Origin of the sequence: Hymenobacter canadensis, from assembly GCF_027359925.1 — a bacterium.
Classification (GTDB): Bacteria; Bacteroidota; Bacteroidia; order Cytophagales; family Hymenobacteraceae; genus Hymenobacter; species Hymenobacter canadensis.
In genome coordinates this window covers 286,411-747,783 of record NZ_CP114767.1, presented here as the reverse complement: position 1 = coordinate 747,783, position 461,373 = coordinate 286,411, and the positions used below count along the sequence as shown (strand labels likewise).

The following is a 461,373-nucleotide window of genomic DNA, read 5'->3' as shown; positions in this document are numbered from 1 at the left end:
CGAGGAGAGCAGGCCGGCCCCGTACATACGCGTCTGGCCGTGCTCCTCCACCAGCCCGAACTGCACCGTGAAGCCGTAGAGCCGCTCCAGGCGGGCCAGGGCCACGGCATCATCGAGGTGCTGGGCGGCTACCTGGCCGAGGAAGTGCAGGAAATCAGCAAAGGCCTGGTCCATGAGCAGCGGCACGTGGCCGAACACGCCGTGGAACAGGTCGGGCTCCTCGATGAAGTCGAACTGGGCCATGCTCCGGATCCAGACGGTAGCCGGGAACTTGCGCTGGGCCAGCAACCCAAAGAACTCGGCATCATTGAGCATGCCCTGCACCGGTTCCAGCTGCCAGCCAGTGGCCTTCTGCAGGCGCTGGCTTACTTCCTGGAAGTTGGGAATGGCGTTGCGGTGGAAGCCCACGGCCTCCAGCCCCCGGCCAAACGCCGAGCAGGCGCGCTTGTGCAGCAGGGCCGTCTGGCGGTCAAACAATACCTTCCAAACCAGCTGATCCTGCGTGGTGTACCGGTCGTAGTGTTGCTGTATCATAGCGCGTACAGGACAGAAAAAAAGCCCGGCTCCTGGGGAGGAGTCGGGCTCTTAAGTGGATTTCAGAGAAGGAGAAGCATGCTGTGTTCTACCTTTCATTTCCGCAAAAGCGCCCGACCTCGTCCTGGACAGGACGATTAATGGTCATAAAGCGTTTCGCGTTTAGGTTCAGCATGATGCAAATATAGAAGACTTCTGGAATAAACAAGTTTTCAGCAGCCTCATTATTTACACCCTCTTCCTATGTAATACATTTACTCTACAGCCAAACCACCTATTTTCTTCGGGTCATTTTCAGGATAAGAGTGCCATTCAGCAGCAACGCCCTATCGAATCGAAAGGCATAAGCTACCAAGCAGTGCATTGGCCTACAGCTTGCCGTTGGGCTCGTAGGTCATGCTGAGACGGGTGTCGCCGGTGATTTTGAGGTCTACTTTGGCCTGCTGGGCGGAGGGGTTGAGCAGCACGGCTGTGGAACCGGCCATGAACCGCAACGTACCCCGCTCGCCGGGAGCCAGGGTGGTTTTGCCGCAAATGCCGCCGCCCCGAGGCCGCTCCTTGAACTCGACGGGCACGGTGCCCACGTTGTGGGCCTCTACTTTGAAGCCGCCCAGCTGCCCGCCGCCCAGCACAAACTGCTTGCCCGGCTCAATGAGCAGATTGGAAGTGATGCCCGCCCAGCAGGCCGTAACGAGCAGTAATAGGGCGGCGAAAGTGGCAACGGCGGCCGTACGGGAAGGCAGGAAAGTACGCATGGCAATGGGGGGTTGAAGTGAAACGATGTCCCAAAGGAACTGCCCCCGCCGCCCCCAAACGCCCCAGTTTACAGCCTGGGACGCCCCAATTTATAGTTTGACACTGGGCAGGCGTAGAGACGCGACACTTCGCATCTCGCCGTTGCTGAAGTTGTTTGATTGGCGCGGTTCCGGGTCGTTCAACGCCGAGACGCGAAGTGTCGAGTCTCTACATCGGACTGTTGACGCAGGGCCAGTCGTTCAACGGCGAGACGCAAGAATGCGTCTCTACAGCTGCCGGGCTGCTTCGCTGGGGGTCTGGCCGCGGAGCTTTTTAAAGACGCGGTTGAACGTGGACTTGGAGTTGAAGCCGGCCTCCAGGGCTACGGCCAGCAGGGTATAGTGCCGGAACTGTGGGTCTCGGAGGCGGCGCTCGGCCTCGCGCACCCGGTACTCGTTGATGAAGTCATTGAAGTTCTGGCCGCAGCCGGAGTTGATGACCTTCGAGAGCCAAGACGTGTTGGTGCGCAGCTGGGTGGCCAGCTCGCCCAGCGTCAGCTCGGGCTCCAGGTAGGGCCGGGCCGCCTGCATGTGGGCCAGCAGCCGGGCCGTCCAGCGGGCCAGCTCCACATCGGGCTCGGCAGCCGCTTCGATTGGCGCTTCGACTGCAGCATCGGATGCCAATGGCACACTGGCAGCCGCAGCAGCGGGCGAAACAGTTGTTTCAGGCAGACCGGATACCGCCTCGTAAATGATTGTTGTGTCTGCTGCTGGTGCGGCGGCGGCGGAAACTACGGCGGCGGCTTCCACCATCGGCAGCGTGGCCGCTGATGGAGTGGCTGTATCTGTCGGCAACCGGAAGCGCAGGGCGGCCAGGCGGTAGCCCGTCAGCAGGCCCGAGATACTGAGGTAGTAGATCAACAGGCCGGTGAACAGGTAATCGTACCAGCTCTGCACGTAGTTGAGGGGCGTGATGAAGAGGTTGACCACCCCGAACACCAGCGTGACGCCGGTGCCCACCACCACGGCCACCAGCACGTTGCGCAGCCACCGAAACCGGAGCTGCTCGGTGTCGGAGAAGTTGTCGTTGAGGTAGCGGGCGTATTCGCGGTAAGCCCGCAGGGTGTGCACCGCGTAGGTCAGCACCGAGAGGTAGCCCAGCGTATCGGCCAGCAGCCCGATGGGCTGGTAGTCGGCCCAGCTGGCTAAAGGGCCTTTGGTGCCGAAATGGCCCGGCAGCGGCTGGCCCTGCAGCCCGTGCCACCAGCCAATATCGTAGCCGAATACTACCAGCAGCCACGCCCCAAAGGCCAGCGCGGGCGCGAAGTGCCACCAGTGCCGCCGCTGCAGCCGGAACTCCTGGTTGGTGAGGCTGCGGAAGTAGAAGTACAGCGCGGGCCCCACCGCCAGCCAGTTGCTGAACGGCCAGTAGAACATGAACGTCGTGCGGGCGTCGTGCGAATCGTACCAGCCGGCAAAGCCCAGCATCCACTGGGCCAGCCGCACGGCAAACAGCAGCAGCAGCAGGGCCAGCCAGCCGTCGGCCGCCGTATCCTCGCGCCGCCGTCGCGCCCACAGCACCGCCGCCACGATTACGCCTTGCAGGAAAAACGGCAGCAGCAAGCCGCTGTAGAGGTTGAAGCCGAATAACATACCGGCAAGGTAGCAGTAGATCGGGCTTCCGCTATATAAAAACCGCCCCGCCTTCTATTGAGACGGGGCGGTTTGAACAATGTAGAGACGCAATATTTTGCGTCTCGGCGTTGCTAATGTTGTTTGGCTGAACGACACGACTCCGACTTTTCAACGACGAGACGCAAAATATTGCGTCTCCACATCATGCCGCATCGTATCCGACGCCAATTAAAAAGTCATGCTGAGCTTGCCGAAGCATCTCGCGTGCTGACACCGGATTACTACCCCAACGTCAGCACGCGAGATGCTTCGACAAGCTCAGCATGACGTTCTTTTTTTGCCTGCCTGATGGACTTACTCCAACTCCTGGCGCAGGGCGTACACTTTGCGCAGGTTGCGGATCAGGCGCTCCGACTCCTGGAAATTCAGGGTCTGGGCGCCGTCGGAGGCGGCTTCTTCGGGCTTTTCGTGGGCTTCGTAGATGATGCCGTCGGCACCGGCCATCACGCCGGCCAGGGCCATGGTGGGCACGTACTCGCGGATGCCGATGCCGTGTGAGGGGTCCACGATGACGGGTAGGTGGGTTTTCTCTTTCAGTATGGGCACCGCGTTCAGGTCCAAGGTGTTACGCGAGGCGGTTTCAAAGGTGCGGATGCCCCGCTCGCAGAGAATCAACTTCTCGTTGCCGCCCGAAAACACGTACTCGGCCGACGACAGCAACTCCTCGATGGTGCCGGAAATGCCGCGCTTGATCATCACGGGCTTATCCACGCCACCCAGGGCATCCAGCAGATTGAAGTTCTGGGTGTTGCGCGCGCCCACCTGGAACACGTCCACGTAGTCGTGCATCTCCTCCACCTGCGACACCTGCATGACCTCCGTCACGATCTTTATGCCCCGCTCCCGGGCCATGCGGTGGAAATCCTTCAGGCCTTCCATGCCCAGCCCGCGGAAGGCGTATGGCGACGAGCGGGGCTTGAACACGCCCCCGCGCATGATGCGCACGTCGTTGTCCACCAAGTGCTGCATGATCAGTTCCATCTGCTTTTCGCTCTCGATGCTGCAGGGGCCGGCGGCCAGCGTGAGCGAGCCTTCCCCGATGCGCACTCCGTCGCCGAGGTCGAGCACCGTGGGGCGCACGCGCCACTTGCGGCTTACCAGCTTGTAATCGTCGGAGACGCGGTGGATGTCGAGGATGCCGGGCAGCTGGCCGATGGCGCGCAAATCCACATCGGCCTTACCGATGGCCACCAGGTAGTGGGCGCGCTGGGTTTTCACCTCCGTAGCCTTGTATTTCAGCTCCAGAATCCGGGCTTCAATAGCGACTTTCTGGGCTTCGGTGATGTGGGGGTCGAGTTGGATGATCATGTTCGGGGAGGGAGAAAGAAATCAGCACGTCATGCTGAGCGAAGCGGAGCGTAGTCGAAGCATCTCGCTCGAATCGTTGGGTTACTATTACAACGTCAGCACGCGAGATGCTTCGACTGCGGCTCCGCCACATGCTCAGCATGACGTGCTTTTTGATGATGCTTAAGCCAGCACCGAAGAAACGAACCGCTTAGCAGCGGCCGGGGCGTCGTCGACGCCGTCCAGGGCGCGGATGAAGGCGGAGCCGATGATGGCACCCTCGGCGTACTGGCAGGCGTTTTGGAACGAGGCTTTGTCGCCGATGCCGAAGCCGATGAGGCGCGGGTTTCGCAGGTTCATAGCCTCGATGCGCTGGAAATAGGCTTCCTGCACGCCCTCGGCCTGGGTGTTGGCCCCGCCCGTGGTGCCGGGGCCCGACACGAGGTACAGGAACGAATCCGTCAGCTCATCAATGCGGCGGATACGCTCCGGGGCGGTTTGCGGGGTGATGAGGAACACCGGCCGCAGGTTGTGGCGGCGGAAGATATCCTGGTACTCGGCCACGTAATCGTCGAGGGGCAGATCGGGCAGAATAACGCCATCAGCTCCGGCGGCGGCGGCTTCGCGGCAGAAGTTGTCTACCCCGAACTGCATCACCGGGTTGAGGTAGCCCATCAGCAGAATCGGCGTCTCGGGCACGCTCGCCCGGATATCTTTCAGCTGCTCGAACAGCACCCGCAGGTTCATGCCGTTGGCCAGCGCCACGGTGCTGCTCTGCTGAATCACCGGCCCATCGGCCAGCGGATCCGAAAACGGCATCCCGATTTCGATGAGGTCGGCTCCGGCCTCGCTCAGGGCTTTAAGGATGGGTACCGTGTCGTGCAGGCTCGGGTAGCCGGCCGTGAAGTAAATGTTGAGCAGGTTTTTCTGCTTTTTGGCGAAGGCGTCTTTGATTCGGTTCATATCAGCGGCCCTGTCATCCTGAGCATGTGGCGCATCGAGCCAGCGACGAAAGAACTTATCACGTCTGGATTACTCGTAAACGGCTTGTTCACGCGTGATAAGATCCTTCGCTTCGCTCAGGATGACAGGTGGTTTGGCATTACATGATAGCGTCAGCGTACTTGATGTAGGTTTCCAGGTCCTTGTCGCCGCGGCCGGAGAGGTTGATGACCACCACGTCGTCGGGGCCGGCGCCGAGCTGCCCCAGGGCGGCAATGGCGTGGGCAGTTTCCAGGGCAGGGATGATGCCTTCGAGGCGGCTGCACTCGGCCACGCCTCTCAGGGCGTCTTCATCCTCAATGCTGATGAAGCGGGCTCGCTTGGAATCGGCCAGGAAGGCGTGCAGCGGGCCTATGCCGGGGTAGTCGAGGCCAGCGGAAATGGAGTAGGGCTCGGTAATCTGGCCGTCCTCGTCCTGCATCAGCAGCGTGCGGCTGCCGTGAATCACGCCCGGCGTACCCAGCACCGAGGTGGCGGCCGAGTGGCCCGAGTGCACGCCGTGCCCGGCGGCTTCCACGGCTACCAGCTGCACCGAAGGTTCTTCCAGGAAGTGGTAGAACGCGCCGGCCGCGTTGGAACCACCGCCCACACAAGCTACAACGTAGTTGGGCAGCTCGGAGCCGGTTTTCTCGAGCAGCTGCTTGCGCATTTCTTCGCTGATAACGGCCTGCAGGCGCGCCACCAGATCGGGGTACGGGTGCGGCCCCACCACCGAGCCGATGATGTAGTGCGTATCCACAGGGTTGCTGATCCAGTCGCGGATAGCTTCGTTGGTGGCATCTTTGAGGGTGCGGCTGCCGCTCATAGCCGCCCGCACCTCGGCCCCCAGCAGGCGCATGCGGTACACGTTGGGCTTCTGGCGCTCCATGTCCACTTCGCCCATGTACACGATGCACTCCATGCCCATCAGGGCGCACACCGTGGCCGTGGCCACGCCATGCTGGCCGGCGCCGGTTTCGGCAATGATGCGAGTTTTGCCCAGGCGCTTGGCCAGCAGAATCTGCCCCACGGTGTTGTTCACCTTATGGGCGCCGGTGTGGCAGAGGTCCTCGCGCTTGAGGTAGATGCGGGTGTTGTACTTGGCCGACAGCCGCTTGGCTTCAAACAGGGGCGTGGGCCGGCCGACATAGTCGCGCAACAGCTGCTGGTATTCCTGCTGGAACTCCGGCTCGGCCATGATGCTCAGGTATTGCTGGCGCAGCTCCTCCACGTTGGGGTAGAGCATTTCGGGAATGAACGCGCCCCCGAACTGGCCGTAGTAGCCGCGCTCTGTGGGTTGTTGGTAGGTTGGTTTCATGGTAGTTTCTCGCAGTGTCTCGGGGTGGGTGGCGCAGGGTCTCGCAGTGGATTACCCCGCGAAATCAGACGCAAAAAAGGTTTCTTATAACAGGTCGTTGGTCATGACTTCCGACAGCGGCAGCTTCCGGGTTTCCAAGCCATTCTCGGCCAGCCAGTCCAGGTAGCGCTGCACCCTGGCGGGGCTCATGTGGCCCCAACCGGGGCCGCTGCCGTAGTATTCGGCCGTGTACTGTTGGCTTTCGAGCAGGAAATCGGGGTTGCGGTCGGCGGCCGGCACCAGCTTTCGCAGCAGCGCCACCGCCTCCTCCGGGTGGTCTTTGGCGTGCAGGAAGCCCTGCCCAGACACCCGCAGAAACTTCCGGTAAGCCTCCCCGTTTTCCTGCATCCGCTTTTCCGACGCCATGATTACGGGCGAATAGCCGTACGGAATGCCGTAATCGGCCAAGCGGAAGCTGGTCAGCTCCACGCCCTGCTGCCGGGCCTGCACGCCTTCCCAGTTATCGAAAATCCAGGTGGCATCGGCCTGCTGCTGTAGCAGCGTGTTCCAGATACCCAGCTTCTCGGGGTAGGTGATGATCAGCGGGCCGGTAGCACCGTCTTTTTCCAGCATCTTCGCCACTATCTGGTCCTCGTAGCGAGCCTGGTACGAGGCGTAGATTTTGCCGGCCAAATCCTTGGGCGACTGAATATCCGGGCGCTTGAGCGTTACGATGCTGCTCAGGTCTTCCGTCAGCAGGGCGGCCACGGCTATGGCGTCGAATGGCTGAGCCTTGGTGCGGTAGCTGATAATGCTTTCGAACGGGCAAAGGGCAAAATCGGCTTGTCCCAGCTCTACTTTCTTCGCCGGAGTCAGGGCGTAGTTGTCGGCCTCCGGAGTCAGGAGTTCCACCTCCAGCCCGTGCTGCGCGTACCAGCCCAGATCTTGGGCCACTACAAAGCCCGTGTGGTTGGTGTTCACCGTCCAGTCCAGCGCAATTTTTATTTCGCTCATAGCTTCCGTGTAGCTGCGTTTACCACAGTTTGCCTGTGTATGATGCTGGCTTTTTATGCTTTCAGCGCCTGAAAAAAAGCCTCCAGCCGGCCGGCATCCTTGGTGCCCGGGGCGGTTTCGAAGCGGCTGTTCAGGTCCAGGGCAAACAGGCCGGGCAGCCGAAGGTTGCGCAACGCCGCCACGTGCTCCGGCCCGATGCCGCCGGCCAGAAAGTACGGCACTGTCAGGTTGTAGTCCTGCAACAGCGTCCAGTCGAAGGCGGTGCCGTTGCCGCCGGGCTGGGGGCCAGCCGTGTCGAAGAGGAAGTAATCCACGCAGCCCACGTAAGGTTGGAGCTGGGCGAAGTCGAACCCCTCGCCTACCGCAAAGGCCTTCACCACCGGTACGCCGCCGGCACGCACCGCGGCGCAGGTTTCGGGCGTTTCGTGGCCGTGGAGCTGGGCCAGCTGCAGATCAAACTCCCGCACCCGCGCCAGCACGGTTGCCGCGTCGTCGTCCACGAACACGCCCACCTTGCGGATGGCGGCCGGCAACGCCCGCACCGCCGCCGCCGGCAGCCGCTCCCCCACATACCGCTTCGACGCGGGGTAGAAGATGAACCCCAGAAAATCGGGCTGCAGCGCCGCCACCGCCTGCAGGCTGTCGGCATCAGCCATCCCGCAGACTTTGAGGTGAGGCATGAGGTGGGAGTTGGTGGGCATAGGAGTGTTTTTAATCTGTCATCCTGAGCGGAGCGAAGGACCTTATCACGTCAGAGTTACTATCGAACGAGTCGTTCTAATGTGATAAGGTCCTTCGCTCCGCTCAGGATGACAGCCGAGTGTTTACAACAACGTCACCGCCTCCGTGGCGCGGAGCTGCTGCACCAGGGCGGCGCAGGCTTTTTCGGGGCGGGAGTGGCGCATGAATGTTTCGCCCATCAGGAAGCCGCGGTAGCCCACGGCGCGCAGGGCTTCGATGTCGGCGGCGGTGGTCAGGCCGCTTTCGGTCACCTTCACGTATTCGTCGGGGATGCGCTGGGCCAGCTCGCCGGACGTGTCAAGGCTCACCGAGAAGTCGTGGAGGTTGCGGTTGTTCACGCCCACCAGGGTCACGGCGTCGGGGTGCAGGGTCTTGTCCAGTTCCTCGGCATCGTGGATTTCGAGCAGCACTTCCATTCCCAGGCTCTTGGCCAGCCGGCCCAGGCGCAGCACTTCCTCACCGCTAAGCACGGCCGCAATCAGCAGCACGGCGTCGGCCCCCAGGCTCTTGGCTTCGATGATCTGGTACTCGTCCACCACGAAGTCCTTGCGCAGGATGGGGCAGAAATTAAAGCGCCGGGCCGTAGTCAGGTCCTCGTTCTTGCCGCCAAAAAACTCCGTATCCGTCAGCACCGACAGCGCCGAAGCACCTGCCTGCATGTAGCCCAGCGTAGTGCGCTCCACCGGCGCGTGGGCGTTGATGACGCCCTTGCTGGGCGACTTGCGCTTGAACTCGGCAATGATGCCGCTCAAATCGTCGCGCAGCAGGTAGCGGCGCAAGCTCAGCGGCTGGGCCGGCATGTAGAAGCTTTGCTCCAGCAGCTTCACCGGCACCAGGCTCTGGCGGGTGGCTACTTCCTGGCGCTTGTGGGCAATGATGGTATCGAGAATGGTCATGAGGTTTTGCGTGTAGCGCGAAGCCTTTGCTTCGCGTTTCCTTGAACGAAATCAGTGAGTAACAAATGGGCGCTTGGTGTGGCTGATACGCGAAGCAAAGGCTTCGCGCCCCTACTTTACCAGCTCCCGCAGCGCTTGGCGGGCGCGGCCGGAGTCCAGCGACTCGCGGGCGGCTTCCAGGCTGTCGGCGAAGCTGAAGGTGGGTTCCAGGCAGCCGATGGCCAGGGCCGCGTTGGCCGTTACCACGTCGCGCTGGGCGCGGGTGGCGCGGCCTTCCAGCACATCAACAAAAATGGCGGCCGATTCGGCGGCGGTGCGGCCCCCGGCCAGCTCCTCGGGTTGGTTCAGGGTCAGGCCCAGGTCGGCGGCCGATACCACCCGCTCGCCCTCGGGCGTGGCCAGCTTGGCCGCTGCCGTCAGGGAAAGCTCGTCGTAGCCGTCGAGGGCGTGGACGACGGCGTAGCGAGTGTCGGTTTGCTGGAGCAGGTAGTGGTAGAGGCGCAGCAGCTCCAGGCTGAAGGTACCCGCCACCTGAAACTTCGGCCGTGCGGGGTTCACCAGCGGCCCCAGAATGTTGAAAAACGTGCGCACGCCCAGCTCCCGGCGCACCGGCCCGGCATGGCGCATGGCCGGGTGGAAGGCCGGCGCGTGCAGAAAACAAATACCGGCCCGCTCCAGCTGCCGCCGCAGCACGTCGTTGCCCACCCCAAACTCCACGCCCAGCTGCTGCAACACATCCGACGACCCGCACACCGACGACACGCCGATGTTGCCGTGCTTGGTGACCTTGTAGCCGGCCCCGGCCACCACAAAACAGGCCAGCGTGCTGATGTTGAGCGTGTCCTTGCCGTCGCCGCCGGTGCCCACAATGTCCACCGTGTCGCGGGTGCCCAGCTCCGGGTCGCGGCTCAGGCTCAGCAGCGCGTCGCGGAAGCCGGCCAGTTCTGGCACCGAAATCGGCCGCATCCGGTACACGCTCATGAAGGCCGCCATTTCCGCCGCGTTGGCCTCGCCCTGCCCAATGCGCAGCATAGCTTCCAGCGCCTCGGGGTGGGTCAGCAGTTGCTGGTCGAATAGTTTATTAAGAATCTGTTTCATCAGTAACACCAAGCTCTTGCTTGGTGAATTGTTGGGGTAGTTATTGGGGAATGGACAGGTGGCGCGAACGGCTCACCAAGCGGGAGCTTGGTGTTACTTCAGCCAGTTGCGCAGCATCTGGTGGCCGTGCTCGGTGAGAATGGACTCGGGATGGAACTGCACGCCGCGCACATCGTACTGGCGGTGGCGGAAGGCCAGCACCTGGCCGTCGGCGTCGAGGGCGGTGACTTCCAGCTCGGCGGGCATGCTTTCGGGGCGCACGCTCCAGCTGTGGTAGCGGCCCACCTTGAAGGTATCGGGCAGGCCCTCGAACAGCTTGTCGGCGGCGGTGAGGTGGGCGTCGGTGGCCAGGCCGTGGAGCACTTGGGGCAGGTTGTACAGCTCCCCACCGAAGCTCTCGGCCAGGCCCTGGTGGCCCAGGCACACGCCCAGAATACGCTTGGAACTTGCGTAGCGGCGGATGATTTCGGGCATCAGGCCCGCTTCCGAGGGCACGCCGGGACCGGGAGAGAGCAGCACCGCGTCGTAGGCGGCCACGTCGTCCACGGCCAGCTTGTCGTTGCGAATCACGGTTACGTTGTCGGTATGCCCCAGCTCCCGCAGCACCTGCACGAGGTTGTAGGTAAAGGAATCGTAGTTGTCGAGAACGAGGATGTTCATTGGGTTCGGCCGTTTGGCCTAATGGCCCCAGGGCTAAAGCCCTGGGCTAGTGAGTGACTTCTATAAGGAGTGGCTCCGTAGCCCAGGGCTTCAGCCCTGGGGCTGCTGCCGCCGATGCTACACCCGCTCCGCTTCCTGCAGCGCCTTGCGCAGGGCGGCCAGCTTGTGGTGCACTTCGTTGAGCTCGGAGTTGATGTCGGAGGCGGCTACCACACCGGCGCCGGCCTGGAAGTAGAGCTGGCCGGCGGTGCTCAGGAACGAGCGGATCATGATGGCGTGGTTGAAGTCGCCGTTGAAGCCCAGGTGGCCGATGGCGCCGCCGTAGTAGCCGCGGGCGGTCGGTTCCAGGCCATCAATGAGCTGCATGGCGCGGTGCTTGGGCGCGCCCGAGAGCGTGCCGGCCGGGAAGGTATCGGCCACCACCTGCAGCGAGTTGGTGCCGGTGGTCAGGGTGGCATTCACCTCGCTCACCAGGTGAATGACGTGCGAATAGAACTGGATTTCGCGGAAGGTTTTCACCCGCACGTTGTCGCCGTGGCGGGCCAGGTCGTTGCGGGCCAAGTCCACCAGCATCACGTGCTCGGCATTTTCCTTGGGGTCGTCGGCCAACTGCTGGGCCAGGGCGGCGTCCTCGGTGTCATGGCCGGTGCGGCGGAAGGTGCCCGCAATCGGGAACAAACTGGCCTCGCGGCCCTGAATGCGCACCTGCGCTTCCGGCGACGACCCGAAAATCTTGAAGGAGCCGTAATCGAAGTAGAACAGATACGGCGAAGGATTAATGGAACGTAGCGCCCGGTACACGTTGAACTCGTCGCCCGAAAAACCCTGCTGGAAGCGGCGCGACAGCACAATCTGAAACACGTCGCCCACCCGGCAATGCTGCTGGCCCTGTGCCAGCACCTGCAGGAACTCCTCGTCGGTCTGGTTGGTGCGCTCCTCCCCTTCCGTTTTGAACTTAAAATCGGGCAACGAGGGGTTGCGGATCAGGTTCACCAGCTTGGTCAGCCCGTTCTCGTCCACTTCCTGGCCCTGCAGCGTATGCTCGAACACGTACAGCTCGTTGCGGAAGTGGTTGATGGCAATAACGTATCGGTAGGTGCCGTAGAGAATGTCCGGAATCTGGCCGGCGGGCTGCTTGTCGGGGTTCAGCGTGAGGTCCTCGAAAGCCTGCACCGCCTCGTAGCCCAAGTACCCGAACAGCCCGCCCGTGATGAAGTCGTGGCCGGTATCCTCGGTCTGGAAGCTGGCGGCAAACTCCTGCAGGCGGGCCAGCGCCGTGCGGGGCGAATCCAGCGTCTCGGTTTCGGTGGTGTCGTCGGGCAGCGTGAGGGTCAGCTCTTGGCCGCGCAACTCAAAGCGGGCCAGCGGATCGAAGGCCAGGTAGCTGAACGCGTTCTGCTGGCCGTGGTAGTCGGAGCTTTCCAGCAGCAGGCAGTTGGCGTACCGGTCGCGCAGGCGCAGGTAGAGGCTCACGGGCGTTACGGTGTCGGCCAGAACGCGCAGGTGGCGGGTGGTGAGCTGGTAGGTTTGCATGAGCGGGGCTGGTTGTGGTGGTAGAGATGAGCCAGCACCGGGCACAAAAAAAGCCCGGCGGTCGGCCGGGCTTTCTGTAGAGTCGTTGCGAAGAAAAGGATTCGATTCTAACGCACGCACAGGCTGTCCCGTCCGGAATTTCCGTAGGGCCACCACCAAGCTTGCTGCGTCGTCGAAAAAATCATGGTTCAGAGAGTAATCAGGGGCTTGAACGCCACAAAGGTACTTGAGGTTCGTTAGCGCGCAAGCAAATTCTTCGGCAGGCTATTGAAATCTTTCTGCCAACAGCGGCCAACTGCCCTCAACCTGTTAACCCGCTGCCGGCCGTTTGGGCCGGGTGCCGGGCAAAACCGCACCTACTCCTTCACAAGGGTCTGCGTGCCCAATTTGTGGCCGCCCGACACGCGCAGGAAGTACGTACCGCGGGCCAGGCCGCTCACGTTCACCGAGTCGCCGGAGCGAACTTTGTCTTTCAGTACTACCCGGCCGGTGGCGTCGAGCACCTCCAGCCGCGCTTCCCGCACGCCCGTGGGCAGCTCCACGCGCAGCTGGTTTTTGGCAGGCATCGGGTAGGCACTGAATGCCAGATGCGCTGCGTTGCCTTTCGTGCTCAGCGGCGCTGCCGGCGCGTTCAGCCACTGGTACGCCGCCGAAAACTCGCGTTTCCAGAACCACTCGGCATGCTGCCCGTCGGGGCGGGCGTTGAAGCTCAGGTTGGCAGCCGGCACACCACCACGAGCCAATGAGTCGCGCATGGCCTGCATCAGCGGTACCATCGTCTGGCTTTCCGTGGTGCCACTCACGAAGTAGAACCGCGTGTCGGGGTTGGCCGGGTGCTGGCGCAGGTACTGGAACAAGGGCGCCTGCGCAAACCAAAAGGCCGGCGAAAACACGCCCACCTTGCTGTACACCTGCGGATACTTCAGGGCGGCGTAGGTGGAAATCAGGCCACCCATGCTGCTGCCCGTAATGCCCGTGTACTCGCGGCCCGTGAGGGTGCGGTAGTTCTGGTCGATGTAGGGCTTAAGCGTCTGGGCCATGAAATCCACGTACTGGTCGCCCTGGCCGCCGCCGTACTGCGGGTTATTCCACGGCGACATTTCGTTGAGCCGGTCGGCGCCGCCGTTGTCCACGGCCACCACAATTGAGCCGGTAGCATCCAGGCCTTGCTGCTGCAGTTGGCTCAGGGTTTCATCCACGCCCCACTCGCCCGAAAAGCTGGTGCAGGCGTCAAACACGTTCTGGCCGTCGTGCATATACAGCACCGGGTAGCGCTTATTGGAAGCCGTGGCATAGTCGTTGGGCAGATAGACCCACACGCGGCGCGTGCGGCCCAGCTGCGGCATCTGGAACGCGGTGCTAATAACCCGCACGTTCGGCTGCAGCGCAGTGCTCTGGCAGCTACCGCCGCCACTACCCTGGTCTTTCCAGGCGGCCACCTGCAGGTCCACGGTAGCCGGGCCGCTGCCAATGGTGTAGCGGCGGTTACCGATGTCGTTGAACTGGGCGTCGGCCTCCACCGTGGCCCAGGAGCCGCGCGTAAACTTGAACTCAATGGTACCCGTGACGGTAGCCGGCAGCGTCAGCTGGTAGGTGCCGTCGGGGTTGCGGCTGAAGGTGTGGGCCGCACTGCTTGGGCTCCAGTTATTGACGGTGCCGGCCAGATACAGCGTGGCCCCGGCGGGCGTGGCGGCGGGCACACTGGTCAGGCGCAGGGTGGTCTGGGCTTGCACTGTTCCGCAGGCAAAGAGCAGAGCAGCGAGGAAAGCGTGATTCATGGGGAAATTGGAATGAGTGTTAGCTCACCAGGAGAGAGTAGCACCAAGCAATCGGTTGCGCCCACTTTCTGGCTTCGGGCCGACTTTATGTGTCGTTGGCCGCTACCTAACGTTTTTAATACCTGTATTTTTCCGGGAAAACGGCGGCAAATTTTACTGGCAGAAGTTGTGCCTGTTCGCCTTGCCAAAGCACTGGCCTCCAAGATAAGAATTCACAGTATCATCTGCCCCAGCAGCCAACAACTATCTTGATATCCGCCTAGGATATATACAAAACGCCAAAGCAGTTTGCACAAATTTTACACTATCACCGATGATACTTTATTGACTTTTACAGCTAATAATGTAACGAGCATAAGCCTGGGCCTTTAGCAACATTTTCACTAACCACCCCTTATATGGAGGGAGAAAATGTGGAATAGCCCTTGTTTGTACAACACTTGACCTTGCACCAGAGGGCCGGCTTACTAATACCGCCATTTATGCCATCTGTTAGCGCACCCTCATCCAATAAAACATCAAGTCAACACAGCATCATCAAATAGCAACAAAGCGTCAGCTGTGCCAGCTGGTTTTCATACTGCTGCATAGGTCCCACGCTAACAAATCAGCACTTTAGCGTGTGCTAACTCACCTTGTCATTGGCCCGGATTGGGTTAGCTGAGTAAACAGTCTTTCTGGGCCTTGGTTTACGGCCGGTAATTTTCAATCATAATCCAATTATCATTATACCTGTTTGCTTTGGCTGGCACGTTGTAAATGTGGTTTATCCGCCATTAACTTGCGAAGTTTTTTAACAGTAATGAGGCGGCTAATCCTCTCTGAAACTGTACCGGAAGGCAGCGCTTACTCACTACCAAACCGATACGGCCACCGCGGCAGCAACCTCATCAATTCCCACTCCGGAGCCATCCGGAAAAACCATTTCAACCCCTAATACTTTTCCCATGAAACAACCCTACCTGGCGAAACTCTTGTTTCTGCTACTGTTCGTTTGTGCCGGGTTTACTGGTGCATTCGCGCAGACTGGTTCCGTGAGTGGCCGTGTCGTAGACGAGAAGAACGGTGGCCTGCCCGGCGTAACCGTAATCATCGAAGGCACCACGCTCGGCAACTCCACTAACTCGGACGGTACGTACTCCATTCAGAACGTACCAGCCGGCCCGCGCACGCTGGTTGTCTCGTTTGTAGGCTACACCACCGGCCGCATTCCGGTAACCGTAACGGCCGGCCAGAACACGGCCGTAGCCAGCACGACCCTCAACGAAAATACCACGCTGCTCAACGAAGCAGTAGTAGTAGGCTACGGCACCGTACGCAAGCAGGACGTAACGGGCTCGGTAACGGCCGTTACCTCGCGTGACTTCGTGAAGGGCCAGATCACTACGCCTGAGCAGCTCATCGCCGGCAAAGTGGCGGGTGTGCAGATCACGGGCAGCGGCGGCGCTCCTGGCGCCGGCAGCACCATCCGTATCCGCGGCGGCTCTTCGCTGTCGGCCACCAACGACCCACTCATCGTAATTGATGGGGTACCGGTGAACGGCGGGGAAGTGAGCGGCACGGGCAATGCCCTGAACCTGATCAACCCCAACGACATTGAGACCTTCACGGTGCTCAAGGACGCTTCGGCCACGGCCATCTACGGCTCGCGCGCTTCCAACGGCGTTATCATCATCACCACCAAAAAGGGCATCAGCGGCGAGAAAACCCGCGTAAATGTCAGCTCGCAGTTCTCGTTGGCCTACAACCCCAAGAAGTTCGACGTGCTGTCGGGCGACGAGTTCCGGGCGCTGGTGAACCAGCAGGGCACCGAAGACCAGAAGGCGCTTCTGGGCACTGCCAACACCGACTGGCAGGATGCCATTTTCCGCACCGCCTACACGCAGGATTATAACGCCAGCATCACCGGCAACGCCGGTGCCGTACCGTACCGCGTATCGCTGGGCCACCTCAACCAGGATGGCGTTATCAAGACCAATAACTTCAAGCGTAACAGCGTTTCGGTGGGTATCAACCCTACCCTGTTCGACGGCCACCTGCGCGTTGATGCCAACATCAAAGGCTCCTGGGTGGACAACCGCTTCGTGGAGAACGGCATTGTCGGCAACGCGGTGTTCTTCAACCCCACGCAGCCTATCCTGCAGGCCGGCTCGCCTTTCGACGGCTACTTCGAGTACTACACCACCAGCCCCACCGGCGTTATTGGCCGTGTAGGCCAGTCGACGGCCAACCCCCTGGCCCGCCTGAACCAGCGCCGCGACCGGAGCACCGTGAAGCGGAGCATCGGTAACCTGGCCCTCGATTACAAACTGCACTTCCTGCCCGACCTCCGCGCCAACATCAACGTCGGCTACGACATCACGCGCAGCAACGGCAACACGTTTGTAGCCGGCAACAACGCCATTTCGGAGTTCAACCAGAACGGCCCGGGCGGTATCGACAACAGCTACGCTCAGGACCGCGACAACAAGCTGCTCGAAACCTACCTCAACTACACCAAGGACTTCGGCACGGCCGGCCGTTTGGAACTGTTGGGGGGCTACTCCTACCAGGATTTCCTGCGCAACGCGCCGTTCTTCTTCGGCCGCCGTCCCAACGGCGACCTGATCAACCCAGCCCAGCTGGAAGCCTTCGCCGACAAGTCGCAGTACACGCTCATCTCTTACTACGGCCGTCTGAACTACAATTTCAACGACCGGTACCTGTTCACGGCCACGCTGCGGAACGATATTTCGTCGCGCTTCTCTGAGGAAAACCGCTCGGGTCTATTCCCGGCTGCGGCTCTGGCTTGGCGTATCAAAGGCGAGAATTTCCTGGCCAACTCCACCTTCCTTTCCGATCTGAAACTGCGCGTAGGCTACGGCATCACCGGCCAGCAGGACGTTGGCGGAGTTAATGACTACCCCGCTCTGGCGCGCTACATCAACGGTGAAAGCACAGTTTCATATCCGGTTGGCGGCGTATACACCATTCCGGTACGCCGGGCTCCGAGCGACCCGAACATCAAGTGGGAAGAAACCACCACCTACAACGCTGGTCTGGACTATGGCTTCATTGATGGCCGCCTGACGGGTACCGTGGACGTGTACCTGCGCAAAACCAAAGATCTGATCAACGAGATTGAAGTGCCAGCTGGCTCGAACGCCTCTAACAAACTGTTCACCAACATCGGCTCTTTGGAGAACAAAGGTGTAGAGCTGGGTCTGGTGGGCGTAGTTGCCCAATCTACTGACTTCAACTGGAGCCTGACGGCCAACGCCACCTTCAACCGCAACGAAATCACGAAGCTCACGCTCAACGACAACCCGAACTCTTTGGGTTCGCGCGTTGGTGGCATCGGTGGCGGTACGGGTTCTACCATCCAAACCAACTCTGTGGGCTTCCAGGCCCGCTCGTTCTTCGTGTACAAGCAGAAGTACGACGCCAGCGGCAACCCCATCCAGCCTAACGGCACGACGGTTACGGACCTGCAGGCCTTCGAAGATCTGGACGCCAATGGTGTCATCAACGAGCAGGACCTGTATCGTTATAAGGCACCGGCACCCAGAACCATTCTGGGCCTGGGCTCGAACATGAGCTACCGCAAAGTGAACTTCGCTTTCACGATGCGCGCCAACCTGGGCAACTACGCCTACAACAACATTGCGTCCAGCTCCACCAGCACCAACATCTTCCCTTCCCAGCCTTTCCTGAACAACACCACCCGCTTCTATGAGCAGACGCGGGCCATCGGTTCAGGCACCAACTACCGCCTCTCCGACTACTACGTGCAGGACGCTTCGTTCCTGCGCATGGACAACATCACGCTGGGCTACACCCTGGGTGAAGAGTCGAACATTAATATCTCGCTGGCTGTTCAGAATGCATTCGTAATCACCAAGTATGATGGCATTGACCCCGAGATTTTTGATGGCATCGACAACAATCTGTACCCCCGGGCCCGCACGTATACCATCGGTGTAAACTTTGGCTTCTAATCCCCCCACTGCCATGAAATTCATTTCAACCCGAGGGTTTGCCGCACTGGCACTTTCCTCCTCCCTCGTGCTGGGCACCGCCTCCTGTAACAAGGACCTGGACCGCACGCCATTTTTTGATCTGAACACGGAGTCGGTGTACCAGGATCCGGCCGGGCAGCGCGCTGCTTTGGCGAAGCTCTACGCCGGCCTCATCACCACGGGCCAGAAGACCACCGGTGCCCAGGACATACTCGGTGACGACGAAGGGGCTACTTCCTACACCCGCGTGTTCTGGAAGATGCAGGAGTTGACCACCGACGAGGCGGTAATCGCCTGGGGCGATGGTTCGATCCAGAACCTGAACGACAACACCTGGTCGTCGAACAACAACTTCGTAAGTGCGATGTACAACCGCATTTACTTCCAGGTGGTGCTCTGCAACGACTTCATCCGGGAAATGAGTGATGCCAAGCTCAGCGAGCGGGGCATCAGCGGCGAAAACCTCACCCAGGCGCGCCGGTACCGTGCCGAGGCCCGTTTCCTGCGTGCCCTCAGCTACTACCACGCCCTGGATATGTTCGGCGGCAACGTGCCGTTCGTAACCGAAGCTGACCTGACGGGCAAGTTCTTCCCGCGCCAGACCAACGCGGCCGAGCTGTTCAGCTACATCGAAACCGAGCTGAAGGCCATCGACGGAGAGCTGGTACCAGCCCGCCAGGCTGAGTATGGCCGCGCCGACCAAGCTGCCGCCTGGACGCTGCTGTCCAAGCTGTACCTGAACGCACAGACGTACACCGGCACGGCCCGCAACACCGACGTAATCGACTATACTACCCGTATCATCGGTTCCGGCTTCACCCTGACGCCGCGCTACAGCAACCTGTTCCGCGCCGACAACGACCGGGCAGGGGCGTCAGAAATCATCTTCCCGATTATTGCTGATGGCCTGCGCACCCGCACCTACGGCGGCACCACTTTCCTGGTGCACGCTGCTATCGGCGGCTCGCTGAGCACCGATACGATGGGCGTGAATTCCGGCTGGGCCGGCTTACGCGCCAGAAAAAATCTGCCGCTGGTTTTTGGCCTGACCACAGCCGCCCAGGCTGCCGCACCGGCCGATAAGCGTGCCTTGTTCTTCACGTCGCGCCAAAACCTGGACAACACCAGCCTAACCACGTTCCGGGACGGCTGGCTCGTGACCAAGTGGCGTAACCGCACCTCCACCAACGCCCCCGGCTCCGACCCAACCGGCGAGTTTGTCGATACCGACATCCCGCTGTTCCGTCTCGGCGACGTGTACTTGATGTATGCTGAAGCTCACCTACGTGGTGGCGGCGGCAGCCGGCAAACAGCAATACAGTACGTAAATGCATTGCGCACCCGTGGCTACGGCAACGCGTCCGGCAACGTGACCAGCATCACGCTGGATGGCATCCTCGACGAGCGGATGCGGGAGCTGTACTGGGAAGGGCACCGTCGTACTGACTTGATCCGCTTTGGCAAGTTTGCAGGTTCCAGCTACCTCTGGCCCTTCAAAGGCGGTGTAGCGGGCGGTACTGATGTACCTACCTTCCGCAACATCTTCCCGCTGCCAGTATCCGACCTGACTGCCAACCCAACGCTTCGGCAGAATCCTGGTTACTAGTATATAACTAGCAGCTGCCACAAAAAAGGCTTTCCCGATATCGGGAAAGCCTTTTTTTATAAGCGAATATCGGCTGCAGAGCTACAGAGTAGCAGCAGATCAGTAATAGTTATCGGCAGCAGCTAACCGAAGCATCAGAAAACGCTCAAACCCATGTACTGGCGGCAGAAACGTCCGTATCCTGATTGCCATCATGTAACTCCTACCCTTCGGAACACTGCTGAATAGCGACATATGTGCTGCTTTGTGGCAAGCGCACATTGCGGAGTAGCCGCGTATAGCATCAGAAACGCCAGCAAACCTATCGCGCCGCTACGCAACTACTCCGCAATATGAATTCGCTGCTCTGTTCAGCCACCCTGATTATGCCACCCTTTCCAGCTTGTGCTGCAACCAGAAAGTATCCTTGACGGACCTGCCGTCATCAGGTTACTTGCTGGCATTGCGTGATATCCACAACCGACTGCTCCTCTCTGTTGCCAAGCTTCATAAGCACAAAAAAAAGGGTTGCTACACGTGTAGCAACCCTTTTTCTTATTGGAGCTAAGCTTACAGCAATACCACTTTGCGGGTAGCCAGCATGTCGCCAACCTGCACTTTCACGAGGTAGGTGCCAGCGGCCACATCCTGCGTGCTTACGGTTTCGCGCTGAGCGCCGGCAGCCATGTTGCCGTTGCGGAGCGTGCGAACCGTACGGCCCATCAGGTCGGTCAGAACGATGTTCACGTTCTGCGACTTGTTCAGCACTTGATACGAAACCGTAGCCTCGCCAGCAGCGGGGTTTGGGAATACGCTCATAGCAATCCGCTGGTCATCAGCCTGTTTGAGGCCCAGTACTGACAGCGTGAAGGGAGCAGCCTGCGTACCACCAATCGTGGTGAAATTAGGGTTAGCTGCCGCGTTGCCAGAGTTGGAAGTAATAGCGGGCGTGGCCTGTGGAATGAAGTCCGAAGACACATAGTCACCGCCACCATTGTTCTGTACCGCGAAAACAGTCAGCTGCGGAGTGCCGGTAGTGCCAGCACCCATAGCAGCCCGGTCCAGCTCGAATTCCCAACCAAACGAACCGGCAACACCGCCGGTAGCAGCACCTGGGTTCGTGGTTACTTTACCATCCGACGAGTTACGGTATGCTACCCGGGCTCCGGCGAAACGCGTATAGGGTGCAGCAGTTGCTGCTGCAGGAATGGTTAGCGCGGTTCCGTTTACAGCTAACAAAGGAGCAAGCACTTTATCAGTGCCCCTTACTTCGCCTGCATTTGCAGTTGGTACATATACTACTCCGTCGATGTTGAGGGTTCCAAGACCATCACCCCGGATACCAATAGCCATATCAGGAGCAAAATCCATTAAAGCCGACATCTTCTCAAACGAAGTTCCCGATGCAGCCGTGCCACCTAAAATGTCGGCACCACCAGCTACACCGGGTACGTCGATGTACAACTGGAATGAATTACGGTTAGTGTTAGCACCAGCTAAATCATTCTGAACCGTACCAGCAACGAAGAAATACACCTTGCTGCCCGAGTTAGCGGCGTACAGGCTCAACAGGCCCCAGTCGCCGAAGCCGCGGGGGTTGGTGAACTGACCGATACGTACGTAACGGCCCGAGTTAGCGGCACCAATTTCGGTGGCGTTTAGGGTGCCATCAACCGTGATTTGTGCCTGTGCGGTGAGGGCTGTAGCAGCCATAGCGCCGGCTGCTGCCAGAGTAAAAAGTTTTTTCATGATAGTGAAAAAATGAAGGAAAAAATGTGGGAGAAGTTAGTGGTCACTCGCCTTTTTCGGGCAGTGATTCCTTGTAGTAAAAGTACCACCAGGAGTTGAAAAAAAAAGTTTTAAAAGCGCTTTTCTGAGCTAATAACCCTAAAAACAGGACCTTTTTTGACAAAAAAATCCAACAGTGAGTATCCGCTATTTTCTCAAGCGCCGTGCCCTGTTACGACAACGACAAACAGCAGGTTTGGTTGGGTAGCAGATTTGCGGCTAGGGCCGTACATTCGTACTGGCCAGCTACCGATTCCGGGGCTGTGCTATCCGTTTTTTCCATTCAGTTTCAGCCTATGATTCTCATTGCCGATGGCGGCTCTACCAAGAGCAGCTGGTGCCAGCTCGACGAAGCAGGCAACCGGGTACACTTCAACACCGAAGGATATAACCCCGACTTTATTGACACGGCCGGCGTAATTGCTTCGCTGGATAAAAACCTACCCGAAACCCTTCATCGAGAAGAAGTTACGGAAGTTTTTTATTATGGAGCCGGAGTTTCGTCGGCGAAGAAGGCCGAAGTGCTGGCCCAAGCCATGCGCCAGGTGTTTCCGCAGGCTAAAGTCACCGTCGACCACGACCTGCTGGCCTCGGCACGGGCGCTGCTAGGCCACAAGCCAGGTTTTGCGGCCATCCTGGGCACGGGCACCAACTCCTGCCTCTATGATGGCACGCGCATTACGCACAATGTCGATTCGCTCGGCTACTTTCTGGGTGATGAAGGCTCGGGCTCGTTCATCGGCAAGCGGCTGCTGCGCGACTACCTGCGCGGCCTGCTCCCCGACGGCCTGCAGGATATTTTCCAGGAGGAATTCAAGCTCACCCGCGAAGATATTCTGGACCGCCTCTACAACCAGCCGCTGCCCAACCGTTTCCTGGCCAGCTTTGCTAAGTTCACCTACGACCACAACAACATCAGCTACTGCCGCGAAATTGTGCGGCAGGGTTTCGAAACGTTCTTCGACAACATTGTCCGGCACTATCCCAACTACCAGGACTACTCATTCAACTGTATCGGCTCAGTAGGCTATAACTTCCGCGATGCGCTGGTGCAGGTCGCCAAAACGCACAATATGGAAGTGGGCAAAATCATTCGCTCCCCGATTGACGACCTCGTAAGTTTCCACGAAGGCAAAGCGTAAGCAGACAATCAGTCTGATATTTCAGACACAAAAAATCCCCGCTGGCAACTGCCAGCGGGGATTTTTTGTGTCTGCGTAGCCGCAAAATCGGCGGCTATTTAGTTGCAGTGCTTATTGCTGCACCAGCAATCGAACGGTTTGTTGCTGATCGCCGGCCTGCAGGCGCACCATATACACGCCGTTGGCCAACCCGCTTACGGGCAATTGCAGCTCGTGTGGGCCACTGCTCTGGCGACCGGCCACTACCGGCAACTGCGCTTTGGCACCCAGCACGTTCGTAACCGTAACAGTAACGGGTGCTGCCGCCGTGAGCGTGTAGTACAGCGTGGCGGTGGTGGCCACCGGGTTGGGGGCGGCGCTCAAGCGCAGGTCGGCGGTGGTGGCGCGGCGCGGTTTGTTGCTCAGCACTATGGCAGCCGGCAGTTTCACGCGGCGCGAAGTGTACACAGCGTACTCGCCGGGCTGCACGGCCACACGAGCCGTCACATTGGTAACCTGGATACTGTCGCCGCGCAGGTAGTTGTACCATTTACCGGTACCCTGGAAGCCAGGCTGCACGCTGTCGGGCAGTACGCCAAAGTTGCCGATGACCACCACATTCATGCTCGGGTCAGTGATGCGGATGGATTTGGGGCCGCGAGTGCCCACGATGGCCACATCGCGCGACTCGAAGGCGGGCTCGTTTACTTTCAGAGCATTGAGGGCGGCATATACGTTATAGAGCTGGCGACGGGCCGGCTCAGTCTGATAGTTCCAGCGGATCGGTTTCTGGCCGGTGCGGCCATTCACATTGATGCCGACGTCGTAGCCCAGTTCCCCGAACTGCCAGATCATCTTGGGGCCGGGAATAGTCAGGAAAAACGCCGCCGCCATTTCGGCGCGGGCCAGCGCCACAGGTAGCGTCCGAATATTGTAGGCAGGGTTGAAGATGTTACCCTCGGCCAGGGTGCTTACAATCAGGCGCTCCTCGTCGTGGCTTTCCATGTAGCTCACCAAGTTAGGCTCGTTGAACTGCCGCGACAGGTGCGAAACCCCCGTGAAGTTGGCTGACTCCCCTTTCATGGCAGCTGTGTAGGCGCCGTGGTTGTTACCCCACAACATCATTCCGGCATCAGCCAGCACTTTTTCCTCGCTGTTTTCGGCAAAGTGCTCCAGAATAGGATACAGCGTCGGGCTGATGGCCGTCATGGTGCTGTGGTAATCGAGCAGTGTGTTGATGCGCGACTGGTCATAAAGGCGCATCTGCGAGTCATCGGTCGTGACGCGCTGCGTGAAGCCTTTGCTCAAGTCGAAGCGGTAGCCATCGACGCGGTACTCCTGCAGCCAGTACGCAATGACTTGCTTAGAGAAATACTTGGTGAACGGCGACTCGTGGTTGAAATCGTAGCAAACGTTGAAGGGGTGCGTGGCCGTGCGGTTGAACCAAGGCGAGTCGGTGGATGGATTGCCGCCGTCGAAATACATCTGCACCATGGGGCTCTGGCCACAAGAGTGGTTGAGCACGATGTCGAGCACTACAGCAATACCGCGGCGGTGGGCTTCGTCGATAAAGGTCTTCAGGGCGTCTTTGGTGCCGTAGTATTTATCGGGAGCAAAGTAGAACGAGGGGTTGTAACCCCACGAATCGTTGCCTTCGAACTCGTTCACCGGCATTAGCTCGATGCAGTTGACACCCAGGCGCTTCAGATAAGTCAGCGTATCCTGCAGCGTGGCATAGTCGTGGCGAGCGATAAAGTCACGCAGGTGCAGCTCGTACACCACTAGATCGGTACGCTTGGGGCGCTGGAAGTTATTCACCTGCCACTGGTACGGCGCCTGGTTGCTTTGCAGCACCGACACGATGCCCGTGGTTTGGCCAGTTGGGTAAGGCTTCAGGCTCGGATAGGTCACGGCCGGGATGAACCGGTCGTTGCTGGGGTCCAGCACTTTCTCCGCGTAAGGGTCGGCCACACGCAGGATGCCATTTACTTCGTACTGGTAGGCGTACTCCTGGCCGGGGGTCAGGTTGTCGATCTGCACCCACCAACGGGCGTTTGCGGCGTCGGTTTCGGGCGTCTTCTTCATGAAGCCGACCGTGGTCTGCTGCCAGTTGTTGAACTCGCCGAGCACATACACGAAGCTTTTGCCGGGCGCCGTGAGGCTCAGAATAGCTGACGCACCACCGTTAATGTACGTGATACCATCCTTCTTGGCGCCGGCGGGCAGGGCCGCCACGGTCACCTGTGGGCTCACGACAACCAGCACCGAATCAGAAGCGGTGAGTGTGCCGTTGGTGGCCGTGAAGCGCACTACGTTGCGACCGACCTGGTTTACGGTAACGGTAGTGCTGAGCGAGGTGCCCGTCTGCTGAGCCACCTGCACGCCGTTGAGGCGGAAGGTGAGCTGGGCGCTAGCAGAAGCTAGGCCCGAAACCGGCACCTGCGTGCCCGCCGGCACAAACTGCGCCGTAGTGGGCGAAGTGATGCGCGCATCCAGGGCGCTCTGCGAGACGTTCACGAGAATGTCGCCGCCATCACCGCGGCCCACTACCGAGCCATCGGCATTTTTGAAGATCATGGCCAGCTTCAGCATCCGCTCGGTGGCGGGCACGCCATAGAAAGCGCGCGGCGTGAAGCTGAGAGTGTACAGGTTGGGGTTGGTGGTGCTGCGCGTCAGCTGCGCCGCCGGATCCGCTTGGTTGAACGACGGGCTCTTCACGTACTTCCAGTCGGTATCGTTGGTGCTGCGTTCGGTGATGACACCGGTCCAGATGTAGACCGGGCCCGTAAAACCAGCTAATGCTCCATTGCCTTTGGTCGCATCGAAGGTGAGCGTAATGGGCGTGGTATCCTGGAAGAATACCGGGTCGGTGGTCACCACCTGCGCCTGCAAAACCGGCATTCCGGCCAGCATTGCCACAAGGCTGAGTAACAGTCGAAGTGTTTTCATGAAAAAGAAATTGGGGATTTTTTGGAAGACGCAGTACGGAGCACTAATGCCACATTAACCATATATGTATCTCTATGGCTACTTTTCAGTGCAAGGTGGCATTAAAGATAATACTCAGGTGAGCACTCACACAAACTGTAAACGCCTTTTCTTGTAGCTTTAAGCCCTTTTTAACCTCGCTGCCGTGCCTTTATCTAATCCGTTCTGTTTCTTGCTGCCGGCTAGCGCCTGCCGGCTAGCCGGCAGCTGGATGGCAGCCGCGCTCCTGACCCTGCCGCTTGGCGCCAACGCCCAGGAGCAGCGCCCGCAAACACTGGAGGCAGCTTCTCCCCCACTTGCCACAGAAACCCTGGTGGCGTTGCCAGACAGCAGCCTAATCAGTCGGCGGCTTCCGGTGCTGGCAGGCGGACTGGCCGTTTCTTATACGGGCCTGATGTATGGCTTGAGCAAAGGTTGGTACACCGGCGAGCGGGCGCCACTGCACTGGTTCAACGACCTGCCCGAGTGGAAGCAGATGGACAAGGTGGGCCACTTCTGGGGCGCCTTCCACGAAAGCCGCGGCGCGGTGGATATGCTGCGCTGGGCCGGGGTACCGGAGCGCCGCGCCCTCTGGTACGGCGGCTTCGTTGGGTTTCTGCTGCAAAGCCCCATCGAGCTGCTCGATGGCCGCGACCCGGCATACGGCGCCTCGGCCACCGATCTGGCGGCTAATTTTCTGGGCTCAGCGGGCCTGATTGGACAGCAGCTGGCCTGGGGCGAGGTGCGCCTGATGCCCAAGTACTCGTTTCATACCACGCGCTACGCTGGCCTGCGGCCCAACGTGCTGGGGCGTAGCCTGGCCGAGCAGCACCTGAAAGACTACAACGGCCAGACCTACTGGCTGTGCGCCGACGTGGGCGCTTGGCTGCCGGCTTCCTCGCGCTGGCCCCGCTGGCTGCAGCCGGCCGTGGGCTACGGCGCCCAGCAGATGCTGTTCAACGACCCCGACGCCAACGTCGCCGCGGGCCTGAACGCCTACCGCCAGTACTACCTGTCGTTCGATATCGACCTGCGTCACATCCCGACCCGCAGCAAGCTGCTGCGCCGGGTGTTTTACGTGGCCAGTATCTTCCACCTGCCGGCCCCGGCCCTGGAGTGGAACCCGCGCCGCGGCTTCGTGATGCGCGGCCTGTACTACTAAATCGCTGATTTTCGCTGATTGAGGTGATTCCACTGATTTTTTTGACTTTGGGGCTTGACGGCTGGCTGTAGTTGCGGGCAACGGTGGGCGGCAGCCAGCTGTTGTATTGGAAGCCAGCTGTTGTACTGAGTGTATTGAGGTGCCGCAGGGAGGCATTGCTGGCAGCGGGCAGTAGAAGCCGGCTGGCAAAACCGGGGGCTTGTGCAGTTTCCGTGTCCGATTGGCGACCTTTGTCGTATTCATTGCCAGATGAGGCCGCTGAAAAATCAGCGAAATCACCTCAATCAGCAAAAATCAGCGATTTATGAACATAGGAGATAGAGTGCGCCTGCTAACGGGCCGCGAACAAGGTATCGTCACCCGCATCCTCAGCGACGAGCTGGTGGAAGTAGCCATCGACAACGATTTCACCATCCCGGTACTGCGCCGCGAAGTGGTAGTGGTGGCCGCCGACGAGGACAAGGCCTTCGGGCGCCAGGGCCCGCCCCCCGTGACGCCACACCGGTCTAAAGCGGGCAAGCACAAGCCCGCCAAAACCGCTTCGGCCACCGCCACGCCTGCTGCGGGCAGCCCCGCTCCTGCCGCCGAGCAGCCGACTCCGCCCAAGGCTACCGTGCCCCAGCCGGCCGCCAAAGGCCTGTACTTGGCCCTCAGCCACCAGTCGCCGGAGCTGCTGTCGGTGCACGTCATCAACAACACCGACAAAGAGGTGCTCTACACTTACGGCGAGGAAAACCAGGGCCGCTACCGGGCACTGCGCGCCGATAAGCTGGGCGCCAAAGCTGTGAGCGGGGCGCTGGGCCACCTGCACCTCAAGGACTTCGACCAATGGCCGGCGGCCGTGGTGCAGCTGCTGCCGCACCAGATCAACTCCGATACGGCCTACGAGCTGCTCACCAAGCGCACCCAGTTCAAGGCCACCAGCTTCTACAGCAGCCGCCGCGAAGCCCCGGTGCTCGGCCGGGAAGCCTATCTGTTTCAGCTGGACGAGAAGCCGGCCGCGCCCGTAGCGCCCGAGAAGCTGGCTGAAATCCTGCAGGCCCAGCTCAGCGGCAATGCCCCCGCCAAACCCGCCGCCGTAGCGCCAGCCCCGGAGCCGGCCAAGGCCATCAAGGCCCCGCCGCACGAGGTTGACCTGCACCTAGAAGCCCTGCGCCCCGAGGGCGGCGAGGACCTCAGCAACACCGCCATCCTGAAGCTGCAGCTGGAGGCGTTCGAGGATACGCTGAGCCGGGCGCTGGCCACCAACATGCACGAAATCGTTTTCATCCACGGCTCGGGCAGCGGCACGCTCCGCAAGGAAATTCACAAACTGCTCAGCCGCAACAAGGACATCAAGTTCTTCGAGGATTCGAAAAAGGAAAAGTTCGGCTACGGCGCCACGCTGGTGCGGCTGAAGTAACTCGCTGTCATTGCGAGGACGAAGGACGAAGCAATCCTTCCTCTAAAAGACGTTAGCGTCAATTCATAGATAAGCCCTCCGGCAGTAGATTGTAATCTACCGCCGGAGGGCTTTGTGCTGAGGGTCGTGTCGCGCTTGGCGAAGGAAAGGTTGCTTCGCGCTGCTCGCAATGACAATATCAGGACGGCACAGGCTAAAGCCTATGCTACATTTACCGCATGAAACTCCCGCTTCTCTTAGCTGCCTCCCTCCTGCCACTCACCCTGGCTGCTCAGCAGCTGCCCGTACCCGTCAATCTGCAGGCTACCTACGCCAAGGGCACCCGCTCCGAAACCGGCGCGCCTGGCCCGAAATACTGGCAGAACTCCGCCGAGTACGATATCAACGTCAGCTTCGACCCGGCTACGCGGCGCGTGGCGGGCACCGTGGACATTGCCTACCAGAACGCCAGCCCCGACTCGCTGCGGCAGCTGCTGTTCAAGCTCTACCCCAACCTCTACCAGCAGGGCGCGCCCCGCGCCGGCCGTATTGCGCCCGAGGATGTGAGTGAGGGCGTGAAGATTGAGGCCCTGAGCTTCGACGGACAGGCGCAGGACGTGAGCAAGCTACGCGTGCAGGCCACCAATATGCCGGTGCGGCTGCCGAAGGCGCTGGGACCGGGCCGCGCCGTGAAGGTACGGGTGGCGTACTCGTACGTGCTCAATAAAGGCTCGCACATGCGTACCGGCGAGGTGGAAGCCAATTCCGCTTTCGTGGCCTACTTCTTCCCGCGGGTTGCCGTCTACGACGATATCGACGGCTGGAACCAGTTCGAGTACAACGGCTCGCAGGAGTTCTACAACGACTTCTGCACGTTCCGGGCGGCCATTACGGTGCCGCGCAACTTCGTGGTGTGGGCTACCGGCGACCTGCTCAACCCCGACCAGACGCTCACCAAAAAGTACGCCCAGCGCCTGCGCGACGCCGAGCGCAAAGACGCCCTCACCACCATCATCGGCGAAGCCGACCTCAAACGCCAGGACATCACCCAGCCCAACGCCCAGAACACCTGGCGCTTCGAGGCCAAGGACGTAGTCGACTTCGTGTTTGCCACCACCGACCACTACGTGTGGCAGGCCAGCAGCCTCGTGGTAGACCCGGCCACCCAGCGCCGCACCCGCGTCGATGCCGTGTACAACCCTAAGCACAAGGATTTCGAGGAGGTGGCGCAGTTCAACCGCCGCACGGTGGAAGCCATGAGCTACACCTTCCCGAAGTGGCCCTTCCCCTACGCCCACGAAACCGTGTTCGACGGCCTCGACCAGATGGAGTACCCGATGATGGTGAACGACAACCCCGTGGAAACCCGCGACGACGCCATCACCCTCACCGACCACGAGGTGTTCCACACCATGTTTCCGTTCTACATGGGCACCAACGAAACCAAGTACGGCTGGATGGACGAGGGCTGGGCCACCATCGGCGAGTGGCTGATTTCGCCGCTCATTCAGCCGGGCTTCGTGGATGAGTACGGCATCGAGCCCTACGCCAAGGGCTCGGCGCAGGAGTTCGACGTGCCCATCACCACCCTCAGCACCCAGCAGACCGGCACGGCGTTCTTCCTTAACTCCTACCCCAAGCCTGCGCTGGGCTACCTCTACGTGAAGGATTTGCTCGGCGACGAGCTGTTCACGAAGGCCCTGCACACCTACATCCGCAACTGGCACGGCAAGCACCCCATGCCCTACGACTTCTTCAACTCCATGAACACGGGTGCCGGCCAAAACCTGAACTGGTTCTGGCAGCGCTGGTTTTTCGACGGCGGCTACCCCGACCTGGCCATTGCCAGCGTCACGAAAACCGCCACCGGCCACGACATCGTGGTGCAAGCCAAAGGCACCAAGCCCGTCCCGGTAGACCTGACGGTAACCTACGCCGACGGAAAAACCGAGAAACTGCACCGCACCGTAGCCGTCTGGCAGGCCGGCAACACCAGCGTGACGGTACCCGTGGCGGGTACCAAAGCAGTGAAGCGCGTGGAACTTGGCAGCACCTACGTGCCAGACAAGAACAAAGCGGATAATGTGTGGGAAGGGAAGTAATATGGAATCTGCCAGTGAAGAGCATCTAGGCTAAACAACGCTGGCACTGCTTTACTGGTAAGGCAGTTATATTCGGCAAGCGTTATCACTCATGTATTCCGTAGCTATGGCCAACTTCCGTTTTTCCTGCGCAACGGGCATTGCTTTGCTGTTTGCATCAGCGGCTCACGCGCAAACACAGCAAACGCAGGCCACCCAGCAGGCCGATTGCATTCAGCAGCCACAATCCGGTACGGTTATCAAAATATACTGTGGCCCTAGCCGCCTGTTACCTCACCAGCAGCCTCTTTATGTCATTGATGGCAAACCCTTAAGAGAAGAGTCACTTCAGAGTATCAATCCCAATGACATAGAGAAGATTGACATTCTGAAGGACAAAAAGGCTGTGGAACGCTTCGGACCAGCGGCCATAAACGGCGCCGTACTTATCACTACCAAGCCAAGCAAGCGGTAAACACGCTTCTCACAGATCATGAAACGCTACCTCTCCACTTGCCACGAATTGTAGGTACCAACCTACAATTCAGATGAAACAATCTAAAAAACGCTGGGCCTGGACGGCATGCCAGCGCGGCCGAATCCAGTTCCACAACAAAGAAACCTACTACAGCCTTCGTCCTGGAAAGTGGCTGCTGCGCCATCTATGGAGCCGCCACCGGATGCAGACGTTTGTAGCCTTACACCAGATTCAGCAGGGCCGGGAAGAGGCGGAAGTGCAGCTTCCGTTTCACCACAAGCATTCCGGCAAGTGGCTGTGTAACTAAAAAAGGGCGCCCATTTGGGCGCCCTTTTTTCATTTAATCAACATTACCCCCTACCCTTTCGCCGTGAGCGTGATGTATGGGATGATACATTCCTCCAGCGAGATGCCGCCGTGCTGGAACGTGTCCTTGTAGTAGTTCACGTAGTAGTTGTAGTTGTTGGGGTAGGCGAAGAAGTAGTCGCCGACGGTGAAGACGTAAGCGGTGCTCACGTTTTCGCGGGGCAGGAAGATGCGCTCCGGCTTGCGCACGGTGTACACGTCCTTGGTGTCGTCGAAGCCCAGGTTTTTGCCGTGCTTGTAGCGCAGGTTGGTATTGGTGTTCCGGTCGCCCACAATCTTGTAGGGGCGCTTCACCCGAATGGTACCGTGGTCCGTCGTGATGATGAGCTTGCCCTTCTTCTCGGCAATCACCTGGAGCATCTCATACAGCGGCGAGTGCAGAAACCACGACTTGGTGATGCTACGGTATGCCGACTCGTCGGCGGCCAGCTCCCGGATCATGGCCATGTCGGTGCGGGCGTGCGAGAGCATGTCCACGAAGTTGTAGACGATGGCGTTGAGCTTGTAGTTATTGTGCAGGTTGGCCATTTTGCCCAGCAGGTCCTTGCCGGCCTGCAGGTTGGTCACCTTGTGGTAGCTGAACTTGTGCTTCTGGTTGGCCTTCTGGAACATGATTTCCATGAACTCCGCCTCGTGCATGTTCTTGCCCTCGTCGTCGTCGTCCCATACCCACAGGTTGGGGTACTTTTTCTGGATGTCGCCTGGCATCATGCCCGAGAAGATGGCATTACGCGCATACGCCGTGGTGGTGGGCAGAATGCTGTAGTAAGTCTCCTCCGAATCGACGGTGAACGTCTCGGCAATGATGGGCTCGAGCACCTTCCACTGGTCGTAGCGCAGGTTGTCGATGAGCAGGAAGTACACGGGCGTGTCGCCGGTTTCCTTGAGCAGCGGAAACACGCGCTTCGCAAACAGCTCGTGCGACATGAGCGGGGCGTCCTTGTCGTCGCCGTTCACCCAGTCCTCGTAATTCTCCTGGATGAAGCGGCCGAAGTAGGTGTTAGCCTCGTCCTTCTGCATGTTGAAGACTTCGGCCATGCTCTTGCCTTCGGTCTCGTTGATTTCCAGCTCCCAGTACACCAGCTTCTTATACACATCGGCCCACTCGGCGGGGCTGAGCCGGTCGCCGAGCTGCATGCCCAGCTGGCGGAAGTCGCGCTGGTAGCCGGAGTTGGTTTTCTCGCTCACGAGGCGCTTGTTGTCGAGCACCTTTTTCACGGCCAGCAGAATCTGGCTGGGGTTCACGGGCTTGATCAGGTAGTCGGCAATCTTGGAGCCGATGGCGTCCTCCATGATGTGCTCTTCCTCGCTCTTGGTAATCATGATGACGGGAAGCGTGGGCTTCACGGCCTTGATTTCGGTGAGGGTTTCGAGGCCCGACAGGCCCGGCATGTTCTCGTCGAGAAACACGATGTCGTAGTTCTGCTCCTGCACCTGCTCGATGGCGTCGGCGCCGGAGTTGACGCCGGTTACGTCGTAGCCTTTTTCCTTGAGGAAGAGAATGTGCGGCTTGAGCAGGTCGATTTCGTCGTCGGCCCAGAGAATGGAATATTGTTGCATAGGGGGTCTTGGGGTGTACCGCCCGGCAAGGAGCCGGGCGCGTCGTTACACGAGCTTCTGTGGGGGCTTCCCGCGCTGGTTTTTGCTCCCATAGGAAGCAAAAGGCCCGGCTTAGGTTGCAACTGAAGTTTCGTAAGTAGCTTTACTCCCAATCCCTGCTTTTTGGTTTTAAAAAAATTGCGTCCGGCAGATATTCTGCGGTAATGACGTAGTAAAGAAGCCGAAAATAGTTGAGTTAGGTTCCCGGGTGGCTGGCCGCCAACCCGCCGGCCGGCAGTAGCCCGCAGCCCGGCAAACTGCCGTAGCAACCACCGTTCCACGATTCTCCGGGCTGGCCCGGTGCCTTTGCATGAACAAAAAGAAAATCTTCAACGACCCGGTTTACGGCTTCGTCACCATCCCTACTGAGCTACTTTTCGACCTGATAGAGCACTCCTATTTTCAGCGGCTGCGGCGGATTCAGCAGCTGGGCCTAACCATGTTCGTGTATCCGGGGGCCCTGCACACGCGCTTCCACCACGCGCTGGGCGCCATGCACCTGATGTCGCTGGCGCTGCGCACGCTCAAGGACAAGGGTGTGGCCATCACGGCCCGCGAGGGCGAGGCCGCGCAGGCCGCCATTCTGCTGCACGATATCGGCCACGGCCCGTTGTCGCACGCGTTGGAGCGCAGTATTTTCCACGATGTACACCACGAGGAAATCAGCTTGCACCTGATGCAGAAGCTGAATGCTGAGTTTGGCGGGGCGCTGGATCTGGCCATTGACATCTTCCAGGGCACCTACCACCGGCCGTTTTTCCACCAGCTCGTGAGCAGCCAGCTCGACATGGACCGGCTGGACTACCTCAACCGCGACTCGTTCTATACCGGCGTGCAGGAAGGCCGCCCCGGCGCCGACCGCCTCATTAAGATGCTGACCGTGGTGGACGAAAAGCTGGTGCTGGAGGAAAAGGCGGTGTACAGCATCGAGAACTTTCTGGTGAGCCGGCGGCTGATGTACTGGCAGGTGTACCTGCACAAAACCGTCACGTCGGCCGAGCAGATGGTGATTCGCATCATGCAGCGGGCCCGCGACCTGGTGCGCAGCGGCGTGGAAGTTCCGGCCTCGCCCAACCTGCACTACTTCCTGTCGCGCAACGTCACGCAGGCCGAATTCCAGGCCGACGACCAGATCCTGCGCCGCTTCACCCGCCTCGACGACACCGATGTGTGGAGCGCCGTGAAGCTCTGGGCCGACCACCCCGACAAGGTGCTCAACTTCCTGGCCCAAAGCCTGCTCGACCGGCGGCTGTTCAAAATCACGCTCCAGAGTGAGCCGTTTGAGGCCGAGTTTCAGCTGGGCATCGTGGAGCTGATTGCCGAACGGTTCAACCTCACGCCCGACGAAGCCACCCAGCTGATGATTGCGGGCCGCATCAGCAACAACGCCTACGACGCCGAGGGCCAGGACACCATCGACGTGCTGACCAAACGCGGCCGCGTGGTGAATGTGGCCGAAGCCTCCGACCTGCCCAACATCAAAGCCCTGGGCCAGCGCGTGGAAAAGCACTACATCTGCTACCCGAAGGAGATTCTGTAAGCAGTTGTCAGTTGCTGGTTATCAGTTGTCAGCCGGACTATCTGAGCCCACTAACAACCAGCAACTGACAACTGACAACTGAACTTCACTACTTTTGCCCCCTATGGAATTTACGGTAGGCCAGATAGCAGAAGTGTTGCGCGGCGCGGTAGAGGGCGACGCAAGCCAGCGGATAGACCGCCTGGCTAAGATTGAGGAAGCGCAAGCCGGGTCGCTGGCCTTCCTCTCCAACCTCAAATACGAGCACCACCTCTACACCACGGGCGCCTCGGCCGTGATTGTGAGCCGCACCCTGGAGCTGCGGCACCCCGTTTCCACGGCCCTCATCCGCGTCGACGACCCCTACACCAGCTTTACCACGCTGCTGGAATTCTACCAGCAGGCCACCCGCACCGGCAAGCGCGGCGTGGAGGAGCCCGCCTACATGGCCGCCTCCTCCACCATCGGCGACAACCACTACCGGGCCGCGTTTTCCTACATCGGCGAGAACTGCACCATTGGCAACGACGTGGTGATTTTCCCCCACGTATTCATCGGCGACCGGTGCAAAATCGGGGATGGCACAATTTTGTACGCCGGGGCCAAAATCTACGCTGAAACCGTTATTGGGGCACGCTGCACCATTCATGCCGGGGCCGTGGTGGGCTCCGATGGGTTTGGGTTTGCCCCGCAGCCCGACGGCTCCTACCGCACCATCCCACAGATCGGCAACGTGGTGCTGGAAGACAACGTGAGCATCGGGGCCAACGCCACCATCGACTGCGCTACCATGGGCGCCACCCTTATCCGGGAAGGCGCCAAGATTGATAACCTCGTCCAGATTGCCCACAACGTGGAAATCGGGCGCCACACGGTGGTAGCGGCCCAGACGGGCATTTCGGGCTCCACCAAAATCGGGGATTTCTGCGTGCTGGCTGGCCAGACGGGCCTGGCCGGACACCTCACGCTGGCCAACCGCACCACCGTTACGGCGCAGTCGGGCGTGGGCAAATCCATTAAGGAAGAAGGCGTGCTGCTGCAGGGCTCCCCCGCCTTCGCGCTGCGCGACAGCCTGCGGGCCAACGCCATTTTCCGGCACCTGCCCGACTTGGAACGCCGCATCAGCCAGCTGGAACGCGGCACAAACCCGCCGGAAAAGTCCTAGCTTTGCAGCCCTAATAGTTGTCAGTTCCCAGTTGTCAGTTGTCAGATGGTTGTCTTATCAGCCCGCTCCACTGACAGCCAGCAACTGACAACTGACAACGACCTGATGAACGACAAGCAACATACTATTAAGGCGCCCGTGACGGTGAGCGGCATCGGCCTGCACACCGGCGTACAGGCCACCATGACGTTTTGCCCGGCGCCCGTCGGCCACGGCTACAAGTTTCAGCGGGTGGATTTGCCCGGCCAGCCCGTCGTGGATGCCGACGTGGACAACGTGGTAGACCTCTCGCGCGGCACCACCATCGAGCAGAACGGCGCCCGCGTCAACACTGTGGAGCACACGCTGGCGGCCCTCGTGGGTTTGCAGATCGATAACGTACTCATTCAACTCGACGGCCCCGAGCCGCCCATCATGGATGGCAGCAGCCACGAGTTTATTGTGGCGCTGGAAGAAGCTGGCCTTGAGGAGCAGAACGCGCTGCGCAACTACTTCGAGATTCCCGAGGAAATCCGCTTCCTCGACAACGCCCGCGGCGTGGAAATTGCCGCCCTGCCCCTCAACGACTACCGCCTCACGGTGATGGTCGACTACAACTCGCCAGTGCTGGGCTCGCAGCACGCCTCGCTCACCGATATCAGCCACTTCAAGACCGATATTGCCAGCTCCCGCACCTTTTGCTTCCTGCACGAGCTGGAGGCGCTCTACAAGCAAAACCTAATCCGCGGCGGCGACCTGAGCAACGCCATTGTGGTAGTCGACCGGGTGGTGAGCGAAGACGAGCTCAGCGAGCTGGCCACCATGCTGGGCAAGCCCAAAGTGGCCGTGAAGAAGGAAGGCATCCTCAACAACGTGGACCTGCGCCACAAAAACGAGCCCGCCCGCCACAAGCTCTTGGACATGGTCGGTGACCTGGCGCTGGTAGGGCGGCCGCTTAAAGGCCAGATTCTGGCGGCCCGCCCTGGCCACGCCGCCAATGTGGCCTTCGCCAAAAAGATCAAGAAGAAGATGCTGGAGGCCGATTCGTCGCCGATTCCCAGCTACGACCCCAGCCGGACACCGGTGATGGATAGCAACCAGATAGCCGCCACGCTGCCCCACCGCTACCCGTTCCTGCTCATCGACAAGATCATCCATCTCGACGCCACCACTGTGACGGGCGTGAAGAACGTGACGATCAACGAGCCGTTTTTTCAGGGCCACTTCCCCGGCAACCCGGTGATGCCCGGCGTGCTGCAGATTGAGGCCATGGCCCAAACGGGCGGCATTCTGGTGCTCAATACGGTGCCCGACCCGGAAAACTACTGGACCTACTTCATGGGCATCGAGAACTGCCGTTTCCGCCGCAAGGTGAGTCCCGGCGACACGCTCATTTTCCGCTGCCAGCTGCTGGCCCCTATCAAGCGGGGCATCGCCAAAATGAAGGGCCAGGCCTTCGTGAATGGCAAAGTGGTGATGGAAGCCGAAATGTCGGCCAGCATTGTCCGCAAGGAAGCGTAATCTTGAATTAGTAATTAGTAATTAAGAATGAATAATTCTCATACGACATTCGCATTCTGCAGCGTTGAGGCATTCTTAATTATTAATTCTTAATTACTAATTAACCAACGAATGAACCAGCCGCTCGCCTATATCCACCCGGAGGCCAAAATCGCACAGAATGTGGTAGTGGAACCTTTCACGACCATTGATAAGGACGTGGAAATCGGGGAAGGCACCTGGATTGGGCCCAACGTCACGATTATGGCGGGGGCCCGCATTGGCCGCAACTGCAAGATTTTCCCCGGCGCGGTGATTGCCGCCATGCCCCAGGACCTCAAGTTTGCGGGCGAGAAAACCACGGTCCACATCGGCGACAACACCGTTATCCGGGAGTGCGTGACCGTGAACCGCGGCACCGTAGACCGGCTCCGGACCGTGGTGGGCAGCAACTGCCTGCTGATGGCCTACGTGCACGTGGCCCACGACTGCCTGATTGGCGACAACTGCGTACTGGCCAACGGCGTACAGCTGGCCGGCCACGTGGAAATCGGCGACCACGCCATTGTGGGCGGCACCTCGGCGGTGCATCAGTTCGTGAAAATCGGGCAGCACGCCATGGTGTCGGGTGGCTCACTGGTGCGCAAGGATGTGCCACCGTTCGTGAAGGCCGGCCGCGAGCCGCTGACCTACGCCGGCATCAACAGCATCGGGCTGCGTCGTCGTGGCTACTCCGACCAGAAGATTTCCGAGATTCAGCAGCTCTACCGCCTGCTGTTTCTGGGCGGCATGAACAACAACGACGCCCTCGACAAGATTGAGCTGGAGCTGGCACCCTCACCGGAGCGCGACGAGGTGGTGAACTTCGTGCGCAACTCGGGCCGCGGCATTATCAAGGGCTACTCGCGCGGCGGCAACAGTGCAGATTGAAGCAACCGGGCTCAGCAAGCGCTACGCCCGCGACTGGATTTTCCGGAACCTGACGCACACCTTCCGGCCGGGCACGGCTACGGCGGTGCTGGGTCCCAATGGCGCGGGCAAGAGCACGCTGCTCAACACGCTTTCGGGCCAGCTGCTGCCCACGGCCGGCACGCTTAGCTACAGCCACCAGGGCCGGCCGGTGCCGGTGGAAGAGCTACCGCCGCTGCTGGCCTACGCCGCGCCGTATCTGGAGCTGATTGAGGAGCTGACGCTGCTGGAGCTGCTGCAATTCCATACCCGCTTCAAGCCGCTGCGGCCCGGCCTCACGCCAAAGCAGCTCATCGAGCTGATGTACCTCGAAAAGAGCAGCCACAAGCTGGTGCGCGACTTTTCCTCGGGCATGAAGCAGCGCCTCAAGCTGGCGCTGGCCCTCTACGCTGACACGCCCCTGCTCCTGCTCGACGAGCCCACCACCAACCTCGACCGCGCCGGCGTGGCCTGGTATCTGGAGCACGTGCAGGCCACCCTGGCGGGCCGCACGGTGCTGGTATCGTCCAACGTGCCCGAGGAGTACAATTTCTGCACCGAACAGCTCCTGATTACGGATTTCGGGGCGCAGGCCGCCCGATAGACCGGTTTCACGGCGGGTTCCGTATTTTTTGGCAACCCCCCGTCCTATGGCCGCGCAACCACAAGCATTTCCTTCGCCCAAGCCGTTTGTCACGCCCGAAGAATATCTGGCGGCCGAACGGGAAGCCGAGTTCAAGCACGAGTACTATCAGGGCGAAGTCACCGCCATGTCGGGTGCCAGCAGAGCGCACAATCTGTTGGTTTCTAACCTGATTCGCGGGCTGGGCAACCTACTGGGCGACAGGTGCAACGTGTTTCCCAGCGACATGCGGGTGCACGTGCCGGCCAACGGCCTCTACACCTACCCCAACGTGTCGGTGGTGTGCGGCGAGGAGCAGTACCTCGAAGGCACCCATCTGGATACGCTACTCAACCCGGTGGTACTGCTGGAGGTGCTGTCCGTGTCGACGGCCCGCAACGAACGGGGCAGCAAGTTTCTGCTGTACAAGAGTATCCCCAGTTTGCAGCACTATGTGGTAGTAGACAGCCAGCGCGTGAAGGTGTACGGCCACTCGCGGGGTCCGGGCGAAGACTGGACTATCCGGGAGTACCAGGGGCTGGGGGCGGTGCTGTCGTTGCCGGCGTTGGCGCTGGAGCTGCCGCTGCACACCATATACCGGCAACTTAATCTGCCTGAGTAAGCTCCGTTGGGCTGGGGAAGCTTCACAAAAAGCTGGGGCAACTACTGTCCCAAAACTGCCTGCCTCGTATCTTTGCCACACAAAACAGAGTGTTAGCCTCGCTCACTTTCCATTTTCTTACCGCTCCTGACCAAGGCCATGAGACAACACGACGACTTCGACGATGACGACCTGCTCGGCGACGATGACGAGCTCGATAATTTTGCCAAAACCGGCGGCAGCAAAACCCGCGGCTCGTCGGAAGACCAGCTCTCGGCCAAGTATGCCGACTACCTGATGTGGCGCGACACCGGCTCCTCGCACGATGAGGCGCTGGACCTGGCCAACATGAGCGAAGACGAGTTTGAGCTGGCCGACACCTCCGAGGACTCGGAAGGCGACACCAAATTCACCAGCCTCGACGATATCGACGAGGACGACTACTCCGACGGCGGCGACGAGTACGGCAGTGCCGGCAGCTCCCGCAACAGCGGCCGCAACTCCGACTACGACGACTATTGATGTGCTGATTATGGATGTGTTGATGTGCTGATTTTACGTTGACGCATTCATGCAGAAACAGCATAAAAGCGGCCCGCCTTCCCGTCTGGAAAGCGGGCCGCTTTTGTTGTACAGCACATCAACACATCCATAATCAGCACATAGAAGCATTAGCTCTTCCGGCCGAACACGCGGCGCAGCAAATCGGTGGTACGGGCCACCGGGTTTTCACGGATGTTAGCTTCTTCCTGCGCCACCAGCGTAAACAGGCCGCCGATGGCGCGGTCGGTGGCATACTGGTTGATGTCGGTCTGGACGGGCTTCACCAGCGGAATCTGGTTGTAGCGGGTGGTGAGGTCGGTGTAGTAGCGGGTGGCGCCCACTTTGCTCAGGCTCTGCTGAATGATGGGCTTGAAGGCGTTGCTGAGCTGCGCGCTGGTAGTGCGCTGCAGATACTGTGTGGCCGCGTTTTTTTCGCCCGTCAGGATGTTCCAGACGTCCGAAAACGTGAGGCTTTTGATGGCCGACAGGAAGATGGGCTTGGCGCTTTTGGCCGCATCCTCGGCCCCGCGGTTCAACGACAGCTCAAACTTATCGACCTGGCTACCCAGCCCAATGGTGCGCAACGTGTTGGCCACGCGCTGCGCATCGGGTGGAAACGGAATCCGGATCAGCTTATTAAGGTAGAAGCCGTCGGTCTGGGAGGCCTGATCGGTGCCTTTGCTGATGCCCTGCACCAGCGCTTCCTTCAGGCCGTTGGCGGCTTCGGTGTTGCTGACGCCGCCGGTGCTGCGCGTGGTGGTGGCAGTACCTCTGGTAGGCAGCGGAAGCTTGAGCTGGCCGAGCTTGGGGAGCGTAAATATCTGGGCGGAAGCGCTCAGCTGCAGGCCAGCCAACAGCAACGGCAATACGAGGAAACGGCGGTAGTTCATGGCAAAAAGGCGTAAAACGAATACGTTCTACGCCTTTTACACAAACCGGACCAATATCATGCGGCAAGTATCTTGCCGGAGCGGGCTACTTACCAAACACGCGCTTAAGCAGCGCGCTGCCCTGGGCCGCGGGATTGGCCCGGATGCGGCCTTCCTCGACGGCCATCAGCGCAAATAGGCCGTCCACGGTTTTCTCGGTGGCGTAGGGCACCAGTTGCGGGTTGAGCGGAGTCACGAGCGGAATTTTGTTGTAGCGGCCCACCATTTCGGCGTAGAGCTTGATGGCGCCGGTCTGCTCCAGCGACTGCTGCACCGTAGGCTGGAAGGCCGTGCGCAGATCAGTGGCAGTTTTTTCGTAGAGCAACGTGGTAGCAGCGTCGCTTTCCTTGCTCGTGGCCAGCGTGAGAGCATCCTGCAGACTCAGGTTCTGCACGGCATTCAGGAAAATAGGCTTGGCCTGGGTGGCAGCCGTTTCCGCAGCACGGTTCAGGGCCACTTCGAAGTTATCAACCAGCGCGCCGGCCCGCAGCTTGCGCAGCGTAGCGGCCACCAGCTCAGCTTCGGGCGGAAACGGAATCCGGATATCGGCGTTGGCGTTGAAGCCGTCGGTTTCGCCGGCCTGGGCCACGGCTTTGCCAACGGCCTGCGTCAGGGCTTCGCGGAGGCCACCGGTGGCCTCATCGGCCGTCAGCGGCACCACTACGGGCGCTACCACTTTCGTCACGGCCGCTTTGGCGGTGGTTGTGGTGGTCGTGGTTTTCTTGACGGGGGTCGTTTTCTTGACCGGGGTGGTCTTTTTGGTGGTCGTGGTTTTCTTGGCGGTGGTGGTCTTGGTGGTTTGCGCCTGAGCGGCGGCAGGCGCCAGCAGCGCCAACGTGCAAGCCACGGCGAGCGTACGGAAAACGGTCATATTACCTGAATCGACGAAAACCAGACGGCCGGTGTGGCGGTCTTACGCGTCGGGAACGCCAAATTGCGTGAAATCCCCCGTTCATCCTAACTAAGCCCCCTATGCCCCAGCTTCCAGACGTTGAAATCATGACCATTGGCGACGAACTGCTCTACGGACAGGTCATCGACACCAATTCGGCCTTTATGGGCCAGGAGCTCGCCAAAATCGGGCTGCGGGTGCGGCAGATTTCCAGCGTCTCCGACCGCGCCGACGAAATCGTGGCCGCGCTCGACCAGGCCCGGCAGCGCGCCCAGGTAGTGCTCATCACCGGCGGCCTCGGCCCCACCAAAGACGACCTCACCAAGCACGTGCTGGCCCGCTACTTCGGCAGCGAGCTGGTGCTGCACGAGCCTACCCTGGCCCACGTGGAAGATATTTTCCGGCGCTTCAAGCGGCCGATGCTGGACGTGAACCGCCAGCAGGCGCTAGTGCCGGCCAACTGCGAAGTGGTGTTCAATGCCGTCGGCACCGCGCCCGGCATGTGGTTCGAGGACCAGGGCACCGTGTTCGTGAGCATGCCCGGCGTGCCCCACGAAATGAAGTACCTGATGACCGAAGGCGTGCTGCCGCGCCTGCAACAGCGGTTCCAAGTGAAGCCCATCGAGCATATTGTGGTGCAGACGGTGGGCCTGGGCGAGTCGTTTCTGGCCGAGCAGATTGCCGACTGGGAAGCCGCGCTGCCCGCCAACTTCAAGCTGGCCTACCTGCCCTACCTGGGCGGCGTGCGCCTGCGCCTCACCGGCTCCGACGACGGCCAGCCCCACCTGCGCCAGCGCATGGAAGCCCTGCTGCCCGAACTGCGCACCCGCCTCGGCGAGCATCTGTTTGCCGAAGGCGAAATCAAGCTGGAGGAAGCCGTGGGGCAGCTGCTGCTGGCGCGGGGCCTCACGCTGGGCACCGCCGAAAGCTGCACGGGCGGCCTGCTGGCCCACAAAATCACGAGTATTCCCGGCAGCTCGGCCTACTTCCGGGGCAGCATCGTGGCCTACCACAACGACATCAAAACGCGGGAGCTGGGCGTGCTGCCCGCCACGCTGGCGGCCTTCGGGGCCGTGAGCGAGGAAACCGTGCGCGAAATGGCTGAAGGCGCCCGCATCCGCCTTGGTACCGATGTGGCGCTGGCCACCAGCGGAATTGCCGGCCCCGACGGCGGCACGCCCGACAAGCCGGTGGGCACCATCTGCATTGCGTATGCCGATGCGCGCGGCACGGTCAGCCGCAAGTTCACCTTCAACCGGGGCCGGCAGCTCAATGTGGAGTATACCGTGACCATGGCCCTGAACCTGCTGCGCCAAAACCTGCCCGCCACCGAATAAGTATGCCCGGGCCCGCCCAGCGGCGTATGGGCCTTGCCGGTTTTCGGCTACCTTTGAGGCCTCAACCTCCCCACCCAATACCTCAACCCCTACCCCAAGCGCATGGCACGAGTGGAAATGACGATGCCCAAGATGGGCGAATCCATCATGGAAGGCACCGTCCTGAAGTGGCTCAAACAAGTCGGCGACACCATTGAGCAGGACGAATCGGTGCTCGAAGTGGCCACCGACAAAGTAGATACCGAAGTACCGGCCATCCACGCCGGGGTGCTGCAGGAAATTCTGGTGCAGGAAGGCCAGGTAGTAGCTGTGGGCGCGCCCATTGCTATTGTGGAAACCGACGCCGCCAGCGCCGGCGCTTCCGCTGCCCCCGCCGCCACGCCCGCCGCTGCTCCATCCGACAACGGTGCTGCCGAAAAGCCCGCCGTGCCGTACCTGCCCGAAGCCGGCGACCCGCAGGCCAACCCGGCCCAAGCCGTAACGGCCGCCCAGCCCCAGACCGGCCGCTTCTACTCGCCGCTGGTGCTGAGCATCGCCCGCGAGGAAGGCATTTCGATGGCTGACCTGGAGTACCTGCCCGGCACCGGCAGCGAAGGCCGCGTCACCAAAAAAGACATTCTCGACTACGTAGCCGGCGGTAAGAAGCCGCTGAGTGGCGAAGCTTCAAGCCCCAAGCCCCAAGCCCCAAGCGTGGCTCCGGCCGTCGCAGCTGCACCAGCCCAGGCGGCTGCTCCGGCTGCCGAAGCAAAACCCACCACCCCACCAGCCCAGCAACCCACCGCCAAGGCCGTACCGTCCATCAGCGGTGGGCAGGAGCTGCTGGAAATGGACCGCATGCGCAAGATGATTGCCCAGCGCATGGTGGACAGCAAGCGGATTTCGCCCCACGTTACTTCCTTCGTGGAAGCCGACGTGACGGACATCGTGAACTGGCGCAACAAGAACAAGGACGCTTACAAGAAACGCGAAGGCGAAAACCTTACCTTCACGCCCATCTTCATCCAGGCCATTGCCCGCGCCATCCAGGACTTCCCGATGATCAACGTCTCCATCGACGGCGACTACATCATCAAAAAGCGCGACATCAACATCGGCGTGGCTGTGGCGCTGCCGTCCGGCAACCTCATTGTGCCTGTCATCCACAATGCCGACCAGCTGAACCTGAACGGCCTGAGCAAGAAGCTCAACGACCTGGCCAACCGCGCCCGCACCAACAAGCTCAAGCCCGAGGATCTGGAAGGTGGTACCTACACCGTGTCCAACGTGGGCTCGTTCGGCAACGTGATGGGCACGCCCATCATCATGCAGCCGCAGGTGGCCATCATGGCCGTTGGTGCCATCAAGAAGAAGCCGGCCGTCATCGAAACCCCACAGGGTGATTTGATCGGCGTGCGCCACTTCATGTTCCTGAGCCACAGCTACGACCACCGTGTGGTAGACGGTTCGCTCGGCGGCATGTTCGTGCGCAAAGTGGCCGACTACCTCGAGCAGTTCGACCCGAACACGGCTATTTAATGGCTTAATGGCTGCATTGCTGAATGGCTGGTTGTTCTACCAACGTGGTAGCATAACCAGCCATTTAACAATTACTCAATTCACCCATTCAATCCATGAACAAAGTATTGACCATTGCCGCGCTGGTACTGTCCCTGGCCTTGATTGCCTACCTCTACCAGACCCTCAGCAAGACCGAGGAAGCCCTCAAGCGCGCCGAGCAGCGCTTCACCGACTGCGAGCAGGTGAACTTCCAGCTCCAAAACCAGCTCACGGCCGCCAACCGCGGCGCCACCGTGCCCGACAGCCTGAAAGTGCGCTAAGCGTCCTGGATTCCACTGAAAAGCCCCGCCGTGCAGCTGCACAGCGGGGCTTTTCGGTTGTACCGCGAAATTCCATTTCGCGACGAGCGAAGCGAGTTCCTAGGCGGTAGGGAAACTGGCGCGAGGCCGGATACTTGCTCCGCTCGTCGCGAAATGGAATTTCGCGGTACTTGGGTCTACACCTTCACGCCGAGCAGCAGCAGCATAAAGGCAAACTGCCGGGCCGTGTCGTGGATGGATTTGAAGCGGCCGGAGGCGCCGCCGTGGCCGGCGGACATGTCAGTGTGCAGCAGCAGCAGGTTCTGGTCGGTTTTCACGGTGCGCAGCTTGGCCACCCACTTGGCCGGCTCGAAGTATTGCACCTGCGAGTCGTGCAGGCCGGTGGTCACGAGCATGTTGGGGTAGGCTTGGGCTTTCACCTGGTCGTAGGGCGAGTAGGAGAGCATGTAGTCGTAGAACTCCTTCTGGTTGGGGTTGCCCCACTCGTCGTATTCGCCGGTGGTCAGCGGAATGCTTTCGTCGAGCATGGTGGTCACCACGTCCACGAAAGGCACGGCCGCCACCACGCCCTTGTAGTACTCGGGGTGGTTGTTCACGACGGCGCCCATCAGCAGGCCGCCGGCCGAGCCGCCCATAGCAAACAGCTTATCGGCGGAGGTGAACTTCTGGTCGATGAGGAATTTGGAGCAGTCGGTGAAGTCGGTGAAGGTGTTTTTCTTCCTGAGCTTCTTGCCGTTCTCGTACCACTGCCGGCCCATTTCCTGGCCGCCGCGAATGTGGCAAATCACGTAGGCGAAGCCCCGATCCAGCAAACTCAGGCGGGCAGAGCTGAAGGTGGCGTCCATGGAGTAGCCGTAGGAGCCGTAGGCGTACTGCAGCAGCGGGGCCGAGCCGTCCTTCTTAAAGCCCTTCTTGTAGACGATGGACATCGGAATTTTGGTGCCGTCGGTGGCGGTGGCGTACACCCGCTCGGTCACGTAGTCCTCCTTTTTGAAGCTCCCGAGTACGGTTTGCTCTTTCAGCAGCTTCTTGCTGCGGGCGTTCATGTCGTAGTCGAAGGTGGAGCCGGGCGTGGTGAGCGAGGAGTAGCCGTAGCGCAGCACCGGCGTATCAAACTCAGGGTTGATGCTGATGGCAGCCGTGTAGGTGGGCTCGCCGAAGTTGAGGTAGTGCTCCTGCTTGTCCTTCCACCGAATCACGCGCAGCTGCAGCAGGCCTTCCTTCCGCTCGCCCAGCACCAGATAGTCCTTGAACAGCTCCATGTTTTCCAGGAACACGTCGGGACGGTGGGCAATGACCTCCTGCCAGGCCGTTTTGGCGGTGTTCTTCACCGGCGTTTTCAGCAGGCGGAAGTTGGGCGCGCCGGCGTTGGACAGCACGTAAAAGTCCTGGCCGAAGTGCTCCACCTCGTACAGATGGTCGGCCTCGCGGGGCAGGAATACCTGCAGCGCCGCCGTGGGTTTGCCAGCCTCCAGGTACCGCACCTCCGACGACATGGTGCTGCCGATGGTCAGGAACACGTATTGCCGCGACTTGGAGCGGTGCACCCCGATGTGGAAGGTATTGTCCTTCTCCTCGTACACCAGCTGGTCCTTGGCGGGGTCGGTGCCCAGGGTGTGGCGGTAGAGCTGGTAGTCCAGCAGCGTGGTGGGGTCCTTGCGGGTGTAGAAGACGGTTTTGTTGTCGGTGGCCCACACGGCGTTGCCGCTGGTGTTCGGAATCTGCTCGGGGTAGAGCTGGCCGGTTTGCAGGTTGCGGAAGCGCAGGGTGTAGAGGCGGCGGCTCACCACGTCCTCGGAGTAGGCCAGCACCTGGTTGTCGTCGCTCACCTCGAAGCCGCCGATCTGGTAGTAGTCCTTGCCCTTGCCTAGGTCGTTGGCATTGAGCAGAATTTCCTCCTTTGCGCCCAGGCTGCCCTTTTTGCGGCAGTAAATCGGGTACTCGGCCCCGGCCTCGAAGCGGGTGTAGTAGTAGTACCCGTTGTCACGGTACGGCACCGACTCATCCTGCTCCTTGATGCGGCCCTTGATTTCCTGAAACAGCTTTTCCTCCAGCTCCTTCACCGGGGCCATCTGCTGCTCGGTGTAGGCATTTTCGGCGTTCAGGTAGCTGATAACGGCCGGGTTTTCGCGCTCATTGAGCCAGTAGTAGTTGTCGAGACGGGTGCCGAAGGGCGACTTGAGTTCTTTGGGCTGGAGAGCCGCAACGGGAGGTTTGGGCATGGATGGCGAAGTTTGGGCGTAAGCTGTCGTGGTCAGGGCTAGGGCGCCGGCCACAGCGAGTAGCAGGTATTTCATACGAGAGCAGGCTAAAGTAAGCAGACCAATATACAAAGGCTGGCCGCAGGCGGTAATAACGGTGTGGTCCTACGAATTGCCCGAAGGGCTTCGTAGGACCACTAAACCCATTTAACGACGACGCCTGCAATGGATGGCGCAAAGCAAATAGTGGTCCTACGAATTACCATTCGGGCAATTCGTAGGACCACAAACCCGTTGAACGAAGACGCCTGCAACGGTGATGGAGCAACGGAAGTAGTGGTGCTACGAAGCCCTTCGGACGATTCGTAGCACCACACCGTTCTTAGGGGCGGCCGCCGCTTGCCCCTTGGGCGGGCGTGGCCCCGGCTCCGTTACCACCGTCGCCGCCGTCTTTCAGGTCGTCGTTGTTGATGGAGCGCTTGCGCTTGGGCTGGGCCATGCTCAGCTTACCAATGCGGTAGCTCACGTTCACGCGGAAGCCCGAGCGGCGCAGGATGTTCTCGCTGTTCTGCTCCAGCGTGTAGGAGCTGATTTCGTTGCGGATTTTGATGTTGGACGCGAAGAAGTTGTCGGCCCCGAAGCCGATGCTGCCTTTTTTCTCGGCAAAGTCTTTCTTCACTCCGAGGCTATAGACCCCAAAACCGCCCTGATAGCCCTGCAGCTGCACCTGCCGGCCGCGGTAGAAGCTGAACGCCTGTAGCCCCCACCCTTTCGTGAAGTTGTAGGTGCCGCTTAGGCGGCCGCTGATGACGAAGCCCTCGTTGCTGGCCGCAAAAAACTTGTTGCTCTGGTTGTTGTCGAGCACTGCGTAATAGAAGTCGGTGCCGCCGTTCAGGGTGAGCTTGTTATTGATGTTGACGTTGGCAAAAACGCTGCCACCGTAGGCGTTTTCCTGCCCGATGTTCTGGTAGTTGGTGATGATGGTGTCGCCTTGCACGTCGCGCACCGGCTGGATGGAGCCAGTGGTATTGCGCACGAAAGCCGAGAACGTGAGCGAGGTTTGCTTGATAAACGTGCTGTAGCCCAGCTCGTAGTTGTTGGTTTTCTCCGGCTCCAACAGCGGGTTGCCCTGGCTCACGTTAAGCGGGTTAGCTGCCTGCCGATTGGGGTTGAGGAATTGTAGCGACGGGCGCTGAATCCGGCGGTTGTAGGCGGCCTTGAGCGTGTTGCCGCTGGCCAGCTTCCGCGACAGGTTCACGCTGGGCACCACCACGCTGTACGACGGAATGTTGGGTGCTTCGGCCGTACGGAAGTCGGCGTTGATGGTGGTGTACTCGTAGCGGGCACCGGCCTTCAGCGTGTAGTTCTTCAGGAAGCCGACCGTGTACGAGGTGTAGGCGGCGGCCACGTTCTGGTCGTAGGTAAACTCGTTGGAGTTGCCCACCTGCTCGTCGATCTGGCCGTTGCGCAGCGACTGGTAGTCGCTGTTCACCTTGCGCATGATGTCTTTAGCCCCGAATTCCAGCAGCTGGGTTTTGCTGAGCGGCGTCTGGTAATCGACCTGCAGCGTTACTTCCTGGTTGTAGCTGTCGTTTTCGTTGAGCAGCCGGTCGCCGGCGCTCAGGCCCTCCAGCACGTCGTTGCTGAAGTCGTTCGTGCGGTTGTTGCGGCTGTACTGGCCCAGCACGCTCAGCTCACGCTGCGGCGTCTCGAAGGTGCGGGTGTAGTTGAGGGTGGCATCCAGCGTGTTGGAGCGGTCCAGCACCCGCACGTCGCGGCGGTCGATGATGGGCTGGCTGATATCGGGGCGCACGGTATTGCGCAGCAGGCCGTCCTGGTAGTTGTTGCCGTTGCGCAAACCCAGCTGCACGGAGGCCGAGAGGAAGTTGTACTTGTTGATGTCGTAGTCCCAGCCCAGCGAGTAGCGCCCGAACACGTTCTGCTGGCGTGTATCGGCCTCCTGCGTGGTGGTGCCGGTGAGCGGGCGTGCATCGGTGAGGGCGTAGGTGCGCTGCACGTTGCGGAAGCTGCCAGGGGTGTTGTACTGGCCGCGGCCGCCGCCACCCAGCGAGAAGCCCATCTTACCCACCCGGTACGAGGCGTTCAGACCCAGGTCGGAGCTGCGCAACCCGATGCTGCTGCGCAGATCAAGCGTAAAACCCTGAAGGTTGTTCTGCTTGGTCACGATGTTGATAATGCCGCCCGAGCCTTCGGCGTCGTACTTGGCCGAGGGCGAGGTAATCACCTCCACGGTCTTGATCTGGTCAGCCGGAATCTGCTTCAGCGCGTCGGCAATGCTGTTGGCCGAGATAGTGCTGGGGCGGTTGTTGATGAGCACCCGGATGTTGGAGCTACCGCGCAGACTCACGTTGCCGTCGAGGTCCACGGAGAGCATGGGCACGCGCTTGAGCACGTCGGTGGCGTCGCCCCCACGGGTGGTTTCGTCTTTCTCGGCGTTGTAGACGGTGCGGTCCACCTTTTCCTCAATCAGGCTGCGTTGGCCTTCCACTACCACTTCACCCAGCTTCTGCGCCGCCGATTCCAGCGTGATGGCGCCCAGCGCCACGGTGTTGCCGTCTTCGGTAATCACCACGCCGGGGCGCTCCACGTTCTTGTAGCCGATGAAGCTGATCTGCACGGTGTAGGTGCCCGCCGCCACGCGCGGAATCGAGAACTTACCGTTGTCGTCGGCCGAGGCGCCATCCACAGCCTTACCGGCCGGGTTGAGCAGCACCACCGTGGCGTAAGGCACAGCCTGCTTGGTGGCGGCATCCGTCACGGTACCCGTCACGCGGCCAGTGCCCTGCGCGGCCGGAGCACCGGGCTGGCCCGCTGGCTGGCCGGCTGAGGCCGGACGGCCGGCACCGGCAGGACGGCTACCCGCCGGAGCGCCCTGCGGCATTTGTGCCCACACCAAGTGGCCGGCACTGGTGAGAACCAGGAGGAGGAAAGATTTTTTCATGAATTCGGTCATCGCGCCACACTACCGGCCAGTTGGCTCGGTGCAGGCGCAGGGTATTTACAGATAAAAACAGGCTACCCCTACCGGGCAGCGCCTTCAAAACAAGGATGCAGCCAACTTGGACAGCCCGGGCTCAACAAATTCCCAGCTGTCTCACTGGCACACGCAGCCACTGACGCACTTCCGTAGCCAAGGTTGGTTGGGCGCCGATTTTTTTTTGACAACCGAGGACTGTTTGCGGTCAGCTCAAACAAAAAGGCTCCGGCTAAATAGCCGGAGCCTTTCTGCAAATGGTTGGCGGCATAGGCTGAAGCCTATGCTACAGTGCTGCCAGGCTTTGCTCCAGAGCCGTGATTTTGGCTTCGGTGTCGGCCAGCTTCTGCCGCTCGCGCTCCACCAGGTCGGGCTTGGCGTTGGCCACGAACTTCTCGTTGGCCAGCTTTTTCAGCACCGAGTCTCGGAAGCCCTGAGCATATTCCAGCTCCTTGCCGAGGCGCTCCTTCTCGGCCCCGAGGTCAATCTGACCTTCCAGCGGCACGAAGAACTCACTGCCGCCCGCCACGAAACCTACCGCCGCGGCCGGCGCTTCCGTTACCACCGATACCTCGGTGAGGGCGGCCAGCTTGCGGATGATGGGGTCGTAGTCCTGAAGCAACTGGACGTCGTCGGTTTTGGCGGCCAGGGTCAGGGGCTTGTTGGGGCCCAGGCCCTTCTGGTTGCGGATGGTGCGCACGCCGCCCACAATGGCCAGCGCCTTTTCCATGCGGGCCAGCACCTCGGCGGCACCGGCTACGGGCTGAGCCTTGGGCCAGGCGGCCACGCACACGTACTCCTTGGGGCCGCGCTCTTTCAGCTCATGCCAGATTTCCTCAGTAATGAAGGGCATGAACGGGTGCAGCAGTTTGAGCAGGGTTTCCAGGAAACCGGTGGTCAGGCGCAGCGTTTCGGGGTCGATGGGGGCCTGGTAGGCGGGCTTGATCATCTCCAGGTACTCCGAGCAGAAGTCGTCCCACACCAGCTTGTATACCGTCATCAGCGCGTCCGACATCCGGAACTTCTCGAAGTGCTCGTCCAGCTCGGCAATGGTGGCGTTCAGCTTAGCGCCGAACCACTCCACGGCCTTCTCGTTTGGGAAGGGCAGCGCGGCATCCACCTCCCAGCCCTGGGTGAGGCGGAAGGCATTCCAGAGCTTGTTGCTGAAGTTACGGCCCTGCTCCACCAGCTTTTCGTCGTAGAGCAAATCGTTGCCGGCCGGAGCCGAGAACAGCATCCCGGTCCGCACGCCATCGGCCCCGAACTGCTTGATGAGGTCCAGTGGGTCGGGCGAGTTGCCGAGCTGCTTGCTCATCTTGCGGCCCTGGGCGTCGCGCACGATGCCGGTGAGATACACGTTGCGGAAGGGCACTTCCTTGCGGAATTCCAGCCCGGCCATAATCATGCGGGCCACCCAGAAGAACAGGATGTCCGGCCCCGTCACCAGGTCGTTGGTGGGGTAGAAATAGTTGACGTCGGCGTTGTCGGGGTCCTTGAAGCCGTCGAACACCGAAATCGGCCACAGCCACGACGAAAACCAGGTATCCAGCACGTCCTCGTCCTGGCGCAGGTCGGTGATTTGCAGGTCGGCGTTGCCGCTCTGCTCGCGGGCCTGGATCAGGGCTTCCTCGGCGGTGAGGGCCACCACGTAGGTGCCGTCGGGCAGGTAGTAGGCCGGAATCTGCTGGCCCCACCACAACTGCCGCGAGATGCACCAGTCGCGCACGTTTTCCATCCACACCCGGTAGGTGTTCTTGAACTTGGCCGGGTGCAGCTTCACGGTGTCGTTTTCCACCACCTCCAAAGCCGGCTTGGCCAGGTGCTCCATTTTCAGGAACCACTGCAGGCTCAGGCGGGGCTCAATCACGGCCTTGGTGCGCTCCGAAGTCTGCACGATGCTGGCGTACTCCTCCACCTTCACCAGATGGCCGGCTTCCTCCAGGTCCTTGACGATGTTGCGACGGGCCGCAAACCGGTCCTGGCCCACGTACAGCACCGCTTTTTCGTTGAGCGAGCCGTCGTTGTTGAGGATGTCGATAACGGGCAGGTTATGCTTCACGCCCAGCTCGTAGTCGTTCAAATCGTGAGCCGGCGTCACCTTCAGCGCGCCCGTGCCGAAGTCGATGCTCACGTACTCATCCAGAATCACCGGAATTTCGCGGCCCAGCAGCGGAATCCGCACTTTCGCGCCGTGCAGGTGATTGTAGCGCGGGTCGTTGGGGTTCACTGCCACGGCCACGTCGGCCATGATGGTTTCGGGCCGCGACGTAGCCACGGTCAGGAACTGGCCCTCCTGCCCTACCACTTCGTAGCGCAAATGGTACATCTTGGCCATCACGTCCTTAGGAATCACTTCCTCATCGGAGAGGGCCGTCTGGCCCAGCGGGTCCCAGTTCACCATCCGGATACCGCGGTACACGAGGCCCTTCTGGTGCAGGTCCACGAACACGCGCAGCACGGCCTCGGTCAGCTCCGGCTCCATGGTGAAGCGCGTCCGGTCCCAGTCGCAGGAAGCGCCCAGTTGCTTGAGTTGCTCCAGGATGATGCCGCCGTACTTTTCCTTCCACGCAAAAGCGTGCTCCAGGAACTGTTCCCGGGTCAGGTCCTTCTTCTCGATGCCCTGCTCCTTCAGCAGCGCCACTACCTTGGCCTCGGTGGCAATGGAGGCGTGGTCGGTGCCGGGCACCCAGCAGGCTTCTTTGCCCTGCATGCGGGCCCGGCGCACCAGCACGTCCTGAATGGTATTATTGAGCATGTGGCCCATGTGCAGCACGCCCGTCACGTTGGGCGGCGGAATCACCACGGTATAGGGCTGCTTGCGGGGGTTGGCTTTGGCTTTGAAGAAGCCCTGCTCCTGCCAGCGCTGGTACCACTTGGCTTCAACGTCGGCGGGGGTATAGGTTTTGGCGATGGACATCGTCAAGAGGGAATAATGGCGGTTCGGAATACCCACAAAAGTAGGCATTTCGGGCCGGCCATAGGCGGGCGTGGCGCGGGTTGGGCTTGCGGTGTGCTGTTCCCATTATGAAACTAACTCTCCCTCTACATTCATCAGCCCGCATATTTCGCGTAAATTGCGGCTGACAAATGAAGTATGATAAGGTTTAATTGGGACGGGAATTATATATTAGATTCTGACTTTCACTTTCTAAGCCTCGTGCCTGCATGTCAGCTTTACTTAAGTTTTTCAAAGGAACCGGTTCTGCAAAGGCCACTCCCGCGGCGGCTGTGCTGTCGCCGCCACCGGCCCCCGTTGCCTCAACCGAGACCTTGCGGGTAGGAATGGGACAGTTGCTGGTAGAAGGTGGGGAACCTGACCGCAACCTGGAACGGGCCGCCCAGATGATTGCTGAAGCCGCCCGCCAGAATTGCGACGTAGTGCTGCTGCCCGAAACCCTGGATTTCGCCTGGACGCACCCCAGCGCCCTCACCGAGGCCCAGCCCATTCCCGGCATCTACTCCGACCGGCTCTGCCAGGAGGCTCTGTGCCACCAAGTGTACGTGTGCGCAGGCCTGACGGAGCGCGGCCCCGATGGGCGCATCTACAACGCCGCCATTCTCATCAACCCGCAGGGCGACATCATCAGCAAATACCACAAAATCAACCTGCTCACCGTAGAGATGCCCTACTACGCCGTAGGCCAGACGCTGAATGTGGTGGATACGCCCCTGGGCAAAATCGGCATCAACATCTGCGCCGACAACTTCCTCGACGGCCTGAGCATCGGGCACACCCTGGCCCGCATGGGTGCCGAATTCATCCTCTCCCCTTCGTCCTGGACGGTGGATTATTCCGTTACGGAGGAAGACGACCCCTACCACGAGAAGTGGGTGAAGCCGTATTCCATTCTGGCGCAGCTCTACAACGTGACGGTAGTGGGCACCACATCGGTGGGCTATATCGTGGGCGGGCCGTACGAGGGCAAGAAAAGCGTAGGCTGCTCGCTGGCCGTCGATGCCTCCGGCATTCGGGCGCAGGGCAAGTTCAACGAGTTTGCCGGCGACCTAGTAGTGGCCGACCTGCCCCGCCCGGTGCGCGCCGAAAAAGGCACCCAGATCGGCGAAATGCTGCTGCGCAAGGGCTTCCGGTTCGACACACTGCCCAAATAATCCGCAGTATATCTGCATTTTTTAATACTGGCTTAATTCGGGCATTCGACCTTGTGGCCAAATCCCGCTTCATTACCGCATGACCCAATCTTACCAACAGTGCACTCGCTGCATTATGGATACCACCGTGCCCGGTATCCGGTTCGACAGCCAAGGCTCCTGTAACTTTTGTGCTGTCCATGACCACATGGAGCAGGACTTTCCCTTAGGCGAAGCCGGCCAACTGAAGGTGCAGGAACTCGCCAACGACATCAAGTCGCTGGGCAAAAACAACAAATATGACTGCGTATTAGGCGTGAGCGGCGGCCGCGACTCGTCGTTTACCTTGTGGTATTGCGTCGTAAAGCTGGGGCTGCGGCCGCTGGCGGTGCACTTCAACGACGGCTTCGGCAATCCCGTGGCGGGCGAGAACATGACCAAGGCCTGCCGCAAGCTGGGCGTGGAAATGCGCACCATCACCTCCGACTGGCGCGAATCCAAGGACCTGAAAATCGCCTTCCTGAAAGCCTCCGTGCCCGATATGGAGGAAGGCACCGATGTGGGCATTGCCACGGCCCTCTATGGCGTGGCGGCCAAGGAAGGCATTCAGCGCATCATCATCGGGCAGTCGTTCCGGACGGAGGGCATTGCGCCGCTGAGCTGGAACTACCTCGATGGCAAGTATTTGAAAGCCGTGCACAAGCAGTTCGGCACGGTGCCGCTCCGGCCCTGGAAGGCCGATGACCCGGGCTTCAATCTGGGCATCAAGGAAATGTTCTACTACGCCTTCATCCGGCGCATCAAAACCGTCACGCTGCTTTACCACGTCGATTACGTGCGGGCCGACGTAGACAAGCTGCTGGAGAAAGAGCTGGACTGGGTGAACCCCGGCGCCCACTACTTCGACGACCTCTACCAGAGCGTCATCTACTACCTCAACCGCACCAAGTTCAACATCGACCGGCGCCTGTTCAACTACTCAGCCCTGGTGCGCTCCGGCCAGATGCCCCGCGAAGTGGCGCTGGAACGCGTCAGCCACGTCAACAAGATCGAAGACGAAAAGGTAATTAACCTGTGCATCAAGCGCCTGGGCCTGACCCGCGAGGAGTTTGAGCAGATTGTGGCTGCGCCCCCCAAAACCTTCCGCGACTACCCCAACAACTACGCCCTGATCCGGCAGCTGCGCTGGCCCATCAAGGTGCTCAGCCGCCTGAACCTGATTCCGGAGTCCGCCTACGATAAGTATTTCAACTGCGGCACATAATCACGGATTTTTCGAATTAAACGGATTGGTCGGATTTTGTAGTCGATTTACGTTCAGCTACACAACAAGAAAGGCTTGCCAATTGGCAAGCCTTTCTTGTTGTGTACTAAAGCGGAGTAAAGATTACGGCAGTTTAGCGCCGTCCACAAAATCCGACTAATCCATTTAATCCGGAAAAATCCGTGATTAGCTGTGCAGCCACTCTTTTTTGGCGGTCAGTTTTTCCTGTGACTCGCGGTAATCGGGGTCGTCTACGCAGCAGTCTACGGGACACACGGCCGCGCACTGGGGCTCCTCGTGGAAGCCCACACACTCGGTGCACTTATCGGAAACGATGTAGTAGTACTCGTCGGAAATCGGGGTTTGCGGCGCCACGCCCGATACGGTCTGGCCACCATCAACGGTGACTTCCTTCAGCGTAGTGCCGTCCGACCAGCGCCAGGCGGCACCGCCTTCGTAGATGGCCGTATTGGGGCATTCCGGTTCGCAGGCACCACAATTGATGCACTCGTCGGTTATCATGATGGCCATAGCCTTCGAATCAGTTAAGTGAGCAGTCTGGGGTTGAATACGCAGCAACAGGCCAAACGGCAGTTTCTGCGGCATGCAAAAGTAGAAACTAACTGGAAGCCGTGCGAGTTTTTTGCGGCTGACGGCTGCGAAATACCGAATTTGCAGCCCCAACCGCGAACCGCCGACGGCTTAAGAATGCCGCAGCGCCCTACTTTGTTTCCTCCCGACATGCACCATCCCGACCGTCTTGCTGCTTTTGTGGCCCTGGGCCACTTCCTGCGTACCCTTTCTGCCGATGAGCTGGCCCACCTGGCCTCCCGGGCCCGCAACCAGAATGCCTGGTTTGACGCCCCCAACGTAACGGCGGCCATCCGGGGCATTGCGGCGCTGCTGGAAGAGGAGCCGCTCCGGCACTGGGCCGCCCGCTACCCGGCCGAGCCGGCCACGCCCCGGCAGGTGGGCGTGGTGATGGCCGGCAACATTCCGCTGGTGGGTTTCCACGATGCGCTGTGCGTGCTGCTGAGCGGCCACACGCTGCTGGCCAAGCTCAGCAAAGACGATACGGTGCTCATGAGCTGGATCCTGACGGAGCTGCAACGGTTGGAGCCACGCTTCGCGGAGCAGATTGTGCTGGCCGAGCGCCTCAACGCCGCCGACGCCTACGTTGCCACCGGCTCCGATAACACTGCCCGCTACTTCGACTATTACTTCGGCAAGAAGCCGCACATCATCCGGCGCAACCGCACCAGCCTGGCCGTGCTGACGGGCCGCGAGGAGTCGCACGACCTGGGGTTGTTGGGCGAAGACATCTTCCGGTACTATGGCCTGGGCTGCCGCAACGTGAGCAAGCTCTACGTGCCGCAGGGCTACGATTTCACCCCGCTGCTCGACTCCCTGCAGCCCTGGCACCACATTCCTGACCACCACAAATACCAGAATAATTACGACTACAACAAAAGCATTCTGTTGGTGAATCGGGTGCCGCACCTGGACACCGGCTTCCTGCTGCTCACCGAGAATACGCAGCTGGTTTCGCCTATTTCGGTGCTGCATTATAGCTTCTATACCAACGAAATAGACCTAGTTGACCAGCTCACCGACGTGGCCGCCCAGACCCAGTGCATCGTCTCGGCTGGGGGGCAGTGGGCGGGCAGCTTCCCGTTCGGACGGGCACAGTCGCCAGCCGTTACGGACTATGCCGATGGGGTAGATACGATGGCCTTTTTGGCAGAATTGGCGTAAAATAAGCTAATTGAGCCGGCCAGGATGGCGGCAGCGGCAAGCAGGCCCGGTAAGGCGGGGCCAGTTCATGGTTGCTTCATGCAGCCGCCATCTATTTCGTGTTCTCTTTGGTTTCACTTTGCCTGTTTAGCCCCTACTCCCATGTCGCCCGACCTCCCCGTAGCCACTGCCGAAGTAATCGACAAGGACCTGATTCCCAGCCTGCACTTTGCGGCTGAAGATGTGTTGTCCGATCCGGCAGCCATTAAGCACCGCCGCCACGATGCCGAGCGCGCCACCAGCCTCGGCAACAACTACCAGGGTAAGCTGGATGTCTATTTTCAAACGGCCGATGGCGCTGTAAAACGCGTGTATACCACCATTTGGGCCACCCATCAGGATTACCTGACCCTTAAATCCGGCATCACGCTGCCCATCCGCGCCATAGTGGGCTTCGACTTCTATTAATCACGGATTTAAGCCGATTAGACGGATTGATCGGATTCCGTTGATCACGGATTTAAGCGAATTAGACGGATTAATCGGATTTCGTGGACGGTGCTATATTCAGGCTCTTAGTCCATTAAGCAAAAGAGGCTTGCCAGTTGGCAAGCCTCTTTTGTTTTGAGTGAACTTCAATCGTCCACGAAATCCGATTAATTCGTCTAATTCGCTTAAATCCGTGATCAACGGAATCCGATTAATCCGTCTAATCGGCTTAAATCCGTGATTACAGGCGGTCCAGGGTTTTTTGGATCAGGTCGCCGATGACCTGCTCGGAGTTAGTGGCAAACTCGCCGGTGGCGCGGTTGGCCACAATGGCGTTCAGCGACACCACTTCGTGACCCAGCAGGCGGCCCAGCGCGTAGTAGCCGGCCGTTTCCATCTCGAAGTTGGTTAGGCGGAACTCGCCTTCGGCGCTCTGGTGGCGGAAGTTCTGGAACTGCTCAATCAGGTTGGGAATGCGCAGATCCAGGCGCAGCACGCGGCCTTGCGGGCCATAGAAGCCGGGGCAGGTGAGCGTGTTGCCGACCACCATACCAGCGCCCAGCTGCTCGCGCAACAAATCGTTGCCGCGCACGCAGTACGGGCGGTAGTCGAGGCCCAGGGCTTGCTGCACGCCGGCGCCAACGGCCACTTCCAGCCCGGTTTCCACCAGTGGGTAAAACTGCATCAGCGAGTCGAGGCCCACAGCATGCTCCGAAACCAGGTGCGAGCCAATCGGAATGTCGGCCTGCAACGCGCCGCTGGTGCCCACGCGCACGATGCGCAGCGCAATGCGCTCCTCCAGCGGCCGAGGCTCCCGGGTCACGAAGTCGATGTTGACCAGCGCATCCAGCTCATTGAGCAGAATGTCGATGTTATCGGTGCCCATGCCGGTGCTGATGACGGCCAGCCGCTTGCCCTGGTAGTAGCCCACGTGAGTTACAAACTCGCGCTTGCTAATGATGGTCTCAATCGAGTCAAAGTGCTCACTCACCATCGGCACCCGCTCCGGGTCGCCGACGGTGATGATAGTGTCGGCAATGTGGTCGGGCTGCAGATTGAGGTGGTAGATGCTGCCGTCTTTATTGAAAATCAGCTCGGAATCGGGAATGGGCATGGGTGGGAGAGTTAGGCGGGAGTAATTTGTAAAAATCTGTCATCCTGAGCTTGCGAAGGATCTTGTCACGCTGGAACAAAGCCGTTCGGTAGTCACCCAGACGTGATAAGGTCCTTCGCAAGCTCAGGATGACAGGGCCATTTGCATAACAACCTACTTGGCAGGCGCCCGATACGAAATCAGGCCCTGCTCGGGGCGGTAGTGGTTGCTGATTTTGGGGTAGGTGCCGGTGCCATCGTACGGGCGCTTGGCGGGGTGCTCCTGGCAGGCTGGCGAGCAGGCGCCTTCCAGCTGCTGGCCGCAGGCTTCGCAGAGCGGCACGTGGGCGTTGCAGGTCGGGTTGGCGCAGTTCACCATCCGGTCGGAAGGCGTGTGGCAGTGGTGGCACTGGCTGATGACGGTCGGGTTGACGCTGTTTACGTCTACTGCCACACGGCCATCGAACACGTAGCATTTGCCGTCGAAATCCTCGCCGCCGGCTTCCAGGCCGTACTTGATGATGCCACCATGCAGCTGGTACACATTCTCAAAGCCCTGCTCCAGCAGGAAGGCCGAGGCCTTCTCGCACTTGATGCCGCCGGTGCAGTAGGTCAGCACTTTCTTGCCTTTGTACTGCTCCAGCTCGGCCACCTTGTCCGGGAACTCGCGGAAGTTCTCGATGTCGAGCGTCACGGCATTCCGGAAGCGGCCCAGCTCGTACTCGTAGTCGGAGCGCACATCGAGCACCACCACATCGTCCTGGTCCTTCAGGTCCTTGAACTCCTGGGGCGAAAGGTGGATGCCGGTGCGCTCGTAGGGCTTGATATGGGGCAGCCCCACGTGCACGATTTCCGGCTTCACGCGCACGTGCAGCTTCTGGAACGTGTGCTCCGGCGCGTCTTCGATCTTAAACTCCAGCGCCGCGAAACGCGGGTCGGCCTTCACCTCCCGCCTGTACTCGGCGCAGTCGGCTACGGTGCCCGACACGGTGCCATTGAGGCCCTCGGGCGCCACAATGATGCGGCCCCGCAGGTTCAGCCGCAGACACAGCCGATGGTGCTCCTCACGGAATTGTTCCGGATCAGCAATCGGCGTGTAGCAGTAATAGAGCAGAACGTGGTAGTCCATGTGCAATGAGCAATTATCAATGAGCAATGAACAGATGATAGCTAGCGCACCACCTGTTCATTGCTCATTGTTCCTTGATAATTAAACCTTCTGGGCTGGGTTGCCGAACACGGTCTGGTTGGCGGGCACGTCGGCCACTACCACTGAGCCGGCTCCTACGCGGGCTTTGTTGCCGATTTTGACGCCGGCCACGATGATGGCGCCGGCCCCGATGAAGGCCTGCTCCCCCACCACCACGTCGGCATTGAGGATGGCCCCGGCCCCCATCTGGGCGTAGTCACCCAACTCGGCGCGGGCATCAAGCACCGCATTAGGCCCGATCAGGCAGCCGTTGCCCACTTTGGCGGTACCAGATACCACGGCGTTGGCGCCCACCAGATTGCCGTGCCCCAGCCACGCGTGCGGCGACACGCTGGCGCGCTGGTGAATGGCATTGACGGGTACGGCTTGGTATTCGTCGTGGAGCATGCCGGTGAGGCTGCGGCGGCTGGCGGTGTCTTCGGTGGCCACGAATACCTCGCACTTCTTGCCCAGCAGCTTCAGCAGCTCCTTATCGTCGGTGTTGCCCATCACGGGCACGTCGAGAAACTCGGTGTTCTGCAGCGCCGCGTCGTCGTCGAGGAGGCAGTATACAACTACCTCATTGGAGAGAAAAGCGTCGAGAGCGGTGATGCCCACCGTTTGGGCACCAAGTATGATTACAGGATTTTCCATGCGAAGCGAAGTGCGGCCCAAGTGGGCCGGCGGAGTTGCAAACCGCAAATTTACGGATTCGTTCGCTGCCGCGAAGCAGCCGGCCCCGGCTTTTACGGCCCGGCCGCTACATTCCCAGGCGGCGCAGCCAGCGGGCAGCCCCATCATGCTGCAGCGCCAGCCACAATAGATACGGCAGCAGTGCCACGCGGTAGCGGTTGAGCGTGCCCAGATTGGGGCTGCTCAGACCCAGTAAGGCGGCCAGCAATATGCAGTACAGCAGCAGCACCAGCACCAGCGCAAACGGCAGCCGGCCGGCCCTACCCCGCAGCGTTTGCCCCACCGACCAGAGCAGCACCGCCAGCAGCGCCAGGTTTTCGAGCCCGGCCACGAGGTAAAGCGCGCCGCCGCCTTCCCAGGGCCAGGGCCGCACCAGCGCCGCCCCAATGGCTACGGGAGTATGTGCCAGCAGACTTTCACCGGTAGGCCGCAGCGCCGGGTACTCGATGCGGGGCCGGCCAGCCGACTTGGCATACAGCTCGCGGTAGTTGGTGAGCAGGCGGCTGGTGAAGCGGTTCATGGTGAATACGGGGCTCACCTGCCCCACCACGTACACGCCGCCGGCCAGCAGCAGCGCCAGCAGCAGCACCTGCCCCCAGCGGTGGCGCAACCCGCCCAGCCACTGGCCCGTCCGGATGGCGACCAGCCCGGCCAGCGCCGCCAGCAGCAGCCCCGCAAAAAAGAAGCGCGCCTCAAAGTGCAGCGCCGCCAGCGCCAGCAGGCCCAGCCATTGCCACGGGCGCAGCTTTTCACTGCCGTAGAGCCACTGCAGCACCAGCGCCACCACAGCCGCGCCGCTGCCTACCAGCACGCTTTCCTTGGTGAGGCCCGCCGTCCAGAACAGCACGCTGGGCCACAGCAGAAAGCCCACCAGCACCGCTCCAGTGGGCGTATCCGGGAACAGGCGGCGCACGGTGCGGGCCAGCTCCCAGCTAGCCACAAAGCAAAACAAGCTGGTATACAGCCCCGAAAGCCACAGGCTACCCGCCCCCCCCAAGTTCAGCACCGACACGACCTTGTACATGAAGAAAGTGTTGGAAAAGCCGTGGAACACAACGTGCCAGTCGTGGAAATGAAACTCATTGCCGAGCGCCGTGTGCAGCCAGGCGGCAGGGCTTTCCCAGAGCTGCTGGCTGAGGGCATTGCCAAAAAGCTGCATGTGGCGCGAGTCGCCGCTGGGACGCCAGCTGGCCACCGCCCAGGCCAGCAGCTTCAACCCCAGCAGCGGCAGCAGCCAGCAGCCTATGCCAGCCTCCGTGAGCCGGGGCCGCAGCCAGTGCCACAGCAGCAGCAGCAGGCCCGCATTGAGCACAAGAGCCAGCAGCAGCTTCACGAAACAGCCGGGGTTCGTTGCAAAATCCGGCTGCCGATGGCGCAATGCAGGCAGCGGCGCGGCGTGCAGTAGCCGCGGTGCAGCGCCAGCAGCCCCTGCGAGTCGGCGGCGCTGCGGTGGCCGAAGCCCTGCGCCGCATAGGCATCGGTAATGTGGTTGTGTTCGGCGGGCAGCTCGTTGAGCAGGGCCACTGCGCTTTCCACCAGCTCCGGCTGGCCTACGTGCCGGGCATAGGCCACCCGCAATGGTACCACCACGTTGGTTATCAGCACCTGCACGCTGCTTTTGCCTAGCGCGGGCACCTTGCCGGGCACGCCGGGCCGGAAGTGCTGCCGCCAGTAGTCAGTGGTTGGGGCCTGGAAAAATTGCGTGAGCGTGCGGACATCAGCGGCCGTGAGTAGGGCGTCGAACAGGGCGGGGCGGGCGTGCAGCACGGCGGCCAGCTGCGCCAGCCGCACCGGCGCGAAGTTGGCCGGCCGCAGCCGCAGGAAGTTCCACTCGTGCACTTCCAAAGCTGTGCCGTGCAGGCTGTACTTGTGCTGCAGAAACGCAAACTCCTGCCGCAGCCCGGCCAAGTAGGCATCGTGGCGGGTGGCGTCGGTTTCGGCCAGGAAGCCGGCCTGCCCGAACAGCAGGGCTTCCAACTGGCGCGTATCGTGGCGGTGGCGGCGCACGATACCTAGCGGCAGGGCCTTGGCCAGGCGAGCCAGCGGCTCACTGTTTTTCTGGAAACCGAAAGCCGCCGCCAGCGCGTGGTAGGCGGTAGCCTCCCAGTCCTGCCCCAGCCGCTGGTGCAGCTCTTCCACCACGCTGGCTTTCTGCTCCACCCGCTCCAGCAGCGCCCGTTCCACCATGCTCATGCGTGTAACGGCGGGCACCGTGCTCAGCAGCGCCGCGCACGGCAGCGCGTTGGCGGCTTCCGCATTGACTATCAGCTTCTCATACGTGGCCAGCAGCGTGGGCGCAATGCGCGGGGCCAGCGCCAGCGCGGGCACTTCGCTGCCGTCGAGGCGGTGCACGGGCTGGTCGGCTTCGTGCACTACGTGCAGCACTACCTGATCATATTTGGGGTCGTGCTGGTGCTGGTGGCGGTGCCAATCGGAGGCGCGCAGATGGATTTCCACCGCGCCGTTCCACTCCACTTCGCCCAGTTGCAGGCGCGCGTTCAGGAAGTCGGGGCCGGCGTCGGGGTTGCGCATGCCGGGGCGCAGCACGGTTATCGGCTGCCCATCGGTGGTGCGCAAATCGGTTTTATCGAAATACTGATGCTGCCAGACGTAGTGGAGGAAATCTTCTTGCATAGCGCCACCCATAAAGTACGGACGGGCAAGATAATGGGAAACCGCACGCCTTGGGCAGCCTGCGCTGCACGGCGCTGTATCTCCCCAAACGAAACCGGCCCGCCTCTTGTAAGGAAGCGGGCCGGTTTCGTTTAACAGAAACGATTAGCGCAGGTCGATAACCTTCACGCCTTTGTATTTCGACTTGTCGAAGTTGAACGTGGTGGCATCCACGGGCACGTTCGGCGTGAACTTATTGATCTTGAAGGTGTAGCGGTTGCCGTTCTTCTTGAACATCTGCCAGCTCTTCACCGACTTATCCACCTTACTCACCTTCAGGCGCACCTTGAACACGGGGTTGCTGCGGTCTTCCGGCGACAGCTCGATAACATCGACGGCCTCGCCGTTTTCCTTGGCTTCCTGCACGTAGGAGTACTTGTAGCCCTTCTTGTAGAGCGTATAGATCTGCGAAGGCGAGATTTCCTGCTCGTCGGCCTCAAAGTCGGAGATATTGACTTCGTTTTCCGACTTCATGTAGGTCCAGACCGTCTGGCCGTTGTTGATGACCTCTTGGCCGCTGATTTTCAGCCGGAACTTCTGGCCGCTCACCAGAATGTCACCGCTCAGGTTTTCCTTCACCTTAGTGGCGTCATTTTCCAGCGTCTGGGTGAAGTTGGCCCGGAAAGCTTTCATGGCCTGATACTTGGCACTCATCTGGTCGAGAATCTTGCCGGCTTTGGGGTCCTGCTGCGCCGAAGCGGCCGACACGAGCGACACGGAAAGAGCAAGCAGGGCGAGGTATTTTTTCATTGCAAAAAGGTGGTGATTCGGTAGGTTGAGTACAGAGACGTGTAGCGGGCCAGTTTGTTTACTTCTAAACCAAAAGAAGTGGTAAAACCTCCCTGGCGTGGCTGGAAATAGCCGCTGGCGCTTACTTGGGCAGCGTATTCAACAACTGTTCCAAACTGTACTCGTCCGGAATTAATACTTCGCGGGCCTTGCTGCCCTCAAACGGCCCCACGATGCCGGCGTGCTCCAGCTGGTCGATAAGGCGGCCGGCGCGGTTGTAGCCGAGCTTCAGGCGGCGCTGCAGCAGCGAGGTGCTGCCCTGCTGGTGCGTGACGATAACGCGGGCGGCTTCCTCAAACATCGAGTCGCGCTGCGCGGGATCCATGTCTTCCATGTCGCCGCTGCCGCCACCGCTTTCGCCCACCACTTCGGGCAGCAGGTAGGCGTCGGGGTAGCCCTGCTGCTCGCCGATGTAGTCGCAGAGGCGGTCCACCTCGGGCGTGTCGATGAAGGCGCACTGCACCCGGATAATGTCGGAGCCCTGCGAAATCAGCATGTCACCCTGGCCCACCAACTGGTCGGCGCCACCGGCGTCGAGAATGGTGCGGGAGTCAATCTTGCTGGTCACCTTAAAGGAAATCCGGCAGGGGAAATTGGCCTTGATGATACCCGTAATAACGTTCACGCTGGGGCGCTGGGTGGCCACAATCAGGTGAATGCCGATGGCGCGGGCCAGCTGCGCGAGACGGGCAATCGGAGTTTCCACCTCTTTGCCGGCGGTCATCATCAGGTCGGCCAGCTCGTCAATTACCAGCACGATGAACGGCATGAAGCGGTGGCCCTTCTTGGGGTTCAGGCGGCGCTCAATGAACTTGCGGTTGTACTCCTTCAGGTTGCGGCAGCCGGCATCCTTGAGCAGGTCGTAGCGCTTATCCATCTCCATGCATAAGGAGTTGAGCGTGTTCACCACCTTCTTGGTGTCGGTGATGATGGCCTCCTCGGTGTCGGGCAGCTTGGCCAGGAAGTGGCGCTCAATCTTGTTGAAGATACTCAGTTCCACCTTTTTGGGGTCGACGAGCACGAACTTGAGCGTGGCCGGGTGACGCTTGTAAAGCAGCGAAGCCAGAATCACGTTCAAACCCACCGACTTACCCTGGCCGGTGGCACCCGCCATCAGCAAGTGGGGCATCTTGGCCAGATCGACGACGAACACCTCGTTGGTGATGGTGCGGCCGAAGGCAATCGGCAGGTCCATTTCAGTGTTGGCAAACTTCTCGGTGGCAAAAACCGACCGGATGCTTACCATCTCCTTCTTGGTGTTCGGCACTTCGATACCAATCGTGCCCTTACCCGGAATAGGTGCGATGATACGGATACCTAACGCCGCGAGGCTCAGTGCAATATCGTCTTCCAGGCTCTTGATTTTGGAGATGCGCACCCCGGCGTCGGGCACGATTTCGTAGAGCGTGACCGTGGGGCCGATGGTGGCCTTGATGCTGGCGATGTTGATGCCGTAGTGGCCCAGCGTTTCCACGATGCGGTCCTTGTTGGCTTCCAGCTCCTCCTTGGTTACCTGGGCTTTGGCCACGCCGTAGTCGTTGAGCAGCTCCAGCGTGGGGTAGAGGTAGCGCGACAGGTCCAGCGTAGGGTCGTAGTTGACGGCGGGCATGGTTTCCATGTCCTCGTCATCGTCGGCAATGCGGGCCATGTCGGCGCCGGCGGCCGGGTCCAGCTCACCGGGCTTCACGGCAATCTGCAGGGCAGGCGCTTCGGGGTGAGCAACCGGCTTTTCGCTGCTCGGGGGCGACAGAGGCGTATCATCGTCGGCCAGATCGGAGAGGGAAAGCGGCGTGGGCACCCGCGACGGGGCCACGGCCAGCGGCTCCGGATCGGCAGGCGCTTCGATGGAGAAGCTGGGGCCTTTCGGCGCGGCGGTGGTGCCGCCCGCAGCCATAGAAGCAGCCGCACCGGCCGCGCCAACAACAGCGCCGGCCGCAGCCACGCTCATGGGCACGGCGGTGCCGGCCGCGGTAGTCAGGGCGGCAGCACCAACTCCGACAGCGGCCGCCGCCGGGGCTACGCTCGGAGCCATGTTGAACGCCGAAGAAGCCACCGGACCGCTGGCCACAAATGGCGCGTCGGGCGCGGGCGTAGCATAGGGCTCCTCGTCGTCCAGCTCTTCCTCCTCTATGGCCGCCACAGGTGGGGCCGCCACCGGCCGCGTATCGCGCACCACGAAGCCCATATCAGGCTCGGGCTCGTCGTCGTCGGCGTAAGCCGCGGCGGCCACGGCCGGGCGGCGGTTTGAGTCAGCAGCAGCAGGCTCTGCGTCCGGCTCCTCCCCTTCCGCCCCAAAGCGCGGCAGCGTGACTGACGTGACGTTGAAGAAAAAGACCACGAAGGAAATCAGCAGGAAAGCCAGCAGCAGCACCGTGCCCCAGCCGATGAGACTGTCGAGCCAGACGGCCGCTTCGTAGCCGATACCGCCGCTCAGGAAATCGAGGCGGTAGCCCAGGCTGGGGTCGGCATCGGGGGCCTGCATGGTGAGCACCACGTAGCCCAGCAGCACGCTCAGCCAGCCCATGATAAACAGGCACAGCGCCAGCACGTAGGTCACGGACACGCCGGCCCGCCGGAACACAATCTTGTAGCCCAGGAAGAAGACAATCGGAATCAGGGCGAAAGCCGCCACACCGAAGCCCTTGTAAATCAGCAGCTGCGCCGCGAAAGCCCCCACCAGTCCCAGCCAGTTGCCAGATTGCTGGCCGGCTTCCTTCACCGGCGTATGGTCGAGGCCTTCCACCACGCTCTGGTCGGCGTGGCCGGTGAACAGGAACGAGAAGAAGGCGAACGTCAGGTACAGCGAAGCCAGCAGGAAGAAGAAGCCCAGAAACAGCTGAAACCGCCGGTCGCGCAGGAACCCGAAGATGGCGCCCAGGTTCAGCGACGGCAGCTTCAGGGGTTTGCGTGGCGGCTTGGGCGCGGCCTTGGGTTCGGAGGCCCGCCGGTTTTCGCGGGGTGCGGCCGGCTCGGGCGCGGCCGCTCGGGGCTGCGGGGCACGGGTTGGCCGGGGCTCATTGGCCCGGCTGGGAGGTGTTGCGTCTTGCTTGTAAGTATTTTTTGCCATTCTAACGCGCCAAAGGGCCAAATCTAGGCAATTGTTAGTGGATTCAGCGGATTCGTGGAGTGGTGGGTTGATGGAGTGATGGAGGCGAAAATCCAGAACGTCATTCCAAGCGGAGCGAGGAATCTCGCGAACTGACGTTGTAGTCGTGGTTCAACATCAGCACGCGCAATTCCTCGCTCCGCTCGGAATGACGTACCATTTCAACCACCCCACCAATCCGCCACCCCGCTACTCCACCTCATACAGCCAGATATGCCAGTAGGCGTCGGGCTGACCGAACTCACCGGCCAGCCGCAGCCCACTACGGGCCGGGGTAGCCAGCCGTGCCGCCGATAGCACGTAACGCCCGCCTAGCTGCCGGAAAGCCGCCGCACCAAAGGCGAAATCCTGCACCGTGCGCTGCTGAAACGCGCCCACCCGAAAATCCTTGCCCAGCTCGCTCGAAAACAGGTAGCAGCGGTTGCCCCAGGCGTCGAAGTAGCGGCGCAGGGTATCGTTTTTGGTCAGCTCCCCGGCTATTATCGGGCGGAAGCGGTGCTTGTAGGGCAGCGGGTAGTTGTTCTGATAGGAGTCGAGGGTGTAGAAGTTGTTGAGCTGGGCCACGGCCGGAGGCAGACCCAGGCTGGCCACGCGGTACTGCGCGGGCTCCAGGCCGGTTTGCTGCCGGATGGCCTGCTGCACCTGCCTGAACAGCACCGGCGCCACGTAGGCGGTGTAGTTGGGCTCGTGCGGACTGGGCCGGCCCGCCAACTCGCGCAGGTTGTTGGTCCACTCCGGGTTCATGCCTAACCCAATCAGCAGCTGCAGCCCTACCACGGCTAGCTGCCAGCGGCCGCTGAGGTGGCGCAACGCCAGCGCCAGCAGCCAGAACCACAGCAGCGGCGCCAGAAAATGCAGCCTCCCGAAGTTGAACACGCCCAGAATCGGCAGCCGATGCTGGCCCCAAGCCACCAGCTGCGGATGGAAGCCGCTGAACACGGCCAGCGCCGCCAGTGCCAGCAGCCAGCCGCCCAGCTGCCGCACCCGCGCCGCCCGCTGCCCAGCTGGCGCCAGCCCCATGGCGGCCGCCACGGCCAGCAGCACCGCTACTCGCAGAAACCGGCTGGCGTGGTACTGCCCAAACAGAAAAAACTGGCTGGTGCTGCGCAAACCAGCTTTCAGGCCCAGCGGCGCGAGTTGGGCCAGGTCGAACTCCACGCGGTGCGGCACAAACTGCCGGGCCACCAGCAGCGAGTAGAACAGCGGCCACTCCACCACCAGATACACGGCCAGCAGCAGCACCATTCCGCCCAGGAACAGCCAGTTGAGCTGCCGCCGATGCCACCAATCACGCAGCCAGAGGGCACCCAGCGCCGCCAGCATAAACGGCCCTACAAACACGAACATAGTCCAGAACGGGAAGGCGGCAATCAGCAGCCAGTGCCACCACCGGTCCGCCCCGCGCCGCACGGCCAGAAACGCCAGCAGCAGCGCCGGCTGCCCCAGCACCGACAGCCCATACATAGAATAGAGCGGCAGCAGCGCCCAGGCCAGCGCCACGCCGGCCGCCACCCGCCGCTGCCGCCGCTCGGGCAGCAGTTCCTGCCGCAGCAGCGCATACAGGGCCAGCAGCCCCAGCAGCCGCACCAGTGCCTGCTGCACCAAGTAGGCGGCCCACGGCGGCATCAGGGCAAACAGGCTTACCGTCACGCTCAGACCCGGGCGCAGGGCGTTGCGGGGCAGCCCGTCCATCAGGGGCGCCACCACGACCTGCGGCCGGTAGTCCAGCGCCACGCCTTGCTGCACAAGCAGATACGGAATATTCAGCTCCGCATCCAGATTATCGTCGATGGTAACGTAACTGTGGGCCCGCAGAATGCCGTATGGAAGCAGGAACAACAGCAAGCCCAGCAGTGCCAGTCCCAGCGGTGAAAACCGAAAAGAATCAGGTTGATTTAGGGAAGGCACAGGCAGAAAGTTTGCGACAAAAGTACCCCGCCGCGCCCTAACCTTTCCGACTACACCAATTGCAATGCTCAGCTAGGACCACCCTCACTCCTGCCCCGCATTGTCCCATGACTATCATATCACCATCTGCCTCCGAAAAACAAGCCTTTTGCAAGGTTGAATACGATGCCAGCAACCATTGGCTGCGTGCTACCTGGTACGGTTTCGTAAATCCCCAGCAAGCTCTTCAGAGCATTGTTTCGCATCTGGATCTGCTCAGCACCCCCCTGGTGCCGCTTTTCCTCAACGACAACAGCCGGGTGCTGAATCCCTGGTTCGACTCGCTGACATGGTTGCGCTACGTGTGGGAAAGCACCAATACGTCGCCGCCGCCCTGCATGGCCCACGTCATGCAGCCTGGCGCCAGCGCCAACGTCGGCGACCTAGACACGGGCTGGACCCGCAACGCCGGCACCGATCTGCAGCTGTTCGAGTCGGTGTGCGAGGCCGAAGAATGGCTGCGCTCCTGTTGTTAATACCTACTCTCAGCGGCCGGCTGTCCTTATTACTCTATGGTTGTTTCCGAAGCTACACTGCCTTGTAGTTCATAGCCGACCGGAATGGTGGCGTCCTTGCCTTTTTTTAGCAGAAACAGCGGGCTCACCACCACAGCCAAGCCGATAGCAGCCCCTTTGGTATCGGTGCCGGCACTACTGGTGCCGCTGCTAGTGAGCGGAATCATCTGGCCATCCACGGCCTGTACCACACTGGGCCTGATGCCCAGGCTGCCTTCTTTGCCCATACCCTTTCGCCGCTCGGCGGCCGTTACCTGAGCGCTGCCCGGCGCTCCGGCCTTGATAACAGCCCGGCCGCCAATCATTACATCGTACTTCACGCGCAGCGACACATTCTGGCCCATCTGGGCATCATTGGACGACAGCGGAGTGGTAGTCTCAAGCACCACCAGGGTACCAGCGCGCAGCAGCGTGCCCTTGGATGCCTGAGGCTGAATGGCTGCGCTCAATACAACCAGCAAAGAGAAAAGAAGGAGGAAAAGGAAGCTTTTCATGGCAGGTGTGGACTTAGGTAAAAAAACAGCACATTTCCCGTAAGGGCTTGTACTAAGCTACGTTTTTATTTCCTAATTCCGATCCGCCTTTATCTTGTTTTTGCGATATTAAACTACTAGCTGCGCGGGTGGAAGGCCGTAATCACCTGCCGCAGGTAGTCCCGGTCGAGGTGGGTGTAGATTTCGGTGGTCGTGATGCTTTCGTGGCCCAGCATTTCCTGCACGGCCCGTAGGTCGGCGCCGCCCTCAATGAGGTGCGTGGCAAAGGAGTGCCGGAAAGTGTGCGGGCTGATGCTCTTGCGCACCCCGGCCTTGTCGGCGGCCGCCTTGATGACCGTGAATACAGTGACGCGCGACAGACTGCTGCCGCGCTTATTGAGAAACACAAAGTCCTCGTGGCCCGGCTTGATGTCGAGGTGGCAGCGGATGCCCTGCAGGTAGAGCCCCAGGTGCTTCAGCGCGTCGCGCCCGATGGGCACCAGCCGCTCCTTGTTGCCCTTGCCGGTTACGCGCACGAAGCCCTGGTCGGCGTAGACGTTGGACAGGCGCAAACCAGTCAGCTCGCTCACGCGCAGGCCCGAGGAATACAGCACTTCCAGCATGGCGCGGTTGCGGGTGCCCTCGGGCGTACTCAGGTCGATGCCGTCCAGCAACTGCACGATTTCGTCGTAGCTGAGCGTATCGGGCAGCTTGCGGCCGGTTTTAGGGGCTTCCAGCGTGTCGGTGGGGTCGTGCGTGAGCAGGTCCTCCATGATCATGAAGCTGAAGAAGGCCTTGATGCCGGACAGGATGCGCGCCTGCGAGGTGGCGCTCAGGCCCAGTTCGCCTAGGTACGCCAGAAACTCACGCAGCAGCTCGGCCGTCACTTCCTTGGGCGAGTTGGGCAGGTGCCGGATTTCCAGGAAGTGGCGCAGCTTACTTACGTCGCGCACGTAGGCCTCCACCGAGTTGCCCGACAACGACTTTTCCAGCTGCAGGTAGCCTTCAAACTGCCGAATAGTAATAGACCAGGTAGACATCTGTGTAGGGCTTAGGGAATAGGGCCTGGGGCTCAGGCCACGTACATAGCCGGGCAGTATAGCCGCGAATATTGTTTTGTGGTCGCAAGTTTAACGAAGCGTAATTTGCCGTCACCAATTAATCAGTCAGTGTACCCGCCTCGCTGAGCCTAAGCCCCAGGCCCCATTCCCTAAGCCCCACACATGCAGCTTCTCATTCTCAACGGCCCCAACCTCAACCTGCTCGGCCGCCGCGAGCCGGGCATCTACGGCACCCGCTCCTTCGAAGACTACCTGCCCGAGCTGCGCGCCGCCTTCCCGGAGGTGCAAATTGAATACTTCCAGAGCAACCACGAGGGCGAGCTGCTCGACAAGCTGCACGAAGTAGGCTACACCTACCACGGCATCGTGCTCAATGCCGGCGGCTACACCCACACCAGCGTGGCCCTCGCCGACGCCGTGGCCGCCATCAACACGCCCGTGGTGGAAGTGCACCTGAGCAACCTGCACGCCCGCGAGGAATTCCGGCAGCGCAGCCTACTGGGCAAGCACTGCATCGGCAGCATCAGCGGCTTCAAGCTGGAAAGCTACCGCATGGCCGTGCAGTACTTCGAAAGCCAGCGCCCCAAGCGCATGGGGTTTAAAGTGTGATTTTGGGGTGATCAACAGAACGTCATGCAGAGCGCAGCGAACAATCTCGCCAGTGCACTATTAATTACCACTCGGGCGAGATGCTTCGCTGCGCTCTGCATGCCGTTCTCTTGATCACCTGCCCCCCGACTACCTTTGCACTTCTCCTCTAGCCTCACTACACCTATGTATACATTCAATCCAGGCCCTGCGCAGGTGTACCCGCAGGTGCGCCAGTATCTGCAGGACGCTTTCGACGAGGGCTGGCTCTCGGCCCCGCACCGCGGCGAGCGGTTCACGGGCCTCATGCGCCAGACCGTGCAGGAGCTCAAAAACAAGCTCAACGTGCCCCAGGACTACACCGTGTTCTTCATGGGCTCGGCCACGGAGTGCTGGGAAGTGCTGACGCAGAGCCTCACGCCGCGCAAAAGCTTCCACCTCTACAGCGGCGCTTTCGGCGAGAAATGGTACGAGTACGCCAAGGCTTTGCGCCCAGCCTGCGTCGGCTATCCGTTTGGCATTGATGAGGTGCCCGACGTGGCGGCCCTGCCCCTGCCCGACACCGAAACCGACCTGGTCTGCATCACCCAGAACGAAACCAGCAACGCCACCCAGCTGCGCGACGGCTTCATTCTGAACCTCTACAACCGCCTCGGCCAAGCGCTGCTGGCCGTCGATGCCACCTCGTCGATGGCGGGCGTGCAGCTCAAGTTCATCAAGGCCGACATCTGGTTTGCGTCGGTGCAGAAGTGCTTCGGACTGCCGGCGGGCTTGTCGGTGATGATTCTGTCGCCGCGGGCCGTGGCGCGGCTGCGCGACCAGAACGAGCGGGGCCATTACAACTCGCTGGTGAGCCAGTACGAGAAGATGCTCAACTGGCAGACCACCTACACGCCCAACGTGCTGGGCATCTACCTGCTCAGCCGCGTCCTGCACGACCGGCCGGCGCTGAAGGCCGTGCATCAGCACCTGCAGGAGCGCGCCACCAAACTCTACGACTACTTCGAGCAGGCCACTCAGCTCACACCCCTCGTCACGAACCCCGAAACCCGCTCCACCACCGTCATCGGCCTGCAGGGCCCACCCGCCCTCATCGACGAGGTGAAGCGCCGCGCCCTGGCCCAGGGCCTGCAACTCGGCAACGGCTACGGCTCCTGGAAGGCCGGCAGCCTGCGCATCGCCAACTTCCCGGCCATTCCGGATGAGGCGTTCGAGCAGCTGGTGCAGTTCTTCGCCCGGGAGTTCGCCTGATGTAACACCAAGCTCCTGCTTGGTGAATCGTTGCTGACGGCCGCGTCCAATCAATTTCATCGTTCATCGACTCACCAAGCTGGAGCTTGGTGTTACGGCCTATGTTCAGTCTCAAAGAAATCTTCTCCGTCACGCTCACGCTGTTTGCCGTGATTGATATTCTGGGCTCCATCCCGATTATCATCCAGATCCGGCAGCGCGAAGGCCAGATTCACTCCGAGAAGGCCACGCTGGTGGCAGGCGTGCTGATGGTGGTGTTTCTGTTTCTGGGGCAGAGCATACTGAGTTTGTTCGGGGTTGATTTCCAGAGCTTCGCGCTGGCGGGCGCTGTCATTATCTTCCTCATCGGCATGGAGATGATTCTGGGCATCGAGCTGTTCCGGCACAATCCGCTGGCGGCGTCAGGCTCCATTGTGCCGCTGGCGTTTCCGCTCATTGTAGGCGCCGGCACCATGACCACGCTGCTCTCCTTGCGGGCCGCCTACCAGCTGCCCAACGTGCTGGCCGGCATCGTGCTGAACCTGGTGTTTGTGTACGGCGTGCTGAAAAGCTCCGCCTGGATTGAGCGCAAGCTCGGCAAGGCCGGCGAAGACATCCTGCGCCGTGTGTTCGGCGTGATTCTGCTGGCCATTGCTATCAAGCTGTTTAAATCGAATTTCTGACTGTAGTGCTTAGGGCTCAGGGCTTAGGCTGTTTGAAACACCTATTTTCTAAGCACTAGGCCCTAAGCACCAAGCACTACTTATGATTTACCTGTTTACCGACGGCTCGTCGCGCGGCAACCCGGGGCCGGGCGGCTACGGCGCCATTCTGCGCTTCGGCCAGCACGAGAAAGAGCTGACCCAGGGCTTCCGCCTCACTACCAACAACCGCATGGAGCTGCTGGCCATCATCGTGGGCCTGGAAGCCATCAACCGCCCCGAGCTGCCCATTACCGTCGTCACGGACTCTAAGTACGTGGTGGATTCGGTGGAAAAGAAGTGGGTGTTCGGCTGGCTCAACAAGCCCGATTTTGGCAAAAAGGCTAACGAGGACCTCTGGCGGCGCTTCGTGAAGGTGTACCGCCAGCGGATCGTGCACTTCAAATGGGTGCGCGGCCACAACGGCCACCCCGAAAACGAACGGTGCGACCAGCTCGCCGTGCGCAGCGCCACCGGCGGCGGCCTGCTGATTGATGACGGCTACGAATTAATTGAGGCACGGCGTGCGGGGTAGCCAGGGGCTTGCTACTGCCCTGCCCGTAAGCCTGCTCTGCCCAGACGCATCCTGGACCCGGAATTGAATGTGCGTACGGCTACTCTGCCCGCAAGCCCCGGAGGGGCGGCATATTGGTAGAAATAGTACGTAATTCCGATGCTCAAGCCCCGGAGGGGCGACACCTTAACGGCGCCTCATGGCCAACACGTACACGCAGATTCACCTTCACCTTGTATTTGCCGTGCGGGGCCGGGCCTGCCTGATACCTGCAGACCGGGCTGAAACGCTTTACCGCTATATCACCGGCATCGTAACGAATCAGGGCCAGAAGCTACTCGCCATCAATGGTATGCCCGACCACCTGCACTTGTTGATTGGGTTGCGGCCGGAAAAGGCACTTTCGGACCTGGTTCGTGACACGAAGGCCAACTCCGCCAAGTTCATCAATGAGCAACGCTGGCTGAAAGCAAGATTTGCCTGGCAGGAAGGTTTTGGTGCGTTTTCCTACAGCGCCTCTCAGTTGCCAGATGTAATCCGGTACATTCAGCATCAGCAGGAACACCATGCAAAACGCACATTCGCTGAAGAATACCGGTTGTTGCTCGAACGATTTGGCGTGGAGTACAACGCGAAATATGTATTTGAGTCTGTAATGCCAGACGAGCCGCAAGGTCCTGGTGCCTCCTGAAGATTTCGAAGCTTCCAGCCCCGGAGGGGCGGCATGTAGGTAGCCAATAGACCATACCATAACGCAAGAGCCCCAGCAGGGCGGCACCTTAACGGCACAGATAAGGTGCCGCCCCGCTGGGGCTTTGAGATTATCAGCGAACCTGTTTTCTACCAATATGCCGCCCCTCCGGGGCTGGCTAGTGCTTACTGCATGATATCTGTGCTACCTTTGCCTCAGTGATGAGTCGCTCCACCGCGGCGCCGCAAGGCGACGAGGAAAGTCCGGGCAACACAGAGCACCCTGCTTCCTAACGGGAAGGACCGGGAAGTGTAATGCGACCCGGGACAGCCAGTGCCACAGAAAATACCGCCTACGTTGCCCTCGGGCAGCCGGTAAGGGTGAAAAGGTGCGGTAAGAGCGCACCAGCGGCTGGGTGACCAGTCCGGCTGGGTAAACCTCAGGGGTTGAAAGACCAAATAAGCTGGCACGCGTCCTGCGAGGACGTACCGGGCGGCTCGTCCGGGGCCAGCGGGTAGGTTGATGGAGCCTTTCCGCGAGGACTGGCCTAGATAAATGGTGGAGACGCGGCCTCTCGGGGCAGCGTACAAAACCCGGCTTACAGACTCATCACCACGGCTTTCGGCCGCCGCAGCTTCGGGTGCGGCGGCCGTTTTGGCGTTTTGTCATCCTGAGCCATCCGTCATCCTGAGCTTGCGAAGGACCTTATCACGCCTGAACACCATCGTTCGGTGGTGCCCCAAACGTGACAAGCTCCTTCGCGCTGCTCAGGATGACAGAAAAGGCATCGTTTGCGCCCTTGTTTTCGTTACTTTCGCTGCCCAACTTCCTTTGCTTATGCCCCGCATTCTTATAATCGACGACGAAAAGGCCATCCGCCACACGCTCAAGGAAATTCTGGAGTACGAAAGCTACCAGGTCGACCAGGCCGAGGACGGCCCGACCGGCCTCGACATGCTCATCCGCGACAAATACGACGTGGTGCTCTGCGACATCAAGATGCCCAAAATGGACGGCATCGAGGTACTGGAGCGGGCCCGCATCGTGGCGCCCGACGCGGCCTTTATTATGGTGTCAGCCCACGGCAACGTGGAAATGGCCGTGGATGCCACCAAGAAAGGCGCCTACGATTTCCTGCAGAAGCCACCAGACCTCAACCGCCTGCTCGTGACGGTGCGCAACGCCCTGGACCGCACCAAGCTGGTGGCCGAAACCAAGACGCTCAAAAAGAAAGTCGCCAAAAGCTCGGAGATGATTGGCTCCTCGGCGGAGCTGGGGGCCGTGCGCAAGGCCATCGAAAAGGTAGCCCCTACCGACGCCCGGGTGCTGATTACGGGTCCCAACGGCGCCGGCAAGGAGATGGTAGCGCGCCAGCTGCACGAGCTCAGCAACCGCGCCGGCGGCCCGCTGATTGAGGTGAACTGCGCCGCCATTCCGTCGGAGCTGATTGAATCCGAGCTGTTCGGGCACGAGAAAGGCTCGTTTACGTCGGCCGTAAAGCAGCGCATCGGCAAGTTCGAGCAGGCCGACGGCGGCACGCTTTTCTTGGACGAAATCGGCGACATGAGCCTTTCGGCCCAGGCCAAGGTGCTGCGGGCGCTGCAGGAAAGCAAGATTACGCGGGTGGGCGGCGAAAAGGAAATCAGCGTGAACGTGCGCGTGCTGGCCGCCACCAACAAAAACCTGCTGCAGGAAATTGCTGACCGCAACTTCCGCGAAGACCTCTACCACCGCCTCTCCGTCATCCTGATTCAGGTGCCAGCCCTCAACGACCGCCGCGACGATGTTCCGGAGCTAATTGAGAAGTTTCTCAAGGACATTGCGTCCGATTACGGCAACAAGCCCAAGAAGATTGACGCCGCCGCCCTCGACTACCTCAAGGGCCTCGATTGGCGCGGTAATATCCGGGAGCTGCGCAATGTGGTAGAGCGCCTCGTGATTATGAGCGACGACACCATCTCCGCTGCCGACGCCAAGGCATTTGCCGGGAAATAACTCTCGGCAGCCGACAACCATCAGCCGGCCGCTGCGGTTCTACCACCAATAACATACAGCGCGGGCCAGCCGCCGGGTACGAATCCGGTGACTGGCCCGCGCTGTTGTCTGTTTCACTTTTTGCCCGATCCAGCTGATGCAGGAGTTTTTCAATAACCTACTGGGTATGCAGGCCACGGCCGATACCATCACCATCGGGCAGACCTGTGCGCGGGCGGTGCTGGTGTTTCTGGTGGCGCTGGTGCTGCTGCGGCTGTCGGGGCGGCGCACCTTCGGCGGCAACAGCGCCCTCGACATGGTGGTGAAGTTCATGTTTGGCGCTTTGCTCAGCCGCGTCATCATTGCCGATGCGCCGATGGGCGTCACGTTCACGGCTGCCGCCGCGCTGGTATTTGTACACCGGGCCCTGGCGTATGCCGTCTATTTTTCGCCGCTGCTGCGCAAGCTGGTGAAGGGCTCCGACTCCATCCTGGCGGAAGGCGCCACCATTCACCAGCACGAGCTGGCCCGGGCCAGCGTGAGCGAGCAGGAGCTGCGGGCCGGCGTGCGCGCCACCGCCAACACCGACGACCTATCTACCACCAAAGTAGTCCGCCTGGAGCACGACGGCACGATTACCGTCGTGAAGAAGTAACCAGTCATTCCGAACGGAGTGAGGAATCTTGGGTAAGGTGATTTTGGAGAGGCAGTCCGATGTAGAGACGCAATATTTTGCGTCTCGCCGTTGCTGATATTGTTATAAATGAGCTGTTGCAGGCCGTTCAACGACGAGACGCAAAATATTGCGTCTCTACATGACAGCTTGGCTAGCTACCGGCCATCTGATTGCAGCCGCGCACGTCGGAGTTATCGAGGCGGCCCAGCACTTCAAACGAGCCGTCGGGGTGCATCCTTGCCAAGTCCTTGGTTTCGATGAAGGCGCAGCTGTCGATGTTGGCCAGGTCGATGACGTTGAGGGCGCCGTCGGGGCGGGTTGCGCTGACGGAGAACGGGTCGGCGGGGTCGCGCAGCAGCACGTGCAGCTGGGGCGGGGCGTGGAAGCGGCCGTCGCCGAAGCTGTAGGCCTGGCTGAGCATTTCGGTCATGCCGTACTCAGAGTGGATGCCGGCCGGGCCGAAAGCCTGCTGCAGCTCGGCGTGCAGTTCTTCCCGGATCATCTCGCGGCGGCGGCCCTTCATGCCGCCGGTTTCCAGCACCGTGATATTCTGCAGCTCCGGCGCGGCCCCGTACTCGGCGGCCAGGTCCAGCAGGGCGTAGCTCACCCCGAACAGCAACACCCGGCGGCCGGCCGCTTTGGCCTCGGCCAAAGCCCGCAGCAGCGCGGCGTGGTCGTGCAGGAAAAATGCCTCCTGCTCCTGCCCCGACTCACGGGCGAAATACTCCACCATCGCCACCAACGACGAGTGCCCCTGCTCCAGGTACGAGGGCAGCAAAGCCAGAAACGTCCACTCCGTGAGCGGGCCGTAGAACTGCCGGAAGATGTGCGCGGCGTTGTGGCGGTAGAGCTGCGGGTCGCGGAGGAGGTGGCGGCTGCGCTGCTGCAGGGTGGTGCCGCTGCTCAGAAACGTTTCCTGCGGCTCCCATTCGGCCGGCCCGGTGCGGACTTCCTGGGTTTTAAAAAACTCGATGGGCAGAAACGGAATGTCTTCGAGCCGCGAAACGTGCTGCGGGTCGCGCCCGAGGGCGGCTAGGTAGGCAGCGTAGGGCAGGCAGTGCTCGGCTTGGTGCCGGAACAGACGCAGGGCGGCCGCCGGCGCGGTTTCGGGCGTCAGGTGGGGCAGCTCAGCTAGGTAGTCGGTGCGGAAACTCATTGGGGCTCGGCGGGGTTAGCAGAGAGAATAACAATTGCCGGGCGGCTTCGTTGAGAAATCGTACCTTTTGCCTTCCATAAGGCTATTTTCGCCTTACAGCAGCTATTTACTATGACCATGTTTCGTACGCTTCGTCTGGGTTTGGGGCTGGCAGTGGCCAGCGTGGCCGTAGGTTCGTGCATCAGCCCGCCGGAATTTCCGGATACGCCCAGCATCGAGTTCAAGTCCCTTACTGTAGTACGCCAGCCAGCAAACCCCGGCGACATTCCCGCCGACAGCGTGATTATCACGCTGGGCTTCGAGGACGGCGACGGTGACCTGGGCCTCACTCAGGATGAGTATAACAACCCGCCCTACCAGCGCTTTCTCGACGGCGGCGCGCTCAACCCCGACCACTGGAATTACATCATCAAGCTGTTCGTGAAGAACCCTACGGGACAGTTTGTGCCATACACCCGCACGCCCGACGGCCTGACAATCCAGCCTGAGGCGTACTACGGGCAGTTTCCGCACCTAGAGCCCAATGCCGAGAAGAAAGCACCGCTACAAGGCGACCTGCGTTTCGGCCAGCGCCTATCACTGGGCTCCCCGTTCTTCCCCGGCCAAGAGGTCCGCTACGAAATCACCATCAAGGACCGCGCCCTAAACTCCAGCAACACCGTCACGACCAGCAGTTTTGTGGTGGTAAGATAGAGTAAACAGCCTGTCATCCTGAGCAAAGCGAAGGACCTTATTACGGAAGAACAAGTCGTTGTTGCGACTATCGTTCAGCCGTGATAAGGTCCTTCGCTTTGCTCAGGATGACAGTTAATTCACCTAATAAATGGCCGGAAACTGCTTGGGAGCCGCCTCCTGAAGCAGCTCGTACACGGCGTCGAACACGTCTTCGGCGTTAGGCTTGCTGAAGTAGTCGCCGTCGGAGCCGTAGGGCGGGCGGTGGGGCTGGGCCGCTAGGCAGCGCGGGGCCGCGTCGAGGTGGCGGTAGGCGTCCTGGCCGTCGAGCACCTGCTGGAGCATGTAGGCCGAGGCGCCGCCGGGCACGTCTTCGTCGGCAAACAGCACGCGGTTGGTTTTGCGGATACTGTCGGTGATGACGTGCTCCAGGTCGAAGGGTAGCAGCGTCTGCACGTCCAGCACTTCCACCGAAATCCCGACTTCAGCCAGCTGCTTGGCGGCGTCCAGCACGATGCGGCACATCGAGCCGTAGGTGACCACCGTAATGTCGGTGCCTTCGCGCAGCACTTCGGGCACACCCAGCGGCAGCGTGAACTCGCCCACGTTGCTCGGAATCCGCTCTTTCAGGCGGTAGCCGTTGAGGCATTCAATCACGATGGCCGGCTCGTCGGAGCGCAGCAGCGTGTTGTAGAAGCCGGCCGCCTGGGTCATGTCGCGCGGAACGCACAGGTGCATGCCGCGGATGGCACCCAGAATCATCTGAATCGGGGAGCCGCTGTGCCAGATGCCTTCGAGGCGGTGGCCACGGGTGCGCACGATAAGCGGCGCCTTCTGGCCACCCTTAGTGCGGTACTGCAGGCAGGCCACGTCATCAGAGAGAATCTGGATGGCGTAGAGCAGGTAATCGAGGTACTGAATTTCGGTGATGGGGCGCAGGCCGCGCAGCGCCGCCCCGATGCCCTGCCCCACAATGGTGCACTCCCGGATGCCGGTATCGGTCACGCGCAGCTCGCCGAATTTGTCCTGGAGGCCCGCAAACGCCTGGTTCACGTCGCCGATACGGCCCACGTCCTCGCCGATGGCGAAAATGCGCGGGTCACGCTGGAAGTTGGCGTCGAAGCAGGCCTGCAGAACCTCGCGGCCGTCTACCTGCGGAGCATCTTGGGCAAACTCCGCCTTCACTTCCTCTATGTTGCCAATGGCTTCTTCGCTCTGGCTGAACAGGTAGGAATTGTAGCGGTCGGCGTTTTCGGCCAGGGCCTGGTCGAGCCAGCTGAGCAGGTCGCGGCGGCCGGCGCTGCGAGTGCCGCGCACCTGGCGCAGGGCCCGGCGCACGGTGCGCACCAGGTCGGCCCGGATGGGCGTGGGGTTATGCTCCAGGTGCTCTACCAGCTCGTGCAGGCCGTTTTCGGTGCCGGTGTCGGCCACCAGCTTGTTGAGCAGCACCACTACTTCGTCGCGCTCCTGCTTGATGGGGTTGAAAAACTCGCTCCAGGCAGCCGTGCGGGCTACTTTCACGGTTTCCTTGGCGGCGGCTTCAATCTGGTTGAGCTCGTCTTCGGTGGCGTGACCCTCGGCCAGCAGCCACTCGCGCATTTTGCGCAGGCAGTCGTGCTCTTCTTCCCAGGTCAGGCGGTCTTTGCTCTTGTAGCGCTCATGCGAGCCGCTGGTGCTGTGGCCCTGCGGCTGCGTCACCTCGGTTACGTGGATGAGCACCGGCACGTGCTGGGTGCGGCACACCTCGGCGGCGCGCTGGTAGGTATCGACGAGAGCAGCGTAGTCCCAACCTTTTACCACGAAAATCTCGAAGCCCTGCTCGCCTTCCCCGTCGCGCTGCAGGCCGGCCAGGATGGCGGAAATGCTTTGCTTGGTGGTCTGGTACTCGGCGGGCACCGAAATGCCGTAGTGGTCGTCCCAGACGCTCATCAGCAGCGGAATCTGGAGCACGCCGGCGGCATTCAGGGCCTCGAAGAACATGCCTTCGGAGGTGCTGGCGTTGCCGATGGTGCCAAACGCCACCTCGTTGCCGTTCACCGAAAACTGGTAGTACTGGTGCAGCTCGGGGTTTTGGCGGTAGAGCTTGGAGGCGTAGGCCAGCCCCACGAGGCGCGGCATCTGGCCGGCGGTGGGCGAAATATCAGCCGACGAATTCTTGCTTTGCGCGAGGTTCTTGAAGTTGCCATCCTCGTCGAGGATGCGGGTGGCGAAGTGGCCGTTCATGGCGCGGCCGGCGGTGGCGGGCTCGGCTTCAGCGTCGGGGTGGGCGTAGAGCTGGGCGAAGTACTGCTGCAGAGTCAGCTCGCCAGCGGCCAGCATGAAGGTCTGGTCGCGGTAGTAGCCCGAGCGCCAGTCGCCGGGGCGGAAGGCGCGGGCCATGGCCAGCTGCGGCAGCTCCTTGCCGTCGCCGAAGATGCCAAATTTGGCCTTGCCCATGAACACTTCTTTGCGCCCGGCCAACGAGGCCTGCCGGCTTTCCCAGCCCAGGCGGTAGTCGTGCAGCAGATCGTCTTTACTCAGAGTTGTGGTAGTGGCCATCAGGTCAGCAGATACATCGGTGGGCATAGGGCGGGTGGGGAAGGGTGTTGGGGGCAGGAATTTAGCGGGCGGAAAGAGAGCCTGCGGCAAACAGGCGCCCAAAAGTACGGATTTGACCGGGAGCATTCATGGGGCGGGGTTGATACGCGGCCGGCACGTTTTTGTATATCTTTGAATTGGCTGTGGTGCGCGGCTGCCGCGTTGCGCCTCAGCTATGCTCTTTCGACTCCATTATTCACCGATACGCGAAGCTCCTGCTTCGCGCTACACTCTTATGAAACACATTGCCTCCCTCCTGATTTTCTGTTTGTTGGCCCTGGGTGTCCGGGCGCAGGGCGTCATAACGTTCGAGAAAGACACCCACGACTTCGGCAAAGTGCCCGAAGGCACCATGGCCACCTACGAATTCAAGTTCAAGAACACCGGCAACCAGCCCATTGTCATTGCCAACGTGCAGGCCAGCTGCGGCTGCACCACCCCCGACTGGACCAAGACGCCGGTACTGCCCGGCAAGTCGGGCATCATCAAGGCCATGTACAGCAGCGCCGGCCGCCCCGGCATCTTCAACAAAACCGTGACCGTGACCAGCAACGCCAGCACCCCCAGCGCGGTGCTCACCATCAAGGGCGACGTGGTCAACAAGTCGGAGATGAAGTCGATGATGACACCGGCCCAGATGGCGCAGTCGCCGCGGCTGGTGCTGGACCGCAACGTGCATAATTTCGGCAAAATGGAAAGCGGCCAGCAGGCCGCGGCCAAGTTCACGGTGAAAAACCCCGGCAAGCAGCCGCTGGAGCTGGGCATGATTACGTCGCCGTGCAACTGCATCGGCTATAAGGCGGTGCCGCCCACGATTCAGCCGGGCCAGAGTGCCGTGGTGGAAATCCTGTACGCCCAGCGCCAGACCGGCCAGATGAGCGACGTAGCCACCCTGACCTCCAACGACCTGAACGGCGACGTGAAGCTGACGCTGAAAGCCACCGTAGTGCGCGACCTGAACGCGGGCAGCATGGTGAAAGAAAGCGGCGCCGTCGTACCGTTCAAGTAGGATTCTACGGCAGTATCAGAACGTCATGCAGAGCGGAGCGAAGCATCTCGCCAGTGTAGTGATTCTACCACACTGGCGAGATGCTTCGCTCCGCTCTGCATGACGTTCTTGTTTTGATAGTCCTGCGCGCTTCCTCCTCACAATGCCAGCGGCAGTGCCTATCTTTGTGCCTTCAATTTTCACCCACCCACCTTCACGTTCTGCCATGATCATCGGCGTACCGAAAGAAATCAAGAACAACGAAAACCGCGTAGGCCTGACGCCTGCCGGTGTAGCTGAATTCCGCAAGCACGGCCATGACGTGTACGTGCAGGCCACGGCCGGCAACGGCAGCGGCTTCTCCGACGCCGAATACGAACAGGCAGGCGCTACCGTGCTGCCTACCATCGAGGACGTGTACGCCAAGGCCGAGATGATTGTGAAGGTGAAGGAGCCGATTGCTTCCGAGTACCCGCTCATCAAGGAAAACCAACTGCTGTTCACCTACTTCCACTTTGCCTCGGGCGAGGAGCTGACCCACGCCATGATCGAGCGCAAGGCGGTGTGCCTGGCCTACGAAACTGTAGAACTGCCCTCGCGCGCTCTGCCCCTGCTCATCCCGATGAGCGAAGTAGCCGGCCGCATGGCCCCGCAGGAAGGTGCCAAGTATCTGGAGAAGCCGTTGAAAGGCCGTGGTATTTTGCTGGGCGGTGTGCCCGGCGTGAAGCCCGCCGAAGTGCTGGTGCTGGGTGCCGGCATCGTGGGCACGCAGGCCGCCAAAATTGCCGCCGGTCTGGGCGCCAAGGTAACCGTAATGGACATCAGCCTGAACCGTCTGCGCGAGCTGGACGACTTCATGCCGAAGAACGTGGTAACGCAGTACTCCAACGAGTACAACATCCGCGAAGCCATCAAAACCGCCGACCTCATCATCGGCGCGGTGCTGATTCCGGGTGCCAAGGCCCCGCACCTCATCACCCGCGACATGCTGAAAACCATGCGCGCCGGCACCGTGCTCGTGGACGTGGCCGTGGACCAGGGTGGCTGCATCGAAACCTGCCGCCCCACCACGCACGAAGACCCGACCTTCATCATCGACGACATCGTGCATTACTGCGTGGCCAACATGCCAGGCGCGGTGCCTTATACTTCCACCCTGGCCCTGACCAACGCCACGCTGCCCTACGCCGTGAAGCTGGCCAACCTGGGCTGGCAGGAAGCTTGCCGCCGCGACGAGGCCCTGCGCCTCGGCCTGAACGTGGTGCATGGCAAAGTGGTGTACAAAGGCGTAGCCGATGCTTGGGGCCTGCCCCTGGAGTCGGTGGAGTCGGTAATGGAAGAAGCGACTGTTTAGATAGCAGTTAAGTGTTAGAAATTGAGCGTTCTGGCGGCCTTTGGACGTTGGGACGCTCAATTTTTGATTTTTGAGGCAGCCAGATGTAACGCGAAGTTTCACTTCATGAAGCGTATGCACTGCCAGTATGAGGCCTAGTGGTGTAGGCCGTTCCGGCGTTGCGCGAAGTGAAACTTCGCGTTACCTCTTTCTGGCCGGGTAGCGGCTTACCGCGGTTTGCGCTGTAGCAAGGCCGATTTTTAATTTTCATTACTCCATTGCCATGAAAGGCATTCTGTATACTGGCGGCGAGCTGACCGACTTGGTGAGCTTCGCCCGCCTTCCCTCCTACCTGCAAGCCTTCCTGCGCGAGCAGAACGGCGTGGTGGCCTACTTCGGCGGGCTGCACATCCGGGGGTGCGTGGCCGAGCCCGGCTGGCATTCCCTGGCTGAGGCCTGGCAGGGCCCAATAGCCTTCTGGCGCACCTACGCGCAGGTGCTCGAAACCGACATTCCGTTCGGGCAGGACTGCGCCGGCAACCAGTTTCTGCTGCGCGGCGACGCCGTGCTGTGGCTGGACACAGAAACCGGCGAGCTAGCCGACCTGGAGGTGGATTTTAAGCACTTTCTGTTCGGGGCCGAGAAATTTCCGCTGGATGCTTTGGGCATGGAGCCGCTGCGGGCCTTCCAGCAAAGCGGCGGCGTGCTGCGGCCGGGCCAGCTGCTGAGCATCTACCCGCCCTCCTGCATGGCCACCACCCAGCAAGCACCCAGCCTGAAAGCCATCGGCGCGCCGGAGCGTTTGGCGTGGCTGGCCGACTTCCACCGCCAGATCAAAGACCTGCCCGACGGCCAGTCGATCAGCCTGAAGCCCTTGTAGCATAGGCTTCAGCCTGTGCCGTTTTGCGCATACACGGGGAAGTAGCGCGAAGCCTTTGCTTCGCGTTTTGTTACTGCCTCCGGCTGTTCACCAACAAAATTTTGCGAAACGCGAAGCAAAGGCTTCGCGCTACAGCACCCTTTTGCACTGCTATGCCTGCTGAGTTTCTGCGTTTGTTGGCTCGTCGTTTTCTGCTGCTGCTGGGCGCGTATCTGCTGCTGCGCCTGGGGTTCTATGCGGCCAACCGCACTACGTTTCAGGAGGCTGAAGCCGGGCAGGTTTTGCTGGCGTTCTGGCACGGGTTCCGGTTTGATGTGGCGGGGCTGCTGCTGCTCAACATTCCGTTTCTGCTGCTGTCGTTGGTGCCCAGCCGGGCGCGGGGCTGGCAGCGGCTGGTGCAGGTGGTATGGCTGCTGCTCAACGGCCTGGGCGTGGCGCTGAACCTGATTGACACCGAGTATTTCAAGTTTATCGGGCGGCGCACCAGCAACGAGCTGGCCACCATCGGTGACGACGTGCGGCGGCAGGCGGGCCAACTGGTGCTTTCCTATTGGTACCTGCTGATTCCGTTCGGGCTGCTGCTGGCGGTGCTGTGGCGGCTGTACCCGCTGCCGAAAGCAGCAGTCCGACACCCAAGCCCTGAGCCACCTAGCACGAACAACAAACCCCGAACAACGAAAACCGCTCTGCTCTACGCCGCGCAGGTGCTGATGCTGGCGGGGCTGGTGGTGCTGGGCATCCGAGGCGGGCTGCAGCTCAAGCCTTTGCGCACCGGCCACGCCTTCGGGCAGCAGCCGGCGGTGCTGGGCCACTTGGCTCTCAACAGCACGTTCACGTTCCTGAAAAGCCTCGGCGCCGAAACCATTGAGCGGAAGCAGTATTTCCAGTCGCCGGCCGGGCTGCGGCAGGCGCTGGCGGCCCGCCCGCTGCCGCCCGCCACCACCGCGCCCCGCCCCGACAACGTGGTGGTGGTGCTGCTGGAAAGCTTTGCCTCCGAATATACTGGCGTCGAAAACCCGGGCCGGCGCGGCTACACACCGTTTTTCGATTCGCTGGCCACGCACGGCGGGCTGCTGTTTCGGGAGCATTACGCCAACGGCCGCCGCTCCATTGAGGCGCTGCCGGCCACGCTGGCCGGCCTGCCGGGCCTCATGGACAACTCGTTCATCACCTCCAGCTTCCAGACCAACGAGTTGCACGGGTTGGGTGAGCTGCTGGGCCGGCGCGGCTACCGCACGTCGCTGTTTCATGGCGCCCAGAACGGCACGATGGGCTTCAACACCTTCGCGGGTATTGCGGGCATGCAGCAGTATTTCGGGCTTGATGAGTACCCCGGCGGCGCCGGCAGCCCCGATTTCGACGGGCACTGGGGCATTCCGGACGTACCGTATCTGCAGTATTTTGCCCGGGAGCTGGGCCGACAGCCCGAGCCGTTTTTCAGCACCGTTTTCACGCTGAGCGCCCACGAGCCGTTTCTGGTGCCGCCGCCCTACACCAAGCGGTTTGCGCCGGGCACGCTGCCTATTCACGCCACCGTAGCGTATTCCGACTTCGCGCTGCGGCAGTTCTTCGCGGCGGCGGCCCGGCAGCCGTGGTACCGCCGCACGCTGTTCGTGCTCCTCGCCGACCATACTTCGCAGTCCGACGACCCGGCGTACCAGAACACGCTGGGAGCCTACAAAACGCCGCTGCTGCTGTTCCATCCGGGCCGCGCGCTGCCCGCCGCTAACGTGCACCGCATCACCCAGCAGGCCGACGTGCCCGCTACCGTGCTGGACTTGCTGCAGGTGCCGGTGCCGCCGCGCCAGCTGCTACCCTTCGGCTCGTCGGTGTTTGATAGCACTGCCACGGGCCGCGCCGTGTTTCTGAGCGGCGGCAGCTACTTTCTGGTACACGCCGACTTCGTGACGGAGCTCACGGCCGACAACCAGGTGCGGCTCTACCCCTACCAGACCCATGCGCTGCCCGCCGCGCCCCTCGCCCACCCCAACCCCGAAAAGCTACGCCAGTACGGCAACGAGCTGAAAGCCTGCGTACAGGTGTTCAGCACCGGCCTGCTCGACAATACGCTCTACCACCGGTAGCGGCCCGGCTGCTACTGCAGGTCGGCCGGAGCCATTGCGGCCTGAATAGCGCGGATTTCGCCGCTGTCGATGGGCTTGTGGATCAGGCCGGCCACCAGGTCGTAGTGCCGGGAGCGGTTCAGGTCCGCCAGGGCCAGCGACGAGGTGAGAATGTAGATGCGGCAGTTGCCCTGCAGGCGGCCCTGGTAGGGTGCCAGCGCATCCAGAAACTCCCAGCCGTTCATCAGGGGCATGTTCAGATCCAGGAATACCACGCGGGGTTGCTCGGGCTCTTGGAGCAGCTCGGCCAGGGCCTCGTCGGCGGCCTCAAACGTGCGGATGTCAGAAGAGAAATCCTCCATCTTCAGGAGCGTTTCCGTGAGGTAGTTACTCAGGCTGTCATCGTCGATGAGGAAGGTATTCATGCGGAGGGGGGGCTGAACTGCAGCGTAAAAGTAGTGCCCTGCCGGACGATACTATGCACAAAAATGCTTCCTCCCATCGAATTTACGTGCGCCTTCACCAAAAACAGGCCAATGCCACGGCCGCTGGCGGTGGTGTGGAAGCGTTTATAGAGCTGAAACACGTCCTGGCTGACGGGTGGCATCTCAAAGCCGGAGCCGTTATCGGCGATGGTGATGATGGTGTGGCCCGGTGGGTGCTGGTACGCCTCGATGGTGACGCGCAGCGGCCGGTGTGCCGACCGGTATTTGATGGCATTGCTGAGCAGATTGAGGAATATGCTGTAAAAATAGGCCCGTTTACCCGGCAGTAGCAGCACGTCGGGTATGGCGCAGAACACCTGCCCCTGGCAACGCTCCAGATCGGGGGCCAGGGTCTGCAACACCTGCCGGCACACAATGCCCACCGGCACAGCCTCGGGCTCGGCCACCACCGGCTTGTCGCGGGCCGACAGAATGATGTTGATGTCTTCCAGCACTCCGCCCACCTGCTCCAGGCTGGTAGTCAGGTGAGTCAGCGCCGTATCGAACTCCTCCGACTGGCGCGGCACGCGGGCCAGCAGGCTGGCGAAGCCCTCGGCATTGGCCAGCGGCGCCCGCAGGTTATGCGACAGAATATAGGTAAACTGCTGCAGATCAGCATTCTGTTTGTACACATCCTGAGCCAAACGCTGCTGCTGCTCTTCAGCCTGCTTGCGCTCCGTAATATCCTGCATGGCCCCAATCATGCGCACGGCCTGCCCCTGCGCATCGCGGATGATGTAGCCCCGGTCGAAGACGGTAGCCCACGAGCCGTCGGCGCGCTGAAACCGGTATTCTTGCTGCCAATGGCTGCCTTGCGTGTCGTGGGCGGTGTGGCGCAGGTCGTCTACGGTGTGGGCGGCATCCTCGAGATGCACGTAATCGGCCCACTGGTTGAAGTCGGTGGGGTTGCGGTCCAGCTGGTAGCCGAACAGGTCCTCGAATCCCTCGCCCCAGTACAGCGTATCGGCCCGGATATCCCAGTCGTAGATGGCGTCGGTGGTGGCTTTGAGGGCATAGATGAACCGCTCGTTGCTGGCGCGCAGCCGTTCTTCAATCTGGTGCTGCGCCGTCAGGTCGTGCACGATGCCTACCAGCTGGCAGCAGGCACCGGCCTCGTTGATAACAGGTGTCACGCAGACCTGGGCAATCAGCTGGCCCGTGGGGTAGTCGGTGGTTTCCTGCCACATCACGGCTTGCCGGTTTTCCACCGCCTGCCGGTAGTTGTCCAGCACCAGCGTCAGCGACGGTTCCGGAATCACCTCCTGCACCAGCCGGCCAATTACCGCCTCCCTGGCAATGCCGGTGATGGTTTCGAAGGCCTGATTAACGAACAGGAAACGGTAGTGAAACCCGGGCTGTACGTCCAGCACAAAAATCACATCCGCAATACTGGCAAATATCACCGACAGCTGGTTTTCCTGCTGGCGCAGGGCTTTTTCGATGGGTAGCGTGGGTGGCACGGGGCGCACCACGCAGGCCAGCCCGGCAGCGGGGCCCAGCGGCAAAAGCGTGAGCTGCGCCAGGTGCGTGCTGCCGGCCGGGCTGTGCAGGGTGGCCTCCATGGAAAGCACCCGCGCCGCTGCGGGCGGCTCTTGCAGCAGCTGCAGCACCTGCCGGGCCGCCGCCGCATCAAGCAGCTCGGCTACGGACCGGCCCTCCAGCGCCGCCGCCGGGCAGCCAAGTAGCTGCAGAAAAAGTGGGTTAGCTGACTGGAATACGCCCTGGGCGGCGAAGCTGACACAGGCTTCCTCTACTGCCGCAGGGCTGGCGCCAATGGCCGAAACCGTGTAATTGTCTATCATCGGCCCGAGCAGCAATAGGATACAACACACTCTCAGGCCTTAGCAGCCCGGAAAAGAAGTTATACGGTATTCCGCCCGAAAACAGTTCACTACGCTGCGCCGCTACCTATTCGTAGCGAGGCACTTCCACCAGCCGCTCGTTGGTCCGGGCCAGAAAGTCTACTCGCCAGCAGAAGTGCTGCAGGCCGTTAGTGAGCAGCAGCAGCGGCGCGCCCACCGTCTGGTTGTAGGTGGCCGCCTGTTGGGCCACCGCCGCCGTAATGGGCACCGACGGCGCCTTGCATTCCACCAGCAGCAGGGGCTGCCCGGTGGCATCCAGCGCCACCAGGTCGGTGCGCTTGCGGCGCTGGTTGTAGTGCAGGCCGCGCTCCAGGCTCAGCAACCCTTTCGGGTAGCCCCGGTGGCTGATCAGGTAGTGCACCACATGCTGGCGCACCCATTCCTCGGGCGTGAGCACTACCTGCTTGCGGCGCAGTATATCCCATATCAACAGAGTTGAGCCGGATTGTGTAAGTTTGTGGTCGAAAGGCGGCAGGTCTAGCTCTTGCATCACCTCCAAAGGTACGGCCCTGGACTCCGGTTCCGCTTTCTCGCCTCCGTACCGTCACATCCTCTTGCCAAGGGTCTGACGGTTTTTTCGTAGGGTGGCGGGCCGCGGCGCCTGGCCATAGCGGAGGCGCCGTTCGATCTTCCCAAACGCTTATTTCCCAACCAACCAAGTCCATATGAAAACCAAATCCGACATCGTAGAGAACTGGCTGCCCCGCTACACCGGCGTACCACTCGGCGACTTTGGCCAGTACATCCTGCTGACCAATTTTATCAACTATGTGCACATGTTTGCCGAGCAGTTCGACGTGGAAGTGCGCGGCCTCGACAAGCCGATGCAGACCGCCACGGCCAACGGCATCACCATCATCAACTTCGGCATGGGCTCGCCGATGGCCGCTACCGTCATGGACCTGATTTCGGCCGTGAAGCCGAAGGCAGCGCTATTTCTGGGCAAGTGCGGCGGCCTGAAAAACAAAACCAAGCTCGGCGACCTGATTCTGCCCATCGCCGCCATCCGGGGCGAGGGTACGTCCGACGACTACCTGCCGGCCGAAATTCCGGCCCTGCCTTCGTTCCGCCTGCAGCGGGCCGTGAGCAGCATGATCAAGAAGCACGAGAAGGACTACTGGACAGGCACGGTGTACACCACCAACCGCCGCGTGTGGGAGCACGACGAGAACTTCAAGGAGTATCTGCGCCAGATCCGGGCTATGGCCGTGGATATGGAGACGGCCACCATTTTCACCGTGGGCTTCGTGAACGAAATTCCCCACGGCGCCCTGCTGCTCGTGAGCGACAACCCGATGACGCCGGAGGGCGTGAAAACGTCGGAGAGCGACAAGAAGGTAACGGCTGATTTCGTTACGTCTCACCTGCAGATCGGAATTGATTCGCTGTTGGAGCTGAAAAACTCCGGCGAGTCGGTAAAGCACATGCGCTTCGAATAGCCTCGGCGGCTCTGCTTATTTTCTTTAGCTTGCGACACTGCGTGTAGCAAATAATCCCCGGGGCTGCTGCAGTTCCGGGGATTTTTGTTGCTGCGCCTTCCGCCTCTTCCTCGCTCCTTTCCACCACAACTACTTGTCTATGAAACACTTTTCCTCTCCTTATCTTACCATTGATTACTTGGCGGAACCGCGCGTGCTGGCGGGCCGCTGGTGGCGCGGGGTGATGCCCTTTGAGCTGCACCGCGGCTACGCCGCCCTGCTCGATGCGGCCGTGTCGCGCCGCTGCCGCTTCTGGCTGGTAGACTTAAGCAACCGGGCCGGCGGCGTAGATGCTGCCGACGTGCAGTGGATGCTGAGCGACTTCTTTCCGCAGCTGCCGGTGCGTCTGAAACGCACTACTTACTTGGCTTACCTGATGGCGCCGCACCAGCTGGCGGGCGTGCTCGCCGACCCAAGTATCCCGGCCCTCACGTATTTTGACGGCCGCCCTTACCGCCTGGAGCGGTTCACGACCGAAGTGGCGGCGCTGGAGTGGCTGGAGCATTGCCGGCTGCAGGACGCCCGGGCGCGCCGCCGCAAAACCGCGCCGCAATAGCGCCGCCGGGCTTTTCGCCAAGCCAGCCAATTCCGCGGCGGCACGTACCTTCGCTGCATGACCTCAACCCTACGCTCGTCCTGGCTGCTATTGCCGCTGCTGGGCTTCTTTGGCTGCAACAGCTCCGCCCGCCAGCCCGCCGACCTCATCGTGTACAACGCCACGGTGTATACCGTCGATTCGGCGTTCAGCAAGGCGCAGGCATTTGCCGTGCAGGATGGCAAATTCGTGGGCGTGGGCACAGCCGAGGAAATCCGGGCCAAGTACCAGGGCAAGCAGGAAGTGGACGCCCAGGGCCAGTTCATCTACCCCGGCTTCTACGACGCGCACTGCCACTTCTACCGCTACGCCCTGGGTTTGCGTGATGCCGACCTGGTGGGCACCGGTTCGTGGAAGGAAGTGATACAGAAGCTGCAGCAGCAGCGGCAGCAGTACCCACAGGCCGCCTGGCTCACCGGCCGCGGCTGGGACCAGAACGACTGGGCCAGCAAGCAGTTTCCCACCAAAGACACCCTCGACGCGCTGTTTCCGAACACGCCCGTCTTCATCATACGGGTAGATGGGCACGCAGCCCTCGTAAACCAAAAGGCGCTGGATCTGGCCGGCGTCACGGCCCGCACGCCCATCAGCGGCGGCACCATTACCAAGGATGCCCAGGGCCGGCTGACCGGTTTGCTGGTGGATAACGCCGTGAAGCTGGTGGCCGCCAAAATCCCGGAGCCCACCGCCGCCGAGGCCGAAACGGCGCTGCTGGAAGCGCAAAAACGCTGCGTGGCCGTGGGCCTCACCAGCATGGCCGACGCCGGGCTGGAAAAAGCCAACGTGGACCGGCTCGACGCCTTGCAGCAGCAGGGCAAGCTGAAAGTGCGCCTCTATGCCATGCTGGCCCCCACTAAAGAGAACAAAGAGTTCTACCTCAAAAACGGCCCGGTGTTTAAGGACCGCCTCACGGTGTGCTCGTTCAAGGTGTACGCCGACGGCGCCCTGGGCTCGCGCGGCGCCTGCCTGATCCACCCCTACGCCGACCGACCCCGGGAAACGGGCTTTTTGCTGTCGTCGGTGGCGGACTTCCGCAGCCTGGCCAAGGAACTGGCCGCCAGCAAGTTTCAGATGAACACCCACGCCATTGGCGACTCCTCGAACCGCCTGCTGCTGGATATCTACGGCGAGGCGCTGAAGGGCCAGAAGGACCGGCGCTGGCGCATTGAGCACGCCCAAGTGGTGAGTGGGGCCGACATAGCCAAGTTCGGGCAGTACGGCATCGTGCCCTCGGTGCAACCCACCCACGCCACCTCCGATATGTACTGGGCCGGCGAGCGGCTGGGCGCCGACCGCCTCAAAACCGCCTACGCCTTCAACGACCTGCGCAAGCAATACGGCCAGGTAGCCCTGGGCTCCGACTTCCCAGTGGAGGACATCAACCCGCTCTATGGCTTCCACTCGGCCGTGGCCCGGCAGGATGCCAAGAACTATCCGGCCGGTGGCTTCCAGATGGAAAACGCCCTCAGCCGCCCCGACGCCCTGCGCGGCATGACCACTTGGGCCGCCCACGCCGCCTTCGAGGATAAGCAGAAAGGCAGCATCCGCCCCGGCATGGCCGCCGACTTCGTCATCCTGAAAACCGACCTGCTGGAAGCCCCCAAAGAGCAGCTCCGCACCGCCAAAGTCCAGCAAACCTGGATTGCCGGCGAACGGGTGTTTTCGGTGAAGTAAAAAAGCAGAACGTCATTCAGAGCGAAGCGAAGAATCTCGCGTGCTGATGTTGCAATGGTAATCCTACGACAGGGCTACTATCACAACGTCAGCATGCGAGATCCTTCGCTTCGCTCTGAATGACGTTCTGGTTTCTGATTCCTCTTACTTCCTCTATTACCAGCCCTGCTCGTCGGCGGAGGGACCGTACATGGCGGGCAGCGGGATGTCGAGCAGGCGCAAGTAGACGCTAAGCTGGCCGCGGTGGTGGATGCTGTGGTTGAGGCCCATGATGCGGATGGCCGCGCCTTTGGGGCGCTCCATCAGGGTTTGCTCGCCGTGGTGCAGGCGGAAGCTACCGGTCAGCTGCTCATCGTCGGAGTCCTGGAGGGCCTGGCGCAGGCTGGCGCTGTACTGGTCGAAGCGTTCAAGCAGCTCCTCGGAGCTAGTGGGCGTGGGGCCAGGCTTGGGGCCGTTGGGGTCGAGGAAGTCGCGGGAGGCATGCTGTACGAAGAGCTGGTTGAACGCCAGCAGGTTCACGATGTGGGAGGCCAGCTGCCACAGCTTCATGCTTTTGGGGTGGGGCGTGAAGTCGGCCTTATCGTAGGGCACGCGCTCCAGCAGCTTGCGGGTGGTGGCCAGCTCGTGGTCGAGCTCAGCCAGAATGTTCTGTTGAAGGGAAGAAGTGTGCATAAGGAACTGCGGTTGGGTGGCGTGAAAACAGCAACGAGCACCGGGGCGGCCGGTGCTCGTTGGCAAGTACTGAAATTTGCAGGTATTCGGCGGCAGCCAATGTAGCCCCGGCCGTTAGTTGCCGCTGAGGCCTTCCGCCAACTTCGGATCAGCACCGCTCACGTCGTCGCGCAGCTTCTTCCCGCGCAGGCGGAGCAGGAAAATCAGACCCAGCACGAAGAACACGATGAGCGACAGAATGCTGTTGCGCATGGAGCCAGTGAGCTGGGCAATAACGCCGAAAACGGCCGTACCAATCACAATGCTAAGCTTCTCGGTCACGTCGAAGAAGCTGAAGAAGGCGGCCGTGTTAGGCGTATTCTCAGGAATAATCTTGGAGTAGGTGGAGCGCGACAGGCTTTGCACCGCGCCCATGGTGAGGCCGATAACAGCGGCCAGCGCGTAGAACGACCAGCCCGCCTGCACGAAGTAGCCGCCGATGCAGATCAGCATCCAGATGAACACGGCCCAGCTCAGGGCCCGGGTATTGCCGATGCGCTCCGAGAGTTTCGAGAACAGGTACGCGCCCAGAATACCCACAATCTGGAGCAGCAGAATAGTCAGGATAAGGGCTGTGCTTTCGAGTTTCAGCTCTTCGTCTCCGAAAATGGTGGCCACGTACATCACCGTCTGCACGCCCATATTGTAGGTGAAGTAGGCCAGCAGGAAACGTTTGAGGTTGGGGAGCTTCTGAAGCTGGTCCCACACTTTGCCCAGCTCGCGGAAGCCGTTGAGCAGCCAGCCCGACTCGTCGGCAACGCCGGCGGGGCGGCCAGGGTCAGCAGGCAACGCGAAGAAGGCAATCTGGGCGAAACCGGCCCACCACACGCCAGTGAGCAGGAAGGCCAGCCGGGTGGCAAAGCCTTCTTCCAGCCCAATGGCCTCATGGCCCATGATCAGCCCTAAACAAATCAGCAGCAGCAGCACTGAGCCGATGTAGCCCATCGAAAACCCGCGCGCCGACAACGAATCGTACTTTTCCTCGCTGGAAATCAGGGGCAGGTAGGAGTTGTAGAACACAATGGACCCCGAAAACCCGATGGTAGCCAGCACGAACACAAAGGTGCTGAGCGTAAGCGTGTCGGGCGTGAAGAAGAACAGCGCGGCGCAGGAAAAGGCCCCGAGATAGCAGAAGATCTGCATGAACAGCTTCTTGCGTCCCGAAAAGTCAGCCAGCGACGTGAGAAACGGGCTGATGATGGCAATGAACAGGAAGGCTGCCGAAATGGAGTAGGTCAGCAGCGAAGAACCGGGCACCTGAAAACCGAGGAAATCCACCGGGCTTTTGCCGCTGTCGGTTTTGGTGATTTGCTTCACCATCGCGCCCCAATAGATGGGGAAGATGCTGGAAGTGATAACCAGTGGATACACCGAGTTAGCCCAGTCGTAGAACGTCCAGCCGCGGGTGATGCGCTTGTCGTCCTTGGGAATGTTCTCGAAGCCCACTTCAGGGGCAGTTACGGCGGCGGTAGCGTCGCTCATACAAGGAGGTAGTTGAGGTAGGTTCGGGCAAGATAACGGGAATTCGGCGCGGCCGTTGCCGGGTGGGCCGCTTAGCAGCGCGGCAACTCCGGAAAATCAGCCGATACTCTCCCCCACGCTACTCCCCCGCCAACAGCGCCGCGTACTGCTCGGGCGTATCCACGTCCACGGCTCCCAGTGGAAACGGCACCGTCGCCACCAGCGCCGCATGCTGGCGCAGCAGCTGCCCCGCTCCCGCCCCGGCCGGCAACGCCCGCAACAGCGACAACGCTTCGGTCGCAAAGTACACCGGCACGCCTTGGGTTTCTGCATACGCCGACGCTACGATGGGCCGGCCGGTGCGGACGTACGTGTCACGCAGTTCCGCCAGCAACGCGGGCGTCACGAACGGCTGGTCACATAGCATAACAGTCACAGCCGTTGGCGGCTGAGGCAGCGCATCGAGATACGCCAATCCGGTCAGGATAGAGGCGCCCATGCCGACGGCCCATTCGGGGTTATGCACAACCGTTACCGGCAGGCCCGCCAGCTCCGGCAGCAGCTCCGGGTGCAGGGAGCCGGTGACGACGACCACCGGCGCGCCGGCCGCGGCGGCTACGGCCGTTTCACCGGCGCGGCGCAGCAGCGTCTGGCCCTTGTATAGCAGCAGTTGTTTGGGGCGGCCCAGCCGGGACGAGGAACCAGCGGCAAGCAGGATAATAGCGTTGGGCATTGGGATAAGGGGGCCAGATTACCTCTCACAGGACTATCCAGCAACGAAGTTGCAGGGCTGATAAAGAAGTAGCGCAAACTTTGCAGTTCGCGCCCCTGGGCCGTCGAACGAATCTGTCGGCGCGGGGACGCGAACTACAAAGTTCGCGCTACTGTGTGTTTACTCACCGATGGCGCACACGGCATCTACCCGGCCCTCGGGCACCAGCGGGGCGTTGCTGTGCAGCGACGGGTGGATGGGATGCGGCGAGTCGCGGAGGAAGCCGGCGGGACGGCTGGTAAGCACCGCCTGGATTTCTGCCACGATGGACAGGGCAATTTCCTCGGGCGTTTCGGCGCCCAGGTTCAGGCCGATGGGGCTGTGGATGCGGCCCCGCAGCTGCGAGGCAGCATCGGGCGTGGTTTGGGAGAATTCTTCCAGCAGCCGTTCGTATTTCTTGCGCGGCCCCAGCAGTCCGATATAGCGGGCCGTGGTAGTCGGCAGCAGGTGTTGTAGCACCGCGAGGTCGTAGTAGTAGTTGTGGGTCATGAGCAGGGCGAAGCTGCCGTCGTGGGGCTGCTCACCGACTTGCGCCAGCGGCAGCACGCGCACCTCGTCAGCTTCTGGGAAGCGGGCGGGCTGGGCCTGGGCGGGGCGGCCATCCACCACCAGCACGCGCCAGCCGAGACTGGCAGCCAGCCGAACAAGCGGCTGCACGTCGTTGCCGGCGCCGTACACGGTAAGGCGTACGGGCGGGCGCAGGATTTCCAAGCTCACGCGCACGGCACCGGGGCCAGTTGGGTAGTGCCGAGTGGCTGGCTGACCGGCCGCCAAGGCGGTGCGGGCATCAGTCAGAATAGCGGCGTACAGGCTAGCGGCTTCCGGTAGGGTGCCCTGGGCGGTGTTGTCGGAAGTTAGCAGCAAGCGCTGGCCCACGGCTACCTCAGCCCCCAGGCCGGCGGTGCTGAATACGGTAGCTACCACGGCGTTTGCCTCCACGCCTTCGGCCCAACGGCGCAACAGCTCCACGGGGTTATCGGGGTCCTGGAAGTTGAGCGGTTCGAGCAAAATCTGCACGATTCCCTGGCAACCCAGCGCGGCCCCAAACTGCAGGTCGTCGTCGGGGTCGGTGGAATCGTAGGTGACGACGGTGGGGCGGCCTTGCTGAATCACGCGACGGGCGCGCTGGCGGGCGTCACCCTCTAGGCAGCCGCCGCTGATGGCCCCGGTCAGGCGGCCTTCATCGGTGACCAGCATGCGGGCCCCGGGACGGCGGTAGGCCGAGCCGGCCACATCCACCACGGAAGCCAGCGCACAGGCACGGCCCTCGGCGCGGTGCGCGTCGTAGGCGATAAGCAGGCGTTGAAGTTCGGTCATGATAAACTGCAGTACGGATTCGGAAACGGCGGCGTTGGCCTGAACACAGACAAAAGCACGTCATGCTGAGCTTGTCGAAGCATCTCGCGTGCTGACATTGAGTTACTATTTCAACGTCAGCACGCGAGATGCTTCGACAAGCTCAGCATGACGTGCTTTAGGTCATCAGCTCTACCTACGCCTGCACCGGCTTTGTGGCCAGCACTTTGTCGGGGGTAATGGGCAGGCTGCGGACCCGCTTACCGGTGGCGTGGAAAACGGCGTTGGCTACGGCGGCCGATACGCCCACCATCGAAATTTCGCCGATACCTTTCACGCCCATAGCGTTGATGTATGGGTCTTTTTCGTCGATGAATTCCACCGTCATTTCCGGAATGTCGGCGTTGACGGGAATGTGGTAGTCGGCCAGGGAGGCGTTGGTGTAACGCGAGTAGTTCTGGTCGCGCACGGTGCCTTCCATCAGCGCCGCCCCGATGCCGAAGATGCTGCCCCCGATGATCTGGGAGCGGGCGGTTTTGGCGTTGAGGATGCGGCCGGCCCCGTGTACGCTCACCCAGCGCGTGACGCGCACGGTGCCCAGGTCGGGGTCTACCTTCACCTCGCAGAAGTGCGCCCCGAAGGAGTGCATGGAATGGTCGGCGGCCTGGTCTTTTTTGGCGGGGTCGGCGTTGGCGGCGGCCTGGGCGTCTTCGTAGCCGCTGCCGTAGCGGCCCTGGCCGTTGCCCTCGATGTCGGCCATTTCGGCGCGCTTCATGATGGCAGAGAAGTCCTCTCCTTTCTGCGGGTTGTTCTTGAGCTGCAAGCGGCCCTGCTTCACCTCCACATCGGCCGCTTTGGCCCGGTACAGCGGCGACTTCTTATCCATCACCGCCACCTTAATCAGCTTCTGCCACACGTCCTGCGCGGCCATGTACACCGACGACGACACCGTGCCGGCCGCCACTGAGCCGCCCGAGTTAGGGGCGGTGGGCAACTTGGTGTCGCCCAGTTCGAAACGCACCTTGTCCACGGGTAGGAACAGGGCGTCGGCCGCTACCTGCGTCATGACAGTGTAGGTGCCGGTGCCCAGGTCGGTGGCACCCGACTGCACCACGGCGTGGCCGTCGGCGTAGAGGCGGGCGCGGGCCGTGCCCTGCGAGTTGTGGACGGGGTAGCTGGCCGTGGCCATGCCCCAGCCCACCAGCAGGCGGCCGTCGCGGGTAGCGCCGGCCTTGGGGTTTCGCTTGCTCCAGCCGAACAGCTCGGCCCCGCGGGCGTAGCACTCCTTCAGGCTCTTGCTGCTCCAGGCCTGGCCGGTGCTGGGGTCCTTCTCGGCGTAGTTACGCAGCCGGATTTCCAGCGGATCAATGTTCAGCTGGTAGGCCAGATCATCGAGGGAACTTTCCAAGGCAAACGAACCCGGCGCTTCACCGGGAGCCCGCGTGAAGGTGGAGGTCATCACGTTGGCGCGGGCCAGCTGATAGGAAGACTCGAAATTCTCGCACGCATACAGCATATTGATAATCTTGCTGTTCGACTCGGCGTAGTTGTCCCAGGGCGAGGTAGTCGAGGTCTTCTCGTGGATGAGGGCCGTGAGCTTGCCGTCGCGGGTGGCGCCCATTCTCAGAGTTTGCTCCTGGTCTTCGCGGTGGCCCATGCCCGTAAACATCTGGGGCCGGGTGAGCGAGAGTTTCACGGGCCGGCCCACGGCTTTGGCGGCCTGCACCGTCAGGATGGTGTGGGGCCAACTGGAGCCCTTGCACCCGAATCCGCCACCCAGGTACTTGGTCACGACGCGCACCTGCTCCGCCGAGAGGCCCAGCATGGTGCTGACGGCCTTCTGGGTGCGCGTCACGCCCTGCGTGGAGTCGTAGATGGTGAGGCGGTCGGGGGCTTCCCAGTGGGCCGTGGTGGCGCCGGGCTCCATCGGGTTGTGGTGGTTGATGGCGTGGGTGTACTTGTGGGTAAGCTGCACCGGCGCCGCCGCAAACGCCGCCTGCGCGTTGCCGCGCACGGTGTGGGCCGGCGCTTTGCCATCCTGCACTTTCGTGGGGTCGAACAGTTTGGCCTGCGGATCTTCGTAGGAGGCAATGGGCTTCTCGGCCGCTACCTGCACTTTCAGCAGCGCCGCGGCGTACTGGGCGCGTTCCAGCGTATCGGCTACCACAATGGCTACGGGCTGGCCGGCGTAATGAATCTGGTCGGTGGTCAGCGGCAGAAAGCCCATGGGCGCACCGATGGCCTTTTTGCCCTCCGCATCATTGGGAGTCTTGGCCAGCTTGGGCAGGTTCTGGTGCGTCAGGATGGCCAGTACGCCGGGTTGTTTCATAGCTGCCGAGGTATCGAAGCCAGTGATGCGGCCCTTGGCCACGTCGCTGGTTTTGAGCACGGCGTGCACGAGGCCCGGCAGCTGGTTGAACTCGGCCGAATACTTAGCCTTGCCCGTGACCTTATCCCGGCCGTCTACCCGGTTCAGCGGCTGGCCTACGACGCCGGCCTTCGGGTTAGTATCAAAGAAATTTGGTTCTGCGGTATCCATATTGGTGCTTGGTGCTAGGCGTTACCTAAATAATCGGCTGTCATGCTGAGCATGTGGCGCATCGAGCCAGGGTCCAGAGGCGAAGTCGAAGCATCTCTACCGCTTCGTCGGTTCACTAGCCCAGGGTTTAAACCCTAGGCTATGGAGCGGTTTTACGTTCGCGCCTGATGCAACGAAGCGGTAGAGATGCTTCGCTGCGCTCTGCATGACGTTCCGGCGGTGATTAGCCGGCTACTTTCATCAAAGCCTGCACCAGCGTGTTCTGCGCCAGCTCTACTTTGAAGGCGTTTTCCTTGCGGGGCTGCGCGCCGCGCAACGCAGCAGCAGCGGCGGCCCGGAATGTGGCCTCGGTAGCCGGCTGACCAACGAGGGCTTTTTCGGCTTCGGGGCTACGCCAGGGCTTAGTGCCCACGCCGCCCAGCGCCACGCGGGCCGCCCGGATGGTGCCGCCCTGCACGTCGAGGCCCACGGCGGCCGAGGCCAGCGCGTAGGCATAGCTGCTCCGCTCCCGCACCTTCAGGTAGGTGGAGCGGCGGGCCTGCGCGGTCATCGGGATGGTTACGGATACAATCAGCTCGCCGGGCTCCAGCACGGTTTCCTTTTGGGGCGTTTTGCCGGGCAGCAGGTAAAAGTCCTTCACCGGCACCTGCCGCTGCTTGCCCTTCTGATTTTCCAGCGTCAGCACGGCGTCAAAGGCAGCCAGGGCCACGCTCAGGTCGCCGGGGTAGGCGGTGGCAATGCAGCTCTCCGAGGTACCCAGCACGGCCAAGTTGTGGTTGTCGCCTTCCAAAGCGGGGCAGCCGGAGCCGGGCACGCGCTTGTTGCACGGAAACGCCGCGTCGCGGAAGTAGCCGCAGCGGGTGCGCTGCATAATGTTGCCCCCGATGCTGGCCATGTTGCGCAACTGCGGCGAGGCCGCCAGCAGCAGCGACTCGGAAATGGCCGGAAACTGCTCCAGCACCAGCTTGTTTTCGCCCACGTCGCTCATACGCTCCATGGCCCCGATGCGCAGCCCGTCCTTGGTCTGCTCGATGCCTTTGAAGGGCAGGGTGTTGATGTCGACCAGCTGCGGGTGCTCCTGCAAGTTGGCTTTCATCAGATCCAGCAGCGTGGTGCCACCGGCAATGTAGGCCGCCTGGGGTTTATCTTTCAGCAGGCCGGTGGCCTCCTTGGCCGAACCAGCCTGGGTGTAGCTAAAGTTGTTCATGGAATTAGTGATGAGGTGATGAAGAGATGAGGTGAAAGTGGGTAAGCAAGTGACGAGAATTCCTCATCACTTATTACCTCATCACTTCATCACGCTTTGCCAGCCACTTCGCGCACGGCGGCCAGAATGTTGGGGTAGGCGCCGCAGCGGCAGAGGTTGCCGCTCATCCACTCGCGGGTCTGGTCGTCGGAGCTGGCGTGGCCTTCTTTCACGCACGCCACACCGCTCATGATCTGGCCGGGGGTGCAGTAGCCGCACTGGAACCCATCGTGCTTGATGAACGCCTCCTGCATCGGGTGCAGGTCGTCACCTTTGGCCAAGCCTTCGATGGTGGTGATTTCCTTGCCCTGCTGCATCACGGCCAGCGTGAGGCAGCTATTGATGCGCCGGCCATCTACGTGCACGGTACAGGCGCCGCACTGGCCATGGTCGCAGCCTTTTTTGGTGCCGGTCAGGTCCATGTATTCGCGCAGGGCATCGAGCAACGTCACGCGGGGCTCGGCCTGAATGGTGCGCACGGTACCGTTGATTTTCAACTGGAGCGACGTGACGCCCTCCACCGTTTTGGAGTAGGCCGTCAGGCGCTCGGCCTGCGCCACTAGCGGCGGGGCCAGCGCCAGGCCCAGGATGCCGCCGGCTTGTTTCATAAACGACCGGCGCGAGCCATCGTTGGGCTGCGGCTCGGGTGGCACACCGCCGGCCGGGAAATCGGAAGCAGGAAAATCAGGCATGAGGAAAAGCAAATGTGATAAAAGGGTGGCCGGACGTTTGACGTCAGCAGGAGCGGCGTGGTACAAACCACCGCCCCGCCAACTGGTTCAGATCAACACTATCCTCTGGTCTGCGCGCAACAACGGCTCCGGCTCTGGTCTTGCTCCTCTCTACGCACACCCGAACGGCGGTGTTATGTCGCTACACGAATATTCAGCGCCTTTGCGGTGGGCTTAGGCGCTGTCTGCGGGCAAAGCCAACGGCCGACAGGCTTCAGGCCCGGATACTGCACACAAAAAAACCGCCTCTGCAGTCGCAGAGACGGTTTTTCAACAAATTTTCGGAAAGGCTTACTTCTGCGAAGCAGGAGCCGTAGCCTCCTTTTTTACTTTCACTTTACGGGCCTTTTTATCGGTCTTTACTTTGCCATCCTCGGTTTTCACTTTGGTCTGGTCGTCGGTTACCTTCACTTTGGTGGTGTCGGTGGGCTGGGTGGTGGCAGGCGTGCCCTGCATGGGAGCAGGCGTGGTCTGTACGGTGGCAGGAGTGCCCTGCACGGGAGCGGGCGTACCCTGGGCCATCAGCATACCCGTGCTCAGCATTGAAAGCAAAGCGGCCGAAATCATGCGCTTCATCATAACTTTTGAAGTTTGTTGAGGCGGCAGTTTACGGCATTTGCTTTTACCACCCGGGAGATTTACCTGCATAATGCAATTTACCGCCCGCCTCTTCCAGTAGAATAAGCCGGCAGTTCAACGTAGCTTACAGCTACTTTTGCCTGGATAACGTCCCAACATTAACAAATTGTTAACACAATTTAAAAGACAATCCTGCCCCTCCTTTAAACCCTTATAGTGCGCTTTCATATTAATAAAGTACATATATGCAAAAATGAGTTTATGTATCAATCCGTCAACCAACCACATTGTCTCATTTGAGCTGCTTCAGCCTCTGCGGATGAAGTCCAAGCCGGGCTACATTGGAATAGAAACAGATTGCCACGCGTGGCAGCCACCCGCCTGGACCGCGCGTTTTTGCACTGATGATCAGGCCGCTTCCCGGACGGAACGGGAATGGAGACATCAACAAAAAACCTGCCTGGGCCGTTACTAATGGAAAATTATAGTTCAGAGAGTGATAGTTGCGGCCAGTATGCCGGGTATTGCGCCCTACTCTCTATTTTTGACCTTGCCGGCCAGCATTGGGCCGTTGGCATTCGGCTGGTTTCATCATTAGTCGGCTTCGGCCGCGCCCCTCGCCTACCTCACCTCACTGCACTATGAAAAGCTACCAGCGAATTGAGCAAACTGCCTTGCAGCTGTTTGCCGACCGGGGCTACGACCATACTTCCACTGCCCTCATCGCCAAAGAAGCCGGCGTTTCGGAGCCGTTGATTTTTAAATACTTCCAGAGCAAAGACAAGCTGTTTGAGTCCATCATCAAGGATGGCTACAAGCGCATTGTGGAAGCCAACCGCGGCATGCTCACCGAGGACGACGCCTCGGCCCTGGTGCAGAAGGTCATCGACCTGCCCTATAAGCTGGTGCGGGAAGAACGGGCGTTCTGGACGCTGCAGGACAAGGCCTTCGACAAGGAGGTAGTGCAGAAGCACTTTCAGAAGTTCATGCTGCCGGTATATGCGCTGCTCAACAAGGCCTTCATCGACCTGGGCTACGCGCAGCCGGACCTGGCCACCTACCACCTCACGCTGCTGGTGCAGGCGCTGTGGCGCCAGCTGCTGCACGAGGAAGACGCCGAGATACTGAACCGCCTCAACACCTACATCAAGCGCATCTACACGCACCCCGGCCTGGCCGATCTGCACCAGTAGCCGCTCCCCAGACGCACAAAAACGGCCGCTTCCTGACCTTCAGGAAGCGGCCGTTTTCATGTGGCCTCATAGCTCCTTCCCTACGGCCGAAACCGGGCCAGATAGGGCGCCGTGCGGCTTTTTTTGGATTTGGCTACTTCGGCGGGCGGGCCGGCCACTACCACCTGGCCGCCTTCGTCGCCGGCGCCGGGGCCCATGTCGAGCACCCAGTCGGAGGCGGCTACTACGCGCATGTCGTGCTCCACTACGATGACGGTGTTGCCGGCCTCCACGAGGCGGTTGAGCTGGGTGAGCAGGCGCACCACGTCGGCGGGGTGCAGGCCGGTGGTGGGCTCGTCGAGGACGTAGAGCGACTGGCCGCGCTGGGCCTTCTGCAGCTCGGTGGCCAGCTTGATGCGCTGGGCCTCGCCACCGCTGAGCTCGGTGGCAGGCTGCCCCAGGCGCAGGTAGCCGAGGCCCACTTCGCGCAGCACCGTGAGGGCGCGCTGCACGGTGGGCTCATCCGCAAAGAACTCCCAGGCGGCATCCACGGTCAAACCCAGCACCTCGGCAATGTTCTTGTCGCGGTAGGTGATTTCCAGGGTCTGGGCGTTGTAGCGGGCACCGTGACAAACCGGGCACGGCGCGTACACACTCGGCAAAAACAGCAGCTCTACCATCACAAACCCTTCGCCCTGGCACTTCTCGCAGCGCCCTTTGGCCACGTTGAAGCTGAAGCGGCCGGCGTCGTAGCGGCGCTTGCGGGCGGCGGGCGTGGCGGCAAACAGCTTGCGCACGTGGTCGAACAGGCCGGTGTAGGTGGCCATGTTGGAACGCGGCGTCCGCCCGATGGGTTTCTGATCCACACGCACCAGCCGCTTGATGTTTTCCAGGCCGGCTACGATGCGGCCACCGACTGAAGGAGTGGCGGCGCGTTCCAGCGGGTCGGCCGCTTCGTCTTCTTCCGATACTAGTTCGTGGCCCAGATGCGCGGCCACCAGCTCCACCAGCACCTGGCTCACGAGGCTGGACTTGCCGGAGCCCGACACGCCCGTAACGGTGGTGAGCACGCCCAGCGGAAACTGCACGTCGAGGCCGTCGAGGTTATTGCGCCGGACGCCGGCCAGCTGCAGCCAGCCTTGCGGCTCGCGAGGGGCGGCAGCCGGGGCCGTGGCGGGCGCGGGGTACAGGAAGTGGCGCGTCTGGGAGGCTTCTACGTCTGCCAAGCCTGCTGGCGGGCCGCTGTAGAGGATTTCGCCGCCCAGCTCGCCGGCGGCGGGGCCCACGTCTACCAGCCAGTCGGCCTGGCGCACCACGTCGAGGTTGTGCTCCACCACGAACAGCGAGTTGCCGGCCTGGCGCAGACTGGCCAGCGCCGAAAGCAGGGCTTCGGTGTCGGACGGATGCAGGCCGGCCGAGGGCTCATCGAGCACATACACCACCCCAAACAGGTTGGAGTACAGCTGCGTAGCCAACCGCAGCCGCTGCAGCTCGCCCGGCGACAACGTGGGCGTGCTACGCTCCAGCGACAGGTATCCGAGGCCCAGATCCAGCAACACTTCCAGGCGGGCGCACAAATCCTGCGCGATGCGGTGGGCCACTTCGGCCTGCTCGGGGTGCTCGGCATCGTGGGTTTGGCGGGCGGCGGTGCCACGGGCGTAGGGCTCCAGCAGCGCCGCCACCCGCTTGAGCGGCAGCGCCGAGAAGTCGGTAATATCCAGCCCGGCAAACGTGACGGACAGCGCCTCGCACCGCAGCCGCTTGCCGTGGCAGGTGGGGCACTCCTGGCTGAGCATGTACTGCAAAGCGCGCTTTTTCATGAGCGGGCTCTGGGTGGTGCCGAAGGTATGCAGCACGTGGCGCCGCACGCTGCTAAACGTGCCCATGTAGTTCGGCGACTCCCGGCGCTTCACGGCCCGCTGGGTTTCCTGGGGCGAGTAGCCGGGGTACACGGGCACCACGGGTTGCTCCTCGGTGAACAGAATCCAGTCGCGCTGCTTCTGGGGCAGCTCCTGCCACGGGATGTCCACGTCGTAGCCCAGCGTCACGAGGATGTCGCGCTGGTTCTGGCCGCCCCAGGCCTGGGGCCAGGCCGCAATGGCCCGCTCCCGGATGGTGAGCGTGGGGTCGGGCACCATGCTTTGCTCCGTGACTTCATACACGCGGCCCAGGCCGTGGCAGGTAGGGCAGGCGCCTTCGGGCGTGTTGGCCGAAAAGCCTTCGGCGTACACAATGCCCTGCCCGGCCGGGTAGTCGCCGGCCCGCGAGTAGAGCATGCGCACCAGGTTGGACAGCGTAGTGACCGAGCCCACCGACGAGCGGGTGGTGGGCGTGCCGCGCTGCTGCTGCAAAGCCACGGCCGGCGGCAGGCCCTCAATGGAATCTACCTCGGGCACGGCCATCTGGTGGAACAGCCGCCGCGCATACGGCGACACCGACTCCAGGTAGCGGCGCTGGGCTTCGGCATAGAGCGTACCGAAAGCCAGACTGGATTTGCCGGAGCCCGACACGCCGGTAAATACCACCAGCGCATCGCGCGGAATGTCTACGCTGACGTTTTTGAGGTTGTGCTCCCGGGCGCCGCGCACGCGCACGTAGCCGGCTTTGGGGTCGGGGGAAGAGGATGGAGACGAAGATGGGGTAACTGCCATATATAGAAAAAAGGCGCCGGGAGTAGGCGGCCGCGTCTGCGTATACTTGCTGCGCCGTCGGCAGGTTAGTGGCGGCCCCAAACACCGGGCCCGCCGCGCGCCCAAACATATCCATCCGGCCCGGGTTCACAGGGCTGAAACCACCTTTCCGCCTATGCCTCTCCGCTACTTTCTGACTGTTGCCTTCCTGATTCTGCTGCAGCTGCCGGCCCTGGCCCAAAGCACGGGCGTGCTCAGCGGCACCATCCGCGACCGGGCCACCCAGCAGCTGCTGCCCGGCGTGACGGTGGCCCTGGAAGGCACCAGCCTGGGCACCGCCACCGACGAGCAGGGCCGGTTCCGGCTGGCTGATATTCCGACGGGCAGCTATAATGTGCGGGTGTCGTTTGTGGGCTACGAGCCGCTGCTGCGCGCCAACGTGGTCATCACCAGCGGCAACGCCAACATCGTGAGTTTGCAGCTGGCGCCGGCGGCGCAGGCGCTGGGCGAGGTGCAGGTGACGGCCAGCCGCGCCATCCGGGTGGCTACGGCCGAAACGCCGCTGAGCGTGCAACGCCTCAACGTGGAGGAAATCAAGAGCAACCCCGGCGGCAACTTCGACATTTCGAAGGTGGTGCAGGTGCTGCCCGGTGTGGGCGGCGGCGGCACGGGCGGCACCGCCGGCTTCCGCAACGACATCATCATCCGGGGCGGCGCGCCCAACGAAAACGTGTACTACCTCGACGGCATCGAGGTGCCGGTCATCAACCACTTCCAGACCCAGGGCAGCGCGGGCGGGCCGGCCGGCATGCTCAACGTGAGCTTTATCGAGGACGTGACGCTGAGCACGTCGGCCTTCGAGGCGCGCTACGACAACACGCTTAGCAGCGTGCTGCAGTTCCGGCAGCGCGACGGCAACCCCGACCGAATCCAGGGTAACGTGCGCCTGAGCGGCACCGAGGTGGCTGGCACGCTGGAAGGGCCGCTGGCCAAGAATACCACGTTTCTGGCCTCGGTGCGCCGCTCCTACCTGCAGGTGCTGTTCAAGCTGATTGATTTGCCCATCCGGCCCGACTATTGGGACTCGCAGTTTAAAATCACCACTAAGCTGGGCCCCAAAACCACGCTCACGGCCCTGGGCCTGGGTGCGCTGGACCACTTCGAGGTGGCCGTGCCGCGCAAATCCACGCCCGAAAACACCTACACCATCCGCAACACGCCCACCATCGACCAGTGGAACTACACCGTGGGCGTGAGCTTGCGGCAGCTGCTGGAGCGCGGCTACCTCAACCTGGCCCTCAGCCGCACCCAGCTCAGCAACCAGGCCGACTTCTTTGAGGGTGGTGCCGAATTTGAGGGCGACGAAAGCCGGCGCGTGTTCCAGACCCGCTCCGGTGAGGTGGAAAACAAGCTTCGCCTCGACATCAACCGCAGCCTGGGCAAGTGGCAGTACGCCTACGGAGCCGTGGGCCAGCTTATCAGCTACGACAACCGCTACTTCAACCGCCTGCGCCAGGCCGTGCTCAACCCCGACGGCTCGGTGCAGCAGCCGGCCGTGAACGTGCGGTTTCAGTCAGACCTGCAGTTTGCGCGCTTCGGGGCGTTTGCGCAGGTCACGCGGCCGTTTCTCGCGGATGACCGGCTGACGGTGTCGGCGGGGCTGCGGGCCGATGGCAACTCGTTTACGGAGGGCGGGGCCAACCTGCTGCGCACGGTGTCGCCACGGGTGTCGGCGTCGTATGCGCTGGCCTCGCGCTGGAACCTGAACGCCAGCATCGGGCGCTACTACAAGATTCCACCCTCCACCCTGCTCGGCTTCCGCGACGCGGCCGGCCAGCTCGTGAACAAGTCCAACCGCTACATCGGCAGCATGCACTACGTGGCGGGCCTAGAGTTTCTGCCCTCGGCAAGCCGCCGCTTCACGGTGGAAGCCTTCTGGAAGCAGTATGACCACTACCCTGTCAACACGCGCGACGGTATCAGCCTGGCCAATCTGGGCGGCGACTTCGTGGCCCTCGGCAACGAGGCCGTGACCAGCATTGGCAAGGGCCGGGCCTTTGGGGGCGAGTTTTTCTTTCAGCAGAAGCTGACCCGCAACCTGTTTGCCGTGACGTCCTACACGCTCTTTACCAGCGAGTTTACGGGTCTGGATGGCCGCTACAAGCCTTCGGCCTGGGACACGCGCCATTTGGCCTCGGTGCTGCTGGGGCGCAAGTTCGGGCGGGGCTGGGAGTTGGGCGCCAAGTACCGGCTGGCCGGCGGCGCCCCCTACACGCCCTTCGACGACGACGCTTCGCAGCAGAACTACCTCACTATCGGGCAGGGCGTGCTCGACTACAACCGCCTGAACACGCTGCGCCTGGGCACCTTCCAGCAGCTGGATCTGCGCCTCGACAAGAAAATCAACCTGCGCCGCCTCACGTTTGACCTCTACGTGGACGTGCAGAACGTGCTGGCCCTGAAGTCGCCGGCGGCGCCCAGCTACACCTTCCAGCGCACCCCCGACAACGCCGAGTTCGTGAGCACCGACGGCCAGCCCCTGCGCCCCGACGGCTCCAACGCCATACCGTTCCTGCTCGACAACAACAGCGGCACGGTGCTGCCTACCATCGGCTTTATCGTGGAGTTTTAGCCGGGCCGTTCTGGCAGCCGCCTGACCTCAGCCCATAGAAAAGCCCGCGCCTCCGGTGGAGTCGCGGGCTTGTTTTTTTCGGAGGAAACCGGCTAGCTGGCCGTTTCGCCGACGGTGGTGCGCAGCATGGAGTACAGCAGGTCGTCGGCGCCGCTCAGGCTGCCGGGCAGGGTGCGCAGCAGCTCGTCGGGCGTGGCGTAGCCATCCACGGCTGGCAGCGCGTCGGCCGCCACCGTATCAAAGGCCATCGACCAGCTGCCAAAGCTGCGGTGCGGAATGTCCTTGTCGGCCAGCTTCATCACGCCGGTGTGGCGGGGGTCGTTTTCCACTTTGTCGTAGAGGGCCTGCACGATGGCTTCGTCGCCCTCCATAATCTGCATAAACTGCCCGCCGCCATAAACCAGCGCCCCGGTGATACCCAGCTGCTCGTTGTTTTGGCGGCACTGGCCCAGCAGCTTTGTCAGATCGTCGCCGCTCATGGGCTTTGTTGCGCTGCTCAGGTAAATGATGTGGTGCATGAAGGAAGCTTGTATGAACCGAAGGCCAGCGTTGAGCATAAGCAGAACTTGGCGAAATGGATGTTCATTATACAAATCGTCCAACATTCAGGTTCATTGAGCTTCCACAAATCCCGTTGGCGGCTCTTTATCTGCCAGTTGCACTTGACCTATCAGCGGGGCCGGGCGGGCGCGGACGCGGCTTCGAGGGCCTGGCACACCGCCTCGGTCATGTCGGTGGTGGAATTGCGGCCGCCCAGGTCAGGCGTGCGGACGCGCTGCTCCCGCAACACCGTTTCAATGGCGACCATAAGCTGGGCCGCCAGTTCCGTTTCGCCCAGAAACGCCAGCATCAGCTGCACCGACCAGATGCTGGCAATCGGGTTGGCCACGTTCTTGCCCACCAAACTGAAGGCCGAGCCGTGAATGGCCTGAAACAGGCTGGGGTACTGGCGCTCGGGGTTCAGGTTGGCGCTGGGTGCCAGGCCCATGCTGCCGGTCAGGGCCGCCCCCAGGTCGCTCAGGATGTCGCCAAACAGGTTGGAGGCCACGAACAGCTCCACGGTTTCCGGCTGGCTTACCATCCGGGCCGTCATGGAATCTACCAGCTGCTGGTCGGTGGCCTGGGCGGGATACTGGGCGGCCACTTGCTCAAACACCTCGTCCCAGAACACCATATTGTACTGCATGCTGTTCGACTTGGTGACGTTGGTGACCAGCTGGTGGCCGTGCTGTTGGGCGTAGTCGAAGGCAAAGCGCATCACCCGCTCCGTGATGCTGCGCGTGAACACCGTCGTCTGGAGGGCTACTTCCCGCGCCTTGCCCTGGTGCACCCGGCCGCCCACGCCCGCATACTCGCCTTCGGAGTTTTCGCGGACGCACACCATATTGATCGGGTGCTGCGCCGCGTTGCGCAGGGGGCTGGCCACGCCCGGCAGCAGGCGCATGGGCCGCAGGTTCACGTACTGGTCGAAGCCCTGGCGGATGGCCAGCAGCAGGCCCCACAGCGTGATGTGGTCGGGAATGGTGGGGCTGCCCACTGGGCCCATCAGAATAGCGTCGAAGCCGCCCGCCTCCAGCTGCTGCAGGCCGTCGGGCGGCATCATGGCGCCGGTCTGGTGGTAGTAGGCAGAGCTCCAGTCGAACTCCCGGCACTCGAAGCGCACCCCGGCGTGCAGCTGCTCCAGCTTCCGCAGCACCTGCCGGCTTGCGGCAATCACCTCGGGGCCAATGCCGTCGGCGGGAAAAACGGCGAGATGGATGGTTTTCATAGAAGATGGTAGCCTACCGCTTCGGCACTTCCTCGCGGGGCACTGCCGGCTCCACCGGCAGGTTGGGCAACGACGGATTGTACTGCTCAACGGCTTCCTCAACGGTCGATACCGTTGTTTTTCCGCCCAATACCCGCGCCATCTGGGCGTGGTCGAGGGCACCTTCGTTGTGGGCCAGGAAGATAGTAGCCACGCCGTTGCCGATGAAGTTGGTGATGGAGCGGGCCTCCGACATAAACCGGTCGACGCCCAGCAGCAGCGCCAGCCCTTCTATCGGAATGACCTTGACGGCCGTGAGCGTGCTGGCCAGCACCACAAAGCCGGAGCCCGTTACGCCGGCCGCGCCCTTGCTGGTCACCATCAGAATCCCGATGATGGTCAGCATCTGGGAGCCGGTCAGCTCCACGTTGAACACCTGGGCCAGAAACAGCGTGGCCAGCGACAGGTAGATGGTAGTGCCGTCGAGGTTGAAGGAGTAGCCGGCCGGTACCACCAGCCCCACCACGGGCTTGGCGCAACCCAGGCGCTCCAGCTTTTCCATGAGCCCCGGCAGACCTGCTTCCGAGGAAGAAGTGCCCAGCACAATCAGCAGCTCCTCTTTGATGTAGCCTAAAAACGACAGGATGCTTACGCGGCAATAGCGCAGGATGGAGCCCAGCACCAGAAACACAAACAAGGCGCAGGTGGTGTACACCGTGAACATGAGCTTGATCAGGGGCAGCAGCGTGGCAATACCGTATTTGCCGATGGTGAAGGCCATGCCGCCAAACGCGCCGATGGGCGCAAATATCATCACCAGGTGCAGGCCCTTGAACACGTATTTCGAGGCCCAGTTGAGCCGGTCGATGATGGGCTGGCGGCCGTCGTAGCGGCTCAGGATCATGCCCAGCACAATGGACACCAGCAGCACCTGCAGCGTCAGGTTGTCGGCCAGGAAGTGCAGCCAGGAAAACTCGCCGGCCCGCTGCGTGAATTCACCTATAGCCTGGCCGTTGAGGTTGTCGGTAGCCACGCCGGCGCCCGGCTGCACCACATAGGCCACTCCCATCCCGATCAGCAGCGCCAGCGTCGTCACGACTTCAAAGTAAAGCAGCGCCTTGCCCCCGATCCGGCCCACCTTTTTCAGGTCGCCCATACTGCTGATACCCAGCGTGATGGTGAGGAAGATAATGGGGTTGATGAAGAGCTTAACGACGTTGATAAACGCCTTGCCCAGCACGTCCATCTGCACGGCGGTGGCGGGCGCAAAGTGGCCCAGCAGCGCACCGGCCACAATGGCGGTCAGCACCCAGAACGTCAGATTGGTGAATACTTTTTTCATGGAATCAAGGAAGTTAGCCGGCGTGCAAAGTCAAATGAAAAGCAGGCACAGATAGATAATAGCCGACAAAAACAGCCAAAGCTGCGGGCGTGAGGAAGCCTCTGGCGGCTCCGGCGCTCAGGTGCGGGTAAGCCACCAGCCCAGCAAAGCCAGCAGCGGCAACGACAGCGGAATCCCCAGCCCCACCATCTTTGCGGCCAGAGGCGGATTCAGCCCGTAGCGGTCGGCCACCACGGCGGCGGTGTTCATCGGGCCAATGGCGGCGCCCAGCACGCACAGGTCCACCACGCGCCCGGGCTGCTGCACCAGGGCATGGTAGAGGCCATAGATCAGCAGCGGCGCCAGCACCAGCTTGTAGGCCAGCCCCAGCAGCAGGGCCCGGCTGTGGGCCCGGGGCACCGTCAGATTCATCTGGAGCCCCACCGAAAGCAGGGCCACCACGGCGAAGGGCACGCTAAGCTTTTCTAGCACGCCGCGCACCAGCTCCGGGTGCTGGTAGCCCAGCGCGTTGGCCACCATGGCCAGCACAAAGGCCAGAAACGGCGGAAACCGCAGCACATTGCCCAGCATGGCCCGCCACGAAGGCTCCGCCTCCCCGTACCACGAAGCCACGGCCACCCCCAGCGTCACGCCAATCAGAAACGAGCCCGCCTGGCTCATCATAATGCCCAGCTCCAGCCCTTCGTGGCCGTAGAGCAGCTCAAAGATCGGGAAGCCGACGAAAGAGGTGCTGCTGATGCCGGCCGTCAGGATCAGCGCGCCGGTGGTGCCCCGCGAGAAGCGGAGCCACCGGCCGACGACGCTAAAAAACAGGTAGCTCACCCCAAAGATAAGCCACGGGGCCAGCACCGGCAGCAGAAAATGCCGGTCGAGGTGTGCTACCGACAGGTGCAGAAACGTCAGGGCCGGCATAAATACCAGCACCAGCAGCTGGTTGAGCACGGCCGGCGTACCGGCCGGCACCAGCTGCCAGCGCCGCAGCACCGCCCCCAAACCCAGGCACAAAAGCAGCAGGACCAGGTTTGTCATGGGCGAAGTTTGGGCAACAAACACCCCGTTCCGACGGCGCGGCGAGGCGGCCGCGCGGCCGCTTCGTTGCAGCGAAGCCGGCAGGTGGCGCCGGGCCGCGCGGCAGCCTCGTTGCGCCGTCGGGAAGGGTAAGCAGGGCTACTGCGTTAGAACGTCAGCGTTACGTTGGTGTAGTAGTAGGCCCCGTTGAAGCCGAACTGCGCCACGTTGCGGGAATACGGAATTTCGCCGTTGGAATAGCTGGCGAAGCGGTTGGAGTCCACTTTGTCGGGATACACGTTGGTGAGGTTGTTGGCGCCCAGCGTGATGGACACCACTTTGGCCGGGTTGTACACCAGCGCCAGGTCAAACAGGGTTTTGCCCTTGAACTCCTGGCTGATGTGCCGCGGGTTGGGAATGGCCGTGGTAGCCGTGGGCTTCTCGAAGGCCGTTACGGACCCGAAGTAGGAGGCGCGGGGCGTGATGCTGAACTTGCCCACCTGGTAGGTGGCCGACAGCAGAATCTTCTGCCGCGGCTGGGCCCGCTCAATCAGCCCGATGCTCACGGTATCGATCAGCAGGATGCGGTTGGCGGTGCCGGCCTGCAGGGCCGCGGGCGTGTCGCTCGTGTTTTCGATGTTGGTGGCGTTGAAGGTCAAAGCCAGGCTGGCGGTGAGGCGGCTGGCGTCGGTCAGCTCCGTTTTGTAGGTCGTCACCAGGTCGATGCCGCGGGTGCGGGTGTCAATGGCGTTGGTGAAGAAGCGGATTTCGCTGATGCCGTCGAAAGCCGGCGTCTGCAGCGCTTTGATGCCCGTATTGCCCGAGCCCTTAATCAGCCGCTCACTGTTGATGATCCGGTCACTGATGTCGATCTGGTAGGCATCGAGCGTGAAGAGCAGGTTGTCGCCGAGCTGGGCGGCTACGCCGAGGCTGTAGTTCCAGGAGGTTTCGGCTTTGGGGTCCTGCACGCCCAACGGCACCAGGCGCGGGTCGTTGTTGCGCAGCTGCTTGGTTTGCACGATGGCGCCGCTCTGCACCGTGGAGGTGGTCACGCTGTTGAAGGTCTGCTGCAGCGACGGCGCCCGGAAGCCGCGGTTCACGGAGCCGCGCAGGGAAACGCCTTCGGTCACTTTAAAGCGCGAGGCAAACTTGCCCGACACGTTGCTGCCGAAGTCGGAGTATTTCTCGTAGCGCAGGGCCGTGGTCAGCAGCAGGCGCGCGGTGATGTCGCTTTCCACGTCTACGTACACGCCCACGTTGGAGCGGGTGGTGTTGGTTTCATCCTCGGGGGCAATGCCGGGGCGGCCGCTGGAGCCGGGGGCCTTGGCCGTACGGGCGGGTGAGGTAGGCGTGGCCGGCGCAGCCAGCGCAAACGGCCCCACAAAGTACGACTCCGGGCTGCCGCGCTCCAGCTGGAACCGGTCGACCCGGAACTGGCTGCCCAGGGCCAGGTTGAACGACTTGGTGCCGAACAAGCCCTCGTAGTTGCGCGACACGTTTACCTCGCTCGTGCTCTGCCCGAAGGCGCTACGGCCCACGTAGAAGTCGGTGGGCGAATCAGCCCCCATCGACGGGTTAGAGGTTTTGTTGGCGTTCAGGTCGAGGTAGTTGTAGCCGTAGCCGGTGCTGAAATCGAGGTTCCAGCCGCCGGCCAGCTTGCGGCTCACGCCCACCACGCCGGAGTAGTCGTCGCTGCGGCCGGGCAGCTCGGGCAGGTAGCCGTCGGGGTGGATGGGGCTGAAGTTGACGTTGGCGGGCTGGGCGTTGCGGAAGAAGCCGTAGGCCAGGATGTTCTTGCGCGAAAACCCGCCGAAGCTGTACACCGACCAGCCGCTGCCGCCCACCGGCACGCCCAGGTTGAAAAAGCCCTGGTAGATGTTGGCCTGGTTGCTGCCGTACACGCCCACCTTGAAGGGCTGCCCCACCTGCGGATACACGCCCCGCTCGGCGCGCCGGGCATTTTCGTTGGCAATCTGGGTGGCGCTGGGTTGGGCCGGCAACGCTGGAAACGCCGTGTAGATGCCGCCCACGTAGTTGTCGGAGCGGTTGGTTTGCTCCTGGCGCTGATACTGCAGGGTCATGTTGAGGTAGCCGGGGTTGGTTTTACCCAGCTTCACGCCGTAGTTGGCCCCGGCCAGGTACTGGGCGCCGTCGCCTTCCTGGGTGATGCCAAACTGCGTCTTGACGGTGGCCACGCCGGTGCTCTTGTTCAAACCCAGGTTGATAACCCCGGCAATGGCATCGGAGCCGTACTGGGCGGCGGCCCCGTCGCGCAGCACCTCAATCCGCTCAATGGCCAGCGACGGCACGGCGTTCAAATCGGTTACCACGGTGCCGGCACCCACGGTCACGTTCAGGTTCAGGGCCGAAAACTGGTGGCGGCGCTTGCCATCCACGAGCACCAGCACCTGGTCGGGCGAGAGGCCCCGCAGCGAGGCCGGGTCGGCGTAGTTGGCCACCCCGTTCACGCCGGTTTTGGCCGAGTTGAAGGAGGGCGAGTTGAACTGCACCTGCTGGCCCAGGTCGGTCTGGCCGGTCAGCTGCAGGTCTTTGGCGTTGAGCACGTCTACCGGCGAGGGCCGCTCCACGTCGGTGCGGGGCAGGCCGCGCGAGCCCACCACCATCACCTCACTCAGGTCGGTGGTGCTGGTTTCCAGGCGCACTTCCAACGAGGTACGCTGGCCTACGGCAATCTGCTGGCTTTTAAAGCCGATGGCCGACACTACCAGCGTGGCACCGGGCTTTACCGTGAGTGAGAAGCGCCCGTCGGCGTCGGTGCTGGTGCCGTTGGTGGTGCCCTGCTCCACGATGGTAGCGCCCGGAATGGCCTCGCCGCCCGGTCCGCCCGTGATTCGGCCTTTCACTACGTCGGCTACCCGCGCGGCGCTGCTAGCCACGCGGGGCGCCGTTTCCAGGGAAGCCGTCGGCCGGCTGGCTACGGCCGCGCCGGGCAGGGCCAGCAGCAGCACCAACACCTGTCCGGGCAGCAGCGGCCGGCACCGGGGAATCGAGAGTAGAGGAGTCTTCATGTGGTGGGAATGGGGTTGAACAGGTAGGAGAACGAAGAAAAAACCACGGCCCGGAGCAGGAGCAGCTAATAGGTATGCACAAGCCACGGCCCGGTCAGGCCGCGTCGCTCAGGTCTTGGTCGTGGAAGGAAGTCACGCGGGTTTCGGCCATCAGCAGCGCCACCACCAGGGAAATGGCGATGCAGCCCGAGACGTACCAGTAGAAGTAGGATTCGTGCCCGATGCCCTTGCACCACAGGGCAATGTATTCGGCGGTGCCGCCAAACACGGCTACGGTGAGGGCGTGCGGCAAGCCGATGCCCAGGGCCCGGATTTCCACCGGAAACAGCTCGGCTTTCACCACCGCGCTAATGCTGGTGTAGCCGCTCACCGCCACCGAGGCCAGCAGCAGCAGCCCCAGGGCCTCCCAGGGCGTAGTGGTGTGGCTGAGGGCCGTGAGCAGCGGCACGCTGCCCAGCGCCCCCAGCAGCCCAAACCCGATCAGCAGCGGGCGGCGCCCAATCCGGTCGGAGAGGCTGCCGAATACGGGCTGCATGGCCGCGAAGCCCAGCAGCGCCAGAAAGCAGGTGTTGGTGGCCGCGCCCTTGGTCATGTGGGCGGTGTTCACCAGAAACTTCAGCATGTAGGTGGTGAGGGTGTAAAACGCCAGGGTGCCGCCCAGCGTCAGGCCCACCACCTTGAGCACGGCGCCGGGGTAGCGGCGCAGCACCTTCAGGCTGCCCCGCAGCTCCTCCGATTTCACCGGCTGCTGCTCGAAGGCGGCGGTTTCGTCGAGGTTCTGCCGCAGGTAGAGCGCCACCACCGAGAGCAGGGCCCCAATCACGAAGGGAATGCGCCAGCCCCAGGCCAGCAGCTCGGCCTCGGTGAGCAGCACCTTCAGCAGCACCAGCTGAATGCCCAGCGCCAGCAGCTGGGCCGCAATCAGGGTGAAATACAGGAAGCTGGAGTAGAAGCCGCGGCGGCGGCGGGTGGCCATCTCGCTTAGGTAAGCGGCCGAAACGCCGTACTCGCCGCCCACGCTCAGCCCCTGCAGCAGCCGCGCCGTGAGCAGCAGAATAGGGGCCACAATGCCCACGGTCTGGTAGGTGGGCGTGAGGGCAATCAGCAGCGAGCCCAGCGACATAAGCAGCACCGACAGCGTCATGGACTGCTTGCGGCCCACTTTATCGGCAATGCGGCCGAACATCCAGCCGCCGATGGGGCGCATCAGAAAGCCCAGCGCGAAGATGCCGGCCGTTTGCAGCAGCTGGGCGGTGGTATCGTCGGAAGGGAAAAACGAGGCCGAGAAATACAGCGAAAACGACGAGAAGGCATACCAGTCGTACCACTCCACCAGGTTGCCCACCGAGCCGCTGAAAATGGCCTTCAGGCGGCGGCGCGAAATATGCTCCGGCCCGGCATGAAGCCGGGTGGAGCCTGGGGCGGGGGCAACGGAAACGAGTGTGGCCACAACTCAGCGGAATCAGGTAGAATACTCTTGATGCCAGTGGGTGAGCAGTCACTTACCCATTAGCACAGCCCAAATGAGCAACCTGATTTTGAGGAAATTTCATAGAAATGTTAAGGTGAGCCTGAAATTTGGCTACCTGCACCGTTTTTCCGGCCTCCCTTACTCCCCGGCCGCCGCAAAAACCACCCGGATGCGGTGCCAGCCGTCGGCGTAGGTGTACCCGACGCGGTGACTGTACAGCTCGCTGATGCGCTTGACGATGGCCAAGCCGATGCCGATGGAATCCAGCGCGGCGTTGCCTTTCTTGAAGCGCCCGAACAGCTCCGCCACCGGCACGGAGGGTGCGTGGCCGGTGTTTTCCACCAGCAGCTCGGTGGCGGAGAGCAGCACCCGGATTTCGCCGCCGGGCAGGTTGTGGCGGATGGCGTTGCTGAACAGGTTGTTGAGCAGCAGCTGGGCCAGCGACTCGTCCAGGGGCACGCGCACGCCGGGCGCAATCTGCTGGGTGGTGCGCAGGCCCTTCATTTCGGCCAGGTCGGCGAAGGCGGCTTCGGTGGCGGGCACCAGCCGGCTCAGGTCGGTGAGGGGCGCGGGCTCCCACTCAAAGTGCTCCAGCTTGGCCAGCAGCGTCAGCGACTGATTGATTTTGGCCAGGCGCTCCAGCTCGTCGTGCATGGTGGTGAGCATGAGCAGCTGCTTTTCGCTCAGCTCCGAGTCCATGAGCAGCTCAATCTTGGCCTTCATGCTGGCAATAGGCGTCTGCAGCTCGTGGGAGGCGTTTTCCGAGAATTCCTTGAGGCCCTGGTAGTCGCTCTGGGCCCGGCTGGTCATCTTCATCAGGAAGTCGTTGAGCACGTTGAACTCCTTGGTGCGGCTGGGCTGCAGGCCGATGGTGGTTTTCTGGCTGAGCTGAAACCGCTCGATGCTCAGCAGAATGGCGTTAAAAGGCTTCAGGATGTACCACGAAATCACCTCGCTCAGAATCACCACCAGCGCCAGCAGAAACACGAAGGTCCAGGCAAACACCAGCACGATGCCCGTCAGGTACTCGTCGCTGGGCATCACCACCACGGCCCGGCTGGTGAGGTGGTAGCGCTGCCCGCCGATGCGCGGATACGTGCTCAGCCGCACCACGTTCACGGCCGACTGCAGCTCCGGGTCCCACTCCGGCCGCACCTGCACCAGCTGGGCGTGGGCCACGGTATCGGAGGGCGCCAGCGGGCGGATGCGCACGTTGGCCCGCGCCGGATGGCCCGCATAGTCGCGGCCGCTACGGAGCTGGGCGGCTACTACCTCGTTGAGGTGGCGCAGCTTGCCGATGGTGGTCTGGGTGACGCTGCGCGACATAGCCCCGTACACGATAGCAAACCCCACCGACAGCACGAACAGCGTGATAACCGCGTAGGCCAGGGTGTAGCGGTGGTTGAGCTTCACTAGCCGGCCGCGTTTAGCTTGTAGCCCAGCCCGTACACGGTGCTGATGTAGTCTTTGCCGCCGGCATCCGTGATTTTCTTGCGCAGGTTTTTCACGTGCTGGTACACGAAGTCCACGCTGTCGAGGTTGTCGGTGTAGTCGCCCCAGAGGTGGGCCGCAATGGCCTGCCGGGTCAGCATGCGGCCTTTGTTGTTGATGAAGTAGAGCAGCAGGTTGGTTTCCTTGCGCGTGAGGCTCAGCAGCTTGCCGTTTACGCGGCACTCCATCGACTCCAGGTCGGCCGTCAGGTCGAGGAAGGTCAGCACGTTGCTTTTGTGCGGGCTGCGGCGGCGCATCACGGCCTTGATGCGGGCGTGCAGCTCGGGCAGCGGAAACGGCTTGGTGATGTAGTCGTCGGCGCCTTCGCTGAGGCCGGTGAGCTTGAAATCCAGGGCGTTCTGGGCCGAAATGATAATCACGCTGCTTTCCACGCCGTCTTTGCGCAGCAGCTTAAGCAGGTTGATGCCGTTGCCGTCGGGCAGCATGATGTCGAGCAGCACGCAGTCGTAGGTGAACAGAATCAGCTTTTCGCGGGCCTCGTCGAAGGTGGCGGCCACCTCGCACAGATAATGCTCCTGGGTGAGGTAGGCAACGATGCTCCGAGCCAGCTCCGGATGGTCTTCTATCAGCAGGATTTTCATTAAAGACGATAAGGCAGTAGAGTGCGGGGCTGAGCCACTTCGCGACGAGGCTAAAAGTAATGAAATCAGGTTGCCCGACGCGGCGGGCACCGGCAGTTTTCCCGCCCGCTCCCTATCTTCCCCGCCCGATTTATCCCCTAGCCCCTATCCGCTTTGACTTACCCCGACTTTGAAGCCCGCTGGAAAAACTCCGGCGGCGCGGAGCGCGCCAACTACGGCCTGTTTCTGCAAGACCTCTGCGACCTGCTGGAAGTACCTCGCCCCGACCCCACCACCGACGACCCCACCCAAGACCAGTACGTGCTGGAACGCGCCGTGCAGTTCAACGACGGCCCCAAGAAAAGCACCGGCCGCATCGACCTGTATAAGCGCGGCTGCTTCGTGCTGGAAACCAAGCAGGGCACCGACACCGCCGACCAGCAGAAAAAGCAGGAACGCGCCGAGCTGGGATTAGAGCCCGCCAAGCGCCGCAAGGGCCACGCCGTACGCGGCTCCGCCAAGTGGGCCGAAATGATGCAGGCCGCCCGCCAGCAGGCCCTCGGCTACGTGCGCGCCCTCCCGCCCGAGGAACCCCGCCCGCTGTTTGTGCTGGTGGCCGACGTGGGCTTCTGCCTCGACGTATACAGCAACTTTGCCGGCGTCGGGGATTCGTTTGTGCCGTTTCCCGATCAAACCAAGTTCCGGTTGCCGCTGGCCGCGCTGGCCGATGAGAAAACGCGGGCCATGCTCCGCCAGATTTTCCTCGACCCGAAAGAGCTGGACCTCAGCCGCCGCGCCGCCCGCGTCACGCGGGAACTGGCCGCCCGCCTGGCCAAACTCTCGGAGCAGCTGGAACGCGCCGGCCACGCGCCCGACGTGGTGGCGCAGTTCCTGATGCGCTGCCTGTTTACCATGTTTTCGGAAGATGTGGGCCTGATTCCGAAGCAGAGCTTTACCGGCATGCTGAGCCAGTACGGCACGCCGGAGCTGCTGGAGTTTCTGCCCGACGCCCTCACCAACCTGTGGCGCACCATGGACACCGGCGGCTTCTCGTCGGACCTGAAAGCCCGGCTGCGGCGCTTCAACGGCAAGCTGTTTCACGATGCCACCGCCCTGCCTCTGAACGCCGGCCAGGCGGAGCTGCTGCTGCAGTCGGCGAAGGCGGATTGGACGGAGGTGGAGCCGGCCATTTTCGGCACGCTGCTGGAGCGCGCCCTCGACCCCAAGGAGCGGCACAGCCTGGGCGCCCACTACACCCCGCGCCGCTACGTGGAGCGGCTGGTGCTGCCCACCGTGCTGGAACCTTTGCGCCGGGAGTGGGCCGCCGCCCAGGCCGCCGCCGCCCGCCGCCTCGACGAAGGCCAGCCCAAAGACGCCCGCGCCGAGCTGGTGCGCTTCCTCACCCGCCTCACCAGCCTCAAAATCCTGGACCCCGCCTGCGGCTCCGGCAACTTCCTTTACGTGACGCTGGAACACCTCAAGCGGCTGGAAGGCGAAGTGCTGGCCGCCATCAACAGCTACGGCCAGACGGGCCTGCTGGAATTGGGGGGAGGAACCACCGTAAGCCCGCACCAGCTGCTGGGCCTGGAGCTGAACCCGCGCGCGGCCGCCATTGCCGACGTGGTGCTGCGCATCGGCTACCTGCAGTGGCACCTGCGCACCTACGGCCCCTCCGAGCTGCGCGAGCCGCTGCTGGACGAGTACCAGAACATCCGCCAGCAGGATGCGGCCCTGCAGCACGACCCGCCCACGCCCCGCCTCGATGCCCACGGCCAGCCCGTGACGCGCTGGGACGGCACCACCAAGCTGCACCCCGCCACCGGCCAGCCCGTGCCCGACGAAACCGCCCGCACGCCCGTCCTCGACTACCCCAACCCCCAGCCCGCCGAGTGGCCCCAGGCCGATTTCATCGTGGGCAACCCGCCGTTTTTAGGTGATAAGGCCATGCGTAACTCCCTTGGTGACGGGTACGTAGAGGCGCTTCGCAAAGCTTACAAAGGCACGATTCCGGAATCTGCCGACTTGGTAATGTACTGGTGGTATAATGCGGCCCGCGCCGTTCAGAATAACCACACAGAACGGTTTGGCTTTATTACAACGAACTCCATTACACAGAGCTTTAACCGTCGCATTACGCAGCCTTTTTTAGAAGACGCGACTAAGCCTCTTTCGCTGATTTTCGCTATTCCTGACCATCCTTGGGTAGATGCAGCAAACGGCGCTTCGGTACGAATTGCTATGACAGCTGCTGTAGCAGGTGAAGTGTCCGGGACTCTGTTTAGCGTCGAAGCGGAAAAGCCTGTCGATGATGGTAGCAGTGATGTTGAATTAGCAGTTCAGGAAGGCAAAATCAATGCTGATCTAACTGTCGGCGCAGATTTGAATCAAGCTCAAACGCTGAAGGCAAACACTGGCTTAGCAAACGTAGGCGTAGGGCTTTATGGCGCTGGCTTCATGGTAACTGAAGAGGAAGCTGCAGCTTTGGGTCTGGGCTCCTTGCCCGGCTTAGAAAAGCATATTCGTCCTTATGTCAACGGCCGTGACCTTTCCCAAAAATCAAGAGGTCTTTTAGCCATAGACTTATTTGGTCTAGAAACTGATGCCATTCTTGATAGATACCCTCAGATTTTCCAGCACGTTTATGAGCGTGTAAAACCTGAACGTGATCAGAATAACCGCGAGTCTTATCGTAGGAAGTGGTGGACCTTTGGTGAACCTCGTGCCAGCTTCCGGCCAGCTTTAGAAAATTTACCGCGCTTCATCGTCACTACTCGAACCGCTAGACACCGGATTTTCAGCTTTCTACCTGGAAACACGCTCGCAGATTAGAAGCTTGTTGTATTTGCACTGAATGACGCATTGGCTTTAGGTGTCCTTTCGAGCCGAATCCATACCGTCTGGGCAGCGGCGGCTGGTGGCTGGCTTGGTGTAGGCAATGATGCTACCTACAATCACAGTGACTGTTTCCTAAAATTCCCCTTCCCGGCGGCCACGGCGGAGCAGCAGGCGCGCATCCGGGAGCTGGCCGAACAGCTCGACGCCCACCGCAAGCGCCAGCAAACCCAGCACCCCACCCTCACCCTCACCGACCTCTACAACGTGGTGGAGAAGCTGCGCGCCGGCCAGCCCCTCACCACGGCCAAAGAGCAAACCATCAACCAGCAGGGCCTGGCCTCCGTGGTCCTGAGCCTGCACCAGCAGCTCGATACCGCCGTAGCCGCCGCCTACAACTGGCCCCCCAACCTCCCCGACGCGGAAATACTCACCCGCCTGGTGCGCCTCAACCACGAGCGCGCCCAGGAGGAACTGGCGGGCCACGTGCGCTACCTCCGCCCCGCCTACCAGGCCCCCGAGTTGCAGCAGTCGGCGCTGGCCCTGCCCGCCACCGCCGCCAAGGTGGCCCCGGCCACCGAGGCCACCGGCCCCCAGCCCTGGCCCACGGAGCTGGCCCAGCAGATGCAGGCCGTGCGGGATGCCGTGCAGCAGGCCGGCCAGTCGGTAACGGCCGCCCAGGTAGCCGCCCGCTTCCGCCGCACCCGCCCGGAAAAGGTGCAGCCCCTGCTGGACACGCTCACCGCCCTCAGCCTGCTCCGCCAGACCGAGGAAGGCGCCTACGCGGCGTAGATGGCCCCCGGTCCGGCGGCTCTTTCAGCCGTCGGGCCGGTCGTCGTACGCTGCCGTTGCTCATCTCCAGACGTTTCGCCCCCCCGTTCACGCAACGACCGGCCCGACGGCTGAAAGAGCCGCCGGACCGGAGCCTGCTCCGCAACCTGGGGTAGCTACCAGCTTTTCCAGAGCTAGTTCCCCCTCTCCACGATGTCGCGAATCAAGCGAGTGAAGGAGGCTAGGGGGTGAGGCCCACGGCAGCACCGCTGAAAAAACAAAACCCCGTTTGCGGCTTGCAAACGGGGTTTTGTTGTAAAAATGTAGAGAGGATGGGATTCGAACCCACGATGAGCTTTAGACCCATACACACTTTCCAGGCGTGCTCCTTCAACCACTCGGACACCTCTCTAGGTGCGGTAAGGTGGCGCAAAATAACACCCGTTTTTCCGGATACACAAGCCCCGGCCGCAATTCGGGCGCAGAATCTGCCTCAGGCCAGCGTGATTTCGCCGCGCAGGTCGTGGGTGAGCAGGCGGCGGGTTTCGGCGGCGGACTGCTCCAGGCCCAGCACAAACATGAGCTTGGTGATGGCCGCCTCCAGCGTGATGTCGTCGCCGCCGAGCACGCCCAGGTCGGTGAGGTAGGCGCTGGTTTCGTAGCGGCCCTGCAGCACGCGGCCTTCCTCGCACTGGCTCACGTTGAGCAGGTGCACGCCGTGGTCGGTGGCGTCGCGCAGGCACTTCAGAAACCAGGGCGCGGTGGGCGCGTTGCCGGAGCCGTAGGTTTCGAGGATGGCGCCGCGCAGGCCGTCGGCTTCCAGCTGGGCCCGCACCATGCGCTCGGTAAGGCCCGGAAACAGCGGCAGAATCGTGACGTGGTCGGAGAAACGCTGGTGGGCGCGCAGCGGGGCCGCGGGCAGCGGCCGAATCTGGTTGTCGTAGAAGTCCAGCTCGATGCCGGCGCGGGCCAGTGGCGGGTAGTTTTCGGAGCGGAAGGCGTCGTACTGCTGGCTTTCCACCTTTTTGGCCCGGTTGCCCCGGATCAGCACGTCGTTGAAGAACAGGCAGACTTCGGGCACCCGCACCGTGCCGGTTTCCGGGTGGCGGGCGGCGGCAAATTCCAGGGCTGTTACCAGGTTGCGGCGGGCATCGGTGCGGATGCCGCCCACGGGCACCTGCGCGCCGGTAAACACCACCGTCTTATCCAGGTTTTCCAGCAGAAAGCTCAGCGCCGCCGCCGAGTAGGCCATGGTATCGGTGCCGTGCAGCACCACGAAGCCGTCGTAGAGGGCATAGTTGTCCTCGATAAGGGCCGCAATGCGCAGCCAGTCCTGAATGGTGACGTTGCTGGAATCAATCGGCTCGCCGAGGCTCTGCACCTCCACCCGCATGTTGAGCTGGCGCAGCTCGGGCATCTTCTTGCGGATCTGCTCGAAGTTCATCGGCACCAGCTCGCCGCGCTTGTTGTAGGCCATGCCGGCCGTGCCGCCGGTATAAATAACGAGGACGGCAGTTTCGGGGCGGGAATCGGGAGTGAGCAAGGGCGGGGCGGTTGGGTTGGAGGCGGAAAGGTAGGAAGGGCGGCGTCATTCCAGCAAAGCCAGTCCGTGCTTCCTCACAAGGCAGAAATGGGCTGAATGAACGATGTAGAGACGCAATATTTTGCGTCTCGTCGTTGAACGGTCGGAACCTTGTCGTTCAGTCAAACAGCATCAGCAACGACGAGACGCAAAATATTGCGTCTCTACATCGTTCATTCAGCCTTAGCTTACAGCCGGAACAGTTGCCGGGCGTTGTGGGTGGTGGCTTCCACTACTTCGGCCTCGGTTTTGCCGAGCAGCGTGGCGATGCGCCGGGCAATGAGGGGCAGGTAGGCCGGCTCGTTGCGCTTGCCGCGGTGCGGCATCGGGGCCAGGTAAGGGCAGTCGGTTTCGAGCAGCAGGTGCTCCAGCGCTATGCCGGGCAGCACCTTGTCGAGGCCGCCGTTCTTGAACGTGACCACGCCCCCGATGCCCAGCAAAAAGCCCAGCCGGATGGCCTCCTCGGCCTCGGCCACGGTGCCCGAAAAGCAGTGGTACACGCCGCGCAGCGTGCCGTCCTGCCCGGCCTCGATGAGGTCGGTGGTTTCGCGGAAGGCCTCGCGGGTGTGCAGCACCAGCGGCAGCTGATGCTTTTTGGCCAGCGCAATCTGCACGCGCAGGGCTTCCTGCTGAATGCCGAGGGTGGTTTTGTCCCAGTGCAGGTCGATGCCGCACTCTCCTACCGCGGCAAACGGCCGCTTCCCCAGCCAGTCTTCCACCTCGTACAGCTCCCGCTCGAAGTTTTTGGTGACGTGGCACGGATGCAGACCCATTATGGCGTGGCACTGCTGCGGAAACCGGGCCTCGGTTTCCAGCATGGCGTCGATGCTTTCATGGTCGATGTTGGGCATGACGATGGTCTGCACGCCGGCCTCGAAGGCGCGGTTGAGCATGTCGTCACGGTCGGGCTTGAACTGCTCGGAATAAACGTGCGCGTGGGAATCGGTGAAATGCATGTGTTGGGCTTAGGACCTAGATATTAGGAATTAGGGCTTGGTGGCGGGGTTGAAAACGGCACCAGTTTGGCGGATGCAAGTTACGGCGGGCCAGGCTGGGGGTGGCATCTGGCCAACATGTCAGCGTGCGGAGTTCCGGCCCAGCTCACTACACCCATCCACGCCCAAGGCACTACGCAGTAAGCCTAAGCACTATACCCTATTCTCTAAGCCCTAAAAACTCACCGATACCTTCTCCCTTTCCAGTCGAAGGACAGCGGCAGCAAGCGGAAGACGGCCAGGGCGGCGGTGAGGGCGGGCGTGTAGAGCTCGAAGAGCGGCAGCAGGTGCAGCGGGGCGCGGCGGCCGGCGCGGCGGAAGCAAAGCGCGGCCAGCAGGCCCTGCAGCAGCATTTTGGCCAGCAGCACCAGCCCGGCGGCCAGCGGCCCCGCCAGCCAGCCCAGCGCCAGCAGCGCCGGATAGAAGCCCGCGTAGTACAGCAACCCGCCTTTCAGCCACCACGGCAAACTTTCCACGCCCCGGCTCCAGCGGCGGCGCTGGTGCAGCAACGCGCCAAACGTAGGCATGGGCAAACTCTCGGCCAGCACCTCCGGCCGGAACAGAATCCGGTAGCCGAAGCCGTGGCGCAGCGTGGCGCGGAACAGCTCGAAGTCCTCGGTTACGGAAAACGGCAGCGCCTCGTAGCCGCCGGTGGCTTCGTAGGCGGCGCGCGTCACCAGCATGTTGTTGCCCATGGCCGTCACGGGCCGCCCCAGGTCCGACACCACCTGCACCAGCCCCAGCGAAATCAGCCAGTCGAGGCCCTGCAGCTTATCGAACAGGCGCGGGCCCTGCACCAGCGTGAGGCCCGTCACGGTGCCGATGCCCGGCTGGGCGTGCGCCAGCAACGCCGGAACCCAGGTGCGGGGCACGGCAATATCGGCGTCGGTGATGAGGAAGAAGTCGGTGGTGGCGGCGCGGGTGAGGTGGGCCAGCACGTTGGCCTTGCCGCGGGCCAGGCCCAGCGTCTCCTGGATGGGCACCACCCGAAACGTGCCGCCAAAGCCCTGCATGGCCTGAGTGGCCACGGCGGCGGTGCCGTCGGTGGAGCCGTCGTCGCCGAGCAGCACTTCCAGCAGGTGCGCCGGGTACTCCAGCTGCCGGATGGCCTGCAGGCAGCGCCCAATGGCCGCCGCCTCGTTGCGGGCCGCAATCAGAATACTCACACGCGGCAGCGGCTGCGGCAGCGCCCCCGGCTGACTACCGCGCCGCGTGGCCAGCAGCAGCGTAGACGTGGCCAGAATCAGAAACCAGCCGGCAAGAAAGAGCGTGAGGAAAAGCAAAGCTGGTGTTGAGGTGATGGGGTGATGAGGTGACAAAGGTACTGTCATCCTGAGCTTGCGAAGGATCCTATCACGCTGGAACGACTCCGCAAACCTCCGCGCAAACTTCGTCACCACGACCTGTTCAGACGTGACAAGGTCCTTCGCAAGCTCAGGATGACAGTCTTAATCTACCCTACCTCTTTCCTACAACAACTCAAACGAATACCCTTGTTCAACACAGGCCGCCAGGTAGCGGGGCAGCACGGCGCGCAGGTTCTGGCGGGCCTTGTGGCTGTCGTGAAACACGACGATGGCGCCGGGGCGGGTGTGGGCCAGGGCAGCGCGCAGGCAGGTTTCGGGCGGATAGGTGGCGTCGTAGTCGTAGGTGAGCACATCCCACATGATGAGGCGGTGGCTGGGGTGCAGCGCGGTGGCCTGGGCGCGGGTGAGGCGGCCGTAGGGCGGGCGCAGCAGCGGCCGGGCCTCGGGCTGCGGCAGCAGCGCATCCAGCGCCTGCTGGCAGCGGGCCACTTCCGCCAGATACAGCGGCAAGGGCGTGCGCCAGCCACTCACGTGGTGGAATGTGTGGTTGGCGAGCCGGTGGCCGGCGGCCAGCACCTGCCGGGCAATGTCCGGGTGCTTTTCCAGGTTGTCGCCGACGCAGAAGAACGTGGCGCGGGCGTTGTGCCGGGCCAGCTGCTCCAGCACAAAGGGCGTTTCCTCGGGCACGGGGCCGTCGTCGAAGGTAAGGTAGAGCGGCTTCTCCCCCGCCCGCATCGGCCCGCGCCACTCGGTGTGCGGCAGCCAGCGTTGCATGATTTCGGGGAGGCGGTGGACACGCATGGTTTTCAATTGGAAACGGTGACGTTGTAGGCTTGGGGGCGGTGTAGAGACGCGTATTCGCGTCTCATCGTTGCTGACGTTGTTTGGCCGGCACAGCCCCGACCGGTGCTTACGGTGCTTAGGCGACACAGCCCCCGTCGTTCAACGACGAGACGCGAATACGCGTCTCTACACGGTTCATTCCTCACTTCTTCACGGCCGCCAGCACCGCCTCCCACAGCACTTCAGCGCTGTGCTGCCAGGAATAGCGCTGCACGTTTTGCAGGCCCATTTCTATCAGCGAGGCACGTAGCGCGGGTTCCTGATGCAGGCGTACCAGCGCGTCGGTGATGGCGCCAGCATCCTGCGGATCGGCGAGCAGGGCCGCGCCGCCGGCCACTTCGGGCATGGAGCTGCAGTCGGAGGTCAGGACCGGGGAGGCGCAGGCCTGGGCCTCGATGATGGGAATGCCAAAGCCTTCGAGCAGTGGCACATAGACGGTGGCGTAGGCGGCGGCGTAGAGCTGTACCAGCTCTTCTTCCGTTACGCGGCCGGTCAGGTGCACGTCGTGGCGGAACTGCAGCTGCTGGTACACATCGAACATGGGGCCGGCTTTCCAGGCCGTGCGGCCCACGATGAGCAGCTTGGTGGTGGCGCCGGTGCGCTGCTTGAACGCGTCGAAGGCCCGCAGCAGATTTGTCAGGTTTTTGCGCGGGTGCAGGGCGCCCACAAACAGGAAATACGGTTTGCCGGCCGCGTACCGCTCCCGCGTAGCGGTCTGCACGGCCAGTGGCTGGGGTTGGAAGTGCGCATCGGCCGCGTTGCCAGCCACCCGGATTTTGCCGGGCTCGATGCCATACGTGCGCACCAGGTCCTGCCGCGTCGCCTCCGACACTGCTACCAGCTGCGCCGAAGCCCGGGCAAAGCGCGGCGCGAAAAACTGGTAATACCGGTGCTCCAGCCCGCTCATGTGCTCGGGAAAATGCTCGAAGGCCAGATCGTGAAACACCGTGACGCGGGGCACGCGGGTGGCCAGGGTGGTATAGCCGTCGGGGCTGAGGAATACGGCCGGCCGGTGCCGCCGCAGCCACAGCGCCACGGCCCCCTCAAACCACGCCACCCACAAAAACGGATGCCGCGCCGACGGCAGCAGCACATGCGGCACCACGTTGGGGCCCGTCAGGTAGCGCGCATCAAAAGCGCGGTCGAAGAGCAGGTGAAACGTGTGCTCGGGGTGCGCCGCCACCAGCTGCTTCAGCGTCTCGAACGTGAAGCGCCCAATACCCTCCAGCTGGCCGCCGGGCAACAGAAAGCGGGTGTTTACGGCGATGTGCAAGGTGGTGGGTTGATGATTTAGTGGGTTGGTGGGGTGATGAGGTGACAAAGGTAGCTGTCATCCTGAGCAGAGCGAAGGATCTTGTGGGATAAGAACGAGTCGTTATACCGCTTGCCGTTCAGGCGTGATAAGGTCCTTCTCTCTGCTCAGGATGACAGTACCTCACACATCAGCACATCAACCACTCACCTCATCACCCCATCACTTCCCCAGCAACTGCCGCAGCTCCGCTACGCGCACGATACGGGTCAGGAACAGGATGGCCACGAAGGCTGTGCCGGCCAGCACCGACTCAGGTAGCCAGTGCAGGCCCAGCCCGGCCTGCAGGCCCGCCCACACGGCGCAGAGCAGCCCGAAGGCCAGCGCCAGCCGGGCCAGCCACGCCCACGGCACCGGCACGCCCGTGCGCCGATGCACCAGCCACAAATAGCCCACCGACACAAACACGGCGCACACCAACGTATTGATGGCCCCGGCCACCGCCCCCAGGCGCGGCAGCAGTAGCAGGTTCAGGCCCACGTTCAGGACGATGCTCAAGCCCACCAGCCAGCTCACCGGCCGCTCGTGGTTGGTGCTGGTGAGCAGGGTGCTGTAGATGGCGAAGAAGGCGTGCACCAGCACACTCACGAATAGAATCTTGAGGCAGAGCGCCATACGGGCCACTTCCAGCGGCGTGCTGTGCGTGAATTGCCAGAACAGGATTTCGCCCCGAAATAGCACGAAGCCGCAGATCAGCAGCATGGGCACCGTCACGACGCGCTGCCCAAACCACAGCAGATCCTTCTGCTCCTGGGGCCGGCCGGTGGCGTGGGCGAACTTGACGAAGAACAGCGGCAGCACCGTCCAGAGGTACATCATCATGGTGTCCAGCCAGCGGTAGGAAGCGGCGTAGTAGCTGGCCTCCTGCGCCGACACCAGCCGCTCCAGCATCAGCATGTCAATCCGCTCATTCAGGCCATACACCAGCGTGATGAAGGCCAGCGGCAGGCTGGCCCGCAGCACCGTGCGGGCCTGGCCCACCTGCAGCCGGAACCGCACCCGCCCGTAGAGCCGCGCAATAATGCCGTAGAGCACCACAAACGTGAAGCCCACGGCCAGCGTGCGGGCCCCCACGTAGCGGTCCAGGGAAATACCGATGGGCACCAGCAGCAGCACCAGCCCCAGCAGCAGAAACTTTTCCAGCACCGACAGCAGCGCGTCGGTATTGAAGCGCTGGTGGGCCTGCAGCACGCCCCGCAGGAACATCGTAAACTGGGCCAGCAGCAGCCCGCCCGCCGTGAGGCCCAGCAGCGTGAGCGTGTGGCCGCGGTAGCCCAGCAGCCAGCCGATGCCCAGCGTAACCAGCAAAAACAGCCCCGACAACCAGCCTTTCAGGGGCAGCAGCGTCGGGAAATACTCGGTGAGGAAGTCCGGGTTGGCCGCCACCCGCTTGGTGGTAAGCTGAGTGGTACCCAGGTCGGAAACCTGCGCCGCAATGGTAGCCAGCGTGAACAAAGCCGTGAACGTGCCGAAGGCCGCGTGCCCCAGCCGGTCCTGCACCAGGTTTTCGACCATCACCCAGCCAGGCTTCACCAGCAGGTTGAGCAGCACCACGAAGCTGATATTTCCGAAAAAGCGTTTGATACAGGCCGGGAATAAAGGATGGGCCGCGAAATTACAAGGAATGCACCATAGGCCTCCGCTTGCGCCATCAGTTGTTGTCATTGCGAGCAGCGCGAAGCAATCCTTCCTCTCTCTTGGCAGACACTTCCCTTACAGACCAACCCTCCGGCAGGGAAGCAGTAATCCAACGCCGGCGGGCTTTCGGCTTATTAAAAGCGGTTTGGGGTCAGTATACAGCCCACGGGCGCTGGTAGAGACGCGGAACTTCGCGTTTCGTCGTTGCTGACGTTGTGCAGGCTGCGGGATGCCGGCCGTTCAACGCCAAGACGCCAAGGGTCGCGTCTTTACACGCTGTACACTCAATCCGAAACTGCGCTAAAACCGGTCTGACCGAGAGGACAGATTGCTTCGTGCTGCTCGCAATGCCAGTTATCACCAGCAGATATCTGTTCTTGATTCTTGCCCGATTACACTAGCTTTGCTGCGTTGTGGTGGGGCCGGAAGGCCGGCAATACCACAGTAGCTTGTCTTTTCGTCCCTCTATGTCATCCCGCTCTTATTCGCTGCTGGGCCTGTGGCCGGTTATCAATCGTTGGAAGTATCTGGTGCTCGGCGCCGTGGCGCTGGCATTCGTGGTCAGTGCGGTGGTGGCCCTGCTGCTGCCCAACATATATAAGTCTACCTCGGTCTTCTACCCCACTAACCCCAACACCACTGACCCCGACCGGATTGTGACGGAAGGCGGCAAGCTGGAGCTGGGTGGCCGCAACGAAGACCTGGACCGGGTTATCACCATCGGGCAGTCGCAGCCGGTGGCCGAGGGCATCATCCGCCGCTTCAAGCTGCACGAGCACTACGGCGTGGGCCAGGCCGGCGACGACATTGCCGACAATGCCGCGCTCAACGAATTCAGCAGCAACCTCAACATCGTTCACAACGACCGGGACGCCATCGAGCTGACCTTTCTGGATACGGATAAGGTGCTGGCCGCCCGCATCGTGAATGCCATGGTGCAGAGCATCGACTCCGTCAACCAGCAGTTGACGTTTGCCAACCGCCGCAAGATTCTGGATTTGTATGTTCAGCGCCGCAGCTTCCTGGAGCGCGAATACCGGAGCACCTACGACAGCCTGCTGGCCGGCCGCCGCCGCTACGGCGTGTATGGCCTGACCATGGAGGCGAGGTACCTGGCCAAGGAAATCATCGAAACCGAAAACGCGCTGCGCCGCGCCGAAGGCGAAGGCAACAGCAACAAGGCCGCCGGCCTGCGCCGCGCCCTGCGGGCCCTCACCCGCGCCGACGGCGGCAACATCTTCAACCTGGAAAGCTACACGGCCGGCAACGACCAGATGAATACGCTCTACGCCCGCTTCAACGACATCCAGACCCGCCTCATCAAGGCCCGCGGCGACTACGAATCGGCCAGCGTGAGTATAAGCGGCAAGATTTCCAGCATCTACGTGGTGCAGGAAGCCTACCCCGCCACCCGCAAAGCCGCGCCGGTACGCTGGTTTATCGTGCTGTCGTCGGTGCTCGTGACGTTTGCCTTCTCCGTCATCTTCATCACCCTGCTGGAGCTCTACCGCGGCAACCTGTCGATTAAGAATTAGTTGTTAGGGATTAGGACTTAGGGAATAGGGCCTAGGGCTTAGGTTATTCATCAGCTTAACCTCCAATCACCAAGCCCTATTCCCTATTTCCTAAGCCCCAAGCCCTATTCCCTAAGCCCTAAATGAAATCCCTGTCCTCCCTGCGGCCGCAATTCACCGACCAGCGCCTGTTTATGGCGTTTGTGGGGCTGTTGCTGAGCTGTGGAGCCGCGGCGATGCTGCGCTCGTCGGGATGGCTGGCGCTGCCGGTAGCGGCGCTGGGCGTGGCCGTGCTGCTCGTGGACTGGCGCTGGGTGTACTACATCCTGCTCGCGACGCTGGCCTTTTCGGTGGAGGTGGCGCTGCCCGGTGGCCTGAGCATGGACGTGCCCTCGGAGCCGCTGCTGCTGGTGCTGCTGGTGTGCTTTGTGGTGAGCGTGCTGCTGGGTGGCAGCCAGGTACCGGCCCGCGTCTGGACGCACCCGCTGGTGGTGCTGATGGGGCTGGCGCTGCTGTGGTCGGTGGTGAGCACGGCCTTTTCCGTGAACACGCTCAAGTCGGTGAAGTACCTACTGGCCAAGACGTGGTACATCGTGCCCTTCGTGTTCGTGACGCTGGCCGTGGTGCGCCGCCCCCAGGACATCTGGCGGCTAGTGGCCCTGTTTGCGGCGGGCGTATGCGCCACCGTGGTGTACACCATGCTGCGCCACGCCGCCAAGGGCTTCGGCTTCGACTCCATCAACTGGGCCATTCAGCCCTTCTACCACAACCATGTGCTGTACGCAGCCACGGCGGCGCTGCTGGTGCCGCTGGCCTTCTACGCCGCCCGCGACGCCACTTCCCGCGGCGCGCGCTGGCTCTGGTACGCGGTGGTGCTGGTGGCGGTGGGCGGCGTGCTGCTCTCCTACACCCGCGCCTCCATGCTGTCGTTGGTGGTGGCCGGGCTGTACTACGGCATCATCCGGCTGCGCCTGACGCGGGTGGTACTGATCGTGGCCAGCGTGGGCACGCTGCTCACCACGGCCTACTTCGTGCGCGACAACACCTACATGCTGTACGCGCCGGAGTTCGAGAAAACCATCTTCAACGGCGGTAACTTCGAGAAACACCTGGAGGCCACCTACAAGCTGCAGGACGTGTCGGGCATGGAGCGGGTGTACCGCTGGGTGGCGGCGGCCCACATGATTGCCGAGAAGCCCTTGACCGGCAGCGGCCCGTCCACGTTCTACCCCGAGTACAAGCGCTACACCGTGCGCGGCTTCCGCACCTACGTGAGCGACAACCCGGAAAAGTCGACCACCCACAACTACTTCCTGCTGCAGCTGGCCGAGCAGGGCGTGCCGGGCTTTCTGTTGTTTGTGGCGCTGGTGTTCACGGCGTTGCTGCTCGTGGAGCGCCTCTATCACCGAGCCCGGACCGCCCAGCACCGCCGCCTGATCATGGCCGCCGGCCTGTCGTTGGTCATCACCGTTTTTCACCTGCTGCTCAATGAGCTGGTAGAAGTCGATAAAATCGGCTCCTTCTACTACATCTCCCTAGCCATCCTGATCCGGGTGCAGCTCTGGATGGAAGACGACGAGCAGGCCCAAACGGCACCGGCGCAGCTCTAGCAGCCTGGCCGACTCCTACGCCCTTATTCTGTACATGCCGGGCCTGAGTATAGCGGCAGTTGTCGTTTAGCATGTACCTTCGCCGGGCCGGCAAGGCCTGAAACTATTTCCTTTCTTTTGCGACTGACAATGACGGTTAACGAATTCTTTGAGCTGTTTCTGGACGAACTACGCAGCAATCAGCACCTGACCAGCTACTATAAGTTTCTAGAAAATCCGGCCAGCTTCGAGTTCCGCAAGTCCTACGTCACGCAGCGCCTGCACTACATCCTCGACCACCTGCCCAGCACCGAGGCCGCCATCTGGGACTGTGGCTGCGGCTACGGCACCACCGCTATTTTCCTAGCCCTCAATGGCTACAAAGTGCACGGCACCACCTTGGAGTTCTACTTCAAGCACATTCCGGAGCGCCTGCAGTACTGGTCGCAGTTCGGCGACGTGTCGGGCTTCACCTACAGCTACGAGAACCTGTTCGACTCGCCCCCGGCGCCGGCCTCCTACGACCACGTCATCATCCAGGATACCCTGCACCACCTGGAGCCGTTGCAGGATGCGCTGCGCATCTTCCACTCGGCCCTGAAGCCGGCCGGCAACCTGATTATCGTGGAGGAAAACGGCGGCAACGTGGTGCAGAACCTGAAGCTGTATCTGCGCCGCGGCAACAAGCGCATCATCGAAATCTACGACGAGCAGCTGCAGAAGAACATCCTGCTCGGCAACGAGAACATCCGCGACCTGGCCACCTGGCGCCGCGAGCTGGCCAAGCAGCACCTGCACATCTACCCCGCCGACGTGCAGTACATCCGGCTGTTTCCGCCATTCATGTTCAAAAACGGCAACTCCCAACAGCTCATGGCCCGCGAAGGCCGCCTCTGGCGCAGCAACTCACTGCTCAAGGAAAACCTGTTCTTCGGCCTGAATTTCGTGGCCGGGAAGGCGAAGTAAGGCCCCCTAGGAGTAAGGCCCCACAGGCCGTCATACAGAGCGGAGCGAAGCATCTCGCCAGTGTAGTAATTCTACCACACTGGCGAGATGCTTCGCTCCGCTCTGCATGACGGGCTATTTCTCTACTTAAACCGGCAGCTCAGAATCGTCACGTCGTCGGCGAACTGGCTGCCGTTGACGTTGTAGGCCTTGATAGAGGCCAGCAGCTCTTCGTGCAGGCGCTTGAGGGGCAGGTAGCGGTTCTGGGCCAGCAGAGCCAGAATTCCTTCTTCGCCGAACTCTTCCTGGTTGGCGTCGAACACCTCGGTCAGGCCATCGGTGTAGTTGAGCAGCAGGGCGCGGCCGGGAATGTGCACCTCCCCCACTTTCAGGCCGGGTAGCTCGTCCATCACGCCCAGCATGATGGTGCCTTCGCGCAGGCGCTCCACCTGCCCCGAGTCGGATACCAGCAACGGGTCGTTGTGGCCGGCATTCACGTACTGCAGCACCCGGGTGGTGCGGTCGTAGATGCCGAAGAACACGGTGATGAACTTGTCGCCGCCAGCGTTGCGGAAAATTAGGTTGTTGAGTTCCTGCGCGACGGTAGCCAAGTCTACCTGCTGGCGGAGCAGCGTGCGCAGCCCGGCCTGGAAGTTCGACATCAGCAACGACGCCGCCACGCCCTTGCCCGACACGTCGGCCACGCAGAACAGGAAGCGGTTGGCGTCGATGTCCACCACGTCGTAGTAGTCGCCGCCGACGGCCGTGTGGGGCACGTAGGACGCGGCCACGGCCACGTGGGCGTCGTTGGGTAGCGTGCGCGGAAACAGCATGGTCTGTACTTCCTGCGCAATTTCAATTTCCTTGCGCATGGCTGCCGCCGCAATCCGCTGCCGGCCCAGGCGCCGGTTGTCGATGGCCCCAAGCAGAATGTTGCTGAGTGTTTCCAGGAACTTAGCCGCTTCGCCGCTGGCGTAGTCTTCGTGCACGTTACCGATGAACACGTAGGCCACCACCTCGTCGTTGCGCACCACCGGAATGGCCGTTTCCAGCAGATTCCACTCGGCCCCCAGGCCCAGGCCGGCCACGGCCGCCGGCTGCCCCATGGCGCCACGCAGCACCTCCTCGGGCAACAGAATGCGCCGGAAATCGGGCAGCATGGCCCCAAACGACACCACGCATTGCCACTGGCCTTCTTCCTTCACGTAGAGCACCAGCCGCCGGATATTGAGCTGGCCAAGTAGCGTAAACTGGAATATTTTGTAGAGCGCACCCTCGCTGTGGTCTTGGTTGATGGCCTGCGTGATTTCCAGCAAGGCTCCCAGCTCCCGGTCTTTCAGGAAAAGGCGCTTTTCAGGCGTAAGCGTAGAGTTGGGCATCAGAGTAGCTGAGTAATGGAGTAACTGAGTAGAGAGTAGTTGAGCAGAGTAACTGAGTAGTAGAGTAACTGAATAAAGATTCTCTGGCAGAACGGTTTACTCAGCTACTCCACTACTCAGTTACTCTGCTCAACTACTCCCCAGAGGGGTTTTGGGGTCGTAGGCGTCGCGCAGGCCGTTGCCGAGCAGATTGAAGCTGAGCACCAGCAGGCTGATGGCTAAGCCCGGCAGCAACGTCAGCCAGAGGCCAGCTTCGGTGCCCAAGAGTTGGAAGCCTTCGTTCACCATCAGGCCCCACGACGGGGCCGGCGGCTGCACGCCCAGCCCCAGGAAGCTAAGGCCGGCTTCGAGCAGAATGGCTGCCGCGAAATTACTGGTTGCAATGACAATCAGCGGCCCGGTCATGTTGGGCAGCAGGTGCCGGATGATAAGGCGGCTTTGCGGCAAGCCCAGCACACGGCCGGCTTCTACAAAAGTTTTTTCGCGCAAACTCAGCATCTGGCCGCGTACCACGCGGGCCACGTCCACCCACATAGTCAGGCCCACGGCCACAAACGAGGTCCAGACGCCCTTGCTGTCGAGGGCCAGCGAAATGGCGATGACCAGCATGATGCCCGGAATGCTCCACACCACGGTCATCACGCCCAGCAGCAGCGAGTCCAGCCAGCCGCCCACGTAGCCAGCTACGGCGCCCACGGCCATGCCCAGCACCACCGAAATCAGCACCGCTACCAGCCCAATCCCGAGGCTGACGCGGGTACCCAGCAGCAGCCGGCTCAGCTCGTCACGGCCCGATTTGTCGGTACCCAGCCAGTAGGTGCGCGGCCCGATGCGTTCCTGCGCCACCAGCTGCTGCAGCTCGGCGCGGGTGCCGGGTTGCCCCGCCACTTCGGCCAACGAATAGCGGCGGGCCTTGTCAGCCAGGGCTGAGTGGTTTTGGTAGGGCTCGATGAACATGGAGTCGCCCTGGAAACGGTAGCCGCCGATGGGCACCTCCTGGTAGCGCGGGGCCCGGCCCGAAGCCCAGGTCCGGAAAATGTTGTCGGAAGCCGTGCGGATGGAGTCCCGGATGGGCAGGCGCAGCACCGTGGCCCGGAAGCCGGGCGGTTCTTTCTGCAGTTGCACGAGGCTGTTGTTGGCGTTGGGCGAGTTGTCGGGCAGCACCCAGTAGCCCAGCACCGCAATAAGGGCACAAAGCACGATAAAGCCCAGCCCGGCCATGGCCGGGCGGTTGCCGAGCAGCCGCTGGCGCACGTAGTAGCCCGGCGACCGGGCTGCGGCGGCAGCCGTGGCGGCTTGCGTGAGCGTGGAGCCGGCCACGGCTATCGGGTGTTGTGCTGCAGCAGACCTTCTTTGGAAGCCAGAAACAGGCAATCCTGGCTGAGCGCCCCAAACGAGCTTTCCTCGTAGGCCAGCTCGGTGTCGGGGTCGGGCCAGTAGCTGCGGATAAGGCCCTGTTCCAGCAGCACGCGCAGGTTTTGGGTCAGCTCGGCGGCCGGCAACCCGGTTTTCTGGAGTAGCGTGGCAAAAGGCGTGACGAAATACAGTTCGTCGAGAATATCAAATTCGGGGTCAGTCACGGGGAAGAGCTAGCTGTGGGAAGGGCAAATGTAGCGGAGCGGGGTGGCTTTTCGGCGGTTTTTGTCAGTCGACCACCACCAGACCCGGGCCAGCCGCCGAGGCAGCACCCTCCTGCGAACGAACGTAAAGCAGGATCTGGCGGATTTCGTCGTCGCTGAGCTGGAAGCTGGGCATCTGCTGCTTCTGATATTGGTTGTAGATTTTCACGGCGTACTCGTCGCCGCTGGCCACCACTTTACTGGAGTTTTTGACCCAGGGAATCAGCCAGCTTTCGGAGCGGCGTTTGGCGAGTCCCGCCAGCGCCGGGCCCACTACCACGTCGTTGATGGCGTGGCACTGGGCGCAGTTGCCTTTGAATAGGGCGTCGCCGGCAGCAACGGCGGCCGGGTCGGTGCCGGGTGGCAGCGGTATAGTGGCCGGGCGCGGGGCCGCACGTAAGGAGTCGCCGGCCAGCTCTACTACGTCATTCTCCAGGCTCAGTGGCTCCTCATGCAACAACCCCGTCATGCTCATCAGAAATACCCCAATCGTGACAACGAGCAGCCCCAGGGCCGCTGGGAACACTAGCTCCAACCAGTTTCGGTTCATCGATATAATGAAATAGAACAGGTAACCGCCGCTTTGCCGCCAGAAAACCCGGCACGCGCGACGCAGGCAGCGCACCATCGGCCGCCCTGTTGAAGTACGCTCCCGGCGGCCACAAACCCAACCTAATTCCGGCCTTTATTTCACCGGGCGACCTTTCCAGACGTAGCCGCCGCGTAGGCCGGCCAGCCCCACCAGCAGCGCGTACGGCGCGTAGAGCAGCTGCAGCACCGGCACCCAGCGCAGCCAGCGCCGCTGCCCCAGAAACTGCAGCACCGGCGCCAGAAACCAGAAGTCGGCGCCCAGCTTGAGGGCCCAGGCGGCGACCACCCAGGGCGCCAACGCCGGTTGCCAGCCCAGCGCCAACAGGCCGGCGGCCAGCGCCACATTGGCCAGCAGCACCAGCACCGCCAGCCGCTGCGACGGTGCGTGCCGGTAGTGCCGCCACTTGCTGGCCCAGCGCACCCGCTGCTGCAGCAGCGCCGCCAGCGTGGCCGGCCCGGCGGTGCGCACAATGGCGGCCGGGTGCTTCAGAAACCAGATGCTGCCCGGAAAGGCCGCGTGGAGCTTGTGCAGCAGGAATTCGTCGTCGCCGCTGGGCAGGTGCTCGTTGCCGGCGAAGCCCTGCACGGCCGCAAAGGCATCGGGGCGGTAGGCCAGGTTGGCGCCGTTGCACATGGTGGGCGTGCCGGCCGCAATGCCCGCGGCTCCGGTGCCCACCAGCCCGGCAAACTCCAGCCCCGACAGCTGCTGCAGCCACGTATCAGCGCCCGTCAGCAGCACCGGCCCGCTCACGAAGCGCACCTCGGGGCCGGCCTCTGCCAGCAGGGCGGCGTAGCTACGGAGCCAGTCGTGACCCACGCGGCAGTCGGCATCGGTGCAGACCACCCACGGGGCGCGCGCCTGCGCCAGCGCTACCTGAATGGCGGCTTTCTTCCCCACTCCGGCCCCGGGCACGGCAGCTAGCCGGATAAGGCGCAGCTCGTAGGGCGCGGCAAAATCGGCCACCACTGCCGCCGTGTTGTCGGTGGAATGGTCATCGACAACCAGCACTTCAAAGGTTTCGGCCGGCACCGTTTGCCCAGCCAACTGATGCAGCAGGTGCGGCAGGTTGGCGGCTTCGTTGCGGGCCGCAATCAGCACTGAGAAGCGCAGCGGCGCGGCCTGCCGGCTGTTTTCCGCAGCCGCAGCCTGTTCCGGCAACGGGCCTCCCCTATCCAAGCTCCCAAGCCCCCAAACCCCCAGGTCCCTGACCGGCAGCTGCTGCCAGGCCCGGCGGAAGCCGAGCATCCGCAGCGCGTAGAGCAGCGGCGCGGCTAGCAGCAGAATCCCGGAGAGTGTGCTCATACGGCCGGCGGCGTTGGAACAGAATCGGCTTTGCGGCGCTTGCGCAGCACTTTCAGGCGCAGCACAAACAGCAGTCCGGTGGCGCTGGGCAGGGCAATATTGAGAATCCAGAGGCTGAGGCTGGCGCTGAGCACGGGCAAGGCCGGCTCGCCCAGCAGCCCAAACAGGTGGGTGGCCGACAGCTCGCGCACGCCTACGTCGGCCAGGGCGTTGAGGGAGGGCACCAGCGACTTGAGCAGGAACGTGCCTGCCACCGCCGCCGCGCCCGGCCCCAGCGCCGCCTGGGCTCCGTAGGCCTTCAGCAGCAGCCCAAACTGCGCGCAGAACACCGCGTACCGCAGCCCCGATAACGCCAGCACCGCGTGAATGGCCGGCGCCCTGTAGGTGGGCATCACGGCCAGAAACCGCCGGAACCGCCGCAACGGCCGCACCGCCATCAGCACGGCCAGCAGCAGCCGGGAGCGGTAAAGCGGCAGCAGCACGGCCGCGTTCAGCAGCACAGCCGCCACCACCGCCCCCAGTTCGCTGGCCGGATAATCATGCAGGTAAAACCTCAGCAGAAAGTACAGCAGGCCCACCGAACCGGCCAGCACCGTGACCACCAGCTGGGCATAACGGCCCAGAAACACGGCCCCCAGCGCATCGAGGCGGCGGCTTTTGAGCTCGATGATGCGGCCGGCGTAGTCGCCGACGCGGTTGGGCGTGACGAAGCCCAGCGTGAGACCCACCAGCACGGCCCGGAAGCTGCGACGGAACGATACCGGCTCCAGGTGCCTAGCCAGGCGCCACCATTTCCAGGCCTCCACGCCCCAGTTCACGGGCACCAGCGCCAGCGCCAGCAGCACCGGCCCGCGCCCGGCCCCCGTGAAGGTGGCCGCCAGCAGCGCGCGCCAGGCCGCTGCCGTGGCGCCGTCGGCAAATACGGAGTGGTAGAGCAAACCCAGGGTGAGGGCCGTGATAAGCAGCTTGCCCGCCACCACCAGCCCCTGCCCCCGGCGGGCGGCAGCTACCGGCTTTTTTTCCGGCTTTTGGGCGTAGTTTTGCAGATGCTGGGGCAAGAGGCGGGACGTTTTCGGTTGAGAGCGGCAAGTTACCGACGAAAATCAACGCCAGGCTTTCTACCTCCTGTTTCTGCGCCCCGTTTGCCTCGCCCATGATCCTGCCCCTCGCTCCTACCGACCTCATGCCCAAGATTATCATGGGCGTCGACCCCGGCACCAACCTGATGGGTTACGCCGTGATTGAGGTGCAGGGCCAACGGGTGCGCATGCTGGAGTACGACGTCATTGATATGCGCAAGCTGGGCACCAACCACGCCCTCAAGCTCAAGCGCATCTTTGAGCGCATGACCGAGCTCATCGACGAGCACCTGCCCGACGAGCTGGCCATCGAAGCGCCGTTTTTTGGGGTGAATGTGCAGAGCATGCTCAAGCTGGGCCGGGCGCAGGGCGTGGCTATTGCCGCCTGCCTGGCCCGCCAGATTCCGTACGTGGAATACGCGCCCACCAAGGTCAAGCAGGCCGTAACCGGCTCGGGCAACGCCAGCAAGGAGCAGGTGGCCCACATGCTCCGCCAGACCCTGAAGCTGCCGCCTATCGAGGAAGCCCCCAAGTTCCTGGATGCCACCGACGCGCTGGCCGTGGCCATGTGCCACCACTACCAGAAGGGCAACAACGTGAAGGCCGGCAACAAAAGCTGGGGCAAGTTCCTGGCCGACAACCCCGACAAGATGGCGGCCACCACGACTATTAAAAAGCCGGTTCGCAAGAAGCCCGCGGCTTAAGTTTGGTTGTCAGTAATATGGTATCTGTTGAGTTTTTTGATAATTATAGAGCTGACAACGAACAACCAAACGTCCTTATGCAGCGCCGCCCTGTCCGTTCTACTTCCCTGAAAGCCGTGGGCTACGACGCCGCCACGCAGACGCTGGAAATTGAGTACCGCCACGGCGGGCTGGTGCGCTACACCGGCGTGCCGCCCGCCGTTCACGCGGCGCTGCTGCAGCTACCCAACAAGGCGCTGTTCGTGGAGCAGGTGCTGGACCGCAACGACTACGGGCGCGAGCAGCTGCGCGGGTAGCGGCTACTTTGGCCAGATGTAGGTGCGCGACCATTCCTGCAGCGCCTGCACCTGCGTGGGATGGGCGCTGAGCCAGGCTTTCACGTCCGGCGTAGCCTCGGCGCGCGACGCCTGCACGGTATAGGCTAGTGCCGGCAGATGGCCCTGCTTTTCCATAGCCACGAAATACGGCACGTAGTATTGCCACACGAAGCCTTCCTGCTGCTCGGGCTTGCCCTCTGCTAACCCCTTGCATAGGGAGCTGAGCTTTTCAATAAGCCGTTCGGTTGGCGCCTTGCTCTTGTTTTTCTCGTCGTAGTCCAGCGCCGTAGCCATGGTGAGCAGCATATCGGCCTGGCCGAAGTTGTCGGGCTGGCTTTTCTTGCTGTTCACCTGTTTCAGCACATCCGCCGACATATTGATGCTGATGCTGTTGTCGCCGGTTTGCTTGACGCCTTGCCCTACCAGCCGGTCGAGGCGGGCGAGGCTGGCAACGGCGCGCGGGCCTTCGGGCTCCAGCTGCAACAGCCGCAGAGTTTCCAGCAAAGACGCCACGCGGTTGCCTTGTATGGCCGTCAGCGTCGCCAGAATAGAATGGGAATTGGCGTGCTCCGGCCGGCACCGCACCGACTGCTGCATGCTGGCAATGGCCTCGGCCGGCTGATCTAGCCCCTTGGCCTGCGTGATGCCCAGGTTGAAATAAAGCGGGCCGTCGTTGGGGTATTTCTTAAGGCCTTCCTGGTATACTTTGGCGGCGTCTTTGGGCTTTTTGAGGCCGTCGAGGGCGTTGCCGTAGGTACTGTAGAACGAGGCATCGGGCTTGGGCTCCTGCTTCAGGATTTCCTTGCACAGCGCTACGGCTTCCGCGTTGCGGTCCTGGGTATTGTAGGTCATGGCCAGCTCGTAGCGGGCGGTGGTGTTGGCCGGATCCTGCTTCAGCGCTTCTTTGTAGCGCAACACGGCTTCGTCGTACTTACCTTGGTCGTGGAGCGCCACGCCCTGTTTCACCAGCTCCTGGCTGGCAGGGGTCTGGGCTGATGCAAATTGAACAGACAGGCTGAGCCCCAGGGTCAGCAATGAACGGGCATATCGGTTAGACATACTGCAAAAATGACATGGTGGAAATTATCATCTAAAGGCATACTGCCGGCAGTCGACAGCTCTATTACAGCTCAATCTCGCCCCGCAGATACGTAACGGCGTGGCCGCTCATCAGCACCCGCTCGCCGCGCAGCTCGCACCATAGGTCGCCGCTGCGGGCTGATACCTGGCGGGCGTGCAGGTGCAGCTTACCCAGGCGCTCGGCCCAATAGGGCACCAACGTAGTGTGGGCTGAGCCGGTCACCGGATCTTCGGGCACGCCCACCCGAGGCCCGAAAAAGCGCGACACGAAATCCGCCCCATCGGAGCCGGGGGCGGTGGCAATAACGGCCCGGTACTCCACTTTAATGAGGTGTGCCATGTCAGGCTTCAGGGCCCGCACTTCGGCCTCGGTGGCGAATACGCACACCAGGTCGGGACCGGCCAGCAGCTGCAGCGGCGTGGCGCGCAGGCCATCGAGCAGGCCGTCGGGGTGCTGGCTGATGGGGTGCGGCGGCCGGGCCGGAAAGTCGAGGGTGAGCATGCCGGCTTCGGCCTGACTCACGCGCAGCGGACCGCTTTTCGAGTGAAACACGATTTCCGCGCCTGTAAAGCCCAGGTGCCGGTACAGCACGTGGGCCGAAGCCAGGGTGGCGTGGCCGCACAGCTCTACCTCCACGGCCGGCGTAAACCAGCGGATTTCGAACTCGCCATCGGGTTTCGGCACGAAGAAGGCTGTTTCGGCCAGGTTGTTTTCGGCGGCTATGGCCTGCATGGTTTCGGCGGGCAGCCAGCTTTGCAGCGGGCACACGGCGGCGGGGTTGCCGGCAAAGGGCCGGTCAGAGAAGGCATCAACTTGGTAGATGGGCAGCGTCATGGAGGCGAATGTAGCAGTTTATGCCGCTTTTTTTGGGGCGCACGCAACCCTTGCTAGCGGCAGCCGGTCATGGGGGCAGAAACCGGTTACGCTGATTGTTTATTCGCTATTTCTCCGCCTACCCCGCGCATGCCGCAGCCCCTTACTGATATACTGGCCGACTGCCGGCGCGGGAGCCCCGCGGCTCAGCGGGCGCTCTACGAGCGGCTGGCCTACCAGCTGATGGGGGTGTGTTTGCGCTACTGCCCCAGCCAAGCCGAGGCGGAGGATGCCCTGCAGCTCACGTTCATCAAAATTTTCACCCGCCTCGACCAATACCGGGAGCAAGGGCCTTTTGAGGCCTGGGCACGCCGGATTGCGGTCAATACCTCGCTAAATGCCTACCAGCAGCACCGCCAGCGGGCCCCGCAGGTAGACTACGAGGCCGCCGCCAACATGCCCCACCCCGACGGCACGGCCCTCGACCAGCTTTCCGCCGATGAGGTGGTAGCCCTCATCAACACCCTGCCCTCAGGCTACCGCACGGTGCTCAACCTCTACGCCATCGAAGGCTACTCACACCAGGAAATAGGCGAGCTGCTGGGGATTTCGGAGGGTACTAGCAAGTCGCAATTGTCGCGGGCGCGGCGGCTGCTGGAAGAACGCCTACTGGCCAACAACAACTTCACATTGTCATGACGGAGCGCGAATCAGAAGAGTTGTACGAGGAACTGCGGCGCAAGCTGGAGGGCTACGGCAGCACGCCCCCGCCCGACATGTGGGCGGCCATCCAGCGGCAGCTGCCTCCGGGCGCGCCGAAAGGGCCTGCCCAGCCACTGCCCCGCCCGGCTTTGCGGCGGCGCTGGGCGCTGGCATTGCTGCTGCTTATAGGCGTAGTGGTGGTAGTGGGCGTGCTGGCCATTCGGCCGGCTTCCCGTCCTGAAGTAGCCACTCTTCCAGCTGCTCATAATGAAAAGGATGTGCTTGGCCGCTTGGCAACTGCGGCTGATGCTTCCCAGCCGGCTGCTACTCCGCAACCAGATACACACACCTCCTCAACCAGCCAATTGGCCTCTCCCGCCGATGCTGCTGCCAACGGCCGCTTTGACGCAGCCGAGGCAAAATCCGCTGCTCCCGCAATGCCAGAGGCTTCTTCTGGCTCCGTTGCGGCGGCCTCTGCGGCGACGGCGGCAGCTTCGCAATGGCCGGCTGCGGGCCGCCCGCAGCCCGCGGCCTTGGCCGGCACCGTTACGGCGGCTGCCCCGCGGCGACAGCGCACCGGTAGCCGCTTTGATTCGCAGCTGCTCCGCAATACGCAGCCATTGCAGCCGGCCATCGGCAGCGCCAGCGATGCACCGGGGCAGCAACCCGCCCGCCATGCCGGCCAACCAGCGCCCACCAGCTCCTCCGGGGTTGCTGCTCGCTCACTGGCGGCTGCTCTGCTACCCGACTCCAGTATTTCGTCGGCGGAAGCAGCCCGGTTGCTGACTGCGGCGGCCAATGCGCCGCAACCCGCCACCGCTACGGCCCGGATGCAGCCTGATTCCGCTGAAAACCGCCGCCTACAAACAGATGAAGGGCAGCAAGCCGTTGCCGGCAGTCTTCGCTCCACGATACCCGCATCACAGGGGAGCGCTGGTATTCGGCAGCCAGCCACTGATTTGCATCTGGCGTTGCTGTTTCCCGTTGGCAACCTGCTACCACGGGCGGCGCAGGTGCTGCCATTCGCCGCCGCGTTGCCGGCCGTGCAGCCGGTGGCGGTAGCGCCGCAGGTGCCGCGCCCGGCCAGCCGCTGGGCAGTGGAGCTGCTGGCGGGCCCGGCTATCAGCTACCGGCGCCTGGAAGCCTCGGACTCTGCCAGCCTCAGCACACTGGAGCGGCCGGCCCTCACCTTTGCCGGCCAGATGCAGGTGCGCTACACCCTCACGCCCCGCCTGAGTGTGAGTGCGGGCCTGGGCTATGCCACCTACGGCACCCGCCTGAACCTGCTGCTCCAGCCCCCGCGCGATACAAGCAGTGCCCTCCGGCCCGCGCAACCTCTACAGCAGCGCGACACCTACCGCTACTTCACGCTGCCGCTGCAGGCGCAGTACCGGCTGGGCGGCCAGACGCGGCTCCGCTACGGCCTGACCGCCGGGGCGGCCCTGGAAATGTACGCCGGCGGCCGTACCAGCGGCAGCACCGCCTGCACCTGCAGCCAGCAACAGACCTGGTCGGCCACGAACAGCCCGTACCGGCGACTGGGCGTGAGCCTGACGGCGGGCCTGGATGTGCGCTACGCCCTCACACCCCGCCTGCATCTGCTGCTGCAGCCTACCGGCCGCTACGGGCTAGTTTCTATTGTGGCGCCTGGCACTACCGCGCCTTCGCCGATTCCGCCACCGGGCGGCAATCCTCTTCCTCCTACTACCCTTCCAGCCCGCCACCCGTTTGCGGCCGGCTTGCTCACGGGCTTCTCTTTCGACCTGCGCTAAGGCCACCCGACTGGCCACCGGGCCGGCTGCTGCCAGGTTTTATCTCCCCACTATTTCATTGTTCCTGACCTATGAAAATTCGGTTGATGGGCCTCATGGCCATAATTTTGCTGCTGGGCAGCTGTAAGAAAGATGCCGACCTGGTGCAGGTGCCAGACTGCGACCTACCAGTACCAGTAATTGATGGCCCCATTAAAAGTACGCTGGCCAGATATGCCGTACCTGAGCAGCAGTTTTATGTCCGCCCGGGCCTAGACACCACGCTCCGCACGGCCAACGCTTACCGCATCCGCATACCGGCCGGCCTGCGCCGGATTTATGGGCAGCCCATGTCCGGCAGCTTGGTGCAAGTGCGGGTGCGCGAGATTACCAAACGCAGCGAAATGATCTTCTCGCACGCGCCTACGATTTCGGACGGGAAGCTGCTGGAGTCGGCCGGCATGTTCAGCATCAGACTTTCGCAGGATGGGCAGCAGGTTGTGCTGGCTCCGAATGCCAGCCTTGATGTTACCACCGTGCTGCCGCCTGCCCTGAGCAGCACTTCCGGCATGGGTCTGTTTTCAGCCCTTAGCAGCCCTGCTGACTCTGCACTGATCGGCTCCTGGTTTCCGTTGCAGCCCGGCAGCATCACGCCCTTTCCTGCCTCGGGCACTGCTACCGGGTTTCAGGTATCGTTGAGCGCTGGGCTTTATAACGCCAGTGCCAACCGCCTGAGCTGGATCAACTGCGACCGGTTTGTGACGGCCAATCCGCTTACTACGGTGCAGGTACGCGCCACCCGCCCCGGCGCCACCAGCGCCAATTCCATCGTTTATCTGGTATTCAACAATTTGAACTCCGCGCTCCGGGCCTACTCCAATGCGTCGCCAGCCGATACGTTCCTGGCAGGCCAGGTGCCGCAGGGCTATTCCGTAACGGCGGTGGTGATGCACATGGACGGTACGCAGTTGTACTTCGGCAAACAGACCGCTACAGTAGCGGCCAACCAGGCTTTTGCTCCAACCCTGCGGGCTGTGACGGAAGCCGAAATGGTAGCCGAAATCCGCGCTTTATAGCTTCTACACATCCACTATAGCTACCTATTTCAAAGCATAATACAGCCTCAACTACCTGAATTTCAGAATCTATTCGCTATTTTTTATCATACTCCACGAGAGGCGTCGCCACATAGGCGGCGCCTCTCGCATTTCAAGGCCAGCCCTATTGCAGTTGCCCGCTCAGCACCACGCTGCGCACGGGTTTTTCGCCAAGCCAGTGCGGGATTTCCTCGTAGTTGCGCACGTCCAGCACCAGCAGATCGGCGCGCTTGCCGGGCTCCAGGCTGCCGCAGTGCTGCTGCTGGCCAATGGCCCAGGCCGCGTTGATGGTGACGGCGGCCAGGGCTTCGTGGGGCGTGAGGCCCATTTTCAGGCACGCCATCGAAAGGGCCAGTCACAGGTTTTTGCCGGGCACAAACCGGAGTTGAAGTCGGTGCTGACGGCTACCGGCAGGCCGGCCTCAATGAACGCCCGGCCGGGCGCGTACTGCTCTTGGCGCAAAAACAGCGGCAGCAGCGCCGCCACCGTGCGGCCCTGGCTTTGGGTGGCAATGTGGGCGGCGGCTTCCGGCGCTAGGTAGTCGGCATGGTCGATGCTGACGGCCCCCAGCGCGGCGGCCATTTCGCAGCTGCCCAGGTAGTGCAGCTGCTCGGCATGGATTTTCAGCCCGAATCCCAGCGCCCGGGCCTGCATCAGATACTGCCGGGCCTCGGGCACCGAGAAGGCCCCTTGCTCGCAGAAAACATCCACGAACGGCACGTCGGCGGGGCTTAGCTGCGGTAGCACTTCGCGCACCAGCATCTGCAGGTAGTCGGCGGGGCGGCCGTGGTACTCGGGGCTGGGCATATGGGCGCCCATAAACGTGGGCACCACCCGCACCGGCTAGCTGCGGCCGGCTTCTTGCGCCACCCGAACCAGCCGCAGATATGCACACTTCCCTTCAACCGCCAGCCTGCCGCCACCGGCCTTGACAGTCCCACGAAATCCTCGTAAATTAACTTTTATCTATATAAAATTAGACATATGGCACTACCGCTTGTATCTATTTGGGATAGAGCCATGTTCAGTCAGCACATTCCTAAAAATGCATTTATCTGTACCTTATGCCTCATTAGCATACCCAAGCCGTCACTCAGCTCCTCACTGCTTCCCAATATGAAAAAGAACCTACTCGCTCTTCTACTGCTTGTTGGGAGTCATAATCTACTGGCGCAGCTACCTACCAGCAGCTTCGCCGTGACGTCGGCCTGCCCGGCCAATGCCGGCAACCCGTCGGTGCTGCAGCAGGTGAATACCGATGGCTCGCTTACACCCATCGGCACCGTCAGCAGCAACGGGACACCCCTCATCGTCAATGCCCTGGGCTCCGACGACAATGACCGGACAGTGATTTACGGGATGAATGTGGTGCAGCCCGTCACGGCCATCAACTTCAACACGCCGCCCAACCTCTACCGCATCAGCCTGAGCACGGCTGAGGCCACCAACCTGGGCGCCGTGGCCCCGCCGCCGCGCCCCACCGATGTCAGCACGCAGCCCCAAGCCGGCGAGTCGGGCTTCATCGATACGGAAATCACGCTCAACTTCATTGGTGACGGCGACGCCAGCTCCAACTACTACGTGGCCGGCGCCACGTTCCGGGTGTTCTACGTGTTCGACCTCACCTTCCCCACTATACTGCGGCCGGTGCGCGTGTCGGACCTGCGGCTGCACGTGGGCGTGGTGGCGCTTCCCACCTTCCCGGCCACGCCGCCGGTGTGGCGCCGCCTCGACGCCTCCGACCCAGCCACGGCGGCCGTCATTGCCAGCTACCAGGCTGAGGTGCAGACCTATTTGAACAGCAACGGCACGGCCCCGGTCCCGCAGGGCGGCATCCAGGACTGGGTGTTTGACGTGCGCACCGGCAATCTGGTGAGCTACCTCGGCCAGGATGATAAATTTATCACCATCAGCACGCCAGGGGCCGGGCCGGTGGGCGTCACCACCCAGCCCACCACGCCCATTCCTACCCAGCAGGATATCGGCTCGATGTTTACGGACCGCGACGGCAACATTTACGCGGTAGATGCCGATGGCGGCACTATCTACAAGCTCGACCGGCTGACCGGCAACTACTCGGGCCAGTCGTACGGGGCGGCTTTTGGCTGCTCCCGCGGCGATGCCGTGAGCCTGCCGGGCGCGCTACCGCTGCCCGTTACGCTCACCGAATTCCGGGCCGAAGCCAGCGGCCGGGCCGTGCGCCTGACCTGGGCCACCGCCAGCGAGCAGAACGCCGAGGCGTTTCTGGTGGAGCGCCGCCACGAGGGGTCCGCCTGGCAGACCATCCAGACGGTGCGGGCCGGCAACCAGCCCAAAGGCCAGCGCTACACCACCCTGGACACCGCGCCGCTGAAGGGGCCGCTCTACTACCGCCTGGCCATGCGCGACACGGATGGCACGCTCGCCTACTCGCCGGTACAGGTCGTGAAGATGACCGGCAAGCTTGCCCTGCAAACCTACCCCAACCCCTCTCCCGACGGCCATCTGAACGTGCTGCTAACTGAGCCCAGCACCGCCGAAACCACGCTGGAGTTGCTCAGCGCCACGGGCCAGATGGTACGCCGCCTGCAGCCAGCCGCGGGCCTCACCACCATTCAGCTGGATGCGCACACGTTGCCCGGCGGCCTCTACTACTTGCGCGTGCGGCAGGCCGGTCAGACGAGCACCGTGCCCATAGCCCTGACGCACAAGGGGCTATAACTGGCAGCTTTCGGCTTAAAATCATCAGCCCAAAAGCATCCCATCCAGCACTATTGTTCAGCTTGTTTACCTCCGAAGCCAACCTAATGTGGCTGGCGGAGGTTAGACTATACATGCCTGAACCTATTGCCCCGCTCATCCTTACGCTGGCGCTTGATGCTGACAGCCAACGTTTCTTCGATGCGCTCCGGCAGCAGCACTTCCCACCCGAGCGCAACTTTCTGCAGGCGCACCTGACGCTGTTTCACCACCTGCCCGGCTCCGATTACGCCCCCATCTGCCAGACGCTGACCGAACTGACCTCGGCCGAAGCACCGCTGATGCTCAGCGTTACCGGGGTGCGGTTTCTGGGCCGGGGCGTGGCGTACTCGCTGGAAAACAGCCGGCTGCAGGCGCTGCACCAGCACCTGCAGACCCGCTGGCAGCCCAGCCTCACCCCGCAGGACCAGCAAAAGCTCAAGCCCCACGTGACGGTGCAGAACAAGGTGGACCCGGCGGTGGCGCGCAGCCTGCACCAAGAGCTGGCCGCCGATTTCCAGCCGTTTGAAGCCACCGGCACCGGCTTGCAGCTGTGGGCCTACCGCGGCGGCCCCTGGGAGGCGCTGCAGACGTTTGCCTTCAAAGCCACCGCCTAGAACACAATACCGCTGAATACAGAAAGGGCGCATAGCTTGAAGCTGCGCGCCCTTTCTGCATTTATTGGTTTTATGGCAGCCTAGATTTTCTCTGGCAGCAGCGTGGCCTCCTCGAAGTTGCCCAGAATCGGCTTGTCGCCTTCCGTTACGGCTTCTACCAGCAGCGCGCCGCCCACGAAGGCCCCTTTCCAAGATTCGCCTAGGCCGCCGAATACTTCTTCCCGGTCGCCGCGCGAGCGGAGCTTGTTGATGCCCATTTTGAAGGCGCGGACCTCCTTGGCGGTGCGCTGGGCCCACTTCTCGTCGTCGGAGGCCAGGGCGCCGACTAGGGCGCCGTTGCTGATGTTCATCTCGCCTACCAGCTCTTCTACACGGTCTACCAGCACGATGCTGTCGATGGGGCCGAAGGGCTCCTTGAAATACAGCTCGCTCTGGCGCGGCAGGTTCACCAGGGCGCGAGGGGCGCGGTAGGAGCTCATATCCTGGCCGGGCAGGAACAGGCTTTCATCCAGCTTGCCCTCGTAGATGGGGGTGGCGCCGGTTTTGAGGGCGTCGGCGTAGAGGCGGTCCAGGTCTTCGGCCTGGGCGCGGTTGATAACCGGGCCGAAGGCCAAGTCCGGCAGCTTGTCGTCGGCCGAGTCTACCAGCGTGGGGTTGCCTACTTTCAGGCCCTTGATGGTGTTCCAGTAGGTTTCCACGAACTGCGGAAACAGGCGGCGCTCCACCACGAAGCGCACGTAGGCGGTGCAGCGCTGCTTGCCGTAGTCGTAGCCCTTCTTGAGCTGGTCGGCGAGGCCGTCCCAGTCGGAGAAGTTCCAGATGCCGTAAGTGTTCACGCCTTCCATTTCCAGCATGTAGCGCTTGTGCTCCGAGCTGAGGGCGTCGGCGATGTTGCGGCCGTTGTAGCGCCCACCCACGAAGCTGAGGCAGTCTACGGCGTCGTTTTTCACCAGCACGTCGCTCAGCTCGCCGCCCGAGCCGCTCACCAGCGACACGGGCAGGCCGCAGCGGCGGGCAATGGCGAAGGTCAGGCTCAGCGAAATGAAGCCGCCATCGGTAGGCGTTTTGGCAATGACGGAGTTGCCGCACAGCACCTGCACCAGCACCGCGTGCAGCAGCACCGACATCGGGTAGTTCCAGGAGGCAATGTTGCTGACGAGGCCCAGCGGCTTGCGCGAGCCCAGCATGCCTTCGATGTTATCGACGTACCACTGCACGCCCTCGATGGCGCGGTCAATGTCGGTGAAGCCCAGCTTGTAGGTTTTGCCGATTTCCCACATGATGAGCTTGCCGGTGAGCTCGACGTGCTGGCGCAGCTGGTCGAGGCAGTCCTGCACTTTGCGCTTGCGCTCGTCCAGGTCGACGCGGGCCCAGTCGGCGGCTTCCTTTTTGGCAGCCTGCACGGCGCGCAGGGCCGTATCGTGGCCGAGCATGGGCAGCCAGCCCAGCTGGGTGCCATCCACGGGCGAAATAAACTCGCGGGGTTGGCCCGGCTCCTGCCAGCGGCCTTCCATCAGATTGAGGAATCCGTTGCCGTCGGCCGTGAAAACTTCGGGCGTCACGGCTTTCATCTGGTTCAGCAGGCTGCTGAATTCCACTTGGGGCGAAATGATCTTTGGCATAGGACAGGGAGAGCAGCTAAGTGGTTGTGTGCTGACAGAACGATGCTCTCAGAAGTTGGTTCGGGGTAATTTGTTTTTGAGGCCGGCCAGTCGGGCCTCAGGCTTTCACGGCCACCTGCCGCAACGGCGTAAGGCCAAAGGCCTTGCTATACAGCTGGGGCTTCCAGGGCCGCCAAGCCTGCGAGGCGGTGCACCATGTCGGCGGAGCCTACAAACAGCGGAGCGCGCTGGTGAAACTCAGTGGGCACCACGTCCAGCACCGGGCCGGTGCCGGTTTCTGCCCGGCCGCCAGCCTGCTCAATCACGAAGGCCAGCGGGTAGCCCTCGTAGAGCAGCCGCAGCTTGCCGTGGCGGTTTTTGGTCGTGGGCGGGTAGAGGTAGATGCCGCCCGTGAACAGGTTGCGGTGGTAATCAGCCACCAACGAGCCCACATAGCGGCCGCTCAGGCGCTGCTGCTTGCAGGCCAGCAGGTAGTCGCGCACGTACTGCGGGTAGTCGAACCAGTGGCCTTCATTGCAGGAGAAGGTGGTGCCGCCCGCCGGAATCCGGATGCTGGGGTGCGAGAGGAAGAATTCGCCCAGCGAGTTTTCGTAGGTGAAGCCCACCACGCCGTGCCCGGTGGTGTACACGAGCATGGTGCTGGAGCCATACAGGATGTAGCCGGCCGCCACCTGCCGGCGGCCGCCCTGCAGAAAGTCGTCGGCGGTGGCCTCCTGCCCCACCGGCGTCACGCGCCGGTAGATGCTGAAGATGGTGCCGATGCTGATATTGACGTCGATGTTGCTGGAGCCGTCGAGCGGGTCGATGGCCACCACGTACTTACCCTGGCAGTTGCCGGTATGGATGATGTCGTCTTCTTCCTCGCTGAGCACGGCGCAGGCCTCGCCCCCGTTGGTGAGGGCCCGGATGAAGCGGATGTTGGCTTCCACGTCCAGCTTCTGCTGCGCCTCGCCCTGCACGTTCTGCTGGCCCATGGCCCCGATGATGCTGGTCAGGCCGGCCCGGTTCACTTCGCGGTTTACGATTTTGCCGGCCAGCGCAATGTCGCGCAGCAGCTGGCTCAGCTCGCCGGTGGCAAACGGAAACTCGGCCTGCTTGCGCATGATGTAGCGCTCCAGCGTGGTGCCCACCGGCTGGGCAATAGCGTTTTCAGACGTAATACTCATGACAGAAACTGGATACAAAAAGGACGCAGTAAGGGGGCGGCAGCCTGCCGGATGCATTGCAGCCTCTGGCTGCTTACCCGTTCAGCCGCCGCACTTTCTTTGCTGGTCGGAAAATGTTGTGCGCTATTACTGTGCAGCCGTGGCGCTAGCTCTTGGCGTCGGGCTGCTTCTGGCTTTGCCAGAGCACCACCTGCCAGCCTTTCTTCGGGTCTTTCACCTGCACCACCACGTACTTGAGGTGGGCCAGGTTGGGCGTGCCGTCGGGCTTGTTGGGTAGCGTGATGGTGATAGTACCGTTCACCACGGCGGCTTTGCCGTCGTTGTAGGCGCGCACGTTCAAGGCTTCCACCTCGATTTTATCGTACTGGCTTTTTCCCTCGCGGATGCTCTGGATGTACTCGGTTTTGTTGTTCTGCTTGCCGTTGGAGTGGGTGTACACCAGGTCGTCGGCAAAGACTTTTTCCAGCACGGCGTAGTCCTTTTTCACCTGGGCCTCGAACCGCTGGCGTTCCAGCACTTCCACTTCTTTGGTGGCGGCTTGGTCTTTCTTGCTTTGGGCAAAGGTGAGCACCGGCAGCAGCAGCGCCAGCAGTAACAGGAGCTTTTTCATGAAGAAGAATTAACGGGTGGCGGGTTCGGCGTCGAGGTCGATTTGCTTCATTTTCGGGGCCAGGAAGTGCATCAGCACCCAGGCCAGCAGGTAGGCGCCGCCACAAATCCAGAACATGATGAAATAGGCCGTCTGCAACTCCCCGATGCTTTCGTAGTACACAAACATGCGCTTCTGCACCAGCGCCGACAGCAGGATGCCACCCAGCCCGCCGGCCATGCCGCCGATGCCGGTCACGGAGGCCACGGCCCGCTTCGGGAACATATCCGACACGGTGGTGAAGATGTTGGCGCTCCAAGCCTGGTGGGCCGCCGCCGCAATGCCAATCACGAGTACTGCCAGCCACATATTCAGCTGCCCCAGGTACTGCGCAAACACAATCGGGAACACGCAGCAGGCAATCAGCAGCATGGACAGCTTGCGGGCCCGGAAGGCCGGCATGCCGTTGCGCATGAAGTTGAGCGGCACCCAGCCGCCGCCCACGCTGCCAATGCTCGACAGCACGTACACGGCCGCTACCGGCAGGGCTACCTCGGTGCCCTTGAGGCCGTATTGCTTGTTGAGGAAGTCGGGCAACCAAAACAGGTAGAACCACCAGATCGGGTCCGTCAGGAACTTACCTACCACGAAGGCCCAGGTCTGGCGAAACGTGAGCAGCTTAAACCACGACACCTTGGGCTGGGTGGTGATGGCCACGGCGGCCAGATCGTCCACGTCGCTGTGGATGTAGTCGAACTCGGCTTTGGTGAGCCGGGCGTGGCGGGCCGGCACTTCGTAGTAGACGAACCACAGCAGCAGCCACACAAAGCCCAGCGCGCCGGTAATCACAAAGGCCCATTTCCAACCAATAGATTCGGCAATGAGCGGCACCGTGAGCGGCGCAATAATGGCCCCCACGTTGGAGCCGGAGTTGAAAATACCGGTAGCCAGGGCCCGCTCCTTCTGCGGAAACCACTCGGCAGTGGTTTTGATGGCGGCCGGGAAGTTGCCGGCCTCCGTGACGCCCAGAAACGCCCGCGCCACCGAAAAGCCCAGCGTGCTACTCACAAACGCGTGCCCGATGGCGGCCAAACTCCACAGAAACGTGGACAGCGCGTAGCCCATCTTGGTGCCCAGCTTATCGATGATGCGCCCCACGCCTAGCATCCCCAGCGAATACGCCAGCTTGAAGGCAATTTCGATGTTGGCGTAGTCGCCGGAGTTCCACCGGAACTCGGTTTCCAGGTAGGGCTTGAGCAGGGAAATAACGGCCCGGTCGAGGTAGTTGACGGTGGTGGCAAAGAACACCAGACCACAGATGGTCCAGCGGTATTTGCCAATCACATCGGTGACAGGGGCCGAAGTAGCAGGGGCAGCTTGTATCATCGGAGGCGGGTGGGAAAGGAATGAGCAGATAGCACAAGGGTGGCAAGCAACCATTTATCATCCTAAGCTTGCGAAGGACCTTATCAGGCTTGCAGTTTTTGAGGCGGCTTCCGCAGAGGTTCGCAGAACGGTTCTAGCGTTAGTCGTTTAAGCGTAATAAGATCCTTCGCAAGCTCAGGATGACAAAGAGTCCAGCAGGTCGCGGAGCAGGGTTTTCAGGGCGGCGGGGTCGTCGTTTTTGAACAGCTGGGAGCCCATACCCACCACATTTACGCCGGCCCCAAACCACTCGCGCAGACTCTCGCGGGTGGGCTCCACGCCGCCGGTTACCATCAGCGGCACGCTTGGCATGGGGCCGCGCAAACTCTTGATAAAGCCCGGCCCGACCACGTTGCCGGGGAACACCTTCACAATGGCCGCGCCCAGCTGCGTGGCTTCGTACACCTCGCGCACGGTCATGGTGCCGGGTAGCCAGGGCGTGCCATGCTGGCGGCACACTTCCGCCACCTCCGCCGTAATGCAGGGCTGCACCACGAAGTCGGCACCGGCGGCAATGAATCGATCGGCGTCAGCGGCGGTGTAAATCGTGCCGATGCCGAGCAGCATTTCCGGGCAGTTCTGCTGCACGAAGGCCATCAGCTGCCCGAACACCTCAAACGCCTGCGACCCGCGGTTGGTGAACTCAAACACGCGCAGCCCACCCTCGTAGCAGGCCTGCACGATACGCTGGGCGTACGCTGCATCGGCGTGGTAAAACACCGGCACGATGGGCGTGGCCAGCACAGTTTCGAGGATATGAGCAGCGGAAAAACGGGGCATGTGGAGAGTTGTCAGTTTTTGGTATTTGTCATGCTGAGCTCGTCGAAGCATCTCTACTTCTGACTAATCAATGGCATTGCAACGAAGCGGTAGAGATGCTTCGACTACGCTCCGCTTCGCTCAGCATGACGGTCTTTATGGCCAACCCTACCGTAGCAAACGACCGGTGAGGTTGCCAGCCATGATGTGCTCGACTTCGGCGGCCGTCACGAGGTTGACGTCGCCGTGGATGGTGTGCTTGAGGGCTGAGGCGGCCGTGGCAAACGTCAGGGCCTCGTCGGTGGTGGCGTAGTGCTGCTGGCCGTAGATGTAGCCCGAAATGAACGAGTCGCCGCCGCCGATGCGGTCCACGACGGGGTTGATGTCGAAGTAGCTGGTTTGGTGGTAGGTACCGTCCACGTAAGCCATGCCCCGGATTCGCTCGTGCGAGGCGCTCCGGGTTTTGCGGCGCGTGGCAATCACCTGCTTGATCTGCGGAAACTGCGCTATCAACTGCTCGCTCATCGACACGAAGCTGTTTTCAGCACCGACTTCGGGCTTTATGCCGAACAGGTCGTCGGCGTCGCCTTCGGTGCACACCACCACGTCACAGCCAGCCACTAGTTCCGGCATTACGTCCTGGGCCTGCTGGCCATACTGCCACAGGTTGCGGCGGTAGTTCACGTCGGCCGAAACCGTAATACCCAGCCGGCGGGCCGCCCGGATGGCGTCGCGGGTGGCCTGGGCCGCTGCGGCCGAAATGGCCGGCGTGATGCCGGTCCAGTGCAGCCAGTGCGCGTTTTCAAGAATTTCGTCCCAGTTGAACCACTCCGGCTGCAGGTTGGCGAAGGCCGAGTTGTAGCGGTCGTACACAATGCGGCTGCCGCGCAACGAAGCACCCACTTCCAGGAAATACAGCCCCAACCGCTCGCCTCGGAACACGCAATGCTGCATATCCACGCCATGCGCCCGAAACGCCTGCGCCGCTGCCTGGCCCACGGCGTTGTCGGGGAAGCAGCCGACGTGTGCAGCCGGCATGCCCAGGTGCACCAGCGCAGCGCCCACGTTGGCGTCACCGCCGCCGTAGGTTACTTCCAGGGTGCTGGCCTGGGGCAGCCGGTAGTTGAGCGGCGGCGAAAGCCGCATCATGATTTCACCAAAGGTGACGACTTGCTTCATGTTGGGGACTTGGGAGTTTTAGAACGTCATTCCGAGCTTGCGAGGAATCTCGCGTGCTGACGTAGGATTACCATGGCAACCTCACCACGCGAGATTCCTCGCAAGCTCGGAATGACGTTCAGGCGAGATGTTAGAGATGCTTCGGCTGCGCATCTGCATGACGTTCATTTTCACTTACACCGTGGCAGCTTCAGCGGGGCTGGCCACGGTTTCGAAGCCGAAATACGCCTTGGCGTTGCCGTAGCAGATGTTGCGGATGATACCGCCCAGGCCTTCCAGATCGTCGGGCAGCTCGCCGTTTTCCACGTCCTGGCCAAAGAGGTTGCACAGCACGCGGCGGAAATACTCGTGGCGCGGGTACGAGAGGAAGCTACGAGAATCAGTGAGCATGCCTACGAAGCGGCTCAGCAAGCCCATGTTGCTCAGGGCGTTGATCTGCTTTTCCATGCCGTCCTTCTGATCCAGGAACCACCAGCCCGAGCCGAACTGCACCTTGCCCGCCACCGAGCCGTCGTTGAAGTTGCCGATCATCGTGGCCATCAGCTCGTTGTCGGCGGGATTGAGGTTGTAGAGGATGGTTTTGGTGAGCTTGTCCTGCTCGTCGAGGCGGTTGAGGAACTTCGAGAGGGCACGGCCCTGCGAGAAGTCACCGATGGAGTCCCAGCCGGTGTCGGGCCCAAGCTGGCGCAGCATGCGGGCGTTGTTGTTGCGCAGCGCGCCGAGGTGGAATTGCTGAGTCCAGCCTTTCTCACAGTCCATCTCCGCCAGCAGCACCAGCATCGCCGACTTGAAGCGCAGCACCTCCTCGGCCGCCAACTCTTCGCCACTGCGGATTTTCAGGAAGATTTCGTTGCACTCCGACTCGGTATAGTCGGCGGCGTACATCTGCTCCAGGCCGTGGTCGGAGAGGCGGCAGCCGAGGGCTGCGAAGTAGTCGTGGCGCAGACGCAGGGCGGTTTGCAGGTCGAAGAACGTGCGGATTTCCACGGCGGCGGCTTCGCCCAGCTTGTCGAGGTACTGGTTGTAGCTGGCGGCATCGTCTACGGCCATGGCCTTATCGGGCCGGAAGGTGGGCAGCACGCTTACCTCGAAGCTGCTGCTTTGCAGGGCGCGGTGGTGCTCCAGCGAGTCGGCGGGGTCGTCGGTGGTGCAGAGCGTTTCGACGCCCATTCTGCGCAGCAGATTGCGCACCGAATACTCAGGCGTGCGCAGCTTCTCATTGCACTGGTCGTAGATGCGGCGGGCGCTGGCGGCGTTCAGCAGCTCCGTGATGCCGAAGTAGCGCTGCAGCTCCAGGTGCGTCCAGTGGTAGAGCGGGTTGCGCACGGTCTGAGGCACGGTTTCGGCCCACTTCTCGAACTTCTCCCAGTCGGAGGCGTCGCCGGTGATGTAGCGCTCGGGCACGCCGTTGGTACGCATGGCGCGCCACTTGTAATGGTCGCCGTAGAGCCACACCTGCGTGATGTTGTCGAACTGCCGGTCTTCGGCAATCTGGTCGGGCAGCAGGTGGTTGTGGTAATCGATGATGGGCATGGCCGCGGCATACTCATGGTAGAGCGTGCGGGCGGTGGGCGTTTGCAGCAGAAAGTCGGCGTTGAGGAAGGGCTTCATAATCAAACGGAATTATGATGGGTGGGAGCCGCAGGTGGGCAAGGAGGACGGGCGGATTTAAAGATACCGGGTTCAACGCCCGGTTTTGCCCGTTTTGGGCAGCGAAACGCGTATTTATCTACGCAAACGTTCCCGGAAACTGAGGTTGGCCAGTGAGGTACGACCGTCATGCTGAGCCTGCCGAAGCATCTCTACCGCTTCGTTTGATCAGCATTGAAGCGAAGCGGGAGAGATGCTTCGGCAAGCTCAGCATGACGGTCTTATTTGCATGACATTAGCTTCTGGCGAGATGCTTCGGCTGCGCCTCTGCAAGACGTTCTTGTTACCTCTGCATGACGTTCTTATTCTCTCTCGTTCTGCGCTACAGACTCACGCCGCGTTTCCAAGGAATGAAGTCGGTTTGGCCGTGGCGCACGGCGGCCACTTCCTCCCCGCTGGCCACCCGGATGACGTAATCCAGAATCCGCTCGGCGGCTTGTTCGATGGTTTCTTCGCCGTCGATGACGGTGCCGGTGTTCACGTCGATGATATCGGGCATGCGGCGGGCCAGGGCCGTGTTGGAGCTGATTTTCACGACCGGCGCAATGGGGTTGCCGGTAGGCGTGCCGAGGCCGGTAGTGAACAGCACAATGTTGGCCCCCGACCCTACTTCGGCGGTGGTGCTTTCCACGTCGTTGCCGGGCGTGCAGAGTAGGTTGAGGCCGGGCAGCGTCACGGGCTCAGGGTAGTCGAGCACGGCTACTACCGGCGAAGAACCGCCTTTACGGGCTGCGCCGGCCGATTTCATGGCGTCCGTAATCAGCCCGTCTCGGATATTACCCGGCGAAGGATTCATATCGAAGCCCGAGCCGACGGCAATGGCGGAGTCGCCGTAGGCTTTCATCAGGGAGCTGAACCGCTCGGCCGTGGCGGTGTCCACGCTACGGTCTACGAGCTCCTGCTCGACGCCGCACAGCTCCGGAAACTCGGCCAGAATCACGGAGCCGCCGGCCGCTACCAGCAGGTCGGAAACGTGGCCCACGGCGGGGTTGGCCGAGATGCCGGAGAAGCCGTCGGAGCCGCCGCACTCCAGCCCGATGCACAGCTGGCTGATGGGCGCGGGCTGGCGCGTCTGCTGGTTGGCCACCATCAGGCCGGCAAACGTCTGGCGCAACGCCGCGCTGATGAGCGCCTCTTCGGTCCCGATTTTCTGCTGCTCCAGGATGTAGAGCGGCTTTTGCAGGCCGCCAGGGCTGCGCTTGTCGATTTCGTCCTGCAGCATGCTCACCTGCGCGTTCTGGCAGCCCAGGCTGAGCACGGTGGCGCCCGCCACATTGGGGTGCGTGATATAGCCAGCCAGCAGCCCGCACAGCGTCTGGGCATCCTGCCGGATGCCGCCGCAACCGCCTTCGTGCTGCAAAAACCGGATGCCGTCGACGTTCGGAAACAGCCGCGGCTTCTGGTGGCCGTCTTCGGCGGAATGCAGGTCAGTGGCCAGGATTTCTTCCACGGTTTTGCCGGCTTGCATCAGCGAAATCAACTCCTGGGTCTGGGGCTGGTAGCTTTTGCGGCGGGCGTAGCCGAGGTTGTTCACCAGGGCTTCTTCCAGCACCTGAATGTTGCGGTTTTCGCAGAAGACCAGCGGAATCACCAGCCAATAGTTGGCGGTACCCACGCGGCCATCGGGGCGGTGGAAGCCCTGGAAGGTGCGGCCGGCCCACTCACTCACGTCGGGCGCGGTCCATTCTGGACGGCTTTGCTGGTGCTCGTCGTAGCCGTCGGTGGCGTGGCGCATGTTGGCCGTGGTGAGCAGGCCGCCGACGCCAATGGCCTGGGCGGCTTTGCCTACCAGCACGCCGTACATGTGTACCGGGTCGCCGGGAGCTAGAAACTGCATTGCCAGCTTGTGCTTGGCGGGTATCTTTTCGGTGGTCGTGACGATGGTGCCGTCCCAAGTTACGGGCGTGCCCACGGGCAGGTCCTGGAGGGCAACCAGCACGTTATCAGCAGGGTGGATTTTGGCTACCAGGTGTTTCATTTTTTATCGGAACTATCAGCTCTTGGCTTTGAGGAAAAACCGCGTCATGCTGAGCGAAGCAGAGCGGAGTCGAAGCATCTCTACTTCTGGCTAACGCAGTCGTGCAGACGAAGCGGTAGAGATGCTTCGACTGCGGCTGCGCACCCTGGCTCAATTCGCCACATGCTCAGCATGACGGTCTTTTTGAGCCATCGTCTCTACACGGCCACTGGCTTCCGGTTGAGGGCATGGGCTACGGTGGCGTGGGCGCCCTGCTCCAGCAGCTGGTGCAGGTAGCGGCTCACGCAGTCCGAGAAGCCGGGCAGCGCGGCCAGGTCGTGGCCCCACAGGGTTTGGTTGTGCAGCACGGCGTGGGTGAGTTCGGCGGGCTCCAGACGGCTCCAGAGCTCGGCAAAGTAGCCGGCCTTGTCGTCCTGAATCGGGTATTCCTGGCCGTCCAGCTCGCCGTACCACACCTGGTCTTTCTGGTGGGTGGCGCGCATAAACAGCAGGTAGGCCGCAAAGCCCAGCGCCATGTAGTGCGGCACGGCCTGCAGCTTCTGGTAGTAGTGCAGCAGCGTGGGCACGTTGCGCATCTGCAGCTTGGCCGTGTAGTTCATCGAAATCGACAGCCAGCGGTGCTCGATGGCGGGGTTGCGGAACCGGTCCAGCACCTGCATTCCGAAGCGCTGGCCCACTTTTTCGTCGACGTTGTAGGGAATACCGGGCAGCAGGTCGCCCAGCATCAGGTTGTGGATGAAGCCGGCCACGGCGTCGTCCTGCATGGCGTCGCGCACCGTGGGAAAGCCGGCCAGAAACGCCAGGCCGCAGCTAAGCGTGTGCGTGCCGTTGAGCAGGCGCAGCTTAAGCTCCCGAAACAGGTTAATGTTGGGCTGCACCACCACGCCGGCATCGGCCTGCTCGAAGCTCAGCACCCGCTTCACGTGCTCGTCGCCCTCAATGGCCCAGAGCGTGTACACCTCCGACATGGTCAGCAAATCGTCGTGGTAGCCGAGCTGGGTGGCCAGCGCAGTCTGGGTGGCGGCGTCGGGGCGGCCGGGCACGATACGGTCCACGAGCGAGTTGCAGACCTGATTGGCGGTTTCCAGCCAGTCGATAAACTCCGCATCGAGGTTATTGCGGTGAGCCTGCTCCAGCAGGATGCCTTCCAGCTTGGTGCCGTTGTCCGGAATCAGCTCGGTGGGCACTATCACGAGGCCTTTGTCTTTGGCGCCGCCGAACGCCTGGTAGCGGGCATGCAGAAACGCCAGCAGCTTGCCCGGAAACGACACCGGCGGGCTCTGCCGGATATCATCCGACACCAGCTGAATGCCGACTTCGGTGGTGTTGGACAGCACCACTGTCAGGTCGGGGTTGGCGGCGCAGGCCAGGATGTCGGCCCACTGGCTTTTGGCCAACAGCACCCGGCTGATAGCGGCGCAGACCACGTTTTCCTCGATTTCCTGCCCGTCGTCGATACCGCGGATGCCGAGCGTGTAGAGGCCGTCCTGGCGGCGGAAGGCGTCGATGTCGCCGCCGTCGGTGGACTTCACCACCACAATGCGGCCGTTGAAGATTCCCTGGCGGTTGGCTTTGTCGATGAGGTAGTCGGGCAGGCCGCGCAGCAGCACGCCGGTCCCGAATTGCAGCACCTTTTCAGGCAGGGCCAGCAGGTCGGCGGTGGGCAGGGCTACGGCCGGAGTGGCAGGCAGCTGGGCAAGAAGATTAGCGGATAAGTGCGGCATGATGAAGACCGTTATTTTGTGCTGCCCTGCGGGGCATTAGCATTCCATTTCTGCTGCCAGCGCGGATAGTCGCGGCTGAGCAGCTTTTCGGGCCAGGTGCCGGCGTAGGCATAGCCCGTGCGCCGCTCGTATTCGATTTCGGCCAGCTTGGCGCGCGGCTTGGAGTCGCGCCCTACGTAGATGGGCTGGTTGGTAGTCAGGTCATAGAAGCGGGCCCAGATGACGGCGCCGGCCTGCGGCACCAGCACCCGATCGTAGCCCTTGGGCTGTTTCGGGTCGGGTTGATCCTGCACGGCGTAGCCGGTCAGCTGCACGGCCCGCAGCCACGCCACCGCGGCTTCCACAGCCTGCCGGATGGCGGGCGTGGGGTTGTTGGTGTCCAGCAGAAACTGTACGATGCCCACGGTTTCCATCCCGCTGAGCGAGGCCAGCTCGAAGGCGCGGGCCTTGGCCGGTTGCAGCGTTTTTTCGTCGTGCTGGGCGCACCAGGCCGTAAGCTTGCCGCGCTGCACGTACTGGGTTTTCAGGATGCAGTCGATGCCGCGGGTCACGGCCTGGGTGGCGGGCTCCGCGAGGCTGGCATCCAGCACGTCGAGGCCGTGGGTGCGGCGGCTCACGTCGCGCAGCACCTGCAGCGCCTTCACCATGGCGTTGTCGTTGTAGGTAATCTGGTGGCGGTAGCTGCTCAGGTCGGGGTAGTACTGCGGGAAGCCGCCGTTGGGGTACTGCATCTGCAGCAGGTAGCGCACGCCCCGTTCGGCGGCGGCTTTGTAGGCCGGGTTGCGGGTGGTAGCGTAGGCGCCGGCCAGATAGCGGATTTCGCGGGTGGTGGCATCATTGTCGATGGTAGCATCGGGCCGGGCAGTAGCGGCGCGGGCGGCGGTGCGCTCGGCAGCCGTCAGCGGGTGGTCGTAGTTCACCTTCACCTCCCCTATGGCCTTGGGCCAGCCGCCTTCCGCCCGCTGATACACCAGCATCCGCTCCGCCACCGAATCGACGGCGGGCGCGGTAGCGGCAGGCGCTACGGCCGGCTTCGAAGTGGAAACCGTCGAGTACCGGTCCTTGGCCGTAGGGTCGTAGACGGGCACGGTTACCGTGGCCGCTTTGCCCGAAACCGGATACCAGCGCCCGCCAAAGGTCCAGTCGGCGGTAATCTGCGCGGGTTTGGGGGCGCCGGCGGCCGTGCTCAGGTTGTCTTTGTGCCAGGCGTAGTCGCCGCCATTGCGGTGGCAGTTCTGGTAGTACACGCGCCGCCCCCACTGCTTGGTCCCGGGCCCTGATTGGGCCCAGTAGATGTCGGCATCGGCCATGTTCTTGGGGAACTTGCAGTTGATCAGGTAGAACTGCGCCTCGCGGTGGTAGCGCCCGAGCTTGAAGTTGTCGTCGCCCTCGAACACACAGTTCTTGAGCACCGTTTTCGACTCCTGATTGCCCGAACCGTCGTGCCAGATGGCGGCCGACATATTGTGGCAGATGAAGCGGCAGTTTTCGGCGTAGGCCCAGCCGCGAGGGCAGTAGAAATCCACGCCGCCTTCCATGGTGCAGTCCTTGAAATAGTAGAGGCCGGCGTCCACGTCCCAGGGGCTCACGGTGTCGCCGTTCAGCGAGCGGAACGTGCAGTGCAACACGGTCAGGCGGGTGGTGCCGGGCATGGTGCGAAGTGCCATCTGATGGCCGGTGGCACTGATTTTCTTCTGGCCGCTGGGGTCCGCGGGGCAGGGCAGCACCACGTCGGCCTCCCCACGGTGGTCGAAGCCGTAGGAGTTGATGACGGTCAGGTTCTCGAGCGTGACGTCGGGCGAGTTGCGCATGTTGAGCGTCGCCACGCCCCAGTCGTCAGCACCGCCCACCGGGTCGCAGCGCCACGCATCGCGCGACTGGGCGTAGGTGAGCACCACGCCTTTTTCGCTCTGCCCCTTCAGGATGATGTACTGCTTGTTGTCGAGCCGTACTTTCTCCTTGTAGGTGCCGTTTTTGATGTACACCGTGCGCGGCCGGCTGGCCTGGTCGGGCAGGCTGTTGAGAGCGGCCTGGATGGTCCGGAACTGGCCCGAACCATCCGCCGCCACCGTAATCTGCTGGGCCTGGGAAGTTAAGATCCCCATCCCCCCTATTCCAGTCAGCAGAAGCAGTAGTGTTTTCAGTAGTTTCATAAGTTGGTCTGGCAGCGCCCGCAAGCCTACACAAAGTCCTCGCGCATGGGGCTGAAGGCATCAAGCAGCTCACCGGCTGCCACGCACACCACCCCATGCACCACCTCCGACGGCGCATAAAACGTGTCGCCGGCCCGCAGCACCTGCATCCGGCCGCCCACGGTGGCCTCGAACACGCCACTAACCACGTGAGTCATCTGGGTGTGCACGTGGTGGTGCGGCGCCCCAATGCTTCCCGCCGCAAACTCCACCCGTACCAGCATCAGCTGCGGGTCGTAGGTCAGCACTTTCCGGCGTACCCCCATGCCCACGGTTTCCCAGGGCCGGGCGCTGTCTTCCAGAAAAAAATCGTCGGCGAGAAGCATAGAGGCCGCGCGGTTAGTAGCCGAAATTCTGCTTCACGTTAGGATTGGTGTCGAGCGTGCTCTGCGGAATCGGCATCAGCTCCTTGCCTTTGGCAGGCTCGAAGTCAGCAGCCAAACCGGTGCCGCCGGGGCGGGTGTTGGTGATGTAGGCGGCCGTAATGGCCTGGCGCCAGTCGACGCGGGTGGTGCCCGATGGCGTAGCGGCCGGCGAAGGGCGGTAAAACGAGCGGGCCCACTGCAGCTGGGTGTTCACCACGCGGTAGTACATGTATTGCGGCACCGTGTTGTAAGGCGCCTGGGCCAACTGCATTTTGGCCAGCTCAGCCTTGGTTTCAGCGAGCTGAGAAGCCAGCTGGCCCCAGCGCAACAGGTCGTACTTGCGGATACCTTCGCCGCCAAATTCCAGCAGGCGCTCCTTCTTCAAAACAGTGAAGAAAGCCTCCTTGGAAGTCAGATTGAGGCCGGCGGCGGCGCGGGTGGCGTTGCCGCCGAAGCCCCGGGTGCGCACTTCCAGCAGCGCCGTACGGGCCGCCGAAGTAGGCCCGTTCAGCTCGTTTTCAGCCTCGGCAAACATCAGCAGCACGTCGGCAAAGCGGATGAGGGGCCAGTTGTAGCCGAGGTAGTTGCCGGCGCCCGTGAGGGTTGGCACGCGCCAGTCGCGGCGAAACTTGCCGGTGGTCACGATGGCCAGGGTGGTAGCTACCTGGTTGTTGCTGCTGTTGATCTGGTACGGCGTGAGCGTGATGTCGCGGCGAACGTCCGTCGAGTCGAAGGCGTAGAAGTACGTCGGCACGGCCACGATGGAGCCCTGCGTCGAGCCGAAAACCGGCGACGTATTCAGGCGCGGACCGTCGTAGTAGCCCAGCTTGCTATCGGCGGTGGCGCTGCTGCCGCCCATGGCTACTTCAAAAATCACCTCGTTAGCGCTTTCCTTACGCTGCTCGTTGAAGCTCTTGAACAGGTCGTAGAAGCTGGTATTGAGCGTGTGCTCGCCGCGGTTACGCATCAGCTCGGCGCATTCCACCTGGGCAATGCGGTAGTACGTGAGGTAGTCGGCGGGGCGCGAAATCTGGCCGGTGGTGGCGCTGGTGGAGTAGCCGCCGCGCTGCAGCGCCAGGCGGGCACGCAGGGCTTTCACGGCGCCCTTGGTGATGCGCTCATTCACGGCCCCGGCTTTGGAACGCCACGGCACCAGCTTCTGGGCTTTGCCGAGGTTGGCAATCAGCGTATCCAAGGTCACGTTGCGGTCAACGGAAGGCAGCTGGAAGCTCTGCGACGGATCGGTGGGCGTGAGCGGAGCCGGAACGTCGCCCCAGTTGCGGATCAGCTCATACAGATACTGGGCCCGCAACGTCAGGGCCTCGCCGTGCAGGCGGTGCAGGGCGGCGGTGTCGGCGGCGGTACCGGTGCGGTAGAGCGCCATCTGCGGGATGTTCTTGATGCAGATGTTGGCCTTTTCCACGCCCGAGTACAGGTCACCCCAGGGGTTCACAATCTCGGGGTTGGTGGGCTGGGCCTTGTAGCGCGCGAGGCCGCGGTTGCCGGCGTTGGCGGCGCCGGGCGCGCCAATCAGCTCGTCGGTATCGTAGGGGTAGTACAGGTTGAGGCGGGTGCCGTAGGTCCGGTCGCCGGACAGCAGGTCGTAGGCCGTGATGACGGCCGTAGTGGCGCCGCTCACCGAGCTAAAAATCTGCTCCGTCGTGTAGTACGCGTCCGGATCAGCTTCCAGGTAGTCTTTGCAGCCTCCTATCCCGAGGAGCAGGGTCAGGGCCGCGGCACTGAGGGTAGAACGAAAGAAGGTAGGTTTCATGGGGATTTCAGTAGGTAGGGTTTGGTGATCAGGGCCTGGGGCTTAGGGCTTAGGTTGTTGTTGCTTTGCCGCTGAAACGACCCAAGCCCTAAGCCCCATTTCCTACTCACTAAAATTTACAGGCCCAGGTTCACGCCGAACAGCAGGGCGCGGCTGCGCGGGTAGGCGGCATAATCGACGCCCGGCGTGAGGCCGGTGGCGCGGCGCGTGTTGGCCTCGGGGTCGTAGCCGGTGTATTTCGTGAACGTGTAGAGGTTGTTGCCCGTCACGTAGAAGCGCACCTGCGTGAACTTGGCCCGGCTGATGAGCTCTTTCGGCAGCGAGTAGCCCAGCGTCACGTTGTTGACGCGCAGGAACGAGCCGTCTTCGATGGCCCAGGAGTGCGTGAACAGCTGGCGCGTGGGCTGCCAGAGCTTGGCGTCGGGGTTGGCCTGGCGGAAGCCGTCGAGGGTGGTAATCGGGGCGCCGTTGGCGTCGATGGTGCGGTACCGGTCGGAGGTGATGTCCAGCATGTTGCTGAGCGGATTCACGGCCGAGGTGAACTCAATCTTGTTGGCATTGTAGATATCGTTGCCGTACACGAAGTTGAGGAACACACTGGCATCGAAGCCCTTGTAAGCAAACTGCTGGTTGAAGCCGCCCGTGAGCTTGGGGTTGGCATTGCCGATAACCGTGCGGTCGAGGTCATTCACCACGCCGTCGCCGTTCAGGTCCTTCAGCTTGATGATGCCCGGCATCACCGGCTGGCCCTGCACCCCGGCGTTGGAGGCAATGCCGGCTTTCAGCGTGCCCGTGCGGGTGATGGCATTATAGCTCTCGAAGTCGTCGGGGGTGTAGAAACCGTCCGTCACGTAACCGTACATCAACCCGATAGGGTCGCCGACGCGGGCCACGAAGTCCTGCGAGATGGCCGTGCTGGCCCAGCCCGAGTACACGCCCGGAATGTTGGGCGCGCCGCCCAGGCTCTCAATCCGGCCCCGGTTGAAGGACGTATTCACGTTAGCGGTCCAGGTGAAGTCCGGCGTCTGGAGCACCGTGCCGCTCAACTGCAGCTCCAGGCCGCGGTTGCTGGTCGAGCCGATGTTCTGCAGCTGCGAGCTGTAGCCTACCACCACCGGAATCGGCACGTTCACGAGCAGGTCGCGGGTGGTGTTGTAGTAGGCGTCGGCCGTGAACTGCACCCGGTTGCTGAACAGGGCCAGGTCCATGCCCAGGTTGCGCGACACCGTGGTTTCCCACTTCAGATTTTCGTTGGCCAGGAACGGCACGGCCGCGCCGCCCACCCGGATGTGGTTCAGCCAGTACTCGCCGGCGCCGCCCGAAAACAGCTGCCGGAACGCGAAGTCGTTGATGCGGTTGTTGCCGGCCAGGCCGTAGCTCACGCGCAGCTTCAGATCCGAAATAGACGTAATCGACTTCAGGAAATTCTCCTGCGACACGCGCCAGGCCAACGAGGCGGCCGGGAAGTAGCCCACCCGGTTGCCCGCGGCGTACTTCGATGAGCCGTCGGCGCGGAACGTGGCCGTGAACAGGTACTTGTCGGCGAAGGTGTAGTTGAGGCGGCTGAAGCCCGAGAGCAGGCGCGAGTTGATGGGCACGCTGGTGGTGGGCAGAATCGGCTGGGCCACGGTACCGGCCGGCAGCACGCCCTGGTTGATATTGGCCAGCGCCTGGTTGGAGGTGATATCCAGCGGCAGGAAGTTGGTCTGGATGTACTGGGTGGTGCTGTTCTGCTGGTAGATTTCCTGCCCCACCAGCGCGTCCACGCTGTGCACACCCTTCGAGAAGGAGTAGCTCAGCACGTTGGAGTTGTTGATGGTGGTCAGCACGCCCGAGCTCACCGAGGCAAACGGCAGCGCGGCGTAGTTGCCGGCCTGCTGCCGGATGGTGGGCGAGTAGCGGCCGTTGAAGGTTTCGAGCTTGGAATCGGTGATGTCGAAACCGGCCGTCGACCGGAAAATCAGGTTGGGCAGAATCGTCAGGCCCACGTTGCCGCTGATGTTGGTGGTGCGGCGGCGGTCCAAGCGGTACTCGTTGTCGATGGCAATGATGGGGTTCACCAGGCTCGACTGCTGGAAGAAGTCCTCATCGAACTGGTTAGGATCAATGGCACCCGCCAGCGGCACGGCCAGCGGCTGAAACTGCACCGCGTTGCGCAGCCGCGACGTAACCGTAGACAGCGAGCTGGACGTACCCGAGCCGTTGATTTTCTGGTTGTTGAAGCGCACGTTCAGCCCGATGGTGAGCTTCTCGGTGGCTTTGGTATCGAAGCGGAAATTCACCAGCTTCCGGTCGTAGTCGGAGCCCTTCTGGATGCCTTCTTCCTGGTTGTCGGTGAGGCTCAGCGAGTACGTGGTACCCTTGGCGCCGCCCGCCACCGAAACGTTGTGAGTCTGCTGAAACGCGTCGCGCCCGAACACCTGGTCCTGCCAATCGAGGAACGGCGCACTGCGGCTGGCGTTGAGCGTATCCGACAGGAAGTTCTTGCTGCCGAACGCCGTTTTAAAGGTATTGATGCCGCCAGCGGCCGTGCCGATGGACTGCGCGCGCTCGAACTGGTAGTCCACGTAATCGGCGGGCTTCATCAGGTCGAGCTTGTTGGCCAAACGGCGGAAGCCGGCAAAGCCGTTGTAGGTCACCACCACCTTGCCTTCGCGGCCTTTTTTGGTGGTGATAATCACGACGCCGTTGGCGCCCCGGGCGCCGTAGATGGCCGTGGCCGAAGCATCCTTGAGCACATCGACGGAGGCAATATCCTGGGGCGAAATCACGCTCAGCGCGTTTTCCACCTGAATTCCGTCCACCACGTACAGTGGCGAGTTATCCTGGGTGATGGAGCCGCCACCGCGCACCCGGATCTGCACGTTGGCATTGCCGGGCGTGCCTTCGGCGGAGGTGAGCTGCACGCCGGCCAGGCGGCCCGTCAGGGCCTCGGCGGCGGAGTTCACCGGCACGTCCTTGATCTGCTGCGCGCCCACCGACGACACGGCGCCCGTCACGTCGCGGCGCTGCACTTCCTGGTAGCCAATCACCACCACATCCTCCAGCACCTTGCTGTCTTCGCGCAGCGTGATGTTCACGTCCGTCCGGTCGCCCACCACCACTTCCTGCGCCACGTAACCGATGTAGCTGATGCTGAGGGCAGGGTTGCCGCCGGCCGGCAACGCCAGAGAGAAGCGGCCGTCGCCGTCGGTGGAAGCGCCGTTGGTGGTGCCTTTCACCACTACTGTCACGCCCGGCAGGCCTTCGCCTTTATCGGATTTCACAACCCCCTGCACCCGGCGCTGCTGCGCCCAGGCGGGAGCCGCTGCGCACACCAGCAGCGGTGCGAGCAACAGTAAATTTCTTTTCATGGTGTGGGAATTTGGTGATTGGATGTAAGAGCAAAGCCGGCCGGGAAGGCTAGCGCAAGTCCGGAATGGCCACGGGGTCCATGTCGGTGTATTCCTGGTTTTCGCCGCCCATCCCCCAGATGAAGGTGTAGCCGGCCGTGCCGCAGCCCGAGTGTACCGACCACGGCGGCGAGAGAATGGCCTGCCCCTCTCCCACCCACAGATGGCGGGTTTCCTGGGGCTGGCCCATGAGGTGCAGCACGCGCTGGCCCTCGGCCAAGTCGAAGTAGAGGTAGGCTTCCATGCGCCGGTCGTGGGTGTGGGCGGGCATGGTGTTCCAGACGCTGCCGGCGTGCAGCTGCGTGAGACCCATCACTAGCTGGCAGCTTTGGATGCCGTCGGCGTAGATGTACTTGTAGATGGTGCGCTGATTGGCGGTTTCCAACGCGCCCATGGTCACGGGCGTGGCCTCGGCCTGCGTGAGGCGGGTAGTGGGGTGGCTGGCGTGGGCCGGCGTGGAGAGCAGGTAGAACTTAGCCGGTTCGGCCGCGTCGGCGCTGGCGAAAACCACTTCCCGGGCGTCCTTGCCCACGTAGAGGCAGTCCTGGCGACCCAGCTCATAGGCGGTGCCGTCCACGGTCACGGTGCCGGCGGCGCCGGTGTTAAGGATGCCCAGCTCGCGGCGTTGCAGGAAGAAATCAGCTTTCAGGTTGGCGGGGTTTGGCAGCTCAATCGGCTCTGCCGTAGGCACCACGCCACCCACTAGCATCCGGTCGTAGTGCGTGTATACCAATTGAATATCACCGGCCACAAACAGGTTTTCGAGCAGAAAATTCTCCCGCAGCTCGGCAGTGTTCATTGCCGCTGTTTCGCGCGGGCCGATGGCGTAATACTGACGCATGTTTGGAGTAAATGAGTAAGTGAGCAGCTGAGTAAGGGTGGGCGCTCAGCGGGTGGTATTGGGCGGTGACAAGTATGTCAAAAGCGTGTTGAAAGCAGAGTAGAGCCAGAATAGGCAGCAGAACGATTACTCAGTTACTCAGCCTACTCAGCTACTCTCAACGTCCCATCCAGCCGCCATCCACGGTGAGGATGGTGCCGTGGATGTAGTCGGCGGCGGCTGAGGCGAGGAAAACGGTGGGGCCTTTGAAGTCGGCGGGGGTGCCCCAGCGGCCGGCCGGAATGCGGCCCAGGATGCTGCTGCTGCGCTCGGGGTCCTGGCGCAGGGCCTCGGTGTTGTCGGTGGCAATGTAGCCCGGGGCAATGGCATTCACGTTCACGCCGCGGCCGGCCCACTCGTTGGCCAGCGCCTTCACCAACGAGCCAATGGCGCCCTTGCTGGCCGCGTAGCCCGGCACGTTGATACCGCCCTGAAACGTAAGCAGCGAGGCTGTGAAGATAATTTTGCCGCTGCCCTGCGCCAGCATCCGGCCGCCAATGGCACGCGCCAACCGGAACGGCGCGTCGAGGTTAATGGCCAGCACGTTGTCCCAGTCAGCGTCGGAGTGCTCGGCGGCGGGAGCGCGCCGGATAGTGCCGGCGTTGTTGATCAGAATGTCGATGCGCGGAAAGTCCTGCTGCACCTGCTGCAGGAAGGCGTCTACCTCAGCACGCTGGCTGAAGTCGGCTTGGTAGGCCGTGAACTGCCGGCCCAGGGCCTGCACCTGCCGCGCCGTGTCGGAGCCCTCCAGCGCCAGCGTGGCCGACACCCCGATGATGTCGGCGCCGGCTTCGGCCAGGCCCAGCGCCATACCCTGCCCGATGCCCCGGTTGCAGCCCGTAACCAGAGCCACTTTACCCGTTAAATCGAAGGCGGAAGCAAATGACATGGCGGGAGGCGGGGTTTGTAGACTATTTGAAGAAGAGCGGCCGGCAAATAACTCCCAGAGGGTGTTTGGCCGTCAATAAGGTTAGTGCTTGCTTGCGCCAAACGGAAAAATATGCGGATGTTTATTCGCGCAATCGTTGTCGGGAACGTTGCCACCCTCCGGTTTGGCACCTCTAGCCAGGCTCCGCTGTTGTTAATCAGTGAGGGGTCACTACTTTCAGCCTAGCAAGCGGCCTTGCCTGATTGCGGTGCGGTGTTGTACTTTAGACAGCCGCACCATTTCCACCGCTTCTTTTTCCTTTAATACGTTGGAAACCTACACCATCAAAGACATTGCCCGGGAGCTGGGGCTTTCCACTTCCACAGTGTCGCGGGCCTTGCGGGGCAGCTACGAAATCAACCCCGAAACCAAGCGGCTGGTGATGGAGTGCGCCGAGCGGCTCAACTACCGCCCCAACCCCATTGCACTCAGCCTGAAAGGCAGCGCCAGCCGCGCCATCGGCGTGATTCTGCCCCAGATTGCCAACTACTTTTTCTCGCAGGCCATCAACGGCATCGAGGCCATTGCCTACAACCGGGGCTACCACGTCATCATCTTCCAGAGCCAGGAAAGCTACGAGCGGGAAATGGCCAACGTGCAGCAGGCCATGTCGCGCAAGGTAGACGGTTTGCTGATGTCGCTGTCCAGCGAAACCTCCGACGTGACGCACCTGCAGGACGTGCTCGACAAAAACGTGCCGCTGGTTCTGTTCGACCGGGTTTCAAGCGAGCTGAACGTAACCAAAGTAGTGGCCGACAACTTCGGGGGCGCGTTTGCCGCCACCGAGCACCTGCTGCAAAGCGGGCGGCGGCGCATTGCCCACCTCACCATTCAGCCTTGGCTCAGCATCACGCAGGAGCGGCTGGCCGGCTACCGCGCCGCCCTGGAGCAGTACGGCCTCGAGTACGACGAAAATCTGGTGCGCTACGGCAATTTTGGCGCCGACGAAGTAGGACCCATGATTGATGGCCTGATGCACCTGGACTCGCCACCCGACGCCTTTTTCACGGCCTCCGACCGGCTGGCTGTGGGCTGCCTGCAGGCCCTGCGCCAGCGCAACCTGCACATTCCGGAGGACGTGTCGCTGATCGGCTTCACCAACCTCAACGTAGCCGACCTGCTGGACCCGCCGCTGAGCACGGTGGTGCAGCCCGCCCAGGAAATCGGCCAGATAGCCGCCGAACGCCTCATCGACCAGATTGAGCGCAAACTCCGCGCCCTCCCCATCGAAACCGTCAAAATCCCTACAGAGCTGGTGGTGCGCAGCTCCACCCGGCTGGAGGCCGTGAAGCTGTAGTACCGGCTAAGCACTAAACTGTAATGGCTTTGAACGACTGTAGCGCGAAGCAAAAGCTTCGCGCTACACCGCACTACTTGCGGCCGGACTGTTGCAGCAGCCAGGTTGCCAGGTCGCGGGCGGCGTTGTAGTTCTCGAACGAGGCGGGAATCTTGCGGCCGTCCACGTACTCGTTGTACAGCCACGGGTCACCGACGGCCAGCACGGTGCCTTTGCCAATCTTGGCGGTGGCAATTATGGCGTGCTCGCCCATCTTGACGAGCGGCGTGGCCGGGGCCTGCACTTTCAGCGGAGCCAGCTCCTTGATGTAGGCCGATTTGGCGGTTTTGAAGACGGCGTTACCGGCTGGGATATTCACCCGGCCCTGCTCAAATTCGCTGCCTTTCACCATGTTCAGGTTCAGGGGCAGAAACTCTAGGCCAAAGGCCCGGGCCAGGGTGTTGAAGCGCGGGATTTCGCAGTTGCTGGTGTCGTTGGCCATCAGCACCAGTGTGCCGCCGTCCTTCAACCATTTGGTGAGAGCCTGCACGTCGGCAGGGCGCACGAAGTTGGGCTGCGGGGTTTCCTTTTTGGTATCGGGGTCCACGATGATGAATACGTCCACGCCTTTGAGCGCGGCAGCGGTGGGCGCGGTGCGGATGGTGGCGGTTTGCGCGCCCAGGTCGCGGAATTGCTGGCCCCAGAAGTAGAAGCCGCCGTGCGTGCGGTCGTCCCAGGTGTAGTGCCAGGTTTCCGGCTGGCCGCTCAGCGCGTTTTTGCGCAGCTCGTGGTTGAAGTAATTGTCCACGGCCACGGTTTTGCTAGTTCCCACGGCGCTGGCGGCGGCTTCCATCTCCACGCTGGCCAAGATGAACGGGCCCACACCTTTCAGATCGTTCTTGCGCAGCGGCTCGGTGAGGTAGTACTCGAAGCTGCCGTCGCGGTAGGGCTTGCCGCCGAGGCCGCCCACGCTCACGGTACCGTTGAAGGCCAGCGCGCCGTTTTCCTCGGCCACGAATTGCTTCAGCAGGCCGTCATAGCCGCGGCGGGCGGCGGCGGCATACTTCTTATCGAGGTAGCCCATGCGCACACCCTTCTGCAGGAAATACACGAACATGCTGCTGCCCGAAGCCTCCTGATAGTTGCCCTTGCGGGCCGCCTGGTCCATCACCAGCGCCCAGGTACCGGCGGTGGCATCCTGGTACTTCACCAGCACCGGCGCGAGGCGCTGCACGTTCTGGATGAGCTGCTGACGCTGCGGGTGGTTCTGAGGGAAATAATCGAGCACATCCACCAGCGCCATGGCGTACCAGCCCAGGCCCCGGTCCCAGAAATTGGGCGACTGACCGGTGGTTTTATTGGCCCACTGCTGCTCCCGGCTTTCGTCGTAGCCGTGGTACATCAGGCCGGTTTTGGGGTCCGTGAGGTTCTTTTCAATTAGCGCAAACTGCTTGGCGATGTCGTCGAAACCGGCGGGCTGGTTGAAGGCCTGGCTGTACTCGGCGTAGAACGGCTCGGCCATGTAGAGGCCATCCAGCCACATCTGGTTGGTGTAGATTTTCTTGTGCCAGAAGCCGCCGGCCTTGGTGCGCGGCTGCCCATCCAGCTGCTTACGCAGCTGCTGAGCCGCCAGCCGGTACTTCTCCACCTGGGGCACCGACATCTGCCCCAGCGTGAGCAAAGCGTGGCCGGTGGTCAGGTTGTCGAGGTTATAGTCCTCCAGCTTGTAGGTACGGATGCTGCCGTCGGGGCCCACGAACTGGTCGAGGTCTTTCTGGATGTAGGTGAAGTAGCGGGCGTCGCCGGTGCGCTGCCACACGCGTTCCAGCGCCTTCAGCATCAGGCCCTGCTCGTAGTCCCAGCGGGCGGTTTTGCGGCTGCCGATGAGGATGGAATCGGGGTGCCAGCTGATAAACGCATCAGCCATGCGCTGCGACATGGGCCGCGCCGCGGGCGTGGTCTGGGCCTGGGTGGGTAGGCAGGCCGTGAGTAGGCCGGCCAACAGGAAAGGACGGAAGGACATGGATGGGATTTTATAGTCTCTTGAACGTCATGCTTCATCTGGCGTCCGCTTGCCGAAGCATCTCTACGGCTTCGCCAGAACGTCATTCCGAGCCTGCGAGGAATCTCGCGTGCTGATGTTTGGAATGGCAGCCGCTCCGTAGCCCAGGGTTTAAACCCTGGGCTAGTGAATCGTTAAGGTGGAGCGGTAGAAATGCTTCGGCAAGCGGACGCCAGATGAAGCATGACGATTAGTTTGGCAACGTCAGCACGCGAGATTCCTCGCAGGCTCGGAATGACGTTCTTTTTGTTCGTTACAGCTTGCTCACCGTCACCGTTTTCCTGGCCACCTTCTCCCCCATTTCCACGCCTTTTTTGGCGGGTTTGGTGTCGGTGTTGCGCAGGGTGACGGCTTTGCTGCGGGCGCCCGTCACGCGCAGCAGCAGCTCGGCGCCGGGGGTGTAGCGCAGGTTGTCGAAGCTGACGTTGCGGCTGTTCTGGACTTCCAGCACCGGCTTGGTTTCCTTAGAAAGCAGGGTCACGTTTTTGAGGCGGATGCCGTCGGCTTCCTGGCACACCATTCCTTTGTTGCACTCCAGCACCGTATTTTCGATTTCGATGTTCTGGACCGCCATTTCGGGCAGACCGCGCACCAGAATGCCGGTGTTGGCGCCCTTGCAGGTGACGTTGGTGATGCGGAAGTTGCGGAACTGCGGGGTGCCCTCGTTCAGCGGCTCGGCCTTGATTTCGGGGATGCCGTAGGCCTCGCCGTTCACCTGCACAGGGTCTTTGGCGGCGTAGTACATGTCGAACAGGATGGCCTCGCCGGCAATGTCGGTCATGTCTACGCCGTCTACGAAGATGTTCTCCACCACACCGCCGCGGCCCCGGGCCGTTTTGAAGCGCAAACCCACGTCGGTGCCCATGAAGGTGCAGTTGCTCACGTACAGGTTGCGCGCCCCGCCCGACATCTCCGAGCCAATCACGAAGCCGCCGTGGGCGTGGTATACTTTCGTGTCGCGGATGATAAAGTTCTCGGTAGGAACGCCGCGCCGGCGGCCTTCCGCGTCGCGGCCCGATTTAATGCAGATGCCGTCGTCGCCCACGTCAAACGTGCAGCCTTCCACCACCCCGTTGCGGCAGGATTCCAGGTCGAGAGCGTCGGTGTTCTGGCCGTACCAAGGGTTGCGGGCCGTCACGTTGCGCAGCGTGATATTGTCGCAGAGCAACGGATGAATGGTCCAGGCCGGGGAGTTCTGAATGGTGAAGTCTTCGAGCAGAATCTGCTTGCAGCGCTGCAGACTGAGCATGTTGGGCCGCAGGAAATCCTTGAACTCGGCGAACTTGCTGAAGTCGGGCTCCTGGCCGGCGGTCAGCGTCCAGGGCTTGTTGAGGGTGGAGCCTTGCAGCGAGCCGGCCGAGGGGTACCAGGTCGTGCCCTTCTCATCCACCACCCCGCCCGACTTCACCAGCTTCTGCCACTGGCCGGGGTTGAGCTTTTCCTTCTTCACCATGCGCCAGGCGTCGCCGGCCCCGTCGAAGGTGCCCGGACCGGTAATGGCAATGTTTTCGAGGTCGAAGCCGGAAATGGGTGACTGGTTGCGCACGGCGTCCTCGCCTTCCCAGTTGGTTTTCACCAGCTGAAAATCAGACAGCCGGCTGCTGAACTGCACCAGCGCGCCTTGGGCCACGTGCAGGTTCACGTTGCTTTTCAGTTGAATGGGGCCGGTGAGCCACAAGCCGCGCGGTACCAACACCACCCCGCCCTGCTGGCTGCAGGCGTCAATGGCTTTGCGGAAGGCCTCGGTGTTGAGCGTCTGCCCATCAGCCACCGCGCCGTACTTGGTGATGTTGAAAGTATCCTTGCGGAAAGTGGGCTGCAGCACGATGGGCAGCTCGTAGGCATACTTACCGGCGAAGGCCAGCGGCTTGAGGTGCGCGGCAATGCCGAGATTCTGTTTTTTCACTTCCTGGGCAACTAGCTGGGCTACCCGTTCGGCGCCGTAGGCCGAGAAGTGGGTGTTATCGAGCTTGGGGGCGTTGGCCCCGTTCTGGTAGCTCCAGAACAGCGGCTTGGTGCCGGCGTCGCCGAGCTGGGTGTATAGGGCCCAGGTGGCTTCGTGGGCGTCAATCAGCGGTACTTTCTGGGCTTTGGCTACGGCGCGCACCACGCCGGGGTATTCGCCGTGGTCGTCCTTGCGCTTGCCGGCCTCATCAAAGTAGCGCCGACCTACGGGCGTGAGCAGCACCGGGTTGGCGCCCTTGGCGCGGGCTTCCTGCACGTAGCGGGTCAGGTTCTGGCGGTAGGTGGTCTGGGGGACGGCGTAGCGGGCGGTGTCCTCCTGCTTGCTGTCGTTGTGGCCGAACTGGATGAACACCCAGTCGCCGGGCTTGAGCTGCTCCAGCACCTTGGCCCAGCGGCCCTCGTGCCGGAAGTTGCGGGTGCTGCGCCCGTTCATGGCGTGGTTCTGCACGCGCACGTTACCATCAAAATACTGGCGGAAGTACATGCCCCAGCCCCGCTCGGCCTTGTCCAGCGGCTTGTCCGACATGGTGGAGTCGCCGACGAGGAAAATGGTGGGGTTCCGCTCGTCGGCGGCCGGGCGGAAGGCCAGCAGCAGCACGGCCAGCAAAGCAAGGCACAGGTGTTTCATATCGGGCGGGAATGGAGGCAGGCGAAGCGACGTGGCAACCGGCGGAAAAGCAGTTTCCCGGGATGCCGCCGCCGGTCAGAGCAGTGGACTTGTCAATAAGGTTACTGGAATAGTTGGGCCCGGCAGCACCTACCTCCCCTATTTTTTGCGCAATCGTTATCGGGAACGTTGCCAACGCGCACTGCCATAGTCACCAGCCGGTTGCACAAGCTGCCGCGCGCCTCACTTTGTGCAATTCGCCCTTGCTCACTCCGTTGCCTGGAATTGCATTTTACCTCCTCCAACGTGCTGTACCGGCCGGCTGAGCCCAATACCTTGTTGCGCGACTGTAGCGCGACGCTTTGGCTTCGCGTATCGTTGATAAAGCCGGAAGCACGTAACGCGAAGCTCTACTGCGCGGAGCACCGGAACGTCCGGCGTTCAAGCATTCCCCTGACGCCTTTAGCAGCCACGAAGTGAAACTTCGCGTTACATTTCTGCCGTTTTCTCACCTATCCGCGAAGCCGAAGCGTCGCGCTACTAACCTTCCCGAATGAAAGCTCTCCTGCTGATTGATATTCAAAATGATTTCGTGCCCGGCGGCGCGCTGGCCGTGCCTGGCGGCGACGCCGTAATTCCGCTGGCCAATGCGTTGCAGCCCCGATTCGAGCTGGTGGTAGCCACCCAGGACTGGCACCCGGCCGGCCACGGCAGCTTCGCCAGCAGCCACCCTGGCCGGCAGCCGTTCGAGCAGACCGACCTGCACGGCCTGCCCCAGACGCTCTGGCCCGACCACTGCGTGCAGGGCACGCCCGGCGCCGACTTCCACCCCGCCCTCAACCAGCACCGCATCGAGGCCATCTTCCGCAAAGGCACCAACCCCGACCTCGACTCCTACAGCGGCTTCTTCGACAACGGCCACCGCAAGAGCACCGGCCTAGCCGACTATCTGCGCGGGCGCGGCGTCACGCAAGTTTACCTGGCCGGCCTCGCCGCCGACTATTGCGTGTACTTCTCCGCCAAAGATGCCCTGCAGGAAGGGTTCGAGGTGTTTTTCATTGAAGAAGCCACCCGCGCCATCAGCGTCGAAGGCTACCAGCAGGCCCGCGCCGACCTCGAGCAGCGCGGCGCCCGGTTTGTAGCGGCGAATGAGGTGTTCTAGCGCTTGTAGCGCGAACTTTGTAGTTCGCGCTACAAGCGCCGCTTGCACCTCGTTGCCCGTCATGCTGAGCTTGCCGAAGCATCTCTACCTCTGGCTAATCAATGCCAACACAACAAAGCGGTAGAGATGCTTCGACAAGTTCAGCATGACGGTCTTCCCCAAATACACTGTTAGCCCGGGCTCTCATTCCTACCTACGGTCGGAATGAGAGCCTACTTCTTTTGGGCTACCACCGAGTAGACCATCGGCAGCTTGCCGCGTAGGTGCGGGAACTGGTAGCACCGCTCGCCTGCGTCTTCCAGGCCGGCGAAGCAGTTGTAGGGCGAGTAGTCATACTCGTCGAAGTGGCGGATTTCCAGGCCCTGACCGAGCAGGGCGCCCAGCACCTCGCTCAGGCTGTGGTTCCAGGAAACGGACGTGGTTTCGATGGGCGCGGCGCGGTCGGCGTAGGTGCCAGTTTCCAGCTCCGTGATGGTTTCGCGGTTGAAGTAGGAGTAGTCGAAGCGGGTGAAATTGTTGTCGAACATCCAGACCACCGGGTGAAACTCCACCAGCACCAGGCGGCCGCCGGGCTTCAGGGAGTGCGCCACCACGGCGGCCCAGCGGTCCATGTCGGGCAGCCAGCCCAGCACGCCGTACGTGGTGAACACCATATCAAACTGCTGGTGCAGCTGCTGCGGCAGCGCATACACATCGGCGCAGATGAACTCTGCATTCAGCCCCAACTGGGCGTTCAGCTCGCGAGCTTTGGCAATGGCCTGGTCCGACAGGTCTACGCCCGTAACCTGCGCGCCCAGCCGGCTCAGCGACAACGAGTCCTGCCCGAAATGGCACTGAAGATGCAGCACGCGCTGCCCCACCACTTCTCCCAGCAAACCCAGCTCAATGGCGTTCAGCGACGACTCTCCGGCCAGGAAAGCAGGTACGTTGTAGAAATCCGAGGCCACATGGTGCACGGTTTTCGTGTTCCAGAGCGTGCGGTTTATCTCGGCATAGTTGGCGGGGTAGTCGGGCACGGGCGGTCAGGCGTTGGCGGTATGCACAGCGGCAAACTCGCGCAGTACTTCAAAGAAAGGACGGTCCATGCTCTGCGGGCGGACCGCTAAAAAACCAGTGTTATCGAGGTTGCGGTAGCCGGCCAGCTGCACGAACGTATCAGGCGCGGCCGTGGCAAAGCCCATGGACCAGTCGGGGAAAGCCCGCTCAGGAATGGGGCCGTCGGCCAGCTTGTAGAGGTGGGTGTGGCGAATGTCCTGGGCAATGATGTCGTAGAGCTGCTCCACGGCAGACTGCTCGCCTTCCAGCACCTGCAGAATCTCGCCTTCGCTCACCAGCAGCAGACCGGTGATGGCGCGCGCTTGGTTTTTGCGCCGCGAGTGCAGCAACAGCTCCTTTAGCTGATGCTCGTCCAATTCGCCTGTTGCGGAGCTGAGGTATACAATCCGATGCATATAGTAATAATAGACTAATTTTTTTTGCTCCTGCCGATCGTTTGGTTGAATTACATGCTAATAAGCGAAATTTTCGGGGGCAACTGCTCAGTCTGAGCCGGCTGCTGCCAGCCCCTGAAGCCTGCCCGGACTACAACCTTTGGCTGATGCCGCGGGTACATGGCAGCACTGCCCGTCGGTTTGCGGCGGCTACTTGCCCTCCTTCCCATGCCCTTCCAACTTCCCGACCTGCTGCCCGACCAAGTAGAAACCCTGCTGCGCACGCTGGCCATTGTGGCCGGCAGCGTGCTGGCAGGGTGGCTGCTGAAAGTGGTGGTATTCGGGGCGCTGGCCGCCTACGTCCGGCGCGAGCCGGCTACGCTGCTGGCCAGCTCGGTGCTACGCCACCTGCGCCAGCCCAGCGCGTGGTTTTTCCCGGTGCTGGTGGTCTCGTTTGTGCTGCCGCTTACCTCCCTCCAAGACCGCAGCCTGGAAGTAGCGCGGCGGCTGGTGGAAACGGCGCTGCTCACCACCTTCGCCTGGGGTTTGGTGAAAACCGTGGACGTTATTCAGGACCTGGTGCAGCAGCACTATCGCCTCGCGGATGACGACAACCTGCGGGTGCGCAAGCTGTTCACGCAGCTGCAGTTCGTGAAAAAGCTCACCGTGTCGCTCATCATCTTCGTGGCCGTGGCCCTCATTCTGATGAGCTTCGCCACGGTGCGCAAAATCGGGACGGGCCTGCTCACGTCGGCGGGCATTGCCAGCGTAATTGTGGGATTTGCCGCCCAGCGCTCCATCGGCAACCTGCTGGCCGGCTTCCAGATTGCCTTCACCCAGCCCATCCGCCTCGACGACGTGCTGGTGGTGGAAGGCGAGTGGGGCCGGGTGGAGGAAATTACGTTTACGTACGTGGTACTGCGCATCTGGGACGAGCGGCGGCTGGTGCTGCCGCTCAACTATTTCATCGAGAAGCCCTTCCAGAACTGGACCCGCACTGCCTCGCAGCTGCTGGGCACCGTATTTCTGTACACCGACTACACGATTCCGGTGGAGGCCGTGCGTGCCGAGCTGCAGCGCGTGGTGGCCGCGCATCCGCTCTGGGACCAGCGCGTGTGCGTGCTGCAGGTGACGGATTCCAAGGAGCGTACCATCGAGCTGCGCTGCCTGGTGAGTGCCGCCAATTCCAGCCAGGCGTTTGACCTGCGGTGCGCGGTGCGGGAGCAGATGATTGCCTTCATTCAGCAGCGCTACCCGCAGTGCCTGCCCAAAACCCGCACCCTCACCGAACCCACCGACCAGCCCTTCACGCCCGGCATCGTGGAAGACTAACGGCCGCCTTCAGCCACCAAACACAAACCGCCGCTGCCGCAGCCAGCTTTCCAGCAGGCGCGCATCGGCCGAAATGCGGCCCACTACGCGGTACTTGGAGCGCAGGGCGGCGGAGGTAGCCGCATCCTCGTTCACCACCTGCCCTTCGCCCAGGTACGTGGAATGGATGAAGCGCACCTGCCCCTGCCGCACGCGCAGAAAACCCACGTGAAAGTCCAGCCCCACGATGTAGAGGCCGTCGCCGAGCTGCTGCACCTGCTGCACGAAACGGGCCTGCGGCACGAGACGGTAGCGCCGGATGTGGGCTTCGTCGGTGAGGTTCTGGATCAGCTTTTCCGAAGTGGTTTTAGCCAGCGCCACCCGGTCGAGGCGCAGGCCGGCGTCGCGCAGGGTGGTCGTCACGAAGTAGCCGCAGGCAATGGAATCTTGCCGGGGCTGCTGGGTGGTGCCGTAGAACGCCCAGGGCGTGCCATACCACGCGGGCCAGATAACCGTATCGAGGCTGGCCACGAGCAGTTGCCGGGCCTGTTGCAGCGCGGCCGCTTTCTGCGTGGCTGTGCGGGCCTGCCGGTAGCGCGCCGCCAGGGCCGTGCGCCGGGCCGCCAGCCGGGTCACGCGCGGCTTGTATTCGGCCGCTGCCGCCGGGTCGGGGCGCGTTTCGGTGGGCCCCGACCCGGCCGCCGGCGCCTCAGCATGGCAGGCACCGGTCAGCAGGGCCAGCAGCAACGGCAGGTATTTCGGGAGCATATCGAAAATGAGGGGGAGGAAGATTGGCAAAATAACGTAGCCGCATCATTTTATTGCACTATCATAATATAGCTTTTGACTCAAGGCCGGCTTATGCTGCTGCCTTGCATAATAATCTGTCTGCGGAGGCAGAGGCCGAACAATCCGCCCGCTGGCCGCCTTACCTTCGTAGGGACGGCGTGGCAACTGCCCTGCCGTCCCCGCAAAACGGCCCTTTTTCCCCTGCTTATTTTATGATCCGACTCGAATACTTCACCCCGGCCGACTTTCCGCAGCTCATCGACTGGATAACCGATCCTAAGCTGCTCATGAACTGGTCGGGCTCGTTGTTCAGCTTCCCCCTCACCGAAGACAAGCTGGCCTGGTACCTGGCCGATACCAACGACCCCGCCACCTCCGACGCGCTGGTGTACAAGGCCATCGAAACCAAGACCGGCGAGGTGGTGGGCCATATTTCGCTGGGCGGCATCAGCCGCAAAAACAGCGCCGCCCGCATCAGCCGGGTGCTGGTGGGCAACAGCACGGCGCGGCGGCGCGGCATCTGCCAGGGCATGATGCAGGCCATCCTGCGCATCGGCTTCGAAGACCTGGGCCTGCACCGCATCGACCTGGGCGTGTACGATTTCAACACGGCCGCCATCCGCTGCTACGAGAAGGCCGGCATGCAGCAGGAAGGCCTCTCTCGCGACATTCTGCGCTACGAGGGCGAATATTGGAGCCTGATTGAGATGAGCATGCTCGACCACGAGTGGCGCGCCCTGCACGGCTAACTCCAACCCGGCAGTACCTTTTTCCGGCCTCCTCACGTACCGTATCCGGGCCGTTCGGGCGGCAGCGCACTGTTGCGTCTGCGCCGGGCGGCTGTTTCCGTCTCTCTCCCCATGAGCACACCTGCCTTCGACCCTACCACTACTACTACCACGGATGTCGTCCTGATTGGGGCCGGCATCATGAGCGCCACGCTGGGTTTGATGCTCAAGGAGCTGGACCCCAGCCTGACCATCACCATCCTGGAGCGCCTCGACGTGGCCGCCGCCGAAAGCTCCGACGCCTGGAACAACGCCGGCACCGGCCACTCGGCGTTCTGCGAGCTGAACTACACGCCCGAAAAGCCCGACGGCACCATCGACATCAGCAAGGCCCTCAAGATTGCCGAGCAGTTCGAGGAAAGCAAGCAGTTCTGGGCCTACCTCACGGAGCAGTACAGCGTGAAGGAAATCCAGCGCTTCATCAACCATATTCCGCACATCAGCTTTGTGTGGGATGAGGAAAACGTGGAATATCTGCGCAAGCGCCACGCGGCCCTCACGCAGTCGGCCCTGTTCGAGGGCATGGAATTCAGCACCGACCCCGCCGAGCTGCGCGCCTGGATGCCGCTGGTGATGGATGGCCGCGACCCGCAGCAGCCCATAGCCGCCACCCGCATGGACCTGGGCACTGATGTCAACTTCGGCTCGCTCACGCGTGGCATGTTCTATCTGCTGCAGGAGAAGCCCGGCGTGACCATGCACTTCCACCACGACGTGCAGAAGCTGCGCCGCAAAGACGACGGCACCTGGAGCGTGAAGGCCGAAGACCGCACCACCGGCCAGACGCTGAAAGTGCGGGCCCGGTTCGTATTCATCGGGGCCGGTGGTGGCTCGTTACCGCTGCTCGAAAAGTCGGGCATTCCGGAGGCCGATGGCTTCGGGGGCTTCCCGGTGAGCGGGCAGTGGCTGAAGTGCACCAACCCCGCCGTTATTGCCCGCCACGACGCCAAGGTCTACGGCAAAGCCAGCGTGGGCTCGCCGCCCATGTCGGTGCCCCACCTCGATTCGCGCATGATTGACGGCCGCAAGGAGCTGCTGTTCGGCCCCTACGCCGGCTTCAGCACCAAGTTCCTCAAAACCGGCTCTTACCTCGACCTGCCCGGCTCCATCCAGCTCAGCAACCTGCGCCCGATGATCATGGCGGGCCTGAAAAACCTGCCGCTCACCAAATACCTCATCCAGCAGGTGCGCCAGTCGCCGCAGGACCGGGTGGCGGCTCTGCGCGAGTACCTGCCCGAAGCCCGGCCCGAAGACTGGGAGCTGGCCGTGGCCGGCCAGCGCGTGCAGGTTATCAAGAAAGACGAAAAGCAGGGCGGCGTGCTGGAATTCGGCACCGAGGTAGTCACCAGCGCCGACGGCTCTATTGCGGCACTGCTGGGCGCTTCGCCCGGTGCGTCCACGGCCGTCAGCATCATGGTGCAGCTGGTGCAGAAGTGCTTTCCGCAGCAGGCGGCCTCGCCGGAGTGGCAGCAGAAGTTTCACGACATGCTGCCGTCTTTCGGGCAGTCGTTGGCCACCAAGCCGGAACTGGTAGCCGAAGTGCGGGCCCGTACCAGCAAAGTGCTGGGGTTGGTAGAGCCCGCCTCGCAGCAGGCTGGCAGGTAACTTCAGACCGTCATTCCGAGCAGCGCGAGGAATGACGGTCTGAAGTTAAAGGACGTTCTGCGTGCTGATGTTGTAATAGTAATCCCAATGTCAGCACGCGAGATTCCTCGCTCCGCTCGGAATGACGTTCTGTATTATGACGTTCTGCGTTATGACCTTCGGTTTTGCCTTTCCCAACTCCACCCCATCTACTTACGCCCGCTCTGGCAGAAATACCTCGGCCAGCATGCACCGCACACTCCCGCCGCCTATGGTTTCGATGGTGGGGATGGGCAGCGGCAACAACGTGGCGTAGGCGCTCAGCGTCTGGCGTTGAGCGGGCGTAAGCGCCTCGTGGGCGGTCTGGGAAAGGGCCAGCAGCGCCGGACCGGCGGCGGGCTGCAGGATCAGCATGTTGCCGGCAAAGCACGCCACCTGCGCCAGCGAGATATCCACGATTTCGTGGTCGGTTTCCTGCAACGACACCACCACAGCGGCGCGCTCGGCAGCGTCCCGGATGCTTTCCAGGCATACTACCGCAAACCCCGGCCCGATGCTCAGCAGCACGTTGGTGTGGTAGATTTCCTGCCCCTGCGCGTCCTGCGCCCGAAACGACACCGGCCGGTAGCCCAGCTGCGCGCACACTTCGGCCAGCAGCGCCGCATCCGTGCGGGGCGACAAGCCAGCGTACGCCACCCGGTGCTCGTGGTCGAAGATGAGGCTGCCGGTGCCTTCCAGAAACACCTGCTGCTGCTCCCACGCGGCGAAATCCACTACTTCCGTCACCAGGAAGTCCTGCGCCAGCGCGGCCACGATGTCGGGGCGGCGCTCCAGGCGGCGGTTGGGCGCGCACATAGGGTAGAGCAGCACCCGGCCGTCGGCGTGCAGCGTGAGCCAGTTGTTGGGAAATACGGCGTCGGGCCGAACCGGCTCGGGCGCATCCTCGAACACCAGCACCCGCACACCGTGGGCCCGCAGCTGCGCCACTGCCCCGTCGAATTCGGCCAGGGCCCGTGCTTGCAGCGCCCCCGGCGTTTGCTCCGCTATGGGCTGCTGAAACGAGTTGGAAAAGGCAGTTTCGGCGTTGAAGCCGAACGCGGCCGGGCGAACCATAAAAACTGTGGAAGCAGACTGCATAGCGAAGAAACAGGGCGGGAAGTCCACAAATATGCAGCGCCGGGCCCAGACCGGCTCAACCATGCCCCCCGCCCCGCGTAGAGCTAATTTATTCCACGCCCTTCCTGCATGTACCACGCCCTACCTGCCCGCGACTTCCTCGACCTCACCTATCGGGACGATGTCTGCTTTATCATCAACCGGATTCTGCGCCCGCTGGCCCCCACTGAGGCCCAGGAAGCCTACGCCCTCATGCTGGATGCTGCCAACCAGCACGGCTGCCAGCATTGGCTCATCGACCTGCGCCGCCACACCTCCTACCAGCCCGAGCTGCTCACCACGTTCTTTCCGCAGGCCGGCGACCAGCCCGATAAGGTCACTTACCTGGCCTACCTGGTGACGCCGATGCTGCTGGCCGAAATTGAAGCCCAGGACGACACGCCCCTGCCTGCTCACTACGACAACCTGCCATTTCGTGTGCAGCTTTTCGTGGATGAGCTGGCGGCGCAGGAATGGCTCACCAGCAACCACTAAGCGGCGCTTATCCAGGCCTGAAAAAGACTGGAAAACCAGCCTGATAGAAGACGTTTAGCTCATTTTAAGGAATTGCCGCCGGCCATGAGGCAGGGCGCGGCACGCGGGTGTACCTTCACGATTCGCCTCTGTAAAACTCCCATGAAATACGCGCTACTTCTCTTCTCGCTGCTTTTCGGGTTGGCCGGGGCGCAGGCCGGCCAGCTTACCTTTCGGGTAGATCTGGGGTAAGCTGCCAGTTGCCGGCGTTAGGCATCATGGCAACGCCCGGTGGGGCACCGTCGTGGCTGCGGCCCGACGGTGCCCCACCGGGCGTTATCAATTGCTCAGCTACCAATACCCTGACGAGCCCGGCCGTGTGCTCGCCTGCCTGGAGCGTGCGCCGGCAGATTCCGCAAAACGATTCAGCTCGTCCGTATGCGGTTTGTTCACGCAGCCAGAAGGCACAAAAAAAGGAGCATGCCGGCTGGCATGCTCCTTTTCCTATAGGCGGTGAGGGAAACTACGCGCGGCGTACTTTCACAGCGTTCAGACCTTTACGGCCTTCTTCTACCTCGAACTCAACCTTGTCGTTGTCGCGGATTTCGTCGATCAGACCGGTTACGTGAACGAATACGTCTTGGCCGGTGGCTGCGTCGTTGATGAAACCAAAGCCTTTGGTTTCATTAAAGAATTTTACTGTTCCTGTTGACATGATGCTTAGGAAATTGGAAGGAAATTAAAGCAACTGGCAACGAAACTCTACAATAATTCAGCATAGCGAATCAATGGTAGCGGCACGAGGCTATTTGCCTTTAACACTGTAAATATAGGGCTTATTTTTATTTCGCCGGACGCTGACGACTTCTTAGCGGCAACACCAGCGCTTTGGCGGCACTATGCGGCTTGGTTTTGACTGGTTTTTCAGGTGAAAAAGCTGCTTAAAACGACGATAAACGGCACTTTTAAGATTTTATTCACTTTGGCCGCTATTCGTGGAAATAGTATCCGGCTTCGGCCACGCAGTCTACTGGCGCGGAGCAAATCAACTGGTTTTGTGTGCTGCCCGGCTTTGACGGGCCCGCGTTCAGAAGGCGTCAGAGCTGCCAGCCGTCTTCCACCACAAACGACCGGAGCAGACAAAGCATGCCTTCATCCATTTCGGGTAGGTGCCTGTCGAGGAAGTCGGAGCGGTAAGGGTTTATGTAGCCGGTCAGGCGCCCGAAATCCTCGCCGGAGAGCGACTGAAAGCCCATAGACCAGTCGGGGAAGATACGCTGCGGAATGAAACCGTTGGAAAGCCGGAGGATACAGGTGTGGCGGTAGTCGGCGGTAATGCGGCTGTAAAGGGCTTCCGTGGCGGACTGCTCGCCTTCCAGTACCTGCAGGAAACTATCGTTGCTGAACAGCAGCAAGCCCGTGATTCCCAGTTGCCGGTTGCTGCTGCGCGCCTGCCGGAGCAACTGCCGGAGAGCGGCAGTGGTAGGATGCCCTACGGCGGTGCTTTGATAGACGATATGGTGCATACGCCAAACCTTGCGGCAGCAAAAAGCAACTCCAGACCAGATCTACGGCCTGCCACAATAGATGAAAATACCGATTTTAAGCCGGCAAAGCAAGCTACCGCGGGGTACCTGGGTGGCAATATGTTCAAGCAACGACTGGCAGTTGCTCTGCATAACCTTCGGGGGCACATCTGGGTATTACGCCCTCACGCCGACACTTCCTTTGTATGGATTCTGCTTCCTCAGCCCCGCGCTCCGCTACCGCCTCCTCTGCTATTCCCACCTCGCGCGGCACTGTGGTGCTGGCCGGCGCTACCGGGCAGCTGGGCTTGCTGATTGCTCATTTCCTGCGCCAGCGCGGGGCCACCGTGCGGGCCCTGGTGCGCCCCGGTGCCGTGGCCGGGGCCGAGGCCACTTCGCTGCGGCTGCAGGGCGTGGAAGTAGTAGCTGCCGACTACTCCGACGCGGCGGCGCTGACGGCGGCCTGCGCCGGGGCATCGTGCGTAGTATCGGCGCTTTCGGGGCTGCGGGAGGTGATTGTGGACGCCCAGACGCAGCTGCTCGATGCGGCCGTGGCGGCCAGCGTACAGCGCTTCATCCCCTCCGACTTTTCGGCTGACTTCACGCGGCTGCCCGAGGGTTCGAACCGCAATTTCGACCTGCGCCGCGAGTTTCAGCGGCGGCTGGAGCAGGCGCCCATTCAGGCCACCTCGGTGCTCAACGGCATGTTTATGGACCTGCTGACCGGGCAGGCGCCCGTGGTGCTGCCGGGCCCGAAGCGCGTGGTGTACTGGGGCGACGCCGACCAGCCGCTGGACTTCACGACCATGACCAACACCGCCGAATTCACGGCCGCCGCCGCCCTCGACCCCACTACGCCGCGCTACCTGCGCGTGGCGGGCGAGGTGGCGAGCATCCGGGGGCTGCAGGCAGCGGCCACGCGGGCCACGGGGCAGCCGTACAAGCTGTTTCGGGTAGGCGGGCTGGGCGCTTTCGGCAAGGTGGTACAGGTGACGAAAGCGCTGATGCCGGCCAGCAACGAGGTATTTCCGCCGTGGCAGGGCATGCAGTACCTGCACAATATGTTCAGCGGGCAGGCCAAGCTGGCCGAACCGCTCGACAACGACCGGTACCCCGAAATCCGGTGGACGCAAGTGCACGAAGTGCTGGCCGGGCGCCAGTAGCCGCGCTGGCAATCCGTTCCGCACGTTAGCGCGTCGGCCGGGCTCAGGCATTTTTCGTAAGCCAGGACCTACCCCGGTGGTCGGCAACGAGATTCTTCTCTCCTGCTGCCGCCTTCCTGCCGCCTATGAATATCCGCCCCCGCGAAAACGCGCCTGCCTGGAAGCAAAACGCCTACCGCATCATCTTCGAATCTGATACGCGGGCGGGGCAGCTGTTTGATATTGTGCTGCTGGTGGCCATCGTGCTGAGCGTGCTGGCTGTGATGCTGGAAAGCGTCCGCAGCATTGAGGCGCAGTATGGGCCCGCGCTGCGGGTGGTGGAATGGGTGTTTACGGGCCTGTTTCTGGTGGAATATGTGCTGCGCCTGCTGGTGGTGCGGCGACCGCTGGCCTACGCGCTAAGTCTGCTCGGCATTATCGACTTCCTGTCGATAGTGCCCACGTTGGCGGCGCTGGTGCTGGCCGGCAGCCGCTACCTGCTCGTGATTCGGACGCTGCGGCTGCTGCGGGTGTTCCGCATCTTCAAGCTGGGGCAGTTTGTGGGCGAAGGCGAGTTTATCGTGCAGGCGCTGCGGGCCAGCCGCTTCAAGATTCTGGTGTTCCTGACGGCCGTTTTCACCCTGACCATTGTGGTGGGCACGCTCATGTACGTGGTGGAAGGCGGCCAGAACGGCTTCACCAGCATCCCGAAAAGCGTATACTGGGCCATCGTGACGCTGACGACGGTAGGCTACGGCGACATTTCGCCGGCCACGGTGCTGGGCCAGAGCCTGGCGTCGGTGCTGATGATTATGGGCTACGCCATCATTGCCGTGCCCACGGGCATCGTGTCGGCCCAGATGGCGCTGCCGGCCAGCGGCCGCCCCGCCGCCCCGCCCGCCTTCAGGCAGGCGCTATGCCACGTGTGCCAGGCCCCGGAGCACCGCCCCGACGCTGAGTATTGCTGGCGCTGCGGCGAGAAGCTGTAGCGGGGCGTACGCACGCTACTTTGCGCCCAATCCCGGCTGTACTATGAGCCACTTGAAACTTATGCCTTTCGCGTCGTCGGGGGTTAGATCCAGCCGGCCGGGCTTAGGTGTGGGTTTGGCGTAAGGGCGCTGTGAACCGTCGGCGGCTACTACGAGCAGGTTTTCATAGGGGATGAACACGAAAAGATGGTCCCCGGGCTGGGCTATGCGCTGCAACGGCCGCAGGTCGAGGCGGGACTGAGGCACGAGCATGATGGGCAGCACTGGCCGGCCGGCCCGAACCAGCGTGACTTCGGCGCCAGTGGCGCAGTAGCTGCCTGCCGCTGGGCAGCCAGGCGCGGGCACCAGACGCATCTGCGCACTGGCGGGCAGTGCGCTGCCGGTGGCTGGTATGGCCTGCCCATTGTGCAATACTTGCAGTACGGGGGCAGAGCAGTCAGTTTGGGCAGTGGCCGCGGTGGCCGCCAAGCAGCCGAGCATTGTAAAGAAGACTTTATACATGGACCAAGACCTAGAGATGCAACACATAACAGCGCTGATATTCAACGTAGCGGCTGCCACCCAGCGTATCACTGGCGAAAAATAATGAAGCCTTACTCTTGCTTTCCGCAGGCACTCCGTGCACGCACACCCTGGCCTACCGCGGAGCACCCAAAGGTGTGGACAGCGCGGCCCGCAACTGGTCGCTGGTGAACTGGAAGCGGACGGCCCCGCTAGGGCAGCTGATGTGGGTGGTGTAGGTTTTCACCCACAGAAACGTTTCTTCCTGCACCAGTCCAAAAGCCGACCAGGGAATGAACAGCGGTGGGTGGCCCACAAAGAAAATTTTCCAGGTGGACAGGTGCAGGCCCTCCGGGGTGATGCCCATGCGAGCTGCATTATTGTACTTCGCCACACCAATGCGCAGATAGGTTAGTGTCTGCCGGTACACGGCGGCGGGGGCTTCGGTTGCGGCATACGCCTCAGCCAGGCGGCTCCAGCCCATGCGGGATATCATGAAGACAACCAGACACCAGAAGGCTCCAAAAATAGGGATAAACAGCAGGGGTAGCCAAGGCACAATAGGATGCATACGTGCGGATACGCGGAGACCCACGCAGGGGTTGAAACTGGTGCTTTCGTGGTAATCACCTGAAACGAAAAGTGCCGCCTCAGTTTCCTGAAGCGACACTTTTCAGTTTGCCGAGGCACTTCCATGACCTCGCAGCCGGAACTGCTCCGGGCCGTTGGCTACTTCAGCTTGATGCCCTGGGCCTCCATAGCCTGCTCCGCCTTGGCGTGGTTGGCCAGGTACTCGGCGTGCTGGGCCTCGGTGCGCTCGGTGCCGAGGCTCACGAAATGCTCGCGCAGCTTGTCGGCAGGCAGGTCGGCACCGTAGGACGGGGTGCCGGGCTGCTGGCGCCACGACTCGTGCAGGGTGCCGTCGTCTACGGCGTCGAAGCCCAGCTCGTCAACCAGGGCCATTACCTTCTGCTTGGCGGCGGCATCGTCGCCGGCTACGGGCAGCGAGATGCGGCCGGGCGTGCCGGCGTCCTGGCCCTTATTTTCCAGATGGTCGGCGTAGATGTTGTTGAACACCTTCACCACAGGGCGGCCCAGATGCTGCTGCACCCACTCGCTTTCGGTCAGCGAGCCGGTTTCCAGCTCCGCAATCTTGCCGTCGCGCAGGTGGGGATAGTAGTTGCTGGTGTCGATGACGGGCACCTCAACCGGCACGCTGGTGAACAGGTCTTTGGGCAGGTCGGGAATGTTTTTCAGCGGGATGGTTACCACGATGATGTCGCTGCCGTGGCGGGCCGCTTCTTCGGCCGTAACGGGCGTAGCACCGGTTTTTTGGGCCACGTCCTTGAGCGTTTCAGGGCCGCGGGAGTTGGCGATATATACCGAATGGCCGAGACTGGTGAGCCGCACGGCCAGGGCGCTGCCGATGTGGCCGGCGCCAATGATTCCGATGTTCATAGTTGCGTGGTTTTGGTTGGTGCGCCGGTGATGGACCGGCGCAGGTATAGGTTACTGAACAGCGGAGGTGTAGGTTTTGCTTTTTTCTTCCCGGATAGCCTAGAACGAGCAACGCCGCCGGAGCGGGGCTCGGGCGGCGTTGGGTGGGAATAGCAGTAATTACTCGACGTCCTTCTTCACAGAGGCGGCAGCTGTGCTGCTTCATGTGGATTGAGCACTTGTATTCCGATTATGCTATTGAAGTCGCTGACGTTGCGGGTGAGCAGTGGCAGGCCGTGCGCTATGGCAGTGGCGGCAATAAGGGCATCGGGCAGCTTGATGCGGTGCTGCTGACGCAACAGAATCGTTTGCTGAACGACGGGCTCATCAATTGGCAAAATCGCCACGGCTTGCACGAAGGACTGCAGAAATGAGGCTTCCGAATCAGGCACAAGCTTTCCCAGCAACTCGATACGGGTGATTACAGAAACGGCAATCTGCTGTGCGGCCAACTGCGTATCGAGCCAAGTGGCACTGGACATCGGCAGCCGACCCAGTACCAGATCGATAACGACATTGGTATCGGCTATATATCCCGCTCCCATTCGTTTCGGATTTCGTGCAAGTGCTTGTCCCATTCCTCGGCCGGGGTGGTGGATATGGCAGCCAGCCCACCAGCCCACTTGCGTGGTGGCGCAACCGGCGGCAGTGCTGCCTCAGCGGTTGCCGCCACCACCCCCACTACCCGTACGCCCTGTTGCCGGCGCAGGGCCTCTACAGCGGCATCGTCGGAAACTTCTACCAATACTAATGTCATGGCTTGCGGGTCTTGGTTTAAGGAAAGATACGAAAGCAACAACGGCGGCAGGCAGAATATTCCCTCAGGAGCCGCTGCGAGTTTACGCCCGTCCCGAAATCTTCACCCCGCGCTCCTCAGCCACTTGCCGGGCCAGCTCGTAGCCGGCGTCGGCGTGGCGAAAGATACCCATGCCGGGGTCGGTGGTCAACACCCGCTTTAATCGTTCGGCCTTTTCGGGGGTGCCGGTGGCCACTATCACCATGCCGGAGTGGGTGGAGTTGCCGATGCCCACGCCGCCGCCGTTGTGCAGCGAAACCTAGTTGGCCACGGCGTCGGAGCCGTGGAGTATGCCTTCGGTTTAGCGGTTGGGCGAGGCCACGGAGCCGCAGTCGAGGTGGTCGCGGCCGATGACGATGGGGGCCGATACCTTCCCCACACCACCAAGTCGTTGATGACCAGGCCGAACTTCTCCCGCTCGCCGTAGCCTAGCTAGCACACGCGGGCCGGCAAGCCGATGAACGGCACCCTTGTAATACATAGGCCGGCCCTCCACCCCCGGCCCCTTCTCCTTAAAAGTGGGGGAGCCAGACGCACGGGTATCAGCGGGGCTGGTGGCTTGCCGGTTCAGCTCGGGCGTATCGGGGGGCGGAATGGGGCATGGCGGGCGGGATGGGATGCACGTGGGACGAGTGGAAGTTAGGCGTTTTTGACGGGGATAAAAGGCGGCTGCCGATACACTGCCGTCGGCCTCGTGTAGGCTCTACCGTACCCTTACCGCCGGATTTGCGTACGACTTATCATCATCCTTCCCTCCGATACTCATGAAACAGGTAGCCGCTGGCGTAACCCAGCTTCAGATTCAGCGCTTCGTTAATCTTTATTTCGTGGAAACCGGCCATGCCGGCGAATGGGTGCTGGTAGACACCGGCCTACCGGGCTCCGACAAGGACATCATTGCCGCCGCCGACAAACTGTTCTACCCCGGCACCCATCCCCAAGCCATCATCCTGACGCACGGCCACATGGACCACTCCGGCTCGGTGCAGGCGCTGGCCGAGCACTGGAAGGTGCCGGTGCTGGCCCACCCGCTGGAGCTGCCCTTCCTCACGGCCCGCGCCGTGTACCCGGCCGCCGACCCCACGGTGGAAAACGGCGGCTCCCTGGCGTTTGTGGCGCGGTTTTTCCCACCACAGTCGTTCCAGCTCTCCCGCTACGTGCAGGCCTTCCCTACCGACACCGAGGAGGTGCCCTACCTGCTGGGCTGGCGCTGGGTGCACGTACCCGGCCACGCGCCCGGCCAGCTGGCGCTGTTCCGCGAGTCGGACCGCACGCTGCTGGGCGCTGATGCCTTTGCTACTGCCAACCACGAGTCGGTACCGAAGCTGCTGCTGCAGGTACCCGAAATCAGCGTGGCCGGCGCGCCCTTCAACTACGACTGGCAGCAGGTGCGCGAGTCGGTGCAGAAGCTGGCGGTGTTGCGCCCCGAGGCCATTGGCTGCGGCCACGGCCCCGTCATCACTGGCCCCAAAGCCACCCAAGGACTCCAACACTTAGCCGATAACTTCCCCATGCCAACCAAAGGACGCTACGTACAGCAACCCGCCCGCCTCGACGCCAACGGCGTTGCCTCGGTGCCCCCCGCCCCTTCCGATCCGCTGCGCACCAAGCTCGCCATTGTGGGCGCTGCCCTGGGTGCCATGGCCGCCGCTGCGTACTTCGTTAAGAAGCAGAAAACGCATCAGCAGAACGCCTATCCCACCACCGAGCCCGATGGTCCGCGCCATGAGCGCACCGGCGAGGTAGTGCGGCATTAGTAGCCGCACCGCGTCATTTTTTACCGTGCCCCGACGGCCGGCAGGCGGCTACACCCAAGCGGGTTGTAACCGACTGTCGGCCGTCGGGGCACGGTGTTTTCCGCTATTCTTTCCCGGGCGCTAGCGACGAGCCGGCGGCCGGCTGCTGCACCTCAATACTGCCATTGATGGTGGCAAGGCGCAGCTGCGGGCCGCCTTTGCCGAAGGTGGCCATGAGGCTACGGGGTAGCAGCTGCTTGCGGGTGGCCGGAGCCAACGAGGCTTTCACGCGGCCGTTGGTGGTGCGCGCAGTGAGGGTGGCCGCGTAGGTGGCCGGCACCTCGCACCGTATGCTGCCGCTGGTAGTCTGCACATCGAAGCCGGTGCCGTCCCAGGTGGCGCCGGTTAGCACCAGGGCCAAGCTGCCGTTGGTGGTTTTGCCGCGTACGTCGCCGGCTAGGTTCAGCAGCTGCACGCCGCCATTGGTAGTTTCGAAGCGGATGGTGCCCTGCACATTTTCGAGGCGCAGGCCGCCGTTGGTGGCGTGCAGCGCCAGACTGGTATTGGTGGGCACCAGTACCTCGTAGCTCACGCCCCAGTCGTCGAGGCTGCCGTTGGCGCGGGCGGCCTGCACCTGGTGGCCGCTGGTACTGATCCGGACACTGGCTGCCAGCGCCCGGGCATCGGCCAGCTCGCCGGAGGACGCCTGCACCAGCGCCCGCACCCGCACCGTGGCGCCGGCCCACCCCCGCACCGTGATACTGCCGTTCAGGCGCGCATCTACGGAAAGCGGCGTGCCAGCCGGCGGGGCGGGCAAAGTCAGGTCGCGGGTTTCGCAGTAGGTTTTGCGCAGCTGGGTGTTGGCATGGTCTTCACATTTGAACTGAAAGGCGGGCACAGGGGGTGTCTGGGCAGCCACGGGAGCAGCCAGCGCTACGAGCAGCAAGGCGAAAAGCGGGTATTTCACAGCGAGGACAGTTCAGGGACGGGTAGCATTCGGGGCGGCGAAACCAGGTTAGCGCCCAGCCGCCACGCCGGTAAGGTAAGCGGTTAGCACCGTAGCCGCCAGCCGGGCCGTCTGGTGGTCCCGGTAGAAAACCGGGTTAAGCTCCATGATTTCAAACAGCCGCACTTCACGCTGGCGACCAGCCAGGAAAGCAGCTTCCGTGGCCCGCCCGCCTTCCAGCACCGTCCCGAAATCCAGGGGCAAACCCACCAGGCAAACATCAGCCTCGGGCAGCTCAACCGCCGGCCGAATCAGCTTATTTATGAAAGTCACCGTAGTGCCAAAGTATTATTTGCGGCCAGCACAGATTAACAGCCGATACTATCCAAGAAATATATTTATTTATTTATTAAGTCTGTTTTGATTCAAAAAAAAGCCGAACTATTCCACCTGGAAGCCTGTTCATGAGCCGGTTAAATTTCTATCACAATTGCAATTTTCAATGGTTTTAAGCTTACCCCCATTACGCGTTCTGGTAGACTCCGCTTCGCTGATGATTTACCACAGTCCCAAACACCATTACTTGCTGGCAGAATGGCGAGGACAGCACGATTCTGAGTCGGTGCGGCTGGGTTGCCAGCGGCTGCTGCAGGAAGTGTACAACACTGGCAGCACCCACCTGCTCAACGACAGCAGTGAAGCGTTTGGTGAATGGAAGGAAATAGCCATCTGGATCGGCTCTGTCTTTGTTCCTCAGCTGCAGCATGCCGGCATGGAAGCTATTGCCTGGGTGAATGCCATGGACTGGCCGGCCCGCAGCTGCGTAGCCTCGTCGCTCCAATATACGTCCCAGCCCTTCGTGGCCAGCTTCGACTTCGACCAGATGGAGGAAGCGCAGCATTGGCTCTTGGAGGCTGGCTGCTAAACCCGGCGCACTGTATCTTAGGGCATGAATAAGCTTCTTTTGCTGCTGGCGGGCCTGCTGCTGGCGGCTCCGGCCGCGCAGGCCCAGGTCCGGCCAGCGGCCACGCCCCGGCTGGCTCCGTCGTTTTTCAGCACCTACACCTACCTCAGCTACACCATCCTCGACAAGGGCACCAGCGCCGTGCCCATGGCCGCCAAGGGCGTGGGCGGCACACTCAGCCTCCGTCCCGATGGCACCTACCAGAAAGCTATGATCATTGCCGGTAACGGCGGCACCATGCGCTTCGACCAAACGGGCCGGTTCCGTTTCACCGCCGACCGGATTGCCTTTGTCTACACCGACAAGAAAGGCCAGGCGCGCACCGACGAGGGCACTTTCCGGCTGGTCAACGGCATCCTGACGCTAACTATCCTGGGCTACCCGGCCGGCAACCAGAGCGTGTACACCCTGCGGGCGCAGTAAGCGGGCGGTACCCCAAGGCGGCGCGGCGGCTCACCGACCTGCTACCGCGCAGCCCGGCACCGCCGGGCCACCGGGCTGCTTCGGGGTACGATGGCGGCGTGCGTTGCGCCCGGCCGGGCTTTCTGCTAACTTGCGGCCCGTTCGGCCCTGCCCGGACCCACTCACCCAATTTCCTCCTCACCTAATCACCTTACTTATAGATGGGACGCGCGTTTGAATTCCGCAAAGGCCGCAAAATGAAGCGCTGGGACCGGATGTCCAAAGATTTCACCCGCATCGGCCGCGAAATTGTGATGGCCGTGAAGGAGTCGGGCGCCAACCCCGATACCAACTCGCGCCTGCGCACGGCCATGCAGAACGCCAAGGGCGTGAACATGCCCAAAGACCGGGTGGAAGCCGCCATCAAGCGGGCTAGCTCCCGCGAGGAGAAAGACTACCAGGAAGTGGTGTACGAAGGCTACGCGCCCCACGGCGTGGCCGTGGTGATTGAAACTGCCACCGACAACCCCACCCGCACCGTGGCCAACGTACGCATGTACTTCAACCGCGGCAACGGCGCCCTGGGCACCGCCGGCTCCTCCGACTACACCTTCACCCGCAAGGGCGTGTTCAAGCTGGCCGCCGAAGGTCTGGAGCTGGACGAGCTGGAGCTGGAGCTGATTGACGCCGGCGCCGAAGACGTGTACGCCGACCAAGACGAAGACGAGCACGGCAATGAGAAGCACTACATCGTAGTAGAAACCGCCTTCACCGACTTCGGCCAGATGCAGAAGGCACTGGAAGAAAAGCAGCTGAACGTGGTATCGGCGCAGCTGCAGCGCGTACCCAACACCACCGTGCACCTCGAAGGCGACGAGCTGGAAGAAGTGATGAACCTCATCGAAAAGTTCGAGGACGACGACGATGTGCAGGCCGTGTACCACACGCTCGGCTAAATCACGGATTTTCCGGATTTCACGGATTTTGTGGATGATTCGTACGCAAGCGGGCCGCTCCAGTGGGGCGGCCCGCTTTGCGTTTGGTGGTGGCGGCGAAGTTGGGTAGGTTTAACTTTTCCACCTTCGCCCCTCTGCTACGTGTTCAAAAAGCTACTTTCATCGACCCCGCTCAGCCTGCTTCTGCTGGGCCTGTTAGCCGCCTGCTCCGCCCCCGCTCCCACCGAAACCGGCGCTACGGAAACGCCCAGCCTCAGCAGCTACTTCCCCGCCCCCGACACCACGAAGCTGCAGACTGGCGGCGTGCAGATGGTGGCCATCAACACGCCCAAGGGCAAGTTCAACGTCTGGACCAAGCGTATCGGCAACAACCCGCGCCTGAAGCTGCTGCTGCTCAACGGCGGCCCGGGCGCCACGCATGAGTACTTCGAGTGCATGGAGAGCTTCCTGCCCCGCGAAGGCGTGGAAATCATCTACTACGACCAGCTCGGCTGCGGCAACTCCGACAACCCGCGGGATACCAGCATGTGGAGCCTGCCGCGCTACGTGGAGGAAGTGGAGCAGGTGCGCCAGGCCCTGAAGCTCGACAGCAGCAACTTCGTGTTGCTCGGCCACAGCTGGGGTGGCATCCTGGCCGCCGAGTACGCCCTCAAGTACCAGCAGCACCTAAAGGGCCTCGTCATCTCGAATATGATGATGAGCATTCCCGACTACGGCAAGTATGCTGAGGAGGTATTGGCCCCGCAGTTCAAGCCCGAGGTGCTGAAGGAAATCCGGGCCATTGAGGCGCGCAAGGACTTCCAGAACCCGCGCTACATGGAGCTGCTGCTGCCCAACTTCTACGCCGAGCACATTCTGCGCCGCCCGCCGGCCGAGTGGCCCGAGCCCGTGAACCGCTCCTTCGCCAAAATGAACCAGTCGCTGTACGTGACGATGCAGGGGCCCAGCGAGTTTGGCGTGTCGGGCAAGCTGCTCAACTGGAACCGCGTGCCCGACCTGCCCAAGCTGCGCGTGCCGGTGCTCAGCATCGGCGGCAAGTACGACACCATGGACCCCGAGCACATGCGCATGGTGGCCCAGAAGGTGCAGCATGGCACCGCCCTCATCTGCCCCAACGGCTCGCACATGAGCTTCTACGACGACCAGCCCACCTACATGCGCGGCCTGATCCGGTGGATGAAAGCCGTGGACCGGGGCGAGAAAAAGGTGAAGCTGTAGAAGCTGCAGAAGCAGCCCAACCGCCTGTCATCCTGAGCTTGCGAAGGACCCTATCACGCCTGGATTACTACCAAACGGCTCGTTGCAGCGTGACAGGATCCTTCGCAAGCTCAGGATGACAGTTCTTAGTCCCTCGCATACTACCCCCATGACCTTCCCCTATCGTCCCCTTTTCCTGCTGGAATCCGCCACGGCCAGCATCTTCGAAATCAAGCGCCTTGATGTGCAGAGTGCCAACCCCGGCGACGTGTATTTCTGGCTGTATTTCGACCGTACCAGCCGCCAGCTCAGCCACCTCACCTTCGTGTCGATGAACGCCGACGGCGACGAGCAGCAGCGTGAGTTTGCACAGGGCCGGCTGCAGTTCAATGCCTCAGAAGGCACCTACACGCCTACTGGCACCGGCCCGGCGCTGGCCTTGCGCCCCGTGCTGCCACCCACGCTGCCCGCCGAACTGGAAACGGCCTTGTTTGCGCTTTTCCGCGAAACCCGGCCATCGGTGTAAGGCTGCCGCCGCGCTATACCGTATCTTTGCAGGCTGCCGACCCTCCAGGGGGCCGGCAGCCTGTTTTTTACCCGCCTGCCCAAGTGCCTATGCACCAAGCACCAGGCCCTACGCATTAACTCCATGGCGACCCGTCTTAATAAATACATCAGTGAAAGCGGCGTGTGCTCCCGGCGCGAGGCCGACCGCCACATCGAGCAGGGCAACGTGCTGGTAAACGGCAAACGCGCCCACGTCGGCGACCAGGTGACCATCAAGGACCGGGTGGTGGTCAACGGCGTGGCCATCGAGCCGCGGGCCGAGGAAGATGCCGTGTACATTGCCTACAACAAGCCGCCGGGCATCGTCACGACCACCGACAGGAGCGTGCGCGACAACATCATCCGCGACATCAAGCACTCGGTGCGCATCTTCCCCATCGGCCGTCTCGATAAGGAGTCGCAGGGCCTGATTCTGCTCACCAGCAACGGCGACATCGTCAACAAGATTCTGCGGGCCGGCAACCAGCACGAAAAGGAATACGTGGTGATGGTCGACAAGCCCATCAACGACCAGTTCATCGACGCCATGGCCCACGGCGTGCCCATTCTGGGCGTGATGACGCAGAAGTGCAAGGTCACGAAGGAGACGCCCTATATCTTCCGCATCACCCTCATCCAAGGCATGAACCGCCAGATCCGGCGCATGTGCGAGCATTTCGGCTACGAAGTGGTACAGCTGGAGCGCATCCGGGTGATGAACGTGAATGTGAAAGGCCTCGGCCCCGGCGAGTGGCGCGAGCTGACCGACAAGGAGCTGAAGGTGCTGTTTGAGATGATCGAGCACTCCAGCGGTACCGACGACGGCTCGGTGCCGCGCCGCCGCAAAACCGTTTCCACCGCCGACAGCTGGGCCGACCGGCCTTCGCACAAGACGTCGCGCCCGGGCTCCGGCCTGCCAAAAACCATCATTCGCACCCCCGCCAACCCCCTCGACGACTCGGCGCCGCGCAAGCCTAAAACCGCCCCGGCCGGTGCCTGGGTAGAGAAACCAGCCGGCCGCAAGTCCAAGCCGGGCTTTCCGGGCAAAGGCCTGTCTACCGCCGGCCGAACCGCTGGCTCGGGCCGGCCTTCGGGCCAGGCGGGCACCAGGCCCGGCCGCCCGGCTGGCCCTGGCCGTCCGACCAGTGCTGGCCGCAGCGCCGCCAGTGGCCCGCCGAAAGGCAAACCATCAAGCCGCGGCTCCCGCGGGGCCAGCCGCCCCGGTAAGCGCGGATAAGGTATAGCCTCTAAGGCGTTGCGCTACTTCCTGTTTTCTGAACGGTCTGCTTCGAAACGAGCAGACCGTTTTTATTTTCATCCATGGCAAAGAGGGGAAATTCCACAATCAAAAAGTCTGATTCAGCTTTCATTTCAAGCCGGAAATCAGCCGACATATATCTGCGTGAAATTGCGCTTTATTGGTACTCAACAAGTTTGTGCACGACGTATTTAGCCGGTACATGAGCAGGCCCATCAGCAATCAGGCAGGTTTTCTAAAGTCTAATTAGGCGAGAAGATGAGTAGCGTATTCTATCGGCAACCGTCTATGTTTGAGGCGTCGGGGAGTTACCCCGGTTCTGACCTCCTTTTCCGCCTGATTGCCATGAACACCGCCAAACCCTCCAACGCCTTTATTGCCGCTTCCTGGTTTGCTTTGCTGGCCGGCATGGCCGCTTTCATCGTCGGCCTCTGGAACGCGCAGATGGCGCTCAACGAGAAAGGCTACTACTTCACGGTGCTGATGTACGGGCTTTTCTCCGGCATTTCGCTCCAGAAATCGGTGCGCGACCAGCTGGAAGGCATTCCCGTAACCGGCATTTACTACGGCCTGAGCTGGTTTTCCACCATTCTGGCTATCGGGTTGCTCACGGTGGGTCTGTGGAACGCCACGCTGCTGCTGAGCGAAAAAGGCTTTTACGGCATGGCGTTTCTGCTGAGTCTGTTCGGCGCTATTGCGGTGCAGAAAAACACCCGCGACGCCAAAACTACCGCCGCGCCGGAGCCGGAATCGACGTTTCATAACTAGCAGCCAGCAGTAGCGCGAACTTTGTAGTTCGCGTCCCCGCGCCGTTCGAACGGTTATAACGGCGCGGGGACGCGAACTACAAAGTTCGCGCTACTTTTAGCTATGAGCCTGACCCCGAAACAACAGATGCTGGCCGGCGAGTTGTACCTCGCCAACGACCCGGAGCTGGTAGCCGAACGCCTGCGCGCCAAGCAGCTTTGCCACCGCTACAACCAAGAGCCCGTGGACCTCAACCGGCAGGTGCTGGCCGAGCTGCTCGGCCAGGAAACCGACGCCCACATCGAGGCGCCCTTCCGCTGCGACTATGGCTACAATATCCAGCTGGGCCGGAATTTCTACGCCAACTACAACTTCACGGTGCTAGACTGCGCCCCGGTCGTCATCGGCGACAACGTGTTTGTGGCGCCCAACGTGGTGCTGAGCACGGCCGGCCACCCAGTGGAGGTAGCGCCACGCATTGCCGGCTGGGAGTTTGCCCGTCCCATCCACATTGGCGACAATGTGTGGCTGAGCGCGGGTGTGCTGGTGCTGCCGGGCGTGACAATTGGCGCGGGCACTACCATTGGGGCCGGCAGCGTGGTCACGCGCGATATTCCGGCTGGTGTGGTGGCCGTGGGCAACCCCTGCCGGGTAATTCGGACGCTGTGAGCATGGCTTCAACTGCTGCCAACCTATCGTTATCGGAAGCTCTGGCTGCGTTATACGCCACATTTTCGCATCAGCAGTTGCGGCAACTACCTGATGCCTGCCCTTGCTGTATTACTGCCGCCGAAAACCGAGTTTTGTTTACTGCGCCACTGGCCGGCCTAAAGGAAGCGCAGCTGCAACGCTACGCGTTCAAAGCCATGACGACCTGGGGAAACGCCGCCGATTTCCGCTACTTCCTGCCCCGACTGCTGGAACTGTCGTTGCGGCCGGATGCGGAGATTGAGAAAGAGACCGTGTTCAGCAAGCTGGAGCTTGCCGATTGGACTTCCTGGCCGGCGGCGGAACAGGCAGCCGTACGGGAAGTGCTGCTGGCTTGGTGGGCTCAGCACATTCAGCACGAGTGCTTTTTTGAGGAGGAAGTACTGGGCTGGCTGATTCGTCTGCTGGGAACCATCAGCCCACTGTTGCAGGCCTGGAAACCCGCCGCGCTGGGCTGGGCGTTCGAAAATCTAGTGCGCACAGTACCGAATCTTAACGAACTGGAGCATCATATCCGCACGCTCAATCCGGCCGATGCGACCCAGCACAGTATGGAGTTACGGCAGTGGCTGGGGCGGCAGCTCCCGGTTCTGGAAGCCGACTTTTTTCAGGAAGAAACTCGCAATGAGGAATTTGCTCAGGCAATTTCTCTGGCTCACAACCTGGTTGCGGCTCTTCCTGCCACTGGAACACCGCTATAACTGCCCGACAAATCCGCTTCTCCTGTATCTTGCGGGCCGCTGGCAGCTTTGGCTGCGGCGGCCCGCCCCGTTTGGCCCCGTTGCCATACGTCTATCAACCACCGAAACTCTTCCCACCCATGACGCTCCGCACCGACTGGACCCTCGACGAAGTACACGCTATTTACAACCAGCCCGTGCTGGAACTGGTCACGCAGGCTGCCGCCATTCATGCCCAAACCCAGGCCACCGGCGAAGTGCAGGTGTGCACCCTGCTGAGCGTGAAAACCGGCGGCTGCCCCGAAGACTGTGCCTACTGCCCCCAGGCCGCCCGCTACCACACCGGCGTGCAGGCCCACAAGCTGCTGCCCGACGCCGAAGTACTGGCCTCGGCTCAGCGCGCCAAAGACTCAGGCTCGACCCGCTTCTGCATGGGCGCCGCTTGGCGCGAAATCCGCGACAACCGCGACTTTGACCGGGTGCTGGGCATGGTGGAGCAGGTGAACGGCCTGGGCCTGGAAGTGTGCTGCACGCTGGGCATGCTGAACGAGTACCAGGCCGAGCGCCTCAAGCAGGCCGGCCTCTACGCCTACAACCACAACCTCGACACCAGCCGCGAGAAGTACGACGACATCATCACGACCCGCACCTACGACGACCGGCTGAACACGCTGGAGCACGTGCGCAAAGCCGGTATTTCGGTGTGCTCGGGCGGTATCATCGGCCTGGGCGAAACCGACGAGGACCGTATTGCCATGCTGCACACGCTGGCCACCCTGCCCGCCCATCCCGAATCGGTGCCAGTAAACGCGCTGGTACCCGTGCAGGGCACACCCCTGGCCGATCAGCCCCGCGTGAGCGTATGGGAAATGCTGCGCATGATTGCCACGGCCCGCATCCTGATGCCGCACACCATGGTGCGCCTCTCGGCTGGCCGCCAGGAAATGCCCGTAACGGAGCAGGCCCTCTGCTTCCTGGCCGGCGCCAATTCCATCTTCTCGGGTGAGAAGCTGCTGACCACCCCCAACCCCGATTTCGACGCCGACAAGCAGATGTTCGCTTTGCTCGGCCTCAAGCCCCGCAAGTCGTTCAAGGACGTACCCGAGGGCGCTACGGTACTCGGCCGCACGGCGGCTGTGGAGGCGTAATCTGAGACGTACTCTTTAGTTCCGGCTGTCATCCTGAGCAAAGCGAAGGACCTTATTACGTTGTTACGTCCTTCGTTCCAGCGTAGTAAGGTCCTTCGCTTTGCTCAGGATGACAGCTTTTTACCGGTTTCTCAATGTCCTCTCCTCTCCATCAACGCCTGCAGGCTGAGCTGGCCCGCCGCGAAGCTGCAGGCACCCGGCGCCGCCTGCCCGCCCCGCCCGCGCCCGGCCTCGTGGATTTCAGCTCCAACGACTACCTAGGGCTGAGCCAGCACCCGCAGGTGCGGGCAGCCGTGCAGGCCACTGCCCACGCGCCCGCCGGCAGCACCGGCTCGCGCCTGCTCACAGGCAACTCCGCCGCCGCCGAAGCCCTGGAAAGCCACCTGGCCCGTTTCCACCGGGCCAAGGCGGCGCTACTGTTCAACTCCGGCTACGCGGCCAACCTGGGGTTCTTCGCCGCCGTGCCCAAGCGCGGCGACACGATTCTCTATGACGAAACCTCCCACGCCTCTGTCAAGGACGGCATTCGCGGCTCCTTCGCCACCGCCTGGAGCTTCCGCCACAACGACGTAGCCGACCTGCGCCGCAAGCTGGCCCGCGCCACCGGCAGCGTGTTCGTGGCCGTGGAGGCGTTGTATTCCATGGATGGCGACGTGGCCCCGCTGGCCGAGTTGGCTGATTTCTGCCAAGAACAGGGCCTGTATCTGGTGGTGGATGAGGCCCATACCAACGGCCTCTACGGCCCCCGGGGCGAAGGGCTGGTCACGGAACTGGGGCTGGAAGACGCCGTATTCGCCCGCATTCTCACTTTCGGCAAGGCCCTGGGCAGCCAGGGTGCAGCCGTGGCCGGCCCGGCCGTGCTGCGCGACTACCTGCTGAGCTTCAGCCGGCCCTTTATCTACACTACGGCCCTGCCCCCGCTCACGGTGGCCGCCCTCACGGCCGCCTACGAGCTGCTGCCCGACCTCGGGCCGGAGCGCGCCCGGCTGTTTGCCCTCTCCGACTATCTGAAAGCCCGCCTGAACAGCGTGCCCGGCCTGCACGTCCCGGCCGAAAGCCACGTCATTCACCCCGTGTTCTTCACCAGCACCCCCGGCCCTGCCCACGTCCGGGCCGTAGCCGTCGCCGCCCAGGCCGCCGGCTTCGACGTGCGCGCCATCGTCTCACCCACGGTGCCGGTGGGTACCGAGCGGCTGCGGCTCATCATCCATTCGTATAATTTGGAAGCTGAAATTGACGGGTTGGCTGAAGTGCTGGCCTCTGCAACGGCGTAGAGACGCATAGTCTCGTCGTGGATTAGCAGCCCCATGGGAGCAGTAGCGCAAACTATAAAGTTCGCGCTACTGCTCCCATGGGGCTGCTCCAACGGCGCGGGGGCACGACCTACAAAGTTCGCGCTACATTCCGCTCCGCAACTTCAGTCACTGCCGTGCCAACCACAACCGCTCCATAGCCCAGGGTTCAAACCCTGGGCTAGTGAACCGAACGAAGCAGGAGAAATGCTAACGACTCGTTCCCAATCGTTCAACGACCCGTTCACCACCGACCCAAACCGCTTATGAACGACCAGGAAGTTGGAGAATATTGGAACCGCAACGCCCCGGCCTGGACGACCCTGGCCCGCGCTGGCTACGACGTGTACCGCAACCACCTGAACACGCCCGCCTTCTTCGCCTGGCTACCCCCGGTGGCCGGCTTGGCGGGCCTCGACATCGGCTGCGGCGAAGGGTACAACACGCGCCTGCTGGCCCAACAGAGGGCCCACGTCACGGCCCTCGACATTGCGCCCGCCTTCGTGGAGGCGGCGCAGCAGACCGAAGCCGCCGAGCCGCTGGGCATCCGGTATCTGGTGGGCAGCGCCGCCGCCCTGCCGTTTGCAGCGGAGGCATTTGACTTCGCCACCTCTTTCATGTGCCTGATGGACGTGCCCGACCCGGCGTTGGCCCTGCGCGAGGCGTTCCGGGTGCTGCGGCCGGGCGGGTTTCTGCAGTTTTCCATCAGTCACCCTTGCTTCACCACGCCCCACCGCCAGAACCTGCGCGACGCCCAGGGCCGGCCGTACGCCGTGGAAGTGGGCGGCTACTTCGACTACCAGCACGGCCAGCCCGAGGAGTGGATGTTTCACGCCGCCCCGGCCCAGGAGCAGGCCCGCTACGAGCCGTTCCGGGTGCCGGTGTTCAACCTGACGATGAGCCAATGGGTGGCGGCCATCGTAGCGGCCGGCTTCGTGCTGGAAGGCCTACAGGAGCCCTGCCCCACCGACGAGCAGATGGTGGCGCACCCGTTTCTGCGCAAGGCCCGGGTGGTGCCGTACTTCCTGCATTTCCGCTGCCGCAAGCCGCTGACTTAAATCCCAGTTGTCATTCTGAGCGCAGCGAGGAATCTGGGTCGGACCATTGGATGACTAACCCAGATTCCTCACTTCGCTCGGAATGACAATTCGCCCTAAATCCCCATAATTCTTCTTTCTCCATTGGAACGACTTTTCATCACCGGCATTGGCACCGACGTGGGCAAGACCCTTGTTTCGGCCATTCTCACCGAAGCCCTGCAGGCCGACTACTGGAAGCCCGTGCAGGCCGGCCTCACTGCCACCGACGCGGCCACCGTGCGCGGCCTCGTGCAGAACCCCGTCAGCCACTTCTGGCCCGAGCGGCACCGGTTGCAGCTGCCGGCTTCGCCCCACGCCGCCGCCGCCGCCGAGGGTCTCACGTTGCGCGCCGCGGATTTCCAGTTGCCCGCCACCAACAACCACCTGCTGGTAGAAGGCGCGGGTGGCCTGCTGGTCCCTCTGGCTTCCGGCTTCCTCATTGCCGACTTGGCCCAACAATTCGACCTTGATGTGGTGGTGGTATCGCGCAACTACCTGGGCAGCATCAACCACACCCTGCTCACGCTGGAAGCCCTGCAGGCCCGCGGCCTGCGCGTGCGCGGCCTCGTGTTCAACGGCGAGCCCACGCCCGCCACCGAAACCTTCATTGCCGAGCACACCGGCGTCCCCCTAATGCCCCGCATCCTGCCCGAGCCTGAGGTAACGCCCGCCGTAATCAGCCGCTACGCCGCCGAGTTTCGGACGTGGTTTGGGCTGTAAATCTGTCATCCTGAGCTTGCGAAGGACCTTATCACATCGGAACGATACACGTTCCAATGTGATAAGGTCCTTCGTCCTCGCTTTATCCGCGACATGCTCAGGATGACAGATAAGAAGTAACGCCGCCACCCGAAAACCCCACCCCAAACCGCCACCTGCGCGGGCGGTTGTAGCTTTGCAGCGGCCGGTACCTCCGGCCCCACCCGCAATGCCCCAACCTACTTCCCTTGCCCAGCGCGACCACGCCGTCCTGTGGCACCCTTATACCCAGATGCAAACCGCCCCGTTGCCCATCCCCATTGTGCGGGGCGAAGGCAGCTGGCTGATTGCCGAAGATGGCACCCGCTACCTCGACGCCATTTCTTCGTGGTGGGTGAACCTGCACGGCCATAGCCACCCCGCCATTGCCGAACGCGTGAGCGAACAGCTGCGCACCCTGGAGCACGTGCTGTTTGCCGGCTTCACCCACCCCGCTGCCGTGGAGCTGGCCGAGCAGCTGCTGGCCCTGCTGCCCGCCAACCAGGCCCGCGTGTTCTACTCCGACAACGGCTCGACGGCCGTGGAAGTAGCCCTGAAAATGGTACTGCAGTACTTCCACAACCAGGGCCAGCCCGCGCGCCGCACCTTCCTCTGCTTCCAGAACTCCTACCACGGCGACACCTTCGGGGCCATGGCCGTAAGTGCCCGCGGGGTTTTTACGGAGCCGTTCTGGCCGCTGCTGTTCGATGTGGAATTCCTCGACGTGCCGGTGCCGGGCCGGGAGGCTGAGGTGCTGGCGCAGCTGGATGTGCTGCTGGAGCGGCCCGATGTGGCCGGCTTCATCTTCGAGCCGCTGGTGCTGGGCACGGCCGGCATGGTGATGTATGAGCCTGAAGTGCTGAGCGAAATGCTGCGCCGCTGCCACCGGGCCGGCGTGCTGGGCATTTCGGATGAGGTGATGACCGGCTTCGGCCGCACCGGACCGCTGTTTGCCAGCGAGCTACTCACGGAGCAGCCCGACATCATGTGCTTCTCCAAGGGCCTCACCGGCGGCACCCTGGCCATGGGCCTGACCACCTGCGCCGCCCCCATCTACGAGGCTTTCCTCAGCCACGACAAGATGCGGGCCCTCTTTCACGGGCATTCCTACACAGCCAACCCGGTGGCCTGCGCCGCCGCCCTGGCTAGTCTGGAGCTCACGCGGGCCGACCTGTGCACCCAACAGCGCCAGCGCATCGAGGCCGGCCACGCCGCGTTCCGGCAGGAAATTGAAGGCCAGCCGGGCATCCGGGCGGTGCGGCACCGGGGCACCATCCTGGCCGTGGAGTACGACCCCGGCGAGGGCACCAGCTACTTCAGCCGCCTCCGCGACGCATTTTACCAATTAGCGCTGGATAACCACGTGGTTCTGCGCCCCTTGGGCAACGTGGTGTACCTGCTGCCGCCCTACTGCACTTCAAAGGAGGAATTAGAGTTGCTTTACGCCGTGCTACGCCGCATGCATGCCCTGGTTCTCGACTTCATCCCCGCCCCCAACCTGCCGGAAATTCTGCATGACTAACCCGCTAAGCGCCCCTGCTTCCATCACCGTTATCCGGGGCCGGGGCCGCGTGTCGGCGCTGGGCCTGGCGGCAGTTCCAGCTGATAATGAAGCTTCAACCTTCACCCAACACACTACTGGCGTACCCGTCGCCGCCCTGCCCGCCTCCGCCGAAACCGCCGTGGCCGCCCTGCGCCGCAGCCACCCCGCCTACCGCCAACTCGACCGCACAGTGCTGCTGGCCCTGCTGGCCGCCCGCCAGGCCACTACCCAGGCCGGGTGGGGAAATGGTGGGTTAGTGGATTGGGGGGTTAGTGAGACGGGAAATCATCAATCCACCAACCCACCAATCCACCAACCCACCACCTCACCACTGGCCGTCAGCATCGGGAGTAGCCGGGGCGCGACGGGGCGGCTGGAAGAGTTTCACGCGGAGTTTCTGGCCGAAGGCAGCGTACCGGCCGCCGCTTCGCCCCTCACCACGTTGGGCAACGTGGCCAGCTGGGTGGCCTTTGATGCGGGCCAAGACGGCGGCGCAGCCCTGAGCCACTCCAGCACCTGCAGCAGCGCGTTTCAGGCCCTGGGCAACGCGCGGGCCTGGCTGAAAGCCGGCATGGCCGACCGGTTTCTGGCCGGCGGCACCGAGGCCCCGCTCACCGATTTCACCCTGGCCCAGATGCGCGCCATCGGCATCTACTCGCCCCTGGCGGCCGCCAACTGGCCCTGCCGGCCCGGGGCGGGGCGGCCCTCCACGTTTGTGCTGGGCGAAGGCGCGGCCGTGTTTGCCCTGGAGCAGCTTTCCGCCGCCCAGCTGGCCACTGAACCCGGGCCGCTGCTGGTGCTGGCCGGCGTAGGCTTCGGCTTCGAGGCCATCGGCAGCAAAACCGGCCTCTCGCCCGAAGGCCGGCACTTCCAGTTGGCCATGCACGAGGCCCTGACCCAAGCCGGCCTCGCCCCAACCGACATCGACGCCGTGGTGCTGCACAGCCCCGGCACGCCCGCCGGCGACGCGGCCGAACGGGCCGCCCTGCGGACTGTATTCGGGCCGGAGCTACCGCTGCTCCTTTCCAACAAATGGCTGATTGGGCACACGCTGGGCGCTTCGGCGGCCCTGAGCCTGGACTTCGCTTGCCACGTGCTGGAAACCCAGCAGTGGCCTACCGCTCCGTTTGCCACCGATCTGGCTACGGCCGCTGACAAGCCTATCCGGCGCATTCTAGTGAATGCCGCCGGTTTCGGCGGCAACGCGGCCAGCGCGGTGGTGGAACTGAGGGGATGAGCGGGTACTATCAGCCCCGATAAGGCGCTGATTGCAAAATCCAAAGAGAGTGCGGCATCCCCAACGTAGGCTTCGTTGGGGATGCCGCACTCTCTTTTACTGGAAAAACCCCTGTCAGCAGGCGCCTAATACATTTCGACGGTGGAACGGGTCGGAAACTGCAGGCGGCCGATGAAGACGGCTGGGTTGGCTTCGCCGACGGCTACGTTGCCGAAGTTGCCGGCCGTGCCTACGGTGCCGCCCACGAAGACGTCGCCGATTGGGCTGGGCTTGATGGTATTGGCCTCATCCGATGAGGTGCTGCCGGCGGATAAGAAGTCCAGCCAGCGGCCGTTTTTGCTCAGGCGGGCCACAAATACGTCGGTGCTGCCTTTGCTGGCCAGGGGCGTGGTGCCGTATTGCGCGCCCCGGCTGAAACGCCCCGTGACATAGATGCTGCCGCCGGGGCCCATGCATACGTCGGTGGCATCTTCCAGGGCATTGCCCTTGATGGTGTACACCCACTGCCACTCGCCCTGGCTGCTGAGTCGCGCCACGTAGGCATCGTCGCCGCCCAGGCTGGTCAGGTCGGTGGTTCCAAACCGGGCGTGCCCGCTGAACGAGCCCGTTACGAACACGCTGCCATCGGGAGAAACGGCTACGCCCTTGGCATAGTCGGTGCTGCTGCCGCCGCCGGCCGTGCCCCACAGCCAAGTGCCGTTAGGGGCGAGCTTTGCCACAAAGGCATCGTGGGTGCCCGCGGTGCTGAGGCTGCTGGCCCCGAAAGCCGCGGTGCCGGCAAAGTACCCGGCGGCATACGTGTTGCCGGCCGCGTCTACGGTCAGGCTACTGACAGCGGCTTGCTCGGTGCCAACCGACTGGCTGGCCCACGCCCATTGGCCGTGGGTATCGAGTTTGGCCACGAAACCGTCGGAATCCGACGCGCCGCTGAGCGCATAGTCGCCGAAGCGGGCAGTGCCCCGGAAGCGGCCACCCACCAGCACCTGGTTCTGCGCATCAATGGCCAGCGCAGTAGCCTGGTCCTGGTCGGGGCCGCCGGCACTGCTGACGGTGCGCCAGTGGCCATCGGGCGTGAGCGTAGCCACAAATACGTCCTGGCTGCCCTGGCTGCGGAGCGCGAGCGTGCCGAAGGCGGCCGTGGCCGAAAAGGAACCCGCCACCACAATATTACCCTGCGCATCGAGCACGATACCGGTGGCCATATCGGAGCCGGAGCCGCCGGCGGCAATGGCCCACAGCCACTCGCCGGCCGGCGAAATTTTGGCCACAAAGATGTCGCTGCTGCCGGCGCTCTGCAGCCGGAAGGCCCCGAACCGCACCTGGCTGCTAAAGCGCCCGGTAATGTAGCTGTTGCCCATTGCATCGGTGGTGGCTTTCTGCACTACCGCGGCCCCGCTTTCGGTGGAGTGCGCTACCCAGCGCCAGGCGGCATCGAGCGGTGCCTGCTGTGCCAGGGCCGGCAGATGGCTGCCCGCCACCAGCCCGGCCAGCCCGGCCAGCCGACGGACCCATTGCCGGGAATCTTGCAAGCCAGTCGTGCGCTCAGACCCGCGAGCAGGAGCAATAGTAGATGTAGCCATAGAAAGGAGAGTGAGGTGAAGGACGATAGTGAAGCCAATCGGCAGGAAATGTTCGGGACCCCGTTAGCGAAAGAAAGACCAACCACCCAATCAACACCTATACTCTTACTATACAGAATCTTACATCACCCGCCATATTCATAAATCCGTCCAGCAGATGGACAATCGGTCTGTTTTCTGGAGCATTTTGGCCCCGGACACCCCCCGAAGAGGCCACTTACCGGCGAGAAGGTGGCACATAACTGCTGCCGGATGCTACCGGTGCGGCGGGCGTGTGCCAGGCCGCTGCTCCCTTGCGCGAAACACAATATGGCGGACGGTTTTCCTGACCCACGGCATCGGCACCGAAAGCCTGCTTTCGACTCCATTTTCTGGAGCCAAGTCCATAAAAAAGAGCTGGCACAGCCCTTGGCAATTTATTATATCATTGAATTACAATTACTTAATAATAAAAGCAAAGTTGGTACGCAACTGGTCTATTGCTGACCAAAACGACCACTATGCGACAGCACAAACAAAAGATTTTTCTGGTAGACGACGACCCATTCTGCCGGCAACTGCTGGAGCACGCCCTTCGCACCAATGGCTATGAAAATGTATATGCCTTTGAAAACGGAGCCTCGTGCCTGAATGCCCTGACCGAAGAGCCCGACATTATCTTCCTCGACCAGATCATGGATAACGTGTCGGGCACGGATACGCTCAAGGCCATCAAACGCTTCAACCCCGACATCTACGTGGTGTTCGTGAGCGGGCAGCAGCAGGTGGAGGTGGCCGTCGAATCGCTCAAGTTTGGGGCCTTCGACTACATCGTCAAAGATGAGCAGCTGGCGGCCAAGATTGGCAACGTGCTGGCCAAAATCAAGCTGATGCGCACCATGCTGGACCGCAAGCAGCACAACCGCCCCTCACGGCTTCTTTCCTTTTTCAACTTCCTCAGCCTGATCAGCCTGCTGATGGGCGGGCTGACAATTCACAATTTTTAACACCATGCAAAAACACGTACCCTTGGGGCTACTGCTCCTACTGCTGAGCCTGCTGACCGGCTGCACCCAAAACCTGTTTCAGTCGTCGAGCCAGACGGAATACAAGCGCCTGACGCTGGACCCCGAATACCAGTACCAGATCCGCAAAGACGACAAGCTGAGCGTGAGCGTCTGGGACCACGAGGAGCTGAGCGTCGGCTCGATCTACAGCATCTACAACTCCAACGAAATCTACGGCAAGTGGCTGCTGGTTGACGTGAACGGCAAAATTGCCTTGCCCAAAGTGGGCGCCTTTCCGGTGGAAGGCCTCACCATTCAGGATGCCGAAAACAACCTGAAGCAGGTGCTCAGCCAGTGGATTGTGAATCCGCAGGTCAACATCAAAGTCCTCAACAAGGAAATCACGGTGCTGGGCGAAGTAAACGCCCCCGGCACGCAGCTACTGGAAAAGGAGCGCAACACGCTGGTGGAGGTGCTGGGCCGCGCTGGCGACTTCAGCATGCACGCCGACAAGGAGCACCTGCGCGTGCTGCGCGCCAGCGGCTCCGAAACCCACGAAATTGAAGTAGACCTGACCCGCATCGAAAATTTCGACCTCAAAAACGTGGTGGTGCTGCCCGGCGATGTGGTGTACGTACCTGCCCGCAATGGCAAGCAGTTCGATAAAAAATCGGGCTCGACGCTGGCCATTGCTTCGAGCGTGACCGCCATCATTGTCTTCACCCGTCTGCTGTTTGCGCTATGAACGAACTGACCAACAACCTGCGCGTGCTGCGCCCGCTCTGGCGCGGCCTGCCCCTGATCCTGCTGTGCACCGGCCTGGCCATGCTGGCCGCCATGCAATACCTGCGCTACACCACGCCGGTGTACGAAAGCACGGCCAAAATCCGGCTGGCGGAAGCCAACGAAAGCGCCGTGAACAGCAACCTGGTGAAAACCACCGATGCCTTCTCGCCCAACAACAAGACCGGCGCCGAGGTTGAGCTGCTCAAGTCGCGGATGCTGGTGAGCAAAGCCCTCGACCGGCTGGCCTTCGACCTGAGCACTTACCGGGTGGGCGAAATCCGGAAAACGGAAATGTACCGCGAAAGCCCGTTTTCGGTGAACCTGCAGCTCCACAATGCACTGTGGCAGGATGAGCCCTTCCAGCTGGAAATTCAGTCGGCTGACCGGTTTGCGCTGACGACGCCGGGCGGCGAAACGCTCAACGGCCGCTTCGGCCAGCGCCTGCACTGTGCCGGCGCCGACATCGTGATTGGCAAAAACCGGCAGCTGCTCAGCGCCAAGCCCGGCCTGGAGCTGCAGGACAACTACGAGTTTGTGCAGCACTCGCGCGCCCAGCTGATGCAGGAAGTGCTGGAGCGCCTCGACATCACCAGCGTGGACAAGGACGTGGCCGTGATTCGGGTGAGCTTCCGGAGTGCCGTGCCGGAAAAGGCGGCCGACCTGGTGAATGCCCTCACGGCCACCTACATGGACGATTACCTGGAAAACAAGTACAAGGTGGCCAATACCACCGTCGATTTCATCGACCGCCAGCTGCAGTCGGTGGGCGCCAACCTGGCCCAGTCGGAAAATTCTATTGAAGGCTACCGCGACCAGAAGCGCATCGTAAACATCGGGCAGGAAACCGACACCGAGTTGCACAAGATTGCGGAGATGAAGCTGCAGCGCGCCAACCTGAGCATGAGCCTGGCCGCCGCCAACGACCTGTACCGCTACATGCGCTCAGGCAGCAAGAACGTGCTCGAGCTGGCCCCAACCTTCGAGGCGTTCAACGACCTGCTCTCCAACGACATCGTGAAGAAGATGAAGGACCTGCAGGCCGACCGCCGCGACCTGCTGCTGCGCTTCAAGCCCGAAGATGAGAAAGTGGTGGCTATCGACCAGAAAATGGCCGACCTGAACAACTACCTGCTGGAAAGCATCAAGAACACGCGCAACGCCCTCACCATCCGCTTCCGCGAAATCGACCAGACCATCCGGCAGTCGGAGCAGGTATTTGTGGGCCTGCCGACCCGCGAGAAGAACATGGCCATTCTGGAGCGCAATTTCCAGCTGAACGAGAAGCTCTACACGATGCTGCACGAGAAGAAAACGGAGGCCGAAATTGCCAAGGCCACGCCTACTTCGTCGCACCGCATTATCTCGGAGGGCGTACCCGCCACCGACCCCGTGTCGCCGAACCGCACGCTGATTGTGCTGGTGTCGGGCTTCCTGGGCATGGTGGCCGGCATCGGGCTGGTGTATATGCTGGCCGCCATCCGCGCCACGCCTACCAATACAATGTACGTGCAGAAGGAGTCGCGCATTCCGCTGGCCGCCAGCATTCCGTTTCTGCCGGCCGCGGCACAGCGCGCCGCTTATTTCCGGCAGCTCACTACGCGCCTGGAGCTGAAAGGGCTGCTTTCGCTGGGCCAGAAGCTGGTGGTGACGTCGTTCACCGAGGAAGAAGGCCAGCGCTTCGTGTTTGAAAACCTGAACGCGGCGCTGCTGGCCCAGGGCAAAAAAGTCCGCGGCCTGCGCATCGCCGACCCGCAGTCGCCAGACCCGGCGGCCATGCCCACGGAACTGCTGCTGGTGCACAACCTGCCCCTCGACGACGACAGCCACAGCCTGGCCGTGATGGCCGGCGCCGACGTGAACCTCGTGCTGATTGACAGCTGCACCACGCCGCTGCATCGCCTGCACGAGCTGGAGATGCTGGTGGAGGAATACAAGCTGCCGAACGTGTACTTCTGCCTGAACCGCGAAGGCTACGAGCCGGGCATGTGGCACCTGCTGCGCAAGCGCCAGGCCCGGCAGGCCAGCTGGAAATTTGCTGATGCTCCCCGCCCGGCCGGCGCACCTGCTACGGCATAGGCTGGCGGCCCTGCCGGCCCGCTACTGGGTGGTAGCGGGCCAGGCAGTGGTCAGCGCCACCTCGTTCCTGACCAACATCTTCCTGGCCAAGCTGTGCGGGCTGGCCACTTTTGGGGCCTACAGCGCCTGGCAGCTGGTGCTGCTGCTGGCCCTGGCCGTGCAGGGCGCCCTCATCAGCCAGCCGATGCAACTGGTGCACGGCGCCACCAGCCCGGCGCAGCAGCCCGCTTACCGGCAGGCGCTGCTGGGGATGCAGCTCACGTTCAGCACGCTGGCCGTGGCGGCCGTGGCTACTGCCACCCTGCTGCTCCCCTACGATACCTCGGTGCTGCCCGCCTTTCTGGTGTGCCTGGTAGCCGCCTGCACCCAGGATACGGCCCGCAAGTTGCTCCTGACCGAAGGCCAGGTGCGGTGGGCGCTGCTCAGCGACCTAGTGTCGGCGGGCGGGCAGCTGCTGGTGCTGCTGTACTGGGCGCTGCAGCCGGGGGCGCCGTCGCTGGCGGCGGTGCTGTGGGTGGTGGGCCTGACGACGGTGCCCGCGTTGGCGCTTTCGGCCCGCACGCTGGGGCTGCGGTGGCAGCTTTCCCTGCGCACAACGCTGGAGTTAGCGGGCCGGCACGGGCAGCAGGCGCGGTGGCTGCTGCCAACGGTGCTTCTGCAGTGGGCCTCGTCGAACGCGCTGCTGGTGTTTGCCGGCTTCGCGGGCAGTGCCTCGATGCTGGGGATTCTGCGGCTGGCCCAAACATTTATGGGCGTGCTCAACGTGGGCCTGCAGGCCGTGGAAAACTACGCGCTGCCCAGGCTCAGCCAGAGCTTCCGCAGCCAGCCCCAGCTGTTTGTGCAGCAGCGCGCCAAGCTGTGGCGCACCATGCTGCTGCTGGCGGCCGGGCCCATCGGGCTGCTGTTTGGGCTGGCCGAACCCATTGTGGGGTGGCTGCAGGCCGGCAACGCCCCCAACGCCGCTGTGCTGCGCTGGTGCTGCCTGCTCTACGTGGTGCTTCTGCTGGTGTATCCGCTACGCCTCACGGTGCGGCTGCTGCACAATGCCCGGCCCTACTTCATTGGCTACGCCCTGAGCATTGTGGTGTCGTTTGCGCTGGCCCGCGGGCTGGTGGCGCACTGGCAGGCCAGCGGCGTGGTGCTGGGCTGGATTGTGGCTCAGCTCACGATGGGCCTCTACTGGGCGCTGGCCGTGTGGCGGGCGCAGGCCCAACTTCTTCCAACTAACCCGGGCCCGGCCCGACTTGAAACACCATGAAAGTTATTCACCTGATTCTGGGCAAAGCCAACCCTGAGCGCATGAACGGCGTGAACAAGGTGGTGCACGCCATGGCCACGCAGCAACAGCGCGCCGGCTGGGACGTGGAAGTGTGGGGCATCACCCGCGACGTAGAGGCCGGCCACCCCCACCACGAGTTCCTGACGCGGCTGTTCCAGGCGCAGCGCACGCCGTTTCAGCTATCGCGGCAGCTGCTGGCGGCGCTGGCGGCGGTGCAGGGCCCGGCGGTGGTGCACCTGCACGGCGGCTTCGTGCCAGCCTACTTCTCGGCGGCCCGCCAAATGAAAGCCCTGGGCCTGCCGTATGTGCTCACGCCCCACGGCAGCTACAGCACCCAGGCCATGCGCAAAAACGGCCTTGTCAAGCGGGTGTACCTGAGCGTGTGCGAGCAGTTTGTGCTGCAGAATGCCGCGCAGGTGCATTGCTTGGGCCAGAGCGAAGTACAGGGTTTGCAGCGCCGGCTGCCCGGCCTCAGCCCCTGCCTGCTGCCCTACGGCTACGAAGTAAACCCCACCGAAACCACCTGGCCGCGCACCGCCTCGGCCGAGGTGTTCCGGGTGGGCTTCTGCGGCCGCCTCGACGACAACCACAAGGGCCTGCACTGCCTGATTACGGGCTTCGGCGAGTTTGCCCGCACCCGCCCCGATGCCGAGCTGTGGATTATCGGCGACGGGCCCGACCGCGCCAGAGTGGAAAACTGGGCCTCGGCCGTGCCGGCTGGCACGGTGCACGTGCTGGGCAGCCGCTTCGGGGCCGAAAAGCTGGCGCTCCTCAGCCAGCTTGATGTTTTTGCCCACACTTCGCACTACGAGGGTTTGCCCACGGCCGTGCTGGAAGCGGCCGCGCTGGGTATTCCGTGCGTGGTGACGGAAGCCACCAACCTGGGCAGCTACGTGCGCCAGTATGCATGCGGCCAAGTGCTGCCCGAGGCCAAGCCGACCCAGCTGGCCATGAGCCTGCAGCAGATGCACCAGCAGTGGCGCAACACTCCCCGCCAGCAGCGCGGCCTGCGCAGCCAGCACATGGTGGCCACGGCCTTCGCCTGGCCGCAGCTCCTGACGCAATACCACAGCATGTATCAGCGCGCCTGCCATGCGTAACGCCACGCCCCCCAACCACCGCTCTTTCCTGCGCAGCATGCAGGTGCTGCTCACCGTGGTGCTGCTCATCAAGCTGGCCGGCTTCTTCACCTGGAGCGACAGTGTGGTCTTCACCCAGATCTTCAAAACCATCAGCCGCGTGGGCATGACCATGGCCGCTTACGCCCTCTACCGGCGGGTGCTGCACCGGGGCGCCGTCGGCTCGTTTCGGTGGCAGCACAGTCTGGCGCCGCTTTTCTACGGGGCCTACCTGCTGCTGGGCGCGGCCTCCGTCATGTGGTCGACGGCGCCGGGCTACTCGCTGCTGCAGCTGCTCATGGACGTGGAGAGCTTCGTGTTTGCCTACTACTTCGTGAAGTGCTTTCTGCTGCTCAATACCTTTTTCCCGGGCAGCAACCTGCGCCTGCACCGGGTGCTGGCCACCGCCGCCTGGATCCTGATTGTGGGCTTTCTGGTGGGAATGGTGGTGGCACCCGACGTGTTCTACCGCTTCACGCACGGCGGCGAGGAAGCTCGCCTTGGCGGTTTCCTGATGAACCCCAACGAGCTGGGGATGCTGTGCGGCGTGTGCGTGGCCTGCCTGCTGCCCGACCTGCTGCGCCGCCACCAGTCTCTGCTGACGGTTCTCAAAATCCTGCCCGTAGTGTATGCGCTGGTGCTCACTGGCTCCCGCTCGTCGCTGATCGGGCTGCTGCTGGTGGCCTTGTTCTACCTCTGGAACTCCGGCAACGCCCGGCTGCGGCTGGCCGGCATTGCGGCGGTGCTGCTGGCTGTGCCGGTGGTGGTCCAGACGGTGTTTATCAAGCAGGGCGGGGTGAGTGAGGTGATGAGCCTGACCGGCCGCTTGCCGTTCTGGGAAGCCCTGCTCACGGAGGGCCTGCCCCAGGAGCCGCTGCTGGGCTTCGGCTTCATGCGCATTGCCTACACCGACTATTTCCAGAGCACCCACACCTACGCCGCCCAAATGACTCACAACACCTTCATTCAGGTGCTCATGAACCTGGGGCTGGTGGGCTTCGGGCTGGTGCTGGCGCAGCTGCTATTCACGCTGCGCGGCTTTGCCCACACGCCCGACCGCGCCCAGCGCCTGCTGTTCATCGGCCTCTTTATTCCGCTGCTGATCAACTCCGTAACCGAGTTCGGCATCTTCGGCCAGACCAACTACGGCATCCTGTTCTACCAGTTCCTGATCCTGCTCGTGAGCCTGCAGGTGAACCCGCGCCTGACAGCGCCGGAACGGCTGTTTCTGCAACGCCGCCGCCCCGAGCTGGCCGTGGCCTAAGTCCAATTTCCTACTGGTGGGCCGGGATTCGTCCGGGCCGCTGCTCGGTGTTCTGCTACTCCGGCTTTCGGGGTAGTCTGCCACCGGCATGTCCTCCCCAACCCAGCCAGTTTCTGCCCCAGATCCACAGAATCTCACTTTTTCCCCTGCCGTTGCCCCCGAATGGCCACGGTTTATCTTCCACCATTCTTCCTTTCTTCCCATGCATGCCGTCAGTTCCCTTATGCTCCTCGCACGCTTTGCAGCCCTAATGAGCCTTCTGATCATCTCCCGCATTATTTCGCCGCAGCTCACCGACCAGGCCCTGTCAGAAAGCGACTACCTGGTGGAGGCAGACGGCCCGGCGGAAGTGCCCGCCCTGCTGGTTTCCAACGGCCCCGGGCCCCGCACTTATCAGGATGTGATACGAGTACGCCGCGGCTGCCGGCAGCATGTGCACAAGGGCATCGTGCTGCACCACAAGCGCAAGCCCGCCGCCGGTGCCGGCAAACGCGACTCAGTGCCCAGAACCTCGTTCAGTTCGTCGGAGCAAGCCAAAAAAAGCGGCGCCAAGCGCTGGATGGCCATCCTTATGCCGTCCCGCAAATGACTCTACGCTGACTCCGCAATTTGCCATGTACCATAGCCGGCTGCCTGATGTGCAGCCGGCTTTTTTGTGGGCCATCCTCGGTGGCAGTATTGCTGCCGTCAGGAGCAGAAAGGCTCCGGCAGGCTCAGCATAACGGTGTTCCCTACTCACAAGCCCCCGCTGCCTGATAATGTGTGCAGTTTCTATTTGGCCTGTTTTTGAACAATCTTATGATTCTATGTAACCCCATAAACTGGATAGGCCGTCCACTTTATGGAGTACACGGCATTATCTATATAAAATAAAACTCTTGCTATCAGTGATTTAATAAGTTATTTCTTTTTGGCCCAGCCTTCGCAGAGGTGCTGGCATGACCACGACTACCTTATTTGATACAGATCAGCAATTGCTCTCTGGCCTGATGGGCCGGTTGGGCTACGTGCCAGTGGCGCAGGGCGGCACGCAGCTGCGCGGCATCCGCAACCCCAATGGCAGCCTGCGCTGGGTGTGGGCCGCCACGCTCCGCCAGCCGCTCTTTCTGGAATTCTACAGTGCTGCTTCGCCCAAGGCGCGGCTGTTTGGAGGGTTGGTGCAGCTGGCTTTCTGGCTGGGGCTGCACCGCTGGCTGTTTCCGGTGTTGCCGGGCCGCTATGCCTGCGCTGGCACCCAGCATTGGTCGCCGGTGGGCTTTGCCCTGTTCCTGGGCACGCCCGGCCCGTTTCGGAAAGCCGTGTGCTGCTACCCCGACGGAGCCGGCCAGCTGCTGTTTGCCAAGCTGCCGCTCACGCCGGCCGCCGATGCCAAGGTGCAGGCCGAAGCCCAAGCCCTACGCAGCCTGGCGGCCCGCCCCGCCACCACCTACCGGGTGCCGGCCGTGGTGACGGCCCGCCCCGGCCTGCTGGCCCAGCGCAGTGTGAAGCCCGCCCACGCCCGCCGTGCTACCCGGCTCATGCCGGCCCACTTCCGGTTTCTGCAAGAGCAGCTGCGCACCACCACCACCCACCAAACGCTGGCCGCCACGCCGTTCTGGCACACCGTGGTGCGCCAGCTCACGGAGCTGGGGGAATTGCGCGAAACGCGCATTCCCTACGGCCTGCGCGCCAAGCTGCAGCTGGTTATGGGCAGCATCGAACCGGAGCAGACCGTGGCGCTGGCCTTCGCCCACGGCGACTTCACGCCCTGGAACTGCTGGCTGGGGCGCAACGAGCTGGCCATCTACGACCTGGAATTTGCCCAGGACGCCGCCCCGCAGCTCTACGACCTGTTTCATTTCGGGGTGCAGGAGGGGCTGCTGATGAGCCGCCGCCCCGCCGCCCAGATCCGGAGGCAACTATGGGCGCAGGCGCAGGCGCATTTTCCGGCCATTCCGGAAGCCCAGCTGCGCCTGGCCTGGCAGCTCTACCTGCTGCACCAGGTTTCCAGCTACGCCCTCATCTACCACGCCCAGCCGGAGTGGCACACGCAGGTGGAGTGGCTGCTCGGCGGCTGGAGCGCGCTCCTGACGCTGGAGCTGGCCGCCCACACCGAGCACCGCCAGCTGTGCTTGTTCGACCTGCTCGACGCGCTGCCGGCCCACGAAGGGGTGGTGCTGAAGCAGCGCGCCGCCAATGCCTACTACCCCGCCCCTACCTCCGACGTGGACCTGCTGCTGCCCCGGCTCAACGCCGGGGAGCTGGCCGGGTGGCTGCGCACCTTTCCGCTGGTGCGCTCGGCGGGGGTGCGGCGCCAGGCCCACATGGTTTCCGTGGATTGTTTTTTTCAGGACGGCTCCTTTCTATCGGTGGACTTGCTGCACCAGCTGCACCGCAAAGGCCTGCAGCTGCTCGATACCGACGACGTGCTGGACCATGTAGACCCCAGCGCGCCCGGCGTGCCGGTGCTGGCCCTGCACCACGACTTCGAATACACCTGGCTGTTTTATTGGCTGAACCAAAGCAGCATGCCGGCCGGCCACCTGCACTACTTCCAGCAGCAGAGCCCACAGGAGCAGCAGGAGCTGCTGCACCACCTCGTGGATAAATACAACCTGCATTTCGACTCCGTGGCTTCGGCGGCGCAGTACCAGCCGCTGATTGGCCGGCAGCTGGCCCTGATGATCCGCAACCAGCCCAGCAACTCGACGGTGCGCCGGCTGGCGCGCACCGTGCGCTACGGCCTGAGCACGGTGGCGTCGTTTTTCCGGCCCAATGGCTTCGTGGTAACGTTCAGCGGCGTGGATGGCGCCGGCAAGTCCACGGTGATAGAGCACGTGAAGGAGCGGCTGGAGAAGAAGTGGCGCAAGCGGGTGGTAGTTATCCGGCACCGGCCGTCGGTGCTGCCCATTCTGAGCGCCTGGAAGTACGGCCGGGCCGGGGCCGAGCAACGCGCCGGGGCCTCGCTGCCGCGCCAGGGCGCCAACCAGCGCCTGACCTCCTCGCTGGCCCGCTTCGCCTACTACTACCTCGACTACGTGCTGGGCCAGGGCGTGGTGTGGCTGAAATACACCTGCCGCGGCCACATCGTGCTCTACGACCGGTACTACTTCGACTTCATCAACGACAGCCGCCGCAGCAACATTGCGGTGCCCGAGCGCCTGACCCGCGCCCTGTACGCCTTCGTGAATAAGCCACGCCTGAACTTCTTCCTCTACGCCGCGCCCGAGGTGATTCTGCGCCGCAAGCAGGAGCTGTCCGGCGAAACCATCGTGCAGCTCACCACCAAGTACCAGGACCTGTTCGGGCAGCTGGCCGGGCGCTACCGCCAGTCGCAGTACGTGCCCATCGAAAACCACAACCTCGACGACACCCTCGCCCTCATCGGCGGCTACCTCCAACAGGAAATCAAATGAAACAGCTGCTCGAAACCTGGGTGCGCCGCCGCAACCCGCATTTTTCTATCCATGAGGCGGTGCCGGTGGGCTGGCTGGCGGGCTTTGCACTGCGCACAGCCGGCGCCATGCTGCGCGGCACGCAGCTCTGGCTGCGGGGGCGCGCCAGCCACGGTGCCATGCTGGGCCGGGGCGTGTCGTTTCAGTATCTGAGCGGCATCCGGTTTGGCCGCTGGCTGAAAGCCGGCGACCAGGTGCGGTTCAGCGGGCTCTCCACCGGCGGCCTCACGCTGGGCCACAGCGTCAGCATCGGGGCATTCAGCCAGGTGATTGTGTCCACGTCGTTGCAGCAGCCGGGGGCGTTTATCCGCATCGGGCACCACGTCGGCATCGGCGAGTTTGCCTACCTGGGCGGCGCCGGCGGCCTGCGCATCGACGATGACTGCATCATCGGGCAGTATTTCAGCTGCCACCCCGAAAACCACCAGTACGCCGACTTGACCACGCCCATCCGGCAGCAGGGCGTCACGCACCGCGGCATTCACATCGGCCCCAACTGCTGGATTGGCAGCAAGGTGACGGTGCTCGATGGCGTGGTGCTGGGCGAGGGCTGCGTGGTGGCGGCCGGGGCCGTGGTTACCCGCTCGTTTCCGGCGCGTAGCGTGCTGGGCGGGGTGCCGGCCCGCATTCTTTCTTCGCGTGAGCCCCAGCCGGCCACGCCTCACGTTGCCGAGCTGGCTCTATGAAAACCATCCTGCTGACGGCATATGCCGTGAATCCGTACAAAGGCTCCGAAGACGGCATGGGCTGGAACTTCATTCTGCAGGCCGCCGCCACCCACCGGGTAGTGGCCGTGACGCGGCGCAACAACCGCCCGCCCATCGAGCAGTTTCTGGCCGCCCATCCCGAGCTGGCCCCACTGGCCGCGCGCATTCAGTTCGACTACTTCGATCTGCCGGCCTGGATGCGCTGGTGGAAAAAGGGGCCGCTGCTGTCGGTGCTCTACTTTTATATGTGGCAGCTGGGGCTGGGCCTGTGGCTGTGGCACCGCCGGCCGGCCGTGGATCTGGTGCACAACCTCAACTTCCACAACGACTGGACGCCCTCGTTTCTGTGGCTGCTGCGCCGGCCGCTGGTGTGGGGGCCTATCGGGCACCACCCGCCCATTCCGGCCGACCACCTGCGCCAGTACGGCGCCGCCGCCTACGGCAAAGACCGCCTACTGACGCTCATGAAGCACAGCTTCTGGCGCCTCGACCCTTTTCTGCGCGTTACGCGCCGCTCGGCCCACCAGGTGCTGTGCATGAACTCCACCGTGGCCCCGCGCCTGCGCCTGCGCCCCGGCCGCTTCCAGATCATGCCTTCCGTAGCCGTAGACCTGCCCCCCGAAACACCCCACCAGCTCCGGCCTACCGCCGATGGCCGGTTTGTGGTGATGATTGCGGCCCGCATGGTGCCGCTTAAGGGCTTCGATATGGTGATTGAGGCCTTTGCCGAGTTCTACCACGCCCTGCCCGCCGCCAGCCAGGCCCGCGCCGAGCTGCTGCTCATCGGGAGCGGGCCTGAGCAGGCACAGCTGCTGCACTTGCTGCAGCGCCGGGGCCTAGCCGCCTGCGCCCGGCACCGGCCCTGGCTGGAGCGCACCGAGCTGCTGACGCTCTACCGCGAAGCCGCCGTGTTTTTTTTCCCGTCGCATGAGGGGGCGGGCATGGTGGTGGCGGAGGCCATGAGCTACGGCGTGCCGGTACTCTGCTACCGCAACGAGGGCCCCGGCGAGCTGGTGCCGCCCGCCTCGCGGCTGACGGTGCCCTACGGCACCTTCCGGCAAAACATCCACGATTTCGCGGCCCAGCTGACGGCCCTGTTTGCCAGCCCCACTTTGCAGGCCACCGAGGCGCAGCTGTGCCGCACCCACGTCGCCGACCACCACACCTGGGCGCGGCGCGGCCAGCAATTGGCCCACGTCTATCAGCAAGCCCTGTCGCAGTCATGAAACGCATCCTTGCCGTCCATCTCCTCAACGACCGCAGCGGCAGCCCGCTGGTGCTGCGCAACGCCCTGCTCAGCCTGCGCGCCGCCGGCTTCCACATCGACCTGCTCACGGGCACCCCGACCGGCGAAACCGGCTTCCTGAGCGACCTGCCTGGCATCAGCACCCATGCCCTGCCCTACCAATGGTCGCCGAGCCGCTGGCGCACGCTGCTGCGCTTTGCGTGGGTGCAGCTGGTGGTATTCGGGCAGGTGCTGCGGCTGGTGCGGCCCGGCACGGTGGTCTACGTCAACTCGCTGCTGCCGGCGGCGGCGGCACTAGCGGCCCGCTGCCGGGGCGCGCGGGTAGTGTATCATCTGCACGAAGTGTCCATCCGGCCGGCCCTGCTGATGCGGCTGCTGCGCGCGGTGGCCAACCATACGGCCCACCGGGCCCTGTTTGTGTCGGAGTATGTACGCCGGACGCTGGCGCTGCGCGTGCCGCAGCAGGCCGTGGTGCCCAACGTGCTGTCGGCGGAGTTTATAGCCGAGGCCGAGGCCGACGGGCCGGCTGCCGACGGGCCGTTCACAGTGCTTATGGCCTGCTCGCTGAAAGACTACAAGGGTGTGCCCGAGTTTGTGGCGCTGGCCGCGGCCATGCCCGAGCTGCACTTCGAACTGGTGCTGAACGCCCCGGCCGCGCAGGTTCAGCACTACCGGCAGCAGCACACGCTGCCGCCCAACCTCGCGCTATTTGCGGCGGTGCACGACATGCACCCCTTCTACCGCCGTGCGGCCGTGGTAGCCAACCTGTCGCGCCCCACCGAGTGGGTGGAAACCTTCGGCATGACCATTCTGGAGGCCCTGCAGCACGGCCGGCCGGTGCTGGTGCCCACGATGGGCGGCGTGGCCGAAGTCAACCAAGCAGGCCAGACCGGCTTCGCCATCGACGGGCACAACCTGCCGGCCCTGCGGCTGGCCCTGAACCTGCTGGCCACCAACCGCCCCACCTACCTGCGCATGGCCGCCGCCTGCCGCCACCGCGCCGCCTACTTTTCGCCGGCGCGCTTTGCCGAGCAGCTGCAGCAGCAGTTTCAGGCCGAAGTGGTGTCGTCGGCGCGGCCCACAGCTCCGGCCTATGTGCCGGGCCACGTTACGGCCCGCGCCTAGCCTTTTTTCGCTTTCCCTTATTCCTATTCTGCTACCCCGGCCCGGCACCGCCAGCCTGGTTTTTCTTTCCCCCTCATGTCCAGCAAGAAAGTAGCCATTATCGGCACCGTTGGTTTGCCCGCCTGCTACGGTGGTTTCGAAACCCTGACCGCCTACCTGGTCAAGCATCTCAGCCAGGAACACGATTTCACGGTGTACTGCACCAACAAGCGCTACCCCAAAGCCCAGCGCCAGTCGCACTGCGACGGGGCCCGGCTGGTGTTTCTGCCCTTCGATGCCAATGGCATCCAGAGCATCCTCTACGACTGCTTTTCCATCCTGCACGCGCTGTTCTACGCCGACGTATTGCTGGTCCTGGGCGTGTCAGGCGGCATTATGCTGCCTTTCGTGAAGCTGTTCACCAACAAGCGCATCATCGTGTCTATTGACGGGATTGAGTGGCGGCGGGCCAAGTGGAACTTCCTGGCCCGCTGGTATCTGCGGCTGGCCGAGGCCCTGGCCGTCCGGTTTTCCCACGCCGACATCTCCGACAACGACGCCATCCAGGACTACACGGCCCAGACCTACAGCACCCGCAGCCGGGTGGTAGAGTACGGCGGCGACCATGCTGCCCGCCAGCCCATCACCCAGGAGCACAAAATCCGCTACCCATTTCTGTGCCACCCCTACGCGTTCAAGGTGTGCCGCATCGAACCCGAAAACAACGTGCCGATGATTCTGGCGGCGTTTGCCGAGCTGCCCGAGTATCCGCTGGTGCTGGTTGGCAACTGGAACAACAGCGAGTTTGGCCGCGCCATGAAGGCCCGCTACGGCACCTACCCCAACCTGCACCTGCTCGACCCGATCTACGACCAGAACGAGTTGAATGTACTGCGCGGCAACTGCTTTGTGTATGTGCACGGCCACAGCGCAGGCGGTACCAATCCGTCGCTGGTGGAAGCTATGTCTCTGGGCCTGCCGGTGCTGGCCTTTGGGGTTTCGTTCAACAAGGCCACCACCGAGCACAAAGCCCTGTTTTTCAGCACGCAGGAAGATATCAAAGCCACTATCAAGAGCACTGCGTTTGCGCAATGGCAGCGCCAGGGAGCCACGATGCAGGCCATTGCCCGCCGCCGCTACACCTGGGATGTGGTGGCCCGCAAATACAACTACCTCATTCATAGCGTGTGCACCGCCACGGAAAAAGGCGGCCTGCAGCCGCGCCTGAGCCAGTTCAGCCAGGAAGTGCTGCTGCAGAACCAGCTGGGCCACTATCAGGCCCTCAATATGTTTTATGAGCACGAAGCGTAAGCCCTGCATTCATTTACTGCCCATCTAAGCAGGAAGCTCCTCAGCAAATAGCAACAATTCACGCTCAAATAATATAACAATACCCATACAAACACAAAAGATACAGCTCATCCTAAATAAGGAATCAGCACTTCCATTTTGAGAATATTCCGGTTTATAGTATACGCACACAGCATATTGATATTGTATTTATGCCTTAGCGTGCAGCCAACTATTAGATTATTGATAAATAACCAATTTTTCAACTTTCTAATATTGAGAAACCTGTCTATCAACTTGTTGCGAATAGTATCACCGTTTATTATCCGCAGGTTTGATTGCGTATTTTTACCTTTTGGTTACCATGAGGTAATTGCTACCTGGTCTACGGGCCAATCCTAACTATGGTTATTAGTTGCATATTTTCAACTACGGATTTTTTATTCCTCCTGGATTCAAGGCAAATATATTGTATGAAAAATAATAATCTACCCAGCACCACTACCAACCTACTGCTACCCTACCTATCTGCGTCGGTGCCTTCGGGGCATCGAAATATTCCAGCACCTGGCCACCCGGTGTATCTGCCGGAATAGCCTGGCAACGTGCCACAACTGGCCTGCCCTCTACAGCTTACCGGGCTGTGGAGGCCAGCTGCCTGCCATTTCGGGTAATTGATTGCCCGCTTTGATTTCGTCATCCGCTTCGCCGCTTTGCGGCACCCAGCCTTACCGAGTATGAAAACCGATTCCAGTTCAAAGTTCACCATCTGCATTATCGAGGACGACCCCTGGTACGGACAGTTGCTGCAGTATCAGCTCTCGCTCAACCCCGATTACTGCGTTAGTCTGTATGCCTCGGGGCAGGAGTTTTTTGAGAAGGTAACCACGCGCCCTGATGTCATTACCATCGACTTTTCGCTGCCGGATATCAGCGGTGACAAACTGCTCAAAAAGCTGGTAGGTAAATATCCAGGGCTGCCGGTCATCGTCATCAGCTCGCAAAGCAAGATTGTGACGGCTGTGGAGCTGCTCAAGCAAGGTGCCACCGACTACCTTATCAAGGATGAAAACACGAAGGAGCTGCTCTGGAACGCCATTCTGCGGGTGCGCGAAAACGCCAGCCTGAAGCAGGAAGTGAAGCGCCTGGAGCAGCAGCTGCACGAGAAATACACGTTCAACAACCTGCTCAAAGGCAACAGCCCTGCCCTGCAGGCCACCTTCGCGCTAATGGAAAAGGCGGCCCAGACGCCCGTTAACGTGTCCATTACCGGGGAAACGGGCACGGGCAAGGAGCTGGTGGCCAAGGCCATCCACATGAACTCGGAACGGCACAAAGGGCCATTCGTGGCCATGAACATGGCGGCTATTCCGTCGGAGCTGGTGGAAAGTGAGCTATTTGGCCACGAGAAAGGCTCCTTTACGGGCGCGCAGGGCCGCAAAATCGGGCGCTTCGAGGAGGCCAATGGTGGCACCCTGTTTCTGGACGAAATCGGCGAGCTGCCCGCTGCCATCCAGTCGAAGCTGCTGCGGGTGCTGCAGGAGCGGGAACTGCAGCGGGTGGGCGGCAGCGAAACCATCAAGCTGAACGTGCGCCTGATTACGGCCACCCACAAGAACCTGGCCGACGAGGTGCGGGGCGGCGGCTTCCGCGAAGACCTGTACTACCGCATCATCGGGCTGCCCATCAATTTGCCGCCGCTGCGGGAACGCAGCAGCGACATTGTGTTTCTGGCCAAGCATTTCGTGGACGATTTCTGCCGGGAGTACCGCAAGCCGCCCCTGCAGCTGGGGTCGGGGGTATGCGCCAAGCTGCTGGCCTACGACTACCCCGGCAATGTGCGCGAGCTGAAAACCACGATGGAGCTGGCGGCCGTACTCAGCAACGGCACCGAAATCCAGCTTTCCGACATTGTGTTTACGCCTTCGGCCAGAAGCAATGAGCTGCTTCTGGAGGAGAAGACGCTGCGCGAATACACGCGCACCATCATCCGGCACCACCTCAACAAGTATCAGAACAATGTACCCCTGGTAGCGCAGAAGCTGGATATCGGCCGCTCTACGATTTATAAAATGGTTCAGGAAGGTGAAATATGAGTGTACTCCTACCCCCGTTTTCTTCATCATCGCCGAAAAAAGCCGCGTCGCGCGTGCTGCGGCAGCAGCGGCTGCGCGCCACGGTGCAGCAGCAGCAGCAGGAAATTCAGCAGCTGCAGGCCCGGCTGGCCGCGGGCCCCGTGGCGCCGCTGCCGGCCCTGCAGGACCTGGCCGAAGGCGTGCCCGGTGCCCTCTGCGAATGGTATCAGCGCCCCGACGGCACCTGCCAGACCGTATACATGAGCCCGGTGCTGCACCGGCTGTTTGGCGTGGCCTGCAACGATGTTCGGGACCTGATCGGCTTTGTGCACCCGAAAGACCGCCTGCAGGTGCTGCATTCCCTGGAAACTGCCATGCGGCAGCAGACCAGCTGGCAGTTTGAGGGACGGGCGCTGATAGCCGGCCAACCCATGCGCTGGTGGCGCGGCACGGCCGAAGTATCCGAGGCGGGCCCGCTGGGCGTACGTTTTCGGGCCATTCTGCAGGACGTAACCAGCCTGGTGGAAAGCCAGATGGCGCTGCAGGAAAGCGAAAAGCGCTGGCAGGCCGCTCGGGATGGCATCGGCAATGACACCTGGGAATACAACTGCCAGACGCAGCAGCACGTGCTGTCGGCGAAGTACCGGACGCTGCTGGGCTACAACGAGAAGCCACTGGAGCTCGACCAATCCGCCGCGTCCTGGCTTTGCTTCGATAATGTTCTGCCCGAGCACCAGATAGAAGCCCACAGGGCAGCTATGGCTTACCTCAACGGCGAAGCGGCTGTTTACTCGGCCACGTACCGGGTGCTCGATGCCCACGGCGAATCCCGCTGGATTCTGTCGCGCGGCATGATCACGCAGCGCGATGCGCAGGGCAACCCGCTGCTGGTGACGGGCACTCACACCGACGTCACGGAAATCACGAAGGCCAAGCTGGAGCTGGAGGCCTCCTCGTTGCGGCTCAGCAGCACCATTGCCAGCATTCAGCGGGCCGTGCTGCTGGAAGACGAAAACGAGCGGGTGATTCTGGTGAATGAGTCCTTCTGCGAGATGTTTGCCCTGCCCTACACGCCCGAGCAGCTGGTAGGCTCCGACTGCCGCTGGCTGGTGCAGCAGATCGGGGGCCAGTTTCTGGACCAGCAGGACTTTATCGGGGCCAGCCGGAGCACCCGCCAGTACCTGGCTTCCGACAGCATGGTGGTCAGGCTGAAAGATGGGCGCACCCTCGACCGGCAGGCGACGCCCATCTACGCCAACGGCAACTACATCGGCTTTCTGTGGAAATACGAGGACATCACGAAGCGCAACAACGATGATGCGCTACTGCGGCGGCGCGAGGAAAAGTACCGCAGCATTCTGGAAAACCTCAACCTGGGCCTGCTGGAAATCGACCTGGACGGCAAGGTGCTGTTTGCCAACGAGAGCTACTGCCAGATCAGCGGCTACTCCAAGGAGGAAACTCTGAACCGCCGCCTCGACCACCTGCTGGTGAACGAGGCCGCCCAGCGCCTGGTGCAGGAAAACCGCCCCGCCCACACGGCCGGCCTCACCGACACCTACGAGCTGCCCATCAAAACCAAGCAGGGCGAGCTGAAATGGCTGCTGGTGGGCCGCTCACCGCTTTTCGACCGAGACAAGCAGATGATCGGCTCGATTGGCGTGCACCTGGACATCACCCACCAGAAGCAGATGGAAACCAAGCTCCGCGAGGCCAAGAAACACGCCGAGGAATCGACGCGGGCCAAGGAGATGTTCCTGGCCAACATGAGCCACGAAATCCGCACGCCCATGAACGCCATTCTGGGCATGAGCCAGCTGCTCAACAAAACGTCGCTCTCGGGCCAGCAGCACAACTACCTGCACGCCATTTCCACCTCGGCCGAAAACCTGCTGGTCATCATCAACGACATTCTGGACCTATCAAAAATTGATGCGGGCAAGATGGCCATCGAGCGGATCGGCTTCAGCCTGCGCCGCGTGTGCGAGCAGGTGGAGAAAACGCTGCGCTACAAGGCCGAAGACAAAGGCCTGAGCTTTCTGCTGGAGGTCAGCCCCGACGTGCCGGACGTGCTCATCGGCGACCCGTACCGCATCACGCAGGTGCTGCTGAACCTGGCCGGCAACTCCATCAAGTTCACCGAGAAGGGCCACGTAGTGGTGTCGTGCGAGCTGGCGGGCACCGTCGAACATGCTACCATCGTTGATTTCTGCGTGCGCGATACCGGCATCGGCATCGACCCGGCCTACCTGCAGCGGCTGTTTGAGAATTTCAGCCAGGAAGACTCGTCGGTGTCGCGCAAGTTTGGCGGCACGGGCCTGGGCCTGAGCATTTCGCGCAGCCTGGTGCACCTGATGGGTGGCGAAATTCAGATTCAGAGCGAAAAATACCAGGGCACGGTCAGCAATTTCACGCTGGTGCTGCCCACGGGTTCCGTCTCCGACCTGCCCCGCAAGGAACTTACCCTGGGCTCGATGTTCATCCGGGAAGGCATGCGCGGCAAGCGAGTGCTGCTGGTGGAAGACAACGAGTACAACCGCCTGCTGGCCAAGTCGTTTCTACGTCAGGCCCACATCGAAGTCATCGAAGCCGAAAACGGCGCTATTGCCGTGGACCTGGCCCGCCGGCAAGCCTTCGATCTGGTGCTGATGGATGTGCAGATGCCCATCATGAACGGCTACGAGGCCACGGCGCGGCTGCGCAAGGAGCTGGGCCTGACCATTCCCATCATTGCCCTCACGGCCAACGCCATCCGCGGCGACAACCAAGCCTGCCTGACCGCGGGCATGGACGACTACCTGTCGAAGCCGTTTCATGAGGATGAGCTGCTGAAAATGGTGCACGAGTGGCTGCTCTCGCCGCCCAATACGGAGGCCGCCAACTGCCTCTACCGCACCGACCTGCTGCGGCAGGCCGCCCACGACGACGCGAACTTTGTGACGTTCATGCTGCGCACCTTCGTGAGCAGCAGCACCGATGTGCTGCACACGCTGCACACCGGCCTGGCCGCCCAGGACCTGCCGGCGCTACGTGGGGCAGCGCACAAAATAAAGCCCAGCCTGCGGCACCTGCAGATCAAGCAGGTGCTGGCCCTGATGGAGCAGCTCGAAAACTGGGACGGCCCCTTCGACCAGCCCGCATTGGAAGCCCTGGTTGGCAAAACCGACAAGCTGCTGCGCCAGGTAACGGCCCAGATTACAGCCAATATGGAGGCTTGAAGCAACGCTGTGCGGGCCTGTCCGCGGATAGTTGCAAGGACTTTCTTCATCCGCCCGCCTGCGCTCTGCCGGCGGGCGGCTTTGTGTGCGGACGGTTGGAAGCAGCGTCGGTTCTGCGGCGGGCTCCCACCCTGGCTTTTGGCCGGCTTGGCTGCCTGGTTTTCTATGCCAGGCCCTGCCCTGCCTCCGTCAGGCTTCAGCTGCGCCCAAGCCTGACGGAGGCCGGAATATATCCCGGATGGCGGGGAAAAGATTGGCGTTACTTTGCGGCCGGCCGCAACGTTGTGCGGGCGGGCTGCGTCCCTGTAATTCTACCTTTTTCTACTATGCGCTTCCTCACTCCTTTTCTGCTTTCGCTGGGCTTCACGGCCACTGCCCTCGCCCAGACCAAACCCACCACCACGCCCAACCCGCTGATCCGGCAGATGGTGGAGGAAATTTCCGAAAAGAACCTGCGCGACGACATCGACAAGCTTGTGAGCTTCGGCACGCGCCACACGCTGTCGGATACCAAAAGCAAAAAGCGCGGCATCGGGGCCTCCCGCAACTGGGTGGAAGGCGAGTTCCGCAAGTACGCCAAAGCCAGCGGCAACCGCCTGAAAGTCGAGCAGGACACGTTCACCATCAAGCCCGACGGCCGCCGCATTAACCGGCCCGTGCTGATGGCCAACGTCATGGCCACGCTGCCCGGCACCGACCCCACCGACAAGCGCGTCTTCATCGTGAGCGGCCACATCGACTCGCGGGTGACGGACGTGATGAACGCCACCGCCGACGCGCCCGGCGCCAACGACGACGGCTCGGGTACGGTAGCCGTGATGGAGCTGGCCCGCGTGATGAGCAAGCAGCAGTTCCCGGCCACCATCATCTTCGTGGCGGTGCAGGGCGAGGAACAGGGCCTCTACGGCTCCACGTACCTGGCCAAGCGCGCCAAGAAAGAAGGCTGGAACCTGGTGGCGATGCTCAACAACGACATCATGGGCAACTCCACCGGCCACGACCCCGAAATCAAGAACACCACCCAGCTGCGCGTATTCAGTGAAGGCGTGCCCGCCACCGAAACGCCCGACGAAGCCAAGGTGCGCCGCACGCTTTCTTCTGAAAACGACTCGCCCAGCCGGCAGCTGGCCCGCTACAGCCGCGAGGCCACCAAACAGTACGTGCCCGGCCACGAGGTAGTGCTGGAGTACCGCCCCGACCGGTTCCTGCGCGGCGGCGACCATACGCCCTTCAACCAGCAGGGCTTCACGGCGGTGCGCTTCTCGGAGGTAAACGAGGACTTCCGCCACCAGCACCAGGACCTGCGCACTGAAAACGGCGAGGAATACGGCGACCACGCCAAGTTCATGGACTTCGCCTACCTGCGCAAAAACACCGGCGTGAACCTGGCGACGCTGGCCTCGCTGGCTTTGGCCCCCGCCGCCCCCGAGAACGTGGGAGTGCTCACGGCCAACCTCACCAACCGCACCGAGCTGAAGTGGGAAGCCCCGAAAGCCGGCGAGAAGCCGGCCGGCTACTACGTGCTCATGCGCGAAACCAGCGCCCCCGAGTGGCAGCAGAAGTTCTTCGTGACCGACACCAAAGCCGACCTACCCCACAGCAAGGACAACTTCATCTTCGGGGTGGTTAGCGTGGACGCCGAGGGCCACGAGAGCCTGCCGGTGCTGCCGAAACCGGTGCGGTAGCGCGGCCCCGGCTCTGGTATTCCTGAAGCCCTTCCGCCAAGGCGGGAGGGCTTTTTTGTGGGCGCCGTTTTTTCAGGGCGCAACGCTGCTGTGCTATTGCCAGACCTAGCCAAGTGCCTATATTGCCCTAAAATCACTTTACGACGCATTCTATTCTCAATGCCTATCCATTTTCGCACTGCGGTTTACGGGCTGATTACGGCCGGATTGATGGCTGCCCAGGCAGGCTGGGCGCAGACGAAAGCGCCGGGCGCGCTACCGAAGCAAGCCTCTATTCTGGATGGGCGGGCCTACCTGCGTTTTCCAGCCAGCGCAGTCAGCTCGGCCCGGCCGGTGGATATTATGTCGGCCAAGCCGGACGAGCAGCTGGAAACCCGGGTCGTGATGGACTTTGGGGAGCATCGGGTGGTGTTTTTTGCCCGTGAGCTGTTCCGGCTGGCAGATAAGCAGTTCGTCAGCCAGGCCGCTGCTTTCGAGGCGGGCCGCTTTCCTGCTACCACTCAGGTCATTGGCAATACCGATTCTTTGACGGCAGTGGTCAGCACCGCCACCCGCCACGATACGGCAGCTTCGGCCATTCTGCTCAAGCGGCTCCTCGTGCGCACCATCGACAACACCGTGTTGGTGGTAGATGCATACGTGAACCCAAAGGGCTTTCCGCGCAAGGCCAGATACGAGGCGCTGGCAGACAGCGTATTCCGCACGGTGCGCCCTGGCAAACGCCTGCTCAGCCGCAAAGCCCACACTGAAACGCAGGACAGGCTGGTGTTTCAGCTGCCGGAAAACTACGTCCTGAGCCGCAAGCAGAGCTACGATTTTTTCGTGTACAGCATCCGGCCCATGACGCCCCTGCTCGCGGAAAGCACCAGCGGCATTACGGTGTACCTGGGCAACCACCCCAGCCCGGTTTACCGCGACGAAGGCGTGCCCGCCAGTACCGCGCAGCCGCTGGATGGCAACTTTTTAGGTAAAAAAATCCAGTGGATGGGCTTCAGCAAGCCTACGGATCAGCTGTACTGGCGGGAGCAGATTATTCCGGCCGCCCTGGGCAAAAGCGGACCGCTGGCTCACGTATTCGTCCACAGCGCTTCCCCCGACGGCCTGAACGAACTCACGGCCATTGTCGAAGCCATTACCGTGAAGAAGTAGGTATCCTGCGTTGCGGGTGGGCGTTCTTGGCGGACGCTGGCGTCACCACATAGCTTTCAGCGCCTGCCCTCACCCATGCAATCCACACCCGATAACGTCCTCAACCGACTGGCCCAGCTGCAGCTGCCGTGGGAATGGGCCTGGGCGTGGTTTGCCGCGTTGCCCGCGGTGGAGCAGCAGGCCCGGCTGGCGGAGCTGGCGGACTACATCCAACAGGCGCACCCCACCCCAGCGCTGGTGCAGCAGGCCCTGGCGGAAGCCCCCGTGAAGCCCACCGCCACCCCGCTGGTGCTGCTGCGGGTTCACGGCCTGCCGGAGGCACTGCGCCGCATCCAGCAACTGCCCCCACCTGAGTATCCGAATGCCTTCCGGGCGTTGCTGAGCCTGTTCAGCAGCGCCGACGCGCACCGCCGCCGCACAGAATGCCAGCACGGCTGCACGCACGACTGGCATAACCTGCCACCGCTGCCCTGAGGCGCCCTTACCATTTCGGTGGCGCACCCTACCAAAATGGGGTGGCAGAATAATTAGCTGCCACTTCCACTGCTGCTGAAAACTTCGTTTTTGAAGCGTAATCCGCTTTCATGCCAAGCAAACCAGCGGCTGGCATGGCGCGTGTACCACCTGTCGCAACAGTTTCACTTTTGCGGCCCTAGGCCACTCCTGATTATGCTTACGCTGTATATTTTTCTTGCCTTGGGGCTGGTGTTGCTCTTCATGGGCCTGTGCATTGCGCAGGAATACGAGCGGGCTATTGTGTTTCGGCTGGGCCGGTATGTGGGGCAGCGCGGGCCGGGGCTGTACTGGATTATCCCGTTCATTGAGCGCCGGCAAACCATCGACATCCGCACCAAAACCGTGGATCTGGAGCAACAGGAAACCATCACCAAAGACAGCGTAACTATTAAGGTAAACGCCGTGCTCTGGTTTAAGGTAGTGGATCCGGCCAACGCCATCATCAAGGTGGCCAACTTCAACCAAGCAGTGTACCAGCTGGCCGTTACGGCGCTGCGCAACATCATCGGGCAGCACCAGCTCGACGAGGTCCTGCGCGGCCGCCAGCAGATCAACGCCTCCCTGCTGCAGCTGGTAGACGCCGCCACCGAGCCCTGGGGCGTGAAGATTGAGCTGGTGGAAATCAAGGACGTGGAGATTCCCGAATCCATGCAGCGCGCCATGGCCCGCGAGGCCGAAGCCATCCGCGAGAAGCGGGCCCGCATCATCAAGGCCGAAGCCGAGCTGGAAGCCAGCGTGAAGCTCACCCAGGGTGCCCGCGAGATGGAAAACAGCCCCATGGCCCTGGAGCTGCGCCGCATGCAGATGCTCTCGGAAATCGGCATCGACAACAACACGACCACCGTGGTGCTCATCCCGTCGGAGTTTACCAATCTGGCCCGGGGCTTCACGCAAGGGCAGTCGGCTACCACGGTTTCGTAAGCAGGGCGGGCTGCTGCAAGCCGCCCAATCACTGTACGTCGGCGTGGCTGCTGGCAGCACAGAAACGGTGTGCTGCCAGCAGCTGTAGCGGCACTTTTTACGGGTCCGATTTGGAAGTTACCACAACTGCGGCCGTACTTGCGGCCGCAAAACGGCGCGGAAGCTCTTTCCTCGCGCCAGCCTTTGCCCCTCCCATCATGCGCCTTTCCGCTGTTTCGTCTGCTTCCTGTGCCTCGCTGGCTTGTGCCGGCGCAGGGTGCGTAGTGCGGAAGAGCAGCAAGCGGGCCGGCCTGACCCTGGGCCTGATGATGGTCAAGAAATCGAAGAAACGTAACCCGACCTGACCGTCGCAACCGTTCGTCGTACCTCCCTACCACTGAACTTTCCAGCGCCGGTCCTCCCCAGGATCGGCGCTTTTTTTTAGCCTGATGTTTCACTCTGTCCGCAACCTGGCGGGCGCCTTTCCCGACCTTCCAATTCGGTTTCCTGCACTATGAAAGTTCTCAAGTTTGGCGGTACGTCCGTCGGGTCGGCGCAGCGGATGCGCGAGGTAGCCGAGCTGATTCATGCGCCCCAGGAGCGGCGCATCGTGGTGCTGTCGGCCATGAGCGGCACCACCAACACGCTGGTAGGCATCGCTGAGCTGCTGCGCACCGAGGACGTGGCCGCCGCCACGGCCCGCATCGAAATCATGCGCCAGGACTACCTGATGGTGGCCCGCGAGCTGCTGCCCGATGCCGCCCTGGCCGCCGCCGCCAGCAAAGACTTGGACACCGTATTCCACACCCTGTTCGACCTCACGCGGCAGCCGCTGTCGGCCTCGGGCGAGCGGGTGATTCTGGCCCAGGGCGAGCTGTTGAGCACCTGCCTGTTCCACCACTACCTGACCGGCGTGCTCCACCGCGACGCCGTGCTGCTGCCGGCGCTGGAGTTCATGCGCCTCGACCACAACGACGAGCCCGACGCCGACTACATCCGGGAGCACCTGCAAACCCAGCTGGCGCAGCACGAAGGCCGGCCGCTGTTCGTCACGCAGGGCTACATCTGCCGCAACGCGCACGGCAAAACCGACAACCTCAAGCGCGGCGGCTCCGACTACTCGGCCTCGCTGATCGGGGCCGCCGCCGACGCCACCGAAATTCAGATCTGGACCGACATCGACGGGCTGCACAACAACGACCCGCGGGTGGTGGAAGGCACCTATCCGATCCGCGAGCTGTCGTTTGACGAGGCAGCCGAGCTGGCCTACTTCGGGGCCAAGATTCTGCATCCCAGCTCCATTCTGCCGGCCGCCAAGCACGGCATTCCGGTGCGCCTGCTGAACACCATGCAGCCCGAGGCCCCCGGCACGCTCATTTCCAGCCAGACCGGCTCCGAGCCCATCAAGGCTGTAGCGGCCAAAGACGGGCTGGTGGCCATCAACATCAAGTCGAGCCGGATGCTGCTGGCGCACGGCTTCCTGCGCAGCGTGTTCGAGGTCTTCGAGCGGCACCGCACGTCCATCGACATGATTACGACTTCGGAAGTGGCCGTGTCGCTCACCATCGACGACGCCACGCACCTGCCCCAGATTCTGGAGGAGCTGCGCGGTTTCGGCACCGTGACGGTGGACCGCGACCAGACCATCATCTGCCTCGTGGGCAACCTGATTCAGGAAACCAACGGCGCCGCCCGCCTCGTATTCGACTCGCTGGCCGACGTGCCGCTGCGCATGATTTCGTACGGCGGCTCGCCCAACAACATCAGCCTGCTGGTGCATTCCTCCGACAAAGTACGGACGTTGAAAGCCCTGAATGCCGGCCTGTTTCAGCGGGCCTCACCCCCTAGCCCCCTCTCCCAAAGAGAGGGGGGACTAGCTCTAAACAAGTAACTTCTAGCTCACACTTTCACACCTCACCTTCAACCAGTTTCTAACCTTTTACTAGGCTAGAAACTAGTCCCCCCTCTCCACGGGAGAGGGGGCTAGGGGGTGAGGCCCCGCCTCTATGCCTTTTACCCTTGCCCCCGAGCTGCACGCGCAGCCCACTCCCTTCTACCACTACGACTTGGGTTTGCTGGATGCCACGCTCACAGCGCTGCAGCAGGCGGCCCGGCCGCGCAATTTTCAGGTGCACTACGCCCTCAAGGCCAACGTCAACCTGCCCGTGCTGGCCCGCATCAAAGCCCACGGTCTGGGTGCTGACTGCGTGAGCGGCGGCGAAGTGCAGCGGGCCCTGGAGGCCGGTTTCGCGCCGGAGCACGTGGTGTTTGCGGGCGTGGGCAAGTCCGACGCCGAAATCCGGCTGGCGCTGGCGGCAGATATCTGGTGCTTCAATGCCGAGTCGGCGGAGGAGCTGGCGGTGCTGAACGAGCTGGCCGGCGCGCAGGACCGCACGGCGCGGGTGGCCCTGCGTGTGAACCCCAACGTGGACGCCCACACCCACGCCTACATCACCACTGGCCTGGAGGCCAACAAGTTCGGCATCAGCCTCGCTGATTTGCCGGCTGTGGTGGCGCAGTTCGGCAGCTGGCCGCACCTGGAGCTGGTGGGTCTGCACGCCCACATCGGCTCCCAGATTACCGATTTGACCGTTTTTGCCGAGCTCAGCCAGCGCCTCAACGAGCTGCAGACCTGGCTGGAAAGCCAGGGCCACCAGCTGCCGCACCTCAACGTGGGCGGCGGCCTCGGCATCAACTACGAGCAGCCCGACGGCCAGTTGATTCCGGATTTCGAGGGCTACTTTTCGATGTTTGACCGGCACTTGGTGCGCCGCCCGGGCCAGCAGGTGCACGTGGAGCTGGGCCGCGCCGTGGTGGCGCAGTGCGGCACGCTGCTGAGCCGGGTGCTCTACGTGAAGCAAAGCCAGTCCACGCGCTTCGCCATTCTGGATGCCGGCATGACCGAGCTGATGCGCCCGGCGCTCTACGGCAGCTACCACCACATCCAGAACCTGAGCAGCACCGCCCCCGAGCTGCTCTACGATGTGGTGGGCCCCATCTGCGAGTCGTCGGACACGTTCCGCAAAGCCGTGGCGCTGCCCGAAACCCGGCGCGGCGACCTGGTAGCCATCCGCTCGGCCGGGGCCTATGGTGAGGTGATGTCGTCGGGCTATAACCTGCGCGAGAAGGTGGCGGCGGTGTACGTGGGCGGGTAGCTGTACTGTTATTGCTAGCGAAGGAACGTCATGCAGAGCGGAGCGAAGCATCTCATCAGTGTGGTATATTCACCACAATGGCGAGATGCTTCGCTCCGCTTTGCATGACGTTCTGTGATTCGGACGTGCCACAGCACGCGGCAACCTCTGCGCGCTCTGGGAGTTACATAGTTACACCTACCGCGCCGCGCCATGAACATTCTGCTTACCGGAGCTAACGGCTACATTGGCCAGCGTTTGCTGCCGCTGCTGGTAGCGGCCGGCCACCACGTAGTGTGCCTCGTGCGCGACCCGCGCCGCTTCGAGCTGCCGGACAGCCTGAGCGCCAGCGTGACGGTGGCCGAAGGCGACCTGCTCAAGCCCGAAACCCTGGCCCAGCTGCCGCTGGAAATCGACGCGGCATACTACCTCGTGCACTCGATGAGCGGGCACGACAAGGACTTTTTCCGGCTGGAGCAGCAGTCGGCGCTCAACTTCCGCGACTACCTCGACCGCACCACCGCTCGCCAGGTGATTTATTTATCGGGCATCGCCAACGACAGGGCGCTGAGCGTGCACCTTCGCTCGCGCAAGGGCGTGGAAAAGATTCTGGGCAAAGGCCGCGTGCCGCTCACGGTGCTGCGGGCCAGCATCATTATCGGCTCGGGGTCGGCGTCGTTTGAGATTATCCGGGACCTAGTGGAGAAGCTGCCTGTGATGATTACGCCGCGCTGGCTGAACTCGCGCTGCCAGCCCATCGGCATCCGCGACGTGATGCACTACCTCACCGAAGTGCTCGACAACGACGCCTGCCGCGGCCGCTCCTTCGATATCGGCGGGCCCGACGTACTAACCTACCGGCAGATGCTGCTGGAGCTGGCCGCCGCCCGCGGCTACCGGCGCTACATCGTTACGGTGCCGGTGCTCACGCCGCGGCTGTCGTCGTGGTGGCTGTTTCTGGTCACGCGCACCACGTTTTCCTTGGCCCAGAGCCTAGTGGAAAGTCTGCGCAACGATACCGTGGCCAACCCCAAGCGCAGCATTGCGGCCGTGGTGCCGCACACCTGCATGAGCTACCGGCAGGCCGTGGACCTGGCCTTCCAGCGCATCGAGCAGAACGAAGTGGTAAGCAGCTGGAGCGACGCGCTGAGCAGCGGCGTAATGCCCCGCAACTACATGGACCACATCCGGATTCCGCAGTACGGCCTGCTGCAGGACCGCCAGACGCTGCGCTTCACCCGCGACCCGCAGCAGGTGCTGCAGAACGTGTGGAGCATCGGCGGCGAGCGGGGCTGGTACAAAGTGGACTGGCTCTGGCGCATCCGGGGCCTCATGGACAAGGTGGTGGGCGGCGTGGGTTTGCGCCGCGGCCGCCGCTCCCCCACCGACCTGCGCGCCGGCGACCCGCTCGACTTCTGGCGCGTGCTCGTGGCCGACCGGGCCCAAGGCCGGCTGCTGCTTTACGCCGAAATGAAGCTCCCCGGCGAGGCGTGGCTGCAGTTCCGCCTTCTACCCAATGACGACGGCTCGCACACCCTGGAGCAGCTGGCCGCCTTCCGCCCGCGCGGCCTGGCCGGGCGACTGTACTGGTACTCGCTGGTACCGTTTCACTTTATCATCTTTAAGGGCATGATTGAGAACATCGTGCATTACGGCGACTCAGTGCCGCTGCCACAGCCAGCTGTGCCGGCCAAGCAGCACGCGTAAGCAGCGGCTTTAGTCAGCAGTGCAGTAGACCGAACGATGTAGAGACGCGACACTTCGCGTCTCGTCGTTGCTGATGCTGTTTAGCCGGCGCAGCTATGAACAACAGATAGCACTGCAGGAAGCTGGAATGGCTCTTCGTCTGACATGTGTACAAAAAATCAGCATAATGATGTTATTATTTCGCCAACCAAAAGTCCTATAGCATATAGCACAATACTCTATCTATCTGATACATAACAACTTTCAATGTTCTATAGAAAGTCTGACAGAACGTAATCTTGGTTGGCGACCACAGGGGGCGACTGGTAGCTTAGCCTCCGTTACCACCCTATTCTTATGAAAGCCGGGCCGGACTGGGCCGGCGCGCTGATTTTAGTGACCTGCAAGGTGTATATGGCCGTCTTTCTTCTGGATTGACGGCCATTCAGTTTTTGTACCTGCGGTTGCTTTGCCGGTGAGAATAGCCCTGGCTTTTACTGTCTGTATTTCCGCTACGCCTATGCTTTGCACCGTTACACTGCCCCTGCCCACTGCCGTCGGGCATAGTTACTACACTATGTTTTACCTGCTGGCCTTCAGCCTGAATCTAGCGCTGCTGGTGTGGGAAGGGCACCGCCGCGCCTACCCCATGCGCACGTGGCTGGTGCTGCTGGCCTGCACCACCCTCAGCTTCATTCTGGGCACCAAGCTGCTGGCGCTGTCGGGGCCGGAATGGCGGGAGCTGCTGCACACGGGGCACTGGCCGGATTCCGGGGCGCGCACGGTGCTGGGCGGGGCCCTGGCCGGCACGCTCACGCTGCTGGCGCTGCGCCGGCCGTTCGGGTTCAGCTGGCACGTATTTGACGCCTTCACGTTGCCAATGTGTGCGGCGCTGGCGGTGCAATGCGTGGGCTGCGTGCTCACCGGCTGCTGCTTCGGCGAGCTGACGGCCGGGGGCTGGGGCCTCACCTACGCGCCTGGTACGCTGCCCTATCTGTGGCAGGAGTCCCGCGGGCTGATTGCACCTGATGCCGTTCACTCATTGCCGGTGCATCCTACGCAGCTGTATTCGCTGGTACTGTGTCTGGCCGTGGGTGGTGTGCTGCTGCTCACGCGGCACCGGGCGTGGCCGGGCGGCAGCCGCCGCCTGCTGCACCTGGGGCTACTGCTGGCCGGCCGCTTCCTGATTGAGTTCTGGCGCGACCCGGCCGGCGAGCAGGTGGGTGCCGACTTCCATACCCACGCCGGCCTAGCCCTGAAACAGGTGCAATGGGCGCTGCTGCTGCTAGTTCCATTGGTGCTGGGCAGCTGGGCGTGGCTGATCTACCGCAGCCGGCACACGGTGCTGCAGCCCGAGCAGATGCCCACGCCAAACCCGATACGCAACCTGCTGGCCGTGGCCGGGCTGCTACTGCTCACGGCCTGGCTGGGGCCGCAGGCTCTCACGCGGCCCGAGGTACTGGTGGTAAAGACGCTGCTGCTCACGGTGCTGGTACTGGAAGGCGGCGCGCTGCTGCTGGGGGCGGCCACCACTATCCGACCCGCCCGCGTGGCGCTGCCCCTCACGCTGGCCGCCGGCGTCCTGGTGCTCACCAGCCAGACCCCGGTAGCTGAAAACCAGCGGGAACACTACACCACCCTGAGTGCGGGCGTGAGTACCGGTGAGTTTGAGCGGCTCCAGAATACGGAAGGCGGCTGTGGCGGTAGTTCGCCCCTGCTGCCCTACCAGCACCGCTACACAACAGGCACCCTGGACCTGGCCCGTACCCGTACTGCCGGCACCGATGCCAAAGGCCAGGAACACAAGGCCGATGTCACCTTTGGCCTCCGCCTGCACGTTGGCACCGACCGGCAGCTGCCGACATTTTCTGATTCGCTGTCGGTTTTGTATCCCGACAACCCTGTCAAGCGCACTGTCATCGGGGGCTTTAATCCGTATTTGCAGGCCGACCGGCCAGGATTCGGCCTCGGCCTGGGGCTGCTGCTGGGCCCGCTCGGCTACCACCGCCCCCGCTCCGGCGACCAGATAAACCCCGGCGACTTTCAGGTTTCGCTGCGCCTCGGCCGCCGCGAATGGGCATTCGGGCAATTCGACTTCAACTATCTGGGTTATGGTTCCGGCAATCCGCAGCACCGCATCGGCATGGGCACGGGGTTTGGCAGCACCCGGTGGCAACTGATAGCTGGCGCAGCAGTAGCCAAGAACTACGCCCTGATACCCGGCAACTCCCGCTGGTCGGGCTTTGCTGAGGCCAAGGGCCAGCTGACTCCGCAGTGGGGCGCCAGTACCTTCCTTACCCTAGGCAACCCCACCCAGCGCCAATTGGGTCTTCGGCTGAGCCGCCGGCTCGGCAAGTAAGTTCGCATCCACCCCACCTCCGACACAGCCACAACACCATACTCAGTACCAGACTCACCAGCAGCATGGACACAATAGGTGCGTAGAGTCAGAAGCCGGGCCGCTTGATGCGGATGTCGCCGGGCAGGTAGCCGAACCATCCTAACAAACTGCTGCCGCCCAACCACAGAAAAGCGCCGAAAGCGGCCAGCAGCAGACCCAGGATGACGAGCGTTTTACCGGGATGTAGGGGCATGGTGCGGCAGCATTAGGGCATGCTTAACTCATACAGTAAAGCATATAAGCGTCTTAATCCTGTGGTGCCCATACCATTAAGGTCCTCGATTATTTTACGTTGCCCATTATCGTACTCTACAGTGAGCGTAACATGGGGATGATGATTCCGATACACTTTATCATAGGCGTTTCGCAGCCGGGGGAAGTCGAGATAATTCAGCAATACCGATAGTTGCTGGTGTTGCGCGGGATGTAGTGGCGTATGGTACTGCTGATGCGTGACTTTGGTAGAGTCCCGTATTTCGGTCCGGCGCTGCCAGAAGTGGCTGGAATCTTCAGCAACCACTATTCGCGTCTTAACTGCCTGGTGATACACAGAATAACTCTCATATGTCACCCGCTGAATGTGGTGCTGAGCTGGTTTCGGATTGTAGTCTACAAACCCGCCCGACACGTAGGCCAGTTGCTGCGTGCGTCGGTTCCGTAGCTGGCCACGGGAACCACGGCTGCGGGCGAAATCAGCGTATTCCAATAGGTCTTGGTTGCGCTGCTGTATGACGCGTGCAACCGGGCTGCGGCGCTGCACGGCGTTGTAGAAATTGCGTACCACACGTAGGCTGTCGTGGCCCATATCCAGGACGCAGAACACGAACGGAATCTCCTTTCTACGGGTCAGCACCAACAGATCAGGCCGACCATTCTGATCGAAGTCGGCCCTGAACCACGTTTGGCCGCCACGCACAGCAAACCGAGTAAATCTGTACGGACTGTATACTGCCCCGACGGAATCCCCCAGCACAGCCTCCTTATATTCCCATCCCAGCGGCCGGATGAGTTCCAGCACCTGCGCATCGGTTTGCAGCGCGGCAATGCGGCTGGGAGATTGAGCCTGGACCACGCCCGCCAGCAACAGAAGAGTTACTTGGCAGGCCGCTTTTTGGATACTGGATATATAGCTAGCCATGACTGGTTTCTGCGAAGCTGACGTAGCAATTCATATAGCCTTACTAAGCCGAAAGCACCCTGTTCTCCCACATCAAGCAGCTTTATTTTTGGCGCTTTATGCTGGGCGATGGTAAGTTCAGTATAAGGCACATGGTTCATCCGTACCACATATTCACTTTTCAACTTAGCTGGGGCGATGTAGGCTATAAGGGCGCTGATACTGTCTAGGGTACCAGCCGTAACCTGAGTAGTTATTGCTTCATAGCGTTTCTTCCTTTTCTGCAGCACCGGCCAGCTTCGGGAATGATATGTGGCCCTGCCATTAGCATCCAGCACTAGCTTAAACTCCTCGTACTCGTCGTAAGCAAACTCAGAACGATAGGTAATACTATCCCATGCTGCTGTAGCTGCGGACTGCGGATTGTATTCCACAAAGCCGCCAAACTTATAGGTAAGTAGGAAATCCTCTTTGCCATCAAGGCTATCTATTTCCAGAATTGAGGGCGCGTAGTCCTGATACCTTAGCAAGGGCTGCTGTCTCTGGTATTCGACCCGCACTATTGGGCAGCTTCTATAAAACTGACGGTCAAATGGCTCAATTACCAACTTTCCGTTGCCCAGATCCAGCAAACACAAAACCTTACTGCCGTCATCGGAATAGCTCCCCGTAACCAGCAGGTCAGTTCGGCCATTACCATCAAAATCAGCCTTCTCCCAAGCCTTCACCCCCGCTTGCCAGTACTGATGCTGCACCCGCTTATCTGTAAAGCGCAGCAATGAATCAACCTTAAACTGTATATAAGTTGAATCAACAGTTTGTAGCAGTTGCTCAACCTGCCTAGCAGTTGCCACCGCATCAATAGCACTGGGTACCGCTCGCGACGAAGCAGGCTGTCCGGTTTGGGCAGTTAACAATCCCCATACGAACCATAGAAAGTAACTCATCAGCTCTGCCCAAATACCGGCTCTATCCTTCCTTCCGGATTGATCTGCAGAATGGCTTCGTAGTTCTTGCCGGTTTTGGCGGACATAAACCCGCGGATGACGCCGGTTTTGCCTTTGCGCAGCAGCTGGTTCATCTGGGTGTCGGTGAGGGTTTTGCCGCCCCACTCGAAGGGCACGCGGAACTGGCAGTCCTCGCGGAAGCGGGAGCAGCCCCAGGCGCTTTTGCCGCGCAGCATCTGGCCCAGCCGGCACACCGGACACGGAATCTGGCCGGGGTCCTGGGGCGTGGTGGGCTTGCTTTCGGCGGCGCGCACCAGCTCCAGCGTGCGGGCCGGCGTGAGGCGGATGGCGGCGTCGAACTTCTGACCGGCATCGTCCAGAAAACCTTTCATCACCGGCGTGCGGCCCTTTTTCAGCAGCTCGCCCACCTGCTTGTCGGTGAGCTTCTTGCCCTCGAACTCGGTGGGCAGCCGGAACTGGCAGCCTTCCTTCCAACGCGAGCATCCCAGCGCCGACTTGCCGCGCAGCACGTGGCCGCTGCCGCAGGCCGGGCACGGACCCAGCGCCCCCGGCACGGCCGGCGTGGCGGCGGCTTTCGGCGGGCTGGCTTTGGCGGTGGCGCCGGCTTTCTGGCCGGTGAGGTCGGCCAACTCAGGCTTGTGGATGCTGATGCCGCGGCCTGAGCCGTCCTGCTTGACCTCGTGCACCATCTCGCGCACCAGCTGCTGCAGCTCGCCCAGAAACTGGCTGGATTCCAGCTGGCCGCCTTCAATCTGGCGCAGCTTCCGCTCCCACTGCCCGGTCAGCTCCGCCGACTTCAGCGTGGGGTTGCGGATCAGGCCAATCAGCTCGACACCGGTGGGCGTGGGCACAATCTTCTTTTTGTCGCGCCGGATGTAGCCGCGCTTGAACAGCGTTTCGATGATGGCGGCGCGGGTAGAAGGGCGGCCGATACCGTTTTCCTTCATGGCCTGGCGCAGCTCCTCGTCGTCGACGTTGCGGCCGGCGGTTTCCATGCCGCGCAGCAGCATGGCCTCGGTGTAGTCGCGCGGCGGTTGGGTCATTTTGGCGTCGAGGCGGGGCTTGTGCGGGCCGGTTTCGTCTTTCACGAAGCTGGGCAGCACGGTATTCACCACATCGTCGTCGCCTTCGCCGGCTGCTTTCGGGGCCGAGGGCGCCTGCTGCTTTTCCGGGTCGCCGTACACCTCGCGCCAGCCTGGACTGAGAATCTGGCGGCCCCGGACACGAAACGTGCGCCCGGCCACATCGGCCGTCACGGTGGTGTTCGACACTTCGCAGTCGGGGTAAAACGCGGCCAGGAAGCGGCGCACGATGATGTCGTAGACGCTGCTTTCTGTGCCGTGCAGGCTGTTAGCGCTGGCCCCGGTCGGAATGATGGCGTGGTGGTCGGTGACTTTGTTGTTGTTGAAGACCTTGGTGCTTTTGCGGATTTTGCCGGCCGCCAGCAGCGGCGCGGCCAGCGCGCCGTGCGCGCCACCCAGCCCGCGCATGATACCCGCAATTTTGGGGTACTGGTCGTCGGGCAGGAAGGTGGTGTCCACGCGTGGGTAGCTCACCACTTTCTTTTCGTAGAGGCCCTGCACCGTCTTGAGCGTGTCTTCGGCCGAAAGGCCCAGCTGGTTGTTGCATTGCACCTGCAGCGCGGTCAGGTCGAACAGCGCCGGCGGGCTCTCCAGCGCCTTCTTGATTTCCACGTTGGTCACCGTCAGCGGCTGGCCGGTCACCTGGGCCAGGGCGGCGTCGGCTTCTTCCTGCGTCACGAAGTAGCCGCGGGCTTTCAGGCGGGCTTTTTCGTCGGGTTCGTCGTCGTCTTTGCCCTTTTTCAGCACGGCCACGTGGCTGAACATCGTACCGCGGTACTCGGTGCGCAGCACCCAATACGGCTCAGGCCGGAAGTTCTGGATTTCGTGGTACCTGTCGACGAGCAGCGCCAGCGTGGGCGTCTGCACGCGCCCGATGCTGAGCACCTGCCGCTGGCCGGGCGCGTACTTGAGCGTGAACAGGCGGGTGGCGTTCAGGCCCAGCAGCCAGTCGCCGGCGGCGCGGCTTTTGCCGGCCTGGTAGAGGTTGTCGAACTCCGAGCCGTCGCGCAGGTTCTGGAAGCCCTGACGGATGGCTTCTTCGGTGAGCGAGGAAATCCAGAGGCGCTTGAAGGGCTTGCGGTACTTGGCTTCCATCAGCACCCAGCGCTGAATGACTTCGCCCTCCTGGCCGGCATCGCCGCAGTTTATCACCTCCTCGGCATTGGCCAGCAGGTTTTTGATGACGTTGAACTGGCGCACCACGCCGTCGTCGCGGCGCATGAGCTTGATGCCGAACTGCTCGGGCACCATGGGCAGGTCATGGATGCTCCAGCGCTTCCACTCGGGGCGGTAGTCCTCGGGCTCGCGCAGCTGGCAGAAGTGCCCAAACGTCCAGGTTACCTGGTAGCCGTTGCCCTCGTAGTAGCCGTCCATGCGCCGGTCGGCGCCCAGCACGCTGGCAATTTCACGGGCCACGCTGGGCTTTTCGGCAATGCAGACTTTCAAATTCGCAGAGGTTGCTGATTTAAACGCTGATTTCGCAGAGGTGGAAGCCAGCCAGGAATCAACAAAGATAAGGCGCGGAAAGGTCGATTTGAAGCCAGTGAAAATCACCTTTTCGCCTCAACGTTGTTGCCTTACATTTGCTTTTGCCGCCGCCGTTTCCGTGGTTGGCAGTGTGAATTGCCGTTGCCTACTTCTGTCTACTTCGCGCATTCCGTGACACCAGCCTTCCAGCCTGAGTTGTGGGACAAAATTCAGCGGTTTGAGCTGGATGACACGGCCGCCGCGTTTTCCTTTACTGATCGGCTAGCCCGCGAAAATGGATGGAGCTTGCCCTTCTGCCTGCGGGCCGTGCTGGAGTATAAGCGCTTTATTTTTCTGCTCTGCGTCACCCAGCAGCCGCTCACGCCTTCCGACGAAGTAGACCAGGTCTGGCACCTGCACTTGCTGTATACCCGCTCTTACTGGGTTGATTTCTGCCAGCATACGATAAGCCAACCCATTCACCACGGCCCCACACGCGGCGGCAGCCAGGAGCACGCCAAGTTCGACGACTGGTATGGCCGCACACTCACCCACTACACCGCCGTGTTCGGGCAAGCGCCGCCGCCCGACCTGTGGCCGCCGCCCGCCGTTCGTTTTCGGCCAGCTCATTTTCAACGCGTCAACTTATCTACCCATTGGCTACTTCCCCAGTTATGGCCACTCCGGCGCTTTCGCAACCGCAACAAGTAGATAACTTCCTGATCGACGCCCGGCCTACGGAACTGTTGCTGCTACTGGCTGACGCCAACCCGTCACTGCGGCAACAGCTACGACTCACGTTTTTGGAACTGCTGCGCCGGCAAGTGCTGGTACTGGAAAACCGCGCCGTGCAGCCCCACCCCTCCGACCCGATTAGCTACAGCAGTTACCTACGGCTCGGCCCCACCTTTATAGATTACCAACCCCGCCCTTATGAAGCGCTGCTGCTACGCCCATTTACGCAGAATTCATTGCCTGAAATACTGCTCAAGCATTTCGTAAAGCTAGCTTTTCGGGCGGCGCAGTCGGCGGGGCAGTTTGGGAAGCTAGTGCGCCAGCATCGGCCCTTAGTCGGTCTGTACAAGCTCAGCTGGTGGCGCTGGGCGCTGGGGATTTGGCACCTAACGCCAGCCGGTACCACGCTGCGTCATAAGCTGGAAAGCAAGATTATCGGCTACGACACGACTTTGGGCCAGTTAACCTTGCAGGATGCCGTTGCCGCCACGGCGCTGGCTGCTCAACTTGGGGGAGTGCTGTTTCTGCTGCCCACGTTTCAGTCGCCCGATGGCCACGTGCTTGACCAAGAACTATATCGGGCCCAGCGCGAGCAAGAGCAAACCAGCGGAGCCGATTGGTCGGGTAGCAGCGACGGCATCGACTCCTGGCACGACTGCGGCCACCACTTCGACAGCCATGCCGATGGCGCCGATAGTGATGGTTCTGGCGGCTCCGGGTGCGGCAGCGACTCTGGTTGCGGGGGAGACTCAGGCTGCGGTGGTTGCGGCGGGGGCTGTGGGGGCGATTGAGCGCTATAGAACAGGAACCTTAGGCGTTTGCCAGGTTATTGTCACTCGATTGTTAGCTCAACATAGTGTTGACCAATACCCTCAATGGCCCGGACAGAATTGGCCGTAATTTCAGACTACTACCAATTTTACTCCCCCACCCGCCGCACCAGCCGCACGGTGGCTACGCAGCGGAAACCCAGCCAGCTCTGCGGGCCCTGGTAGCGCTGCTGCGCCTCGGGCTTCAGGTCCAGGACGGAGCTTTTGAACGAGCCACCTTTTGCCACGCCTTTCGCTGCCGTCATTTCGGCGGCGTTGCCGATGATGTTGTAGAGGCCCAGGTAGTTGGCCGGGTTCACGTACACGTACTCCAGGCCTGGCTGGCCGGAGGGAGGCAGGCACTCGAAGGCGCGGCCGGTTTCGGCCACGTAGTAGTCTTCGCGGAGGTTATAGGGCAGTTTGTAGAGCACCTGCGCCGCTGGCAGGGCTTGGGCGGTGAGGCAGGCCGCAACCAGGGCCTGCTGGCGGAGCGCAACCGGGCGCGGCTTACCGGCGGACTTCAGCGGCACCAAGCCGGCCGGCGCCGGGCCGCTACCGAGCGTCCCGAAAGCCGCCTGCTGCCACTCGGCTTCGGTGGGCAGGCGGTACTCCACCGTCACGTCGTAGTCGCGCAGTTCGGGGTGCTTTTTGCGAAACTCCGGCCCCTGCCGCATCGACTCGTTGACGAGGGTGCTGCGCCACCGGCAATAGGCCGTGGCCTGCTCGTAGCTGATGCCCACGGCCGGGCAATAGCGCAGTTCCGGGTAGTGGAAATAATACTCGGTGCTGGGGCCGCTGGCAGCCCCGGCCGGAGGTGCAGCCGTGAGTCCCACCCACAGTGCAGAATCGGGCAGTTGGCTACGGTAGAAGGCGGTGGAGGAATCCAGCCGGATGCGCTGCAGGTATTCCAGCCAGTGCAGGTTGTCCATTTCCGACTCATCCACGAACAGATTTTCGGCCAGACGGATGGTGCCCGGCGGTTCCGGAACCCGGGGTAGCCTGGCGTTGGCGCGGCCGGTCTGGGCGGGTATCGGCAGGGCCGGTAAGCTCAGGCAGACCGCCAGTAATAACAACTTCATTGCGACCCATTTCATAGTGGCAGATAGCGTGGATGGTACCTAGACACAAGATAGTGGAGGATGCTACACGGCCTATATAGCCTGTTGCACAAGGCTTTTGGTGGTGTTATGCCATCAAAAGCCGGCCCGGCTGCGTACGTTACCAGATAGCCCTCCTTTTTTTTCTCGTGTATGTGGATAGTTTTTTCGTTGATGGCGGCGCTGTCGGCAGCGGTGGTAGTTACGCTCTCCAAGGTAGGCGTCAAGAATATCGAGTCCAGCGTAGCCTTTGCCATCCAGTCGGTGCTGATTGTGGGTGTGGCGTGGGGCGTAGTGGCCTGGCAGGGCCATTTGCCGCAGGTAGCTCAGATTGACCGCCGCACCTGGCTGTTTCTGATTGCAGCGGGCATCATCACCTGCGCCTCGTCGCTGTTCTCGTTTCAGGCCCTGAAGATGGGCCAGGCCTCGCGCACCTCTTCGTTCGACAAAATCTCGCTGGTGTTTTCCATCCTGCTGGCTGTGTTTTTCCTGAAGGAGAAAGTAACGTGGCAGGTCATCCTGGGCGCTGCCTTCATGGCCGGCGGCGCCATCCTGATAGCCTTCACCAAGCCCGCCGAGTAAGGTAGCAAGCTATTGTCATCCTGAGCTTGCAAAGGACCTTAGCACATCAGAGCATGTCGTTTGATAGTAACCCAGACGTGATAGGGTCCTTCGCAAGCTCAGGATGACAAGTGGTTCAGGACGACAGGCGGCTCAGGATGACCAACCCGGCTACTCCACCATCAGCACGATTTTGCCGGGGGTGCCGCCTTTCTCGCTGAGGCTGTGCGCCTCGGCCAGGTCGCGTAGCGCGAAGGTTTTGTAGATGATGGGCTTGATGGTGCCGGCCTGCAGCCAGGCCGAAATCAGGGCTAGATCGGAGCCGCTGTTTTTGGCCAGAAACATGGCTTGGCTCTTATCGGAGAAGGCCGTAGCTACCGTGCCCGTTACGAGGGCCGCCGGATCGGGCGTGGTGGTGACGTAGCGGCCCAGGCGGCGCAAAGAGGCTTTGCTGGCACTGAAGCTGCTTTTGCCGGCCGCGTCAAACACCAGGTCGTAGCGGCTGTGGTCTGTGGTGAAATCGTGCTCCTTGTGGTTGATTACCCGGTCGGCGCCGAGCGTGCGCACCAGCTCCTGGTTGTCGGGGCCGCACACGCCCGTGATTTCGCCGGCGCCCAGCGCCCGGGCAATCTGCACCGCAAACGAGCCCACGCCACCCGAAGCCCCGTTGATGAGCACCCGGTCGCCGGAGAGCAGGCGACCGTGGTGGTAGAGGCCCTGCAGCGCCGTGAGGGCCGCCAGCGGCACCGCCCCGGCCTGCTCCATGCTCAGTTGCTGCGGAATAAAGGCGGCGCTGGTTTCGGCCAGCACGGCATACTCGGCAGCCGCGCCACCCACGCCATCGGCGGCCATGCCATACACCCGGTCCCCGATGCGGAAGCGCGTGACGTTGTCGCCGATGGCAGCTACCTCGCCGGCCACGTCGCGGCCCGGAATCTTGGGAAACTTGTGGCCCGTGAGCAGCTTAAGCTCACCCTGGCGCACTTTCCAGTCGATAGGATTGACGCTGCCGGCCCGTACGCGCACCAGAATCTGGTCGGCTTTGGGCGTGGGCGTGGGCTGCTCGCCGTAGTGGAGCACGTCGGCAGAACCATATTGGGTGTAGTAGGCAGCTTGCATGAAGGCAGGAGTTGAGGTATAGCGTGTGTAGCCCGCCTACGCAGTAACGGGGGCGGTGGGTTCGAGAAGGCCGAAATCAGCTTGCCATAGCCCACAAAAAAACCGCCGTAGCCAAGGGCTACGGCGGTTCCAACCACACTTAACTACGTAACTTGCCCGAGGGCAAGACTGGGAGCCATTAGCTGGCTTTTTGCAGGTGAGGGCCTTTGTCCTCTTTCTTGTCTTTTTTGATTTTCTCCGGCTCGTCCAGTAGCTGGCCTTTGTCGGCCTTGGGGTTGAAGCCAGGCTGGCTCTCCAGCACTTCTTCGGCGTGCTTCATGGCCTCGGTGCCGTAGATGTGCTGCAGCTCGCCAATGCCGTTGTCTTGCACTTCTAGGTTCTTGAGTAGGCCCTCCTTGATGTCGTAGACCAGGCCGTGCAGGCGCGGCGGCTTGCTGGTCTTGCGGGCGTTCTGGATGATGTTGGTTTTGGCCAGGTTGCGCACCTGCTCAATCACGTTCAGCTCCACGAGGCGGCGCAGGCGCTGCGCGTCGTCCTTGATGCGCAGAAACTCCATTTCGTGCATCCGGATAACGTCCCGGATGTTGGTCAGCCAGTTGTCGATGAGGCCGTACTGTCTGTTGGCGGCCGCGGCCGCCACGCCGCCGCAGCCGTAGTGGCCCACCACCAGAATGTCCTCGACGCCCAACACTTCCACGGCGTACTGCAGCACCGACAGCATATTGAAATCGGTGTTTACCACCATGTTGGCAATGTTGCGGTGCACGAACATTTCGCCCGGGCCGGTGCCGGTGATGGCCGAGGCCGGCACCCGCGAATCGGAGCAGCCGATGAACAGGTATTTGGGTTTCTGGCCGTCGGCGAGGCGGTTGAAGAAATCCGGGTCGGTGGCCTTCATTTCGGCCACCCAGCCGCGGTTATTTTCTAATATTTTATCAATGCTCATGAGAAAGAAAATGAGTGGTGCCGAATGCGGGCAGAGCAGGTAGTCCGGCAACCTTGCCTGCAGGCGCGTGAGAGAAAAACGGTGGACCCGGGCCGCCTAATGGCCCATTATCTCCACCTGCTGAATCCCGCGCAGCTCCAGCTTCAGGCCCCGTTCGGGCGCCGACTGACGGAAGTTTTCGATAGCCTCCAGCACGTCGTAGTCAATCATTTCCGACTCGGTACCGTCGAGGATGACGTGGCTGCCGGGGCCGAACTGCTCCAGCATCCGGATGACGCTGGCCTTGTTGAGGAAGGACACATGCTCGCCCAGCTTGAGATGGTAGACGCCGGCCGCCTGCAGCTCGGGCGTCTGGCGCAGAAAATACGCCGACTCGTAGTGCGTTTTCAGGATGTAGAAGATGCCGACCACCAGACCAATCGTGACGCCCTTGAGCAGGTCGGTGAGCAACACGGCCACCACCGTAATGATGAAGGGCAGAAACTGCTGCCAGCCTAGCTTCCATTGGGTGCGGTACAGGGTGGGCTTGGTAAGCTTGTAGCCGACCACCAGCAGCACGGCCGCCAGCGCCGACAGCGGAATCCGGTTCAGGATGGTTTCCAGAAACAGCAGGCTCGTGAGCAGCAGCAGCCCGTGGATGAAGGCCGCCATACGGGTCTGGCCGCCGGCGTTGATATTGGCCGAGCTCCGCACGATAACGGCCGTCATGGGCAGGCCGCCCAGTAGGCCGCTGATGATGTTGCCGGCGCCCTGGGCCATCAGCTCGCGGTTGGTGGGCGTGGAGCGTTTGTGCGGGTCCAGCTTATCCACGGCTTCCACGCTGAGCAGGCTTTCCAGCGAGGCAACGATGGCAATGGTGAAGGCCACCATCACGAAGCCAGGCTTAGTGACAGCCGACCACTGCGGAAACTTAAACACGCCCACAAAATCAGCCCAGGAGTTAACGTTTGGCAGCTGCACCAGGTGCTCGGGGCGCACCTTCAGCACGGGCAGCGTGATATTGAGCAGGGAGCTGAGGGCAATGGACAGCACCACCACTACCAGCGCCGAAGGCACCAGCCGGAACAGGGCGACGCGCTTGGCCAGCACGTTTTCCCAGAGTACCAGCACCCCCAACGACACCAGCCCGATCAGGGCGGAGCCCCAGCCAAAGGAGCGAAGGGCCCCTACCAAGGCCGAAAACGTATTCTGGCCGTCGAACTGCAGGAAGGTCATGTCCTCGAAGTAGTCGGTATCGACGCCCAGCAAATGTGGAATCTGCTTCAGAATCAGGATCAGGCCGATGGCCGCCAGCATACCCCGGATGACGGAGGTGGGAAAGTACAGCCCGATAATACCAGCCCGCACAAACCCCATCACCACCTGCAGGGCGCCGGCCACCACCGTAGCCGCCAGCAGGGCCTCGAAGGAACCCAGCGTCTGCAGGGCCGTCAGCACGATGGCCGTGAGGCCGGCCGCCGGCCCGCTTACGCTCAGCTGCGAGCCGCTGAGCCAGGACACGATCAGCCCGCCCACAATTCCGGTGATGATACCAGCCATCAGGGGGGCGCCTGAGGCCAGCGAAATACCCAGGCACAGCGGCAGTGCCACTAGAAATACCACCAGGCCGGCAGGCGCATCTTTCCCCAGGGAACTGAACACGCCGCCAGGGGCAGCAATTGCGCCCGGAACGGACGCCGTTTGATGCGGCGGAGCCGGAGCTATTTCGGGCATGAGTAGAGAAGTGGAGTGGCACGCGCCGGCTATGAACCGGCACGGATGGATAGGAGCAGTCCACAAGTCTACAGCACCGTAATTAAGACCCGGTTAAAAGAGAATTAAAAGCAGGTTAAATCGTCAAAACCCTATACATCAGCCATCTTTACTCGGCCTGATTACCCCAGCGCGGGCCACTCCAGCCACACCTGCGTGCCCTGCCCCAGCTCACTGTCTACCCGGATGAGGCCGCCATGCAGGGCCATTATTTTGGACGTGAGCGGCAGCCCGATGCCGTGCCCCGGCACTGTCCGGATGGCTTCGGCCCGGAAGAAGGGCACGAATACCTGCAGCCGGTCGGCTTCGCTCATGCCCACGCCTTGGTCGCGCACCTCCAGCACAACGCGCGCGGCGGTAGTAGTGAGGCTGGCCACGATGGGGGCCGCCGTGCTCTTGGAGAACTTGCAGGCGTTTTCCAGCACGTTGAGAAACGCCGACAGCAGCAGCGCTTCGTTGCCGCGCACCGCAAACGGCTGGCGCACCATGGCCGGCACATCCCCAAACTCCAGATCGACGCGGCAGGTAGGGTTGCGGCGCTGCACCTCTTCGTGGGCCTGCAGCAGCAGCTCGTCGAGGCGCAGGGTGGTGAGCGGCACCTGAGAGGGGTCATCGGAGGCGCGCGCAATCTGGAGCAGGCCGTTGGTGAGGTCCTTGAGCAGGCGGGCCGCGTCGAGGGTGCTTTGCAGCACGCGGCGGTATTCCTGCGGGCTCCGCTCTTGCTGCAGCAGCGCCACTTCCAGCTCCCCGATAATCACAGTAAGCGGCGTACGCAGCTCGTGGGAGGCGTCCCGCACGAAGGTCCGCTGGCCGGCGAAGGCCGTTTCGAGCCGATCGAGGAGCTGGTTGAAGCGCTGGGCAAGGTGGGCAATTTCGTCGTAGCCGTCGGCCTGCGACAGGCGTCGGTGCAAATCCGAGACGGTAATGCTGTCCACTTCACGCACCACTTTCTGCATGGGCCGGAGCGCCATGCCCGCGAAAAACCACCCGCCGATGCTCACCATGATAAACGAGGTCAGCAGCCCGAACGCCAGGATATTGCCCAGGCTGCGCAGCTTGTCGCCGCTGTCGGTATCCACCGACGAGGCCACCACCACGAAGTCGCCCCGGCGTGAGTCGCGGTAGAGCAACCCCACCGTCTGGTGGTAGTTGGAGCGCAGCAGCACCTCACGGCCCTCCTGCCGTACGGCGCTCAGCAAACTCACCGGCACCGGCACATCGGTCAGCTGCCCCTCCCGAAACACCACCGTGTTACGGGTGTCATATACGCGCACTTCTTCCTCGGGCAGGGTGCGGTAGAACTGGCGCAGGTAGCGGCGGTACGAGGCCCGGCTGGCCTCGTCGGCCCGGCCGGTACCATCGAGGTAGACGTGGGCGACGATGCGGGCCCGCGCAAACAGGTTTTCGGTGAACGACTCCTGCCGGGCCTGGGCCGTGAAGAAGTAGATAACCAGCGAAAACAGCAGCAGCGTAAAGGCCAGAATAACCGCAAACTGCAGCGCCAGCCGAAGGCGAATCGTCATGTATTTTTCAGGGATTAGGGCTTAGGACCTGGGGCTTGAGGCATAGGGATTGGAAAACAGGCCCTGCTCGCTAGAGCCCAAGCCCCAGGGCCTGTTTCCTAAGCCCTAAGCCCTAAGCCCTAAAAAGTCTACTCTTCCTTCATCACGTAGCCCATGCCCACCAGCGTATGGATCAGCTTGGGCGTGAAATCCTTATCAATCTTTTTGCGCAGGAAGTTGATGTAGACGTCGATGACGTTGGAGCCGGTATCGAAAGAAGTTTCCCAGACGTGCTCCAGAATGTCGACGCGCGAAATGACGCGGCCTTTGTGGCGCAGCAGATACTCCAGCAGCGAAAACTCCCGCGCCGTGAGCTGAATAGGCTGCCCAGCACGCTGCACCAGCTTGCTGCCCGGGTCCAGGGTCAGGTCGGCGAGCTGCAGGACGGCGGCGGCGGCAGCGGCTTCGGGCCGGCGCCGCACCAAAGCACGCACCCGGGCCAGCAGCTCCTGGAAGGCAAACGGCTTCACCAGATAGTCGTCGGCGCCGGCATCAAGGCCCCGGATTTTATCGTCGGTTTCGCCCAGGGCCGTGAGCATCAGGATGGGCACGGCCGGATTGTGCGCCCGCACCTGCCGGCACACTTCCAGGCCGCTCAAACCAGGCAGCAGGTTGTCGAGGATGATGAGGTCGTGCTGGCCGGAGAGGGCTAACCGCAGGCCAGTGGGCCCGTCGATGGCCACTTCTACGTTATGTTGTTGCTCCGTCAGGCCTTTGTGCAGAAAGGCGGCCACCTTGGGCTCGTCTTCCACCAGCAGGATTTTCATGCAGCGGGAATATTAGGAGTGATGCCGGAATCCGACGGGCCGAAGGTACAGCCTTCCGCTTATCCGGCCCTGCAGCCCGCTTACGAGGGTTAGGGTTCTAAAACATAGATTTTTAGCTATACACAGCGCATGAACAACTAACCCTTGTGCAATATTTTATTTAAAAAATTTAATAATTACTTGCTTTTACAATTTCAATCCAACATTTTTATAAAAAAGTGCCAGTTCAGGAAGTTCATCAATTTCTTCCTTACAGGTCTTTTCTTACTCTATTGCTTCTCTCCTATTACGTTCTGCCAACCATGCCGTATTCCGCCGTTTCGTCTGCTGTCCGCTTGGTGCTGTTGGGTGTGTTGTTGCTGAGTTCTTCCCTGGTTTCGTGCGTTCCTACGCGTGATGTCAGCTATTTGCAGGGCTCCTATTCGGCGCAGCCCACAGTAGTGGCCAACCAGCCCGCCGAGTACCTGATTATGCCTAATGATGTGCTGTACATTAAGGTGCAGAGCGCGCAGCCAGAGCTAACCAAGGCTTTCAACCTGCATGAAAACGAGTTGGTATTCAACCAGTCAGACCCTGGCTCGCTTTACATCAACGGTTACGTGGTAGATAAGGATGGCGCTATCATGGTCCCAACGGTGGGCCTGGTGAAAGTGCGTGGTCTGACCTTGGGCGCAGCGCAAGAAACCGTGCAGAAGGCCATAGCTACTTACGTGCGCAACGCCACGGTGGTATTGCGGCTGGTGAGTTTCCGGGTAACGGTGCTGGGCGAGGTGAAGTCGCCGGGACGCTTCACCATTTTCAACGACCGGGCCACGGTACTGGAGGCCCTGGGCCTGGCCGGCGACCTGACGCCACTTGGTAACCGACGCAACGTGAAGCTGATCCGCCAGACCCGCGAAGGCTCACAGGTGATGCTGCTTGACCTCACACGCCCTGAGCTACTTAGCTCGCCCTACTACTATCTACTGCCCAACGATGCCCTGTACGTGGAACCGGTGAAAGCCCTCACGCAACGCGGCAACTCCGTGAACATAGGGCTGCTGTTCTCCGGCCTCGGCACAGCAGCACTCCTGTACGGACTCTTTCGATAAGCCGCGACATAATTATGTTAATAAATCGTTTTTTATTATAACTATAGTAAATTAAGCCATCTGGCTATTTCTCACGAGGCTACCCAGCCTCTGCCCGGCTCTGTGCCAGGAAACTTCTCGCTTTTCCTCTGCTACTATGGCTACCCATCAAACTCCTTCCACGGCCGACGAGCTGAACCTGAGCAATATACTGTTCAAGCTCCGGTCGCGCTGGTACTACTTTGTGGCTTCGCTGGCCTTGGCGCTGGCAGCCGCATTTTTCCTGGCCCAGCTGATGCCGGTGCGCTACGGCTTCAAATCGACGCTGATGCTGTCTGACCGCGCCACCGGCTCGCGCCACGCCCAAGACCTGCTCACGACCGACAACAAGGAGCACGAAACCAAAACCGAGGATCAAATAGGACTGCTGACCTCGGCCGGCCTGGTGAACCAGGCGCTCCGCAGCCTGGACTTTGGGGTGAGCTACCACACGGTGCCCGAGGTGTGGGTAAATGCGTTGCGCCCTCTCAAAACCCAGGAAATATACGGGGCCGAGGTTCCAATTCGGGTGCTGATAGACAGTGCTGTGCCACAGGCAATTGGGGTGCGGTACTTTGTAGAGACGCTGCCTGATGGCCGGCTGCGGGTGCAGGCCGAAGGCAAGCAGGTGCCGGTCGTTCAGTATCAAACAGGCGCAATGCTGAATACAGTACCGGAGTTCAGCTTCGAGCGGACGGTGAACCCGGGCGAAACAGTACAGGGGCCTTATTCGCGCTTCCGCATTGAGGGCAGCACGGTGGCACTGGGAGGGCAGAAATTCTATTTTGTGCTTCACTCCCTGCCCGAACTCACGGACACATACCGGAGCGGCCTTATCGTGAAACCGATTGAGCGCTATTCGCGCGTGCTGAACCTTACCACAAAAGGCAGTGTGCCCGCCAAAGAACTGCGGTTTCTGGACGCCCTGATGCACACTTACATCACCAACGACCTCGACGACAAAAACAAGGACGGCCGCACGGCCCTGTCGTTCATCGACTCCCAGCTGGGCAAAGTCGGGGATTCGCTACGCCGCGCCGAATCGGCCGTAGCTTCGTTCCGGGGGCAGCGGGGCCTGGTGGACGCTACGCAGCAAGCCACTTCCGATCTGCAGATGCGCAGCCAGCTGGAAAACGAACGGTCCAGAGCCATGAACGCACGCCTGGCCTACATGAACGTGCTGAGCTACCTGCGGGCCTCCCCCGACGGCGACGCTGTCAGCTCGGCTACCGGCCTGGGGGTGGAAGACCCAGTGCTCAACAGCCAGATTATGGAGCTGGCCCAACTCAATAGCCAAAAGGCCGGGCTGGCAGTGGAAGCCTCCGACGGCAACCCCGTAGTGCAGGCGCTGAACAACAAGATCCAGAGCCGACGGGCGGCGCTGCTACGCAACCTCACCAACCTAGTCCGGTCTTCGGAGGCGTCGCTGCGTAGCTACGACCAGCGGCTGGGCGCCGTGCGCAGCAGCATCAGCCAGCTGCCGGAAAATGAGCGCCAGCTGGCGTTACTGCGCAGCCAGGCCGACATCAACGACAAGAACTACACCTTCCTGCTGCAGAAAAAGACGGAGGCCGCCGTAACCCTGGCCACCAACACCAGCGACAAGAAAGTGGTGGACCAGGCCGCCTTGGAAAGCAACGACCCATTGCCGCCCCTACCTGCGCAGCTCTACCTGATTGCGCTGGTGCTGGGCCTCATGATACCAGCCGGCTTTATTCTGCTCCGCGACCGGGCCGACCAGACCGTGCAGACCGTCGACCAGATCAGGAGCGTCACGAGCGTGCCGTTTCTAGGGCTGATTGCCGACGCCGGCAAATCGACCAAGCTGGTGCGCCACGAAATGCCCAAATCGGCCGTAACGGAGTCGTTCCGGACGGTACGCATCAACCTGCAGTACGTGAGTGGCGGCACGAGGCAAAAGGTCATCGGCTTTACTTCCGCAGTTTCGGGGGAAGGCAAAACGTTCTGCTGCGCCAACCTGACCGCCGAGCTGGCCTTATCGGGCAAGCGCACGGTGCTGATTGAAACAGACCTGCGCAAACCTACCATGAGCGGCTACTTTGGGTTTCCGCCGCAGCGGCCGGGGCTGTCGGCGTATCTGCGGGGCGAAATCTCGCTGGCCGAAGCCATGCAGCAGGCCGACCACATCCCGAACCTGGACGTGCTGGCCGCTGGCCCCATCCCGGACGATGCCATGGCACTGCTGGAAAACCCGCGCTTCGGCGCGCTGATCGAGCTGCTCAAGCAGGAATACGATTACGTGATTCTGGATGCGCCGCCAGTGGGCCTGGTATCGGAATACCATATTCTGCGGCAGTACATCGACGTATCGGTGTTTGTGGTGCGCCACCGCTACACGCAGCGCACCAGCCTGCAACACCTGCAGGAACTGGCCGACAGTGCCCACCCCGGCACCCCGGCCGGCCAGGTGTACGTGCTGCTCAACAACGTGAATTTCCACGACACCTACGAGTATCACTACAAGAGCCAAGCGGCCTACTACTCGGTGTAAGCCAGCGCGCACGGCAACTTCCGGGGCACGAGGCCTCATAAAGCGCCGGCCAGATTCAAGTGGCCGCCTCATCAATTTCCTGCCCTTCTACCTTCAGCCTCATGGCCATCGTAACAAGCCTTTGCGTGGACACTGCCGATACTCCGGCCTCGGTGTATCCGCAACTCCTTGATGTGGGCGCACAGCAGCGGCGGCGGGTATACTGGCAGTGTACGGCCGTATTTTTTGCCACTTCAGTGCGCTGTAATGCAGGCATTTCGCACCTGTTTTATACCAATGATGAAGCGCCCGCCTGCTGGGGTGGCGTTGATTACCGGGCTTTTCTGGACCAGCTGGGAGTACAGATCCGGCAGTTGCCGTTCGCAGAGTTTTGCCCGCCCCCGTCATTTGGCACCGAGTTTCGCAACGCCTTCTACAAGCTGGAGGTGCTGCGTGAGATGGCCCGGCCCGGGGCCGCCGCCGGAAGCATCCTACTCGACTCCGACTGCGTCTGGACGCGGCCGGCGCCGGCGCTGCTGGAGCTGATCAGGCAGCCGGGAACGCTGCTTCTGCTTGATGCTGAACCCGACACCGGCCCCGACACCAAAGTACACGGCCTGAGCCGCCGCGACATCGGCAACCTGTACCGGCAACTCGACCCCAGCTATCCGGTAGCAGTGCCGCTACACTACGGCGGCGAACTGCTGGGTGGCAGCCGCCAACGCCTGGCTGAGGTAGCAGCAGAACTGCAGACGTTCTGGGAAACGGTCGTGCGCGAATATCCTACGGCCGCGCCGCGCTTTGCCAGCGGCCGCAGCCTTTTCGATGGCGACGAATACCTGACCAGCTTCGTGTATAACCGCCTCGCCCAACCAGGCATCGACGCCAGTCCCTTTATCCGGCGTATCTGGACTTCCTACCGCAAGACCGACGTGCGCGCCACCGATCTACAGCTGCCTATCTGGCATTTGCCCAACGAAAAAAACCAGGGTTTGCCCATTTTGTGTCGTCGGGTTCTGGACCCACACAGCGCATTCTGGCGCACGCCTCCCGCCGAGCTGCCTTCGTACCTGGGCCGCTTTCTGGGCATTCCGCAGCCACTATGGCACCCGCAGCGCCTGCTGATATTGGCCCGAAAGCTCCCTCGCTTACTGGTGTTGCTGCGGCGGCAACTTTCGCCGAAGCCCCGCCTGACGCTTAGCCCTAGCTAGCTGCATAGCTCTGGCCCCCTGTTTCTCCTTGTGTCGTCTGCCGCTCCTGCCAACTGCTTTTCTACTGCGCAGCCCGTTGCTTTTGCTTCTGCTATGCCTGCTGTTTCCACTTCTGCCATTCCGGCCAGCACCGTTCGCGGACTGCGCTGGAGCCTGATTGCCACCGGCCTGATTGCCGTGCTGCAATTCATCTATTCGGGTATCATGTCGCGCCTGCTTTCCCCGGCTGATTTTGGGCTGATGGGCATGGCGATGGTTATCATCAGCTTTGGGGGCTACTTTGCCCAAATGGGACTGGAGCAGGCCCTCATCCAGCGCGCCACGCTGGAGCCGGTGCATATCCGGGCCACTTCCACCGTGGCTATCGGGCTGGGGATATTGGTAACCAGTCTGATGTGGGGCCTGGCGCCCCTGGCCGTGCTGCTTTTCAAAGAGCCCGGCGTGGTGAACGTGCTACGGGGCATGTCGCTGACGTTTGTAGTAAACAGCCTTGGGGCCACCTCCCAAAGCCTGTTGCGCCGCCGTATGGCCTTCGATCTGCTGGCCCGCATAGAGTTGGGGGCATTTCTGGTCGGCTACGGCCTGGTGGGGCTGAGCATGGCCTGGGCCGGCTGGGGCATCTGGAGCCTGGTGGGGGCCACGCTCGCCAACCTGCTGGTGAAGGCGGTGGCCGCCTGGCTTTGCGTGCGCCACAGCCTGCGCCCGCCAGTGCGCTGGGCGCACTATCAGCCACTGGTCAATTTCGGGGGCGCCGTGTCGGTGGTGAGCTTGCTGGAATACTTCGGCGCCAACCTCGACCGGCTCAGCATCGGGCGGCTGCTGGGCACCTACACGCTTGGCCTCTACAACCGCACGTTCTTTCTGGTGCAGTTGCCGCTCTACCAGTTCACTGACAGCATCTCGCGGGTGATGCTGCCTTCCTACAGTAGCCTGCAGCATGACCTCCCACGCCTGCGCCCGCTCTACCTCACTTCGCTCAGCCTTTCAGCCTGGGTGATGCTGCCGATGGCGGCCGGCATGGCCACGGCCGCCGAGCCGCTGGTACGGGTGGTGCTGGGGCCGCAGTGGGGCGCCGCCGTACCGTTGCTGGGGCCGCTGGCCCTGATGGTAGGCGCCCATCTGCTCACCATCTACAGCGGCTCACTGTGCGAATCATTGGGCAAACTGCGCTTCAAGGTGTGGGTACAGTTGGGCTTTATTGCCGGCCTGAGTGCCGGCCTGCTGATAGCGGCGCCTTACGGTTTGCGGGCCATGGTCCTGACGGTGCTGCTGGCTGAGCTACTGCGCCATGCCACGTACCAGTTTGCCATCCACCGCTACCTCCATATTCCGGTGGCCGACCTGTGGGGGGCTTACTGGCCGGCACTGTGTACGGCTGTGGTACTGGCCGTAGTGCTGGGCACCGCGCAAACCGCCCTGGCCCGCCTGCAGGTAGGTTCGCTAGCGCAGCTGCTGTTGCTGATGGCGCTGGGCGTGGTAGCGCTGCTGGGCCAATTAGGCATGCCCTGGAACCGCATCGTACGGCTCTCGCTCTACCGCGAGCTGGAAGCCCACCTCAGCGCCGGCCAGTTGCGCAACCGGTTGCTGGCGCTGCTAAATCCTACCCCCGCAGTGGCTGGCAGCGAATAACAAACTCCATCAGTAAATATCTGACAAATAACATATTATCACCCATATACCAACGTAACCTGTCGTTCTGCTGCTAGTCGTCTCTTCCCTTCAGTTGCTTTTTCAGTATGAAAATCGGCATAGCTACCCCCATTGACATTGAAGTGCTGAGTCCGCACCTGGACCTGGCGGCCGGCACCATGCTGCCGCAGGGCCTGGGCGGCAGCGCTACTACGCCGCTGGTGCAGGGGCTGCTGGCGGCCGGCCACACGGTGTCGGTGTACACGCTGGGCCGCAACATTCCGGAGCCGGTGGTACTGCGCGGCCCGCGCCTGACCGTGTACGTGGGCAACTTCCGCGCCCGCGCCCGGCAGCGCTGCCCCGACCTATTTGCGGCGGAAGCCGCCGTAATCCGCCAGTTTATCGACCTCGACGAGCCCGACATCGTGCACGCGCACTGGGGCTACGAATTTGCCCGCGGCGCGCTGGCCAGCGGCCGGCCGCACCTCATCACCCTCCACGACAACCCCTGGAATGTGCTGCGCTACCAGCCCGATCTGTACCGGGTGGTACGACTGCTGCTCAAGCTTTGGGTGCTACGTCGGGGCCGGCACTTCACGGCCGTGTCACCGTATCTGGCCGGAGCGCTACGTAGCAGCACACGCGAGCTGGCGGTGGTACCAAATGCCGTGCTGCCGGCCGTGGGGGGAGTGCGAGCCTTCCCAACGGAAAAGCGGCGGCGCATTATCTCCATACTAACTGGCTGGTCGGAGCTGAAGAACGCAGCTACGGCACTGCAGGCTTTCCAGCAGGTGCGGCAGCAGCTGGGCGAGGGCACCGAATACTGGCTGTTCGGCCCTGACTACGGCCCCGGCGAAACGGCCCAGAAGTGGGCCCAGGCGCAGGGCCTGGCCGCCGGCGTGCATTTCGCCGGCCTTCTCGACCATGAGTCTCTGCTGCGCCGGCTGCCTGAGTTTGATGTGCTGCTGCACCCTTCGCGCGAAGAGTCGTTTGGGATGACGCTGGTGGAAGCTATGCAGGCCGGCTTGCCAGTAATAGGCGGCAGCCACTCCGGAGCCGTGCCCTGGGTGCTGGAACATGGCCAATGCGGCCTGCTCGTCGACATCAATTCGCCGGCTGCTATTGCGGGTGCGCTGGTAGAGCTGTTTACGCAGCCAGCCCACTACACGGAGCTCAGTGTCCGCGGGGTAAGCCGGGTGGCAGCCCACTTCTCCCAGGCCGCCGTGACGGCCGCCTACGAACGCCTCTACCGCCAAGTGCTTGGTTCACGTCTTGCTTCTCCTCCTGAATTAGCTTGGCCGCTGCCGCTAGAAATCCGTGCCACCGCCAGCTACCCGCTCCCATGAAAATCAATCTGCGCTATTTCTACATTGCCGGGATACTGGTGTTGCTGCTCTCCGATCCGCTGTTCTCAGACCTAATCACTGGTCATGCTCCGGAAGAGGATCTGGGGGGGCATCCGGCCTATACGTTCACGCTGGTATACACCCGCCTGTTTGCCTTCTTCTGCGTGGCACTAAGTGTGTTTTATTACCACTATCTGCGCGGCCTGGCCCGGGGTATATTTTGGGCGACTACGGCAGCGGTTGCTTTGCTGGCTATCGAGTCCTATTGGTTTTACGACACGCCGATGGTGTACCCGCACGTCTTCCAGAAGCTGCTGGTTTTGTTCACCATTCCGGCATTCTACGGGCTCTATGCCCGCGTAGGGCGCATCACGCTGGCTGATGTTGTTTCGCTGATCTGGGTGGCGCTAGTGCTGAATCTGATTCTGGTCAGCTCCGACGCATTGAACGTAGGTGCCTTTCTGGCCCACAACCGCGGGTTGTATGCCTCATCGGTGTATTTGCTGATGCTACCGCTGCTCTACCATTTCAACGAGTATCTGGCGGGCCGACAGTCGCGGCACTTGGCGCTGTTTTTTGTGGCGGCGTTTGCCATTTTCTTCTTTCAGCACCGCACCGTGTGGGTTACCTCCGCCTTAGCGCTGGTCCTGAATATGGGGTTGATAGCACGGGCGACGCCGCGCCGGCTGGGTGGCGGGGCACTGCCGCTGCTGCTGGGCATCCCGCTGCTGCTGGTGTCGTTGGCCGCGTCCTTCGTTATCGTGTCATACCCGGAGGTGCTCGATAAGCTGGTTGCCAACTTATCGGACATCGAGAACCACAGCACGCAGGGAACCGGCTCGTGGCGGCTGCTGCAGTTTGAATCGTACTGGCCGTTTGTAGAGGAGAACCCGCTGCTGGGGATGCGGCTGGCGGGCTTCGAGCTGCCCGTGCAGTTCTACAATCCGGAGAGCCACACCACTTTCTTTGAGGATGGGCACGGCCACAACCTGCACAGCTTCTACCTCGAAATCCCCTTCTATTTCGGGGCGGTGGGGATGCTGCTGTTTCTGCTGCCTCAGCTCATGCTGGCGCTGCAACTGGTCCGGCGGGCGCCCACCTCGCCCGAGGCGCTTTCCTGGACAGTGCTCATCGTCACGAGCCTAGTGTACGCCTACTCCTACTGCCTGCCCTCCTTTTTCTTCGGGTTCATCGGGTACGGGCTACTCCGCATCCGGCAGCTGACACCCGAGCCGCTGGCCCCGCCAATACTGGCTCGGCCCGGGCGGCCGGCGCCGGTGCCGGCGGCCGCCAGCAGTGCAATGCCTTATCCTGTCTGAGCTATGCCAACCACTTCCGCTCCTGCTTTTGGTGATTCCGGGGTGCCGGCCGCGCCGCCCCGCGCCGCCGTACTGTTCATCGTCTTCAACCGGCCCGACGTGACGCTGCGGGTGCTGGAGGCCATCCGGGCCGCACGGCCGCCACGCCTATACATAGCCGCCGACGGCCCTCGCCCCGGCCGTCCCGCCGAGGCTGCCATCTGCGCCACACTGCGCCAGCAGGTGCTGGCCGCCATCGATTGGCCCTGTACCGTCGAAGCCCTGTTCCGGGAAGAGAATCTGGGGTGCCGCCGGGCCGTTAGCGGAGCCATCAGCTGGTTTTTTGAGCACGAGGAGTGCGGCATTATCCTCGAAGACGACTGCCTGCCGCACGCCAGCTTCTTCCCATACTGCGAGGATGCGCTCCAGCACTACGCCCACGATACCCGCGTGCTGCACATCAGCGGCAGCAACCTGCTGCGCGGCTGGACCCGCGACCCAGACTACTCCTATTTTTTCTCACAGTATGTAGGCATCTGGGGCTGGGCCACCTGGCGCCGGGCCTGGCAACTCTATGATGTGGCCTCGCCGCAGCTGCCCGAGCTGGAGCGCAAGAGTTACTTCTGGCGCCGCTTTTTCCATAGTCTAGAGCAGCGCATGGCCCTGCAGCCGCTTTGGGCCACCCACAATGGCCAGCTCGACACCTGGGACTATCAGTGGGCCTTCACCCTGCTCAGCCAGTCGGGACTGAGTGTCACGCCGGGCGTAAACCTGATCAGCAACATTGGGTTTGGGGGCCAGGCCACGCACACCCACAACGTAGGGCACCCCTGGGCCAATCTGGCTACCAAACCTATGCCGCTGCCGCTGCGGCATCCGGCCTTCATGATGCGCGACACGCTTTCTGACTACCGGCAATGGCGCTCCACCCTCCGCGACAAGGCCGTTGCGCGGGTGCGCCAGCTGGCCGCCGTTTTTTCCGTGACGCTTTAAAGTTCCCAACCTCTTTTTCTACCGTCTACTCTCTGCGCTATGGCTGCTCTTCAACTCTCCATCATCGTCCCTACCTACAACCGCCTGCCCGACCTGCAGCGCGTGCTGGGGCAACTGCAGCGCATGTCGCGCCCGCCGGGCCTGAGCCTGGAAATCCTGGTCAGCGATAACTCCACCGAAGACGATACCCAAGAGTGGTTTGCGCACGAGCAGCCGGCCGGCATGGTCTACCACCGCAATGCCCGCAATCTGGGCCAATACAACAACTGCAATCTGGCCATTCGCCGGGCGCAGGGCGAGTGGGTGCAGATTCTGCACGATGATGACGAAATCACGCCCGACTATCTGCACGCACTGCAGCCCTACCTCACCGACCCTGGCTTGGTGCTGGTAACGGGCCGCAGCATCTTTGTGGGCACCAATGCCACCGAGGTGCAGCAGCAGCACGACCTGCGCCTGCAGCAGTTGAAGTTCAGCTACCCGGCGCGGTTCAACGGCCGCCAGCTCTTTACGCAGACGCTGCAATTGGGCTGTCCGTTTATTATTTCTCATTCCCTCATGCGCCGCGAGGCCGTGCTGGCGGCCGGCAGCTTCAAGGAGCAGCTACGCTACACCGGCGACTTCGACCTATGGCTGCGCATGATGATGCGCGGCGACTTCCAGGTGGCAGATGCTGTGATGGGCAACTACCACCTGCACCCCGGCAACCAGATTTCTACCCGCACCACGCGCTGGGCCATGTACACGGAGAGCTACTGCCACGCCCTCTACTATCTGGCACCCCTGCAGCACTACGACCCCGCCGGAGCCGCCGCCTTCCGCCAGACCCTCTCCCGGGAAGTACCCAAGCTGCGCTTCATTTCCGGGCAGCTGCTGCACAACCCCAGCCTGAGCCGGCGCCTCGATACGTTGCTGCAGCGCCATCAGCTGCTGCCCCGCACTACTCCCGCTTCGCTGCCCTATATGCTGCTCAATGCGCTGCCTGCCGACCTGGGCGGCCAACTCTATCGGGGCCTGATGAAGGCCATGCCAGCCTGATCAGGAGAGCCACGCTTCGTTCATTTTTCGCTGTTTTCAGGCTGTGCACCATGCTCTACATCGTCATTCCGGTTTTCAACCGCCTCGCATACACCCGGGCCTGTCTTGATTCGCTGCGGCAGCAGACGGACCGGAACTTCCATACGGTTGTCGTGGACGACGGCTCCACCGACGACACCGCCGCCGTTCTTGCCGCCGACTATCCGGAGGTAACGGTGCTGCCGGGTACTGGCTCCCTGTTCTGGACCGCCGGTGTGAACCTGGGCCTGCGCCATGCCCTCGACCAGAGTGCCAGCTGGCTGATGACCATGAACAACGACGTGCTGGCGTATCCCGACTTTGTAGCTCGAATGATGCAGGCAGCCAATAGCCGCCCACCGGCCCTGTACGGAGCGTTTGAGCTGGATGCCCGCACGCAGGACCCCATTTACGCCGGCGGCTGGCTGAACTGGCGCACCGGCAGTTTCCGGCGCCTACTCGACGAAGTGCCGGCCGAGCAACGCCAAGGCCAGCTCCCTACCGAGTACCTGCCCGGCCGGGGGCTGCTTATTCCACGGGTGGTGTTTGAGCGCATCGGGCTGTTTGCCGCGGAGCTGCTGCCGCACTACTACGCCGACTACGACTTCACCCACCAAGCACGGCTGGCCGGATTTGAGGTCTACCTGAACTTCGATGCCCGTCTGGGCACCTACCCCGACGAAAGCGGCGACCAGCAAAACCGGCAGAAGCGGACGCTGCGCAATTATTATCAGCACCTGTTCAGTATCCGGGGCGGGGCCAACCTGCGGGACTTTACGCTGTTTGCGCGCCGCAACTGCCCTCCGCGCGATTTGCCGCTTTGCCTGCTAACCGGCTACTCTCGCCGGCTGGTCGGCTATTTTCTGAGATAAGCCACGGCATGATTTTGCCCGCTACTGGCCTGTTTGCCCACTCTACGTGGCGAGCAGGCCAATAGCTTTTAGAGCCCGCTCAGATACCATACGCGCAGCCTGAGCACAACAAAAAGCCAGTATTCACTTTCATTCTCAAGCATTTACTCTGCTGACTGGCTGATTTATGTACATTATTTTGGCCTAATGACCGAGGCAATTGGCTGTGAAGCAGAAGTTGAACCCGGAAATAGCTGACGACAATCTTTCCCAGCAATAATTCAACCCTGCATGAGCTTGTCCCTGAAATTCCTATTCGGCAAAAAAATACTTCAACTATCACCGCGTTATAGTTCAATTATAGTAAAGACAACGACTAGTACCATTCCACAATAAATACATGATTTTTCCGATACTTGAACTTATATATACCATTCATATGTATGCCAATACTACAGCTTTACGCGTCTTTGTTGATATCAAGCCATAAGACGATATGAGTTTTCTTTCTTAACTTTGTCGTAGTCAAATCATCCTTTTCGTCCTTTCACCTCTTAAAAAGTGCAAATGCTGAAGAAAAAGAAAATTGGAATGTCTGCCTCCATGCAGACATACGTGTCGTTGGTTGTGTTGCTCTTTTTCACCACGTTTTGTGCTCACGCTCAATCAGACGGTGGACTAACCGGCCTTACAGCCAGCGCCCCTGTTAACCTGACCGGCCAGAGCAATCGGGTAATTGAGAATCTGGTAATTACCAATTTCTCTGCTGCTCCGGCCATCAAGCTCACGAATTGCTCTAACATCACTATTCGTCGGGTATCGCTCCGCAACGGCCAGAAGCTAGGGGTTGACCTCTACGGCTGCTCGAACATCACCATCGAGGATTCCAACTTCGAGAACCTGATTGGAGGTATCTACTCTCAGAACGGCACGGGCGGCATGGTAGTGCGCCACAACAACTTCAAGAATATGAGCATGGCCGATGCTCGCGGGCAGTTCATTCAGTTCAACAACTGCACCGGCGCCGGCAACATCATCGAGTATAACTACGGGTTGAATATTGCAGGCCAGAGCAATCCGGAAGATGCTATCAACATGTTCATGACCAGCGGTACGCCTAGCAGCCCGCTTATCATCCGCAACAACTACATCAACGGTGGTGGCCCCAGCGCTTCGGGCGGTGGTATTCTAGTGGGCGACACCGGTGGCTCTTACTGCACGATTGAGAATAACGTGGTTATCAACCCCGGCCAGTATGGCATTGCTAACACCGGTGGTACCGGCAACAAAATCCTCAACAACATAGTGTTTGGCCGTCAGCAGAGCTTCACTAACGTGGGCATCTACCTGTGGGGTGGTCCGCGGGCGGTGGAAAACTCTACCGTAACCGGCAACAAGGTAAACTGGGTGAACAGCGCCGGTCAGCAGAACCCCTTCTGGACCCTCAATACGCCTGGCATAGTGGAGAATAACAACAGCTGGGGCGACCAGTCCATCACGGCCAGCTATCCTGCTCCGGCCGGTGCTGGTATCCGCTTGAACGGTGGCAGCACTCCGACGCCAACTCCAACTCCAACTCCAACGCCGACCCCAACGCCTACCACGCCGCCGGTAACGCCGGTAGCAGGCACTGGCGCACTCTACCGCGCCATCAACTTCAATGGCAGCGCCAGCAGCATTGATGGCAACAACTGGGAGGGTGACAACGCCCCGAACGTAACGCACAACGGCCAGCGGTTCAGCAACAATAACGTTGCCCTCAACCCAGCCACCGACGCGGCTCGCACGAGCATGATTCGCTCTTCGATTTACAGCAATGCGCTGCAACTGACAGTAGCCAATGTACCCGCCGGCCAGTACGCCGTGTATGCCTACGTTTGGGAAGATAACTTCCCGGGTACCGTGAACCTGAACGTACAGGGCCAGCGCGTACTCAGCAACTTCAATACGGGTTCAGCAGGTAGCTGGCAGCGGGTTGGCCCGTTTGCGGCCACGGTTGGCACCAATGGTCAGCTGCAGCTCACCTCGACGGGTGGCGACCTGAACGTTTCGGGACTGGAAATCCGCACGACCGGCACCGCGCCGACTGCTAATGTGGCACCCCGCGCTCAGCTGGCAGCCTCGGCTTCGACCCTGACCGCTGGCGGCAGTGTAACGCTGACGGCTACGGCCTCGGACACGGATGGTACGGTAGGCAAAGTGGAGTTCTTCCAGGGCACCACGAAGCTGGGTGAAGACCTCAGCGCCCCGTACACCTTCACTTGGAGCAACGTAGCCGCCGGCTCTTACTCGCTCACGGCTAAAGCTACCGACAACGCCGGTGCCAGCGCGGCCTCGGCTGCAGTAGCCCTTTCAGTAACGGCTCCCGCCCCTATTGCTCCTGCCTTCTACCGCGCCGTAAACGTAGGCGGCAGCGCCACCACGCTTGATGGCAAAGCCTTTGGAGCTGGCAATAGCGCCAACTTCTCAGTTGTATCCGGCAGCCCGTTCACGGCCAACAACATTGCCCTGACCCCTGCTACCGATGCTACCCGTGCCGGCGTAATCCGCTCGTCGGTGTGGAGCCGCAACCTGGATGTGCGTATGACTGCCGTACCGAATGGCACCTACGAAGTCTACCTGTATGTGTGGGAAGACAACTTTGCCACCACGTTCAGCATGGCTCTCAACGGCCAGACGGTGGTTTCGAACCGCAACAGCGGCTCGGCTGGCAACTGGTCTAAGATTGGTCCGTTCGTCACCAACGTAACCAACGGCACCATTGCCGTAACCTCTTCGGGCGGCGATGCCAACCTATCGGGTATCGAAGTACATACCCGGCCGGCCGCTCGTACGGCCAGCGCCACCACTACTACTTCAACCGGCGCAGGCCAGTAGCAGTAGCGTAATATCAGCCACGCTGGTGGCTTCAGCAAAAGAGCCCGGCCATATGGTCGGGCTCTTTTTGTTGAGGCCACAAACGTGGCAGCGGCGGTTACTACAGCAGATATTGGTCGGCCATGCGGGTGAGTGATTTTTTGGCGGAAAACTTTTTCCGGTAGAAGGCAAAGGCCTTTTCCCGCCAGTCTTCTAAGCGGCCGTCCTGCTTCATGGCGTGCATTGCCAGCAGGGCTTCATCAAACCGCTCGGTGTCGGGGTTTATCCAGAAGCCATAGTTTTCGGCGGGGTTTTCGGGCCGGAAATCGTTCATGCCCCAGCCCTGATACAGGATAACGGGCACTTTACAGGCAATGGCCTGCAGAATCACATTGCCGAGGCCTTCCCAGTGCGAGGAGAAGATAAACCCATCAGAAGCCCAGAACACCTTGGGCAGGTAGTCGATATAGTCGAGGAAGACGACGTGTTGCTCGATGCCCAGTTTCTGCACGTAGGCGCGCTCCTGGGGCAGGTTTTCACCGGTGCCACGGTGCAGGAACACCAAGTTGGGAAGGCGGTCCTTCACCCGGGCCACCGCGTCGAAGATTTCATTGTGGCATTTTTTATCATTGCAGGTGCCCACCGTCAGCACCACAAAAGCATCGGGCGCAATACCTATTTCCTGGCGGGCAGCAGCGGCCTGCTCGGGTGTAGGTGGCCGGAACTCGTTTTCATCAATCCAGTTGTAAACGATGGTGGTGGGATTGTGGAAATGCTCCCGCTCCACTGTCTGCACCGACTCCCCGATGGCCACGTGCCGGACGTCAAGCACTCGTGTGGCTAGCCAGCGGTGAAACGAGCGTTTCAGGCGCAGATACGGACCGTACTGGAAATACACATCGTGGTGCGTATGCACGATGCGTGCCTTGGGGAAAGCCAGCCGAATAGCCAGGCAGTGCCAGATAAACAGGCCCTCCAGATGCAGATGCACCACATCGGCCGGGTGCTGGCGCAGGTAGCGGTACAGTTCAATGAACGACCCCAGGTTCCGACGGGCGGGGAGGTGCTCCACGGGGTAGCCGGCCCGGGCCAGCGTGGGCGCATAAGGCCCGAATTCCGGCCCCCGGGCCAGAATGGCACCTTGCAGGCCCCTCGATTCGAAATACTCCTTGGCATCATACACCATTACTTCAGCGCCAGAGTAGCGCAACTCCCACAGCAGGTGCAACAGACGATGAGAAGGGACCTGCCGGACAGCAGCAGAAGGCACAAGACTATCTGGCTCAGATATAACCAGAGCAGAAGGATGCGTTAGGGTTTCCATGCGAACAGGGTTGGCAAAGCAGTGAAAATTCTGAAATAGACTACATCAGACGAACTGGGCCTCAGTAGCACACGATTTAAATTTAATGTAAGAGGCGTCAATCACACAAACTATTATTATATTTTTTATAAATAAATTTTAATTTCAATCTATTCAGTATACCGTTGATTCCAGGGGCAGGAAATCCGTCGTGCTATACTTTGTGAAGATGATCTTCTGCCGGTATTAGCCGGCTTTGTGCAGCATACGCCCCGTGCAATATTGGCACGGTAGCGGCCGGGGCTTCACCACGCGCTTCTGCTACCACGGTTTCATAAATAGCCAGCAGCCACGCGTAGTTGATAGCTGGCATGTATAGGGCCTCGTAACTGGCCCGGCCGGCAGCTCCCAAACGGGCAGCCAGCACTTCATCCGTTAGCAAAGCATGAGCAGCCTGAGCCAGCCCCTCCGTATCACCGGGCTCAAACAGCAGCCCATTGACGCCCGGCTGGACCATTTCGCCAGGGCCACCGCGCCGCGAGGCCAGCACCGGGGTGCCGGTAGCGAAGGCCTCTAACACTACCATCGGCATGCCTTCCACGCATTCTGAGGGCATTACCAAGGCCCGGCAGTGACGCATGGCCGCCGCTACAGCGGCGGCATCGGCCGGGCCGTGGTAGTGCACGGAAGGAGTAGTGGCCACGCAGGCCTCCACTTCGCCCCGCAAGGGTCCATCTCCGACTACCACCAACGGCAGAGCATGCATGGCTGCGGCAGCCAGCAGGGTGTGCAGGCCCTTTTCGGGCGAGAGCCGCCCCACAAACAGCAGGTGCCCTGCGCGCTGGCTGTTGGATTGCGGCGCCCCCGGATCAGAAATAAAATTGGGCTTGTAGACCACTTGGCTATGCTGTAGCCCCAACGACGAATCCAGAAAACGACGACGGGCAAATTCGGTGAGCACCAGGTAGCGCGCCACGCCGGTCTGCCACGTACCCAACAGCTTGTGCACGCCGGTAATGGCGGCCACAGCGGCCGTCTGGAGCGCAGAGTTGCGGTAGAGCCGGCGCCGAACGGCATCCCACGGGAAAAGCTGGTGCACGCTTTTCTCATACAGCTGCCCGCCAGTATACAGCAGGGCACCAGGGCAGATGAGGCGGTAGTTGTGCAGCGTCATGACCACGGGCACGCCGGCCCGGCGGGCGGCCCACAGGACTGCCGGCGAGGCCACCGGAAACAAGTTGTGGATATGAATGATATCGGGCCGAAAATCCTCGAGGGCCTCCCGCAGGCGGCGTGCGCTGCCGGGGTTATAAAAGCCGAGTAAGCCGGCTTTCAGCTTTCCCCAAAAGCCTGAGCCAATCTGCTGGTTATGGAATTCCAGCGTTTCTACCGGATGCCCCTGAGCGCGCAGCAGGTCTCGCTCGGCCCGGAACACGGCATCCTCGCCGCCAGGCTGCTGGTAGAAATTGTGCAGGAGCAGAATGCGCAGCATTGGGTTGAAAGCAGGGCGAACAGGTTGAAGACAGGCCGCTTGCTGCCCACTGGCGTTAGCGGGTAGCAAGCGGTTAGTTGCGGGCGCGGTACACCGATTTCACCGGCTCACCCACCAGATAATGCTCCACGCCGTTTTCCAGCGCCTGGCGGTACACGCCCAGCACCTCGTACAGCCGCTCCAGCACTTGGCTGATAATGGCCGGGGTGTGCGAATAGTTGACGATCAGAGACGGCATGAGCAGCCCCCGGCGCAGGGTTTCCTGCAGAAACAGCGTCCGAAGCGCGGCCGAGTGATGGCCATTGGCGTCGCGGGTGGTGTAGATAAGGCTACATGGCTGGCCCACCGCCTGCACCTGGGCAGCTACTCCCTGCTCGTGAGCAGCTTGGTGCAGGCCGGCGGCCAGCTGCCGGCCCACCTGCCACAGGTGCTCTACCACGGGCTGGATGCGGTATTCGTGCATCACGGCGCGGGCAGCGGCCAGGGCGTGGGTTTCGGCCCCGTAGGTGGTGGAGAGCAGGAAAACCCGGTCCTGCGCATGGTGCAGCCCGCCCAGCTCCATCAGCTCGCGTCGGCCGGTGAGGGCCGCCAGACTGAACCCATTCGCCAAGGCTTTGCCCCAGGTGCTCAGGTCGGGCCGGATGCCGTGGTAGCCTTGCGCGCCGTGGTTGTGCCAGCGGAAGCCGGTAATGATTTCATCGAACACCAGCACCGCGCCGTGCTGGTCGCAGAGGCGGCGCAGGCCGGCCAAAAAGCCTGCAGTCGGCGGCACATCTTTTTCCACTTCCAGCAGCAGGCAGGCAATCTGGCCGGGATGCGCGGCAAACAACGCTTCGGCGCTGGCTAGGTCGTTGTAGCGGAAACCCACGGTGAGGGCCTGCACTGCCCGCGGAATGCCCGCAGCCAGCGGCGTGGTTCCCATAAACCAATCGTCGCAGGAGAAAAACGGGTGGTCGTGGCAGATGGCCACCAGGTCGCGGCAGGTGGCGGCGCGGGCCAGCTTCACGGCGGCACTGGTGGCATCGGAACCGTTTTTGGCAAACTTCACCATGTCGCCAGCCTGGGTGAAATCCAGGAAGTCCTCGGCAGTTTCCAGCTCCAGCACTGCCGGCCGGCCGAAGTTCACGCCCAGCTCCAGCTGCCGGCGGGCGGCGGCCACTACCGGAGCGTAGGCGTGACCCAGCGTGACGGAGCGCAGCCCGGCCCCAAACTCAATGAACTCATTGCCATCTACATCCCAGACCCGGCAACCTTCGCCCCGCACAATGTATGGCGCCATGTGCTGCGGAAACTGGTCGTCGCCTTTGGCGTAGGTGTGCGCGCCGCCCGGAATGGCGGCATGAAAGCGGGCCTGCAATGCCTGCGAACCCGCAAAGCTGGGGTTCGGCTGGGTCAGGGCCGGTGGCGGAAAAAGCAGGTCGGTTTCCATGTAGGGCGTTGCGGAGTGGTATGACAGAAGCATACCGGTGGTTAGCTAGGCATCAGTGACAGAAGCAGCGGCCAGCAGATCGGTGGCGGCCAGGGCCTGGGCGGCGCGGTGCAGCAGCTCAAAAGGCAGCCCCGCCTTGGCCGCCACGTCCAGCAGCGGCGTGTGGCCATCGGACAAACTCAGCACCCACAGCAGGGCCATTTGCCAGTCGTGGCCCTCGGTGCCGCCGCCCACGCCTTTGTAGAGGCCGCGGCGGCCCAGTTGGGGCTCACCGTAGGGCAGCAGATTACGGTAGCAGCGGTTTTGGTCGAGCGTCTGGCACAGGCGCAGTATCAGTTCCAGCGACTCCTGCAGCTGCGCCGGCTGCACAAAGTCGAGGTTATCGGCCGAGGTGTGGTACTCGGCAAACTCGCCGAAGGGCGTGCGCGACAGGCAGCCGACCGGCAGGTTGAAGCCCGGAGAGCAGTACTGCCGCTCATCGTAGCCGTAGGGCAGCCAGGGTCGGATTTCCGATGCTGGCGTGTGGCGGGCCAGCACCAGCGCGGCGGCGGCATCCACCGCGGCGGCGCCTTGCCGGCTTTGCTTGTAAGTGAAGTGGCCCGGCCCGCCCAGCAGCGTGAGCACCAGCCCGTGCCGGATGCGGGCCACGGCCTCGGGGTTGCGCGCCAGCCAAGTGATGCTGCCAATGGTACCCGGCCCAAACACAAACCGGTACGCATAGCGCCGGTCGGGCAGCGCGGCCAGCTGCCGGGCCAGCGCCACAGCCACCACCAGTCCCGAGAGGTTGTCGTTGGCCAACGACGGATGGCAGCAGTGGCATGAGAGCAGCACCTCGCCAGCATCGGGTTCGGGCGCAGTGGCGGGCAGCAGCAGCTCGGCGTAGGTGAGCGAGCCGGCGGCGTCCAGCGTGCTGTCGATGCACACTTCGTAGTACTCGTCCTGGAGCTGCAGCCGGTCGTGGTGGCGCAGGCAGAAACCCCAGGCCGGCTGATAGTAGCTAGTGCGGTACGGAATGAGGTCGGGCTGCCCGGGTAATGAGTACAGATGCTCTTCCAGCTCCTGCCTGGAAAACCAGCCCTGCACCGGCGTGCTGTAGCCCAGCACGTGCAGGTTGTGCTGGGCAAAGTCAATGACCCGCTCCCCGGCAGCATTTTTCACCCACGCATCCCGGATGTTCCACTCGGCCGGCACGGTCCAGTCGAGCACGGGCGTACCGCTGGGCACCTCATGCATTTGCAGCGCCGGCAAATACTCGCGCACAATGGCCAGTGTTTCGCGCACGCCGTCTCCTGTGATGCTTCGGCAGATCGGGAACAGGCGGCGCAGCAGCGCATGCATGTCCTCGCCCGAAGCCAGGGCAGCAGGTGAAACACGAGAAGCTAGGGCAGCAAGAGCCGGCACGGTCATGGGGTTGAAAAACGATAAATCAGTAACTGAATCTCTCATTTTGGCAGGACAAGGCCCTTGGCAAGCTCCGGATGACAGATGTCATCCGGAGCTTGCCAAGCCACCACCTTATTCGTAGACCCGCACTTCCGGAATCGGCACCACAAACTGCCCGCCCCACTCCCGGATGCCGCTCATCTGCTCCATGATTTCCTCACGCAGGTTCCAGGGCAGCAGCAGCACGTAGTCGGGCCGGGTACTGAAGATGCGGTCGGGATGGCAGATGGGAATGCGGCTGCCGGGCAGAAAGTTGCCTTGCTTGTGCGGACTGACATCAACGGTATAGTCAAGGAAATCGGTGCGGATGCCGCAGTAGTTGAGCAGCGTGTTGCCTTTGCCGGGCGCCCCGTAGCCAACCACCGTTTTGCCGGCACGCTTGGCGTCAATCAGGAATTCGAGCAGCTTGCGCTTGGTTTCCTTGGCGTTTTCCTCGAAGTCGGCGTAGTAGGCCAGCTGCGTGATGCCCAACGCCAGTTCCCGCTCCCGCAGCTCTGCGATACGCTCCGTTACGGGCCACGCCCCTGACGACTCGTGCCGGGCAAAAATGCGCAGCGAGCCGCCGTGCGTGGTCAGCTCTTCCACGTCGAACAGCGTGAGGCCATGATGCGCGAAGATGCGCTCCACGGTGTAAAACGACAGGTAGCTGAAATGCTCGTGGTAGATGGTATCGAACTGGTTGCCGTCCATCAGCCGCAATAGGTGGGGAAACTCCATCGTAATGACGCCATCGGGCTTAAGCAGCACCTGCATACCAGCCACAAAATCGTTGATGTCGGGCACGTGGGCCAGCACGTTGTTGCCCAGCAGCAGGTCAGCCTGGCCGGCAGTAGCAGCCACGTAAGCGGCCGTTTCGCGGCCAAAGAATTTCCCCAGCGTGTTGATGCCTTTGGCGCGAGCTACTTCGGCCACGTTGTGCGCCGGCTCCACGCCCAGCACCGGAATACCCTTGGCCACAAAATACTGCAGCAGGTAACCGTCGTTAGAGGCCACTTCCACCACCAGACTGTCCTCGCGCAGCGCAAACCGGCTGGCGGCCATATCGGTGTAGAGGCTGGCGTGGCGCAGCCACGAGGCCGAGTAGGAAGAGAAATAGGCGTAATCGTTCTGAAAGATTTGCTCAGAGGTCACGAACTCATCGAGCTGCACCAGGAAACATTCGCGGCAAACCCGGGCATGCAGCGGATAAAAGGCTTCGGCCCGGTTGAATTCGTGCGGACGCACGTGGTGCTGGCACAACGGCGAAGTACCCAGGTTGACAAAGGTGGTGTCGAGCGGAGTACCGCAGAAGCGACAAGGACTGGCCGGCGGCTCTACCGGGCTGGTCGCTTGCGCTACCGGCTCGCCAAGCATAACACTATCTGCCGGATACAGAGCAGCCGGAACGGCCTCGGCAGTTGGATAGGCACTTAGCTTTGTCATCATAGCAGATGAGTGGGGAGGAAAAGAATGAACGGAAAACTCAGTAGCCGCAAACCGGCCTACTGTAGTATTGATGGCATTAATTGGCTGGCCGGCTGGCTTGTGGCCCCCGCAAAATGGGCGGCCTGCTCGGCTCGCAGCTTATCGATGAGGCGGCCTTCCGGCAGCAGCACATCGTCGTAGGTCAGCACTTGGTCGCGCTGGATGTCGTGGCGCAGCACGCAGCCTTCGGCCACCCCGATGGGCAACAGGTTGTCGCGCTCGGTGATGTCGGCGTTTTCAGCCAGGCCATAGGTGTGGTAGTGCCCGATGCCGTCGAGCGTCTGGCCCGCAAATAGGGCTACTTTGGCGGCCGTCACCACTTCTACCCGCATGGGGCCGGCCGGGGCCAGGGTGGCATCCTGAAACAGCACGGCGCGGGCCACCGTGGTGGGCGTTTCGAAGTGGCACAAATGGTAGGGCGTGTAGAAGCAGTAGAGCGGGCCCGGCCCCAGCTTGTAGAGCTTGAGGTAGTGCTGCTGCACGGCATCGTCGATGGTGCCCAGCACGAATACGCCCGGCCCGGGCTCGGCCCCCACCACATAATCGACGAGGCCGGGGCCACCGTTCAGCAGCAGCTCCTGCGGGTACCACTCGGCGGCCTTGCTGATGGGCGTACCGGGCTCCACGGTGGGCCCCAGCATGCCACGTTGCGCCACGCGCATGTCCAGCGCATTGGCAATAACGGCCTGCTCGAAGCTGATTTTGCTACCGTCAGCGAAGCTCGTGACCATGCTGGGGTTCTGGCCCCACTGCCGCGCAAAGCCCTCCTGGGTGGTGGGGTTGCGGTACGGGTCGTGCAGGCCTTTGATGTTGCCGCACAGCACCGGCGTCACACCCAGGCCCTTCACGAAGCGGGCTAGGTTGAGCGTCACGCCCGGCTGGTCGCCGTCCGACACAGAGTAAATTACCCCGGCCCGGTCGGCATACACCTTTAGGATTGGCCCCACGGTGCCATCGAGCTCGGCATTGAGCAGGATGATGTGCTTGCCGTGCCGGATGGCCTCCAGCACTACCTGCGCGCCATGCTCCACGGCCCCCGTCACCTCAATAATGGCGTCGATGCCGGCCGCCCGGCTCAGCAGCAGCGCATCGTCGGTGATGGCGGGCTGGCCCAGCGCAATGCAGGCTTCCAGCTGCGCCACCGATGCCACTTCGCGCACCTCCGGCACGCCGGCTTCGGCATAGATGGCGCGGGCGCGGTCGGGCGTGCGGTTAGCAATGGCCACGAGCTCCATGCCGGGCACGTAGCGGCAGATCTGCCGGGCCACGCCCCGCGCCATAAAGCCGGCCCCAATCATGCCCACCCGAATCGGGTTGCCGTCGCGCTGCCGCTTTTCCAGGGCTTTATCAATGATCAGCATGTGCTTTTCAATTAAAAACTGAGAATCAAAAATCAACCATCAACAATGGAGCATAGTGCCTCTGGAGCATGTATCCACCATTTTTGATTCTCAATTTTTAATTTTTACTTAACTCAACCTCCTCTGCCACTCTCAGCTGAAAGTCCGGGTGATGCTGGTCTTTTTCTGATACCAGGGTGGGCGGTATTGGCCACTGAATCCCGATGGCAGAGTCGTTCCAGCGCAGACCCCGCTCGGCCCCCGGCGCATATTTGGCCGACACCTGGTAGCCTACATCGGTGTTGTCGGTGAGCGTGATGAAGCCGTGGGCAAAGCGGCCCGGCACGAACAGCATCCGAAACGAGTCGGCGGTCAGCTCCACGCCTAGCCACTTGCCGTAGGTCGGCGACTCTTCGCGCAGGTCCACTATCACGTCGTAGATGGCGCCGCGGGTGCAGCGTACCAGCTTGGTTTCCTCGTGCGGCGGCAGCTGGTAGTGCATGCCGCGCAGGGTACCGCGCTGGGGGTTCGACGAGACGTTGGCCTGCAGCGGCGGCATCAGGATGCCGTGCGCCGCAAACTCATCCTCGCACCAGGAGCGCGCAAAAAAGCCCCGCTCGTCGGACATACGCTCCACATCAATGATGAAGGCGCCGGGCAATTCAGTTTCAGTGAAAATCATACGGGGGTCCATTGGGGAGTGTAGAAACGGTGGGATTTCGGGCAAGTGAAGACTGGGCGTTATCAGACCAGTAGAGCGGCAGCCGGCACTACCGTCGGTAGCGCCCAGGTGAGTTCATCGGTCAGCTCGCCGGACTCGCGCAGGGCCGTGAGCACCCGCAGGCGCATCAGCTGCGACGTGCGGAAGCTGGCGTCGCAGAAGTTCATGGCCAGCAGGCCGTCGCGGAGCTCGGCAATAGTATCGGGCAGCGTCCGGCGGGGCTGGTGGCCGGGGGCCAGGTCGCGGTACATGCCAAAATCGACGCGGTAGGAGCGTTTGTCGGGCGGCGCAGCGGCGTTTAGGCTCACTTCGGTGCCCGGAATGCTCTCGGCAATGGCGTGCGCCAGGTCGCGAACTTGGTAGTTCCAGCTGTCGGCTCCGGTATTGATGGCCAGAAAGGCGCCGCCGTGGCTGGCCTCGCGGCCGATGGCCCACTCGATGGCCCGGGCCATATCCTGCACATGAATCAGGGGGCGCCAGGGCGTACCGTCGCTGAGGATGCTGATGGTGCCCGAAGCCACGGCACCGGCCACGAAATCGTTGACCACCAGGTCCAGGCGCAGCCGGTCGCTCCAGCCGCAGGCTGTGGCAAACCGCAGGCAGGTGACGCAGAAGTCGTCATCGGCCAGCGGGCGCAGGTCCTGCTCGCTGCGCACCTTGGAGCGAGCGTAAGCAGTCAGCGGGTTTACTTCGGAGGTTTCGGTTTTAGCGCCCTCGCCCCCCGCCCCATAGATGCTGCAGGAGCTGGCAAACACAAACGCCCGCACGCCGGCCGCCTTAGCACGCCGCGCCAGCCGGATGCCGGCCTCGTGGTTGACCTGCATGGTCACGTCCTCATAGGTCTGGCCCATGGGGTCGTTGCTGATGGCGGCCAAATGCACAATGGCATCCACGCCCTGCAGCAGCTCCGCGGGCAGCTCGCGCACATCACCAAACAGCTGGCGGTCCAGCCGCGACTCCGGCAGCCGGGTGGCACCGGTCAGGCAGTGCGCAAAAAAACCCATGTCGTAGCCAATCAGCTCGGCCTGGGGAAACTGGCGGCGCAGGTGCTGTACCACGCCGGGCCCTACGTAGCCCATATTGCCGGTGATGAGGATGCGGTTCATTGCAGATCGAGAGAAGTGAAGCAGAAAAGAGCGTTCAGAGGGACAAGCGCGGCCCTTTCAGCCCTTGTAGCATAGGGGCCGACGGATGGTGGGAAGTTGGAGAAAGGGGGCGGTGGTTAGCTGGCGGGCATGATGGTGGCGGCGGCCACGCGCTGGCCCTGCGGGGCCTGTACCGGGGAGGCCATAATCTCGGCCAGCACGGGGTCAGGGGTTGAAAGTGGCTGAGCGACCTTGTCCCAGACCTTCCATTTAGCCTGGTTTTTCTGCCAGAGCTCTTCCAGCATATTCCGGTCGCGGAGGGTATCCATGGGCTGCCAGAAGCCCGTGTGGCGGAAGGCCGCCAGGCTATTTTCGCGGGCCAGGCGCTCCAGCGGCGCCTTTTCCCATACAGTATCGTCGTCGTCGATGTAGTCGAGGACACTGGGCTCAAGCACGAAGAAGCCGCCATTGATCCACGGGGTTTCGCCACCTTCGGGCTTTTCTGTGAAGCTCTCGATCCGCTCGGCGCTGTCTTGCAGGTTGAACACGCCAAAGCGGCCGGGCTGCCGGACGGCCGTGAGGGTAGCCTGCACGCCCTGCTGCTGGTGGTAGCGCACGGCCGCGCTGATGTCCACATCCCCTACCCCGTCGCCGTAGGTAAGGCAGAAGGTGCTGTCGTCGAGGTACTCGCGCACCCGGCGCAGGCGGCCGCCGGTCATGGTTTCCTGGCCGGTGTCTACCAGCGTCACGTTCCAGGGCTCGGTGTTGTTGCGGTGCACCTGCATTTCGTTGCGGTCCATCCGGAACGTCACGTCGGCATTGTGCAGGAAGTAATCGGAGAAGTACTGCTTGATCATGTGACCCTTATAGCCGCAGCAGATCACAAAGTCGTGAATGCCGTGGTGGGCGTAGATCTTCATGATGTGCCACAAGATAGGCTTGCCCCCTATTTCCACCATTGGTTTCGGGCGCACCCCGCTTTCTTCGCTGATGCGGGTGCCATAGCCCCCCGCCAGAATTACCGCTTTCATGAGTGCAACAGTTAAAGGGACGAGTGATACACGAAGGGGAACAACAACCAGAAAGAACTCCACTCAGCCAGTAACCACAAGCATAGCAACATGTGCATATACCAGGTAGTGAAAGGTAAATAATTTTATAATATTGTCAATAAAATTTATTAATTATTTATAAATAATAACAATAAAAGATCCACATAGTCCACATACGGAGTTATACCCCGCACACCCTCACCAAGGCTCCGCCAGAAGACTGGGTGCGCGCGGAAACCTGCAGCAGAAGGCGGGAAAGCGAAAGGGTGGAGCGGACTGATTACTCGCTGCAGACAGCGGGCGTGGGCCGGCCCACGCTCAGGGCCACCATGCGGCGGGTTACCAGGTACAGGAAGCGGGAGTTGGTGAGCAAATACCGCCGCCACAGGCGCCGGGGCTCCAGCCAGAAACGATACGCCCATTCCAGCCACAGGCGCCGGGCCCACGGGGGCAAACGGCGCTCCAGGCCCGCATATACCGGAAAAGCCTGCCCCACGCCCAGCATGCACGCCCGGATTCGGCCACGGTGGGCAGCCATCCAGTTTTCCTGCTTCGGGCAGCCCAGCGCCACAAACAGCAAATCGGGGTCGGCGGCGTTGATGGCAGCAGTTTCCGCCTCGTCTTCTTCGGACGTGAGCGGCCGGAAGGGAGGCGCGCAGGTTCCCACGATGCGTAGGTCGGGCAGCTCGTGCCGGGCCCGCGCCACCATGGCTTCCAATACCGGCGGCGTAGTACCATAAAAGTACACCGACTGCCGGCGCCGGGCCGCCTCCGTAAGCAGGGCCGGCAGCAAATCCATGCCTGCAATGCGGCCCTGGTGCTGGCCGGTGTTGAACCAGCCCACCGCGGCGGCTACCGGGCTGCCGTCGGGCGCGGCAATGGCGGCCTGGTTAAGTACTTGCCGGAAAGCCGGGTCGCGCTGCGCTTCTACCACCATATGCACGTTGGCAAAACACACATAGGCCGAGCACCGGGCGGCTCCCAGCTGCAGAATGGCATCTACAAAATGGGACGGCGTGCCCGTGGAAATGCAGGCGTCGAGGACGTAGCGCTTGGGAAGCATAGTGATTGAATGGTTGAATTGTTCAATGGGTATATGGCGGGCTATTCTGCCAGACAACTCCGGACGACCAACCACTCAACCCTGCAGCCATTAAGCCATTCAATAGGCGTTTTTTTCGCCCCGCACCATGTTCCAGACTGTCTGCCAGATGATTTTCATATCCATCCCGAACGACCAGTTTTCCACGTACTTCAGGTCGTATTCCACGCGCTTCTCCATGGTCCCGGCCTCGCGGGTTTCGCCGCGGTAGCCGTTCACCTGGGCGTAGCCCGTGATACCGGGCGTGACGGCGTGCCGCATGTGGTAGGTGCGGATATGCTTGCTGTATTCCTCCAGCTGGGAAACCATGTTAGGCCGCGGCCCAACCACCGACATATGCCCCAGCAGCACATTGAAAAACTGCGGCAGCTCGTCCAGATTGTACTTGCGCAGATACTGGCCTATGCGGGTCACGCGCACGTCGTGCTTGGTGGCCTGCAGCTCGGGGCGGCCATGGCTGGCCTGCATCGTGCGTAGCTTGTAGCACGGAAACAAGTGGTTGCGCTTGCCCGGGCGCATCTGCCGGAAAAACACCGGCCCCGGCGAATCCAGCTTGATCAGCAAAGCCAGCACGGGCATGATCACCGGGAATATCGTGCAGATGACCAGGCCGGAAAACGCAATATCAAACACCCGCTTCACCACCTGATTGGTGCGCATGCCCAGCGGCTCGTGCCGGATGGTGAGAATAGGCAGGTGGTCGTAGAAATACACGTTGACGTCTTTGCGCATGGTGCCGCGGAAATCGGGCACGATGCGGAAGGAAAGGAAATGGTCATCGGCAAAGCGCGACAGGTCTTCGATGAGCTGATGCCGGTCGAGCGGCAGGGCGAAGTAGATGTCGTTGATTTGCTCGCGCAGGCAAAACGCCTTCAGATCGGCCAGGCGGCCGCGCACCATCGGCTGAAACTCCGTAGGCAGGGCCTCGTCGGAGAAAAAGCCCAGGAACTCCGTACCGATGGGGTCGTGCGAGGCCAGAAACCGGTAAAGCTCCTGCCCGCTGTCGCCGGCCCCGATGATTACGAAGCGGCTGTTAGCCCGCGCAAAATGCTTGTGGTAGGAGCGGTACAGAAACGTGAGCAGAAACCGGCCCGATACCACCCCCACCATAGAAAGGCTGTACACGGAAAACAGGTACTCCACCGGCGGCCAGTCCTGGCCCTTGGCCGCAACCGCCAGCAGCACGAGGGCCGCATGCAGCAAAAACGTCCGCATCAGGTGCAGCAGCTTCTCCGGGTACGTAATCAGCCGGTCGACCCGGTAGATGTTGGCGTACTGCCCGGACAGGATCCACCAGAGCAGCCCGAAAATGATGAAGAAAAACGGATAATATCCACCGAAGGACCAATGGCCCAAGGTGATACGCCCAGCCAGCCGGAAGGCTCCAAAGATGAGGAGCACATCAACTAACAGCAGAGTGACGCGGGAGGCGTCCGTGTAGTGTCTGTAGCGTTCCATTGGTACTGTTGAGTAAAATAAGAGGAGCCGACAACAGGTGGGATGGTGAGCCAGTGCTTAGATCAGTTATAGAACAAATAAACGTAATTTATTCTTAAATCAATAATTTATATGATTTTATTTTTCAAACGGATAATAATATCTACCAATGGTTCCAAAATAATCCCAAAACGAGAAAAATATCTTCTCTCGTCTCCTATTTGCAAAGCAGGAGGTCTGGGCAAAATGCCACCTTAAACCCGTGTCAGCTTTAAATATTAAGTTTTTACAATACATAGTGCAATCACCATCTATACAGTACGCGCCATCCTTTGCTCTAACTCAAGAGCCATGCGCAAGCATCTTCCGGGCACTGGTATCCTGGCAAAAGCAATCCACCAGCCTCGAGCCGATAAAACGGCATTGAGGCTGGTGGATTTTCATCTATCCGATGGTGCGGGTGCTTTGCGTACGTAGTGTTTTCGGGCTCGTAATCCACATATATCAGCCCGGCCGTGCGGCTCTCTTTTCACAATATCCCGCTTTGCACTACCTAAAAGCCAAAAAACCGGATCTGACACCTCGAAAGGTATCAGATCCGGTTTTTAGGGTGGGCCCAACTGGAATCGAACCAGTGACCTGCTGATTATGAGTCAGCTGCTCTAACCGATTGAGCTATAGGCCCGGTGCGTCGCCGGCGGCTAAACCAAGGTTTAGCATCCGACTTCGGCCCTACAAACTTCGGCCATTGCGGCCGGATTTGCAACGCGAAATTGGTATTTGCTGCCGCGGAGTGAGACTTTTGCAACCGCTGGTGCCCCCGATGGTCTGCCGGCCTGGCCTTTAGCTGTTTCCCGTATGCCACACCAACTGCCCAACCTGCTCTTCGATTTTGGAGGCGTTATAATCAACATTGACTATCAGCGTACCCTGACCGCCATGAGCCGCCTGCACCGGCACGGCAGCACCATTGCGTTTACGCAGGCAGCGCAGTCGGAGCTGTTCGACCAGATGGAAACGGGCCGCCTGACCCCGGCGCAGTTCCGGGACGGCCTGCGCGCCACCTATGAGCTGGAGGCCACCGATGAGGAGCTGGACGCTGCCTGGAACGCTATGCTGCTGGATGTGCCGGCCGAGCGGCTGGCCCTGATTGCGGAGCTGCGGACCCAAGGCCACCAGACGGCGCTGCTGTCCAATACCAACCAGATTCACATCGACCAGATAAATCGGGTGCTTCGCGCACAATACGACTTTGAGCACGGTATTGCCGACTGCCTTGACCAAGTGTTCTACTCGCAGAAGGTGGGCTTGCGCAAGCCGGGCGAGGAAATTTTCCGGCACGCGCTGCAGCAGATGAACTGGAAAGCCGAGGAAACTCTTTTCATTGAGGACAGTTTTCAACACATCGAAACGGCCCAACGGCTGGGCATGCACACGCTGTTCCTAGCCCCGCCCCTCACTCTCTCCGACGCCCTACCCGCTGCCCTTAGTGCCTTCTCCAACCGAAAACCGTCCGCCGCTCCTCCCCTTTCCTGACGCTGCCAGCCCTGATCTGCCACTCTCGGAACCAGACGGGCCCTGGCAGGACGGGTACGCTGAAAAACCGGAACCGCCACGCTGGCGGCGCTATGCGCTGCATCTGGGCCTGTTTGTGCTCACGCTGCTGACCACCACGCTGGCCGGCGCCGAATGGATGACCGGCAAGTTCACCTTTGAAGGCCCGGGCCTGACGGCCGCCGAAATCCGGCAGGGCCTGTGGTTTTCGGTGCCTTTTCTGGGGGTGCTGACCGTGCACGAGTTTGGGCACTACTTCACCGCCCGGCACCACCGAGTGCGGGCCACGCTGCCCTATTACATTCCGTTTTTCACGGGCATGTTCAGCACCATCGGCACGTTCGGGGCCGTCATTCGGGTCAAGGACCGGATATTTTCGCGCAAGGAGTTTTTCGATATCGGGCTGGCCGGGCCGCTGGTGGGATTTCTGCTGGCGGTGCCGGTGCTGATTTACGGCTTCACGCACCTGCCGCCGCCCGAGTACATCTTCCAGATTCATCCGCAATATGCCCGCTACGGCGCCGACTACGCCCTCTATGTGTATGGCGACGGGCAGGGCATCACGCTGGCCAAGCCTCTGCTGTACCAGGGCCTCGAATACCTGTTTGCTGACCCCACCCGGCTGCCGCATCCTAACGAATTGACGCACTATCCGGTGCTGCTGGCCGGGGCGCTGGCGCTGTTCTTCACGGCCCTCAACCTGCTGCCCATCGGCCAGCTAGATGGCGGGCACATCCTGTACGGTTTGCTGGGTTTCCGGCGCTTCAACCGGCTGTCGGGGGTGCTGTTTGTGGGGTTTGTGTTTTATGCCGGCCTAGGGCTGTTTTCGTTGCGTACTTCCGGCCAGACGTGGCTTTACTGGGGCGCGCCGTATTTTGCCTACCTGTTTGTGGTGCTGCGGCCGGTGGTGCCGCGGCTCTGGCAGGCGCTGCTGCTGGCGGTAGGCATGGGGGCGGTGCAGCTGGCCTGCACGGTGGCGGTGCCGGGCATCCTGGGCAACCCCGGCTGGCTGGTATTCGGGCTGATGTTGAGCCGCTTGATGGGCGTGTTTCATCCGCCAGCGCCCGACGAAACGCCGCTTTCCGGCGGGCGCAAGGTGCTGGGCTGGCTGATGCTGGTTATTTTTGTCTTGTGTTTTACGCCCAGCCCGTTCGAATTTATCTGAGTGGCCTGATTTCCTGTTTGTTTTTCGTGGCGGCCCCGGCCGTCGTTTTACTACTTCATGCTTCTTGAACAACGCCGGTTGTGGGCCGGCAGCACCCAGCTGGCGCTGCGCCAGCACGGCCTTTATATCTGCCAGCGCGAATCAAGCGGGCGGGCCCTGCTGGAAGTAGAGCTGCCCTACGAGGAGATTCTGCCCGTGCGGGTGGAGCGCCGGAGTGCCGTGCCACACAAAAAACTACTTAGCCTGCTGGCCATTGTGGGCTGGTGCCTGTTCACCTTCACCCTCGACCACCGCCACGATGCCTCATTTGTGGCGGACTTCTGGCTGTGGGCGCTGGGCCTGGGCGGCAGCTTATTGGCCTACGCCTGGTACGGCTGGCAGCACCAGTGGCGCGAGTTTGTGCTGCTCACGTCCCGTTCCAGCATCATTCTCGCCGACCGTTCTTCCGAGCAGGCTGCCCTGCACGGTTTTGCTGAGGCCCTGGACCGCCGCACCAAAAGCTACCTGCGCCACGAATACGGCCAGGTGAACCCGCTCGGCCCCATCGAAATCCAGCTGCACCGCCTGCAATGGTTGCGCAACTTGGAGGTGCTGACCGACACCGAGGCCCGCATCAGCGCCACCCGCCTCACCGGCCGCCTCTCCCTCGACACCATGCGCAGCATGGGCCAGGACCTGGAAACGCCGTATGTGAATTAGACAGTAACGCGAAGCTCCTGCTTCAGCGAACGAGCAAAGCGAGTATCCGGGACCGTACCTTGTGGTGCAGTCCCGGATACTCGCTTCGCTCGTTTGCTGAAGCAGGAGCTTCGCGTTACGTGTTCTTACCGGCCTTCCAGCGCCGCCACGCCAGGCAGCTCTTTGCCTTCCATGTACTCCAGCAGAGCACCGCCGCCGGTGCTGATGTAGCTCACCTTATCAGAGAAGCCCATCTGGTTGACGGCCGCCGCCGAGTCGCCGCCGCCGATGAGGCTGAAGGCGCCGGCTTCGGTGGCCTCGGCAATGGCCTGGGCCACGGCCTGGGTGCCTTTGGCGAAGCTGGGCATCTCGAACACGCCCATCGGGCCGTTCCAGAGGATGGTCTTGGAATTACGCACCACTTCGGCAAAAGCCTTGCTGGACTCCGGGCCCAGATCGAGGCCCATCCAGCCCTCCGGAATTTCGCTGTTGGCGGCCTCTTTGATCTGGGCGTCGTTGGCGAATTTGTCGGCAATGAGGCTGTCGGTGGGCAGCACCAGGTTTACGCCTTTGGCCTTGGCCTGCTCGATAAGGCGCAGGGCCAGGTCCATCTTGTCGGCTTCCAGCAGCGAGCTGCCGATCTGGCCGCCCTGCGCTTTGGCAAACGTGTAGGCCATACCGCCGCCGATGAGCAGGTTATCGACCTTATCGAGCAGCTTCTCAATCAGCTGGATCTTATCCGAAATCTTGGCGCCGCCCATAATGGCCGTGAACGGGCGCTCGGCGTGCTCCAGCACTTTCTGGGCGTTGTCGAGCTCACTCTGCAGCAGGTAGCCGGCCACGCGGTCAGCGGGGGCGAAGTGACTGGCCATCACGGCCGTGGAGGCGTGCTTGCGGTGCGCGGCTCCGAAGGCATCGTTCACATATACATTACCTAGCGGAGCCAGCTTCTCAGCAAAGCCAGCTTCGCCTTTCTCTTCCTCAGCATAGAAACGCACGTTTTCCACCAGCAGAATCTGGCCGGGCTGCAACGCGTCGGCCTGGGCTTGGGCCTGCAGCGCATCGGTAGCAAACTGTACTTCGGTGCCGTACTCCTGGCTCAGGCGGGCCACAATGTGCTTCAACGAAAACTTGTCTTCGGGGCCGCCTTTGGGTCGGCCCAGGTGCGAGAGCAGCACCACCGAGCCGCCATCGGCCAGAATTTTCTTGATAGTCGGCGTGGCCGCCCGAATGCGGGTATCGTCGGTGATGGCGAAGCTCTTGTCGAGCGGCACGTTGAAATCTACGCGCACCACGGCGCGCTTGCCGGCGAAGTTGTACTGATCGAGGGTTTGCATAAGCGGGTTGGTTGGATGACGGCGCGAATGTAGCATAAGCTTTAGCTTGTGCCGTACTGGCCGTATACGGAAAGCGCTGCGTGCTGGTCCGACAAAGGCCACTGTCGGACCGGAGCGGGCAGCACTTTGAGTGGGGTGCGTTATTCTGGTCACAGCTTATGTTACATCCCCGTACCTTTGCGCTACCTATGAAAATCGGCATCTTCTTCGGCGGCCCGTCGCGTGAGCGGGAAATCAGCTTTGCGGGCGGCCGCACCGTATACGACAACCTCGACAAGGCCCTCTTTGAGGCCGTGCCCGTGTTTGTGGACAGCAGCGGCAACTTTATTCTGCTCGACTGGCACTTCATCTATAAAGGCACCATCCGTGACTTCTACCCGCCCACCGCGGCGCTGCCGCGCACCGAGCGGCCCTGGCAGGTGTACCTGGAAAGCCTCGGCCACCTGAGCCTGGACGAGCAGGACCGCATCATCTCGGAGGTGGGCCGCCGCGTGCAGCCCCAGGAGCTGCGCGAACTGATGAATTTCGCCTTCCTGGCCCTGCACGGCCCGGGCGGCGAAGACGGCGCTATTCAGGGCCTGCTGGAGTGGTACGGCATTCCGTATTCCGGCTCCGGCATTCTGCCCTCAGCGTTTGGCATCAACAAAGTGGCTCAGAAGCAGCTGCTCAAGGCCCTGCACCGCCCTACACCCGACTTCCGCGTCATCGGCACGGAGGACTGGGACGCCGCCGACCCGCAGGCCACGCTCGACTATCTGGTGCGCGAGCTGGGCTTGCCGCTGGTGTTCAAGGCGCCGCGCCAGGGCAGCAGCATCGGCATCAGCATCCTGCGCGAAGCCAACCTGGCCCAGTTTCAGGCCGCCGTCGAGCGCAGCCTGTTCCGCAAAACCGTAACCCGCCACGAGTGGCTGGCCCTCACCGACGATAAGAAAATCCAGTGGCTGCAGCAGCTGGTGGATATCCGCGACGGTATCGGCCTACCGGTGGTCCTTGATGAGTTGTCAGTTGTCGGTTCTTCGTTGTCAGTTAATGATGACCTGACAACTGACAACCAGCAACAAACAACTAATTTCCTCTACCACCCCGAAGCCCTGCTGGCTGCCCTGAACGAGCGGCTGCAGACCGCCGAATCGGTGCTGCTGACCAACGTGGACGGCGAGGCGCAGGTGCTAGTGGAAAGCTTCGTGCAGGGCCGTGAGTTTTCGTGCATCGTGGTGGAAGACCCCAACGGCCAGCCGCTGGCGCTGCCGCCCACGGAGATTGTGAAGGGCGAGGAGATGTTCGACTACCGCTCGAAATACCTGCCCGGCCTGAGCCGCAAAATAACGCCCATCGACCTACCTGAAGCCGATATCCAGCGCATCCGCGAGGCCTGCGAGGAGATGTTCACCACCTTCGGTTTCCAGGTGTATGCGCGCCTGGATGGGTTTATTTCCCCCGACGGTCAACTCTTCCTCAACGACCCGAACACCACTTCCGGCATGTTGCCGGCGTCGTTCTTTTTTCACCAGGCGGCTGAAATCGGTTTGAATCCATCGCAGTTTCTCACGTTCCTGATTCGCACGTCGCTGGCGGCGCGGCGGCGCGGCGGCATGCAGCCAGTGCGCCTGGCCGGCCTGCTCGCGCAGCTGGATGCCGCCGTGGCGGCCCGGGCCAGCGAGGTGCGCACCCGCACCAAAGTGGCCGTGATTATGGGCGGCTACTCATCGGAGCGGCACATTTCGGTGGAAAGCGGCCGCAACATCTTCGAGAAGCTTAGCTCCTCGGTGAAGTACGAGCCGGTGCCCGTGTTCCTGACCGGCAACAGCGACGAGTTCCGCCTCTACGTGCTGCCCATCAACGTGATGCTTAAGGATAACGCCGACGACATCCGGGAAAAAGTGGAGCACATGGAAGCCGGCCATGGCCTGCACCCCATCCTGGAGCGTATCCGGCAGGAAGCCCACGAAATCACCCGCACCTTTGCGGGGCAGCTCACGGCCCAGCCGCGCCGCGTGTCGTTCACGGAGCTGGCCGACATGGTGGACGAGGTGTTTATTGCCCTGCACGGCCGCCCCGGCGAGGATGGTGCCCTGCAGCGCGAGCTGGAAAAGTTCAGGCTGCCCTACAACGGCTCAGGCGTGGACAGCTCCTCGGTCACGATCAACAAGTTTGAAACCAACCGCCGACTGCGCGAAGCCGGGCTGCGCGTGGCCGAGCACCGCATGGCCAGCCGCCTGGAGTGGGCCGCCGACGCCGAAAGCTTCTACCAGAGCCTGGAAACGCAGTTCCCCTACCCCTTCATCGCCAAGCCCGCCGACGACGGCTGCTCCTCGGCCGTGAAGAAAATCAAGACCCGGCCGGAGTTGGAGGCCTTCACCCGCCTCATCTTCCGCAACCAAGAAGACCTGATGCCCGCCGAGGCCACCACGCTCAGCCTGGGCTTCAAGGAGGAATTTCCGCAGAAGGACGCTTTCCTGGTGGAAACCCTGATTTCGCGCGACGGCGCAGCCCATTTCCTGGAAGTAACCGGCGGCCTGCTCACGCACTACGGCCCCGAGGGCGAGCTACAGATTGAGGTATTTGAAGCCTCGGAGGCCCTGGCGACCGGCGAGGTGCTGAGCCTGGAGGAGAAGTTTCTGGCCGGCGAAGGCCAGAACATCACGCCGGCCCGCTACGCGCCGGAGCCCCAGGAGCGCCAGCGCATTTCCGAGGAAGTGAAGCAGGAGCTGCGCCGCGTGGCCGAAATCCTGAACATCCAGGGCTACGCCCGCATCGACGCCTTTGTGCGCGTGCGCGACAACGGGGCGGTGGAAGTGCTTATCATCGAGGTAAACTCGCTGCCCGGCATGACACCCGCCACCTGCATCTTCCACCAGACCGCGCTGGCCGGCTATACGCCCTACCAGTTCATCGACCAGATCCTGGAGTTCGGCAAGCAGCGCAGTGAGCGGCAGATTGTAGCATAAGCTTTAGCTTGTGCCGTTAACCGCCCGCTGACTCTTCCTTTTTTCCTTCTCCCTCGCCGCTCATCCACAACTGGCGGCGCAAGCTAAAGCTTACGCTACATGTCCTTTTTCAAATCTGATACGCCGCTTGACCTGGTAAAGCACCTGCTGGTGATTGGCCTGGCCACGGCGGCGCTGGTGTTCGGGTTCTTCTTTGTGTATCTGCCCCTGACCACCAACCACGGCGAAACCATTGTGGTGCCTAAAATCACGGGCATGAACCAGGCCGACCTCGAAGACTACCTCGACGAGCGCAACCTACGCTTCTACGTCGACGACAGCTCCTACAACCCCGGCACGCGCCCGTTTACAGTACTCAACCAGGACCCCGCGCCCGGCCAGAATGTGAAGGAAGACCGCAAGATCTATATCACGGTGGCCATGAAAAACCCGCCCGTCATCAAGATGCCCAAGCTGACGGATGGCTCGGTGAAAAACGCCCAGATGATTCTCGGCAGCTACGATTTGGTGGTGGGCCAGATCAAGCTGGTGCCTAACATTCAGCAGAATGCCGTGCTGCGGCAGCTGGTGGGCGGCAAAGACATTGCGCCCGGCGCGGCCATTGCCAAAGGCACCAAGGTAGACCTGGAAGTGGGCGACGGCCTCGGCAACCAGGAATTCCCAATGCCTAACCTCATCAATATGCCGGCCGATGAAGCCACTACGCTGCTCGTGGGCCAGGGCCTGCAGCTGGGCGAAGTATTCTACCAGCCCGCCCAGGACGGCGAAACCGACGGCACCGTGGTGAAGCAGCGCCCCGTGGCTGCCCCCGACGCCACCATCCGCATGGGCCAGCTGGTAGACATCTGGGTGGCCGGCGACGAGCCGGTGAAAAGCGTAAACTAAAATCACAGATGGTGCAGATTAAGAGGGATTTCGCTGATGAATTTCCTGCAAAAGAGCCGCGCTGTTGCGCGGCTCTTTTGTTGATGGGGTGTTCCAGACGCGAACCGCTGCCGCCCCTGCAAATCCGCGAAATCCTTTTTCAATCTGCACCATCTGTGATTGAAATTTTAAGCTGCGCCGGCGCGTTTCAAGCCGGTAGCCTAACTTGCTTTCGATGATGTATTCCAAAATTCTACGCGTTTCTGCCTTATCGATTCTGGGTCTGCTGCCCCTGGCCACGATGGCCCAGGACCTACGCTCGCTCTCCACTGACCCGGGCCGGACGGCGCCGGCAGACCGCCCGGCCACGGCCCAGCGCGGGCAGGCCCTGACGCTACCCTTCTTCGACGACTTCACGACGCCCCTGGACGGCACGCCGAAAGCAGCGAACTGGCTGCCCGGCGGCGGGGTGCTCGTCAACAACCGTTTTCCACTGGCGCCGCCCACACGCGGCGTAGCCACCTTCGACGGCCAGCGGGCCAACGGCCGCCCCTACGGCAGCGGCTACAGCGACATCGACACGCTGGCGTCGCAGCCCATTGACCTGAGCGGGCGCACCGCCACCGACCGGCTGTATTTGGGCTTCTACTGGCAGGCAGGCAATATTTTCCGACGGCCTTCCGCCAATTCCAGCACGGCCGCCGTATCGCTACAATTGGAGTTCAAAGACCAAAACGGCCTGTGGGTGCCGGTCTGGACGCGCCGCAGCGACGGCACGCGCGAGGCCTTCCGGCGCAAGTTCGTGGCCATCGACCAGGCGCGGTTTCTGCATGGTGATTTCCAGTTCCGGTTTCGGGCCAAAGGCAGCTTGGCCAACAACGACGATTCCTGGAGCATCGACTACGTGAAACTGGCTCCGGTGCGGGTGCGCGCCGACTCGCTGTATCAGGACGTGGCCACCAGCCGCCCGCTGAGCAGCTTGCTGGCCCGCGGCACGGCCATGCCGGTGGGGCAGTTCAACGCCGCCCCCAACCCTACCGCACTGCTCAACCCGGCCACGTTCACCACCATTAACAACCTCTCCGACAGCGGCTTTCCGGTGCCCGGCCGTTGGGTGGGCCAGCTGGACGTGCTACCGGCCGGCCCGGCGGCGCTGTTCCGCACTACCGACTTCTTCTCGCTGAGCAGCCCGCAGTTTCAAGCCCGGATTGAGGGCGACCTACGCAGCAGCCCGCTGCCGGTGTCGGCGGCGGCCAAAACGGTGCGGCACCGCCTCACGCTCATCACCAACGAAGCCAACACCGACCCGCGCACCCTGCCCAACGACACCATCTCGCGCGTGACCGAGTTGAGCGACTATTTCGCCTACGACGACGGCACCGCCGAAGCCAGCGTGAGCGTGCCCCAGCCCGGGCTGGCCCAGAACTACTACGCGCTGCGCTTTGAGCTCAACAAACCCGACCAGGTGCGCAGCATCCGCATTTCGCCGTCGTATCCGAGCGCGGCGGGCCGCACCATCACGGTGAACGTGTGGGATGCCGACCCGGCCAACAACGGGGCACCCACGCGCCAGCCCAAGGCCACGCAGAGCGTGCAGATTCCGGCCTCGTTGCCACCCGGCCAGACGTTTCTGGAAGTTGCGTTTGCGGCGCCGGTGCCGGTGAGCGGGCGGTTCTATGCCGGCTACGGCCACGGCGTCATCACCACGCCGCTCAGCATAAACATTGACCTGAACAACGTGCCGGAAGCCGGGGCGTTCTGGCAGTTCACGAGTAACTTCTGGGAGCCAAAGTCCACGGCTTCGCTCGACACGCCGCCGCAGTACGAAGGCTGGGCCCTGATGCTACGCCCGCTGATGACCAACACGGTGCTCAGCAGCGCCCCGGCGTCGGTGGCCGCTGCCTACAGCCTCTACCCCAACCCCGCCTCGCAGGGGCAGGTGCGGGTGCAGGGCCGCTACGCCCGTGCGCAGGTGCTTGATGCCCTGGGCCGCGTGGCCTGGCAGCAGCCAGCCAGCCAGCACGGCCAACCCCTGCTGGAGCTGGGCGCGCTGCCCGCCGGCCTCTACTTGGTACAGCTGACGCTAGCCGATGGCCTGACCGTGAGCAAACGCCTGATACTGAACAAATAGATAATCTGCGGGCCCTTTTTGCGTGGTACTTCTGTGGAGTTTTGCCACCTTTACACTCCACAATTTTCCTTCCACCACCCTTTACATAGCCCTATGGCCGATATAACTCCTGCCGAGCTAAAACAACGCCAGGCCGCTGGCGAAAAGCCTACCATTATTGACGTGCGCGAGCCCTGGGAAAACGAGGAAGGCCGCATTGAGGGCAGCCAGAATATTCCGCTTAACACGCTGCCCCAGAAGCTGGAAGAGCTGGAAGATCTTAAGGACCAGGAAATTATCGTGCACTGCAAGAGCGGCGGCCGTTCCACCTCGGCCAAAGCCTACCTCACCCAGCAGGGCTTTATGCAGGTGCGCAACCTGCTTGGCGGTTTTCAGGCGTATCAGCAGGCGTAGCTTTTTCTACCCTATTTGCCAGAGTCGTTTCCTCATCTAGGGAAACGACTCTTTTTTTTATAACTGTTTACCAGTCACTTAGCATAATGCACTTTATTTAATTGCACACAATTAAACATTACACAACCACAAGCCGTTTACTATCTCAAATCCCATGAGCAACTCCCCTTCCCTTCCATCTGACGAAACGCTGCAGAAACTGGAAAACCAGCTGTGTTTTCCTATTTATGCGGTTTCTAGGCTGCTGACCAAGGCCTACCAGCCCTATCTGCAGGAGCTGGACCTGACGTATCCGCAGTATCTGGTGCTGATGCTGCTGTGGGAGCACGACGAGCTGACGGTAAAAGCCCTGGGCGAAAAGCTACTGCTCGACTCGGGCACGCTCACGCCGCTGCTCAAGCGCCTGGAGCAGAAGCAGTGCGTGAGCCGCCGCCGCGACCCGCGCGACGAGCGTTCCGTCATTATCAGTCTGCTGCCGGCCGGCCGCGAGCTGCAGCAGCGGGCTTGCCACATCCCGGCTACCCTGTTTGCCCGGCTGGATATGTCGCCCGTCGAATTTGAAACCCTGCGGGCTCAGCTTCAACACTTACTCATTCAGTTGTCCTGACTCCGGGCCAGCTTTTCTTTCTTTTCTCTTCTTTCTTTACCCGATGAAAATCAACAAAGTCTTCACCGCACAGGCGAAAGCCAAAGGTGGCCGCGACGGCCAGGTTACGTCCAAAGACGAGGTCATCAACATTCCGCTGAGCACGCCCAAGGAAATGGGCGGCCCCGGCAAGCCTAACTCCACCAACCCCGAGCAGCTGTTTGCCGCCGCTTATGCCTCGTGCTTCGAGGGCGCGCTGGGCGTAGCGGCCCGCCAGGCCAACGTGAAGCTGAACGGCGTGACGGTGGAAGCCCTGATTGGTTTCGGCCAGGCTGAAGACGGCGGCTACGGCATTTCGGCCGACCTGCACATCAACATTCCCGGCGTAGAGCAGCCACAGGCCGAAGAGCTGGTGCAGGCTGCCCACGGCATCTGCCCCTACTCGCGCGCTACCCGCGGCAACATCGAGGTGAACCTCACGACCACCACCGAAGCCGCCTAAGCTGCCCGTTAGCTTAGCAATGTCACTGTCATCCTGAGCTTGCGAAGGACCTTGCAATGTCTGAACGACTCGTTCAATGGGAATCCATTCATTGTAAGGCCTTTCACAAGCTCGGGATGACAGTTGATATTTACTCTTCCTTTTCCCCGAGCTATGCAAACCCAATCCATTGTGCTGGCCAGCCGCCCCCAGGGCACGCCGACCGCCGAACAGTTCCGATTTGAAACGCTGGTGCTGCCGCCATTGGCGGCCGGCCAGGTGCTGCTGAGAACCCGCTACGTGTCGGTTGACCCGTACATGCGCGGCCGGATGAGCGCCGCCAAGTCCTACGTGGCGCCGTTTGAGGTGGGCCAGCCGATTGCGGGTGGCGTGGTGGCCGAGGTAGTGGAAAGCCAGTCCGACACCCTGCCCGTGGGCAGCGTGGTAGTGGGCAACCTGCCGTGGCAGCAGCACAGCGTTGCGGACGGCAAGGGCCTGAACCGGATTCCAACGGACAAGGCGCCGGTGAGCTACTTCCTGGGGCTGCTGGGCATGCCCGGCCTCACGGCGTATTTCGGGCTGCTTGATATCTGCCAGCCCAAAGCGGGCGAAACGGTGGTGGTATCGGGTGCGGCCGGCGCAGTAGGCATGGTGGTGGGCCAGCTGGCCAAAATCCAGGGCTGCCGCGTGATTGGCACGGCCGGCTCCGACGAGAAGGTGGCCTATCTGAAAGAGTTGGGCTTTGATGAAGCCATCAACTACAAAACCGCCAACATTGCCGAAGCCCTGGCCGCCGCCGCCCCCAACGGCATCGACTGCTACTTCGACAACGTGGGCGGCCCCATCACCGACGCCGTATACGACCTGCTCAACAAGCACGCACGCATTGCGCTCTGCGGCCAGATTTCCACCTACAACAGCACCGAAGCACCCGTGGGCCCGCGCCCCGAGGGCAAGCTGCTCAAAACCAGCACCAAGCTGCAGGGCTTCATCGTGAGCGACTACCTGCCGCAGTGGCCGGAGGGCGTGGCCAAGCTCACGGAGTGGTATGGCCAGGGCAAGCTGAAGTTCGAGGAAACTGTTACGGAAGGCTTTGACCAGATTCCGGCCGCTTTCCTGGGCTTGTTCCAGGGCGACAACACCGGTAAGGCCATCGTGAAGGTAGCCTAGCTTTTTTCTCTCCTTCAACTCCCGCTTTTCATGGCAACTCCAGCTGAAATCTATTGCGTGGCCGCCGAGTGGCTGGTGCCCACCGAGCACATCGACACCGTCCGCGGCCTGTTGACGGAAGCCGCCGCCGCCGTGCGCCAGCACGAGCCCGGCAACCTGCTCTACATTGCCCATGAGTCGGCCGACGAGCCGGGGCGCTTCTTCGTGTATGAGCAGTACGCCAACCAGGAAGCGCAGATTGCGCACCGCGCCGCGCCCCACTTCCAGGACCTAGTGTTGGGCCAGATAGTACCGCTGCTGGCCGAGCGCAAAACCTCCTTTTACCACCTGCTGCCCGTACAGGGCCAGTAGCCGAATCCCGGCGGATGCGCCGTAGCGCGAACTTTGTAGTTCGCGCCCCCGAACGACAGCCGCCTAAACGGCGCGGGGACGCGAACTACAAAGTTCGCGCTACGGCCGTTCACCACCCGTTTTTCAACCCCTTTTTCCTACAACCATGAACATTCTGATGGTATTGACGTCCCACGACCAGCTGGGCGATACAGGACATAAAACCGGCTTCTGGCTGGAAGAATTCGCCGCGCCTTACTACGTGTTCAAGGATGCCGGCGCCACGCTCACGCTGGCCTCGCCGGCCGGTGGCCAGCCGCCCCTCGACCCCAAGAGCGACGACCCAAGCGCCCAGACCGACGCCACCAAGCGCTTCAAAGCCGACACCGACGCCCAGCAGGCCTTGGCCAGCACCGTGAAGCTGGATACGGTAAACGCTGCTGATTTCGACGCCGTGTTCTACCCCGGCGGCCACGGCCCGCTGTGGGATTTGGCCGAGGACAAAAAGTCCATCGAGCTGATTGAGAACTTCTACGCCGCCGGCAAGCCGGTAGCGGCCGTGTGCCACGCCCCCGGCGTGCTGCGCCACGTGAAGGACGCCAACGGCGAGCCGCTGGTTAAAGGCAAATCGGTAGCGGGCTTCACCAACACCGAAGAAGAAGCCGTACAGCTGACCAACGTAGTGCCTTTCCTGGTGGAAGACATGCTGAAGCAGAACGGCGGCGACTACTCCAAAGGCGCCGACTGGGCTCCTTACGTAGTGAAAGCCGGCAACCTGATTACCGGCCAGAACCCCGCCTCGTCGGAGCCGGCCGCTGAGGAACTGCTGAAATTGCTGAAGAAATAACTTCGAGTTTTCTCAAAAAAAAGCCGCCCCGGCTGTGCCTGTTCCAGGCGCGGCCGGGGCGTCTTTTTGGGTGTTAGCACAGTGCATCAGCTCCGGTCCGGCGGCTTTTTTCAGCCGCCGGACCGGGTCCATTCCTGCAAGGCGCCAATAAATTCCTACCCCAGCCGTCCATCCGGCGCGTACTGCAGCTCCCCCAGCTCCACCAGCTCCCGCAGCTGCTCCGTGACGGCCGTGGCCTGGCCCGGCGCGAAATGCGTGAGGATTTCACGGGGCGTTTGGGGGGTGGCTTTCAGGAGCGTGAGTAGCTGCTGGCGCAGGTCGGCAGACGGTGCGGGCGTTTGGCGGGCTTTCTTCTCGGCCAGGCAGAAGTCGCAGACGCGGCAGGGCGGCGCGTCCAGCTCGCCGAAATACTCCAGCAGCAGCTGCTGGCGGCAGCGGCTTCCGGCGGCGTAGCGCACCACGGCCTCGGTTTTGTGCAGGGCCAGGTCGCGGGCCTGGGTGAGGCGCTTCTGGTCCAGCGGCAGCTTGTCGGCATCGAAGCGCGGCGTGGTGAACAGGGCCTGCGGCGACTCCTGCCGCGGCTGGTACTGGATGATGCCCGAGCGGTGCAGAAACACCAGCGTCTTGCGCACATCCACCACGCTCAGCTTCAGGTGCTGGGCCAGGCTGTTCTCTGAAATCCGCTGAAACCCGCTGAACAGCTCCCCGCCGTTGAAGCGCAGCAGGCTTTTAATAAGCTGGTCGTGCTGGGCGTTGGCCACCTGAAACCGGTACAGGTCCTGGTGGTCGATGGGAATGTGCACCCGGGCGGGCGTGTTCACGGCCTCGTTCAGCTGCACGAACCCCTCACGAGCCAGGGTGCGCAGGCTGTTGTGGGCGTCGAGGGCCTTGATGCGGTAGGTTTCGGCGAAGTGCTGAATGTCGAAGTCGAAGGCCACCAACTCGCCGCCGCCCACCGCCGTGCGCGAGAAGTTGGCCAGCGCCTGGTACACCCGGCGCACGGTGTCCAGCGGCGGGTAGGCCTGCTGGGTGCGGCGGCGCAGCTCGGCGGCGTCGTTGGGGCCCTGCAGCAGCACGGCAAAGGCGTATTTCTCGTCGCGCCCGGCCCGGCCGGCTTCCTGGTAATAGGCCTCCAGGTTGTCGGGCGCCTCCAGGTGCACCACCAGCCGCACGTCGGGCTTGTCGATGCCCATGCCGAAGGCGTTGGTGGCCACGATGCAGTGCACGCGGTTCTGCATCCAGTCCTGCTGGGTGCGGGTGCGCTGGTCGGAGGGTAGGCCGGCGTGGTAGGGCGCGGCGCGCACGCCCTGCTGCTGCAGGTAGGCCGCTGTATCCTCGGTCTGGCGGCGGGTGCGGGCATACACGATGCTGGTTTTGCCGGCCCCCACGCCCCGCACCACTTCCAGCAGGCGGCGCAGCTTGTCCTCGGTGGCCAGCGCCGAATACGACAGGTTGGCCCGGGCAAAACTCTGCTGAAACACGCGGTGGCCGGGCCGAAACAGCAGCTTTTCCACGATGTCCAGCTTCACCTGCTCGGTGGCCGTGGCCGTGAGGGCAATGCACGGCACGCCGGGCAGCAGCTCCCGCAGCGCCGCAATCTGCAGATACTGTGGCCGGAAATCGTAGCCCCACTGCGACAAACAGTGTGCCTCATCGATGGCCAGCAAACTCACCTTCATGCGGCCAACCCGGGCCCGGAACATGTCGGTCTGCAGCCGTTCGGGGCTCACGTACAGGAATTTCACCGGGCCATACACGCAGTTGTCCAGCGTCTGGTCGATTTCCTGGTGGCTCATACCCGAAAACACGGCCTCGGCTTTGATGCCGCGCTTACGCAGGTTTTCCACCTGGTCCTTCATCAGCGCAATCAGCGGCGACACCACCAAGCACAGCCCCGGCCGGGCCAGCGCCGGCACCTGAAAGCAGATGCTTTTGCCGCCGCCGGTGGGCAGCAGCGCCAGCGTATCCTGCCCCGCAAGCACCGACCGGATAATGTCTTCCTGCAGCGGCCGGAACGCCGGGTGGCCCCAGTGCTGGCGCAGTACGTGCAGAATATCGTCGGTGGCGTGCTCGGGCATGCGGCAAAAGTAACGCGAAGCTCCAGCTTCTGCGAACGAGCGCAGCGAGTATCTGGCGTTAGTGCAAGCGGCGCGGCACCGGTACTCGCTCCGCTCGTTCGCAGAAGCTGGAGCTTCGCGTCGCAAAAAAAAGCCCGCCGCCAATCGGCAGCGGGCTTTCTGTATATGTAGTAGGGTCTATTTAGGCGGCAGCAGCCTGGCCATTCTCGCGGTCCTCGATGGCTTTGCGGAGCTTGGCAATGGCCTGGGTGGCACGCTCCTCATCGAGGCGGTTGATGTTGAGCAGCATCTTGGTTTTCTCGGGGCGCGAGATAACCGGATGGTTCAGCAGCCGGATGATTTCCTCTTTCTGCGACGCCGAGGCGTAGGCCGGAGCCGAAACCTCAGCAGCAGGCGCGTCGGCGGCTACGGCTTTCATGGGCGCGGGTGCCTCGGCAGCCACTGACACCGGAGCCGATGCCGGCACCACGGCCATGGCGGGCTGAGCGGCAGCGGGCGTATTTCCGCCGTAATCCATTTCCTCGGCCGGCGTAGGCTCGTAGCCGGCCGCCCGGATAATCCAGGCCAGGATGTTGCGGTAGGCCTTGCCGATGGCCCGGGTCTGGGCCATGCTCATGATGGCAAACTCCTGATAAAACTTCTTGCCCTGCTCTTTATTGGAGCAAATGGCGAAGCCCGCCCCCACCGTGTGGCCCGACTTCATGTCGAACAGCGTCACCTTGGCCTGGTACTTGATTTCCTGGTCCGTGGACACGTTGATGACGTGGTCGACGATGGGCACGATGCCCAGACGCGAGCCGGCGTACTGCCAGCCTTCCACGTTCACGAACTCCTTGCCCTGCACGGTGGTCGTGAGCTTATTTTCCTTGATAAACTTAGCCAGATCAGTCGCCAGGTGCAGCGTCTCGTCGGAGCGCGAGATATCGAAGCTCTCCACTTTGGTCTTGCGAACCGGCTCTTTGATGGTCTTGGTTACGTCACTCATGGCGTCTGTCGTTTTGATGTCCTGTAATACCGTTGTGTGTTCTGGATATGTAACGCCCCAGCCCCGGCAAAGGTGCAAAATTTGACAGAATTTTTCTCAATTTTTAACACTGACATTCAACAACTTACAAACATTATTTCCAACTAGGTTAGTCGACTAATATTTTTGGGCTTTTCCAGCCGGTTTTCAGCCCGGTTTTGCAGCTTCTGCGGCTGCGTGGCAGGGCAAAAACAAACCCCTTGCTCCGTTCCGGTGACGGGGCAAGGGGTTGGGCTGCATGGTCCGGGGCGGGTCGGACGCATGACCTGAGCCAGGGCCAAAGCCCACGGCAGCGTTGATGTTCTGGAGCTTAAACGCCTTCCGCCACGTCGGGGTTCCGCCGGCCCTACTGCCCGAACGCAATAGCGCCTCCCCCTGCAGCAGGAAGAGGCGCTGAAACGATGGTAGCAGGCAACCAGCTAGTTCTGGCCTTCCCAGATGTAGCCGTCCTTCATGGTGATCTTGCGGTCGGCCATTTCGGCCAGCTGGTCGTTGTGGGTCACGATGACGAAGGTCTGGCCCAGCTCCTTGCGCAGCAGAAAGAAAATCTGGTGCAGCTCCTGGGCGTTCTGCGAGTCGAGGTTGCCGCTGGGCTCGTCGGCGAAGATGATTTCGGGGGAGTTGATGAGGGCGCGGGCCACGGCCGTGCGCTGCTGCTCGCCGCCGCTCATTTCCGACGGCTTATGGTCGGCGCGGCGCTCAAGGTTCAGCATCCCGAGCAATTCGCGGGCCCGCACGCGGGTTTCCTTTTCCGAGCGGCCGGCCAGATACGCCGGCAGGCACACGTTTTCAAGCGCCGTAAACTCGGGCAGCAGGTTGTGAAACTGGAAGATGAACCCGATGTGGCGGTTGCGGAACCGCGCCAGCTCCGACCGGCGCAGCGAGCTGACCGACTGGCCGTCGAAGAGAATCTCGCCGGAATCGGGGTTGTCGAGCGTGCCCAGAATGTGCAGCAGCGTGCTCTTGCCAGCCCCCGAAGACCCCACGATGGACACGATTTCGGCCTTTTCAATGGTCAGGTCGATGCCCTTGAGGACTTCCAGCGTATTGTATTTCTTACGAACGTTGATGGCTTGCAGCAAAACGGAACCAGGTAAAGTGAGCCGGAGGACGAAAAACAAATCTACAGTTTGCTGCGCAGATTACACCGGCCCGCTCCAGACCCGGTAGTGGGGCGCGCCCCCAACCAGGCCCACCGGCACGCAGCAGATGCAAGCGGTTTTCTGCAATTTGAGCCCTATACGCTGACGCACCTACTATGGCTATGGCTGTTTTTCCTTCTTCTCCCCGCTGGTCGTGGCTCTGGCTGGGGCTGGTAGCGGCGGCATTGCTGGCGGCTTTAGGGCTGGCCCGGCGCTCTGCCCAACCAGCAGACCCGGTTTCCCAACCCAGCCCCGGCCGCCCGGCAACTGCCGCCTCCGGGCTGGCTAGGCTGGAAGCCCGCCTGAAGGGCGTCAACTGGGTGGGAGCCGACTCACTGGCCAGCCAGGACCTGGAGCCGCTGGTGCGGGCCCACGTCAACTGGATTGCCCAGACGCCGTTTGGCTGGCAGGCCGGCGCCGCTTCGCCCGAAATCCGGATGCACACCGGTGCCGGCAGCCGCAACTACTGGGGCGAAAGTGACCGGGGCCTCGTGCGCACCGCCCAGCAAGCCCGGCAGCGCGGCATCCATACGCTGCTCAAGCCCCACCTGTGGCTGCGTGGCCCCGGTGGCACCTGGCCCGGCGACATCAGCATGACCTCTGACGCCGATTGGCAGCAGTGGTTTGCAGCCTACACCACGTTTATAGTGCACTACGCCGAGCTGGCCGAGGCCAACGGCATGGAGGCACTGTGCATCGGGACGGAGCTGGAGAAAACTGTGGGCCACGAGGCCGAGTGGCGCGCCCTCATCGGGCGAGTGCGCCGCGTGTACCACGGCCCGCTCACGTACGCCGCCAACTGGAGCGGCGAGTTCGAGCAGGTGAAGTTCTGGGACGCGCTGGACTACATCGGGGTGCAGGCCTATTTCCCGCTCAGCACCACCGAGCGGCCCGCCAAAGCGGCCCTGCTGAAAGCTTGGCGCGAGCCGCTGGCCCGCATTACCGCCGTGCAGAAGCGCTACGGCAAGCCCGTGCTGTTCACCGAGGCCGGCTACAAAACCACGCCCGACGCGGCCATTCAGCCCTGGGTATGGCCCGACCGCAACGCCCTGCCCGCCACCCCCGACGAAACCACCCAGCGCGTGTGCTACGAGGCGATGTTCGAGACGTTCTGGCCGCAGCCCTGGTTCAGGGGCATCTTCATCTGGAAATGGTACCCCGGCCTGCAACCCGACGGCCCGTTGCGCCGCCACCTCGACTTCACGCCCCAGCACAAACCCGCCGAGCAGGTGATGGCGCAGTGGTATGGGAAGTGAGTTTTGCTGTCATTGCGAGCGAAGCGAAGCAATCTTTCCTCTCAGAGCAGACATTTTCTTTACCGACAAACCTTCCGGCGTTAGTCTATTACACTGCTGCCAGAGGGCTTCGATTAGGGGGGCGTTTGGCTCACAGAGAGGAAAGATTGCTTCGCTTCGCTCGCAATGACAGCGCGGTTCAGCCTATAATTGCCTACTTTCGCGCTCAGTAACCCACCCCGAACTTCCCCTTAACCGACCTTTATGAACATTCACGAGTATCAGGGCAAAGAAATTCTGAAACGCTACGGCGTGCGCGTGCAGGAAGGCATAACCGCCGACACTGCCGAGCAGGCCGTGGAAGCTGCCAAGAAGCTGACCGAAGAGACCGGCACGAGCTGGTACGTTATCAAAGCCCAGATTCATGCGGGCGGCCGTGGCAAAGGGGGTGGGGTGAAACTCGCCAAAAACCTGGAGCAGGTGAAAGAAATTGCCGGCCAGATCATCGGCATGCAGCTCGTAACCAAGCAAACCGGCGCCGAAGGCCGCAAGGTGCACAAGGTGCTGATTGCGCAGGACGTGTACTACCCCGGCGCTTCGGAAACCAAGGAATACTACATGAGCGTGCTGCTGGACCGCGCGACCGGCAAGAACGTCATCATCTACACCACCGAAGGCGGCATGGACATCGAGGAGGTAGCCGAGGCGCACCCCGAGAAAATCCACCGCGAGCATGTAGACCCCCGCGTGGGTCTGCGTCCGTTCCAGGCCGCTAAAATCGCCTTCAACCTGGGCCTGACTGGTCCGGCGCAGAAGGAAATGGTGAAGTTCGTGCAGGCCCTGTATAAGGCCTACGACGAGACGGACTCGGCCATGTTCGAAATCAACCCCGTTCTGAAAACCTCGGACGACAAGATTCTGGCCGTTGACGCCAAAGTAACCCTCGACGAAAACGCCCTCTACCGCCACAAGGATTTCGTGGAGCTGCGCGACACCAACGAAGAGGATCCGCTGGAAGTGGAAGCGTCGCTGTCCAACCTGAACTATGTGAAGCTCGACGGCAACGTAGGCTGCATGGTGAACGGCGCCGGCCTGGCCATGGCCACCATGGACATCATCAAGCTGAGCGGCGGCGAGCCGGCCAACTTCCTCGACGTAGGGGGTGGAGCCAACGCCCAGACCGTAGAAGCCGGTTTCCGCATCATCCTGAAGGATCCGAACGTGAAAGCCATCCTCATCAACATCTTCGGTGGCATCGTACGCTGCGACCGGGTGGCGAATGGCGTGGTAGAAGCCTACAAGAACATCGGCGACATCAAAGTGCCGATCATCGTGCGTCTGCAGGGCACCAACGCCGAAGAAGGCGCCCGCATCATCGACGAAAGCGGCCTGAAAGTGTACTCGGCCGTGTTGCTGAAAGATGCCGCTGAGCGCGTGAAGGAAGTGCTGGCTGCCCAGGGCATCTAGTCCCATCTGACCACACTGCTTAGCATACAAAAGGCCCGTCCGGATATCCGGACGGGCCTTTTGCATTGTTCGTTAGCTGGGTTTAGCCTTTGGCGGCTACTCCGGCGTTTTCTTCGGCTTCTACGGGCAGAGCCTCGCCTTTCACGCGCAGCTCCACTTCCATGTTGCCGCGGGTGCCTACCGAGTACGGGCAGATTTTGTGGGCCTGGCGCACCATGTCCACGGTTTTCTGCTGGTCGAACGACTTCAGGTCGACGTCGAGCACGGCCGACAGGCCGTAGCCTTCGCCTTCCTGAAACAGGGTCACCGAGCACTTCACTTCGGTTTGCGGGTCGAGCTTGTCGCCGGCGCGCTGGGCAATAACGAGCAAGGCCTGCTGGAAGCACGACGAGTAGCCGGCCGCAAACAGCTCTTCGGGGTTGGTGGCGTTCTTCTTGCCGCCCAGCCCTTCCGGCACCGACATATCCAAGTCGATGATGCCGGTGGCGGAGCGCACGTGGCCGCTACGGCCGCCAATGGCGGTGGCGTCGGCGGTGTATAGGTTCTTTTTTTCGGGGGAAGCCATAAGTAGAAAAAGTTCGGGTTGTGTGGTAAAGCTAACTGCTTTACCGGCCGGAAGGTTGTGGCCATTCTGAACATGATTTTGCATAAAATGGCCCGTGTTGTTTTGCGCGGCGGCATTTTCTCTCTAGTTTTGCGCCTCATTACCGGGTTGCGTAGTACAACGGATAGTATGGGAGCCTCCGAAGCTCTAGATCTAGGTTCGATTCCTAGCGCGACCACCAAAAAGGCCTTAGCAGCACGCTAAGGCCTTTTTTTATGCACAGGGTATGCCACTGCCCTACTGTCTTCGCCAATAGCCGTAGCGGCAATGATGGGTAGCTGGCCAATCCGGGCCGTTGCGCCGGCTATTTCACCACCAGGCTTCCGCGCAGCAGACCCATGCCGCAGGTGAACGGGAACGTGCCGGCCTGCTGGGGCAGCAGCTCCACCAGCGTGGTTTTGAAGGCGGGCAGGTCGCGGCGGATGTGGAAGTCGGGCATGAGCAGCTCCTCGGAGCAGCTGTTTTCCTCGTCGCGGTAGAAGCTGAGCTGCACGGGCTTGCCGCGCTCCACCTCAATAACGTCGGGCGAGTAGCCACCTTTCACGGTGATATCCACTTCCTGCACCCCGCTGACGGACGACACGGCGCTTGCCGTCTGGCGGGCCGAGAAAAAGAAATACCAAAGCACGAACCCGGCCAGGGCCACACCCACCAGCGTCACGATGATTTCGACAGTATCCATACCGGGTTAAGGCTTGAGGGGAGTGAAGCCGCGCAGCCGCAGCGAATTAGTGAGCACCGACACCGAGCTTAGCGCCATGGCCCCGGCCGCCAGCATGGGCGAAAGCAGCCAGCCAAACACCGGGTAGAGCAGGCCGGCAGCAATGGGAATGCCCAGCGAGTTGTAGAGAAAGGCAAAAAACAGGTTCTGCTTGATAGTGCGGATGGTTTGCCGGCTCAGCTCGATGGCCGTGACCACGCCCTGCAAATCGGAGCGCATGAGCGTGATGCCGGCCGCTTCCATGGCCACGTCGGTGCCGCCGCCCATGGCCAGGCCGATGTCGGCCTGGGCCAGGGCGGGCGCGTCGTTGATGCCGTCGCCGACCATAGCCACGATGCGGCCTTCGGCCTGCAGCTCCTTCACCTTGCCGGCTTTACCGCCGGGCAGCACCTCGGCAAAGTAGCGCGTGATGCCCACCTGCCGGGCCACCTGGGCGGCGGTCTGGGGATTGTCGCCGGTCATCATCACCACTTCCAGCCCCATGCTTTGCAGGCGCCGGATGGCCGCCACCGACGTGTCGCGCACGGTGTCGGCCACGCCGATGAGGCCGGCGGCCTGGCCTGCTACGGCCACGTAGAGCACGGTTTTGGCCTGGGTCAGCAGCGCGTCGGCCTGCTGGCGCACGGCCACCGGCAGCACAATGCCGGCCTCATCGAGCAGCCGGGAATTGCCGATGAGCACGGCTTGCCCGTTCACTGTGGCCTCGGCCCCTTGGCCCTCGATGGCCCGGAAGCCGGTGGCCGGAGCCGATGCGGCTTGCTGCGCCTCGGCGTAGCGCACCACGGCCGCGGCCAGCGGGTGCTCACTCTGGCGCTCCACGGCCGCCACCAGCTGCAGCAGCCGGGCGGCATCCTGGCCGGCGGCCGGCACAAAATCGGTCACGGCGGGCTCACCGCGGGTGATGGTGCCGGTTTTGTCGAGCAGCACGGTGTTTACCTGGTAGGCTTTTTCCAGGGCCTCGGCGTTGCGGATCAGCACGCCGTGCTCGGCGCCCTTGCCGGTGCTCACCATGATGGCCGTGGGCGTGGCCAGCCCCAGCGCGCAGGGGCAGGCAATGATGAGCACGGCCACGAAGTTGACCAGCGCCAGCGGCAGGCGCGTTTCGATGGGGGCCAGATCAAACCAGAGCACGAAGGTGAGAATGGCAATGACGACCACCGTGGGCACAAAAATGGCGCTGACCTTATCGGCGAGGCGCTGAATGGGCGCGCGGCTGCCCTGGGCGTCTTCCACCAGCTTCACAATCTGGGCGAGCATGGTATCGGCGCCCACTTTCGTCACGCGGAAGCGGAAGGAGCCGGTTTTGTTGAGCGTGGCCCCGAATACCGGGTCGCCGGCTTTCTTCTCCACGGGCAGACTTTCGCCGGTGAGCATGGCCTCATCCACGGCCGAGTGGCCTTCTTCGATGAGGCCGTCGGTGGCGACTTTCTCGCCGGGGCGCACCACCACCAGGTCGCCGAGCTGCACCTGTTCAATGGGCACGTCCAGCTCCTGGCCGCCGGGGCGCACTACGCGGGCCGTTTTGGCCTGCAGCCCGATCAGGGCCTTCATGGCGGCCGAGGTCTGGGTTTTGGCGCGCAGTTCCAGCACTTTGCCCAGCAGAATCAGGGCGATGATGGTGGCGGTGGTGTCGTAGTAGACCTCGGGCGTCAGGCCGCGGCTGCGGAAGAACTCGGGCACGACGGTGGCGGCCAGGCTGTAGAGAAACGCAGCGCCGGTGCCCACGGCAATGAGCGTGTCCATGTTGGCGGCGCGGTGCCGGAAGCCGTTCCAGGCCGAGGTGTAGAACTCGCGGCCGCTGTAGAGCAGCACCGGCAGCGTGAGCAGCAGCAGGCCGTAGTTCAGCCACTGCATATTGATGCGCTGCATAGCCGCCGGCCAGAGCATGAGCATGCTCAGGGGCATGATGATGAGGGCTAGCCCGGCCGCCACCCAGAAGCGGCGCCTGAGCTGCTGGTAGGCGTGGGCTTTCTGCTGGTCGATTTCCGCCTGGCGGTCGGCGGCGCTGGTGTCGGGGGCGCGCTCCAGCACGCCGTAGCCGGCCTGCACCACGGCCTGCCTCAGGGTAGCAGGCGTGGCCTGCGCGGGCAGGTAGTCGATGGTGGCTTTTTCGGTGGCAAAGTTGACCATGGCCCGCTGCACGCCGGGCGTGCGGGCCAGCGACTTTTCGACGAAGGAGGCGCACGAGGCGCAGGTCATGCCTTCGATGTCGAGGGTTTCGGTTTTAAGGTCAGTTTCCATAGTACGGGGTAACACAGGGCGGGGAGTAAGCGTGCTTTCGGAAGGGCCGAAGGCTGCTCGTAACTGGTGCAAAGCAACAGCTTTCCCGGGCCGGCGCTGGTACGGAATCCGTCCTGAATCTTGTATAATTCATCCTCCTCCAACGCAGCTATGGACGAGCCGGACACATAATCGTGCCCCGGACTTGCGTGATTTGGTGATTGAGCTGCTTCGTGAGTTGCCGCCTACCGGCTGGCAGATACCGGCGTGGCACTCTGGAACAGGGTTTCCGCCCCGCCCTGGCAGATGCCGCCCGGCCGCCGGAACTCTTTGCCGGCAATTCCAGTAGACACCCCAGCTGTTGGCATCTGCGTAAGAACCGTACTTTTGCAGCTGCTTTCTGCCTGCCCGATATGTTCCGTAGCCTGTTCCCTTTCCGACGCCTGATGGCGACGAGCTTTCTGCTCGTCTTCGTCAACGTGTTTGTGGGCCAGTGCTGGTGCGCGACGGTGAGCCCCGTGGAGGCGGCGCCCGCGCCGGCCGCCGAGGCAACGGCTCCAGCACACCCCGGCTGCCACGGCCACGGCCAGGCGGCTACGCAGTCAAAAAAAGCAACCCAGCATACGCATACGTCCGGGAAGTCTACCGGCGAGTCCGGCTGCTGCAAAGACAATTCGGCCGCCGTGCTCAAGTCGCTGACAGCACCGGCCGAAAAGCAGCTGCTGGTACCGGCGCCGGCCCTGTTGCCGCCCGCCACGGACTTCTGTTTCCGGGCGGCCCTTGGCTCCTGGGACCGTACCCAGCCTGTGGTGCTGGTACTGCGCGAGCATCTGCCGCCCAAAATCCCCGACATCCGGATTTTCATTCAGTCCCTGACGGTCTGATTCCGTTGACGTGCCCCAGGCTCGCCCTGGCATAGCTGTGCTATGTCCGGGGCGGGCCTGGGCGTTTTTGCCTGTGGGCCCGGTGCCTGCGTGCGCTCCTCCCTCCTTTTCTTCCTCCCCCAATACGCCCTGCCAGCTCACGGGCTTTGCGGCTGGCACTCCGGCTGGCCGCAACACTACGCGGCAGCCAGGCTGGGCCGTCGGATGCTGGCAGCTTTGGTTGCTCCGGCGGCAGACTTGCCGGCGGCCGCCGCCGCCACTGGCCCTTGTTTTTTCACCGCTTACCTCCCCCATTTATGTCCCGCTTACCACTTTCCCTGCTGGCCCTGGCCGGCCTGCTCGCCACCACCGGCTGCTCGTCTGATTCGACTTCCAGCAGCGCTACCGACACCGTCACGACGCCCACCAACGGCCCGGCCGCCGGCACCGCCGACCACGCCGGCGGGCACATCTACGCCTGCCCCATGCACCCCGAAGTCACGAGCACCAAAGAGGGCGAGAAGTGCCCCAAGTGCGGCATGAAGCTGGAGCACAATGACCAGGTGAGCAATGGCAAAACCTACGACATGAAGCTGGTGCCCACGCCCATGCAGCTCACGGCCGGCCAGCCTGCCACCCTCGCCTTCACGCCCCGCGAAACGGGCAACGAGGCGGCGCCCGTGCCGCTGGCGGTGGTGCACGAGAAGAAAATCCACCTCATCATCGTCAGCAAAGACCTGGGCCAGTTCTACCACGAGCACCCCGAGTACACGGCCGACGGCGACTACAAAGTGCAGTACACCTTCCCGAAAGGCGGCGAGTACGTGCTGTTTCAGGACTACACGCCCACCGGCGCCGGCCACCAGCTGGGCCGCCAGCCCATCACGGTGAAAGGCGCGGCCTACGCCCCAATGAAGTTCAAAAACGACGACATGCAGTGGAGCCAGGACGGCTACCAGGCCACGCTTTCGTTTGACAAAGCCCTGACCACGGGCCAACTGCTGGGCATGAAAATCACCATCAGCAAAGACGGCCAGCCCGTTACCAACCTCGACAACTACCTCGGCGCGCTGGGCCACGTGGTGGTTATCAGCGAAGACACCGAGAGCTACCTGCACGTACACCCCAACGACCAAGCCGACAAGGGCCCCAGCATTGGGTTCAACACCAACTTCGAGAAGCCTGGCCTCTACCGCGTGTTTCTGCAGTTCAACCACGGCGGCCAGATTCACACCGGCGACTTTACCATCAACGTGAAAAGCCCGGCGGCCAGTTAGGCAGCCGGCTTTTCCGGTTTTCTTTTCCCTCACTCTTGCCCTTTATTGTCATGAAAAAATCTGCTTTTTTCCTCGCCGCCCTGTGCTCGGGCACCCTGCTGCTGGGCAGCTGCAACTCCGATAAAACGGCTGATTCTGCCGCCGCCACTGAAACCGGCACGGCTCCGGCCGCCGGCGACATGGCCGGCATGGACCACTCCACCATGGACTACTCGGCTATGGGCCACGACGCGGCCGGCGCCTCGCCGCTGGTGGCCTCTATGAACGGGATGATGCAGCAGATGATGGCCGAAAAGCCCAAGGGCAACACCGACCACGACTTCGCGCACATGATGCTGGCCCACCACCAGGGCGCCGTGGCCATGGCCGACATCGAGCTGCGCGACGGCAAAGACGCCACCATGCGCCAGATGGCTGAGAAAATCAAGGCCGATCAGCAGCAGGAAATAACCGCGCTGGAAGCCGCCGCCACCCGCCTCGACAGCGCCCCCACCAACTATAAGCCCCAGGACCCCGCCGACCCGTTCACGAGCAAGATGAAGGCTTCCATGGACGGGATGATGGCCAACATGCCCAAAACGGTGGCCGACCCCGACATGAATTTCAACATGCTGATGACCGTGCATCACCAGAGCGCCGTGGACATGGCCAAAGCCGAGATGGCCCACGGCCGGGACACCAAGCTCAAGGAAATGGCCCAGATGATGATAGATGCCCAGCAAAAGGAAATAGCGGCCTTCAAAGACTGGCACAACAACAACGCCGACAAGATGTAGCACGCCTGCTGCCAACCGGCCACCATGCGGAGCCAGACAGAGCGGCCCCGCATGGTGCGCCGGTAGCGCCAGTCTGCGGCCCGGCGGCTCCTGCGGGGGCCACCGGACGGAGTTCAACCTGATAATATGAAGCACTTTGGAAGGAATGCCTTTGCAGGCGGGCTGCTGCTGGCGCTGGTGGCCGGGGCGGGGCCGACGTGGGCCCAAACGCCCATCAGCCTCGACAGCGCCGAGGCCCGGACGCTGCGCCGCCACCCGCGCCTGCGGCAGTCGGAGCAGGAAATTGCCGAGCAGCGTGCCCTCAAGCGCGGCAGCTTCGCGCCGGCCAACCCCGACCTGCTGTTTTCGGCGCCCACGGGCGAAATGTGGGCGCCAGGCGTGGTGCAGACCATCGACCTGCCCAACGTGTACCGGCGGCAGCGGCAGGTGGCCGAAGCCGGCATTACGCTGGCCGAGCGCAACCGCGAGGTAAGCCGTGCCACCGTGCTGCGCGACACCCGCCTGGCCTACCTGAGCCTGCAGTTTGCCGAGGCCCAGGTGCGCCAGCTCACCTACCAGGACAGCCTGTTCCGGGCCCTGCGGGTGGCTACCGAGCGGCTGTTTGCGGCCGGCGAAGTCACGTCGTTGCAGCGCATCAGCACCGACGCCGAGGCCCGGCAGGTGACCGTGCAGCTGGAGCAAAGCCAGGCCGACCTGCGCGCCAACCAGCGCCGCCTGGGCTTGCTGCTGGGTGAGCCCACCGCCCTGACTACCAGCACCGACCTACGCCGCAGCGGCCCCGAGCTTGCCCAGGCCGGCACGGCGCTGCTCGGCGGCCTGCCCACCGAAGACAGTGCCGCTTTGGTGCGCAGCCCCACGCTGGCCGCTGCCACCCAGAGCGTGGCCCTGAGCCAGTCGGGCATCAGTCTGGTGCGGGCGCGCCGCACGCCGGCCCTCACGGTGGGCTACCAGAACCAGGCGTTTGAGAATTCGGCCATTCGGTACCGGTTTCAGTTTGGGGTGTCGGTGCCGGTGTGGTTCTGGACCTACCGCTCGCAGCTGCAGGCGGCCACGGCCCGTAGCGCGGCAGCCGGCTACCAGCTGCAAACCCAGCGGCTGGACCTCAGCACCCAATACCAGCAGGCCCTGGCCGACACGCGCAAATTCTCGGCTTCGCTGGGCTACTACGAGCAAACCGGTGTGCCGCAGTCGCGGGCCATCATCAGCCAGTCGCAGCGCCTATTTAGGGCCGGCGAAATCAGCTATCTGGTGCTGATTCAGAGCCTGAACCAGGCCTTTACCATCCAGAACACCTACCTGACCACCATCCGCGACTACCGGCAGGCGCTCATCGAACTCACCTACCTGCGGGGCGAATAACCGCCATTTCCCATGAAACAACTCCTGCTATTGCTGCTGGGCCTGCTGCTGGCCGGCGCGGCCCAGGCCCACGGCGGCGAAGACCACGGCGAAGGAGCCCAGGCTGCTGCGCCGGCCGGGGCCACCTCGTTTTCGGTGGCGGCGCTCTCCGAAAAGTTTGAGGTGCTGCTGCGCTACGAGCCGCTGGAAGGCGGCCAGCCCGCCGACCTCCGCCTGTTCCTCTCCGACTACGCCACCAACGCCCCCATCAAAGGTGCCAAGCTCACGCTGACCAACCCCGAGGATGCCGCGCTGAAGTGGACCGTAACCGAGCAGGAAGCCGGTATCTATCTGGTGGAAGGCCAGTTTCCCAAAAACCAGCCCTACAGCTTCGCCCTGAACGTGGTGGCCGCCGACCAAGCCGACCTGCTGCTGCTGGAAGGCATCAAGGTGGGCGAAAAGCTGCCGGTGGCGGCCGCGGCATCGGTAGCCACGACGGGGCTGTTTTCGTCCTGGAAAACCGTGCTGGCACTGGTGGGCGCCTTCGGGCTCGGCATTGGCCTCACGGCGCTGCTCATGCGCCGGCGCCGCGCTGCATCTTCTGTTTCTGCTTCAACTCCTGCCGCTTATGAAAACCACGCATAGATTCCTGGCCGCTACGGCCGCCGCCGGCCTGGTGCTGGCAGTGCTGCTGCCGCCCCCGGCCGCCGTGCTGGGCCACGGCGGCGAAGACCACGGCGGTGAAGCCAAAGCCAGCACCGGCGTGGCCCTCACCGATGAAGTCCTGCTGCCGAAGGAAAGCCAGTACCTGTTTGAGGTGCGCACCACGCTGGCCGTCTACTCCGGCACCTACAGCCGCGCCACGCTCTACGGCACGGTGTCGGCGGCGGCGGGCGGCGAGGGCCGGGTGGTGGTGCCCCAGGCCGGGCGCATTGTAAGCCTGACGGCGCAGGTAGGCCAGCTGGTGCGCGCCGGCCAGACGCTGGCCGTCATCGAGCAGACGCTGGACGCCACCCAGCAGATCGGGCTCAGCACCGAGCGGGCCAACGCCCAGGCCGAGTTGCGCGCCGCCCAGCAGGATTACGCCCGCCTGCAGACCATTGCCGACATTGCCGCCCGCAAAGACGTGGTGGCGGCCGAGCTGCGCCTGCGCCAGGCCCGCCAGAACGCCGGTATCTACAACGGCCAAGCCCAGCAGCGCCGCACCACCATCACCTCCCCCATCAGCGGCACCGTGGACGTATTCAGTCTGGCCGTGGGCCAGCAGGTAAACCAGGGCGACGAGCTGCTGCGCGTCATCAACCCCGGCAAGCTGCGCGTCGAAGCCCAGGTGTTTGCCCAGGATCTGGCCAAAATCACGCCCGGCGCACAGTTTCGGGTGGAAGGTTTGCAGGGCCAGGCCGGCGCGCCGGCCCGGCTGGTGGTGTTCAGCAACGTGGTGAACCCCGTGAACCAGGCCCGCCAGCTCATTCTGGAGCTTGACGCCGCTACCGGCAGCACCTACCGCGCCGGCCAGGCCGTGAACGTGCAGGTGCTAGGCCAGCCCGACGGCGGCCAGAAGCAGCTGGTGGTACCCACCTCGGCCGTGACGGACCTCAACGGCAAGCCCGTGGTGTTCGTGCACACCGAGCCCGAGCGGTTCAAAATCCGCTACGTGCAGCCCGGCGCCGTGAACGGCCAGCAAACCGTGCTGACCCAGGGCCAGGTCAACGAAAACGACCGGGTAGTGACGCAGGGCACCTACCAGCTAAAATCCATCTACCTCAACCAATGAGCCGCAAGCTTTAAGCTGCAAGCGCCCAGCCTATTGGGTTGGAACAAGCTTGCCGCTTAAAGCTTACAGCTTGCCGCTTAAAACATGCTCGATAAAATAATTCGCTTTGCCCTGCAGAACCGCCTGCTGATGCTGGCTTTTGCCGTGGGGCTGCTGATTGCCGGCACCTACACGGCCCGCCAGCTGCCCGTAGACGTGCTGCCCGACCTGGACCGCCCCCGCGTGACGGTGTTTCTGGAAGCGCCTGGCATGGCCCCCGAAGAGGTGGAGGCCCTCGTGACCCTACCTGTGGAAACGGCCCTGAACGGCGCCACCGGCGTGTCGGCGGTGCGATCCAACTCGGCCATCGGCCTGGGCATGGTGTTCGTGGAGTTCGACTACGGCACTGACATCTTCACGGCCCGCCAGATTGTGAGCGAGAAGCTGCAAACCACCGTCGAGCAGTTGCCGCAGGGCATCACGCCGGTGCTGGGCCCCATTTCCTCCGTGATGGGCCAGATTATGCTGGTGGGGCTTTCGACTTCAATTAGTAATGAACAATTAGCAATTAAGAATAAGCAGTCCGCCAAAGTGGATTCGGCTGGCTCCCCCTCTCCACGGGAGAGGGGGCCGGGGGGTGAGGTCACCAATGCCGCCGACCTGCGCACGCTGGCCAACTACACCGTGCGCCAGCGCCTACTGAGCATCCCCGGCGTGGCCCAGGTCATTCCCATCGGCGGCGACAACCTGCAGTACCAGGTGCTGCTGGATATGCCCCGGCTGAATGCTACCAGCATCACCGTGAGCCAAGTGGAAGAGGCCTTGCGCAGCTCCAACCTCAACACCACCGGCAACTTTTTCGACCGCCAGGGCTCCGAGGTGCTGATTCGCAACCTGGGCCGGCTGCGCTCGATGCAGGACATTGAGAACATCATCGTGGGGTACCGTGCGCAGTCGGCGGTGCGGGTGGCGGATGTGGCGCGGGTGGAGTTCGGGGCCCGCTTCAAGCGCGGCGACGGCAGCGTGAACGGCCGGCCCGCCGTGATTCTGAGCATCGAGAAGCAGCCGGGCGCGGCCACCGTGGGCCTCACCGAAGCCGTGGAAAAGGCTTTAGTGGAGCTCCGGCCTTCCCTGCCCAAGGACGTGCAGGTGAACACGCGGCTGTTCAAGCAGTCGGAGTTTATTGAGTCGTCGATCAGCAACGTGGAAGAGGCCTTGCGCGACGGCGCTATTCTGGTAGTCATCGTGCTGTTTGCGTTTCTGCTGAACGTGCGCACCACGTTTATCTCGCTGGTAGCCATTCCGTTGTCGCTGATCGTGACGGCGCTGGTGTTCCGCGTGGCGGGCATCAGCATCAACACCATGACGCTGGGCGGGCTGGCCATTGCCATCGGCGAGCTGGTGGACGACGCCATCGTGGACGTGGAAAACGTGTACCGGCGCCTGCGCGAAAACCGCCAGCTCCCCCAGCCCCGGCCGGTGCTGCAGGTGATTTACGCGGCCAGTTCGGAGGTGCGCAACTCCATCGTGTACGCCACCGTCATCGTGGTGCTGGTGTTTTTGCCGCTGTTTGCGCTGGAAGGCATGGAAGGCCGCATTTTCGCGCCGCTGGGCATTGCCTACATCACCAGCATCGTGGCCTCGCTATTCGTGTCGCTGACCGTGACGCCGGTGCTGTGCTATTACCTGCTGCCCCGCATGAAGCAGATGGACCACCCCGAAACCGACGGCGGGCTGGTGCGCTGGCTGAAGAAGAAGGACACGCACCTGCTGCACTGGGGCCTGGCGCACCCCAAAGCCATTCTCACCACCGTGGCGCTGCTGTTCGGGCTGGCCGCGGCCCTGGTGCCTTTCTTCGGCACCGAGTTTCTGCCGCCCTTCAACGAAGGCTCCCTGACCGTCAACTTCTCAGCCCCCGCCGGCACCTCCCTCACCGAGAGCAACAAGCTGGGCACGCTGGGCGAGCAGCAGATGCTGAAGATTCCGGAGGTGGCCTACACCGCCCGCCGCACCGGCCGCGCCGAGCTGGATGAGCACGCCGAGTCGGTGAACAACTCGGAGATTGAGGTGGCCTTCAAGACTGAAGCCGAACTCGAAAAAGAAGGCAAAACCATGCGCAGCCGCGACGAAATTCTGGCCGACATGCGCCAGAAGCTCAGTTTGATTACCGGCGTGAACGTGAACATTGGCCAGCCCATTTCGCACCGCCTCGACCACCTGCTTTCGGGCGTGCGGGCGCAGGTGGCCATCAAAGTGTTCGGCAACGATTTGCTGGAGCTGCGCCGCTACGCCAACGAAATCCGCGCCGCCGCCGCCGCGGTGCCGGGCGTAGTGGATCTGCAGGTAGAGAAGCAGGTGCAGATTCCACAGGTGCTCATCCGGCCCCGCGACGAGGCCCTGCGCGCCTACGGCATGGCCCGCGGCGAAGTGGTGCGCGACCTGGAAACTCTGTTTCAGGGCGCCGTGGTGTCGCAGATGCTCGACGGCCAGAAGCGCTTCGACCTGATTGTGAAGCTGCCCGAAGCCCAGCGCAACCACCTCGCCGCCCTGGGCCAGACCCGCATCGAAACGCCCGGCGGCGCCCTGATTCCGGTGAGTGAGGTGGCCGACATCAGCTACGAGCCCGGCCCGAACACCATCAACCACGAAAACACCCAACGCCGCATCACCATCTCGCTGAACGTGGCGGAGCGCGACCTGGGCTCCACGGTCAAGGAAATTCAGGCCCGGGTCGGGCAGCAGGTGAAGCTGCCGCCGGGCTACTACCTCACCTACGGCGGGCAGTTTGAGAGCCAGCAGTCGGCGTCGCAGAAAATTCTGTGGCTGAGTTTGTTTTCGCTGGCCGGCATTTTCCTGGTGCTGTTCTCGCACTTCAAGTCCAGCTACATGGTGGGCCAGATCATGCTCAACATTCCGCTGGCCCTGATTGGCTCGGTGGTGGCGGTGCTGCTCACGGGCGGCACCTTCAGCATTGCCTCGCTGGTGGGCTTCATCACGCTCACCGGCATTGCCTCGCGCAACGGCATCATGATGATTTCGCACTACATCCACCTCGTGGAGCACGAGGGCGAGAAGTTTGGTATCCCGATGATTATCCGCGGCTCCCTGGAGCGGCTGGTGCCGGTGCTGATGACGGCCCTGGTGGCCGCGTTGGCCCTGGTGCCGCTCACGTTGGCCAAGGACGCGCCGGGCAAGGAAATCCTCTACCCGGTGGCCACGGTCATCCTCGGCGGTCTGCTTTCGTCTACCTTCCTCGACATCATCGTGACACCGGTAGTGTTCTGGCTGGTGGGCGAAAAGGCGCTGGCGCAGTATTTCGCGGCGCACCGCGAAACCGGCCTCGACGAACACCCGCGGGAGCTGGACGCGGCGCCCCTCACGCCGCCTTCCGACCGTAATCCGGTACTTCCCACGCAGTAGCCCAGGCCCGATATAGGCCCCGCAAACGCCAAAGCCCCCTGATTCTCTGATGGAATCAGGGGCTTTTTCGTTTCTTGGGACTGAACAGCGGCCGGAGCCTTTCGATAAGAGGTCGGCTGATTAGGAAACGGGTTAACCTGGCAGCGGCATGCGGTACAGTACGTTTGAGGTTCTGTGGTTTGTGCTGGCTTACCCGGCGTCGTTGCTGCTGGCCGTGGCGGTGGGCTACCTGTTTGCCGAGGTTTACTACCGCCGCCGCCAGCGCATCTGGAAGCCGTCGGGCATCGAAAGCGCCCTGATTACCATCTTCGGTTTGCTGCTGTCCTTCACGCTACTTTCGTCCAACAACTCGCTTAAAGAGCGCACCGGCCTCATTCATCAGACCTCGGATGCCATTGCCGAGCTCTACCGCGAAAGCCAGCTGCTGCCCGCCCCGGAGCGCGCCGCCGTGCAGCGGTTTCTGCTGCAGCTGCTGCAATTGGAGCTCAACGAGCACCGCCCCCGCCGCCCCCACGACCCCGCCCACATCCGCCGCCTAGAGCACCTCGACCAGCAGTTCTGGCAGCAGCTCAGTGCCTCGGGGCGCACCTCCCCGGCCCGCACCGAGGTGGTGCGGCGGCTGTTGCCGGCCTTCAACCGGCTCGATGCCAACACCTTTAGACTGCACTATTCCTACCGGGAAGGCACGCCCTATTCCATTCTGTCACTGCTGTTTATTTCGTCCTGGGCGATTGGCGTTCTGGTGGGCTTCACCAACAGCGCCCAGGAAACCCGCCACTATTTCGTGCCTATTCTGTTCGTGGTGATTTCCGTGCTGACCATTCAGGCCATCCGCGACCTGGACAACCCGGAGCTGGGCTTCATCCGGCCCGATTACGGCAACCTGCAGGATCTGCAGCGCATCATTTCCCGCAACCAGCTGCCTGCCCCGCGCCCCTAAAACCGCCCGAACCGAACTTCCAACCGGACGCGTGACAGCCAGGCCGGGGGTATGGCGGTGCTCCTATATTCTTGGCAGGGTGCAGAAGAATCCGGTATATTTGATTAGGCTGCGCCAGTTCCCACCCCTGGCAGGTCCGTTGGTACTTGAGAAAAGCAGAACTCTTTCGGGAGCTTCGGTTGCTGTTATTCCTGCTGGCCGGGGCGCTGCTGGCGAGTTGTGCGGAGCCCGCCAAAACGCCCGCCTACCGCATCGGATTTTCGCAGTGCAGCACCTCGGGGCCGTGGCGCGAGGCTATGCTCAACGGCATCAACCGCGAGCTGAGCTTCCACCCCGAAGTGCAGCTGCGCACCACCGACGCCCACGACAACAGCGACCTGCAGCAGCAGCAGATCCGCAAGCTGGTACAAGGCGGCCTCGACCTGCTGATTGTGTCGCCGTACGAAGCCGGGCCCGTAACGCCGGCCGTGGAGGAAGCCTACGCTCAGGGCATTCCGGTGCTGCTGATCGACCGGCGCACGGCCTCGCAGCGCTACACGGCCTACGTGGGCGGCGACAACCTGGAAGTGGGCCAGACGGCTGCCCGCTACGGTGCCCGCCTGCTGGGCCGCCCGCAGGGCGAAGTCATTGAGATTCTGGGCACGCCCGGCTCCTCGGCCACTTCGGAGCGCCACCAGGGCTTTGCTGAGGGCCTGAAAGCGTTTCCCGGGCTGCGGGTGGTGGCCCAGGTGAACGGCAACTGGCAGGAAAAAACCCTGAAACCGGCCCTTCTGGCGGCGTTGCGCGCCCACCCCAACGTGGCGCTGATTTTCGCCCACAACGACGCCATGGGCCGCGGCGCCTACGAAGTATGCCAGCAGCTCGGGCTGGCCGGCCGGGTGCGCATCATTGGCGTGGATGGGCTGGTGGGCAAGGGGGAAGGCATTGATCTGGTGCAGCGCGGCGTGCTCGACGCGAGCATTCTGTATGCGCCGGGCGGCGAGGACGCCATGCGCACGGCCCTGAAAATCCTGAACAAGCAGCCTTACGACAAAGAAAACACGCTCGGCACCATCGTCATCGACTCGACCAACGTGCTGACCCTGCAGCAGCAGACCGACAAGATGGCCAGCCAGCAGCACGACATCGAGCGGCAACAGGGCCTGCTGCAACGCCTGCGCGCCACCTACGCCAGCCAGCAAACTATCCTCTACGGCCTGCTGGCGACGCTGCTGGGCGCGCTGGTGCTGGGCGCGCTGGCCTGGCACTCGGCCCGCCGCAACCGGCAGATCAACCGGCAGCTGGCGCTGCGCAACGCCGAAAACGACAAGATCAACCAGCAGCTGCAGCAGCAGAACGAGGAAATCCGGCTGCAGCGCAACCAGCTGGAAGCCCTGGCCGAGCAGTCGCGCGCCGACACCGAGGCCAAGCTGCGCTTCTTCACCAACTTCTCGCACGAGCTGCGCACCCCGCTCACCCTGATTCTGGGGCCCGTGGAAGAGCTGCTCACCAACACGCCCGACCTCACCGCCGCCCAGCACCAGGATCTGGCTCTGGTGCGCCGCAACACCCAGCGGCTGCTGCAGCTCGTGAACCAGCTGCTGGATTTCCGCAAAATCGAGGTGGGTAAGATGGCCGTGCGCGCCACCTACGGCAACCTGGTAGCCTTTGTGCGCGAAATTGTGGATGCCTTCGAGAAGCCAGCCCGGCTGCGCGGCGTGCAGCTGCGGTTTCTGGCCGCCGAGCCCGAGCTGCCGGCTTGGTTCGATGGCAACATCCTCGACAAGGTATTCTTCAACCTGCTCTCCAACGCGCTGAAGTTCACGCCCGAGCAGGGCCGCATCACCATCAGCCTGCAGGCCAGCCCCGACGGCCAGAGCCTGCGCGTGAGCATCGCCGACACGGGCCGCGGCATCAGCGACCAGGACCAGGCGCACGTATTTGAGTGGTTTTACCAAGGCGACCAGGGTGCCGTGGCCAAAGGCTCGGGCATGGGGCTGGCGCTGGCGCAAGGGCTGGTGCGCCTGCACCAGGGCCAGCTCACGTTCAGCAGCCAGCCGGGCCAGGGCAGCACCTTTGTGGTGGCTTTGCCGCGTGAGTTGCCGGAAGCCTTGCGCGCCACCTCCGACATGCCCACGGCCAGCTTCCTGCTCGATGAGCCCGAAGCCATTGCCGCCACCTTCAGCCCCGAGCTGGAAGCCACCACGGCCGCCCCAACCGACGGCGGCAGCGAGACACTGGTGCTGGTGATTGAAGACAATGCTGAAGTCAACGACTTTCTGGCGCGGCGGCTGCGCACTGACTTCCGGGTGCAGAGCGCCACCGACGGCCACACCGGCTTCCGCATGGCCACCGACATGATTCCGGACCTGATAGTGTGCGACGTGATGATGCCCGGCCTGAGCGGCCTGGAAGTGGTGACACAGCTGCGGGCCGACTGGCGCACCAGCCACATTCCGGTGGTGCTGCTCACGGCCCGCAGCGCCCCCGAGCAGCAGGTGGAAGGCGTGCAGGCCGGCGCCGACCTCTACCTGACCAAGCCCTTCAACCCTACCTTTCTGCTGGAAAGCGTGCGGACGCTGCTGGCCAACCGCGCCCGCCAGCGCGAGCATTTCCGGCGCGAGCTGTCCGTGGATACGGCCACGGTGCTCACCAATCCCGACCAGAAATTCCTGGCCGACCTCACGGCCATCGTGGAGGCCCACCTCACCCGCACCGACCTGAGCGTGGAGGACATTGCCCGTAGCCTGGGCATTTCGCGCATGCAGCTCTACCGCAAGGTGAAGGCCGTGCTGGGCACCGGCGTTACGGACTTCATCCAGAACCTGCGCCTCACCAAAGCCCGCGAGCTGCTGCTCGACGACGCCCTCAGCATTGCCGATGTGGCCTACGAGCTGGGCTTCTCCTCACCCTCCTACTTCTCCACCAGCTTCAAGGGCCGCTACCAGATTTCGCCTTCCGAGTTCCGGGCCATGCACATCACCCCGCACCACTGATACAATCCTGAAAGCCCCGTAATAAAACCGAAACCGCGCCTGTTACAGGCGCGGTTTTTTTTATTTATAAAATATTGATAATCAATTTATTAAAAGCTATTTTGATACTGTTCGGATTTTGAAATAAATCAGCAAGCCTTCCGAGAAGCATCAGGCGACTTTTGTTTAAATCGTCCTACCTGCATGAACCCAGTTGCCCCCATTGTCTGCCTCGGTGAGTTCCTCTGGGATATGCTGCCCGATGGCCGCCAGCCCGGCGGCGCGCCGTTCAACGTGGCGCGGCACCTGCGGCAGCTAGGGCAACCGGTGCAGCTCATCAGCCGCGTCGGCGACGACGAGCTGGGCACGGATCTGCTGCAGCAGCTGGCCGCGCAGGGCTTGGGTCAGGAGTTGATCCAGCGCAGCCAGACTCACCTGACGGGCGTGGTGAAGGTGACGCTGCGCCACGGCCACGCCACCTACAAAGTGGTGGAGCCAGTGGCCTGGGACTACCTCCAGCACACCGACGAGTTGCGCGACACCGTGGCCGCCGCCCGGATGCTGGTGTACGGCTCGTTGGCGGCCCGCGGCCTGACCACCCGCGAAACGCTGTACCGCTTGCTGCAGGTGGTACCTTACAAGGTGTTCGACGTGAACCTGCGCGCCCCGCACTACACCCGCTCGGTGGTGCAGTACCTGCTCCGCCAGGCCGATCTGGTGAAGCTCAACGAATCTGAACTTACCGAAATAATGGGCTGGCTAGGCCAGCCCGCTACCCCGGCTACGGCGCTGCCATGGCTGGCGGCGCACTTCGGGCTGCAGGCCGTGTGTCTCACACAAGGCACCGCCGGCGCCACGCTCTGGCACGACGGCCACCTGCTGGAACAAGCCGGCTTTGCAGTGGCCACGCCCGGCACACTAGGCAGCAGCGACGCCTTTCTGGCCGCGCTACTAGCTGACTGGCCCACCGCCAACCCGGCCATCAGTTTGCGGCGGGCCTGCGCGGCGGCGGCGCTGGTGGCTACGCATCCCGGGGCGGCTCCTCTGCTCTCGGAGGCAGCTGTTACGGCCCTTTCCGGCTGACTTCTTCGAGTTTCTACCCGCTTGCGGGCCAGTGCTTTTCCAGTTTCTGCCCTACCCTCACTTCGTCTCACCTAACCTACTTTCCCATGTCGTTCCCTTTACAATCTCCGCAGGGCAACCGGCCCTTCCGGCGCCTGCTGCTGACGCCGGCCGTGGGCAGCCTGCTGCTCACGGGCCTGGCGGCCGCCCAGCCTGGTGCGGTGCTGGCCTACGCCCCTGCCCTGCCCGCCGATGAAACCGGCAAAACCCTCTTCACTGCCGTCTTCAACGGTCCCGTTTCGGGGCGGGTGGTGGATGCCAAGGGCGAGGCCCTGCCCGGCGTGACGGTGGTGGTGGAAGGTACTACCCTGGGTAGCGCCACCGATGCCAACGGCAACTTCACCATCCCGAACGTGCCGGCTGGCCCGCAGACGCTGGTTATTTCCTCGATTGGCTTCACCACGGCGCGCCAGCAGATTACGGTGGTAGATGGCCAGACCACGCAGGTGGCCGCCACTACCCTCGCCGAAAACACCCAGGCGCTGAACGAAGTGGTGGTGGTGGGCTACGGCACCCAGACCCGCCAGGAGCTGACCACGGCCGTTTCGTCGGTGGGGGCGCGGCAGATTGAGCGGCAGACGGTGGCTGGCTTCGACCAGGCGCTGCAGGGCCAGACGCCCGGCGTGCAGGTGACCTCGCCGAGCGGCGCACCCGGCGCGGGCATCAACGTCCGGATTCGCGGCAACTCGTCGGTGAGCTTGTCGAACAGCCCGCTGTATGTGATTGACGGCGTGCCGGTTTTGCCTTCCTACAACCGGGAGCTGGGCGGCCTGAGCAACCAGTCGCCGAACCCGCTGAACGCCCTCAACCCCAGCGACATCGAAAGCATCGATGTACTGAAGGACGGCGCGGCAGCCGCTATTTACGGCGTGCGCGCTTCCAACGGCGTGGTGGTGATTACGACCAAGCGCGGTAAAGCTGGCAAGGCTCAAGTCGGCCTAAGTATGTACTACGGCCAGCAGCAGCTGCGCAAAAAGCTGGACGTGCTCAACGCCCGCCAGTTTGCCGAATACTACAACGAAGCCCTGATCAACGGTGGCCGCACCGCCGCCTACCCCGACCTCAACAACCTGCCCGCCGAAACCGACTGGCAGGACGAAGTGTACCGCACGGCCGCCATCCAGAACTACCAGCTCAATGTGAGCGGCGGCTCCGATAAAACCCGCTACTACGTGAGCGGCGGCTACTTCAAGCAGGACGGTATCTTCCGCAACTCCGGCTTCGACCGGTTTAGCTTCCGCATCAACCTCGACCAAGAAGTGAGCCAGCGGTTCCGCATCGGCACCAACCTGAACCTGAGCCGCACTAACAACAACGGCTCGGTACGCTCAGAGCGCGGCTCCAACAGTGGTGGGACGGTGCTGGGCACCATCACCCAGATTCCGACGCTGCCCGTGCGCAACGCCGACGGCACGTACGCTACCAACCCCTTCAACAGCAGCTTCGACAACCCCGTTGGCAACCTGCTGGAAACCCGCAACAAGGCCCTGATCTACCAGGCCATCGGCAATATCTACGGCGAGCTGGACATCCTCGACAACCTGCAGTTCCGGTCGTCGCTGGGCATTGACTTCCGCACGCAGGTGGAGAATGAGTACGTGACGCGCGAGTACCCCGGCAACCGCCAGACCAGCACGCCCGACCCGGCCACGCTCGGCCAGGCCCGCACCGGCACCGACCAGCAGGTGATTTGGCTGAACGAAAATACGCTGACCTACAACCTCACGCTGGGCGAGAAAAGCCGCCTGACGCTGCTGGCCGGTCAGTCGGTGCAGGCGTCTAACCGCTTCACGTCCAATGCCCGCGCCACGGGCTTCCCGTCGAACTCGGTGCCGTATCTGTATGCCGGCACCGCCAACCGCTCGGTGAGCAGCTTCGAGTCGGAGTGGGCGCTGCTGAGCGTGTTCGGGCGCGCCATCTACAACTACGACGACCGATACCTGGCCACCGTCAGCCTGCGCGCCGACGGCTCCAGCCGTTTCGCCAAAGACAAGCGCTTCGGCTACTTTCCGGCCGTTAGCGCGGGCTGGAACATCAGCAAGGAAAGCTTCTTCCCGCAAACCGACGCCATTACCAGCATGAAGCTGCGCGCTTCTTACGGCGAAAACGGCAACCAGGAAATCGGCGACTACGCCCGCTTCTCCACCTACGGCTCGGGCTTCGGCTATCAGGGCAACGGCAGCATTTCGGGCGGTATCGCGCCGGAGCGTATCGGCAACGCCGACGTGAGCTGGGAGGTTACCAAGCAAACCAACCTGGGCCTCGACCTGAGCTTGCTGGAAGACCGCCTGACCTTCAACGCCGATGTGTACCGCAAGCGCAGCACCGACCTGCTGTTTGAGGTACCGCTGCCGCTAAGCACCGGCGCCCAAACGTCCAACATCATCCAGAACCTGGGCGAAGTGGAAAACAAGGGTTTGGAGCTGGGCTTGAACACGGTGAACGTGCGCGCTGAAGACAACGGCTTCGCCTGGAGCACCAACCTGAATTTTACCCTCAACCGCGGCAAAGTTCTCAACATCGGGAGCGTCCGCAACGAGCAGGGCCAGGAAACCGGCCGGCAGATCATCAACGACTACAATATTGTGCGCAATGGCTCGCCGCTGGGCACTTTCTACGGCCTGCAGGCCGACGGCATCTTCCAGACCGATGCGGAAGCGCAGGCCCAGAACCCCAACGCCCGCGCCGGCGACCAGCGGTTTTTGGACTTGAACGGCGACGGCCGCATCAACGACCAGGACCGCACGATTATCGGTAACGCCAACCCTAACTCCATTGCGGGCGTCACGAACACCTTCTCGTTCAAAGGCCTGGAGCTGAGCGTGTTCTTCCAGGGCTCGTTTGGCAACGACCTCTACAATGAGAACCGCCGCACCACCGAGGGCATGAGCCAGGCCCTCAACCAGAACACCCGCGTGCTGGACCGCTGGACTCCGACCAACACCAACACCGACGTGCCCCGCGCCGTGTTCGGCGACCCGGCCGGCAACAACCAGGTGTCTAGCCGCTTCATCGAGGACGGTTCGTATGTGCGCCTCAAAAACCTGACGTTGGCCTACGGCCTGCCCATGAGCGTGCTGCAGAAATCCGGCATCAGCGGCGTGCGCGTCTACGTGACGGGCCAAAACCTGCTCACCTGGACCGACTACTCCGGCTACGACCCCGAAGTAAGCGCCGACCCCTTCTCCAGCACGGGCTTCGGCCGCGACCTGGGCGTGTATCCGCAGGCGCGCACCTACACGGTAGGTCTGAACGCCACTTTCTAACCGACTCCCACTCATGAAAAAGATACTTTATCCCATTCTGGCGGCGCTGCTGCTCACTACCGGCTGCGACATTCTCGATAAGGAGCCGCTGCCCAGCATCACGCCCGTCAACTTTTTCCAGAACGCCGACGACGCCGAAGCCGGCATCGTGGCCGCCTACGACGCCCTGCAGCAGGAAGGCAACTACGGCCTGGATTTGATTGCCATGGGCGAAATGCCCACCGACAACGCCTCCAGCACCAACGGCGACGTGACGGACTTGGACCGCTTCACCTGGCGCCCCACCACCAAGCAGGTACGCACCATCTACACGGCCGCCTTCATCGGTATCAACCGGGCCAACGCCGTGCTGAAGTACGTGCCGACCATCACGATGCCGGAAGCCCGCCGCAGCCAGATTCTGGGCGAGGCCCGCTTCCTGCGCGCCCTGCACTACTTCAACCTGGTGCGCCTCTACGGCGGCGTGCCGCTGCGCCTGGAGCCCACCGAAACCGGCGACCCAGCCGTGCTGAACCTGAGCCGTGCCAGCGCCGACCAGGTTTACGCCCAAATCGTGGACGACCTCACGCAGGCCGCCCAGTTGGCTCCGGTCGGCGACGCCACGGGCCGCACCCGCGCCACCCGCGGCTCGGTGAACGGTTTGTTGGCCCGCGTGCAGCTTACGCAGCGCAACTGGGCTGCGGCCGGTACTGCCGCCGCGCAGGTGGTAGCCAGTGGCTTCTACACCCTCGAAAGCACGCCCAAAGCCCTGTATCCGGCCAACAACCGCCGCGAGTCGGTGTTTGAGGTGCAGTTTGCGGGTGCCGATGACGGCGGCAATATCTTCCCCGACGTAGCGCTGCCCGCCCCGCCCGCTACCTTCTCGTTTCCGAAGTTCAACATCCCAACTCCGGAACTGCTGGGTGGCGGCCCGAACGGCGCCGATACTACCGTCTACGCCCCCAATAACCCGCAGCAGCGCCGCACCGATTTGCGCTGGGCCTACCTCGGCAACGCCCCCGGCGGGCGCGACCATGTGAGCTACGTGGATGGCGGCCCCGGCACCGGCAACGACGACGGCGCCTTCGTGTATAAGTGGCCCGGCAACCCCAACAACTTCAACTCGCCCGACAACACCTACGTCATCCGCTACGCCGATGTGCTGCTGATGCAGGCCGAGGCGTCCAACGAGCAGGGCCAGACGGCCGCCGCGTTGCCGCCGCTCAACCAGGTGCGGACCCGCGCCGGCCTAGCCGCCCTCACGGCCGCCTCGCCAGAAGCCGCCAGCCAAGCCACGCTGCGCAACGAAATCGACCGGCAGCGCCGCCTGGAGCTGGCCTTCGAGGGGGAACGGTGGTTTGACCTATTGCGCTACACCCGCCACGAAGCCGCGCAGTCCGGCGTCAACCACCCCAAGGATGCCCTCGACGCCATCCAGGAGAAGCTGACCCGCCGCGACGTGAACTACCTGCTGCTGCCCATTCCGCAGCAGGAAACCAACACCAACCCCAACGTAACCCAGAATCCGGGGTACTAAAAGCGGTGCTGCGCCTGTCATTCCGACGAAAAGAGAAGCTTGGTTGAATCTGCTGAACGACCCTAGTACAGCTTCCATTTTCGTCGGAATAGCAGATGTAGCTTCCTGTACCTGAGGCGCTGCAACGCCTTGGGGCAAGCTGCGCGGTCCGGCGCATTTCCGGCCAACAGGAACCAGGGCCGGTTTCGTGGGGGGAATCCTCGGAATCGGCCCTTGGGGCCTGGGCTGGCAGCAACCACTGCCGGACTTAGGTGCTACTCCTGCTCTTTTTTGCTCTTTCCATTTGCCATGATTTCCACTTTCCGATCTACCGGCTTTTCGCTGCTGCTGCTCCTGGGCCTTGGCGCGGGCTGCCAGCGACCACCCAAGGCCGGCACTGCCACAGCCCCGGCCAGCACCAGCCGTTCGGCTGCTTTTTGGCTCACCAATCCCGATAAATCGGCCTTATTTCAGTTGCAGCCGGCGCCCACCTGGAGCGCCAGCCCAGCTACCGGTGCGGTAATTGAAGTCGACGAAAGCCAGACCTTCCAGCTGATTGACGGCTTCGGCTACTGCCTGACGGGCGGCAGCGCCGAGCTGCTGCACCGCATGGATGCGCCCAAGCGCGCCGCCTTGCTGCAGGAGCTGTTTGGGACTACCGGCAACGCTATTGGCGTCAGCTACTTACGCCTGAGTATCGGGGCTTCCGACCTCGATGCCCAGGTTTTCAGCTACGACGACCTGCCCGCCGGCCAGACCGACCCCACCCTCGCCAAGTTCAGCCTCGCCCCCGACAAGCCGCACCTGCTGCCCATCCTGAAGGAGATTCTGGCTATTAACCCAGCCATCAAGCTGCTCGGCTCGCCCTGGTCGCCGCCGACCTGGATGAAAACCAACAACAACTCGAAAGGCGGCTCACTCAAGCCCGAGTTCTACGATGCCTACGCCCGCTACTTCGTGAAGTATGTGCAGCAGATGCAGGCCGAGGGCGTGCGGATTGACGCTATTACCATTCAGAACGAGCCCCTGCACCCCGGCAACAACCCCAGCTTGCTGATGCTGGCCGAGCAGCAGGCCGAGTTCATCAAGAAGCACCTCGGGCCCACGTTCAAGGCGGCGAAGCTGGACACCAAAATCATCGTCTACGACCACAACGCCGACCGACCCGACTACCCGATTACCATCCTCAACGACCCGGAAGCCAAACAATACGTGGACGGCTCGGCGTTTCACCTCTACGCCGGCCCCATTGAGGCCCTGAGCCAGGTGCACGACGCCCACCCCGACAAGAACCTGTACTTCACTGAGCAGTGGGTGGGCTCGAAGAGCAGCTTCTCCGAGAACCTGCCCTGGCACGTACGTACGCTCATTATCGGGGGTACGCGCAACTGGGCCCGCACGGTGCTGGAATGGAACCTGGCCGCCGATCCGCAGCAGAACCCGCACACACCCGGCGGCTGCACCGAGTGCCGCGGCGCCCTCACCCTGGACGGCAACACCGTCAGCCGCGAGGATGCTTACTACATCATTGCGCACGCCAGCAAGTTTGTGCGGCCCGGCTCGGTGCGTATCGGCTCCACCGTCACGGGCAAGCTGGCCAATGTGGCCTTCAAAGCGCCCAACGGCGACCGGGTGCTGATTGTGCAGAACGACAACCCGACCGCTCAAACCTTCAGCGTACGCCACGCCGGCCGCACATTTGCCTCCACCCTGGCCCCCGGCGCCGTGGGCACTTATGTGTGGTAGCCTGCGGTGAGCGTCCAATAGAACTAACGCAGATTCTTTGCCTGGAAAATCTTGGAAATAGCCTTGAAACGTAGCACGGCTTATCTATCTGCTACTTAATAATTCTCCTCTTATGAAGCCGAAACATAGCCTTATCTGCACTCTGGCCGGCGCGTTGCTGCTGAGCCTGAGCAACTGCGGCACCGACTCGCCGGACCCGGCCACGCCCCCGACGCCGCCCGTGCTGCCGCCGCCCACCGCCGGCCCGTCGCAGGTGGCGCTGTGGCTGACCACCACCGACCAGACAGCGCTGTTTCAGAAAAGCACGCTGGCCTTGAATTTCCTGGCGCCGGTGGGGCAGAATCCGGCCATTGTAGTGGACACCACCCAGACGTTTCAGGGCATCGACGGCTTTGGGTACACGCTCACGGGAGGCAGCGCCCAGCTGCTCAACCAGCTGCCGGCCGCGGCCCGCACCACGCTGCTGCGCGAACTGTTCGGCACTGATGCCGGCAGCATTGGCGTCAGTTACCTGCGCATCAGCATTGGGGCCTCCGATTTGAGCAGCCGCGAATTCACGTACAACGACCTGCCCGGCGGCCAGACCGACCCCACGCTGGCCCGCTTCAGCCTGGAGCCCGAGCGCGCCGACCTGCTGCCGGTGCTGCGCGAGATTCTGCAGATCAACCCCGACCTGAAAATCCTGGGCTCACCCTGGACGGCACCCACCTGGATGAAAACCAACGGCAGCTTCGTGGGCGGCTCTTTGAAGCCTGAGTATTACGATGTGTACGCCCGCTACTTCGTGAAATACCTGCAGCAGATGCAGGCCGAAGGTGTGCGCCTGGATGCCATTACCATTCAGAACGAGCCGCTGAACCCCTATAATAACCCCAGCATGCTGATGACGGCGCCGGAGCAGGGCAACTTCATCAAAAACAACCTGGGGCCGGCACTGCAGGCGGCTGGGCTGACCACCAAAATCATCCTCTACGACCACAACACCGACCGCACCGATTACCCGCTCGCCATTCTGGCCGACCCGCAGGTGAGCCGCTACGTCGATGGCTCGGCGTTCCATCTGTACGCCGGCAACATCAACGCCATGAGCCAGGTGCACAACGCCTTTCCGGCCAAGAGCGTGTACTTCACGGAGCAGTGGGTGGGCGGCCCCGGCAACTTCGCCGCCGACTTCACCTGGCACATCAACAACCTGATTATCGGGGGCACGCGCAACTGGAGCCGCAACGTGCTGGAATGGAACCTAGCCGCCGACCAGAACTACGGTCCGCATACCAACGGCGGCTGCAGCACCTGCCTGGGCGCCCTCACCATCAACGGCAACACAGTTTCGCGCAACACGGCCTACTACACAGTGGCACACGCGGCCAAGTTTGTGCGGCCCGGCTCGGTGCGCATTGGGTCCACCACGCCCGGCGGCCTCACCAACGTGGCCTTCAAGGCTCCGAATGGCCAGAAAGTGCTGATTGTGCAGAACACCGGCAACACCAACCAGTCCTTCGACATCCAGTACCGCGGCAAGGCGGCCAGCACGGCGCTGCCGGCCGGCGCCGTGGGCACCTACGTGTGGTAGGCCCCGCCGCCACTCTCTGATTTTTCATGCCCGCCGCCTCCCACCGGCGGTATTGGCGGGGCCTCCCGCCGCCTTCCTTATTATGCGCAAATCCCTCCTTCCTTCCCTGCTGCTGGCTGCTTTGTGCACTGGCAGTGCCGTGGCCCAGAAAGCCGCCAAAAACGCTGGCAACTCTCAATCGTATTCGGCCGTCGGCAAAAAGGCGCAGGTGTTCACCACTGCCGCCAACTCTGAGCTGCGACTGTCGGCCGGCACCAGCCTGACGCTGCAGCCGGTGGGCCAGCCGCTGGAAACGCAGGTTTGCATCTTCGTGGACCCCGGCAAGACGTTTCAGACCATGCTGGGCATTGGTGGGGCCCTGACGGATGCCGCCGCCGAAACCTACGCCAAGCTGCCCAGGGCCACTCAGCAGGAGTTCATGCAGGCCTACTACAGCCCCACGGCCGGCATCGGCTACACGCTGGCCCGCACCAGCATCCACAGCTCCGACTTTTCCAGTGGCCCCTACACCTACGTGGCCGACAAGGACGAGCAGCTGAAGACGTTCAGCGTGAAGCACGACGAGCAGTTCCGCATTCCCTTCATCAAGCAGGCCCAAGCGGCGGCCGGCGGCAAGCTCACGATGTACGTGAGCCCCTGGAGCCCACCCGCCTGGATGAAGGACAACAACGACATGCTGCGCGGTGGCAAGCTGCTGCCCCAGTACCGCCAAACCTGGGCCGACTACTACGTGAAGTTCATCAAGGAGTATGAGCGCCAGGGTATTCCGATCTGGGGGCTGAGCGTGCAGAACGAGCCCATGGCCAAACAGCGGTGGGAATCGTGCGTGTTTACGGCCACTGAGGAGCGCGACTTTATCCGCGACTACCTCGGCCCGACGCTGAAGAAAGGTGGCCTCGGCGACCGGAAGCTCATTGCCTGGGACCACAACCGCGACCAGATCTACCAGCGCGCCAGCACCATCCTCGACGACCCCAAAGCCGCGCAATACGTGTGGGGCATCGGCTACCACTGGTACGAAACCTGGACCGGCAGCAGCATGCTCTTCGACAACCTGCGGCGCGTGCACGAGGCCTACCCCAACACCAACCTCATATTCACGGAAGGGTGCGTAGAGAAATTCAACTTCGATAAGGTGAACGACTGGGCCCTGGGCGAGCGGTACGGCCACTCCATGATCAACGACTTCAACAGCGGCACCGTGGGCTGGACCGATTGGAACGTGCTGCTCGACCAGACCGGCGGCCCCAACCACGTGCAGAACTTCTGCTTTTCGCCCATCATCGGGGATACGCGCACCGGCAAGCTGATTTACACCAACGCCTACTACTACATCGGCCACTTCTCCAAGTTCATCAAGCCCGGCGCGCGGCGCATTGCCACCTCCTCCAACCGCGACCATCTGAGCACCACGGCCTTCCTGAACCCCGACGGCAAGGTGGCCGTGGTGGTGATGAACAACAGCGACAAAGCCCAGGATTTCCAGCTCTGGATGCAGGGCCAAGGCGCCACGGCCAATAGCCCCGCTCACTCCATCATGACGATGGTGGTGAACTAGGCTGCCGATAGCAAGAACGTCGTAGAACGTCCTGCTGAGCTTGCCGAAGCATCTCTCCCGCCACAGTAATTACTAGTGCGGTAGAGATGCTTCGGCAAGCTCAGCAGGACGTTCTTTTTTGTGCGTGAAGCCGCCGCATTATCAACCCCGCGGCGGGCGGGCCGTTTGCAGAGGAAACCGTTTTCTGTCTTTCCTCCCCTGATTGTGTGCGGCCGCTATACCTTCATTACTCCGGCTCCAACCATTGTGGAGCGCTTCGGAGTGGCCGTGCCGGCCGACCTTGTGCCCAACTACAACGCTGCACCTTCGCCGCACCTGCCCGTCGTCACGAACACCGAGCCGGGGCGGGTGCAGCTGTTTCAGTGGAGGCTGGTGCCGGCCTGGGTAAAAGACCGCACCACCGGCCCGCAGCCCTTTATAGCATCCCCGCCATATCTATTCCCGGCAACTGCCCGTATAAGGCCCCAAACTGAATTCTCCTCACTCACTATATTCTCACACCCCATGTTTAAGAAATTCCTCTCCGTCGCCACGCTGGCCCTGGCCGTAAACGTTGGCCTTTCGTCTACCGCCGCCGCCCAGACTGCCAAAACCAAGTCGGACGACGAGAAAACCAAAACCAAAGACGCCGAGATGACCACCAAAACCAAGGCGGCTGACGATGGCAAGATGAAGGTGAAAGGCGAAGCCGCCGACGGCTCGAAAATGAAAGCCACCACCAAGCCCCGCAAAGGCAAGGACATGAAGGAAATGAAGATGAGCGGCGACGCTTCGATGAGCTCTGGCACGATGGGCACCGCCACAACGGGCGGTGTAATGGTGGGCGGCGCCATGATGACGCCTGATAAGGACATCGTCGACAACGCCGTCGGCTCGGCCGACCACACCACGCTGGTAGCTGCCGTGAAGGCTGGCGGCCTCGTGGAGACGCTGAAAGGCGCCGGCCCGTTCACGGTATTCGCCCCTACCAACGCTGCTTTCGATAAGCTGCCCGCCGGCACCGTGAACACGCTGGTGATGCCCGAAAACAAAACCAAGCTCACCACCATCCTCACCTACCACGTAGTGCCCGGCCGCCTGATGGCTGCCGACCTGAAGGACGGCCAGACGCTGACCACCGTGGAAGGCGAAAACCTGACCGTGCACCGCAGCGGCAACACGGTGATGATTCATGACGCCAAAGGCGGCATGGCCAACGTAACCATCCCGAACGTGGTATCGAGCAACGGCATCACGCACGTAATCGATACGGTGCTGATGCCCACTAAGTAAGGCTGCTGCCGCCACACTGCTGGCGGCCCGTTTGTTCTTCAAAAAGACCTGCTTCTGACGGAGCAGGTCTTTTTTTGTGCCGCCCTGGCTTCGGGCAGCGGCAACTACTACTCCGATAACAATTTAGCCACGCAGGCATTGCTATAAATTCCCGACCTTAGCCGACGTTTTCCTTACCTCTTTTTGCCAGCATGAAACACTTTTTCGCCCGTTTGCTGGGCGCGGCGCTGACCTTGGTCAGCGTCGTGGCTTCAGCGCAAACTTTACCGCCTGCTCCGCCTACCTCCCTGCAGGGCCAGGACCTGAAAGACTGGCTGCGCCAGAACTGGTACGATGGCAAGCGCACGGAGCTCAACTACTCGGAGGCCCGCGGCCGGATGTACAACTACGTGGACAACTTCCAGGGCCGCGTGACGTGCGTGTACTCGGGCTACCAGGAAACCGTGCGCCTCGACTCGGCCAACACCAACCCGGGCGTGGTGAGCGGCATCAACTGTGAGCACAGCATCCCGCAGTCGTGGTTCAACGAGGTAGTGCGCATGCGCACCGACATCCACCACCTGTTCCCGACATTCATCCAGTGGAACTCCGACCGCGGCTCCGACCCGTTTGCCGAAATTCCGGACAACCAGACGATCAAGTGGATGCGCGGCGCCACCAGCCAGGCCACCGTCCCGGCCACCAACATCGACGAGTACAGCGAAGACACTAACTCGCAGTTTGAGCCCCGCGAAGACCACAAGGGCAACCTGGCCCGGGCGGCGTTCTACTTCTACACCATGCACCAAGGGCAGAATTTTGACGCCGGCAAGGACGTCATTACGGCGCTGGCCAACCTGAACACGCTCTACCAGTGGCACCTCGCCGACCCGGTAGACGCCCGCGAGCGGGAACGGAACCGCCGCGCCGCCAAAAGCCAGGGCAACTTCAACCCCTACATTGCTTTCCCCGACCTCGTGGCCCGCGCCTGGGGCTTCCAAGTGCTGCCGACTTTCTCGTTTGCGTCGGCTACCGGCAGCATTGTGGAAGGCAACAGCGGCACGAGCACCTTCACGGCTACCGTGAACGTAACGCCCGCGCCAACCGCCACCCTCACGGTGCAGGTAGCGTTTGACGCGGCCACTTCCACCGCTACCAGCGGCCAGGATTTCACCTTCACCTCGCCCCAGACGCTGACCTTCGCGGCCGGCCAGACCAGCCAGACCGTGACGGTAACGGTGAACGGCGACACTCAGGCTGAGGCTGACGAAACCGTGGTGCTGGCGCTGCGCGACGCCGCTACCGGCGCGGCCATCGGCGGCCCGGCTTCGCAGGAGCTCACCATCACCAACGACGACGGCACCCCGCCTTCGGTACGCTTTGCTTCGGCGACGGCTAGCCTCACGGAGGGCAACAGCGGCACCACTACCTACTCAGTGAACGTAACGGCGGCCAGCATTCCGGCCGGCGGCTTCACAATCCCTGTATCGGTAGAAGCGGCTGGCACTACGGCCGATGCCGCTGACTTCACCCTCACCACCAGTACCCTCACCTTCGCCGCCGGCCAGAGCACCCAGGCCGTGACCCTTACCGTGAACGGCGACGTGGCACCGGAGCCCAACGAAACGGTGCGCTTGCGCCTGGGCACGCCCAGCAACGCCGCCGTACTGGTAATTGCGCCCGCCACGCACACGCTCACCATCCTCAACGACGACCAGGCGCCGGCCGGCTCGCCCTGCACCGATCTGTACTTCTCGGAGTACGTGGAAGGCGCCGCCAGCAACAGCAAAGCGGTGGAAATCTACAACCCCACCAGCGCGCCCATCAGCCTGACCGGCATCCGCCTGGAGCTGTTTGCCAACGGCTCGAGCACGCCCACGGCCACCCAAGCCCTGACAGGCACCATTGCCCCCGGCGACGTGTACGTGGTGGCTAACACCGGCGTGGCTTCCACGGTGGTACTGGGCCAGACAGACCTGCAGTCGGCCGTGTGCTTCTTCAACGGCGACGATGCCCTGGCCCTGTTTGACGGCACCGATACGCTGGACGTTATCGGCGTGATTGGCACCGACCCGGGCACCACCTGGACCATTCCGGGCGGCGGCTCCACCACCGACAACACGCTGGTGCGCAAGCCCACCGTGGGCCGCGGCGAAACCCGCTGGAGCGTGGGCGCCGGCACCTGGCAGGCCCTCGGCACCGACGTGTACACCAACGTCGGCCGCCACACCAGCACCGCCTGCATCGTCAATTCGACGGTGAAAAACGCGCCGCTGAACACCGGCCTGGCCGTGTACCCCAACCCGGCCGCTACGGCCGTGCAGGTGCAGATTGCCGGGTTGCGCGGCCGCCACGCCGCCGACATTCGCTTGTACAACGCCCTGGGCCAGCAGGTGCTGCTGCAGGAGCGCACCATCAGCGGCGCCGATGCTACGCTGCTTGATGTACAGAACCTGCCCGCCGGCCTCTACTCGGTGCGGGTAGTGGTAGACGGCGTGCGCTACACCAGCCGCGTAGCCGTGAAGCACTAAACTGCTACCAGCCTCAGCCCAAAAAGCCCCGGTTTCCTGACGGAAGCCGGGGCTTTTTTGGTTGTAGCAACGGCAAAAGTCGCTTACGCGCTATGGGCCACAGTATTTGCTCATGCACTAGTGGGGGCCAATTCAGATCATCAGGCCGGAAAACGCTACCGCTCAGGTACCGCCAATACTGGGATGCGGCTGTGCGCAATCAAGCCCGCTGTGACGCTCTGCAGAAACTGCCGGCCCGGATACATCCGCTGCCTCGCTATAAAACCTAGCAAATCAGCACGATGACGCGCTGCGCTATGCCGAATACCTTCTTCAATAGCAGGATACCGCGAAGTGGCAACTGTGTGCGCCATGCCAGCCAATAAGCCCGTTTGCTGAATACGGCTGGCGATATCTCCGGCCTCCGGCGCCGTTTCTGATGTGTACACGTGAATACCTACTACCTGCGGGATGGTGCGTTGGAGCAGATCATCGACGGCACCCAGATTCCCGTCCAGTCGGAGGGGCAATTGTGAGGCACTGAACGAGGACAGTAACTCCGGCACGATGGCAGCGGAAGCAGGTAATTCCACCGGCTTACGGTCCATATCAAATACTATACGCTGCGGCAGATGACAGGCGCGGTATGTAACCGGCACCACCAGCAGTGGCAGCGTTACGGTTCGGATAAGGTAAAGCCCGGTGCTGGTCCAGGCGGTACGCATGGCCTTAGCAGGGTTGCTGTTGCCCAACACCACGATGCCATTGGGAACAGATTGCAACAAGGCCGGGATTTCCTGATCGGGAATACCAGCAAGCACTCCACCAGCACACGACACAAACTGCTGTACGCCGGCCACTAAGTGATTAAGATTCTCCTGCACCTGTTTGGCCTGCTCCAAACAAAGGCTATTGAAGCAGTCTGCGGCAGCAGCGGTAACAGGCGGCCTTACATGCAGCAGTTGAATGTGTGCCATAATCGGCCGTGCCAGCACAATGGCATAGTGCAGGGCATTGGTAGCAGCGGCTGAAAAGTCAGTGAAAACAAAGAAGGTCAGCATGTGCGCAGTAGTTACGAAAGGCACTATCCTTAGCGAAAGCAGCCTGTAATTAAAGATACTGCCAATAGTTTTTTAGTATATTAAAACTATATTAAATATGATTTAAGTATTCAGCAGCTGATTTACTATGCCTCCAGCAAATCCTGGTATTCGGAGTGCTGACGCACGAAAGCGGCCATGAACTTGCAACTGGTGCGCACCCGTAGCTGGTGCTGGCGGGCATACTGCAGGCCGGCGTGGGCCAGCGCCTCACCTACGCCCTGGCCGCGCAGCTCTTCATCTACGAAGGTGTGGGTGAAGTCCACAACGTCCTCGGCGGGCGTGCTGTAGGCCAGCTCGCCAGTGTGGCCGCCGATGGTGGCAATAAATTCCTGGTCTTGCGTGTGGTGTTCGATGTTGACGGACATGAGAGAGAAGTAAGGGAACGACAGAAAAAAGCCGGTGCCAGATGAAGTAGCGGCCGGCTATTGTACTACGTGAAGCAGGCCCGCCAGGATTTTTTAGCGACCAGCCTAACCACAACCGGGCATGCCTGCGTATGCAACTCCGGAAGCCTTACGGCTACCTCTCCCTTCATCTTAGTTCTGCTACCCCTATGCAAACCCACCCTTCCGACCAAGACGAAAACACCACTCCCAACACCACGGGCAACACGGCCAGCAACACGCCCCAGTATGGCGAATTTGGGCACGCTGAAAATGCCGCTCCTACGCCCGAGCAGCTGGCCTCGCGCCCGGCCGGCACCAACCCCGGCGGCGTAGCCGCCCCGTCCTACGTGGAGCCTGAGCAGCGCGGCAGCGTGCCGCAGAACCTCGACCCCGAGGGCGTACGCGACGTGAAAGAAGCCGAATATGAAGACCAGCGCGAAGGTTGGGCCAAAGACGACCCGCGCTACGGCGGCGGCACCCGCAACTGGGCCACGGCCGAGCCGGCCAACAAAACCGAAGCTCCGGCCGAGCAGGAAGGCAACGACGGCCATAAAGCGCCCAACGACGGCAGCAACGACAACCCCGACGAATTCAGCGCCCTGCGCCACGACGGCGGCAAAGGCGTACCGGGCAAGTAAGCTTCCGACGCACCTCTCTCTACTTTTTCCAGCCCCCATGGCCACTCCTGATAACCAGAACCCCGCCGACGCCCTCGACCCGAAATCCGGCGCCAACCTCACCGACGAGCAGCGCAAGCACCGCGAGGAGCTGTATAGCTATAAGCGCGACGAGGAAGGCACCCTCGATACCTCGGCCATGCTCGACGACGCCACCGCCGGCGAGCCCACCGACAGCCCCACCACCGGCCCCGACCCCGACAACTCCAGCATGACGGACGAGCTGATGAACCCGGGCTTCAACAACCCCATCGACGATAATAACCGCTAGGATTCCATCTTCCCGGCGTTGCAGAAAGGCCTTCCGCGTTTTGTGGAAGGCCTTTTTCGTTGAACTCAGAACCACGGAGCAGCGCTGCCCGGTGGCTGCCCCCGGCGGGCGGGCCGGCCGGCGCAACCTTCTGCCGGGCCGCTACGCATAAGCAGTATACCCACCCACCCATTCCTCACCGCCTCGCCTATGTCCGCCCTGCTTGTCCTCACCGATTTCACGCCCGATGCCGACCACGCCCTGGCCTATGCCGCCGCCCTAGCCGCCCCGTTGGGAGCCTCGCTGGTGCTGCTGCACATCCGCCGCGAGTCGCTGCTTGACCCTGATGCCTTCACCGGCAAAATCCGGCACATGAGTGAGGGAGAAGTGGCCGCGGCCCTGGCCGAGCGGGCCGCCACCGTGCAGGTGCCTATAGTGGTGGAAACCGCCGTGGAAAGCGTAGCCAATGGCGTGGAGGAAGCCGTGAGCCGGCACCGGGCCGTGCTGGTTATCTTGGGCAAGCCCGATACCGATGCTACTCCCGACGAGCTGGTGGCCAGCACCTCGCTCACGCTGCTGCGCGCCACGCAGGTACCGCTGCTGGTAGTGCCCGGCCAGGCTAAGGCCGCCGTGCCACCGGCCCGCCTCACGCTGGCCGCCGATGGCCTGCCCTTCCGGTTGGCGCCGGCCATCATTGCCTCCACTCAGAAGCTGCTGCAACGGGTGCAGCCGGCCCTCACGGTAGCCCACGTGGCCGAGCCCGAAGATAGCGACGACTGCCGCCTGGCCCTGGCCAGTGTGCTGCACAGCGGCCTCGGCACCGACTTGCCTCATATCGATACCCACGGGGTGCGCCACATACGGCCCGCCGCCGGCATTCTGCAGGCCGCCGCCGAAACCCGCGCCGATTTGCTGGTGGTAGTAGCCCGGCGGCGCAGTTTCCTAGGCCAGTTGTTCAACCGCAGCGTGTCGGCGCAGGTGGTGTTGCACAGCACCGTGCCGGTGCTGCTGCTGCCCGCCACCGAGTAGTCGGCAGCACCGGCCGGGCCAGCCAAAGGCAAGCTGAACGTAACGCCCAACGGCCGCGGGCCGTTGGGTATTCCTGTAGGTTCATCCCAGCTCTCCGCTTTATGTCTTCTTCCAGCTCCGCCGACTCGCGCCGGCAGTTTCTGCGCCAGTTTGGCCTTACCGCCGCGGCTACTGCCGTGGCCGGCCCCACGGTAGCCCTGGCCACTTCCCCTTCCACTATGCAATACGACGATCAGAAGAAGCTCGGCTTCGCCATTGTGGGCCTCGGCAAGTTTGCCCAGCAGCAGATGATGCCTGCCTTCAAGGAATGTAAGCACGCCCGCATCACGGCTCTCGTGAGCGGCTCACCCGACAAGGCCCGCAAGCTGGCTCGCGAGTACGGCGTCGAGGAAAAGAACATCTACAGCTACGACAACTTCGATTCCATCAAGGACAATCCGGCCGTGGATGTGGTGTACATCGTGCTGCCGCCCGGCCTGCATGCCGAATACACGATTCGGGCGGCCAAGGCAGGCAAGCACGTGCTGTGTGAGAAGCCCATGGCCAACTCCGTAGCCGATTGCCAGAAGATGATTGAGGCCTGCGAGAAGGCCGGCAAAAAGCTGATGATTGCCTACCGGGCCCAGTTCGAGCCCTTCAACCTCGACGCCATTGCCCGCATCAAAAAGGGCGAGCTGGGCAAGCTGCGCCAGATTACGGCCGACCACGGCCGCAGCGTGAAGCCCACCGAGGAACCCGCCGAAGCCTGGCGCGTGCAGAAAAAGCTGGCCGGCGGCGGTTCGCTCATGGACATCGGCATCTACTCCCTAAACGCCACCCGCTACCTCACCGGCGAAGAGCCCGTGGAAGTTACGGCCCAGGAATTCAGCGATAAATCGGACCCGCGCTTCAAGGAAGTGGAAGACACCATCCATTTCACGCTACGCTTCCCGAGCGGCGTGCTGGCCTCCTGCACCAGCTCCTACAGCATCCAGGAGGTGAAGCGGTTCCGGGCCTTCGGCGACAAAGCCTGGCTGGACCTCGACCCCGCCACCGACTACTACGAGCACCACATGACCATCGGCGACAAGGACGGAAAGCGTCAGCCCAAGATCAAGGAAGGCAACCAGTTTGCCGCCGAACTCGACCACATGGCCGAGTGCGTGCTGCAAAACAAAACCCCCAAAACGCCCGGCGAAGAAGGCCTGAAGGATATTCGTCTCGTGATGGCCATCTACGAAGCCGCCCGCACCGGTAAGCGGGTGAAGGTGTAAGCGGCCACTGTCATTGCGCGCATAGTGTCATTGCGAGCAGAGCGAAGCAATCCTTCATCTCGTGGCAGACACTCTCCTTATCACAAAGCCCTCTGGCGTTAGTGTACTACACTACTGCCGGAGGGCTTTCTGCTTAGGGTAGTTCAGAGCAAGGAGAGGAAGGATTGCTTCGTCCTTCGACCTCGCAATGACAGCGTTCAGCTTACAGCTTCCAACCCAGCAGCACCCCGCCGTAGCCGTTGCGGGTGGGGGCGGGCTGAAAGTAGCGGGCCCCAAAGGCGTTGAGGTCGTTGCCGAGGCTGTAGCGGCGGTTGGTGGCGTTGTCGAGGCCACCGAACACGTCCAGCTCCAGGCGGCCGAGGGTGCGCCGCCAGCCGCCCCGCGCCCCGAACACCCAGTAGCCGGGCGCGGCTTCGGTGTTGGCATCGTTGAGGAAGATGCGGGCCTGATGGCTGACGGTGGGGCTGAGGTAGAAACCGAACTGCTCACTGAAATCGAGGCCGGCTGTGAGCGTGTGCGGGGCGGTGCCGGTGAGGCGGTTGCCGCTGAAATCCTGGCCTCCGCTCTCGTAGCTGCCAAAGCGGTAGTGGTTGTAGGCGTAGGTGGCGAAGGCGCGCAGGCCGGTTTGCCCTTGGGCACTTGCAGCTTGCCGCTTACGGCTTGAAGCTTTCTGCTCCCACAACCAGCCGCTCAGGGCTACCTCCAGGCCGCGCTGGCGGGTGGTACCGGCGTTGCGGAACAGGCTGGTGCCCTGGTCGGTGGTGAAGGTGGTGATGGTCTGGCGCAGGCGGAAATCGTAGGCGGCTAAGTCGAATTTCAGGCGCTGGTTCAGCAGCGTGCCGCGGGTGCCTACTTCGTAGCTGGTGCCGCGCTCGGCCTGCAGGTCGGTGTTGAGGCTGCCATCGGAGGGGCGAATTTCCTCGGTAGTGGGCGGCGAGAAGCCGCGGCTCACGCTGCCGTACACAGAAATCTGCGGCGTCAGCTCCTTGAGCAGCGCCACCCGCGGCGACACCACCGGCCGGAAGTCGCGCTGCACGGCGTAGCTGGTGGGCGCGCCGGGGCGGGTGGCATCGAGCAGGCGGTTGACGTCGTAGCGCAGGCGGCTGTAGCTGGCGCCGGCCGTCAGCAGGAAGTTGGCCGGCAGCTCATAGTCGGCTTGGGCAAACAGGAAGCCGGTGCCGGACTTGATTTCATCGTCGTAGCGCAACGGGCCCGTTTCGCCGGCGCGGTTCTGGTAGCTGCGGCCGCTCAGGAAACCGGCCTGGGCTTCGGCCCCACCCTGCAGGCGCAGCACGCGGCCGGCCAGGCTACTTTGGTAGCGCAGCGCCACCCGGGCGCCGGTTTCCAGGCGCGTGTTGCGCTCAAAATCCACCAGAAAAGGCGTCCGGATGGCGCTGCCGGTGCCGTAGAGCGTGGCCACCGAACTCAGGCGCGGCGTGAACCGGAACTCATGGGTGCCCCCCAGCAGCAGGGTGCGCGAGGCGTAGTAGGCGCGCTGGGCCACGGTGCCGGGCGCGGTGGCAGTACTTGGCCGCGCCTGCCGGGGGTCGGCCTGAAACTGGGCGCGGGTGAGGCCGCCGGGCAGCTGGTAGTTGATGTCGGAGTAGAGGCCGTGCAGGGCCACAGTCTGGCGGGCGGTGGGCTGAAACTCGCCGTCGAGGGCCAGCACGTCGCGGCGCAGGGCGCTTTGCTGGCGGTAGCCGTCGAGGGTCTGGCGGGCATATTGGGCGCGCACGTAGCCAGTGGCGGTGCCGCTTTCGGCGGTGGCGGTGTAGCGCCGCAGCCCAAAGCTGCCGGCCGTGAAACCCACCTGAGCGCGGGCCTGGCCGGCTTCGGGGCGGCGGTTGCGCAGCAAGATGGCCCCGCCGGTCCCGGCCCCATACACACTGGCGGCGGGGCCTTTCAGGGCCTCCAGGCTACCTATCTGGGCAGGATCGAGGAGGTTGAGCGGGGTGCTGCCGCTGGCGTCGGTGAACGGCAGGCCTTCGTAGTAGAGCTTGACGTTGCGCACCCCAAACGGCGAGCGGAGCGTGCTGCCCCGCACGCTGAGGCGGTAGCTGGCGGTGGCGCGCTCCTCCAGCCGCACGCCGGGCAGCGTGTTCACGGCCTGGGTGAGGGCCTGCTGCCCGAACCGGTCAAAGTCGGCAGCGCTAAGCACGCCCACGGCGGCGGCGGTGCGGCGCAGCGGTAGCTGCTGGCCGTAGCCCGTGACGGTGGCTTCGGGCAGGGCCACAGCCCGGGTGGTATCGGGCGCAGCGGTTTGGGCAAAGGCGGAAACGGGCAGCAGCAGCAGCGGCGCGGCGTAGCGGTAGGACATTAGAATCTGGAACAGGTTGCTAGGCCGAACGACGGAGCCAGCCGCAAGGTTGGGGGCGCCGCCCCAAAGCTACGGCGTACCGCAAGTGGGCCATGCGCTCATCTTGCGGCGCCATCCCGGGCAGAACCAGCCGGGCGGGCGGCTCGCCGGAATTATCGTTATATGATTATTCCTTTCTCATGCATTGTTATACTCCCAGCACACGGCAACACTTTCCCAACACAGTACCAAGCCCCTTCAAATATTCACTTAATGATTTGATATTCGCGTGGTTCTGACAATTTCCTTCTTTCTTTGCTCCTATGGAATCATCTATTTACTGGCTGCCAGTAGCCCCCGGGCGCGGCCATGACGGCTAAAAAAACCGCAAAGGCTACCCCCATTTGTATAAGCCAGAGCACTGATTCATTGCAGAATTTATAAAAATTCTAACCGCAGACCTTTCCACTTCACTCCTTTCCTATGTTTCAACCCCTACGTCACCTAGTCTGGCTCCTGCTGACAGCTCTGCTCTTTGCGGGAGCCCCGGCAACAGCACAAAACCTGCTGACCAACCCGAGCTTCAGCGCCGGAAATACGGGCTTCACGTCAGGATACACCTTTGTAACACCTACGGGCAGCTCAGGCCAGGGCACTTACACCGTCGGACCCGACAACCGGGCGTTCAACACCGCTTTTCCCACCAGTTTCGGCGACCATACCACGGGCAGCGGCAACTACCTGATTGTGGACGGTGCCACGACGGCAAACCGAACGATATGGGAGCAGACAGTAGCTGGCCTAGTGGCTAACCAGCCCTATCAGTTTTCCTTCTGGCTGCTGAATGCCATCGGCAGCAACAAAGCCCAGATCCAAGTGTCTTCCAATGGCGTGGATGTGGGGCCGGTGTTCACCAACCCCAACGACGGCGGCGTGTGGCAACTGAACACGGTGACGGTGAACCCGGGGGCCAGCACCCAGCTGACCATCCGGCTGCGCGGCCTGAACCTGAACGCTAACGGCAACGACTTCGGCCTTGACGACATGGCGCTGCTGGCTCCGGTAGCGAACCCGCAGCTCACAGCCAACAATGTTACCACGGCCAGCATCAGTACCAGCGCTACCATCAACGCCACACTGATCAGCCCACTCAGCGCCACCATCACGGGCCCGGCCGGCGCCACGCTGGCATCGTATACCCTCACCAGTGTGCCCACCACCGGCACGCTGCGCATAGGCAGCCCTACCGGCCTTCTGGCCACCGCCGGGCAGGTCCTGACTATCACGCAGGCAAGCCAGCTCTACTACCTGCCAGCCAGCCGCACCACGGAAAACCTCACGTTTGCTTACACCGTCACCGACAGCAACGGCAACTTCAGCGCCAGCACGGCCACCTATACCATTCCGCTTGTAGCCCCGGCGGCACCAACGGGCTGCGGCCCGGCCTACGGGGGCGGGGCCGCGGCTAGCGGCCTTTCGTCGGACTACTACGCCGGCTACTTTGCCGACAACCTGGCCTTTTTCGGCAGCACTACGCCCGGCCTCACCCGCATCGACCCGCAGCTTAGCTACACTAACAGCACCACCACGGCAGTCGATGGCTGGGGCAACATCATTCCGCCCGCCTCGGGCACCGGCACCGACCCCAACCAGTTTTCCAGCCGCCACCGAGGCAGCATCTTCATCCCGACGGCCGGCGCGTACACGTTCTACCTGACTTCCGACGACGCCTCGTACTTCTGGGTGGACGGGGGCGTGTTTGCCCCGACTATTGGCAACGTGACCATCAACAATGGTGGTGCGCACGGCCCTGTGACAGTGCAGGCCACCGTGACCCTCTCAGCCGGGCTGCACAACGTGCTGGTGTACTTCGGGGAGCAGACCGGTGGCAACACGCTCACGCTGGAATACAGCAGCGCGGCCGGGGCCGGTATCAGCCGCCAGATAGTACCCAACAGCGCCCTGTGCGCCGGGCCAAGTGCTTTGCCACCCGTGGCTACTGCCGTTACCAACTCGCCGGCCATGCCGAGCACCAACGCCTCCACCGCCATTCAGGCGCTGGCCGGCACCGACCCGAACGCTGGTGGGTCCGTCACGGGTTATGTTGTGAGCACGCTCCCGACACCAGCCAGCGGCATTCTGTACGTGGGCACCACGCCTGTGTCGGCGGGCCAGCTGCTGACAGCCGCTGAAGCTGCCAACCTGCTCTTCGACCCGGAGCCGGCTTTCGCCGGCAACGCCACGTTCACGTTTTTTGCAGTGAACAACGCGGGTATTGCCTCCAACCAGTCCGCCACCTATACCATTTCAGTAGTAGGGCCAGTGGCCGACGTGACGACGGCACTGAGCGGCCCCGGCACGCTGGGCGCAGGCTTGTCGTCGGGGACGTACACCGTGACATTCACCAACAACGGCCCGCAGGCTGCCACGCAGGTTACGCAGACCGTGCGCCTGCCCACCGGCGCCAGCATGACGGGCGCGCAGCAGGCGGCACTGCCGGCAGGAGCTGCCTACAGCACCGCCACCAACACCATCAGCTTCCAGACCGTGCCGGTACTCAACAGCACCATCACGAACACGTATACGTTCAGCTTTAATGCTCCTACCACCCAGGGCGCCAACTCCCTCCTGAGCACCGTGAGTACGAGCACCAGCCAGGGCGCTAACGCTGCGGCTGACCAGGCCACGCTGAACGTGACCGTAGTGGCCGGCAACATCTTCGTGACCAACGACGACACCAACGAAGTGCCCGGTAACACCACCAAGTCCGGCAACATCATCCTCAACGACGCCAACCCCGCCAACTTGGCCAACAGCAGCTTTGAGGTGCAGCTGGTGAGCAATGTGGCGCACGGCACGCTGGTGCTGAACCCCGACGGTAGCTACAGCTACACGCCCGTCAGCGGCTACCTCGGCCCTGACACGTTTACGTATCAGGTGCGGGTGCCGGGTACCACGCCTGATCTGTCCAACGTCTCGACGGTGCGCCTGAACGTGTACGACGCCGGCCAAGTGTGCACCATCGGCACGGGTACCAACCTGCTGGCCAATCCCAGCTTCACGAACGGCAACACCGGCTTCACGTCGGGCTACGGCTATGTAGCCGACAACCCCAGCGTCAACAACGAGCTGGTTCCGGAAGCCCTGTATTCGGTGGGCCCCGATGCGGCGCTGCTGCACCCGAGCTTCGCGGGCAATGGCCGTACCGGTACCGGCGACAACTTTATGGTTGTGAATGGCTCGCAGAACCTGTCCATCGTGTATCAGCAAACCGTGACGGTGCGGCCCAACACCTACTACAGCTTCTCGGCCTTCGCCAACAGTGTCAACCCGCAGAGTCCGGCGCAGCTGGGCTTCGTTATCAACGGCAAATCTACCTCCACGGTCACCACGCTGGATGGTACGACCGGCTACACGCGCATCTCCGACCTGTGGTTTTCGGGTAGCAGCACGACGGCCGTATTCGAGATTCGCGACGTGAACAAGGCCACTGGCGGCAACGACTTCGGCCTCGACGACCTGTACCTGGGCACTTGCGCCGTGGGCCTCGTGGCCAACGACGTGACCACGCCAGGCATCAGCAACACAGCGCCTTCCATCAGCATTCCGGCCCTGAGCGCCACCGTGACGGCGGGTCCGCCACTGGAATCGTTTATTGTCCAGACGCTGCCCTCCGCCGCGGCCGGCATTCTGTACCTGAACAGTACGCCCGTCATTCCGGGCCAGGTAATTCTGGCGTCGCAGGCTGGCCAGTTGTTCTTCGATCCGGTTGCCGGCTTCGTGGGCACGGCGGCCTTCACCTATACCGCCACCGACGACAGCGGCGCAGGTAGCAATAACACCGCTACCTACTCCATGCCAATCGACAACCGCCCGCTGCCCGTAACGCTGGTGAGCTTCCAGGCGAAGGTGGTGCGCGCCGTGGACGTGCAGCTGAACTGGCGCACGGCTTCCGAGCTGAACAACAGCCACTTCGAGGTGCAGCGCAGCACCGATAGCCGGGTGTTTGAGCAGGTTGCCCGCGTGAATGGCCAGGGCACCACGGCCAGCGCTTCTTCCTACTCCTACACTGATGCCGGAGCCGGCAAGCAGGGTACCAAGCTGCTGTATTACCGCCTGCGCCAGGTTGACCGCGACGGCACCGAAGCCTACTCGCCGGTACAAACCGTGCGCTTCGAGGGCAAAGCAGAGCCCGCAGGTATCTCGCTGTACCCGAACCCTGCCACGCCTACCCAGGCCACGCAGCTCGACCTGAGCTTGCTGCCCGCCGGCACCTACGAGGTACGGGTGCTGGATAACGTAGGCCGCGCAGTACTGACCCTGACGATGACTGGCGGCGACATCAAGCCGCTGGAGCTGCATAACGCCGCCAAAGGCACCTACATCGTGCTGGTGCGCGGCACCGACGGCAAGCAGTATGCCAAGCGTCTGGTGAAAGAATAACCTCCCTCGCGCCATCCGGACGCCCGGCTTTTCCTATCGTGGGAGAAGCCGGGCGTTTTGGTTTGTGGGTGACGGCTTCCGTGTATATTCCGCATCGTTATGCTTCCCGCTATGCCAACCACCCAACTTTACCTACCGCGCCGCCACCATCGGCCGTTACTGTTCCCGCTTAGTTTACGGCTTCAACTTGCTACCAGTGCCGCCCTGATGGCTGTGCTGTTGCTTGCGTTTACACAGCCAGTTTCGGCTCAGACCATAACTGTGAAAGCCAGCGCCAACCCCTTGCTTTCAATAGAAGACCGGATTCCGTTGTCGGCCAGTTTGGGAATGGAACTGGGCCTGACGCCGCACTCAGCCCTGCAGCTGACGGGCAGCTACCGCCACTTCCGGGCACAAGACCAAGAGCCGGACAACGGTCCTAAGGTGTATCTCGACTATCGGTACTACTTCACCCCTGCCCAGCCCCAGACCGGTTTTTTCGCGGGCCCTTTTGTGGGCGTGGGTCGGTTGAAGCTGGGTTTGGGCGACGTGCCACCTTCTGGTGCCGTACGAGGCAAGCGCACGGAGCAGGAGGCCGGCGTGCTGCTTGGCTACCAGCAACTATTCTCGCGGCTTACATTGGATGCTTTCGCCGGGCCCGCCTACCGCTGGGAAACGACCCGGAACGCCAACTATCCGTTCAGCCAAAAATCAGCTTTTCTGTGGCTACGGGCAAGTTTCACAGTGGGCATACGCTTGAAGAAGTAATTCGCCCATTCTACTTACTGTTATGCTACCCCTTAATCTCCACTTGCCGCGCCGCCACCGCCGGCCGCTGCTGTTCCCGCCGGGCCTACTGGCCCTGGTATGGCTGCTGTGGCTGGGCTGTGTGGCGCTGCCGCAGATGCGGGGCATAAACAAGCCTCAAGGTTATGTTACTCAGCTTACAATGCTCGGGCCCAAGCTTCCTGGCGCATTCGACTCCTTCAGTCCCCCACGTCCACTATGGCCACCATATTTTTCTTCCCTTGAATTAGCCGCCTTTCGCCCTTGGCAAAACATCCGTTTCACTGGCAATCTGTGGCAGGACTATTTCAGCTATCAGCAAACCCGAGTAGCGGCCAATTATTTGGGACAAGATACCACGTACCGGATGGGAATGAAGCTTGTTTTTGAACAGTCAGCGGCTTACAAAAGCTTGATCTTCGCACTTGACCAACTGCAAAGACGAGATATAAAGCGCTACTGGCTCGACATCTACCGTTTACCGACTACTCTATACGCCTTCACCGACTTACCAATTGCAGCTAATACGACCAAATCAAAGATTCCAATGATGGGGTGCGGTTATGGTGACGACGTAGTCACTTTGCGCCAGCCACCTATGCCTGTCGATTTCATGGAATTTATAACTCCCGACTGGCGCAACTCTTTACTTCTACTTCTCTTGATGGCGCTGTTGTCTGCCGTGCGGCTGGGGCGGCAGTTTCTTATCCGCTAGCTCTCATCTTATGATTTCCACCCAACTTCACCTGCCCCGCCGCCACCGCCGGCCGCTGCTGTTTCCGCCGGGACTACTGGCGCTGGCGTGGCTGCTGTGGCTCGGCTGCGTGGCGCTGCCGCAGATGCGGGGTATGGAACGGCCGCAGGTAATTATGCAGCTTACAATGCCGCCGCTTAACGCCTGTTTAAACTCCCATATGTACGGCATGACACTCAGCAATTATGATGGTACTTCGTCCCAAATCAATCCTTATAATTCGCCGCACTGCTGGTCATCGGGAAGAATAGAAAAATTTCGCTCTTGGCAGACTGTGCTGTTCACCGGAAATATTTTTGCTGATTACTTCAGTTATCAGCAGGCGTTTAAAGCCGCAAAATTCGTCGGATTAAGCCCTGTTTACGACAAAGGATTACGAATTCAATTCAGTGCTTATGCTTCATACAGCAGTCTGATCTACTCGATAAATCTGCTCAACGAAAACCACATTATTCAGTGGTGGCTTGATACACAGCAGCTACCTACGACCCTTTACGCGTTTACAACGAAGCCTAATCCCAGTCGATTTGGGGGCGATAGTGACCTCATCCTCACGCAGCTACCGGAGCCTGTGCTTACCGTTCCGTTGGCAGAATTTCTCCAGCCCGACTGGCGCAACTCCACGCTGCTGTTGCTGCTGATGGCGCTGCTGTCCGCCGTGCGGCTGGGGCAGCGGTGGCGGGCCGGATGACAGCCGGGCTGGAACCCCGGCCCGGGAATGGGAGTTGAATAAGGATTATCCTTCCTTTTCGACTTTTCATGACCAAAGCCCCACTCCTACTTGCTACGGCCCTGTTTGCCGGCCTCAGCTCCGCTACTGCCCAAAACGTGCCACCCGAGGCCACGCCGTTTCAGATGCAGGGCAACATCTATCTGCCCAAGAAGCTGCCCGCCACGCCCGAGCGGGTGGCCAGCCTGAAAGTGCCAGCCGGCTTCACCATCAGTAAGTACGCCGAGGGCCTCGACGCGCCGCGCATGCTGGCCCAGGCCCCGAACGGCGACCTGTATGTAAGCAACCGCGTGAAAGGCACCGTGACACTGCTGCGCGACGCCAACAAAGACGGCAAAGTGGAGCTGACGCAGCAGGTGGCCCAGAAGCCGCATCTGCACGGCCTCGCCCTCAAGGATGGCAAGCTCTACATGGCCGCCGTGCGCGAGCTGTACGTGGCCGACGTGAAGCCCGACGGCACGCTGGGCGAGCTAAAAACCCTCTACTCCGACCTGCCCGACGCCGGCCAGCACGCCAACCGCACCCTGCAGTTCGGGCCCGACGGCCAGCTCTACCTCTCGGTGGGCAGCACCTGCAACGCCTGCGACGAAGACAACCCCGAAAGCGCCACCCTGCTGCAGGTGAACACCGACGGCTCGGGCCGCCGCATCTTCGCTACGGGCCTGCGCAACACCATCGGCTTCGACTGGCACCCGACTACGAAAGCCTTGTTCGGCATGGACCACGGCATCGACTGGCTCGGCGACGAAACCCAGCAGGAAGAGTTCAACCAGCTCAAGCAGGGCGCCAACTACGGCTGGCCGTCCATCATTGCCGACGGCAAGCCCTACCCCGCCAACAAGCCCAAAAGCGGCGAGTCGTATGAGCAGTTTGATGCCAAGGCCGTGCGCCCGCTGCTGCTTTACAAAGCCCACTCGGCGCCGCTGGGGCTGGTATTCAACCGCAGCACGCAGTTGCCCGCCGACTATAAGAACAGTGCTTTCGTGACCATGCATGGCTCCTGGAACCGCGCCCAGCCCTCGGGCTACAAAATCGTGCGGGTGCGCTTCAACGAGCAGGGCCAGCCCCAGCAGTTCGAGGATTTCGCCACGGGCTGGCTGGTGGAAAACGATAAGTCGGAGTTCGGCCGTCCCTGCGCCATCGTACAGGCCGCTGACGGGGCGCTGCTGGTATCCGACGACGACAACGGCGTGATTTACCGCATTGCCTACGCGGGCAACCCCGCCAACAAGAACAAAAAACGCGGTTAAGCTTTCTCTGCGTTAGCTAGCCGTTTCCCTGTCATCCGGAGCATTCCGCGCATCAAGCGGAATGCTCCGGATGACAGCTATTTTTACGCCTATGCCTGCCCTCACGCCCGACCTCCGCAAAGCCCTGTTGGCCCTGCCCCAGAAAGAGAAAGACCAGCTCCTGACGCGCCTTGTGGCCCAGGATGCCGTGCTGGTAGAGCAGCTGACCTACCGCCTACTGGAGCTCGACGACGACACCGACGCCCTGGAAACCCGTCGCCAGCGCCTGCGCACCCAACTCGACGACCCCGTGCGCGGCTACCACCAAACCCCCAACGACCTGCTCCACATTGTGCGGCAGCTGCAGGCTCGCTTGGCGTATCACGCCAAAATCACGGGAGATGCCTTTGGGGAAATTGAGCTGACGCTGCGGCTATTGGGCAACGTCCTGCGCCACCAGCACGAGGCCGTGGCGCGCCTGCATGGCCCCACCCAGCCGCTGCTACAGCACCTGGCCCGCCGCACCCATGAGGTGCTGCGCCAAACCTCTAAGCTCCACCCCGACTACCTCACCGAGCTGGAGCCGGCCCTCAACGAGGTGCTGGCGCTGCTCTATGCTTCCGCCGCCGCGCCCCTAGCACGGGAGCTGGGAATACCGGCGTCAATTGGGAATTGAGGACTGTGTCGTTAGACTAGCTGGAGTCTGAAAACGCACGAACGTCATGACGTTCTTTTACTGCCCCTCTACTCCAGCGCCCGGAACACGATGGGCAGGGTGTAGGCCACGCGCACGGGCTGGCCGGCTACGCGGCCGGGCGTCCACCAGGGCATGATGCGCACCAGGCGCAGGGCTTCCTCGTCGAGGCCACCGCCCAGGCCCCGCACCACTTTGGGGTCGATGATGTGGCCCTGCTCATCCACCACAAAGCTGATGTGCACCTTGCCCGACAGATTGCGCCGCAGGGCTTCGTCGGGGTAGCGGAGCTTCTGGCGCAGAAACTGCTGAAACGCCGACGCGCCGCCGGGAAACGCTGGCATTTCGTCGGCGGCATGGTAGAGCACGGGCGCTACTGGCGCTACTGGCACTACGGGGCTGGCTGGCGCGGCCGCGGAGGTGGCCGGGCCGGCGAGGCTGGAGTCGGAATCGGTTAGGGCAGTGCTGTTAGCTGTTTGGGCGGCCAGCAGGCGGGGCATCAGGAGCAGAAGTACAAGCGTAGCGAGACGAAGCATAAGCATCTGAGCATATAGTGAGACGTGCGCAAAGCTAGGGCTCGGCCCAGGCGCCTCGGTAACGCCAATATTATGCTTGCGTTGCGCTTATGTTGGTAACATTGGCTGTATCCTTTCAGGGCCGAAAGCTGTATCTTAAGGGGTACCCTCCTGCTCACTTCACCGCTACTGCCATGTCGACGCTGCCCTCCCCCGAACACGTGCGCCCCCCGCAAAACCTGTCCGATGCCTCGCTCCGGCTGGCCCTGACGGAGCTGGAAAGCAAAATCCAGACCCTGCGCAACCGCGCCCACGCTACCACGGCCGGCGCGCCCCACACCTACCACGAGCACATTGCCAGCCTCGAAGCCAAGCGCCAGAAGCTGCAGGAGCGCCTCGGCACCGCCCCCGCCACGCCCGAAACCAACGTTCACTCCGACCGGAGCGCCTGGGATGAAATATGGCAGGGAATTGAGAACCTGCGGCAGGATTTGCGCAACATCATCTGAGCACAGAGCTCGGAATACGCAGTTCCTGCCTACCAAAGCCTGAAGAAGACCTGCCGTCAGCAGGTCTTCTTTTTTTGCGCGCAGGCCAGGGCTGCCGGCGCCGGCCGGGTTGGATTCGCGAATCCGTTCGGCGGGAAAATCTGCAGCTCAGGCGCCGGATTTACCGTTCGCTGAAAAGTGGTTTCAGAAGGCAGAAAGCGCGGCTAGGTTTGAAGCAGAAATCAACCTCCAACCCTTCTTTCCTGCTTCGCTATGAACCTGACCGCCTGCCTCCGCCCTATCTGCCTCGCCCTGCTGCTGGCCGCTTCCACCACCGCAGAAACGGCCGTTGCCGCAACGCCGGCAGTAGCCGCTGCCGCCAGCGCCGCCACCGACAACCCCGCCACTCACCCCAGCTTCACGGTGCGGGTGGTGGGCAAGGGCCGCCCCATGCTGCTGATTCCGGGCCTCACCTGCCCCGGCGCCGTCTGGGACGAAACCGTGGCCCGCTACCAGCGCCAGTATCAGTGCCACATCATCAGTTTGGCCGGCTTCGGCGGCAACGCGGCCCCGGCCTCCACCGACAAGCTGCTGCAGAACGTGCGCGACCAGCTGCTGGCCTACATCAAAACCCAGAAACTGAGTAAGCCTGTGGTAGTAGGCCACAGCCTGGGCGGCTTTATGGGCCTGTGGCTGAGCGCCACCCAGCCCGAGGCCGTAGGCCCGCTGGTGATTGTGGATTCGCTGCCGTTTCTGGCGGCCGTGCAGAACCCCGTCCAGACTGTGGAAGGCGCCCGGCCCATGGCCGAAGGCATGCGCAAGCAAATGACCGCCGGCCAGATGACGATGGCCGCCGCCCGCCAGATGAGCGCCACCATGATGCAGGACACCGCCCGCATCACGCAAACCGCCCGCTGGAGCGCGGCCTCCGACCCGGCCACCGTGGCCCAGGCCATGTATGACCTCTTCACGACCGACCTACGCCAGGATATTGCCCGGGTGCAGCAGCCGGTGCTGGTGCTGGGCGCCTGGGCCGCCTATAAGGCCTACGGCTCCACCAAGGAAAGCACCCGTGCCATATTTGAGCAGCAGTACGCCCGCCTGCCCCAGCACCGCATCGAAATGTCGGAGGCCGGCCGCCACTTCCTGATGTACGACGACACGCAGTGGTTTTTCCAGCAAACCGACGCGTTCCTACAGCAGCATTACGTGGCGAAAAAGTAAGAACTATCTTGCCACTATGGCGTGAGCGTCTGCCCGCCGGTCTACTGCTGGGCAGATGTCTACACCTTCGTTCACCCTACTTTCTCATGATACGCAAACAGGATTTCGAGGCGCTGAGGCTGGAGCTGTCGGTGAAGGCGAAAAACGGGCTGGATTTCATTGTGGCGGCTACGGTGGTCTGGGTGGCTATTGCCTTCGTTTGGGCGCAACCCAACTCCGCCACGCAAAACAGCTTCATCACCTTTATGGTGGGTGCCGCCGTGCTGCCGCTGGCCGGGCTGCTGTCTAGGGCATTTGGCACCACTTGGAAGCTGCCGCACAATCCGCTGCAGCCGCTGGGCTTGTGGCTGAACTTCGCCCAGCTCTTTTACTTCCCGTTCCTACTGTTTGTGTTCAGCCGCTATCCGCAGCACTTCATCATGACCTACGGCATCATCACGGGGGCGCATTTCTTCCCATACGCGTGGTTTTACCAAGCTTGGCCCTACGCCTTTATGGCCGGTCTGATTCCAGTGGGCTGCCTGGTGCTGGGGCTGCGCGTGGCCGCACCCGACCTGTACCTGATACCAACATTTGTGGCCGGGGCGCTGCTGGTGCTGGGCGGGCTACTGGTGCTCTCGTACCGGCGCAACCGGCAGGCCTATCTTCTCACCTTGCCGGCCGGCCAGTAGCGGCGGCTTCGTTTCTGCCCATGTTCTCCTACGCCTCCGCCCCTCCCCCCAGCCGACTGTACTGGCGCCTGCAGTTGCTGGGCTGGAGCCTGTACTTTGTGTTCAACGTGCTGCTGTTTTCCGTCTTCGGGCGGTTTTCCGGCGAGTTGGTGCTGATTACCACAGCCATTGTGCTACCCGTAATGGGTTTGTCGCACGTGTTGCGCTACCACATCCGGGCCAATGGCTGGGAGCTGCTGCCGCCCCTGCCGCTGTTGGGGCGCCTGCTCGTAACCAATGCGCTGCTGTCGGTGCTGAGCCAGGTTATCATTTGGGCGCTGCTGATCTGGGTGGTGCGGCCCAGCCCCGATGGGCGGCCGCACGGCTGGGCGCAGTTTCTGGGCTACTCGCTCAACGTCAACTTTATGCTGTGGCTGTGGGCGGGCTTCTATTTCGGCTGGCACTTTTTCCACCGCTACAAGCAGGCCGAAGTGGATAAGTGGCGGCTGACGGCGGCCGTGCGGGAAGCGGAAATGCGCACCCTCAAGGCCCAGATCAACCCGCACTTCCTCTTCAACGGCCTCAACAACATCCGGGCTCTGGTGATGGAGGACCCCACCCGCGCCCGCACCATGATGACCCACCTATCCGACCTGCTGCGCTACTCCATCCAGCTCAGCGCGGCCGAGCAGGTGCCGCTGGGCCGCGAGCTGGAGATTGTGGAGCACTACCTGCAGCTGGAAGCCCTGCAGCTGGAAGAACGCCTCACCTACACCCTCGACGTGGATCCGGCAGCCGAAGCAGTGCTCATCCCGCCCATGACGCTGCAGCTACTCGTCGAAAATGCCATCAAGCACGGGCTGGCCCCACGGCCCGAAGGCGGCCGGATTCAGCTCACGGCCCAGCTCGACGGCGCCGGGCAGCTGCGCGTAAGCGTCCGCAACACGGGCCGCTACCAGCCCCAGCCCGGCCACGACGGCGTGGGCGTGCGCAACGCCCGCGAGCGGCTGGCCCTGCTCTTCGGCCCCGCCGCCCACCTCACCATCCACAACGACCCCGCCGAACCCGACACCGTGGTAGCGCACCTCAGCCTGCCAGTGCGAGCCGAGGCGCTGCCGGCGTGAGCGTGCTGTCATCCTGAGCTTGCGAAGGACCTTATCAGGCTAGAACGGGTCGTTATTACGATTATCGTTCTGATGACATAAGATCCTTCGCAAGCTCAGGATGACAGAATATTCCCCATCACCTCATTACCCCATCACTGTGAACGTTCTGCTCGTTGACGACTCGCGGCTGGCCCGCACCGAACTGCGCCACCTGCTGCAGGCCTTCCCTGACGTGACGGTGATAGGCGAAGCCCGTCACGCCGCCGAGGCCCGCACCCGCCTGCAGGAGCTGCGTCCCGATCTGCTGCTGCTCGACATCCATATGCCCGGCGAAACCGGCTTCGAGTTGCTGGCCTCATTGGAAGTGGCCCCGCACGTCGTGTTCACCACCGCCTACGACGAGTATGCGCTGCGGGCTTTCGAGGTGAATGCCCTGGACTATCTGCTGAAGCCCGTGCAGGAATCCCGGCTGGCCGCCGCCCTGGAAAAGGCCCGCGCCAAGCTGCTGGCCCCGGCCGAAGCAGCCCCGGCCCTACCGGCCCCGCCCCCGGCCAGCGAGCCGGCCGCCACCCTGCTCACCGAGCACGACCAGGTGTTTGTGAAGGACGGCGAGCGGTGCTGGTTTGTGCGGCTGGCCGATATCCGGCTGTTTGAAATCAACGGCAGCTACACCCAGATCTACTTCGAGCAGCACCGCCCCCTGATTCCGCGGACTCTGCAGCACCTGGAGCAACGCTTCGACCCGCGCGTATTCTTCCGGGCTAACCGCCAGCAGATCATCAACCTGAAATGGATTGAGGGCATTGAGCCCTGGTTCAGCAGCACCCTCAAGATCCGGCTGCGGGGCGGCCCCGAGGTGGAAGTATCGCGGCAGCAGTCGGTGCGGTTCCGCGAACTGCTTAGCCTGTAGTATAATGCAGGGAAGCTGTATCTTTTTTTAGGCGGTTGTAGTACACGCGGAAGTACCCTTTGTACTTCCTACCGTCATGAAATCACTTCTTCCCATACTTGCCCTTGCTACTCTGATCGGCCTTGGCTCCTGCGCGCAGGACCGGACGGCCCAAAGTGCCAATCCACGCGGCTATGGCACCGTAAAAGTAAAATCCGAGCAGCGCGGCAACAACAAGGCCCGCTTCCGCAAAGAGCGCAACCCCATTGATCTGGGCATCGACCTCTCGCCCCGGAAGGCCACTCAGTACGAAACCGTGAAGGCCCCCAAGAAATATAAGTACAGCAAAGTGGGCTGGTAAGCTCCGGCGCCGATAGCCAGCCATAAAGGCCCTGCCGCGTAATACGGCAGGGCCTTTGTGCTTATCCAGCGCTGAAAAGGCGGCAAATGCACCTGCAGAATCCGCTGACAAACCGCCTGCGAGCGACCTGCGGCACCTCAAAAGCAATTTGCACTAAAGCAGGAAAAGCTGGAGAAAACTTCTCCCAGCCAGTATTGGTAGGGGATTTCCGGCTGTTGATCGAAAATCGGATAATGTAGCGCTGTAGCGCCCTTCGAAAAGCCTAAATTTACCTTACCCTGCAGCGTCTCTGTTGGCGGCTGCCAAACATCCGATTGCCGGGCAGCTTCGTTAATTACCTTGCCCCTCTTACCCTGATTTCACTCTCGCTTATGCTTTCATTCCTACGCTCTTATCCTGTGTTATCCCTGTTGGCGCTGCTGCTGTCGGGCGCTCCAGCAGCCCAGGCCCAGATGGCCGGCCCCAGCCGCACGGCCGCTGTGCCGGAGGCAGTGGCCCAGCCCGGCTTGCTGGTGTTCAAGCTGAAGCCCGAATACCGGGCGCAGGCGCAGGCCGGCCGCGTGGCCGTGCCGCAGCTGGAAGCCGCTCTGCGCCGTTTCGGGGCATTGCGCCTGGTGCAGAAGTTTCCCAATGCGCTGCCGCCCGACCCCAAAAACCCGGAAGCCGTGGATCTGCGCCTGATTTATCAGGTGTGGCTGCCGGCCACCACGGTGCTGGCCAAGGCCCAGTTGGCGCTTCGGCAAACCGGCGTGCTCACCTACGTGGAGCCGCTTTATTACCGCGCCCCGCTCTATCAGCCCAACGATCCGCTGGCCGACTCCACCAACGCCCGCGGCCAGTACCACCTGCGCAACATCCGCGCCTACCAGGCCTGGGACGTGACCAAGGGCGACTCCAGCGTGCTCATCGGCATCACCGACACCGGCTTCCGCCTCTCCCACGAAGACCTCAATGGCCAGTGGCAGCGCAACTACCAGGACCCGCCCGACGGCCTCGACAACGACAACGACGGCTACATCGACAACTACCGCGGCTGGGACCTGGCCGACGACGACAACAACCCTTCCTCCGACTCCTACGTGCAGCCCCGCCACGGCGTGCACTCGGCCGGCGCCGCCGCCGCCCGCCCCGACAATGGCCGCGGCGTGGCCGGCTCCGGCTTCAACTGCCGCTTCCTGCCCCTGAAAATCTACCCCAGCACGCCCGGCGGCAGCTTTGCGGGCTTCGAGGCCATTGTGTACGCCGCCGACCACGGCTGCAAGGTCATCAATATGAGCTGGGGCGCCGCCGGGGGCCGCTCGCAGTTCGAGCAGGATGCCATCACCTACGCCGCCGTCAACCGCGACGCCGTGGTAGTGGCCTCGGCCGGCAACACCAACGCCGAGCTGGATTTCTACCCGGCCTCCTATGAGCACGTGCTGTCGGTGGGCGCTTCGGGGCGCACCGATGTCAAGTCGGGCTACGCTACCCACAGCCGCCGCCTCGACTTGGTAGCGCCCGGCGACGACGTGCTGACCGTGTGGGGCGACACCGACTCCGACTACATTCCAGCCACGGGCTCCTCGTTTTCGGCGCCGCTGGTGGCGGGCGCGGCGGGGCTGGTGCGGGCGCGGTTTCCGCAGCTCTCAGCCGCTCAGGTGCGCGCCCAGCTACGCCGCACCACCGACAACATCGACGCGCTGCCTGGCAACGCCGCCTACGCCGGCAAGCTGGGCACCGGCCGCCTCAACATGCTGCGGGCCGTGCGCGCCAACGATCAGCGGGCGACCCGTCTCACACAGCGTTTGTTCAGCCCCGCCAAAGGGGCCTACCAGCCTACCGACACTATCCGGCTGGCGGTGGAAGTGCAGAACCTGCTGCTGCCGGTGCAGAATTTGACCCTCACCGTGACGTCGCTTTCGCCGTTTCTTACGGTGCGGCAGGGCACGTTTGGGGCAGGCGCGCTGGCTACGCTGGCCCGCGCCACCAACACGGCGGCGCCGTTCCGGCTGGCCGTAGCGGCGGCGGTGCCGCTGAACACCCGCGCCGTGCTGCGCTATCATTTCGAGGATGCCGCCACCGGCTACCAGGAAGACCAGTATGGCACGCTGCTGCTCAACCCCGATTACGTGGTGCTCAATGCCGGCGACCTGGCCCTGACGCTCACCAGCCGGGGCAGCCTCGGCTACGATGGTATTGGGTCTGATCTGGGCGAGGGTGTGACGTACCGGGGCGGCGCGCCGCTGCTCTACGAGGGTGGGCTGCTGCTGGCCACCGGCCCCAACCGCGTCTCCAGCCGCCTCCGCAATGAGCGGAACGTGCCCGACGCCGATTTCTTCCGCCTCACCCAGGCCACCCTGCGCCGCCAGCCACTGCGCGCCGACCAGGAAGCCAGCAACCTGCTGCAGGACTCGCTGCCCTCTGCCACCCGCAACCGCACCGTGGGCGTGCAGGTGCGCCAGCGCGGCTACGCCTGGGCCCAGGCCCCGCACCGCGACTACGTGGTGCTGGAGTATCAGCTGCGGAACATGACGCCTGACACCCTCAAGCCGCTCTACGCGGGCCTGTTCATGGACTGGGACGTGGTGCCGGACTATGCCCGCAACGTGGTGGCCTGGGACTCGGTGCGCCGCCTGAGCTACACCTACGATGCCAGCAGCCCGGAAGTATTCGTGGGCCTGAAGTGGCTGAGCGGCGGCAAGGCTACCGCCTACGCCATCGATGTAAATGCGCCGGCCGGCAGCCCGGTGCAGCTGTCCAACGGCTTCAGCAAGGCCGAGAAATACCTGACCCTGAGCAATGGCACCCGCCGGCCCACCACCGGCCTGCCCGCCGGCACCGACATTGCGCATGTGCTGGGCGCCGCCCTGCCCCGCCTCGCCCCCACCGACTCGGCCATCGTGGCGTTTGCGGTGCTGGCCGCGCCCAGCCTGGCGCAGCTGCAAGCCGACGCCGACGCGGCCCAGACCCGCTACAACCTGCTGCTGCCCACCCGGCCGGCGCTGGCGGCCAGCGCCTGGCAACTCTACCCCAACCCAGCTACCGGGCGGGTACGGCTGGAAGTGCCGGCCAGCTTTGGCGGCCATCAGGTACTTCTGCTCAACACCCTAGGCCAGGCAGTGCAGCAGACCAATTTCAGCAGCACCACTACCACTCTGGATACCAGTGGCCTACCCGCCGGCCTGTATCTGGTGCGGGTGCACGGCACCGCCGGCCAGCTGACGCGGCAGCTGCTGGTGCAGCCTTAGGATACTGCTCGGCAGTTGCCGGCAGCCGCACCCACGCGCCTAGTACAGGCGTTGCCAGTGGCTTAGGTGTCGTGGTATTTATGAAGCCTGAGCGCACCGTTCCATAGTTCCCTGCCAGCTCTGGCGTACCGCTATCCGGAGCATTTGGCAGAAACTGCGAGCGGCAATCAACTGCATCTGCGGGACATGCATTTTTACTAATTTATTTAGCAAAAACCCTGATTCAACGCAATACCAAAGGATAAATGCGGCAGCAGATTAAAGAGTCTTAACAAACCTTAAAATTCAATTAAATCCGCATTAAACGGCAATAATCACCTGATAATACAAGACTAATATTTTTGGAAAGCAGTAGATATGCTTATCTTTGGATATGTCGAAAGTAAAGCTCCCCGTTTCGCCTCCCGTGCAGCTGTATGCCCGCTGCATAGACGCCTCGCGCCGCCCCACCGACCACGTAGGTGACTGGCCCGAAGCTGGCCGCGTTTATCCAGTACAGATGCGCCGCAACGTGCGTACCGGCCAGCCGCAGGTGCATGTGCTGGGCTTTTATGCCGAGCGCCCCTATGGCGCCTTTGCCCGCCACCGCTTCGAGAAAGTGGCGCAGGTGTGGCTCAACTAGCCGTCCTCATTCTCCACCACAAAGCCCGACCTCCCCGCTGTTTATAGTGGAGAAGTCGGGCTTCATCTTGTTGGTTAGTAATGAGCTGTCGGCGGCCCTAAAGCCAGATATTAACGTTGCACATCGGTCTTGGCTTCCTGCCCAATTTCAATGGCTGGCGTCTTTTTGCCTTCCCCGAACATCACCTGGTCGCCAAGGTTGTAGATTTCCTGAATATCGTGCAGGATGTGCTCGAAGTCCAGGTTCAAGTCTTTCAGCAGGCCAGTTTTCAGGTCGAATACCCAGCCGTGGACCGTTGGGTAGCCCTTTTCCAGATAGGTCTGCTGTACGATAGCCATTTTCGTGACGTTGACGCACTGCTCCTGCACGTTCAACTCCACCAGTCGGTCGTAGCGGGCCGTGGTGTCTTCAATCTTATCTAGTTCGGCGTGATGCAGGCGGTACACGTCGCGGATGTTGCGCAGCCACGGGTTCATGATGCCTAGGTCCTGGGGCTGCATAGCGGCCTTTACGCCGCCGCAGCCGTAGTGGCCACACACCACAATGTGCTTTACCCCTAGGTGAGCCACGGCGTACTCAATCACCGACGTAGCGTTCAGGTCGATGTTAATGACCAGGTTGGCTATGTTGCGATGCACAAATACCTCCCCAGGCGCCACGCCCATCAGCTCTTCGGCCGTCACGCGCGAGTCGGAGCAGCCGATGTAGAGGTAGTCCGGTTTCTGGTCGGAGGCCAGGTGCTTAAGGAAGTCCACATTACCAGCCGTGCTGGACTCCACCCACTGGCGGTTGTTCTCGAAGATTTCGTCGTAGGTTATCATAGTCGCATTATACGTTTTTCGGCCCTGAAGGATAGGCGGAGCGGGATATTTTCATCGCCTATCTTTATAATTATCTGTTAAACAGACTTCTATCTTCCGCCTTCGGTTACACCTCGTTCCCGGTAGTGCCAGAAAATTCCGGCGTCGAAGGGTGTCCAGAAGGCGGCGCGCTGGCCGGCAGCCTTCAGGGCCTCATTGGTCCAGCTGTTGCAGGTGTAGAACAAGTTGTAGGTGCGGCGGGCTTCGTAAAACGCGTCGAACTGGCCGTAGCTGTGGCCGGCAATGTGCTCCACGCGGCCCTGTGCGTCGTAGTCGAAGCTCTGCTGGATGAAGTCGATCAGGCGGGCATACTGCGCGCGCGACAGGTAGAGCCGGACGCAGTCTTTGCCCTCGGTGGGGCGGTGGTGGAACGTGGCGTGGATAGCCGACTCGCCCAGCCAGAACATGGCCTTGAAGGCCGTGCTGGGCTTGAGCTCGGCCCAGGTGGGCGTGTCGAGGTAGAAGCCCTTGTCGCCCCAGCCGAAGCCGACGAACTGCATGCTCGGGTCGGCGGCGGGCGTGTCGGCGTAGCGGATCTGCCGGGTCCAGTCGATCTGCGGGCTGCGCACGGGCACCACAATGTCGGTGTGCACGCCGTTGGAGAGGATATACACCTCCACGCTATCGGGGGCGGGCCGGCCACGCTCGCCCACTGGCACGGCCGACAGCCCCACCGCAGCCACGCCATACAGCGCCAGCAGGCCGAGTATACTGCCGCCGGCATAGGCGGCTCCTTTGGCTATTTTCTTCAGCGTAACGGGCATGTGGCAACGAGGGACAGAGTGAGCAAAGAAGGGAAATGACCCCTCATACGAAAGAGCGCAAAGAAAGCCGTTGCCGGCCTATATTTGGCAACTTTCCTTCTGCCATGCCTCAGCCCGACGACCAGACGTACACCATTCCGGCCCCGTACCGCCGCATGGAAAACCTGCACATTCTGTTCTGGCTACTCAAGGATATCGGCTGGTGCATGCTCTGGAAACCGCTGGGCATCAGCATGATTTTCCCGACCCTGACAATTGCGCTGGTTATCACCTGGCGCACCCGGCACGTCACCTCAGAGCTGGCCCACAACCTAGCCATCGTGTTCTGGATTTCGGCCAACTCCTATTGGATGGTCAGCGAGTTTCTGGGCTTCGATACCGTGCGGGTGTGGGGCAACGTTACTGGCAAGCATCTGGCGCTGCTGCCGTTCCTGACGGGCCTCGTGATTCTGCTGTACTATTATCTGGTGCAGAAGCCCCAGGAGGCGCAGGCGGAGCAGGCGGTAGAATCTTAGCTCACTCTTATCATAGCCAGCTCGCTTGTCAATCCCTTGTAAGCGCGGCGGGCACTCCAGCGACGCAGCACGAAGTGCGTGGGCAGATAGGCGACCACCAGCAGCGCCAGCATCCAGCAGACCAGGTACACCGGGGCCGGCAGCCAGGTTTGCGGGGCCACATCATCGAAGCCGAACACGTAGTTGATGTTCACCGGAATCTTCGGGTCGGGCATGATGGCGCCGGCGGGCGGCAGCAGGAAGTACGCTACCAGGCACAGGCCCCAGGCCACGCCCGTCCAGGCCCAGAGGGCGCGCCGGTCGTAGCCGAGGCGGCGCACCAGGTACACCAGCAGGAACGGCAGCCAGCCGTGGAAAAACGAGAGGCCCCGCAGAAACAGGCTGCGGTTTTCATCGAACATGTACGAGGTCATGCCCAGCAGCCGGACGCCCAGCAGCTCGCCCACGAAATCGGCGCACCAGAGCACCTGTGGCAGCAGAATGCCCACCGCCGCCATCGACGCCGGCAGGGCCTTCTCAGTCCAGACGCTGATCAGGCAGAGCAGCAACGATATATCGCAGAAGTACAGGAAGTTGCTGGGGCCATAGTTGTACCAGTACACCGGCACCATCACGGCCAGGAAGGCGGTGAAGAGCACTTTCAGGGCGAGTGGCAGACGGGAGGCGGGGCGAAGCACGGCAGGAGCGTATGTCGGTGAGAATTGCTACCAGTCTTCCGGACTGATATGCTGCGACAAGTATAGCGCACCGCCCTCCTCTCCTGCACCCGAATTATTGCGTTTTCAGGACTTCTAACGTACTCGAAAATCTGCTTTAAAATCTCGTTGCAGCTGTTTTCAGTCAGATATTCAGACTTTACAAGTACTACATTTCAGCATAGATTCAGCCGGTTTGCGGCGCCGTTTCGTCCTGATAAGGCACAAAAAAACGGCCGCCTCCCCATTGTGAAGCGGCCGTTTTCACTTGCGGGCCGAGGCCGGAATTACTTCTGCGACAGTTGGGCTTCGCCCGACTCCTTCAGACGGATCAGGTTCAGGGCCGAGCCGGCTTTGAACCACTCGATCTGGCCTTCATTGTAGGTGTGGTTCACCGTGATGAGGTCGGTGTCGCCGTCGGCGTGGTGCAGACGGATCTGCAGAGGCTTACCGGGGGCAAACTCCGTCAGGCCGAGGATGTCGAACGTGTCGTCCTCCTCAATCAGGTCGTAATCGGCCTTGTTGGCGAAGGTGAGGCCCAGCATGCCCTGCTTCTTCAGGTTGGTTTCATGAATCCGGGCGAAGCTCTTCACCAGGATAGCACGCACGCCCAAGTGGCGAGGTTCCATGGCGGCGTGCTCGCGCGAGCTGCCTTCGCCGTAGTTCTCATCGCCTACCACAATCGACCCGATGCCCTGGGCCTTGTAGTTGCGGGCCACAGCGGGCACAGGCGAGTACGGCGTACCCTGCGTCAAGCCATCTTTCACGGCGTTGGTTTCACCGTTGAAAGCGTTGGTAGCCCCGATGAGCATGTTATTGGAGATGTTGTCCAGGTGGCCGCGGTATTTCAGCCACGGGCCGGCCATCGAAATATGGTCGGTGGTGCACTTGCCCTGGGCCTTGATGAGCAGGCGCAACCCTTTCAGGTCGGTGCCTTCCCACGGCTTGAAGGGGTCGAGCAGCTGCAGACGGTCGGAGGTAGTTGCTACCAGCACCTCTACGCCCGAGCCATCGGCGGCAGGCGCCTGGAAACCGGCATCTTCCACGGCGAAACCAGCGGGCGGCAGCTCAATGCCCTGCGGCTCGTCGAACTTCACCTGCTGGCCGTCTTTGGTGGTCAGCGTGTCGGTGAGCGGGTTGAACGTCAGGTCGCCGGCAATGGCGAAGGCCGTCACGATTTCAGGCGAAGCCACGAAAGCGTGGGTGTTCGGGTTGCCGTCGTTGCGCTTGGCAAAGTTGCGGTTGAAGCTCGTGATGATGGAGTTACGGCGCTTGGGGTCGTCGGTGTGGCGGGCCCACTGCCCGATGCACGGTCCGCAGGCGTTGGCCAGCACCACGCCGCCCATCTGGGCGAAGGTGTCGAGCAGACCGTCGCGCTCCACGGTGTAGCGCACCAGCTCCGAGCCAGGCGTTACGGTGAATTCGGCGTTAACCGTCAGGCCTTTGCTCACGGCCTGGCCGGCAATGCTGGCGGCGCGCGTGATGTCCTCGTAGCTGGAGTTGGTGCACGAGCCAATCAGGCCCACTTCCAATTTCTCGGGCCAGCCGTGCTCCTTTACGGCGGCGGCGAACTCCGAAATCGGCCAGGCGGCGTCCGGCGTGAACGGACCGTTCACGTAAGGCTCCAGCGTGTTCAGGTCGATTTCGATGAGACGGTCGTAGAAAGCTTCGGGGTTGGCGTACACCTCGTCGTCGGCGCGCAGGTGCTGGGCCACGCCGGCGGCGAGGTCGGCAATGTCGGCCCGCTCAGTGGAGCGCAGGTAGTCGCCCATCTTCTCGTCGTAGCTGAACACCGAGGTGGTAGCCCCGATTTCAGCGCCCATGTTGCAGATGGTGCCTTTGCCGGTGGCCGAGAGGCTGTTAGCGCCTTCGCCGAAGTACTCCACGATAGCGCCAGTGCCGCCTTTCACGGTCAGGATGCCCGCTACTTTCAGGATAACGTCTTTGGCCGAAGTCCAGCCGTTCATTTTGCCGGTCAGCTTCACGCCGATTACTTTCGGGAACTTCAGCTCCCAGGCCATGCCGGCCATTACGTCCACGGCATCGGCGCCGCCTACGCCAATAGCAATCATGCCGAGGCCACCCGCGTTGGGCGTGTGCGAGTCGGTGCCGATCATCATACCGCCGGGGAAGGCGTAGTTTTCGAGCACTACCTGGTGAATGATACCAGCGCCGGGCTTCCAGAAGCCGATGCCGTATTTATTGGAAACCGAAGCTAGGAAGTCGTAGACCTCTTTGTTTTCGGAGTTGGCGATGGCCAAATCTTCGGTAGCGCCTTCTTTGGCCTGAATCAGGTGGTCGCAGTGTACGGTGCTGGGCACGGCGGCCTGGGGCTTGCCGGCCTGCATGAACTGGAGCAGCGCCATCTGGGCGGTAGCGTCCTGCATGGCCACACGGTCGGGGGCGAAGTCGACGTAGGAAACGCCCCGCTCAAACGCCTGCGAAACCGTGCCGCCGTACAGGTGAGCGTACAGGATTTTTTCGGTGAGGGTAAGCGGGCGGCCAACGGCGGTACGGGCGGCCTCGATGCGGGAGCCCATGCCAGCGTACACAGCCTTGATCATTTCTAAGTCAAACGCCATAATTCAAAAGGGAAAAAGTGGAGAGAACGTGCCTATCAAAGACAGGTACGCAAATATAGGTACCGGTCGTTGCGCAGCCCAACTTTTCGGTGGCCGGAAGCCAATAGCCACTGGCATTTAGAATGATTCCAGCCGACGCCGGCCAAAGTTGGGCTACATTCGCGGCCATTCCACTGTAAACTAATTCGGCGCTACTGTAGTTTAGCCCCGAATCACCTTAACCCTTTTTTGTATGCCCGTTGCCATTGACATTCGCAAGGCAGTACTCGGGGCCGGACTCGCGCTGGCCGCCGTGGCCTGCCAGCCCAATTCCTCTACTTCTGAAAACCAGGCCGCTACCGAAGCGGCCGGCACGGCCGGCGCTACGGCGCTTTCGGCCGGCACCTGGCGCGGCGTACTGTCGGCCCAGGGCCAGGAAATACCGTTTCTGTTCGACGTAGCCACCGACGGCGGCAAGCCCACCGTGACGCTGCGCAACGGCGAAGAACGCCTCAAACTCGACGAAATCAGCACCGCTGGTGACTCTACCACCATTCGGCTGGGCGTGTTCGATGCCGCCCTGGTGGTGCGCGCCGATGGCGCCGACAAGCTCAAAGGCACCTGGGTGAAATACGACGGCAAGGAGCCGTACCGGGTAGCATTTGCGGCCACTAAGGGCGCCGAGCCGCTGTTTCCGGTGATGGCCGACCAGAAGGTGGAATCATTCGACGGCACCTGGAAAGTCACGTTCAAAGGCAGCGACGGCAAAACGTATCCGGCCGTTGGGCTTTTCAAGCAGGAAGGCCCGAACGTAGCCGGCACGTTCCTGACATCTACCGGCGACTACCGCTACCTGGCGGGGCAGGCCGATGGGAATACGCTGAAACTCTCGACTTTCGATGGCAGCCACGGTTTCCTGTTCACGGCGCAGAAACAAGGAAATGCGCTGCAAGGCGACTTTTACAGCGGCAAGTCGGGCCACGAAACCTGGACCGCCACGCTGGACCCCAACGCCAAACTGCCTGACGCCAACGCCCTGACCGGCATGAAGCCCGGCCAGAAAAAGCTGGATTTCAAGTTTCCGAGCATCTACGAAGGCGGCAGCATCTCCCCTTCCGACCCCAAGTACAAAGGCAAAGTGGTAGTGCTGCAGGTGCTGGGCTCGTGGTGCCCCAACTGCATGGACGAAACCAACTTCCTGGCCCCCTGGTACGAGAAGAACAAGCAGCGCGGCGTGGAAATCATCGGGCTGGGCTACGAGCGCACCACCGACCAGAAAGTAGCTTCGCAGAAGCTGCTGAAGATGAAAGAGCGCATGAACATCGGCTACGACCTAGCCGTGGCCGGGCAGGCATCGTCGGCGGAGGCCAGCAAGTCGCTGCCGCAGCTGCAGAAGGTCATTGCCTTCCCGACCACCATTTTCCTGGATAAGAAAGGCGAGGTGCGCAAGATCCACACCGGCTACTCGGGCCCCGGCACCGGCAAGTACTACGCGCAGGAAGTGGCCGAATTCAACAAAACCATCGACCAGCTGCTGGCGGAATAAGGATCACGGATTAGAAAGGATTTAAGCGGATTTCACGGATTTTGTGGACGGCGCTGATTTCTGGCTTTCACTTGCACTACAAACAGTAAAGGCTTGCCAGTTGGCAAGCCTTTACTGTTTTACACGAACATCAATCGTCCACGAAATCCGATAAATCCGTCCCTATCCGGAAAAATCCGTGAGCCTTTCCAGCAGCACAATGGGCTCGCCGTGGTAGGTGGCGCGGGCGAATTCGTGGAAGTGGAACTTGCGGGCTACGGCTAGGGAGGCCACGTTGTCGGGGTCGATGAGGCAGGTGAGGCGGGCGTGGGGGAAGCGGGGCTCAATCCAGGCCAGGGCCGCCTGCAGCGCCTGGCTGGCGTAGCCGCGGCCGTGCAGACGCGGGGCAATGGTCCAACCGGCCTCCAGCGTGCCCTTGAGCGAAGGCGTCAGGTCGCGCTGAAAATCAAAGAAGCCCACGGAGCCGCAGTAGCGGCCGGTGGCTTTTTCCTCAATGGACCAGGCGCCGTAGCCAAACATGGCCCAGTGCCCCAGTTGGCCCAGCATCCGCCGCCACACTTCCTCCTCGGTCTGGGGCTTGTTGCCCAGGAAGCGGTAAAATGCCGGATCGTTGAGCAGGGCCGTAAACTCCGGCAGGTCGGTGGGCAGAGGGCAGCGCAGCAGCAGGTCGGGCGTTTCGAGGCGGGGCACCGCTACGGCGGGCGTGTCGAGCAGAGTAAGCAGAGGCGGCGTCATGGCAGCAGTTGGCAGGAAATGGGCAGGACGGGGCTCAGGCGCTGCTGACGGCCAGCCACAGCGGCCCCTTGGGGCGCAAGGTAATCAGCGGATCAGTACCGGCCGGCGCCTCGGAAATGGGCGCAAACGTGAAGTGGCGCAGGGCTTCCAGCAGCACCAGCTGAATTTCGGTGAGGGCGAAGTGGCTGCCCACGCACAGCCGCGGCCCACCCCCGAAGGGCAGGTAGGCATAGGCCGGAATGGGCGGCTCTTGGCCGGGCGCGAACCGCTCGGGCCGGAATGCATCGGGCTCCGGCCAAAGCCCCGGGTGGCGGTGGATACCGTGGATGTAGATGGAAAACAGCGTGCCTTTCGGGATGGGCAGGCCCCGAAACTCGTCGTCCTCCAGCGCCACGCGGTCCAGAATCCAGGCGGGCGGGTAGAGGCGCATGGTTTCCTGCACCACCTGCATTGAGTATGGCAGTTGGGTTAGCTCCGCGAATTCGGGTGGGCGCTGGGCGAGGCCGGCGGCGGCCCGCTCCTGCCGCACCTGCGCGGCAGCCTCCGGGTGCCGGGCCAGCAGATACAGCATCCAGCTCAGGGCATTGGCGCTGGTTTCGTGGCCGGCCAACAGCAGGATGTTGGCCTCATCCAGCAACTGCTCCTCGCTCATACCTTCCCCGGTGTCCTCATAGCGGGCATCCAGCAGCATCTGCAGCAGGTCGTCGGGAAGTGTTGGGGTGACAGGCGGCGAGTTATTCGTGAAAGGGGCTGCTGTTTCAGGTGAAGCCGGAGTGCCCGGCGCGGCCTGGCGCCGGCGGATGTAGCCGCGTACCAGCTCGCGCAGCTCCTGGCTGAGGGCATCGTGCTGGCGGAACGTGCCGCGCGCCGTAAACCAAGGCCGCAGGTAGGGCTGCCGGATGGTGCGCACGTAAAAGGCCTGAATGCGGGTCAGGATATCCGACAGGCGGTTTCGCTCAGCATCAGTCATGCTGGTGCCAAAGGTGGCCTGCGCGATGATGTGGAACGCCACCCGGGTCATTTCGGCGTGAATATCCACAGTGAGCCCGCCGCCGGCCGCGGCCAGGCGGGCGCGCAGGTCCTGGCTCCACTCCTCGGCGGCAGCCTGCATCAGGCGCGTGAGGGCCGCCAGCCGCTGCCGGTGGAAGCCGGGCTGAATCAGGCGGCGCTGCCGCAGCCAGTCGGCGCCTTCGTTGGTGAGCAGGCCGCGGCCCAGGTACCGGATCAGGCCGTGCGTGAGGTCGGACTTGAGGTAGCGACGGTGGTTTTTCTGCAGGATATGCTGGGCCAGTGCCGGGTCGCGCGTGACGATGCAGGGCCGCACGCCGCCCAGGTGCAGGCCTACCGTGTCGCCGTGGTGCGACAGGGCCCGGTCGAGGTTGCGGATGGGCTGGCGGGCCATGGCCAGGGAGCCCAGCAGGGTGCGCCAGCGGGGTACGCGCGGCAGCGGCCCGGCCAGCTCCGACAGCGGCAGATCAGGAATTTCGGACATAGAAAGCAGGCAGGCCCGGGGTTGGGCCCCGGAATATACAGCGTCGGCGCGGTTGGGTGGTAGCCGGCACGTGGCGGCGGGTGGCTTTTCGCCGGGTGCGGGCAAGCTGAGTTGCGCGCCATGCCCGCCCGATTGTTGCGGGCCCGGTACACAACCCTGCCAGCCCTTCTCGCCGTACAACCCATTGCCCGGCTCCGCCGGGTGCCCCACTCTTTCTCCCACAACCAAACCTACGCCCGCTTATGTGGATTCAACAGAACCCCGACACGCTTGCTCCCCTTGCCGACCTGCAGGGCCACACCGTAGGCCTCAAGTTTGAGTGCAACATGTGCCACACCGAAGTCTTCACCGACTCGCTCGGCGTGCCCGCCCCCGACCATCTAGCCAATTCCATGGAAGACGACGGCCAGTACGAAAAAGAAGAAGTGAAGTGCCCCGGCTGCGACATGACCCACGAAATCACCGTCAAAAGCACCTTCGAGGGCGTAAAATTCGACGTTTCGGAAGTAGCCCCCGGTAGCGTGTCCTACCAACTGAATCACTAATTGACCACGGATTAGCACGGATTTAAGCGGATTTCACGGATTTTGTGGACGGCGCTGATTCCTGGCGCCTGACTTCCACTTGCACTACAAACAAAAGAGGCTTGCCAGTTGGCAAGCCTCTTTTGTTTTACACGAACATCAATCGTCCACAAAATCCGTGAAATCCGCTTAAATTCGTGCTAATTCGTGGTCAATTAGTGATTCCGCTCGATGGTGTAGTTGATGAGTTGCTCCAGCGACGTGCGCGAGGCCGAGGCCGGAAACGTGTGCAGCACGGCCAGCGCCTCGTCGCGGTAGCGCTCCATCACCTTAATGGCGTAATCGAGCCCACCGGACTGCTGCACAAACTCGATGACGGCCTGCACCCGGTCTTTGCGGCCATCGTTGTTTTTCACGTTGTAGATAACGCGGCGCTTGGTGAGCCAGTCGGCCTGGCTGAGGGCGTAGATGAGCGGCAGCGTCATCTTTTTCTCCTTGATGTCGATGCCCACCGGCTTGCCGATTTCGGCCGTCCCGAAGTCAAACAGGTCGTCTTTGATCTGAAAAGCCATGCCTACTTTCTCCCCGAAAAGGCGGGCCCGCTCGATGGTTTCCTTATCGGCGCCGGCTGAGGCCGCGCCCACGGCGCAGCAGGAGGCAATCAGCGAGGCCGTTTTCTGGCGGATGATGTCGAAGTACACGTCCTCGGTAATATCGAGGCGGCGGGCCTTCTCAATCTGCAGCAGTTCGCCTTCGCTGAGCTCCTTCACGGCGTTGCTCACGATTTTGAGCAGCTCGTAGTCGTCGTTTTCCAGGCTCAGCAGCAACCCCTTGCTCAGCAGGTAGTCGCCGACGAGCACGGCAATCTTGTTTTTCCAGAGGGCATTGATGCTGAAAAAACCGCGCCGGTAGTTGCTTTCGTCCACCACGTCGTCGTGCACGAGGGTGGCCGTGTGCAGCAGCTCGATGAGGGCCGCGCCCCGGAAAGAGGCTTCCGGCAGTGGGTCGCCGCCGCTGATTTTGGCCGTGAAGAACACGAACATGGGCCGGATCTGCTTGCCCTTGCGCTTCACGATATAGCCCATAATCTTGTCCAGCAGCAGTTGCTTGGTCTGCATGGACGCGCGGAATTTCTGTTCGAATTCCGTCATTTCGGCGGCAATAGGCGCCTGTATCTGGTCCAGCGTTATGGTCATGCGGGTATTTTGGGCGCTGCGAAGGTAAGTGGATTGTTCAATTTTTGGATGAATGGGTGGCCGAATGGGCAGATTAGGGTGGTGTTGAACAAATAAACAGGTGAACTGCCGGATTGCTGCAAGTGGGAGGCGGTCTGAGACACTGGCCATTCACCCGGCCGCCCATTCAACACTCCCCCAATCCGCTTACCTTCGCTGCATGCCCCAGCCGCCTGTTCGCCTCGACTTTCCGCTCGCCTGCACCCGCCACAGCCGGCCTTTCCTGGCCGATGCCCGCTATATGCCCGACGGGCAGCCCAAGCCGGTAGTAGTGTTTGTGCACGGCTTCAAGGGATTCAAGGACTGGGGGCACTTCAACGTGCTGGCCGATTGGTTTGCCGAACAGGGCTTTGTGTTCGTGAAGCTCAACCTCTCACACAATGGCCTCGTGGTGGGCGGCACCGGCGACCTGGAAGACCTGGAAGCCTTCGGCCGAAATAATTTCAGCCTGGAGCTCGACGACATCGGCGCGCTGCTCGACTGCCTGCTGCAAGAGCAAACGCCCGTGCCCGCGGCCGAAATGGACCTGTCCCGCCTGGCCCTCATCGGGCACAGCCGGGGCGGCGGGCTGGTGCTGCTGAAGGCGGCCGAGGATGCCCGCGTGCGCGCCGTCGTGACGTGGGCGGCCATCAGCAACGTCAACCCGGGCTGGCCCGAGCCGCTGATGCAGCAGTGGCAGCAGCAGGGCGTTTTTCACGTGGAAAACTCGCGTACCGGTCAGCAGCTGCCCATGCACTACCAGATTGTGGAAGACTACCACCAGAACCGCCTGCGCCTCGACATCCGCCACAACCTGCGCCGCAAGCTGCGCCAGCCCCTGCTCATCCTGCACGGCGACCAGGACGAAACCGTGCTCCTGGCGCGGGCCCACGAGTTGCACAGCTGGAAGCCCACGGCCGAGCTGCAGGTGCTGCCCGATGTCACCCACAACTTTGGCGGCGCGCATCCCTGGCCGAAAGCGGAGCTACCCGCGGAGGCGCTGCAGGCCGCCGAAGCCACGGCGGATTTTCTGCGGCGTGTGTTGTAGTACATGGTAGCTGTTATGCCTATCGCCTACCTCCTGCTCGGCTCCAACCTCGGCGACCGGGCCACGATTCTGCAGGAAGCCAGACAGTATCTGAGCGAAGCAGCCGGCCCCGTTGTGGCCGCTTCCGGCCTCTACGAAACCGCCGCCTGGGGCGTGGAAGACCAGCCGCCGTTTCTCAATCAGGCGCTCAGCATCCAGACCAGCTTCTCCCCTACTCACCTGCTGCAGGTGTGTTTGGCCACCGAGCAGCAGGCCGGCCGGGTGCGGGAGGTGCGCTGGGGGGCCCGCACCCTCGATGTAGATATTCTGCTCTACGGGCAGGAGATAGTAGACTTGCCGGACTTGCAGATCCCGCATCCGCGCCTGCCGGAGCGCCGGTTTGCGCTGGCGCCTTTGGCCGAAATTGCCAGTGCAATCTGGCACCCAACCTTGCAGTGCACGGTAGCCGAGCTGCTGGCCGCGTGTCCCGACAAGCTGCCGGTGCAGCGGCAGTAGCCAGCGTATGCCGGCATTGCAGGCTACCATTTTTTGGCAGTGCTATTCCGCGGCTGCAGCGAGAGTAGTTGGCAGCTGATGTAGAAAACGGCTGTTGCGAACCGCCCGGGCGGCCGGATACATGAGCCACAGTAACAGCACCACCAACAGCCAGCGCGGATGCCGGCCCGCCAACGCCCGAATAGCCCCAGACAGCAGCAGCACAACCGGCCCGAACACCGCGCCGGCGTATCGTTCGCCATCGTGCAGGCCGGCGGCTCCGCGGCTCAGCACGTGCGCCACCACGTGCCAGCCGATGTACGTGGCCACCGTTATCAGCAGCACCCACCCGAACCGCCCCAGATTGCCGGCCCCCAGTACGAGAAGCCCCAGCAGTGCCGCGCCGGCCAGCAGGAAGCCCCACGACACAGAGCCGGCAGGCACTGGCAGCGGCACCACCCAGCGCGTCAGCACGAAGCTGAAGTCGCTGAGCGGCTGCAGGCCCCAAGCAGCCTTGGCGTACACCACCAGTGGCTCATCGTGCTGCGAGCGGGCCACCCAGGCCTGCCAAGCCACGCCGCCCGACAAGCTGGCCAGCAGGTGCCAGACCAGGATGCCCCGCCGCCGGCCCATCTGCTGCCAGCCATAGCCGACCAGCAGCCCAACGGCGGTGCCGGCCAGCAGAAACAGGCCGGTAGTACGCTGCAGCGGTAGCAAAAACCCGGCTACCGTAGCCAGCACCAGCCAGCGGTGCTGCCGGCTCGTCAGGTAGCCGTACAGGGCCGCCGCATACGCCGTAAACAGCAGCAGAAACACGGATTCCGCCCAGATAAACTTAGCCGCCATCAGCCACGGTGTGCTGAACGCCAGCACCCACGGCACCACGGCCGGCCAGGCGGCATCCGTGCCCAGCATCTTCCTGCTGAGCCAGGTCCAGCCGGCCCAACTCCCCAGCAGACACACGGCATGCAGCATTGGTACCGCCAGAGCCGGCGTACGCACTGCGCCAGCAGCAGCCAGCAGCACCGGATACAGCGGCCCCCAGAATACGTAGGTCGTGCCATCCGGATTGAGCAGGTGGCGGGTGGTGGCCCAGCTGTGAGCTGCCGCCAGGTAGTAGCGCGAATCCGGCGTTTGGGCGGGCCCGGAACCCATAGCATAGGCATTCAGGATGCCCAGCAAAGCCATCGGGAGCAGCCTGCCGACATAGCGCCGAACGCTGCTCCCGGTGGCCGCGCCCGAGCCCGCCTTCAACCTCATGCTACCGCCGAGTTGGCAGCAACTTCCGGCGCAATCTTCTTCACAAGGCCCTGCAGCACCTTACCGGGGCCGCACTCCATAAACTCAGTGGCGCCATCCTGCACCATGCGCTGCACGCTTTGGGTCCAGCGAACCGGGGCCGTGAGCTGGCGCACCAGGTTTTCCCGGATTTCGTCGGGGTTGGTGTGCGGGGCCGCATCCACGTTCTGGTATACTGGGCAGATGCCGGCCGAGAACGTCGTGCGGGCAATAGCTTCGGCCAGGGCCGCTTCCGCCGACTGCATCAGGGGCGAGTGGAAAGCCCCGCCCACCGGCAGCGGCAGGGCGCGCTTGGCGCCGGCGGCCTTCAGCTGCTCACAGGCCAGCTCGATGCCGCGCTGCGAGCCGGATACCACCAGCTGGCCGGGGCAGTTGTAGTTGGCTGCCACCACCACATTGCCACCCGCCGTGATTTCCTGACAGATGCGGGCGGTGGTGTCGTCGTCGAGGGCCAGGATGGCGGCCATGGTGCCGGGCTGCTCCAGGCAGGCGGCCTGCATGGCTTTGGCGCGTTGGGCTACCAGCTGCAGCGCGTCCTCGAAACGCAGCACCTTAGCCGCTACCAGCGCCGAAAACTCGCCCAGCGAGTGGCCCGCCACCATATCGGGGCGGAAATCGGGCAGCACGGCGGCCAGTGCCACCGAGTGTAGGAAGATGGCCGGCTGAGTTACGTCGGTGCGGCGCAGGTCTTCTTCGGAGCCCGAGAACATGACGTCGGTGAGCGAGAAGCCCAGGATGTCGTTGGCTTGGTCCATGAGGCGCTTGGCCTCGGGGTGCTGCTCGTACAGGTCGCGGCCCATACCGCTGAACTGGCTGCCCTGGCCGGGGAAAATTACTGCTTTCAAAGGATCAAGGATTAGCACGGATTTTAGCGGATTACACGGATTTCGTGGACGGAGCCCTTAGCGCTGCGGGTGTCTGGCGGGGCCTGTCTATCCGGGTCTGCTTTTCCGGGCGGGTGGGAGAAAAATCGGATGCAAGCTGCACAAAAATGTCTTCTGACGCCAGTACAGCCACCCAGCAACACCAGTTCACGTTCTTGTCCGGCCACTCTTCCAGCCCACAAAAAAACCGGGCGCCCCAACGAGGCGCCCGGCAATCCGCTAAAATCTGTGCTAATCCGTGAGCCTTAGCGGCTGATTTCCACCCACCCCTTGTAGGTGCGTTTCGTGTTATTGACGTCGCCAAACTCTACATCGGCCTGATAGAAGTAAACGCCTTCCACTGTCGTCGAGCCGGAGCTGCCTTCGGCGCGGCTGCCGCCGTTCCACTTAATCAGCGGCTCCTTGTCGCTCTCGTAGATTTTCACGCCCCAGCGGTTGAATACCCGGAAGCTGGTACGGCGAATTGGGGTGAACACCTTGGGGCGGAAGGTGTCGTTGAGACCGTCGCCATTGGGGGTGAAGACGTTAGGCAGCAGGAACAGCTGGCAGTCGTCCTTGCACTCCACATTGCTGCGTACGCTGCGCGTGCCACTTGAATCCACGGACTGCACGGCATAGCAGCCGGCCTCCGAGGTGAGGTTGCGGTGCAGGTAGCTCATTTGGTTGCCGGGCACCGAGGTCAGGAACGTCAGCGAATCCGTGGCATTGGGCGCGTAGTAGATGTTGTACGAGGCAATGGCCCGGCTGCAGTCGGGCGGCGTTGCGCCCAGAGTCCAGCTTAGCACGTTGGTATAAATCGGGCCGGAAGCGGGCGTAGCGGGCAGGTCGAACAGACGCGTGGCCAGACTGTCGCAGTTGGGGCGCTTGAGGCTCAGCACCGGCGGGCACGGAATGGCGCGCAGGGCAATGCACTGCTCCTGGCTCAGGTTGATGAGCGGGTCGATGATGGCCGGGTTGCTGTAGGTGCCATTCGTCGAGACGTAGTAGCAGTAGGTCTGGCCCTTCACCAGCGGCCGGGCCGTGGTGCCCTGGTCGACATAGGTGCCACCGGTGGTCGTGCCCGTTACGGTGGCAATCTGCACAAACTGGCTGCCCGCGCCCGGGTCGCGGCGGAAGATGGTGGCCGGCCGGCGACTGTTGTCCCACGGCACATTGTAGGTCCAGCGCAGCGAAATGCGGTTGTTCTGCGGATCAGGCGTGCCGTCTACCCGCACACTTGAAGCGGCCGTGGCGGTTTCCGTCACGGTGCCGGAGCCGGGCTGATTGGTGGTGTTGCTGATGAACTCCAGCCGGTAGATGTAGGCCCGGTTCTGCGTATCAAGGTTGTTGTCGACGTACACCGTGTCGTTGGGGCGGTCTACGGTGCGGGCAATTTCCGTGAACGTAGCTGTGCTGCTCTGGCCGTTGGCGCGCAGCAGCCGGTATACCAGCGGCGCATTGAAGGTGTTGATGGGCCCGGGCCGGGTCCACTTCACCGTGATGCGCCCGGCCGTGGTGGAAGTAGCATCCACCGTGACGTTGGTAAACACCGCCGAGCGGCCTGCAAAGCTCACGCAGGCTTCCTGCGAGGCCAGGCTTTTGCCGCCGGCCGGCAACGGAAACTCCACATAGATGCGGTAGCAGTAGGTTTTACCCCGCTGCAGCCCCAGGCCGTTGTTGGTATCCACGTACGACAGCAGGTCACCAGTGGCCGGCGGCGTTGGGTACGTCAGCGTCTCAATCAGGGTGTAGCCGGCCGAGGTCGGAATGCCGGTTTCGCAGGGGCCCGGCGTGAAGCCACTGGAATTTTCGCGGCGGAAAATCAGAATCCTGGCGCCCGGCCGCTGGCAGATGTACCGGTCCCAGGTCAGCACGGTGTTGTTGCCTAACCGACTTGCCTGCAGATTCTGCGGCGCCGGCCCGATGACGGTGATGTTCCAGATGCGCTGGTCAATCAGCACCGGGTTGTTGCCGGTGGGCTGGTCTTCGGCCGTGAAGCTCACGCGGGTTGGCTGCGCGGCAATGTTGTTGCAGTCGGGCGTCCAGCGGAACGTGCCGGCGGCCGTGGGCGGGCCTAGCGAAGTCTGCGTGAACGTGGCCGGGGGCAGAATGCCGCTGTTGGCCGTTATCCGCACCGGATTGCGGTCAGCATCCGTCGCCGTCACGTTGCCCGTAATAAGCGTACCGGCCACCACGCAGATATCTGGCGGAATGGTCAGGATAGGCCGCTGATTGGCGGTACCGCGCACGTTGATCTGCATGTCGCGAATCACGGTACCAACCCGCCGCCGACCAAACTGCGTGCGGCGCCATTCCTGCACTTCAAACGCTACGTTATACTCCCCTACCGTACCCGGCGAATTCCAAATGATAGTGCCCGTAACCGGGTTTTGCTGAAAAATAGACTGAGCGCCTGGCACACCATCGGGGTTGCCGCTGGGTGGGTCGCTATATTGCACCTGCTGACCATTATTTGTACCTATGAGCTGGTTGGGTAATACATAGCCTGTGGCATTAGTAGGAACGGGAACAAAACAGGGCGCGGCAGGCCCATTGATACCACCCGGCACCTGCTGGCTGGGGCGCAGCACAAAAGCAAGCGAGTCACCATCGGGGTCGAATGCAGAAGGATTGTGCAGGAAAACCTGCCCCACAGCCGCATTGTCAATAGACGGCTTGGTCAGGATGGCTGAGCGGTTGCGGCCCAGACCCGGATCAATCGTGAATGTTGTAGAAATATAGAAACTCTGTTGATCTGAGTTTGCCAGGTTCAGTACGCCTCCGTTTCGGTTCTCTCCTATATATGTCACTGTATATGTCCCGACCGCATTATAGGTATGCTCAAAAACATACACGTTGCGGTTGGTTTCGCCGTTAATTACCGTCACCGACTGACGAGGAATCACCTGCGGCGCGCTACAGTCACCGAAGAAGATAGTGACAGTACGCTCATCGGGGATGGTATTGGTAGGCGTCTTCTGGAACAGGATCATTTTAAAGAACACCCGGTTGGGATTGAAGCCCGGCCCAATAGTAGTGTCAATCTTGGCCTGAATGTCGCCGGCGCGCAGGTGGGAGGCCTGCGCTTCAGGCGTAACCCAGGCCAGCAGGGCCACCAGTAGCGCCAGCAACGACCCACGCCGTGCCAGCCAGAATAGTAAGGGAGAAGTCATAGATCTGCGCAGTAAAAGAAAAACAAATGCCTGGTCCAGGAAAGCCAGTAAAATCACAGTAACAGTCCAACAAAAATCCTGCCTGAGAGGTTACTCACCCGAAGCCTATCCACCAGAACGTCTAACGGTATTCCGGGCGGATAGATTCATGGAAGATAACGGCTAAAGTGGCGACTTTATTTGGATTGTTTCCTAGCGGGTCGGCCCGTACCTTTGGCTGATTCTCCGACCCCACCAAACCCTTTTTCTCGCTCCTATGAGTTGGATTAGTAACACGTTTTCCAGCAGCATCGGCCGCAAAATCGTTATGGCCGCCACCGGCCTGTTTTTGTGCTCTTTTCTGGTAGTACACCTAGCCGGCAACTTTCAATTATTCAAAAACGACGGCGGTCTGGCATTCAATGCCTACTCCGAGTTTATGAGTCACAACACCATCATCCGGATTTTGGAAATCGGACTGGTAGCGGGCTTTGGCTTTCACATCTACGAAGGCCTGACGCTGGCCCTCAAGAACAAAGCCGCCCGCGGCACCAACTACGTTTCCGACCACATTGAGCAGAACAGCCCCTGGCATGCCCGCAGCATGGCCGTGCTGGGCAGCATCGTGCTGTTCTTCCTGATTGTGCACCTCTACAACTTCTTCGGCACGTTGCGTTTCGGCGAGCCAATCAAAGACTCGCAGGGCAACGAAAACGCTTACGCGCTGGTGGTGGATGCCTTCCACAACCCGCTGTACGTGGCCCTGTACGTGCTGGCTCAGCTGGCATTGCTCTACCATTTGCTGCACGGCTTCCAGAGTGCTTTCCAGACGCTGGGCCTCACCCACCGCAAATACACGCCCGCTGTCAAGCTGTTGGGTATCGTCTTTTCGGTTGTCGTCTGCGCCGGCTTTGCGTCAATGCCGATTTACTTCTACTTTTTCAACTAACTCCATCTCAACACGCCTATGTTTCCGGAGTCCAAAATTCCCGAAGGTCCCTTGGCCGAGAAGTGGGAAAAGCATAAGTTCAACGTCAAGCTCGTCAACCCTGCCAACAAGCGCAAGTACGACGTGATTGTAGTCGGCACCGGCCTGGCTGGTGGCGCTGCCGCCGCTTCGCTGGCCGAGCTGGGCTACAACGTAAAAGCCTTCACCTACCACGATTCGCCGCGCCGGGCGCACTCCATTGCTGCGCAGGGAGGCATCAACGCCGCCAAAAACTACCAGAACGACGGCGACTCGGTGTTCCGCCTGTTCTACGACACCATCAAAGGTGGTGACTACCGCGCCCGCGAAGCCAACGTGTACCGCCTGGCGCAGGTATCGGTGAACATCATCGACCAGTGCGTAGCGCAGGGTGTACCCTTCGCCCGCGAATACGGCGGCCTGCTGGCTAACCGCTCCTTCGGGGGCGCCCAGGTAAGCCGCACGTTCTATGCCCGCGGCCAGACCGGACAGCAGCTGCTACTAGGCGCCTACTCGGCCCTGTCGCGCCAGATTGCCTACGGCAAGGTGAAGATGTACACCCGCTCCGAGATGCTGGACGTGGTAGTCATTGACGGCCAAGCCCGCGGTATTATCACCCGCAACCTGATTACGGGCGAAATTGAGCAGCACGCGGCCCACGCCGTGGTGCTGGCCACTGGCGGCTATGGCAACGTGTTCTTCCTGAGCACCAACGCCATGTATTGCAACGCTACGGCGGCGTGGCGTGCCCACAAGCGCGGTGCCTACTTCGCCAACCCCTGCTTCACCCAGATTCACCCCACCTGCATCCCGGTTTCCGGCGAATACCAGTCGAAGCTCACGCTGATGTCGGAATCGCTGCGCAACGACGGCCGCGTATGGGTGCCCAAGACGGTAGAAATAGCCGAGCGCATACGCAAAGGCGAAATCAAAGCGTCGGAAATTGCTGAGGACGACCGGGATTACTTCCTGGAGCGCAAATACCCCGCTTTCGGCAACCTGGTACCGCGCGACGTAGCGTCGCGCAATGCCAAGCAGATGTGCGACGAAGGCCGTGGCGTAGGTACAACCGGCTTGGCCGTGTACCTCGACTTTGCCGACATTATCAAGCGTACGGGAGCCGATGCGGTGAGCCAGAAGTACGGCAACCTGTTTGCCATGTACGAGAAAATCACCGACGAAGACCCCTACCAGCAGCCGATGCGCATCTACCCGGCTGTGCACTACACCATGGGCGGCCTGTGGGTGGACTACAACCTGCAAACCACCATCCCCGGCCTGTACGCCACGGGTGAGTGCAACTTCTCCGACCACGGTGCCAACCGCCTCGGCGCTTCGGCCCTGATGCAGGGTCTGGCAGATGGCTACTTCGTAATCCCTTACACCATTGGTGATTACCTGGCTTCTACGGCGCCTAAACCCGTTACGACGGAGCACCCGGCTTTCAAGGAAGCTGAAGCTGAAGTACGGGGCCGCGTACAGAAGATGATGAGCATCAACGGCACCCGCACGCCCGACGACTTCCACAAGCATCTGGGCCACCTGATGTGGGAGTATTGCGGCATGGCCCGCAACGCCGAAGGCCTGAAGTATGCCAAAGCGGAGATTCAGAAGCTGCGCAAGGAATTCTGGAGCGACCTGAAGCTGACCGGTACCGAAACCGAGCTCAACCAGGCCTTGGAGAAAGCCGGCCGCGTAGCCGACTTCCTGGAGCTGGGCGAGCTGATGATGGACGACGCCCTGGACCGCAACGAAAGCTGCGGTGGTCACTTCCGCGAGGAGTACCAGACGCCTGAGGGTGAAGCCCTGCGCGACGACGACAATTACGCCTACGTAGCCGCTTGGCAGTACAACGGCGACAACCAGCCGGAAATCCTGAACAAGGAAGAACTGTCGTTCGAAAACGTAAAGCTCACGCAGCGGAGCTACAAGTAGTAGTGAAAATGTGATGCTGAGTGGGCGAAATAAAGCCTGCTCAGCATCGTTTGCGCCTCCCCTACTACATTCTCACTACTCAATACTCTTGAAATACAATGGCCGGAAGTAACCCCAACGCCAAACCGATGAACCTCACGCTGAAGGTGTGGCGGCAGAAAAGCCGTACTGCCGCTGGCGCGATTGTAGATTACCAGGTAAAGGATATTTCGCCCGAAATGTCGTTCCTGGAGATGCTGGACGTGCTTAACGAGGACCTGCTGCGCAAAGGTGATGAGCCTGTTGCCTTCGACCACGACTGCCGCGAAGGCATCTGTGGCTCGTGCAACCTGTTCATCAACGGCCGTGCTCACGGTCCTGAGACCGGCACGACCACCTGCCAGTTGCACATGCGCAAGTTCTCGGATGGTGACACCATCACCATCGAGCCTTGGCGCGCCAATGCCTTCCCCGTGAACCGCGACCTGAGCGTAGACCGCTCGGCCTTCGACCGGATCATTCAGGCGGGTGGCTACGTGAGCGTGAACACCGGCGGCGCCCCCGACGGCAACGAAATTCCGATTCCTAAGGAAATTGCTGACCGCGCCTTCGAAGCCGCTACCTGCATTGGCTGCGGGGCCTGCGTGGCCTCGTGCAAGAATGCTTCGGCCATGCTGTTCGTTTCAGCGAAGGTGAGCCAGCTGGCTTTGCTGCCCCAGGGCCACGTGGAGCGCAAAACCCGCGTGGAAAACATGGTGGCGCAGATGGACAAGGAAGGTTTTGGTGCCTGCACCAATATCGGGTCGTGCGCGGCGGAGTGCCCGGTGGGCATCTCGCTGGAGAACATTGCCATCCTGAACCGCGAATTCCTGGCCGCCAAAGCAACTTCCAATAACCTCGCGTAAGGTTTTCGGTTAGTAGTATCAGCGTCAATAAAAAAGCGAACCGGCTTGCCGGTTCGCTTTTTTATTGACGCCTTTCCCGGCAATTAGAAAGCAAGAATTCTGCCCCTGCGCAAAAAAGGGCCACCTATCAATTCTTGCTTTCTACTTCTTACTTTCTAATTCCTCCCATGATTACCATCATTGTCGGTACCAACCGCCCCGATTCCCGCGCCCGGCGCATTGCCAATCTCTACGCCGGCTTACTCGCCGACCTGCAGGCCGAGCACCAGATTCTGGATTTGGTGGAGCTACCCGCCGACGTCAGCGTATCGGCTTTGTACGCCAACACCGGCCGGCACCCCGGTTTCAACCGGCTGGCCGACCAGGCTTCGGCGGCCGATAAGCTGGTGTTTGTGGTGCCGGAGTACAACTGCTCGTTTCCGGGGGTGCTTAAAACGTTTATTGACGGCCTGCCCTACAAGGGCGGCATCCGGGGCAAAAAAGCGGCTTTGATTGGACTGGGAACCGGCGCCCAGGGCGGTCTGCTGGCCCTGAGCCACCTCACCGACGTGCTCATGTACCTCAATACCACCGTAGTGCCGGCCCGCGTGCGCCTGCCGTTCATTGATCAGCACCTGACCGCCGAAGGTGAGTTGACCAACGAATTCTACGCCCAATTGCTGCGCGAGCAGGCTGCTCAGCTGGTTACGAGCTAGCACATAGCGCTGCCCTGTCTCGGTAGTTCAGGCGGTGGCGCGTACATTTGCCGCTACCCACGCTGGGTTCCCCCTTGCCATGACACGCCTGTTGGCCCTTTTTCTGGCTACTCTGATGCTGCTCCAGACGTTTAGTCGGGAGGTCATTGTCGTGGACTATCAGGTGCACAAGGCGCGCATCACGGCGCTGTTCTGCGTCAATAAGGACAAGCCTCAGCTGCACTGCAACGGCAAATGCCACTTGGCCAAGCAGCTGCGCAAAGCCTCCGATACGGAGAGCAAAGCACCCGGCGCCGGCTTCGCCAAAATGAAGTATGAAGTGGTAGTACCCTTCCAGTTCCGGGTAGCCATACCTGTGCGGGTGCTTCTGTCGGCGCGACGTTATGCGCCGGCGGCTTCTGCGTTGTATGCCTTTTCGCCGGTACACGGCGTGTTTCATCCTCCGGCTTTCAGGGCCTGATTTCCAACCTGACGGAGCCTGTTTTCCTGGCTTCAGTCTGTTGTAGCGTACTCCCAGCTGTTGCCCGGGAGAGGCTACGTTGTTTGTATTTCCCCTGATTTACGCCCTTGAGAAGATGAAATTTCTGCAAAACGCCATCCTGTGCCTTTCCCTTTTTGCTGCCACTGCCTCGCTTTCCTCCTGCGACAAGGATGACGACGAGAGCCCAGCCCTGGGCCAGATGAACCTGGAATTTGAAAACGTGGTGGGCACCTCGCCCCTACAGCTTAGCAGTGCCACGCCCTACCTGACGCCCGCCGGCGACCAGTTCACCGTCACGACGTTCCGCTACTATATTTCCAACATTAAGCTCAAAAAGGCCGACGGCACGGAGTTCGCGCAGCCCGAGAGCTATTACCTGATTGATGAAGCGCTGCCGACTTCCAAAACTTTTTCCATCTCCAACATCCCGACCGGCGACTACACCGGCCTTACGTTCACGATTGGAGTAGATAGCGCCCGCAACGTGGCCGGCGTGCAAACCGGTGCCCTGGCCCCCGGCGACATGTTCTGGAACTGGAACTCGGGCTACATCTACACCAAGCTGGAAGGCCGCTCGCCGCAGACAAGCAACGGCGCTATCGTGTTTCACATTGGCGGCTTCAAGAGCCCCAACAACACCATCCGGACGGTTTCGCCCACGCTGAATGGGGCCAGTATTCAGATCCGCGACGGCCGGACGCCCGAAGTGCACTTCAAGGCCAACGTGCTGAAGATGTTCTCGGGCCCCACTACCATCCGGTTTGCCACGGTCAGCAATACCATGGGCGGGCCGAATTCGGTGCTGGTTGCCAATAACCAGGCGGCCGGCATGTTCACCGTCGACCACATCCACGGCAACTAGGCCGGACGCGGTGCTGACTCCTATGAAGCCGCTGCTGCGCTGCTATGCGCTGCTACTACTGCTGGCCAGCGGCTGCCAGACCGATGCCGACGTGAACCCCGTGGGCGAAGTGCCCGGCACCCTGGTGCCGGGCAACTTCCCCGTGCCGGTATATAGCCCGGAGAAAAACCCACCTACCCGCGCCGCCTTCGAGCTGGGCCGGACGCTGTTTTATGATCCGCGCCTCTCGCGCACCGGCGAAGTGTCGTGCGGCAGCTGCCACCAGCAGTTTGTGGCCTTCGCGCACGCCGGGCACACGCTCAGCCACGGCGTCGACAACCTGCTGGGGACGCGTAATGCGCCGGCCCTGCAAAACCTGCGCTGGAAGCCCAACTTCTTCTGGGACGGCGGCCCCAGCAACCTTGAAACCATGCCGCTGGCCCCCATCACCAACCCCGTGGAGATGGACGAAACGCTCGACAACGTGCTGCGCAAGCTCAATGCCGATGCCAGCTACCAGCGCCGGTTTGCGCAGGTGTTCGGCGGCCGCGGCCCCATCGACTCTTACCAGTTTCTGCGGGCGCTGGCGCAGTTCACGGCCGCCCTCACCTCGGCCAACTCCCGCTACGACCGGTATGCGCGGCAAGAAGCGGGCGGCACCCTCAGCGAGCCGGAGCTGCGCGGCTTGGCTGTACTGCGCCAGAAGTGCGGCAGCTGCCACGCCGGCGAGCTGTTCACCGACGAGTCGTTCCGCAACAACGGGCTCGACAGCCGCTTTTCCGCCGATTCGGGACGGGCGCACATCACCGGGCGCAGCATTGATGTGGGCCGTTTCAAGGTACCGAGCCTGCGCAACGTGCTGCACACCGCGCCCTACATGCACGATGGCCGCTTTGCCACCCTCGGCGAAGTGCTCGACCATTACGACCACGGCATGGTGGAATCGGGCACGCTGGATGCGCAGCTGCGGCGGCCGGGGCAGGCGCCGGGCATTCCGCTCACGGCCTTGGAACGCACCCAGTTGCTGGCATTTCTGGCTACCCTCACCGACGAGGAGTTTCTGCGTAATCCGCAGCTTTCCGAGCAATAACGTGCCCCTATTTTTTTCCGGCCGGCAGGTCGCAGGCAGCTTACGGTGGCCTGCGGCTTCAATCTGACGGCCATGTATTGGCAATGTGGGCCGGCTTAGGCCGATTTGCTTGAGCCAGCCGCTTTCCTTCTCACTCTTTCGATGAAAAACCTTTTACTGCTGGGGCTGGCGCTACTGCTGGCTCAAACCAGTATGGCCTGCGACATTTGCGGCTGCTTTATGGGTATCACGCCTTACGACAACCAGAGCAGCTTTTCGCTAATGCACCGCTACCGCATCTTCAACGGCTACCAGGCGCTGGGCCAAGACCCGCAGTTCTTCCCAACCGGAGCCCGGCCCCTACTGGCCCAACCACTCAACGGCGCCGACAACGACTACACGCATTCCCATAAAGGCGACCCAACGGATTTCGAGGCCTTTCGGATAATAGAACTGCGGGGCAAATACTTTTTGGCCAAGCGCCTGGAGCTGAACGCCTTCGTGCCCTACGTGATGAACACATCGCAGATCAACGGCCGGCAGCTCAACCTGAGCGGCATCGGCGACGTGACGGTTTTTGCGGGCTACCACCTGCTGCGCAACATCGAAACGGCCGGCGTGCAGAGCCGCCTGATTGTGGGCGGCGGCCTGAAAATGCCCACCGGCAGCTTCCAACGCAGCAGCGCAGCCGGCCGGCGCTACCCTACCCTCACGCAGCCCGGCACCGGCACCACCGACGGTTTCGTGTACGCCAACTACATCGGCAGCTACCGCAGCTTCGGCCTGAGCCTTAACACCAGCTACCGCCGCGGAGCCAGCAACCGGTTTCAAGAAAGCCTGGCCCCCGGTGTAGCTGCTTTTGCCAACCTCTTCTACCGGGTGCCGCTCAGCGAAAACTGGCAGCTATACCCGTCGGCGCAGCTGTTCTACGAGAAAACCAAAGGCGAAATGTTCGAAGGCCGCCTCACCGGCGAGCATGCCATGAACAACGCCCTGCTGGGCCCCGGCTTGGATGTGTACTACAAAAACCTGTCGCTGAATGCCAGCGTGCAGCTTCCCGTATACACCGCCCCCACCGACCACCCCGCCAGCGCCGGCCGCCTAGTGCTGGCCGTCGGCTACAGCATCAAGCAAACCAAGTATCTATTGAAGTGATGGGGTGATGAGGTGAGAACGTCATTCCGAGCTTGCGAGGAATCTCGCGTGCTGACGTTGGGACGACCCGAACTACTACGCTTGCGAGATTCCTCGCATGCTCGGAATGACGTTCTCATTTCATCACTCCATCACCCCATCACTCTATCACAACAAATCCCGCAGGCGGCGGCCCTGTTGGCGCTGCCAGAGGCAGTGCTTGGCTTGGCCGACCACCTGCGCGCCATAGATGCCCCGGTGCCCCGAAAACAGGTAGCTCACCACACAAGCCAGCCCGGCGTAAAGGCCGCACTCGTGCCCAAATAGCTCCATGGCCAGCAGCGTGCAGGCCAGGGGCGTGTTGGCCGCCCCGGCAAACACCGCCGCGAAACCCAGGCCGGCCAGCAGCGGCATGGGCAGCGGCAGCACCAGCGCTAAGGCGTTGCCCAGCGTGGCGCCCACAAAAAACAGCGGCGTCACTTCTCCGCCTTTGAAAGCGGCCCCCAGCGTAAGGGCCGTAAACAAAATTTTCAGGGCGAAAACGTAGACCGGAAGTGGCTCCTGAAACGCCTGCACAATAGTGGGCACCCCTAGCCCGCTGTAGCGCGTGGTGCCGGACGCCCAAATCAGCAGCGCCACCACGGCCCCACCCACCACCGGCCGCAGCGGCGGCCAGGCAATCAGGCGCTTGTAGAACGCCGATACTACGTGCGTAGCTCCTGCAAACAAGCGCCCAGCCAGCCCAAATGCCACGCCCGCTGCCGCCGCACTCAGCAGCGGCAGCGGCGCAATGGCCGGCACCGCCAGCAACGGATACGCCGTGTGTCCCACACCCCAGGCCCGCGTCACGTAGTCGGCGGCGGCGGCGGCCAGGAAGGCGGGCAGCAGCGCATCGTAGCGCAGGCGCCCCAGCAGCACCACTTCCAGCCCAAACACGGCCCCGGCCAGCGGTGTCCCGAATACCGAGGCAAACCCGGCACTCAGCCCGGCCAGCAGCAGCAACCGCCGTTCCCGCCGCCGCACCAGGCGCGGCCAGCGGCTGAGCTGGTCGGCAAGGGCCCCGCCCATCTGCACGGCCGTACCCTCGCGGCCCGCCGAGCCGCCAAACAGGTGCGTGAGCAGCGTGCCCACCAGCACCAGCGGCACCATGCGTAGCGGCACGAGTTGGGTGGGCCGATTGATTTCGTCGAGCAGCAGGTTGTTGCCGCCTTCCACGCTTTTGCCCCAGTAGTGGTAGAGCAGCCCCACCAGCAGGCCGCCCACCGGCAGCAGCGCAATAATCCAGGGATGCAGCTCGCGCCAGCTGGTCACGAAATCCAGCGCCACCAGAAAGCCCGCGGATGCCGTACCGGCCAGCCCCCCGACGATGGCACTCAGCAGCAACCAGCGGAAGCTGAACAGCAGCAGCAAACGATATTCGCGCAACAGCGCTCCGGGCTGGATAATCATGTCAGCTAAAACACGCCCCCACTGCGGTAGGCGGCCCCAAAGTACGCAAACTGCGCGCAGACACTCCCGCCGGAGCCGCGCGGCCTGCTCCGGGAAACGAAACAGGCCGACTGATACGTTGAAGGCATATTCCGTATCTTGAACGTCATCTTCCTCGCTTTCTATTTGCTGCTGATGAGTACCCGCCTGCGCTTCTGCTTGCCGCTGTTCGGTTTGTTGCTGTTGGCAGCAGCCTGCGGTAAAGACCCGGACGATCCGGCCCCGCCTAATCCGCCGCCGGCCCCGGCTACGCCCTACACGTTGGTGCTACCCTCGCAGCTGCCCCAGAGCGTGACCCTGCCCGCCGACAACCCCCTCACCGTGGAAGGCATTGAGCTGGGCCGTAAACTGTTCTACGAAACCCGGCTTTCCAGCACCAACACCATGTCGTGCGGAAGCTGCCACCAGCAAAGCAAGGCCTTCACCGATGGGCGCACCCGCGCGGTTGGGGTAGATGGCATACCGCATCCGCGCAACACCATGTCGCTGGTGAACCTGCTCTGGGAGCCCAACCTGAACTGGGATGGCTCGGCCACGACCCTCGAAGCCCAGGCCCGCACACCCATCGAAAACCCGGTGGAGCTGCACCAGTCGCTGGCCGTGGGCGTGAGCAAGCTGCAGCAGACTGCCCTCTACCCGCCCCTGTTTGCCCAGGCGTTCGGCTCCGCAACTGTCACCGAAGCCAACGTCCTCAAGGCGCTGGCGCAGTTCGAACGGACCCTGATTTCGTCAAACTCGCGCTACGAAAAGTCGTTACTGCGGCAAGCTGCGCTTAGTGCTGATGAGCGGGCCGGACGCGTCCTGTTCTTCAACCACCCGGGCGAAGGCGGCATTGTCACGGCCCGCGGCGGCTCCTGCGACCATTGCCACAACGGCAACAACTTCCTGTTCACAGCCAGCCGCCTCGGCACCACCCAATACTTCAACAACGGCCTCGACCTTACCTTCACCGACCAGGGCCGCTTCAACGTAACGGGCCTAAATGCCGACCGGGGCCGCTTCCGCGTGCCCACCCTGCGCAACATTGCCCTGACGGCGCCCTACATGCACGACGGCCGGTTCCGGACCCTGGAAGAAGTAGTGAACCATTACAATGAGCACATGCTCAGCAACAGCCCCAACGTCGACCCCATTCTACTACTTTCCAACACCACCGGCGGCACCAAACTGGATCTGACAACCACTGAGAAGCGCCAGCTCGTCGCCTTCCTCAAAACGCTCACCGATTCCACGTTTATCCAGAATCCGCGCTTTTCCAATCCGTTTTGAAGTCCGTCTACCCTTTTCTTCTACGACACGTTTACCAGCTGCCTGCCTGCGGCCAGACGCTCGGCTTGCTGCTGATTACGGGGCTAGCGCTGAGTGCCTGCTCGGTGTCCTCGCACAACCAGCTCAGCCCCGACCGGGAGCCCGCTGCCCCGCGCTACGTCGCCCCCGCCGATACTTCCCGAATGGACTCTATGCCCCTGCCGGCACCACTCTAATCGAACATGCGAACAAATAAGAAAGGGCCGCCGAAAATATCTCAGCGGCCCTTTCTTGTTTGTATTGACTGACTTCCTAGTCGACGTTGTCGTGCAGAAAGCGGTTGTCGCCCAGCAGTTCGTTATCGTCGGAGAGGTTGAAACGGCTAATGTTGCGCTCCGAAGAAGGCGTCACATTTTCCAGCTTCACCTGACGGCGCAGGTAGGCAGGCGTTTCCAGCTGGTCCTTGATGGCGTCGTTGGTGAGGCCGTTGCTGAGCTCCTGCAGGCGGCGGCGGCGCTCATCGGCGCGGGCGTCGATGGCCGGGCGGCCCGCAATGGGCGGCGCCGGCTGGGTAGCCTGGTACACCACCGGCTCGGGAGCAGGCGACGAGGGAGCCGATACCGGCGGCACCTGCCCCGTGTACGGCGACGTTTCCAAGTCGAACTTCACCGGCTCGGGCGTGGCCGCTACCGGCTGCGGGGAGCTGGTGAAAGACGGCACCACCGGAGCCGAAGAAACGTCCAGCGACTCCTTGTTGAACACGTTCAGCTGCGGCTCGGGCTGCGGCAGAGCCGGCTCCTCTTCCCGCACCGGCACTGCCGTAATGGTATGCGCCTCGCGGGCAAAACCCGTGGCAATTACCGTCACGCGGATGCTCTGGCCCAAGGTGGCGTCGATACCATGGCCGAAAATCACCTCGGCATTCTGGCCCGCTTTGTCTTGGATGCACTCCGTAATTTCGGTCAGCTCGTCCATTTCCAGCTCAGCCTGGTCGCCGGACATGATGCTGAGCAGGATGCGCTGGGCACCGTGAATGTCGGTGTTGTTGAGCAGCGGCGAAGCCAAAGCCTCCTCGGCCGCACGGCGGGCGCGGTTCTCGCCTTCCGTGATGCTGCTGCCCATTACGGCGGCGCCGCTGTCCTTCATCACCGTTTTCACGTCCTCAAAGTCCACGTTCACGTCGGCCGTCACCGTGATGATTTCGGCAATGGACTTAGCGGCCGTGCTGAGCACGTTATCGGCCTTGGCAAAGGCCGAGCGGATGGGCAGGTTGCCGTAAATCTCGCGCAGCTTATCGTTAAGAATCACCAGTACGGTGTCACAGTTCTCGCTGAGCTCCTTGATACCGTGTTCGGCCTGCTGGCGCTTCTTTTTACCCTCGAACATGAACGGAGCCGTCACTATCCCCACCGTGAGGATGCCCAGCTCCTTAGCCACCTTGGCAATAACCGGCGCGGCGCCCGTGCCCGTACCACCGCCCATACCGGCCGTGATAAACACCATCTTGGTGCCGTTGCTGAGAAGCTCCCGGATTTGTTCGCGGCTCTCGATGGCGGCTTGCTTGCCCCGTTCAGGGTTAGCGCCGGCCCCGAGGCCTTCGGTCAGGTCGAGGCCGATCTGCAGGCGGTTGGGCACAGTCGAGGAGGCCAAGGCCTGCTTGTCGGTGTTGCAGATGACGAATTCCACGTCCTTGATGCCCTGGCTGAACATGTGGTTGACGGCGTTAGAGCCGCCCCCACCCACGCCAATCACCTTGATGATGGACTTGGACTGCGCCGGGATGTCGAATTTATAATTCATTGGTTGGGGTCTTGGACTTGGGGGCTTAGGGCCTTGGTTTCTGAAATAGAGTATTCTGGCCGATAAAGTTCCGCGACGCGGATCTGCCAACCATACCTTCTACTCTTCCAAGACCCCAATCAACTAGTACTGCTTATCGTCGAAATCGTCGATGAGCAGGCCTTTGGTGCGGCTAATGATGTCCGACAGGAATTTGCTGGCCCCGGATGGTTTTTTGGGCTCAGCAGGCTTCTGGGGCTCCGCTTTGGCCACGGGCTGCGGAGCAGGAGTCGGCGCGGCGGCTTGGTAGTATGGTACGGCCGCCGGACGAATTTCCTCCTGCTGCTCGTAGTTGCGGTTCAGGCGCTCATCGAGCGAGCGGTAGCCGGTCAGCACGAGGCCCACCGTGGTGGCGTACATCGGCGACTTCACGGCTTCGATCTTGCTCTTGCCTAGGTGCTCGTTGGGGTAGCCGATGCGGGTGTCGAGGCCCGTTACGTACTCCGTGAGCTGCACCAGGTTCTGAAGCTGTGAGCCGCCGCCGGTCAGCACGATGCCGGCCGCCAGCTTGTCGGCGTGGCCGGTGCGCTGGATTTCAGCATACACCAGCTCGATAATTTCCTCCATCCGGGCCTCGATGATGTAGGCCAGGTTTTTGAGGCTGATTTCCTTGGGAGCCCGGTCGCGCAGGCCGGGGATGCTCACGATTTCGTAATCGGAAGCTTCCTCGGCAATGGCTTTGCCGAACTTCACCTTCAGCTGCTCGGCCTGGTTCTGCATCACCTGGCAGCCCAGCTTGATGTCGCTGGTCACGATGTTGCCGCCAAACGGCAGCACCGCCGCGTGGCGGATGATGCCGTCCTTGAAAATGGCCAGGTCGGTAGTGCCGCCCCCGATGTCAATCAGGGCCACACCGGCTTCCTTCTCCTCATCCGACAGCACCGACATGCTGGAAGCCAGCGGCTCCAGAATCAGGTTGTCGATTTCGAGGCCAGCCTTCGTGACGCACTTGTTGATGTTATTGATGGCCGTGCTCTGGGCCGTGATGATGTGGAAGTTGCCTTCCAGGCGCACGCCCGACATGCCCACGGGGTCCATGATGCCTTCCTCGTAGTCGACTTTGTAGTCCTGCGGCATCACGTGGATGATCTGCGAGCCGGGAGGCGTCACGAGGCGGTACATGTCGCCGGTGAGGCGCTCCACGTCTTCCTGCGTGATTTCATTGTCGGCGGAGGCGCGCGTGATGCTGCCGTTGTGCTGCAGGCTCTTGATGTGCTGGCCGGCAATGCCCACGTTCACCACGCCAATGTTGATACCGGACTGCTCTTCGGCCTGCCGGATGGCCCGCTTGATAGCGTCTACGGTTTTGTCGATGTTGGACACGATACCGCGCACGACACCCTCCGACACGGCTTTGCCCATGCCCAAGATTTCGAGCTTGCCAAATTCGTTTTTGCGGCCCACAAGGGCGCAGATTTTGGTGGTTCCAATGTCGAGGCCGACTACAATCTTATCGTGCTGCATGGGGAGGATGTCGGGGAAAGCTGGCAGAGAGGTGCGGTGGAGAGCAGGTGTAGAAAGGCAAAAATAGCCTTTTCAAGCTAACAGAGTAAGAAAATCTCACTCACAGATTATCTGGTCTTTGAATTCGATGTTGACGCGGTGGTACGTGTCCCAGCCCAGGGCCGGGGGTATTTGTCGGTAAAATACCATCAGTTTCGCAAATTTCTCCGAAATATTCTCAGGAAAACCAAATTCTACCTGCTGGTCTCCGATCTGCTGGGTAAAGGAAACCTTGCCGTTGGGGGCAATGAATACCTCGGCCACCTGGGCCCGCCAGAACGAATGCTCGTCGATGTAGCGCAGCAGCTCCAGGTAGCGCCGGCCGGTGGAATCCTGAAAAAAGCCGGCCGACAGCGGCTGGCCACCCGGCCGCGCCACCGGCACCACCCGCGCCGTGAACAGCGACGACAGCGGCAGCTTGTGGCCGTCGGCGTCGAGGTAGCAGTCCTGGCGGGTGTCGGCGTGCACGAGGCGGGCGATGGGGCGGTTCTGGCGCACGTCGGCGTGCAGGTTGCCGGCCAGGTCGCGATACACCTGGGCGTCCTTCACGAAGCTGTGCGCCTTCAGGCGGGCCTCCAGCGCCGGCAGGTTGAGCTCGTCGGGCGTGGTGCCCTCCAGGCGCTGCCGGCCGTCGCGGGTGAGCAGGGCCGTTACTTCCCGCTCGCTGATGAAGAAGTTGTTGAACTCGTTGCCGATAGTCACAATCACCTGGCCCACGGGGCGGCTGGCCTGGCGTACGCCGGCGAACACGGCCAGCCCGCCCAGCAGCACGAGGCAGCCGGTTGCAAACAGCACGTTATTGACCTTACGCTTGAGTTCCATGCCAACGAAGATGTAAAATATTCTTTAAACGCGGTACCAGCTGGTCGATGTCGCCGGCTCCGACGGTGGCCAGCACGTCGAAATCCGTGCCTGTTTCGGCATTTGCCAGAATTTCGTCGCGGGTCTGCAACGATTTTTTGGGCGCGGTTATTTGGGACAAAATCAATTCCGACGTCACGCCGGGCATGGGTAGCTCCCGGGCCGGGTAGATGTCCATCAGCACCACTTCATCGGCCAGACTCAGGCTTTCGGCGAAGCCCGGCGCGAAGTCGCGGGTGCGGGAAAACAGGTGGGGCTGGAAGATGACGCGCAGTCGGCGGCCCGGATAGAGCGCCCGCACAGAACGCAGGAAGGCCTCGATTTCGCGTGGGTGGTGGGCATAATCATCGAGATACACCTGGGGCGCGGCGGGCGTGCCGGCCGTCAGGATGAACTCGAAGCGGCGCTTTACGCCCCGGTAGGCCGCCACAGCCGCCTGCAGGGCCTGGGGCGCCACCCCTTCCAGCTGGGCCACAGCGGCGGCGGCCAGCATGTTTTCCACGTTGTGGAAGCCCGGCACGGCCAGCTTGAGGCCGGCTACGGTGCCCAACGGCCCGTGCAGATCAAAATGGAACTCGTGGCCCTGGGCTGTGATGCCTGTGGCGTACAGTTCCGGCCCCTGCTCCTGCGACAAGCCGTAGCGGATCACCCGTACGCCGGCCGGGGCGGAAGCGGCCACGCTGGGGTCGGCGGTGTGGTTGATGATGAGGGTGCCCCCGGACTGAATCTGGCCCACAAACTGCCGGAACGACTCCACCAGCGACTCTTTGTCGCCGTAGATGTCGAGGTGGTCGGCGTCGGTGCTCGTGACGATGGCAATGGTGGGGTGCAGGGTCAGGAAGCTGCGGTCATACTCGTCGGCTTCCACTACAACGGGGACGTTGGCCGGCGTGGTGCCACTCTCGTTGCTGATGCCTGCACGCTGGTCGTTTTCTGGTAGTGGTTCCACGAGGCCTTCGGCAACTCGTGGGACCACAGCGGGCGGCAGCAGCAGGTTGGAGCCCAGGTTCACGCTGATGCCGCCCAGGAAAGCCGCGCAGGGTACGCCGGCGTGGTGCAACAGGTGCGCCACCATGCTGCTGGTGGTGGTTTTGCCGTGAGTGCCGGCCACGGCAATGGTGCGGTGGCCCTGCGTGAGCACGCCCAGCACCTGGCTGCGCTTACGAATGTCGAAGCCGTTTTCGCGCAGCCAGGCCCACTCCTGGTGGTCTTTCGGGATGGCCGGGGTCAGGACTACGAGCGTATTTTCGGGGTTCTGGCGCACTTCGGCCGGAATCTGGTCTACAGCATCCTCGAAATGCACGGCAATGCCTTCGGCCTCCAGTGCGTCGGTCAGGGGCGTGCGGGTTTTGTCGTAGCCCGACACCTGGTGGCCGTTGGCCTGAAACCAGCGGGCCAGCGCCGACATACCGATGCCGCCAATGCCAAGGAAGTAGACGAGCTGTTTCAAGTGAAGTGATGGGGTGATGAGGTGATGGAGTGATGAGGTGAGCGGCATGCTGAGCTTGCCGAAGCATCTCTACTGCTGGCTAACCAATTGGCTAACCAACTGGCACTGCAACGAAGCGGTAGAGATGCTTCGGCAAGCTCAGCATGACGGGATATAGTTACTACTGCTTTACCAGCTTCAGCAGCTCGTCCACGATGGTGGTGGTGGCGGCAGGGCGGGCGAGCTGGAGCACGTTGGCGCTCAGCTGCTGCTGTTGCGTGGGGTTCTGTAGTAGCGCCAGGGCCTCGTCGTAGAGGCGGGTGGCGGCTTCGGTGTCGGGGACCAGCAAGGCAGCATCTTTGCGCACCAGGGCCATAGCGTTTTTGGTCTGGTGGTCTTCGGCCACGTTGGGCGAGGGCACCAGGATGCTGGGCTTGCCCGTGAGGCATAGCTCCGACACCGACAGCGCCCCGGCCCGGCTGACCACCACGTCGGCGGCGGCGTAGGCCAGGTCCATGCGCTGCACGAACTCCAGCGCGTGCTGGCCGGTGGCGGCGTAGGGAGCGGCCTGCTCTTGGGCCTGCGGATAGTAAACTTTGCCGGTTTGCCAGAGAAGTTGCACGTCGGCGGCCTGCAAGCGGGGCAGCGCAGCGGCGGTGGCCTGGTTGAGCGTGCGCGCGCCCAGGCTACCCCCAATCACGAGCAGCACTGGCCGGCTGGCATCGAGCCCAAAGAAAGCCAGCGCCTCGGCGCGGTTGCCGGTGGCAATTTCGGTGCGGACCGGGTTGCCGGTGAGCACGAGGCGGTCGGCGGGGAAGAACTTGTCCATGCCGTCGTAGGCCACACAGATTTTATCGACCCGCTTGGCCAGCAGTTTGTTGACGAGGCCGGCGTAGGAGTTCTGCTCCTGAATGAGGCTGGGAATACCGCGCGAGGTGGCGGCCAGCAGCACCGGGGCAGAGGCGTAGCCGCCCACCCCCACCACGGCATCAGGCCGAAACTGCTCGATGAGCTTGCCGGCTTTGCGCACGGCGCGCATCACCTTGATGGGAAACATCAGGTTTTCGGGCGTGAGGCGGCGCTGCAGGCCGCTGATATCGAGGCCCACGATTTTGTAGCCGGCTTCCGGCACGCGCGTCATCTCCATGCGGCCGTTGGCGCCCACAAACAGGATTTCGGCGTTTGGATATCTACTTTTTACTTCGTTAGCAATGGCTACAGCCGGGAAGATGTGACCACCGGTACCACCGCCAGAGATGATAATGCGAAGTGAATTATTGGCAGTGCCCACAGGATTTGATTCTTGTAATTTCCATGCATTCAAAGGAATGCCATATACTTCGAGTCCAACTGCTTTGATGGTAGCTTCATCGTTCTGTAGTTCGTCGCGAAGGCAGTTACCATTGCTGTCGTAGACGTTCATATAGAAACCAACCTCTGGCTCATCAGGCGATATTTCGAACCTGAGTCCATACCAGTCAGCTGCTATCAGCATTTTACTATGCATACGCCATCTTCCTTGGAATCCGCACGGTGTCGGCGGGTTCGCCGACTACGGGGCGGATTTCCCGCTCACCGCGGCTTACGCTCAGGATAATACCGACGCTGATGCCGGTGAAGATGAGCGAGGTGCCGCCCATGCTCAGCAGGGGCAGCGGCAGGCCGGTAATGGGGCCCAATCCCACGGCCACGCCCATGTTCACCATGGCCTGCAGCACCAGACTGAAGCTCAGCCCCGCCGACAGCAGCCCCCCGAACGCGCCGTGGCTGTTCACCACGGTCAGCAGCCCTCGATAGAGGAACGCGAGGTACAGAAACAGCACCGCCACGCCGCCCACGAGGCCGTATTCCTCGATGATGACGGCGTAGATGAAGTCGGAATACGGGTGAGGCAGGATGTTGCGCTCGGTGCTATTGCCGGGGCCCTTGCCCGTGACGCCGCCCGTGGCAATGGCAATGTAGGAGTGCTCCAGCTGAAACGGCACCGGCTTGCTTTTGTCGGTGAAGCTCTCGATGCGCGAAAGCACCGTTTTGTAGCGCTGCCCCGAGGCCAGCCCCACGCCGCCCACCACCAGGCCAATGGCCACCATCACGGCCATCTGCTTGAGCGGCACCCGGCCAATAAACATGAGCAACAGGCAGGTAACGAACAGCAGCAACGCCGTGGAGGCGTTACTCAAAATGATGATGCCGCAAATCACACCCACCCACACCATCACGGGCAGCAGCGTGGTTTTGTAGTCCTGCACGTTTTGCTGGCGGCGGCTGAGCATGGACGCCAGGTGCGTAATCAGAGCCAGCTTGGCTAAGTCGGAGGGCTGGAAGGTCTGGTTGATAACCGGGATGGTCATCCAGCGTGAGGCGCCGTTGATGTCGCCGCCCAGCACGTAGGTGAACAGCAGCAGCGGCACCGAGGCCAGCAGCGCGTACAGCGACAGGCGCGAGTAGTTGCGGTAGTCGATGCGGTGCGCCAGCCACATCAGGGCCAGGCCCGCGAAGATCAGGCTGGTGTGCTTGAACAGGATCATCTCCGACGAGCCCGCCCGGCCGCGCAGCTCGTTTTTGTAGGCCAGCGTGCCCGTGGCCGAGTACACCACGGCCATGCTAATCAGCGAAAACAGAATCACGATGCCCCAAAGCACCGGGTCGCCCTTCAGGTTCTGCCGCAGCCAGTTTTTGATGATGTCCATGATGGTGGATTGGAGGAGTGATGGGTTGGGGCGCGTGAGATGCTGCCGTTACTCGTTGGCTTCTTCCTGGGTGAGGTCGTCGGCGTAGCGGGCCACGGCGGCAGCAAACTGGCGGCCACGGTCTTCGTAGTTTTTAAACAGGTCGAAGCTAGCACAGGCCGGTGACAGTAGCACCACGTCGCCGGCTTCGGCCAGGGCGGCGGCGCGGCGCACGGCCGTTTCCACGCTGCGGGTTTCTTCGAGGTGCGGCACCACGTCGCCGAAGGCTTCGCGCAGCTTCTCGTTGTCGGCGCCGAGGCAGATGAGGGCCTTCACGCGCGAGCCGGCCAGCGGCACCAGCGTGGTGTAGTCATTGCCCTTGTCGGTACCGCCCGCAATCCAGACGATGGGCTGTCGAATACCGTCGAGGGCGTACCAGGCGGCTTCCACATTGGTGGCTTTGGAGTCGTTGATGAAGCGCACGCCCTGAATTTCACCCACGGGCTGCAGGCGGTGGTCGGCGTTGTGGAAAGTGCCGAGGCTGGCTTCAATCTGGGTTTTTTCCAGCCCGGCCAAGCGGGCGCAGAGCACCGCCGCCAGCATGTTCTGGCGGTTGTGCTGCCCAATGAGTGGCGTGGCCGCAATGCTGACCTCCTCCGTCTTGCTCAGGTAGCCCGGCTGCAGATCCACGCACACATCCTCCTCATCAATGTAGTACGCGCCCAGCTGATAGTCGGGGCGGTGGTGCAGGCTGAAGGGCAGCTGGTTCACGGGCCGGAGCGCCGCCTTGAAATAGCGCTGGATAGTTTCGTCGTCGGCGTTGTAAACAAAGTAGTTGCTGCTGTCCTGGTTGCGCACAATGCGCAGCTTGGACTGGGCGTATTTCTCCAGCGAGTATTCGTAGCGGTCCAGGTGGTCGGGCGTGATGTTGAGCAGCACCGAAATCCAGGGCTGGAAGTCGTAGGTGTCATCAAGCTGGAAGCTGCTCAGCTCCACCACGAAGTAGTCGTGCTGGTCGTAGATAACCTGCTCGGCCAGCGAGAAGCCCACGTTGCCGGCCAGGCCCACGTTGTAGCCGGCTTCCTTCAGCAGGTGGTAGGTGAGCAGCGTGGTGGTGGTTTTGCCGTTGGTGCCCGTGATGCAGATGCACCGGGCCTTGGTGTGGCGGCCGGCCAGCTCAATCTCCGAAATAATGGGCGTGCCCTTCTCCCGCAGCGCTTTGATGACGGGCGCCTTCTCCGGAATGCCAGGACTTTTCACTACCTCATCGGCCTTCAGCACCTCCGCCATCGTGTGCTGGCCTTCCTCGAACGGAATGCCGGCCGCGTGCAGCTTCTCCTTATATACAGGCTGAATCGGGCTTTGGTCGGACACGAACACGGAGTGGCCTTTGGCCTGCGCCAGCAGCGCCGCCCCTACCCCACTTTCCCCAGCTCCTAAGATGACGTAGTGCATGTACTTGTTTGGGTTAGATTTCTCGCAGTGTTCCGCAGTGTTGGCGCAGTGTTTCGCAGTGTTCTGACGCCTGAACACTGAGAAACACTGCGCCAACACTGCGGAACACTGCGAGAAATTCCATTAGCGCAATTTGAGAGTAACCAAAGTCAGGACAGCCAGCATGATGCCCACAATCCAGAACCGCGACACGATTTTGGATTCGTGGTAGCCGAGCTTCTGGTAGTGATGGTGCAGCGGCGACATGCGCAGCAGGCGCCGGCCTTCGCCGTACTTGCGGCGCGTGTACTTAAACCAGCTCACCTGCACCATCACCGACAGGTTTTCAATCAGAAACACCCCGCACAGTACCGGAATTAGCAGCTCCTTGCGCACGATGATGGCGAGCACCGCAATGATGCCGCCGATGGCCAGCGAGCCGGTGTCGCCCATGAACACCTGCGCCGGGTAGCTATTGTACCACAGGAAGCCCACGCAGGCGCCCACAAACGCGGCGCAGAAAATCACCAGCTCCCCGGAGTTCGGAATGAACATAATATCCAGGTAGTCAGCCAGCAAGGCGTTGCCGCTCACGAAGGCGAAGATGGCCAGCGTGGTGCCGATGATGGCCGACGTGCCCGCCGCCAGCCCGTCGAGGCCGTCGGTGATGTTGGCGCCATTCGAGACGGCCGTGATGATGAGGATGACGATGGGGATGTAGAAGAAGGCGTAGTACTCGTTGAAGAAGTCGCCGGCCGTGGCGAACAGGTCGCCGTAGTTGAGCTCGTTGTTCTTGAGGAACGGCACCGTCGTAATCATCAGCTTCACATCCTGGTAGATGGTGCTGGCATCCACGGCCGACGACTGGCCGTTTTCGAGCAGGTACTGGCGTACAGTCACGTCGTTGGAGAAGAACAGCACCCAGCCCACCGTGAGGCCCAGGCCCACCTGCCCCATGATCTTGAAGCGGCCGGCCAAGCCTTCCTTATCCTTCTTCACCACCTTGATGTAGTCGTCGACGAAGCCGATCAGGCCCAGCCAGACGGTGCTCAGAATCATGAGCACGATGTAGATGTTGTCGAGCTTGGCAAACAGCAGCACCGGCACCAGAATGGCCAGCAAAATAATCAGGCCACCCATGGTAGGCGTGCCTTTCTTCTCCATCTGCCCCTGCAAACCCAGGTCGCGGATGCTCTCCCCGATCTGCTGGCGCTGCAGCAGCCGGATCAGCGGCGCCCCGAAGTACTGGGCAATAATGAGCGAGGTGACGATGGCCAGCGCCGCGCGAAACGAAGTGTACTGCATTACCCCCGTGCCGGGCACGTGGTGCACTTTGTATAAGTAGTTGAAGAGGTAATACAGCATGGGCGCGAGGTCAGCAGGTTGCGGTCAGAAGGGAGGCAAGCTGCAAAGGTTCGGGTTTTTCGGGGTTAGGCAAGCGTTGTGTTTGTGCGGATTTTGGTGTAGTACTGGCTGTCAGAACGATGCCGTAGGACTGTCATTCCGAGTGAAGCGAGGAATCTCGCCAGTGTACCAGATGATTCTACCACACTAGCGAGATTCCTCGCTCCGCTCGGAATGACTGGATTAGCTTCTGGCGAGATGCTTCGGCTGCGCCTCTGCATGACGTTCAGACTTACTTCCCCAGCAGCTCAAACATCTCCATCAAGACCTTTTTATCGTCGAAATCGGCTTTCACGCCTTTCACTTCCTGGTAGGTTTCGTGGCCTTTGCCCGCTACCAGCACAATGTCGTTGGGCCCAGCCAGCGTGACGGCGGTTTTGATGGCCTCGCGCCGGTCGGGGATGGTGAGGACTTTGGCCAAGTCCTGCACTTTCACGCCGGCCTGCATCTGGGCCAGAATATCGTTGGGGTCCTCGAAGCGGGGGTTGTCGGAGGTCAGCACCACCCTATCGGAGCCCTGGCAGGCCAAGTGCGCCATGATGGGGCGCTTGGCGCCGTCGCGGTTGCCGCCGCAGCCCACCACAGTAATCACCTGCTGAGTGGGCTGGCGGATGTCGGCAATGGTCTGGAGCACGTTTTCCAGCGCGTCGGGCGTGTGGGCGTAGTCCACGATGCCCGTCACGCGGGTTTTGCCCGATACCACCGGCTCGAAGCGGCCCGGCGCCGACAGCAACCCCGATAACACGGTCAGCACTTCCAGCGGCTCCTCGCCCAGCAGCACGGCCGCGCCATACACGGCCAGCAGGTTGTAGGCATTGAATACCCCAATCAGCCGGAACTGCGCATCGTGCCCGTCGATTTCGAGGTGCAGACCGTGTACGGCGTTTTCAATCAGCTTGGCCCGGAACGTAGCGGCGCTGCGCAGCGAGTAGGTTTCGCGGCGGGCGGCGGTGTTCTGCAGCATCACCATGCCGCGCTTGTCGTCGGCGTTGGAGAGGGCGAAAGCCGTTTTGGGCAGCATATCGAAAAAGCCCTTCTTGGCTTTCAGATAGTTGTCGAAGGTGCCGTGGTAGTCGAGGTGGTCGTGGGTGAGGTTGGTGAAGATGCCCCCGGCAAAGCGAAGCGCCGTGGTACGGTGCTGCACGACGGCGTGGCTGCTTACTTCCATGCAGGCGTGGGTGCAGCCGGCTTCCACCATGCGTGCCAGCAGCTCGTTGAGCCGGATGGCGTCGGGCGTGGTGTGGGTGGCCGGAATCACCTGCTCGTCAATCTGGTTCTGCACCGTGCTCAGCAGGCCGGTGTGGTAGCCCAGCTCGCGCAGCAGCTTGTGCAGCAGCGTGGCGCAGGTGGTTTTGCCGTTGGTGCCGGTCACGCCAATCAGGGTAAGGCTGCGCGACGGATGCCCGTAGAAGGCGGCCGCCATGTGGGCCATGGCCTCGGCCGAGTCGGGTACCTGCACGTAGGCGGTGGCTGGGTTCAGCTCGGCGGGCAGCACTTCGCACACCACCGCGGCTACGCCCTGCGCCACCGCCTTCTCAATAAACTGGTGCCCATCGGTGGCAGCACCGCGCAGCGCGAAGAACACGGCACCGGGCGCCGCCTGCCGCGAGTCCAGCGTGAGCTGCTGCACGGGCACGTCGGTGGGGCCCTGCTGCGAAGTCACGGTGACGTCGGCGAGCAAGGCGAAAAGCGGGGGCGTTATTTCTTTTGGGGTAGACAAGGTTGTTCTTTCGGTTTTAGCCCGCAGAGGGTGCAGAGGAAGGCGCAGACGGAGCTGAGTTGTTCTAGCTCTTGGGTGGCTTGGTGGCAGCGGGCTGCTGCGCCGTGGTTTTGGGTTCAGGCTTCTTTTTAGCGGGCGCCGCGGTGGCCGGCGTGGTGCCGGTCAGACGGGCTTTGGCTTTGGCAGCCAGCGCGCGGGCTTTGGCATCGAGGTCCGTGTCGACGGGCGTGAGCAGCTTGTTCTCCGCCAGCTGGCTGGGAGCCGGGGCCGCTACCGGCGCGGGGCCGGCCGAGCGCTGCCCGATGGGCTCCATGGCCAGCACCACCACCGTGCCGCGCCGCGCCATCGTGCCCGCCGCCACCGACTGCGCCTTCACGCGGCCCGTGCCTTGGGTACGCACGCGCAGGCCCCGGTTTTCCAGCAGAAACAGCGCGTCGCGCAGGGTCAGGCCCGTGACGTTGGGTACCCGGCCGGGCTTCACGGCCAGCGGCTGCAGAGCCAGCGTTTCGGCGTTGGTGTCGGCGGCCAGCGGGGTGCGCACCCAGTCCTCGTCGGGGGCGGCGCCTTCGCTTTTCACCCCAATCTGCTCACACACCAGCCGCAGCTCGTCCTGCATCCCGGCCGGGGCGTAGGGCAGCTTGGCTTTCTGCAGCGAAGCGGCGCGGGCCAGCAGGGGGCGCTGGCTGGCGGCGTCGCGGGCCATGGCTTTATCGGCCACTTCGCGGAACACCGGCGCGGCTACGTCGGCGCCGTAGATGCGGCCCTTCTTGGGCGAGTCCACCACCACGATGCAGCTGTACTTGGGCTTGTCGGCCGGGAAATAGCCGCAGAAACTAGTGGAATACACGCGGGTATAGGCGCCGTTCTTGAACTTCCAGGCGGTGCCGGTTTTGCCGGCCATCGTGAAGTCTTCGCTGCGGATGCCGCGGGCCGTTCCTTCGGTAACGACGCCTTCCATCATGGCCTTCATCTTGGCCAGCGTTTCGTCAGAGCAGATTTTGGGGTTCAGCACCGTGGGCTCAAACCGTTCCAGCACCTTATCGGCCTGCCGGATTTCGCGCACAATCATGGGCTGCACCTTCACACCGTTGTTGGCCACGGCGTTGTAGAAAGCCAGCGTCTGGAGCGGGGCCAGCTTCAGCTCGTAGCCGATGCTCATGGTGGTGAGCGAAGTGCGGCTCCAGCTGCGGTCCTGCGGGTCTTTCACATAGGGGCGCGCCTCGCCGGCCATCTGGAAGCCCAGCGGCTTGTGCAGCCCGAAGCGCTTGAGGTGTTCGGCGTAGCGCTGGGGCTGCTTGCTGAACTGCCGGTCCACGAGCACGGCCACCCCGATGTTGCTGGACTTCTCAAACACCTGCTTCACCGTAATCTTGCCGTAGCCGTGCGAATCCGTCTTCACGGCCCCGCCGATGTACATGCGGCCGTTGCCGGTGTCCACGATGTCGTCGAGGCTGAGCTCGGGGTTTTCCTCGAACAGGGCCATCATCGAGGCCAGCTTGAACGTGGAGCCCGGCTCGGTGCGGCCCTGGTCGGCAATGGCGTAGTTGTAGTCTTCGCGGTACACGCCCTCGGCCACCTTGCCCAGGTTGGCCACGGCCTTGATTTCGCCGGTCTGCACTTCCATCAGAATCACGCAGCCGTACTGGGCGTTGTTATCCACTAGGGACTTGTAGAGGGCATTTTCGGCCACGTCCTGCAGGTTGATGTCGAGCGTGGTCTGCACGTCGTAGCCCGGAATCGGCTTCACTTCGGTACCGTCGTAAATGGGCTTGTTGCCGCCGGGCAGACGCTCGAACAGGGCCTCGCCGTCTTTGCCGGCCAAGTGGCGGTTGAAGGTAAACTCCAGGCCCGCGCCGTTCTTATCCTCGTTCACGAAGCCGATGGTGCGCTGCGCCAGCCCGCCAAACGGCCGGAAGCGCTTGTCGACCTTCTCGAAGATGACGCCGCCCTTGTTTTTGCCTTCCCGGAAGATCGGCCAGTTGGCCAGCTCCTTTTTCTCCTGGTAGTTGATCTGGCGCGAATTCAGCCGCAGGTAGCGCACCGAGGGCTTGGCCAGCCGGGCATTCTTGAGCTTGCGCCGGTACTCCGATACGCTTCGGTCGCCGAAGAAATTCGCCAGCTGAATGGCCAGCGAATCCACCTGCTTATCGAACAGCTGCCGGTCCACTACGCTGGGGTCCCAGGCCACCCGGAAAAAGGGCAGCGAGGTGGCCATAATGCTTTTGCCGTCGTCAGCGAGGATGGTGCCGCGGGTGGCAAACACGGGCTGGTACACCACGCGGCGCTCCTGCTCCAGGGCGCGCCACTTTTCGCCCTCCTTGAACTGGATGTTGGAAATCTTCCAGACCACCGCGCACGAAAACAGGCAGACGCCCAAAAACGCCAGCCGTACGCGGGTAACGATGGATTTTTTAACGCTTCCTTTCATAGTTCAGTTAGCGGCGGCGAGGCGTGGCAGTGGGTTGAGGCGTGGCCGGCTCCCCGGTGGCATCCGTCCCGATGGGCACGGGCGGCGCCCCTACCTCAATGGACATCGAGTCAATCGGCCCGACGGGGCCGGCTCGGCGCAGCGAGTCGCGCAGGGTGCGCGCCGCCAGCGAGTCGGCCGTCAGCACGGGCACCAAATCCAGGGCGGCCTCGTCGAGGCGGCCGGCGGGCACTTCAATGCGGAACGGCGGCGAGGAGCTTTCCACCAGCCCGTAGGCGGCCACTTTGCGGGCCACCTCACTTTGCTTGCTGGCTTCCATGTAGTCCGATTTCAGGGTCGTGTAGTCGGCGCGCAGGTCTTCGGCTTCAATCTTCAGGCGCTGAATGCTGCGGTTCATGCGGGTGGCGTAGTGCGTGTTGCCGATATAAATCAGAATCAGCAGCATCACGAACAGCACGTGGGGCAGGTAGCGCACCGGCAGCCCTTCCCGAAACAGGCCATCCATGCGCGTGAGGCGCTCCAGCAGCGAAAACACGCTCCACGAGTTGCGGGGCGCCGCCAGCCGCAGGGCCTTGGCGGCCTTCGGGGGGCGCGGTGCGGGCTCGGCTGGCCGCGCCGGCGCCGCGGCCTCCGGTAGAGGCGCGGGCTCCGGCTCCACGTGGCGGGGCACGTTGGAGCGAGGCTGGCTGGCGACGGGTTTTATGGTATTGAGAGCCACTTCGTTGGAATTAATAATTAGCAATTAATAATTAGTAATGAAGGCGTTACCGCACCAGCGCAGGTGCCAGCCACGCAAGCGCGCAGCTTTCCGGCCGGAGCCGACAGCGTATGCTTTGCGCAGGAAAAGCGGCAATTCTTCATTCTTAATTACTACTTCTTAATTGCGACACGCAGCTTTGCCGAGCGGGCCCGGCTGTTGGCTGCCACTTCCTGTTCGGAGGCCTCAACGGGCTTGCGGGTCAGGACCTCAAACGGGGTATTGGTGTTGCCGAACAGGTCTTTTTCGGCTTCGCCGAAGAACCTGCCCTTAGCCAGAAAATTCTTCACCAGCCGGTCTTCCAGCGAGTGGTAGCTCATCACCACCAGCCGGCCACCGGGGCGCAACACCTGCGCCGTTTGCTCCAGCATTTCCTGCAGGGCCTTCATTTCGTCGTTGGCCTCGATGCGCAACGCCTGAAATACCTGGGCCAGATACTTGTTTTCCTTGCCGCGCGGCATGCAGCTGGCAATGGCCTTCTTCAGGCCGGCAATGGTGCTGATGGTCTGGCCTCGCCGGGCCGAAGCCACGGTCTGGGCCAGGGTGCGGGCATTGGTCACTTCGCCGTACATACCGAAGATGCGGTGCAGGTCGGCTTCCGGGTACTCGTTGATGATGTCGGCGGCGGTGGGTCCGTCCTCGGCGTTCATGCGCATGTCCAGCGGCCCGTCGAAACGGGTGCTGAAGCCGCGCTCCGGCGTATCAAACTGGTGCGACGACACGCCCAGATCGGCCAGCAGCCCATCCACGGGCAGGGCACCGTGGCGCTGCAGCTCCTGGTACAGGTCGCGGAAGTTGCTGCGGATGAACGTAAACTGCGGCCGGGCCAGCTTGGCGGCCTCGCGCTCAGCGTCGGCGTCCTGGTCGAAGCTATAGAGGTGGCCGGCGCCGCTCAGGTGTTCCAGCATGCGGGCCGAGTGGCCGCCGCCGCCGAAGGTCACGTCGACGTAGCGGCCTTCGGGGCGCAGCTCCAAAGCCTCCAGGCACTCGCGCAGCATCACGGGCCGGTGGTAGGCCGCATCGTTCAGGTAGTCGTTGGTGGTTTCGCTCATGCGGCCAGAGAGCCGCCAGGCCCGGTTTCGGTGGTGAGAAATTTCTGGGCCAGCTTGGAGAAGCTCTGCTGGTCCTTGATCAGGTATTCGTCGTAGCGGGTGGTATCCCAGATTTCGCAGCGGTTACCGAGGCCCACGATGATGGCCTCCTTCTCCAAACCGGCGTAGCGCCGCATGGAGCCGGGCAGCATAAACCGCCCGATGCTATCCAGCTCCACTTCCGTCATGCCCCGGAAGAAGTTGCGCTGAAACTGCCGGTACTCCTCGTTGAACTCGTCGAGCGCCATCACCTTATCATGAATCACGCGCCACGCTTCCCGCGGGTAGAGCACCAGGCAGGGCTCGAAGCCCCGCACCAGCACCAGCTGGTTGCCGGAAGCTTCCGGCAGGCTGCCCTTCACCTTGGCCGGCAGCACCAGCCGCCCTTTCGGGTCCAGCTTGCAGTCGTATTCGCCGGAGAGCAGGTGCATGATTGGTGGGCACAGGTGAGGGATGATAGCAAAAGTACGCAATGCCTCAGAAAAGGCAACCACTATTTACCATTTTCTACCACTCCCCGAAAAGTGCGTTTAAACGCATTAAACCGCATATTTGGTGCAGTACTAAGGTTATTGGAGCGCGCCGCTGACGGCTGATTCCGGGTACTTGACAGAATGTCAGGGTGCCATTTCCCGGCTTTGGCCGGCCAGGGCCAAGTGCGCTGGCTGCCCGGTTTTGCACCTCTGCTCTGGTATTATGCACCTGCTCCTCCGGCCCGGGTAGTGTATCTTTGCAGGGCTTATGAAGCGTCCTCTCTCCCACCGGCTATTCAGCGCGCTCCTGGCGCTGCTGGTGCTCACCGCTTCGGTGGGCATGGCGGTGCTGCAGCATACCTGCCGGCAGAGCGGCTACCGCACCACGGCCGTGGTGTTCAGCACGCCCAAGCACCGCTGCCCGGCCCCGCAGGCTGACGCCCGCCACGCCACGCAAACCCAGCTGACGGGAGCCTGCTGCGACTTCCAGGCCCACCTGCACAAGCTGGACGTGCCCGCGCCGGAGCTGGCCTGGGCGAAGCTGCTGCCGCCGCCGCTGGTGGCCGACTGGCTCCCGGCTCCAACCTGGCTCACGCTGCCCCCGGCGCCGCTGGTGGCCCGCGCCGCCGCCTGGCACGCCGCCGACAGCTCGCCGCCGGCCCGGGCCGGGCGTCAGCTGCTGGTGTTCATTCACGTGCTGGTCGTCTAGCATTCGTTCGGGCTGGTCTGTTTCAGGCCGGCTGAAACCGCTGCGTGCTCTGCACCGGCTGCTTTTCTTCCGAATGAATGCTAACTTCCTGACGATATGCACGCTGTTTCTGCGCCTTACCTGGCGGCCACTCTCGGCTTGGTGCTGAGTTCTGCCGCCATTGCCACGGCCCAATCTTCCGCCGATATTATTGCTCCGGTGCGGGGCCAGGTGACCGATGCCGCCGCCGCTACTCCGCTGCCCGGTGCCGTGGTGCGCTGGCTCGGCACCACCGAGGCCGCCACTACCAACGCCACCGGCCAGTTTTCGCTGGCCCGCCCGGCCCGCGCCGAGGCCAGCCGCCTCATCATCAACGCCCTCGGCTACCGCGCCGACACCGTGGCGGTGGCCGCCACCGGCACGCCCTACGTGCGCGTGGACCTGCAGCCCGGCACCGAGCTGGGCGAAGTGAAAGTGGAAGGCCGCGCCGTGGCCTACTCAGCCCTTACGCCCACCAACACCCAGGTTATCACCAGCCGCGACCTGACCAAGTCGGCGTGCTGCAACCTGGCCGAAAGCTTCGAAACCAACGCCGCCGTGGAGGTTTCCACCACCGATGCCGTGTCGGGGGCCAAGCAGATTCAGCTGCTGGGGCTGGATGGCGCCTACTCGCTGCTGACCGTGGACAACCTGCCGGCCCTGCGCGGCCTGGCCACGCCCTACCGCCTGGGCTACCTCTCCGGCACCTGGATTGAGAGCATCGACATCATCAAGGGCATGGGCTCGGTGGTGAACGGCTACGAAAGCATTGCCGGCCAGGTGAACATCCGCCTCAAGGAGCCCGATAAGGCCGAGCGCCTGCTGTTCAACGCCTACGCCAACGACCTGGGCAAATTCGACCTGAATTTGAACCTGGCGACGCCGCTGAGCAAGAAGGTCAGCACGGCGCTGCTGCTCCACTCCGACCACCTGGGCCGCCGCGTCGACCGCAACAACGATGGGTTCATGGACTTGCCGCTGGCCACCCAGTACAACCTGTTCAACAAGTGGAAGTATCAGTCGGGCAAGGGCTTGGTGAGTGAGGTAGGGCTGGGCGCGCTGCGCGAAACCCGGGAAGGCGGGCAGCTGGCTTTCCGGCCGGAAAACGCCGACGCCTACCAGCGCGACTACGGCTTCACGACCCGCACCAGCCGCTACACCGGCTACGCCAAAACCTCCTACACCTGGCCCGGCCGGCCCTACCAGAGCCTGGGGTTACTGCTGAGCGGCACGTCGCATGACTTCAACTCCGACTATTCCTACGGCCGCGTCCTGACCCCGACCAGCACCCAGCGCACCCTGCGCCAGTACGACGGCACCCAGCGCACCGGCCTGGCCACGCTGCTGTTTCAGAGCGTGCTGGGCACCACGGCCCACACCTACCGCCTGGGGTTGAGCTACCTGCACGACGACTACCGGGAGTTTTTCAGCCAAGGCGTCGCCTACGCCACCGACACGCCCGAGGAGCGCTACGCCCGGGAGCACCGCAACCGCCTGGAAAACGTGCCCGGCGCCTTCGCCGAGTACACCTACCAGAACTCGCGCAACCTCACGCTGGTGGGCGGCCTGCGCCTCGACCGCCACAACCTCTACGGCTGGCAGCTCACGCCCCGCCTCAACGTGAAGTACGACGCCACCAAAAACACGGTGCTGCGGCTGGCGGCCGGCACGGGCTTCCGGGTGGCCAACCCCATTGCCGAAAACAGCGGCGCTTTGCTCAGCTCACGCGAATTTCTGATTGCGCCCAACCTGCGGCCCGAAAAAGCCTGGAACGTGGGCGGCAGCTTCACGCAGTATTTCACGGTGGCCAGCCGCCCCGCCACCTTCGTGGCCGACTATTATCACACCGAGTTCCAGAACCAGATAGTGGCCGATATGTACAGCTCGCCCAATCTGCTGCTCATCGGTAACCTGGCGCCCGGGGCCCGCTCGTTTTCGCGCAGCTTCCAGACCGAAGTGCAGGTGGAGCCGGTGAAGGGCCTCACGGCCAAAGCCGCCTACAAGTACCTCGACGTGCAGACCACTTACGGCGGCGAGCTGCTGCCGCGGCCGCTCACGGTGCCGCACCGCGTGTTCTTCAATGTGGGCTACGCCACGGCCTTCGATAAGTGGCGCGCCGACCTGACGGTGCAGCTCTACGGCCGCCGCCCGCTGGCCTACAACCCCAGCGAGCCGGGCCACCAGCACGGCACCGACGAGATGCAGCTACCGTACGCGCCCCGTTTTGCGCTCCTCAACACGCAGGTGACCCGGGCCTTCAAGCGCTTTGAAGTGTACGCCGGCATTGAGAACCTCACCAATTTCCGCCAGCCCAACCCCATCGACGGGGCGGCGGCCCCGTTCAGCCCGGCCTTTGATGCCGCCATGGTCTGGGGCCCCACGTTTGGCCGCCTCACCTACGCCGGGCTGCGTTTCCGGCTGGAATAGCCCCGCCATTCTGGTCCCGCGGCACGCTTCTGGCGGCGTATTTGTTAGGAAGCCTGCGGCTGCACTGTTTTTGCGCTTTTTTCCTCGCTGCCTGGCAGCCTAACCTTACTCTTTATGAACTCTCTGAAATTCCTTCTGCTTTCGGCTGCCAGCCTCGTTTCCTTCAGCACCCAGGCCCAGACGGCCGCGCCGGCCAAAGCTAAAGGCCCGGCCACCGAGCAGGTGCAGCTGAAAACCTCCGCCGTGTGCGACATGTGCAAAACCCGCCTCGAAAAGGCCATGGCCTACGAAAAAGGCGTGCAGGCCGCCGTCCTCGACGTACCCAGCCAGGTACTCACCATCAGCTACCGCCCCGACAAAACCACGCCGGACGCGCTCCGCGCCGCCGTCCAGAAAACCGGCTACGACGCCGATAGCCAGCCGGCTGAGGCCCGCGCATACGACCGGCTGCCCGACTGCTGCAAGAAAACCAACGCTGTGCATACCGGCGGCGAGTAAGCAGCAAAAAGCCTCTTCCCTGACTGAGGAAGAGGCTTTTTGTTGACGATTGGCCGCTCTGGCAGCTATTCCCCCACTGGCTCTGGGCTCATCTGCAAGTCGAATTCTAGCACCGCGCTAAAACCCAATGGCCGCGTGAGCCGCCGCCGGTTGGTGCCGGATATTTCCAGCGTGAACCAGTCGGAACGCAGGTATTCCAGCAGATTCGGCCGCCCCTGCAGCTCCATGTTCACGCGGGTCGGGTGCACATCGGCAGCCGAGAAAGAGGCAATGGCAATCTTGCGCGTGTTGGCCGTAAGGAAGCAACTGCCGCTTTCCAGAGCGGCCAGCGTGGAGGTGCCGCGCCCGATAGGATGCTCCGGGTCGGGCTGCCATTCCAGGTGCGCCTGCCGCAGCGTCACGGCCGTAATGCCGGGGCGCGTAAGCGACGACAGGCAGGCTAATGTGCCGGGCAGTGTAACTTCGCACAGAAAAATCAGGTCCATACTCGGGTCGATGCGCAGGTTGATGGCCCGGGTTTTCAGGCCAAACGCCGTGTGCAACGACCGACGCAGGCCTTCGTGCAAGCCAATCGTAAGCGCGACACCCAGCACAACCGGGGGTAGCGCGGCAACGGGAAGGTAAGCCGGATTCATAGCAATACGGAAAGGTGTGCAGGCAGAAACGGAGCGCAGAAAACGGCAGGCGGCAGATACTGAAAGCTGCTATAACACCCGGTCAGCAGAATATTTGAAATTCAGACTACTCTATAAGTTAGGTGAAGCGCTTGATTATAAGTCTCTAAAGTAGAGCAACAGGTCCAAAAAGTAGACGTATATGGTAATATTTGCCGTTAAGATTGATTTCTTCCGATAAAAAAAGCATTGATTCTTTCCGAAACTCTTTATATTGACCCGGTCACCTGCCACTTTTTGCTCCTCCATGAAGATTACCTGCCTGCTTCTCGACGATGATCCGCTGGTACTGGACCTGCTGCAGGCCTACGTGTCCATGACGGACATTCTGGACGTGAAAGCGACGTTTACTGACCCTCTGGAAGCCCACCGCTACCTGCTCACCAACGATGTGCAGGTGCTGTTTTCCGACGTTACCATGCCCCACCTGAGTGGCCTGGACTTGGTTCGCTCGCTGCACCACCCGCCGCTGGTGGTGCTCATGACGGCTCACCCGCAGTATGCCATGGAGGGCTTCAACCTCGACGTAATTGACTTTCTGCTGAAGCCCATTTCCCTGGACCGTTTTCTGAAAGCCGTGAACAAGGTGGCCGGTATTCTGCGGGCCAGCTTGCCCGAAAACGACCTTAAGCAGGATCCGCAGTCGGGGTGGGGCTCCTTTTTTATCCGCACCGATGCCCAGTTTGTGCGCCTGCACTACCGCGACGTGCTGTACATCGAGGCGCTCAAGGATTTCACCAAAATAAACACCGCCGACGGCCGCACGCACCTGACGCTGGTAAACTTGAAAAACCTGGAAGAGCAGCTGCCGACCGGCATGTTTATCCGCACCCACCGCTCCTACTTGGTCAACTCTGCCCAGATTGAGTCGGTGAGCAACCTGGAGGTGCGGGTGGGCGGCCACGCGCTGCCGCTGGGCCAGACCTACCGCGAGCGGGTGACAGAACGCATTGTGAACCGCACCCTTATCCGGCGGCAGCAACAATAGCGGGTGCCAGCACCACGGGCAGCAACGGCAGCACCTCGGGCATGGCCGCCGGCAGCGTAAACCGGAAGGTGCTGCCCTGCCCCGGCACCGACGCGAAGCTGATGCGGCCTCCGTTACGCTCCACAAATTCCTTACAAAGGCGCAGCCCCAACCCGGTTCCTTTCTCCCGGGCAGTGCCCAGCGTGGAATGCAGGCCATTTTCACCAAAAATACGGGCTTGATCGGCCACGGCGATACCTACGCCAGTATCCGTTACGGATATCTCCCACATACCTGTTTCCTGCAGCCGGGCGGCAAGTGTAACTGTGCCTTCGGCCGGCGTAAACTTGATGGCATTGCCCACCAGATTGCGCAGCACTAGGCGCAGCATGTTCAGGTCGGCACTCACCAGGCAGGGCGCGGGCAGCTGCGTGAGGAGCTGAATGCTTTTCCGCTCGGCATCCCCTATCAGAAGCGCCAGCGCCTCTTCAGCAGCGGTCTGGAGCGCAATGCTCTCGGGCCGCACCTTATCGCCCTGGATCTGCGCCGCCGACCAGTTCAGCAGGTTATCCAGCAGGCGCAGCGTCACATCGAGCGTACGGCTGAGCCGCTGGGTGTGGGCGGCCATCCGCTCGGGCGGCAGGTTGCCGAGAGTCTGCAGCGTGAGCATGGAATACAGCGAGCTGAGCGGGCTGCGCAAATCGTGCGAAATGATGGAAAACAGCGTATCCTTGGTGTGGTTGAGGTGGCTCAACTCCTGCTTCTGCCGGTTGATGGCCCGGTTTTTCCGCTGTAGCAGCCGGTTGATGCGGGCCTGCTCCCGGCGGCCCCGGTACAGGGCCGCCACGGCCAGCAGCAGCAGCAGCGCCCCCACCGCCATAGCATTGCGCAGTAGCTTCTGCCGGCGCAGGTTGGCGTCCTGAATTTGCCGGTTCTTAAGCAGCAGCTGAATTTCCCGCCCCTTTTTCTCGCTTTCGTAGCGCGTCTGCAATTCCGCTATCTGGGCCGAGCGGCGCTCGGCAAACACGCTGTCCTGCAAATCGGAGTAGCGGCGCTGGGCCGCCAGCGCCTGCGGGTAGTTGCTTTCGCGCTGATACAGGTCGGCCAGCTTCTGATACAGCGTGCTGACCTGAATCTGGGAGCCAGCGCGCCGGGCCAGCGGCAGCGCCTGCCGCAGTGCCCGAATGGCCGCGGCCCGGTTAGCCATCGAATCCTGCACCAAGGCCAGGGCCTGCAGCGCTGCTGCCCGGCGCGCCGGGGGCGTGTACGCAGGCAGCTGGCTGATGGCCTGAGTATAGAACCCCATGGCCACCTCATAATTGCCTACATCCTGATACACGCGTCCGGTGCTGGCCAAGGCCTCGCCGGTACTGGTGCTGTCGCCCAGCTGCCGGGCCTGCTGCAGCGACAGCCGCAGGTAATATAGTGACCGGCTGTATTGGCGCAGCTGATGGTGGGCCAGCCCAATGGAATTCAGGGCCTGGGCCTGGCCTGGCAGGCTGCCCGCCTGTTGCCACTCGGCGTAGGCTTGCTCGTAGCTGCGCAGGGCGCGCCGCCACTGGCCGCCGGCTCCCAGCAGTTCCCCCAGATTGCTGTACACCTCTGCCTTGCTGCGCGGGTTCCCTACCGACAGGGTAAGAGCCAGGGCCTGCTTGTACGTATCGTAGGCCTGGCCGGTATCGCCCTCCAGGTACTGCGTCTGCCCCAGCATACCCAGCGCCCGCGCCCGGCCAGGCTCATTATGCAACTGCTGGTAGAGGCGCAGCGCGCGCGTAAAATGGCGCAAAGCCGGCTCATACTGCCGCTGGGCCTGGTAGGCGGCTCCAATAGCCAGGTAGGCCGCTGCTACTTCAGCAGGTGGTCCGCTCACGGCGGCGAGGTGCAGCGCCTGCTCGCCTTGCAGCAGCGCCGCCGCCGGATTCAGCGGCAGCAGTTGCGCGCTATTGCGAAGGTGTTGTGCGGCCGCAGTTATGCGCTGCCGCGGCAGAGTAGTTGGTTGGGCAGCCGTTTCCACGGCCATCAGCAGCCACACAATCCCCCACAGCATCCGCCACTGAACGGTAAGCAGCGTACGTGAGGGGCGGATTGGCATATATGCTTAAGACGTATGAAACAAGCACCTCCACCAGGCATTAAATACCAGGCAGTTATAAGTAATTTATCAATATATAACACATAAAATATTTACACTCCCCCTTTGCCCCCCCATCATTGACCGAGCCCAATGCCCGAGAGGCGTCATGTAGCACCTTCAGCACCCGACATCCTGCGGCAACTAACCTCGCAAACCGCTCCCGGCACGCTTTCGCACTGTTAATCAGCCGGTACTGTTAACATTTCATTAAGAACGAAAGAAGGTCAGGAACGTTGCTGGAGGCGGGCCGCAACTGCCCGACCATCCGGCTGCTAAGCGTGCTTGGTGCGCCAGAGCCGCCACCACGGCAGATACGGCTGGTCGTGGTGCTCGTAGTGATACCCGAAGAAATAGCAGCTCACAAACGCCCACACATGGTGGCGAAACTGGCTGCGCGACTTGTGCGCATTGTCGGGGGCATGCTCGCCCCGGTGCGGCAAGTAGGTACCGAAGAAAAACAGCTGCAGTGTGGCCAGCACCGCCGGCACCATCCAGAACGCAATAACGTTGGCCTGCGGAAAAAACAGCTTGAGCACATTATAGGTGGCAGCCATCAGCAGCACCTGCCACACCGTCACGTAGTTCCAGGCAAAACGCGCAAACCACGCCAGGAAGCCCGGATGCTTTCCATCGTGGTAGTCCGGGTCATCGGGGGTGGCTACGTGGCGGTGGTGGTCATGATGCTTGGGCAGCATCTTCGGGAACCAGTTGTAGGCAAACAGGCCGGCGGCCAGGGTACCCAGCGCATTGTTAAGGCGCTTATTGGGGCTGACCACGCCGTGCATGGCATCGTGCGCCGTGATAAACAGGCCGGTGTACAAATGCATCTGCAGCAGCGCCAACAGATACGGCCACGGAGCCGCCCAGTTGGGACGGTAGAAGGCCAAGAGAAACGTCAGCAGCCCCGCCCAGCACAGCAGAATACCCAGCGCCATCCACACGCCTTTGTTGCCCAGCGGAGCGGGTTTCACGCGGCGCGGCGCGGCAGAAATGGCTGTAGCAAGGAGTTGGGGAGAGATACTAGCGGGCATAAGTGCAAAGCTACCTGATCTGGCAAACAGCCCGGAGCAGGCAAAAAATTCACCGGCGACGAACTTGCGGCCGATTTTCAGAGCGCCAGCAAAGCGTCGCGCACCTGTTCCATCAGCCACATCGGGGTGCTGGTGGCCCCGCAGATGCCTACCGACTGGCCGGGGCGAAACCAATCGGCCCGCAGCTCGTCGGTGCTGGAGATAAAGTGCGTGTGCTCGTTGGTATCCTTGCAAACGTGGTACAGCACCTTGCCATTGGAGCTCTTGGTACCCGACACAAACACAATCTGGTCGAACTGAGCGGCAAACCGGCGCAGGTCTTTGTCGCGGTTGCTTACTTGCCGGCAAATGGTGTCGTTGGCATTCACCTGGTAGCCGCGGCCTTCCAACTCGCCCTTGATGCGGTAGAAGGAATCCGTGCTTTTGGTGGTTTGGCTGTAGAGCGTGATGTTGGCCGGCAACTCATGGCTAAGCAGCTCATCCAAGCTCTCAAATACCACGGCGTTGCCGCTGGTCTGGCCCAGCAGGCCGCGCACCTCGGCATGGCCGTGCTTGCCGTAGATGAAAATCTGGTCTTTCTTGTCGTAGGAGGTTTTGATGCGGTTCTGCAGCTTCAGCACTACCGGGCACGAGGCGTCGATGAGGGTGAGGTTGTTGTGCAGGGCCATCTGGTAGGTGCTCGGCGGCTCGCCGTGCGCCCGAATCAGGACGGCTTCATCGCGCAGGGCCTCAAACTGCTCGTAGTCTATAATGCGCAGACCACGCTTTTCCAGGCGCTGCACTTCTTCATCGTTGTGCACGATGTCGCCGAGGCAATACAGGTAGCCCTGCTCATCGAGCAGGTCTTCCGCCATTTGAATGGCATAGATCACGCCGAAGCAAAAGCCGGAATTGGGGTCAATACGGACGCTCAGGTGGTGCGGCATAGCTGACGAAGTAACCGCCGAAGCAGGCAGAAGGTTATTGAACCGCCAACGGAGGTTGCAAAAGTTACGAAATTCGACCGGACTCGGACTGTAGCGGTACCAGCTTCTCCCTCGTCTTGTTTTCAGAGCTGCCCGAATACTTTGCGGCCCTCGAAATCTTTAATCACTTTTTCCTCGATCGGGCTGGCCCGCAGCACTTCGTTTTCCAGCCAGAACTGCGGGTTATACACCTGCTTCATTACCTGCTGCAGGTCGCGGGAGTGGCGGCCCACCTCCTGGTAGGCGTGGCCAGGTAGGCGCGGCGTGTACTGGTAGAAAACCAGCTGGGCCGCCACCTGCGTGCTATCGGGCCGGGCGTGGGCACGGCTGAACACAATGGAGCTTTCGGCGCGGGTGCTGGCCAGCCGGGTCAGCGAGTCGTCCAGGGGCGCGAAATCGGACACCAGCCGAAAATGGTCGCTGGTGCGCTGATACTCGGGTTCCATGCGGAAGGAGAGCATGCTACTCAGCGACACTTCCTGCTCCTGCCGGCGCAGCGCGGCCGTAGCCACATCAATATAAAGCGTGCCGGCTGTGGCAGGTTTGGAGACCTGTGACTTCGGCTCGAAGTCGATGACGGCGGTTTCGCGGCCGGCTTCGCTGATGATGCTACGCAACGTGAAGCGGAAATTTTTCGCGGCATCGGGGCCCAGCGGCACCAGCAGCTTCTCGCGGAACGGGTGGCGGCTGAACACGGGCACCCGCCGGATCAGAGACGAGAAGTTGGTGAACGTGAAGCCGCCAGGCGTGAAGGCATACCGCGACTCCGCCAGATCCCAGCCCTCAATGACGCGGTTGGAAAACTTCACATCGTAAAACGCATCGAAAAACTCGCGGTACTGGCCGTTTTGGCGGGTTTTCTGGCGGTAAAAGGCTTTGCCGTACTGCAGGCTGCGGGCGTGGCGCAGCAGCTTGGCCGACGCCCGCTGCACCAGCTCGAGCGCCACCTTATCGGGGTTGCGCACCGTCACTTCGGGCAGGACCACGGCGCTGGCCTGCAGCACCAGCGTCAGGGGCGCGCCCACCGCCGACACCTCTACCTCAGTGCGGCCGTAGCCCATACTGAGCACCACCAGCCGCAGGGGCAGCGCAGGTGCCCGCAGCCGAAACTCACCGATTTCGTTGGTGGCCGTGCCCCCGGAGCCGTTGGCCCAGCCCACGCTGGCGTACGGCACGGGCTGCTGCCGCTCGTCTACCACGCGGCCTTCCACCCACAGGCCTTGGGCAGAGGCCGCAACTGCCAGCAGCAGGGAAAGCAGCAGACAACCTAAAAATCGAATTTCAGTCATTATAACGGGATAATAGCGGTTATAAAAAAAGCGAAGCACCACCGGGGCACTTCGCTTTGCAAGGAGTCATTGGTCGATTCAGGAGCTGATGCGGCCAAGCTTTTCGGCATCGGGACCCGACACGTGGCCGCGCTCCACCAAAAAGTCGCGCACTAACCCAAACGACTCGGTATCGAGGCCGGATTTGGGGTGCTGGAGCAGGGTTTCTACCAGAAACTGGCGGTCTTCGTCGACGTGGGTGCTCAAACCCAGGAACGAGGGCAAGTTGCTTTCCACGCTCAGGCGCAAAAACCGCACTTCGGCATTGTCGGTATCCAGCTTCACGGCTTCGTCGAACTGCTTGGCGGCATTCTGCACGTAGGTGAGCTTGTTGAACATCGAAGCGTCGCGGGCCCGGATGGCTTCGGCGGCGGCCTTGTAGGCCAGCACCACGGCGTCGCGCTGAGTGTAGGCGCTCATCAGCTTATGGAATTTCTCGCCGGCGTCTTTGCTGGTGGCAGCTTCCTGGTATTGGCGGCGCAGGTTGGGCAGGGAATAGGGAGTGGCGTCGGACACGAAGGGAGAAACAGTCAAAAGGAGAATAAGGAGAAAGGGCAGCAGAAGCTTCACGCGGCGGCAGGTTCGTGACTAGATGGCCCGGAGGCGGTAGCGAAAGTACGAACCCATCAGTAAAAGCAGCTTGGTGTTGTCGGGCACGCGCACCCGCTCACCCAAAATTCGTGCCGCAGGCAGCTGCCGGATTTTGTGGAACAGCTTCAGATAATAAACATACGCCAGATACACGCCCAGCCGCGCCGAGCGCGGCAACTGCACGATACCAGCGTAGGCGGCATCAAAGTCAGCCCGGATGTCGGCCTCAATCTCGCGCTTCACCTCGTCGGTGAACCGCTCATACTGCACGCCGGGAAAATACACGCGGCCCCGCTCCTCGTAGTCGGAGCGGATGTCGCGCAGGAAATTCACCTTCTGAAATGCCGAGCCCAGGCGCCGGGCCGGCTCGCGCAGCTGCTGAAACTGAGCCTCGTTGCCCTGGCAGAAGATGCGCAGACACATCAGCCCCACCACTTCCGCCGAGCCGTAGATGTACTTCTGGTACAGCGACTGGTTGTAAGCCCGGTCGTCGAGGTCCATTTCCATGCTGTAGAGGAAGGCGTCGATGAACTCCCGGTCGATTCCATAGGCGCGCACTACGTCCTGGAAAGCGTGCAGCACCGGGTTCAGACTCAGCCCGATTTCCAGCGCCTCGTAGGTCTGGCGCTTGAAATCCGCGAACAGCGCCGCCTTGTCGTGGTCATGAAACGTGTCCACAATTTCGTCGGCCCAGCGCACGAAGCCATACACGGCGTACACGGGCAGGTGAAACTGCGCATCGAGCGTGCGAATGCCCAGCGTGAAAGAGGTGCTATAGCGCTGCGTAATCAGCTTACTACACGCCCGGCTGGTTTCCGTAAAAAGAGCAATCTGGTCCATTTGGTATGTCATTGCGAGCAGCGCGAAGCAATCTTTTCGCTATTTGCTCTAAGCAACCCTGAGCGAGGCATTTTCCGTCGCAAGTGTAGTAATTAAAAGGGCTTGTCGGTGAGGGTCGGGGCGGGCGTGGCAGCGGAAAGATTGCTTCGTTCCGCTCGCAATGACACAGGGTTCTCCTTCTCCACTTCCACTGCCACTACCTGCCCCGAAATGAGCGAGGGCGGCACGCCGGGGCCGGGCACGGTGAGCTGGCCCGTAAAATACAGGTTGCTGACCTTATTGCTCTTGAGCGAAGGTTTCAGAATGGCTGTCTGGCGCAGGGTGTTGGCCAAGCCGTAGGCGTTGCCTTTATAACTGTGGTAGTCCTGCTGAAAATCCTGGTGGGCGTAGCTGCGCTTATACACCACGGCGTCGCGGATGCTGTGGCCGCAGTGGCGCTCCAGCCGGTCCATGATGAGGTGGTAGTAGTGCTCCCGGGTTTCTTCCGGGTCGGGCAGGTCGGGGGCCACCGGAATCAGCAGGAACAGGTTTTCGCAGCCATCGGGCGCTACGCTAGAGTCAGTCTGGGAGGGCGCCGACACGTAGAACAGCGGCCGGCTGGGCCACTTGGGGTCTTTGTAGATTTCCTCGGCGTGGAGGCTGAAATCCTCATCGAAGAACAGGTTGTGGTGGCGCAGCTTGTCGACGCGCCGGTTTACGCCCAGGTAAAACAGCAACGAGGAGGGCGCCATCGTGCGCTTGTTCCAGTAGGCTTCGTCGTAGTGGCGCCACTGAGGGGCCAGCAAGTGCTGCTCGGCGTGGTGGTAGTCAGCGCCGGCCACCACCACATCGGCCGCACGGAAGCCGGTGGCGGTCTGCACGCCGGTAGCGCGGCCGTTTTCCACCACAATCTGCTGCACTTCCTGGTTGTATTCCAGCGTCACGCCCTGCTCCTGGGCCAGCTTCACCATGCCTTCCACAATCTTGTGCATGCCGCCCATCGGGTACCAGGTGCCCATCGCCAGGTCGGCGTAGTTCATGAGCGAGTAGAGGGCGGGCGTGTTTTCGGAGGTAGCGCCCAGAAACAGAATCGGGAACTCCACCAGTTCCAGCAGCCGCGGGTGCGTGAAGAACTTGCGGACGTGCTTGTGCATGCTCTGCAGCAGATCCAGCCGGACGGCATCCACCAACAGGCGCGGATCAGCAAACTCCAGCAGCGAGCGGCCGGGCATGTGCACAAACTTGCCGATGCCCACCTTGTACTTGTAGGCCGCCTGACGCAGGAACTCGTCGAGGCGGGCGGCGCTGCCGGGTTCATAGCGCTCAAACAGCTGCCGCAGCTCGCTCATGGCCGCCGGGATGTCCACGGCCTCGGGGCCTTTGAAAATCACTTGGTACGACGGGTCCAGCCGCACCAGGTTGTAGTAGTCGCTCACCTTCCTGCCGAAGCGAGCAAAATACTGCTCGAAGATATCGGGCATCCAGTACCAGCTCGGCCCCATATCGAAGGTGAAGCCCTGGGTGCGGAACACGCGGGCCCGGCCGCCGGGGCCCTCGTTCTTTTCCAGGATGGTGACGCGGTAGCCGCGCTGCGCCAGCGAAGTGGCCGCCGAGAGGCCCGCAAAACCGGAGCCGATAACCAGAACGTGTTTACTCACAAATCGGAGATTGGGCAAATGAAACAGGATTTCGCGGAAGCGAAAGCGCAAAGGTGACTATTTGAGCCGGCACTCCCGCCAACGGCCCGATGAACCTACGGCCACTGTTCATACCGCCAGCCACGGCATAGGTTTGTGAAGCCCGAGGAAAATCGCCGAAATTATGTTCGGCTTTTCGGGCAGGCCCCCAAACAAACGGGCCGCGAACAGCGCCCAATGGCGTCATTCGCGGCCCGTGATACGCCCGGGGCGGGGTATACTCTCTCCCTATTCCCTACACGCCGGGGGCGTATACCTTCAACGCATCCTTGAGCTCCTTGCGGGCAATGTGAATGCGGTTTTTGACGGTTCCTATCGGGATTTGCAGCTTCTCCGCAATTTCCAGGTACTTGTAGCCGATGTAGTACATCATGAACGGCGTCCGGTAGTCAGCCGACAGGCTGGCAATGGCCTGGTTGATATCCGTTACTACGAAGTCGGAGGTAGCTCCGTTGTGGGTGATATAGTTTTCGTCGGTGTTGAAGTACTGGAAGTACTCCGTGGAATCAATATTGCTGTTGCGCTTCGTTATCTTATTGTAGTTGTTGATAAACGTGTTGCGCATGATGGTGTACAACCACGCCTTGAGGTTGGTGCCAGCCTTGAACTTGTCCTTGTTGAGCAGCGCTTTGAGCAAAGTTTCCTGTACCAGGTCTTTGGCATCATCGGCGTCGCGGGTCAGGTTCATCGCCACGGGCTTCAGCGAATAGGAAATCTTCTGTACTTGGTTGGTGAATTCCAGTGAGGTCATGCTGTTTAGCTTTTCGTGGCAAAAAGTTAAACAAATATACGTGCTAATCCGGAAGTCGGATGCATGACCCTCAACTATTTTTTTCAGTCCTCTACTCCTGTCGGGCATGTAGACTCTTTGCTTACGAACTATCTGATAATCAGTCTATATTTATTTGAATAAGATTCGGCCCTGCCCACCATAGCGGCCATTCGTGAGCCCCGGTTTCAACGCATTTCCACCACCCAAATGCCCCTGAAACAGGCCGTTAGATGTACGTACACCGGTTTTGTTGTTCAACAGCAAATCGGCATCCTTTTCTTACGCCGGCTCGGCCACTGCCTCCTGCATCTGGTCAGCGAAAGCCAGAAAATCGGTCATCATCTGCAGACGCACCATGTGCGGGGGCAGCACCACCGACTCTGCCTGGGCTACGGGGCCGTAGAGCAGTACTGTGGCGCTGGCACATACCTGCCGCAACTCTTCCACAAACTCCTGCAGCTGGGTACGGTCGGGCACGGCGGTGAGCACCGTGCAGACGGTATGCGGCTGGTACATCTGGCACACCTCGGCCAGCCCGTCAATCGGCAGGTTCTGGCCCAAGTACAGCACATGATGGCCGCGCGACCGGAGCGCAAAATTCATAAAGAGCAGGGCCAGCTCGTGCATCTCGCCTTCGGGCAGAAACAGCACCCAGCGGCGCACATCGGCCGGCCGGACGGCGGGCAGCGAGTCGGTGGCGGCCATTATCTTCTGGCGAAGCAGGTGCGTCACCAGATGCTCGTGGGCAGGATTGACGCTGCCGGCCTGCCACATCACACCGATGCGCTGCATGAACGGGTACACAATGTGCAGCACGGCCGCCTCGAAGCCCATCCGCCGGATGGAGCCGTTGAGCAGCTGATTGAGCTGCACCTCGTCCATGGCCAGCATGGCGGCCATCAGGGCGTGCACCTGCTGGCAGTAGTTGTTGGCGTCGTCGTTGCAGGCAATGACCGCCTGCTCCATTTCCTGCTCACTAAGCTGGGCTACTTTGGAAATGCGGTAGCCGCGGCTGCAGAGCGTGGCCACGTTTAGCAGGCGGCGCAGGTCGTCGTCGCAGTAGGTGCGGATGTTGGTGGCGGTGCGCACGGGCCGCAGAATGCCGTAGCGCTGCTCCCAGATGCGGATGGTGTGTGCCTTAATCCCGGAGAGTTGCTCCAGGTCACTGATGGAAAAATGTCCCACTGCTAACGGCCTCCTTCTTTTTCTTCCATGGTGGATACTGCCCGGGGCCGCAATGTGCGGGTGGGCGCGGGCCGGCGCACAGCCAGCTCAAAATATTTCGGCGACACCCACAGCAGCCCGAATTCTTCGGATCCGTCGCGGGTATTGGCCTTGTGGTGCATCTTGTGGGCCATATTCAGGGCCCGCAGATACGTATTGCGCGACTTGCGCCAGAAACGCATCCGTCCGTGGATCAGCACATCGTGCACAAAGAAATAGAGCGTACCATAGGCAGCAATGCCCACGCCCATCCAGAAGCGCCAGTCCTTCTCGGGCGCGCCATAGATGATGAGCAGCGCCGACAGCGAACCGTAGAATAGAAAGAAAAAATCGTTGCGCTCGAAGCGGTGCGGGTGCCGCACATGGTGCGACCGGTGCAGAAACCACAACGGCCCGTGCAGCACGAAACGGTGCATGAACCACGCAACGAATTCCATGCCCAGAAAAGTAGTTGCCGAAATGGCGAAGGCGTCCAGCGTCGTCATGCGGAGAAAACCACGGTTTTTGGATAATTGTTTAATGGCTGAATTGTTAGATGGCTGCTCGTTCTGACAGATATAGCAGAACAATCAGCCATTCAACAATTCAGCCATTAAACCATCCAAAGTTAGTTATCCCAGCTGATCTTTTCCTTGGCCAGGAAAGCCGCAATGCCCCGGCGGCAGTCAACAGAGCCACGAGCCTCGGCGTTGAGCTGGGCAGCATAGCGCAGGCTGTCTTCCAAAGGCATTTCGGGCAGGCGCGCCAGCATCTCCTTCGTGATTTCCATGCTTTGCGTGGAGTTCTCGACGCACAAGCGGCGGGCGAAGGCATACACGTGCGCGGCCAGCTCGGCGGGCTCCACCACGGCGGTGAGCAGCCCCAACTCCAGGGCCCGGGCGGCGGGCAGCACATCGCCGGTGAGCAGCAGCTGCTTGGTGCGGGCCTCTCCTACTTTGCGCAGCAGAAACACGCTCACAATGGCCGGCAGAAACCCGATTTTCACCTCGGTGTAGCCAAACCGGGCCTCAGGCACGCTGAACGCGAAGTCGCAGACCGTGACGAGGCCGCAGCCGCCGGCCAGCGCGTGGCCCTGCACCTGCGCAATCACTACCTTCTTGAGGGTATAGATCTGGTGAAACAGCTGCATCAGGTGCGTGGAATCGGCCAGGTTATCGGTGTAGCCGAAACCCTGCAGCTCCTGAATATAGGCCAGGTCGGCGCCGGCGCAGAAAGCCGGGCCTTCGGCGCGCAGCACCACCACTTTGCAGGCGTCGTCGTCGTCGGCATACTCGAACGCCAGCTTCAGCTCCGTCACCATGTCGGCGCTGAGGGCATTGCGTTTATCGGGGCGGTTGAGGGTGATGTAGCCGATGGCATCAGCCGCCTCGTAGCGGATGAAGCGCAGGGCCTCCAACTCTTGCGTGGGCATGTTATCCATAGAATACCAGGGGGTTGCAACGGTGAGCAGCAGCACGGGACTGGCTCTGCGCAGCAGAGCGGCCGGGCACCACCAAATCGGCATCGTCAGATCGGAACCAGCCAAACCTAACAAAAATGATGCGGTAAGTAAACTATATAGCGGGCTATGGGGCAAGCGAGTTTCGTTGAGCTAGCGGTTTGGCGCGTCAATGGACCCTACCTGCCAGACGAATGCGCCCTGCATCGCCACATCATGTAGCTGCCAACCAATAGGTTGCAGCCTTTTTCGCATCGATTCCACATACCAGGATTTGCAGGAAGAATCGAACACGATTATGGCGGCCGGGCTAAAAACCGCCGCCAGATCCTCGGGCCACACCCGGGCGTTGCGGCGCAGCACCACCACCTCGGCCGGCACCGGGCGCCGGGCACCGGCCAGCGGCCCGCTCACCAAAGCCACCCGCACGCCACGCCACACGGCCAGCACCATCCCGGGCTGCGCGGCCGTGTCGGCCAGGGCCGGCACCGACGACCCGCGCCAGCGGGTATGGTAGCTGACGGCCCGGGCCTCACGCTGAATGATGCCCGGCACGATGCGGTAGGTACGCTCGGTTTCGGTGAGCGGCAGCGAGTCGGCGCTGACGATGTGGGCCGCCGCGCCCTGCCAGAAGCCCAGCACCGACCGCCGCGGAATGCTGTATACAATGAGCTGCTCGTCGGGGGCGAGGCGGTGGGCGGCCCACACGCGGCTGCCGGCAAAGCTGCCCATCAGCAGGCAGGCCAACCCCAGCCAGACCAGCTTTTTCAGCCGAAAAAAGGCCAGCAGTGTCAGGATGATGCCGAACACCAGCCAGGCCTGCGGCGCCGTAACGTGAATGCCGGAAATCAGCGCCCCGGGCATGGTGCGCCCGATCCAGAAGATGTACTCGTTGAACAGCCAGATCATCTTCTCGAACACCCAGGCCACCGCCTGCGGCACCACATCCAGCGCCTGCCCAAGCCCCGACGACAGCAGCCCGACCAGGGCTACAATCCCTTTCAGAGCCAGCAAAGCCAGCCCCACGTACACCGCGCCGCTGGAAATGGGCACGGCCACCAGGTTGGAAAACAGGAAGCTGAGCGGAAACTGGTGGAAATAGAACAGCCCGAGCGGAAACGTGGCCACCTGCGCCGCCAACGACAGCGCCGTGGCCTGCCAGACTTTGTCGAGCGTCCAGCTGGTGGCTTTCCAGGCCTTCTGCACCGGTTTCGGCTGCCAGGGCCGCTGTTTTTCCAGGAAGTAGTTCTTCACGTCCAGCCAAGCCCCGATGCGCGGCTGCAGATACACGATGCTGATAACGGCCAGAAACGACAGTTGAAACCCTACGTCGCAAAGCAGATAGGGGTCGTAGCAGAGCAGGCAGAAAGCCGCCACGGCCAGCGTGTTGAACATGTTGGTTTGCCGCTGCGAGGCCCGCGCCACAATGATGAACGTGAACATCACCGCCGCCCGCAGCACCGACGCCGACAGCCCCGTCAGGAAGGCGTAGCTCCAGATTACGGCCAGCCCCAGCAGCGCTGTCAGCAGCCGGAACCACGGCCCCCGCCGCCCCGGCAGCCACCCCAGCAGCCCCGATACGGCCCCGAACAGCAGCCCCACCTGCAGCCCCGACACGGCCATGATGTGGGTGGTGCCAGTATTGGCGTAGGCCTGCTTGGTTTCCTGGTCGATGTCGTCCTTGATGCCCAGCACCAGCGCCGACGCCAACGCATATTCGCGCCGGGCCACCACGTATTGCCTGAACACCCCATCGAGCACGCGGGCAGCCCGCATGGCCGCCGCCTTCAGCAGGCTGGGCGGCGCTATGCCGATGCGCTGGTACTGGTCGGGGTGAATGAACTGCTGATGGTAGACCTGGTGGTACTGCAGGTAACGCCGGTAGTCGAACTCGCCGGGGTTGAGCGGGGCTTTGCTGGGCGCGGGCGCGCCGCGCACCAGCCACAGGTCGCCGTACTGCGGGGCCGTCACGCCCGAGTCGCGCGGCACCGATATCCGGATGCCGCCCACCGCTGGCTGCCACCGCCCGGCCACCCGCACCGCCGACACCCGCACGGTGGTAGCGTAGGTGGCCGGCCGCACCACCGTGTAGTCGTCCACCACGGCCCGGTAGAATTCGATTTTCTGCCCGAAGCGGTAGAGGTGGTCGGGCCGGCGCGACTCAGTGGCCTGCTGCATGAAGGCGGCCCCGGCCACATACACCGCCGCCAGCGCCAGCAAACCGGCCTTATCTGCCACAGCGGGGTTGGGATGGCGCCACATGCGCCACTGGATTATCAGGAACACGCCCACCAGCCCCGCCAGCGGCCACACCAGCACGGGCAGCGTTTCGCCGAAATACAGGCAGGTGAGGATGCCGGCCATCAATGCCAGCGTCAGGCGCACGAATGCATAGGAGGCCCAGTGGAGCATAGCAGCACTTACTATATATGGTATTCGATAGCCAATATATCAGAAAGCAGGCGACTACACTACACGCAACCGGGCACGGCCGGCAAGGCAACTACGGGGCATCTTTGCTGCCCGCCGCTACTGCCTTCCCCGGCCAGCCTACGCCGGGCGCTGCCACACCATTTTGTAGTGCTGCAGGCCGCCTTCCTCGAACTGTGGGCCCAGCTGATGAAAGCCGTGCCGCTCATAAAAGCGCACGGCCGGCAGCTGGGCGTGCAGATAGACAGTGGCGGCGGGGTGCGCGGCATCCACATCCAGCAGCACCTGCCGGAGCAGCGCGGCCCCAGCCTGCTGGTTGCGGTAGTCGGCCAGCACGGCAAAGCGCTCCAGCTTCACGCCTTTCTCGGTGGGGCGCCAGCGGGCGGCGCCGCAGGGCGTGTTATCGGCCGCCAAGGCAAGGTAGTGGGTGGCGTCGGTGTGGTCGTGGGCGTCCTGCTCCAGCGTGGCGGGCACGTTCTGGCCCAGCACAAATACGGTATGCCGGACCGCCAGCGCCGCCGCCAGATCAGCCGCGGAAGTAACTCGGTGTACGCGCGCAGTTTCCATGATTTCGAGGTTTGTAGCAAAGAAAGGCTCCCCGTTCTGCGGAGCCGAAGTAGCGGCGAAAGTAGCCAACCCAGCGCATTGCCAGGCCAATGCGCAAACAAAAACGGCGGCCCCGTAAGGACCGCCGCTGTTGTAAGGCATCAACTGAATCAGCCGGATTCGTGCTTTACTGCTCGTGGTTAACGGGCAGGGCCGTCATGCCGTCGTCCTCGCGGCGGGCATCGGGGTGGCGGCTGGGGTCGGTAGAGGTGGAGCCGGGGCCGGCGGGGCGGCGGTAGGGCTGCGCCTGCCGGATGGGGCGGTTGGCCTGGTTGGCCTGCTCCTGCTGGGCTTCCACGTCGAACTTGTCGTAGGCCAGCACAATCTGCTTCACCAAGCGGTGGCGCACCACGTCCTCGGCACTCATTTCCACAAAGCCGATGCCCGACACGTCGCGCAGAATATCGAGCGCCTGCATCAGCCCCGATTTCTGCTTGGTGGGCAAGTCAACCTGGCTTCGGTCGCCGTTCACCATCACCTTCGCAGAGGGGCCCATGCGGGTCAGAAACATCTTCAGTTGCGAGGGAGTGGTGTTCTGGGCTTCATCGAGCAGCACAAACGCGTTGTTGAGCGTCCGGCCGCGCATGTAGGCCAGCGGGGCAATTTCGATGGTCTTGTTTTCCAGGTACAGCTTCAGCTTTTCGGCCGGCAGCATGTCTTCCAGCGCATCGTAAATCGGGCGCAGATAGGGGTCGACCTTCTCCTTCATGTCGCCTGGCAGGAAGCCGAGGCTTTCGCCGGCCTCCACCACGGGCCGGGAGATGATGATGCGCTTCACCTCCTTGTTTTTGAGGGCCCGCACGGCCAGCGCAACCGAAATATAGGTTTTGCCGGTACCAGCCGGCCCCAGCGCAAATACTAGGTCGTGCTTCAGCACGGCGTCCACGAGGCGCTGCTGGTTGGCCGTTTTGGCCTTGATGACGCCGCCCTTGTCACCGAACAAGATGACGTCGGGCGAAGCCGCCAGCACACGGTCCTGCTGGTCTTCATCGGCCGAAGACAGGTATTGCGAAACGGTTTTCTCCGTGATTTGGCCGTACTGGTGGTAGTGCTCAATCAGGGCCGACAGGATGTCGTTGATGCGGCTGATAACCAGTGTCTGGCCCTGAATCTTAATCTCGTTGCCGCGTGAAATAATTTTGCTGCCCGGAAAGGCCGCCGCAAGCTGGCGGATATTCTGGTTGTCGGGTCCCAGGAAATCAATCAGGGACACGTTTTCGAGCGTGATGACTTTCTCGACCAATCTGTGGGGGTTTTGTAACGAGGGAGTTAGGAAAAAGGCACCCCGGAAAAAGGGGACGGTTCAGCTAAATAGCCTACTTTTGCCGCCCTTGAGGCACCTGAGCAATAGTACGAAGAACGCAGGATTTACGGCAATGGGGTTGATTACGTTTCTGTCTGACTTTGGCTACCGCGACCATTACGTAGCGGCAGTGAAAGCGCGGATTCTGCAGCTGGCACCCACTGTTCCGGTGCTCGACATCACGCACGCCATCGAACCTTTCAACATCGCCCACGCCCTGCATGTTCTGCAGGCCGTATTTCGTGATTTTCCGGCCGGTACCGTGCACCTGGTGGGTGTCAACGATTTGGGCAGCCCCCGGGCGGCGTGGCATGCGGCCAGCTTCCAGGGCCATTACTTTGTGGCAGCCGACAACGGCCTGCTGGCCCTGCTCTGCGACGGCCAGCCCGACGCGCTGGTAGCCCTGCCCCCGCCGGCCCGCCCCACCGCCTCCCCCACCCGCGACCTGCTGGCGCCGGCCGCCGTGCATCTGGCCCAGGGCGGGGCGCTTCAGGATTTGGGCCCCCTTACCACCGACCTCTACTCGCTGCTCAACCGCCAGGTGCGGCTGCAGGACCACCGCATCACGGGCCATGTGGTGCACGTCGACCACTACGGCAACCTCATTACCAACATCACCCGGTCGGCGGTGGAAGTTATCGGCCGCGACAGGCCTTGCGCCATCCACTTCGCGCGCGAAACCGTGCGTAGCATTGCCACCCATTTTCAGGACGCGGATCCGGGCGAGGCAGTCTGCATCTTCAACAGCCAAGACCAGCTGTGCATCGGCATCAACCAGGGCAACGCGTCGGAGCTGCTGGGGCTGCATTTCGATTCGCAAGTAGACGTGCGGTTCGCGCTAGACAGCTAGACAGTCGGCCTGAATGCCACGCGAAGCGCCATAAAGCCTGTTTTTTTCTTTTATCTATTTATTATGTTAATCAATAAGCAGATAGATACTCTCATTCCCTGCAAGCCATCTGTATGCTGATTCGCATTGTGCGCATGACCTTTACTCCGGAGCGGGTGCCTGACTTTCTGCAGCTATTTCAGGCTTCAGAAGACCTGATCAGAAGCATGCCTGGCTGCCGTTTTCTGGAATTGTGGCAGGACGCCGACCAGCCGCACGTGTACTGTACCCACAGCCACTGGGAATCGGCCGAAGCCCTGAACGCCTACCGTCGGTCGGCTTTGTTCGGGCAGGTATGGCCGGCTACCAAGGCGCTGTTTGCCGCGCCACCGCTGGCCTTTTCTGTTGCACCAGCCTTCCCTGGCCTGAGTGCAGGCAGCAGCCCGCAGTAATATTTCCGGGCCGGGCCAGCTTGTTTTCGCTGCAGCACACGTACAGCGTCTGCCGGCCGTGTCGGCCTCACTCCTCTCCTACCCCATGCCCGCAACCGACTACTTTGCCTTTTATGAGCTCCCGGAATCGTTTCAGCCGGACGAGAAGGCCATCAAGAGCAAATACTACGCTCTGAGCCGCCAATATCACCCCGACTTCCACGCCACGGAAAGCCCCGAACAGCAGCAGGAAGTGCTGATGCTGGCCACGCTCAACACCAACGCCTACCGCACGCTCTCCGACGCTGACCGCCGGATGGCTTACATTCTGCAGCGCCATGGACTGCTGGAGGAAGGCAAGCAGGACCTGCCCGCTGATTTTTTAATGGCAGTAATGGAGCTGAATGAGCAGCTGATGGAGCTGGAATTCGACTCCGACCCGACCCTTGTCAGCCAGCTCGAAAGCGACGTTAACGCCCTTACGCACACGCTGGAAACCGGCATCGAACCTGTGCTGGCCAGTTACGACAAGCTACCGGCAGACGCTCGCCCGCAGGCACTGCAGCAGGTACGCACCTACTACCTGAAAAAGCGTTACCTCTTGCGCATTCAAGAAAGTCTGGCTAAGTTTGCCACCCGTTCCTGATCTACCACAGGCACGGTAGACGCCCGGATGGCGGAACTGGTAGACGCGTCGGTCTCAAACACCGATATCGAAAGATATGCCGGTTCGATTCCGGCTCCGGGTACATCGGAGTAACGTTCAGCTCCTAAAAGACAAGCCTCAAAAACTGCATCTGTCATCAGATTTGCAGTTTTTGAGGCTTGTCTTTTTAGGGCTTTTATTGTCTTACTAGCCTCTCTTGGTTGTCTTCAGCTTCAATACGCCGCTTTTCAGGCCGGGGCTGCTGACTTCAAGCTGCGCTTTGCCGGCTTTATTGGTGGCTTGCACCAGCACCACCAGCTGACCCTGGAAAGCCTTCATCTGCGGCTCGTGGAACAGCTCCAGGCTGGCGGCGTTGCCGTTGGCAGCGGCCCTAAACTGACTGGCACCGCGCACGGCAAACTGCAGCTGGTTGGTGGCTTCGGGGCAGAGGTTGCCTTTGACGTCCTCCACGCGGGCCGTCACGTAGGCCAGGTCCTCGCCATCAGCGCGGAGGGTGGCGCGGTCAGTAGTCAGGCGGATGTGGTGGGGGGCGCCGGCAGTGTGCACCTCTTCGGTAGCTACGGGCTGGCCGGCGGCATTGTAGGCTACTACTTTCAGGGTGCCGGGCACGTATTTCACGTCGTTCCACATCAGGCGGTAGCGGGTCTGCAGGGGGCCGCTGGTGGTTTTGCGGCGGCGGCCCTGGCTCTGGCCGTTCACGAACAGCTCGGCCTCGGGGTAGTTGGTGTAACAGAACACGGGCGTGGTCTGGTTTTCGCGGCCGGGCCAAGTCCAGTGGGGCAGCAGGTGCAGCGTGGGCGCGGGGTTCCAGCGGGCCCGGTAGAGGTAGTACCGGTCCTTGGGTAGGCCAGCCAGGTCCAGAATACCGAAGTAGGAGCTGTGCGACGGCCAGGCCTCGTCATACGGCGTGGGCTCGCCCAGGTAGTCGAACCCGGTCCAGACGAACTCGCCCATCACGTAGTTCAGCGAATCCTGCATTACAAACTCCTCGTCGGGCGTCTGCGACCACACGCACGACTCCAGGTCATACGACGACGACTGGTTGTCGGGGTATTTCTTCTGCTTGGCCAACTCCACCGGAAACTTGTACACGCCCCGGCTACTCACCGTGGAAGCCGTTTCTGAGCCCAGCATCAGGCCCTGGGGCAGCTTGGCGCGGGCTTCGGGGTAGCGGCTGGGCTTGTAGTTGAAGCCCGGCACGTCGAGTAGCGCGGCAAAACCGTTTTTCACCACCGCATCAAACTGGTCCATCCCAACGGTGACGGGGCGCGTAGGGTCCTCGCGGTGTACAATATCCTGAAGGCGCTTGGCAATGGCCACGCCGCCCGGGGCCCACTGGTCAGGCACCTCGTTGCCGATGCTCCATAGGATTACTGAAGGGTGGTTTCGGTCACGATGCACCATGTTCACCAAGTCCTTCTCGGCCCACTCATCGAAGTATTGGCTGTAGCCGTTCTTCACCTTGGGCTTTTTCCACTCGTCAAACGACTCCACAATCAGCATGAAGCCCATTTCGTCGGCCAGACTCACCAGCTCCGGGGCCGGCATGTTGTGGGTGGTCCGGATGGCATCGGCGCCCAGATCTTTCAGCAGCGTGAGCTGACGACGGAGCGCGGCCACGTTCACGGCCGCGCCCAGCGGGCCCAAGTCGTGGTGGTTGCATACGCCCCGGAGCTTGCGCGGCTGCCCGTTCAGGGAGAAGCCTTTATTTGCCTCAAACTTGAAGGAGCGAATCCCGAAGCGGGTCACGTACGTGTCTTTCAGCGTTTCGCCGGCGAACAGCTTCGAGGAAGCCGTGTAAAGTACCGGCGTTTCCGGCGACCACAGCTTGGGGGAAGGCACCAGCAGGCGCTGATCAACAGCTGCCGCGCCCACCACCAGCGGCGTGGAAGTGGTGGTCAGGATGCGGCCGGCCGCGTCGCAGATTTCGGTTTCCAGCCGCAGATTGGCCGCCGAGCCCGCGCCGGCTACCTGCGTGCGCAGCTGCACGCTGGCTTGGCTGGCACTGATTTCGGGCGTGGTCAGGTAAGTGCCCCACACCGGAATGTGCACTTCGTCGGTTACGATGAGGTGTACGTTGCGGTAGAGGCCGGCGCCGGGGTACCAACGTGAGGCTTCGGGCTGGTTTTGCAGGCGCACGGCCAGCACATTGTCGGCGCCGGTGGGCTTCAGAAAGCTGGTGATGTCGAAGGAAAACGAGTTGTAACCGTAGGGCCAGTTGCCTACCTCGCGGCCGTTCACGAACACGCGCGCGTTGCTCATGGCCCCATCAAAGAGCAGCACTGCCCGCTTGCCCGGCCCGAAGCCCGGCACCGCCAGGCGCCGCCGGTACCAGCCCGTGCCAATGAACGGCAGCCCGCCGGTGCGGCCCGCTTTCAGGGTGGCCTTCTGCTCCTGGTTCTGCTCGATTTTCACCTCCTGCAAATCGTTGTTGCCATCGAAGGGGCCGTAAATGGCCCAGTCATGGGGCACGCGCACGGTTTGCCACTGGGCATCGTTGAACTCCGGCCGGGCCGCGTCGGGCAGCTCGCCCTTGCTGAACTTCCAGTCGGTGGTCAGCAGGGTTTCCTGCCGCACCTGGGCCGCCGCCGGATTGGCCAGGGCCAACACTAGCATGCTCAGGGCACTCAGCAGAGAAAGAGGAAAAGAGAAGAAGCGCATGAAAAAAGGAATGATGACAAACGAAAAGGCTCTATTGCAACCACAAACTATGGCCGCAACTGCCGGCAAACTACCCGGGACGAATAAACGGCGACCAACCCCGGTTTGGGGCCGGCCGCCGCCTCCAGAGTACGCAAGTACCCGATAGATTACTCTACAACTACTTTACGACTGGTGAGCTGGTCGCCTACGCGCAGCTTCACTAGGTACGCACCAGCAGTCAGGTTGCCTAGCGGCACCTGCTGGCTGCCGGCCTGCATCTGCTCGGCCACCGAGCGCACCTGCTGCCCCAGGCTGTTGTACACGGCCAGCGTCACGGGTTGCGCACCGGCGGGCACGCGGTAGGCGATGGTAGCGGCGCCCGGCGCAGGGTTAGGATACACGTTGAAATCCAACGCGGCGGCCGTTTCGGCGCGCGTCGCCAGCACGCCCGAGCCCAGCACAAACGCCACTGCCTGTGTACCGGCAATGGTGGAGAAATCCGGATCGACGCCCAGCGCGGTGGTGCGGCCGGCAATCTGCGGAATCACGTCGGAGAAGAAGTCGCCGTTGGAGTTGGTGTAAGCGGCCATCAGGTCGAGGCGGCTGCCAGCCGTGAGTGTAGTGGTGCCCAGGGCCGAGAGGGGAATCTCAATTTCCAGGCCGGCGTTGGTGGTATTGGCCGTCAGGTTGGCGGTGTTGAAATACGAGAAGCGGGTGCCGGGCAGTACAGTAGTAGCCGAAGTCACAACGGCGCCCGTCTTGCTGCCCTGGCCCACATAAGGATCGGTACCGGCCGCCACGGCCGTACCCGTCACGTACGATACTGCGCTGAAATACACGTCGGTAGCCGCAGCGGTAGCAGGCCCAACAGAAGCGCGGAAACCGTAGTCGGTCTGCATGTCCAGCGTGGGTATATGCCGCAGCGGCGACTGCCCATCGGCGCTACCCAGCAACGGCAGACCGGCCGGGGCACCCGTGCGGGCCGGCGTGTTGAGATACAGCACCAGCGCACGGTATCCGAACGTGGTAGCCACGTCAGGCGCTTCGGCCGAGGCCACCACCATTATGTTGAGCGTGGTGGCGGTGTAGCCCACGTACAGCGCCTTCAGGCCCCGGTCGGTATCGAGGTGGTTGCCGGTATAAGTACCGGCCAGCTGGTACTTGCCCACGCCGGCACCAATTTCGGCGGCCGTAGCGCGGCCATCCAACGTGAACTGGGCCTGTGCAGTCAGCGAGGCCGTTGCCAGGCATCCCAGCGCAACGAAAGAGAAAAGGTTTTTCATAAAAAAGGAGAAAAATGGTGGGTTTGGGTTGTTGAGTATTCGTCAATGAGTGAGCAACATGCGGGACCCGCCGGGTAGAAGGCCCCGCATTTCGGCGTTGACTGAGGTTACTGCCTGATGAGTTTGCGCATCGTGAACTGGTCGTCGTGGGCAATGCGCAGCAGGTAGATGCCAGGCGCCAGCGTGCCGCCCAGCTCCAGCGTCTGGGTGTGCAGGCCACTGCCCTTGGGCTGCGCCGGACCGAAGTCGCGCACGAGCTGGCCCGTGAGTGAGTGCAGCGTCAGGCGCACGGTTTCGGGGCGGGCCAGGGTGTAGCGCACGGTGCTACGCTGGCTGGCGGGGTTCGGGAACAGTTGCGCATCCAAGATATTGTCGGTGGCGGCGCGCACGCTGTTCACTGTGGCGGCCACAAACTCCACGTCGTCGAGCGCGCAAAAGTTGTTGGCCCCGGCATCGGAGCGCAGGCCGATTTCGCACTGCCCGTTGCTGACGACGATGTTGCTTACTTCCACCCGCGTCCAGTCGTCGGAGGCGGCGATGGCCGTGGCGCGCTCGGCGCCGCCATTGCTGTTGGCATAGAGCTGGCACACGGCCTGGCCGCCGCTGCTCTGGGCCCAGGCCCGCAGCGTGTAGGTGCCGTTGGGCACGTTGGTCAGCAGTTGGTAGGTGCGGGCCTGATAGGGCACGGCACGCTGGTGCGTGAGTTGGTAGAGACTGGCGCGGCCATAGTTCTGGGTGAAATCGGCGGCAGCATCCGAGGCGGCAGTCTGCCAGCCCAGCGGTGTCTGGGTGGCAGCCGTGTACTCAAACCCAGGGTTCACCACCAGGCCTTCAGCCGGCGGCGAGTCGCGGAAGGCGTCCATGGCAATGGTAGGGCGGCCGCTGTTATCCCAGGCCACTAGATTGTAGCCCTGCCAGTTGTAAGCCTGAGGCTCCCAATACATCACCCCAAGGCCCTTTTGGTTAGGTACGGCGCGCACTTTGGCCAGCAGATCCAGCAGCATCTGCCGGGTCGGGATAGGCGCCGAAACCGGCATGCCGGTTTCCACCACCATCACCTCCTTGCCGGGGTAGCGGCTCACCATGTCGTTCATGTTGGCCTGGCACTGGGCCGTGAGCGTGGGCCAATTGGCCGCCGTCGGGTACAGCGACATGCCGATGACGTCGTAGCGCGCGCCGTTGGTACGCAGCCCGTCGAACAGGTAGCGGAACAGGCCATTATTAAACCCGTTGGAAATGTGCACGATAACCTTAGACGTCGGGTTTACGGCCTTCACAGCAGCGTAGCCCCGGTCCACGAGCTGGGCGAAGGCGGCCATGTTGGTGGACGCCCGGCCCTCGGGCCACAGCATGCCGTCGTTGGTTTCGTTGCCCACCTGCACCCACTCCGGCACAATGCCGTTGTCCTTGAGGCTGTCGAGCACCTCGTAGGTATGATTGTAAACGGCTTCCTGCAGCTGCGGCAGCGTGAAGTTGCGCCAGGCAGCAGGCTTGGTCTGCTGGCCCGGGTCGGCCCAACTGTCGCTGTAATGGAAGTCGATCAGCAGCCGAAAGCCCTTGTCGCGGGCCCTGATGGCCTTGGCCACCACATCGTTTTTGCCGTTCCAGCCGCCAGCGGGGTTCACCCACACCCGCAGCCGGATGGTATTCATATCGTACTCACGCAGGGTTTGCAGCAAGTCCTGGCGCACGCCGGCGGCGTTGGCAAATGTGCGGCCAGCGGCTTCCATCTCCGTCAGCCAGCCCACATCGGCCCCCTTGGCCAGCGGTACAGTCTGGCCCTGTGCGTGCGGCCCGAAGCCGGCCCCCAAGGCCAGCAGCAGTATAAGTAGAAGTCGTTTTTTCATAAGGCGTATTGTTGGAAAACAAACAAAAACCACGGCCGCTACCGCAGCTGCACCGACTCGATGTCCACGTGCGCTGGGGCACTGCCGCCGGCCAGAGCGGCGTCGAGCAGCAGCTGCAGCACTTCCGTATCAGCCAGTTTCAGGGGTGCGGCAGCGGTGGCCGACTGGAACTGCAGCGGCAGAAACCCCGGGTACGGCCGCGGACTCAGCAGCAGCGGCCCGGCCCGGAAGGCGCTGAGAGGCACCCGGATTTCCTGCATTTCGGTGCTGAGAGCCAGCGGGGCCACAAACGCGGCGGCATCTTTGGTGGCCAGCACCAGCTGCGCGCCCACGGGCTGGCTGGCGCGGGCGCGCACCACCACTTCCCGGAAGCCCGCCACGTCAGTCGGGCGGCCCAGCAGCTTGTCGGCGAAGTACACGCGCAGGCTGGCCGCCGGACCAGGCACGGCGGCCGTAGCAGACGCGGCGGCTTGGTTGCTTTGCACGAAGCGCAACGCCAGGGCGCCGGTGGCCTCGGTGGTTACGTAGTCGGTCCAGGCGTTGCGGACCAGGGCGCGGGCTTCCACCCGATCCTGGTCGGTGGCGGCCTGGAACAGGTCGAGCGGGGCTTTTGCGCCCACCAGGGCCACCTCCCACCGCTCCCGCGCGAAGTAGTCCCAGTCGCGCGGCGCACCGCTGAAGTCGCCTGGGAAAGTGCGCGTGCGGCCGTTTTGCTTCAGCTCAATCCAGTAGCGCAGCTGGCCGGCGTACGTCAGCTCAGCCGGCACGGTGGCTTCCACGGTGGCGTAGGCGGGCCGCTGCATGGGAAGCCGCACAGTGCGCCCATAATAGTGCTGAGCCACCAGAAACACGCTGTCGGCGGGAGCCAGGCCCGAAAGCGTGGCCCGGATGGTGAGGGGCTGGCCAGCGGTGGCCTGCGGCACGGGCGTGTGCCACACCTGCGGCCCCAGGGCCGTGGGCGCGGGTGCCACAAACTCACCCAGCCGCAACGTGCCCAGCCGCGAATCGGGCGTCCAGGCGGCGGTGCTTTTGCCGGCCGCCGCTACCAGGTACACGCCCGGCCGCACGGTCAGGTGGCCCGCCGTGGCCTGAAGCTGCGCGGTGTTACCTGCGTTGAGGCCGCGCAGGCTGAAGGACTCGCCCAGCTCCGGCAGCGTGAGGCGCAGCGGCTGGTCGTTCCACAGAATCTGGGTGACAGTTTTTTGCAGCGAGGTCGTCTCGAACGGGTCGCGGATGGCTACCGCATCGGGCAGCACCTCCAGCCGCCACACGCCGGGAGCCAGCCGGTCGAGAAAGTAGGCGCCGGTACCGCCGTACTGCACCAGCGGCGAGCTGCCCACGCCGGCCAGGTGGCGCAGGCGCGAAGGGCGCTTCGCAATCGTTTGTGTAGAAGTCGTATAATAAAACTCCTCGTCGGTGTTCATCTCGCTCAGCCCTTCGCGGTAGCTCACCCGAAACGGCCCAAACGTAGAATCGGCGGGGTAGCGCGGAAACGGCTGCTCCCGCCGCGTCTGGCGGAATACCTTGCCGGCAATGAGCAGGCTGATGGCCTTGCCGGGCGTGTAGGCCAGGTTGAGGTAGTGCGTCTGGTACTCGGTGTTGGCGTGGGCAATGGCCAGCGGGTCGTAGGCAAACTGGGTGGCCCACTGAAACCCGGCTTCGCGAAAGCTGCGAGCCATAAAGGGGTACATCACCGGCTGGATAATATCGGCCGACTCAAACTCGTACACCAGCTTAGCGCGGCGCTGAAACCGGGCGTCGGCTCGGAACGGAATCGGGTACTTATCGACGTGGGGCAGCAGGTTGCCGCGCAGCGTGTGGCCGCTCACCAGCCCGGCCGGGTACCACTGAAACGTCAGGCCCTCCATGTTGGCATCCAGCACGGCGCCGGCCAGGTCGGGGTTCTCGGAAACGTTGTAGAAAATGGGCTTCCGGTAGCCGGTGGCGCGCATGGCGGCCACCATGCGGTTGGCAAAGGTCGTCACCTCGGCCGCCGGCTCCTGGTATTTGGGCTCGTTGCAGACCTCGTAGGCGATGATGTCGGGGTCGTCGCGGTAGAGCTGTTTGGTGTAGGGGTTGCGGTGGTTGAGGAACTGGGTCAGGTAGTTTTCCTGAGCCCGGATGGCGCGCGGATTTCGGTAAGCCTGCCCCTTGGAATAGATGCTGGAAAAGCCCGTACCCGAGTCGCGCTCCGGGTAGCCGTTGTTCCAGTACGCAATGGGAGTGAGCACCAGCTTGATGCCGCGCTGCTTGAGCTGCGCCACCAGATAATCGAAGAGGCGCAGGTGCTCGTTGGCCTGCAGGTTACCCAGCGTATCGGTAATTTCCACGTCCCAGACGTGCACCCGAAACGCATCCACGCCCAGGCGCGAAAGGTGGTATACGTCCTGCTCGATGGCCTTTTCGAGGTTGGCCCCCACCGCCTGATGGGCCCGGTAGGCGTGGGCAAACGGGGCCGTGTAGTTCACCCCGAACAGCGCTACTTCCTGCTTATTCTGCTGCCAGCGCAACACCCCGCGCCCGTCCACCACTACGTCGCCGGTGGGCAGCGGGGCGGCAGCAGGGGTTTGGGCAGCGGCGGCCCAGGCACTTACAAGAAGAGTTGCTGCACAAAGAAAACGGAGAACAATACGAGGCATATGGTAGCCGGATCGGGGTGGGAGGCGTCAGGTGAGGGAGCGGGTAATCGGGAGGGCGTTTACAGTCAGCAATCTAGCCAAATTGCAAACGATTGCATAAATATAGATTATCATCCCAATATCCAACCAGATCCAAATACAATAATTATTCAAAACACTAGCAAACAGCTGGTTGCCGGATAAATACTTACTACCAGATTAGCCTGCCTGCCCGCATCGGCCGCAGTCAGGTCACCAGCCAGCTTACCCACTGGCTATTGCGCGAAAGATGCTGCAACAGACAGGCTATGCCACCAGGTTACCGGCAACGCCTGCTACAAGATCTCAGCACTGGAAGCTAAATTTTCAGGGATTTGAATTTGCTTTTGCAATCGATTGCATAGATTTGCAGCCATCTACCGAATCACAGCTTCTTTACTGGCCCATGCTATGTTGGCACAGCGCGTTCTTGCATCTTTTCAGCACCGCTACGGCGCTAACCCATTGCTGGTCAGGGCCCCGGGGCGGGTGAACCTCATCGGCGAGCACACCGATTATAACGAAGGCTTCGTGCTGCCGGCAGCCATCGACAAGGAAATCGTGTTTGCGGTGGCACTCAACGGGCTGGATTCGGCCCGGCTCTTCTCGCTGGATAAAGCCGAAGCCCATGAACAACCGTTGTGCGCGGCGCCGCTACAGCCCGGCGCTACGCTCTGGGCCAACTACCTACAGGGAGTGGTGGCGCAGCTGCAGCAGCGCGGCGTGGTGGTGCCCGGGTTCGACTGCGTGTTTGGGGGCAACGTGCCGATGGGCGCGGGCCTGTCGTCGTCGGCCGCCGTGGAATGCGGCCTGGCCTTCGCGCTCAACGAGCTGCTGCACCTGGGTTTGAGCCGGCTGGAGCTGGCGCATATTGCCCAGAAGGCCGAGCACGAGTTTGCCGGGGTGCAGTGTGGCATTATGGACCAGTTTGCCAGCCTGTGCGGGCAGGCGGGCCAAGTGGTGCGCCTGGATTGCCGCTCGCTGGAACACCAGTATTTTCCCTTCGATTCGGCCGCTTACCATCTTGTGCTCTGCAACTCCGGCGTGAAGCACAGCCTGGCCAGCTCCGAGTACAACACGCGCCGCCAGGAGTGCGAGCAGGGCGTGGCCGTGCTCAGCCGCTACTACCCGCAGGTGCACAGCCTGCGCGATGCTACACTGGAACAACTGGCCCGACACCAGGCCGAACTGGGCGCCGTGGTGTACCGCCGCTGCCGCTACGTGGTGGAGGAAAACCAGCGCGTGGAAACGGCTTGCCAGCACTTGGCCACCGGCAACATGGCCGCTTTCGGGCAGCAGATGTATGGCTCGCACGCTGGCCTGCGCGACGATTATCAGGTGAGCTGCCCCGAGCTGGACTTGCTGGTGGAACTGGCCCAGGGCCAGCCCGCGGTGCTGGGGGCCCGCATGATGGGCGGCGGCTTCGGGGGCTGCACTATCAACCTGCTGCCGGCTGCGGCCGTGCCGGGCTTCATTGCCGCCACCGCCGCCGCGTTTCAGCAGCAGCTGGGCCGCCCGCTCGAAACCTACCAGACCACCATCGTCGGCGGGGTTTCAGTGCTGTAATGAGGACAGAAGAACATCATCTTAAGAAGAACGTCATGCTGAGCTTGCCGAAGCATCTCGCGTGCTGATGTTGTGATAGTAATCCGGCGTCAGCACGCGAGATGCTTCGGCAAGCTCAGCATGACGTTCTAAAAGTTTCTCAAACCTCTCCGACACCCGCTCTACCCCGCTACCATGCCCGCCCCCGCTACTTTCGATCTGGCCCAGCAGCCGCACCGGCGCTATAATCCGCTGAATGGGGAGTGGTTGCTGGTGTCGCCGCACCGGGCGCTGCGGCCCTGGCAGGGCCAGCAAGAAGCCCCCGATACCGCCAGTCGCCCCGCCCACGACCCGACGTGCTACCTCTGCCCCGGCAACGGCCGCGTGAACGGCGACCAGAACCCCGACTACCGCGGCACCTTTGTGTTCGACAACGACTTTGCGGCCCTGCGCGAGGACGCGCCGGCCGGCAGCGTTAACCTGGGCGGGCTGCTGCGGGCCGAGGCCGAGAGTGGGCTGGGCCGCGTCATCTGCTTCTCACCTCGCCACGACCTGACGCTGCCCGAAATGCCGGTAGCCGACCTGCGCCGCGTGGTAGACATCTGGACCGAGCAGTTCCGGGAGCTGGCCGCCCGCCCCGATATCGGCTACGTGCAGATTTTCGAGAATAAGGGCGCCGTGATGGGCTGCTCGAACCCGCACCCGCACGGCCAGATCTGGGCGCAGCGCACCGTGCCCGGCGAGCCGGCTAAGGAGAGCCGCCAGCAGCTGGCCTACTTCCAGGAGCACGGCCGCACGCTGCTCACCGACTACCTGGCCCTGGAGCTGGCTGAGCAAAGCCGCGTGGTGCTGGAAAACGCGCACTGGGTGGCGCTGGTGCCCTTCTGGGCCAGCTGGCCCTTCGAGACGCTGTTGCTGCCGCGCCGCGCCGTGCAAGACCTCACCCAGCTCACCGAAGATGAGAAAGACGCCTTCGCCGACGCCCTCCAGCGCCTCACCATCCGCTACGACAACCTGTTCCAGACCTCGTTTCCATACTCGGCGGGGCTGCACCAGCGCCCCACCGACGGCCCGGCGTACCCGGAGTGGCACCTGCACATGCACTTCTTCCCGCCGCTGCTGCGCTCGGCCACGGTGCGCAAGTTTATGGTAGGCTACGAGCTGCTGGCCAACGCCCAGCGCGACATCACGCCGGAATGGGCCGCCGAGCGGCTGCGGGCCCAGCCGGAAGTGCACTACAAGGCAGCTGCCGCTAATTCTGTTACTTAGCACCAGTACCGTCTCGCAGCATAGCGCAAACGGTGCGCCGGCTCTGCTTCCCTTCTCCCCTCCCCTGTTTCCCACCCTTCCTCTCTGATGCGCAACGGCCTGACAACTTTCGACCTCCTAGTGTTCCTGTTCTACCTGCTGGGGGTGTCGGGCTACGGGTATTATATCTATAAGCGCAAGCAAAACAAGGAGCTTGATTCCAAGGACTACTTTCTGGCCGAAGGCTCGCTGACGTGGTGGGCCATCGGGGCCAGCATGATTGCCTCCAACATCTCGGCCGAGCAGTTTATCGGCACTTCCGGGGCGGGCTTCACGCAGGGGCTGGCGGTGGCGGCCTACGAGTGGGTGGCGGCCATTGTGCTGCTGTTCGTGGCCGTGTTCTTCATGCCGATTTACCTGCGGCAGAAGATTTATACGATGCCGCAGTTTCTGGAGCAGCGCTACAACGCCACGCTCAGCCTGATTATGAGCATCTTCTGGCTGTTTCTGTACGTGGCCGTGAATCTGACCGTGATTCTCTACCTGGGCGCCCTGGCCATCAACAACCTGGTGGGCAGCGCCGGCGGCGGCAGCTTCCACCTGATTCTGGTGGGGCTGGCCGTGTTTGCGCTCATCATCACGCTGGGCGGCATGAAGGTAGTAGGCTACACCGACGTGATTCAGGTGGCGGTGCTGCTGCTCGGCGGCCTGGCCACCAGCTACCTGGCCCTCACGCTGGTGAGCGAGAAATTTGGTCTGGGCCACAGCGCCATTGCCGGCTTCCAGACGCTGCTGCACGCCGCCGACGACCATTTCCACATGATTTTCGCCAAGCCTACGCCCAACTCGTCGCAGGAATACGTGAGCAAGTACCTGGCGCTGCCGGGCCTGGTGATGTACGCCGGCGGCCAGTGGGTGGCCAACCTCAACTACTGGGGCTGCAACCAGTACATCACGCAGCGGGCGTTGGGCGCCAACCTCAACACGGCCCGCACCGGCATTCTGTTCGCGGCGTTGCTGAAGCTGATTATGCCGCTGGTGGTAGTGCTGCCCGGCATTGCGGCCTACGTGCTGCACCAGAACGGCAGTCTGCAGGCCGAAATGAGCGCCGGTGGGGCCGGCGTGAACCCCGACAACGCCTACTCGGCCATCCTCACCTTCCTGCCCAATGGCCTGAAAGGCCTGAGCCTGGCGGCCCTCACGGCAGCCATTGTGGCCTCGCTGGCCGGCAAGGCCAATTCCATTTCCACCATCTTCACCCTCGATATCTATCGGCGCTACCTCAACCCGCAGGCTACGGAGGCAAAGCTGGTGTGGGTGGGCCGCATGACGGTGCTGCTGGCCATGCTGCTGGCCATCGGCTTCACCTGGGAAGATTTGCTGGGCGTGGGCGGCAACGGCGGCTTCACGTTCGTGCAGAAATATACCGGCTACATCTCGCCCGGCATCGTGGCCGTGTTTCTGCTGGGCATGTTCTGGAAGCGCACCACCGCCACGGCGGCCGTGGCGGGCATGCTGGGCGGCTTCGGCTTCTCGCTGTTCTTCAACGACCTGGCCCCGCGCCTGCTGGGCCCCGAAACCATCTTCTACACCGCCTTCCGCAATGCCAAAGGCGTATTTGAGGTGCCGTTTCTGGTGAGCATGGGCTGGTCGTTTTTCCTGACCGTGGCCCTGATGGGTGTGCTCAGCCTGGCCGGCCCGACCGTGAACCCCAAGGCCCTGCACCTGGAAAAAGGCATGTTCCGGGTGCCGCCCCGGCAGCTGGCCCTCATCACCGTAATTCTGCTGCTGATTTCGGCCCTGTACGTGAAGTTCTGGTAGCGGGCTGGCTGTCTGGGGGCGCTATATTTGCAGCATCCCCGCTAGCCATCCGGGTTTTCCAATACCTTCTCTTTTCCCGCTCCCCGTGCAGAACCATCGCGCTTCTATTGCCGATCTGGCCAAGGCGCTGAACTTGTCGCCCTCCACCGTTTCGCGGGCGCTCAACAACCACACCACCATCAGCGCGGCCACCCGGCAGCGGGTGCAGGAGCTGGCGGAGCAGCTCAACTACCACCCCAACCACCTGGCCGCCAGCCTGCGCACCGGGCGCAGCAAGCTGCTGGGCGTGCTGGTGCCCCACATCGAAGGCACGTTTTTCGCGTCGGTGGTGCACGGCATCGAAACGGTGGCCAGCAAGGCCGGCTTCCGGGTGATGATCTGCCAGTCGAACGAGGATGTGGAGCAGGAAAAGAGCAACATCGACACGCTGATCAACGCGCAGGTGGAAGGTATCCTGGTATCGTTGTCGCGCACCACCCACGATACGCGCCATTTCGAGAAAGTGCGCAAGCGCGGCCTGCCGCTGGTGTTTTTCGACCGGATGCTGGAAACCCCCAACGTGAGTGCCGTAGTGCTCGACGACTACCAGGGCGCCTATCAGGCCACCACGCACCTCATCGAGCAGGGCTGCCGTCGCATTGCCCACTTTGCCGGCCCGCAGCACCTGAACATCTACCGCAACCGCCGCCTGGGCTACCTGGCCGCGCTACGCACCTACGGCCTGCCCGAAGACGAAACCCTCATCATCACCTCCGATATGAAGCTGGCCGACGGCACCGCCGGCATGACCCAGCTACTGGACCTGCCGCCCGAACAGCGCCCCGACGGCCTGTTTTCGGCCAGCGACTTTTCGTTGGTTGGGGCGCTGCAAACGCTCAAGGCGCACGGCCTGCGGGTGCCCGAGGATGTGCTGCTGGCCGGCTTCAGCAACGAAATCTTCACCTCCTTCACCGAGCCCCGCCTGACCTCCGTGGATCAGCGCTGCGAGCAGATGGGCCAGGAAGCGGTGCGGCTGTTTCTGGAGATTCTGGAGGTGGGCGCCGCCGCGTTTCAGGCCCGTCGCGTGGTGCTGCCGCCCCAGCTGCTGCCCCGCGAGTCGTCGGTGCGGCGCCCGGCGTAGCGCCTCCTATTCTGCGGCGCGCACCCCGAAGCGGTAGACGGTGGTGGCCGAAAACGTCTGGCCCGGCTCCAGGATGGTGCTCGGGAACCTGGGCTGGTTGGGCGAATCGGGGAAATGCTGGGTTTCCAGGCACAGGCCGGCGTGCTTGCCGTAGGTGATGCCGGCCTTGCCGGTCAGGGAGCCATCCAGAAAATTAGCGGTGTAGAACTGCACGCCGGGCTGGCTGGTGGCCACGTCCAGGGTGCGGCCGGTGGTGGGCTCGTATACGGAGGCTGCCGGCTGCAGGTCGGTGGGCTGGCGCAATTCCCAGTTGTGGTCGTAGCCGCCGGGCACCTGCGCAATCCGGCTGCCGATGGCCTGGGGCGCGGTGAAGTCGAAGGGCGTACCCGCCACCGGGCGCTGCTCGCCGGTCGGAATCTGGCTGTCATTCACCACGGTGTAGCGGTCAGCCGCTAACTGTACTTCGTGGTTCAGCACGTCCGCATTACGCCCCAGCGCCAGGTTGAAGTAGGTGTGGTTGGTGAGGTTGACGGGCGTGGCCTGGTCGGTGGTGGCGGTGTAGTCGAGCTGCAGGGCGTTGTCGTGGGTGAGGGTATAGGTCACCGTCACGTGCAGGTTGCCGGGGTAGCCTTCCTCGCCGTCCGGGCTCAGGTAGCTCAGGCGCAGCGTTGGGCCGGCGGGGCTGCTACCGGGCTCGGCCTGCCACAGCACCTTGTCGAAGCCGCGGAGGCCGCCGTGCAGGGCGTTGCCGTTGTTGTTGGTCGCCAGCGTATACTGCTGGCCGTTGAGCTGAAACCGGCCGCCGGCAATGCGGTTGGCGTAGCGCCCGATCAGCGCGCCAAAGTAAGGGCCGGCCTTGCGGTACGCCGGGCTTTGGTAGTCGGCCAGACTGTCGAATCCCAGCACCACGTCGCTCAGCTGCCCGGCCCTGTCGGGTACGAGCAGTTGCGTGATGGTGCCGCCGTAATTGGTGATGCTCACCTGCAGGCCGTGCGCGTTGCGGAGCGTGTAGAGTTGGGCCGTGGCGCCTTCTGCCGTGCGGCCGAAGTCAGTCACGCGGACCGGTTCCGGCTGGTTGGCGTGGGTAGCCGGAGCTGTGTAGGAAGTGGAAGCAGCCATCAGAGTCAAATAAGCGCGAAAGGAAAAACCATATAAACCTGTATCTGGAAACTCCAGAACGTCATGCTGAGCCTGCCGAAGCATCTCTACCGCTTCGTTGATACGTCATTCCGAGCAGCGCGAGGAATCTCGCGTGCTGACGATGGTAATGCGCTGCAACGAAGCAGTAGAGATGCTTCTACAAGCTCAGCATGACGTTCAAGGAGCTTCAATCGACTTTTCAGACACACCGCACAGCAACGCCGGGCAACGCCGGACAACGCCGGACTGACGCTGTTGCGGGCAACCCGGGCTAGCGGATAAAGCCCGGCCGGATCAGGTTTTCGAAGGTGAAGATTTCGTCCCACTTCTGCTGGGTGAGCAGCTGGCGTTCCGTAACGGCAATATCGTAGACGGATTTGCCGGTTTTGAGGGCTTCCTTGGCAATTTCGGCGGAGGCCTCGTAGCCCAGCACGGGGTTGAGTTGCGTGACGATGCCGATGCTGTTGCGCACGAGGCTTTCGGCGTGCTCCTTGTTGGCCGTGATGCCCACCACGCATTTCTCGCGCAGGGTGCGGCAGGCGTTGGTCATGTAGCTGATGCTGGTAAACAGCGCAAAGCTGATAACCGGCTCCATGACGTTGAGCTGCAGCTGGCCGGCTTCGGCGGCCATGGTCACCGTGAGGTCGGCGCCGATGACGTAGAACGCCGTCTGGTTCACCACCTCGGGCACCACGGGGTTCACCTTGCCGGGCATGATGCTGGAACCGGGCTGCAGCGCCGGTAGGTTGATTTCGTTGATGCCGCAGCGCGGGCCCGAGGACAGCAGGCGCAGATCGTTGCAGATCTTGCTCAGCTTCACCGCCGTGCGCTTGAGCACGCCCGAGAGCTGCACGTAGGCGCCGGTGTCGTAGGTGGCCTCAATCAGGTCGCCAGCGAGGCTCAGGTCGAGGCCGGTGATGGTGCGCAGGTGCTCGGTTACCAGCTCGGCGTAGCCTTCCGGGGCATTCACGCGGGTGCCGATGGCGGTGGCGCCCATGTTGATTTCCGAAATCAGGCGGCGCGAGTCCTCGATGCGCAGCAGCTCTTCGCGCAGGTTGGTGGCAAAGGCCCGGAACTCGTCGCCCATGCTCATCGGCACGGCGTCCTGGAGCTGGGTGCGGCCCATTTTCAGGATGTCGCGAAACTCGGTGCCTTTGGCGGCAAAGGCTTCGGCCAGCTCCCCGAGCACGGCGCTGTAGCCCACCAGCTTGTTGCTCAGCGCAATGCGGAAGGCCGTGGGGTAGGCGTCGTTGGTGCTCTGGGAGCAATTGACGTGGTTGTTGGGGTGGCAGAACTCGTACTGGCCTTTCTCGTGGCCCATGATTTCCAGCGCCACGTTGGCAATCACCTCGTTGGCGTTCATGTTCACGGAAGTGCCGGCGCCGCCCTGAATCATGTCGGTCAGGAACTCGCCGTCGAACTCGCCGGTGGCCACCCGGTCGCAGGCCTGGGCAATGGCATCGGCGATGGGCGCGGGCAGCACGCCCAGGTCGCGGTTGGTGAGGGCGGCGGCTTTTTTCACGAAGGCCAGCGCCTGCACAAACAGCGGCTCCACCTTCAGCGGAATGCCCGTGATGTAGAAGTTTTCGAGGGCCCGCAGCGTCTGGATGCCGTAGTAGGCGGTGGCGGGAATTTCACGCTCGCCTAGGAAGTCGTGCTCAAGCCGGAAGGTCTGCTGCATACGAAAGGAAGGATGGGGGAAATGGGTGGAGGAGTTTGACGGCCGAAAGGTAGTGGAGCGCGCCGCTTCTGCCTCGTGCCTCGCTGAAGAGCCGGTTTGCGCACCAGCCCACCACGCGGCACGCCGCCGCTGAGCGCTGCCTGCAAACCCCACAAATACGGCGCGGGCCTTGGGCGGTTCAGGGCCAACTGTGTAATATTGCCCGTAGCCGGCCGCCGCCACGCGGGGCGCCCGGCCATCCTGGCCGCATTATGCTCTATGTCTGACTATTCCCCGGGCCTGCACGTGCTGGCCACCTTTGCGGCCGCCGCCGGCCCGCTCACCGATATGGACGCCTGCCGCCGCTTCTTCGAGGCGCAAGTGGCGGCGCTGGGCTTGCAGGAGGTGGGCGCCGCCTACCACCGGTTCCCGAACAGCTCGTTTACGGCCGTGCTGGCCCTCACCGAGTCGCACCTGAGCATCCACACTTGGCCCGAGTACGGCCGCGCCACCTTCGACGTGTTTCTGAGCAACTACCAGCGCGACAACGCCGACCGCGCCCGGCAGCTGTACGCCGCCACACTCTCGTTTTTCGAGGGCATCGAACTCACCAAAACGGAAGTGCGCCGATGAGCGAAACCACTACCGCCCCTGCCGCGCCGGCCCAGCTGCCGTGCCCGCGCTGCCAGCACAGCGTGCCGTATTTCGACCAGCTCAACAGTGCCTTTTTTGTGTGCCCGGAGTGCCACACGTACTTTGAAACGCACGACCTCACCAAAAAACCCCAGATTCTGGGCAAGTTCCAGGGCGAATCCACGCTGCCGGTTGTGCTGCCGATAGGCACCGCGGGCACCTTGCGGGGCCAGCCCTACCGGGTGCTAAGCTTCCAGCTGCGCCGCGAAAAACAGGCTTCCTACCAGTGGCAGGAGTATATGCTGCGTCACGAGCAGACGGGCGCCTATTGCCAGCTGGCCGTGTACGAGGGCCACTGGCTGCTGCTGGAACCCGCCGGCCGCGAGTACCGCGTCATCGGCCACGCTACCAGACGCGGCGCCTACATTGATGAAGTTGAGGAAGACTACCACATTTACAACAGCTATCAGCCGAGAATACTCTACGCGGCCGGCGAGTTTGACTGGGACTTTCGTGACGACCAGAAGCTCACTATCACTGAATACATTGCGCCGCCTCACATGCTGGTGCGCGAAAGAGACCCTGGCAAAGGCCCGGCGAAGTGGTACAAGGGCGAACATCTGGAACCCGACGAAGTAGCTACGGCTTTCGGCGTGCCGCGCTACTCATTGCCGTACCGCAGCGGCGTGGGCGCCGTGCAACCTGCCCCGGCCCAGACTACCTGGCCGACGCTGCGCACCTTTAGCTTGCTGATGCTGCTGCTGGTAGTACTTACGCAATTGGCCCTGCTGTTCATCAAGCCCGAAAAACAGCTGCTGCGCGAGGAGTTTTCCACGGGCCGGGCGTCGCCGGGCGGCGAGGTGAGCCCGGCGGCGTCCGAGGCCATGGCCGCGGGCAGCAACACGGTGCTGGTGTCGAAGCCGTTTGAGGTGACGGGGCCGGCGGCGCTGCAGTTCGAGCTGGAATCGACGACGCTCTACAACCAATGGCTGGAGGTGCCCGTGACGCTGGTAAACGAGCGCACCGGCCAGAGCTACGAATTCACCAAAAACCTGGAGTTCTACACCGGCGTGGAGCAAGGCGAAACCTGGCGCGAAGGCGACACCGACCAGGAAGCCACGCTGGCGGGCATCCCGTCGGGCCGCTACCACCTCACGCTCTACCCCGTCACGGAAAACGGCATGGACCTGCCGCTGCGCCTCACGGCCGCTCAGCACACGCCGCTGCAATCCAACGGCATACTGGCGCTGCTGCTGCTAGCGCTGTATCCGGCCGTGCAGTACTGGCGGCGCCACTCCCACGACGCCACCCGCTGGCAGAACAGCGACTACGGCCCCACCGACAACTCCTAACGCACAACTGTCATGGACTTTCTCCGCTCCCTGTCGGCCATCCGCTACTACGCGGTGGTGGCGCTGCTGATTTACGGCGTGTTTCTGTGGGCCGGCCTCAACGGCGTGCGCCTGCTCGGCGACGACAACGAAAACCCCGAAGGCAGCCGCACCACCAGCTCCCGCGGTGGCCACGCCCGGTTTTATCATAAGTAGTGCTCTGTATGAACAGTCATGCTGAGCGCAGCCGGAGGCGAAGTCGAAGCATCTCTACCTCTGGCCAATTAACTGGCATTGCAATGAAGCGGTAGAGATGCTTCGACAAGCTCAGCATGACGGTTCATCTCTCTCCATCACCTCATCACTCCATCACCTCCCTATGGAATACCTCAACTTCAAGCTCATCATTGCCTCCGTCGTGTATTCGGTGCTGGGCATTCTGATTCTGGTGCTGTCGTTCGTTGTCATCGAAAAACTCTCGCCCCGCATGCTCTGGAAGGAGATTGTGGAGGAGCACAACACGGCCCTGGCCATTCTGGGCGCGGCGTTTATGATTGCCGTGGCATTGATTATCAGCTCGGCCATTCATGGGTAACGCCACCGCCGAAGCACCCGGGCCGGTGCGGCGCGGCACGGCGCGGCAGGAGGCGCAGTCGGTGCTGCTGCTGGGCTCGGTGTTCGTCATTGCCACCTGCGGGCTGATTTACGAGCTGATTGCGGGCACGCTGGCCTCCTACCTGCTCGGCGACTCGGTCACGCAGTTTTCCACCATCATCGGGGCCTACCTGTTTTCGATGGGCGTGGGCTCGTGGCTGTCGCGGTACCTGGGCGGGCCGCTGCTGAAGTGGTTTATCCGGCTGGAGATTCTGGTGGGGCTGGTGGGCGGCTTCTCGGCGCCGCTGCTGTTCGTGCTGTTCGAGTACGTGGCCTCGTTCCGGCTGATTCTGTACGCGCTGGTGGGCCTCACGGGCATTCTGGTGGGGCTGGAAATTCCGCTGTTGATGCGGATTCTGGAAAACCGCTACGAGTTCAAGGACTTGGTGTCGCGCGTGTTCACCGTCGACTATATCGGGGCGCTGCTGGCGTCCCTGATTTTTCCGCTGGTGCTGGTGCCGCAGTTGGGGCTGATGCGGACTTCGCTGCTGTTTGGCACCCTGAACGTGGTGGTGGCGGCCTTGGCACTGTACCGCTTCCCCGAAACCCGCCCCTACCGCCGCGGCTTCGCCGGTTTGATGGGCGTGGCGCTGCTGGCGCTGGCCGTCACGTTTGCCTACGCCGGCCGCATCCAGCGCTACACCGAAACCCTTGCCTTTCAGGATCAGGTGATTTACGCCAAAAGCACGCAATACCAGCGCATCGTACTCACCAAAAACCAGCGCGAGCTGCGCCTGTTCCTCAACGGCAACCTGCAGTTCAGCTCCCAGGATGAGTACCGCTACCACGAGGCCCTGGTGCACCCCGCCATGCAGGCGCTGCCCAAAGCGCGCCGCGTGCTGGTGCTGGGCGGCGGCGACGGCCTGGCGGTGCGGGAGCTGCTCAAGTACCCGCAGCTGCAAATCCGCCTCGTGGACCTGGACGCGGGCATGACCCAGCTCTTCCGGCAGAATGCGCTGCTGACGGCCCTGAACAAGCGCGCCTTTTTTTCGCCCAGAGTGGAGGTCATCAACGGCGACGCCTACCAGTGGGTGCGCCAGGATACCACCCGCTACGACTGCCTGATCATCGACTTCCCGGACCCGGCCAACTACTCCATCGGCAAGCTATATTCGGCGGCGTTCTACCAGGAGTTGCACCGGCTGCTGGCGCCGGGCGGCAAGATTGTGGTGCAAAGCACCTCGCCTTATGTGGCACGGCAGTCGTTCTGGTGCATCGCACACACGCTGCAGGCAGCCGGCTTCCACACCACGCCCTACCATTGCTACGTGCCCTCGTTTGGCGAATGGGGCTACGTGCTGGCCGGCGAAAACGCCCACTGGCGCCCCAACGCCGGTACGCTGCCGCGCGGCCTGCGCTACGTCACGCCCGTCACCATTCGCCAGATGCTGGACTTCCCGCCCGACATGGCCGAAGTCCCCACCGACATCAACCAGCTCAACAACCAAGCCCTGGTCCGCTATTTCGAGGAAGACTGGGGGCCGTACACGCATTGAGTTTAGGGCTTAGGGAATAGGGTCTGGGGCTTAGGCACGGTGTAGAGACGCAATAGTTGGAGTCTCGTCGTTGAACAGCGGCACACAACGACCTACCTCAGCAACGACGACATAGAACGGCCTACTTCATCAACGACGACACAGAACGGCCAACCTCAGCAACGACGACACAAAACGGCCAACCTCAGCAACGACGAGACGCAAAATATTGCGTCTCTACACCGTTTCTACTCCCTAATTACTAAGCACTAAGCACTAAACAAATGCATTCCCGCCGACACTTTCTGCAACGGGCCGCGCTGAGTGGGGCGGGGCTGCTGCTGGCGCCGCTGGCGGGGCTGCACTCCTGCGCGCCGGGCACCGGGCGCAGCCACATCCGGGGCAGCCTGCACGGCGCCAATCACGCCACCGGCCACCTGCTGCGCGACCCCGCCCGCCTGCCCGCTCCTACCCGCACCCAGACCGTGGAAGTGCTGATTGTGGGCGGCGGCATTGCCGGCCTGGCGGCCCGGCGCGAGCTGCAGCGCCAGGGCCTGCGCTCCGAGCAGGTGCTACTGGTGGAGCTGGACGAGGCGCCCGGCGGCAACTCCCGCGCCGGCCGCAACGCCAGCGCCGCCTACCCCTGGGGCGCCCACTACCTGCCCGTGCCTGACCCGCGCAACCACGCGCTGCTGGGGTTTCTGCAGGAAGCCGGCGTCATCACCGGCCTCGACCCGGCTTCCGGTTTGCCCATTTACAACGAGTACCACCTCTGCCACGACCCCGAAGAGCGCCTGTACCTGCGCGGGCAGTGGCAAAACGGCTTGGTGCCGGAACTGGGCGTGCCGGCCGAGGAAAAGCAGCAGATTGCCCGCTTCTTCCAGCTGATTGAGGAGCTGCGCAAAGCTGTGGGGCAGGATGGGCGCGACGCCTTCCGGATTCCGGTGCAGGAATGTTCCCGCGACCCGCAGTTCCGCCGCCTCGACGAGCAGTCGTTTGACGCTTACCTCGATGCGCAGGGCTTCAGCAGCCCACACCTGCGCTGGTACCTCAACTACAGCTGCCAGGACGACTACGGTGCCACCACGGCCCAGGTATCGGCGTGGGCGGGGCTGCACTACTTTGCGGCGCGCAAGGGCCGCGCCCACAACGCCACCGCCGCCGACGTGCTGACCTGGCCCGAGGGCAACGGCTTCCTGGCCGAGCAGTTACGCCGCCAGGCCACCTCCCCCATCCTGCCCAACACCGTCGCCTACGCTTTGCACGACACCGCCGAGGGCCTGACCGTGGATTGCTACGATGTGGTGCAGCACCGCAGCACCCGCGTGCAGGCGCGCCGCGTCATCATGGCCACGCCGCTGTTCATTACTGAGCGGCTGCTGACCACGCTGCCCGCCGCCGCGCACCGCGCCCTGCCCTGCCACCGGGCGCCGTGGGTGGTCGTGAACCTGACCGTGACAGAGCTGCCGCAGGGCCCCGGCCAGCCGCTAAGCTGGGATAATGTGCTCTACGGCACCGATTCAGTAGGCTACGTGAGTGCCCGCCACCAGGAGTTGCGCCAGCCCGGAGCCGAGCCGCTGGTGCTCACCTGGTATCTGCCGCTGCCCGCCCTCGACCCCATTGCGGCGCGTCGCCAGGCCTACCAAACCAGCTACGACGAATGGGTGCGCCGCGCGCTGGCCGAGCTGGAAACCGCCCATCCCGGCCTCACGCCGCTGGTACAGCGCGCCGACGTGTGGGTGTGGGGCCACGGCATGGTGGCGCCCACGCCCGGCTTCGTGTGGGGCGCGGCCCGGCCGGCGGCGGCCCAGCCCTGGCAGCAGAAGCTCTTTTTCGCCCATACCGACCTGAGCGGCATGTCCATCTTCGAGGAAGGCTTCTACCAAGGGCTGCGCGCCGCCGGGGAGGTGCTGGCGGCCGGTTGAGGCCATCCGGTTTCCCGGAATCAGCCTGTTCAAAAAGCCGTATTTTCGGCCACCTTCTGGTTTTCTGCCGCCATGCCCGTACTGTCACCGCCTGCCGTTGCGCCCCGCCGCCAGCCCTGGATTCGCTCTGCGGCGTTTGATGGACTCTGGATTCTGGGGCCGCCGTTTCTGGCGCTGGCAGCCGTGGCGGCCCTGCCCAACACGGCCCGCACCACCGCCCAGATGCCGGTGTGGGCCTGGGTGGCGCTGGTGGTGCTGGTGGACGTGGCGCACGTGTACAGCACCCTGTTTCGCACTTACTTCGACCGGACGCGGCGGCAACGGTTCCGCACGCTGCTGTGGGCGGTGCCGCTGGGTTGCTACGCGGCCGGCGTGGCCCTGTACGGGCTGGGCGGCGTGCTGTGGTTCTGGCGGGTGCTGGCCTACGCGGCTGTGTTTCACTTCGTGCGCCAGCAATACGGCTTCCTGCGCCTCTACGCCCGCCACGAGCCCGCCCCGCCCCTCGCCCGCCACCTCGACACGGTGCTGATTTACGCCGCCACGCTCTACCCTCTGCTGTGGTGGCACCTAGCGCCGGGGCGCCACTTCAACTGGTTCGTGCCCGGCGACTTCGTGCAGACCGACTGGCCGGCCGGCCGCCAGCTGCTGACCGACCTGTATCTGGCCCTGCTGACAGCCTATGCGGGCAAAGAGCTGTGGCTGTGGCGCCACTCAAGCTTTTTCAACTGGCCCCGCAACCTGCTGCTACTCGGCACGGCCGCATCGTGGTACGTCGGCATCGTGCTCTTCAACGGCGACCTGACTTTCACGCTGCTCAACGTGGTGGCGCACGGCATTCCGTACCTGGCGCTGGTGTGGGCGGCCAGTGAGCCGGTACCCACTACGGCTCCGGCGGCGCGGCCCTGGTGGCACGGGCGCTACGGCGTGGCCCTGTTTCTGGGCGTGCTGGCCGGGCTGGCGCTGCTGGAAGAAGGCCTCTGGGACGGGCTGGTGTGGCGCGAGCACGCCGGCGTATTCGGCTGGTTTCAGCAGCTACCGGCCGTATCCGGCGCCTGGGGCCTCACGCTGCTGGTGCCGCTGCTGGCCCTGCCCCAGGCCACGCACTACGTGCTGGACGGCTTCATCTGGAAGCGCGGGTCCTGAACTGGTAGTAAAGACGTGTCATCCTGAGTGAAGCGAAGGACCTTATCACACTTGAACAACTGTTTGAGGCAGTTATACAGGCGTGGTAAGGTCCTTCGTTTCACTCAGGATGATAGTTGTAAAAAGGCAGGCGTTTACGCTACCTGCGCCAGCGGCTGCACTACTTCCGCGTCCAGAATCTCGACCACGAAGCCGCTGTCGGAAGAATATGATTTGCGGTAGTACACCAGCAGGTTGCGGCCCAGAGGCGAGGTTACGGTGGTAGCGCACACGTCGCCGTAGGCTTTTTCCTTTTCCAGAAAGGGCCGCAGCAGCTCGATGCTCTGCAGAAACTCCCGAGGCAGAATCCCCTGCTGCTCCTGCAGTTGCACGGCACTCACGGGGTACAGAAAACGGGTGTTGAAGACAATCATTGGAGAGAAATTTCAGGCGAAAAAAGGCACTGAATTTCAACACCATTTACCCCCTGCAAATTCCCGCCAAAGAACTATCTGTCAGATAAATTACCGTCTTCTTTCGCTTCCCTGAAGGCGCTGTTTTTTCAGGCCTGAAAGTCCACGATGACGGCCGTGGAGCCGCCCTGGTCGTCATCGGTGACGAGCAGCAGCTCGTAGCGGCCGGGGCCGGAGCGGCGGCGTACGGCCACGCTTTCCACCTTGCCCCGGTAGGGCTGGCCGTCGGGCAGCGCCAGCTGCACAAACGTGGCGGGTTTGGTGCCCGGCTGCCGCGCATCCAGCACCCCCACGAAGCTACCCAGCACAGCGCCATCCAGCACGGCATCCTGGGTGTCTTCCACTGAGGCCGTCACGAACAGCAGCTCCTCGAAGAACGTACCACCCGAAAAGCCGGCTGGCCGGCCCTCAATGGTAGGCAGCGCCACGTGGGTGGCCTGCACTGGCGGCACCTGCGCGGTGCGGTGGTACAGGTAGTCGAGCACGGCCGCCAGCGGCAGGCGGAACAGCAGGTTGCCGGCCGCCGCCCCCACCGTGCGCTGAAACAGCAGCAGTTCCATGGCGCTGGCCGCCGCCGCCTCCAGATTGAGCGTGACGCCCGCCGGCAGCAGCTCCCGCAGGCGCGCATACAGGCCGGCCATACTCACCGGATACACCGTGCTGGCCGCCTGCCCGTCCGCCAGCGGCACCCAGAAGCCGCCCTCCCGCGCCGAAGTAGCGCCCGAGCCAAAGGCCAGCAGCCCCGTTTCGTGGGTGCGTGGGTCGGTTAGGGCCGTCAGGCACTCTAGGTCGGGCTTGAGGGTTTTGGCAATGCGCCCGGTGCTGAAATGCGCCGTATCGAACAGCGTAATGTGCTGGCCGGGCTGCAGCTCCGCCGCCTCAAACTGATACAGCAAAGGCGAGTCGTCGCCGATAACGTACACCGTGCCGCCCACTATTTCCACCCCCGACGCGGACGGCAGATTAGGCAGATCAAGCTGGCGAAGAATGGTAGCGCGCATCTGGTGGATGAGTGGGTTGGTGGATGGGTGGATTGTGGTCGGATAATGAATGTACAGTTGTTCGGCTACTTGAAAACCCACCAACCCACCACTCCACTCATCCAGCTTACTTCACAATCGTGAATTCTACGCGGCGGTTGAGGCGGCGGGTTTCCTCCTTGTCGTTGCTGCCGCGGGGCTTGCTGCCGCCGTAGCCTACTACACTGAGGCGGCGCTCGGGTACGCCGCGCGTGATGAGGTAGCGGCGCACCTCTGCCACCCGGTCTTCGGAGAGCTTCTGGTTGAGGTCGGCGTTGCCTTGGTTATCGGTGTGGCCTTCCAGGCGGATGTTCACGGTGGGGTTGTCGGCCAGGGTGCGGGCCAGGCGGTTGAGCTCGGCGTAGGATGCCGGCAGCATGGTGTACTTGCCCTGGGCAAAAATCAGGGTCGGGAGCTCCAGGCTGGAGCCCACGGCGGCCGGCACCAGCAGCAAATCGATGGTGCGCGAGCCGGTCATGCGCACCGTGTCGGTGGCCGTCAGAAAGCCGGGACTGGTGGCCGCCACCCGGTAGCGGCCCGGCGGCAAGGTCAACTGAAACGCGCCGCTGCCGGCCGCGCTGCGGCCAGTGGCGTTGAAGGCAATGTCGTTGTCGAGCCGGATGACTTTCACCTCAGCGGCCAGCAGCTCGCGGGTTTTAGCGTTGAGCACGCGGCCGGTCAGCAAGGTGCGCGGCGCGGCAGCGGGCGGCGTCACGGCCACTACCGACGCCGTCGAATCGGCAGGCGCGGCCGTGGGCGGCACGCCGGCAGCGGTGCGGTAGAGGTCGGCGGGACCGTTGGGCGTGCGGGCCGAGGCATAATACGCCTGCTTGCCATCGGGCGTGAGCGAGAAGTAGGCATCGAAGCCGGGCCCGTTAAGCGGCGTGCCGAGGTTGCGCGGCTCGCTCCAGCGCATCCACGAGTCGTCGAGGCGGGTGCTCACAAAGATATCGGAGCTGCCGAAGCCGGCGTGGCCGTAGGAGCTGAAGTACAGCGTTTTGCCATCGGGCGCCAGCCAGGGCGCAAACTCGAAGCCCGGCGAGTTGATGGCGCTGCCCAAACTGCGGGGCTCACTCCAGATGCCGTCGGCGGCGGGCTGGCTGACGTACAGGTCGTTGGCTCCCTGCGAGTCGCTACGCTCCAGCGAGAGTAGCAGCACCTTTTCATCGGGTGTCATAAAGAACGACGTAGCCGGGCCGGTGCTGTAGTAGTTGGCTATTTCCAGCGGGGCCGGCCGGCTGCCTTTACTGAGGCTACGCGCTACTAAAGAGGCACTTTCGTCGCGGAAGCTGTTGTCGCGCGCATACGTGCCGCGCACCAGTAGCTGGTTGCCCTGCGGCCCCACCACGGCCATCACGCCGTTGTGCTGGGGCGTGTTGATGGCATCGAGGCGGGTGGCCGGGCCCCAGGTGCGGCCCTGGTCGGCGGAGGTGCTCACCCAGGCGTCGCCCGATTCGGTGTTGCCCTCGGTGTTGCCCGCAAAGCGAGTGCGGGCAAAGTAGAGCGTATTGCCATCGGGGGCCAGCACCGGGTGCAGCTCGTTGCCGGGCGTGTTCAGGGCTGCCACCGGCTCGGGCGCACCGTAGCCGGGCTGGGAGGCATCCACGTTGAGGCGCAGCTTAAACAGCCGCCACTGCTGCGTAGCGCGGTTCTGGGGGCGCTGCACCACCACCGGCGTGCCGTTGAACTTGTCGGAATTGGCAATAGCGGCGCACTTTTCGTTGCCGCGCACCACCAGCTGCACGCTGCCAATGGGGCCGCCGGCCACCAGCTTCCACTGCTGGTAGAAGCTCCCCGACCACGGCCGCTGCACCAGCGGCGCGTTTTCGTCGGG

The 461,373-nt window shown here is 62.3% G+C and carries 376 protein-coding genes, 4 tRNA genes, 1 other RNA gene and 3 pseudogenes (2 of these 384 cut by a window edge); 197 read left to right on the top strand and 187 right to left on the bottom strand.

Annotated elements, in window-relative coordinates; all coding sequences use genetic code 11:
* From O3303_RS03195 to O3303_RS03135, 13 genes are all read right to left on the bottom strand, one after another.
* On the bottom strand, positions 1 to 534 hold the 5' portion of the coding sequence (locus O3303_RS03195; protein ID WP_269560624.1) for a phenylalanine 4-monooxygenase. The gene continues 201 nt to the left of window position 1, outside the view; 534 of the gene's 735 nt are visible here — the first part of the coding sequence; it begins with the start codon at positions 532 to 534; its stop codon lies beyond the left edge, outside the window.
* 368 nt (positions 535 to 902) lie between these two features.
* The gene (locus O3303_RS03190; RefSeq protein ID WP_269560623.1) at positions 903 to 1,289 is read right to left on the bottom strand and encodes a hypothetical protein; all 387 of its coding nucleotides are present in this window, start codon (positions 1,287 to 1,289) and stop codon (positions 903 to 905) included.
* A gap of 267 nt (positions 1,290 to 1,556) precedes the next feature.
* Positions 1,557 to 2,921, bottom strand: a complete 1,365-nt coding sequence (locus O3303_RS03185) for a helix-turn-helix domain-containing protein (RefSeq protein ID WP_269560622.1) — start codon at positions 2,919 to 2,921, stop codon at positions 1,557 to 1,559.
* A 336-nt stretch (positions 2,922 to 3,257) separates the two neighbouring features.
* Positions 3,258 to 4,271, bottom strand: coding sequence for a 3-deoxy-7-phosphoheptulonate synthase (gene aroF / locus O3303_RS03180; RefSeq protein WP_269560621.1), 1,014 nt, complete (start codon positions 4,269 to 4,271; stop codon positions 3,258 to 3,260).
* Between the two features lie 162 nt (positions 4,272 to 4,433).
* Positions 4,434 to 5,213 (bottom strand): tryptophan synthase subunit alpha, encoded by a 780-nt coding sequence (trpA, locus tag O3303_RS03175; RefSeq protein WP_269560620.1) that lies wholly within the window; start codon positions 5,211 to 5,213, stop codon positions 4,434 to 4,436.
* Positions 5,214 to 5,352: 139 nt separating this feature from the next.
* The gene (gene trpB, locus O3303_RS03170; RefSeq protein ID WP_269560619.1) at positions 5,353 to 6,549 is read right to left on the bottom strand and encodes a tryptophan synthase subunit beta; all 1,197 of its coding nucleotides are present in this window, start codon (positions 6,547 to 6,549) and stop codon (positions 5,353 to 5,355) included.
* Between the two features lie 84 nt (positions 6,550 to 6,633).
* Positions 6,634 to 7,542, bottom strand: a complete 909-nt coding sequence (locus O3303_RS03165) for an ABC transporter substrate-binding protein (protein WP_269560618.1) — start codon at positions 7,540 to 7,542, stop codon at positions 6,634 to 6,636.
* A 53-nt stretch (positions 7,543 to 7,595) separates the two neighbouring features.
* On the bottom strand, positions 7,596 to 8,243 hold the full coding sequence (locus tag O3303_RS03160; protein WP_269560617.1) for a phosphoribosylanthranilate isomerase: 648 nt from the start codon (positions 8,241 to 8,243) through the stop codon (positions 7,596 to 7,598).
* A 123-nt stretch (positions 8,244 to 8,366) separates the two neighbouring features.
* A complete protein-coding gene (gene trpC / locus O3303_RS03155) occupies positions 8,367 to 9,179 on the bottom strand; it encodes an indole-3-glycerol phosphate synthase TrpC (RefSeq protein WP_269560616.1) in 813 nt (270 codons plus the stop codon).
* A gap of 111 nt (positions 9,180 to 9,290) precedes the next feature.
* The gene (gene trpD, locus O3303_RS03150) at positions 9,291 to 10,277 is read right to left on the bottom strand and encodes an anthranilate phosphoribosyltransferase (protein WP_269560615.1); all 987 of its coding nucleotides are present in this window, start codon (positions 10,275 to 10,277) and stop codon (positions 9,291 to 9,293) included.
* A gap of 93 nt (positions 10,278 to 10,370) precedes the next feature.
* The gene (locus O3303_RS03145; protein ID WP_269560613.1) at positions 10,371 to 10,937 is read right to left on the bottom strand and encodes an anthranilate synthase component II; all 567 of its coding nucleotides are present in this window, start codon (positions 10,935 to 10,937) and stop codon (positions 10,371 to 10,373) included.
* Between the two features lie 117 nt (positions 10,938 to 11,054).
* Positions 11,055 to 12,470 (bottom strand): anthranilate synthase component I family protein, encoded by a 1,416-nt coding sequence (locus tag O3303_RS03140; RefSeq protein ID WP_269560612.1) that lies wholly within the window; start codon positions 12,468 to 12,470, stop codon positions 11,055 to 11,057.
* Between the two features lie 356 nt (positions 12,471 to 12,826).
* Entirely contained in the window at positions 12,827 to 14,248 is a 1,422-nt protein-coding gene (locus O3303_RS03135; protein WP_269560611.1) for an alpha/beta hydrolase-fold protein, read from the bottom strand.
* A gap of 947 nt (positions 14,249 to 15,195) precedes the next feature.
* Between O3303_RS03135 and O3303_RS03130 the strand changes: the two genes are divergently transcribed.
* Positions 15,196 to 18,225: a SusC/RagA family TonB-linked outer membrane protein gene (locus tag O3303_RS03130; protein ID WP_269560610.1), complete on the top strand. Its 3,030-nt coding sequence runs from the start codon at positions 15,196 to 15,198 to the stop codon at positions 18,223 to 18,225.
* Between the two features lie 13 nt (positions 18,226 to 18,238).
* Positions 18,239 to 19,852, top strand: coding sequence for a RagB/SusD family nutrient uptake outer membrane protein (locus tag O3303_RS03125; RefSeq protein WP_269560609.1), 1,614 nt, complete (start codon positions 18,239 to 18,241; stop codon positions 19,850 to 19,852).
* A 549-nt stretch (positions 19,853 to 20,401) separates the two neighbouring features.
* Here O3303_RS03125 and O3303_RS03120 read toward each other — a convergent pair.
* Positions 20,402 to 21,580, bottom strand: a complete 1,179-nt coding sequence (locus O3303_RS03120; RefSeq protein ID WP_269560608.1) for a T9SS type A sorting domain-containing protein — start codon at positions 21,578 to 21,580, stop codon at positions 20,402 to 20,404.
* A gap of 335 nt (positions 21,581 to 21,915) precedes the next feature.
* On the opposite strand from O3303_RS03120, the gene O3303_RS03115 reads away from it, so the two are divergent.
* Positions 21,916 to 22,761 (top strand): N-acetylglucosamine kinase, encoded by an 846-nt coding sequence (locus tag O3303_RS03115; RefSeq protein ID WP_269560607.1) that lies wholly within the window; start codon positions 21,916 to 21,918, stop codon positions 22,759 to 22,761.
* A gap of 111 nt (positions 22,762 to 22,872) precedes the next feature.
* On the opposite strand, the gene O3303_RS03110 is transcribed toward O3303_RS03115, so the two are convergent.
* A complete protein-coding gene (locus tag O3303_RS03110) occupies positions 22,873 to 25,689 on the bottom strand; it encodes an alpha-amylase family glycosyl hydrolase (RefSeq protein ID WP_269560606.1) in 2,817 nt (938 codons plus the stop codon).
* A 250-nt stretch (positions 25,690 to 25,939) separates the two neighbouring features.
* Between O3303_RS03110 and O3303_RS03105 the strand changes: the two genes are divergently transcribed.
* The 5 genes from O3303_RS03105 (at position 25,940) to O3303_RS03085 (ending at position 31,116) form a co-directional block, all read left to right on the top strand.
* Positions 25,940 to 26,869 (top strand): DUF2279 domain-containing protein, encoded by a 930-nt coding sequence (locus O3303_RS03105; protein WP_269560605.1) that lies wholly within the window; start codon positions 25,940 to 25,942, stop codon positions 26,867 to 26,869.
* Between the two features lie 304 nt (positions 26,870 to 27,173).
* Positions 27,174 to 28,271, top strand: a complete 1,098-nt coding sequence (locus O3303_RS03100; RefSeq protein WP_269560604.1) for a Smr/MutS family protein — start codon at positions 27,174 to 27,176, stop codon at positions 28,269 to 28,271.
* Between the two features lie 218 nt (positions 28,272 to 28,489).
* Positions 28,490 to 30,352, top strand: a complete 1,863-nt coding sequence (locus O3303_RS03095; RefSeq protein WP_269560603.1) for a M1 family metallopeptidase — start codon at positions 28,490 to 28,492, stop codon at positions 30,350 to 30,352.
* Between the two features lie 106 nt (positions 30,353 to 30,458).
* A complete protein-coding gene (locus O3303_RS03090; protein ID WP_269560602.1) occupies positions 30,459 to 30,806 on the top strand; it encodes a TonB-dependent receptor plug domain-containing protein in 348 nt (115 codons plus the stop codon).
* A gap of 73 nt (positions 30,807 to 30,879) precedes the next feature.
* On the top strand, positions 30,880 to 31,116 hold the full coding sequence (locus O3303_RS03085; protein ID WP_269560601.1) for a hypothetical protein: 237 nt from the start codon (positions 30,880 to 30,882) through the stop codon (positions 31,114 to 31,116).
* A gap of 50 nt (positions 31,117 to 31,166) precedes the next feature.
* Here O3303_RS03085 and porX read toward each other — a convergent pair whose 3' ends face one another.
* Positions 31,167 to 32,735, bottom strand: coding sequence for a T9SS response regulator signal transducer PorX (gene porX / locus O3303_RS03080; protein WP_269560600.1), 1,569 nt, complete (start codon positions 32,733 to 32,735; stop codon positions 31,167 to 31,169).
* Between the two features lie 349 nt (positions 32,736 to 33,084).
* Here porX and O3303_RS03075 point away from each other — a divergent pair, with 349 nt between their 5' ends.
* From O3303_RS03075 to O3303_RS03045, 7 genes and pseudogenes are all read left to right on the top strand, one after another.
* Complete coding sequence (locus tag O3303_RS03075) at positions 33,085 to 34,314, top strand: HD domain-containing protein (RefSeq protein WP_269560599.1); 1,230 nt, start codon at positions 33,085 to 33,087, stop codon at positions 34,312 to 34,314.
* A gap of 103 nt (positions 34,315 to 34,417) precedes the next feature.
* Complete coding sequence (gene lpxD / locus O3303_RS03070; protein WP_269560598.1) at positions 34,418 to 35,458, top strand: UDP-3-O-(3-hydroxymyristoyl)glucosamine N-acyltransferase; 1,041 nt, start codon at positions 34,418 to 34,420, stop codon at positions 35,456 to 35,458.
* 105 nt (positions 35,459 to 35,563) lie between these two features.
* Entirely contained in the window at positions 35,564 to 36,958 is a 1,395-nt protein-coding gene (locus tag O3303_RS03065) for a bifunctional UDP-3-O-[3-hydroxymyristoyl] N-acetylglucosamine deacetylase/3-hydroxyacyl-ACP dehydratase (protein ID WP_269561871.1), read from the top strand.
* A 111-nt stretch (positions 36,959 to 37,069) separates the two neighbouring features.
* Positions 37,070 to 37,867 (top strand): acyl-ACP--UDP-N-acetylglucosamine O-acyltransferase, encoded by a 798-nt coding sequence (gene lpxA / locus O3303_RS03060; protein ID WP_269560597.1) that lies wholly within the window; start codon positions 37,070 to 37,072, stop codon positions 37,865 to 37,867.
* 58 nt (positions 37,868 to 37,925) lie between these two features.
* A pseudogene (locus O3303_RS03055) lies at positions 37,926 to 38,489 on the top strand (ABC transporter ATP-binding protein); the annotation flags it as partial.
* Between the two features lie 46 nt (positions 38,490 to 38,535).
* Positions 38,536 to 39,129, top strand: a complete 594-nt coding sequence (locus O3303_RS03050; protein WP_269560595.1) for a Uma2 family endonuclease — start codon at positions 38,536 to 38,538, stop codon at positions 39,127 to 39,129.
* A gap of 138 nt (positions 39,130 to 39,267) precedes the next feature.
* Positions 39,268 to 39,630 carry a hypothetical protein gene (locus tag O3303_RS03045; RefSeq protein WP_269560594.1) on the top strand — a complete coding sequence of 121 codons (363 nt, stop codon included), beginning with the start codon at positions 39,268 to 39,270 and terminating at the stop codon, positions 39,628 to 39,630.
* 149 nt (positions 39,631 to 39,779) lie between these two features.
* Here O3303_RS03045 and O3303_RS03040 read toward each other — a convergent pair whose 3' ends face one another.
* Both O3303_RS03040 and O3303_RS03035 read right to left on the bottom strand, forming a co-directional pair.
* Entirely contained in the window at positions 39,780 to 40,541 is a 762-nt protein-coding gene (locus O3303_RS03040) for a DUF4197 domain-containing protein (RefSeq protein WP_269560593.1), read from the bottom strand.
* Positions 40,542 to 40,626: 85 nt separating this feature from the next.
* A complete protein-coding gene (locus O3303_RS03035; protein WP_269560592.1) occupies positions 40,627 to 41,451 on the bottom strand; it encodes a DUF4197 domain-containing protein in 825 nt (274 codons plus the stop codon).
* A 101-nt stretch (positions 41,452 to 41,552) separates the two neighbouring features.
* On the opposite strand from O3303_RS03035, the gene O3303_RS03030 reads away from it, so the two are divergent.
* The 3 genes from O3303_RS03030 to O3303_RS03020 all read left to right on the top strand — a co-directional run bounded on the left by O3303_RS03030 (position 41,553) and on the right by O3303_RS03020 (position 44,626).
* Positions 41,553 to 42,809, top strand: a complete 1,257-nt coding sequence (locus O3303_RS03030) for a competence/damage-inducible protein A (RefSeq protein WP_269560591.1) — start codon at positions 41,553 to 41,555, stop codon at positions 42,807 to 42,809.
* A 102-nt stretch (positions 42,810 to 42,911) separates the two neighbouring features.
* Positions 42,912 to 44,324, top strand: a complete 1,413-nt coding sequence (locus tag O3303_RS03025; RefSeq protein WP_269560590.1) for a dihydrolipoamide acetyltransferase family protein — start codon at positions 42,912 to 42,914, stop codon at positions 44,322 to 44,324.
* A gap of 95 nt (positions 44,325 to 44,419) precedes the next feature.
* On the top strand, positions 44,420 to 44,626 hold the full coding sequence (locus O3303_RS03020) for a hypothetical protein (protein WP_269560589.1): 207 nt from the start codon (positions 44,420 to 44,422) through the stop codon (positions 44,624 to 44,626).
* Positions 44,627 to 44,802: 176 nt separating this feature from the next.
* On the opposite strand, the gene O3303_RS03015 is transcribed toward O3303_RS03020, so the two are convergent.
* From O3303_RS03015 to O3303_RS03005, 3 genes are all read right to left on the bottom strand, one after another.
* A complete protein-coding gene (locus O3303_RS03015) occupies positions 44,803 to 46,923 on the bottom strand; it encodes a S9 family peptidase (protein WP_434086412.1) in 2,121 nt (706 codons plus the stop codon).
* A gap of 286 nt (positions 46,924 to 47,209) precedes the next feature.
* The gene (locus tag O3303_RS03010) at positions 47,210 to 49,789 is read right to left on the bottom strand and encodes a TonB-dependent receptor (protein WP_269560588.1); all 2,580 of its coding nucleotides are present in this window, start codon (positions 49,787 to 49,789) and stop codon (positions 47,210 to 47,212) included.
* 319 nt (positions 49,790 to 50,108) lie between these two features.
* Entirely contained in the window at positions 50,109 to 52,739 is a 2,631-nt protein-coding gene (locus tag O3303_RS03005; protein ID WP_269560587.1) for a valine--tRNA ligase, read from the bottom strand.
* 365 nt (positions 52,740 to 53,104) lie between these two features.
* Between O3303_RS03005 and O3303_RS03000 the strand changes: the two genes are divergently transcribed.
* On the top strand, positions 53,105 to 53,932 hold the full coding sequence (locus tag O3303_RS03000) for a carbon-nitrogen hydrolase family protein (protein ID WP_269560586.1): 828 nt from the start codon (positions 53,105 to 53,107) through the stop codon (positions 53,930 to 53,932).
* A gap of 79 nt (positions 53,933 to 54,011) precedes the next feature.
* Entirely contained in the window at positions 54,012 to 55,175 is a 1,164-nt protein-coding gene (locus O3303_RS02995) for an N-acetyl sugar amidotransferase (RefSeq protein WP_350356604.1), read from the top strand.
* A gap of 186 nt (positions 55,176 to 55,361) precedes the next feature.
* Here the strand turns inward: O3303_RS02995 and O3303_RS02990 are convergent, their stop codons facing one another.
* Entirely contained in the window at positions 55,362 to 55,706 is a 345-nt protein-coding gene (locus O3303_RS02990; protein WP_044013009.1) for a 4Fe-4S binding protein, read from the bottom strand.
* A 210-nt stretch (positions 55,707 to 55,916) separates the two neighbouring features.
* Here O3303_RS02990 and O3303_RS02985 point away from each other — a divergent pair, with 210 nt between their 5' ends.
* Complete coding sequence (locus O3303_RS02985; RefSeq protein ID WP_269560584.1) at positions 55,917 to 56,930, top strand: acyl-CoA reductase; 1,014 nt, start codon at positions 55,917 to 55,919, stop codon at positions 56,928 to 56,930.
* Between the two features lie 141 nt (positions 56,931 to 57,071).
* On the top strand, positions 57,072 to 57,377 hold the full coding sequence (locus O3303_RS02980) for a hypothetical protein (protein ID WP_269560583.1): 306 nt from the start codon (positions 57,072 to 57,074) through the stop codon (positions 57,375 to 57,377).
* Between the two features lie 262 nt (positions 57,378 to 57,639).
* On the opposite strand, the gene O3303_RS02975 is transcribed toward O3303_RS02980, so the two are convergent.
* The 8 genes from O3303_RS02975 to O3303_RS02940 form a co-directional block, all read right to left on the bottom strand.
* Positions 57,640 to 58,512, bottom strand: a complete 873-nt coding sequence (locus O3303_RS02975; protein WP_269560582.1) for a nucleoside phosphorylase — start codon at positions 58,510 to 58,512, stop codon at positions 57,640 to 57,642.
* A 153-nt stretch (positions 58,513 to 58,665) separates the two neighbouring features.
* Positions 58,666 to 59,619: an oxygen-dependent tRNA uridine(34) hydroxylase TrhO gene (trhO, locus tag O3303_RS02970; protein WP_269560581.1), complete on the bottom strand. Its 954-nt coding sequence runs from the start codon at positions 59,617 to 59,619 to the stop codon at positions 58,666 to 58,668.
* Between the two features lie 81 nt (positions 59,620 to 59,700).
* Positions 59,701 to 60,333, bottom strand: a complete 633-nt coding sequence (locus O3303_RS02965) for a NeuD/PglB/VioB family sugar acetyltransferase (RefSeq protein ID WP_269560580.1) — start codon at positions 60,331 to 60,333, stop codon at positions 59,701 to 59,703.
* 106 nt (positions 60,334 to 60,439) lie between these two features.
* Positions 60,440 to 61,705 (bottom strand): hypothetical protein, encoded by a 1,266-nt coding sequence (locus tag O3303_RS02960; RefSeq protein ID WP_269560579.1) that lies wholly within the window; start codon positions 61,703 to 61,705, stop codon positions 60,440 to 60,442.
* Entirely contained in the window at positions 61,702 to 63,006 is a 1,305-nt protein-coding gene (locus tag O3303_RS02955) for a DUF2851 family protein (protein WP_269560578.1), read from the bottom strand. The genes O3303_RS02960 and O3303_RS02955 overlap by 4 nt, the downstream gene beginning before the upstream one ends.
* Positions 63,007 to 63,150: 144 nt before the next feature.
* Complete coding sequence (gene lolA1, locus O3303_RS02950; RefSeq protein ID WP_044013019.1) at positions 63,151 to 63,795, bottom strand: outer membrane lipoprotein periplasmic chaperone LolA1; 645 nt, start codon at positions 63,793 to 63,795, stop codon at positions 63,151 to 63,153.
* A gap of 121 nt (positions 63,796 to 63,916) precedes the next feature.
* The gene (locus O3303_RS02945; protein ID WP_269560577.1) at positions 63,917 to 66,901 is read right to left on the bottom strand and encodes an FtsK/SpoIIIE family DNA translocase; all 2,985 of its coding nucleotides are present in this window, start codon (positions 66,899 to 66,901) and stop codon (positions 63,917 to 63,919) included.
* Positions 66,902 to 67,129: 228 nt separating this feature from the next.
* Positions 67,130 to 68,779, bottom strand: a complete 1,650-nt coding sequence (locus O3303_RS02940; protein WP_269560576.1) for a DUF6044 family protein — start codon at positions 68,777 to 68,779, stop codon at positions 67,130 to 67,132.
* Between the two features lie 338 nt (positions 68,780 to 69,117).
* On the opposite strand from O3303_RS02940, the gene O3303_RS02935 reads away from it, so the two are divergent.
* Positions 69,118 to 69,363 (top strand): hypothetical protein, encoded by a 246-nt coding sequence (locus O3303_RS02935; RefSeq protein WP_269560575.1) that lies wholly within the window; start codon positions 69,118 to 69,120, stop codon positions 69,361 to 69,363.
* 29 nt (positions 69,364 to 69,392) lie between these two features.
* On the opposite strand, the gene O3303_RS02930 is transcribed toward O3303_RS02935, so the two are convergent.
* Both O3303_RS02930 and xerD read right to left on the bottom strand, forming a co-directional pair.
* Positions 69,393 to 69,851, bottom strand: a complete 459-nt coding sequence (locus O3303_RS02930; protein ID WP_269560574.1) for a hypothetical protein — start codon at positions 69,849 to 69,851, stop codon at positions 69,393 to 69,395.
* Positions 69,852 to 70,012: 161 nt separating this feature from the next.
* On the bottom strand, positions 70,013 to 70,915 hold the full coding sequence (xerD, locus tag O3303_RS02925; RefSeq protein WP_269560573.1) for a site-specific tyrosine recombinase XerD: 903 nt from the start codon (positions 70,913 to 70,915) through the stop codon (positions 70,013 to 70,015).
* A 183-nt stretch (positions 70,916 to 71,098) separates the two neighbouring features.
* Here xerD and aroQ point away from each other — a divergent pair, with 183 nt between their 5' ends.
* The 8 genes from aroQ (at position 71,099) to O3303_RS02885 (ending at position 77,289) form a co-directional block, all read left to right on the top strand.
* Positions 71,099 to 71,545 (top strand): type II 3-dehydroquinate dehydratase, encoded by a 447-nt coding sequence (aroQ, locus tag O3303_RS02920; RefSeq protein WP_269560572.1) that lies wholly within the window; start codon positions 71,099 to 71,101, stop codon positions 71,543 to 71,545.
* A 165-nt stretch (positions 71,546 to 71,710) separates the two neighbouring features.
* The gene (locus O3303_RS02915) at positions 71,711 to 72,775 is read left to right on the top strand and encodes an aminotransferase class V-fold PLP-dependent enzyme (protein WP_269560571.1); all 1,065 of its coding nucleotides are present in this window, start codon (positions 71,711 to 71,713) and stop codon (positions 72,773 to 72,775) included.
* A gap of 101 nt (positions 72,776 to 72,876) precedes the next feature.
* Positions 72,877 to 73,437 carry a MarC family protein gene (locus O3303_RS02910; RefSeq protein WP_269560570.1) on the top strand — a complete coding sequence of 187 codons (561 nt, stop codon included), beginning with the start codon at positions 72,877 to 72,879 and terminating at the stop codon, positions 73,435 to 73,437.
* A gap of 82 nt (positions 73,438 to 73,519) precedes the next feature.
* Positions 73,520 to 73,990: a ribonuclease HI gene (gene rnhA, locus O3303_RS02905; protein ID WP_269560569.1), complete on the top strand. Its 471-nt coding sequence runs from the start codon at positions 73,520 to 73,522 to the stop codon at positions 73,988 to 73,990.
* Between the two features lie 178 nt (positions 73,991 to 74,168).
* On the top strand, positions 74,169 to 74,660 hold the full coding sequence (gene tnpA / locus O3303_RS02900; RefSeq protein WP_269560568.1) for an IS200/IS605 family transposase: 492 nt from the start codon (positions 74,169 to 74,171) through the stop codon (positions 74,658 to 74,660).
* A gap of 218 nt (positions 74,661 to 74,878) precedes the next feature.
* Positions 74,879 to 75,277, top strand: an RNA gene (gene rnpB / locus O3303_RS02895) — RNase P RNA component class A.
* Positions 75,278 to 75,497: 220 nt separating this feature from the next.
* Positions 75,498 to 76,655 (top strand): sigma-54-dependent transcriptional regulator, encoded by a 1,158-nt coding sequence (locus O3303_RS02890; protein ID WP_269560567.1) that lies wholly within the window; start codon positions 75,498 to 75,500, stop codon positions 76,653 to 76,655.
* A gap of 136 nt (positions 76,656 to 76,791) precedes the next feature.
* Entirely contained in the window at positions 76,792 to 77,289 is a 498-nt protein-coding gene (locus O3303_RS02885; RefSeq protein WP_269560566.1) for a DUF421 domain-containing protein, read from the top strand.
* A gap of 172 nt (positions 77,290 to 77,461) precedes the next feature.
* Here O3303_RS02885 and O3303_RS02880 read toward each other — a convergent pair whose 3' ends face one another.
* Positions 77,462 to 78,466, bottom strand: coding sequence for an acyl transferase (locus tag O3303_RS02880; RefSeq protein ID WP_269560565.1), 1,005 nt, complete (start codon positions 78,464 to 78,466; stop codon positions 77,462 to 77,464).
* A gap of 117 nt (positions 78,467 to 78,583) precedes the next feature.
* On the opposite strand from O3303_RS02880, the gene O3303_RS02875 reads away from it, so the two are divergent.
* Positions 78,584 to 79,159 (top strand): hypothetical protein, encoded by a 576-nt coding sequence (locus O3303_RS02875; protein WP_269560564.1) that lies wholly within the window; start codon positions 78,584 to 78,586, stop codon positions 79,157 to 79,159.
* Positions 79,160 to 79,282: 123 nt separating this feature from the next.
* Here the strand turns inward: O3303_RS02875 and O3303_RS02870 are convergent, their stop codons facing one another.
* Positions 79,283 to 81,703 carry an alpha-ketoacid dehydrogenase subunit alpha/beta gene (locus O3303_RS02870; RefSeq protein ID WP_269560563.1) on the bottom strand — a complete coding sequence of 807 codons (2,421 nt, stop codon included), beginning with the start codon at positions 81,701 to 81,703 and terminating at the stop codon, positions 79,283 to 79,285.
* A gap of 247 nt (positions 81,704 to 81,950) precedes the next feature.
* Between O3303_RS02870 and O3303_RS02865 the strand changes: the two genes are divergently transcribed.
* The 4 genes from O3303_RS02865 to O3303_RS02850 all read left to right on the top strand — a co-directional run bounded on the left by O3303_RS02865 (position 81,951) and on the right by O3303_RS02850 (position 87,000).
* Positions 81,951 to 82,724 (top strand): DUF1573 domain-containing protein, encoded by a 774-nt coding sequence (locus tag O3303_RS02865; RefSeq protein ID WP_269560562.1) that lies wholly within the window; start codon positions 81,951 to 81,953, stop codon positions 82,722 to 82,724.
* A gap of 205 nt (positions 82,725 to 82,929) precedes the next feature.
* The gene (gene ald / locus O3303_RS02860) at positions 82,930 to 84,057 is read left to right on the top strand and encodes an alanine dehydrogenase (RefSeq protein WP_269560561.1); all 1,128 of its coding nucleotides are present in this window, start codon (positions 82,930 to 82,932) and stop codon (positions 84,055 to 84,057) included.
* Between the two features lie 262 nt (positions 84,058 to 84,319).
* On the top strand, positions 84,320 to 84,916 hold the full coding sequence (locus tag O3303_RS02855; RefSeq protein WP_269560560.1) for an SMI1/KNR4 family protein: 597 nt from the start codon (positions 84,320 to 84,322) through the stop codon (positions 84,914 to 84,916).
* Positions 84,917 to 85,068: 152 nt separating this feature from the next.
* A complete protein-coding gene (locus O3303_RS02850; protein WP_269560559.1) occupies positions 85,069 to 87,000 on the top strand; it encodes an LTA synthase family protein in 1,932 nt (643 codons plus the stop codon).
* An 11-nt stretch (positions 87,001 to 87,011) separates the two neighbouring features.
* Here the strand turns inward: O3303_RS02850 and O3303_RS02845 are convergent, their stop codons facing one another.
* The 3 genes from O3303_RS02845 to O3303_RS02835 form a co-directional block, all read right to left on the bottom strand.
* Positions 87,012 to 87,404 (bottom strand): response regulator, encoded by a 393-nt coding sequence (locus tag O3303_RS02845; protein ID WP_269560558.1) that lies wholly within the window; start codon positions 87,402 to 87,404, stop codon positions 87,012 to 87,014.
* Positions 87,401 to 89,266, bottom strand: coding sequence for a PAS domain-containing sensor histidine kinase (locus O3303_RS02840; RefSeq protein WP_269560557.1), 1,866 nt, complete (start codon positions 89,264 to 89,266; stop codon positions 87,401 to 87,403). Before O3303_RS02840 ends, O3303_RS02845 begins: the two co-directional genes overlap by 4 nt.
* A gap of 106 nt (positions 89,267 to 89,372) precedes the next feature.
* Positions 89,373 to 89,756, bottom strand: a complete 384-nt coding sequence (locus tag O3303_RS02835; RefSeq protein WP_350356603.1) for a type I restriction enzyme HsdR N-terminal domain-containing protein — start codon at positions 89,754 to 89,756, stop codon at positions 89,373 to 89,375.
* Positions 89,757 to 89,991: 235 nt separating this feature from the next.
* Between O3303_RS02835 and O3303_RS02830 the strand changes: the two genes are divergently transcribed.
* The 3 genes from O3303_RS02830 to O3303_RS02820 all read left to right on the top strand — a co-directional run bounded on the left by O3303_RS02830 (position 89,992) and on the right by O3303_RS02820 (position 93,073).
* Positions 89,992 to 90,765, top strand: a complete 774-nt coding sequence (locus O3303_RS02830) for an AMP nucleosidase (protein ID WP_269560555.1) — start codon at positions 89,992 to 89,994, stop codon at positions 90,763 to 90,765.
* A gap of 139 nt (positions 90,766 to 90,904) precedes the next feature.
* Positions 90,905 to 91,360 carry a hypothetical protein gene (locus tag O3303_RS02825; RefSeq protein ID WP_269560554.1) on the top strand — a complete coding sequence of 152 codons (456 nt, stop codon included), beginning with the start codon at positions 90,905 to 90,907 and terminating at the stop codon, positions 91,358 to 91,360.
* 57 nt (positions 91,361 to 91,417) lie between these two features.
* Positions 91,418 to 93,073 (top strand): amidohydrolase, encoded by a 1,656-nt coding sequence (locus O3303_RS02820; RefSeq protein ID WP_269560553.1) that lies wholly within the window; start codon positions 91,418 to 91,420, stop codon positions 93,071 to 93,073.
* A 156-nt stretch (positions 93,074 to 93,229) separates the two neighbouring features.
* Here the strand turns inward: O3303_RS02820 and O3303_RS02815 are convergent, their stop codons facing one another.
* From O3303_RS02815 to O3303_RS02780, 8 genes are all read right to left on the bottom strand, one after another.
* Positions 93,230 to 93,745 carry a DinB family protein gene (locus O3303_RS02815; RefSeq protein WP_269560552.1) on the bottom strand — a complete coding sequence of 172 codons (516 nt, stop codon included), beginning with the start codon at positions 93,743 to 93,745 and terminating at the stop codon, positions 93,230 to 93,232.
* Between the two features lie 114 nt (positions 93,746 to 93,859).
* The gene (locus O3303_RS02810; protein ID WP_269560551.1) at positions 93,860 to 95,266 is read right to left on the bottom strand and encodes an MFS transporter; all 1,407 of its coding nucleotides are present in this window, start codon (positions 95,264 to 95,266) and stop codon (positions 93,860 to 93,862) included.
* Between the two features lie 118 nt (positions 95,267 to 95,384).
* On the bottom strand, positions 95,385 to 95,978 hold the full coding sequence (locus O3303_RS02805; protein ID WP_269560550.1) for a nucleotidyltransferase family protein: 594 nt from the start codon (positions 95,976 to 95,978) through the stop codon (positions 95,385 to 95,387).
* 159 nt (positions 95,979 to 96,137) lie between these two features.
* Positions 96,138 to 97,334, bottom strand: a complete 1,197-nt coding sequence (locus tag O3303_RS02800; RefSeq protein WP_269560549.1) for an XdhC family protein — start codon at positions 97,332 to 97,334, stop codon at positions 96,138 to 96,140.
* A gap of 175 nt (positions 97,335 to 97,509) precedes the next feature.
* Positions 97,510 to 99,852, bottom strand: a complete 2,343-nt coding sequence (locus O3303_RS02795; protein ID WP_269560548.1) for a xanthine dehydrogenase family protein molybdopterin-binding subunit — start codon at positions 99,850 to 99,852, stop codon at positions 97,510 to 97,512.
* A gap of 223 nt (positions 99,853 to 100,075) precedes the next feature.
* Complete coding sequence (locus O3303_RS02790) at positions 100,076 to 101,059, bottom strand: FAD binding domain-containing protein (protein WP_269560547.1); 984 nt, start codon at positions 101,057 to 101,059, stop codon at positions 100,076 to 100,078.
* Positions 101,060 to 101,148: 89 nt separating this feature from the next.
* Positions 101,149 to 101,790: a (2Fe-2S)-binding protein gene (locus O3303_RS02785; RefSeq protein ID WP_434086411.1), complete on the bottom strand. Its 642-nt coding sequence runs from the start codon at positions 101,788 to 101,790 to the stop codon at positions 101,149 to 101,151.
* Between the two features lie 330 nt (positions 101,791 to 102,120).
* Complete coding sequence (locus O3303_RS02780) at positions 102,121 to 102,408, bottom strand: hypothetical protein (RefSeq protein WP_269560546.1); 288 nt, start codon at positions 102,406 to 102,408, stop codon at positions 102,121 to 102,123.
* Between the two features lie 641 nt (positions 102,409 to 103,049).
* On the opposite strand from O3303_RS02780, the gene O3303_RS02775 reads away from it, so the two are divergent.
* Complete coding sequence (locus O3303_RS02775; protein ID WP_269560545.1) at positions 103,050 to 103,601, top strand: TetR/AcrR family transcriptional regulator; 552 nt, start codon at positions 103,050 to 103,052, stop codon at positions 103,599 to 103,601.
* Positions 103,602 to 103,681: 80 nt separating this feature from the next.
* Here the strand turns inward: O3303_RS02775 and uvrA are convergent, their stop codons facing one another.
* Positions 103,682 to 106,231: an excinuclease ABC subunit UvrA gene (gene uvrA / locus O3303_RS02770; RefSeq protein WP_269560544.1), complete on the bottom strand. Its 2,550-nt coding sequence runs from the start codon at positions 106,229 to 106,231 to the stop codon at positions 103,682 to 103,684.
* Positions 106,232 to 106,385: 154 nt separating this feature from the next.
* Here uvrA and O3303_RS02765 point away from each other — a divergent pair, with 154 nt between their 5' ends.
* Entirely contained in the window at positions 106,386 to 108,842 is a 2,457-nt protein-coding gene (locus O3303_RS02765; RefSeq protein ID WP_269560543.1) for a TonB-dependent receptor, read from the top strand.
* A 92-nt stretch (positions 108,843 to 108,934) separates the two neighbouring features.
* Here O3303_RS02765 and O3303_RS02760 read toward each other — a convergent pair whose 3' ends face one another.
* From O3303_RS02760 to O3303_RS02725, 8 genes are all read right to left on the bottom strand, one after another.
* Positions 108,935 to 109,360, bottom strand: a complete 426-nt coding sequence (locus tag O3303_RS02760; RefSeq protein ID WP_269560542.1) for a BLUF domain-containing protein — start codon at positions 109,358 to 109,360, stop codon at positions 108,935 to 108,937.
* Positions 109,361 to 109,512: 152 nt separating this feature from the next.
* The gene (locus O3303_RS02755; RefSeq protein WP_269560541.1) at positions 109,513 to 110,610 is read right to left on the bottom strand and encodes a tartrate dehydrogenase; all 1,098 of its coding nucleotides are present in this window, start codon (positions 110,608 to 110,610) and stop codon (positions 109,513 to 109,515) included.
* 13 nt (positions 110,611 to 110,623) lie between these two features.
* A complete protein-coding gene (locus tag O3303_RS02750; protein ID WP_269560540.1) occupies positions 110,624 to 111,931 on the bottom strand; it encodes a cation:dicarboxylate symporter family transporter in 1,308 nt (435 codons plus the stop codon).
* Positions 111,932 to 112,048: 117 nt separating this feature from the next.
* The gene (locus O3303_RS02745) at positions 112,049 to 112,960 is read right to left on the bottom strand and encodes an AEC family transporter (protein ID WP_269560539.1); all 912 of its coding nucleotides are present in this window, start codon (positions 112,958 to 112,960) and stop codon (positions 112,049 to 112,051) included.
* A gap of 146 nt (positions 112,961 to 113,106) precedes the next feature.
* A complete protein-coding gene (locus O3303_RS02740; RefSeq protein ID WP_269560538.1) occupies positions 113,107 to 115,968 on the bottom strand; it encodes a TonB-dependent receptor in 2,862 nt (953 codons plus the stop codon).
* A 94-nt stretch (positions 115,969 to 116,062) separates the two neighbouring features.
* A complete protein-coding gene (locus tag O3303_RS02735; RefSeq protein WP_269560537.1) occupies positions 116,063 to 117,418 on the bottom strand; it encodes an MFS transporter in 1,356 nt (451 codons plus the stop codon).
* A gap of 159 nt (positions 117,419 to 117,577) precedes the next feature.
* Positions 117,578 to 118,852, bottom strand: a complete 1,275-nt coding sequence (locus O3303_RS02730) for a sensor histidine kinase (RefSeq protein WP_269560536.1) — start codon at positions 118,850 to 118,852, stop codon at positions 117,578 to 117,580.
* Complete coding sequence (locus tag O3303_RS02725) at positions 118,852 to 119,532, bottom strand: response regulator transcription factor (RefSeq protein ID WP_269560535.1); 681 nt, start codon at positions 119,530 to 119,532, stop codon at positions 118,852 to 118,854. The genes O3303_RS02730 and O3303_RS02725 overlap by 1 nt, the downstream gene beginning before the upstream one ends.
* A gap of 153 nt (positions 119,533 to 119,685) precedes the next feature.
* Between O3303_RS02725 and O3303_RS02720 the strand changes: the two genes are divergently transcribed.
* On the top strand, positions 119,686 to 122,340 hold the full coding sequence (locus O3303_RS02720; RefSeq protein ID WP_269560534.1) for a class I SAM-dependent DNA methyltransferase: 2,655 nt from the start codon (positions 119,686 to 119,688) through the stop codon (positions 122,338 to 122,340).
* 138 nt (positions 122,341 to 122,478) lie between these two features.
* On the opposite strand, the gene O3303_RS22100 is transcribed toward O3303_RS02720, so the two are convergent.
* The gene (locus O3303_RS22100; protein WP_434086420.1) at positions 122,479 to 122,856 is read right to left on the bottom strand and encodes a hypothetical protein; all 378 of its coding nucleotides are present in this window, start codon (positions 122,854 to 122,856) and stop codon (positions 122,479 to 122,481) included.
* Positions 122,857 to 122,967: 111 nt separating this feature from the next.
* Here O3303_RS22100 and O3303_RS22120 point away from each other — a divergent pair, with 111 nt between their 5' ends.
* Complete coding sequence (locus O3303_RS22120) at positions 122,968 to 123,135, top strand: methyltransferase family protein (RefSeq protein ID WP_491546673.1); 168 nt, start codon at positions 122,968 to 122,970, stop codon at positions 123,133 to 123,135.
* A 303-nt stretch (positions 123,136 to 123,438) separates the two neighbouring features.
* Here O3303_RS22120 and O3303_RS02710 read toward each other — a convergent pair.
* The 7 genes from O3303_RS02710 to O3303_RS02680 all read right to left on the bottom strand — a co-directional run bounded on the left by O3303_RS02710 (position 123,439) and on the right by O3303_RS02680 (position 130,707).
* A tRNA-Ser gene (locus O3303_RS02710) sits at positions 123,439 to 123,526 on the bottom strand.
* A gap of 81 nt (positions 123,527 to 123,607) precedes the next feature.
* Positions 123,608 to 124,657, bottom strand: a complete 1,050-nt coding sequence (locus tag O3303_RS02705) for an asparaginase (RefSeq protein WP_269560532.1) — start codon at positions 124,655 to 124,657, stop codon at positions 123,608 to 123,610.
* Between the two features lie 227 nt (positions 124,658 to 124,884).
* Positions 124,885 to 125,652 carry a TatD family hydrolase gene (locus O3303_RS02700; protein WP_269560531.1) on the bottom strand — a complete coding sequence of 256 codons (768 nt, stop codon included), beginning with the start codon at positions 125,650 to 125,652 and terminating at the stop codon, positions 124,885 to 124,887.
* Between the two features lie 221 nt (positions 125,653 to 125,873).
* Complete coding sequence (locus O3303_RS02695; RefSeq protein WP_269560530.1) at positions 125,874 to 127,022, bottom strand: glycosyltransferase; 1,149 nt, start codon at positions 127,020 to 127,022, stop codon at positions 125,874 to 125,876.
* A 138-nt stretch (positions 127,023 to 127,160) separates the two neighbouring features.
* Positions 127,161 to 127,799, bottom strand: a complete 639-nt coding sequence (locus O3303_RS02690; RefSeq protein WP_269560529.1) for a polysaccharide deacetylase family protein — start codon at positions 127,797 to 127,799, stop codon at positions 127,161 to 127,163.
* A gap of 184 nt (positions 127,800 to 127,983) precedes the next feature.
* A complete protein-coding gene (locus O3303_RS02685) occupies positions 127,984 to 129,114 on the bottom strand; it encodes a glycosyltransferase family 4 protein (RefSeq protein ID WP_269560528.1) in 1,131 nt (376 codons plus the stop codon).
* A gap of 201 nt (positions 129,115 to 129,315) precedes the next feature.
* Entirely contained in the window at positions 129,316 to 130,707 is a 1,392-nt protein-coding gene (locus O3303_RS02680) for an oligosaccharide flippase family protein (RefSeq protein ID WP_269560527.1), read from the bottom strand.
* 551 nt (positions 130,708 to 131,258) lie between these two features.
* Between O3303_RS02680 and O3303_RS02675 the strand changes: the two genes are divergently transcribed.
* The 3 genes from O3303_RS02675 to O3303_RS02665 all read left to right on the top strand — a co-directional run bounded on the left by O3303_RS02675 (position 131,259) and on the right by O3303_RS02665 (position 134,860).
* A complete protein-coding gene (locus O3303_RS02675) occupies positions 131,259 to 132,326 on the top strand; it encodes a GumC domain-containing protein (protein WP_269560526.1) in 1,068 nt (355 codons plus the stop codon).
* 122 nt (positions 132,327 to 132,448) lie between these two features.
* Entirely contained in the window at positions 132,449 to 133,915 is a 1,467-nt protein-coding gene (locus O3303_RS02670) for an O-antigen ligase family protein (protein ID WP_269560525.1), read from the top strand.
* A 129-nt stretch (positions 133,916 to 134,044) separates the two neighbouring features.
* Positions 134,045 to 134,860: a class I SAM-dependent methyltransferase gene (locus tag O3303_RS02665; protein WP_269560524.1), complete on the top strand. Its 816-nt coding sequence runs from the start codon at positions 134,045 to 134,047 to the stop codon at positions 134,858 to 134,860.
* Positions 134,861 to 134,982: 122 nt separating this feature from the next.
* Here O3303_RS02665 and O3303_RS02660 read toward each other — a convergent pair whose 3' ends face one another.
* The 6 genes from O3303_RS02660 to O3303_RS02635 all read right to left on the bottom strand — a co-directional run bounded on the left by O3303_RS02660 (position 134,983) and on the right by O3303_RS02635 (position 140,789).
* On the bottom strand, positions 134,983 to 136,218 hold the full coding sequence (locus tag O3303_RS02660) for a PP2C family protein-serine/threonine phosphatase (protein WP_269560523.1): 1,236 nt from the start codon (positions 136,216 to 136,218) through the stop codon (positions 134,983 to 134,985).
* A gap of 129 nt (positions 136,219 to 136,347) precedes the next feature.
* Complete coding sequence (locus O3303_RS02655; RefSeq protein WP_269560522.1) at positions 136,348 to 137,538, bottom strand: ABC transporter permease; 1,191 nt, start codon at positions 137,536 to 137,538, stop codon at positions 136,348 to 136,350.
* 2 nt (positions 137,539 to 137,540) lie between these two features.
* Complete coding sequence (locus O3303_RS02650; RefSeq protein WP_269560521.1) at positions 137,541 to 137,798, bottom strand: MarR family transcriptional regulator; 258 nt, start codon at positions 137,796 to 137,798, stop codon at positions 137,541 to 137,543.
* Positions 137,799 to 137,862: 64 nt separating this feature from the next.
* Complete coding sequence (locus O3303_RS02645) at positions 137,863 to 138,387, bottom strand: c-type cytochrome (RefSeq protein WP_269560520.1); 525 nt, start codon at positions 138,385 to 138,387, stop codon at positions 137,863 to 137,865.
* A gap of 135 nt (positions 138,388 to 138,522) precedes the next feature.
* On the bottom strand, positions 138,523 to 139,731 hold the full coding sequence (locus O3303_RS02640; protein WP_269560519.1) for a glycosyltransferase: 1,209 nt from the start codon (positions 139,729 to 139,731) through the stop codon (positions 138,523 to 138,525).
* Positions 139,728 to 140,789, bottom strand: coding sequence for a lysylphosphatidylglycerol synthase transmembrane domain-containing protein (locus O3303_RS02635; protein ID WP_269560518.1), 1,062 nt, complete (start codon positions 140,787 to 140,789; stop codon positions 139,728 to 139,730). Before O3303_RS02635 ends, O3303_RS02640 begins: the two co-directional genes overlap by 4 nt.
* A 95-nt stretch (positions 140,790 to 140,884) precedes the next feature.
* Between O3303_RS02635 and ruvC the strand changes: the two genes are divergently transcribed.
* Positions 140,885 to 141,514 carry a crossover junction endodeoxyribonuclease RuvC gene (gene ruvC, locus O3303_RS02630; protein WP_269560517.1) on the top strand — a complete coding sequence of 210 codons (630 nt, stop codon included), beginning with the start codon at positions 140,885 to 140,887 and terminating at the stop codon, positions 141,512 to 141,514.
* A 77-nt stretch (positions 141,515 to 141,591) separates the two neighbouring features.
* Positions 141,592 to 141,810 carry a KTSC domain-containing protein gene (locus tag O3303_RS02625; protein ID WP_269560516.1) on the top strand — a complete coding sequence of 73 codons (219 nt, stop codon included), beginning with the start codon at positions 141,592 to 141,594 and terminating at the stop codon, positions 141,808 to 141,810.
* A gap of 3 nt (positions 141,811 to 141,813) precedes the next feature.
* Here the strand turns inward: O3303_RS02625 and O3303_RS02620 are convergent, their stop codons facing one another.
* Positions 141,814 to 142,890, bottom strand: coding sequence for a tetratricopeptide repeat protein (locus O3303_RS02620; RefSeq protein ID WP_269560515.1), 1,077 nt, complete (start codon positions 142,888 to 142,890; stop codon positions 141,814 to 141,816).
* Between the two features lie 64 nt (positions 142,891 to 142,954).
* Positions 142,955 to 143,746 (bottom strand): PhzF family phenazine biosynthesis protein, encoded by a 792-nt coding sequence (locus O3303_RS02615; protein WP_269560514.1) that lies wholly within the window; start codon positions 143,744 to 143,746, stop codon positions 142,955 to 142,957.
* A 129-nt stretch (positions 143,747 to 143,875) separates the two neighbouring features.
* Here O3303_RS02615 and O3303_RS02610 point away from each other — a divergent pair, with 129 nt between their 5' ends.
* The 3 genes from O3303_RS02610 (at position 143,876) to O3303_RS02600 (ending at position 147,254) form a co-directional block, all read left to right on the top strand.
* Positions 143,876 to 144,424, top strand: a complete 549-nt coding sequence (locus O3303_RS02610) for an RNA polymerase sigma factor (protein WP_269560513.1) — start codon at positions 143,876 to 143,878, stop codon at positions 144,422 to 144,424.
* On the top strand, positions 144,421 to 146,199 hold the full coding sequence (locus O3303_RS02605) for a porin family protein (RefSeq protein WP_269560512.1): 1,779 nt from the start codon (positions 144,421 to 144,423) through the stop codon (positions 146,197 to 146,199). The genes O3303_RS02610 and O3303_RS02605 overlap by 4 nt, the downstream gene beginning before the upstream one ends.
* Positions 146,200 to 146,270: 71 nt before the next feature.
* Entirely contained in the window at positions 146,271 to 147,254 is a 984-nt protein-coding gene (locus O3303_RS02600) for a hypothetical protein (protein WP_269560511.1), read from the top strand.
* A gap of 145 nt (positions 147,255 to 147,399) precedes the next feature.
* Here the strand turns inward: O3303_RS02600 and O3303_RS02595 are convergent, their stop codons facing one another.
* Both O3303_RS02595 and O3303_RS02590 read right to left on the bottom strand, forming a co-directional pair.
* Positions 147,400 to 147,618 (bottom strand): amidohydrolase family protein, encoded by a 219-nt coding sequence (locus O3303_RS02595; RefSeq protein WP_269560510.1) that lies wholly within the window; start codon positions 147,616 to 147,618, stop codon positions 147,400 to 147,402.
* On the bottom strand, positions 147,606 to 148,082 hold the full coding sequence (locus tag O3303_RS02590) for an amidohydrolase family protein (RefSeq protein ID WP_269560509.1): 477 nt from the start codon (positions 148,080 to 148,082) through the stop codon (positions 147,606 to 147,608). Before O3303_RS02590 ends, O3303_RS02595 begins: the two co-directional genes overlap by 13 nt.
* A 309-nt stretch (positions 148,083 to 148,391) precedes the next feature.
* Between O3303_RS02590 and O3303_RS02585 the strand changes: the two genes are divergently transcribed.
* Entirely contained in the window at positions 148,392 to 149,975 is a 1,584-nt protein-coding gene (locus O3303_RS02585; protein ID WP_269560508.1) for a T9SS type A sorting domain-containing protein, read from the top strand.
* Between the two features lie 113 nt (positions 149,976 to 150,088).
* The gene (locus O3303_RS02580; RefSeq protein WP_269560507.1) at positions 150,089 to 150,610 is read left to right on the top strand and encodes a 2'-5' RNA ligase family protein; all 522 of its coding nucleotides are present in this window, start codon (positions 150,089 to 150,091) and stop codon (positions 150,608 to 150,610) included.
* An 80-nt stretch (positions 150,611 to 150,690) separates the two neighbouring features.
* Here O3303_RS02580 and O3303_RS02575 read toward each other — a convergent pair whose 3' ends face one another.
* The 15 genes from O3303_RS02575 to kduD form a co-directional block, all read right to left on the bottom strand.
* Positions 150,691 to 152,232 carry an aldehyde dehydrogenase family protein gene (locus O3303_RS02575; RefSeq protein ID WP_269560506.1) on the bottom strand — a complete coding sequence of 514 codons (1,542 nt, stop codon included), beginning with the start codon at positions 152,230 to 152,232 and terminating at the stop codon, positions 150,691 to 150,693.
* Between the two features lie 146 nt (positions 152,233 to 152,378).
* The gene (fbp, locus tag O3303_RS02570; RefSeq protein WP_269560505.1) at positions 152,379 to 153,398 is read right to left on the bottom strand and encodes a class 1 fructose-bisphosphatase; all 1,020 of its coding nucleotides are present in this window, start codon (positions 153,396 to 153,398) and stop codon (positions 152,379 to 152,381) included.
* A gap of 145 nt (positions 153,399 to 153,543) precedes the next feature.
* Positions 153,544 to 154,008, bottom strand: a complete 465-nt coding sequence (locus tag O3303_RS02565) for a nuclear transport factor 2 family protein (protein ID WP_269560504.1) — start codon at positions 154,006 to 154,008, stop codon at positions 153,544 to 153,546.
* Between the two features lie 9 nt (positions 154,009 to 154,017).
* Positions 154,018 to 155,373, bottom strand: a complete 1,356-nt coding sequence (locus tag O3303_RS02560; RefSeq protein ID WP_269560503.1) for an MFS transporter — start codon at positions 155,371 to 155,373, stop codon at positions 154,018 to 154,020.
* Positions 155,374 to 155,547: 174 nt separating this feature from the next.
* On the bottom strand, positions 155,548 to 156,192 hold the full coding sequence (locus tag O3303_RS02555) for a beta/alpha barrel domain-containing protein (protein ID WP_269560502.1): 645 nt from the start codon (positions 156,190 to 156,192) through the stop codon (positions 155,548 to 155,550).
* A gap of 147 nt (positions 156,193 to 156,339) precedes the next feature.
* Positions 156,340 to 157,350, bottom strand: a complete 1,011-nt coding sequence (locus O3303_RS02550; protein WP_269560501.1) for a sugar kinase — start codon at positions 157,348 to 157,350, stop codon at positions 156,340 to 156,342.
* A gap of 174 nt (positions 157,351 to 157,524) precedes the next feature.
* Positions 157,525 to 158,961: a glucuronate isomerase gene (uxaC, locus tag O3303_RS02545; RefSeq protein ID WP_269560500.1), complete on the bottom strand. Its 1,437-nt coding sequence runs from the start codon at positions 158,959 to 158,961 to the stop codon at positions 157,525 to 157,527.
* A gap of 361 nt (positions 158,962 to 159,322) precedes the next feature.
* Positions 159,323 to 160,978: a UxaA family hydrolase gene (locus tag O3303_RS02540; protein WP_269560499.1), complete on the bottom strand. Its 1,656-nt coding sequence runs from the start codon at positions 160,976 to 160,978 to the stop codon at positions 159,323 to 159,325.
* A 197-nt stretch (positions 160,979 to 161,175) separates the two neighbouring features.
* Positions 161,176 to 162,702, bottom strand: coding sequence for a tagaturonate reductase (locus O3303_RS02535; protein ID WP_269560498.1), 1,527 nt, complete (start codon positions 162,700 to 162,702; stop codon positions 161,176 to 161,178).
* A gap of 11 nt (positions 162,703 to 162,713) precedes the next feature.
* Complete coding sequence (gene pelA, locus O3303_RS02530) at positions 162,714 to 164,807, bottom strand: pectate lyase (RefSeq protein WP_269560497.1); 2,094 nt, start codon at positions 164,805 to 164,807, stop codon at positions 162,714 to 162,716.
* A 74-nt stretch (positions 164,808 to 164,881) separates the two neighbouring features.
* Positions 164,882 to 165,220 carry a cupin domain-containing protein gene (locus tag O3303_RS02525; RefSeq protein WP_269560496.1) on the bottom strand — a complete coding sequence of 113 codons (339 nt, stop codon included), beginning with the start codon at positions 165,218 to 165,220 and terminating at the stop codon, positions 164,882 to 164,884.
* A 13-nt stretch (positions 165,221 to 165,233) separates the two neighbouring features.
* The gene (locus O3303_RS02520) at positions 165,234 to 167,030 is read right to left on the bottom strand and encodes a RagB/SusD family nutrient uptake outer membrane protein (RefSeq protein WP_269560495.1); all 1,797 of its coding nucleotides are present in this window, start codon (positions 167,028 to 167,030) and stop codon (positions 165,234 to 165,236) included.
* A 116-nt stretch (positions 167,031 to 167,146) separates the two neighbouring features.
* Positions 167,147 to 170,383, bottom strand: a complete 3,237-nt coding sequence (locus O3303_RS02515) for a SusC/RagA family TonB-linked outer membrane protein (protein ID WP_269560494.1) — start codon at positions 170,381 to 170,383, stop codon at positions 167,147 to 167,149.
* Positions 170,384 to 170,432: 49 nt separating this feature from the next.
* Entirely contained in the window at positions 170,433 to 171,263 is an 831-nt protein-coding gene (gene kduI / locus O3303_RS02510; RefSeq protein WP_269560493.1) for a 5-dehydro-4-deoxy-D-glucuronate isomerase, read from the bottom strand.
* A 157-nt stretch (positions 171,264 to 171,420) separates the two neighbouring features.
* On the bottom strand, positions 171,421 to 172,191 hold the full coding sequence (kduD, locus tag O3303_RS02505) for a 2-dehydro-3-deoxy-D-gluconate 5-dehydrogenase KduD (protein ID WP_269560492.1): 771 nt from the start codon (positions 172,189 to 172,191) through the stop codon (positions 171,421 to 171,423).
* 307 nt (positions 172,192 to 172,498) lie between these two features.
* Here kduD and O3303_RS02500 point away from each other — a divergent pair, with 307 nt between their 5' ends.
* Positions 172,499 to 173,527, top strand: coding sequence for a LacI family DNA-binding transcriptional regulator (locus O3303_RS02500; RefSeq protein ID WP_269560491.1), 1,029 nt, complete (start codon positions 172,499 to 172,501; stop codon positions 173,525 to 173,527).
* Between the two features lie 73 nt (positions 173,528 to 173,600).
* Here O3303_RS02500 and O3303_RS02495 read toward each other — a convergent pair whose 3' ends face one another.
* Together O3303_RS02495 and O3303_RS02490 are read right to left on the bottom strand one after the other, a co-directional pair.
* Positions 173,601 to 175,529, bottom strand: a complete 1,929-nt coding sequence (locus O3303_RS02495) for a DUF4350 domain-containing protein (protein WP_269560490.1) — start codon at positions 175,527 to 175,529, stop codon at positions 173,601 to 173,603.
* A 292-nt stretch (positions 175,530 to 175,821) separates the two neighbouring features.
* The gene (locus O3303_RS02490) at positions 175,822 to 178,161 is read right to left on the bottom strand and encodes a glycosyl hydrolase family 28 protein (RefSeq protein WP_269560489.1); all 2,340 of its coding nucleotides are present in this window, start codon (positions 178,159 to 178,161) and stop codon (positions 175,822 to 175,824) included.
* 532 nt (positions 178,162 to 178,693) lie between these two features.
* On the opposite strand from O3303_RS02490, the gene pncA reads away from it, so the two are divergent.
* Positions 178,694 to 179,302: a bifunctional nicotinamidase/pyrazinamidase gene (gene pncA, locus O3303_RS02485; RefSeq protein ID WP_269560488.1), complete on the top strand. Its 609-nt coding sequence runs from the start codon at positions 178,694 to 178,696 to the stop codon at positions 179,300 to 179,302.
* 212 nt (positions 179,303 to 179,514) lie between these two features.
* Here pncA and O3303_RS02480 read toward each other — a convergent pair whose 3' ends face one another.
* Positions 179,515 to 180,318, bottom strand: coding sequence for a class I SAM-dependent methyltransferase (locus O3303_RS02480; RefSeq protein WP_269560487.1), 804 nt, complete (start codon positions 180,316 to 180,318; stop codon positions 179,515 to 179,517).
* Between the two features lie 6 nt (positions 180,319 to 180,324).
* Positions 180,325 to 180,753 carry a BLUF domain-containing protein gene (locus tag O3303_RS02475; protein ID WP_269560486.1) on the bottom strand — a complete coding sequence of 143 codons (429 nt, stop codon included), beginning with the start codon at positions 180,751 to 180,753 and terminating at the stop codon, positions 180,325 to 180,327.
* Positions 180,754 to 180,960: 207 nt separating this feature from the next.
* Here O3303_RS02475 and O3303_RS02470 point away from each other — a divergent pair, with 207 nt between their 5' ends.
* Positions 180,961 to 182,064, top strand: a complete 1,104-nt coding sequence (locus O3303_RS02470; RefSeq protein WP_269560485.1) for a mechanosensitive ion channel family protein — start codon at positions 180,961 to 180,963, stop codon at positions 182,062 to 182,064.
* Positions 182,065 to 182,073: 9 nt separating this feature from the next.
* Here the strand turns inward: O3303_RS02470 and O3303_RS02465 are convergent, their stop codons facing one another.
* Positions 182,074 to 182,811 carry a hypothetical protein gene (locus O3303_RS02465; protein ID WP_269560484.1) on the bottom strand — a complete coding sequence of 246 codons (738 nt, stop codon included), beginning with the start codon at positions 182,809 to 182,811 and terminating at the stop codon, positions 182,074 to 182,076.
* A 233-nt stretch (positions 182,812 to 183,044) separates the two neighbouring features.
* Here O3303_RS02465 and O3303_RS02460 point away from each other — a divergent pair, with 233 nt between their 5' ends.
* Together O3303_RS02460 and O3303_RS02455 are read left to right on the top strand one after the other, a co-directional pair.
* Positions 183,045 to 183,581 (top strand): GNAT family N-acetyltransferase, encoded by a 537-nt coding sequence (locus O3303_RS02460; protein WP_269560483.1) that lies wholly within the window; start codon positions 183,045 to 183,047, stop codon positions 183,579 to 183,581.
* Between the two features lie 111 nt (positions 183,582 to 183,692).
* A complete protein-coding gene (locus tag O3303_RS02455; protein WP_269560482.1) occupies positions 183,693 to 185,225 on the top strand; it encodes a malate:quinone oxidoreductase in 1,533 nt (510 codons plus the stop codon).
* A 192-nt stretch (positions 185,226 to 185,417) separates the two neighbouring features.
* Here the strand turns inward: O3303_RS02455 and ctlX are convergent, their stop codons facing one another.
* On the bottom strand, positions 185,418 to 186,317 hold the full coding sequence (ctlX, locus tag O3303_RS02450; protein ID WP_269560481.1) for a citrulline utilization hydrolase CtlX: 900 nt from the start codon (positions 186,315 to 186,317) through the stop codon (positions 185,418 to 185,420).
* Between the two features lie 132 nt (positions 186,318 to 186,449).
* Here ctlX and O3303_RS02445 point away from each other — a divergent pair, with 132 nt between their 5' ends.
* Entirely contained in the window at positions 186,450 to 186,854 is a 405-nt protein-coding gene (locus O3303_RS02445; RefSeq protein WP_269560480.1) for a hypothetical protein, read from the top strand.
* A 502-nt stretch (positions 186,855 to 187,356) separates the two neighbouring features.
* On the opposite strand, the gene O3303_RS02440 is transcribed toward O3303_RS02445, so the two are convergent.
* Positions 187,357 to 187,548 (bottom strand): cold-shock protein, encoded by a 192-nt coding sequence (locus O3303_RS02440; protein WP_044013145.1) that lies wholly within the window; start codon positions 187,546 to 187,548, stop codon positions 187,357 to 187,359.
* A 382-nt stretch (positions 187,549 to 187,930) separates the two neighbouring features.
* Positions 187,931 to 188,359, bottom strand: coding sequence for a BLUF domain-containing protein (locus tag O3303_RS02435; protein WP_269560479.1), 429 nt, complete (start codon positions 188,357 to 188,359; stop codon positions 187,931 to 187,933).
* 206 nt (positions 188,360 to 188,565) lie between these two features.
* Here O3303_RS02435 and O3303_RS02430 point away from each other — a divergent pair, with 206 nt between their 5' ends.
* Positions 188,566 to 189,522 (top strand): NmrA family NAD(P)-binding protein, encoded by a 957-nt coding sequence (locus O3303_RS02430; protein ID WP_269560478.1) that lies wholly within the window; start codon positions 188,566 to 188,568, stop codon positions 189,520 to 189,522.
* Positions 189,523 to 189,647: 125 nt separating this feature from the next.
* Positions 189,648 to 190,490 carry an ion transporter gene (locus O3303_RS02425; protein WP_269560477.1) on the top strand — a complete coding sequence of 281 codons (843 nt, stop codon included), beginning with the start codon at positions 189,648 to 189,650 and terminating at the stop codon, positions 190,488 to 190,490.
* Positions 190,491 to 190,505: 15 nt separating this feature from the next.
* Here O3303_RS02425 and O3303_RS02420 read toward each other — a convergent pair whose 3' ends face one another.
* From O3303_RS02420 to O3303_RS02395, 6 genes and pseudogenes are all read right to left on the bottom strand, one after another.
* The gene (locus O3303_RS02420) at positions 190,506 to 190,970 is read right to left on the bottom strand and encodes a hypothetical protein (RefSeq protein ID WP_269560476.1); all 465 of its coding nucleotides are present in this window, start codon (positions 190,968 to 190,970) and stop codon (positions 190,506 to 190,508) included.
* 157 nt (positions 190,971 to 191,127) lie between these two features.
* Positions 191,128 to 191,487, bottom strand: coding sequence for a hypothetical protein (locus O3303_RS02415; protein WP_269560475.1), 360 nt, complete (start codon positions 191,485 to 191,487; stop codon positions 191,128 to 191,130).
* Positions 191,488 to 191,720: 233 nt separating this feature from the next.
* The gene (locus tag O3303_RS02410) at positions 191,721 to 192,449 is read right to left on the bottom strand and encodes an NADPH-dependent F420 reductase (protein WP_269560474.1); all 729 of its coding nucleotides are present in this window, start codon (positions 192,447 to 192,449) and stop codon (positions 191,721 to 191,723) included.
* A 176-nt stretch (positions 192,450 to 192,625) separates the two neighbouring features.
* Positions 192,626 to 193,066 (bottom strand): type II toxin-antitoxin system VapC family toxin, encoded by a 441-nt coding sequence (locus O3303_RS02405; protein WP_269560473.1) that lies wholly within the window; start codon positions 193,064 to 193,066, stop codon positions 192,626 to 192,628.
* Complete coding sequence (locus O3303_RS02400) at positions 193,015 to 193,245, bottom strand: hypothetical protein (RefSeq protein ID WP_269560472.1); 231 nt, start codon at positions 193,243 to 193,245, stop codon at positions 193,015 to 193,017. Before O3303_RS02400 ends, O3303_RS02405 begins: the two co-directional genes overlap by 52 nt.
* 82 nt (positions 193,246 to 193,327) lie before the next feature.
* Positions 193,328 to 193,755: pseudogene (locus O3303_RS02395) on the bottom strand (urocanate hydratase); the annotation flags it as partial.
* A 293-nt stretch (positions 193,756 to 194,048) separates the two neighbouring features.
* Between O3303_RS02395 and O3303_RS02390 the strand changes: the two are divergent.
* Positions 194,049 to 195,041 carry an MBL fold metallo-hydrolase gene (locus O3303_RS02390; RefSeq protein ID WP_269560471.1) on the top strand — a complete coding sequence of 331 codons (993 nt, stop codon included), beginning with the start codon at positions 194,049 to 194,051 and terminating at the stop codon, positions 195,039 to 195,041.
* A gap of 103 nt (positions 195,042 to 195,144) precedes the next feature.
* Here the strand turns inward: O3303_RS02390 and O3303_RS02385 are convergent, their stop codons facing one another.
* Together O3303_RS02385 and O3303_RS02380 are read right to left on the bottom strand one after the other, a co-directional pair.
* Positions 195,145 to 195,987 carry a DUF4097 family beta strand repeat-containing protein gene (locus tag O3303_RS02385; protein WP_269560470.1) on the bottom strand — a complete coding sequence of 281 codons (843 nt, stop codon included), beginning with the start codon at positions 195,985 to 195,987 and terminating at the stop codon, positions 195,145 to 195,147.
* 48 nt (positions 195,988 to 196,035) lie between these two features.
* Positions 196,036 to 196,299: a hypothetical protein gene (locus O3303_RS02380; RefSeq protein ID WP_269560469.1), complete on the bottom strand. Its 264-nt coding sequence runs from the start codon at positions 196,297 to 196,299 to the stop codon at positions 196,036 to 196,038.
* 220 nt (positions 196,300 to 196,519) lie between these two features.
* Here O3303_RS02380 and O3303_RS02375 point away from each other — a divergent pair, with 220 nt between their 5' ends.
* The 6 genes from O3303_RS02375 (at position 196,520) to rluF (ending at position 201,268) form a co-directional block, all read left to right on the top strand.
* Positions 196,520 to 196,891: a SpoIIAA family protein gene (locus tag O3303_RS02375; RefSeq protein WP_269560468.1), complete on the top strand. Its 372-nt coding sequence runs from the start codon at positions 196,520 to 196,522 to the stop codon at positions 196,889 to 196,891.
* A 24-nt stretch (positions 196,892 to 196,915) separates the two neighbouring features.
* Positions 196,916 to 197,353 carry a hypothetical protein gene (locus O3303_RS02370; RefSeq protein ID WP_269560467.1) on the top strand — a complete coding sequence of 146 codons (438 nt, stop codon included), beginning with the start codon at positions 196,916 to 196,918 and terminating at the stop codon, positions 197,351 to 197,353.
* 200 nt (positions 197,354 to 197,553) lie between these two features.
* The gene (locus tag O3303_RS02365; RefSeq protein ID WP_269560466.1) at positions 197,554 to 198,288 is read left to right on the top strand and encodes a YebC/PmpR family DNA-binding transcriptional regulator; all 735 of its coding nucleotides are present in this window, start codon (positions 197,554 to 197,556) and stop codon (positions 198,286 to 198,288) included.
* Between the two features lie 141 nt (positions 198,289 to 198,429).
* Positions 198,430 to 199,506: a proline iminopeptidase-family hydrolase gene (locus tag O3303_RS02360; RefSeq protein WP_269560465.1), complete on the top strand. Its 1,077-nt coding sequence runs from the start codon at positions 198,430 to 198,432 to the stop codon at positions 199,504 to 199,506.
* A gap of 148 nt (positions 199,507 to 199,654) precedes the next feature.
* The gene (locus O3303_RS02355) at positions 199,655 to 200,011 is read left to right on the top strand and encodes a hypothetical protein (RefSeq protein WP_269560464.1); all 357 of its coding nucleotides are present in this window, start codon (positions 199,655 to 199,657) and stop codon (positions 200,009 to 200,011) included.
* A 123-nt stretch (positions 200,012 to 200,134) separates the two neighbouring features.
* Positions 200,135 to 201,268: a 23S rRNA pseudouridine(2604) synthase RluF gene (gene rluF, locus O3303_RS02350; protein WP_269560463.1), complete on the top strand. Its 1,134-nt coding sequence runs from the start codon at positions 200,135 to 200,137 to the stop codon at positions 201,266 to 201,268.
* A gap of 10 nt (positions 201,269 to 201,278) precedes the next feature.
* Here the strand turns inward: rluF and O3303_RS02345 are convergent, their stop codons facing one another.
* Complete coding sequence (locus tag O3303_RS02345) at positions 201,279 to 201,425, bottom strand: hypothetical protein (protein ID WP_269560462.1); 147 nt, start codon at positions 201,423 to 201,425, stop codon at positions 201,279 to 201,281.
* 209 nt (positions 201,426 to 201,634) lie between these two features.
* On the opposite strand from O3303_RS02345, the gene yiaA reads away from it, so the two are divergent.
* The 9 genes from yiaA to O3303_RS02300 all read left to right on the top strand — a co-directional run bounded on the left by yiaA (position 201,635) and on the right by O3303_RS02300 (position 210,461).
* The gene (gene yiaA, locus O3303_RS02340) at positions 201,635 to 202,057 is read left to right on the top strand and encodes an inner membrane protein YiaA (RefSeq protein ID WP_269560461.1); all 423 of its coding nucleotides are present in this window, start codon (positions 201,635 to 201,637) and stop codon (positions 202,055 to 202,057) included.
* Between the two features lie 102 nt (positions 202,058 to 202,159).
* Positions 202,160 to 202,705, top strand: coding sequence for a sugar O-acetyltransferase (locus O3303_RS02335; protein ID WP_269560460.1), 546 nt, complete (start codon positions 202,160 to 202,162; stop codon positions 202,703 to 202,705).
* Positions 202,706 to 202,707: 2 nt separating this feature from the next.
* A complete protein-coding gene (locus tag O3303_RS02330; protein ID WP_269560459.1) occupies positions 202,708 to 203,445 on the top strand; it encodes a hypothetical protein in 738 nt (245 codons plus the stop codon).
* Between the two features lie 119 nt (positions 203,446 to 203,564).
* Positions 203,565 to 204,572: a biotin synthase BioB gene (bioB, locus tag O3303_RS02325; RefSeq protein WP_269560458.1), complete on the top strand. Its 1,008-nt coding sequence runs from the start codon at positions 203,565 to 203,567 to the stop codon at positions 204,570 to 204,572.
* A 134-nt stretch (positions 204,573 to 204,706) separates the two neighbouring features.
* Positions 204,707 to 205,846, top strand: a complete 1,140-nt coding sequence (locus tag O3303_RS02320; protein ID WP_269560457.1) for an aminotransferase class I/II-fold pyridoxal phosphate-dependent enzyme — start codon at positions 204,707 to 204,709, stop codon at positions 205,844 to 205,846.
* Between the two features lie 284 nt (positions 205,847 to 206,130).
* A complete protein-coding gene (locus tag O3303_RS02315; RefSeq protein WP_269560456.1) occupies positions 206,131 to 206,922 on the top strand; it encodes a class I SAM-dependent methyltransferase in 792 nt (263 codons plus the stop codon).
* A gap of 123 nt (positions 206,923 to 207,045) precedes the next feature.
* On the top strand, positions 207,046 to 207,663 hold the full coding sequence (bioD, locus tag O3303_RS02310; protein ID WP_269560455.1) for a dethiobiotin synthase: 618 nt from the start codon (positions 207,046 to 207,048) through the stop codon (positions 207,661 to 207,663).
* A 208-nt stretch (positions 207,664 to 207,871) separates the two neighbouring features.
* Complete coding sequence (bioA, locus tag O3303_RS02305; RefSeq protein ID WP_269560454.1) at positions 207,872 to 209,203, top strand: adenosylmethionine--8-amino-7-oxononanoate transaminase; 1,332 nt, start codon at positions 207,872 to 207,874, stop codon at positions 209,201 to 209,203.
* Positions 209,196 to 210,461, top strand: coding sequence for a beta-ketoacyl synthase N-terminal-like domain-containing protein (locus O3303_RS02300; protein ID WP_269560453.1), 1,266 nt, complete (start codon positions 209,196 to 209,198; stop codon positions 210,459 to 210,461). Before bioA ends, O3303_RS02300 begins: the two co-directional genes overlap by 8 nt.
* Positions 210,462 to 210,586: 125 nt before the next feature.
* On the opposite strand, the gene O3303_RS02295 is transcribed toward O3303_RS02300, so the two are convergent.
* Positions 210,587 to 212,041: an NHL repeat-containing protein gene (locus O3303_RS02295; protein WP_269560452.1), complete on the bottom strand. Its 1,455-nt coding sequence runs from the start codon at positions 212,039 to 212,041 to the stop codon at positions 210,587 to 210,589.
* A 500-nt stretch (positions 212,042 to 212,541) separates the two neighbouring features.
* Here O3303_RS02295 and O3303_RS02290 point away from each other — a divergent pair, with 500 nt between their 5' ends.
* From O3303_RS02290 to O3303_RS02185, 22 genes are all read left to right on the top strand, one after another.
* A complete protein-coding gene (locus O3303_RS02290) occupies positions 212,542 to 213,027 on the top strand; it encodes a response regulator (protein ID WP_269560451.1) in 486 nt (161 codons plus the stop codon).
* Between the two features lie 4 nt (positions 213,028 to 213,031).
* Positions 213,032 to 213,772 (top strand): polysaccharide biosynthesis/export family protein, encoded by a 741-nt coding sequence (locus O3303_RS02285; protein ID WP_269560450.1) that lies wholly within the window; start codon positions 213,032 to 213,034, stop codon positions 213,770 to 213,772.
* Positions 213,769 to 215,889, top strand: coding sequence for a GumC family protein (locus O3303_RS02280; protein ID WP_269560449.1), 2,121 nt, complete (start codon positions 213,769 to 213,771; stop codon positions 215,887 to 215,889). Before O3303_RS02285 ends, O3303_RS02280 begins: the two co-directional genes overlap by 4 nt.
* Positions 215,852 to 217,147, top strand: a complete 1,296-nt coding sequence (locus O3303_RS02275; RefSeq protein WP_269560448.1) for a lipopolysaccharide biosynthesis protein — start codon at positions 215,852 to 215,854, stop codon at positions 217,145 to 217,147. Before O3303_RS02280 ends, O3303_RS02275 begins: the two co-directional genes overlap by 38 nt.
* Entirely contained in the window at positions 217,144 to 218,268 is a 1,125-nt protein-coding gene (locus O3303_RS02270; RefSeq protein WP_269560447.1) for a glycosyltransferase family 4 protein, read from the top strand. The genes O3303_RS02275 and O3303_RS02270 overlap by 4 nt, the downstream gene beginning before the upstream one ends.
* Positions 218,261 to 219,550 (top strand): O-antigen ligase family protein, encoded by a 1,290-nt coding sequence (locus O3303_RS02265; protein ID WP_269560446.1) that lies wholly within the window; start codon positions 218,261 to 218,263, stop codon positions 219,548 to 219,550. The genes O3303_RS02270 and O3303_RS02265 overlap by 8 nt, the downstream gene beginning before the upstream one ends.
* A gap of 250 nt (positions 219,551 to 219,800) precedes the next feature.
* The gene (locus O3303_RS02260) at positions 219,801 to 220,139 is read left to right on the top strand and encodes a hypothetical protein (RefSeq protein WP_269560445.1); all 339 of its coding nucleotides are present in this window, start codon (positions 219,801 to 219,803) and stop codon (positions 220,137 to 220,139) included.
* A gap of 349 nt (positions 220,140 to 220,488) precedes the next feature.
* Entirely contained in the window at positions 220,489 to 222,945 is a 2,457-nt protein-coding gene (locus O3303_RS02255; RefSeq protein ID WP_269560444.1) for a nucleoside/nucleotide kinase family protein, read from the top strand.
* Positions 222,942 to 223,670, top strand: coding sequence for an acyltransferase (locus O3303_RS02250; RefSeq protein WP_269560443.1), 729 nt, complete (start codon positions 222,942 to 222,944; stop codon positions 223,668 to 223,670). The genes O3303_RS02255 and O3303_RS02250 overlap by 4 nt, the downstream gene beginning before the upstream one ends.
* Positions 223,667 to 224,917 (top strand): glycosyltransferase family 4 protein, encoded by a 1,251-nt coding sequence (locus O3303_RS02245; protein ID WP_269560442.1) that lies wholly within the window; start codon positions 223,667 to 223,669, stop codon positions 224,915 to 224,917. The genes O3303_RS02250 and O3303_RS02245 overlap by 4 nt, the downstream gene beginning before the upstream one ends.
* Positions 224,914 to 226,062: a glycosyltransferase family 4 protein gene (locus tag O3303_RS02240; RefSeq protein ID WP_269560441.1), complete on the top strand. Its 1,149-nt coding sequence runs from the start codon at positions 224,914 to 224,916 to the stop codon at positions 226,060 to 226,062. Before O3303_RS02245 ends, O3303_RS02240 begins: the two co-directional genes overlap by 4 nt.
* 75 nt (positions 226,063 to 226,137) lie before the next feature.
* The gene (locus O3303_RS02235) at positions 226,138 to 227,352 is read left to right on the top strand and encodes a DUF1972 domain-containing protein (protein WP_269560440.1); all 1,215 of its coding nucleotides are present in this window, start codon (positions 226,138 to 226,140) and stop codon (positions 227,350 to 227,352) included.
* A gap of 716 nt (positions 227,353 to 228,068) precedes the next feature.
* Entirely contained in the window at positions 228,069 to 229,427 is a 1,359-nt protein-coding gene (locus O3303_RS02230) for a sigma-54-dependent transcriptional regulator (protein WP_269560439.1), read from the top strand.
* On the top strand, positions 229,424 to 232,624 hold the full coding sequence (locus O3303_RS02225; RefSeq protein ID WP_269560438.1) for a PAS domain S-box protein: 3,201 nt from the start codon (positions 229,424 to 229,426) through the stop codon (positions 232,622 to 232,624). The genes O3303_RS02230 and O3303_RS02225 overlap by 4 nt, the downstream gene beginning before the upstream one ends.
* Before the next feature lie 326 nt (positions 232,625 to 232,950).
* On the top strand, positions 232,951 to 234,309 hold the full coding sequence (locus O3303_RS02220) for a M20/M25/M40 family metallo-hydrolase (protein ID WP_269560437.1): 1,359 nt from the start codon (positions 232,951 to 232,953) through the stop codon (positions 234,307 to 234,309).
* A 159-nt stretch (positions 234,310 to 234,468) separates the two neighbouring features.
* Complete coding sequence (locus O3303_RS02215; protein WP_269560436.1) at positions 234,469 to 235,458, top strand: hypothetical protein; 990 nt, start codon at positions 234,469 to 234,471, stop codon at positions 235,456 to 235,458.
* A 75-nt stretch (positions 235,459 to 235,533) separates the two neighbouring features.
* On the top strand, positions 235,534 to 235,932 hold the full coding sequence (locus O3303_RS02210) for a DUF5958 family protein (RefSeq protein WP_269560435.1): 399 nt from the start codon (positions 235,534 to 235,536) through the stop codon (positions 235,930 to 235,932).
* A gap of 195 nt (positions 235,933 to 236,127) precedes the next feature.
* Positions 236,128 to 236,895, top strand: coding sequence for a slipin family protein (locus O3303_RS02205; protein ID WP_269560434.1), 768 nt, complete (start codon positions 236,128 to 236,130; stop codon positions 236,893 to 236,895).
* 493 nt (positions 236,896 to 237,388) lie between these two features.
* Positions 237,389 to 238,765, top strand: a complete 1,377-nt coding sequence (locus O3303_RS02200; protein ID WP_269560433.1) for an aspartate kinase — start codon at positions 237,389 to 237,391, stop codon at positions 238,763 to 238,765.
* A gap of 115 nt (positions 238,766 to 238,880) precedes the next feature.
* Positions 238,881 to 240,029 (top strand): diaminopimelate decarboxylase, encoded by a 1,149-nt coding sequence (gene lysA / locus O3303_RS02195; protein WP_269560432.1) that lies wholly within the window; start codon positions 238,881 to 238,883, stop codon positions 240,027 to 240,029.
* Between the two features lie 192 nt (positions 240,030 to 240,221).
* Complete coding sequence (locus O3303_RS02190) at positions 240,222 to 241,715, top strand: SDR family oxidoreductase (protein WP_269560431.1); 1,494 nt, start codon at positions 240,222 to 240,224, stop codon at positions 241,713 to 241,715.
* 556 nt (positions 241,716 to 242,271) lie between these two features.
* Positions 242,272 to 244,053 carry a prolipoprotein diacylglyceryl transferase family protein gene (locus O3303_RS02185; protein ID WP_269560430.1) on the top strand — a complete coding sequence of 594 codons (1,782 nt, stop codon included), beginning with the start codon at positions 242,272 to 242,274 and terminating at the stop codon, positions 244,051 to 244,053.
* 88 nt (positions 244,054 to 244,141) lie between these two features.
* On the opposite strand, the gene O3303_RS02180 is transcribed toward O3303_RS02185, so the two are convergent.
* The 4 genes from O3303_RS02180 to O3303_RS02165 are packed head-to-tail and all read right to left on the bottom strand — an operon-like array spanning position 244,142 to position 248,708.
* Positions 244,142 to 244,288 carry a DUF2905 family protein gene (locus O3303_RS02180; RefSeq protein ID WP_269560429.1) on the bottom strand — a complete coding sequence of 49 codons (147 nt, stop codon included), beginning with the start codon at positions 244,286 to 244,288 and terminating at the stop codon, positions 244,142 to 244,144.
* A 12-nt stretch (positions 244,289 to 244,300) separates the two neighbouring features.
* Entirely contained in the window at positions 244,301 to 245,233 is a 933-nt protein-coding gene (locus tag O3303_RS02175) for a hypothetical protein (protein ID WP_269560428.1), read from the bottom strand.
* Complete coding sequence (locus O3303_RS02170) at positions 245,188 to 246,159, bottom strand: hypothetical protein (protein ID WP_269560427.1); 972 nt, start codon at positions 246,157 to 246,159, stop codon at positions 245,188 to 245,190. The genes O3303_RS02175 and O3303_RS02170 overlap by 46 nt, the downstream gene beginning before the upstream one ends.
* Positions 246,159 to 248,708 carry a type IA DNA topoisomerase gene (locus O3303_RS02165; RefSeq protein ID WP_269560426.1) on the bottom strand — a complete coding sequence of 850 codons (2,550 nt, stop codon included), beginning with the start codon at positions 248,706 to 248,708 and terminating at the stop codon, positions 246,159 to 246,161. The genes O3303_RS02170 and O3303_RS02165 overlap by 1 nt, the downstream gene beginning before the upstream one ends.
* A 213-nt stretch (positions 248,709 to 248,921) precedes the next feature.
* On the opposite strand from O3303_RS02165, the gene O3303_RS02160 reads away from it, so the two are divergent.
* Both O3303_RS02160 and O3303_RS02155 read left to right on the top strand, forming a co-directional pair.
* Positions 248,922 to 249,440: a glycine-rich domain-containing protein gene (locus O3303_RS02160; RefSeq protein ID WP_269560425.1), complete on the top strand. Its 519-nt coding sequence runs from the start codon at positions 248,922 to 248,924 to the stop codon at positions 249,438 to 249,440.
* Positions 249,404 to 250,255: a hypothetical protein gene (locus tag O3303_RS02155; RefSeq protein ID WP_269560424.1), complete on the top strand. Its 852-nt coding sequence runs from the start codon at positions 249,404 to 249,406 to the stop codon at positions 250,253 to 250,255. The genes O3303_RS02160 and O3303_RS02155 overlap by 37 nt, the downstream gene beginning before the upstream one ends.
* 128 nt (positions 250,256 to 250,383) lie before the next feature.
* Here O3303_RS02155 and O3303_RS02150 read toward each other — a convergent pair whose 3' ends face one another.
* Positions 250,384 to 251,352, bottom strand: coding sequence for an SUMF1/EgtB/PvdO family nonheme iron enzyme (locus O3303_RS02150; protein ID WP_269560423.1), 969 nt, complete (start codon positions 251,350 to 251,352; stop codon positions 250,384 to 250,386).
* 171 nt (positions 251,353 to 251,523) lie between these two features.
* Here O3303_RS02150 and O3303_RS02145 point away from each other — a divergent pair, with 171 nt between their 5' ends.
* Positions 251,524 to 251,952 (top strand): EamA family transporter, encoded by a 429-nt coding sequence (locus tag O3303_RS02145; protein ID WP_269560422.1) that lies wholly within the window; start codon positions 251,524 to 251,526, stop codon positions 251,950 to 251,952.
* 150 nt (positions 251,953 to 252,102) lie between these two features.
* On the opposite strand, the gene O3303_RS02140 is transcribed toward O3303_RS02145, so the two are convergent.
* From O3303_RS02140 to O3303_RS02120, 5 genes are all read right to left on the bottom strand, one after another.
* Positions 252,103 to 253,050: an NAD(P)-dependent alcohol dehydrogenase gene (locus tag O3303_RS02140; protein ID WP_269560421.1), complete on the bottom strand. Its 948-nt coding sequence runs from the start codon at positions 253,048 to 253,050 to the stop codon at positions 252,103 to 252,105.
* A gap of 178 nt (positions 253,051 to 253,228) precedes the next feature.
* The gene (locus O3303_RS02135; RefSeq protein WP_269560420.1) at positions 253,229 to 253,996 is read right to left on the bottom strand and encodes a carbonic anhydrase; all 768 of its coding nucleotides are present in this window, start codon (positions 253,994 to 253,996) and stop codon (positions 253,229 to 253,231) included.
* A 96-nt stretch (positions 253,997 to 254,092) separates the two neighbouring features.
* Positions 254,093 to 255,637, bottom strand: coding sequence for a SulP family inorganic anion transporter (locus O3303_RS02130; protein ID WP_269560419.1), 1,545 nt, complete (start codon positions 255,635 to 255,637; stop codon positions 254,093 to 254,095).
* A 233-nt stretch (positions 255,638 to 255,870) separates the two neighbouring features.
* Positions 255,871 to 257,271, bottom strand: a complete 1,401-nt coding sequence (locus O3303_RS02125) for a HAMP domain-containing sensor histidine kinase (RefSeq protein WP_269560418.1) — start codon at positions 257,269 to 257,271, stop codon at positions 255,871 to 255,873.
* 128 nt (positions 257,272 to 257,399) lie between these two features.
* Positions 257,400 to 258,077, bottom strand: coding sequence for a response regulator transcription factor (locus tag O3303_RS02120; protein WP_044013200.1), 678 nt, complete (start codon positions 258,075 to 258,077; stop codon positions 257,400 to 257,402).
* Positions 258,078 to 258,379: 302 nt separating this feature from the next.
* On the opposite strand from O3303_RS02120, the gene O3303_RS02115 reads away from it, so the two are divergent.
* The 10 genes from O3303_RS02115 to O3303_RS02070 all read left to right on the top strand — a co-directional run bounded on the left by O3303_RS02115 (position 258,380) and on the right by O3303_RS02070 (position 272,938).
* Positions 258,380 to 259,168 carry a polysaccharide biosynthesis/export family protein gene (locus tag O3303_RS02115; protein WP_269560417.1) on the top strand — a complete coding sequence of 263 codons (789 nt, stop codon included), beginning with the start codon at positions 258,380 to 258,382 and terminating at the stop codon, positions 259,166 to 259,168.
* Positions 259,169 to 259,304: 136 nt separating this feature from the next.
* Positions 259,305 to 261,698 carry a GumC family protein gene (locus O3303_RS02110; RefSeq protein ID WP_269560416.1) on the top strand — a complete coding sequence of 798 codons (2,394 nt, stop codon included), beginning with the start codon at positions 259,305 to 259,307 and terminating at the stop codon, positions 261,696 to 261,698.
* Between the two features lie 101 nt (positions 261,699 to 261,799).
* A complete protein-coding gene (locus O3303_RS02105) occupies positions 261,800 to 262,888 on the top strand; it encodes a hypothetical protein (RefSeq protein WP_269560415.1) in 1,089 nt (362 codons plus the stop codon).
* A gap of 93 nt (positions 262,889 to 262,981) precedes the next feature.
* Positions 262,982 to 264,517 (top strand): lipopolysaccharide biosynthesis protein, encoded by a 1,536-nt coding sequence (locus tag O3303_RS02100; RefSeq protein ID WP_269560414.1) that lies wholly within the window; start codon positions 262,982 to 262,984, stop codon positions 264,515 to 264,517.
* A gap of 107 nt (positions 264,518 to 264,624) precedes the next feature.
* Entirely contained in the window at positions 264,625 to 265,863 is a 1,239-nt protein-coding gene (locus tag O3303_RS02095) for a glycosyltransferase family 4 protein (protein WP_269560413.1), read from the top strand.
* Complete coding sequence (locus O3303_RS02090) at positions 265,860 to 267,182, top strand: O-antigen ligase family protein (RefSeq protein ID WP_269560412.1); 1,323 nt, start codon at positions 265,860 to 265,862, stop codon at positions 267,180 to 267,182. The genes O3303_RS02095 and O3303_RS02090 overlap by 4 nt, the downstream gene beginning before the upstream one ends.
* Before the next feature lie 3 nt (positions 267,183 to 267,185).
* Positions 267,186 to 268,154: a nucleotide-diphospho-sugar transferase gene (locus O3303_RS02085; protein WP_269560411.1), complete on the top strand. Its 969-nt coding sequence runs from the start codon at positions 267,186 to 267,188 to the stop codon at positions 268,152 to 268,154.
* A gap of 39 nt (positions 268,155 to 268,193) precedes the next feature.
* A complete protein-coding gene (locus O3303_RS02080; RefSeq protein ID WP_269560410.1) occupies positions 268,194 to 269,192 on the top strand; it encodes a glycosyltransferase family 2 protein in 999 nt (332 codons plus the stop codon).
* Between the two features lie 50 nt (positions 269,193 to 269,242).
* Positions 269,243 to 270,082 (top strand): glycosyltransferase family 2 protein, encoded by an 840-nt coding sequence (locus O3303_RS02075; protein ID WP_269560409.1) that lies wholly within the window; start codon positions 269,243 to 269,245, stop codon positions 270,080 to 270,082.
* A 570-nt stretch (positions 270,083 to 270,652) separates the two neighbouring features.
* Entirely contained in the window at positions 270,653 to 272,938 is a 2,286-nt protein-coding gene (locus tag O3303_RS02070) for an Ig-like domain-containing protein (RefSeq protein WP_269560408.1), read from the top strand.
* A 100-nt stretch (positions 272,939 to 273,038) separates the two neighbouring features.
* Here O3303_RS02070 and O3303_RS02065 read toward each other — a convergent pair whose 3' ends face one another.
* From O3303_RS02065 to O3303_RS02010, 12 genes are all read right to left on the bottom strand, one after another.
* Positions 273,039 to 274,145, bottom strand: coding sequence for a glycosyltransferase family 4 protein (locus tag O3303_RS02065; protein ID WP_269560407.1), 1,107 nt, complete (start codon positions 274,143 to 274,145; stop codon positions 273,039 to 273,041).
* A gap of 289 nt (positions 274,146 to 274,434) precedes the next feature.
* Positions 274,435 to 275,712 (bottom strand): glycosyltransferase, encoded by a 1,278-nt coding sequence (locus tag O3303_RS02060; protein WP_269560406.1) that lies wholly within the window; start codon positions 275,710 to 275,712, stop codon positions 274,435 to 274,437.
* A 73-nt stretch (positions 275,713 to 275,785) separates the two neighbouring features.
* Positions 275,786 to 277,174, bottom strand: coding sequence for a glutamate-1-semialdehyde 2,1-aminomutase (locus O3303_RS02055; RefSeq protein WP_269560405.1), 1,389 nt, complete (start codon positions 277,172 to 277,174; stop codon positions 275,786 to 275,788).
* A 12-nt stretch (positions 277,175 to 277,186) separates the two neighbouring features.
* Positions 277,187 to 278,587 carry a DUF4910 domain-containing protein gene (locus tag O3303_RS02050; RefSeq protein WP_269560404.1) on the bottom strand — a complete coding sequence of 467 codons (1,401 nt, stop codon included), beginning with the start codon at positions 278,585 to 278,587 and terminating at the stop codon, positions 277,187 to 277,189.
* A gap of 69 nt (positions 278,588 to 278,656) precedes the next feature.
* On the bottom strand, positions 278,657 to 280,009 hold the full coding sequence (locus tag O3303_RS02045; protein ID WP_269560403.1) for a class I SAM-dependent methyltransferase: 1,353 nt from the start codon (positions 280,007 to 280,009) through the stop codon (positions 278,657 to 278,659).
* A 56-nt stretch (positions 280,010 to 280,065) separates the two neighbouring features.
* Positions 280,066 to 281,409 carry an NAD(P)H-dependent oxidoreductase gene (locus tag O3303_RS02040; RefSeq protein ID WP_269560402.1) on the bottom strand — a complete coding sequence of 448 codons (1,344 nt, stop codon included), beginning with the start codon at positions 281,407 to 281,409 and terminating at the stop codon, positions 280,066 to 280,068.
* 97 nt (positions 281,410 to 281,506) lie between these two features.
* Complete coding sequence (rfbC, locus tag O3303_RS02035; protein WP_269560401.1) at positions 281,507 to 282,070, bottom strand: dTDP-4-dehydrorhamnose 3,5-epimerase; 564 nt, start codon at positions 282,068 to 282,070, stop codon at positions 281,507 to 281,509.
* A 62-nt stretch (positions 282,071 to 282,132) separates the two neighbouring features.
* Complete coding sequence (locus O3303_RS02030; RefSeq protein ID WP_269560400.1) at positions 282,133 to 283,215, bottom strand: NAD-dependent epimerase/dehydratase family protein; 1,083 nt, start codon at positions 283,213 to 283,215, stop codon at positions 282,133 to 282,135.
* Between the two features lie 116 nt (positions 283,216 to 283,331).
* Positions 283,332 to 284,225: a glucose-1-phosphate cytidylyltransferase gene (rfbF, locus tag O3303_RS02025; protein WP_269560399.1), complete on the bottom strand. Its 894-nt coding sequence runs from the start codon at positions 284,223 to 284,225 to the stop codon at positions 283,332 to 283,334.
* Between the two features lie 301 nt (positions 284,226 to 284,526).
* Positions 284,527 to 285,309, bottom strand: coding sequence for a WecB/TagA/CpsF family glycosyltransferase (locus O3303_RS02020; RefSeq protein ID WP_269560398.1), 783 nt, complete (start codon positions 285,307 to 285,309; stop codon positions 284,527 to 284,529).
* A 99-nt stretch (positions 285,310 to 285,408) separates the two neighbouring features.
* Complete coding sequence (locus O3303_RS02015) at positions 285,409 to 286,806, bottom strand: undecaprenyl-phosphate glucose phosphotransferase (protein ID WP_269560397.1); 1,398 nt, start codon at positions 286,804 to 286,806, stop codon at positions 285,409 to 285,411.
* Between the two features lie 590 nt (positions 286,807 to 287,396).
* Positions 287,397 to 287,470: transfer RNA gene (locus tag O3303_RS02010), tRNA-Ile, on the bottom strand.
* Between the two features lie 173 nt (positions 287,471 to 287,643).
* Between O3303_RS02010 and O3303_RS02005 the strand changes: the two genes are divergently transcribed.
* The 3 genes from O3303_RS02005 to O3303_RS01995 all read left to right on the top strand — a co-directional run bounded on the left by O3303_RS02005 (position 287,644) and on the right by O3303_RS01995 (position 290,203).
* Complete coding sequence (locus O3303_RS02005; protein WP_269560396.1) at positions 287,644 to 288,321, top strand: HAD family hydrolase; 678 nt, start codon at positions 287,644 to 287,646, stop codon at positions 288,319 to 288,321.
* A gap of 115 nt (positions 288,322 to 288,436) precedes the next feature.
* A complete protein-coding gene (locus O3303_RS02000) occupies positions 288,437 to 289,504 on the top strand; it encodes a site-2 protease family protein (RefSeq protein ID WP_269560395.1) in 1,068 nt (355 codons plus the stop codon).
* Positions 289,505 to 289,561: 57 nt separating this feature from the next.
* Complete coding sequence (locus O3303_RS01995; RefSeq protein WP_269560394.1) at positions 289,562 to 290,203, top strand: hypothetical protein; 642 nt, start codon at positions 289,562 to 289,564, stop codon at positions 290,201 to 290,203.
* Between the two features lie 125 nt (positions 290,204 to 290,328).
* Here the strand turns inward: O3303_RS01995 and O3303_RS01990 are convergent, their stop codons facing one another.
* On the bottom strand, positions 290,329 to 291,519 hold the full coding sequence (locus tag O3303_RS01990) for a phosphoglycerate kinase (RefSeq protein ID WP_269560393.1): 1,191 nt from the start codon (positions 291,517 to 291,519) through the stop codon (positions 290,329 to 290,331).
* Between the two features lie 188 nt (positions 291,520 to 291,707).
* Here O3303_RS01990 and O3303_RS01985 point away from each other — a divergent pair, with 188 nt between their 5' ends.
* On the top strand, positions 291,708 to 294,467 hold the full coding sequence (locus tag O3303_RS01985) for a D-alanine--D-alanine ligase family protein (protein WP_269560392.1): 2,760 nt from the start codon (positions 291,708 to 291,710) through the stop codon (positions 294,465 to 294,467).
* A gap of 99 nt (positions 294,468 to 294,566) precedes the next feature.
* The gene (locus O3303_RS01980) at positions 294,567 to 295,352 is read left to right on the top strand and encodes a PASTA domain-containing protein (protein WP_269560391.1); all 786 of its coding nucleotides are present in this window, start codon (positions 294,567 to 294,569) and stop codon (positions 295,350 to 295,352) included.
* A gap of 18 nt (positions 295,353 to 295,370) precedes the next feature.
* Here O3303_RS01980 and O3303_RS01975 read toward each other — a convergent pair whose 3' ends face one another.
* Positions 295,371 to 295,580, bottom strand: coding sequence for a hypothetical protein (locus tag O3303_RS01975; RefSeq protein WP_269560390.1), 210 nt, complete (start codon positions 295,578 to 295,580; stop codon positions 295,371 to 295,373).
* Here O3303_RS01975 and O3303_RS01970 point away from each other — a divergent pair.
* The 7 genes from O3303_RS01970 to O3303_RS01940 all read left to right on the top strand — a co-directional run bounded on the left by O3303_RS01970 (position 295,567) and on the right by O3303_RS01940 (position 301,269).
* Positions 295,567 to 297,462, top strand: a complete 1,896-nt coding sequence (locus tag O3303_RS01970; protein WP_269560389.1) for a T9SS type A sorting domain-containing protein — start codon at positions 295,567 to 295,569, stop codon at positions 297,460 to 297,462. The genes O3303_RS01975 and O3303_RS01970 overlap by 14 nt on opposite strands.
* 93 nt (positions 297,463 to 297,555) lie before the next feature.
* Entirely contained in the window at positions 297,556 to 297,855 is a 300-nt protein-coding gene (locus tag O3303_RS01965) for a rhodanese-like domain-containing protein (protein ID WP_044013262.1), read from the top strand.
* Positions 297,856 to 298,009: 154 nt separating this feature from the next.
* On the top strand, positions 298,010 to 298,462 hold the full coding sequence (locus O3303_RS01960) for a MarR family winged helix-turn-helix transcriptional regulator (protein WP_269560388.1): 453 nt from the start codon (positions 298,010 to 298,012) through the stop codon (positions 298,460 to 298,462).
* A gap of 43 nt (positions 298,463 to 298,505) precedes the next feature.
* Complete coding sequence (locus O3303_RS01955) at positions 298,506 to 298,943, top strand: organic hydroperoxide resistance protein (protein ID WP_269560387.1); 438 nt, start codon at positions 298,506 to 298,508, stop codon at positions 298,941 to 298,943.
* 153 nt (positions 298,944 to 299,096) lie between these two features.
* Positions 299,097 to 300,092, top strand: coding sequence for an NADP-dependent oxidoreductase (locus tag O3303_RS01950; RefSeq protein ID WP_269560386.1), 996 nt, complete (start codon positions 299,097 to 299,099; stop codon positions 300,090 to 300,092).
* 30 nt (positions 300,093 to 300,122) lie between these two features.
* Positions 300,123 to 300,443, top strand: a complete 321-nt coding sequence (locus O3303_RS01945) for a putative quinol monooxygenase (RefSeq protein WP_269560385.1) — start codon at positions 300,123 to 300,125, stop codon at positions 300,441 to 300,443.
* A 145-nt stretch (positions 300,444 to 300,588) separates the two neighbouring features.
* Positions 300,589 to 301,269: a type 1 glutamine amidotransferase domain-containing protein gene (locus O3303_RS01940; RefSeq protein WP_044013268.1), complete on the top strand. Its 681-nt coding sequence runs from the start codon at positions 300,589 to 300,591 to the stop codon at positions 301,267 to 301,269.
* Between the two features lie 155 nt (positions 301,270 to 301,424).
* Here the strand turns inward: O3303_RS01940 and O3303_RS01935 are convergent, their stop codons facing one another.
* From O3303_RS01935 to O3303_RS01925, 3 genes are all read right to left on the bottom strand, one after another.
* Positions 301,425 to 303,347: a RecQ family ATP-dependent DNA helicase gene (locus O3303_RS01935; RefSeq protein WP_269560384.1), complete on the bottom strand. Its 1,923-nt coding sequence runs from the start codon at positions 303,345 to 303,347 to the stop codon at positions 301,425 to 301,427.
* 181 nt (positions 303,348 to 303,528) lie between these two features.
* Positions 303,529 to 304,332, bottom strand: coding sequence for a hypothetical protein (locus O3303_RS01930; RefSeq protein WP_269560383.1), 804 nt, complete (start codon positions 304,330 to 304,332; stop codon positions 303,529 to 303,531).
* A 458-nt stretch (positions 304,333 to 304,790) separates the two neighbouring features.
* Entirely contained in the window at positions 304,791 to 305,453 is a 663-nt protein-coding gene (locus O3303_RS01925) for an ABC transporter ATP-binding protein (protein ID WP_044013274.1), read from the bottom strand.
* A gap of 182 nt (positions 305,454 to 305,635) precedes the next feature.
* Here O3303_RS01925 and O3303_RS01920 point away from each other — a divergent pair, with 182 nt between their 5' ends.
* Positions 305,636 to 306,769 carry a glycoside hydrolase family 113 gene (locus O3303_RS01920; RefSeq protein ID WP_269560382.1) on the top strand — a complete coding sequence of 378 codons (1,134 nt, stop codon included), beginning with the start codon at positions 305,636 to 305,638 and terminating at the stop codon, positions 306,767 to 306,769.
* 243 nt (positions 306,770 to 307,012) lie between these two features.
* The gene (gene sucC, locus O3303_RS01915; RefSeq protein ID WP_185887076.1) at positions 307,013 to 308,215 is read left to right on the top strand and encodes an ADP-forming succinate--CoA ligase subunit beta; all 1,203 of its coding nucleotides are present in this window, start codon (positions 307,013 to 307,015) and stop codon (positions 308,213 to 308,215) included.
* 82 nt (positions 308,216 to 308,297) lie between these two features.
* Here sucC and O3303_RS01910 read toward each other — a convergent pair whose 3' ends face one another.
* A complete protein-coding gene (locus O3303_RS01910; protein ID WP_269560381.1) occupies positions 308,298 to 308,780 on the bottom strand; it encodes an Ohr family peroxiredoxin in 483 nt (160 codons plus the stop codon).
* A 145-nt stretch (positions 308,781 to 308,925) separates the two neighbouring features.
* On the opposite strand from O3303_RS01910, the gene O3303_RS01905 reads away from it, so the two are divergent.
* Positions 308,926 to 309,000, top strand: a tRNA-Arg gene (locus O3303_RS01905).
* A gap of 123 nt (positions 309,001 to 309,123) precedes the next feature.
* Here O3303_RS01905 and O3303_RS01900 read toward each other — a convergent pair.
* Together O3303_RS01900 and O3303_RS01895 are read right to left on the bottom strand one after the other, a co-directional pair.
* Positions 309,124 to 309,501, bottom strand: a complete 378-nt coding sequence (locus O3303_RS01900; protein ID WP_269560380.1) for a cupredoxin domain-containing protein — start codon at positions 309,499 to 309,501, stop codon at positions 309,124 to 309,126.
* 6 nt (positions 309,502 to 309,507) lie between these two features.
* Positions 309,508 to 311,781, bottom strand: coding sequence for a heavy metal translocating P-type ATPase (locus O3303_RS01895; protein WP_269560379.1), 2,274 nt, complete (start codon positions 311,779 to 311,781; stop codon positions 309,508 to 309,510).
* 425 nt (positions 311,782 to 312,206) lie between these two features.
* Here O3303_RS01895 and O3303_RS01890 point away from each other — a divergent pair, with 425 nt between their 5' ends.
* The 18 genes and pseudogenes from O3303_RS01890 to O3303_RS01805 all read left to right on the top strand — a co-directional run bounded on the left by O3303_RS01890 (position 312,207) and on the right by O3303_RS01805 (position 339,623).
* Positions 312,207 to 312,644 (top strand): hypothetical protein, encoded by a 438-nt coding sequence (locus tag O3303_RS01890; RefSeq protein WP_269560378.1) that lies wholly within the window; start codon positions 312,207 to 312,209, stop codon positions 312,642 to 312,644.
* A 296-nt stretch (positions 312,645 to 312,940) separates the two neighbouring features.
* Positions 312,941 to 313,900, top strand: a complete 960-nt coding sequence (locus tag O3303_RS01885) for a DUF8832 domain-containing protein (RefSeq protein ID WP_269560377.1) — start codon at positions 312,941 to 312,943, stop codon at positions 313,898 to 313,900.
* A gap of 50 nt (positions 313,901 to 313,950) precedes the next feature.
* The gene (locus tag O3303_RS01880) at positions 313,951 to 314,676 is read left to right on the top strand and encodes a DUF305 domain-containing protein (protein ID WP_269560375.1); all 726 of its coding nucleotides are present in this window, start codon (positions 313,951 to 313,953) and stop codon (positions 314,674 to 314,676) included.
* A 126-nt stretch (positions 314,677 to 314,802) separates the two neighbouring features.
* Positions 314,803 to 316,035, top strand: coding sequence for a TolC family protein (locus O3303_RS01875; protein WP_269560374.1), 1,233 nt, complete (start codon positions 314,803 to 314,805; stop codon positions 316,033 to 316,035).
* 12 nt (positions 316,036 to 316,047) lie between these two features.
* The gene (locus O3303_RS01870; protein ID WP_269560373.1) at positions 316,048 to 316,659 is read left to right on the top strand and encodes a hypothetical protein; all 612 of its coding nucleotides are present in this window, start codon (positions 316,048 to 316,050) and stop codon (positions 316,657 to 316,659) included.
* Positions 316,643 to 317,788, top strand: a complete 1,146-nt coding sequence (locus O3303_RS01865; RefSeq protein ID WP_269560372.1) for an efflux RND transporter periplasmic adaptor subunit — start codon at positions 316,643 to 316,645, stop codon at positions 317,786 to 317,788. Before O3303_RS01870 ends, O3303_RS01865 begins: the two co-directional genes overlap by 17 nt.
* A gap of 84 nt (positions 317,789 to 317,872) precedes the next feature.
* Entirely contained in the window at positions 317,873 to 321,187 is a 3,315-nt protein-coding gene (locus O3303_RS01860) for an efflux RND transporter permease subunit (protein WP_269560371.1), read from the top strand.
* Between the two features lie 148 nt (positions 321,188 to 321,335).
* The gene (locus O3303_RS01855) at positions 321,336 to 322,127 is read left to right on the top strand and encodes a bestrophin-like domain (protein ID WP_269560370.1); all 792 of its coding nucleotides are present in this window, start codon (positions 321,336 to 321,338) and stop codon (positions 322,125 to 322,127) included.
* A gap of 179 nt (positions 322,128 to 322,306) precedes the next feature.
* Positions 322,307 to 325,102, top strand: coding sequence for a substrate-binding domain-containing protein (locus O3303_RS01850; RefSeq protein WP_269560369.1), 2,796 nt, complete (start codon positions 322,307 to 322,309; stop codon positions 325,100 to 325,102).
* A 183-nt stretch (positions 325,103 to 325,285) separates the two neighbouring features.
* The gene (locus O3303_RS01845) at positions 325,286 to 326,164 is read left to right on the top strand and encodes a PfkB family carbohydrate kinase (RefSeq protein ID WP_269560368.1); all 879 of its coding nucleotides are present in this window, start codon (positions 325,286 to 325,288) and stop codon (positions 326,162 to 326,164) included.
* Between the two features lie 86 nt (positions 326,165 to 326,250).
* Complete coding sequence (locus O3303_RS01840) at positions 326,251 to 329,469, top strand: SusC/RagA family TonB-linked outer membrane protein (protein ID WP_269560367.1); 3,219 nt, start codon at positions 326,251 to 326,253, stop codon at positions 329,467 to 329,469.
* 13 nt (positions 329,470 to 329,482) lie between these two features.
* A complete protein-coding gene (locus tag O3303_RS01835; RefSeq protein ID WP_269560366.1) occupies positions 329,483 to 330,985 on the top strand; it encodes a RagB/SusD family nutrient uptake outer membrane protein in 1,503 nt (500 codons plus the stop codon).
* Between the two features lie 288 nt (positions 330,986 to 331,273).
* The gene (locus tag O3303_RS01830; RefSeq protein ID WP_269560365.1) at positions 331,274 to 332,710 is read left to right on the top strand and encodes a glycoside hydrolase family 30 protein; all 1,437 of its coding nucleotides are present in this window, start codon (positions 331,274 to 331,276) and stop codon (positions 332,708 to 332,710) included.
* A 112-nt stretch (positions 332,711 to 332,822) separates the two neighbouring features.
* The gene (locus O3303_RS01825) at positions 332,823 to 334,283 is read left to right on the top strand and encodes a glycoside hydrolase family 30 protein (protein ID WP_269560364.1); all 1,461 of its coding nucleotides are present in this window, start codon (positions 332,823 to 332,825) and stop codon (positions 334,281 to 334,283) included.
* Between the two features lie 82 nt (positions 334,284 to 334,365).
* The gene (locus tag O3303_RS01820; protein WP_269560363.1) at positions 334,366 to 335,841 is read left to right on the top strand and encodes a glycoside hydrolase family 30 protein; all 1,476 of its coding nucleotides are present in this window, start codon (positions 334,366 to 334,368) and stop codon (positions 335,839 to 335,841) included.
* Positions 335,842 to 335,961: 120 nt separating this feature from the next.
* Positions 335,962 to 336,195, top strand: a pseudogene (locus O3303_RS21905) (hypothetical protein); the annotation flags it as partial.
* Between the two features lie 402 nt (positions 336,196 to 336,597).
* The gene (locus tag O3303_RS01810) at positions 336,598 to 337,113 is read left to right on the top strand and encodes a fasciclin domain-containing protein (RefSeq protein ID WP_269561944.1); all 516 of its coding nucleotides are present in this window, start codon (positions 336,598 to 336,600) and stop codon (positions 337,111 to 337,113) included.
* Positions 337,114 to 337,304: 191 nt separating this feature from the next.
* On the top strand, positions 337,305 to 339,623 hold the full coding sequence (locus O3303_RS01805; protein ID WP_269560362.1) for an endonuclease: 2,319 nt from the start codon (positions 337,305 to 337,307) through the stop codon (positions 339,621 to 339,623).
* Positions 339,624 to 339,778: 155 nt separating this feature from the next.
* On the opposite strand, the gene O3303_RS01800 is transcribed toward O3303_RS01805, so the two are convergent.
* Together O3303_RS01800 and O3303_RS01795 are read right to left on the bottom strand one after the other, a co-directional pair.
* Positions 339,779 to 340,663 (bottom strand): universal stress protein, encoded by an 885-nt coding sequence (locus O3303_RS01800; RefSeq protein WP_269560361.1) that lies wholly within the window; start codon positions 340,661 to 340,663, stop codon positions 339,779 to 339,781.
* Between the two features lie 125 nt (positions 340,664 to 340,788).
* The gene (locus O3303_RS01795; RefSeq protein ID WP_269560360.1) at positions 340,789 to 341,070 is read right to left on the bottom strand and encodes a GNAT family N-acetyltransferase; all 282 of its coding nucleotides are present in this window, start codon (positions 341,068 to 341,070) and stop codon (positions 340,789 to 340,791) included.
* Between the two features lie 188 nt (positions 341,071 to 341,258).
* On the opposite strand from O3303_RS01795, the gene O3303_RS01790 reads away from it, so the two are divergent.
* From O3303_RS01790 to O3303_RS01775, 4 genes are all read left to right on the top strand, one after another.
* Entirely contained in the window at positions 341,259 to 341,729 is a 471-nt protein-coding gene (locus tag O3303_RS01790; protein ID WP_269560359.1) for a hypothetical protein, read from the top strand.
* Between the two features lie 37 nt (positions 341,730 to 341,766).
* Entirely contained in the window at positions 341,767 to 342,039 is a 273-nt protein-coding gene (locus tag O3303_RS01785) for a hypothetical protein (protein ID WP_269560358.1), read from the top strand.
* 189 nt (positions 342,040 to 342,228) lie between these two features.
* Entirely contained in the window at positions 342,229 to 343,047 is an 819-nt protein-coding gene (locus O3303_RS01780) for a universal stress protein (protein WP_269560357.1), read from the top strand.
* Positions 343,048 to 343,148: 101 nt separating this feature from the next.
* Positions 343,149 to 344,300 (top strand): Gfo/Idh/MocA family protein, encoded by a 1,152-nt coding sequence (locus O3303_RS01775; RefSeq protein WP_269560356.1) that lies wholly within the window; start codon positions 343,149 to 343,151, stop codon positions 344,298 to 344,300.
* Positions 344,301 to 344,502: 202 nt separating this feature from the next.
* Here the strand turns inward: O3303_RS01775 and O3303_RS01770 are convergent, their stop codons facing one another.
* Entirely contained in the window at positions 344,503 to 346,617 is a 2,115-nt protein-coding gene (locus O3303_RS01770) for a TonB-dependent receptor family protein (RefSeq protein WP_269560355.1), read from the bottom strand.
* 462 nt (positions 346,618 to 347,079) lie between these two features.
* On the opposite strand from O3303_RS01770, the gene O3303_RS01765 reads away from it, so the two are divergent.
* The 6 genes from O3303_RS01765 (at position 347,080) to O3303_RS01740 (ending at position 355,193) form a co-directional block, all read left to right on the top strand.
* Complete coding sequence (locus O3303_RS01765) at positions 347,080 to 351,039, top strand: cadherin-like domain-containing protein (RefSeq protein WP_269560354.1); 3,960 nt, start codon at positions 347,080 to 347,082, stop codon at positions 351,037 to 351,039.
* 99 nt (positions 351,040 to 351,138) lie between these two features.
* Positions 351,139 to 351,786, top strand: a complete 648-nt coding sequence (locus O3303_RS01760; protein WP_350356602.1) for a DUF3575 domain-containing protein — start codon at positions 351,139 to 351,141, stop codon at positions 351,784 to 351,786.
* Positions 351,787 to 351,808: 22 nt separating this feature from the next.
* Positions 351,809 to 352,519, top strand: coding sequence for a hypothetical protein (locus O3303_RS01755; protein WP_269560352.1), 711 nt, complete (start codon positions 351,809 to 351,811; stop codon positions 352,517 to 352,519).
* A 10-nt stretch (positions 352,520 to 352,529) separates the two neighbouring features.
* A complete protein-coding gene (locus tag O3303_RS01750; RefSeq protein ID WP_269560351.1) occupies positions 352,530 to 353,249 on the top strand; it encodes a hypothetical protein in 720 nt (239 codons plus the stop codon).
* Between the two features lie 68 nt (positions 353,250 to 353,317).
* Positions 353,318 to 354,538, top strand: a complete 1,221-nt coding sequence (locus O3303_RS01745) for a PQQ-dependent sugar dehydrogenase (protein WP_269560350.1) — start codon at positions 353,318 to 353,320, stop codon at positions 354,536 to 354,538.
* A gap of 91 nt (positions 354,539 to 354,629) precedes the next feature.
* On the top strand, positions 354,630 to 355,193 hold the full coding sequence (locus O3303_RS01740) for a hypothetical protein (RefSeq protein ID WP_269560349.1): 564 nt from the start codon (positions 354,630 to 354,632) through the stop codon (positions 355,191 to 355,193).
* 68 nt (positions 355,194 to 355,261) lie between these two features.
* Here the strand turns inward: O3303_RS01740 and O3303_RS01735 are convergent, their stop codons facing one another.
* Positions 355,262 to 355,747, bottom strand: coding sequence for an energy transducer TonB (locus tag O3303_RS01735; protein ID WP_269560348.1), 486 nt, complete (start codon positions 355,745 to 355,747; stop codon positions 355,262 to 355,264).
* A gap of 173 nt (positions 355,748 to 355,920) precedes the next feature.
* Here O3303_RS01735 and O3303_RS01730 point away from each other — a divergent pair, with 173 nt between their 5' ends.
* From O3303_RS01730 to O3303_RS01695, 8 genes are all read left to right on the top strand, one after another.
* A complete protein-coding gene (locus O3303_RS01730) occupies positions 355,921 to 356,235 on the top strand; it encodes a sll1863 family stress response protein (RefSeq protein ID WP_269560347.1) in 315 nt (104 codons plus the stop codon).
* Positions 356,236 to 356,487: 252 nt separating this feature from the next.
* Entirely contained in the window at positions 356,488 to 357,438 is a 951-nt protein-coding gene (locus O3303_RS01725) for an alpha/beta fold hydrolase (protein WP_269560346.1), read from the top strand.
* 86 nt (positions 357,439 to 357,524) lie between these two features.
* Positions 357,525 to 358,109, top strand: a complete 585-nt coding sequence (locus O3303_RS01720) for a DUF7010 family protein (RefSeq protein ID WP_269560345.1) — start codon at positions 357,525 to 357,527, stop codon at positions 358,107 to 358,109.
* Positions 358,110 to 358,129: 20 nt separating this feature from the next.
* Positions 358,130 to 359,212: a sensor histidine kinase gene (locus O3303_RS01715; RefSeq protein WP_269560344.1), complete on the top strand. Its 1,083-nt coding sequence runs from the start codon at positions 358,130 to 358,132 to the stop codon at positions 359,210 to 359,212.
* A gap of 139 nt (positions 359,213 to 359,351) precedes the next feature.
* Positions 359,352 to 360,104: a LytR/AlgR family response regulator transcription factor gene (locus tag O3303_RS01710; RefSeq protein ID WP_269560343.1), complete on the top strand. Its 753-nt coding sequence runs from the start codon at positions 359,352 to 359,354 to the stop codon at positions 360,102 to 360,104.
* A 76-nt stretch (positions 360,105 to 360,180) separates the two neighbouring features.
* Positions 360,181 to 360,444: a hypothetical protein gene (locus O3303_RS01705; protein WP_269560342.1), complete on the top strand. Its 264-nt coding sequence runs from the start codon at positions 360,181 to 360,183 to the stop codon at positions 360,442 to 360,444.
* A 398-nt stretch (positions 360,445 to 360,842) separates the two neighbouring features.
* The gene (locus O3303_RS01700; protein WP_269560341.1) at positions 360,843 to 363,671 is read left to right on the top strand and encodes a S8 family peptidase; all 2,829 of its coding nucleotides are present in this window, start codon (positions 360,843 to 360,845) and stop codon (positions 363,669 to 363,671) included.
* A 373-nt stretch (positions 363,672 to 364,044) separates the two neighbouring features.
* Positions 364,045 to 364,293, top strand: coding sequence for a hypothetical protein (locus tag O3303_RS01695; protein ID WP_269560340.1), 249 nt, complete (start codon positions 364,045 to 364,047; stop codon positions 364,291 to 364,293).
* A 110-nt stretch (positions 364,294 to 364,403) separates the two neighbouring features.
* Here O3303_RS01695 and O3303_RS01690 read toward each other — a convergent pair whose 3' ends face one another.
* Together O3303_RS01690 and O3303_RS01685 are read right to left on the bottom strand one after the other, a co-directional pair.
* Positions 364,404 to 365,114, bottom strand: a complete 711-nt coding sequence (locus O3303_RS01690) for a carbonic anhydrase (RefSeq protein WP_269560339.1) — start codon at positions 365,112 to 365,114, stop codon at positions 364,404 to 364,406.
* Between the two features lie 89 nt (positions 365,115 to 365,203).
* Complete coding sequence (locus O3303_RS01685) at positions 365,204 to 365,917, bottom strand: TIGR02117 family protein (RefSeq protein ID WP_269560338.1); 714 nt, start codon at positions 365,915 to 365,917, stop codon at positions 365,204 to 365,206.
* Positions 365,918 to 366,021: 104 nt separating this feature from the next.
* On the opposite strand from O3303_RS01685, the gene O3303_RS01680 reads away from it, so the two are divergent.
* On the top strand, positions 366,022 to 366,432 hold the full coding sequence (locus O3303_RS01680; RefSeq protein ID WP_269560337.1) for a hypothetical protein: 411 nt from the start codon (positions 366,022 to 366,024) through the stop codon (positions 366,430 to 366,432).
* Here the strand turns inward: O3303_RS01680 and O3303_RS01675 are convergent.
* On the bottom strand, positions 366,429 to 367,109 hold the full coding sequence (locus O3303_RS01675) for a membrane-associated protein (protein WP_269560336.1): 681 nt from the start codon (positions 367,107 to 367,109) through the stop codon (positions 366,429 to 366,431). The two genes, O3303_RS01680 and O3303_RS01675, sit on opposite strands and share 4 nt — an antisense overlap.
* Before the next feature lie 305 nt (positions 367,110 to 367,414).
* A complete protein-coding gene (locus O3303_RS01670) occupies positions 367,415 to 369,709 on the bottom strand; it encodes an aconitate hydratase (RefSeq protein ID WP_269560335.1) in 2,295 nt (764 codons plus the stop codon).
* A 232-nt stretch (positions 369,710 to 369,941) separates the two neighbouring features.
* Between O3303_RS01670 and O3303_RS01665 the strand changes: the two genes are divergently transcribed.
* Positions 369,942 to 371,234 carry a peroxiredoxin family protein gene (locus tag O3303_RS01665; protein WP_269560334.1) on the top strand — a complete coding sequence of 431 codons (1,293 nt, stop codon included), beginning with the start codon at positions 369,942 to 369,944 and terminating at the stop codon, positions 371,232 to 371,234.
* 162 nt (positions 371,235 to 371,396) lie between these two features.
* Here O3303_RS01665 and O3303_RS01660 read toward each other — a convergent pair whose 3' ends face one another.
* Together O3303_RS01660 and O3303_RS01655 are read right to left on the bottom strand one after the other, a co-directional pair.
* Positions 371,397 to 371,969 carry a GNAT family N-acetyltransferase gene (locus O3303_RS01660; RefSeq protein ID WP_269560333.1) on the bottom strand — a complete coding sequence of 191 codons (573 nt, stop codon included), beginning with the start codon at positions 371,967 to 371,969 and terminating at the stop codon, positions 371,397 to 371,399.
* Between the two features lie 34 nt (positions 371,970 to 372,003).
* On the bottom strand, positions 372,004 to 373,461 hold the full coding sequence (locus O3303_RS01655; RefSeq protein WP_269560332.1) for a cytochrome P450: 1,458 nt from the start codon (positions 373,459 to 373,461) through the stop codon (positions 372,004 to 372,006).
* 242 nt (positions 373,462 to 373,703) lie between these two features.
* Here O3303_RS01655 and O3303_RS01650 point away from each other — a divergent pair, with 242 nt between their 5' ends.
* A complete protein-coding gene (locus tag O3303_RS01650; RefSeq protein ID WP_269560331.1) occupies positions 373,704 to 374,006 on the top strand; it encodes a hypothetical protein in 303 nt (100 codons plus the stop codon).
* A 194-nt stretch (positions 374,007 to 374,200) separates the two neighbouring features.
* Here O3303_RS01650 and O3303_RS01645 read toward each other — a convergent pair whose 3' ends face one another.
* Positions 374,201 to 375,181: a polyprenyl synthetase family protein gene (locus O3303_RS01645; RefSeq protein WP_269560330.1), complete on the bottom strand. Its 981-nt coding sequence runs from the start codon at positions 375,179 to 375,181 to the stop codon at positions 374,201 to 374,203.
* Between the two features lie 199 nt (positions 375,182 to 375,380).
* On the opposite strand from O3303_RS01645, the gene O3303_RS01640 reads away from it, so the two are divergent.
* Entirely contained in the window at positions 375,381 to 376,247 is an 867-nt protein-coding gene (locus tag O3303_RS01640; protein ID WP_269560329.1) for an alpha/beta hydrolase family protein, read from the top strand.
* 15 nt (positions 376,248 to 376,262) lie between these two features.
* On the top strand, positions 376,263 to 376,742 hold the full coding sequence (gene folK, locus O3303_RS01635; RefSeq protein WP_269560328.1) for a 2-amino-4-hydroxy-6-hydroxymethyldihydropteridine diphosphokinase: 480 nt from the start codon (positions 376,263 to 376,265) through the stop codon (positions 376,740 to 376,742).
* Between the two features lie 42 nt (positions 376,743 to 376,784).
* Here folK and O3303_RS01630 read toward each other — a convergent pair whose 3' ends face one another.
* The 3 genes from O3303_RS01630 to O3303_RS01620 form a co-directional block, all read right to left on the bottom strand.
* Complete coding sequence (locus tag O3303_RS01630) at positions 376,785 to 377,876, bottom strand: hypothetical protein (RefSeq protein ID WP_269560327.1); 1,092 nt, start codon at positions 377,874 to 377,876, stop codon at positions 376,785 to 376,787.
* Between the two features lie 101 nt (positions 377,877 to 377,977).
* The gene (gene fabD, locus O3303_RS01625; protein ID WP_269560325.1) at positions 377,978 to 378,865 is read right to left on the bottom strand and encodes an ACP S-malonyltransferase; all 888 of its coding nucleotides are present in this window, start codon (positions 378,863 to 378,865) and stop codon (positions 377,978 to 377,980) included.
* A gap of 284 nt (positions 378,866 to 379,149) precedes the next feature.
* Positions 379,150 to 382,056 (bottom strand): T9SS type B sorting domain-containing protein, encoded by a 2,907-nt coding sequence (locus tag O3303_RS01620; protein WP_269560324.1) that lies wholly within the window; start codon positions 382,054 to 382,056, stop codon positions 379,150 to 379,152.
* Between the two features lie 256 nt (positions 382,057 to 382,312).
* Between O3303_RS01620 and O3303_RS01615 the strand changes: the two genes are divergently transcribed.
* From O3303_RS01615 to O3303_RS01580, 8 genes are all read left to right on the top strand, one after another.
* On the top strand, positions 382,313 to 382,984 hold the full coding sequence (locus tag O3303_RS01615) for a succinate dehydrogenase cytochrome b subunit (RefSeq protein ID WP_269560323.1): 672 nt from the start codon (positions 382,313 to 382,315) through the stop codon (positions 382,982 to 382,984).
* Positions 382,985 to 383,002: 18 nt separating this feature from the next.
* Entirely contained in the window at positions 383,003 to 384,937 is a 1,935-nt protein-coding gene (locus O3303_RS01610) for a fumarate reductase/succinate dehydrogenase flavoprotein subunit (RefSeq protein ID WP_269560322.1), read from the top strand.
* A 128-nt stretch (positions 384,938 to 385,065) separates the two neighbouring features.
* Positions 385,066 to 385,821, top strand: coding sequence for a succinate dehydrogenase/fumarate reductase iron-sulfur subunit (locus O3303_RS01605; RefSeq protein ID WP_044013348.1), 756 nt, complete (start codon positions 385,066 to 385,068; stop codon positions 385,819 to 385,821).
* 167 nt (positions 385,822 to 385,988) lie between these two features.
* A complete protein-coding gene (locus O3303_RS01600; RefSeq protein ID WP_269560321.1) occupies positions 385,989 to 386,516 on the top strand; it encodes an NADPH-dependent FMN reductase in 528 nt (175 codons plus the stop codon).
* Positions 386,517 to 386,595: 79 nt separating this feature from the next.
* Positions 386,596 to 386,976: a hypothetical protein gene (locus tag O3303_RS01595; protein WP_269560320.1), complete on the top strand. Its 381-nt coding sequence runs from the start codon at positions 386,596 to 386,598 to the stop codon at positions 386,974 to 386,976.
* Positions 386,977 to 387,091: 115 nt separating this feature from the next.
* Positions 387,092 to 387,859 (top strand): MbnP family protein, encoded by a 768-nt coding sequence (locus O3303_RS01590; protein WP_269560319.1) that lies wholly within the window; start codon positions 387,092 to 387,094, stop codon positions 387,857 to 387,859.
* A gap of 22 nt (positions 387,860 to 387,881) precedes the next feature.
* On the top strand, positions 387,882 to 388,928 hold the full coding sequence (locus tag O3303_RS01585) for a cytochrome-c peroxidase (protein WP_269560318.1): 1,047 nt from the start codon (positions 387,882 to 387,884) through the stop codon (positions 388,926 to 388,928).
* 141 nt (positions 388,929 to 389,069) lie between these two features.
* Positions 389,070 to 390,062 (top strand): hypothetical protein, encoded by a 993-nt coding sequence (locus O3303_RS01580; RefSeq protein WP_269560317.1) that lies wholly within the window; start codon positions 389,070 to 389,072, stop codon positions 390,060 to 390,062.
* Between the two features lie 147 nt (positions 390,063 to 390,209).
* Here O3303_RS01580 and O3303_RS01575 read toward each other — a convergent pair whose 3' ends face one another.
* A complete protein-coding gene (locus tag O3303_RS01575) occupies positions 390,210 to 391,490 on the bottom strand; it encodes a chloride channel protein (RefSeq protein ID WP_269560316.1) in 1,281 nt (426 codons plus the stop codon).
* Positions 391,491 to 391,628: 138 nt separating this feature from the next.
* On the opposite strand from O3303_RS01575, the gene O3303_RS01570 reads away from it, so the two are divergent.
* Complete coding sequence (locus O3303_RS01570; RefSeq protein WP_269560315.1) at positions 391,629 to 392,798, top strand: cytochrome-c peroxidase; 1,170 nt, start codon at positions 391,629 to 391,631, stop codon at positions 392,796 to 392,798.
* On the top strand, positions 392,795 to 393,013 hold the full coding sequence (locus tag O3303_RS01565; RefSeq protein ID WP_269560314.1) for a hypothetical protein: 219 nt from the start codon (positions 392,795 to 392,797) through the stop codon (positions 393,011 to 393,013). The genes O3303_RS01570 and O3303_RS01565 overlap by 4 nt, the downstream gene beginning before the upstream one ends.
* 76 nt (positions 393,014 to 393,089) lie before the next feature.
* Here the strand turns inward: O3303_RS01565 and ftsZ are convergent, their stop codons facing one another.
* The 13 genes from ftsZ to mraZ form a co-directional block, all read right to left on the bottom strand.
* Positions 393,090 to 394,577 (bottom strand): cell division protein FtsZ, encoded by a 1,488-nt coding sequence (gene ftsZ, locus O3303_RS01560; protein ID WP_269560313.1) that lies wholly within the window; start codon positions 394,575 to 394,577, stop codon positions 393,090 to 393,092.
* Between the two features lie 123 nt (positions 394,578 to 394,700).
* The gene (gene ftsA / locus O3303_RS01555; RefSeq protein ID WP_269560312.1) at positions 394,701 to 396,080 is read right to left on the bottom strand and encodes a cell division protein FtsA; all 1,380 of its coding nucleotides are present in this window, start codon (positions 396,078 to 396,080) and stop codon (positions 394,701 to 394,703) included.
* Between the two features lie 96 nt (positions 396,081 to 396,176).
* Positions 396,177 to 396,941 (bottom strand): cell division protein FtsQ/DivIB, encoded by a 765-nt coding sequence (locus O3303_RS01550; RefSeq protein WP_269560311.1) that lies wholly within the window; start codon positions 396,939 to 396,941, stop codon positions 396,177 to 396,179.
* The gene (locus tag O3303_RS01545) at positions 396,925 to 398,388 is read right to left on the bottom strand and encodes a UDP-N-acetylmuramate--L-alanine ligase (RefSeq protein WP_269561943.1); all 1,464 of its coding nucleotides are present in this window, start codon (positions 398,386 to 398,388) and stop codon (positions 396,925 to 396,927) included. The genes O3303_RS01550 and O3303_RS01545 overlap by 17 nt, the downstream gene beginning before the upstream one ends.
* 202 nt (positions 398,389 to 398,590) lie before the next feature.
* Positions 398,591 to 399,700: an undecaprenyldiphospho-muramoylpentapeptide beta-N-acetylglucosaminyltransferase gene (gene murG / locus O3303_RS01540; RefSeq protein WP_269560310.1), complete on the bottom strand. Its 1,110-nt coding sequence runs from the start codon at positions 399,698 to 399,700 to the stop codon at positions 398,591 to 398,593.
* A 208-nt stretch (positions 399,701 to 399,908) separates the two neighbouring features.
* Entirely contained in the window at positions 399,909 to 401,099 is a 1,191-nt protein-coding gene (locus O3303_RS01535; protein ID WP_269560309.1) for an FtsW/RodA/SpoVE family cell cycle protein, read from the bottom strand.
* Between the two features lie 48 nt (positions 401,100 to 401,147).
* The gene (gene murD, locus O3303_RS01530; protein WP_269560308.1) at positions 401,148 to 402,533 is read right to left on the bottom strand and encodes a UDP-N-acetylmuramoyl-L-alanine--D-glutamate ligase; all 1,386 of its coding nucleotides are present in this window, start codon (positions 402,531 to 402,533) and stop codon (positions 401,148 to 401,150) included.
* 123 nt (positions 402,534 to 402,656) lie between these two features.
* On the bottom strand, positions 402,657 to 403,877 hold the full coding sequence (gene mraY / locus O3303_RS01525; protein WP_269560307.1) for a phospho-N-acetylmuramoyl-pentapeptide-transferase: 1,221 nt from the start codon (positions 403,875 to 403,877) through the stop codon (positions 402,657 to 402,659).
* Positions 403,878 to 404,148: 271 nt separating this feature from the next.
* Positions 404,149 to 405,597 (bottom strand): UDP-N-acetylmuramoyl-L-alanyl-D-glutamate--2,6-diaminopimelate ligase, encoded by a 1,449-nt coding sequence (locus tag O3303_RS01520; RefSeq protein WP_269560306.1) that lies wholly within the window; start codon positions 405,595 to 405,597, stop codon positions 404,149 to 404,151.
* A 103-nt stretch (positions 405,598 to 405,700) separates the two neighbouring features.
* Entirely contained in the window at positions 405,701 to 408,064 is a 2,364-nt protein-coding gene (locus O3303_RS01515; protein ID WP_269560305.1) for a penicillin-binding protein, read from the bottom strand.
* A 7-nt stretch (positions 408,065 to 408,071) separates the two neighbouring features.
* A complete protein-coding gene (locus O3303_RS01510; RefSeq protein ID WP_269560304.1) occupies positions 408,072 to 408,806 on the bottom strand; it encodes an FtsL-like putative cell division protein in 735 nt (244 codons plus the stop codon).
* 128 nt (positions 408,807 to 408,934) lie between these two features.
* The gene (rsmH, locus tag O3303_RS01505) at positions 408,935 to 409,873 is read right to left on the bottom strand and encodes a 16S rRNA (cytosine(1402)-N(4))-methyltransferase RsmH (RefSeq protein ID WP_269560303.1); all 939 of its coding nucleotides are present in this window, start codon (positions 409,871 to 409,873) and stop codon (positions 408,935 to 408,937) included.
* Positions 409,870 to 410,343 (bottom strand): division/cell wall cluster transcriptional repressor MraZ, encoded by a 474-nt coding sequence (mraZ, locus tag O3303_RS01500; protein WP_052381101.1) that lies wholly within the window; start codon positions 410,341 to 410,343, stop codon positions 409,870 to 409,872. Before mraZ ends, rsmH begins: the two co-directional genes overlap by 4 nt.
* A gap of 310 nt (positions 410,344 to 410,653) precedes the next feature.
* Between mraZ and O3303_RS01495 the strand changes: the two genes are divergently transcribed.
* From O3303_RS01495 to O3303_RS01485, 3 genes are all read left to right on the top strand, one after another.
* On the top strand, positions 410,654 to 411,094 hold the full coding sequence (locus tag O3303_RS01495; protein ID WP_269560302.1) for a hypothetical protein: 441 nt from the start codon (positions 410,654 to 410,656) through the stop codon (positions 411,092 to 411,094).
* 96 nt (positions 411,095 to 411,190) lie between these two features.
* A complete protein-coding gene (locus tag O3303_RS01490; protein WP_269560301.1) occupies positions 411,191 to 413,539 on the top strand; it encodes a TonB-dependent receptor in 2,349 nt (782 codons plus the stop codon).
* A gap of 114 nt (positions 413,540 to 413,653) precedes the next feature.
* The gene (locus O3303_RS01485; protein ID WP_269560300.1) at positions 413,654 to 414,037 is read left to right on the top strand and encodes a heavy-metal-associated domain-containing protein; all 384 of its coding nucleotides are present in this window, start codon (positions 413,654 to 413,656) and stop codon (positions 414,035 to 414,037) included.
* Between the two features lie 65 nt (positions 414,038 to 414,102).
* Here the strand turns inward: O3303_RS01485 and O3303_RS01480 are convergent, their stop codons facing one another.
* The gene (locus O3303_RS01480; protein ID WP_269560299.1) at positions 414,103 to 414,672 is read right to left on the bottom strand and encodes a hypothetical protein; all 570 of its coding nucleotides are present in this window, start codon (positions 414,670 to 414,672) and stop codon (positions 414,103 to 414,105) included.
* Between the two features lie 286 nt (positions 414,673 to 414,958).
* Here O3303_RS01480 and O3303_RS01475 point away from each other — a divergent pair, with 286 nt between their 5' ends.
* Positions 414,959 to 415,699, top strand: coding sequence for a LytR/AlgR family response regulator transcription factor (locus tag O3303_RS01475; protein ID WP_269560298.1), 741 nt, complete (start codon positions 414,959 to 414,961; stop codon positions 415,697 to 415,699).
* Here O3303_RS01475 and O3303_RS01470 read toward each other — a convergent pair.
* The 14 genes from O3303_RS01470 to O3303_RS01405 all read right to left on the bottom strand — a co-directional run bounded on the left by O3303_RS01470 (position 415,677) and on the right by O3303_RS01405 (position 431,956).
* Positions 415,677 to 417,725: an ATP-binding protein gene (locus O3303_RS01470; protein WP_269560297.1), complete on the bottom strand. Its 2,049-nt coding sequence runs from the start codon at positions 417,723 to 417,725 to the stop codon at positions 415,677 to 415,679. The two genes, O3303_RS01475 and O3303_RS01470, sit on opposite strands and share 23 nt — an antisense overlap.
* Before the next feature lie 359 nt (positions 417,726 to 418,084).
* On the bottom strand, positions 418,085 to 418,747 hold the full coding sequence (locus tag O3303_RS01465) for a fatty acid desaturase (protein ID WP_269561942.1): 663 nt from the start codon (positions 418,745 to 418,747) through the stop codon (positions 418,085 to 418,087).
* A 173-nt stretch (positions 418,748 to 418,920) separates the two neighbouring features.
* Positions 418,921 to 419,769: a 4-hydroxy-3-methylbut-2-enyl diphosphate reductase gene (locus tag O3303_RS01460; protein WP_269560296.1), complete on the bottom strand. Its 849-nt coding sequence runs from the start codon at positions 419,767 to 419,769 to the stop codon at positions 418,921 to 418,923.
* A gap of 122 nt (positions 419,770 to 419,891) precedes the next feature.
* A complete protein-coding gene (locus O3303_RS01455; RefSeq protein ID WP_269560295.1) occupies positions 419,892 to 421,097 on the bottom strand; it encodes a carboxypeptidase-like regulatory domain-containing protein in 1,206 nt (401 codons plus the stop codon).
* Positions 421,098 to 421,175: 78 nt separating this feature from the next.
* Positions 421,176 to 421,670 (bottom strand): hypothetical protein, encoded by a 495-nt coding sequence (locus tag O3303_RS01450; RefSeq protein ID WP_269560293.1) that lies wholly within the window; start codon positions 421,668 to 421,670, stop codon positions 421,176 to 421,178.
* 54 nt (positions 421,671 to 421,724) lie between these two features.
* Entirely contained in the window at positions 421,725 to 422,567 is an 843-nt protein-coding gene (locus O3303_RS01445) for a phytoene/squalene synthase family protein (protein WP_269560292.1), read from the bottom strand.
* A 92-nt stretch (positions 422,568 to 422,659) separates the two neighbouring features.
* The gene (crtID, locus tag O3303_RS01440) at positions 422,660 to 424,204 is read right to left on the bottom strand and encodes a bifunctional phytoene desaturase/3,4-desaturase (RefSeq protein ID WP_269560291.1); all 1,545 of its coding nucleotides are present in this window, start codon (positions 424,202 to 424,204) and stop codon (positions 422,660 to 422,662) included.
* A 274-nt stretch (positions 424,205 to 424,478) separates the two neighbouring features.
* The gene (locus tag O3303_RS01435; RefSeq protein WP_185887152.1) at positions 424,479 to 424,994 is read right to left on the bottom strand and encodes a sigma-70 family RNA polymerase sigma factor; all 516 of its coding nucleotides are present in this window, start codon (positions 424,992 to 424,994) and stop codon (positions 424,479 to 424,481) included.
* 300 nt (positions 424,995 to 425,294) lie between these two features.
* On the bottom strand, positions 425,295 to 426,200 hold the full coding sequence (locus O3303_RS01430; protein ID WP_269560290.1) for a MerR family transcriptional regulator: 906 nt from the start codon (positions 426,198 to 426,200) through the stop codon (positions 425,295 to 425,297).
* A gap of 2 nt (positions 426,201 to 426,202) precedes the next feature.
* The gene (locus O3303_RS01425) at positions 426,203 to 426,724 is read right to left on the bottom strand and encodes a sterol desaturase family protein (protein WP_269560289.1); all 522 of its coding nucleotides are present in this window, start codon (positions 426,722 to 426,724) and stop codon (positions 426,203 to 426,205) included.
* A 122-nt stretch (positions 426,725 to 426,846) separates the two neighbouring features.
* Positions 426,847 to 427,659: an enoyl-CoA hydratase/isomerase family protein gene (locus O3303_RS01420; RefSeq protein WP_269560288.1), complete on the bottom strand. Its 813-nt coding sequence runs from the start codon at positions 427,657 to 427,659 to the stop codon at positions 426,847 to 426,849.
* Between the two features lie 171 nt (positions 427,660 to 427,830).
* Positions 427,831 to 430,089: a ComEC/Rec2 family competence protein gene (locus tag O3303_RS01415; RefSeq protein WP_269560287.1), complete on the bottom strand. Its 2,259-nt coding sequence runs from the start codon at positions 430,087 to 430,089 to the stop codon at positions 427,831 to 427,833.
* A 138-nt stretch (positions 430,090 to 430,227) separates the two neighbouring features.
* Complete coding sequence (locus O3303_RS01410; protein WP_269560286.1) at positions 430,228 to 430,674, bottom strand: GNAT family N-acetyltransferase; 447 nt, start codon at positions 430,672 to 430,674, stop codon at positions 430,228 to 430,230.
* A 166-nt stretch (positions 430,675 to 430,840) separates the two neighbouring features.
* Positions 430,841 to 431,956, bottom strand: coding sequence for a PhoH family protein (locus tag O3303_RS01405; protein ID WP_269560285.1), 1,116 nt, complete (start codon positions 431,954 to 431,956; stop codon positions 430,841 to 430,843).
* A gap of 133 nt (positions 431,957 to 432,089) precedes the next feature.
* Between O3303_RS01405 and O3303_RS01400 the strand changes: the two genes are divergently transcribed.
* From O3303_RS01400 to O3303_RS01385, 4 genes are all read left to right on the top strand, one after another.
* Positions 432,090 to 432,866, top strand: coding sequence for an SAM hydrolase/SAM-dependent halogenase family protein (locus O3303_RS01400; RefSeq protein ID WP_269560284.1), 777 nt, complete (start codon positions 432,090 to 432,092; stop codon positions 432,864 to 432,866).
* Between the two features lie 113 nt (positions 432,867 to 432,979).
* Positions 432,980 to 433,297, top strand: coding sequence for a putative quinol monooxygenase (locus tag O3303_RS01395; protein ID WP_269560283.1), 318 nt, complete (start codon positions 432,980 to 432,982; stop codon positions 433,295 to 433,297).
* Between the two features lie 85 nt (positions 433,298 to 433,382).
* The gene (gene hscB, locus O3303_RS01390; RefSeq protein ID WP_269560282.1) at positions 433,383 to 433,922 is read left to right on the top strand and encodes a Fe-S protein assembly co-chaperone HscB; all 540 of its coding nucleotides are present in this window, start codon (positions 433,383 to 433,385) and stop codon (positions 433,920 to 433,922) included.
* 21 nt (positions 433,923 to 433,943) lie between these two features.
* Positions 433,944 to 434,025, top strand: a tRNA-Leu gene (locus O3303_RS01385).
* Positions 434,026 to 434,129: 104 nt separating this feature from the next.
* Here O3303_RS01385 and galB read toward each other — a convergent pair.
* The 4 genes from galB to O3303_RS01365 form a co-directional block, all read right to left on the bottom strand.
* Complete coding sequence (gene galB / locus O3303_RS01380; protein ID WP_269560281.1) at positions 434,130 to 436,604, bottom strand: beta-galactosidase GalB; 2,475 nt, start codon at positions 436,602 to 436,604, stop codon at positions 434,130 to 434,132.
* A 149-nt stretch (positions 436,605 to 436,753) separates the two neighbouring features.
* Positions 436,754 to 437,869 carry a T9SS type A sorting domain-containing protein gene (locus O3303_RS01375; protein WP_269560280.1) on the bottom strand — a complete coding sequence of 372 codons (1,116 nt, stop codon included), beginning with the start codon at positions 437,867 to 437,869 and terminating at the stop codon, positions 436,754 to 436,756.
* 107 nt (positions 437,870 to 437,976) lie between these two features.
* Complete coding sequence (locus tag O3303_RS01370; protein WP_269560279.1) at positions 437,977 to 439,716, bottom strand: glycosyl hydrolase 53 family protein; 1,740 nt, start codon at positions 439,714 to 439,716, stop codon at positions 437,977 to 437,979.
* Between the two features lie 38 nt (positions 439,717 to 439,754).
* Entirely contained in the window at positions 439,755 to 442,355 is a 2,601-nt protein-coding gene (locus O3303_RS01365; RefSeq protein WP_269560278.1) for a cellulase family glycosylhydrolase, read from the bottom strand.
* Positions 442,356 to 442,784: 429 nt separating this feature from the next.
* Here O3303_RS01365 and galK point away from each other — a divergent pair, with 429 nt between their 5' ends.
* The 4 genes from galK to O3303_RS01345 all read left to right on the top strand — a co-directional run bounded on the left by galK (position 442,785) and on the right by O3303_RS01345 (position 448,107).
* Positions 442,785 to 443,939, top strand: coding sequence for a galactokinase (gene galK / locus O3303_RS01360; RefSeq protein ID WP_269560277.1), 1,155 nt, complete (start codon positions 442,785 to 442,787; stop codon positions 443,937 to 443,939).
* A 174-nt stretch (positions 443,940 to 444,113) separates the two neighbouring features.
* Complete coding sequence (locus O3303_RS01355) at positions 444,114 to 445,187, top strand: UDP-glucose--hexose-1-phosphate uridylyltransferase (RefSeq protein ID WP_269560276.1); 1,074 nt, start codon at positions 444,114 to 444,116, stop codon at positions 445,185 to 445,187.
* An 87-nt stretch (positions 445,188 to 445,274) separates the two neighbouring features.
* Positions 445,275 to 446,987, top strand: a complete 1,713-nt coding sequence (locus O3303_RS01350) for a sodium:solute symporter family transporter (RefSeq protein ID WP_269560275.1) — start codon at positions 445,275 to 445,277, stop codon at positions 446,985 to 446,987.
* Positions 446,988 to 447,072: 85 nt separating this feature from the next.
* Positions 447,073 to 448,107 (top strand): LacI family DNA-binding transcriptional regulator, encoded by a 1,035-nt coding sequence (locus O3303_RS01345; RefSeq protein ID WP_269560274.1) that lies wholly within the window; start codon positions 447,073 to 447,075, stop codon positions 448,105 to 448,107.
* A gap of 6 nt (positions 448,108 to 448,113) precedes the next feature.
* Here the strand turns inward: O3303_RS01345 and O3303_RS01340 are convergent, their stop codons facing one another.
* Positions 448,114 to 449,226 (bottom strand): aldose epimerase family protein, encoded by a 1,113-nt coding sequence (locus O3303_RS01340; RefSeq protein ID WP_269560273.1) that lies wholly within the window; start codon positions 449,224 to 449,226, stop codon positions 448,114 to 448,116.
* A 292-nt stretch (positions 449,227 to 449,518) separates the two neighbouring features.
* A complete protein-coding gene (aspA, locus tag O3303_RS01335; RefSeq protein ID WP_269560272.1) occupies positions 449,519 to 450,928 on the bottom strand; it encodes an aspartate ammonia-lyase in 1,410 nt (469 codons plus the stop codon).
* A 258-nt stretch (positions 450,929 to 451,186) separates the two neighbouring features.
* On the opposite strand from aspA, the gene O3303_RS01330 reads away from it, so the two are divergent.
* The 7 genes from O3303_RS01330 to O3303_RS01300 all read left to right on the top strand — a co-directional run bounded on the left by O3303_RS01330 (position 451,187) and on the right by O3303_RS01300 (position 458,068).
* A complete protein-coding gene (locus tag O3303_RS01330) occupies positions 451,187 to 451,540 on the top strand; it encodes an S-adenosylmethionine decarboxylase family protein (protein WP_269560271.1) in 354 nt (117 codons plus the stop codon).
* Entirely contained in the window at positions 451,537 to 452,892 is a 1,356-nt protein-coding gene (locus O3303_RS01325) for a DUF4178 domain-containing protein (protein WP_269560270.1), read from the top strand. The genes O3303_RS01330 and O3303_RS01325 overlap by 4 nt, the downstream gene beginning before the upstream one ends.
* Positions 452,893 to 452,904: 12 nt before the next feature.
* Positions 452,905 to 453,087, top strand: a complete 183-nt coding sequence (locus tag O3303_RS01320; RefSeq protein ID WP_269560269.1) for a hypothetical protein — start codon at positions 452,905 to 452,907, stop codon at positions 453,085 to 453,087.
* A gap of 163 nt (positions 453,088 to 453,250) precedes the next feature.
* Positions 453,251 to 453,466: a DUF350 domain-containing protein gene (locus O3303_RS01315; protein WP_269560268.1), complete on the top strand. Its 216-nt coding sequence runs from the start codon at positions 453,251 to 453,253 to the stop codon at positions 453,464 to 453,466.
* Complete coding sequence (locus O3303_RS01310; protein WP_269560267.1) at positions 453,459 to 455,021, top strand: polyamine aminopropyltransferase; 1,563 nt, start codon at positions 453,459 to 453,461, stop codon at positions 455,019 to 455,021. Before O3303_RS01315 ends, O3303_RS01310 begins: the two co-directional genes overlap by 8 nt.
* Positions 455,022 to 455,284: 263 nt before the next feature.
* A complete protein-coding gene (locus O3303_RS01305; RefSeq protein ID WP_269560266.1) occupies positions 455,285 to 456,925 on the top strand; it encodes a flavin monoamine oxidase family protein in 1,641 nt (546 codons plus the stop codon).
* A 72-nt stretch (positions 456,926 to 456,997) separates the two neighbouring features.
* Positions 456,998 to 458,068 (top strand): hypothetical protein, encoded by a 1,071-nt coding sequence (locus O3303_RS01300; protein WP_269560265.1) that lies wholly within the window; start codon positions 456,998 to 457,000, stop codon positions 458,066 to 458,068.
* Between the two features lie 134 nt (positions 458,069 to 458,202).
* Here O3303_RS01300 and O3303_RS01295 read toward each other — a convergent pair whose 3' ends face one another.
* The 3 genes from O3303_RS01295 to O3303_RS01285 form a co-directional block, all read right to left on the bottom strand.
* Positions 458,203 to 458,481 (bottom strand): hypothetical protein, encoded by a 279-nt coding sequence (locus tag O3303_RS01295; protein WP_269560264.1) that lies wholly within the window; start codon positions 458,479 to 458,481, stop codon positions 458,203 to 458,205.
* A gap of 128 nt (positions 458,482 to 458,609) precedes the next feature.
* Positions 458,610 to 459,521: a DUF6929 family protein gene (locus O3303_RS01290; protein ID WP_269560263.1), complete on the bottom strand. Its 912-nt coding sequence runs from the start codon at positions 459,519 to 459,521 to the stop codon at positions 458,610 to 458,612.
* A gap of 106 nt (positions 459,522 to 459,627) precedes the next feature.
* Positions 459,628 to 461,373: the 3' portion of an RICIN domain-containing protein gene (locus tag O3303_RS01285; protein WP_269560262.1), read on the bottom strand. Its footprint extends 306 nt past the window's final position; 1,746 of the gene's 2,052 nt are visible here — the last part of the coding sequence; its start codon lies beyond the right edge, outside the window — the gene reads right to left on this strand; the stop codon is at positions 459,628 to 459,630.

What these genes read in the sequence shown, in the direction of transcription:
- O3303_RS01445 (WP_269560292.1), bottom strand. Translation starts at nt 422,567, where the DNA reads ATGGACCAGATTGCTCTTTTTACGGAAACCAGCCGGGCGTGTAGTAAG.
- O3303_RS02440 (WP_044013145.1), bottom strand. Translation starts at nt 187,548, where the DNA reads ATGTCAACAGGAACAGTAAAATTCTTTAATGAAACCAAAGGCTTTGGT.
- O3303_RS01930 (WP_269560383.1), bottom strand. Translation starts at nt 304,332, where the DNA reads ATGAGTGACGTAACCAAGACCATCAAAGAGCCGGTTCGCAAGACCAAA.
- O3303_RS02235 (WP_269560440.1), top strand. Translation starts at nt 226,138, where the DNA reads ATGTCCAGCAAGAAAGTAGCCATTATCGGCACCGTTGGTTTGCCCGCC.
- O3303_RS02095 (WP_269560413.1), top strand. Translation starts at nt 264,625, where the DNA reads ATGAAAATCGGCATAGCTACCCCCATTGACATTGAAGTGCTGAGTCCG.
- ald (WP_269560561.1), top strand. Translation starts at nt 82,930, where the DNA reads ATGATCATCGGCGTACCGAAAGAAATCAAGAACAACGAAAACCGCGTA.
- O3303_RS02820 (WP_269560553.1), top strand. Translation starts at nt 91,418, where the DNA reads ATGACCTCAACCCTACGCTCGTCCTGGCTGCTATTGCCGCTGCTGGGC.
- O3303_RS01720 (WP_269560345.1), top strand. Translation starts at nt 357,525, where the DNA reads ATGATACGCAAACAGGATTTCGAGGCGCTGAGGCTGGAGCTGTCGGTG.
- O3303_RS02135 (WP_269560420.1), bottom strand. Translation starts at nt 253,996, where the DNA reads ATGAGCATTGATAAAATATTAGAAAATAACCGCGGCTGGGTGGCCGAA.
- O3303_RS02145 (WP_269560422.1), top strand. Translation starts at nt 251,524, where the DNA reads ATGTGGATAGTTTTTTCGTTGATGGCGGCGCTGTCGGCAGCGGTGGTA.
- O3303_RS02585 (WP_269560508.1), top strand. Translation starts at nt 148,392, where the DNA reads ATGAAAAAGAACCTACTCGCTCTTCTACTGCTTGTTGGGAGTCATAAT.
- O3303_RS02600 (WP_269560511.1), top strand. Translation starts at nt 146,271, where the DNA reads ATGAAAATTCGGTTGATGGGCCTCATGGCCATAATTTTGCTGCTGGGC.
- O3303_RS02470 (WP_269560485.1), top strand. Translation starts at nt 180,961, where the DNA reads ATGCCCTTCCAACTTCCCGACCTGCTGCCCGACCAAGTAGAAACCCTG.
- O3303_RS02645 (WP_269560520.1), bottom strand. Translation starts at nt 138,387, where the DNA reads ATGAACCGAAACTGGTTGGAGCTAGTGTTCCCAGCGGCCCTGGGGCTG.
- O3303_RS01475 (WP_269560298.1), top strand. Translation starts at nt 414,959, where the DNA reads ATGAAGATTACCTGCCTGCTTCTCGACGATGATCCGCTGGTACTGGAC.
- O3303_RS02100 (WP_269560414.1), top strand. Translation starts at nt 262,982, where the DNA reads ATGCCTGCTGTTTCCACTTCTGCCATTCCGGCCAGCACCGTTCGCGGA.
- O3303_RS02800 (WP_269560549.1), bottom strand. Translation starts at nt 97,334, where the DNA reads ATGACCGAACTTCAACGCCTGCTTATCGCCTACGACGCGCACCGCGCC.
- O3303_RS02390 (WP_269560471.1), top strand. Translation starts at nt 194,049, where the DNA reads ATGAAACAGGTAGCCGCTGGCGTAACCCAGCTTCAGATTCAGCGCTTC.
- O3303_RS01490 (WP_269560301.1), top strand. Translation starts at nt 411,191, where the DNA reads ATGCACGCTGTTTCTGCGCCTTACCTGGCGGCCACTCTCGGCTTGGTG.
- O3303_RS03005 (WP_269560587.1), bottom strand. Translation starts at nt 52,739, where the DNA reads ATGTCCATCGCCAAAACCTATACCCCCGCCGACGTTGAAGCCAAGTGG.
- O3303_RS01690 (WP_269560339.1), bottom strand. Translation starts at nt 365,114, where the DNA reads ATGATAACCTACGACGAAATCTTCGAGAACAACCGCCAGTGGGTGGAG.
- O3303_RS02020 (WP_269560398.1), bottom strand. Translation starts at nt 285,309, where the DNA reads ATGCTTCCCAAGCGCTACGTCCTCGACGCCTGCATTTCCACGGGCACG.
- O3303_RS02590 (WP_269560509.1), bottom strand. Translation starts at nt 148,082, where the DNA reads ATGCCCAGCCCCGAGTACCACGGCCGCCCCGCCGACTACCTGCAGATG.
- O3303_RS01705 (WP_269560342.1), top strand. Translation starts at nt 360,181, where the DNA reads ATGAAATCACTTCTTCCCATACTTGCCCTTGCTACTCTGATCGGCCTT.
- O3303_RS02030 (WP_269560400.1), bottom strand. Translation starts at nt 283,215, where the DNA reads ATGAACCGCATCCTCATCACCGGCAATATGGGCTACGTAGGGCCCGGC.
- O3303_RS01740 (WP_269560349.1), top strand. Translation starts at nt 354,630, where the DNA reads ATGCCTGCCCTCACGCCCGACCTCCGCAAAGCCCTGTTGGCCCTGCCC.
- O3303_RS01495 (WP_269560302.1), top strand. Translation starts at nt 410,654, where the DNA reads ATGAAGCGTCCTCTCTCCCACCGGCTATTCAGCGCGCTCCTGGCGCTG.
- ftsA (WP_269560312.1), bottom strand. Translation starts at nt 396,080, where the DNA reads ATGCAGCACGATAAGATTGTAGTCGGCCTCGACATTGGAACCACCAAA.
- O3303_RS02535 (WP_269560498.1), bottom strand. Translation starts at nt 162,702, where the DNA reads ATGCCGCACTTATCCGCTAATCTTCTTGCCCAGCTGCCTGCCACTCCG.
- O3303_RS02415 (WP_269560475.1), bottom strand. Translation starts at nt 191,487, where the DNA reads ATGATATCCCGCATGGGCTGGAGCCGCCTGGCTGAGGCGTATGCCGCA.
- O3303_RS02780 (WP_269560546.1), bottom strand. Translation starts at nt 102,408, where the DNA reads ATGATGAAGCGCATGATTTCGGCCGCTTTGCTTTCAATGCTGAGCACG.
- O3303_RS02605 (WP_269560512.1), top strand. Translation starts at nt 144,421, where the DNA reads ATGACGGAGCGCGAATCAGAAGAGTTGTACGAGGAACTGCGGCGCAAG.
- O3303_RS02875 (WP_269560564.1), top strand. Translation starts at nt 78,584, where the DNA reads ATGTTTCGTACGCTTCGTCTGGGTTTGGGGCTGGCAGTGGCCAGCGTG.
- O3303_RS02640 (WP_269560519.1), bottom strand. Translation starts at nt 139,731, where the DNA reads ATGAGCACACTCTCCGGGATTCTGCTGCTAGCCGCGCCGCTGCTCTAC.
- O3303_RS01330 (WP_269560271.1), top strand. Translation starts at nt 451,187, where the DNA reads ATGTCTGACTATTCCCCGGGCCTGCACGTGCTGGCCACCTTTGCGGCC.
- O3303_RS02180 (WP_269560429.1), bottom strand. Translation starts at nt 244,288, where the DNA reads ATGCCCCTACATCCCGGTAAAACGCTCGTCATCCTGGGTCTGCTGCTG.
- O3303_RS02290 (WP_269560451.1), top strand. Translation starts at nt 212,542, where the DNA reads ATGCGACAGCACAAACAAAAGATTTTTCTGGTAGACGACGACCCATTC.
- O3303_RS01825 (WP_269560364.1), top strand. Translation starts at nt 332,823, where the DNA reads ATGAAGCCGAAACATAGCCTTATCTGCACTCTGGCCGGCGCGTTGCTG.
- O3303_RS02055 (WP_269560405.1), bottom strand. Translation starts at nt 277,174, where the DNA reads ATGCTTCTGTCATACCACTCCGCAACGCCCTACATGGAAACCGACCTG.
- O3303_RS03125 (WP_269560609.1), top strand. Translation starts at nt 18,239, where the DNA reads ATGAAATTCATTTCAACCCGAGGGTTTGCCGCACTGGCACTTTCCTCC.
- rfbC (WP_269560401.1), bottom strand. Translation starts at nt 282,070, where the DNA reads ATGATTTTCACTGAAACTGAATTGCCCGGCGCCTTCATCATTGATGTG.
- O3303_RS01300 (WP_269560265.1), top strand. Translation starts at nt 456,998, where the DNA reads ATGCCCGTACTGTCACCGCCTGCCGTTGCGCCCCGCCGCCAGCCCTGG.
- O3303_RS01665 (WP_269560334.1), top strand. Translation starts at nt 369,942, where the DNA reads ATGCCCGTTGCCATTGACATTCGCAAGGCAGTACTCGGGGCCGGACTC.
- O3303_RS02155 (WP_269560424.1), top strand. Translation starts at nt 249,404, where the DNA reads ATGGCCACTCCGGCGCTTTCGCAACCGCAACAAGTAGATAACTTCCTG.
- sucC (WP_185887076.1), top strand. Translation starts at nt 307,013, where the DNA reads ATGAACATTCACGAGTATCAGGGCAAAGAAATTCTGAAACGCTACGGC.
- O3303_RS01795 (WP_269560360.1), bottom strand. Translation starts at nt 341,070, where the DNA reads ATGTCCGTCAACATCGAACACCACACGCAAGACCAGGAATTTATTGCC.
- O3303_RS01580 (WP_269560317.1), top strand. Translation starts at nt 389,070, where the DNA reads ATGAAAAACCTTTTACTGCTGGGGCTGGCGCTACTGCTGGCTCAAACC.
- O3303_RS02760 (WP_269560542.1), bottom strand. Translation starts at nt 109,360, where the DNA reads ATGCACCACATCATTTACCTGAGCAGCGCAACAAAGCCCATGAGCGGC.
- O3303_RS01695 (WP_269560340.1), top strand. Translation starts at nt 364,045, where the DNA reads ATGTCGAAAGTAAAGCTCCCCGTTTCGCCTCCCGTGCAGCTGTATGCC.
- O3303_RS02150 (WP_269560423.1), bottom strand. Translation starts at nt 251,352, where the DNA reads ATGAAGTTGTTATTACTGGCGGTCTGCCTGAGCTTACCGGCCCTGCCG.
- O3303_RS01860 (WP_269560371.1), top strand. Translation starts at nt 317,873, where the DNA reads ATGCTCGATAAAATAATTCGCTTTGCCCTGCAGAACCGCCTGCTGATG.
- bioB (WP_269560458.1), top strand. Translation starts at nt 203,565, where the DNA reads ATGACGCTCCGCACCGACTGGACCCTCGACGAAGTACACGCTATTTAC.
- O3303_RS02420 (WP_269560476.1), bottom strand. Translation starts at nt 190,970, where the DNA reads ATGCTCGGCTGCTTGGCGGCCACCGCGGCCACTGCCCAAACTGACTGC.
- bioA (WP_269560454.1), top strand. Translation starts at nt 207,872, where the DNA reads ATGCCCCAACCTACTTCCCTTGCCCAGCGCGACCACGCCGTCCTGTGG.
- O3303_RS01670 (WP_269560335.1), bottom strand. Translation starts at nt 369,709, where the DNA reads ATGGCGTTTGACTTAGAAATGATCAAGGCTGTGTACGCTGGCATGGGC.
- O3303_RS02255 (WP_269560444.1), top strand. Translation starts at nt 220,489, where the DNA reads ATGACCACGACTACCTTATTTGATACAGATCAGCAATTGCTCTCTGGC.
- lolA1 (WP_044013019.1), bottom strand. Translation starts at nt 63,795, where the DNA reads ATGAAAAAATACCTCGCCCTGCTTGCTCTTTCCGTGTCGCTCGTGTCG.
- O3303_RS02430 (WP_269560478.1), top strand. Translation starts at nt 188,566, where the DNA reads ATGGATTCTGCTTCCTCAGCCCCGCGCTCCGCTACCGCCTCCTCTGCT.
- O3303_RS01545 (WP_269561943.1), bottom strand. Translation starts at nt 398,388, where the DNA reads ATGTCGGCGCTGGCCCGCTGGTTTCAGGCCAACGGCCACCAGGTGTCG.
- O3303_RS01340 (WP_269560273.1), bottom strand. Translation starts at nt 449,226, where the DNA reads ATGGCTGCTTCCACTTCCTACACAGCTCCGGCTACCCACGCCAACCAG.
- O3303_RS02625 (WP_269560516.1), top strand. Translation starts at nt 141,592, where the DNA reads ATGCAGCGCCGCCCTGTCCGTTCTACTTCCCTGAAAGCCGTGGGCTAC.
- O3303_RS02045 (WP_269560403.1), bottom strand. Translation starts at nt 280,009, where the DNA reads ATGATGACAAAGCTAAGTGCCTATCCAACTGCCGAGGCCGTTCCGGCT.
- galK (WP_269560277.1), top strand. Translation starts at nt 442,785, where the DNA reads ATGTTGGCACAGCGCGTTCTTGCATCTTTTCAGCACCGCTACGGCGCT.
- yiaA (WP_269560461.1), top strand. Translation starts at nt 201,635, where the DNA reads ATGAACACCGCCAAACCCTCCAACGCCTTTATTGCCGCTTCCTGGTTT.
- O3303_RS02675 (WP_269560526.1), top strand. Translation starts at nt 131,259, where the DNA reads ATGTCATCCCGCTCTTATTCGCTGCTGGGCCTGTGGCCGGTTATCAAT.
- O3303_RS02400 (WP_269560472.1), bottom strand. Translation starts at nt 193,245, where the DNA reads ATGACATTAGTATTGGTAGAAGTTTCCGACGATGCCGCTGTAGAGGCC.
- O3303_RS02260 (WP_269560445.1), top strand. Translation starts at nt 219,801, where the DNA reads ATGAGCCTTCTGATCATCTCCCGCATTATTTCGCCGCAGCTCACCGAC.
- O3303_RS02335 (WP_269560460.1), top strand. Translation starts at nt 202,160, where the DNA reads ATGAGCCTGACCCCGAAACAACAGATGCTGGCCGGCGAGTTGTACCTC.
- pncA (WP_269560488.1), top strand. Translation starts at nt 178,694, where the DNA reads ATGAAAGCTCTCCTGCTGATTGATATTCAAAATGATTTCGTGCCCGGC.
- O3303_RS02475 (WP_269560486.1), bottom strand. Translation starts at nt 180,753, where the DNA reads ATGCATCGGATTGTATACCTCAGCTCCGCAACAGGCGAATTGGACGAG.
- folK (WP_269560328.1), top strand. Translation starts at nt 376,263, where the DNA reads ATGCCTATCGCCTACCTCCTGCTCGGCTCCAACCTCGGCGACCGGGCC.
- O3303_RS02215 (WP_269560436.1), top strand. Translation starts at nt 234,469, where the DNA reads ATGCCTATCCATTTTCGCACTGCGGTTTACGGGCTGATTACGGCCGGA.
- O3303_RS01920 (WP_269560382.1), top strand. Translation starts at nt 305,636, where the DNA reads ATGGCTGTTTTTCCTTCTTCTCCCCGCTGGTCGTGGCTCTGGCTGGGG.
- O3303_RS02750 (WP_269560540.1), bottom strand. Translation starts at nt 111,931, where the DNA reads ATGAAAAAAGTATTCACCAATCTGACGTTCTGGGTGCTGACCGCCATT.
- O3303_RS01370 (WP_269560279.1), bottom strand. Translation starts at nt 439,716, where the DNA reads ATGAAAAAACGACTTCTACTTATACTGCTGCTGGCCTTGGGGGCCGGC.
- O3303_RS01485 (WP_269560300.1), top strand. Translation starts at nt 413,654, where the DNA reads ATGAACTCTCTGAAATTCCTTCTGCTTTCGGCTGCCAGCCTCGTTTCC.
- O3303_RS02755 (WP_269560541.1), bottom strand. Translation starts at nt 110,610, where the DNA reads ATGAAAACCATCCATCTCGCCGTTTTTCCCGCCGACGGCATTGGCCCC.
- O3303_RS01410 (WP_269560286.1), bottom strand. Translation starts at nt 430,674, where the DNA reads ATGGAAACTGCGCGCGTACACCGAGTTACTTCCGCGGCTGATCTGGCG.
- O3303_RS02495 (WP_269560490.1), bottom strand. Translation starts at nt 175,529, where the DNA reads ATGTCCTTCCGTCCTTTCCTGTTGGCCGGCCTACTCACGGCCTGCCTA.
- O3303_RS01900 (WP_269560380.1), bottom strand. Translation starts at nt 309,501, where the DNA reads ATGGATACTGTCGAAATCATCGTGACGCTGGTGGGTGTGGCCCTGGCC.
- O3303_RS01400 (WP_269560284.1), top strand. Translation starts at nt 432,090, where the DNA reads ATGGGGTTGATTACGTTTCTGTCTGACTTTGGCTACCGCGACCATTAC.
- O3303_RS02995 (WP_350356604.1), top strand. Translation starts at nt 54,012, where the DNA reads ATGACCCAATCTTACCAACAGTGCACTCGCTGCATTATGGATACCACC.
- galB (WP_269560281.1), bottom strand. Translation starts at nt 436,604, where the DNA reads ATGCGCTTCTTCTCTTTTCCTCTTTCTCTGCTGAGTGCCCTGAGCATG.
- lpxA (WP_269560597.1), top strand. Translation starts at nt 37,070, where the DNA reads ATGAACCAGCCGCTCGCCTATATCCACCCGGAGGCCAAAATCGCACAG.
- O3303_RS02910 (WP_269560570.1), top strand. Translation starts at nt 72,877, where the DNA reads ATGTTCAGTCTCAAAGAAATCTTCTCCGTCACGCTCACGCTGTTTGCC.
- O3303_RS02465 (WP_269560484.1), bottom strand. Translation starts at nt 182,811, where the DNA reads ATGCTCCCGAAATACCTGCCGTTGCTGCTGGCCCTGCTGACCGGTGCC.
- O3303_RS03030 (WP_269560591.1), top strand. Translation starts at nt 41,553, where the DNA reads ATGCCCCAGCTTCCAGACGTTGAAATCATGACCATTGGCGACGAACTG.
- O3303_RS03085 (WP_269560601.1), top strand. Translation starts at nt 30,880, where the DNA reads ATGAAACAATCTAAAAAACGCTGGGCCTGGACGGCATGCCAGCGCGGC.
- murD (WP_269560308.1), bottom strand. Translation starts at nt 402,533, where the DNA reads ATGCACTACGTCATCTTAGGAGCTGGGGAAAGTGGGGTAGGGGCGGCG.
- O3303_RS02620 (WP_269560515.1), bottom strand. Translation starts at nt 142,890, where the DNA reads ATGTCTAACCGATATGCCCGTTCATTGCTGACCCTGGGGCTCAGCCTG.
- O3303_RS03015 (WP_434086412.1), bottom strand. Translation starts at nt 46,923, where the DNA reads ATGAAATACCTGCTACTCGCTGTGGCCGGCGCCCTAGCCCTGACCACG.
- O3303_RS02410 (WP_269560474.1), bottom strand. Translation starts at nt 192,449, where the DNA reads ATGAACATCGGAATCATTGGCGCCGGCCACATCGGCAGCGCCCTGGCC.
- O3303_RS02855 (WP_269560560.1), top strand. Translation starts at nt 84,320, where the DNA reads ATGAAAGGCATTCTGTATACTGGCGGCGAGCTGACCGACTTGGTGAGC.
- pelA (WP_269560497.1), bottom strand. Translation starts at nt 164,807, where the DNA reads ATGGGGATCTTAACTTCCCAGGCCCAGCAGATTACGGTGGCGGCGGAT.
- O3303_RS02125 (WP_269560418.1), bottom strand. Translation starts at nt 257,271, where the DNA reads ATGACGATTCGCCTTCGGCTGGCGCTGCAGTTTGCGGTTATTCTGGCC.
- O3303_RS03075 (WP_269560599.1), top strand. Translation starts at nt 33,085, where the DNA reads ATGAACAAAAAGAAAATCTTCAACGACCCGGTTTACGGCTTCGTCACC.
- O3303_RS01945 (WP_269560385.1), top strand. Translation starts at nt 300,123, where the DNA reads ATGGCAACTCCAGCTGAAATCTATTGCGTGGCCGCCGAGTGGCTGGTG.
- O3303_RS02330 (WP_269560459.1), top strand. Translation starts at nt 202,708, where the DNA reads ATGGCTTCAACTGCTGCCAACCTATCGTTATCGGAAGCTCTGGCTGCG.
- O3303_RS01745 (WP_269560350.1), top strand. Translation starts at nt 353,318, where the DNA reads ATGACCAAAGCCCCACTCCTACTTGCTACGGCCCTGTTTGCCGGCCTC.
- rnhA (WP_269560569.1), top strand. Translation starts at nt 73,520, where the DNA reads ATGATTTACCTGTTTACCGACGGCTCGTCGCGCGGCAACCCGGGGCCG.
- fbp (WP_269560505.1), bottom strand. Translation starts at nt 153,398, where the DNA reads ATGAGTATTACGTCTGAAAACGCTATTGCCCAGCCGGTGGGCACCACG.
- O3303_RS01995 (WP_269560394.1), top strand. Translation starts at nt 289,562, where the DNA reads ATGCTTCTTGAACAACGCCGGTTGTGGGCCGGCAGCACCCAGCTGGCG.
- O3303_RS02225 (WP_269560438.1), top strand. Translation starts at nt 229,424, where the DNA reads ATGAGTGTACTCCTACCCCCGTTTTCTTCATCATCGCCGAAAAAAGCC.
- trpD (WP_269560615.1), bottom strand. Translation starts at nt 10,277, where the DNA reads ATGAAACAGATTCTTAATAAACTATTCGACCAGCAACTGCTGACCCAC.
- O3303_RS02975 (WP_269560582.1), bottom strand. Translation starts at nt 58,512, where the DNA reads ATGCCCATTCCCGATTCCGAGCTGATTTTCAATAAAGACGGCAGCATC.
- O3303_RS03010 (WP_269560588.1), bottom strand. Translation starts at nt 49,789, where the DNA reads ATGAAAAAATCTTTCCTCCTCCTGGTTCTCACCAGTGCCGGCCACTTG.
- O3303_RS02075 (WP_269560409.1), top strand. Translation starts at nt 269,243, where the DNA reads ATGCTCTACATCGTCATTCCGGTTTTCAACCGCCTCGCATACACCCGG.
- O3303_RS01790 (WP_269560359.1), top strand. Translation starts at nt 341,259, where the DNA reads ATGCAAACCCACCCTTCCGACCAAGACGAAAACACCACTCCCAACACC.
- O3303_RS02250 (WP_269560443.1), top strand. Translation starts at nt 222,942, where the DNA reads ATGAAACAGCTGCTCGAAACCTGGGTGCGCCGCCGCAACCCGCATTTT.
- O3303_RS02795 (WP_269560548.1), bottom strand. Translation starts at nt 99,852, where the DNA reads ATGGATACCGCAGAACCAAATTTCTTTGATACTAACCCGAAGGCCGGC.
- O3303_RS02365 (WP_269560466.1), top strand. Translation starts at nt 197,554, where the DNA reads ATGGGACGCGCGTTTGAATTCCGCAAAGGCCGCAAAATGAAGCGCTGG.
- O3303_RS01775 (WP_269560356.1), top strand. Translation starts at nt 343,149, where the DNA reads ATGTCTTCTTCCAGCTCCGCCGACTCGCGCCGGCAGTTTCTGCGCCAG.
- O3303_RS01650 (WP_269560331.1), top strand. Translation starts at nt 373,704, where the DNA reads ATGTGGATTCAACAGAACCCCGACACGCTTGCTCCCCTTGCCGACCTG.
- aroF (WP_269560621.1), bottom strand. Translation starts at nt 4,271, where the DNA reads ATGATCATCCAACTCGACCCCCACATCACCGAAGCCCAGAAAGTCGCT.
- O3303_RS01585 (WP_269560318.1), top strand. Translation starts at nt 387,882, where the DNA reads ATGAAGCCGCTGCTGCGCTGCTATGCGCTGCTACTACTGCTGGCCAGC.
- O3303_RS02275 (WP_269560448.1), top strand. Translation starts at nt 215,852, where the DNA reads ATGCTCCCCGCCCGGCCGGCGCACCTGCTACGGCATAGGCTGGCGGCC.
- O3303_RS01365 (WP_269560278.1), bottom strand. Translation starts at nt 442,355, where the DNA reads ATGCCTCGTATTGTTCTCCGTTTTCTTTGTGCAGCAACTCTTCTTGTA.
- O3303_RS02840 (WP_269560557.1), bottom strand. Translation starts at nt 89,266, where the DNA reads ATGATAGACAATTACACGGTTTCGGCCATTGGCGCCAGCCCTGCGGCA.
- O3303_RS03110 (WP_269560606.1), bottom strand. Translation starts at nt 25,689, where the DNA reads ATGAAAACACTTCGACTGTTACTCAGCCTTGTGGCAATGCTGGCCGGA.
- O3303_RS02005 (WP_269560396.1), top strand. Translation starts at nt 287,644, where the DNA reads ATGCCACACCAACTGCCCAACCTGCTCTTCGATTTTGGAGGCGTTATA.
- O3303_RS03160 (WP_269560617.1), bottom strand. Translation starts at nt 8,243, where the DNA reads ATGCCCACCAACTCCCACCTCATGCCTCACCTCAAAGTCTGCGGGATG.
- O3303_RS02460 (WP_269560483.1), top strand. Translation starts at nt 183,045, where the DNA reads ATGATCCGACTCGAATACTTCACCCCGGCCGACTTTCCGCAGCTCATC.
- O3303_RS01950 (WP_269560386.1), top strand. Translation starts at nt 299,097, where the DNA reads ATGCAAACCCAATCCATTGTGCTGGCCAGCCGCCCCCAGGGCACGCCG.
- trpB (WP_269560619.1), bottom strand. Translation starts at nt 6,549, where the DNA reads ATGAAACCAACCTACCAACAACCCACAGAGCGCGGCTACTACGGCCAG.
- O3303_RS02825 (WP_269560554.1), top strand. Translation starts at nt 90,905, where the DNA reads ATGAAACACTTTTCCTCTCCTTATCTTACCATTGATTACTTGGCGGAA.
- O3303_RS02595 (WP_269560510.1), bottom strand. Translation starts at nt 147,618, where the DNA reads ATGGCGTGCCTGAAAATGGGCCTCACGCCCCACGAAGCCCTGGCCGCC.
- O3303_RS02265 (WP_269560446.1), top strand. Translation starts at nt 218,261, where the DNA reads ATGCGTAACGCCACGCCCCCCAACCACCGCTCTTTCCTGCGCAGCATG.
- O3303_RS01770 (WP_269560355.1), bottom strand. Translation starts at nt 346,617, where the DNA reads ATGTCCTACCGCTACGCCGCGCCGCTGCTGCTGCTGCCCGTTTCCGCC.
- O3303_RS02370 (WP_269560467.1), top strand. Translation starts at nt 196,916, where the DNA reads ATGAATAAGCTTCTTTTGCTGCTGGCGGGCCTGCTGCTGGCGGCTCCG.
- O3303_RS01855 (WP_269560370.1), top strand. Translation starts at nt 321,336, where the DNA reads ATGCGGTACAGTACGTTTGAGGTTCTGTGGTTTGTGCTGGCTTACCCG.
- O3303_RS01425 (WP_269560289.1), bottom strand. Translation starts at nt 426,724, where the DNA reads ATGACGACGCTGGACGCCTTCGCCATTTCGGCAACTACTTTTCTGGGC.
- rfbF (WP_269560399.1), bottom strand. Translation starts at nt 284,225, where the DNA reads ATGAAAGCGGTAATTCTGGCGGGGGGCTATGGCACCCGCATCAGCGAA.
- O3303_RS02850 (WP_269560559.1), top strand. Translation starts at nt 85,069, where the DNA reads ATGCCTGCTGAGTTTCTGCGTTTGTTGGCTCGTCGTTTTCTGCTGCTG.
- O3303_RS01910 (WP_269560381.1), bottom strand. Translation starts at nt 308,780, where the DNA reads ATGGCTTCCCCCGAAAAAAAGAACCTATACACCGCCGACGCCACCGCC.
- O3303_RS01595 (WP_269560320.1), top strand. Translation starts at nt 386,596, where the DNA reads ATGACACGCCTGTTGGCCCTTTTTCTGGCTACTCTGATGCTGCTCCAG.
- O3303_RS01320 (WP_269560269.1), top strand. Translation starts at nt 452,905, where the DNA reads ATGGACTTTCTCCGCTCCCTGTCGGCCATCCGCTACTACGCGGTGGTG.
- O3303_RS03090 (WP_269560602.1), top strand. Translation starts at nt 30,459, where the DNA reads ATGGCCAACTTCCGTTTTTCCTGCGCAACGGGCATTGCTTTGCTGTTT.
- O3303_RS03035 (WP_269560592.1), bottom strand. Translation starts at nt 41,451, where the DNA reads ATGACCGTTTTCCGTACGCTCGCCGTGGCTTGCACGTTGGCGCTGCTG.
- O3303_RS01830 (WP_269560365.1), top strand. Translation starts at nt 331,274, where the DNA reads ATGATTTCCACTTTCCGATCTACCGGCTTTTCGCTGCTGCTGCTCCTG.
- O3303_RS01470 (WP_269560297.1), bottom strand. Translation starts at nt 417,725, where the DNA reads ATGCTGTGGGGGATTGTGTGGCTGCTGATGGCCGTGGAAACGGCTGCC.
- O3303_RS01375 (WP_269560280.1), bottom strand. Translation starts at nt 437,869, where the DNA reads ATGAAAAACCTTTTCTCTTTCGTTGCGCTGGGATGCCTGGCAACGGCC.
- O3303_RS01465 (WP_269561942.1), bottom strand. Translation starts at nt 418,747, where the DNA reads ATGGCGCTGGGTATTCTGCTGTGCTGGGCGGGGCTGCTGACGTTTCTC.
- O3303_RS01755 (WP_269560352.1), top strand. Translation starts at nt 351,809, where the DNA reads ATGCTACCCCTTAATCTCCACTTGCCGCGCCGCCACCGCCGGCCGCTG.
- rluF (WP_269560463.1), top strand. Translation starts at nt 200,135, where the DNA reads ATGGCGACCCGTCTTAATAAATACATCAGTGAAAGCGGCGTGTGCTCC.
- O3303_RS01610 (WP_269560322.1), top strand. Translation starts at nt 383,003, where the DNA reads ATGTTTCCGGAGTCCAAAATTCCCGAAGGTCCCTTGGCCGAGAAGTGG.
- O3303_RS03040 (WP_269560593.1), bottom strand. Translation starts at nt 40,541, where the DNA reads ATGAACTACCGCCGTTTCCTCGTATTGCCGTTGCTGTTGGCTGGCCTG.
- tnpA (WP_269560568.1), top strand. Translation starts at nt 74,169, where the DNA reads ATGGCCAACACGTACACGCAGATTCACCTTCACCTTGTATTTGCCGTG.
- O3303_RS02170 (WP_269560427.1), bottom strand. Translation starts at nt 246,159, where the DNA reads ATGAGTTACTTTCTATGGTTCGTATGGGGATTGTTAACTGCCCAAACC.
- O3303_RS01955 (WP_269560387.1), top strand. Translation starts at nt 298,506, where the DNA reads ATGAAAATCAACAAAGTCTTCACCGCACAGGCGAAAGCCAAAGGTGGC.
- O3303_RS02455 (WP_269560482.1), top strand. Translation starts at nt 183,693, where the DNA reads ATGAGCACACCTGCCTTCGACCCTACCACTACTACTACCACGGATGTC.
- O3303_RS02080 (WP_269560410.1), top strand. Translation starts at nt 268,194, where the DNA reads ATGGCTGCTCTTCAACTCTCCATCATCGTCCCTACCTACAACCGCCTG.
- O3303_RS01750 (WP_269560351.1), top strand. Translation starts at nt 352,530, where the DNA reads ATGATTTCCACCCAACTTCACCTGCCCCGCCGCCACCGCCGGCCGCTG.
- O3303_RS01985 (WP_269560392.1), top strand. Translation starts at nt 291,708, where the DNA reads ATGAAAATCGGCATCTTCTTCGGCGGCCCGTCGCGTGAGCGGGAAATC.
- O3303_RS03095 (WP_269560603.1), top strand. Translation starts at nt 28,490, where the DNA reads ATGAAACTCCCGCTTCTCTTAGCTGCCTCCCTCCTGCCACTCACCCTG.
- O3303_RS02085 (WP_269560411.1), top strand. Translation starts at nt 267,186, where the DNA reads ATGCCAACCACTTCCGCTCCTGCTTTTGGTGATTCCGGGGTGCCGGCC.
- O3303_RS03000 (WP_269560586.1), top strand. Translation starts at nt 53,105, where the DNA reads ATGGGACAGTTGCTGGTAGAAGGTGGGGAACCTGACCGCAACCTGGAA.
- mraZ (WP_052381101.1), bottom strand. Translation starts at nt 410,343, where the DNA reads ATGCACCTGCTCTCCGGCGAATACGACTGCAAGCTGGACCCGAAAGGG.
- O3303_RS02120 (WP_044013200.1), bottom strand. Translation starts at nt 258,077, where the DNA reads ATGAAAATCCTGCTGGTGGAAGACGAGCCCAAGGTGGCCGCCTTTCTG.
- O3303_RS01575 (WP_269560316.1), bottom strand. Translation starts at nt 391,490, where the DNA reads ATGATTATCCAGCCCGGAGCGCTGTTGCGCGAATATCGTTTGCTGCTG.
- mraY (WP_269560307.1), bottom strand. Translation starts at nt 403,877, where the DNA reads ATGCTGTATTACCTCTTCAACTACTTATACAAAGTGCACCACGTGCCC.
- O3303_RS01355 (WP_269560276.1), top strand. Translation starts at nt 444,114, where the DNA reads ATGCCCGCCCCCGCTACTTTCGATCTGGCCCAGCAGCCGCACCGGCGC.
- O3303_RS02525 (WP_269560496.1), bottom strand. Translation starts at nt 165,220, where the DNA reads ATGCTTCTCGCCGACGATTTTTTTCTGGAAGACAGCGCCCGGCCCTGG.
- lysA (WP_269560432.1), top strand. Translation starts at nt 238,881, where the DNA reads ATGCCTTTTACCCTTGCCCCCGAGCTGCACGCGCAGCCCACTCCCTTC.
- O3303_RS02515 (WP_269560494.1), bottom strand. Translation starts at nt 170,383, where the DNA reads ATGAAAAGAAATTTACTGTTGCTCGCACCGCTGCTGGTGTGCGCAGCG.
- O3303_RS02230 (WP_269560439.1), top strand. Translation starts at nt 228,069, where the DNA reads ATGAAAACCGATTCCAGTTCAAAGTTCACCATCTGCATTATCGAGGAC.
- O3303_RS01615 (WP_269560323.1), top strand. Translation starts at nt 382,313, where the DNA reads ATGAGTTGGATTAGTAACACGTTTTCCAGCAGCATCGGCCGCAAAATC.
- O3303_RS02205 (WP_269560434.1), top strand. Translation starts at nt 236,128, where the DNA reads ATGCTTACGCTGTATATTTTTCTTGCCTTGGGGCTGGTGTTGCTCTTC.
- O3303_RS03165 (WP_269560618.1), bottom strand. Translation starts at nt 7,542, where the DNA reads ATGAGCGAAATAAAAATTGCGCTGGACTGGACGGTGAACACCAACCAC.
- O3303_RS01885 (WP_269560377.1), top strand. Translation starts at nt 312,941, where the DNA reads ATGTCCCGCTTACCACTTTCCCTGCTGGCCCTGGCCGGCCTGCTCGCC.
- O3303_RS01310 (WP_269560267.1), top strand. Translation starts at nt 453,459, where the DNA reads ATGGGTAACGCCACCGCCGAAGCACCCGGGCCGGTGCGGCGCGGCACG.
- O3303_RS02945 (WP_269560577.1), bottom strand. Translation starts at nt 66,901, where the DNA reads ATGGCAAAAAATACTTACAAGCAAGACGCAACACCTCCCAGCCGGGCC.
- O3303_RS03020 (WP_269560589.1), top strand. Translation starts at nt 44,420, where the DNA reads ATGAACAAAGTATTGACCATTGCCGCGCTGGTACTGTCCCTGGCCTTG.
- O3303_RS01605 (WP_044013348.1), top strand. Translation starts at nt 385,066, where the DNA reads ATGAACCTCACGCTGAAGGTGTGGCGGCAGAAAAGCCGTACTGCCGCT.
- O3303_RS01780 (WP_269560357.1), top strand. Translation starts at nt 342,229, where the DNA reads ATGTCCGCCCTGCTTGTCCTCACCGATTTCACGCCCGATGCCGACCAC.
- O3303_RS01535 (WP_269560309.1), bottom strand. Translation starts at nt 401,099, where the DNA reads ATGGACATCATCAAAAACTGGCTGCGGCAGAACCTGAAGGGCGACCCG.
- O3303_RS02270 (WP_269560447.1), top strand. Translation starts at nt 217,144, where the DNA reads ATGAAAGTTATTCACCTGATTCTGGGCAAAGCCAACCCTGAGCGCATG.
- O3303_RS02280 (WP_269560449.1), top strand. Translation starts at nt 213,769, where the DNA reads ATGAACGAACTGACCAACAACCTGCGCGTGCTGCGCCCGCTCTGGCGC.
- trpC (WP_269560616.1), bottom strand. Translation starts at nt 9,179, where the DNA reads ATGACCATTCTCGATACCATCATTGCCCACAAGCGCCAGGAAGTAGCC.
- O3303_RS02885 (WP_269560566.1), top strand. Translation starts at nt 76,792, where the DNA reads ATGCAGGAGTTTTTCAATAACCTACTGGGTATGCAGGCCACGGCCGAT.
- ftsZ (WP_269560313.1), bottom strand. Translation starts at nt 394,577, where the DNA reads ATGAATTATAAATTCGACATCCCGGCGCAGTCCAAGTCCATCATCAAG.
- O3303_RS02810 (WP_269560551.1), bottom strand. Translation starts at nt 95,266, where the DNA reads ATGAGCGACGCTACCGCCGCCGTAACTGCCCCTGAAGTGGGCTTCGAG.
- trpA (WP_269560620.1), bottom strand. Translation starts at nt 5,213, where the DNA reads ATGAACCGAATCAAAGACGCCTTCGCCAAAAAGCAGAAAAACCTGCTC.
- O3303_RS01685 (WP_269560338.1), bottom strand. Translation starts at nt 365,917, where the DNA reads ATGCCCGTTACGCTGAAGAAAATAGCCAAAGGAGCCGCCTATGCCGGC.
- O3303_RS02575 (WP_269560506.1), bottom strand. Translation starts at nt 152,232, where the DNA reads ATGCCAAAGATCATTTCGCCCCAAGTGGAATTCAGCAGCCTGCTGAAC.
- uxaC (WP_269560500.1), bottom strand. Translation starts at nt 158,961, where the DNA reads ATGAAGCCCTTCCTCAACGCCGACTTTCTGCTGCAAACGCCCACCGCC.
- kduD (WP_269560492.1), bottom strand. Translation starts at nt 172,191, where the DNA reads ATGTCATTTGCTTCCGCCTTCGATTTAACGGGTAAAGTGGCTCTGGTT.
- O3303_RS03185 (WP_269560622.1), bottom strand. Translation starts at nt 2,921, where the DNA reads ATGTTATTCGGCTTCAACCTCTACAGCGGCTTGCTGCTGCCGTTTTTC.
- O3303_RS02040 (WP_269560402.1), bottom strand. Translation starts at nt 281,409, where the DNA reads ATGCTGATCATTGATAAAGCCCTGGAAAAGCGGCAGCGCGACGGCAAC.
- O3303_RS01715 (WP_269560344.1), top strand. Translation starts at nt 358,130, where the DNA reads ATGTTCTCCTACGCCTCCGCCCCTCCCCCCAGCCGACTGTACTGGCGC.
- O3303_RS01455 (WP_269560295.1), bottom strand. Translation starts at nt 421,097, where the DNA reads ATGACTGAAATTCGATTTTTAGGTTGTCTGCTGCTTTCCCTGCTGCTG.
- O3303_RS01395 (WP_269560283.1), top strand. Translation starts at nt 432,980, where the DNA reads ATGCTGATTCGCATTGTGCGCATGACCTTTACTCCGGAGCGGGTGCCT.
- O3303_RS02670 (WP_269560525.1), top strand. Translation starts at nt 132,449, where the DNA reads ATGAAATCCCTGTCCTCCCTGCGGCCGCAATTCACCGACCAGCGCCTG.
- O3303_RS03115 (WP_269560607.1), top strand. Translation starts at nt 21,916, where the DNA reads ATGATTCTCATTGCCGATGGCGGCTCTACCAAGAGCAGCTGGTGCCAG.
- O3303_RS02175 (WP_269560428.1), bottom strand. Translation starts at nt 245,233, where the DNA reads ATGGCTAGCTATATATCCAGTATCCAAAAAGCGGCCTGCCAAGTAACT.
- O3303_RS03105 (WP_269560605.1), top strand. Translation starts at nt 25,940, where the DNA reads ATGGCAGCCGCGCTCCTGACCCTGCCGCTTGGCGCCAACGCCCAGGAG.
- O3303_RS01810 (WP_269561944.1), top strand. Translation starts at nt 336,598, where the DNA reads ATGAGCGGCGACGCTTCGATGAGCTCTGGCACGATGGGCACCGCCACA.
- O3303_RS02870 (WP_269560563.1), bottom strand. Translation starts at nt 81,703, where the DNA reads ATGCCCACCGATGTATCTGCTGACCTGATGGCCACTACCACAACTCTG.
- O3303_RS02185 (WP_269560430.1), top strand. Translation starts at nt 242,272, where the DNA reads ATGTTTTACCTGCTGGCCTTCAGCCTGAATCTAGCGCTGCTGGTGTGG.
- O3303_RS02775 (WP_269560545.1), top strand. Translation starts at nt 103,050, where the DNA reads ATGAAAAGCTACCAGCGAATTGAGCAAACTGCCTTGCAGCTGTTTGCC.
- O3303_RS01970 (WP_269560389.1), top strand. Translation starts at nt 295,567, where the DNA reads ATGATGTATTCCAAAATTCTACGCGTTTCTGCCTTATCGATTCTGGGT.
- O3303_RS01935 (WP_269560384.1), bottom strand. Translation starts at nt 303,347, where the DNA reads ATGCCCGAGCACGCCACCGACGATATTCTGCACGTACTGCGCCAGCAC.
- O3303_RS01645 (WP_269560330.1), bottom strand. Translation starts at nt 375,181, where the DNA reads ATGACCATAACGCTGGACCAGATACAGGCGCCTATTGCCGCCGAAATG.
- O3303_RS01295 (WP_269560264.1), bottom strand. Translation starts at nt 458,481, where the DNA reads ATGATTGTCTTCAACACCCGTTTTCTGTACCCCGTGAGTGCCGTGCAA.
- O3303_RS01845 (WP_269560368.1), top strand. Translation starts at nt 325,286, where the DNA reads ATGAACCCAGTTGCCCCCATTGTCTGCCTCGGTGAGTTCCTCTGGGAT.
- O3303_RS02105 (WP_269560415.1), top strand. Translation starts at nt 261,800, where the DNA reads ATGGCCATCGTAACAAGCCTTTGCGTGGACACTGCCGATACTCCGGCC.
- O3303_RS02805 (WP_269560550.1), bottom strand. Translation starts at nt 95,978, where the DNA reads ATGCCCAACGCTATTATCCTGCTTGCCGCTGGTTCCTCGTCCCGGCTG.
- O3303_RS01620 (WP_269560324.1), bottom strand. Translation starts at nt 382,056, where the DNA reads ATGACTTCTCCCTTACTATTCTGGCTGGCACGGCGTGGGTCGTTGCTG.
- O3303_RS01980 (WP_269560391.1), top strand. Translation starts at nt 294,567, where the DNA reads ATGTCCTTTTTCAAATCTGATACGCCGCTTGACCTGGTAAAGCACCTG.
- O3303_RS02555 (WP_269560502.1), bottom strand. Translation starts at nt 156,192, where the DNA reads ATGCCCCGTTTTTCCGCTGCTCATATCCTCGAAACTGTGCTGGCCACG.
- O3303_RS01590 (WP_269560319.1), top strand. Translation starts at nt 387,092, where the DNA reads ATGAAATTTCTGCAAAACGCCATCCTGTGCCTTTCCCTTTTTGCTGCC.
- O3303_RS02830 (WP_269560555.1), top strand. Translation starts at nt 89,992, where the DNA reads ATGAAAACCAAATCCGACATCGTAGAGAACTGGCTGCCCCGCTACACC.
- O3303_RS02700 (WP_269560531.1), bottom strand. Translation starts at nt 125,652, where the DNA reads ATGCATTTCACCGATTCCCACGCGCACGTTTATTCCGAGCAGTTCAAG.
- O3303_RS02690 (WP_269560529.1), bottom strand. Translation starts at nt 127,799, where the DNA reads ATGCGTGTCCACCGCCTCCCCGAAATCATGCAACGCTGGCTGCCGCAC.
- O3303_RS01515 (WP_269560305.1), bottom strand. Translation starts at nt 408,064, where the DNA reads ATGAAAGGAAGCGTTAAAAAATCCATCGTTACCCGCGTACGGCTGGCG.
- O3303_RS01840 (WP_269560367.1), top strand. Translation starts at nt 326,251, where the DNA reads ATGTCGTTCCCTTTACAATCTCCGCAGGGCAACCGGCCCTTCCGGCGC.
- porX (WP_269560600.1), bottom strand. Translation starts at nt 32,735, where the DNA reads ATGCAACAATATTCCATTCTCTGGGCCGACGACGAAATCGACCTGCTC.
- O3303_RS02190 (WP_269560431.1), top strand. Translation starts at nt 240,222, where the DNA reads ATGAACATTCTGCTTACCGGAGCTAACGGCTACATTGGCCAGCGTTTG.
- O3303_RS02610 (WP_269560513.1), top strand. Translation starts at nt 143,876, where the DNA reads ATGCCGCAGCCCCTTACTGATATACTGGCCGACTGCCGGCGCGGGAGC.
- O3303_RS01350 (WP_269560275.1), top strand. Translation starts at nt 445,275, where the DNA reads ATGCGCAACGGCCTGACAACTTTCGACCTCCTAGTGTTCCTGTTCTAC.
- O3303_RS02355 (WP_269560464.1), top strand. Translation starts at nt 199,655, where the DNA reads ATGACCTTCCCCTATCGTCCCCTTTTCCTGCTGGAATCCGCCACGGCC.
- O3303_RS02955 (WP_269560578.1), bottom strand. Translation starts at nt 63,006, where the DNA reads ATGCAAGAAGATTTCCTCCACTACGTCTGGCAGCATCAGTATTTCGAT.
- O3303_RS01880 (WP_269560375.1), top strand. Translation starts at nt 313,951, where the DNA reads ATGAAAAAATCTGCTTTTTTCCTCGCCGCCCTGTGCTCGGGCACCCTG.
- O3303_RS02915 (WP_269560571.1), top strand. Translation starts at nt 71,711, where the DNA reads ATGTATACATTCAATCCAGGCCCTGCGCAGGTGTACCCGCAGGTGCGC.
- O3303_RS02285 (WP_269560450.1), top strand. Translation starts at nt 213,032, where the DNA reads ATGCAAAAACACGTACCCTTGGGGCTACTGCTCCTACTGCTGAGCCTG.
- O3303_RS02695 (WP_269560530.1), bottom strand. Translation starts at nt 127,022, where the DNA reads ATGACAGTACCTTTGTCACCTCATCACCCCATCACCTCAACACCAGCT.
- O3303_RS01325 (WP_269560270.1), top strand. Translation starts at nt 451,537, where the DNA reads ATGAGCGAAACCACTACCGCCCCTGCCGCGCCGGCCCAGCTGCCGTGC.
- O3303_RS01800 (WP_269560361.1), bottom strand. Translation starts at nt 340,663, where the DNA reads ATGCTGACCTTCTTTGTTTTCACTGACTTTTCAGCCGCTGCTACCAAT.
- O3303_RS02200 (WP_269560433.1), top strand. Translation starts at nt 237,389, where the DNA reads ATGAAAGTTCTCAAGTTTGGCGGTACGTCCGTCGGGTCGGCGCAGCGG.
- O3303_RS01765 (WP_269560354.1), top strand. Translation starts at nt 347,080, where the DNA reads ATGTTTCAACCCCTACGTCACCTAGTCTGGCTCCTGCTGACAGCTCTG.
- O3303_RS02980 (WP_269560583.1), top strand. Translation starts at nt 57,072, where the DNA reads ATGTCGCCCGACCTCCCCGTAGCCACTGCCGAAGTAATCGACAAGGAC.
- O3303_RS01290 (WP_269560263.1), bottom strand. Translation starts at nt 459,521, where the DNA reads ATGCGCGCTACCATTCTTCGCCAGCTTGATCTGCCTAATCTGCCGTCC.
- O3303_RS01875 (WP_269560374.1), top strand. Translation starts at nt 314,803, where the DNA reads ATGAAGCACTTTGGAAGGAATGCCTTTGCAGGCGGGCTGCTGCTGGCG.
- O3303_RS02435 (WP_269560479.1), bottom strand. Translation starts at nt 188,359, where the DNA reads ATGCACCATATCGTCTATCAAAGCACCGCCGTAGGGCATCCTACCACT.
- O3303_RS03135 (WP_269560611.1), bottom strand. Translation starts at nt 14,248, where the DNA reads ATGAATCACGCTTTCCTCGCTGCTCTGCTCTTTGCCTGCGGAACAGTG.
- O3303_RS02845 (WP_269560558.1), bottom strand. Translation starts at nt 87,404, where the DNA reads ATGAATACCTTCCTCATCGACGATGACAGCCTGAGTAACTACCTCACG.
- O3303_RS03065 (WP_269561871.1), top strand. Translation starts at nt 35,564, where the DNA reads ATGAACGACAAGCAACATACTATTAAGGCGCCCGTGACGGTGAGCGGC.
- O3303_RS02540 (WP_269560499.1), bottom strand. Translation starts at nt 160,978, where the DNA reads ATGAAACACCTGGTAGCCAAAATCCACCCTGCTGATAACGTGCTGGTT.
- O3303_RS02990 (WP_044013009.1), bottom strand. Translation starts at nt 55,706, where the DNA reads ATGGCCATCATGATAACCGACGAGTGCATCAATTGTGGTGCCTGCGAA.
- O3303_RS01420 (WP_269560288.1), bottom strand. Translation starts at nt 427,659, where the DNA reads ATGGATAACATGCCCACGCAAGAGTTGGAGGCCCTGCGCTTCATCCGC.
- O3303_RS01305 (WP_269560266.1), top strand. Translation starts at nt 455,285, where the DNA reads ATGCATTCCCGCCGACACTTTCTGCAACGGGCCGCGCTGAGTGGGGCG.
- O3303_RS02550 (WP_269560501.1), bottom strand. Translation starts at nt 157,350, where the DNA reads ATGAAGCAAGTCGTCACCTTTGGTGAAATCATGATGCGGCTTTCGCCG.
- O3303_RS02210 (WP_269560435.1), top strand. Translation starts at nt 235,534, where the DNA reads ATGCAATCCACACCCGATAACGTCCTCAACCGACTGGCCCAGCTGCAG.
- O3303_RS03130 (WP_269560610.1), top strand. Translation starts at nt 15,196, where the DNA reads ATGAAACAACCCTACCTGGCGAAACTCTTGTTTCTGCTACTGTTCGTT.
- O3303_RS01655 (WP_269560332.1), bottom strand. Translation starts at nt 373,461, where the DNA reads ATGTCCGAAATTCCTGATCTGCCGCTGTCGGAGCTGGCCGGGCCGCTG.
- O3303_RS02965 (WP_269560580.1), bottom strand. Translation starts at nt 60,333, where the DNA reads ATGGAAAATCCTGTAATCATACTTGGTGCCCAAACGGTGGGCATCACC.
- O3303_RS01870 (WP_269560373.1), top strand. Translation starts at nt 316,048, where the DNA reads ATGAAACAACTCCTGCTATTGCTGCTGGGCCTGCTGCTGGCCGGCGCG.
- O3303_RS01785 (WP_269560358.1), top strand. Translation starts at nt 341,767, where the DNA reads ATGGCCACTCCTGATAACCAGAACCCCGCCGACGCCCTCGACCCGAAA.
- O3303_RS02015 (WP_269560397.1), bottom strand. Translation starts at nt 286,806, where the DNA reads ATGGAACGCTACAGACACTACACGGACGCCTCCCGCGTCACTCTGCTG.
- O3303_RS02520 (WP_269560495.1), bottom strand. Translation starts at nt 167,030, where the DNA reads ATGAAACCTACCTTCTTTCGTTCTACCCTCAGTGCCGCGGCCCTGACC.
- O3303_RS02300 (WP_269560453.1), top strand. Translation starts at nt 209,196, where the DNA reads ATGACTAACCCGCTAAGCGCCCCTGCTTCCATCACCGTTATCCGGGGC.
- O3303_RS02890 (WP_269560567.1), top strand. Translation starts at nt 75,498, where the DNA reads ATGCCCCGCATTCTTATAATCGACGACGAAAAGGCCATCCGCCACACG.
- O3303_RS02815 (WP_269560552.1), bottom strand. Translation starts at nt 93,745, where the DNA reads ATGCACACTTCTTCCCTTCAACAGAACATTCTGGCTGAGCTCGACCAC.
- O3303_RS02665 (WP_269560524.1), top strand. Translation starts at nt 134,045, where the DNA reads ATGACGGTTAACGAATTCTTTGAGCTGTTTCTGGACGAACTACGCAGC.
- O3303_RS01820 (WP_269560363.1), top strand. Translation starts at nt 334,366, where the DNA reads ATGCGCAAATCCCTCCTTCCTTCCCTGCTGCTGGCTGCTTTGTGCACT.
- aspA (WP_269560272.1), bottom strand. Translation starts at nt 450,928, where the DNA reads ATGCAGCAGACCTTCCGGCTTGAGCACGACTTCCTAGGCGAGCGTGAA.
- O3303_RS03045 (WP_269560594.1), top strand. Translation starts at nt 39,268, where the DNA reads ATGAGACAACACGACGACTTCGACGATGACGACCTGCTCGGCGACGAT.
- xerD (WP_269560573.1), bottom strand. Translation starts at nt 70,915, where the DNA reads ATGTCTACCTGGTCTATTACTATTCGGCAGTTTGAAGGCTACCTGCAG.
- O3303_RS01600 (WP_269560321.1), top strand. Translation starts at nt 385,989, where the DNA reads ATGATTACCATCATTGTCGGTACCAACCGCCCCGATTCCCGCGCCCGG.
- O3303_RS02140 (WP_269560421.1), bottom strand. Translation starts at nt 253,050, where the DNA reads ATGCAAGCTGCCTACTACACCCAATATGGTTCTGCCGACGTGCTCCAC.
- lpxD (WP_269560598.1), top strand. Translation starts at nt 34,418, where the DNA reads ATGGAATTTACGGTAGGCCAGATAGCAGAAGTGTTGCGCGGCGCGGTA.
- O3303_RS01835 (WP_269560366.1), top strand. Translation starts at nt 329,483, where the DNA reads ATGAAAAAGATACTTTATCCCATTCTGGCGGCGCTGCTGCTCACTACC.
- O3303_RS01890 (WP_269560378.1), top strand. Translation starts at nt 312,207, where the DNA reads ATGGCGACGAGCTTTCTGCTCGTCTTCGTCAACGTGTTTGTGGGCCAG.
- O3303_RS01730 (WP_269560347.1), top strand. Translation starts at nt 355,921, where the DNA reads ATGTCGACGCTGCCCTCCCCCGAACACGTGCGCCCCCCGCAAAACCTG.
- O3303_RS03050 (WP_269560595.1), top strand. Translation starts at nt 38,536, where the DNA reads ATGGCCGCGCAACCACAAGCATTTCCTTCGCCCAAGCCGTTTGTCACG.
- O3303_RS02615 (WP_269560514.1), bottom strand. Translation starts at nt 143,746, where the DNA reads ATGACGCTGCCCATCTACCAAGTTGATGCCTTCTCTGACCGGCCCTTT.
- trhO (WP_269560581.1), bottom strand. Translation starts at nt 59,619, where the DNA reads ATGGACTACCACGTTCTGCTCTATTACTGCTACACGCCGATTGCTGAT.
- O3303_RS02405 (WP_269560473.1), bottom strand. Translation starts at nt 193,066, where the DNA reads ATGGGACAAGCACTTGCACGAAATCCGAAACGAATGGGAGCGGGATAT.
- kduI (WP_269560493.1), bottom strand. Translation starts at nt 171,263, where the DNA reads ATGCGTCAGTATTACGCCATCGGCCCGCGCGAAACAGCGGCAATGAAC.
- ctlX (WP_269560481.1), bottom strand. Translation starts at nt 186,317, where the DNA reads ATGGTTCGCCCGGCCGCGTTCGGCTTCAACGCCGAAACTGCCTTTTCC.
- O3303_RS02660 (WP_269560523.1), bottom strand. Translation starts at nt 136,218, where the DNA reads ATGCCCAACTCTACGCTTACGCCTGAAAAGCGCCTTTTCCTGAAAGAC.
- O3303_RS01940 (WP_044013268.1), top strand. Translation starts at nt 300,589, where the DNA reads ATGAACATTCTGATGGTATTGACGTCCCACGACCAGCTGGGCGATACA.
- O3303_RS02050 (WP_269560404.1), bottom strand. Translation starts at nt 278,587, where the DNA reads ATGAGAGATTCAGTTACTGATTTATCGTTTTTCAACCCCATGACCGTG.
- O3303_RS01895 (WP_269560379.1), bottom strand. Translation starts at nt 311,781, where the DNA reads ATGGAAACTGACCTTAAAACCGAAACCCTCGACATCGAAGGCATGACC.
- O3303_RS01550 (WP_269560311.1), bottom strand. Translation starts at nt 396,941, where the DNA reads ATGGAACTCAAGCGTAAGGTCAATAACGTGCTGTTTGCAACCGGCTGC.
- O3303_RS02865 (WP_269560562.1), top strand. Translation starts at nt 81,951, where the DNA reads ATGAAACACATTGCCTCCCTCCTGATTTTCTGTTTGTTGGCCCTGGGT.
- O3303_RS02785 (WP_434086411.1), bottom strand. Translation starts at nt 101,790, where the DNA reads ATGCCTGATTTTCCTGCTTCCGATTTCCCGGCCGGCGGTGTGCCACCC.
- O3303_RS01805 (WP_269560362.1), top strand. Translation starts at nt 337,305, where the DNA reads ATGAAACACTTTTTCGCCCGTTTGCTGGGCGCGGCGCTGACCTTGGTC.
- O3303_RS01660 (WP_269560333.1), bottom strand. Translation starts at nt 371,969, where the DNA reads ATGACGCCGCCTCTGCTTACTCTGCTCGACACGCCCGCCGTAGCGGTG.
- O3303_RS03190 (WP_269560623.1), bottom strand. Translation starts at nt 1,289, where the DNA reads ATGCGTACTTTCCTGCCTTCCCGTACGGCCGCCGTTGCCACTTTCGCC.
- O3303_RS02240 (WP_269560441.1), top strand. Translation starts at nt 224,914, where the DNA reads ATGAAACGCATCCTTGCCGTCCATCTCCTCAACGACCGCAGCGGCAGC.
- O3303_RS01725 (WP_269560346.1), top strand. Translation starts at nt 356,488, where the DNA reads ATGAACCTGACCGCCTGCCTCCGCCCTATCTGCCTCGCCCTGCTGCTG.
- O3303_RS22120 (WP_491546673.1), top strand. Translation starts at nt 122,968, where the DNA reads ATGCAGGCCGTGCGGGATGCCGTGCAGCAGGCCGGCCAGTCGGTAACG.
- O3303_RS01630 (WP_269560327.1), bottom strand. Translation starts at nt 377,876, where the DNA reads ATGGGTTCCGGGCCCGCCCAAACGCCGGATTCGCGCTACTACCTGGCG.
- O3303_RS01460 (WP_269560296.1), bottom strand. Translation starts at nt 419,769, where the DNA reads ATGCCGCACCACCTGAGCGTCCGTATTGACCCCAATTCCGGCTTTTGC.
- O3303_RS01960 (WP_269560388.1), top strand. Translation starts at nt 298,010, where the DNA reads ATGAGCAACTCCCCTTCCCTTCCATCTGACGAAACGCTGCAGAAACTG.
- O3303_RS02220 (WP_269560437.1), top strand. Translation starts at nt 232,951, where the DNA reads ATGCGCTTCCTCACTCCTTTTCTGCTTTCGCTGGGCTTCACGGCCACT.
- O3303_RS02580 (WP_269560507.1), top strand. Translation starts at nt 150,089, where the DNA reads ATGCCTGAACCTATTGCCCCGCTCATCCTTACGCTGGCGCTTGATGCT.
- O3303_RS01480 (WP_269560299.1), bottom strand. Translation starts at nt 414,672, where the DNA reads ATGAATCCGGCTTACCTTCCCGTTGCCGCGCTACCCCCGGTTGTGCTG.
- O3303_RS02425 (WP_269560477.1), top strand. Translation starts at nt 189,648, where the DNA reads ATGAATATCCGCCCCCGCGAAAACGCGCCTGCCTGGAAGCAAAACGCC.
- O3303_RS02115 (WP_269560417.1), top strand. Translation starts at nt 258,380, where the DNA reads ATGCCGTATTCCGCCGTTTCGTCTGCTGTCCGCTTGGTGCTGTTGGGT.
- O3303_RS01760 (WP_350356602.1), top strand. Translation starts at nt 351,139, where the DNA reads ATGCTTCCCGCTATGCCAACCACCCAACTTTACCTACCGCGCCGCCAC.
- O3303_RS02110 (WP_269560416.1), top strand. Translation starts at nt 259,305, where the DNA reads ATGGCTACCCATCAAACTCCTTCCACGGCCGACGAGCTGAACCTGAGC.
- O3303_RS02985 (WP_269560584.1), top strand. Translation starts at nt 55,917, where the DNA reads ATGCACCATCCCGACCGTCTTGCTGCTTTTGTGGCCCTGGGCCACTTC.
- O3303_RS02560 (WP_269560503.1), bottom strand. Translation starts at nt 155,373, where the DNA reads ATGATACAAGCTGCCCCTGCTACTTCGGCCCCTGTCACCGATGTGATT.
- O3303_RS02315 (WP_269560456.1), top strand. Translation starts at nt 206,131, where the DNA reads ATGAACGACCAGGAAGTTGGAGAATATTGGAACCGCAACGCCCCGGCC.
- O3303_RS02880 (WP_269560565.1), bottom strand. Translation starts at nt 78,466, where the DNA reads ATGAGTTTCCGCACCGACTACCTAGCTGAGCTGCCCCACCTGACGCCC.
- O3303_RS01965 (WP_044013262.1), top strand. Translation starts at nt 297,556, where the DNA reads ATGGCCGATATAACTCCTGCCGAGCTAAAACAACGCCAGGCCGCTGGC.
- uvrA (WP_269560544.1), bottom strand. Translation starts at nt 106,231, where the DNA reads ATGGCAGTTACCCCATCTTCGTCTCCATCCTCTTCCCCCGACCCCAAA.
- O3303_RS02320 (WP_269560457.1), top strand. Translation starts at nt 204,707, where the DNA reads ATGTCCTCTCCTCTCCATCAACGCCTGCAGGCTGAGCTGGCCCGCCGC.
- O3303_RS02765 (WP_269560543.1), top strand. Translation starts at nt 106,386, where the DNA reads ATGCCTCTCCGCTACTTTCTGACTGTTGCCTTCCTGATTCTGCTGCAG.
- rsmH (WP_269560303.1), bottom strand. Translation starts at nt 409,873, where the DNA reads ATGAGCGAAACCACCAACGACTACCTGAACGATGCGGCCTACCACCGG.
- O3303_RS02725 (WP_269560535.1), bottom strand. Translation starts at nt 119,532, where the DNA reads ATGAAAATCCTGCTGATAGAAGACCATCCGGAGCTGGCTCGGAGCATC.
- O3303_RS02090 (WP_269560412.1), top strand. Translation starts at nt 265,860, where the DNA reads ATGAAAATCAATCTGCGCTATTTCTACATTGCCGGGATACTGGTGTTG.
- O3303_RS02740 (WP_269560538.1), bottom strand. Translation starts at nt 115,968, where the DNA reads ATGAAGACTCCTCTACTCTCGATTCCCCGGTGCCGGCCGCTGCTGCCC.
- O3303_RS03145 (WP_269560613.1), bottom strand. Translation starts at nt 10,937, where the DNA reads ATGAACATCCTCGTTCTCGACAACTACGATTCCTTTACCTACAACCTC.
- O3303_RS01865 (WP_269560372.1), top strand. Translation starts at nt 316,643, where the DNA reads ATGAAAACCACGCATAGATTCCTGGCCGCTACGGCCGCCGCCGGCCTG.
- hscB (WP_269560282.1), top strand. Translation starts at nt 433,383, where the DNA reads ATGCCCGCAACCGACTACTTTGCCTTTTATGAGCTCCCGGAATCGTTT.
- O3303_RS01735 (WP_269560348.1), bottom strand. Translation starts at nt 355,747, where the DNA reads ATGCTTCGTCTCGCTACGCTTGTACTTCTGCTCCTGATGCCCCGCCTG.
- O3303_RS03100 (WP_269560604.1), top strand. Translation starts at nt 27,174, where the DNA reads ATGAACATAGGAGATAGAGTGCGCCTGCTAACGGGCCGCGAACAAGGT.
- O3303_RS01435 (WP_185887152.1), bottom strand. Translation starts at nt 424,994, where the DNA reads ATGACCTCACTGGAATTCACCAACCAAGTACAGAAGATTTCCTATTCG.
- O3303_RS02345 (WP_269560462.1), bottom strand. Translation starts at nt 201,425, where the DNA reads ATGTCGGCTGATTTCCGGCTTGAAATGAAAGCTGAATCAGACTTTTTG.
- O3303_RS02565 (WP_269560504.1), bottom strand. Translation starts at nt 154,008, where the DNA reads ATGAAAAAGCTCCTGTTACTGCTGGCGCTGCTGCTGCCGGTGCTCACC.
- aroQ (WP_269560572.1), top strand. Translation starts at nt 71,099, where the DNA reads ATGCAGCTTCTCATTCTCAACGGCCCCAACCTCAACCTGCTCGGCCGC.
- O3303_RS02745 (WP_269560539.1), bottom strand. Translation starts at nt 112,960, where the DNA reads ATGACAAACCTGGTCCTGCTGCTTTTGTGCCTGGGTTTGGGGGCGGTG.
- O3303_RS02070 (WP_269560408.1), top strand. Translation starts at nt 270,653, where the DNA reads ATGTCTGCCTCCATGCAGACATACGTGTCGTTGGTTGTGTTGCTCTTT.
- O3303_RS02060 (WP_269560406.1), bottom strand. Translation starts at nt 275,712, where the DNA reads ATGCTGCGCATTCTGCTCCTGCACAATTTCTACCAGCAGCCTGGCGGC.
- ruvC (WP_269560517.1), top strand. Translation starts at nt 140,885, where the DNA reads ATGATCCTGCCCCTCGCTCCTACCGACCTCATGCCCAAGATTATCATG.
- O3303_RS01640 (WP_269560329.1), top strand. Translation starts at nt 375,381, where the DNA reads ATGCCCCAGCCGCCTGTTCGCCTCGACTTTCCGCTCGCCTGCACCCGC.
- O3303_RS01990 (WP_269560393.1), bottom strand. Translation starts at nt 291,519, where the DNA reads ATGCAAACCCTCGATCAGTACAACTTCGCCGGCAAGCGCGCCGTGGTG.
- O3303_RS02245 (WP_269560442.1), top strand. Translation starts at nt 223,667, where the DNA reads ATGAAAACCATCCTGCTGACGGCATATGCCGTGAATCCGTACAAAGGC.
- O3303_RS01315 (WP_269560268.1), top strand. Translation starts at nt 453,251, where the DNA reads ATGGAATACCTCAACTTCAAGCTCATCATTGCCTCCGTCGTGTATTCG.
- O3303_RS02490 (WP_269560489.1), bottom strand. Translation starts at nt 178,161, where the DNA reads ATGAAACACCTGTGCCTTGCTTTGCTGGCCGTGCTGCTGCTGGCCTTC.
- O3303_RS03120 (WP_269560608.1), bottom strand. Translation starts at nt 21,580, where the DNA reads ATGAAAAAACTTTTTACTCTGGCAGCAGCCGGCGCTATGGCTGCTACA.
- O3303_RS02295 (WP_269560452.1), bottom strand. Translation starts at nt 212,041, where the DNA reads ATGGCTACATCTACTATTGCTCCTGCTCGCGGGTCTGAGCGCACGACT.
- O3303_RS02445 (WP_269560480.1), top strand. Translation starts at nt 186,450, where the DNA reads ATGTACCACGCCCTACCTGCCCGCGACTTCCTCGACCTCACCTATCGG.
- O3303_RS01415 (WP_269560287.1), bottom strand. Translation starts at nt 430,089, where the DNA reads ATGCTCCACTGGGCCTCCTATGCATTCGTGCGCCTGACGCTGGCATTG.
- O3303_RS01680 (WP_269560337.1), top strand. Translation starts at nt 366,022, where the DNA reads ATGCCTCAGCCCGACGACCAGACGTACACCATTCCGGCCCCGTACCGC.
- O3303_RS02790 (WP_269560547.1), bottom strand. Translation starts at nt 101,059, where the DNA reads ATGAACAACTTTAGCTACACCCAGGCTGGTTCGGCCAAGGAGGCCACC.
- O3303_RS02375 (WP_269560468.1), top strand. Translation starts at nt 196,520, where the DNA reads ATGATTTACCACAGTCCCAAACACCATTACTTGCTGGCAGAATGGCGA.
- O3303_RS03140 (WP_269560612.1), bottom strand. Translation starts at nt 12,470, where the DNA reads ATGCAAACCTACCAGCTCACCACCCGCCACCTGCGCGTTCTGGCCGAC.
- O3303_RS03025 (WP_269560590.1), top strand. Translation starts at nt 42,912, where the DNA reads ATGGCACGAGTGGAAATGACGATGCCCAAGATGGGCGAATCCATCATG.